The sequence below is a fragment of the Bacteroides sp. HF-4919 genome (assembly GCF_018860125.1).
Genome location: NZ_JAHKNF010000004.1, coordinates 115,343 through 447,792, shown reverse-complemented (window position 1 = coordinate 447,792; position 332,450 = coordinate 115,343). Strand labels below are relative to the sequence as shown.

Here is a 332,450-nt window from a genome sequence, read left to right as displayed (position 1 = left end):
CGGTCGCCAGCAAAGAAAGCAAGCTTTCTTCCTGATGCCCCTCGACTTGCATGTGTTAAGCCTGTAGCTAGCGTTCATCCTGAGCCAGGATCAAACTCTTCATTGTAAAAGTATTGTTATATATCCCGTAAGGGATAATATTAGCTCTGTTCAGGATGTCGAAAATTTATTGACGGTCATTTTTCATATACCTATATAATAAGTATTGACGGTTCTAAATTTACTTGTACTACTTGTATTGTTTATCAATTTTTCAAAGAACTCTTCTTTTCGATTGCGCTTCGTTTCAAAAGCGGGTGCAAAGGTAAAAGGTTTATTTTAAAACACCAAATGTTTTTGGAAGTTTTTTTTTAAAATGTTTTCCCGGTCTGTTCTCTGACTCTCTTAGCGAAAGGGAAAGGCACCGGAATAAACGCCTTTTATCGCGAATCGGACTGCAAAGATAACGAATTTTAATATTAAACTCCAAAGAAAAAGGAGATTATTTTGGTTATCCGTTAAGGCAATCAATACGCACTTGCAACATGTCAATTTCAATCGGCTCTCCCTCTCTTGGAAAGCGGGTGCAAAAGTACGCGATTTACCAATACAAGGCAAATATATAAGGAAGTTTTTTTTCATAAAAATATAAATTTAGATGTAAAGGACTGAGGGAGAGGCAGGTTTTAGAGCATACTTTAAAAAGAAGGGAAAAGGGAGGGCCAAGGGGACACATTATTATAATATATAGAGGGGGAATTTTCAGGAGATAAAGGAAAGGATATGTGCTACGAAAGGGAGGAGAACGAGTGTTTTGGGGTGGAATTGCGGAGAAAAATAGGGGATTTAACGGGAGCTTGACGGAATTTAAACGGGAGTTAAACAGAAAATACGGCGGTATTTTGACGGGAATTGAATGGGAATTGAATGGGAATTGAACGGAATCCAAACGTTAACATTGTTAATGCAGTTGGGGAGACATTTATTTTAGGGGCGGAAATAACAAAGCTTTTGCTTCGAAAAGACTTGTTATTTGAAGACAAAAGGCTTGATTTAACCCCCTGTTAAATCAAGTGACGGGAGGAGAAGAAACGAAAGAGAGAAAAGGATTGAGAATGAATACAATAGAGAGACAAGGGGTTATTTTTTTGAGAAAGAGATAAGTAGTGGGCCGAAAGGGATAGTTGCGATTAGAACAAGTATGGGTGCAGCGGATTTTCAAAAGTAAGGTTTGGAGCGGAAGCGGGAGGAGTGCAATTACAAAAGACAAGAGAATAGCAGGACAGGCACAAGTTAAAGAAAGAAAGTATCAAAGATTGGATCATAGATTAAGAATCGGACATAAAAAGAAAGCACGTCTTCAAATATCCCTAAAGCAAATGTCTTCCTGTTAAAATCACCCTTTCAGGAAACAAAATCCCCTGCCCCATGTTACTTAACCAACTTAATTTTTATAACCTAAACCAAAAGAATTATGGCTAAAGAAAGTGTAAAAATCCTGCAAGGAAAGCTCGATGTAAAAAGTTTGATTGATCAGCTGAATGCTGCATTATCTGAAGAATGGTTGGCATACTATCAATATTGGGTAGGTGCATTGGTAGTGGAAGGTGCTATGCGCGCAGACGTACAAGGTGAGTTCGAAGAACATGCTGAAGAAGAACGTCACCACGCACAATTGATAGCAGACCGAATCATCGAATTGGAAGGTGTTCCGGTACTCGATCCGAAAAAATGGTTTGAACTGGCCCGCTGCAAATACGATTCTCCAACAGCATTCGACTCTGTCAGCCTACTGAACCAAAACGTTTCTTCAGAGCGTTGCGCCATTCTCCGTTATCAGGAGATTGCCAACTTTACAAACGGTAAAGATTACACCACATGTGACATCGCCAAACATATCCTGGCTGAAGAAGAAGAGCATGAACAGGACTTACAGGATTATCTGACTGATATTGCCAGAATGAAAGAATCGTTTCTTAAGAAATAAATAATGGTTTCTTCAAGAATGGAAAGAGGGAATACTCCGTCCGGGTAGTTTCCTCTTTTTATTGTTACTCCTCACTGTAATAATCACCTTTCCTCTACTCCGCAGACATACCTAAATAATCATATTTTATGCACTCCGACCGTGACAAAACAAAAAACTATGCGACTTATGGGATGAATTTCAACTCAATTATTTATCTTTGTTAGCTTTAAAAAAGCTGGCATAAAAACAATATGTACAATGAAAGATTTCTTTAAATTTACGCTTGCTACATTGACCGGTATCGTACTATCGGGCATTGTTTTGTTTATCATCGGAATTGCGACGCTTGTCGGCATCATTTCGTCATCGGATACCGAAACAGTAGTGAAAAAAAATTCCGTAATGATGCTCGACTTAAAAGGCACATTGGTAGAGCGCACTCAAGAGAGTTTAGAAGGGCTATTGGGAAAATTCACCGGTGAAGCGGGCAACACATACGGACTGGACGACATATTAGCTTCAATCAAAAAAGCTAAAGAAAATGATAATATAAAAGGCATTTATATACAGGCTTCATGGCTGGATGCCCCTTATGCCTCATTACAGGCAATACGGACCGCTTTGGAAGATTTCAAGGAAAGTGGCAAATTCGTTGTAGCATACAGTGACAATTATACGCAGGGGCTTTATTACCTATCGAGTGTTGCCGACAAAGTAATGCTTAACCCTAAAGGCATGATTGAATGGCGAGGACTCGCTTCAGCTCCCATTTTCTACAAAGACCTATTACAGAAATTGGGAATTGAAATGCAGGTATTCAAGGTAGGTACTTACAAATCGGCTGTAGAACCGTTCACTTCAACCGAAATGTCTCCGGCCAATAAAGAGCAAGTTACGGCATTCATCGGTTCAACCTGGAACCAAATACTGGATGGTGTTTCGGCTTCACGCAAAATAGAAAAAGACTCACTGAATGCGTATGCAGATCGCATGCTTATGTTTTACCCATCGGACGAAAGCGTGAAATGCGGATTGGCCGATACCCTGATTTATCAGAATAACGTACGCAGCTATCTGAAAACACTTGTAAAAATCAACGAAGACGACCGCCTGCCGATATTAGGGCTCGATGATATGATCAACATCAAAAAGAGTGTACCTAAAGATAAAAGCGGTGATATTCTGGCTGTCTACTATGCATCCGGTGAAATAACTGACTATGACGGATCGGCGACATCCGACGAAGGAATTGTAGGGAGCAAAATGATTCGTGACCTGCGTAAGCTAAAAGAGGATGATAACGTAAAGGCAGTCGTACTGCGTGTTAATTCTCCGGGAGGAAGCGCATTTGCATCCGAACAGATCTGGCATGCCGTAAAAGAATTAAAAGCTAACAAACCAGTAATTGTTTCGATGGGTGACTATGCCGCATCCGGCGGATATTACATCTCTTGCGCAGCCGACAGCATCATAGCCGAGCCAACTACCTTAACCGGTTCTATCGGAATTTTCGGCATGATCCCGAACGTCAAAGGATTGACGGAAAAGATCGGACTAACATTTGACGTGGTAAAAACCAATAAATTTTCAGATTTCGGTAACCTGATGCGTCCTGTGAACGGTGATGAAAGAGCATTGCTGCAAATGATGATCAGCCAGGGATATGACCTGTTTGTAAGTCGTTGTGCCGAAGGTCGCCATATGACCAAAGAAGGTATTGAAAAAATAGCTGAAGGACGCGTATGGACCGGAGAAATGGCCAAAGGAATCGGACTGGTAGACGAACTGGGTGGAATCGACAAAGCACTGGAAATTGCAGCACGGAAAGCCGAATTGAAAGGCTATACCATTGTATCTTATCCTACCAAAAAGGATATTCTATCCACATTACTCGATGTCCAACCCAATAACTATGTAGAATCCCAAGTGCTGAAAAGCCAGTTAGGAGACTATTACAAGGATTTCAATCTATTAAGAAATATAAAAGAACGCGCCATGATTCAGGCACGTGTCCCGTTTGAACTGAATGTGAAATAGCGAACTACATGGAAGAAAGCTCTATTAAGATACATAAATGGCTATATCCCGTTTCATGGCTCTATGGAATGGGGGTAGCACTGAGAAATAAACTCTTTGACTGGGGTAAACTTCAGTCAAAGAGTTTTGACATTCCCGTGATTTGTATCGGGAATATCGCCGTGGGCGGCACAGGCAAAACACCGCACACAGAGTATCTGATAAAGCTGCTCCATCGCAACTTCCGGGTAGCCGTACTGAGCCGTGGATACAAGCGCCATACGAAAGGATTCATACTTTCAACAGCAGAGAGCAATGCTCGTAGCATTGGTGACGAACCCTATCAAATAAAATCGAAGTTTTCCGACATACGAGTTGCAGTGGACGAAGACCGTTGTCATGGTATCGAAAAATTGCTCACATTGCAAGAGCCTTCTATCGAAGTTATCTTACTGGATGATGCATTCCAACACCGATATGTGAAAGCGGGACTGAATATTCTTCTGACAGATTATCATCGCCTGTTCTGTGACGATGCTTTAATGCCTGCCGGACGTTTACGGGAATCTACCCGGGGGAAAAACAGGGCACAAATAGTCATTGTAACCAAATGTCCGCCGGATATCAAGCCTATCGATCATAATATCATCGCAAAACGGTTGAATCTATTCCCCTATCAACAACTTTATTTCTCGTCATTCCGATACGGCAAATTACAAGCGGTCTTTCCTGTTTGTACTGCCGTAAGAGAAAGGGAACTATCGTCCTTGCAAGCAGATGAACAGATACTAGTGATAACCGGAATCGCGTCTCCGGATGCTATCATCCGGGAACTGGAAATGTATACACGGAACATCGACCTACTCGCTTTTGACGATCACCATAGCTTCAGCCAGCGAGACATGTCGCTAATTAAAGAGAAGTTCGGTAATTTGAAAGAAGGACGGCGTCTGATTATCACTACCGAGAAAGATGCCACCCGTCTGATAGACCATCGGGCACTGGATGCAGAACTAAAACCATTTATTTATGCCCTGCCCATCGAAGTAGAAATATTACAAAATCAACAAGATAATTTTAACCAACACATTATTGGCTATGTTAGAGAAAATACAAGAAACGGCAGCCTTCCTGAAAGGGAAGATGCACACAAGCCCTGAGACAGCAATCATTCTGGGAACCGGACTTGGCAGTTTGGCAAATGAAATTACTGAAAAGTATGAAATAAAGTATGAGGATATTCCCAACTTTCCGGTGTCTACCGTAGAAGGACATAGCGGAAAACTGATTTTCGGTAAACTCGGCAATAAAGAAATCATGGCGATGCAAGGCCGCTTCCATTACTACGAGGGGTACTCCATGAAAGAAGTGACTTTTCCGGTACGTGTGATGCGTGAGCTGGGCATCAAAACTTTATTTGTATCCAATGCCAGTGGCGGTACTAATCCCGACTTTGAAATCGGAGACCTGATGATTATTACCGACCACATAAATTATTTCCCCGAACATCCCCTACGGGGTAAAAACATTCCGTATGGGCCGCGTTTTCCGGATATGAGTGAAGCCTACGACAAAGAACTGATACGCAAGGCAGATGCTATTGCAGCAGAAAAAGGTATTAAAGTGCAACATGGCATATACATCGGTACACAGGGTCCAACATTCGAAACACCGGCTGAATACAAGTTGTTTCATATCTTGGGTGCCGATGCAGTAGGTATGTCTACTGTCCCCGAAGTAATTGTTGCCAACCATTGTGGCATTAAGGTATTCGGTATATCAGTAGTGACTGATCTCGGAGTAGAAGGCAAGATTGTAGAAGTATCACACGAAGAGGTTCAGAAAGCAGCCGACGCTGCCCAACCGAAGATAACCACCATTATGCGTGAGCTGATAAACCGTGCATAGATACTTTTTTTCATAAACTAAGATATATGAGAACAGAAATAGCAACCTTGGGTGAGTTCGGTCTGATCAAGCACCTCACCGAAGGAATTAAATTAGAAAACGAATCGAGCAAATATGGTGTGGGTGACGATGCCGCCGTCCTCTCCTATCCTGCCGATAAGCAGGTATTGGTCACCACCGACCTGTTAATGGAAGGGGTACATTTTGACTTGACTTACACACCGTTGAAACATTTGGGTTACAAAGCCGCTGTTGTCAACTTCTCCGACATCTATGCGATGAACGGGACACCGAAGCAGATCACAGTTTCACTTGCCCTCTCCAAACGCTTCAGCGTGGAAGATATGGATGAATTTTATGCCGGTCTCCGTTTGGCGTGTCAGCAATACAAGGTGGATATCGTAGGTGGTGACACTACTTCTTCCTTGACAGGATTTGCAATCAGCATCACCTGCATTGGTGAGTCAGATAAGGATAAAGTAGTTTACCGCAACGGTGCTAAGGACACCGATCTGATTTGCGTCAGTGGTGACTTAGGTGCGGCCTATATGGGGTTGCAACTGTTAGAGCGTGAAAAAGCGGTCTTTAAAGGTGAACAGGATGCTCAGCCGGATTTCTCCGGAAAAGAGTATTTGTTGGAACGTCAGCTCAAACCCGAAGCCCGCAAAGACATTATTGAGAAACTGGCTACTGCAAATATCGTCCCGACTTCAATGATGGACATTTCTGACGGTCTTTCCTCGGAACTATTGCATATTTGCACTCAAAGTAAGGCAGGTTGCCGCGTCTACGAGGAACACATCCCCATTGATTATCAAACAGCTGTTATGGCAGAAGAGTTCAACATGAATCTCACCACATGTGCTATGAATGGCGGTGAAGATTATGAACTGCTTTTCACCGTTCCTATTGCCGATCACGAAAAGATATCGGAAATGGAAGGTGTTCGTTTGATCGGTCACATCACAAAGCCCGAATTAGGCTGTGCACTTATCACACGCGATGGCCAGGAATTCGAGCTAAAAGCTCAGGGATGGAATCCGCTACAAGAGAATAAATAAAAAAGTTCAGTAATAAGAACACTGATAATAAGCAATATAGCTTTTTATCAGTGTTTTTTATTGTGCTAAGATTTGCAGAATTAAAAACTTTCACTACCTTTGCAACCGCAAACAAGAAAGGTGCCATAGCTCAGTTGGTAGAGCAAAGGACTGAAAATCCTTGTGTCCCCGGTTCGATTCCTGGTGGCACCACTTTTTAAGAAAGAAAAACGATGTAAATCCCTGAATTTCAAAGAAGTTCGGGGATTTTTCTTTTCCAAGAATAGGAAAATAAATGGGATTAGAGCGGATCAAGGCGCATGGTAATACGGGATTATGGCAGAATACTGTGACTAATATATGAAGTGCTTCAGGAAGATTATAGGATTAGATAATGCCTGGATTCTGGTGAATCCTATTGCTAATATAAAGAATACAGAGGTAATTGTAGAGAAAGACACGTTAACGCCTAACAAAATCATCAAAATCTATAAAAAGAATTTGAGATAGAGCGGCTACTGGTTTATCGGGATATCTTTGTTTCCTGTTATTTCACAGAATTAGCTTTCATAAATGTATTTAACCCGAAACCAAGCCATATTATGGCTGACAGCGAAGGCAATCAGTGGATACAAAAGAAAAGAGAAAAGACTGATATTAAAGCAAATACTCCATTAAACATACTAAAGAAATATGAAGAACATCCTAAATGCCTGGAAATAGAGAAACTTTTGTCTTGTACCTGCAATCAAAAACCTCACAGTCAGACATCCACAAAATGTTTCATGGAAAGAAAACGGTAATTTTACGCTTGTCATTCCAGACCCAAGATATGAAAAGGATCCGGAAACATACAAATATCTGGGACATGATAGTATAGTCATCATCGAAGAGGAGATAGAAATTATGCTAAAAACTGAACTACACAGCATGATGCAAAAATATCATATAGATGAAAAGCATGAAGATACTTTCATGAAATCGTTCCAGAAGTATAAAAAGAGAGTGGAGGAGGAAAGAAAAGGTAAAATATTTACATATATAAATTTTCATTACCCATGCTTGCAACAAAAAGCATTCAGGGCATGGGCTCTTTAAAACGTATGATTTCTGTCAGTCAGAATTGTCTCTCTATTTAAAACAGTACAAGGGTGATGAGGGACAGATCAACAACTTAACATTTAGTACATACGATGAATAAAATTACCATTGCATTTATTTTATCTTTAAAACCCAGAATCAAACTGTAACTACTGATTCATAAAAATATTGAATTTTTATTTAAATACTTGGAGCGATTAGGACATTCAATTAGTTTTGTACCCCATGCAAAAGTACCATATTAGTGGTAAATTCATGCAATGTGTAACATAAACGTTAAAAACATCAAGAAGAAGCCGTCCGTTTTTAAAGCAGATTGGGCGGAACGGAAAAAGTGAACATTGCTGTTATTTTTATACCTGAGAATTTGGACATTACAAAGCTCTCTATATTCACACACCGATATATTTATGCTAATAATATACCTGGAAATCATTAAATTAGAACATTCCCCCCACCCACACTAAAAAGAGGAATAATTTTGTTTGGGGGAGATCTTGTGTTTAAATTCCCCGCATCATGAATAAAACAAAATTTTATACAGTGGCCGGGCACACTTTCCGCATAACGATGGCGGAGAGTGAAAATGTATGGCAGGGCATGGCTCCTGCTTATTCTCCGTTCGAGATATTGCCAGACCGCCAAGTTCTTTTCGTATTAACGGTAGGCGACTTTATCTCCCCAAAAGAAGCAGACCTTATTCTCAGAGATTCCAACCTAAGAGAAGAAGAAGCAAAGCTGGATGTGTATCGTACTACTTGTGGCTACCTATTCGAAATGCGCACTCCTTTTACCAACAAACTGAACAGCCGATTACAAATAAGCGATGATTTCCACACAGCCGAAGTAAACCTTTCGGGCCATGACATGCAGCGGTTATACGGTTTGAACAGTGCCTTGATGCTTTGCTACATGCTTTCCACCACCTCTCTGGACACACTATTGATGCATGCCTCGGCAGTGGTGAATGAGGGCAAAGCCTATCTCTTCCTAGGGCGTAGCGGCACAGGAAAGAGTACCCATAGCCGCCTGTGGCTTCAAGACATTAGTGGAACGAAGCATCTCAACGATGACCATCCCGTCATACGTATAGACCCACAAGGAAATGCCATCGCTTATGGCAGTCCGTGGAGTGGGAAAACATCTTGCTACCACAACGAAAGCGCCCCCATCGGTGCTATCGTGAGAATAAAACAAGCTCCTGCCAACTCTATCAGAATTCTTTCCCCCATTGAGTCGTATGCCTCACTGTTCACAAGTAGCACAGGCATCGCATGGGAAAAAACACTGGCTGACGGAAAAGACCGCACCTTACAAAAGATCATTTCCCGCGTATCTTGCCTGCGGCTGGAATGCCTGCCCGATAAAGCAGCAGCCCGGCTCTGCGCATCGGTGGTCAGAAAGGAGAAACAATGCAAAGAGTGACTTTACCCAACAATGTGCTGTTGCCCGAAATTATCCACCTGCTAAAAGAGGGTGACACCGTAATCATAAAAGTAAAAGAAAACAGTATGCTACCCTTTATTACGGGCGAACACGACAGCGTGGTGCTGCAAGCGGCAAACATATCGAAATTAACGATAGGAGACATCGTACTGGCAACACTGGATGACAGCCGGTATGTACTTCACCGCATCATCGCTATGCGCCATGGCTATATCACCCTGATGGGCGACGGCAATCTGTACGACAAAGAAATATGTACCGAGGAAGCCATTGCAGGACAGGCCATCCGGATTATAAAAAGGGAAAAAATAATAGACTGCACCGCCCCTGCCCAACGAAGGAAAGCAGCAGTCTGGAAAGCATTATTACCCATCAGAAGATATCTGTTGGGCATATATAAACAAATAAACTGAAAAACAAATCGATATGAGAATAATAGAAGGATTCAGGCTGCGCCAGGTAATGGGACAAGCCACCATCATAGGCGAAGGCATTGGACAGATTGATTTTAACAAGCTCATCACGCTTAATACCACGGCAGCCTATTTGTGGCAATCGGTAGAAGGCAAAGTGTTTTCGATAGATGATTTAGCCGTTTTACTAACGGAACGCTTCCGCATTGATCCAGCTATAGCTCAAAGGGATGCCTTTGCTATTGCCCGCAAGTGGATAACAATCGGAATCGTACAAGAGTAGGCCAATGAACAGCGAACAACAAATATTTCTGGCATTGCTGCGTGCCGGATTATGGAATACACCCGCAGACGTAGCATTGTTTTCCGGTCAGACCGACTGGGAAACTATTTTTATACATGCTGCCCGGCAAACTGTATTGGGGCTTGTAGCTACAGGAACAGGGATGCTGCCCTGTTGTTGCTCCCCCCTGTATCGGTTGCAAAGAGGTTGCGTGATGTAACAACTGTGACTATCCGCAGCCATGCTCTTCTAAACCGGACATTGGCTGTAGCCGTGAAGCTACTCAGACAAAACGGTATCCACCCGGTATTGCTCAAAGGACAAGGAGTTGCCACCAACTATATAGCCCCCTATCTCCGCATGTGCGGAGATATTGATCTGTATATCGGGCAAAGAGATTACGACAAGGCCTGTGAAGTCGTCCGGCAGTGGACAGGGACTAAAGAAGGTATAGAAAGCGAAAAGCATTATCATTTCAAACACGGGGACGTAACGGTGGAGTTACACCGCATAGCCGAACGCCTTGTTCTACCATGCCAAAATACCCGTTTCCAGCGTTGGACTCACAAGCATTTACACAACGACCATTTGCGTAGCGTCGAGATAGAAGGCACAGCCATATCGCTTCCACCGGTAAATTTCGACGCACTCTATATTTTCAATCATGCCTGGCATCACTTTTCGCAAGGAGAAGGGATCGGATTGAGGCAGTTATGTGACTGGGTCCGCTACCTGCATATCTTTCGTAGCGAGATAAACCGTATAGAAATGGAAAGAGATCTGAAATCTTTCGGTTTATGGTATCCTTGGCAAATATTCGGGCCTATTGCCGTCGATATGCTGGGACTTCCCCGTGAAGAATATCCTTTCTACACCGATCGCTATGCAAGGCAGGCTGCACGGGTTATCAGTATGATTGAGGTAGACGGTAATTTCGGTTTTTTCGCTCCGTCACGAATGAAGCGTCCCGAAGGGTATATAGCCGGTAAAGTGCATTCGTTCAGACGAATGAGCAATCGTTTCGGAAAGCTCTTTCTCATTAGTCCTAAAGAAGCCGTATCCGCATGGAGTAATTACGTGTATATAGGTATAAAACAGGTAATTACCGATACGTTAAATCCTCTCAAGACATGAGAACCGCATTGTGCATCAGCTGGCTTTGGGGTACTTCCAACGGAATTCGTTCCCATATTGTCCTGAGCAGCATTTCAGGAATGGGATATGTATGTGCCTCACTCGCCTTTGTCTGGGTGAGCAAGCGTCTGGTAGACATCGCCACCTTCAAAGCCGGAGGTGGGCTTTGGAGTTACGCCGCATTGATGGGATGCTGTATCGTAGTTCAGCTCTTTTGTTCGGCGATAGGCTCCCGAATCGATTTACTGAACTCCGTGCGGTTGAAAAACACGCTTCGCCATCGCCTTTTTGCACGTATTATGGAAAGCCCACTGGCCGATAAGAAGCAACTCCATACGGGCGAAATGCTCAACCGCATGGAGGAAGATACCCGCATCGTGACCGATGTGCTGTGTACAGCATTACCCTCGGTTATTGGAATCGTGGTACAACTTGTGGCAGCTTTCTGTTTTCTGGCAGTGCTCAACCTCTCGCTGGCCTGGATACTGGTCGGTATCATGCCTGTGGCATTGCTACTAAGCAAAATCTACCTGAGGCGCATACGCCACTTTACAGGCGAAATACGTTCCACCGAAGAGCACATACAATCGTATGTGCAAGAGGGGCTGCAACACCGTACGCTTATCCGCTGTCTGGAGCACATACCACATACCATTACTGCTCTTAGTGGTTTGCAAACCACCCTTTACCAGCAAGTAATGCGCCGCACGGACTTTACGCTCTTTTCACGTACTGTGGTACAAGCAGGTTTTGCCATCGGATATGCTACCACTTTTCTATGGAGCATTCAAGGATTGTTCAGTGGGGCAGTCACTTTCGGTATGATGACCGCTTTCCTGCAACTGGTGGCGCAAGTACAACGTCCTGTGGTCGAACTGAGCCGTTACATCCCTTCTTTCCTCCAGTCAGTCACTTCGGTGGAGCGGCTGGAAGAACTTGATGCGTTACCGCCGGAAAAACAGGGTAAGCCCATACTTCTGCCGGGTAGTGTGGGTGTTCGTTTGGAGGAGGTCAGCTTTAGTTATCCAGATGGATCTCATAAGGTTATCAATAACTTTACATACAATTTCACTCCCGGGAGCTTCACCGCCCTTGTGGGGGAAACAGGAGCCGGGAAAAGTACACTAATTCGATTGATACTGGCATTATTTACTCCCGAAAAGGGGTACATTACACTTTATAACGACACAGAAGAAGTGGCTGCCTCCACACTTTCCCGTTGCAATCTGGTGTATGTACCGCAAGGCAATACCTTGTTGAGCGGAACGATACGTGAGAATCTGTTGTTAGGTAATCCTCATGCTACGGAAGCCGAACTAAAGGAAGTACTTTACGCAGCAGTCGCAGAGTTTGTGTTCGATCTGAAAGACGGGTTCGATACCCATTTAGGTGAGGGAGGTGCTGGGTTGAGCGAGGGACAGGCCCAACGACTTGCCATTGCCCGAGGCTTACTTCGTCCAGGTGGCATTTTGTTGCTGGATGAGCCACTTCGTCTCTCGATGGTAAAACAGAACGTACATTACTTAAGCGGCTGGCTACGAGAGTGACTGGAAAAACCGTTATACTGATCACGCATCGCAATCAGGCGGTAAGTAGCTTCGCTGCTACTATTACAATAGAAAGAAACCAATAATGGTTCTTATTTTTTTATTAACTTTAAAAAAACAAAGAGAATGAAACAAGAATTTGAAAATGGTACGCAAGACGTACATATGGAACAGTATGAAACTCCTCGTATGGAGGTGATTGAGATGGAAATCGAAGGTCCCATCCTACAGATGTCGGGTGAACATGGCGGCCGCCAGGACTGGTAATAATTAAAGTAAAAAAACGAGAATGAAAACAAAACTCTTTGCGGCAGGAGCCGCTTTATGTATGCTCGGAATGACCGGGTGCAACAAAGACATGATGGAGGATACCAATATGCAGGTAGGCCAACAGATAACGATGGACATGCAGGCCTCCGGGCCGCAAACTCGTGCGGACTATACTGATGACGGCAGTACGATGAACTTCTCCTGGAGCGATGGTGATGCAATCAGTGTAGTGGTGAACGGTGTAGCTGGCAATGGGAACTGTCGGTTGATCACCTCTACTGCCGGCAAAAGCGTACCCTTTAGTGGCAAGGTAGTCGGATGGGCAGAAGGTGGTAAAACAATCTATGCTTTTTATCCCTATAACTCAATACCCTATACCGTTACCGGGGGCGATGCCCCGGCAACAGCCACTACTCTTTTGACTCTGCCTAATCCGCAAATGTACACGGTGGGTGGTGCCATCGGCAACAGTTTTATGGTAGGAGCGGGTGCGGCTACCGCCACTAACAAAACCGTCAATGCCTTGGCAAGCATGAAGCAGGTGATGAGCATCGTGAACCTGAATATCACTAAAGCACCCGGCAAGGTGAAGGGCGTGAAACTGAGTTGTACAGAGGCCGTTTTCCCTACTACGGCAACCGTCACACTTAGTACTGCTGAAGTTTCGGCATCCGGCACTTTGGCTAATGAACTCTCCATGACTGTGACCGATAATACAACGGAAGCAACTAAGGTAGTCTCTTTCGCTATGTTTCCTGCGGACCTGAGCGCTAAGAAAATCCACATTGAAATTACGTTTGAGGGTGATAAATCGAAAATCATTGAGAAAGACGGAACTAAATTTTTGCGCAACATGCACTACATGATGGAGTTCGATGGAACCCTCAAGCCTGAGCCTGTGGGAGATGTCGTTCTTTTTGCTGAAGGAGTGAGTCTCGAATCGGGCTGGTATGATCAAAATAAGTCACGCGTGCGCGATAGTGAGCTATGCTGGGCTTGCACTGAGAGTAATATGATACAGTGGTGGCAAGATCGATATGTCGCTGCAGGCAAAGTTCTTCCGCCTAAAGCACCCAACGGGATTATACCCGGTCGTGAAAACGAAATATCCAGAAGGCTCGCCGTGTTTGAAGAATTCCATATGCGTGAATTTAAAAATAGAGGGAGCGCTATCTTAAGGGGAATCCCTCAATACTTTACTACCTATTATCCTGAAATATTCTCAGACTCTAAACCTTTTTTTTCTGAAGGTACATATGCCAACAGTAAAGTTGTTCGAAACTTGAAAGAATTCTCTGATTTTGTAGTGACCGGATTGAAAGAACGTGGTGTTGTGGGCTTAGAGCTTCTGGGACATGCCACTACTCTTTGGGGAGCTACATACAATACTGAAACGGGTCTTATCAAAAATATATTTATGGCCGACTCCGACGACAAACATAACGGTAAATTTTACCATGGGATATGGGAAGATTTATCTATCAAGGAGCGGTCTGATGGTCGGGTTGTACTAGGAAGCGGCAAATTAATTGAAGCAGTCGTTGTGTTGTATGCTTATCCCGGAAAAACTGATTAAGGATATTTTCTGGGGCTAAACTTTGAAACAGCGCATAGAGAATAAGTTTCTTTTCGCTTTTCCTTTTTGGGAATCATAATTAGAATAACAAGTAGCTTTTTATGATTCCCAATTCTTCTAATATACTGACTTTCAAAAAGACTAAAAAAGAAAAACGAAATAAGTAACTGAACAACAATACTGTAGTCAAAACAAACAGTTATTTATTTCAACAACTTATTCGTATCAACTTAAAAAATAAATAAAAATTAAATAATGTACAAGGCGTGTATATGGAGCAATATAAAGCTCCTCGTTTAGAAGTGATTGTAATAGAAATAGAGGGTCCCATCCTACAGATGTCAGGTGAAAATGGCGGCCGTCAGAACTGGTAATAATTAAAATAAAAAAACAAGAATGAAAACAAAACTCTTCGCAGCAGGAATCGCTGTATGTATGCTCGGAATGACAGGGTGTAACAAAAACATAACGGAAGACATTGATGTGCAGGCAGCCCATCAGGTAGTAATGACCATGCAAGTCATCGGACCACAAACTCGTGCAGACTATACTGACGATGGCAGTAGGATGTACTTCTCGTGGCGCGATGGTGATGCAATCAGTGTAGTGGTGAACAGTGTAGCCGGCAATGAAAATTGCCGGTTGACCACCTCTACTGCCGGCAAAAGTGTACCCTTTAATGCCAAAGTAATCGGATGGACGGAAGGTATCAAAACAGTCTATGCTTTCTACCCGTATAATTCAACATCCTATACTGTTACCGGAGGCGATACCCCGACAACAGCCACGACTTTGTTGACTTTACCCAATCCGCAAACGTACACAGTGGGTGGAGCCATCAGCAACAGTTTTATGGTAGGAGTGGGTACAGCTACTGCCATCGGCGAAGCCATCAATGCCTCGGCAAGCATGAAGCAGGTGATGAGCGTCGTGAACCTGAATATCACCAAAGCTCCCGGCAAGGTAAAGAGCGTGAGGCTGAGTTGTACAGAAGCCGTTTTTCCTACTACGGCAACCGTAGGGCTCAATACTGCTGAAATTTCTACATCCGGCACTTTGGTTAATGAGCTCTCTATGAGCGTGACCGATAATACAACAGAAACAACTAAGGTAGTCTCTTTCGCAATGTTTCCTGCGGATCTGAGCTCTAAAAAGATTCGTGCCGAAGTTACGTTTGAGGGTGGTAAATCGAAAGTCATTGAAAAAGACGGAGTTAACTTTGCACGCAACATGCACTATGTGATGGAGTTCGATGGTTCACCGCCTTATTATACGGAAATCAACGGTTTAAAGGTGGCGCTTGGTAACTTGGTAGCCGACGGGGATAATGGCGCAAAAATTGGCGCACCTACCGATAGCGGTTTGTTCTTCCAATTTGGTTCACTCATTGGTTGGAGTTCAACAGCCCCCCTTTCTATCGTTGTAAAACCAGCCAATTTTAACGGTAGTGCGGATTGGAAAGATACAAAAAAGATTTGGCAAGGTACAACGGGCACTGTTCCATTTACAGCTACTGGCTCTGATAATGAGAAAGCAGGGGTTGGTGATCCATGTCGCTACTACCTAAAGGGCAGCTGGAGATTGCCGACCAAAGAAGAATTCACGAAGTTATTCAAAGGCTCTAATTATCCTAATCCCGGCCCTTGGACTTGGGCTGGCTCTTTTGCTTCTCATACGTCTGGCGCGATACTCCAGGCTTCCGGCAGACGTCACTACGCCAATGGTAACCTGGAAAATGTTAAAGTAGAAGGTTACTACTGGAGTACGTCGTCCCTCAGTCATCCCGTAGGATATGGGGTTAGCCTATTTTTCTACAATACCTACTTAGCATTAAATAGTAGCCGTAATCGAGCGTACGGGTTTCCTATTCGTTGTGTACAAGAATGAGCAAGTAACAAACCTGGAGATTTTATAAAGGGACAGCAAAAAAGGTCCGCTAAGTTTTTGTATCTCTCTTTAATTGAGATTTGCACATGCAAAGAATGAAGAAATCATAGTGATAATTTGCAGAGGAAATAATCTTTAATAGAATGATCAGAGGGAGATTATTCGGGCTAAAAAGGAGTTTGAGCCTATGTCGTAATACTTTATTATATTGAACTCAAATTAAATAATAACAAAAAAGATGTAATTGAAATAGAGAAATTCAGAGAATAAAATAAATTAAGCCAACTTACTCATTTGAAAGCAGTTGGCTTCTTTTATATATTCAATCCTTTTCGTTTTTCTGTTTTGTGATTAAATCTCTCAAATTCTTCTATGCCATCTCTTTTTCTACTATTTGATTATTTTTTACAGTCTTTAAATTCATTTTACAGCTCTTTAGCTATATCTCTTTTGCTGGAGAAATTAGAATTTTATTATCCAATTTAGTGGATAAAAAGTTATAAATTCAACGCACCGGAAACACAATCCAAGTGAATGCCAATGGTTTGAAGGAATCAATTTTGATATTTCTGAAACATGATGGACTGCAAGCATTAATAGCATGACGGAATATATCAAGACTACGAAAATATGGAGTATGCTTCCGGCAAAATCATATAAAAATCCAATTGGGTACATTTTGACTATTTACCCACGCTACAGAGACTTGTAACGTGGATAAAATTATCTGTTTCAAAAAAAACATCCAATAAAAGTAAGTGCATCTCCCTATCCACCGATAAAAAGATGCACTAACACAAACAAAACAAACAATAAGCGACCTTCACAGGCAGCGAAAAATCCATTATTAATCATTTTTCATAGGTTAAAATGACAGGGAAAATGGATTCTTTAGGAAACAAATAGCTTCACAGCAACTTGAAAATTATAAATAATTTAATTAATCGTCCCATTCCAAATGTTCAAAAAAGGTCTTGCCCAATATATTATCATATAAAATCATATTCAATCAATAAACAGTGTCATACATTCAGTTATTTCCTGTTCAATTCCAGTCATCTTCCTCTTCCTTAAAAAGCCCGTATTTCTTCACCAGTTCCGAGAGTTCCGGATCGAGGTTCGCCCGGAATTTCATTTGGGCGTTCATATCCACCGCACCGAGCAAGAGCCGCACCGCTTTTTCTTCATTCCCCAAGCGTGCCTGAAGGATGGCCTGCATGTACTTGTTATCGGCCCTCTGGGGCGATTTCTCAAATATTCGCAAAGCAGCCTTGTCATATCCTAAAGACATGTAAGCAATGGCCGTATTCACATCATCATACGGGCGCAGCATTTCCAATGCCTGTGCGTATTTACGTTTCTCCAGATATTCCACAGCCCGGGCATAGGTCGTATCCGGTTCGTTGGTATAGATTGTATCCTGCTTCATTCCCCTGCGCGAGAGACTGAATCGGAAATCTACCGCACGTATTATCGGATAGAGTTTCTCTAACATATAGGCGTATTCCGACTTATATTGGCTTTTTATCAGCCATTCGCGCCGGTCGGGTTCCTGTTCACGGTCAATAATCCTCAATATAGCGTCTTTATGGCCTTTGAAGTCTGCATCACTCACAATCAGGCTGCGTAACTTGTTCCAATCCTCGGGGATGGTGCGTATCTTTATCAGGTTCGGTAAATCCGGAATCTCGTCTTTCACTTCACGGTGAATCAGGTTACCCGCCTCGTCCATCTCAACGTTGACACCGACAGACAATGAATCGTACAGCGCGGTAAACTCCCTTACCAGAACGTCACGGATGGATTTTGCACGCTTCTGGGCTATTTCTCCGTTGACGCGCCAACTGCCTTCGGGCGATGAAGAAGCGAAGAGTGTCAGACTGTCTATCCTGTACACAGGATCGGTCATCAGTGCCAGAGTAAGATCTTTCACTTTCTTTACTCCTTTGCGGTTCACGGCAATGGTTTCGTCCAGGTTGAAGCCGTTTCTCGGGAAATAAAAATTCACGCTTGTATTGGCTTCCGCATCCCGGGCAATGATTTTTCGCACATAACGCGGAGTCTTGTCAATGAATTTAGTCATAGAACTCACCAGATAAGTCAGTGTATCCGACTTCGGAAGCGGATATTTGCTTCCGTTACCGCTTAACACATTACCTACCACATACACCTTCATACGTGCCGAGTTTTCATCTGCGGGCACCTTCTGCGAATAGAGAAATTTCACCTGATCGGCAGCATAAATCACCGTATCGAGTTCCGCATCCGGATTGAACGGGAAACGCACGATACCATGGTATTTCTCGTCTTTCATCGCTTTGCGCGCCTCGTTACGGGCTATTTTCTGCGTGTTATAGAACTTTTTCACCAGGTCGGTGGAGTCGAGCGAATTGATATGCGCTATCCAGTTTCCGTATTTTTCCTGCAGAGCGGCATGCCGCACGGCGGGCGGATGTATGTTATACAATTCGCGTATCAAATGGTATTGCGGGTAGACTGACCGTAGACTCTCGTAACAGTGGATATAATGCTTTACCGTTGTCACCGAGTCGAACCGGCTGAGTTCGAGTTCCCTGGACGCTTTACGACTGGGCAGGTGCAGCTGTAGCGAATCGGACAGGTTGCGGTGATAGGCGTACAATGGCAACTTGCTACGGGTAAACCCTGTTTGTTCATCACCCAAACCATAGTATGCGAATATGCTCTCCTCCGAAAAGTTTGCCAATGACTTCTGCCTTGTCTGTACCGTATCCAGCCTTTCAGCTGTCAACCACAAGGGAGGCACGGTGTCCACACCCCGGACATAATAGAGCCTGTGTTCCGCCTGCCGCAAGGGTTCAAACGATACCCTGTCATAAAAATATTTCTTACGGGTAACCAGTTCTCCTGCCTGATAGTTGGTACGAAGTTCCCATTTGTGGTTGAAGTAACGGAAGCGCTCCCGCAAACCGGACCACTGGGGTTGTAAAGTGTCGTTCACCCGCTCCAGCGCACGGTCATACTGCCATTGTTGGCGCTCTATCATCAGCCGGGAGTTCTTCAGCATATACTCTTTCAACAGGCTGTCCCGCCGGATTACCTGCCGGTTGAACATCTCAAAACGCAGTAAAAGCGGATCCGGACAGCGTTTTTTAGCATCCTGTATCGCCCATAGCTTTTCCAGTCTACGTTTATACCATTTCAGACGTTCCAGATAGCGTTCAAAAGAACGGTAGTTTACGTAAGTGCGGTAAAAATTGGCGGAATCCGGAATTATTTTCTCTACATAACGGTCGTATCGCCGGTAGTCCCGCTCCTGCAACTCCCGGAAGCGCTGTCCCGTGAAGCGGAGTTCTTTCAGCGAGTCGGGCACGTCGCCCCTCATAAGCACCGGACGGACGTTCACCATCCAGTTCTCCTGTTGCAGAACTTTGGGAACTGTCACTACAAACTCTACATTAATCAGTCCATTCCGCTCTGCTGTATTACGCGTGGAACTGGCTGATACCACCACTTCATCAAGCGCCATCGTGGTCAAGTTCTCTTTATGGATACTGTCCCATTCTACAGACATGCCCACAGGGATGCTATCACCTTTCGCACTGATGAATGTAAAGTTCAGAACCGGGGGCTGATTGGCGGAATCGCGTTTTGCTATCTCCACCGGCTCACTTCGCCGATTGGCAGGCAAAGCAAGTGTCACCCTCGACTGCTCCTTGTAGAGCCTGCCAAAGGGGGAACATGCAGTGATAACTATTATCAGAAACAGAATATAGAAAATTTTAGAATTCTTCATGCTTCCTTGCGCCAACTGAAGGGCCGGTCTTAGAACAAATAAACAAGATTAAACGCCACTTTAGGTGTCGGCAGGAAATAAGTGCCGGATTTCACCTTATCACCGCAATGTTCGCAACGATATTTCGTGTAGGGGGTGACAAGCAATCCCAGCCCCGCTTCCACTTCCATGTTCCAGCGTTTACTGAGTAACCAGGAGCGGCCATAGGTCATTCCTGCGCCATAACCCCATCCCTGGTAGCGGTAATCGAGTACCTTGTCCCATGCCACGTTGAAGCGTGCGCCCATGGCATACATGCTGATAAAGTTTCCGGCGTAGGGTTGCCAGAACCAGTAGCGTGCACCGGGTTCTATCAGGAAATGCTTGATCTTTTTAGTGTCACTGAAATTCCAAGGATTATAAGAAACACTCATATTCAGCGTCCAGTGTTTATCCAGAAGCATGCTACCTTCCACGTTGAATGTAGTAGTTGCCAATTTTAATGTATTGGACTGCACGGAGTAAAACTGCGCCCTCAGATTAGTCGTCAGACTGCCCGCAAGCAGCAGGAAGGAGAATGCCAAGCAATATCGTACGAATTGTTTCATGGATGTTTCAATATAGAAAGTTTATGTTAGTTTACTGTTAGTTTTTCATACCATTCGTCGTAGCCGGGCCGGTAGCAATAGGCGGTAGGTGGCGCTTCAACCTGTATATAGCTGTCTGAAACTAATGTGCTGTAAAATTCAGAGAGCCTGACCAGAAAGCTGTCGGGAACGTGTACACAGGGGATGCACGCTTCATGCCCCCCGGTGGTTTCATTGGCAGCTTCCAATACCGGATACATAATACTCAAATAATAAGCGGAGTATCCGAAAGCACACCACTTATCTTCCACATAGAACAAGTAAATGTAATACAGGTTTTGGGACTCCTTATCAATTGCCAAGTTCGGAATTTCCATATTTATCTTTATTATCGGTTAATAATCACTCACACATCTCACCATACCGTTCGCCATACTTTTAGCCTGGGTATCACAGTAGGGCATACCCGGCGCAAATTCAAAAAACCAGGCTTGGTCCGTACCCTTTTCTGTGGAAGACCAGTATCTTTTCGTCTTACCGGGTTCTTCCATAGGTTTGTCCTTATATACCAAGCCGATGGGTTCACGAAACATCCACATCAGTTGCAACTCGCGTTGAGTGGGAACACGCCATTTGCGCCCTGCACCCGGTGAGCCGGTAGCACCATACCAACGGCATCCTGTATTTGCGGTGGTGGCAAAATCCGAATTTTCATTATTCCCGCCATCATTTACTCCCTGCATTGTCATCCAATTTCTATCATTGTTCCCCACATCTTCGGTAGCCACGATGAAGCGAAACGGTATTCTATCATTGACAGCCAGATTTCCACTGTTTCCTTTGGAAACCTGATGACGGATGGTAGTGCCGTTCCTCATCATCTTTATTCCGGTCCCCCATTGGGCGGCTCCTGCCAATCCGTCCGCATAAATAACGGCATACGTTTTTCCACCGACAGTCTCTTTTCGAATATACTGCCCGGAAACTTCCGAAGGAAAGCCTAAGCAGAATAAAACGATCCATAAAATGGGATAGATTTTGAAACTCTTCATCTTTATTTCTTATTAAGTTGCATTTCGTTTACTTATCGACGTCGCCCACATGGGCGGCTTTATCAGGATTCTGCAAAGCTCTGATGGCATGCGTATTGCCGACGGCATCGGAGTACACTTTCCCTTCATTCGTAACAACAAAGGCTTTATCGGCATTCGGATCGGCAGTAGACGACCAATAGCTGCCCGCCAACTGTTTTTGCGTACTTGAAGAAGAAATCCAGGTTCCTATCAGCTCGCTGACAGAAGGGAGATACCACAGAATATCCTTTGCTGCTACTCCCTGGTCATATCCGTTCGTTCCCCGATAGCAGGTGTAAGCAGCCGCATATTCTTCCCAAGGAACACCGATCGCTTGCAACAGTTCGGTATTCTTATGCCCGTCTGTCATCGAAGTGGCTCCCCTTTTATCGAACGCTGCTCCTGCATACCATTTCAGGTCTTTCGCTCCCGGCGTTGTGGTGCCGGAAGAGCTTCCCACCGGATAGTATCCATCCGAAAAATGAAGTTCTATCTTGTTCGGGTACTTCCATTTAACGGCATTCACATCATTTACTGACGATAAGGCAATACCATTTGCATCGTATGCCGCAAGTTCTCCCGAGAAATAGCCCGGTATCAACCGGATGACATTGGTATCATCCGGACTGTTTCCTTTCAGGGTAATGTTGTAAGTCAGATCGTAATTGGCGGACACACTGAAATCGGTCGTGAAGTTCTTTCCCAAAAACAACTGATAAATAGAGAAATCTCTTACAATATTCAAATTACCGGAGCCAGGAACCGTAGCATTCTCCAGCCCTATTATCTGAAGGTAAGTCCCGCCCGTCGGCGCGTTATAGCGACGGGTACTCTGTGTAGAGGTGGGCACCGCCTGCTGGAGATTGATCGGGATATATATAGGGTCCGTATTAATCACCGGATTTGCGGCGGTTACTGTTTTGAGTGATTTAGTCCAGAAAAGACCGGTTTTGTCTATCGAACTCTCTGAGGGGAAAATAGCTTTTCTTCCGATTATATTATAGTAACTCTGTGTGGGAATATTCATCAAAGTCACATTCCACGTATGTTCTACATCTATAAAATGTTGATAAGTTGTTTTTATATTAAATGTTACTCTTGCCACCGTACGCTTCAAAGAGACATATAACTGTTTGCCAGCACTGATTTCAGCGGCAGTCTGGCCGCACATGACGATTCCGGTTTTCTCTCCACCGCCATTTGGCAGAGTCACCTTGCTCCTGGGAAAAGTCCCGTCATCGGTCGCCAACGTCATACAAAACTGCTGTAAATCCTCATAGGTCGAACTGCCTACTGTCATAGTTGCAAACTCACTCTCATTGACGTTGGTTAAAATCACAACCATGTTTTTTTGCCCCGCCGGTGTAGGCATGATCTCCACCTCATCTGTCCTGATGGAACCATCCGGAGAAGTAAAAAATTTCTTTTCTACCAGTTTCCCATCCGGTTTTGTCCTGTCAAACTGGAAACCCATATACGAATAAACGGCATTATCTTCAGTGATAACCGCAGACGGAGTTGCCCTTGTGACGGAAGGTGTCGCCACAAGTTCCACATCCATATCCGGAGAGGACATCGAAAGCACGGGAGGCATTTCTTCCATGCGTGTTCTCCCTGCAGACAAAGTATTATAATCGTCTATGCCCAAGGTCAGCTTCACGGTAACCGGCTCTGTGGATAAAGACGTCCCGGAGTCGGGCAACAGACTATCCTCTGCACATCCTCCCAAGGCCAAGCAGACGATGCATATCGAAGCTATTGTTTTTTTTATCATGATAATATCAGTCATATTTTTTTATCATACCATTACTTATGAAGCATCACGGACACAGCGCACAGAAGCCGTCATTTTCTTGTCATACGGAGATAGCACCAACTTAGTTGTTACAATTATTCCTGTATAATCAATATACATACCCCATGCTTCGTTTTCGTTTACTTCAGTACCGGTCCAATATGGTTTATTTCGATTCGCATCTCGATTAAAGTTCAAATCGGAAAGATTACTTCCATTAGCCGATACCAGTACTAATACTGTCCGCAACTCAGAGGCTCTCGGAAGTCTCCAGTTATGAAAACCGCCCCCGTTATATTTTCTGCAAAGCTCTTTTGCAACCAGCTGCCCGTTTGCATCTTCCCACGGGACAAGTACAGTGGAGATATCGTTTCTGGTTATCTGAATTACAGGATAAGCTTTTTCGTTCTTGTACACGTTTATATCATCCGTTATTTTTAGACCATCGGTGGGCTGTTTGGTGGGATCCGGTGTATTAACAGATACATAAGCTCCGTTACCGCCATAGGCCACAGTAGTAAGATAGTCTTCGAACGGATGCACTCCGGTAGCTAAATAGGTAGTTTTTGGGGGATATGTAGTCTGCCACGAATCACCCGGCTTAGTGGCTGAAGGCCAATAATATTGATTTAAATTCATCCACTTATAGTCCCCGTTCCCGGGAGGCACTATATTGCCTCCAAAATCACCGTCAATTACCTCTGAACTCCAGTTCTGAATACTCAGGCTCAAAGCAGAGTTATTATAGACCAGGTCATATGTATTTTTATATCCCTGCCTGAAACCAAATGACTTACCATCGTCACTGCGGTTAAGATAGATCCTATCGAGCGTAAACAACTCATTAATTCCATTGACATTCAATACGAGGACTATATCGCCGTCACTTACTTTGGTATCCATAAACGATGGAACCAGAAACTCGTAGGTGAGAACTTGCGTAGTAGACAATGCTGCAGCAGGGGCTACTGTTATGCCTATCGGACCGGCGGTAGCTCCATCCTTTGCCAAACCTGTTTCCGGGTCAATTGCTCCTTGGTTCTTAATCCAGCTACCCCCAAGGTTATCCAGGGAGACACTGCTCAACGTGAACTCCGGCCCTTTATCCACGTATTTCGTGATGTTAAGAACGATCCACGTATAGGCATGCCGGAAGTTTAAAGGAATAGTTGCCACAGGGTCACCGGATGGAACGAACGGATAGATGGTGCTGGTATTGTAAAGCAGATCCGTCTGTTTGAGATCAGTCTTGGAGGAGAAATCAAACGGGATACCGTCCGTATAGACATCTTTCGTAGCGGATAAGACGGGCGGATAGTAGGCAACCACCTTTAATGCCTTACCTTCCGGACCCGCGGGTGTGACAGTTGCATTATCGGAATTGTCAGTAAAATACCAATTCCACTGCGTGGAGGAGTTAGGGCGTTCCATAGTCGCTGTCATGTCTGACGATCCTTTGAATATCTCACTCCCGTTCTCACTTTTAGTGAGGGACATGCCAAAGGAATAGGAATTTCCGGTAAAATCGGTTGTGGGCGTTATAATAGTCCTTGATTGGGTGGTCCCCGTCTTTTCTATGGACGCGTTGAAATTCAGAGGGACTTCCTCTGCCGGGGTATCCGGGCCCGGACCGTCATAGTTGTCACAAGCTACTGCCAATAGTAAAGGGCACACTGCCAGGATGATTGCCCGGGGTAAGGTATATTTCTTATTTATATCCATATTCATCTTTATATATCGTTTCAATTACTTATCATTCGATCTCTGCCTTACGCAACGAATTTTCAGTTTTTCCGTTTTCTTATAATGTAATGCATATCCGGGATTAGTGTTAAAATCCACAGCCCATGCCGAACCGGACTTTTTCCTTAGCTCATCTGTTGTACCTTCCAGATACTCACTCCCGCACCAATAAGTACCGGACAGCGGTGTAAACCCGCGCATTTTTTCCAAACTTCCCTGATTCACATAAATAAATGCCAGTTCCGAAAGTCGCGGAAGTCTCCAGTCGTTGTATCCGTTTTCTTCCAAATTGCGACATAAGTCAAAGGCTGTCAACGTAGTTCCGGTCTTCCACTGAACGCTCTCGCTGCCCGATTCATCCACCATATCATCGCCGGAAACCATCAGATTGGGAAAGGTACCTTCATTATCAAAGGCATCTGCCACCGTAGCATATAAGATCCCGTTTTGTCCTCCCGAAATATTCGGAGAGTAAAAGCTATTCCCTTCCTTATAAAAATCATTGTAGTCAAATGAAAGATATATATTAGTACCCCAATAAGATTTTTTCTTGGGAATTTTCTGTGAAGAACCTGCAGCATAACTCCAGTCTATAACCTCTCCATTAAATCCCTGATAAGTCAAGTAGTATCCCGAAATGGAAGGTACGGAGGCCACTTGACCCGTAGTCCATGGTTCAATAATGGCATCGAAGCCTAAATTCTTCGGCATGCTCTTGTACGCAAGTTCGGCAGTGGCATAACCCGCAGCTGCCACGCTCTTGATAGTAAACTGGTATACGTGGTTGCGCAGGATATTCATCTTTTCACCGGAATTGTCGTTAGTAAAGTCCACACGATAGTAGGACATATCCGGAGAGTTATTATAATAGCCTCCTACGATAATTGCCAAGCGGTTGCTATGCTGACCATCATAGACGTTGCCCCACTGCAAGTCAGCTTCGGGCAGGTAGATTTTTTCCGCACAATAAGTCCCGTTCGTTATGTATGAAGTGTCATAAGTCTTTGTGGATGTTGTTCCGGAAGCGGTGGAAGGGTTGTCTATCACTATTTTGTTTGAAGTGATGCCGCCAGTGGTAGCAGTGGTCCAGTGGTAGTTCGCCAGTGCCGGCATATAGGTATATTTCTGCCCTGCTTTCCATACTTGCACCTCAGTCATAACGAAAGGTTGTTTGCCGGTGCCTGTATTGGTCCATGAGACAGTACCGTCCACATTTGTTTTCTTGGTGCCGATACCGATGTCCACACGTGCCACGGCACGGATCAACTCTGTATTGCCGCTATAAGCGGTACCTTCCTGCACCTGTACGGAAGCGCCACCATTCACCACTCCGAACATGGGGTACGGATGAGTGTCATCGAAAACAAGGGGGGCGTCTGTTGCCGTGCTCAGGCTGGCTTGTTGTACTTCCGCGTAGCTCTTGCCGTACAGTCCGTACAGAAAGCCATAGTCAGGGAGATTGGCAAGAATAACAAGCTTGTAGTTATCATTGCTGTTCGCACTCTGCAACAAGGTAGCGGTATAGGTTCCACCGGTATTCTTTTTTCCTTCCGCCACGTAACGCAGAGCCCCGTAAGAGTCACCGTCAGCATTGAACTGAAGAATATAAATTGAAGTGATCTGCGCGTCTGTTCCCGTACCGTTTCCTGAAGCCGTGCCGGCATCGGTAGCAGATACGGAGAGCTTGACAAGGACGGGACCGTCCTGCTGTATGCCGTATCTGTCCTCGTTCTGGCAAGCTCCCAGCAGAATGATTATCCAAAGGAATTTTACCAGTCTGTTCAGTCTTAATATGTATCTATTATTTATCTTCATATTATATTCTTAACCTTTATATCTCTTCAAGGATAAAAGAATCAATTGTATTCTTTCCAGACAACAGTTTCCCCCCAACCTGTAATCTCGATCTCTACACCCACAGAACCTTCAAAATTTAATAAAAGATTAGTGGTTTTTCCAACGATGGGGACAATCGGGCTGCCGCTGCCGTCAGTCGTTACGCTTTTAAGCAAAGACCGATTGTGGTAAATGTCTATCGTAATTCCCTTACTGTTTATTGTAGGGAAAAGCCGGCACATGGAAACCTCAAAGTCTTTGTTCGCGGCAAGAGTCATCGGCGGGGAATAAGAAGCGGGATCGCCTCCGTAATTGCCGCTAAAATCCATCCGGCTGCTTGTTTCACGGATAACGAGCGAGTAATTTCCATCTTCCGCACCTGTGAGTTTTTGCAATCCGCGCAGGGTTATATTCATTGACGCCGTCATACGGGAGATATCCATAATTCGTTCTTCAACATGACCGGACGCTGTATTATTTTCTATTTTAAGCTCTCCATAAAACAAATCGGAGGGAGAGGTGAATATGCTCTGTTCTGCCCTTGTAGATGCAGAAGGTTTCAGTGATATGAAACCGTCGGAGCATGGATCGCCCTTTTTCAAGGGGCTGACGAGCATCGTACCGTCCTGCGTGTTGCACAAGGTTATGCAATGAAGGATGGGAATACCCGGATAATTCAGGGTAACAGGTTCCATACTGTTCACAGGGAGTATGTCAAGCAACAAGTCTTTGTCATCAAATACATAGAGGCTCATATCTTTTATCGTTTCCTGCGGTATGTCTGCAGGCAGATTCACCTTCAGCGGGATACCCTTGAAACAATCATCGGTATTCTCGGCTATACACCCCGATAACAACAGCAGTGTGAACATAAGGTATAATATACCCGGGATGAACCGGAATTTGCAGGCACCTGTCATAATAGAGATTCTTTCTTATTTTATTTCTTTTGTAGTTTAAAATATCTGCCACGGAGACTGCCGTGGCAGATATTTATTAATAAGTATGCATGCCCTGCAGAAGGGACATATCAATCATAATAATCAATGCGGGAATTAGTTCCATTCTTTGTTGATTTCCAGTGCCAGGACCCATGTTGCAGGAGTAACGGTTACCTCTACGGAACTGTTTACTGTCGGTTTAGTCGGGTCCTCGGTACCACCACCACCGCTACCACCTTGGTTGGTAGGTTTAAAATTGCCATTCAATTTTAGGCTTACAGTATACGCCTTACCCGCTTCAAGTTCATTCTTGTCTCCGCCTCCGAAGTAGGTGGTGAAATACATGGTCTGGTTTTCTTCACTGACATTACCATCGGCTTTTACCTTTCTCCATTCCACCTCAACCACAAGTGCTGTCGGATGATTGGCAATGTCCGAAACACCGGTGTTTGCGAAGGTATACCAATGTCCTATATCCGAAATTGTATTCTGTGCAGCACCGCTCCCGGGGATAAATTTGTCAGTACCGGCCTCTATGGTGTACTCATTATTGGGTTTGAACTGATTAGGTGCCTGGCCTGTCCATGGAGCAGCCCATTCTACACCACCGGTATACCGTTTCAAGCCTTGTGTGATATAGTCAGTGCCGCCTGTGGTAGCAGGAAGAAAATGTGTCAATCTCTGTGCGTTCATCAAGTAAACGCGCGTGATGGTAAAGTTAGCATCGGCATTCGTGGCAAAATCATTTGCCTGGGCATATACATTGTCCGTAACAGTTCCACCATTGAATGTAATCTCCTTAAGTTGTATTCTGGCTGACAGAAAGCGCAACGGCACTGTTACAGTAGCTTTCTGACCACCATTACCGTCATCACTGAACGCGCCCAAATCATTTATCCCCGACATATAGAGATTCGCATCCGTATGGGTTACCGCACCGGTTTTATCATCCGGATTGACAAGCATATCTGACAGGACAGCTTTCAGGGCATCCTCGCTTGCAACAGAGGCAAACGCCCCACCTGAAGTCGTCAAGTCTCCAGTATTGGCTACAACTGCCACTTTCTTGGCGTCCGTCGTGGTGGATATCGAATTGGTACCACTTGCCGGAGTACCGATATACTGCTTCGTTATAACGAGTCCGCTCCGGTTGAAGACAAACACTGTAAGATTACTTACCGTACCATTTTTTGCATCCAGATCGCCGGGTATCCCCGCTGCCCTGCTGGTTGCCTGTACGCCGGTTCCTTCTAATTTAAGGATAACTTTCGCTTCCGGAGCATCGCTTCCAGTTCCGCCGGGAATTTCATCGTCGCTTTGTGAGCAACTTGCCAATGCCGCTATCGCACACATGGACAATAATAAACTTTTCACTTTCATTGGTTGATGTTTAATTAATAAATATTATAATGTTTACATATTTCAAACTATTTTTCTCGTTTGTTTTTAAAGTTCTATTCTATAATAGAGACTTATTTCCGATAAAAACAATTCTAAGACTATGATTAACAGTTTGTTACAGATTCCCTATTATGAAGGAATATTAAGTAATTATAGAGATATACTTTAATAAAAAATAGAATTAGCAGTGTTTCAATATTATATGAATTTATTATCGACATGATGTTGAAACATTGCTGAAACAAAACGAAAAAAAACAATAAAAAGAAAAGTCTATGAATAAGAAAACATCACTGAACAAATTGCTCTATATACAAGAACATTTGTCATGTAGAAATTACCGTGAGAAATTGGAAAATGGATTCAAATATATTGAGTTTAAAAAAGATGAAGTCATACTGGAAAAGGAGACTATATGGAATCATATCGTATTCATGCTTGAAGGAGAATGTGTCATCAACTATAATCAGTTCAAAGACCGAAAATTCCAGGCAGGATCAATCATTTTGTTACCTAAAATGGCCACGATAAAAATGGAGGTAAGGGCGGGAAGCCGCTTGCTCTCGTTGTCGTTTGGCATTCCTTTAAATCTTTGTGATAAGTTTACGCTACAGTCGTTGACAGGACTCTGTGATAAGCTCAATTATAATTTTGAACCGGTCGAAATACGTTATCCGCTTCCTCCTTTTCTGGAGCTTGTAACGCATTGTCTGAAGCAGAAAATGGATTGCGGACATTTTCATGGCTTGTTACAACAAGAGCTATTTTTTTTACTTCGCTGTTTTTATACCAAAGAAGAATTGACACTTTTATTTTACCCGATTTTAGCAACAGAGTTATCATTCAAAGATTTTATCATCGGGAACTGTGCCAAAGTAAATAATGTGAATGAACTTATTTCCCTTTCAAACATGGGAAAATGTAATTTTCACTGTAAATTTAAGCAGGTATTCGGAACAACTGCCAAACAATGGTTGCTGAAACAACGTAATCAGCGTATTTTAAATAAGGTAATGGAATCGGAAACTACGATTGGAGAGTTAATGGAAGAGTTCAATTTTGATTCTCAGGCTCATTTTACGCATTACTGCAAACGGCATTTTGATTGTACACCACGAGAATTGATTATAAAGTATCAGACTATGGATCAGTAGTTTTTTGCCTGAATTACGCCTATAAGTACAAAATGTGAAAAAAAACATTCTTTTTGGCAATAAATACAAATAGTGGATGGTCTATCTTTGCATCATAAAACATACAGAATCCATGATTTTGTAGCCTGCATCTCTATTATAGAATAGAGTGTTATAAAAGACACCTTTTTAAAATAAGATGACTCTGCATTATAATAGGCTGTTGATCAAACCATTGATTCTCTTAAGATTACTCCGATCGAGCTCTTTAAGATATACCAAGGTCATTTCTTCTTTCGTGTGTCCTAAACCGGTGCTGATTGTAGCAACGGGTGCGCCATATTCCCTCGCCAATGTTGCCCAAGTATGACGGGCGGTGTAAGTAATATTTAGAAATGCAATAAAAAACAGAATGACGATAATTAAACGTAAAACGTTTATAATTAAGCATTTTGCGAGAATTGCAGAACAGACAGACCTGCAAAAGAAAACAAAATATTGCGACGTTTCAGTTACCAGACTGTTAGCCGCCTGTTTCGGAAACGACGGCAGGTAACCGAATTTTTACCGATAAGAACAAAGCGGATTTGTATTCACTGTTTCTCAATGTTTTGCATGCCAAAGGACGCTTTTCAAAGGAGTATTTTTACAACCTAAAAAAGAGCGTTATGAAAGTGGAAAAATTCAAGGTGCTGCTCTACCTGAAAAAGAGCGAGCCGGACAAGACCGGCAAAGCCCCGATCATGGGACGGATCACCCTCAACCGCACGATGGCGCAGTTCAGCTGCAAGCTCTCCTGCACCCCCGGGCTGTGGAACGCGCGTGAGAGCCGGCTGAACGGCAAGAGCCGGGAAGCGGTGGAGACCAATGAAAAAATAGAAAGACTGCTGCTTGCCGTACACTCGGCCTTCAATTCCCTCATGGAAAGAAAAAGGGATTTCGATGCCGCCGCGGTCAGGGACATGTTCCAGGGCAATGCGGGCATGCAGATGACCCTGCTCAAACTTCTCGACCGGCATAACGGGGAAATGAAGGCCCGTGTCGGTGTGGACCGTGCGCCCACCACACTCTCGACCTACCTCTTCACCTACCGCACGCTTTCCGAATTCATCAAGGCGAAATTCAAGGTTCCGGACCTTGTCTTCGGGCAGCTCAACGAGCAGTTCATCCGCGACTATCAGGATTTCATCCTTCTGGAAAAGGGATATGCCGTGGACACGCTTCGCGGCTACCTGGCCATCTTGAAAAAGATCTGCCGCATCGCCTACAAGGAGGGCCACTCGGAGAAATACCATTTCTGCCACTTCAAGCTGCCCAAGCAGAAGGAGACAACACCGAAAGCACTCAGCCGTGAGAATTTCGAGAAGCTGCGTGATCTGGAGATACCGGAAAAACGCAGGTCACATGTCATCACCCGGGACCTCTTCCTCTTCGCCTGTTACACCGGCACCGCCTATGCCGATGCGGTAAGCATCACCCGGAAGAACCTCTTCCGGGATGACGAGGGCAGCCTCTGGCTGAAATACCAGCGAAAGAAAACCGACTACCTCGGACGTGTCAAGCTGCTTCCGGAAGCCGTCGCGTTGATTGAGAAATACCGGGACGATACCCGCGAGACTCTTTTCCCGCCGCAGGACTACCACACGCTCAGGGCCAATATGAAATCCCTGCGCCTGATGGCAGGGCTGAGCCAGGACCTTGTCTACCACATGGGACGGCATTCTTTCGCCTCGCTGGTCACGCTCGAGGAGGGAGTGCCGATAGAGACCATCTGCAAAATGCTGGGACACTCCAACATAAAGACCACCCAGATATACGCGCGCGTAACCCCGAAGAAGCTGTTCGAGGACATGGACAGGTTCGTCGAGGCAACCCGCGATTTGAAACTTATCCTTTAATCCCTAAACAATCATTATCATGCGCAGTACATTCAAGCTCTTATTCTACATCAACCGTAACAAGGTGAAATCGGACGGCACGACCGCCGTCCTCTGCCGGATCAGCATCGACGGAAAGAAATCGGCAGTCACGACAGGCGTCTATTGCAAACCCGGGGACTGGGACAGCAAGAAGTGTGAAATCAAAACAGCCAGGGAGAACAACCGCCTTGCCGCCTTCCGCAGCCGGTTGGAAGAGGCGTACGGGAACCTGCTGAGGAACCAGGGAGTGGTCACGGCCGAACTGCTCAAGACCACCGTGTCAGGCGCCAATTCCGTACCGGAATACCTCCTGCAGGCCGGAGAGGTGGAACGCGAACGGCTCAGGGTCCGCTCCAAGGAGATCAACTCCACTTCCACCTACCGCCAGTCGAAGACCACCCAGCTCAACCTCAGGCAGTTCATCGAATCCCGCGGGATGAAGGACATCGCCTTTTCGGACATCACCGAGGAGTTCGCCGAATCGTTCAAGGTCTTTCTCAAGAAGGAGCTGGGACACAGGAACGGACACGTGAACCACTGCCTGTGCTGGCTCAACCGGCTCATCTACATCGCCGTGGACCGGGAAATACTAAGAGCCAATCCGATAGAGGACGTGGCATACGAGAGGAAAGAAACACCTAAACTAAGGCATATCAGCCGCAGTGAACTGAAGCGGATGATGGAAACCCCGCTGCCCGACCCGATGATGGAGCTGGCACGCAGGACGTTCATCTTCTCCTCGCTGACCGGTCTGGCCTACGCGGATACGAGGGCTCTCCATCCCCGTCACATCGGAACGACTTCGGAAGGAAGAAGGTATATCCGCATCCGCCGCGCCAAAACGGACGTGGAGGCGTTCATCCCGCTGCATCCCATAGCCGGACAGATACTGGAGCTTTACAACACCACGGATGACGACAGGCCGGTATTCCCGCTGCCGGTCCGCGACGTCCTCTGGTATGAGGTACATGGAATGGGCGTGGCATTAGGCATGAAAGAGAACCTGTCCTACCACATGGCCCGGCATTCGTTCGGGACCCTGACACTGACCGCAGGTATTCCGATAGAGAGCATCGCCAGGATGATGGGCCACACGAACATCGACAGCACGCAGGTCTACGCCCAGGTCACCGACCGGAAGATATCCTCGGACATGAACCGGCTGATGGAAAGAAGAAAGCCCGCGGCCGGCAAGGAAGCCGCAGGCTAAATAAAAACTGCCGCCGGAATCGTAAATGCAATTCCGGCGACAATCCTTAAACTTAAATACGATATTATACCAATGCAGGGTGATAGTTCTCCTCCAGCAGCCTCTCGATGTCCGACTGCCTGTACAGGATCTTCCCGCCAAGCTGGATATAGGGAATCCGTCCTTGGTCCCTGTAATCCTGCAGGCACCTGCGGCTGATCTTCAACATCCCGGAAAGCTCCCTGTCGGTCAGGAACCGTTCCCCGTTGAAGGGAGGACGGTTGTCACGGGCAAGACGTTCCACTTTTTTCTCCATGTCGTCCAGCAGGGCAAAGAACCTGCGGACACGTTCGTTCTCCTTGTCGATAATGCCTTCCATCTCTTCCGCTCTTTAAAGGTTTCCGTTCTTCCTTCTTTCTCTCACCTCCTTCTCCTTGCGTCTGATGCCGACGTAGACCATCAACTTCTCCACATCCCCGGGCTTGTAATAGAACTTGCGCTGGAGGCGGGTGAACGCCAGCCGTCCGGTATCGCGGAGAGTCTGCAGGGTACGCGGCGAGATGTCAAGGCGCAGGCAGACATCCTGGCCGTCCAGTCACTCTCCGGGTTCCTTACAGCGGTTTCTCTCATACAATCTGTCCACACGTGCGGACAGGTTCTCGGCGCGCGCCAGCATCCTCTCAAGGACACCGGCCTCGATGTAGCATATTTCCATATTTTCAACTCGTTTAAATATCAGTGCGAATATAAGGGAAGAAACCATGAGAGGCAAGCACGACCGGCACACTGGCAGGAATAGTCATGGATAGTCGGTTTTTGTCATATGGGAAGGAAAAAGAAAGCCGAAGCAGGTCTGGATCCACTACCCCCTTTGGGTATGTGAAAGGAACGTTGTGGTGAAAGAAAAAACTCCTTTTCACACATGGATGAGGCAATGCCGGAAGTCCGGCAATAAAAAATGTGGCTTCTCTATCCGGGTAAATGCCATGATTACAGACTTCTTCCTGTTCCTATACCATCAGGTCGGTTACCTTCAGGTTAACAACTTATCCAACCTGTGATAGATCCGGATGTGAAAAGATTACTTTGGCTGGCTATTACAATATAATAAGTAGAATCATGTCAAATCTACTGCTGCTATTGTTTGTTGATAATGGCTGGCAGTAGAACAAACTTTCGTTAAACCAATACGTTCATTCTTTATTATCAAGTTTTTAGACTACCTTTGTATTTTATTAACTCATTTACCAAACATTATGGGACTACTCAAACCGAATCAAGTTTTGAACAAAGCATATAGACAGGTTGCGATTGAAACAACAGATTTTGACTTATTCAAAAATGCCCTTCGCACATTGAGAGACAATATTGTGGATGGGCAAAGAGAACACACGCAAAAAGAACATTTACGTAATTTTCTGAGTGAAACGTTCTACAAGCCATACTACATGGCTCCCGAAGAAGATATTGATTTGGCTATCCGATTGGATAAAACTATCAAGTCCAATATAGGGTTATTGATTGAAGTAAAGAGTACCACCAACAAAGGTGAGATGATTTCTAATGACAATCTTAATCGTAAGGCTTTGCAGGAATTATTGCTATACTATCTTAAAGAACGTGTCAATAAGAAGAACAATGATATTAAATATCTCATCGCTACTAATATTCATGAATTCTTTATTTTTGATGCCCATGAGTTTGAACGCAAATTCTATCAGAACAAACAATTACGTCGTGAGTTTCAAGACTTTGTGGATGGACGCAAAACCAGTAACAAAACCGATTTCTTCTATACTGAAATTGCAACAACCTATATTGAGGAGGTGAAAGATAGCCTTGAATACACTTACTTCAACTTACAAGACTATCAACACCTGCTTGATAGAACAGACAGTAGCGCTTCACGCAAACTTATCGAACTTTATAAGATATTCAGCGATACACATCTTTTGAAGCTATCGTTCCAAAATGACAGCAATTCGCTCAACCGTGGATTCTACACTGAGCTGCTACACATTATTGGTATTGAGGAACGCAAAGAGAATAATAAAACCGTGATTGTACGCAAAGCTGTGGAACGGCGTGACGAGGCTTCATTACTAGAGAATACTATTAACCAACTGGATGCAGAAGATTGTTTGCGTCACATAAATGGTCGTTTGTATGGGAATGATTATGAGGAACGGTTATTCAATGTTGCAATGGAATTGTGTATTACTTGGATGAATCGTATCCTTTTCTTGAAACTGTTGGAGGCTCAGATGTTGAAATACCACAATGGAGATGCAATCTATAAATTTCTTTCAATAACTAAGATTCATGACTATGATGATCTCAACACACTCTTTTTCCAAGTGCTTGCACGTGACATGGGCAGCCGCACACACTCCATTATGCGTGATTTTGCTTACGTTCCCTATCTTAACAGTTCTCTTTTCGAGGTGACAGATTTGGAAAGTAAAACAATTAAGATAAACAGCCTTTCACAACGTACGGTACTTCCTGTCTTGGCGAGTAGCGTATTACGAAATAAAAAACGCAATCTACAAGTCAACGCATTACCCACCCTGCAATATTTGTTTGCTTTTCTCGACGCTTATAACTTTGCGAGCGAAGGCAGTGAAGAAGTGCAAGAAGAGGCTAAAACACTCATCAATGCTTCTGTTTTAGGGCTTATATTCGAGAAAATAAATGGTCACAAGGATGGTTCAGTATTCACTCCAGGCTTTATCACTATGTTCATGTGCCGTGAAGCAATCACCAAGACCGTGTTGCAAAAGTTTAATGGTTATTATGGCTGGAATTGTACCACCCGTATAGAACTATACAACCATATTGACAATATAGTCGAAGCTAATGAACTAATTAACAGTTTGCGACTGTGTGATCCAGCTGTTGGTTCGGGTCACTTTCTTGTGTCTGCTCTCAATGAACTGATACTCTTGAAATACGAATTAGGTATTTTGGTAGATGCTACCGGTAAGCGTATCCGCAAAGCGGACTATCAACTTGCCATTGAAAATGACGAGCTGATTGTTACCGATACCGAAGGTAATTTATTTGCTTACAACCCACTCAATGCGGAAAGTCGCCGCATGCAGGAAACTCTTTTCAAGGAGAAGCGTCAAATCATTGAGAACTGTTTATTTGGCGTTGATATTAACCCCAACTCTGTGAAGATTTGCCGCCTACGACTGTGGATTGGATTGTTGAAGAATGCTTACTATACGGCTGAAAGTAATTACACTTATTTAGAAACCTTACCAAATATCGACATTAACATCAAATGTGGAAATTCTTTGCTTCACCGATTCGCTTTGACAGACAGTATTCAGACCGTACTGCGAGAGTCTAGTATCAGCATCAGCCAATATAAGGAGGCTGTAGCTAAATATAAAAATGCCCAAAGTAAAAGCGAAAAGCAGGATTTGGAAACGTTTATAACAGAAATCAAGTCGAAACTGAAAACAGAGATCAACCGCCGGGATGCACGATTGGTTAGATTGAACAAACGCCGCTCTGAGTTGGCAAACTTACAAGCGCCTCAACTGTTTGAACCGACAAAAAAGGAAAAGAAAGCGTCGGACAAGCGCATTGCCGATTTAAAGAAAGAAATTGCGACTTTAGAAAATATATTTGAGGAAATACGCTCCAACAAAATTTATCTTGGTGCATTCGAATGGCGTATAGAGTTTCCAGAAGTACTCGATGCCGAAGGCAACTTCTTGGGATTTGACTGTATCATTGGCAATCCACCTTACATTCAGTTACAATCTATGGGTAAGAGTGCCGATGTATTAGAATGCATGGGTTACATAACTTATGCACGCACTGGTGATATTTACTGCCTCTTCTATGAGTTGGGTATGAACCTGCTTACTCCCAATGGTTTTCTTTGCTATATCACGTCTAATAAATGGATGCGTGCAGGGTATGGTGAAGCCTTGCGAGGTTATTTCGCAAGCAAGACCAATCCTATTATGTTGGTAGATTTTGCAGGTATAAAAATATTCGATGCAATAACGGTAGAAGCAAATATTCTTTTATCTCAAAAAGCAGCAAATATTTTTAACACACAAGCTTGTTTGGTACAAGATTCGAATGGCTTGAATAATTTGAGCGATTTCGTGCAGCAACAAGGCGTGAAGTGTAACTTTGCAGATTCTATCCCATGGGTGATATTGTCTCCCATTGAACAGAGCATCAAGCAGAAGATTGAGTCTGTGGGAATACCCTTGAAGGATTGGAACATCCAAATCAACTATGGGATAAAAACTGGTTTCAATGATGCTTTTATCATTTCTACCGAAAAGCGTGATGAGATACTAGCGAATTGTCAAACAGAAGATGAACGTGTTCGGACGGCTGAACTTATACGACCGATTCTTCGTGGCAGGGATATCAAGAGATATGAATATGAATGGGCGGACTTGTGGATTATAGCCACATTTCCTTCGCGGCATTATGATATAGAAAGTTATCCTGCGGTGAAAAATTATCTTCTGTCAATTGGCATAGAGCGTTTAGAACAAACAGGAGAAACTCATATTGTTAATGGCAAAAAAATAAAAGCCCGAAAGAAAACTAGTAACGAGTGGTTTGAAACACAAGATAGCATCAGTTATTGGGAGGATTTTTCTAAGCCAAAAATTGTATGGAAAATAATCGGAAACCAAATGGCTTTTGCATATGATGCCAACAATTATGTAATGAACAATGCCTGTTATATTATGACAGGCGATCATTTGGATTATCTGTTGGCAGTATTGAATTTTCCAATAACTGAAGTAACCTTCGTGTAATCATACGAGTCTGTGATTTCCTGCGTTTACGCAGTTTGCTATAAGCAAGATAGGCACGGCGTACATCAAGATACTTGTTACGGGGACGTTGTATGTGCAAGGTCTGGCAATGTTTGCACAGATGACGATGAAGCCATACAATACCTTCCCATAAGAGTTTGGTATCAGTAGGAAAACGCAGATGACTTTCATAACAGGTGGCATCGGTCATACAGACATGAAGGTTCTCAAGATAAGGTTTCCAATGCTCGGCAAGAATGAGCTGGAGGGGCTCAACGTCAAGGCGATGCGCTAGTTCCTGACGAATTGCACTAACGATTTTAGGATTGGTTAGTGGATGAAGCGGATCAATCTGAACACCACAAAACAACTGGTAATGAATATTACCGTTTAAATGCTCAATCAGTTGTGCATCGGAAAAGTTGGTATAGGACTTCAAGACCATCAAGGCTATTTTACCTTCGGGAGAAAAATAACTTTTACGACCCAAAGCAGAGGACTTCAAATGCATTTGTCGGGCCAGTTCCGAGAAAGGAAACAGAGCATGGAGGCGACCTAATTCACTCGTTGCAAAACTTTGACGATATTTTTTTAGCATATCGAACTCGGTAAAACCTAAACGAGGTTCGATTTCTGAGATTTTTTGTATCTTTACCATGTGTTTTTATTTTAGATTACCCCCGTTTTGGCCGTCAAACCGTTTTTTGGGGGGAATGCTTAAAGATACAAAAAAGGCAACTAACTCGCAATGAATTAGTTGCCTTAAATTTTATTATTTTAGGAATATCCCTGTTTTAATGATTGGTGTCTGGAACTGGTTGAGGAGTTATACTATAGACATTTACTGAATGTCCCTGTATAGTGTCGATAATATTAAAGAAAAACTTGTTATCTCCCTATATGCCAAAGGAATGAGCGTGTCAGACATAGAAGAGGAGATGCGTGAAATCTATGAGATAGAACTGTCCACATCAGCTATTTCCATCATCACGAACAAAGTCAACCAGGCTGCTCAGGAATGGCAGAACCGCCCTTTGGATCCGGTCTATCTCATCGTTTGGATGATTCTACCTATTTTGACTTTTCAGCCTATTAATTGTTTTGGTAACTTCGTTCATTAGCTTTTGATTGGAAGTTCTAAATGTGTTAAGTTCTTTGATTATATCTGCTTTATTATAGTATAAATTATACCAGCCTAATGTTTCAGCAGCCAATATGCGAAGTTCTTCTTCTTGGCTTTCATTTTTTATAATGTTCAGTAATGGCTCAATAGCTTTAGCAATAGGTTTATTTCGGAACCTACTTATTTCGCTTTGTATCTGTTTGGTAGTACTTTCCGGACTGTCAATAAGTGCAAAATCTCTTTCAAGTCCTTTCTTTTGGCGAGGAAGGTATTCTAACAATTCATTCACATAGGAAGAATCGTAGAAAGACCAATCGGCAGCCTGTTTCTTCAATTCATTCAAAGCCATATCATGGTCGAACGTGTTGATAGCACTAAAAATTCTGAAACGATGGCGGTTTTCATGTCCGCGTAATAAATAGCTTTCTATCCATGCCGGCAACAATTCCGGATTGCAATTCTTTTCAACGTATTCCACCGCATAACGACGGATCAGTTCATAACTGTCGTTCATGGCTGTCTGCAATACATCGGCAACCTCTGTCGGATAGTTCAAAGCTAATAGGCGTAATGCTTCCAACCGCACAACGAAATAGTTCGATTCGTGGTAACTTTTCTTCAGCAACTCAACGAGACCACTATAATTTGCCATTGACAATTGACGGAGCGCCATTGCCTGCATGTCAGCCATAGGGGAATTCAGCTGTTTTTTCCAGAATGTAACATTTCCTTCCTGCGCAACTAAAGCTTGGTTGATGTCCATATCCAGCCCGGCATTATTGGTGAAGTGAAAAGTCGGGTCACCGATCAGATGATTTTCCAAGAAGCAGGTAAAACGAGTGAACTGCCCGATGCGCATACCGGCAGCTAACAAGCCGAGAAATTCATCCGGCCATTTATCTTGAATGGTGTTAACCGTACATCCCATAGTAGCAATGGTCTTACCCTTATTGAATATATAAGAGCCTACAATGTTGTCATCCAAATGGAAAGAACCGTTGAAACAAGCATCGAACAATATAAAACGCGCATTAGGAGTCAAAAGACGAATATCTTCAGTATAGATATCCATATTACGGTTTACAATGGAATCCGATTTTATTTTCTCCTCATCGAAAGCTTCCGCACACCAACTTTCAGGCACCCCATACTGCTTGGCATATTCTTTGATAGCAGCTTCACGCCCATGTTTCTTGGCGTATGAAGGCACTTTGCTTCGCAAGAATATTTTGGCATTCTCAATACTCAAATTAATACCGGAACCATTTTCATAGCCATTGATATACTGCATGGTGGGGCCACCGTGGTGATGGAATAGCATGACATCTAATCCTTCGCGCTGAATCTCGTTCAAGTATAATGGTTTCATCGGATAGCGCATGTTAAAATCATAGAACTTCACTGTATTACCCGATTTGAATATTTGCGGCAATTGCTCACGTAAGGCTATTTGCTCACCGCTCCATGCCAAAGGATCTTCAGAATTGTAACCATGGCCACGGGCCATAGTCAGTTGGTCAAATGCATTTTGCTTTGCTTTTTCGGCAACTGCCTTTTTTAAGTAATCGCGTAGCATCTGATAACGGTTCTCACCTTCTAAATGTAATGGACGGATACGGGCCGAATAAATATCCGGTGAAATATACTGTTTAGAATCAGCACGCAATGTCATATAATGATAGTCAGGTATCAAACTGTCTTGTTTAATATAATCAAATTTTAATCCGAAGTCATCATAATAACGGTCGGAAGGAACGCTTGATTTCTGCCAATTGGCTTTGGGAGACCTTTTGAAAGCCGAAGATAGATGATGTGCATCACGAATCATTGGAATAGGGATGTCACCTATAAATACGCAACCCTCCAAAGGCGTTTTCTCATTCTCATGCAATTTGACAAGTTGCTCACGAATAGGTTCGGGCCTTTTCCAATCATCAATTAGCAAGTAAGTACCTAAACCTTCTTTTTCTATACTGGTACGATAAGCATCAATTTCACTTTTCGCTTCATCATAACTTTTCTGATCGACTACAATTGCAAAAGTAGTCTTTGTTTTTATACTAGGATGTACAACTGTTTGCGCCTGCATATCCTGTAAGCACAAAGCGGTAATTGCCAAAAGGATGTATTTATTCATATTTATAAACTTAATCTTTTGATTGTCTGTTCAAGCTCTGCTTTTAAATCTTCCGGAAGATTGGCTGTTTGTTGCATCTTCTTTATTTCTTCAAGAATGTGTGGCCGTTGTACAGAATTAGTAAACCAACCTAATGCTTCGGCCATTACTACACGTACTTCCTGTGGATTACCGGCATCACGAATTACATTCAAATAATCATCCACGTGGAAATGGAATGTATAGTTACGCACATTGCGGATTGCACTGATACGTTTTGCTTCCGGTGCAGCTACATCCATCAAGGTCTGATGGACTTTTGCCTCTTGTACAAACATTCTTTCCAGGCTTCTTAGTAATCGTTTTTTCTCTTCGTTTTCATTCAAACGGTCAACTTTTGCATAAAAGTCTTCTATTGTCTTTTCTACTTTCTCTTTCGGATAAAGGCTTAAAGCCTTGTTGGCACTCATTTGTACGCGTAAGCGTTCATTATGTTCGACCAATGCTTCCACAATAGCGGGCAATAAGGAATCGTCACCTACAAATCCAGCATAAATGGCACTTTGGCGAGCTACCATTTCATAAGTATCGTTCAAACCTTCGCGTAATGCTTCGATGAAGTTGTCGTCCTGATAACGGCTCAACAACTTGATAGCTTCCATACGAACCGTATTGAAGCCACTTTCCCGGTACTTCTTCAGGAGCAACGGAGATAATTCCTTTTGGGTATCGGCGTCAGCCAGCATACGCATGGCCAAACTTTGTACATCAGCGTATGGGCTGTTTAACAAATTCTTCCAATAGGCTTTGTCATCTTTGTGTATTGTTATATCGGTACTTAAAGTATTGGCTTCGATAGGAGCAAAACGGAAAGTGGGATCACCAAACAAATGACCTTCAAGTGATACGATTAGCTTATTGTATTGCCCGGCTCGTACACCATGGGACAACAAACCAATCATTTCAATAGTCCAGCGGTCTTGCAATACGTTACGGGTATTTCCTTGTGCTACTAATGTCTGACCGTCATTAAAGATATATTGTCCTGCTATATAGTCGTTTTCGTGAAAAGAACCGTTGTAGCACGCATCAAACATTATCATCTTCGGATTAGTGGAAAGATTTCTCTTCATTAAATCTTCCGTTACGATACGTTCATCAGCGTAGTGAAGAGAGTCTGCTTCCCAGAACTTAGGATTGTCCAGGTCTTTAAAAAACACCTCATTCACTTGTCGTTTTTCCTGCATCTGAATACGTAAGGTGTCTTTGTCACGTTTTCCAACATGGGACATGACTGCATTATAAAGTGTACTCTTCAACATTTTATAACGATTGTTGAAATCAGTGCATGCCAATTCATCATTAATAAGCTGCCCTGTTGGCATTCCATGTTCATGAAACATAAATAAGTCAAGGTCCTTTCGTTGCAATTCGCTGAATAACTTATATTTCATAGGGTGTTTCATTCGGAAGTTCCAATGTTTGAATCCCATTTGACGACCAAAAGCTAATGGAAAGTTCTCCATATAAGCTTTTTCGTCATCCATCCATACAATCAGGCAATCGGAATTGTAAGAAGCACCATTGAATGAGAATACCCGATCTAATTGATTATGCTTATCTGCCTTGGCAGCAGCAGCTTTCTTCAGATATGAGGCAATGGCCGCATATTTATCCCCTTCCTTTTTTTCCGGATACTTGATACGAGCTGAATAGAAAGTAGGATTTAGCCGCTGGGGACTGTCTTCTGTCAATTTGTAGTAGAAATGCTGATGATTTACTGAGTCTTGCCTGATGAACTCAAACTTTAAGTTCAGATCATCATAAAAGCGGTCGGTAGGTACGGAAGACTGATCCCAAGGAAAGGCTTTCTCATTCATTTTGAATGCAGTAGTCATGTGTTGCGCATTACGTACCAATGCGACAGGCACATCGCCGATTAAAACCAGACCTTCCAATGAAGGGCATTCTTGATATGTTTTGATGATTATCTGTTTGACTTGATCTGGATTTTGCCAGTCACCGCTGATCAGATAAGTTGCCAAACCATCATCTTCAACCGCAGTTTTGTACTGATGCATGGCATCTTTGGTATTTGCATAAGTTTGGTTATCTGTTATGATAGCAAAAGCGGTAGGTTGTTTGACCAATGGCTTTATGACTGTTGTTTGTGCATTTCCTGCCAATGGCAAAAGAAATGCCAGATATATTATTTTTTTAATCATGGCCAATTAATTTTTAAGTCTGTAATATGTACGGTCGGCTTCTTCACGAAGGTTCTCGGATAAGCTCTTATCTTTTCTCAGTTGATCGCATACCCGAAGGATGTCAGGCTTCCGATAAGAATGAGTGAACCAAGCAAAAGCCTCCAATAAACAGGTTTTTAGCTTTTCACTTTCACTGGAGTCGGTAAGTAAAGCCAAGAGGCCGTCTACACAGGCATGTGCCATATGATTTTTCAGAGAATTGCAATAAAGGATGCGCCAACGTTCGGAAGTTTCTTTGCTTAATAACTCTTTTTGCATGCTACGACTATTATTGGCATTCTCCAAAACCTTACGCATCTCCTCCTTGTCTTGCAACACATAGGTCTCAGCCATTACTTTATCAATTGCCGCCTGTACGGCTGCCTGATCAAAGACTTGAAGCCCCAAACTCACATTAAATGCCACACGCTCGGATAGGTTGTCTTCTACATAGGCTTTGATTTGCGGATAAACATACTCGTTCAGTCCCACATGTTGCATCATACGAACAGAGGTGCGACGAATAAATTCATAGGAATCCGTAATGGCCAAGTGTAAGACTTCCCGGAAGTTTTTGTCACTAATCTTCTCAAGCAATGCCAAGCAGGTGAAACGTACCATCATGAACGAGGAAGTTTCAAAAGTTTTTCTTAATAAATCAGAAATACCCGGATAGTCATTGCGATAAAGGTTGTGCAAAGCAAAATTCTGTATGTCGGCATAGGGCGACTGTAATAACTCCAACATGCGGGACTCGCTATATGGTTCTTTGAACAAAGCATTGGCATCTACCTCATTGATAGATTGAAAACGTAGAGTAGGGTCACCGGTAATGTGCGATTCGAGAATATTCGTCAATTTAGCCCATTGCCCCACTCGTGCTCCCATACCTAACAGGCCGAGCATCTCGTTTGCCATTTTATCTTGCAGTACATTGACTGAATTGGCAAAAGTAGTTACGCATTTTCCTTCCGACATGATATAACGTCCGGCAATGTAATCTTTTTCCCGGAAATCACCATTATAGCATGCATCGAAAATTACCATACGGCTATTAGGCTTAAACTCTGTAACTTCCGACAGGATAATACCGGTGCGCAGGTCTAGTAAAGAATCTTCTGCAATTACTTTGGGATCATCATAGCCTGCAATCCAAGTAGTGTCCAAACCGTATGTGTTTTTCATCATATCCAGCATTTCGTCGAAAGACTTTTTGTTGTTTTGCTTTCTACGCGCTAAACCACGATAATAGTACTTCATTGCATCTACATGAGCATTCCACCTATTAGTAGCGGGACTACCGGAAAGATATTGACGTTCGGGCATACCATGCTCATGAAAAATAGACAAGTCCAGATCTGTGCGTTTCAGCATATTAATGACATCGTCCTTGGGATAATCGCTGAAATTATAACGGATGAAACGGGCCCGTCCCTCTTTATCGAATACGCCCGGCATTTGTTCGCGAATAGTAAAGGTTTCCGGTGTCCATGCAGTCAATGAGTTAGAGTAAGAGCCATCACCTGTATAGGAGAAGAATTGGTCTAATTTATTGTTTATCTGGTGCTCAGCCACCACTTTTTTAAAATAGCGGCTGATTTGCGCATGCGGTTCTTCGCCGTTATCAACAGCTTTGACACGTGCAGAATATATGTCACACCGAATTTGCTGTGGAGATTTTATAGCCAAATTATAATAGAAGAAATTATTTTCGACACTGTCCTGTTTCAAAAAATCGAATTGTAGGTCGAAATCATCGTAGAAACGGTCGCTGGGCACTGAAGAATCTCTCCAGTCATTGTTTTTCTCATCCATTTTAAAAGCGGAAGTCATATGCTGGGCTTTGCGGAGCATTGGAATAGGGATATCACCGACAAATACCACTCCTTCCAATTTATCCTTTTTGTAGAGCTTAACAATAACTTTCTTTACATCTTCCGGTTTATTCCATTCATTGTATACGATGAACGTAGGCAACCCTTCCATTCCTAGAATCTCCTGATAGGCTTTAAGCTCGGCTTCACAAGCCTGAAATGTCCCTTTATCTGTAATTACAGCAAAAGAGGTGTCCTTTACTTTCACAGCCGGTTTAACAAATGTCTGTGCCCGCAGAGATAATATGCTGCAGAGCATCAAACTTCCAGTTATTAATTTACGCATGTTTTGTAATATAGATTTCGTTATGTAGCATTAAAAATTACATCCTAAACTTATCGATAAATGAGTACGCCCATCATAATCATAGTCAGAGGTATTTACACGATCGAATACAACTTTTGCAAATAAGTTCATACGTCTGTTTTCTCTGACTTGTTGCGAATACGTTATCGACCCGCCAATACGATAGTAATCACAGGTATAATAATTAGTCAGCCCTTGTTGTAATTCGGTTACAGTTGGATAGTCTGCATGGCTGCCACCATATACATATTCACCTCCCAGATTATTGTTATACGCAACATGAACATCTATTAAAAGCCTGCGATTCAAACTATTGCCTAAAACAAAATTTTTTTTGCCACCTAAGCCTAAAGATAAATTTTCTGCATTCTGTACAGAATTAGGCATTAAATATTCATCGTCTTGCTTGGTATAATTCACATTTAATTCTGCTTTCCAACTATATTCATTCCCGCGGTTTCTGCTTAATGCATAATTAAGAGAAGCGGTTTGTGCCTTGTACGTAGAACGGATGTTATTATATAATTCCACCCAGCCACTTTGTGATTCAGAGTTATCGCGTTGAGAAATATACTGAATACCATCGATGTTACGATTTGTATATGTGGTTCTCATATAATTGGTATAGTCCTTTCCTTCCTGAATCATCGTTAAAGAAACATGAGCAGTTTTATCTTTTACACCGGCTATTTTTTTAGGAGTCGTATAGCTCTGCTGAACAGTTTCCGCTTTTACATCGTAACTGCCCTCAAGCAGTAAATTGAAAGAGGGCATACTGAAGTTGTACTGGAGAGCTCCACCGAAACGGTCTCCAATATAATTGCTGGTTACACCGCTGCCTATTCCTTTTATGGCTGTTCCCAAACCGTATAATATATAATAGTCCTGATCCACATAAGAGTTGACATTACTCATTCTTGAGTCTTCCTTGATAGAACTATACTTGAAACTTGCACCAAACTTGTGTGAATTATTCAACTTGTAAGTAATCCCCGGCGTCAGTCCCAGCGTATAAAAACGGGTATCCACACGCGGGTCGCGCTGTTTGGCAGCTAATGTAGCTACATAATTACCTTCCAACCCCAATGCCCAATGATTACCAAGTAAAGGAGTAGCTGCACGAAACTTCAGATCGTAATATTGATTTCTCCATTTGCTTAAGTGCTGGTCTGCGACATAGTAAGGCATTCCCCTGAATGGATCGGCAATGGAGGCGTTATATCCGGCATCTGTCAGATTTTTTTGTGCAAAATTAAATGCTCCCCACACATATGCATTTTTCAGATTGATAAAGCCTTCACTGGATACACCTACGATAGCCTCTTTCTGCCCCTCTTGCGGACGGCAATAGTTTCCGTCCTGTAAGTCATATCCCAATATAACATTCGAATAATTCTGAATATCATCGAATGGCATACCGGCAGCATTCTGTGAATGAGACCATAGTCGTCTTGTTTTCAATTGTTCCATAGCGGCGGGAGAGAAGCCCTGTGCCGCTCCCACCATACTTACAAGGCAGGCTATCATTACCAGCAGGCAGCTTTTCATATAGTTCATATATTGTTTTTTCATTGTTCTGTCTTTTTAGTTAATTATTACAATGTGTGATTCCATGAAGGCATTTTTGCTCCATTACGACGCATTACAGGAACAACGCCACGTTCAAAGTCATCCGTACTGTTGTTTGTATCCTGATATATATATGTACCTGTTTCTTCGCGAATAATAGGATTACCTTCTTCGTCTGTGGACAATTTGCGAGCAATACCTAAACCGCAATAAGTAGCTCCTACCCAAGTAATACCTGCATCAAGTACACCGGGGACACGTTTTGCATTCATCTTTGACTCATTGTTTACTGCTTCAACAGCATCCAATACATATTTAATAGGTATTTTTGCATAATAAACATTGCTGTTCGGTTTGCTAAGATCTGTTGTCTTCATATTTTCATCGTTGACCGGATCCCAAGCTTCTCCTTCAGGAACACGAAAAATCACATAAGCACCTCCGAATACGGATGTCAAATATTGTGGTATACTTCCCATCTCTGCTTTTCCTTGGTAGAAAACATGTTGCATATCATAAGCTGCCTGGTCAGGGAAGTTTGGATTATTCATATTAAACTCAAACTCAGAACTACTGCCGTCTATAGGACTTTGAGGGTTATAGATGTCCAACTGATGGTTAGCGGCAAATTGAGAAATGATGCAAGATTCACCTGGCGCTAACGGATATTCGGTTCCATTTCCTGGAAATTTCCACACACGTTCTCCATATGCATAATTATTACCGTCCGCTTCCGGCCAAATAGGTAATTTAGTGGTAGCTGTACCCGGAGTTAAATTTGCGAAATAAATACCGTCCAAATACAAAATGTCAGCAGAGTTATTGTATATCTCATAGAACTGGTCTCGGAAATAGACTCCTCCTTTTTCCGGACGGCTACCGCAATAATAAATCTCCTTGAATATTAATGGGCTCACTTTAAGCCCTTGTACTTCAATATTCAATGCGCTACCATGCTTAAATAATGCCGCATTTACAGAATTGCCATTGATGTAGTATTCATTGTTTTCTGTATCGATCGCTGTACCGGATACTGTTACCGAATAAATTCCGGGGATAATTCCGTCAACTTTCACACTATTATCAGTTACTTCTTTTACATAATGTAAATCTTCATCGTAATTGTCGAACTTTACAGTCAGATCTTTCAGTGTGGATATATTTTCAACGGTAATATCCAAATATACATCCACTGTGATAGGATTCACTTCTGCTGTGCCAGACATGTCCCTGAACGAATCGCATCCTATCAAAAGGGTACTTGCCAATGTAAACAAATATATTAAATATTTTTTCATAACTTCCTAAACATTATAAAGTGAGTGATAATTCCAGCCCAAAGAAAAATCGGTTATTCAATTGAATATATGAACCCGGATTACGTTTGGATTCTCTGCGCGGATAACTTCTGAACATATTGTTGGCAAAGAAAGAAACACGTAGCATATTGCTAATTTCTTTAGTTACATTCAAGTTAAAACAAAAATAAGGACTGTATGATTCTTTTATAGCATTATTATGACTTACATTATTCAACATATATCCATATCCTGCATCCTTTACTTGCTGGGTAGTGGTATATTTCCCCTTGGGAAACATATTTACAGACGCATCTTCCAATGCTAAATAGCCCACAGGTATAGAATCGTTTCCAAATGTATTCCAATTAGACTGCTGCCAAATAGCTTGTGCTGTCATCGTAACAACAAAACCGATACGCGGGATATTGTGAGTGGCACGTAAAGTCGTTACAAATTGTTGTTTGTAACTTGCATTGCCTTCTTGAGAATAAATGGCCACCGGTTTACGGGCTGAAGCAGCATCTTCGCTATTGTCATAGAAGCTATAACCCTGACGCCAACTCTTAGTACGCATCCATGAGCCATTTATTTGGAAGGCCGTACGGATAGCATCAATACGTCCGATATTCAAATCAAATTCTAAACCTTTAGTTTCTATATTTAAATTATTAGTTGGTTTTGCATAAGTAGACAATACCGGTAGGCTACTACTAAGCTCTATCCCGTTTTCTGTGCGCTGGTATTCATTGTAGATAAATGTATTGAAGGTGTTGAAGGTTTGGCTCATTACATAACCATCCTTCAGACGCTCCTTATAAGCTATTACATTCAGATTGGTTTTACCCACTCGTAAATTAAAACCGACTTCTGCTTTATGATTTTGGGCAATCTTCAAATCTGAGTTATCTACTTGCCGAACTTCTGTGGTAGTCATAAACAAGCGCTGGCTTTCCGGAATATTTTCATTGGTAAGCTCATTTATATTGATATATTCAAAATATGCATTTTCTGGATATAAATAGAGAAGAGAAGGCATCTTTGCAGCAATACCGTAACCTCCCTGAAGACTTAATAGATTCGGAATCAAATCAATGGATGCATTTACACGTGGCGAGAAAATGCCTCCTACTACTGAGGTATGATCATAACGCACACCAGCCTGAATGTTCAAATCATGCGTACCGCTTATGGACCATTTGAAATTATCTTCCACATATGCACCAAATTGGTTAATGAAAGGAATATCCTTATAGTTACGTGGACGGAAAGATGAATTATGACCGTATTGACTACGATAAGGAGGAGTACTTGGGTCATAAGTTTTTCCTTTACCAACGTTACCGTCACTCCGGAAATCCGCACCAATCAAGATGCGGTTGTTTACATGACCGCTCGCCTTGAATAGAGAACTCGTCACTTTAGCAAACAAATTAACTTCACGACTATCGATCTCATAGTGTCCCAAATAGCTGCTTGGTAGATAAACAGCATAATGATTTATGTCTTCCGGTCCAAAATTAGTAATTTGATTACCATTGGCATCATAGATATGCTGACCTGCAAAGTTACTAAGTACCGCACCGTTTGTAGTGGTCATGGAATAAGGAGATGTAGCAGAACTGTATACGGTTTCATAATAACTGTCTTTATCCATATACGTACCTGACAATACATAGCGTAGTGTTTTTAACCAGCCCTTATTTATATTCCATGTACCATTGGTATTCAAAGTAAAACCTATATCGCGGCCTTCCGAAGCTGTTTTAGTTTGTTCATCATCAGGATTACGTTCACGTTGATCCTTACCATAAATAAAATCAAAGCTGGAATTGGTACGTAACTTATTATTAAAGAAAGTATTTGAATAGAGCAACTTTGTTGTGGCACGCTGATAGTGCTGGTAACTGGATATTGGATTATTCGTATTATAAGCATAATCTGCACTTACATTTAAAGCGCCTTTCTTTTTTCCAAGTTCAAAACCGGTTCCCATAGACACCTGATAGATATTGGGATTGGCTTTTGCTTTGACACGTAGCGGCTCACGACCAGCTTTTGTATTAATAATTACTGCTCCTGAGGTCAGATCACCATATTCAACAGAAGGGATACCACGAACGATTTGTATAGACTCTATATTTTCAGTAGAAATACTACGAACATCGGTTCCACCAGCCGGCGAGGCACCTCCGGCCAATGAAGCGGGTGTTTCCGTACCACTTAATACCGTAGGGCTCATCGCAGATAGATTAGCATTATTTGAGATGGGGGCACCATCACGAATTATTGCGGTGCCCATAGCATTCATCGGAGCTTCCGGACCACTGGAACTGGAAACTTGACGGATGTTAATCTGTTGTGCCGAACTCATATCTTGATTCTGTGAAATTCCACCTGGCATCAATGACATTACATCATATAAACTGGTCGCTTGCATATGGTCCATAGCAGAGCGGGAAATGTGAGAAGATGTGGATTTGCCTGAACGGCTGTTGGTTGCAGTTACTGTAACTTCTTTCAACTTAAAATCCTCATTCCTCATTGTAAAATTAAGAACCAAATCCTTATTTACATTTATTAAGGTGTCAATGGAGACTTTGCCCAAATATTGAATTTGCATACGAATTTTACCAGTAGGTACGTTTTCCAGTATGTATCTACCATTTTCATCAGAGGTTGTCCCTAGTGCAATTTCAGGAATAGACACAGCTGCAAATTCTAAAGGCAAACGCTTGTTGTTGTGGTCGTACTCATAAACAGTGCCTGTAAGTTTTACTTTGTAATTGTTTTGCGATTTGATAGGGAGGGCAATTCCTATGCAAATAAGTATAAACAAGTATATAATATTACACCCCAAAATACCTTTTTTCATAAGTAACATCATATTTATTAATAATGCAAAATTATATGTAAATTTTAAATTAAAACAAACCATTGTGTGTAACAAAACTAAAATTATTAAAAATACATGTTGTTTTTGTTGGTGCCGTTGCATAATCTCACAGACCTCAACCGTCTGTTGTCTAACAATATAGCAACTGCATTATATTTAGGAAAATCCAATATATATTAGTACTTTATTTAAGTTCCATACATAGTAATACGGATCTTGAGTGATTAAAAGCAAACTGCAAATCTAAATAAAAAACGGGATGGTTGTAGTTCTGATATGCTATATCTTAATACAACGCAGATAAATACTTATATTTTCATTGATAGATCTAACTAAGTTAAAAAACGGATTTTCTCCAAAATTCTTCTGATAGCTCCGTTCCAGCCTCATATTTATCGCACTTTACAGAAGCCCCAGTTCAAATATAAGGAAACTGTATCTCTCTTCGATAAAAGATCTATTTTAGGACGCAAAATTAGATATTACAAAAGATTATAAAAATACCATTTTTTGGGTATAAAAACGCATCTAATACCTATATATAGGTATTAAATATCATTGGCAATGTATGTTCCATTTCATTAAGCAAACAATTTTTTGTATAAAATACAAATAGTACTTTTTTACCCACTTAAAAAGTGCAAGAATGTATAAAAGTCCATGTGTCAGCTATAATAGGGGCATGAATAGGCATCCGTTCCATACCTGTCCCTATTTGAATCGGTCACCCCACAGTGACCGGACATTACTCACCCAATTCGGATTCTCATTACAGTAGGCAACGAAAATCTGTATCAAGTTCCAAAGCCCGAGAATCATTCCATTAAACCTGGCAGGAATTGTGACAACATGTCTGCTTGAAACAGCTACTATTATGGTATCATGCTGTATTGTTATGCTATATACCATGTTCTAAGTCAAAACTCTTTTTTTTTAGAATTGAAGGTTTAAGGCTCCATCCGAAAGTCAATATCACTTTCTCAAAATTCTTTTCTACAGCACCCTTTGTATAAGTTAGGATGTCTTTCTCTAGAAAATTTTTGAAATCAGATGAACTCATGTCTCTAAAAATGTTTATATATTCTTTTTTAAGAAATTCATTTATGGCATGTGCCGATATCTTTTTTTGCGTGCACTTTTCTATAACATATAAGTTGCTTGGTACCGGTACCATCGTGTCCAGCCCCATGAAGATATTACAGTCTACCATAAGAGTATAAGCGCCGCTCTCGGCAAGAGGTGCGGAAATGCAGTAATTGGCTTGCTCAAGCAGAGAATCCACCAGTTCTTTTGTGGAAGAACTGATACTATTGGCCAATTGTTCATATCCTCTTAGATTCAGTTGGGATATGGTCTTTTCGATAGCCGGGATGAATTTCATTCCTGGACCCAGGTTCAAATCAAATCTTTTGTAATAGACAAGAAGCTCATTCCAATCTTTGTACCGTGAAGGTTTGATGATATTTACATTGTCTATACCATGTTGTTTAAGATACTCGCCGGAGGAAAATGCATCTTCTTTGAAGGTCTGTGTGTTTCCATCCGGGAAACTTAAATAGATGGTCTTATATGTGTCTCCAGTGTTGGTCCTTGCAAAAGCTTTACATTCCTCACCTTTGAGATAATATGCTGTGGTGATGTCAAAACCATTACCGCTGGCATCATTGTCATAGCAACAATTCCACTTTACCTTATCAGATGGGAATATACGGCTTATATTCTCTATTTGGGATTTGGTGACATATCCCCCCGTGCTTATGAATGCGCATGTGGTTTCTTTAGTATAATGGTTTATTTCGTAGAAACTCATTGCGTCAATAGCGGATTCAAAGAGATATATGTCTGTAACCTTGTCAAAAGGAACAAAATTGGCCATCCAACAGCTTTGCGCCTTGTCACCACCCGTGGCAAAGGCTTTATAATTGGTATTGGTCTCTGCAAAATAGTTCCTCATTTCAAAGTTAAGGATTTCCATCTGGGAGGGTTTGCGGAATGGAAAGCCGATATGATTGTTTTTTCCTACCTGGTAGATGAACAGTCTATTGGCGAAATCCTCCACAGTCTGTGGAGAGAGCTTCCTTTGGACGGTCAAATATGGATTATCCTTTTTGATAGGACGAGGATTCCAATAATTCAAATTGGATTCAATATCATTTGGATTCAGTCCCAGCAGAGGATTGTTTACCGTTTCGGTATCTTCATTGGTGATCTGTTGAGTAGGCATTGGTACACCATCAATGACGAAGAGAGGCTGGGTTCCTCCTGTGACGGAGTTGACACCTCTGATTCTGAAAGTCATTCCGCTTGACAATGAACCGTCTGTGGGGATAATCTGTACTCCGCTGATTTTGCCTTGTAGTGCTTGCAACGTCTGCGTAGAACTACTGTTTACAATATCTTTTATATTCACAGAAGCAACGGCGGTTGCAATATCACTTTTTCGCTGGCTACCATAGCCTACAACAACCACCTCATCCATCTCTGTGACTGAAGGGTCTAGAATGATATCAAATCTTCGGTTCTTTCCGATAGTGATAGTTTTGGGCTTATATCCCAGATAACTGATGACCAGTTTTTCAGAAGGAAGTACTTTTATCGTGAACTTTCCTTCTAAATCGGTGATTACTGCATTGGTGGTACCTTCGATATTTATCGTGGCACCGATAAGAGGTTCACTCTTCTCATCCAACACTTGCCCTGAAATAGTTACTTGCTGTGCTAATGCTACAGTGAAATGTAGTATTAGAAACAATGTGCTTAATAGTACTTTTCTCTTCATAGTGCAGATATTAAAGTTTATAATAAGGATTAATACAATTAGATTTAAAATGGTAGTGCAAATAAAGCGAATTATAATATCCATGTTTTGACCTATTGTACTTTTCTCTTGACCAAATTACAGACTTTTTCTTCAAAGGTAATCGCTTTCTATTAATTTCATTTATCACCGCGTAAAATTATTCGATTGGACTTTTTATAGTGAGTATTATCATGGGGAGTATTAAAAAAGATTGGATATGAAAAATAGTATGTTAAATCATTCTGTTTTCTCAAATATGCAGTGGGGTGTGAGCGCAAGGAAAAATATCTGTAGAAATTGATAATAATGTATTTTATTCAAACTTTCCATTTATCCAAACTCTATCAGTTATCTGCACTTAAATCAGGCTTTGATATTTCAAGAGTTTGGATAAATGATTAAGGATTCAGTCTGCATTAATACCGAACATAGCAGTCAGTGAACGATTGATACCTTACGTTCGCATCGTGCGAAGTCTATTCCTTTCCACACGGTTTTGCGTCCGGCTGAAGATGCACACTCGGCTTGCGCCTTGTTCCTTTGCTGTTTCTTTATACTTGAAGTTCTACAATTCGTTTCACAAAGAATTACCCTGTGGAAGTCTGCCCGCTTTCGCGTAGGGTGACGTTGAAACCTTTATCCAGGGCATTACACCATGGCATTCGCTTTCTCCACAATCCTTTACCCGCACCTCATTCGGCCGCTCTTACAATTGGCCACCCATCGGTTATTGGCTGACGGGAGAGATACGGGCTTACCAAGTTTCGCACAAATAACTGACGACCGACTTAGACTCCGCCTATCCACCAGCAGTGCGACATCCGTGTAGCACGATGTAACAGCGTACTATCCTGACTGCTTGCCTTTTGGAATGGCCCATAAATATCCGTGAGCTAATTCATAGTCACGATGGTACGGCGATTCACTTAGGTTACTCATATCAGTCAGCTTTGACATTCTTCGCCTATGATGCTTAGGTTGGAACGTCGTTGTCAAGAGAGCTTCGCACCCGACCGTTGCCAGTCACGTACGCCTCTTCAGGCTACTATTGATGGAACAATAGGTTCAGACACGATGCTGAACAATTACTTGTGTGACCTCTTGGCGCACATTACACTACTAAGGTAATGCTTTTATAGGAGAAGTCACATCTGTAAAAAACTTATTATCATGCAATTATCTTACTTTATCTTAGGCTAAAAGCCCTTATTCAAGGTGTCTGTATCCTATCATCCGCTACCGCTCGGTATCGGATTCCTCCAGACCGATGGCATGGCATATCTCCTCCACCAGTTCAGGAAGGCCGGAGTCTTTCTCCTGACGGGGATCGGGTGGAAACAGCGTGGAACGAAAGACACCCTTACAGACAGGGTCCGCCTCCTTGTTGTAGCGGAGGGTGTTCGGAATGTGTGAGGACAGCAGCCGCAGCCCCATCCTGTGGATGACCCGGTTCCAGGCATCATACAAATTCTTCCGTCCCCTTCTATCCACCATGTTCCAGAACAGCCGGATTCCTTTCAAGTTGCAGTTCCCCTTGGCGATCAGCTCCTCTTCCAGCACCTTGGTAAACTGCAGGGAACTCTGCATGACGATATTGTCCGCCTTGAGCGGGACAAAGATATAGTCCATCGCGGCAACGGTATGAACCACCCCCTCGCTGCGGAGCGTTCCGGGAAGGTCGAAGAGCACGATATCGAAAGTCTCCCCTTTTTCGTCCATATAACGCCGCAGGTCTTCCACCCCCTTTTCCGGGTCGCTTTTGATGACCGGATAGGCAGGCTTACGGATTCTTTCGTACTGCCGGTACAGGTTCACCTTCAGGTCGTCATTTTTCATGACATTCTCCATGTCCCTCTCACGCATCAGGGCGATGCTGTGCTGCGGGGAGTCACAGTCCACAACCGCCACACGCACGTCTTTGCGGTAATGCAGGACACTGGCCAGCAGTACCGTAAAGACGGATTTTCCCACGCCACCCTTCTGGCTGGCGATGGCAACCAACAACTCTTTTTCTTTTTTCATCATACTTCTTTTTCATTAAAAGTTAAACACTATTGTTTCAGAAACAAAAATAATGCTCCCATCGGGGGAGATCCCCTGTCATGGGGGACGAGCCTTTATGACCGGGCCGGGCAGGGACTCCTCCAGAATCATGTCCGTCGTTTCCCTGTATTCTTCCAGATGCCGCGAGACAAGGTGGTTGATGAACCCCTCCAGAGTGACCTTTCCGTTTCTCGAGGCTCCCGCCAGGATGGACAGTTTCCGGTGCAGGGCGGCGGGAATATGCAGCGACCGACGCTGCACGCCCGCAATGCCATGCAGGTATTCCTCCCCGTAGACGGACGGTTGCATGGGGCCATTTTTCCTTGCGGGACGTATAATGTCGTTACCGGACGTTCCACGTCTCTTCCGGGGACAGGCAGGCGCTTCCCCCATGATCTCACGGATGCGGTCCGCGTCCATCCCGCCAAGACCAATCCGCTCTTTTACGTTCTTTCCTGTCATGATATGCCTTCTTGGACAATGACAACGTTTTATCGGCGAGGTGTTCCTCCCGGCTGTCCGTCCTCATCCCAGGGACGGTAGACCTCACCGAGCAGGGAGGCGATGTCCTCCCTGTGTTCCTCCATATGGAGTTCCAACAACCGGATGATAAAACCGGAGATGCTGCCGCAGCCGGCGGCCCTGACCAGCATGGCGATCCGGCGGTGCAGTCTCCCATCAATGTAGGCGGTCTTCCACTCAGCGGCTCTGGGAGCGGGAACCAGAAACCTCCTCTTGTATTCCTCCGGACCTGTCACTTTCCCTGCCCGGACCTGACTTCCATGACTTGGTATCTCCACCACTGGTTCCAGGGATGGGGAAACGGGAGCTGACAGAAGGTTCCCCGTGAGTCCGACCCTCTCGAGAACGATATCGGAAAGCCGGTTCTTTTCCTTTTCTGAATCCATATTTTAAAATCTTAAATTATTAAATTACACAACTGGTATTGTCTCGGAATACAAAATAAAGGAAGAAGAGAACAGGATGAAACCACCTGTCACTTATAGTCATCCAAAGTCAGTTATTGTCATGATACACATGACGGGGGGGACGGAGATGCCGTTCCGTTCGGACGGTTCTTCCTATGCGGAGGCGACATCAGAGGCCCGTAGTGGTGTGGAAAAGCGAGCGGGATTCCGTTTCCTTGTCCACCGTTCCTTTTTAATCCTTATGGGCAGGCGTGAGAGCGCGCATCCGTCCGGATACGGATTCTTAAATTATCGGTCTATGGGAGTGTAAAAGTATTAATCCGTTAATGGAGAATTATGAAGGAAGACCATAAGGTGTACACGGCTACATTCTCCATTTGCAGAAGTGTAGAAGTAGTAATCCATTAATGAAGATAATGCAGAAAAACCATAAACCATATACGGCTCACTGCCGCTCTCCATTTGTAGATGTGTAGAAGTAACAATCCATTAATGGACAATAGGGCATGTAAAGGGCAGATTTCCCGTATATTCGCCTCCTTATTCCCGAATTATGGACGTAAGTCATATGATTATGGAGAGATATCCACCCTTTTATGGGGAGAGCAGCCGGCAAACACCTGATGGAAATGCCTCGTAAATCACAGGAGAATAGCCATACAATGGGCTAATACACAATAATTATTGGATAAATGTGGTCCGCTCCTGCGGACAGCAAGTTGTGTTTTCGTTTAACGAAAACAGGACGGTTTAACGGAGAATACACCGATAAACCGTTACTTATTTCAAGCTCCAGCGTCGCTTTTTACATATCTAATTATAATTCATTTGAAATCACAAAACAGATTGAACCGAATGTGGTTAGTTTGTCTGTTTATTTCATGTCCGAATCATTAGTATGCTATGTTGCAAAGTTCGTATTCATTATGAAAAAATCCGCTTACGAGAACAAGATATTCAGGTAATTTGCCATCCTTTCCCCAAAGAAGTTCGATGTTAAAAAGTTCAGAAAGCGTTTTGGCTATGTCAAATCCGAAGGCTTCGAGTGACGGACGCACTTTTTCCGGGTGTCGGCATGGTGTGCCGCAGTTACGCGTACACTCGTTATCTGAGCAGTGAAGACATTTACCTATATAGGCAAATGAACGCCCTCCATATTTCCGTTCCATATCCAATAATTCGCTCTCGATTCGTATCCGTTCCGGTAAAATGAGTTTTTGTGTATATTCAATCGGAATATCTTTGTCTTCAGGGATTATCTTCGTTGCCATAAGATGTGCATACTTGTATTGTCGGAGAAACGATTCCGTATCAAAATCAAATGGAGGACACCCCCAACTTTTACCGTAATTGGTACATTGTTTGCAAAGTTCAAGAAAATGTGGTTCGTCACGGAATTCGGCGATGTATCCTTCAACAGTGATGTCTGAAGTAAAATTTTCTACAGTGTATATACTCATTGTTTCAAAATCATTGTACCGCATAAGGAGTCGAAACGGATGTTTTCATTTTGGAAAAGTCTGTCAATGTATCCGCTTTTCTGCATTTCAGACGCGGTCAAGCAACTTAAATTCGGGGTATCTAACAATGCTATCGAATCGCACATGGACAACGCGATGTCAAGTTCATGTGTCGAGAACATGATACATTTTTTCTCGTCGTGGACAAGCCTACGAAGCAACGCCACAAGTTCGTAGCGATTAGGCATGTCAAGAAAGGAAGTCGGTTCATCAAGGAGAATGATAGGAGTATCCTGTGCCAATGCACGAGCAATCATCACACGCTGGCATTCGCCATCCGACATTTTATCCATCGTGCGGTTTGCATAAGCCTCCATTCCCACCGAAATGAGCGATTGCATGACTATCTCCTTATCTGTTTCTTGCATCCTACCTATCCAGTTGGTATAAGGAGCACGGCCTATGGCTACGACATCCTTGCACCGCAGGTTGGCGATGCGCGTGCGCTCGGTCGTGACGACAGCCAGCGTTTTTGCCATATCTTCGGTTTTCATGCAGGCGATGTCGTGCCCGTCGAGAATGATTTTTCCGGAATAACACCGGTTCAGACCGGCTATGGCGCGGAGCAACGTCGATTTTCCTGTCCCGTTTCTTCCGATAAGGGCTGTCAGTTGACCTTTTTTTATCGTGGCATTTACCTCGTGGAGCAACGAGTTTTCTTTGTAACCTATGGAAAAATGCTGTAATTCTATCATGCGGTGATGGATTTGTTGCGTAAAACCACCCATACGACGATTGGGATTCCCAATAGAGCTGTAATGGCGTTGATCGGCAAGGTGAATATTTTAGAAATGATGTCGCAAAGAAGCAATATCGATGCTCCCGAAAGAATTGTTCCGGGCAGAAGGACATGATGATCGCTATTTTGGAAAAGCATTCTTGTGACATGAGGCATAGCGAGACCTATGAAACCTATCGGACCGCAAAAAGCGGTTATCGTTCCGGCGAGCAGCGTTGTCGAGAGAAACAACAGGCTGCGTGAACGCCGAATATTCAGTCCCATTGTTACGGCATATTCCTCTCCGAACAGCAGGAGGTTAAGCGGTTTGATGGTCAGTACAGCCAACAGCAGTCCGGCAAACACCGATGGAACAAGAATCAGAAGTTGTCCGGAGGTGACGTCACCCAAAGCCCCCATCGTCCAAATGACAAAGGCTTTCAGCGATTCCTCTTTGCTGAGGTACTGCAATATCTGCACGACAGCACCTACGCCCGATGAGAACATCATGCCCAGAATCAGGATTACCATGATGTCTTTTATTCGCTGTCCGACGGCAGTTATCACGAGCAACACGACAGCCGCACCCACCCACGCTGCTCCGGCAATGCCTATTGATGAACCGATCCCGGCAAGTACCACAAGTGCCACACCGAGACTTGCACCGGAACTGATGCCAAGGACATAGGGACCGGCAAGAGGATTACGGAAGAGGGTCTGCATCTGAAGACCGCTGACCGATAAGGCAGCCCCGGCCAACAGTGCCACTATAGCTTTTATGAGGCGTATGTTGAGTACGATTTTTTCCGTGGCACGGGAACAATTTCCCCCGGTCAGTGCTGCCCATACATCGCGGATCGGAATGTTGACAGCTCCCACGGCCAAGTCCAGTAAAAAAAGACCGACCGTGAGCGTAATCAATATGGAGAATAATATAGTCGAACGGGAACGCATCTATTTCAGTTGCTTGTAATACACACACTCTTCCTGCACCAGTTCAGGATGGAATATCTTCACGAGGTCGCGGAGCACGATGTCAGGATTCACGACGGCAGACTCGTAATAGTCGTTACCCCCGGCTGTGTTGGTACGGGCGTTGTTGTTATACACCTCTCCATTTTTGAAACATCGGGTATCGGTGAATTTCGGACATGATGCCTTCAAGTCGTCAAGGGAGTTCGCCATTCCCACGTTCAACCACATGTCCGCATCCGACGCGAGCAGATATGCTTCTTCTAAGTCAATGGGGATAGAAGCGTTTCCCGTGTTCTTCTGGTAGATATAGCGGCCTCCCGCATCAGTAATCAAGCGGGCTACATAACTTTGGGTTGAAGGCATGAACCACGAGTCGCCATAGGGAACATTAAGCATAACCGAAGGAGTGCCGAGGGTACTGTCGGCCACTTTCTTTTTCAAGGCGTTGTATCTGACCGGGATTGCGGCAAAGGCTTTTTCACCCTTCTCACGTTTTCCTGTGACTTCTGAAAGCACTACCATCCATTCGGCCTTGCCGAGAGGCGACTCTTCAAGATAATCGCCGACATACATGAACGGTATGTCGAGTTCTTCGAGTTTGCTTTCCATTGCGCTTGCGCCGTTCACCCCATAGAGCAGAACGAGGTCGGGATCGAGCGAGAGCAGCAACTCGTAGTTGATGTTCCCTTCATAGCCGACATCGCCAATACTGTCGCGGCGGGCTTGGATGTCTGGGTTGGAAATGTAGTCGATTCCCGAAACGCCGGTTATACACCGGACTTCACCGATTGCGTCAAGCATGGCGATATGAGTGGAAGACATCGCCACGATACGTTTGGCGTCTCCTTTGAGTACCTGTCCTGCAAACCCTTCGGGAACCTCTTCACCGTTGCGGACGATAAACAGCCATGTGGTTACACTGTCCGCTCCCTGCCAGGGATTCCTGACGGTTATCAGTACGCTTTCCTTCCCGCCCGCCCCTTTGATGTCGAAGCCGGAGGCATATTCGGGAGCATAAAGCAGCAGGTTGAAATCATTGATTTTTGAGCTTTTGTTGTGGCAGCCTGTAAATGCCAGAGAAAGCAACAAAATCAGGCTTAAATTCTTTAATGCGTTCATATTGATGCAGATTATCGTTTACTATTTTTGTTTTTTCCGAACTTGGGTGTTATGCCGATGAATATCTCGAAATTGATGCCCGGCATGGGACGGGACAATACGGAAAGGTATTCTTCATCGAACAGGTTGTTGATGCTGCCCTTTAGCGACAGATCGGCCCATCGGAAAGAGAGCTGTTTTTCCAGTGTCACGTTATTCATGAAGTAAGGGGGCAGATAGCCCGTCAGGGTATAGTCATTACTCGACATGGTATAACGCTGGCTGTAATAACACCATTTGTAAAGCAGGCTCCATGTCCGCCATGACAGACGTCCGGTCACCGTTGCGGAAAACTCCGGCACGTATGGCAACTGTTTGCCGACGGATTGGTCTGCCGGACTCATCGGTTCGCTCTCGTTGATCGAGGGAGTCCACGAGAAAGTTCCGTTCATATCCAGTTTCCAGTCCTTTCCGAGCATTATATCAAGGTGGGCGTTGGTCTCTGCCCCGTAAGCATGTACCTTTTTGAGGTTTCTGGGGGAGAAGAATCCCTTGGTTGTGGGTAGCCAGATGATCCAGTCGTCGATGTGCGAATCGAACCAGTTGATACCACCGCTCAAAGCATATACATTTTCTTTCCCCACCGAGAACGACAACCCCACGTCGTATGTGAAGCCGTGCTCGCTTTTCAGGTCGGGATTACCGCCCGGCAGAAAATAGAGGTCGTTCAGCGTGGGAAAACGGTAGTTCCGGGAGATGGATGCTTTCGCCACGATATTGCCTTTTTTCGACAGTACCCCGTCGATGAAGAAAGCCGGGATAACCGGGGCCCATTCCGTACCGAACATATCCTCGCGAAGGACAAGCGAGGCGGCAAAACGATCGACAGGCCGCCATTTCGCAGAAACGGAACCGGAAAACTCGACACGTCCCTTGTCATACCCGACAACAGCCTTGTTACCTTCCTGCGAGATGATATTTTTGTCCGCGCTTTCCACCAAATGCTGGTGTACGGAAACACCGGCCGTGAACAGCCATTTCTCTGAAGGAGCATAATCCCCGTCCGCACTTCCGTAGAACGTGTTAATCTTACTGCGTGAGCGGGTCATCGAAGCCATTTCGCCGTTTCCCTTGTCCCGCTTGTAATCATAGGCCATCCATGTGTGTATATAGCCGCCTTTTACACCGACCTTCCATTTCTCCCGCACGCGATCCCACGAGAGGACGCCGCGAAACGTCTGCTCCCTTTGGCGGTTCTCGAAGTCCATGTCGTTCCCGTAATCCGTGCTGAGCATCGCCAGTTCCCGGTTGGAATTGATATACCAGGCGTTTAGCCCGAACTTGTCGCCTTCGCCCGTGTTATAATAAATTTCCTGCAAGACGTGCAGATCCTTATAAGCCCCGCTGCGGTTGCGTTCCGTCGGGTAATAGGAACCGATGATGTTCTTGTCCTCGTCATAGATGTTTTCCTTCTTGTCCCGGTTTCGGTATTTGTAGTCGTTGGGGGAAGAGGAATACACCACACGGGTGGAGGACTGCCAGTGTTTGTCACCGTAGGTCAGGCGGAGAAACTCGTCGAACGTGCTGAACGACCCCACTCCCTGCACGTACTGCAACCCGAACCCTTCATGGTTGGCCGGAGAAGTGGAGAGCCTGACCAGACCACCCAAGCCGCCGCCCGTTTCGTTTACCGATGACGTTCCGTGCAGCAGCGAGGCATCATCGATAAAGTAAGAAGGGATGGTGGAAAAATCCGTCATGCCCAGCATCGGGTTGTTAATGCGCATACCATTCCACGTCACTTGGGTATGCGAGGGAGAGGTACCCCGGAAAGCCACGGTGGATAACGTGGCGCGTCCGTAGTTCTTGACAAAAACGGATGAGTTGAATGTCAGCACATCGGCCATAGACAAGGCGATGTTCTCTTTCATGGCGATGGAATCGAAACGGGTTCGTTGCACGCCTATATCCTTCATAGGTCGTTTGCCCACCACCGTAACCTCCGGAATACGTAGTACCCTTTTGGTAATGCTGACGGAATTTTTCTGCTGGGCGGCAAGCAGAAAGGGCAGGCTTACCCCCACGAACAATAGAATAAGATGTCTTTTCATTTTTGTCCTCCTTCCTCGTTATTTCCAGCAGAAAGCTCCCGGAATGATTCCCACGTAAAATTCATCGATCAGCTTGCCTTGCGGCGAATAGCGATACACGATACCTTGTTGCTGGTAATCAATAGCGTCGGCCACATATACCTCCCCGTTGTTGGGATTGACCGTAAGGCCGTAGTATTTGGTGTCCCGAAACTCCAGAAAAGGCCGGACGGGAACACGGTCGGCTTCCACCGGCATTCGCCAAATATCGTTGTTGATCCAGTAAAGTGTATCCCGTGTACCGTTGAGCTGGACTTCCGAAGGCCAGTCGCCCAGCTTAAACTTGAACTGTTTCTCTACGGTGAAAGTCTCGGCGTCTATACGATAGAGAGACGGTGCCTCGTAACCGTATGGGCTGCCCTCGTAACCGCCATCCGTGATGGTCCACATCTTGTTGTATTTGTCCATGACCAGCGAAGTAGGTTGTATGCCGATGGTCAGTTCGTCCACGACCTTGTCCGTCTCCGTGTCGATTTTCAGGATGCGGTTCTGGTACGACCAGCAGTTCACATAGACGTACTTGCCGTATTGTACCATTTGTTCGGTGGAACCCGATTCCATGTCCATGTCTGGACATTCGATATAGCCGGTAATCTCGTATGTCTTGGGGTTGATGATGAAGATACGGTAGTCCCATATCTGCGTCACATAGGCTTTCTCATCCGACAGAAAATGGATATACCGGGGTGAGGTGAAACCTGTGATACGGCCCACTTCCTTGAAAGTATTGATGTCGATGGCGAAAATCACATGCGAGTTGTTCACCACGATCCAGCCTATACCGTCCCGGATAACCATAGACTGGGCCACATCGCCCAACTTGAACCCGTTGGCACGGTAAAACACTTCATTCTCCACTTCGCACGTGGCGGGATCGTAGTAGGAAAGCGTGGCATTGCTGTACTGGAAATTCCCCTCGTTGGTAATGAAAAGACCAGAGGCCGATACAGAGAAATCTTCCATCTCTCCGTAATCCCATTTCATGCAACTGCCGAAAACTGGCAGGCAGAAAAGAAAAAGGCAAATCCGTTGTATTGTTCTGCTCATTGTCATTCGGATAAAAAAGAGTACCCGAATCATTACGGGTACTCTGGTTAAGGTATAAGGTTTAATCCTGCTGCGTATATTGTTTGTCCTTCATATTTTGGAAGGTTGGGTTATACCCACATTTCGTCACGCTCCAACTTTCCCCCGTAATCATTCCGTTTTCTATAAACTTGCCGAAGAAAGTGTAGTCGGTAAATTTCGTCAAACCGTCAAAAACAACCCCATGCAAGGTCTCCAACTTCTCCATGGAAAGTGTTTCCTGAGAAAGAGAAGTCGCACTTTTTATCTGTAGCGTACCATCTATAGTCTGTAATTTATCACAAGTAATGCCTGTTGCTTTATTAACGAACAACCCTTCACCTCCTACGTGAAGCAATTCCGGAATATCCAGCGATTTACTTTGTAAAGATATTGCTAACGAACCCTCTCCCTCTTTATAATATACAGGAGAAGCTGAACAACAAACTTTGGATAGTAAGGGCAAGTTACAACTGGTAAAATTTCCAGATAAATAGAACTGTCCTCCCACTTCTTTCAAGACTGGCATTGTGATTGAAGCAAACATGGGTATTTGGATATATCCATATCCATCTATGATTTCCAAGTCGGGAAATTTGGCATTGCTTCGCATTTGGCCTGTCACATTTAGATTTCCATATACATGTTGAATTGTCGATATGGTATAATCGGTATTGTTGGTGGTTGGCTTACAAGTGAAGTCTTTGATATTCTTGAACGTGATTTCAGGGAACTTATTATTCGTGAGACTGGTGATGACAAAATTTACATTTGACAAATCTTCGGCTGTTTCAATTTTGGAGAGCTGCACCTTGTTTATAATTTCAATCTGGGGCGCTGTTTCTCCGAAGGTTTCAAATCGGGCGTTCGGCAACAGCAGTGTTCCGCTCACATCTTCAAGATAATCCAGCGTGATGCTTCCAAGTGTGGTGATCTTGCTCCAGTCGGGAAGTTGTTTGAGTGCCGTGAAATTCTTTATCTTTATCTGTCCCTTTATCGTTGTCAGTTTGTCCATTCCACCGAAAGCCTGAAGCACGTCATTTCGTTGGGGAACAAAACTACCGGTAGGAGGAGCTTCCATATTGGCTTCCATAATAATACTTCCGTTTACTGTTTCGATTTCCGGAAGGTTGATGGTTTCCAACATCACGGGGACGGTATGGAAATCAAGGCCACCGGTCTCTTTCAGCTTAAGGAAGCTCATGGAAGTCAGCTTGGCAAGATTGTTTACGGACAAGACCCCTCCGACACTTGTCAGTTCCGGTATTTCCAAAGACGCAATCGAACCGGCTGCTGTGTTCTCTTCATTGAGTCCTTGAAGATTCAGATCCTGACCTACAGTAGTCAGAACCGGAAACTCAAAACTCTGTAACGACGACGCATTGAACATCACGCTTCCTTCAATAGTTGCCAGTTTCTCGAATAGGACATACGTCACTTGGTCGTTATATACCGATATGTCTCCGGAGAGCGTTTCCAATGCTTTCATGGAAATCATGTGAAGTTCCGTAGCTTTCGAGGCGACATCGGTCGAACCTACCTGTAAACCTCCGGCAGAAACGATATTATCCAACCCTGTCAAGTCTGCACCGTTGTAACTGTTACGAATGACAATGTTGCCAGTAACCTCTTTCAAAGATGCCAATGCAGATATGTCAGTGATTTTTTCTGCCTCTTCCGCATCAGAGCCGATAATCAGGTTCCCTTTGACAACGGTTGTTTTGGTTGCGGCAAAAGAAGCTACCTCCTCGGTGGTCTTCAACTCCACATCTCCGTCAGATTCTATCTCGCTTTTCACGACCTTATAGGTATATTCGCGGGCATCTCCGTTATAGGATGTCACCCGGAAGGTTCGTTCGTTATCCCAGTCCGTTACCGTTTCAGGATCAGGTATGATTGTTGCAGAAGTTGTGTACTTGAATTCCACTTCGGCGTTGTTCAGCGATACCGTATAGGGAACGGTTATTGTTACTGTATTGTCCGTAATGTCGGCCGTGTACGATTTCCCGTCCACGGTCATCACGACCGATGTGATGAAATTTTCATCTGCATCTTCAGGTATAATTTCATCGTTTTTGTCACACGCTCCCAAAAAGAACAAGGATAGGAGCATGGGAAGAAAATAAATTTTCATACTTGTAATTTTTATTATTTGGTTAGATCCTCAAAAGAAAATACCTCCGTAGAAACTTCGCCCAGCCAGCCGCTTTTGGCCAGAACACCGCATTGTATTTTGATAAAGTCAATATATTGCAGATTGGCTTCCGTTCCATCGGCATGGATGGCATTGGAAATTTTGAAACCGTTCCTTTGTCCGCTTCCATCCACCGTACTGCCGCCTTCTATCTGGTCGTTTCCGAAATTATCCACGTACCCCCAGTCATAACTCTGATTATCCCAATAACCGGTTTGAGAATCTTGGGTGTTGCGGGCGGCCAGACAAGTGCCTGTCAGGGTATAACTGTTTTCCGAAATCCAAGCCGGATAATAATAGTCTTGTGTATGATAAGCGGACAGATAGTCTACCCAGCCGTTTCTACCGTCGGAACTGATCCATTGGACATCCATTTTTTTGCCTTCCGGACGGTAATAGGTCACTTCAAAATTCTGTATTGTTTCTTCCTTGCCTGCTTCAGATCCTTTCAGTTCGTACCACTCGTCATCCGGCAATCCGTTTCCGTTTATATCTTGCATGACCCATACGATACCCGGTTCGGAACTGCCGTCAAAGGCGTTCCCCTGAACACAGAAATCATATTGGTTACCCGAATTGGGAATACTGTGGTCGAAGCCGACGATGATATAACCCCCGAAAGAACCTAAAGAGACGTGCAGTTTGTCTTTCAAACGCTGTGTTGCCCATGCGACAGCCGCTTCAGGGGATGTTTCGTTGCCGGTCATACCGCCTATCGTGCTCGTCTCGTTGATAAATTGGCCGGGAGCTGGGGTATATTCATAGACTTTATTCCAGAGCTTGGAACTTCCCGAAGCCCGGAAGCCGTCTTGTTCCTTTTTGTCCACACAAACGACTTTTACGGTGGCAGTGACAGCCGTTTTCCCTTTGTCGATATTCCTGCTTATTTTTTCCGTCGGTGTGTCTTCCGACACAGTACAGGAGACGGTGTATTCTCCGGGTGCGGACGGCGTGAACTTGAACATGCGTTCCACTTCTCCTTCCATGACCTGACCGTCCACACTCCACTCAAAACGGGGATTGTCGAAATACTCCAACAACGGACGCAGGAAAACAGGACGGTCGGCAAAAGTGTACCTGTCCGTGGATGTTTGCAGGTAAGACGGGGTCGGGAATTTGACAACGTAGGGCATCGTTTCCACGACCTCTACGCTTACGTCTTTCGTTGTTGTCCCATCTATATTGGAAGCGTTGATTGTCACCGTATAAACACCGAGTTCTTTTTCATTGAAAGTATAAGTATTCTCGGTGGAAACGATTTTTCCTTCCCGTACCCATTCGATTTTGAACCCTTCGACATCCGAATGCTGAATATCGGGAGTAAATGTGTAATCGGTATTCCGGACGACTTTTAGCCCCTGCGAAGGTAGTGCCAGTGAGATGACCGGAGGGGTGAGTTCTTTCACTTCTACTTTCAGTTCCTCTTCGGCATAGCCTTCCGCATTGTCTACTCTTAGTTTGACATAAAAATCCCCGCATTCATTCCATGTACGTTGAAGAGACGGACCCGAAGAAACCAGCGTACCGTCTATCGTCCAAGCAAAAAGAGCATCTTCAACATTCTGGTATGTCGGGGCGATAGTCAATTCGTGATCGACCTTGACCGTGTAAATACCGGTCTCGCTGTCAAGTTCTATTATAGGTTGTCCTCCTACTTCTTCGGTAATGACTTCATCCTTGTTGCAGGAGGTGAACAGCATACAGGCAGAAATAATAAAATAGTGAAAACGATGCATGATGTGTGGATTTTAGAAAAATAACAGGGATACCCCCGACAGAAGGGATATCCTTGTATTCTTTTTATTGTATGGTGATATCATCAATACAGATATAAGCCGGAGTATTCAAACCGTATGCTCCCGAATCCGAACCCTCGAAGTTGAATTTCACACTTTGCACCCCTTCGGCATTGATTTCCCAATAATCCCATGTCGTGATAGGATCAACCTGTTGTTGGCCGTTACGATAATCGGCTAAAAGACGTTTGTAAGTGCGGATCAGACCGCCATTCGCATCATAACATTCCAGATTCACTTGGAAATACCCTTTCATCTCTTTCAGAGGAGTCGCTACCCCCGTAGAACCGAACTGATTACCATAAGTAATGACACCATAAGTGTATGAGGTGTTGCAGATCCACAGGCCGACCAATTTCCGGGGAACATTGAAATAAAATTCTGGTTTAGCCATCCATGCCTGATTGTAAGCATCCACATATCCGTAAACGACACCGAAATTGGAACCGCTGTGCCCGGCTTCCTTATTCTGTCCTTCCGCTTCCACCGCAGTGTTATAGACAGAACATTGGTTTAGATAAGAATACCACCAGTCTCCGGTATTTCCCGACTGATTGGAGCGGATGTTCCAGTTGGAAAGTGCGATGCCGCCGCTGGAATACTCTGTGCTTCCACCTACAGTATTAAACATTGAAAGGAAGAGATATTCTTCCGGAGTATTGTCGTAAATGGTGGTTACTTGAGGATACCCTTGGTACGAATAAAGATTTTCTCCGGCCGAGGTAGGTCCTGCTAACATGCCGGGATCGAAATCATCGAAAGTGATAGTTAAAGTACCGTCCGAATTTGTCACAGCACGGGTTTGCGAAGTTCCGGAATCAACCGGGTCCATCAAAAAGTCATCGTCCGAGCTACAGCCAGAGAACAAGGCGGTTGCGGTAAATAGACAGGCACCTGCCAGAAAGCGTAATTTTCTTTTCATAGGTCACTCATTTTAATGTAAAACATATTATTAACAAACACAAAAAATTCCCGTTCGTGCGGACTTACACGAACGGGAATATGTCTGTCTTCAAATATTGAATGGCCGATGAGCTATTCCTTATTTGATTACGACCCGTATATCCCGCAGGTGTAAATCTCATTCCGGTCATGGCAGGTCTTCTGACTCGTCCCGGTCATCGTGCCTTCCCGGTATTACACCAGTGGCAAAAGTTCGATGTCCGTTTTTGTGGACTCACAGCAGCGGGTACTGTCCCGGATTTTCACCGGGTTCCCTTTTCATTCGGAAGGCGTAAACCTCCCGAAACCATTTCCCGACTGCAAAATTATCTATATTACATATCAATTCCAAATAATTCATAATATTTATAATAAAACACACAAAGCATGACAACCGTACTGTTTTAATTAGAGCATTCAAGTTTACGACAAACGAAGACGGTAATTATCATACACAATATCCATAAACCAACAAAACAGCTTGCCATTTTCCATAACAATGCGTTCTGGAATAGATAACTGTTAGCTGCAATTATGCAAGCAAAAAAAGCAGACAGAATAATGACTATTAATATCATGCACCAGAAATTAATCCTATAAATTTATGGAAAACAAGTAAGGGAATGGAAGTTCCGTTGCCGCATGGATGCAGGTGAAGGACCTTCTCTTTTAACGTTGGATACGCCAATGCACGCCAACGGAAGACTCTGATATTATCTGTTTGGAAAGGATATAGGATGTGCGTTACTTTGTCGCATATTCAGAATCTTAAAAAGAATTTTAGTATGGAACTGACAATTATTGAAACAAGCGCGTATTAGGAGTTGAGAAAGCTGGTCAGCACGCTGGTCGTACAGATGGGCGACTTCCAGAAAAAGATTGCCCCGCCTGCGCCGGACAAGTGAATGGATGCGCAGGACGTATGTGATGGACTTATGCCCAAACACTTTCTGAAGAGTTTCCAGCAGCATCCCCTTGAGTATGGCCAGAACGGCAAATGCGTGGCGTCCGATGTGCGGGGTGACCTCGCCCCGGAGTTGCATTTCCTGCCTATGATTCCAAGACTGAGCCGCATGGCATTGTATTCACCTACCGGAAAGACACATTCGGGGAGTCTTTCTTTTCATCCGTACCCCTATATTTTTCAATCAGTTCGATAGCAATGGGCAATAATTTTACGACATACGCCACTCCCGTTTTTATACGGTTGCCCATCAGCCATGTACCGCCGTCGGAGTCGGTATGGATATTATCGTATGTTATGGCTTTCAAGTCCACATAGGAAAGACCGGTGAAGCACATGAACAGGAACATGTCGCGCATGGCACGCTGGCGTTTGTATCTCGGTTCTATATGGATTATCCTTTGCAGTTCCTCTTCGGAAAGGAAAGAACGCCTCTTGTATTCGGGCATACACTCGAATGATGCGAACGGATGAACCCGTATCCAGCCTTTTTCCTGCGCGATATACATCAGCCACTTCAAGGTATTGACACGCCCGAAGACAGTGGAGTTTGCCAAAGCGCATGTACCGAGCATCCAGTTGTAGTAATCCTCGATGAATGATTTCTCAAGTTCTTCGATGACAATATCCTCTGCATTCTTCTTGCTTTTCATGAAAAGCAGGAGACTCTTGTAATCGGCAACCAGACCGCAGTAGGTGCTTTCGGCTTTCTCTATGCCGATTTTCTTTTTATACGGTTCCAGCTGTTCCCTGAAAAGGTTCATAAGGGTGTGGCATTCCTCTGAGAAGCCGACATAGCGGTTATAGACTTTCTTGGCTGTAACAAAACTGTCGTGGTCGCAGATGTACTGGTAGTGCCTGGTGATTTGCGCCTTGATATTGTCAAGCTCCTGATTGAGTGTACGGGCCTCCTCGGACTTGCCTTTGGCCCGGTTGGTTTTGACGTCCCACAAAGCGAGGGACACTTCTTTCTTACAACTGAAACCGGCTTGGGTTCCATTGATGGTGATACGGCCCATAATCGGTGTCTTTCCGTTTTTTACAGACTGTTTATTCTCAAAACACTTAGCTATACATGGTCTGCGATAAGCTAAGAGAGATTCCCCTTACACAAAAGCATGGCATCTCCTTGTCGTATCTCGCCTTTATACTTTTATGTATAGTAGTCTACCGGATCGAATGAACAAGACCTATCCCATACATAAACCAATTTAGACTGCTATGTTATTTTTGAGGAAGAAGATGGAATGAGACCAGATACCCTCTTTAAGGCTGACTGTAAGTCGATTAAATGTAGAAAAAGATTGCTTTTGTCACAAGTAAAGTGTATATTTGCATTGAAAGAATCGTTCTTTGACAGAGGCAAAAGAAAACAGAATATTGTAATTCGCTCGTTTCTAAATCGTTACCTGATATTAATTAAACAGAAATAACAGTTTAATTTTCAATTAGATAGAGATTGTATGATGTTTCGCGAGGTATGTTGTCAGTGACGGAGCAATCCCCAATTTTTCGGATATGGTTTTCAGGTGTCTGTTTGTCCGCCCCAAAGCTACGCGGTATTGTTCATATTCGTTTTTATCCGTTTGAGGGTTAATCACAGGTTGGATTATAGGGAATATATAGCCATCCACATTCTCTTTATTAATCCCGTATTCATCCAGAATGGCTTGAATCTGGGGAGTAATTGTTATCTGAATAGTCTGTTTTGATTTATGCCTCCTATAGCTTATTGAATTTCCACAAATATTTTTCCATCTTAAAAAAATAATATCTACAAAAGCCATTCCTTGGGCATAGAAGCCAAATAAAAAGAAAGCCCGGGATTGCATCAGTTCCGGATTGGCTCCAAGATCGGATTGCGTTAACCGTAACATCTGCTCTTTATCCAAGGCCCGTTTTACGGTTTTGCACGGTTTGGTGCAAATGTCTTTGAACGGATAAGTGCATTTAGGCACGAAGCCGTCTTTTACAGCCAGGTTATATAGGGTCCGGAAGTTACGCATATAATATGCCTCTGTATTCTCACTGACTCCATTGCAAGACAAAAAGTCTTTGTAACAGGTTACGAATCGTTGGTTGATCTGGGACATTTTCACCTGCTTTGAGCCGACAAATTTTGCCAGGGAGGAACGTGTGCTACGATAGGCTGCCGCAATACCATCTTTTTTCATTGACTTTTTCCAGGCTATCTGTGAGTCAATAAAATCTAATAAGATGTATTTCCCCGCAGATTTGTGAGCAACAGCGGAAGCTATGTCCTTCACGGTATATTCATCTCCAGTCGCTTCAAGCCGCTTTATCTGCAGATAGAACGATCTGGTCATCTTATGTAGTTCCCGGCTGATCTTGCAATCGGCGTAATTGTTGGAACTGACCTTTTCTAAAACTGGTATAAATTCATTTTCCTTCATACGGTATTTAGTATATACAATCTCTTTTTTTCTCTGGTGAAGAAGTTGGAATACCACAGGGTAACTTCCGTCTTTCAATGCTCTCGATTTGTTTAGCTTTAATTTTACTGTTGCCATAAATTTTAATTTGAGTATAACATAATTAATTTTTCGGCAACAAAGAAAGGTGATTTCGACAAATACGCACAGTACAAGCATCGTCCTTTTTTTATGCTTTAACACCGAGAAAAAAAATATGTCACAAATGTTCTGAACAAGCGCTTTCGGAAACTCTGTTAGGACAGGCGCTGTTCAAAAGGTAATGGCCTGAAATTGGATCCTATCACACCGGTTTTTGCTCATGGATCGAGCAAAACCATCATTGCAGAGTTGCTAATTTGCAACAATCTTCCCAATCGTTTAAGATCACTTCTTAAATTGTTGCAAATATAACCCTATAGATCCACATATAGACTACCAATCAGCGCAGAAATACTGCGAATCAACAACGGGTAATCTATTTAGATATAAGATTGTCTTTATGTCCGTTTCTTACCTGCATCGGAGTCCCCCCTAAATGCTTCTTGCAATAGAAATTAAAGTGTGAGGAGGTGTTAAATTTAAATTCGTACATGATTTGCTTTAATGGAATATCGGGATCCTTTAGTTTCTGAAGGATTTGCTTGACTTTACGTTCTTGCATCCATTTATAAGGGGTTTCATCAAAGTTCTCTTTAAAAAGCTTCTCAAATTGTCTCATACTGTATCCCAACAAGTGAGCTAATTCTTTTGAGGTTTTCACTTTTGAGTAATTACCTAAAATTATTTCGACAAAAAGCGGACTGTTACCCAATGACATATAAAATATCTGTGCTATTTCTTCCTGAGTATAAAAATGCTTGAACAACAGTTGCATTTCTTTGTATTTTAGAAGGTATAGATGGTGACAGTTTATTCCAATATCTACATAGTTTTTAATTTGATAAACCAGACTTTTCATTTCCTCTTTCATAGGAATACCCCGGCATAGGAATTTCACTGTACTTTTCCTCTTGAAAAGTATTTTATTTTTCACATTCGAACATGGAAAAACCGATGCATTGTACCCTGTAAGCATCAGGGTTGTTTTAGTAATTGCTTTCCATTTAAATTTATTATTCTTGGGTAAGAAGAACATTTCATTTTCAGATATAGGACGGTTGATATAGTGATTAAAATCAATGATAATACCTCCCGTAAATAAGAAAACAAAATAATTACTTGTTTTACTGCATAGTTCCAGAGATTCCCCGGCTTTCATTTCGATGTACTGAGGTATAACCTTATAATCCGGAGAATAATAAGGGCATATTAGTTGGTTGGGGCTTAAGTTTTGCATTTATTATATATATATGGGTATATCGCAAGTACATTTACAGTCAGCATACATCTTTTTTCAATAAGGTGCACTCGATATGCTTTTAAAGACAAGCAGCCAATTATCAGAGCTACTGTTTTGTTTGTTTTTCAAGTACTACACATAGCTCCATTATGAAAGGGTCCATCTGATTTATGAACGCAAATATAGATAATAATATTTAATATAAAGAGCTTATAATGACGTTTTTTTCAGAAGCAGTTTCCTTTGACACACACATGATACATTCATTATTAGAATCATAAATTCTCTCTACATTATCTAAATCATGTATTGTTTAGTTTAGAGGTTCTTCTTCAAATTTGGTGGTAAATTCTTTATTTCTTTATTTTCAAGTTGATAATTGTCCTTTTTGCTTGCTTAAAAAAAATAGACACCGGCTGAATAAGATAACTCAAGTTTCAGAAGTGAATTTGTGCCGTCTGAACCGATATCTTCATCCTTATACCTTTCTTCAATTAACATTGTTAACGCCTTTTGCAGGTTGTCAGGTTCTTATGTGCAAATAATAAGTCTTTTGCATTTAAAGAACTTGTTATTCACATCCAAAGAACAAGCTTTAACTCTGTGTTAAAACAAAGCTTTTGAGGATAGAAATCTTACTTTTTAAAGATATTGATTTTCAGATGGTTTATTCTAAAATTCGCTTCTTCACCTCATGGATGGACTCTTCGGGGGAAAGCCGGGATACTTGTTTTTTTGTCAACTATAAACGAGGGCTTACACTTCCGAAATTGAATCCATTGTTTTTCCGGATTTTCCGCCAAAGATATGGTAAATCGGATAATAAAAAAGAGATAGACCGTGCAAGGTTAGAAATAAAAATACCATCTTTGCAGAAGAATCCAATTTCACTGTACTCCAAATATGAATTATAATCTTATGGACACCATCACTTTAAAAACCGAACGCCTCCTTCTCCGACCTTTCCGGGAAACGGACTTACAGGAACTCTTTGAATGCTGCCAGAACCCGAATCTGGGAAATAACGCCGGTTGGGAACCTCACAAAAGTATCGAAGACTCCAAAGAAATCCTGCATACGGTATTTATGAGGAATGAAGGAGTCTTTGCTATGATTCTGAAAGAGAATAATTCTCTGGTGGGTTCTATCGGCATTATTCCCGATCCTAAACGGGAGAATCCCCGGACACGCATGTTAGGATACTGGCTGAAGGAGTGCCATTGGGGAAAAGGAATAGCTTCGGAAGCAGCACATGCCGTATTGAATTATGGATTTAACGTACTGGGGCTGCATTTGATCTCGGCAAACTGCTATCCGCATAATACCCGCTCCCGACATTTGCTGGAACGGCACGGATTTGTATACGAAGGTATCCTCCACGAAGCGGAAACGACTTATGACGGCCATATATACGATCATTTATGCTTCTACCTGAAAAAGGAAATGTTACGATGACGCCCGCAAATAAAGGACAGACTGGATAGCCAACAAAATCACGAAAAGATATTCCGCCATCAGATAAACAGCCAAAGGGACTCCGGCATATCGGCTCAGCAGATATAAATAGGCCAGATAGACAGCAATCGTTGTCAACTGAAACAGAAAGGCGGTACGGGTTTTTCCCGTACCCGTCACCGCATTGATATACACATATCCCGGCAAGGCAAACACATAATTAAACAACATCACTATAAAAGGGACGGCTGACATTTCTATCAGTCGGGTACTATCCGTATAAAGCCCGGCAATCTGCCGATGAAAACACGCAGCCAATACTATCAGAGGAAAACCAATTGCATAACCTAACTTCACAATTTTCCGGCAGAGCGGAAACAACAATCGCCTCTCCCCCGCTCCGATCAGGTTACTGACCAGTGCCCCCGTAGTAGCGGCAAACGAATTGACAATAACAAAGAAGACGGTAGAAACGCTCCTTATAATATTGGAAACAGCAAGTTGCGCCTCCCCCAACCGTTCAATTGCTACAAAAAACAGAAACCACGGAGCAACACTGATAAAAGCGTGTAACATGCTCCATAGGGAGAGACGCAGCAGTTCGACCAACAATCGTTTGTCATATAGTGGTTTAAGTCCGAACTCTCTCCCGTCCACTTTCACCCAAGCATAAACGGCAACGATCAGGAGAGAAGCAGCCTCAGACAGAGAAGAGGCTAAGGCCGCACCTGCTATTCCCTTACCCCAAACAAAAATAAACAGATAGTTGCAGAGGATGTTGACTGAAACAGCCGTCATCGCCGCCCACGACAAAGCATTGGTCCGGGTGATGCCAACATAAAAAGAACGGAAGGCCAGAAACGGGAAAGAGAACAGCAGGCCGAAACATCTCCAATCCAGGTAATCGGTCACGGCACGATAGATCTCAGGCGAGTGAATGAAATACTTCAGGATAAATGGTGAAAAGAAATAAGAAGAGAAGCTCAGAAGGACAGCCAGCGCACTTAAGAAAAACAACCCTTGAAAGAAGGTTCTGCCTGTTCCGGCATAACGCCTCTCACCGTTACGGCGGGCGATCATCACTTGCAGACCCAGACTGAAGCCGAATCCCAACATGTAAACAGCGAGATAATAGATGCTGGCAAGAGCGGAAGCTCCCAATTCCACTTCACCGACATGTCCTAAAAAAATAGCATCGGTTATATTGATTAACTGTTCCATCAGGATGCTCAGCATCACAGGATAATTGATAAGTCCTATTTGTTGATAAGTATAATTCATTGCTCAATTGAATGAAAACGGCACATTCAGGTATCAAACAGACATACGAGTCCGGTTGTACCTATATGTACGTAACGGGTAAATAAATGGATATAAAAAACTCGGGGAAAGACGCCGAAGCATCTGTCCGATAGCTGAATAGCTTTATAAATCGGGAGCTATTCGTTGAGCGTAGCTATATGCAGAGTTTCATTCGGAAGATCAATGACTTAATAATAAATATGCGGCAAAGGTAGAAAAAAGAAACAGATAAACAATCTTTTTCTTCAAACGTTCTATCTTCGTATCTACTCAAAAAACAATATTGAATATGGAACAGTCTTTTAAAAAGGGAGCCGTACTCCACCTGCCTTCATTAGTGGAATATTCCGAAGGAGGAATTATCAGTAAACAGTTGATCAAGAGTCCTGCCGGGAATATCACTCTATTCTCGTTCGACAAAGGAGAGGGACTTAGCGAGCATCGTGCCCCGTTCGATGCTTTGGTACAAATATTGGAAGGAAGTGCAAATATGATAGTAAACGGTCAGGAGTTTACGGTGAAAGCCGGAGAAAGTATCGTGTTTCCGGCCAACGCGCCGCATGCACTGACAGCTATTGAAAGGTTTAAGATGTTGCTGACAATGATCAAAGAGTAACATCTGGAGGCAAGGCAGCTGTGTACCAATCTATCTTATGAATACTTCGGATATTCCCATATCAAATCATTTTTTGCAAGACGGGCTTATTTGTTTATTTTTCAGAAAGCACCGAAAGCTTCAAAAAAGGCAGGAGGAGGCTGAATCGTAAATTATTAAATAGGATATCATTCTACCCCGAATTCTGAAGTATTGGAAGAAAACTTGTTAAAAGAAGCAATTAAACTGTATCTTGGCTGGCAAGATACATATCTTAGCCGCCAAGATGTATATCTTGCCTGCCAAGATGCACATCTTAGCCGCTAAGATGAAGAGTTCGACGTGGAGACAACAATTTATCCAAGAGACAAAAGAAACTTTAGTAAGGTACGTCCGGGGGTTGGGGGTTAACTTCCGGGCAAGTGAATCCAAGGCCATTTGTCCTGTTTTTTTAGGATGTAAATCCGAGTATACATATCCAATCTTTTATATCAAACTTTTAAACTTAAAACATCCCGTTGACGTATCCTATCAGATTTATTCCCGATTCTTTTTATATCTCTTAAAACCAATTCTGCTCCAAGCCTATGAATACCCGAATAGAAAGTAACCGGCAGCCGCGCTCCCTAAATGAATCCGGCAAGCCCTGTTCCCGAATAAGACCAATCGCATTTTTATTTGTATTCCGCAACATCGGACAAGTCCTTTCTCTCTTTTCACCCTATCTTTGCAGCATTGAAATACCAATTGAATCATGGAAGGAAAAAAGACAACGCAAGAAGAGTATCAGAAGTGTGTGAACGCAGTGGTAGATTATATCAATCTCCACTTAGGTGAAGAAATTGACCTGAGATCACTGGCCAGGATTTCCCATTTCTCTCCTTTTTATTTTCACCGCATCATGAAAGCTTTTTTAGGCGAGCCCGTCGGTACTTTTATCGTCCGGACACGCACCGAGGCCGCAGCCCGCCTATTACGCTACTCATCCGCTCCGATAGCTGATATTGCCTATCGGATCGGATATGCTTCTCCATCCTCTTTCTCCAAAATATTCAAACAGATGTATGGTATTTCACCAACAGAATATCGTAATAATAAAAACTTTGTAATTATGAAACCAGCCATTATCAAACCGGATCTGGAATTGAAAAAGGAAATCAGGGAACTTCCCCAACGAAATGCAATTTACATCCGTCTCTTCGGCGACTATAAACTCAATGACTATGCAGGCACCTGGATACGTCTGATTCAGTTTGTGAAAGAACAGAAGCTTCCGATGGGAGATCCTTCACCTCTCTGCATCTACCATGATGATCCTAAAGTGACTCCCGCCGGAAAACTTCGGACGGATGTATGTATGTTGTTACCAACAAGCGCAACTCCAAAGGGAAATGTCGGATTCAAACAATTGCCTGCGGGACGTTATGCAACTTTCCTCTACCAGGGGCCATACGATCAGTTACAAGCTGTATATGATACAATTTACGGCAATTATTTACCCGAAATGGAGTGTACCCTGAGAGATGAACCCAGTGCTGAAAGATACCTTAATGATCCTTCATGTACTCTTCCCGAAGAATTATTAACCGAAATCTACATTCCGGTCGAATAAATTTCAAAGAATACAGGTTGGCAAAACGTGATGCTACTTTGCCAACCTGTTCACAATCTGGAAATGCCATAAGAAAAGTCAGAACAAGCAAGACACTATAAACCTAAAAACCTAACTATCAACCTCATGATTATCCTAATCCCCCTTAAAGCAATAATGTAAGAATCTTATAAATGCTTCGATAGCATACTGCCTTGGGTAACAAGTTTATTATATTGTTGGCAAGCTTTCTCTGATATACTTTTCGTTTTAGGACGATATCAATCAGCTAAACGATAAAACTCATTTTTAAACAAGTCTCTCTCTCGCTGATGCGAATCTGCAGCATATAGGATAATATCATACATATATATATCAGATTGTCTTTTCCTGCACTGCGTAAGATTCATGAGATGGGTTGAACCCACATCATAAACACTACCAGTTATACTTTGCAATTCATCCACAACAACACCTGTAAATCAATGTCCGGAAACATGATTTCACACAATGTTTCTCAAAAGTATTTTTCACTTGCTTTCCTATGACAGAAAAACGCACTATCTTTGCATTCGTTCAGCGAAGAAAAAGAAGGGCAAAACGGACTTTTCTACCATTTAAGTTTCAAACTATTGGTAATCAATTAGTCCAATATGCAGCATCGGTGCAAATAAACAACCTAAGAATCATTACCCTATACCCAATTTGAATACCTAAATATTATGGCAGACAATTATATCGAAAGACAATACGAGCAATACGAAGCCAGAAAAGCGGCCTGGGAAAAAGCACGCAAATATGGCAAAAAGAAAACGAGTATCACTCACTCTGCTAAAAGGGAACAAGCGGCTCAAACGACAACAGAGCCCCATAATCATAAAAGAGTATTTGTAACGGGAGGAGCCAATGGAATTGGTAAAGCTATTGTAGAAATATTCTGCAAAAGTGGGTACCGGGTGGCATTTTGTGACAAAGACGAAATAGCAGGAAAGCATACCGCAGAAGAAACAGGAGCCATTTTCCATCAAGTTGACATAAGTGACAAGGATATGCTTGAACACTGCATGCAACGCATCATTGAGGAATGGGATGACATTGATGTCTTGATCAATAACGCAGGCATCAGTGACTTCTCTCCTATCACTGAAACAAGCGTAGAAGATTTCGACAGGATTCTATCCATTAATCTACGCCCGGTATTTATTACTTCACACTTCATGGCTGTCCACCGTCAATCACAAACAACACCCAATCCGTACGGAAGAATCATCAACATCTGCTCTACCAGATATTTAATGAGTGAATCCGGCAGCGAGGGGTATGCAGCCTCTAAAGGGGGAATCTATTCACTAACACATGCGTTAGCCTTGTCACTTGCTCAATTTCATATCACAGTCAATTCTATTGCGCCGGGCTGGATACAAACCCATGACTACGATTGTCTCCGTCCGGAGGATCATGCACAACACCCTTCAAGAAGAGTCGGTAAACCGGAAGATATAGCCCGCATGTGTAGATTCCTTTGTGAAGAAGGAAATGACTTTATCAACGGTGAAAATATCACGATTGACGGAGGGATGACTAAAAAGATGATTTACACGGAATAATATAGTTCCAAACCAAACATACAGAAGTAAAATGGAATATGGTATAATGTACTAAAACCGTCTCCACTTTCCTGCTTCATGATACACTTTATTTTCAAAACAAAGATCGGTCCTTGTCCCTAATTTAAATGATACTCCAAATAAAAAGCTGCCCCCGAAAATCTTCAGGGCACTGAAAAAGCACCCTCCTAAGGATCAGGTTCTTGATTTGTCCAAAGATCTGCTGATCCTTCTAACTAATCGGCAAGACTGTGTCCATAGCAATCGAGAAAGGCATTATGAAATCGAAAGCCATCATAGTTGATGCTACTCATACGGGGGCTCGCAGTTGATCTTTCAAGATATGGAAGACCTTAAAGCCAAGTCCCGTATAAGGTATAAAACAGAACCGAAAAACGCGGAACTAAAGCAGGTATTCGGATACGACAGGGCATTGTCGTACGGGATCTTTTGTATGCAACCGCAAGGCGCTATGGTCATCTTTGCAGCAAATATCAAGAGGATCTTCAAATTAATTTAAGGAAAGCTGCTTTTTTACATAATTAATCAAGATAAGTGTTTGCCTGCCCATACGGACGAGGCTATCAAGCGTTTCAAGAACTCGCTTTAAAAAAAAATAGAAAAGTCGCCAAGTTAGTATTTCTAACTTGGCGACTCTCACTTTTGCTCTTCAAGAAGGCTGATCTGAAAAAACAGATGGTTTTTCAGTACCGAGATGCTTTTCTTTTTTTGAGCCTCTTGTCGGATTCGAACCAACGACCCCGAGATTACAAATCACGTGCTCTGGCCAACTGAGCTAAAGAGGCAAGTGGGTAAGCTTACTATATCGCGCCGCTACAACCAACTACCTTTGCTGCGATCAAGCCCTGGAGGATTCGAAGGGAGCTGGCCGTATAGGACTTACCCGGGTGCAAAGGTAGGTATTTTTATTAAACCTGCAATAGGGAGCTTGCATTTTTTTGTAAGGTTCATCAGTAAGCACCTACTTTTCAGAGATTTAAAATCGAAAAAAAAATGTTTTTTTTCTGTCCGGATAGCTTTATTAACTTTAACAGGCATAAATTCCATACCAACCAATATTATTTGTACCTTTGTGCGCTATTTATTAATAAAATGACAGAGAGCAGAAGTAACTTACAAAAATATGCCATGCATTTTGGCACCTATATGGGAGTATACTGGATACTTAAGTTCATTCTATTCCCACTGGGATTATCTATTCCATTTCTTTTATTCCTGTTTTTCGGACTGACTTTAGGAGTTCCGTTTATGGGATATTATTACGCACGTACCTATCGCGACAAAGTATGTGGCGGTTCCATCCGTTTTCTGCAAGCATGGGTATTTATTGTCTTTATGTATATGTTTGCGGCACTCCTTACGGCAGTAGCCCATTATATTTATTTCCGGTTCATCGACCATGGTTTTATTGTAAACACCTATATGGGAATGTTTGACGAATTGACTAATAAAGATGTACCAGGCGTAGAAGGTTATATCGGACAACTCAAAGAAGTGATGGAAATGATCAGTACATTGACACCGATAGACATTACCATGCAACTGATGTCGCAAAATGTGTTCTATGGCAGCATATTAGCCGTCCCCACTGCCTTATTTGTAATGCGAAAGCCCAAATCACCGGAGGTACAACCTCTATAATTTATAATATCTAATTCATATAAAAAATGGATATATCTGTTGTAGTACCGTTGTTCAATGAAGAAGAATCCATCCCGGAACTTTATGCCTGGATTGAGAAAGTGATGAAAGCCAATGGCTTTTCGTACGAAGTTATCTTTGTAAATGATGGTAGTACCGACCGTTCATGGGAGATTATCGAATCACTCCAAAAACAGTCGAGCACAGTAAAAGGTATCAAATTCCGACGAAATTACGGGAAATCACCTGCCCTATATTGCGGATTCGAACGAGCCGAGGGCGATGTAGTAATCACTATGGATGCTGATTTGCAAGATAGTCCCGACGAAATACCGGAACTATATCGCATGATTACCGAAGAAGGGTATGACCTTGTCTCAGGATATAAACAAAAAAGATACGATCCGCTATCGAAAACTTTGCCTACCAAATTATTTAATGCGACTGCACGCAAAGTTTCGGGAATACATAACCTCCACGACTTTAATTGTGGACTGAAAGCTTATCGTAAAGCCGTAGTGAAGAACATCGAAGTATATGGAGAAATGCACCGCTATATCCCTTATCTGGCAAAAAATGCCGGATTTCAGAAGATCGGCGAAAAGGTGGTACATCATCAAGCACGTAAATTCGGAAAGACCAAATTTGGCGGGTGGAACCGTTTCTTCAACGGGTATCTTGACTTAATCTCTCTCTGGTTCCTTTCCAAATTCGGCATTAAGCCGATGCACTTTTTCGGATTGTTAGGTTCACTGATGTTCATACTGGGATTCATCTCAGTGGTTATTGTAGGAGCCAGCAAGTTATACAATATGAATCACGGCATGCCTTACCGCCTGGTAACAGACTCCCCTTATTTTTATCTGTCACTGACTGCCATGATTATCGGAACACAGCTATTTCTGGCTGGTTTCCTTGGTGAACTGATCTCACGAAACGCTCCGGAACGCAACAATTACCTGATAGAAAAAATAATATAATGAATGATAAATGAAACCTGTACGATGAAAAAATTAATAAAACTGATACTCTTCCTGATGATAGCTTACCCACTGACCGGTGCTATCTTTTCTGCTTGCTCGGAAGAGAGCGACTGCTCCATGACCGGACGTCCGATGGTTTATGCCAATATGTATACCATCAATCCGGAAACAAAAGCCGTACTGAACGACACTCTTGACTCTCTGACTGTAACAGCGTTCGGAACTGACTCAATTATCATCAATAATCAAAAAAAGGTTCATGATATCGCCCTTCCTCTACGCTACACAAGTGACTCTACCATTCTTGTGTTTCATTATACCCGCCTGTTAAGAGATACAATGGTTATCCGACAAACCAATACTCCCTACTTCCAATCTATGGATTGTGGATACAGTATGAAACAAAACATTATCAGTATTCATCCGATCGATTATACAGATACCAATAAAAAGAAATATCATAGCATAGACTCCATATATATCAAATCAAATGCAGCTAACATTAATGGAACAGAAAATCTTAAAATATTCTACCGCTACAATCGTTAGTCTGCTGTGTCTTGCATTCAGTCTTCCGCTCCATGCACAACAACAAAGACCGAATGCACGTCCCTCCACTAAAGAGAAAGCTAAAGAGGAGATAAAAGTGGATACAATTCCATTTTATAATGGTACGTATGTAGGTGTAGACTTATTTGGGTTAGGCAGTAAACTACTTGGAGGGGATTTTCTAAGTTCCGAAGTAAATGTACGGGTGAACTTAAAAAGGAAATTTATCCCCACAGCAGAAATAGGTTTCGGACAGACAGATACTTGGAGCGATAATGGTATCCATTACAAAAGTGCAGCCCCTTACTTCCGTATCGGAGTAGATTATAATGTCGTTAAAGAATATTTGTATGTGGGACTGCGTTATGGATTCAGCAGTTTCAAATACGACATCTCAAGTACACCCTTTTCCGACCCTATTTATGGTGGAAGTATGGCCAATCCGGGATTAATAGACGGTATCTGGGGAGGAAGTGTACCTTATCATTACAATGGACTAAAATCCAATATGCAATGGCTTGAGTTAGTAGCCGGAGTAAACGTTCAAATCTATAAAAGATTCTATATGGGATGGACCTTACGCTTTAAGTTCAAGACCTCGGCTTCAGTCAACGAACATGGAAATCCATGGTATGTACCGGGTTTCGGTGAATATGACTCTTCAAACATAGGTATCACATATACCCTGATTTATAAACTACCATTTTAACGACATGACAGGATTAGAAATTTGGCTGCTTGCAATTGGTTTAGCGATGGACTGTCTCGCTGTCTCTATTGCAAGCGGTATTATTTTAAAACGTATCCAATGGCGGCCCATGCTCGTCATGGCATTCTTTTTTGGACTTTTTCAAGCTATAATGCCTCTATTAGGGTGGCTGGGAGCAAGTACATTCAGTCATCTTATCGAATCGGTTGATCATTGGATCGCCTTTGCCATCTTGGCTTTCCTGGGAGGACGGATGATTAAAGAATCCTTTAAAGAAGAAGATTGTTGCCAAAGATTTAATCCGGCAAGCTTGAAAGTTGTGATAACAATGGCTATAGCAACCAGCATTGATGCATTGGCTATAGGAGTGTCTTTCGCTTTTCTGGGTATTAAGAGTTGCTCGTCCATCCTTTACCCGGTGGGCATTATCGGATTTGTCTCCTTTCTGATGTCTCTTATAGGGCTCATCTTCGGCATCCGCTTTGGATGTGGTATTGCCCGAAAGCTCCGTGCTGAATTATGGGGAGGGATTATACTGATCCTTATCGGAACCAAAATATTAATAGAACACTTATTCTTTAATAATTAGCTATCAACCACAAGCCACAAGACTCTGGAAAATCATAAACAGGTTTGTCGCTTGCATACTTTTATTCATTATGGAAAAGAAAACAAGAAAAAGCTTTATTTGGCTGGCTATCCTTCTGCTGGGAACGATCTGGATATTAGCTCAACGCAATAAACAGGTACCTTACAACAGTATCAACGGCCTTGTATTCGGTACTGTATATAATATTACTTACCAATATGACGGTAATCTGAAAACAGAAATTGACGCTGAATTAAAGAGGTTCGACGGTTCCCTCTCCCCTTTCAATGACACGTCTGTTATTACCCGTGTCAACCGTAACGAAGAAATTGCAACGGATAGTTTCTTCCAAACCTGTTTCAACAGATCCATGGAAATCTCAGCCGAAACCCAAGGAGCTTTCGATATTACAGTAGCTCCGTTGGCCAACGCATGGGGATTCGGTTTCAAGAAGGGTGCCTTCCCTGACTCAACCATGATAGACAGCCTGCTCCAAATCACAGGCTACCAAAAAGTGAAACTGGAAGACGGCAAAGTAATAAAAGAAGACCCCCGAGTGATGTTAAGTTGCAGTGCAGTGGCCAAAGGTTATTCAGTAGATGTGGTAGCACGGTATCTGGATAGCAAAGGTATTAAGAACTACATGATCGATATAGGTGGAGAACTGGTCGTAAAGGGACTGAATCCCAAAGATGAAGTATGGAGAATCGGCATTAACAAACCGGTAGACGATTCGTTATCCCTCAATCAAGAGATACAAACAACGCTCAAGTTGACAGATGTCGGCATTGCTACTTCCGGAAACTATCGTAACTTTTATTATAAAGATGGCAAAAAGTATGCCCATACCATCGATCCCCGTACCGGATATCCGGTACAACACAACATTCTTTCGGCAACCGTAGTTGCAGAGGATTGCATGACTGCCGACGCATTGGCTACAGCCTTTATGGTAATGGGATTGGATGAAGCGGAGGCATTTACAAAATCACACCCAAACATAGGTGCTTATTTTATCTACAGTGATGAAAAAGGGGAGTTGAAAAGCTATTTCACAAAAAACATGGAACAATATCTTGATAAATAAAAAGAATATCCCCGGAGAAATATGTATATCCTTTCTCCGGAGATATTCTTTCGGGAGATACCGACGCAAACTGCCTACTTCATAAACACGAAATATACAGCCGCTATCAAACAGACAAAAGCAGCCACATGATTCCAATGTAATGACTCTCCTTTAAACAGTAAAGTAGAAAAGACAGTAAATATGATCAAAGTGATCACTTCTTGTATTATTTTGAGTTGCATTAATGAAAATGGTCCCCCGTTCCCACTAAACCCCAATCTATTGGCCGGAACCTGACAAGAATATTCTGCCAGCGCAATGACCCATGAAAACAAAACCACGCCATACAGAGGCCAATTACTGATCATTTTTGTCTCCTGCAGTTTCAGATGCCCATACCAGGCAAAAGTCATAAAAATATTGGAAACAATCAATAACGAAATTGCATAAACACCTTTCATACTTATATTTGAAATTAAAATTCTACTTCTTTAGGCAGTAACTCTTCCTGTACATTCGTCATGCTTCCCCAAAGGCTATATCGGGCTTCCGGATTCATCTTTTCCAATTGGCGGAGTATTCCTTTCATATCACTACGGCTCGACTGCGATTCATATGGACAGTTTTTTACTTGCTTCCTGTATCCACGTATCTGCGCGAGTTCCAGCAAGTCTGCTTCGTGCACCAGACACATCGGACGAATAATAGTCATATCAAACTTATTCATTACTAACCGTGGAGGCATTGTGCTGAATGCTCCTTGATATGTAATATTCATCAATAGTGTTTCCAGAATATCGTCCATGTGATGTCCGAGAGCAATCTTATTGCACCCCTGTTCTTTGGCAACTGTAAACAAGGCTTTTCTCCGATTCCACGAACAAAGAAAGCAAGGAGATTTGCGGGTATCAGTAGAAGGATCAAATGAGGTTTCATAAACAACCAACGGAACTCCATAACTTTCAGCATGTGCACGAAGATAATCCAAATCACTCTGATAGGGAATATTCTTCATAACCACATGTACTGCCACCACCGAAAAACGAGGTTTGAAAATACGTGAACGCTTACCTAATAATTCCACCAATGCCAAAGAATCTTTCCCTCCCGAAAGACCGACAAGCACTTTATCTCCCTCTTCTATCAGTCCATATTGAACTATCCCTTTATTAAACCGTTTTTCGATACGCCGAATGGTTTTCTCTTCTTCCGTAATCTGTGCCATAACTCTTTTAAAAATCGGCTGCAAAAGTAAGAGAAAAGAATGATTTAAAGAAGAATTAACATAATAGAAGAAGAGAAAAAAGGTTTATTTCCAATTAATTTGTATTTTTGAACTTCCGAATAATAACCCGAGACCATTTATGAAGAAAAAAAATATTCTATTCTTTCTATTATGCTTTCTCCTGACAAGCGTATCGGCACAAACCTTGGAACAAGCAAGGGCCATGTACGGTAAAGGACAATATGCTGAAGCCAAACCCGTTTTCCAGAAATATGTTAAATCGCAACCGGCAAACGGTAATTATAATCTATGGTATGGCGTATGTTGTCTTAAAACCGGTAATGCAGCTGAAGCGTTGAAGTATCTGGAAACTGCAGTAAAAAAGCGAATTCCGAGCGGGCAGTTGTACCTTGCGCAAACTTACAATGATCTATACCGATTTCAAGATGCGGTAGACTGCTATGAAACATACATAGCTGACCTATCAAAACGGAAGAAACCCACAGAAGAAGCGGAACAACTGCTGGAAAAGGCAAAAGGAAATCTTCGCATGCTGAAAGGAGTAGAAGACGTATGTGTCATCGATAGCTTTGTAGTAGACAAGGTCGACTTCTTGAAAGCTTATAAAATAAGTGAAGAGGCAGGTAAACTTTTCACTTACAATGATTATTTCAAAGCCAAAGGTTATCATCCGGGAACGGTTTATGAAACAGAAATCGGAAATCGCATTTATTACAGCGAACAAGGAGAAGAAAACCTGAATATCCTGTCCAAGACCAAAATGTTGGATGAATGGAGTCAAGGGAAACCACTTCCGGGAAGTATTAATGCCTCGGGAAACGCCAATTACCCATACGTATTGTCGGATGGAGTGACTATCTATTATGCTTCCGACGGTGATGGTTCTATGGGAGGATACGATATTTTTGTAACCCGATATAACACTAATACTGATACCTATCTGGTTCCGGAAAATGTAGGAATGCCTTTCAACTCTCCTTACAACGATTATATGTATGTCATCGATGAATACAATAACCTGGGATGGTTCGCTTCCGACCGTCACCAACCCGAGGACAAGGTTTGTATATACGTTTTCGTACCCAATGAATCCAAACGGACCTATAATTACGAAGCAATGAATCCGGAAGAAATAATCGGGTTAGCTCAACTCCATTCTTTGGAGAGTACCTGGAAAGATCAGAAAATAGTGGATAATGCCCGCCAACGCCTTGAAGCAGCTATTAACCACAAACCTGACATACAACAAAACTTCGATTTTGAGTTTGTTATTGACGACCATTCTACCTATCATCATTTGACGGATTTCAAATCTCCTAAAGCCAAACAACTGTATTTGAAATACGAACAGATGGAGAAAGACTACCGTCAGCAAACTAACAAACTAACTAACCAACGTGAGGGATTTGCACGGTCTAACAAAGACGAACAAACGAAAATGGCTCCGGCTATCCGTGATCTTGAGAAAAGGATATTCCAAATGTCGAAAGAACTGGATAAACAGGCTATTGAAGTCCGGAACGCAGAAAAACAAAATTTAAAATAACCCAATTATGGATGTACTGATCATCATTGCATTGATTGTTGCAGCAGTAATACTCTTTTTAGTTGAACTGTTTGTGATTCCGGGTATCAGCCTTGCCGGTATTTCGGCTTTGGTTTGCATCATCTATGCCAACTATTACGCTTTTGCCAATCTGGGGACAGGGGCGGGATTCACAACACTTATCATTTCAGGAGTCGCCTGCATCGGTTCGCTTGTCTGGTTTATGCGATCGAAAACTCTGGATAAGCTCGCATTGAAGAAAGATATAACATCCAAAATAGACCGAAGTGCTGCCGAAAAAGTAAAAGTGGGCGATACGGGTATCACAGTTACCCGCCTGGCTCAGATTGGCAATGCTGAAATCAATGGGAATATCATAGAAGTAAAATCAATGGATGGTTTACTGAATGAAAAAACTCCGATTATAGTCAATCGGATCACTGATGGAATAATCTTTGTCGAAAAACTAAAATCCTAATATTCATTTAAAATCAAGCACAATTATGAATGTCGAACCCATGTATCTGACTATCTTCTTGATAGCAGGAGGTATTATCTTCCTGGTTCTCTTCTTTCATTATGTACCTTTCTTCCTGTGGTTGTCAGCCAAAGTATCGGGAGTTAATATTTCACTGGTACAACTTTTCCTGATGCGTATCCGTAATGTTCCGCCCTACATCATCGTACCCGGTATGATCGAAGCACATAAAGCGGGATTGAGTAACATAACCCGTGACGAACTTGAAGCACACTATCTGGCAGGCGGTCATGTGGAACGGGTAGTTCATGCGCTGGTATCGGCATCAAAAGCCAATATTGAACTTCCATTCCAGATGGCTACTGCTATAGACCTCGCAGGTCGTGATGTTTTCGAAGCCGTACAGATGTCAGTTAATCCGAAAGTTATTGATACACCTCCCGTAACAGCTGTTGCCAAAGACGGTATCCAGTTGATAGCCAAAGCACGTGTGACGGTACGCGCCAATATCCGTCAATTGGTGGGTGGTGCCGGTGAAGATACAATCCTGGCACGTGTAGGCGAAGGTATCGTTTCGTCAATCGGTTCCTCTGAAAACCATAAGTCAGTACTTGAGAATCCTGATTCTATCTCAAAACTGGTACTACGCAAAGGACTCGATGCAGGTACTGCCTTTGAGATCCTCTCTATTGATATCGCCGATATCGATATAGGTAAGAATATTGGTGCTGCTCTACAGATAGACCAGGCAAATGCCGATAAGAATATTGCGCAAGCTAAAGCAGAAGAGCGTCGCGCAATGGCTGTGGCTACCGAACAGGAAATGAAAGCCAAAGCAGAAGAAGCCCGAGCTAATGTGATTCAAGCAGAAGCAGAAGTCCCCAAAGCCATGGCTGAAGCTTTCCGCAATGGAAATCTTGGTATTATGGATTATTATAAGATGAAAAACATCCAGGCTGACACCTCAATGCGTGAAAATATAGCTAAGCCGATTGGCGGATCTACCAGCAAACCACTGGGTGACTAAAGAGAAATCATTCACCACAAACTACACAGCATACCACAACTGACTGGAGAAGAATAATCTCTTAAAAAGAGTGGTTAATCTATGTAATTTGTGGTGAACTTATTTATAAAACTAAAACCTTTCAATAACATGAAAAAGTATTTTCCTTCCTCCGAATTAATCATTAATGAAGATGGTTCGGTATTTCATTTGCATGTAAAGCCGGAATGGTTGGCAGACAAAGTTATATTGGTAGGTGATCCCGGACGGGTGGCTCTCGTAGCTTCTCACTTCGAAAACAAAGAATGCGAAGTGGAAAGCCGCGAATTCAAGACAATAACCGGAACTTACAAAGGCAAGCGAATAACGGTCGTATCTACAGGTATCGGTTGCGACAACATCGACATTGTGATTAATGAACTGGATGCTCTGGCAAATATCGACTTTCAGACACGGGAAGAAAAAGAGCACCTTCGGTCATTGGAATTAGTCCGTATCGGTACTTGTGGGGGACTGCAACCCAATACACCGGTTGGAACTTTTGTCTGTTCCGAAAAATCAATCGGTTTTGATGGTCTGTTGAATTTTTATGCCGGACGCAATGCCGTTTGCGATCTTCCTTTTGAGCGGGCATTTCTAAACCACATGGGTTGGTCTGGCAATATATGCGCTCCTGCCCCTTATGTGATTGATGCCAATGCTGAATTGATTGACCGTATTGCTCAAGATGATATGGTACGTGGAGTTACCATTGCAGCGGGAGGTTTTTTCGGACCGCAAGGACGTGAACTTCGTGTTCCTTTGGCTGATCCCAACCAAAATGACAAAATCGAAAAGTTTGAATACAAGGGTTATAAAATAACTAACTTTGAAATGGAGAGTTCCGCTCTTGCCGGCCTCGGCAAGCTGATGGGACACAAAGCCATGACAGTCTGTATGGTTATAGCCAACCGTTTGATCAAAGAAGCGAATACGGGCTATAAAAATACCATCGATACATTAATAAAAACTGTTCTTGACCGAATCTGATGAATCTATCATTTGCCGCCATCGATTTCGAAACAGCCACAGGATACATGGAAAGTGCCTGTGCCGTAGGTATTGTCACCGTTACCGACGGAGAAATTACGGATGAATATTACAGCCTGATTCAACCACCGGAGAATGAATACTGGCGTGCAAATATCCTCGTACATGGAATAACCCCGGAAATGACGGAATCACTTCCGGGGTTTCATGCCATTTATCCTGAAATAAAAAAGCGGTTGCAAGGAAAAGTAGTAGTTGCACATAATGAGCAATTCGACCGTAATGTACTAAAACGCACCATGCGGATGTACAGACTGGACTATGACGAGCTATTACTTCCGGAACATTGGGAATGTACCTGCCGAATCTACCGTTCTTTGGGATATAAACCAGTCAATCTGAGTGCTTGCTGCGAACGGGAGGGAATTGAACTTAAGCACCACGAAGCCCTTTCCGACGCCCGGGGATGTGCAAAACTTTATCTTAATTATCTTGAGAGATACCGTCCGTTTAATACCCTATGGTGAAACGTTCCTGATGATGCTCCGGCTTTTCAAGTTCATCAACCATGGCAGCGGCATAATCTTCCACGGAAATATGACTGTTACCCACAATATCTACAATCATATCATCCTTACCCAGACGGTATCTTCCGGTACGTACTCCCGGAGCCATATCTGCTGCCGGTGAGAAGAAGACCCAATCAATCTCTTTTTCCTTCTTCAAGAAATCAAGGTAGAAATCACTTAAAGCCCTCACCCCGGGCAATATTTTTTCGGGAACTTCTCCCGAATCAACGAGACGAATACCCGGAGCAATAAACAATGAACCGGCCCCTCCCACCATTAAAAAACGGTTGACTCCAGCCTTTTTCACACCATCAATAATCGTTAGATAAACCTCAATGGTTTCCTTATATATATTAGGATTATTCCAACCCGGATTAAAAGCACTAATCACGGCATCGGCACCTTGACAAACTTCACAAACTTCATCTAATGAAGAGACATCGGCTCTCTTCACTTCCAGATTTTCATTCTCAATCTTAATTTTTTCAGGATGACGAACTACCGCCGTCACATGAAATCCACGGTTCAAAGCTTCATTTAGAATAGCCGAACCCACGAAGCCGCTGGCTCCGATTATCACAACTTTCTTCATAATTCAATTTATCTATATAGTATTATTTGTTTTCTACATAACACTCTATATCATAAATTGTTGCATCGAAAAACAGGCTTATCTTCCCTCCTGCAAATAAGCTCCGATAGTTTCTCTCAGCTTTTCCAGAGGATAAGGTTTCGCAATCACTTCGTTACACCCTGCTTCAATAGCCTGCTCCCCTTCCGGACAGAATGCATATGCTGTAACCGCAATAATCGGTATCTCTTGCGAAATTGCACGAATTTTAGTTGTCGCCTGAATACCATTCATCACCGGCATTCGGATATCCATCAGAATCAAATCGGGCTTCTCACGCATGAAACTTTTTACTGCTTCCTCTCCATTTGGCACCCAAAGAATTGTATATTCTTTCTTCAAAAAGGCATTAATCTGCAGATAACCGGACTCCACATCTTCCGCTATCAGTATCTTCTTCTGCCGGTTGCTCAGTCCCACAGTGACGGTTGCATTTCCTCTTTCCGCAACCGTTACTTTTTGCTCTTGCTTATTGGGCAGATAAAGAGTGAAAGTACTCCCTTTCTCAAGCTCGGATTCCACTTCGATCCGACCTCCTAACCGTTCCACAATACTTTTACAGATAGGTAAACCCAATCCTGTACCTTGTACAAAATCATTCAACTTCTCAAAACGGGTAAATATCAAAGGGAGCTTCTCTTTAGAAATGCCACAACCGGTATCTGCCACATAAAATTTCACCCATTCTTCCTCTTTTACAAGTCCAAAGGTGATGCTCCCCTCAATCGTATTTTTAATTGCATTCGATAAGAAATTAAACAATACCTGTGTTACACGATTTCTGTCCGTCGAAATCCAGATTTCATCTGATGGACGAATCACATTTAGTTCGACCCCTTTCTTCATTTTAAGACGGTGTACCTTATACACTTCATCTGCCAGCCCGCTTATTTCTGTCAACTGACAGTGCATTTCCGATTTACCAGACTCTATGCGTGACAAATCAAGAATATCATTGATCAGTTGCAGCAATAGATTACTATTCTGCTGGATAATCCCTAAATACTCCTCTTTCTCCTTTTCATCCTCAGTCAGAGCTATTATCTCCGAGAAACCGACAATCGCATTCAAAGGAGTACGTATTTCATGGCTCATATTAGCAAGGAACAGCGATTTCATCCGGTCTGCCTCTTCTGCCCGCCGTTTAGCATCAAGCAATTCTTGCGAGCGCTGTATCCGGTCACCTATATCATGAATCAGAGCTAATACCTTATTCCCCTCAAACGGAGCAATACGCGCCTGAAAATAATGTCTGCCGGTTTCTACATCTAAAGGATATTCTATTTCTTTCAGTTTTCCACTTTTCAAACATTCACGTATACTACTGATAAACAATTCGCTGACCTCCGCTGAATAAATAGATCTCCCATCTGCTCCTTTCAAGACTTCTACCGGATGTAATAGTTCCGTACCGGGTGCCATCAATACATCCGTGATAAAGAAATTATCATCAAAAATAAATATAAACTCAGGGAGTGCCTCAATAATTTTCCGGTTTCGCTCTTCAAGCTGTCTGATCTGCACTTCTTTTTCACAGCGTGAAGTAATATTGGCAGTATATGCTATAATTTTATCAGAACCATTCTCCTTATTCTTCTTATACGCAATGAAATTATCTTCAAGCCAAATTGTTTCTCCATGCTCTCCCAAGCAACGCACTACTATTTGAGAAGTCTTTGTATCCGACTCAAGCATGCGGTTAAAAGCTGTTTGATAAGAAGTAACATCATCCGGATGAGCAAACCGATAAAAGTCATTAATTTCTCTGAAAACAATTCCTGCTTCCTTTAAACCCAAGATACTAAGATATTCATCTGTAAAATTACATTCGCCCGTGGGAATATCGTATTCCCAGAATGCAATCTGATGTCCGGCCAAAACAGAAGTGATCTTCTGGTAATCCTCTTTTAATTTTTCAATATTCTCCATCCCCGAAAATGAATCTTTTGCGTGTCCCATAGCCATAAAATTTGTCTTGCTGTATGCGAGCAAAGATAAAATAATAAAGCATAACTTCTATCTGTTTACTCTGTTTTTTACAGAGAAAGCTCTATCTTTGCCACTCAAAATGAAATAGATAATGAATCAAGACACAATTTGCGCCATAGCAACCGCTCAAGGAGGAGCCATCGGAAGCATTCGTGTTTCCGGTCCTGAAGCAATAACCATCACCAGTCGTATTTTTACTCCGGCTAAACCCGGAAAGCTGCTGAGTGAACAAAAGCCTTATACGCTAACTTTCGGCCGAATTTATAACGGAGAAGAACTGATAGACGAGGTTCTCGTCAGCCTTTTCCGGGCCCCACATTCCTATACGGGGGAAGACAGTACTGAAATCACTTGTCACGGCTCATCCTATATTCTACAGCAAGTAATGCAATTGCTGATAAAAAACGGATGCCGTACTGCACAGCCGGGAGAATACACTCAACGAGCTTTCCTCAATGGTAAGATGGATTTAAGTCAGGCCGAAGCTGTAGCCGACCTAATAGCCTCATCTTCTGCCGCCACCCATCGTCTTGCTCTGAGTCAAATGCGTGGCGGATTTAGCAAGGAATTGGCAATATTGCGCGAGAAACTATTGAACTTCACATCAATGATTGAGCTGGAATTGGATTTCAGTGAAGAAGATGTGGAATTTGCCGACCGATCTGCCTTGCGCCAGTTAGCTGACGGAATTGAGAAGGTGATTGCACGCCTGGTAGACTCGTTCAGTGTAGGAAATGCTATAAAGAATGGTGTTCCGGTAGCTATTATCGGAGAAACCAATGCAGGAAAATCTACCTTACTTAATGTTCTGTTGAACGAAGATAAGGCAATTGTCAGTGACATTCACGGCACAACACGCGATGTCATTGAGGATACTGTAAATATAGGTGGTATCACTTTTCGCTTTATCGATACAGCCGGCATTCGGGAAACTAACGATATGATTGAAAGTCTGGGTATCGAACGAACTTTTCAAAAGCTCGATCAGGCAGAGATTGTACTATGGATAATTGATTCAGCAGACGCAATCTCACAGCTAAAACTACTCTCCGATAAGATTCTTCCTCGTTGTGAACACAAACAATTGATTTTAGTCTTTAATAAGGTAGAACTGATAAATGAAACTCAGAAAAATGAACTTACCTCACAACTTTCCGAGCATGTCGGTTCGGAAATAGAATCTATTTTTATTTCTGCGAAACAACGTCAGCACACGGATGAACTCCAACAAAAACTTATAGCAGCTGCCCATTTACCAACAGTCACACAGAATGATGTTATTGTAACGAATGTCCGTCATTACGAAGCGTTGACACGTGCATTGGATGCAATTCACCGGGTACAAGAAGGATTGGATGCAAATATTTCCGGGGATTTTCTTTCACAAGACATACGTGAATGTATTTTCCATTTATCCGATATAGTAGGGGAAGTGACCAATGATATGGTGCTACAGAATATATTTGCACATTTTTGCATCGGCAAATGATGGCTTGGAAACAGCCGTAACCAACTATAATCATTTAGAATAAAGTCGCTGTATATCAGCGACTTTTCTATTTTAACACTTTCCAGTCCGTATTTGGAGATAACGGTTTTTATCCATATTTTTCTATCATATTTCTACCGCGACAGAAATTCACGGTTAGCCCGAATGTCACAGTGACGCATTAGTTGACGTGTGTTGACAATGGTTTACATGTGTAGACAAAAAGGGAAATAAAAAAACAGAGAAAATGATATAGGAAATATGGAAGTAAAGAGAATTTGTCAATGGTGCGGAAAACCATTCATCGCACAGAAAACAACGACCTGTTATTGTAGCCCTCAATGCTCGAAGCGAGGTTACAAACATCGTATCAAGGAGCGCAAAATGGAACTGCGCCATATTCAAGAAATGCAGGAGCTGCGCTCCAGTCTGGAGAAGCAGGAATATTTCACTTTCTCGCAGGCTGCCCGATTGATGGGCGTAAGCCGTCAGTACATTTATAAATTAGTCAAAGAGGATAAACTTAGAGCATCCCGAATTAGCGGAAGAATGGCTTTGGTAAGGCGTGCAGACATAGAGTTAATGCTCAAAAGCAAACCTTACGAACGACTGGTTGCAAAAAACGACTTCAACATCTCCGAGTATTACACCGCCGAAGAGATTGCGGAAAAATATAAAGTCAACGCCAAATGGGTGTGGACTTACACACGGCAACATAAAGTGCCGAAGGTGAGAATACGCCAGTTCAACTATTACAGCAAGAAACATATCGATGCCGCCTTTGCCAAATACGAGGTGGATTCCGACCTTACCGAATGGTACACACCGGAAGAGATTCAGGAGAAGTACGGCATGACACGTGTCGCCATCCGTTCGCAAGTGTATCGGAACAACATTCCCTCCAAGAAAGAGCATGGGCAGATATTCTACTCAAAGCTCCACTTCGACCTCTCGAAGAGTTCCGAACAGGAGAGCAAGGCGGAATACTACACCGTCAAGGAGGCGATGGAGAAATTCAAACTCTCTCGTGATTCAGTTTACGGTATTCTGCAATTCCATCAGATCAACCGTGAGAAGAACGGACGATTCGTCAGATTCCTGAAAGTGGAGTTTGACCGGGTAATGGGTGTCCGCAAATAGTCTAATTTATGGCTATCCGTAAATTATTCAAAAAATTAATCCCTGCTGTAGGTAATCTGCATGATTACATTATAGAGTTTCGCCGACGAATTAATAATAACCATAAAATATAACATTATGCATGAATGCAAGACTGTGACATTAAGGACACGTCCGCTAAAAGGCAGGATGATGTCTTTCTATCTGGATTATTATCCGGGATATCGAGACAAAGAGACAATGAAAGTTATCCGTCATGAATCGCTTGGTATTTATATCTATGCCAATCCGAGAAACAAACGTGAACAGAATTTCAACGAGGTAATGACCGAGAAAGCCGAAGCTATCCGTTGCCGCAGGTTCGAGTCGGTAGTCAATGAACGGTATGACTTCTTTGACAAGTACAAACTCAAGGCAGACTTTCTGGAGTATTATCGCAAGCAGCTCCGTAAGCATGACCAGAAATGGGAGTTTGTCTATCTGCATTTCAATAACTTCGTACATGGCAAATGCACCTTTGAAGAGATTGACATCGACCTCTGTAACAAGTTTCGGGAATATCTGCTGAGTGCCAAGAAGCTAAGGCGTAATGGACGTATCACACGGAACTCCGCATCAGGATATTGGTCTACTTTCAGAGGTTTCCTGAAAATACTCTACCGTAATGGGATGATAAAGACCAATGTCAATGACTTCTTGGAAAAGATAGAGACAGAAGATGTAATGAAAGAGGCCCTGTCTGTTGAGGAACTGTACAAATTGGCCGAGACACCTTGTAAGAAGCCTATTCTGAAAACGGCATCGCTGTTTTCCTGTATGACCAGCTTGCGTATCAGTGATATTCTCTCGCTATGTTGGGAAGACATCGTGGACTATTCTGCCGGTGGGAAATGCGTACACATCATTACGCAGAAGAACAAAGCGGAAGACATCATTCCCATCAGCGAAGAAGCATTGGGATTGATAGGTTATAGTTCTGAAAAGAAAGGTTTGGTATTCAAGGGACTTATGCGTAGTTGGACGCAAATACCGATGAAAGAATGGATTCGTTCTGCCGGAATTACCAAGAACATAACATTTCATTCATACCGGAGAACATTTGCAACGCTACAAGCAGCTGCCGGGACGGACATCCGTACCATACAGAGCATCATGGCGCACAAGAGTATCACCACCACGCAAAGGTATATCAAAGTCGTGGATGCCAACAAACGTGAAGCCAGTAAGAAAATTACCCTGACACGACAAGACTGACAGCTGCTTTGTCCCCGATTTCTGCGGTCAGAGTATGATTTTAGGTGAAAAATCATACTCTGACCGTGATATTTAGCATGATACGTGGTAACTATCAATCTTTTTATTGCAACTATCTGGAATATCGATTATATCTTTAGCGCAAAACGATTCCAAATACTTGCAGACCATGACGAATAAAAAACAAATTCAGACTAAAAAGATAAGTTTTATCCTCGCACTGTCCGTTATCATTTATGCGGCCATAGACACTTATCTTTTCCTTTGCCATGACATCAATATCATGCGCATAACGACTCCTGTCATCCTTGAACTGGTAATAGCTATCATATTGTGCGGACTCCTGCACAAATTTTTCTATAAATGGCTGACAAAAAATCCTATCAACTTCTCTTTTGGCGAGCCATCTACCCCTATTGTAAAATCAGAGAACGCCATAGAATCTATGGATGCTACTGAAACACTGTCTATCGAGCAATCGATGGGTTTGGCTGAACAGGAGTGTCCTCCGTCCCAACAGTCAAATCAAAATACTGTAAACTCTGATTGTCCGCAAGATTCTCATTTGAATAAATATGATTCCATATTGGTGGAACTCAAAAAGAAAGAAATTGAAAGGCAAGCGGAAATTATGGATGCGATTCGGGAATACGTAACCGTCAAGACTGCCCCCTATCTCTCCAAAGAGGATATTGCCACCCTCATTTCCAATATAGAGCATATGGCTTACGGTCAACCTGAGTCATATAAACCGATTCGTTCCAATATAGACAATCCGCTGAGGTCGCCGGGGCTTCGCCATTTGGCATGGAATGTCGGTGAACGCTTGGGAGTGCCCTTAGCGAAAAGAGCCGTTTTTATCAAGAAATCATTTCCATACGAACTCGTAAACGCGACCCTTGAATATCTTAAACTTAATTTACGGGATAATGTCTCAAGCCAGATTCCCATTGATGTACCAGATAAAGGCGACTATCGCTTCCATTTAGATGTAGATAATGATGACTCGCAATAAAAAAAATATGCAGACGAAATAATTAATCCGGTCTGTATTGTTCTGCAAGGTTTCATTGAGTTGGTTCGCAGCATGTTAAACGATTAAAATAGTCATAATATGGAAAAAGACCAACTGACATTCAACGACCTGCCGACTGTGGTAGGCGAACTATGCGACAGAATCGCAAGTATGGAAATCCTGCTTACGGAGAAACTTTCCAAGCAGTACGAAACCAAAGAGAACACGCACGTCCCCATGACCGTACAGGAGGCTTGCAACTATCTTAAAATGCCGTTGTCGACCTTTTATTACAAGGTCAAGAAGGACGATATTCCGGTTATAAAACAAGGAAAGCATCTCTACATCTATCGTGACGAACTGGATAGATGGCTGGAATCTTCCCGGAAGAATCCAGTTCCGCAAAGTTTCGAGGACGAGAATGAGTCCTTGCTCGCCTCCCATCGCCGTAAACCGAACTCTAAAAACTGGTAGCGATGGAAAAGACGGACACTATTATTCTTTCTCCGGAAGAATTGGCCGCTTATATGGCGGAGTCAACAATAAGCGTAACAAGTACATACGAACACTCCCCGGTGATTCTGATGGTGGACGATACTGTTATCGGAACATTGGGAAACTTCAGCGCTTCCATCGGGAAAGCCAAAAGCAAGAAAACTTTCAACGTTTCAGCCATTGTCGCATCGGCATTGAGTGGCAGCACCGTTCTTCATTACCGGTCTATGTTCCCTGAGAATAAGCGGAAGATTCTATATATAGACACAGAGCAGGGGCGGTATCATTGCCAACAGGTATTGAAACGCATCTTACGTTTGGCCGACTTGCCGGAATACAAGAATCCGGATAATCTGATTATGCTGGCTCTGCGCAAGTTTTCCCCTAAACTACGTCTGGCGATAGTCGAACAGGCCATTGGCACAATACCGGATTTGGGATTGGTCATCATAGATGGCATTCGTGATTTCCTTTACGACATCAATTCCTCCAGCGAATCCACCGACATCATCTCCAAATTCATGCAGTGGACGGATGACAGGCAAATCCATATCCATACCGTCTTGCATCAGAACAAGAATGATGAACATGCCCGTGGTCACATCGGCACGGAACTCAACAACAAAGCAGAAACCATCATGCAGGTCGAAGTGGACAAAGAGGACAAGACTGTAAGCGTGGTCGAAGCCGTCCATATCCGTGACCGTGAGTTTGAGCCTTTCGCCTTCCGCATAAACGAGGAAGCCATGCCCGAACCAGTAGAGTCCTATCTGCCAAAAGAGAAGAAGACCGGACGACCAACCAAAGGACCGTTCGATCCAGACAAGGAGATTCCAAAGAATGTACATCGTCCAGCATTGGATGCCGTTTTTGCCAATGGCAACATCAACAATTACGATGATTATATAGAACGCTTGAAAGAGGGTTACGGATTACAGGGTATAAAACTCGGTTATAACAAGGCGGTAAAGGTCGCAACATTGCTCAGCGACAAACAAATGGTTATAAAAGAAGGGAAAGATTATGCCTTCAATCCAGAATACCATTATTGAGTTCAACTTTACTTTATTGTTGGGGCGTATATATAAGAATAAAGCAAAGTCGGAGGAAGACATCATGTGAGATATTCATATTCTCCCCTCTTTTAGAGGCTAGTATCATCCTATGTTTCCTATCCGAGTGCCAGTTCACTATACGCAACCGATATGGCTTGCCGTGAAGCATCAACAGGTAACTGTTGCGAGATATGCCAAGGTATAACCTCACTACGTTACGGTTGTACATTGGCGCTCTCGCCTGCTCAGTTCCCTCGCCGGTGCGGTACTCGCAAGCTCGCACCTATTCAACCATTATAAAACGATTCAGATGAAAGAAGATATTGAAAATACATCGGACTCCTCGAAAGAAACCAGAAGTGTCTTCATCGGAGCAAAAGTCACTCCTACTCAGAAGGAGCATATAAAATCACTGGCCGGACAATGCGGCATGACTGTAAGTGACTACATATTATCACGTGCGTATAACTTCAAGCCAAAAGCAAGGCTCACGAAAGAAGAAGCGGTACTGTTACAGAATCTGGACGATTGTCGGTCAGACCTCGTAAAATACACCTCCGCCCTACACGGAATGTCCACAAAGCAGCGCATGGCAATGTTCAATCAGGTTCCGTTTATGGTGGGCTGGCTGAAAGAATTAGGTAATGTGGCTGAAAATATCTGCCAGTTCCTGAATGCTGTAAAAGAGAAGAACAAAATTCCGTCCACCCCTAAATCCGAAGAAGAATGATTGCGAAAGCCAAAGCCATATCGCACGGCATAAACGACCTCCGTTACATTACCGGCGAATCACAGCATAAGAAGCATCCGGAGAAAATCTATCGGGTATTGGATAATCTGTTGTCCTCAGAACCGGATGCTATGGGGATATGGAACTCCATGCAGTTGACCCTATCCCAGCATCAACCGATAAAGAACTCCGTTATCAGAATCGAGCTGAGTCCATCGCCCGAACATACCCAATTCTATGACATCGAAGATTGGCAAAATCTTTGGCAAGATTTCGCCGAGGAGTTCGACAAACAGGTGATTACCGGCAAGGATGGAAAAGTCCGTTCCTATCCGACCAATTTGGCAGGCAGCAAGTACTCGGTTTGGCTTCATACGGAATCCAAAGGCGAAGTTCCCCATCTACATGCTGCGGTCTGCCGTCTGGATGAGAACGGCAACATCAACAATGACCACAACATTCATCTTCGGGCGCAACGTGCTGCCGAACGAGTGGCAAAGAAACGAGGCTGGACGACTGCGGCACAAATCAGAAATCGAAACATTCCACAAGTGAACCGAGACTGCATGAATGTATTGAAAGCAATGTCATCATGGTCATGGGATGAATACAAGAATGCTCTTATACAGAAAGGTTATACCGTCCATGAAAGGGAGGACAAGAAAGGTATTCTTCGTGGTTATGCCCTCATGAATGGGAACACTAAATACAAAGCTTCCGAATTGGGAATCGGCAGGAACCTGATGGTCTCGAAACTTCCTGCGACATGGAAGAAACTGCACCATCAGCCAGCTACCGTCATTAGCAATAATACTCCCCCAACCGTTCAACAGGCAGCGATACAGAAGGTTGCCCCTATTGACTATACCCAATATCTCACATATAGTCAGGATATGATTTCCTATGCCCTCAGTCATGAAGGCAAGGATTACAAATTCTATATCCCGGAAAAAGTACTTGACTGTTTCAATGACGAATTTGATTACAGGTTTATTGCCAACTGTCAGGAACTTACCGATATGGCTGTAGCTATATTTGTCGGACTGATAGATACCCCCAATGTAACAACCGGTGGAGGTGGCGGAGGTTCACAAAGCGATCTCCCGTGGAGAGACAAGGACGAAGACGACTTACAATGGGCACGCAGATGCGCTCGTGCTGCCAGTCGTTCGTTAGGGAAGAAACCGAAAACAGGACTAAAACGATAAGCCTATGAAGCCAAACATGAAAAAGAAATTCGATTTTTCCGCAGAAATGAGTGAAGTGGAATCCATAAAAACCACTCCCAAGAATGAATATCTGGAAGAAGAAAAACGGCTACTCGATATAAATGCCAAGGAACTTGCCAGCCTGAATGACAATGTATATAAGCTGAGAACAGAAGTTGAAAATCTGTCCGGCTCTATACGAGAGTGCAAACCTATCATTTCTGAAGAAATGCAGAAGTTGGCAGTTGAATTTGGAGCAACACTTCTCTGCAATTTTCTTGGTCAGATTGAAAGCAAATGCAAGGAAGCCGAGCGGAGAATAAAGAAAGCCGACAATGCTATCCATATCCCGGCTACCGCATTCTACATTTTGATTATCATTGTAGTCGCTCTGTCTTCTTTTTTCGTGTGCATGATAGTGGCTAATGCAGAGATTTTGCATTCCGGATTGATTTGGAAGGCTGTTATTGGTTGTATTCTTATGGCTGTTTTGGGGATTGGTATAGCTGTAGTTATACAGAAGTTTTCGGATAGAGGCAAATAAACGAAAAGTCTCAATCGGATAGGGATTGCTATCGGTTGAGACTTTATTCTGTATTGTGTCAAAAGCTAACTTTTACTCCCCTTGCTCTAACACCCCTCTGATTTGCTTATCAAAATCAGAATCAATCGGTTGAGTAAGATTAAAAATATCATATTCCTGTTCCGCCTTGGCTTTTGCCTGAACAGCAGAAATACGTCCTTTATCTGGCAAAATCTGATAATCCATAAATGAGAGGAACTTAGCTACACTTTCAGAGAATTGCTCCATATTGAAAGTGTTCCGACGTCTAATAAGGTTTTCAATATATTCGAAGAATGCTGATACAGCAAGCTCCAATTCCTTTATCTTTTTCTCTGGCAGATAGTTCTTTGCAACAGTAACATCCGATTTTAAGATACGTCCATTGGGAGAGTTCTTCCAAGTAGTCAAACCCATATGCTCTTTGGCATGATCCGCATTGTGATACACAATTTCGGCTACCGTCTGCCCTGTAATTGCATAATGAAACCGATTCTGAATCATCGCATAGAAATCGTGTGTTGTTGGCGAGTCTTTGTCATAGTCAATGCTACACTCAGCATATATATCCGTAATCTTCTGCCATATCCTACGCTCACTGGCACGGATGGAACGTATCCGTTCAAGCAACTCCTGAAAATAATCCTGCCCAAACACCGTTTCACCTTGCTTCAAACGGTCATCATTAAGAACAAACCCTTTTTTAATGTATTCATTCAGGATTTTCGTAGTCCATTGACGGAAACGAGTAGCTTGTAGTGAATTTACACGATAACCAACCGAGATAACAGCATCAAGATTATAAAATTGTGTGTTATATATCTTGCCATCCTCGGCAGTATGTGCAAATTTTGCACATACTGAATCCTGCTGTAACTCAGCTGACTCAAATATATTTTTGAGATGCTTGGAAACAACCGTTCTATCCACGCCAAAAAGTTGAGCCATCGCCTTTTGGGTACACCAAAGGGTTTCATCCCTGATGATTACCTGCACCTTTCCTTCCTTTTCCGGAAGATTGTATAATATGAATTGTATTTCTTGTAACATAATAAGGAGCTTAACTAAATAGAATATGATAAAAAAACGGTAGATCTAAAAAATGATGCAACACATATAGCTTTTTGAAAAAACTACTCCCATAAATGTCTAATCATACTTTTTATAGTCTCATTCTCTAATTTCATACTCAGCTGTTTTGACATATCATTATCACCAGCAATGTGTAATGGGTGATTATAAATAATACCTAGTAAATAATAGGTTTCAGGAACTACAATTCCTTGGTCATGAGCATAATTAAGTTTTTCGGTTGTACCATGTGTAATGAGGAACTCTTGTTTATGGGCATCAGCATCAATATAATTATAAGCATTTTCTTCTATCTTAATTCTAATCGAGACACATACCGCCAACGGGTCATATGTCTTACCTGGCTCTAATAAATATTTTCGCAATTCTCTATCAACTTTCTTTTTGAACATTCTTGGTGTTCCCCAATCAAGGTTAAGAGACAACTGCTTAAATTCTTCCGTAATATCAATCGTATCAATATTAGGATGGTAATGTAAATAATATGTATCTACGGCATTTTTAATTAATAAATTCTCCCTTGCACCTATAAATTGAGCCATTTTATCACTAATTTTCCCCTTGTAGTTTTTTAGATAACATATATTCAACCGTTTATCATTAAAACAAAAATGTTTCAAATAATTAGGATCAATATGAGTAAGTAGAATAGGGAATATAATTCTCCTATTTTTTCTATAACTATCAATTAATGTGGATATATAATACTGGAATGCGACAAGATTTGCATCATCTAAATAATCAAAGAATTCATCAATAACAAGGATACAAGCTTTTGATTCCTTATAATGACATTCCATCAACCTAGATATAAAAGTAAGAATATCACGTTGACCATTAGAAATCATATTAGCTTTTGGCCATTCAATTATTAAAGAATGATCTTTGATTGCAGACTTAATTTCAAATCTATCACTTACAGGATTTATCTTTTCAAGAGTTGAGTCTATCTCTACTTGTTTTTTTAGAAAGTTGGCGTACGCCAAAGCTTTTCTATAATTCACTCCCATGCTATTTCTAACATGAATAATTTGCCAAGCGACAAGAAAGACATCTACTATATTATCAAATGCTGAATTTTGTCTTATTATATCACATAAATTAGTTAACTCTTGATTATTGATATCTATAATATTCTCTCTAATAATTTCATCCTTAATACTGTGGGCTGTTTTTCTATTATCGATACTATTAATTTTCGCTATTATTGCATTAAAAGGAGTTTTAAAACGAACCAAACTAAACTCTTCAAAATTTATATTCTCAGAGATACGTATTATTAAGTTATACTGACTATAAATATTGGAGATGTCTGTTAATAGTTTTCCATTAATTCCAAAATCTCGTTTATTCCTAGGAAGTGAATAATCAAAGTTTATTTTTGGGGGAATAGTTTGGATCATTACAGTCGGACTAATATCGTTCGAAGCTCTTGCTATAGTTCTACCACCATATCGTTGAGCAGTAGCTTTAGGTTTAAGCTGACAATTAATCACATATATATCAAATTTACTTGATATAGAGTTATGACTGTCATCTGCTTCTAAATTTTCTCCTGTACTTAACTTTAATCTTAAAATAGGTTTATTAGAATTATCTCCATTATAATAACTACTTTCATCAAGATCTAATTTACTATTTTTAAGAGATTTAAATGCTATAGCTAAAGAAGTCTTTCCAAAGCCGTTAGGCGCAACTAAAATATTAGGACGATTAGGTTGAATAGATTGCTTTAACTCAAAATTTTGCAATCCTTTTATATTTTCTATATGTAGTTCAGTTATTACCATAGATACGATAAATATTATTTACAGAATTTATTAGCTATTTAAAATGACAATCTTGTTAAAGCAAACTAACCCCATAAGCATCCACAGTTTCTTGACTATCTCGACCGGTAACTACTTTTCCTGTTGCTTTTTCTACACGATTCAATAACTTGATTGCTCGATCTATGAAATAAGCATCAAAATCATCTGATGAAAGATAAATATAATTTACCTTGTGAGATTCTATTGCTTCTTGAATCTTAAGTTGGTCTAATCCTTTGTTAGCCATAGTACCTATATAGGTACTTGGTGCATGTCCTCCTATTGAGCGATTGGAAGATGCATAAATTGGAGTCTTATTAATGACAGAATTCCATTTTATACGTGGAAGTTTATTTTTCTCGCAATAAGTTTGAGGGAATATATGATGAATATCAGCATCTTCATCAATGTAAGATGCTATATCCATACGATGCCCTGTCATAAAATCAAGCGGTGAGTCTTGTAAGATAAGTGCCATAATACCTTTGTACGCTGCACTATTCCTAGTCTGCATAGTCAATAAACGAGTTGGTTGTATATTGGAACGATATACAGTTTCTGGCATTTCACCACCTTCCATCCAACGAAATACGCCCATTATATCAGTTGCAAATCTAGCTTCATTGGCACCGCCATATAGTTCACCCATTACGCCACACCAATACCAACGAGACAATAATTCCTGTTTGCTTCCAAGATGCAACATTTTTTTATTTTCGTTGTCGTATGCAAAGATTGCAGCAAGTGGAATAAGTTGTGACGAATATGGAAGATCTCTGGAACGGAAAATCCCCTGATGTACTAAGAAATCAGCTGCATCACAGAAACCTTTAATCAAAGCATCATGATACTTCAAATAATCTTTCAATTCAAGCCTAAGAATGTCTTTTTTCTTACATGTTACAGCCACACGCTCATCATCACCTGAAACCACTCTTTTATAATATGATACCAACAGAGTCATTGCCGCCAAAAAATTAGCACCAGTGATTTCTTTCAATAGCTCGCCATTTACTTTTTGAGCAAAAATATGACGAATGGTCTCCCAATCTTTTCTCAATTCATGTCCTTCAGTAGCAAATGTAGCTGTGACGAGTTCGAAAACCGTAAGAGGTACACCACCAGTGTTTACATTCTCAAAAATCTGACAAACAGCCTCTTTCGGGGTTTCTTTATCAAGCTGAATTATAGGTATGTTATACTCTAAAATTGGGCGAAGAATCTGCTGGGAGAAATCACGGAATAAATTTCTATACTCTCTATCACCTTTGTAATAGTCTTCCATATCATAATGCCAATCTTCCGTATCATTATGAGAAAACGTAATATTTAGGGGAAACATCAGGTTCTCAAATTCCTTCTCTCTTGTGGATAAGTCCAGCGTTACATCACGACCAATATTTGTTGTAAGCTGTTTCTTCTCTGATACAGATATGATTGCTTCCAATCTGTCCGCAGTAGAGTCTAGACATTTACGAATATCTAGATAATAATAGCGTTTGATAATTGTATCTCGATTGGTCTCTAATCGAGTATTAGTTGCTTTCTTACTCTTCAAGACCTGATATAAGGTTGTGAGTCGCTGTTGTCCATCGAGCACAAGCCACTCAGGTGTAACTTCTGATATAGAATTCACTCCCTCAAATGTGCGATACTTAAAACGGATATGCTCACCACCATTAGCCAAAAACATCGCTGCACCCATTGGGAAACCAGATGTGATACTTTCTATTAGTTTACATATCTTCGTGTCATCCCAAACCCAACTACGTTGAAAGTCGGGTAATTGAGCCTTACCTTCTTCAACCATTTTTAGGAGGTCATCAAGTTTCTTATCGTGTGATTCAACAGCCATAACAAATTCATTTTATCAACCGATTAGTAATACATCTCAATATACTGATAAGCCTTATCAAAAACTTCTTGATCTTTAATCTGGTAGTTAACCCACAGAATAGAACGTAGTTTCTTTTTTATCTCTCGCTGAGCTGTAATGCTTTTAAAAGCATCTTTAAACTTACGTACAATAGCTACTACATTTTCATCAATATCAGCAACTACACGTTCTACAATGATAGGTGTATCCTCAGTTTTAATTGATTCAAACAACTCCGTAAGAGCAGCTTTAGCTTGTTCCCTCTTGTCAAGAGGTTGATTTGAGTTTTTTTCTTCTTCAAGCACTTCTTTGGCAAGGGTGAGCAATCCTCGGAGGAAATCAATACTAGTTATAAGATTCTCCTCCATATGACGGCGCAGTTCATCCAACTTCTCAGCAAATACCTTGTAATTAGGGTCTCCATGATGCTCTCCTAACCTCAAACGAAGCATTTTTTCCACTTCCAATATCTTTTTAGGATTGTCTTTGGCTTGCTCCAACACCATATCAATTACATCTCCATCTACCACAAGATCCTCAAGTGGAGTCCCAATATCAATTGTATCAATGTTACGATGAATGATTTCAATGGTTTTAGCACCCAATAAAGTCCATATGAGTGATCCTCCGGTACTAACAGGACGTACACTTTGATATACCTGAGCCAGCCAAGTATAATCCGCCTGATAAGCAGCCAGCATTGCATCCGGGCTTACTGTTTCCCAAGCTTTAGCCAATCGTGAAAAATGTTTTGCAAAATTCGTTTTTGTAGACTCATCAAGTAAACATTGCTGGGCAGCTTGCAAACCTTCCCAACCACCGATTGTCCGGTCTACACCAGGGAAAAAGTCAATACACTCTTGCAAAAATTGAGGTATCAACACTTTTATCTCATCAATATTCTTTACAACCGTTTTTACCGTCTCCTCATCAAAAGCAAGGCTTTTGGCTACATTATCAAATACACCAACGAAATCTACAATCAGACCACATTTCTTATCAACATTGTACTTTCTATTCGTACGGCAAATAGCTTGTAACAACGTATGATCCTTCATTGGTTTATCAAGATACATACATTGCAAAATTGGAGCATCAAAACCTGTCAACAGCTTTGAAGTGACAATCACCATTTTAATCGGTGACAATGGATCACGGAATTGGTCAAGAAGTTTTCTTTCTTGTTCTCTATCACGACAGTATGCCTTATACTCATCAGCTTTATCGCCAGCCGTATGCATAACGATAGTGGTTGCATCTTCCGAACCCAAAAGAGCATCAATCGCTTTCTTATATTTCACACAGCAGTCTCGGTTATATACCACGACTTGAGCTTTCATTCCAGTGGGCTCTACATACTCTTTGAAGTGATTTACAATATAACGTGCGACATCGTTAATTCGCTTCTCCGCTGTAAAAAATGCTTCAACAGAAGTTCGTTTTACTAATTCGTTCTTTTCTTCCTCTGATATTTGATCGGTCAGTTCATCAAACTCTTCTTGTAATTGAGCTTCGTTAAGATGCATCTCTACCGGCACTGTTTGGAAATTCAATTCAAGCGTAGCTCCATCTTCAACAGAATTTTGGAAAGTATACTTTGAAATATATCCACCTTTCTCTAAATCCTCATCAGCTCCAAAAGATTGAAAAGTATTCTTATCTCGTTTATTGATAGGCGTTCCGGTAAGGCCAAAGAAAAATGCATTAGGTAGTGCACTGCGCATTTTTTGTCCTAAATCCTTTTCCTGAGTTCGGTGTGCTTCATCTACCAATAAAATGATATTATCTCTTTCATTCAGTACACTATCAACATCTCCGAACTTGAAAATTGTCGTTATCAAAATCTTGCGCTGATCCTGCTTGAAAAATGCAACTAACTCTTCTTTTGTCTTTGCAGGTTCTATATTGGGAATATCAGCACGAGTAAAATCGCCCGTTATCTGATCTTCCAAATCAATACGGTCATCAACGATAACAACAGTGGGAGCATGTAATTCATTCTGCAAACGTAATTTTTGGGCAGCGAATACCATCAACCATGATTTTCCCGAACCCTGGAAATGCCAAATAAGACCTTTCTTCGGACCTTGTTTCTCACGATATGTGTTTAAGACACGCTGAACAATAGCTTCACCACCTAGATATTGTTGATAACGGCAAACTATTTTTATTTTTTTGCCTGATGATGTTCCTGTAAAAACACTATAGTAACGATATATGTCAAGCAGTCGGTTTGGTTGAGCCAACCCCATTACGTTACTTTTAACCGACTCTATTGTACCATGCTGACGACTTTCATCTTTAAACCAAGGTCCCCATTTGTCAACAGGGGCACAGATGCCGGCATATTGAAGTTCTTTGCCTTCTGTAGCAAAGGTTAATATATTCGGAACAAACATTTCTGGAATGCTCTTTTCGTAATGCAGCATATCAATGGCTCCGTCAGCCCATGTTATCTGAGGACGAACAGGAGATTTTACTTCACCAACACAAACCGGAATTCCATTTATCAGATAAACCAAATCCAAACGTTTACCTCCTTCAACAGAACTACGTGGAAACTCCCATTGATTGGTCACTACACAATAATCTTCGACCGCATCTTCGCTAAAGAATCTGATAGGTATATATTCACCATCCTTTCCAAAAGGCTCTGTGTTTTCATTAAATAACAATGTACGAAAACGGTCATTGGCAGTCACCAATTCATCATAATTACCTCCACAAGTAATAGCAGCACGGAGTTTATAAATAACTTGCTCCGCTTGTTGACGTGTTATTGGATTTAACCTGACAAGAGCTTCCAATAGCCATGATTCAACAAGGACAGAATCAGAACTACGAGGTATATCCTGTGACTTTACATACTGCCAACTACTTTGGGTTGCAGCTTCTATGAGCATTTGCTCCACTGTATTGTCTTCGTTAAACATATCTATGATTTTTATTGTTATCAATTTAATAATTAAGCGATTTTCCTTAATTCGTCACTCTGTATGTCATTCAAATATACTAAAGCTTTTTGAATGACAGATTTTGATTTATCGGCTTGTTTTGCCATCTTGGAAAACTCGATCTGCTTTGCATAGGATGGGCATGGAAACATAAATTTCTGCAAATCCTTTCCATACACATGTGGCTGAGCACCACCTTTTTGCAAACCATATATTTGTTTTTGCATAGCCCTTAAACCAAAATATACGAAAGTCTGATCGGTTTTCTCATCATCTTTAGAGATGATTGTATTGCAGTCAGAAGCGAATATAGGGCAATTCCAGAAGTTAATATATCCCGCATAAGCGCCAGATGCACTAACAGTTATTGCACCAGCCTCTCGATTTGCAACATTATGATAGCAACTAGGTTCTTGACCTCCTGCCACGACAGGAACTTCTCCAGGTAGAACATCATTTCTTGTTATCGTAGCACCTTTCTCGATATTGCAAATATCTCCAAGAGGTACTTGATTATCGCCCTTAAACATCTCGATAAATTGCGATTTGAAGTCGCCAAATTTTGATTTATCTGCCTGAGAGGCGATGGCCGATAAAGTCTCTCGAACATCTTTGTCGGGGAAGGGAACCTCGACTTTATCAAGCATCTTTTGCGTGATTTGGTTCATTGTTGAGGACTTTCCCTCACTAACACGTTCTCTGAAATCTTGAGATTGGAAATAGAGGTACAAGTATTTTGCCTCGGCAGAACGTATTATAGTCATGAACGCACCAAAAGTCATTGGTTCATTAATGTCGGGAATCATAGCCACTTTACCTACAAGTGAAGCACTTCCATTACGGCTGCACATCAGGATATCGTCTTCTTTCACGAAGAGGCTTTCTTTGATTGGCGCATTAACCCTGACAATATCTGAAAAGGATATTTTCCCATCTTGTATGTTACCAGACCTAAGCACAATGGTACCATCATCACAAATTTGTTCGGGCTTATAAGTTAAGCCTATGGAATATTCTGCCAATTCTGAAAGTCTTTTTGTTGGCCAGCCTTTCGGGTTGTTTCTTGGATCACCCACCATCTCGATAAATTGCGACATACTATCCAATAAATTTACGGTGAGACATTTTTACATTTGTCTGATTCACCATAGCATATTGCAATGTTGTATCAAGACTTTGATGCCCTAAGAGATGCTGCACCTGCTCTATAGGCATACCTTTATCTATCGCCATTGTTGCCAACGTTCGACGAAATTTATGAGGATGTACCTTAGGAATATTCAATTCACGTCCCAATCGACGTAACCGAATTTCCACGCCACTTATCTGTAGGCGGTCATAAGGTGCTAATAACGAGACAAACAGAGCCGGATTATCATCTATCCGCTCTGCAAAATAACGTTGTAAATGTATCTTTGTACGAGCATCGAAATAAACTCGGCGTTGTTTATCTCCCTTACCGGTAACGATACATTCCCTATTTTCAAAATCTATATCGTTCCTATTAAGTTTGACCAACTCACCGACACGCATACCAGTAGAAGCTAACAAATCTATCAAGGCTAAATCGCGAATGCCTTCGCAATGGTCTCGCATTTGTTCCAAAGCTTCATCGGAGTATGTTTCTTTGACTGTTTTCCCGACTTTTACTTTATGAATCCGACGTACCGGGCTCTTGACAATATAATCTTCATCCTCAAGCCATGAAAAGAAACTTGACAAAATGCGACGTATATTGTCTACCGTAACCTTTGTTGCCCCACTTGTTAGTTGGTAGTCATTTAGATAACTACGCAAATCATCCGTCGTAATATGACGAATATTTTTTCCTATTTTCCTGATTGCATTATTTAACGTACTTCGATAATAGTGCATCGACTTATCCGAACATCCTTCAACTCTTTTGGCCGATAAAAAGATATCTATCAACTCACTATTTCCACTACACTCTTCATTGTTCTTAGAAGATACGTTGATATCACGAAAAGTATAATCCAATACCTTTCGCAATTGACTCATTTGCTCGTTGTTTAAAACTCCCAGCATAGCCTGCTCTATGTCATTAATCAGATTCTCTATCATATTATTAATAAATTAGTTATCCAATTAAGCTGCAGTATCAACGTATCTATCTATTCTAGCCGTTTATTAAGCTCTTTATTCTAAGGGAATAACTTAAATTCAATCAATCTTTGGCAAGTATCCCAATAATGCACTTATAATCTCATCTCGTTTTTCTCCTTTTATCAAATCAAGTACTACTTGCGGATATTTCTTTTTAAGACCGATTATACCAGTAACTCGTTGACACATTCCCTTATGGTTAAACACATTCAACATTTTTTTATAATCCCTTTCTGCAATAATATCTGAGATATTTGTTTCAGTCTGAACAAATATCGCATTTACATCAATTTCAGAAATATGATTATTTAAGTCGTTTTGTATATCTTCGCCTTTATTGCCTTTAGATGAAAAACAATTTAGTTTGTGTCTTATTTCTTTTATACAAATAGAGTTGACTATGTCATATTTACCTTGCTCCATTTGTTCAAAAAGAAAATCACTTACTTTTTGAAATGCTTCATTCTCATTATCACCTATTTGCTTGGCCGCAAGTTTAATCAAAGGTTCTATGAGAAATAAGTTCTCCACTTCTAACACATCCAATGTATATATATTCTGTTTTAGATAACTATCTTTCTCAATATCAGCTAAAAAGTCATGATCAATTAACCCCTTTACATCATATGTGTGCAAAGACTTTACTTTTTCATTATTAAATGCCTTTGTCAACTCTATAACTTTTCGACAATTATCACATGGGATGACCAAATAATTACCGAAAACTTCTTTATATAAAGGCAAATCATAACTAGTTTTTCCCCCTTCCACAAACAGAATGGGACTTCTAGTACCTAATACTTCCAAGAAAAGAGCTTCTGGAATGTCATCATTATCTTCTATCTGATAAATTTCCCAACTATCATGTCCATCATATGACTGCACCCATATCTTGGTTGCTGTTTTCCTTGAGGTTGCAAAATTTAAGTCATGGGTTATATAAACAAAAGTCTTATTGGGACAATACCTTTCAATCTCACCCCAAAGCCTTTTCATTATAGATGTATGAAGGTGAATTTCCGGTTCATCAACAACAATAATATAATCATCAGGAGTTATTAAGCATTGCGCAATAAGATAGAGACAAACCCTTTCTCCATCAGACATAGAACCTGCCTTATATAACTCCTCTTTGTACTTTGCTTTTGCTTCAAATTTCTCTAGAACAAGCTCTCTTTGTGGTAATACTTGGTTCCAAATCATCTTGATTTTTTCAACTATTGTCTCATATCTATTGGGCTTATCCCCTTTATCGCACAAATCCTTAAATACTCGAAGTTCATCAGTCTCCCTAGAAAAGACACTTGATAAAACACTTTCATAATCATTTACTAGTGTAGATGTTTCTTTTCCCCACTTCCATTTATAACCTTTATCTGTTTGAGTGGGATTGCCATAGAATATATTTTTCCATGCAGCCTCTTCATTTATAATGTTAATAGTATCAGGAATAGATAATGCACGTTGAGCAGAGATACGTAAAACTTTATCATTATTTTTTTCAATCCATGCTCCCAAATGACTTTTTCCACTACCATTCGCCCCAACAAGCACATACGATTGTGTACTTGACACATCACCTATTTGGGGAAATTTTACTGTTCTGTCAATCATATGGCTATAATTTTAATTGTTAATTAAACTTTTAATTACTTTATCTATTGCATCTATTGATTTACGCAATTCAAATTTTGATTTGTCGGCTTGTCTATATATTGCTTCAAAACGCCTTTGTTCCTCTATCGCAGGCAACCCAACCATAAAATGGTTCAGATATGAAGCACTAACTCTTTTCTGACCGCCTGTTCCAGACATATTTTTTGCAGCACGCTCACGAAATATAGGCATTCGTGTTAATGTTAACAGCCAATAAGGACTAGATATTCCGTTAATTGGCCGCAATACATGAAATTCTGTAGATCCCACTCCTATTCCATTTGTAAGTCCATAAGCAATAGCACCTTTCCCATTCTCCATACAAGGTGTAATCTTGGCAAACAAGACATCATTATTCTCAAAATATGTAAAGCCCTTTTTTACTTTTCCATATTCTTCGTCAGCCATATCTACCAAATATCCATCCTCACTTACCGCCGGCATAGGAATAAAAGAGACTTTATCTGTGTCGCAAAGAGCAATGTTAGGTCGTCTTGGATTAATAATACAGCATTGTCCTAACCTCTTCAACTCATTCTTCTGTTTTGAAGAAAGAGGATTTCCAAACATCTCGATAAATTGCGATTTCACCATTTCATCAGTGGCATCAAGTAGCTTTTTATAGGCCTCCTTCAATCGATAGGCTGCCCATAATTTATCAGCAAGAATTTTTTGTTCCTCTAATGGAGGTAATTCGAACTCATAATCAGCCAAATGCTCCCATTTTACACGAGGTGATAGAGATCCAGCAGAGCCTCTATTAGCATAATCAAAAAATACAGGTGTTTGAATTATGAAAGGCAATAACTCAGGCACCATTTTCCCTTCTATTGCTTCTATTACAGTTATGTCGCCTGAGCATATACCATCAAATTCAGCAATTGCAGCCTTACGTTGATAAGCTCGACGTCTACCAAATAAGACTTGTCCCTTTACAAACCTTTTTGAAAAAGTATTATCTGTATTTATATCATATGCATCAAAACGTATTTCATCAGGGATAAGATGTTCCAAACCAACTATAGGAACATCCTGTTTACTTTTTGTCCATTTAAGTCGACTTTCACGAGCGACATCACCTAATTTTACTACACCCATACTATTTAATCAACTTAATTAACTCATCCATTTCATTTATACATTGACTATGAGAGGAAATCCAAACATTTATAGCATCCTCTTTAGAGACAGTAAGTGCATCCTGTAGTACACTTTGATATGCATACAATGATATATTCAGATTAAACTTCTTTTCTCTAATTTCATCATTACTTACAATTCTTGAGAAGCCATCCAATTCTCTATTTTGCTGGTATGCATTTACAATCTTTTGTATATGCTCTGCCAACAACATACTCTCTGCATTTTTTCTTGTAACTTCATTCACAGCATTTATCATCAAAACTCGATTCTTTTTGCTATTAGCCTTTGAGCAGTTACATATTAATATGCAAGCTTCCATAGGAGAATTATAAAACAAGTTTGCTCCCAAACCTATTATACAATCAAGTATATCCATTTCAACGAGTTTCTTTCGTAATTCTAATTCTTCATCACGAAATAGTACACCATGGGGGAAAAGAATCGCACATCTTCCCTGAGTTTCATTCATTGAAGCTATGATATGCTGAAGAAATGCATAATCAGCTCTTCCCTGAGGAGGTGTTCCCAAGAAATTACGTCCCCACTTATCATTCATGAATTTTTCACGATTCCATTCTTTGATTGAATAAGGAGGATTTGCCAGAACAATGTCGAACTTACGAAGATGGCTGCCATCCAAGAATGCAGGATGCTCCAACGTATCTGCACATGCAATCGAAAAATCTTCAACTCCATTCAAATAAAGATTCATTCGTGCAATAGAAGAAGTCAAGCCATTCACCTCTTGTCCGAACACCTGTACACTCTGCCACTCTGCACCTTTGTTGCGAAGATAGTCTAAACATTTAACCAACATACCCCCGGAACCACAAGTTGGGTCATAAATGCTTTCATTCGGTTGTGGCTGCAGTATCTCAGCCATAAGTTGAACGACTGTTCTATTCGTATAGAACTCCTGAGCAGTATTTCCGGCATCATCGGCAAACTTTCCAACAAGGTATTCGTATGCCTGCCCCATCTCATCGGCAGGACAAGCCTTTAGGCTCAACGTATATTTAGAAAAATCCTCAATCAACGAAGTAATGATATTATCAGGCATCTTCGCCTTATTGGTCCAGCCATCCTTAGGTCCGAAAATACCTTCTAATCCTCCGATTTTTCTACCATCCATTTCCTTAGCAGGATTGGCTTGCTCAATGGCAATAAATGCTTCGACTAATTTATTACCAACATTTTCCGTCACCTCACGAACATCTCTCCAGTGCGCACCATCAGGAATACGGATGGGGAGATCTTCTACTTGCATACCTGCATACTCAACTCCTCCTTCACACACAAAACCTTCAAACTGTTCATCATAAACATCGGAAATGCGTTTAAAAAAAAGCAAAGGGAAAATATACTCTTTATATCCAGCCGCATCAATCTGGCCACGCAAATGAGTGGCAGCTGCCCAAAGAAAACCTTTAAGTTCATCGAGCGTAATAGGGTCGTCCGGATGACGATATTGTTTTACTTTTTCTGCCATATTGATTATGCGTTAATGAGTAATGAAAATTCTTCCTCCAACCGCTTTACCTCTTCATATGCGTGCTTGAACTCAGCCAACACTTCCGCATAAGGACGAATTTCCTCCTTGTGGTAAACCACATAGCGATTGGGCGAAAGATTATACTCTTTATCTCTTATCTCCTGCAATGTAACGATTCGAGAATAGTCCTCTTCATCGGAGTAATTTTGATAAAGTGAATATAACCTATCTATATCATTCTCTTCTAAAATATTCTGCGCTCTCTTTTGAGTTAGAATTTTGGAACCATCTATCATCAAAATCCGTCCGGAATGATGAGCCGGTTTCATTCTTCGTATTATCAAAAAGCACGGTGAAAGTCCAGTACCATAAAACAATTTATCTCCTAAAGTCACAACAGCTTCAATCAAATCACTTTCGACTAACTGCTTTCGTATTTCAGTTTCTTGATTTCGGAACAAAATTCCTTGTGGCATTACAACAGCCATACGACCTTGCCCTGAAACCATAGAACATATCATGTGCTGAATCCATGCATAATCGCCACAACTATCACTCGGTGTACCGTATATATTGCGCTTATATTTATCTGAACTCCATTCTGTTGCTCCCCAATTTTCAAGAGAAAATGGAGGATTTGCTATAACACAATCGAATTTGGCGATATTACCACCTTGAAGAATTTTTGGGTCCCTCAATGTGTCGCCTTGCATTACATTAAAATCAGATGCACCATGAAGGAATAGATTCATTTTAGCAATGGCCGCATTCACGACATTCTTCTCTTGTCCGAATATACTTCCACAGCAAAGAGAATCATCGTGCATATATCGTATAGCTTCGATAAGCATTCCTCCACTACCACAAGCAGGATCATATACAGTTTCCCCCGGTTGCGGATCGAGAATATGCACTAATAATCTCACAACAGAACGAGGAGTATAAAACTCTCCAGCTTGAGCCTTACTATCATCGGCAAACTTCTTCAATAATATTTCATAAGCATCACCCATTAAGTCCGCAGGGTAATCCTTATTACCAAGTTTTCGTTTTGATAGATGTTCTATCAGGTCACGAATCTTGCTATCATTGAGAATTGCTTTGTTAGTCCATTTCTGAGATGAAAACATAGATAGCACCCCATACAATGTATCTGGGTTTGCTATCTCTATCTGCCTCATAGCACCGACTATGGCAGCTCCAAAATTTTCTGTACGCTCTCGGACTTCTTGCCAATGACAACCATCAGGAATAACAAAACGATGTTGCTCTGGCAGAGATGCATACTCCTTATCACCACCACTTGATATTAAAGCTTCTTCTGTTTCTTCATCATAGACATCAGATATCCGCTTGTAATAAAGCAAAGGCGTGATATAATCCTTAAAATTATCTTGGCTTACAGGACCGCGTATTATATTACAGGCCTCAAACAAAAAATTATATAAGTCCTGTGCACCTGTAAGTTCTTTATTTATTGTTTTTTTTGCCATCTAATAACTCTGTCAAATAGTGGATTTGAGATTCCTTTATTTCATTAACTCAACAACATCTTCCGGCAACATTGCATTCCCAGCATCATCTTTCGGAGCGTTCTTAAAGAACAGCACCGGAACGATGGTGTAGTTCTTAGCAAACGGCAGCAGATTAGCTTTGCGGAGAAGTGCAGCAGTTAGCTGTTTGTCATTCTCTCCTGTTGTCCATTTGCATTCTCCGACCAACAGAGACTTTTTATCAAGCGATTCAGTCATTACATCGAACTCGACCTGTTCCGGCTTCTTATCCTCATTGAGAACAGAGCCCCACCAACGTTTTGCTTTTCCATAAACTACTCCATTAACAAGATTTCCTGTGACAGCATCCCGACACAGTTTTTCCCACTGCATACTCACATACTCAGAGTAATGAGCAGTCAGAGCCTGTTCTATGGGTAAACGACGACCAAGTTCAATGAACGAACGATTAGGAACAACAAACTGATAGTAGAACGCCATAAACGGATCGGCTATCTTGTAAAGACTCTTTTTCGCATTCTTTTCATCAATCCCAAACGGAACATCTTTCTCCAAAAATCCGAGATCAATAAGTTTCTTCAATGGACGCGACAGGTTGGTTGCAGGCTCATTGCATCTTGCGGCAATCTCAGAAAGCCGATTTGCGCCAGTACCGATATAAGACATTATCGTCGAAGTCTTAACAATATCCTTTACATCGTCCTGAAACAATTTTATCGGTTCTTCGTAAAGAGTCCCATTTACAGAAAGGATATTGTGCCACAAAGCATCATTAAGTGAATTTTGGTTTTCCCTTAGTTCCCAATAACGCGGCACACCTCCCCAAACAGCATATTCTTCAATGGCATTCATCGCATCAAGGCTCAAAGCCTCTTGAATATATGGCAAACGTATCGGTGCAAGTTTCATGATCTCATCAGCACGACCATAGAGAGGTGCAGTAGAATCAAGAAACAATCCATACATCATATTTTGTGACGAACCGCAAAGCACAAGATTATACTTCAACTGCTTTTCATCAACCAGTTTTTGCAGCACAGACGGCAGTTCAGAAGATTGCTCTACAAGATACGGAAACTCATCCAAACATAAAGTAAAACGCTTGTCTGTTCGATAATTGACCGCGCGAAACATAGATTCCCAATCCGGATATGTCAGTTTGTCGAAATCCGGGAACACTTGTGCTATTACTTTTGCTAGCAATACTCTCTGATGTTGCCCTTCAGAACGGTCAGCAAGGAAGTAAACATCATTTTCTGACAACACCCTTTTAATGAGCGTTGACTTACCCAGCCGTCTGCGACCGTACATCACGACTAACGAGGATTTCTCTCTCGCAAGAGCATCTTTCAGTCGTGCTGCTTCATCTATTCTATCAACGAATTTCATACGCCTTATTTATTATGCATTGCAAACATAATGTTTTTACTACATAACACAAAATTTAAAACCATGTTTTTTATCCCAACAGAACAAATTACAATTAATGTATAGGAGAACATACGCATCTATACCTTTTTTGAAGCTCGTTTCCTTGTCTTCAAACTCAAATCCTGCAAAGCTTTTCCCAATTTGTCTTCTTTGGCCAACCACAGAATATCATCGTCAAGTTGCAAAGCATACAGCACACGCAAGTAGATTCCGATTGCTACTGTTGATGCACCTTTCTCTATTCGGGACACAGTCAAAGGAGAGCAAGTAGCGCGTTCCGCAATCTGAGCCACACTCAAATTCCTGCGCAAACGAGCTAGTTTAATCTGTTCTCCCACAATCGACATCTTCTGCATCAATTTTCGGGGCAGCTTAGTCCCCATTGTATTTTTAGCCATAGTCAACCTATCATATAATATGCAAAGATATTACTTTCTATCTATTTAATGATGTATTAAAAGGGAAAATCTCAAAACTAGAAGAGATGGCTAAAACAAGTACAATATAACAGTTCTACACTTTTTCAAACGAATCACAACCATTATACAACACTTTTCCAAGCGAATCCAATGTCTTTGCAGCAGATTCCGAGAAGCATTTTTGGAAAAGTGCGAAAGACAAGGTGATTTTGCTTTGGAAAAATGTAAATGTTATCATATTGTTTGTAAGTGCCAATACACCCATATAACAAACAATATATTATTCGTTACATAAACACAAATCTCAAGATTAGATTGGCTATTCAAAATGAAAACTAACTTTACTTTATCCTCGTATTCATGTATACGTGCATTAAAGTAAAGCTAACAAAGGGAGAAAAGAGATGACTTCGCTAAAGCCGAACCGAACCATATCTGCCGACTTTCTCTTTTGGTTGCAAAATACACAGAAATCCTGCTCACAAAACAGATATGATTCGAGCCCTTGTCAAGCTACAAAAGACAACCAGAAAATCTGTGAATCCATCTCTGATTTTACAGCTACAATCGGCGAAATAATCACCGATATGCCTTATCTTTGCGAACCGGAGGTTTCGGAACAAAAGAGAGCCATTTTCCTCTTTTTCCCTTCGTTTGAAGACAAACTAAGGTTAAAATCGTTAAATCTTCGATTTTCGGCGAAAAAACAAGTAAATTTTTGAGCCTTCTATCTTTTAAGCCATAAAATATTGATAGTCAATTAGCATAATATGCTGCATCGGCAAATAGAAGCCGATAAAAAGCAATTAATCCTTATTAGTGACGATAGTTTGAGATTGTACCAAAACTTATGTAGGCTAATTTTTGCCTACATAACAGCTTGCATTAGAATAGAGGTTATCCACTATTTTGTTTATTCCTGCCTTTCACCCGGTTAATTCCCTATTCACCAATAATTTAATAATAAGTATTTTAATGCTAACCACTTCATATATGGCAATAAAAAAAGGCTATCTATCCCAGACAGCCAATCTTTTGTTAACCTTAAATCTAATACTATGAAAAACACATTGCAAAGATACGGACTTCTGGTAATTTTGCAAATTTGCAAAGCAAAACAGGATATCTTATAACATGGTTTAATAGAAGAGCCATGACGTTAACATTTAGCCTTTCTTTTGTTAACATTTAACAGACTTATAAAGATTTAGCGAAATAGAAGATACATAGATGCTAAAGTCAGGCAAATGGTGCTAAAGAGGGTTTATTCGGATAACAAATTCCCCAATAAACTGTTTTTGAGGATAATAATCCTCAAAAATAATCCTATATGAACAGATTTGAGAATAAAACAGCCGTTATCACGGGCGCTGCCGGTGGAATTGGCGAAGCAACCACACGCCGCATTGTATCCGAAGGTGGGAAAGTTGTTATAGCCGACCATTCAAAAGAAAGAGCAGAACAACTTGCTACCGAACTCAATGCTTTAGGAGCAGATGTACGTCCGATCTATTTTTCTGCAACAGAATTGCAGAGTTGCAAAGAGTTGATCGCCTTTGCCATAAAAGAATACGGGCAGGTAGATGTATTGGTAAACAACGTAGGAGGTACAAATCCTAAACGGGATACCGACATTGAGACACTGGACATGGATTACTTCGACGAAGCTTTCCATCTTAATTTATCTTGTACCATGTACCTGTCCCAACTGGTTATCCCCATAATGAACGCACATGGCGGTGGCAATATTGTGAACGTAGCCTCAGTCAGTGGAATTACAGCTGATGCGAACGGCACTCTTTATGGAGCAAGCAAAGCAGGAGTCATCAATCTGACCAAATACATTGCGACACAAACAGGAAAGAAAAACATACGATGCAATGCTGTAGCCCCGGGACTGATTCTCACACCTGCAGCATTAAACAACCTGAATGAAGATATACGGAACGTATTTCTCGGACAATGTGCGACACCATATTTAGGAGAACCGCAAGACATCGCCGCAACAATTGCTTTTCTGGCTTCCGAAGACGCGCGATACATTACCGGGCAAACAATAGTAGTAGACGGCGGGCTGACCATACACAATCCAACGGTAAACCTGGCATAAAAGATTCTCCTTTTACCCCAAACATATTATATCCCAAACAGTAGAAAAGTGCTGTTTGGGAAAAATATTTCTCTTTTCCTCTCGATGTTACCGATAAGAAACATATTTTTGTGACCGATCAGTAACAATAATATAAAGCCATGGAAAAAGAGTTTATCAAAAACAGACAGGTAACAGAGCTAATCCTCATCAAAGCAGTAGACGAATTAATCGAAGAGAAAGGTTTCGAAGGATTAGGCATCAATGCAGTAGCAGCAAAAGCCGGAGTATCAAAAATGTTGATCTACCGTTATTTCAACTCTTTAGAAGGTCTGATAGCAGCATATATCGGCCAACATGATTATTGGATTAACTTTGACGGAGCACTACCGGATAAAAACCACCTTGGTGAATTCATCAAAGAGATGTTCCGGAAACAAATCATAATAATGCGAAAAAGCTACACTTTGAAACGGCTATACAGATGGGAACTCACGTCAGACAACAATTTTATAAAAGACCTCCGCGAGAAAAGAGAAGCCAAAGGCATTTGGCTGATAGATGCTGTAAGCAAACTGTCAAAACACCCGCAAAAAGAAATAGCAGCCCTTGCCACTATCATTACAGCAGCCATCAGTTATCTCACGTTGCTGGAAGAAAACTGTTCTACCTTCAATGGTCTCAAACTTCAGGAAGAGAGCGGTTGGAAAGAACTGGAAGACGGAATCAACATATTAGTGGACCTATGGTTAGAAAAGCAATAACAAAAAATGAAAAAGATGATAACGTTTGGAATTTGCATACTGGCAATATTACTCAACGGATGCAATAAAGATATAATAGAATACAGCAATAATGATCTCAGATCGACCTATTAATTATGGAAACAATAACAGATGACTATCTATTCATGATAGAACAAGCCACTAAAGCTCCTTCGGGACATAACACCCAACCTTGGTTATTTCGTATCGTAGAAGCAGGTATTGAGATTCATCCGGATAAAACTAAAACACTATCAATTGTGGATGGAAACCAGCGTGAAATGTTCATCTCTCTGGGATGTGCAACTGAAAATTTGTGCCTGGCTGCACAAACTAAAGGATATTCAGCCCAAGTAAACATTGCAGATAATGGGAATATCACAGTAAAACTCCAGCCCAATGCAGGCGTAATTACCCCTTCTTCTATCATTATACAAATTGGCAAGCGGCAAACCAACAGAAGTATATATACAGGACAACTGATTCCGGAAGAAATGATACACAAGTTGCTTTCAATACCGAAAGCAGCAACAGTACACCTCCATTGCTGGAAAATCGGAACGCCTGAGTTCGACAAAGTTCGTTACTATGTTCTGAGGGGGAATACAATCCAGATGACCGACTTCCACTTCAAGAATGAGTTGAAAAACTGGATGAGGTTCAATAAGAAGCATGCAGAATCGACCAAAGATGGCTTAAGTTATGCCGTTTTTGGTGCACCTAACTTACCACAATGGTTATCTCGCCGCATCATGAATGCTTGTCTGACTCCCAACATACAAAATAAAAGTGATGAAAAAAAGCTCCGATCGTCTTCACACATCATGCTGTTCTGTACCGAGAAAGATACTCCGAAAGATTGGATTAATCTGGGAAGATCTTTAGAGTGCCTTCTGCTGAAAACAACGGAAATCGGTGTGTCCACCGCTTTTATCAATCAACCATGCGAAGTGGAAATCCTCTCTGAACAAATGCAAAGAGAACTGCTAAACAATAAAAAAACTGAAATACCGGGCGTTTTACTCCGTATGGGATATAGCAGTCCAATGCCCTACTCGCCAAGAAAAAATCTTCATGAAGTACTGATACCCTAAAAACTTCCTTTTATAAAACCTAAACCTTTAGACAATTGTTAGTATCTTCGCCCTACATTTTAAATCTGAAATATCGTTTTACCAATTAAAAGAATCCAATGATTATTCGTACCATACTCGATACAGACCTTTACAAATTCACTACCTCGTATGCTTACATTAAACTATTCCCGTATGCGATGGGCACTTTCAGTTTCAAAGACAGGGATGAAACTGAATACAGCGACGAGTTTGTAGAAAGACTGAAAACTGAAATCAGTCGCTTATCGCATGTAGCACTGACTGGAGAAGAACTGGAGTACATGGTGAAGAACTGCCGTTTCCTCCCCAGAGTCTATTGGGAATGGCTCTCTTCTTTCCGTTTCCAACCGGAAAAAATAGAAGTCCGTTTGGACGAAGATCGACACCTCCACATAGAGATCAGTGATTACCTTTATAAGGCAACGCTTTATGAAGTACCTTTACTTGCCATCGTTTCCGAGATAAAGAATCAATCATCCGGCAATATCGCCAGTATGGGAGATATCTTGTGTAAACTATCCGAAAAGGCAGAACTGTCTAACAAGCATCAACTGTTTTTCTCTGAATTCGGAACACGGAGACGCTTCTCATTCGACGTGCAGGATCAAGTCATCGGACACCTGAGACAAACAGCCCGCTATTGCATCGGCACCTCCAACTGCCATTTCGCCATGAAATACGGCATGAAACCCATGGGTACACATCCGCATGAATGGTTCATGTTTCATGGAGCACAATTCGGTTATAAACACGCCAATTACATGGCTCTTGAAAATTGGGTAAATGTATACGACGGGGACCTCGGCATCGCCTTGTCCGACACCTATACATCTGCCATCTTTTTAAGCAACCTGAGTCGCAAACAAGCCAAATTGTTTGATGGTGTAAGATGTGACTCAGGCGATGAATTCAGGTTTATCGACCGATTGACTGCCCGTTACAAAGAGTTAGGCATTGACTCGACTACCAAGACAATCGTATTCAGCAATGCACTGGACTTTGACAAAGCACTGGACATTCAGGAGTATTGCCGGGGAAAAATCCGCTGTTCATTCGGTATCGGCACAAACCTGACTAATGATACCGGATTCAAGCCATCAAACATCGTCATGAAGCTATCGCAGTGCAAGATGAACCTGAATCAAGAATGGCGCGAATGCGTGAAGCTATCAGATGACATAGGGAAACATATCGGCAGCCCGGAAGAGGTACGTGCCTGTTTATACGATTTGCGGCTGGAATAAACTCCAACCGCAAATACATTTCATCATAACAATGCTTTGATAGCGTCCGTTATCTCTTTATCGGTTTTCTCCATTCCATATCCCTGAATGACTTTTCTGACCACGCGGTCCTGATCTAATATAAAGAAGAAAGGTGCCGCGCCATATGTCCGGTATGACTTGACAATGCCTTCATCACCACATAGGAATCTATAGTTTATCTGGTTCTTATCCGCATAAGTCCGCAGCGAATGAGGTTTGCGTCCCCAGGTTTCTATAGAAACCACTTCAAATTCATCGGCATTGAACTTCTCTTTCAGCCCGTTCAGAAAGGGAATGGATGCATGACAAGCACCGCATCCGATACCGGTCAGATTCACTAAAAGCACTTTACTCTTAAGATTAGATAACGACACCGGATTCTCGTACATATCTTTCAACATCCAGTCGGGAGCTTTCTTCCCTATAAGTTCTCTTGCCGAAAGTTGGGTAGTCTTTCCTTTCTCACCATACTTGCGGATTTCATAGTCTTGAGGCAAATAATCATATAAGTTAAAATCGGCCATTGACAATTGATTCAACACTACATCCGAACATATATTGGCAGAAATCTGATGCGACATTTCCCTGCGGACTTTATAAGGCAAATCATCCGATTTATTAATCCACAGTTCGTAAATCGAGGTCGGGTCCCCTAAGTCAAAAGGAGGTTTCGGTATGTAGTACGCTTTTCCAAAAAATTCAACCTGTCTGTCTTCATGTATCACCAACTTGAAGTAATACGCTTCTCCTAAATCCTTCCATTCGGTTGTGATGCTATCCCCCGTACTCAAAGCATATCCGATGATATTCCGGCTGTAACAGAAAAACGGAGGACCCACCAACCTGAAAGGAAGTTTTCTGGTCGTGAAATCATCGATCATAATCCCTTTATGCTCATGAAAACTTATCATTTTCACTTTTCCATCATAACCAAATTCAAATCGCGTCGTATCTTTGGCGTTAAGAGCCACATAACTTGCACCGATAGTCGAATCAGAAGGATTAGTGTATTCTTTAATAAACCGAAAAGAATTAGTTATAGCAGCCGTATCACCGGGTTGCCAGGACTGAGATTGTTCATGGTAAGAAGCTGATTCTACCTTATCAAGATTACTTAGAACTTTTTTCAAATAAGTTCTCATATCCACATCATTCTTACCACAGACATTCATGACTAATAAGAATGAAATAACAGATAATAAAATGGACTTCATAGTACTTTATATTTTAGACATACACAAATATAGCCAATGAAAGTAGAAATCAACAACCGGCATCTTAACTTTTATACTTAATAATAATATTATAGTATCTACTAACTTTTCATAGAAAGTCAGAGTTTTAAAAGCCTAAAAACAAACAGATGCATATATCTCTATTTTAACATCAAAAAGAAACTATTTTCCCTTTTTGAACAACACACTTTATATTAAAAACCGGTGCAGCAGAAGAATACAACGCATAGATATGACATTTACATACAGAAAGTTGCATCATATTGAGTAAATATGCTATTTCATATAACAAAAGACCTTACTCTTTTCCAAAAAGAAGTAAGTGTTTTCCCGAAAAGAAGTTAGCCTTTTGCTCGGAAGAAGCTAATCTTTTGTCCGAAAGAAGTTAATAACGCAAAAGAAGGCGTAAAATACAAGTTTCCTGAAATTATCGGAGGCTTCAGAAGGGATATGTGTCAACTATCATTTTAAAGGTTCAATCCGACCTACAACGACAGAAGATGTCTAAAAACAAGGATCACCAACCATATGCTTGATAAAAAGGTAAAATCACATCATTTTGATTCTGTCTGATGGGAAAATAAGAGTCTTTTCGGAAGCAGTCGCAAACGAGGCCGGAAAGAAACGAATACAGACCGTATTGAAAATACAGAATGATACTTCATTGTGTATCTGTCAAAATGCAAATTTTCGCCTCAGCCGTTTTCCTTTCCTCTGCTCTTTACCACTCTTACTTCTTCCGCACCAAAAACTGCCTGATCTTCTCCCTGTCTCCTACCACCCAAACCAAATCTCCCAATTGGAAAACTATAGCCTGATTCACCGGAACCAATTCACCCTCTCGTTCAAGGGCTACGACGAGACTATCATATCTTTTTCCTAACCGGGACTGGGCAATGCTTTTGTTCAGAAACGGAAAATCTTCATCTACCGTGAATGAATGAAGCGTCACATCTTGTTTTATGTTCTTTTCATCCGGCAAATCCTGTCTGTTCTCAAGTTCCGTCCGGAACTCTTGCAGCTGTCCGCCTGTTCCGACCACTACTAACTTATCCTGCGGATAAATTCGTTCGGAACTTTGTGGAATGTATATTCTCCGCTCCCCTCTGACAATACTTACTATATTGACACCAAACTCCCGCCTGAAAGGGAGTTCATCCAATGACTGACCGATATAAGACGAATAAGGAGACACCCAAACGGAAGTCAGCTCAACATCTTTGTCATTAAACTCACTGTTAAAACGACTTTTCAGAGGATAACGTTTGCGGGCAGCTTCTTCCCTTCCGTTCAGATTGGTCAGGAAGTGTGTTTCCAGATGCGAATATTGCGTGAGGTTCTCCCTGAAAATAAGAATCAATGCCAATACGGCAACGGCTATCACAATGCCTATCCCATAATTGAGGCTGAAGTAACTGATAACGACCCCTGCAATGAAAAAGACGGCAACCGACACACGAAACAAAATCAGCGCGACCAACCGTCCGTGATTGTAATTATCATCATTCCACAACTTTAAAAATACATCCGGGGAATTATACTTATCTGAAACAAGTGCCCACAGGAAAGGTGTCATCAACAGAAGTGTGACCAGACACATCCCTATGTTTACCCATCGCCCGGGAGCATCGAACATCTCGTTTATCGTGGGATAAACGGTTTGCACAGACAATAACCAAATCGCCGTGAGAAGAACACTATAGATAATCACTCTTCCGACAATCGTCTTCAACAACCGCTTCCAATCGCTGTCATGATTGACCGTCTTCTTACCGGAAGCATAGCGGTCCAGACTTTCCCTGGTTTTAGGCGGAAGTATTTTATAAAGCCATTCGGCCAACGGATTTGCCAACCGGATGAAATAAGGAGTTGTGAATGTAGTAATCACCGATACCGCAACAATAATCGGAGGGATAAAACTATCCAGTACTTTGAGTGAAGCCCCCAGCCCTGCGATAATGAAAGCGAACTCTCCTATCTGGGCAAGGCTGAATCCTGACTTGACGGAAACCTTCAACGGTTCACCGGATAATAAAACTCCCAATGAAGAAAATATGGATTTACCCACAAGAGTTACCAAAGTAATGATGACCACCGGCCAGCCATACTGCACCAAGACAGCCGGATTGACCAACATACCGACAGAGACAAAGAAAATAGCTCCGAAAAGATCTTTCACCGGCTGGATGATATGTTCTATGTGTTCGGCCTCAACCGTCTCGGCAAGGATAGATCCCATAATGAAAGCACCCAGTGCAGCCGAGAATCCTGTACGGGTAGCCAACACAACCATTCCCAGACAAAGTCCCAGCGAAACGATCAGTAAGGTTTCGTTATTCATCAGCCGTTTTGCTTTTTTCAAAAAGAACGGAAGGATAAATATCCCAATCAGGAACCATAGGATCAGAAAGAAAACAACCTTCAACACACTCATCAACAACTCTTCACCTACAAACTCCTTACTCACTGCCATTGTAGAAAGGATGACCATCATCAGGATAGCGATCAGATCTTCAACTACCAATGTCCCGAATACAACACCCGTGAAGCGTTGGTTACGTAAGCCGAGATCATCAAACGCTTTGATAATAATCGTTGTTGACGACATAGACAACATACCTCCCAGAAAAATAGAATTCATTGTGCTCCAGCCTAACAGATGTCCTACCATATAACCGATCAGCAACATGCTGATAACTTCGGTGGTTGCCGTGATAAAGGCAGCTGACCCGACATTTATTAATTTCTTAAAACTAAACTCCAACCCAAGGGCGAAAAGTAAAAAAACAACTCCTATCTCAGCCCAGATATTGATGTTCTCAATATCACCTACAGTCGGGAAAATCTGCACGTAAGGTCCCGCCAATAATCCTGCGACGATATATCCCAGTACCAAGGGTTGTTTCAACCATTTGAACAAAAGGGTAATGATACTTGCGGACATCAGTATTAGGGCAAGGTCGGCAATTAAGGTAGGTAAGTGTGACATGGCATGTATATTTCGTTAGTAATTCATTCCGTTTATGCTCTTTTATTTGTAAAAAAGAACAATCGACAGTCTATTTGTGTTTCGTCTATATGACATTTATTTTGAAACAAAGCGCCGTTGGTCATTGCACAAAATTGAACTTTTCGTGCAAAAAGTATCCACTCTATCCAATATTTCTCTATATTTGTCCCCGAATTGGTTCGGAATCCGTGGTCAACGGACGAAGATTAAAAGGGAATCGGGTGTAAATCCCGGACAGTCCCGCTGCTGTGAAGCTCTGTATAACATCTTATCAATAAACCAATTACAAACCACTGACGGAAAAGGAAACGTCGGGAAGGTCCGATAAGATGTAGAGTCAGTCAGAAGACCTGCCATTCAATGAATAAGAGCTTTTTTACCTCGTGGGTTAGGAAAGAAAGCATCGTTGTTAAGCCCCAAATCGTAGAAATACTGTGTTTTCATCGGGTGGACTCATGTCCGCAGGGTGGAAAGCATGAATATGTGTATTCCATTTAATTGAGAAATGAATATGATTAAAAGAATCTTAGTCGCCAACCGCGGCGAAATAGCCGTGAGGGTGATGCGCTCCTGCCGGGAGATGGAAATAACGAGCATTGCCGTTTTCTCGGAAGCGGACCGAACAGCGAAGCATGTGCTCTATGCCGACGAAGCTTACTGCATCGGCCCAGCAGCATCGAAAGAGAGTTATCTGAATATAGAAAAGATTATCGAAGTGGCAAAGTCGTGCCGCGCAGACGCTATCCACCCGGGATACGGGTTCTTGTCCGAAAATGCAACCTTTGCCCGTCGTTGTCGTGAAGAGGGGATCATCTTCATCGGTCCGGACCCGGAAACCATGGAGGCGATGGGAGATAAGATTTCGGCACGTATCAAGATGATAGAAGCCGGTGTACCGGTGGTTCCGGGTACTCAAGAAAACCTGAAGAGCCTTGAAGAAGCGGTAGAACTCTGCAATCAAATCGGTTATCCGGTAATGCTGAAAGCCTCGATGGGAGGTGGCGGAAAGGGTATGCGGCTGATTCATCGTGCAGATGAAGTGGAAGAGGCCTACACAACCGCCAAGAGCGAATCACTTTCGTCATTCGGCGACGACACAGTTTACCTGGAGAAATTTGTAGAAGAACCGCATCACATCGAGTTCCAGATTCTGGGCGACAAGCATGGCAACGTGATTCATCTGTGCGAACGTGAATGTTCGGTGCAACGCCGCAACCAGAAGATTGTGGAAGAGAGCCCTTCGGTGTTCGTCACTCCTGAACTACGCCGGGATATGGGAGAAAAAGCAGTGGCCGCCGCCAAAGCCGTGAACTATGTCGGAGCGGGAACCATCGAATTTCTGGTGGACAAGCACCGCAACTATTACTTCCTGGAAATGAACACGCGCCTGCAAGTGGAACATCCGATTACCGAAGAGGTAGTCGGCGTAGATTTAGTGAAAGAGCAGATTAAAGTGGCCGAAGGACAGGTGTTGCAACTGAAACAGGAAGATATCCAGCAACGCGGACATGCCATCGAATGCCGCATCTGCGCAGAAGATACAGAAATGAACTTCATGCCCAGCCCGGGTGTCATCAAGCAGATTACGGAGCCAAACGGCATCGGGGTGCGCATCGACAGCTATGTATACGAAGGTTACGAGATTCCGATTTATTATGACCCAATGATCGGCAAACTGATTGTATGGGCAACCACACGCGAATACGCCATCGAACGGATGCGCCGTGTGCTTCACGAATATAAACTGACAGGAGTAAAGAACAACATCAGTTACCTGCGCGCCATCATGGATACTCCCGACTTTGTGGAAGGACATTACGATACGGGATTCATCAGCAAAAACGGAGAAGTGCTCCAACACTGCATCACCCGTACCAGCGAACGTGCAGAGAACATCGCACTGATTGCCGCTTACATGGATTACCTGATGAACCTGGAGGAGAATAACAGCGGACTGGCTGCGGACAACCGCCCGATCAGCAAATGGAAAGAATTCGGATTGCACAAAGGGGTATTAAGAATATAGAAGAGTATGGAAATACATATAGGAAATCGCGTGGCCGAGATAGAACTGGTCAGCAAAGAAGATAACAAAGTGGTACTCACCATCGACGGAAAAACGTTCGAAGCGGACGTTGTCATGGCAGAGAACGGGAATTGCAACATCCTGATGGATGGGCGAAGCTCCAACGCCCAACTGATTCGCAAAGAGAACGGAAAGAGTTACAAAGTGAATACACACTACAGTAGTTTCAACGTCGAGATTGTGGACAGTCAGGCAAAATATCTGCGGATGCGCAAGAAAGGTGAAGAAACACAGAACGACCGCATCATTTCGCCCATGCCGGGCAAGGTAGTGAAAATCCCCGTCAGTGTGGGACAGGAGATGAAAGCCGGAGAAACTGTCATCGTCATCGAAGCGATGAAGATGCAGAGTAACTACAAGGTGACTTCGGACTGCCGGATTAAAGAGATTCTGGTACAGGAAGGTGATAATATCGCCGGAGACCAGACGCTGATAACGTTAGAATAACGAATAATAGAAAGACAATGGAAGAAGTAAATAAAGCCTATGCCACGTTCGAAGAGCGTGACCGTATCGCTTCCCAAGGCGGAGGCGCTGCCAAGATTGAAATACAACATGCGAGCGGAAAGATGACTGCCCGCGAACGCATCGATATGTTACTGGACAAGGGAACATTTGTGGAACTTGACAAGCTGATGGTGCACCGCTGCACCAACTATGGCATGGACCGTAACAAGGTTCCGGGCGACGGTGTGGTGTCGGGTTACGGAAAGATCGACGGCCGTCAAGTGTTTGTCTACGCTTACGACTTCACCGTTTATGGTGGTTCGCTCTCGGCATCGAATGCCAAGAAGATAGTCAAGGTACAACAACTGGCTTTGAAGAATGGCGCGCCGATCATCGCACTGAACGACTCGGGCGGTGCACGTATCCAGGAAGGAATCGAAAGCCTGTCGGGCTATGCCGACATCTTTTACCAGAACACGATGGCAAGCGGCGTGATCCCGCAGATTTCGGCTATCCTCGGTCCATGCGCCGGAGGTGCCTGCTACTCTCCGGCACTGACGGATTTCATCTTTATGGTGAAGGAGAAAAGCCATATGTTCGTCACCGGACCGGATGTGGTAAAGACGGTGATCCACGAAGAAGTCAGCAAAGAAGAACTGGGCGGTGCCATGACGCACAGCAGCAAGAGTGGTGTAACGCATTTCATAGCAAACACCGAGGAAGAATTGCTGATGTCGATCCGCGAGCTGCTCTCCTTCCTCCCGCAAAACAATATGGACGAAACGCGCAAGCAGAACTGCACCGATGACATCAACCGCGAAGATGTATCACTCGGCAGCATTGTCCCCGCCGACCCGAACATACCGTATGATATGAAAGAGATCATCGAACGGGTTGTTGACGAGGGCTACTTCTTTGAAGTGATGCAGAACTTTGCCAAAAACATCATCATCGGTTTTGCCCGCTTAGCCGGACGCTCGGTAGGTATCGTGGCCAACCAGCCGGCATACCTGGCGGGTGTGCTCGACATCGATGCCAGCGACAAGGCAAGCCGTTTCATCCGCTTCTGCGACTGTTTCAACATTCCTCTGATTACGTTCGAAGACGTTCCGGGCTTCCTGCCGGGATATACGCAGGAGAACAACGGCATCATCCGCCACGGTGCCAAAATAGTGTATGCCTTTGCCGAGGCCACAGTGCCCAAGCTGACTGTGATCACCCGCAAGGCCTATGGTGGCGCTTACATCGTGATGAACTCCAAACAGACGGGGGCGGACGTGAACTTTGCCTACCCGAGTGCGGAAATTGCCGTGATGGGTGCCGAGGGAGCTGTAAACATCCTGTTCCGCAAGGCGGACGCAGAGAGCAAAGCCAAAGAACTGGATGCCTACAAAGAGAAGTTTGCCACTCCATACCAGGCTGCCGAACTGGGATTCATCGACGAGATCATCCTGCCGAAGCAAACCCGTAAACGCTTGATACAGGCATTGGAGATGACGGAAAACAAAATGCAGACGAATCCACCGAAGAAACACGGAAACATGCCGCTGTAGGCACAGCAGGCGGACCAAGCAGAGAGAGGGTATATGCGCGGGGGCAAGGCGACCGGAACAAGATTTCGCACGTCTCCCCGCATTTTTCAGGAAGTTTTATCCTATATTTGTGTCAGCTAACTCCAAAACCTTTCATCTTATGCCCACTAAGCGCCTTTTCGTCCCCGATGACATTCTCCGTCCGGCACAGCCGGGTGAAAACAAGAACATACGCCTGCTCCAATACGTCAACTCTACCACACAGGAAAACTTCGACGCTTTCCTGACGCACCATGCCCTGGTATACATCCTCTCCGGGGTGAAGCAGATCAAGGTAGGGAGCAATCAGTTTGACATCCGCCCCGGAGAACTGTTTCTGATACCAAGGGGAGAGTACGTGATGTCGGAATACATTACCGGCGAACATGGGTTCCGCAGCCTGATGTTGTTTTTCAGCAAACGGGTTGCGCAAGGACTGGCCGAACAACTGAGCGGATGTTTGCCGGAACGTATATCGGAAAGGATGCCGACAAAAAGAGAAGCCATAAAGATCATTCCCCACAACCGGGAAATAGAGAAACTGTTTTCTTCGTTGGAGGAATACAGCAAGAGTAAGAGTCCGTTTATGTGCGAACTGATCCGGCTGAAATTTACCGAACTGGTATACCTGCTTCTGGACAGTCCTTACCGGCAACTAATAGCTTCCTTCCTCCTGGATGCGGCACGAAGCGAAAGCCCGGCACTGTCAGCCGTGCTCGACCGGCATTTGTATTCCCCGGCCACCGTCAACGAACTGGCTATGCTTTCCGGCAGAAGCCTGTCGAGCTTTAAGCGGGAGTTTGCCCAGGAATATGGTGAAGCTCCCCGCGGATGGATACGCAGAAAAAAACTGGAACGCGCTGCTTATCTGCTCGACACGTCGGACAAAACGATCGAAGAAGTAACGGACGCGAGCGGATTTGTAAGTGCGGCACACTTTGCCCGGCTCTTTAAAGAGCAATATCAGATGACACCTACTGAATATAGGGGGAGGAATGATGAATGATGGGCGAAAAGCGATGAACGATGGACGAGAAGTGAGAAATGGAGATGATCGAAGACCTATATATAAGGTGTGGGAAGCTGCCGGAACGAAGCACTCGTAAACGTACCCTGAACCAAACAGACCGGAGACTGAACCAAACGGGCAACAACCCGTTCTCTATTTGCTTGTATCTTTGCTGCATGAAATTCATCTTATGAAATACAAGATCAGCTTATGAAAACTAAATTCTTTACTCCCATCCTATTGATCACCTTCTCGGCTACCGCTCTGTGTTGCCAAAGCAAAAAACAAAACCAGCCGACGGAAGAGGCACAGCAACCGGAAACAACGATCATCAGTGACAGCATTCGTTTCTGCGAAAGCACGTACCCCTATCAGGGAGGTATCCTGATCGCCAACTTCGGAACGGAGCAGCTCAATCCACTCAACACGGAAGGCAGGGGATACATCGCCTACCATAAAGATAACCGGACGGAAATCCTGATTCCTGCCGACGGCAACCTCTCCGGACCGAAAGGAATGTTTGTTCGTGACGAGCACCTGTTCATCTGCGACGTCAACAAAATCGTAGTCTACAACCTACAAGCACCGGAGAAAGCACCGCAAGTCGTCCTGCTGCCCGAAGGCAACCTTTTCGTAAACGACCTCGTGGCGGAAGGGAATACACTTTATGCTTCTGTCACCAATACAGGAAAAATCTTCAGCATCGACATCAGTGACCCGGGCGCAGTAGGGATTCCTGCCGAATGGGTGAGCATCGCCGGACCTAACGGGCTGATTATCGAAAACGGAACCATGTACGTCGCCTCTTATCCCGCTGACGGGAAGACAACGGACAACAATGTCATCTATCAGATTACCGACCTGAGCAAACCCGTTCCGGAGAAGTTCATCACCACCCCGGGACAATATGACGGTATCGCCCTCTCTGCCGACAAGAAAACGATGTACATCACCAACTGGACACCCGCACAAGTTTGTGCCGTCGACATGAATACCCGAAAGATCACGCCACTCGACATTAACCCGGAGAAACCGCTGTCCGGCCCGGCAGATATCACGGTAGCCTCCGGAACGATGTATATTCCGGACCTGCCCAACAGCAGGGTCATCGTTTATCCAATGTAAGATTCGGTTCATAATCCGTCATTACTTATACTAAGAATTCCCTTATCCCAGCTTTTCCCATCCATTGAGAAAGTTGAGATAAGGGAATCTTCCGTCTATCGGAAGGCCGTTTTCGGGATGATTATCCTTTCAGGAACTCCGTTCAGAGAGCCCCCCCGATTAACGGTCTATATAACCCCGCGCTCACCTCTCCCGCATCTCTGCCACGAACTCGTCGGTGGTGTAGACCTTCTCCGCCAGCAGGGTGAAGTTGATGAACGCTGCCGTATCGGCGTCCAGTCCGGGGAGCTTGGCAGAGGCCGTGGCGTCAAAGACGACGGCTGCCTCAAATCCGCGTTCCTGCAACTCGCGCAGATGGGACTCCGCGCAGAGGTTGCCGGACATGCCGCACACCACTACCTTGTTCACCCCACGCTTGCGGAGTTGAAGAATCAGGTCATTGTTTTCCGGCCCGTACAGTTTGTGGGGTGCCGTGACGATGATATTCGTGCCCCCGTCGATATAGGGTTTGTAGAGTTCCAGCCAGTCGGCACCCGAACCTTCGAAACCCTCGCCGGTCAACTGTCCCCGGCGTTCGAACATGCCCGTGTCGTGCATCAGTTTCTCGATGGGACCTTCGAAAAGCCATTGGTGATCATGCTTATAGTAATAGTGCGGGGAGATGAATACCAGCATGCCTTTTGCGGCTGCCACCTCGAAGATGCGGCGGAGGTTTTCCACCGTGCCATTCTTCTGTATATTCTCTCCGAAAGCGCCCCAGCCCAGACCGTTCTCGCTCAGGAAATCGTTCTGCGGGTCTGTCATTACAATCGCTGTGTGTCCGTCGATGACGAACGGGGTGTTGATACCTTCCATAATCTTTTTTTGTTTTTAGACGTTTATACTCCTTTTAGCTCAGGGTGCGGCGTCGGTGTACCGCTTGTTTTCCGACTTTGCAAAGATCGGCATTCCACACAGGGCGGGAAAGGGCCATATGGCCGGATAAGTTAGCAATTCTTCCCGAATAAGAAGAAAATCATGCTATCTTACCCTATAAGGAAAGGAAATGGATCAGAAGAGGGAACGGAGACACCTATTTATATATAAAAGGCTTATAACAAACAGGTTTTAGAGAATGGAAACGCCACTCTTCCCCGCCTTCGGGAACAATTGCCTATTCAAAGTGTGATATCGCTCTTTCCCGAGCAGCGATAAGCACCGATCTTTGCAACATCAGATTTAAACAACTAAAACAATCCCGCGAACGTTATGAAAAAGAATTTATTAATTTTAGTCGCACTGCTGACTTCGGCAACGATCTCGGCACAGAACGGAGGAACCATTATGAAGAAGTATGAGAACCAATTGCCGCAAGCCGGCAGGGGAAATGTGCACGTTGCCTACCAAGGCAAGGCCATCGACCAGATGATTTACGATTTTATGGAAGAACAGGGAATACCGGGCATGACGCTTGCCATCGTACAGGCGCCTTACATTCCTCGGGTGGTGGGCTACGGAGTGACTGATTTCACGAAAGGAAACCTCGCCGCCGCCAAGACGCTCTGGCCCATCGGCCCCATCTCGCAAGGATATGCTGCCGTGGCGGTAATGCAACTCTACGAACGGGGCAAACTCGACCTGAACGACCCCGTCGGCAAGTACCTGAAAGATGTGCCGGAAAGCTGGAAACCGGTCAGCATCCTCCAGTTGATGCAGCACAGCTCGGGCATCGCCGACTACCGCGCGCAGAAGGGTTTCGACGTCTCTGCCGATTATCGTCCGGAACAGTTGATCGAGACCGTAGCCGCACTGCCACTGGCCTTCGAACCGGGAACGGATGTGAAGCAGAGCGCCACGAACTTCCTGCTGCTGACTTCCATCATTGAGAAGGCGGGCAAAATGCCTTACCACGATTTCGTGAAGAAGTATCAGATTGACTACCTGGGACTGCGGCAGACTTTCTTCGGAGAAGACCTGGCGAAAGTAAAACAGGAGGACGTGACCACTACGGGCAACGTGCACCAGACATTCAAGAAGGACCGGGACTATATCAACCCCTCGGAAACAACGACCGGATACGTTGAAAAAGACGGCCGTCTCGTCGCAGCGCCTGCTGTCAGCCCTACGGCACTGAAAGGTTTCTCCGACATCTGGGCATCGGCGGAGAACGTTTCCCATTGGGACATCGGACTGGCGGGAAGCGCCTTGATCGAGAAACCGGAAAACCGTGACATCGTGTACAAACCCACCCGGCTGGCCAACGGCAAGGTGGTCCCCGCCATGGCAGGCTGGCAGTTCTATAACCACAACGGGCTGATGGACATCAAAGGCGACGTATCGGGACATTCGGCTTTCCTGAGCCGTTTCACCGACGCTTCGGAACTGGTATGCGTCACCCTGCTCGCCAACAAGGAGGGAGTGGACCTGACGAACCTGGGACGCCGCATTGCCGCCGCTTTCGACAGCGCCAAGATGGGCACGGGAGCCAACGACAACCTGCTGTACACCTACGAGAGCCAGTTCAGCGTAGACGAAACCATGGGACGCATTGAGCAGACGCTCCGGGCAATGGGAATCCCGGTCTTCGCCAAATTCGACCACGGAAAGAATGCGGAAGAGGTAGGCTTGACGCTTCGCCCGAACCAGGTGATCGTCTTCGGTTCGCCGAAAGTGGGCACAAAGCTGATGCAGGACAATCCGAGCATCTCGATCGAATTGCCGCTGAAGATCTCCGTTTGGGAGGATAAGAACGGCAGTGTATGGGCCACTTTCCCACAGATGCAGGTGATGGCGGCCGAATACGGGCTGGAAGCGGAACCGGTGATCGGAAAGATGCAGGAATTGCTGGAAAAGATCGTGATTAAGGGGGCAAGCGTGTATTGACTCCATGCCCGAGGGCATTCTTAAAATAAACACAGAAACGGGGAAATCACAAGCGGTTATGGGACAACGCGCAACGTGACTTTCCCCGTTTCATTCGGGTCCTCCCCGTTTCTATTTTCCTCCTACCGGCAGGCAGACTTCAAACCTCGCCCCCTCACCCGCTTCGGACTCCGCACGAATCTCTCCGCCGAAATGTTCCACAATCGTCTTGCAGATGGCAAGTCCCAACCCCGTTCCTTGAACAAAAGAATCTCCTTTATAAAAGCGCTCAAAAACATGCGCGATCACCTCCTCCGACATTCCCTTCCCGGTGTCTTCGACAAACAGCTCTACGTCCTTCTCCCCCCTCCGGCGATAGCCTATCCGGATGCTGCCCCGGCTCGTAAACTTTATCGCGTTATTGATCAGATTGTTCACCACCTGCTCCAGCCTTACCGGGTCCGCAGTAATCGACACATCCTCTGCGGGCAGATCCGCAATCAGTTCTACACCGGGCTTCACATTCAGACGCTGCATGCGGGCTATGTCGGCAAACATCTTGTTCAGTGAGAAAACCGAAACGTTAAACTCCATGGTGTTCGATTCAATCTTCGAAAGATCCAGAATATCCGAAATCAGGAACATCAGCAACTGCCCGTTCTTCTCTATCAACGCAGCATACTCCTCGATGTCCTCCGGCCTTAAATCGGACTGCTCGCTCACCAGCAGTGTGGAAAAACCCACGATGGCATTCAGCGGAGTACGGATCTCGTGACTCATATTGGCCAGGAAAGCACTCTTCAACCGGTCGCTCCGCTGTGCCTTCCGGAGGGCATCGTTCAGCCTGTCCTCTATATCTTTATGCCGCTGCGTACTCATGCAGATACCTACAATACGGAACGGCAGATCCGACAGTTGCCCCACATAAGTAGACTGCCCCTCGAACCACTCCCAGCCCCCGTCTCCCCGGCGCAGACGATAAGGTACGGGTGCCTCGTACAAGTTTCCCGTCAACTGCCCGGCAAGGGCGTCGAAAAGTACCTTCCGGTCATCGGGATGCACCAAGTCGGAAAACTGTTCCATGGTCAGTGTATAATCTTGAGTCGGAATCTTCAGGTAGTCGAAATAACGCGGGTCAATCACCATCAGGTTCCGCTCCATGTCGAACGACCAGGAAAAGATATGTGTTTTGCTCAGGGCGATATTCAGTACATGCCGTTGCGTCCGTTCTTCAAGCACATTGCGCAAGTAGACGATCATCTTGATCAAGCGGCCGCTTTCATAAATCCCCACAATGCCGCCTTGAATCAGGAAGCTGATATTGGAACGGGGCTCGCGAATGAAGCAATTGGTAGAAAACAAAATGTTGCGCTTTCCGCTCTGTATCTCTTTCAGAAACCGAGGCAAAAGGTTCTCCTTGTCCTGAATCAGTTCGATGATCTCAACCGCCTGTCGCCCGGCAACCTGCTTCAAATCCAGTTGCAGCTCTTCCAGCAACAACTTGTTCATCCGTTCTATCTTCCCGTCAGCGCCGAGGACAAGAATGCTCAGCGGCCACACATCAAACAGTTGCCTGCATACGGCATCTCCCACCAGCGCCTTTTTGAGCGCCCGCCTCTGCCCGTAGAGGCACTTCACCGCCACACACAAGGCAAACACGACAATAAGCAGCAAAACAATAACCGTAATCAGACTATTGTCCCAAATAGCCAAAGAAGAAAAAAAGACAGGAAAAACAAAGGTGTTGAATGAAGATCGGTTCATATAAATTCAGTTGTGTCAAGGCACAAAGATCGTACTAATATCAGTTATCGGCAACGGATCGGGTTGGAAATAATATTCTATTATTCTCACAAAATATTCCATCGTGTACGGATTGACCACTTTTAACTATGACAGGAAAAGCCCCGTACAGAATTAACAAGTCATTAACTATAATAGACCGTAATATAATGACTTTTGCAACCAAAAAGGGATCTCAGCGTTATAGCAAACAAAAGAACATGCTTACTCCGGAGTTACATATATCAGACAATTTCACCACTGCCGACCGCATCAGCAGCGAAACACTGTGGACATATTGCGCCGAACTCAAAAAGACGAAAGCTGTTATTTTTGCCCTCTGTATGCGGGGACGTATCAAAGCGATGATCAACCTGGTGCAATACAATATCGGTCCCGGTACGATGATCGCTATCCCCTCAGAAAGTTTCATACAAGTGCAGAAGACATCGGACGATGTGCAGATGCATGCGGTACTCTTTTCACTTGCATTCATTCACGAAACCCACTTGGACAGATCGATCATCAATACGTTCTACATCATCAACGAACACCCCCTGCTCCCATTGTCCCCGAGAATTTTCGGCATCTACGTCCAGACTTTCGCGCTTCTGACACACATCCATAAAGATGCACCGTTCCTCTTCAGCCATGCCACACTGAAGTCTATGCTTGAAGCACTCCTACAGGGGTTCACAGAGCTCAGTCAGCGAAAAGCGTTGTCGCAGGTAGCGCCTGCCAACAAACATTCCGCCGTCTTTCGCCAGTTTGTCCGACTGGTGCAGGAGAATCATGCCCACCAACATCAGGTACAGTTTTATGCGGCCGAAATGGGAATGAAATCAACTACCCTCTGCCACATCATAAAGAAAGAATCGGGCGGACAGACAGCAATGGAAATCATCAACAGTATCCTGATCCTGGCTGCCCGAACCCTGCTGCGAACCACACCCACTCCGGTGAAAGACATCGCCCTGAACCTGGGATTCAACAACGCGGCGTTCTTCAATAAGTTTTTCAAGAAGCAAGTGGGGATGACCCCACAGAAGTTCCGGAACGCAGAGAAATAAGGTCAGACCTACGAAACAGGCGGACCGAAACGAGTTTCAACAACTATACAGTCATCTCAAACCCCGTATCCGTCCGCCCGTCCTATATTAGTCGCACTTATTGGATGGTCTCTGTGCGGATAGTGAAAAGTTTATTATCCTTTTTCCTTCAGAATCACGTCGTGTGCCCCGCCTTCTACGATACTGGTAGACGAAACCAACGTAATCTTGGCGTTTTGCTGCAAATCGGGAATGGTAACGGCACCGCAACTGCACATCGTAGCTTTGATCTTGCTCAGTGTGGCAGCCAGATTATCTTTCATCTTACCGGCATAAGGCACGTAACTATCGACTCCCTCTTCGAACTTCAAAGATTCCGTTCCGCCCATATCATAGCGCTGCCAGTTCTGGGCACGGTTCGACCCTTCTCCCCAGTACTCTTTCACATAATTGTTCTTGATGCAGAGCTTCTTCGTAGGCGATTCGTCGAAACGGGCAAAGTAACGGCCCATCATCAGGAAATCGGCCCCCATGGCAAGGGCAAGCACCATATGATAGTCGTGCACCAGTCCGCCGTCGCTGCAAATAGGCACATAGATGCCTGTGCGTGCCTGATATTCGTCACGGGCACGAGCCACGTCCTGCAAGGCAGTCGCCTGTCCGCGTCCGATACCTTTCTGTTCACGGGTGATGCAGATAGATCCACCGCCAATGCCCACTTTCACGAAGTCCGCACCGGCTTCCGCCAGATAGAGGAAGCCTTCTTTATCTACCACGTTACCGGCACCTACCAGTACTTTATCCCCATACTGCTGCTTGATCCATTGCAGGGTCTCGCATTGCCATTCCGAATAGCCGTCCGAAGAATCGATGCAAAGCACATCCACTCCTGCTTCTACCAGAGCAGGTACACGTTCCTGATAGTCACGGGTATTGATACCGGCACCCACCAGCAATTTCTTATCGGGGCTTGACACCTCGTTAGGGTTTTCCTTGTGGCTGTCGTAATCTTTGCGGAAAACGAAATAAGCCAGACGGCCGTCCTTGTCGATGATGGGAAGAGTGTTGAGTTTGTGGTCCCAGATAATCTGGTTCGCTTCGCTCAGTGTCAGTCCCACTTCGCCTACAATCAGCTTGTCGAAAGGGGTCATGAAGTCTTTGATCTTTTTGTCCAGCGGATCTCTGGAAAGGCGATAGTCGCGGCTGGTTACCAATCCCAGAAGATGTCCGTTCGGTGTGCCGTCATCCGTGATTCCGATGGTAGAGTGTCCGGTCTGACGAAGCAGGCGAAGTACATCATCCAACGTATGTTCCGGTGTCAGGTTCGAGTCACTGGTCACGAAACCGGCTTTAAATTTCTTCACTTTCCGCACCATTTCCGCCTGACTGGCGATGGGTTGCGAGCCGAAGATAAACGAGAGTCCTCCGTTGCGTGCCAGCTCGATAGCCAGTTCGGGACCGGAAACCGACTGCATGATTGCCGAAACGAAAGGAATGTTCAATTCGATTGCTGCTTGTGTGCCTGCCGCATGTTTCACCAGCGGGGTGCGTAAAGATACATTGGAAGGTACACACTGTTTGGTGGTAAGACCGGGAATAAGTAAATATTCACCGAAAGTTCTTGATACTTCTTCTACGTAAACTGCCATAAGATAAGTTGTTTTTTGGCATGCAAAATTACATCTTTCTTTTTAATTATGTGACAGGGACAGGGGTATTTTTTTCAATTATCCCTTCACAGTATCCTAATTCTTCTGCCGTCCGTCCATTCAGGCACGGATATTATTGATAAGTCTCAAACGTATGTCCCCCTTTCCGGAGTTGGCCGGCATATTGCTGCAAGGCGGCATCGGATATGCCCAAAGGTTCTGACAATACAGACATAGCCTGATTTCTTTAGTTCACCAGCAAAGGTAATACAAACCGGACTACGTCATACTTTCCTTATAGATTTAACCCGAAAACCGGCATCCCTGCTTTTAAATTAACAGAAAACAACGCCATTTAGCAAACACTTTCGCACCTCCGGTGTTATTCATTACCATACTATAAATAACTACCGCTTATGTCACAAGAAATGAAAGCATTCTCCGGAATGAAAACTACACGGAATTTCAGTTTCAGTCATTCCGAAGTCATTATCAACAGCACACCGGGCAGAAAAGTTGTTCTGGAATCGACTCTGTTGGAACAGTCGCCAATTGAAAAAGGATGTGGAGATGCCTCTTCACAGGTATGGAAGGCGACTCCGGCAGAAAGCCGGACAAGGCCTGTGTATAACGAGATCTGGTATACATAAGCAACCGCCTTTCCTGTTTTTATTCAATCACACACAAGAGCCGGATACTTCGGTTCCATCCGGAGAATGCGTCGTTTGGATGCGCATCCTAACAGGGGGGACATCTGTTACCTTAAATGCCGACTTCATTTACGTGCCGGGATAACCGGTTTTACGTGCCGGGGTAAATGGTTTTACGTGCCGGGGTAAACGGTTTTACGTGCCGGGGTAAATGGCTTTACGTGCCGGGGTAAACGGTTTTACATTGAAAGAAAAATATAGGTAAATACAATCTGCTGATTATCAAGATTACCGGGACGGATGTCGCAACTACGCATTTCCCAGAGAACTCCTATTTTAGACCCGCCAACCTCGCCCTGTACTCCATCGGCGAAACCCCTTCGTGACGTTTGAAATACCGGCCAAGATAAGATTGGTCGGGGAAGTTCAGGCGGTCGGCTATCTCCTGGATACTGAGGTCGGTGGACTGGAGGAGGACTTTGATCTCCAAGGCCGTGAAATCATCAATCACTTTTTTGGCTGAGCCGCCCATAAGGGAGCGGCAGATGCTCGTCAGGTATTTGGTAGAAATGCAGAGACGGTCAGCGTAGAACACAACGTCGCGCTGCGAACAACAATGCTCGTGCACCAAGGTGACGAACTTATGAAAAAGCTCGTTCGGACGGTTGCCGCCTTCGATCTCTTTATGGGTGAAAAGGCGGTGCACTTTGTCGTATACATCGAGCAGGAAGCTTTGCAGGTGGTTGCGGGCTATCTGGTTGCGGAAGCGGTGGTCGGTGTCGGCGAAGATGGCGCCGGTGGCGTGCAGAAGACCATTGATGGGGGCGGTAAATTCGGGAGGGAGCGTATAGCAGGGCTTCTCCTTGAGGAAGCGGAAGAAGGAAGGTTCGAAGCGGATGCAGGCTTCACGGAACATCTCGATGTGGGAGGCGAAAAAGGAGATCTGCAGGTCGTCGCTCTTCTCTTCAAGGGTGATGACGGAGCCGGGCAGGAGGACAACCTGGGTATTGGGGGTGATCTCGTATTTCTTCAGGTCGATGGCAAGCGTGGCATGACCGCTGCGGCAGTAGAGAATGATGGCACAGTTGAGCTTGTGCAGCCGGTTGTAGAAAGGGGCGAAGTCGTCGGTTCCTGCCACGAAAGGCTGGTCGAGAGTGAGAGTGAGCAGATTACTTTTTTCCATATCGTGTTCTTTATTTCGCCTGCAAAGGTAGGTCTTTTTAGTGAATTAGGCGAAAAGTTGTTCCGATTATGAACAATAGTGAGGCGGGTATGAAAAGCTGCCGAAGGGGAAAACGCTCTACCTTTGCCGCGACAAAATTAAATAGGAACTATGATTGAAAAGGTAAGTAAAGTGAAACAGGCCGTGATACTGGCCTGCTGTCTGGCCGTCGGGGGATGCAAGCAAGCACCGCAGGCAAACGTGGAGTCGGGATACAAAGTGATGACCCTCGCGCCTGCCGACCGGACGCTATCGAGTACGTATTCGGCAACGATACGCGGACGACAAGACATCGAGATCTATCCGCAGGTAGGCGGCACGCTGACGCAGGTGTGTGTCAGCGAGGGGGAACGGGTGAAACGGGGACAGTCGCTGTTCGTCATCGACCAAGTGCCTTACGAAGCTGCCTTGCAGACTGCCCTGGCAAACGTGGAGGCGGCAAAGGCGTCGCTGGCCACAGCACAACTGACGTATGACAGCAAGCAGGAATTGTACAGGCAGAACGTAGTGTCCGCCTTCGACATGAGCACGGCAAAGAACTCCCTCCTGGCAGCGCAGGCGCAACTGGCGCAGATGAAGGCACAGGAGGTGAACGCACGCAACAACTTATCGTATACGCTGGTGAAGAGTCCGGCGGACGGAGTAGTGGGCACGCTGCCCTACCGGGTGGGAGCACTGGTGAGCGCCAGCCTGCCGGAACCGCTGACTACCGTTTCGGACAACTCGGACATGTACGTCTACTTCTCAATGACGGAGAACCAGCTCTTAGGACTGATCCGCCGTTACGGATCGAAGGAGGAAGCCTTGAAACAGATGCCGGAAATCGGCCTGCAACTGAACGACCGTTCGGACTATCCGCAGGCGGGACGGATCGAGACGATCAGCGGGGTGATAGACCGCACGACGGGAACGGTGAGCCTGCGGGCGGTGTTTCCCAACCGGGAAGGGCTGCTGCATAGCGGCGGCGCCGGAAACGTGATCGTGCCGACGGAGAAGACGGGAGCGCTGGTGATTCCGCAAGCGGCCACATTCGAAGTACAGGACAAGGTATTTGTATATAAGGTAGTGGACGGCAAGGCGCAATCGGCTCCGGTACAGGTGACGCGCGTCAACGGCGGACAGGAGTACATCGTGGAGAGCGGGCTACAGACCGGTGACGTGATCGTGGCCGAAGGCGTCGGACTGCTCCGGGAAGGAACGGAGATCAAAGCGGTGAACGAGGAACGGTGAACGCTCATCGTATGCAATAAAACAAAGAACAAGGCTCACTACAGAGTGGCACAAAGGAAACATATAACCCTATAATTATGAACTTACGAACATTCATCGAACGGCCCGTCCTATCGGCCGTTATCTCCATCACCATCGTCGTGGTCGGGATCATCGGGCTGTTTACGTTGCCCGTCGAACAATACCCGGATATCGCCCCGCCAACCATCATGGTCTCCACCAGCTACTTCGGAGCCAGCGCGGAGACGTTGCAAAAGAGTGTCATCGCCCCGCTCGAAGAGGCTATCAACGGAGTGGAGGACATGACGTATATGACCTCCAGCGCCACCAACGCCGGAACGGTCTCCATCACTGTCTACTTTAAACAGGGAACCGACCCGGACATGGCGGCGGTGAACGTGCAGAACCGGGTCTCCAAAGCCACGGGACAGCTCCCCTCGGAGGTGAACCAGGTGGGTGTCACCACCTCGAAGCGGCAGACGAGTATCCTGCAAATGTTCTCGCTCCACAGCCCGGACGACTCTTATGACGAGGCTTTCCTGGCCAACTACATCAGTATCAACCTCAAGCCGGAGATTCTCCGCATCTCGGGCGTGGGCGACATGATGATCATGGGAGGCGACTACAGCCTGCGCATCTGGATGAAACCGGATGTGATGGCGCAATACCGCCTGATCCCCTCGGACGTTTCGGCGGTGCTGGCGGAACAGAACATCGAGTCTGCCACCGGATCGTTCGGCGAGAACTCCGACGAGACGTACCAATACACCATGAAGTACAAAGGCCGCCGCATCACCCCGGAGGAGTTCGGCGAGATCGTGATCCGCTCCACCGACGACGGGCAGGTGCTGAAACTGAAGGACATCGCCACCATCGAGTTAGGACAGGAAAGCTACGCCTACAGCGGAACGACGGACGGGCACAACGGTATCTCGTGCATGCTCTTCCAGACTGCAGGCTCCAACGCCACAGAGGTGAACAACCGCATCAACGACTTCCTTGAAGAGGCGCGCAAAGACCTCCCCCGCGGAGTGGAACTGACGCAACTGATGTCCAGCAACGACTTCCTCTACGCCTCCATCCACGAGGTGGTGAAGACGCTGCTCGAAGCCATCCTGCTCGTGATCCTCGTCGTATACATCTTCTTGCAGGACATCCGCTCGACGCTGATCCCGCTGGTGGGCATCATCGTGTCGCTCGTCGGTACGTTCGCCTTCATGGCGATGGCGGGATTCAGTATCAACCTGATCACGCTGTTCGCGCTGGTACTGGTCATCGGTACGGTGGTGGACGACGCCATCGTGGTGGTCGAGGCCGTGCAGGCACGGTTCGACGTGGGCTACAAATCGTCCTACATGGCGAGCATCGACGCCATGAAAGGCATTTCGAACGCCGTCATCACCTCGTCGCTGGTATTCATGGCGGTGTTCATCCCCGTATCGTTCATGTCCGGCACATCGGGGACGTTCTACACGCAGTTCGGACTGACGATGGCCGTAGCGGTAGGCATCTCCGCCGTGAACGCCCTGACACTGAGCCCCGCTCTCTGCGCGCTGCTGCTGAAACCGTACATCAACGAGGACGGCACGCAGAAGCAGAACTTCGCCGCCCGCTTCCGCAAAGCGTTCAACGCGGCGTTCGACGTGGTGATAGACCGTTACAAGGGCATCGTGCTCTTCTTCATCAAGCACCGTTGGCTGACGGGCGGACTCCTCGTGGCAAGTATCGCCCTGCTGGTGGTGCTGATGAATACGACGAAGACCAGCCTCGTGCCCGACGAAGACCAGGGCGTGGTGTTTGTCAACGTCAGCACCGCCGCCGGCAGTTCGCTGCGCACGACGGACGAGGTGATGAAGCGCATCGAGCAGCGCATGGAACAGATCCCGCAAGTGGAACACGTGCAGAAAGTGGCGGGCTACGGACTGCTGGCGGGCCAGGGAAGCTCGTTCGGTATGTTGATCCTGAAACTGAAACCGTGGGACGAACGCCCCGGAAAGGAAGACAACGTGCAGTCGGTCATCGGCCAGGTATACGGACGGACGGGCGACATCAAGGACGCCACCGTATTTGCCATCTCACCGGGAATGATCCCCGGATACGGTATGGGTAACGCCCTCGAACTGCACATGCAGGACAAGACGGGAGGCGACGTGAACACCTTCTTCCAGACCACACAGCAGTATCTGGGCGCGCTGAACCAGCGTCCGGAGATCGCCATGGCCTACTCCACGTTCGACGTCCGCTACCCGCAATGGCTGGTTGAGATAGATCCGTCGAAATGCAAGCGCTCGGGCATCACCCCCGACCAGGTGTTGAGCACCCTCTCGGGCTACTACGGCGGGCAGTACGTGTCCAACTTCAACCGCTTCTCGAAAGTATATAAGGTGATGATCCAATCCGACCCGCAATACCGCCTCGACGAAGCTTCGCTGGGCAACACCTTCGTGCGGATGTCGAACGGCGAGATGGCGCCTCTGAGCCAGTTCGCGACGCTGACCCGCACGTACGGAGCCGAGTCGCTGAGCCGCTTCAACATGTACAACTCCATCGCCGTGAACGCCATGCCGGCCGACGGTTACAGTACGGGTGACGCCATCCGTGCCGTACAGGAGACAGCCTCCACCGCCCTGCCCAAGGGCTACGGCTACGACTACGGAGGCATCACCCGTGAGGAGACGGAGCAGAGCGGCACGACGGCGATCATCTTCGGCATCTGCTTCCTGATGATCTACCTGATTCTGAGCGCGCTCTACGAGAGCTTCCTGATCCCCTTCGCGGTGCTCCTGAGCGTGCCGTGCGGACTGATGGGTTCGTTCCTCTTCGCCCGCCTGTTCGGTCTGGAGAACAACATCTACCTGCAAACGGGACTGATTATGCTGATCGGTCTGCTGGCCAAGACGGCCATCCTGCTCACCGAGTATGCCGCCGAACGCCGCAAAGCGGGCATGGGGCTGATAGCCTCCGCGCTGAGCGCCGCCAAAGCCCGTCTGCGCCCGATATTGATGACGGCACTGACGATGATCTTCGGGTTGTTCCCGCTGATGGTGGCGAGTGGCGTAGGGGCAAACGGTAACCGTTCGTTGGGAACGGGCGCCGTGGGCGGTATGGTCATCGGTACGCTGGCACTGCTGTTCATCGTGCCGTCGCTCTTCATCGCTTTCCAGTGGTTGCAGGAACGCATTCGTCCGATACAGACCGAACCGACGCACGACTGGCAGATCGAGGAAGAGATCGCAGTGAGCGACCGGGAAAAGAAGGAAGCGAAAGGAGGGGCTTTGAAGGAATAAAGGGTTCTTTTCACCACAGAGGAACACAGAGTGACACAGAGGAAGACAGGTTATTGGTATGAATGATCAAAAGAGCAAGATTCACCCGGTGATACTCTACCCGGTGATACTCTGTACTACTCCGCGATACTTTACTTCGTATCGCTCTGTATGACTCCGTACCACTCCATATCACTCTGTGATATGGAGTGGTGAAAAGAGTTCTTCCCCCGTTCAACCCTATTTATCATTAGCAGCCCCCTCCCCTCCTCTTCCACCGGAGGAACCCGGGGGAGGGAGGCTCCCATAAAACAAGCAATCATGAAAAAGTTAATCATATCCCTTGCCGCCACGCTGGCACTCAGCAGTTGCGGCATTTACTCCAAATACAAATCCGCTACCGAGGTTCCCGACGGCCTTTACGGCCAAGAAGGCGTGAATCCTTCCGACTCCGCCTCCAACCTCGGCAGCCTCCCCTGGCAGGAGGTCTTCACCGATCCTTGCCTCCGCACGCTGATCGACACCGCCCTCGTGCGCAACACCGACCTGCGTACGGCCCACCTCCGTGTGAAAGAGGCCGAAGCCACCTTGCTCTCCGCCCGACTCTCCTATCTGCCCGCCTTCTCCCTCTCCCCGCAGGGAACGGCCAGCAGCTTCGACGGCGGGAAAGCCTCGCAAACCTACTCACTGCCCGTCAGCGCCAGTTGGGAGATCGACATCTTCGGCCGGCTGACGAACGCCAAGCGGCGTGCACAAGCTGTCGTGGCGCAGAGCCGTGACTATGAACAGGCGGTACAGACGCAACTGATTGCCGCCGTCGCCAACAACTACTATACGTTGCTGATGCTCGACGCCCAGATCGAGATCTCCACCGCCACCGAAGCCGCCTGGAAAGAGAGCGTTGCCACCACCCGCGCCATGAAAGCTGCCGGAATGGTGACCGAAGCCGCCCTCTCGCAGACTGAGGGCACATACTACAATATATGTACCACCCTGCTCGACCTGCGCGAACAGCTCAACCAGGTGGAGAACGCCCTTTCGCTGCTCCTTGCCGACGTCCCCCGCACCCTTCCCCGCGGACGCCTCGCCGAGCAGCGCCTGCCGGAGAACCTTTCGGTGGGCGTGCCCTTGCAGATGCTTGCCAACCGCCCCGACGTGCGCAGTGCCGAACAGTCGTTGGCACAGGCATTCTACACTACCAACGCCGCCCGTTCCGCCTTCTACCCCTCAATCACGCTGAGCGGCAGCGCCGGCTGGACAAACTCGGCAGGTGCGATGATCGTCAACCCGGGCAAGTTCCTTGCCACCGCCGTGGCCTCGCTGACACAGCCTTTGTTCAACCGGGGAGCGAACATCGCCCAGCTCCGCATAGCCAAAGCGCAACAGGAGGAGGCACGCCTCAGCTTCGAACAGACGTTGCTCAACGCCGGAAGCGAGGTCAACAATGCCCTGGTGCAATATCAGACGGCACGGGACAAGGCAAACTACTTCGAGAAGCAGGTGGCTTCCCTCGAAAACGCCGCCCGCAGCACACAACTGCTGATGAAGCATGGCAACACGACTTATCTGGAAGTGCTCACCGCACAGCAGACGTTGCTCAATGCGCAACTCTCGCAAGTGGCCAACCGGTTTACTGAAATCCAGGGGGTCATCACCTTGTATCAGGCATTGGGGGGAGGAAGAGAGAGGAGTTAAGAAGAGGAACTCACCACAGAGTAGCACAGAGGGAGTCAAGCCGATAACCAACGACTTGACATCCACTCTGTGCTACTCTGTGCCATTTTGTGGTAAACCCTTATCCGCTCAACGGCTTCCTGCCATTGTGCTTCGGCTTTGGTTTCGGTATCTTTCAGCGAGTCGAACATTCCCGGGTCACGTTTCAAAGACTCTTCTGCGAAGCAGTAGTTATCATACCAGGGTTTCATTTCCATTCTGACTGAAAGAACAAAGGAAAGGGAAGAGAAGTTAAGAAGAGGAACTCACGAAAAAAATACGGGAAAAACAAGAACGAGGGAAAGAAGCTGATGGAGCCGGGCCATGCGAGAGGAAATAGACCGCAACGTTCCTGTCTCACGACAGACCAAACCAGATGAACGCGGCTTTCGTCCCTCTCAGCCCTTTGCCCCACCTTTGCAAATCGACACGTACTTCAGTCGCTTCTTCCCTCGTCTCTCTTTCCGCTCACTCGCTTCAATTAACTATATCATTATTAACACTTGTCTCCATAGGCTCGCGGACAAGTCCCGGACATTCCGGAACGTCCACCGGCTCCGGAAGCGCCGGCTGCTGTCCGCTCACGATGGCAGATGCCCGCATACTTTCCGGCATCGCCATCTCCTCCTCGTTGAGTTCGGCGGACATGCAGGAAGCAGCGTCGGTAGTTGCACCGGCCGCTTTCTCCACCTCTTCCGGACGTTTGTATTCGCAGGGAACCCATGACCAGAAGGTCGATCCCACGCCCTCCTCGGACTCGAAGCCTACCTGTCCGCCGGAGGCTTCGGTGACCACCTTGCAGATGACCAGCCCCAGCCCCGTGCCCTGGGCAAACTCGTTGAGCTTCTCGAAGCGCTGATAGAGGCGGGACTTGTTCGCCTCCGAGATGCCGATACCGGTATCCGAGACGTAGAAGCGGATGCCCTCGCCCTCGCAGCGGTAGCCCACGTGTATAGTCCCCTGCCGGGTGCATTTGATGGCGTTCGTGGCGTAATTGAGCATCACTTGCGCCAGCCGGTTGTTGTCCAGCAGCACCATGAAACGCTTGTAGGGGTTGTCGCAAACTAACTTTACTTCGGGGCGGACTACGAGCGGGCGGATGGAGTTGCACAACTCCTCAAAGTAGATGGCCAGGTCGAACTCGGCCAGTTTAACGTCGATGGTGCCGGACTCGATCTTCGACAGGTCGAGCACGTCGTTCACCAGCCGGAGCAGCAAGTCGGTATTCGACGTGATGATCTGCTTGTATTCGTCCATCTCCTCCTTCCGGTCCGTATTCATCAGCAGGCTTGAGAAGCCGATGATGGCGTTGAGCGGTGTGCGTATCTCGTGGCTGATGTTGGCCAGGAAAGCGGATTTGAGCTTGTCCGACTCTTCGGCGCGCTCCTTGGCGTCGCTCAGCTCTTTGAGCAGTTTTTTAGTAGGCGTGACGTTGCGGCGGAAGCCGGTGTAGAGCACCACCTTGCCCGTTTCGTCGCGCAGGAAAGGGGTGGCGTTAACGACGCAGTCCTGCCAGTCGTCGTCATAGTCCGATTTCATGCGCACCGAGGTTTCGTCGACAAAGTCGACTCCCTCCTCCATCATCCGGATGTAGCGACGGATGCACTCCAGGTCGTCCGGATGGATGGCTTGGGTATAATCGGCCGGGCTGACCAGGAGGTTGTCGTCGTAATGGGTCAGCGGCTCGTTGTGCGAGGTGAAGAGATGGGTGCGGTTGTCGTACCGCCAGTGCACCAGGTCGGCGGCCTGTATGGCCTGCCGCGCCAGTTGGATGTTCTCCTTCAGTTGCAGTTCCTGCTCGTGCTCACGGGTGATGTCGTTCATGATGAAGACATAGTTTTGCATGGCTCCGTCAGGGTCGAAAATGGGCGCTCCTTTGCTGCTGATCCGCTTCATCGCCGTGCCGCAGGTGGTCTTGTAGAATCCCGTCTGCCGCACGACGGAGAAATCGTAGTAGGACTCCGCCTCCACCTCCTCTTGCTGTTCGAAGGCCTCCTTCAATTCTTCCGGAATGACGGGATTCTCCCTGATGGAAGCCGCTCCGATCACCTCTTGGCGGTCCACCACGCCGAAGATCCGGCAGGCACAGTCGTTGATCCCTACCAGGATTCCTTCTTTTGAGTAAATCTCTATACCGACAGGGAGATTGCCGAGGATGGTATCGGTGCGGAGTTTTTCCAGGTTCATTGTATTCCGGGCTTGCGCCAGGGCACGGACCATATTCCGCCGGCATCTGACCATCAGCACCAGGAAGACAGCCAGGATCAATACGAGGCTGAGAATAATAAGAGCATATAGGGGGGATAAGTGTATCATGTTTCTATTAGTGGTTTCATATAAAGATAATTAATGCCAGTGCTTCGCATACCCGGACGAGGGTGCTTCGTATAAGAAGACCGGTACTCCCCGGCATCCGCCTACGGGAGGAAAGGTTAAAATGCCATTTTGAGGGAGTACCGGATTCCCGCCAGAGAGTTGAGCGGTCATTATGCTGTCGGATCATCTACAATGCCCCCATCTACACTGTCGCCTATCGTGATGGGATGTGGCAACTCAAAGGTACGTGGAGTTTTTGTCAGAACCTTGCCGCCTTTGCTATACTGGGTGGTCACCTTCACCCGCCAATCGCCATCCGTTATTCCGGCGGGAAGGACGAATTGCAGCTTCTTTGCCGTGTTCGGGCTGATATCCCCCGGCGCGATGGCGAACGATTTCGAAGGGGTGGAGACGGAAGTCAGCGTGATGCCCACCGACGGGTCTGTGCCCACCACCTTCAATCCCTCTCCGGTGATGACCGCCATCTTTCCGGCTGCCATCGGGGCGCGGGTGGTGGCGGCGGCATCCGTATAGGCGGTGCTCGTCATGCCGGCAATGTACGGTCCGGTCACTGCCGGCTGGGTGAAGAGGGTGATATGCGCCTGAGCCATCGCCTCCTTCATGACGGAGCCCTGGCTGAAACTGGCGTAGACTTTCACCTTCTCCCGGTTTACCGGAAGCGAGAGCTCCTCTTCCATCACCACGCCGCTCGCCATGGGGCGCACGTAGCAGAGGGGGGTGGAGACGCAATAGCCGCTTGCCACCGCTTGCGCCATGGCTTCGAAGCCCATCTCAAAAAGGCTCTTCACCTCCGAAGCCTCAAATTTTCCGGAACGGGCGGCCACGTCCGCCGCTATCTCTTCCAACGTCAGGCTCTGGCTCTGGGTGTTCACTTTCACGATATAATCCGTATCGATATCGGGAGTCAGTTCGTTGGGATAGGCCATCAGGGCCAGGTCCATCTTGTAGTTTCTTGTCTTCATAAGCTTCATTAGTTCTTTAAATGTTCATATATTAATAAGATATGCGTATGTCAGAATTCAGCCGGAGGGGGGAGGGAGGTAGGCGCCGATGGAATGCAGGGGGGGACGATACCGGCAAGCGGTTATGTTGATAGGCTGTTTGATCTGGTTCATGATTCTAAATCTTTGACCGTTCCGGAAAATTACTTTCTAAGTAACGGCAGTCGGGGAGGCCGTCGTGCGGGAAAAAGCGTTTTCCGGCGGCACGAATGAAGCAGAAATGAAGAGGGATGTATCGAAAATACCGTGCATCCGGAACCGGTGCCGGTTCATCTCCACAATAAGGTAGCTATCCGTTTTTAAGTACTGAAAATGGAAGGAAGTGTCTACGTGCTTTCGCAGGATAGGTGTTGTGTCAATATGTGTTTGTATAATCTTAAGGTTGTCTTTTCCAATAAATTTTAGTGGTTCGTGGCAAAAACTGTCGATAATATTTGTGTATCTGCAATAATCTTAGCACTTTTGCGGTCAATATCTGCCGTTACTTAGAAAGTAATTTTTGTCCAATCCGTTGCTTTACAAAGCACTGCGGGTCTCTCTTCCCTTCTCTTTCCATCGGACAACAGAAGAAATTAATTTATTATTCTCCCTGTCGATGCGCTTGTTTCCGAAAGGTTTCAGATACGTCTCCGTCACCCGGACGGAAGAGTGCCCCATCGCCTCACTGATGATCCCCACCGGCGTGCCCTGATAGTAAGCTAACGTCGCCCACGTATGCCGGGCGGTGTACGAACTGACCTTCGTCCCCGGCAGCAACTCCGCCTCCAGCCTCGCCAATCCCTTGTTGAACTCCCTCAGCGCCAGCAGATAGCTCCGGTAAAGCTCCCTGCCCTCCTCCTTCGCTCCCGGCAGTATCGGGAACAGGTAGACCGACTCGTCCCCCGTCCCCCGGAACCTCTTCATCAGCGGCACGGCCTCCTTCGGTATCCTCACCGTTATCTGCCGCCCCGTCTTGTGCCGTTGGTAGACGATCACGCCCCCTCGCACATCCTTTTTCCGCAAGTGCGCCAGGTCGATGAACGGCATCCCCCGGAAGAGGAACATCAGCAAGAAATAAGCCAGCACGCGGCGCTGCTCCTCCGGCAACGTCGCAAAGTCGGCATTCATCAGCGCATGTGCCTGCCGCCCCGTCAGTGCCCGCTTCGTCCTCGACTCCACCTTCGTATGTACGTCGGCAAACAGCTTCGGGTCGTGCCCCGCGCTTCCCGGCGGCGAAATCCGGTTGTACACCGCCCTCAGCGTCCGCATATACGTCGACACCGTGTTCCAGCTCCGCTCGTTCACCCTCACCAGCCACTCCTCGTAGCCCTTCAGCCGCCCTGCGCTGAACACGTCTTCCATCGGCATCGGCGTCCCCTCCCCGCCCGCAAAGCGGGTATACGAGTTCAGCGTGCACTGGTACGTGTGCACCGCCGCATACTTCTTCTTCTCCTCCAATCCCTCGATCACCGCTTGCATGTAAACCGGCAGGTCGGTTACTCCCGCTGCCGGGAGCGTGCAAACCTCCGGGGCAATGCTCCTCGCTCCCGTTCGCGCGCAAACTTCCGCCTGCATGCAAAACTCTGTTTGCAAGGAGGCTGCCTGGGAAACGGCCTGCCCCTCTTCTACATTCTTCTTCATTGCATTCATAAATCAATTATGTTTTTTTAGTCACCACGCCATGTGGTCTCAGAACAACGGCACTGAGATAAGAATGTTTGTAAAGACCCGATAAAGAAAGTGAGAAAGCAGTAAAAAGGAAAAGGAAAGAGAAGAAGAAACAAAAACATCCTGCTTCATCGGACAGGGATAAAACAGGATGTAAAAAAAGACGAGGGAAAGGGGTTATGCGTTCAGTGCCTGTTCGATGTCCGCTATAATGTCATCCGCATTTTCGATTCCTACGGACAGACGGATCAGGTCCGGACGGACACCGGCTTCGATCAACTGCTCGTCTGTCAGCTGCCGGTGCGTATGGCTGGCGGGATGGAGCACGCAGGTACGCGCATCGGCCACGTGGGTGACGATGGCGGCCAGTTTCAACGAGTCCATGAACTTGATGGACAACTCGCGTCCGCCTTTCAACCCGAAAGAGATCACACCGCAAGAGCCATTCGGCATGTACTTCTGCGCCAGTTCGTAGTATTTATTACCCGGAAGACCGCAATAGTTCACCCAAGCCACTTTATCGTTCTGTGCAAGGTATTCGGCCACCTTCTGTGCATTGCCGCAGTGCTGAGGCATACGCAGGTGCAGCGTCTCCAGACCCAAATTCAGCAAGAAGGCATTCTGCGGACTCTGTATACTGCCCAGGTCACGCATCAGTTGAGCGGTTGCCTTGGTCATGTAGGCACCCTTGCCGAAAGCCTTTGTATAAGTCAGTCCGTGATACGATTCATCCGGTGTGCAAAGTCCCGGGAACTTATCGGCATGGGCTTCCCAATCAAAGTTTCCGCTGTCCACGATACAGCCGCCTACGCTGGTGGCGTGCCCGTCCATATACTTGGTGGTAGAGTGCACCACGATATCCGCTCCCCATTCGAACGGACGGCAGTTGATCGGTGTCGGGAAGGTATTATCAACGATCAGGGGCACTCCGTGGCTGTGGGCAATGCGGGCAAACTTCTCAATGTCGAGCACTTCGAGCGACGGATTGGAGATTGTCTCACCAAACAGCGCTTTCGTGTTCGGGCGGAAAGCAGCCGAAATCTCTTCTTCATCGGCATCGGGGCTGACGAATGTGACGTCGATGCCCAGTTTTTTCATTGTCACCCCAAAGAGGTTGAACGTTCCGCCATAGATGGCCGACGAACAGACGAAGTGATCGCCTGCCTGGCAGATATTGAATATGGCATAGAAATTGGCAGCCTGGCCGCTGGAAGTCAGCATGGCTCCCACACCTCCTTCAAGGGCGGCAATCTTGGCAGCTACGGCATCGTTCGTCGGATTTTGCAGGCGGGTATAGAAGTAACCGCTCTCTTCAAGATCGAACAGACGGGCCATCTGCTCACTGGTTTCGTATTTAAAAGTAGTACTTTGATAGATGGGCAGCACGCGCGGCTCGCCCTTTTTCGGAGTCCATCCTGCTTGTACACACAGGGTTTCGGGCTTGAATTGTTTTGCCATAATGTTATTGAGTTTACGATTATATTGCCTTAAAAAAGTTATATCGACGCAAAAGTAGAGAAAATTATTGGTTTAAAAGGCTATCTTTGCGGGCGAAAAAGCAAAAATTCACCATAGAAGTCAAACAATTAGGTACAGCAGCCAAGCCTGCATCTTTTATACGTAGCAATATGAAAAGGAAACTCTGTCTTCTCCTGTTCTTCTGTTCCTTATTTACTGCCCCTGCTTTATGGGCACAGCAGAAAGCCACTCCTAAATCCGGTGAGGGAATCTCTTCCTTCCTCCTGCGCCACAACCGTGCTCCAAAGAAATATTATGATGACTTTATCGAACTCAACAAAACCCGATTAGGCAAAAGCAGAACTCTGAAGATGGGTGTCACTTATCTGATTCCTCCCGTCAAAAAGGCATCGGACACCACCCCTGAGAAAGAATCCGAAACGGGGTCTGCACACCGGTCCAAACGTACGGAAGTCAACGAACCGCTGTTCGGGAAATGGCTGGCTAATGTCAAGGTAACCTCCGACCGCCTTGCCGGTGCCTGTTTCTATGTGGTCAGCGGACACGGCGGCCCCGACCCCGGTGCCATAGGCCGTGTTGGTAAACACGAACTTCACGAAGACGAATATGCCTATGACATCGCCCTGCGCCTGGCACGCAACCTGATGCAGGAAGGTGCCGAGGTACGCATCATCATTCAGGATGCCAAAGACGGTATCCGCGACGAGGCCTACCTGTCCAACAGCAAACGGGAAACCTGCATGGGCTCTCCCATCCCTCTGAACCAGGTACAACGCCTTCAGCAGCGTTGCGATAAAATCAACACCCTCTACCGGAAGGATCGCAAGAAATTCAAGTACTGCCGGGCCATCTTCATCCATGTAGACAGCCGCAGCAAAGGCACCCAAACCGACGTCTTCTTCTATCACTCCAACCGCAAGGCCGAAAGCAAACGTCTCGCCAGGAATATGAAAGCAACTTTCGAATCCAAATACGGCAAGCACCAGCCCAACCGTGGCTTCTCGGGTACCGTAAGCGGACGCAACCTGTATGTTCTGGCACACACCACACCCGCCTCTGTATTCGTTGAGCTGGGCAACATCCAGAATACTCTCGACCAGCGTCGTCTGGTGATCCCTTCCAATCGGCAGGCACTTGCCAAATGGTTGATGGAAGGGTTTATAAAGGACTATAAATAAAGCCGAGTCTCTTGTTTTTCTGAAAGATTACAAAAGGATGTGAACACAGCAGGAACAGATAACCGGAATGAGCTGATTAATCCTATATTTGTCTCCGGATGTAAAGTAAAACTTCTAAAGTCATTCTTATGGATCAGCTATCTTTTGTAGAATCATTCCGGACTTCCCCTTTCATTCTCACCGAAGGCGCTATTGTAGAACGTTTGCGTCACGAATTCCAGATCCCGTTGGACAAACATATCGTCCATGCCGCCCTGATTTACAATGACTCTTACCGTGAGACACTGGCGGAAATCTATCGCCAGTATCTGCAAATTGCCGCAGACTTCCGCCTGCCGCTGATGCTGATGACTCCTACCCGCAGAGCCAATATCGAACAAATCGCAGAATCGGACTACCGGCATAAGAATGTATTGGCAGATAACGTATCTTTCCTTTCCAGGTTCCGCACCGGAACTTCCATTCCGGTTTACATCGGTGGGTTAGCCGGATGCCGCGGCGACGCGTACGACGGCCGTTATTGCCTGTCCGTTGAAGAAGCGATGGAATTTCATTTTCCGGCAGTCCGCACGATGGCGGAGTCAGGAGTAGACTATCTGTTTGCCGGCATCATGCCTCAGCTGACAGAAGCCATCGGAATGGCCAATGCCATGGCGGCAACCGGGTTACCTTATATTATCAGTTTTATGGTATGCCGTGACGGACGCCTGATAGACGGAACCTTTATCCATGACGCCATTGATGCTATCGAAAAGGAGACTTCCACCCAGCCTCTATGTTATATGGCCAACTGTATACACCCCGATATCCTGCATCAGGCATTGCTCCATCCTCGGAATGACACTCCTCTGGTGCGTCAGCGCTTCCAAGGTATCCAGGCCAATGCGGCCAACCTTAGTCCGGAAGAACTGAACGGGTGTGAGCATCTGATTTCCTCTCCGCCGGAAGAACTGGCAGACAGGCTGATGACACTTTTGTGGGATTTCCCGTTAAAAATCTGCGGGGGCTGCTGCGGCACTAACCAGCAACATATGCGTCGTTTTGCCGAAATGCTGGCTTGCCGCCGTGACAAGATGGGGCGATAATTGTCCGTACCGGGCCTGCAATACCCCATCACCCCTTCCTTCTGCGGTTCAGATACCTCCGCAACAGGGTAGGTGTAAAGCAAAACACTAACTGAGCCTTGCTCTATTTATAACACTGCTGAAAGACAAGCATGCCAATAGTAATAAACAAAGCGGCACCTATGGCAGCCTGCAAAGGTAACCAACGTATTCCCTCCTGTGGGATGATCAACGGTATCAGTGCCAACGCACCGGCAGGAGCAAAATACTTTCCGGTCCATTCGAAGATGGCAAACAAACAACAGATGACAGACAAGGCGACAATCGTTTCGGGCAAATGCAAATAAGAGTGTCCGACGATCTGAAAGGCAGTACCCAGACTGGCTCCGGTCACCAAAAACAGAAACACCTGCATGGGACGGTTTCTGAAGCCCGCTTTGGAATTGACAATCTCGGTAAAGGTGACAATCAACGGAGGAATAATGAAATAAGCATATCCGCAGAAAAGCGAAAAGGCAGCGACCAGAGAAACAAAAAACAGCAAAGCTCCCCAACGACAACTCTCTTTTTTCCACTCACGCTCCGGTACGGCATAATTGGTTTCTTTACGCAAACCAACTTTTTCCATAAGTCTCTGCCCGCTGACAAGAATCACGGTAAGGAAAAATACGGCTGTCGGATAGATCCATGTCTCAGTATGCAGCAACACAGGCAGCATGCAAGCCGAAATCAATGGGATCAATGTGGTCCGGCTAAACATCAGGCAACAGGCAGCAAAGGTAAAAGCCATACATAAATTGCAGAGCAACGGCAAAGGAGAATAACGCACGATACAAACTCCTGCAACGGCTCCTGCCGTCATCATCCATATCATTTGCCAACGCCTGACTTTCCAAACTCTCTTATCAATCACCCACATCCCTATAGTGAGTGCTGCCATCTCCGGAAAAATAATTTCTTTCTCCCCTGCCCATTCCGCCAGACCTACCATCAGAATAACCATGAAGACAGAGAAAACGTATCTGATCTTTTTCGCTTTGTCCATAATGAAGTCTAATAAAGAACCGCAAAGATAGTGATTTTCAGAGTTAACGGTTGCAGACATAGTAAATTAACCGTAAATCCCAACCTCTATGTAATCATAATCCTCTCTTTTTTGTTACTATCTCTAAGTTTAACATCAAATCCTTATTATTATGTCCGATTTCATCCGAAAGCCGCCCGATAAGCTGACGAGCAATGAACGTAAAGAGTTAGATACTTCTGAGTTCGGTATTCCTGAGTTGAGGGAGTTTCCTATCCATGACGCTGCGCATGTACGTGCGGCAGAAGCTTATTTCAGGTATGCACCCGAAGAATATAAAGCGCAATTGGCACGGAATATTCTCGCCAAAGCACACCTGTTCGGGGTGAATGTAAAGAGTCCGACCATTTTGGAGTGGGCGGAGAAATAACAGGAGACAACAGAGATTTGGGTATTAAAGAATGATAAGCAGTAGAAGCAGGAGATTTAAAAAGCAAGAGAGCTTAAATTAAAAAGGTAATAGGGCTAAAAGACAGCCAATCCTTAAAAAGACAGCAAGATTTAAAAAGACAGTAAAATTTTAAAAGGGCTAAAAAGCAATAGGTTACGAATAAGCAAAGAGAATCCCGAATTATTTTCTATTTTTGTATTCGTAATGCTAATTCACTAATAAAAACTGCTGTATATGAGCTTCTCGGGATTTATTTTTGATATGATCAGGCGCAATAAGGAAAACAGGGATCTGCTTACTTTGCGCCGGGAACGGATGAAGGACCTCCAAGGTAAAATGTACCGGAAAGGAACGCTTCAGAATCCGAATATTACTGTTGAGGAGCTGGAAAAGATAGAAAAAGCCACCCGGGAAAAAGAAAAGGCGGAAACGCAATACTATCTCCGCTCCACACTGATCTTTCTGGCTGTGTTGGCAGTACTGGCACTCCTGCTCTGGTGGATCTTTTAACAGTCGCATGGGACAAATGGTCCGGCATCGGTTACAATCCACCGTATCATATCCCCGCTTGGTTTTACCATAAGTATTTTTCCGGCAAGTAACTTTCTTATTTCTTCTTTCATATCCTTTGTGCGGGGAGCAGGGTTTGTTTTATGGATGTATTCTTGTTGTACGGCACGGCCCTTTCATTTAACAACCGCCTTCCTCCCTTGTCCCCCCCCCACAAAACCCTCCATTCGCACACAGCGATGCGGAAGCAGTGCTTCGTTGTTTCTTTTTTAAGAAAGAATCCGACCGGCTATTACCGGAGAAGTGTAGTAGATTAACCATTGTCATACAACTCTTTATCCCAGCCCGCATACCCGGGCTGATGAGCCCACATGCCCGGGCTGATGAGCCCGCATACCTGGGCCGATAAGCCCGCATGCCCGGGCTGAGATAAAGATCCGACCATTTGCACTAAAGAAAGTAAGGGAAATGAAATGCTCTTAGAGAGATAAACGGATAAGAAATTGGATATATCCATTTGTTTTCCAAATAGTTAATACTAAAATGTTCCCTAAAACAGCGGGTGGAAGATGGAAGATGGGGGTGGAAGATAAATGGCATAAAAACCGCATCTTCCACCAATCTATACATCTTACAATCAACGATATGCATTCTAAAAGGTGGAAGATGGAAGATCGAAACGTATTTTTTGTATGAGAGGAAGGCGGGGTAAATGAAAGAGCCGTGGTTGTACGGCACAAAAGTAAAGAAGTTCCTTCGAATCACAGATTTATTTGTACTTTTGTTGCACCTTGACTTTACAAAGCACAAATGAAATGGAAATCAAAAAGTTAACGCAATCGGAAAAAAGGATGGCGATGGACCTTGCCTGGGAAGTATTTATCGAATTTGAAGGACCGGACTATCCGCAGGAAGGGACAGATCATTTCCGAAGTTTTATCGACAACACAGAAATGGTGGGAGAAATGGAAGTATACGGTGCCTTCGATGGCAACATACTTGCGGGAATGATCGCTCTCCGCAGTTCCGGCAGTCACATTTCCCTCTTTTTTGTGCGCAAAACGTATCAGCAGCGAGGCATCGGCAAGCGGCTGTTCGAGACTGCGATACGAAGCGGGCACGCAGAGACGATTACCGTCAACTCTTCTCCCTACGCCATCGGGATTTATCGCAGGCTGGGCTTCACCGCCGTCACCGGAGAGAAAACTGAGAACGGCATCCGGTTTACACCTATGGAATATAAATCAGAACTAAAATCATGAACGCAAAAACTTATCCACGCACCAATGACTCCCAGACAATCTATCTGAATACGGTCATCCGGAATCCTAACATCACGGTTGGGGACTATACCATATATAACGATTTTGTCAACGACCCTACCCTGTTCGAAAAGAACAATGTGCTGTATCACTACCCGATCAACGGAGACCGCCTGATAATCGGCAAGTTTTGTTCCATCGCCTGTGGAGCTAAGTTCCTTTTCAACAGTGCTAACCACAGTCTGAAATCATTGTCGGGCTACACCTTCCCCCTCTTTTTCGAGGAGTGGGATTTGGACAAGAAAGATGTCGCTTCCGCCTGGGACAACAAGGGGGACATCGTCATCGGCAACGATGTCTGGATCGGTTATGAAGCCGTCATCATGGCAGGCGTACACATCGGCGACGGAGCCATCATCGCTTCCCGGGCAGTCGTAACCAAAGACGTGCCTCCTTATACAATTGTAGGCGGCACTCCGGCAAAAGAAATACGTCCGCGTTTTGACCGGGAGACCATCCTCCGGTTGCAAAGCTTACGATGGTGGGACTGGGAAGTTGAGAAGATCCGCCAAGCCCTGCCTGCCATTATGAAAGGAGATATAGAGGAGCTTGCGGATGTGGCCGGATAATGCTTAGAGATCATAAAAGAAAGAAAAACAAACAGGATATAGACGGCACACGAACTTATAAAAAGAAGTATCATTACTAAACTTTCCCAACATCGGAAAAACAACCATAAGATATAGATGTTAGTTTGAATACAGCATATAAAAAGAATAAAATGAAAACAGTATTTATCCTTATCTCCATGCTTTTCCCTGTCGCAGTTATGGCACAGAAAAGCGTAAAAATATCCGATGACATCAGTATCACCCAACTCTCGGACAAAGTGTACACTTATGTATCCCTCGCCGAAATCGAAGGATGGGGTATGGTACCTTCCAACGGGATGATTGTTATCAACAACCACCAGGCAGCGTTGCTGGACACACCGATCAATGACGCACAAACGGAAACGCTGGTCAACTGGGTGACAGACTCTTTGCATGCCAAAGTCACCACGTTTATCCCGAACCACTGGCACGGCGATTGTATTGGCGGACTGGGTTACCTGCAAAAGAAAGGTGTCCAATCATACGCGAACCAGATGACGATAGACCTCGCCAAGGAAAAAGGATTGCCCGTACCGGAACATGGATTCACCGATTCACTGACCGTCAGTCTGGACGGCATGCCTCTCCAATGCTATTATTTAGGAGGCGGGCATGCGACCGACAATATCGTGGTTTGGCTGCCGACAGAGAATATCCTTTTTGGCGGATGTATGCTTAAAGACAACCAGACGACAAGCATCGGCAACATCTCGGACGCGGACGTGACGGCATGGCCGAAAACTCTCGATAAGGTAAAAGCCAAGTTCCCCTCGGCCCGCTACGTCGTGCCCGGACATGGTAACTATGGCGGAACCGAACTGATAGAGCATACCAAGCAGATCGTGAACCAATATATAGAAAGCACTTCAAAGCCATAGCCCGAATTGTAGGCATCTACCCGGTATTCTATGAACGAAGAGGTGAGAACTTTTATCTCGTCCACAGAATGTAACGCTGGCCACAAACGAGACATAAAAATATCAATTGAACAACACAACAGATCCTTGTTTCATCTACGGCATAGCACGGTTAAGTCTTTTTTTATCAATTGTTAAGCGTTTCTTCCCGATTATTAGCGATCTTTGCCATCAAAAAACAAACGATATGAATTGGATTATCCTAACGATTGCCGGATGCTTTGAGGTGCTGTTCACTTTCTGCATGGGGAAAGTGAAAGAAACAACCGGAACGGAAATGTACCTGTGGTTCACCGGATTCCTGATCGCAACTTTTATAAGTATGCTACTACTGGTGAAAGCCACCCAGAATCTGCCCATCGGCACAGCTTATGCCGTGTGGACAGGGATAGGCGCTGTGGGTACGGTGCTCGTAGGTATCCTTGTGTTCAGGGAACCCGCCAGTTTTTGGAGGCTCTTCTTTATAGTGATGCTGATCAGTTCAATAATCGGGCTGAAGATGGTTTCGCATTGAGGGGGAAGTTCATCCCCTCAGCACCTCCGGCAATTCCGCCAACGAACGGATCATCAGATACTCCTTCCCCGACGGATGAATCTCCTCGTGTTTCCACATCGCCTCAGCCGGCACGTGAATGGCCTGCCCACCCAATGACAGAACCGGGAGCACATCCGATTTCAACGAATTGCCCACCATCAGGAAGGATTGCGGAGCGACGTCCAGTGAAGAGATCAACCGCTGATAATCCTCCGGCGCTTTGTCGGTCATAATCTCCGTATGGTCAAAGTAATGGGCAATGCCCGAACGCTGTAGCTTCCGTTCCTGATCGAGCAGATCGCCTTTGGTTGCCACGACCAGTTTATAATCGTCTTTCAAGGTTTCGAGCGCTTCCGTCACCCCGCCGAGCAGCCGGATGGGCATCTCCAACAGCTCTTTCCCCATCTCCACAATGCGTCCGATCACTTCGGCCGGCACCCGGTTGCGGCTGATCGTCACGGCTGCCTCCGCCATCGAAAGGGTAAACGGCTTAGCGCCATATTTATAGATATCCATATTCTCCATCTCTATGTCGAACAGGCGGGAGGAGACCTCTTCCGCCGTTCCATATTCACTCAGCAACCGGCAGAACTCACTCTCCACCTCGTCGTAAAACACCTGGTTGTCCCATAACGTATCGTCCGCATCGAATGCGATCACTTTTATCTCCTGCATGTCTCTCTTTTTTTTAATCCCTGCAAAAATACGCTTATAAAACGAATAAACGGCCAAAGGCTTGCATTTCTCCCCACATTTAACGAATATTGCAACCGAACTTATGAATAACCTCTTAACGAGAAAGACATGACTTATACACACTTCGGAAAGCAGGCGGATGTGCTGAAACATCTCCTTTTGTGTGAACTGCTACGCATCGAAAAGCCGCAGGTCTACGTAGAAACCAATGCTGCCTGCGCGCAATACGCCTTGGAAAGAACGCCCGAACAGGAGTACGGCATCTACCACTTTCTGAAGAGAGCCGAAGCCGCAGAAAAAGAATGTATACCCGAGCGTACTGAATATTATCACCCCAAAGGGGCGCTCCGCCGATCGGCCTATTATCAGCAGGAGAGCGACGCAATGCAGGCAAACCGCTACATCGGCTCACCCGGACTGGCAATGAATATCTTAGGAGATACGGCACGCTATATTTTCTTCGATATCGAATCGGCTCCCTTGGAGAACGTAAGCCAGTATGCCGGCACAAAGGGATTGAAAGAATGCATAACCTTGTTCAATCGTGATTCCATCGAGGGGACTCTTGAACTGCTTTCTTCCCTCCCCGCATCGTCGTTCCTCCACATCGATCCTTACGAGATAGACAAGCCCGGCAGAAACGGCCGTACTTATCTGGATGTGTTCATAGAAGCAGCCAAGGCAGAGATGCGATGTTTCCTTTGGTACGGCTACATGACGTTGAAGGATAAACGGCATCTGGAGGAATTAATCGCCCAAAGCTTACCGGAAGCGAATATCAGAAACGCGACGGGAGTAGAACTGACCCTGAAGATGATAAAGGAAGACATCGCAGAGAGCAACCCGGGCGTATTGGGGAGCGGCGTTTTAGGAGCGAACCTGTCTGAAGAATCGAATGCGGTAATCCAAAAATATGCCGCATGGCTGGAAGAGATCTACAAAGACGCAAAGTACAAGAATCTGGATGGATCGGTGTATCTGACTCAACGATAAACAATGGGATTCATACCCGCATCGCTCCGGACGCTAAGAGCGATGAACCGGATATATACCTTTCCGGCCTGTCTTCAATTATCTTGTGCCAATTTCGAGAACCAACCCCTACCTCTTTTGTTATTACCGCATTATCTTAGATGTTTAATTTCTAAATAGTAAATTCTAATGTGTGATAACCTAAAACAACAGAAGTATGAAAAAGTTAATGTTTGCTGTAATAGCTTGCGCGATGGCCCTGTCGGGCTGCTCTTCGGAGGATGATTGCACCACTGTAAATCCCCAGCCTGAAGAAAATGCCACGGAGATCAAATTAAATGCCGGCATCCTGGGCGTGGCAACCCGTGCACCGGTGTCGACGAATGATAACATTACAGCCTCGTTCGTGGCATCCACTACCGATGGAGACTATACGACGAACGCATGGAACTCTACCGTGACATTCGTAGCCTCCCCCACACCGACGTCTGCGCTCTCTTTCAGTCCGGCACGTTATTATCCGGTGAATAGTTCGACCATCTATATCAAAGGTTACTATCCGGCAGGAACACTCGCAGGAAAGAGCGTGACATTCGCAGCCGACGGAACAGAGGATGTGATGATCACCGCCCAGGCTTCCGGAACGAAAGCGACTGCCCCCCCTTGTCGTTCATCTTCAACCACCTGCTGACGCAATTGCAGTTCAAGTTCGTATCCGGCACGGGATATCCCGCATCGGGCGTCAACGTGACCAGCCTCGTAATCAAACAACAGAAGGCACCTGCCACGTTGGACCTGAATACAGCCGCCATGACGTACACTACCAAAGATCTTACGCTTTCGGGAACCTTTCCCATCACAACGGCCGGGGCAACGGTAAGCAATTATCCGATGGTGAAAAGCGGTGAAGCCCTGTCAGTTGCCGTTACCACAAGCGACGGAGTGACCTATCCCGAAACTGCCATCTCCATAACCACCGAGGCCGGAAAGTCGCACCTGATTACGCTGACCTTCACGCCTAAAGAAATCACAGCCGCCATCAGCGTAACAGCCTGGCAGGTAGGAGGACAAGGATCATCCTCGTTACAATAATATACTTTCATAATACGCAGATTGCACAGTATAAGGTTTACGCAGGAGACTGTGGAACATGCCTGAACCGTACAGCCGAAGCCTTGCAGGACATAAGAATTTACACAGGAGACTGTAGAATATACCTGTCTACGCAATCTGTGCCACGCCAAAAAAGAAAGGACGATGAAACGGGCTATCCTCACTCTGATGGGTTGGATGCTGCTCTCGCAAGGGTGCAGCTACGGAGTAGCAGACGACTGTCTGCCACCTGAAGAACCCGTGCCCATACGGATGGCAATCGCGGAAGAAAAACTGCCCACACGGGCACCTGTCACCACGATCGACGCTTCCAATCTGTCGAGTGTCGGCATTTACGCAGTCAGGGAAGGAAGTACTGCCGGTCAATATCCCTGGACACCCACGCCTTTCGCCTTAAACCTGACACCCAGTGGCATCAGCGGCAACCAGATCTCTTTCAACCCCAAGCTTTATTATCCGTTGGGAGGAAAGCGGGTCATCTTCTACGGTTACTATCCCCGTACAACGACAACGGCAACCGCCGGCAACAATTACATCACCGCACCGGACAACGGCATCGCCCCCACCTACCATTTCACACTGACAGGAGCGGAGGATGTGATGTATGCCGTCAGCACTCCCACGGGAAGCACCAGCACTTCGCCCGTCAGCCTCACGTTCAACCATGTGCTGACCCAGCTCCGGCTGAACACTTCCCTTCTGGGTTCGCTGTCCAGCATCAAACTGGTAGGGGTATCCAATAAAGGAACGCTTAACATCGGCAGCGGAGGTGTCACTTATGACAGCTCCGTAACAGACATTGCACTGACTATTCCTCTATTGGGGGCAGTGACCGATGCCGTGATGGTTCCTGCCGGCGTGGCAAGTTATAAGGTGGAAGTCGTCCTATTGCTTTCGCTGCTAAAACGGACGTACCTGGTGAAGCCCACTTCCGGCACTTTCCAGCCGGGAGTGATTTATACGATTAGTCTGTAAGAAGCAGAGCAACCCTAAAAGGAAGTTTGCGTTTCATTCTCCAAGACTTTTTATATCCCAACGATTAGAATCCAATTCACCATAGAGTAACACGGAATCTCACAGAGTTTTAACCAATATAGTCAAGCAAGAGAAAGAAAGCCTCTATGTACCCTGTGGGGAGTCAAGCAATACGATTTCACAACAGAAGGCACAGAATTCTAATTTACTACTTATCCGGATATGTAAGAAAGAAAAGTTTCTTTGTGAGACTCTATGTTACTCTGTGGTAAAAAAAGTTCAGAACAACCCTGAAAAGAAGTCAGTCCTTCATTCTCCAAAGCTTTTTGTGTCCTTTTCATTACGAGAAGAGCAACGACAGAAAGTTAGCCTCCTGCTCCCCGTCTTCGGAGTTGTGGATACAACCGTTTTCCGCCAGCAAGTCGCGATACATCAGACAGAGCCGCATAGGTGAATGATAAGGTTCATACGTACTGGCGGGAAGTTGTGATACCGTATGCAACGCATCGGCCATCTTCATAGCCGCCCGTTTACTCTCCTGTATCTGTCGGAAGCACTCTTCCCGTTCTTCCCGGCTTCCGGCATTCACCATCCGCGACGCAAGCTCTTCCATCGCCTGAAGAGGTCCCCGAAGTTCCCGGCTGACATGGGAAAAAAAAGCGGAACGCAACCGATCCGCCTGTTCGGTACGTTCTTTCCCGATATGCAGTCGATTCATCTCCATCACCTGTGCGGTAATATTCTTGACATATCCTTTGAGGTAATAAAACCCGTTGCCGAGCGGTTGGCAGGTCACGACATGATTTTCGAGATAGAAGTCCTCTCCATTACCATGCACCTTATAGCGAATACCCTCCTGAGGAGGACGTCCGGCATGGAGGGCAGCCATAAATTGAGTGACTATTTGTGCATCTTCCCCATTCATCAGTTTCAGATAATCCAATGGATCCACATACTGTAATTCGTCGTGCCGGTGTATCGTATCGGCAAATCCAATGTAACGCAATTTCCCCGTTTCGGTACTGTACGTCCACATACCGACCCCTGCCACTTTCAGCATTTCCAGTAATACCTTCTCCCTAAAAAGGGCATCAAGGCTCTCTTTCCGATGTTTTTTCGTCATTCCGTAATGATTATGAATAAGATGGTTTTGAGTTGTTTTATAATTAAATCTATTATATAGGTCTATTATCCGATCAATTGCATAGTACTACATCTGGAAGATGTTTGCTGGATTACAACAATTGGGAAAAGAAAAAGTTCGGCATATATTAAGTTAAAGGCATCTTATAAAAAGAATGGGTGTGTGTCGAAACTCACCACAGAATGACACAGAGTGAATTTCAAGTTATTAATTATCCATATTGATAATCTGTGAAAATCCGTGCAATCCGTGGTGAAAAGACTTTCGACACAGCCCCATCCGTTCTTTACTTTAAGAGAGTATCACTTATCCCGGTACTTACAGCAACCGGGCAAGGTATCATAAACAGCCTTATCGGCTTTGTATTTATCGGTATCATGACCAACTTTAGCAATAGCTTTGGCTACGGCATCTGCAGAGGTTTTAGATGGATCAAACTGTAAGTGAATCATTTGTTTTTCCTGATCCCAGTCTGCCGTCCGGACACCGGGAACACGTTTAGCAGCTGTTTCAATACGCTCCTTGCACATACCGCAGGAACCATGAACAGTGAACATAGTATGCTCATTGTTCTGAGAGCCGGCATGACTGTCATGCGTACCAGACATATTATGTCCTCCATGTCCGACCATCGGAGCAGTACCCGAACCGTTCTCATTCATCATGGAGCGTTTGCCCTCAAGCTGCGCACTGGCATCAATAGAGAAAACTCCGTTAGTAACAATCTCTTCACCATCAGAAAGTCCATCGAGAACCACATAAGCTCCACCAAGGGAAGGACCAAGAGTTATCTCACGCATCAGGAAGGTGGGAATATCCGTACCAGGCTGACGTACATAGACCACAGCACGCTTACCAGTCCAGAGAATGGCAGTTTGGGGAACAATAATCTGATCTTTATAACCTTTCAAAGGGGCAAAAACCCGGGCAGTGGCATACATTTCAGGTTTCATCTCCTGAGCGGAATTAGCTACATCCACACGAACACGGGCAGTACGGGTGGTAGCATTGATGATAGGATCTATGAAGGAGATGCGACCGGAAAACTTCTTACTGGGAAAAGCAGAAAGAGTGAATTCCACGAGGTCCCCCTTGGTAAGGAACGGAAGGTCTGCCTCAAAAGCATCGAAAACAGCCCATACATGGGAGAGATTAGCTATGTCAAAAAGTACACTGCCTTGTGAAACATAGTCCCCCTGATTGATACGCTTGGCTATGACGATACCACTCGTATTAGATTTGATTTCTACCATAGGAGATGCCTGACCGGAATCGCGGATGGCATCGATCTGAGCATCTGTCAGATTCCAAAGACGAAGTTTCTCACGCGCAGCCTGCACAAGGGCAGGTTGCTGCATGTGGATGGCCTCAAGTAATTCCTGCTGGGCAGTAAATAACTCAGGCGAATAGAGAGTTGCAAGGGTTTGTCCCGCACGTACAGTCTCACCGGTAAACTCAATATTAAGTCGCTCGATACGCCCGCCAACATAAGCAGTCTGTGACTGAAGACTACGTTCGTCAGGAATAATCTTACCGTACAAACGAACCTGTTTCACAGGATTACTCCGGCTGACACGGGTGGTCTGGACATCAGCAAGTGCCATAGCTTCTTCGGACATCCGAATGGCATTGGGATCGATAGCGTCATCACTTCCAGAGGCTACATTCTTCTTGAGAGGGATCAGATCCATACCGCAGATAGGACATTTACCCGGTTTATCCTGACGAATCTGAGGATGCATGGAACAGGTCCAGACACCGGATTCGTCCTGTACAAGGTCATGGGATGATCCGTGAGTGTCGTGAATAGGAGGTTCAGACAGTATCCCTTCGGTAGTTCCCGATGAAGAGGAAGGACTGAACAAAAGCCACCCCAAGATAAAGCCGGCAAAGGCTATCAATGGATAAAGTACTTGCTTTTTACGAAGAATATCTGATATCTTTTTCATATGGTTATCGTTTTTAGTGGTTCTATATCTATATTATCAGCGGGCTATTAGCTTTTCCATAGCCGCTACCATAGTATTATAAGCCGCTATAGCTTCACTTTTTTTCAGTTTATAATCAAGCATCTGACGTTCCACCTGGATGACGTCAGTCAACGACTGACGCCCGGCGGAAAATTCACGTACCATCAGCTGCCACGTGGAAAGTGACAAAGAGTACTGCTGTTCGTAGAGCAACACTTTACGAGCAGCATCATCAAGTTGCTGACGGACATTTATATATTCGGCCTGCAACTGGTTTTGTATATTGTCACGCTTCAATTCACTTGCCACGCGGTAATTATGGCTCTCCCGTTGTTGTGCATTGTATTTACGTCGGAACAAAGGAAGACTGATTTTTAACATCGGCATTACCATATCCTTACCATTCATGTCGGGCATCCCCATGGGATCGGCCACCTTGTTGACCAAAGAGTATTGCAGTCCGATACCGATCATAGGATAACTCATACGACGCTCCATTTTTGCTTTGGCACGAAAAGCTTCACCTTCTGCCTCAAGCATAGTAATCATAGGATTATGTGTAAGAATGCTGTCGATCAGAATATGCTCATCTATACGGTAGAAACGCTGTGTCAAAGAGTCAGGTACATGGACAGGAGCATCAGACGGCTGGTTGAGCAGGGCATTAAAGCGAGCCTCAGCAGTCAGACGGGCGGACTGAAGAGTGGCAAGGTTATCTTCCAGTTCTGCACGTTCCATCTGGATACGAAGAACATCGGACATGCTACCGGTAGCAGTACTCCCCATCGATCCTCCACCCATACCAGACATGCCACCTGAAGAAGTACCGATTGAAGCTCCAGAAGCGATGGCAGACGCCGCATTTCCCATTCCTCCCATACCGGCCATGTCGTTACCGGAAGCTGACGCAAGTGGCATCGAGGAAATCGATTTAGCAGCAGCAGAAGAAGAAGAAGATGAGACAGACAAAGAGGTTGCCTGTGCCGACGAAGCAGAAAAACGATTCAGCGCCAATTGTTCAAGCTGACAGAGAAGATGAATATTAGTCTTCATCGTGCGATATTGCTCATTGAGGTTACAGAGCTGATACCACTGGGCTTTGACCTCATACCAAAGGTTGTTGCGAGTATCACGAAACTGTTCATAGGCCATACGTGCCATCTCGGAAGCCTCACCACGGGCTGCTTTACGGGTACCGAACCAAGGGAACATTTGCATCAAGGTGAAGTCGGCCACCTGTTTACCCATCAAGGTTTCCATGGGTTTGATAAAAAGGCCGATCTCTAATTCGGGATCGGAAAAGGCACCTGCCTGAGGAATCTTCTCCAATGAAGCTTTATAGAGCATGAAGTCCGCATTTACTTGCGGATTATTGCGGGCAGCCTGTTCCAGATAAACCGACAAGCTGTCGACCGGTTGCTGTCCTTCGGTAGGTGAAGCGGATTGCCGCGCAGAAACGGGAATAACAGCGGGACAAAGCAAAATATTAATTGCTATGACCAATGGATATTTATATTTTCTGTTCATTACTATATGATATCGTTTACTTATGAAATATTATTATGCAAAAAGGTGAGACTTACCCGGGGGGTATATAGCCCCCATATGTGGGGAGTATACGGACCCCATATGCGAGGGGTACTCAGCCCCTATATATTATGGGGGGATACTACTCACCGTATGCTCCTTTCCGTTTCTTCTCCCGTCTACGCTCCACCGCCTCACGCCACCAGCATTGCAGCACCGGAACCACAAACATCGTCATCGACTGTATCAGCATCCCCCCAAACGTCGGGATAGCCATCGGAACCATGATATCCGCCCCTTTTCCGGTGGATGTCAGCACGGGAAGCAGCGCGATCAGCGTCGTCGCCGTCGTCATCGCCGCAGGGCGGACTCGCTTCAATCCGGCCTCGACCACCGCCTCACGGATATCGTGCCGGGTTCTCGGGTCACGCTCCAGAAAGACGTGATGGATGTACGTCCCCATCAGCACCCCGTCGTCCGTAGCCACGCCGAAGAGGGCGATGAAGCCCACCCAGACCGCCACGCTGAGGTTGATGGGGTGCATCTGGAAGAGATCCCGCATGTTCTCACCGGCGATGCTGAAATTCATGAACCACGGTTGCCCGTAGAGCCACAGCAAGATGAACCCGCCCGCGAAGGCGACAAACACGCCGGAGAAATGGATCAGCGAAGCCGTCACCGTGCGGAACTGGAAGTAGAGCACCAGCAACACGATGAGCAGCGCCAGCGGGACGACAATCATCAGCCTGTCCGTAGCACGCTGCTGCTGCTCGTAGTTCCCGGCAAACTTATACGAGACGCCCTTGGGCAGCACCAGTTCGCCGCTCTTCACCTTGGCGTCGAGCATCGCCCCCGCCTCGTGCACCACGTCCACCTCGGCACGGCCGGAGAGCTTGTCGAAGATGACGTAGCCCACCAGGAACGTGTTTTCGCTCTGGATCATCTGCGCGCCGCGCGAATATTCGATGTCCGCCAACTCCTTGAGCGGCACTTGCGCCCCGGTGGCGGTGGGAACGAGCAGCATCGAGAGCGCCTCCGGACTGTCGCGCAGCTCACGGGCATAGCGCAGCCGGATGGGGAAACGCTCGCGGCCTTCCACCGTGCGGGTGAGCGCCATCCCTCCCACGGCAGCTCCGAGCACCTCTTGCAGGTCACCTACCGCTACACCGTAGCGTGCCATTGACTCCCGGTTGAGCTTAATCTCGAGGTAAGGAGCGCCCACCGCCCGGTCGTAGAACACGGACGAGGGGATGACAGACGGAGACGACTTCAATGCCTGTTCGATCAGCTTACCCCCCTGCTCGATGTCCTCCAGCGTGGGGCCATACACCTTCACCCCCATCGGCGCCCGCATGCCTGTGGAGAGCATCACGAGCCGCGCCTCGATGGGTTGCAGCTTCGGCGCCGAAGTCAGCCCCGGCAGGTGGGTGACGTTGACAATCTGTTGCCAGATGTCGTTGGCGTTCTTGATCTCCGGCCGCCACTGGCGGAAATAGTCGCCCCGGGGGTCGGCCACCAGGCTGTCGGCAGGCAAGAGGCGGAAACCGTCGGCAGGATTATACGTGCCCCCGTCCTTCAACACGAACGCCCCGTCCCCGTCCACCCGGAAACGTGCCCGTCGCCCGTCCTCGTCGAGGATATATTCGGGACGGTAGTTGATCGTATTCTCGAACATCTGCACCGGCGCCGGGTCGAGGGCGGAGTTCATCCGCCCCCACTTGCCGATGGCCGTCTCCACCTCCGGGATGGCGGCCAGGCGCTTGTCGAGTTTCTCCACATAGTCCAGGTTCTGCTCGATGCCCGCATGCGGCATGCTGGTAGGCATCAGCAGGAAAGAGCCTTCGTTCAGGCTCGGCATGAACTCCTGCCCGACGCCCCGCCAGATGAAGAACCCGCAGACAACCGTCGCCACGGGGATCATCATAAACTTCCAACGGTTGGCCAGGCACCAGCGCAGGATGCGCTCGTAGAAGATGACCAGCGCCCAGAGCATCGCCAGGATGATAGCCACGCAACCGGCCACGAAGAGCACGTTCACCGTTAGCCCCCGCGCCGGGCCCATCGGCAACCACTCTTCGGAGAGGTAGAAGAGCGCCACGAGCAGGGCGATGGCGATGTTGACGTAGTTGGCTATCTTCGAATTCTTCCAGCGCCCCGCCAGCAGATTGTTCACCCCTACCGCCGTCAGCCCCAGCGCGGGGATGCTGCCGTAGATAGAGCACAGCGCGACGCCCATCCCGATCAGCACGTAATTCATCCCCCGCCGGATCATCTTCGAGTCGATCCGCACCGAGAAGAGGAAATAAGCCAGTGTCGGCAACAGGATCAGCCCCAGCACGAAAGCCGAAGCCAGCGCGTACGTCTTGGTGTAAGCCAACGGCGAAAACATCTTCCCCTCCTGCGCCTGCATAGCAAACACGGGCAGGAAACTGACAATCGTCGTAATCATCGCCGTAGCGATTGCCCCCGACACCTCGCTCACCGCCTTGTATATCAGTCCAGCCAGCGCCTTCCCCTTCGTAATCCCCCGGTTCTCCGGCATCTCCATATACCGGATGATGCTCTCGACGAACACCACCCCCACGTCCACCATCACCCCGATGGCGATGGCGATACCGGACAGAGCCACGATGTTCGCCTCGATCCCCGTGTACCGCATCAATATAAATGTAGCCAGCACCGCGATGGGCAGCATGCTCGCAATCACCACCGACGCCCGCAGGTTGAGCACCAGCACGATAATCACGATGATACAGATCAGTATCTCGTGCGAAAGGCTCGACTCCAGCGTGCCGATCGTCTCCTTGATCAGTCCCGTCCGGTCGTAGAAGGGGACGACGGTCACCTTCGATACCGTCCCGTCCGCCAGCGTCTTTTGCGGCAGACCGGCATCCATCTCATGAATCTTCTCCTTCACGTTGTCGATCACTTCCAGTGGGTTCGACCCGTAGCGGGCAATCACCACGCCGCCCACGGCCTCCACACCTTCCTTGTCCAGTCCGCCGCGCCTCGTGCCCGGCCCGATGTTCACGAAAGCGATATCGGAAATGCGCACCGGCACCCCCTCCCGGACGGTGACGACGGTGTTCTCGATGTCCGCCACATTCTTCACGTAACCCAGCCCACGGATCAGGTATTCCACCTTGTTCACCTCCATCGTCTCGGCGCCGATGTCGAGGTTGCTCTTCTTCACGGCGTTCATCACGTCCATCACCGACACGTTGAACGAGTACATCGCGTCTGGGTTCAGCTCTATCTGGTACTCCTTGACAAACCCGCCCGCAGATGCTACTTCGGACACGCCCTCGGCGGCGGACAGGGAGTACTTCACATAAAAGTCCTGTATCGTCCGCAGTTCCTCGGCGTTCCAGCCTCCGGTGGGTCGTCCCGTTTTCGGGTCGCGCCCCTCCAGCGTGTACCAGTAGATTTGCCCCAGCGCCGTAGCGTCCGGGCCCAGCGTAGGCTGCATGTCCTCGGGCAGCGTGCCCGGCGGCAACGAATTCAGTTTCTCCAGGATGCGCGAACGGCTCCAGTAGAACTCGATATCATCCTCAAAGATGATGTAGATAAACGACATCCCGAACATGGACGAGCTACGGATGGTTTTCACCCCCGGTATGCCCAGCAGCGAGGTAGTGAGCGGGTACGTAATCTGGTCTTGGATGTCCTTGGGCGAACGTCCCATCCATTCCGTGGCCACAATCTGCTGGTTATCACCGATGTCGGGGATAGCATCCACCGGAATCGGGTTTCTCGGCACGATGCCCCCATGCCAGTTGAAGGGTGCGGTAGAGACTCCCCAGACCACGACCAGCGCCAGCAGGAGCATGGTTATTACCCTGTTTTCGAGGAAATAACGGATTATTTTGTTGATCATATAGAAAGATATTTATTGTATAATAGTAAACACTTGGAATGCCCAAAAGGATATGGGAATCCCTGACAGAATGTCCCAGAGAATAGGATATTCCCTAATGAAATGCATCAAAAGGGTATACCAATTCCTGTCCCACATTGAAAATCAGAGGGGAATAACTTCTTTTCTTCTCTCCGGAAAGGAAGTAAAGTGAATACTAAATCAAATAAGTACAATGATAAACAAACAGAGGAACTCCCGTTTGCTTGGGTGGAGAATCAAAAGCAATAAAACTCTGGCAGGTATCTTCCACCTCCAACGACAGAAATCCTGCATAGAGCACCGGTAACAGTTCTGTCACCACAGGTACCAGGTTCGTCACCACCACATGGTTCACGTCCTGATCTACCGCCAGCTTGATGTAATGTGCCTCATCCTTACAACAATCCGAAGTCTTCTTCTGTCCACACATGGTGCAAGCAGATGCACTCCCCCATTCCACATCTGCCATACGGCCCATGCAGTAATGAACGTTGACTGTAATGCCTGATGACACCACAGCATATAATAACGTAAGGATGATTAATATGAACTTCTTCATGCGCGTTTTTGAGGTTGCGAAAATAAGTATCGGGATAGACACTTTCGAGCCCCGTTACATATAATTAACGTATGAATATCCTTTTTGGTTTAATCCTTTTGGTTATCTTTACCCCACCAACTAATAAAAAAACTGTCATGAAACATATATCTATCAACTATATCTTCACTACTGCCCTCGCCTTGGGCGCCGGTATCAGTATTCCTGTCCTCGTGGGGAGCACTTGCCTCAGCGAGCAACATTCTGTACAATCGGAAGTACCATACTGTGTCACTCCGCCTACCGTCCCCGAACAAGCAATCTTCGATGGCGACACCATCGACCTCCGTCGTTACGACCGACGTGAACGCATGGACCGTGAAATGATGTCGTTCACTTATATGCACTCCACCACCATGCTGATGTTAAAACGCGCCAACCGCTACTTCCCCATCATCGAACCACTATTGAAAGCCAACGGTATCCCCGACGACTTCAAATATCTGATGGTGATAGAAAGCAGTCTCAACCCTATCGCACGCTCCCCGGCAGGTGCCGCCGGCCTGTGGCAATTTATGCCCGCCACCGCCCGCGAATTCGGTCTCGAAATCAACGATAACGTAGACGAACGCTACCACATCGAGAAAGCCACTGCAGCCGCCTGTCGCTATTTTAAGCAGGCTTATGCCAAATATGGTGACTGGATGGCCGTTTCCGCTGCCTATAATGCCGGACAGGGACGCATTTCTTCGCAACTGGACAAGCAGCTGGCTGATCATGCCATGGACCTCTGGCTGGTAGAAGAGACTTCCCGCTATATGTTCCGCCTGCTGGCCGTGAAAGAGGTATTCGGCAACCCGCAACGCTTTGGCTTCTTGCTGAAACGGGAGCATCTCTATCCCGTCATTCCTTACAAAGAAGTGACGGTAAATACCGAAATCAGTGACCTGAGCGACTTTGCACAGAAACAAGGCATCACCTATGCCCAATTACGTGACGCTAATCCCTGGTTACGCGGCTCTTCACTGAAAAACAAAACCGGAAAGAAATACGTTATCCATATACCCACACAAGAAGGTATGAATTATGACCCGAAAAAGACCGTTCCATACGAACGGAAATGGGTAATTGATTAATAATTGACTCTGGCAGTTACATTAACATATTAACACATTGAAAAGTGATTCTTGGCTCTATCGTTTTCTACACAACCAGGCTCTGAAGCGTAAGTTGTACGTCATTATTTTCGAATCCGACACACCCGCAGGGAAGGCATTCGATGTAGCCCTTATCATATGTATCCTATTGAGTATTCTGCTCGCCATTATCGAAAGCCTGCAAGGTCTTCCTTCCTGGCTTTCGGCTCCGTTCATCGTACTCGAATACCTTTTTACGGCTTTCTTCACTTTTGAATACGTCACCCGTATTTACTGTTCGCCTCAACCACGGAAATACATCTTCAGTTTTTTCGGTATCATCGACCTGCTCGCTACGTTACCGCTCTATCTTGCCTTCTTTCTGCCCGGTGCGCGTTACTTGCTTATCATCCGTGCTTTCCGCATCATACGGGTATTCCGTATCTTCAAGCTCTTTAACTTCTGGCTTGAAGGCGAACGATTGCTCACCTCACTCAAAGAAAGTAGTAAAAAGATAGCCGTTTTTTTTCTCTTTGTCGTCATCCTCGTCGTCGCCATCGGTACGCTGATGTACATGATCGAGGGAACTCAGCCCAATACACAATTCAATAACATCCCGAACAGTATTTACTGGGCCATCGTCACCATGACCACCGTCGGTTATGGAGACATCACCCCCGCTACCGCCCTCGGCAAATTCCTATCCGCCTGCGTTATGCTGATCGGCTACACTATTATTGCCGTACCCACAGGTATCGTCTCTGTATCTATGATGAAAGAGTACAAAAAACTTAAAGATTTGCAATGTCCCAACTGTCACAAAACGGGGCATGAAGAGAATGCAACATATTGTAAATATTGCGGACATAAACTAAAAAACGAAGAAACACCCCAACAAGAATCCCAGACTAACGGACCGCGCCGGACTACTTCATAAGTATCTTGTCACCTTCAATTTTAGCCTCTTCCCTGTCCAACAACATCTGGACTCCCCTACGCATAGCAGTCTCCACATTCAGTCCGAAACGAGCATAACCTAATAACTGGGCAGTTATTTTCATTAAGTCAGTCAAAGGTAAAGCTATTTGTTGTTCCAATATACTCAGAGCTGCATTGGCCACCTCACGTGGAGGTAAATCTGCCACCTCACGTTTGGAATCAATACGAAATTTAGTATATGCCTCTGCTTCCTCTTTCGTATTCCAATAAAAAGTTAGTCCGTCAACTTCTTGCTTGTAATAAGGGGTTCTACTCAATATATCATCCATCCAGGCAATCAAACGGGCTGTTTTACGAAGAATTCCATAAGCACTGAAAATTCTGTTACTCAACAATGAACGACTGATAGGCGCTTCTGTATGCATAATTTCATCCAACTGTTTTCTGATACGGGGTTCTCGTCGAGGCATCATAAAGTCCCAGGAAGAAAGATTCACTGAAACCAAAGAAGCTGTTTCATAGATCTCCGATTCCACAGACTTTACTCCCTCCCGAATCACCTGTTCCGGAACGTTTACCAAACAAGGTTGTGCACTACATAGCAATCCGGCTTTCTGTCCTTGATTCAATACAGGAACAGGAAGAGAAACCGATGCCGGAATCTCCGATTTACTGCAACGTGCTTTCTCCAATTCTCCCTCTATACGGTCAATCACTTTTTGTGAATTTTCCCACCAGTCCATTGTCCATACCTTACAGATATTCCATCCCAGCATCTTCAAGACACTGCTTTGCACAATTTCCCGATCCCGGGCAGTTTTCGCAGCCCGATAATTTTCACCGTCACACAAAATTCCGAGCAAATAACGGGAAGAATTATCCGGATCGACAACACCTACATCTACCCGGAATCCGGAACATCCGATTTTAGTTTTTACCTGATACCCCCTCTCACGAAGCTTTGAGGCCACCAGTGTACCGATATCAATACTCTCGGACGCCATTGCATTAGAGTGATTCAAAACACCGGTGCCTTTACCGGCATATTCGAGGAAGTATTTCAAACCTGCCACTCCTACGGAAGATGTTTTTTTCAGGTCAATCTGATCAGCCTTTAATGTAGAAAAGACTTTCATCTCATACCGGGCACGAGATACCGCTACATTCAAACGACGTTCACCACCATCACGGTTCAGCGGACCAAAATTAAGGCTGACCCGTCCGTTGATATCCGGACCATAACCTACTGAAAACAAAATGACATCCCGTTCATCTCCCTGTACATTCTCCAGATTCTTAATGAAAACAGGTTCTTCACGGTTAAAAGCAAGATTCTCCAAATCGGCATTTTGCATAACAACATCCGACAACATATCTTCAATCAGAGTCTGCTGTACAGAACTGAATGTTACCACTCCAATACTTTGACGACTCAGCTTCGGATCGGAAAGCCTACGAACAATCTCGTCGACTACTGCCTGTGCCTCAGCTTGATTCTGTCGGCTTTTTCCTTTATCATAATATCCCTCAACAGATACCAGCGTAACTTTTGCAGCCAGATCGTCAGGAGACGGAAAAGTCAACAATTTATTATCATAATACTGTGAATTACTAAAAGCAATCAGGCTCTCATGTTTGCTGCGATAATGCCATAACAAATATTTGGAAGGCATAGACAAAGCCAGACAATCATCCAGGATACTTTCCAGATCTTCCATCTCGATATGCTCTTCATCTACAGAGTTACTGGTGAAGAAACTGGTTGGCGGCATCTGCTTCGGGTCACCTACAACGACCACATGGTTTCCACGGGCAATGGCACCAACAGCTTCGCATGTAGGCATTTGGGAAGCTTCATCAAATACAACCAAATCGAACTTATCATGGTTCACATCAATATATTGCGCTACAGACATAGGACTCATCAGCATACATGGGCACATGCGTGGCAATAAATTAGGGATAGAATCAAACAGTTTACGGATAGGTACCCCACGCCCATTACTACGGATACACTTCTGCAAAATTCCCACTTCCGAACTTTGGGCAGCCGCATACACAAACGATGGAATGTTAGAAGCCAATTTTGCATAAAGTTCTTTCTTTATCAATTCCTGATACTGTTCATTCAGTTCACGAAAACGGAGAATACTGTCATTGAACAACTCTCCACTAAAGAACTGCAGTACCTGTTCCGTACCAATGGCATATTCCGTAAAACTACGATAAAATCCTTTCAAGTAAATATTCATCATCCGTTCGGTAGGCAGGTTACGCTCCGTATACGCTGTAAATACGGACTCCAAGCCACAAGCTTCGAACCGACGGGACACATTCAGCCAACGATACCAGTCCTTCAATTTATCCGTGTTCTTTGCCCAAATTTCACACTGATGTAACGCTCCCGCCAGCCAATTGTCTTCACTGACATGAAGCACCTCTTTGGAAACACCCAGCAGTTGCAGCATCGATTCCTCCAATTGCTTTTCACGTTCCCAGTCCTGTACCACTCCCTCAAGTTGTTCCTTGTTCATTTGCCGGAATGAAGAATAGCCTTCTGAAAGCTGTTCTGCCAACTTCTCCTTAACCAAGCGTACTGATGACGCATCTTCGGCTAATCCCATCAACAATCTGTTCAACTGAAGCAGTCCCTCACTCATCGCTTCTATATCAGCCCACTGCTCTTCGCCTGAATGGGCCTTAGCACCAAACAAATTCTGCAGCCAACTGCTTTTGCTGTCCACTTCCTGCTTTTCTTGCTGATAAGAAAGCAATTGCTGCAATACCGGAAGTACCTGTTCTTTGCCTATACGCCCTTGCAACGAAAAGAGAGACATCTCTTTACAGAACTTACGTTGCTTCAGCCAACGGGGAAGGAACCAACTTTGTGTAATCTCTTTCCACTCCGCCAACTTTTGCTGTGCTGGAAAAGTAAAAAAAGCATCTTCAAACGATTGTTTCAGCAAACTGTAGACAGCATCCCTTTTTCGCCCATGTTCAATGATACGGCGTATCTTTTCAACATTCTCATTTGGCTCGGTCATCAATACCAAATTGGCAGTCATCCCCGGAAGTTGCATTAAGATACGAATAAACCGAACCAGACTCTCCAACAACTTCTCCGTATATTTATTACCTATTCCATATATTGAAAAGCACTTTTCCACCTTTTTCTCCATCACCTGTAAAAGAGTTATATACTCTTTCAAAAGCTTATCCGTTTCCTCTTTCAGTTGCGAAGAGTACTCCTTTATATTAATTCCGGTGAGGGGATGATGATAAGAATGTCCGCTTACTTTTCCAACTCCCACCAATTCTTCCACAGCATGGTTCCACTCGTTCAACCGTTCTTTGGTCAATGTGGTAAGCAGAAAAGCGGGTATCATTATTTCTTCTTTTTCGTCAATAGAACTGTAACGTGTGACCGCTTCATAAACGGAAATACCGCAAGGATATACCCGGTGCAGCGCCTCTACATATCCATTGATCTGCTGACGCATTTTAAACAGTCTCTCCGACTCTTCCTTAAACTCTTCCGGTTCTTTATACCGGAAAATCTCTGTTGACTCTTTTAACTGTCTGAGCACATCTGTTTTACGTGCTTTATTGGAATGTAATTCCAGACAAAAAGGAGCCAAGCCAATATTTGTAAGCCTTTTTTGTACCACAGAAAGTGCAGCCATCTTTTCGGCCACAAACAACACCCGTTTGCCTTGATACAATGCATTGGCTATAATGTTCGTAATGGTTTGCGACTTACCGGTTCCGGGGGGGCCGTGTAAAATGAAACTCTTTTCACTCACAGCTTCATAAACCGCTTCAAGCTGCGATGAATCCGCACTGACAGGCAGAGCAATATCAGCAGGCGTCAAAGTGTGGTCCAGCTCTATGGCACTGGCATCGACATCTGCAACTTCCCACTCCATTTTACCACTCATCAGGCTCCCGACTATCTTATTTTTACTTAACTCTTCAGCATTTGAATGAATGTCATTCCACATAATGAACTTACTGAACGAAAAAGTACCCAAAATAGCCTGTTCTTCCACATCCCAGCGTTTCTCATTCATCACTGCCTTCCTGAAAATAGAAAAGACACGTTTCACATCGGCACCATTCTCATCTTTCGGCAACGATTCGAGTCCGGAAATAGTAATGCCGAAGTTTTGTCTCAGCATCTCCAACAGAGTGATATTGAGCATACTCTCTTCTTCACGGGCACGGATGATGTACCCTTTGGACACAGACTTGCGAATCATCTCAACAGGAAGCAGCAAGATAGGTGCATAGCGGGGACGCTCACTATGTTCGGTTTCATACCATCTCAACAAGCCCAGAGCAAGATATAAGGTGTTTGCCCCATTCTCCTCCAGAGCTACTCTGGAAGAACGGTATAAATAAGTAAGCGACTTTTTCAGATCCTGTTCGTTCAAATAGGTTCTCAATCTTTTCTGTGTCAATTCCTGCTTAATCAAACCGAGCATCGGATCAGATTCCGTCAAAGCTCCATAAAGTCCGAAATCATACAATGGATTATCCCAGTCAGAAGGTTTGCCCAAGATCTGAAATTCCGTTCCGTCAGAAAAAGCATCCTCCATCTTATCCACATCCGCCGAAATCACCTGAAGAGCATTTCGGGTAATGCGAAGGTTCAGAAAATTATTACGGAGACTCAAGTCCAATAACTTTCTCTCCCATAAAAGTTGTTTGGTGACTTCCACGTAACAGTCCTGATTTCCCCAATCATATTGCTTAATCTCTTCCGGGGCATTGCTGTAACTGACGTGCGACTCGTCTTCCGGTGTCTGAATCATCTCCGGATTTACGATCCATGCTTTCCCATGCATTATCCTCTGAGGCAAAGGCAGGATATGGGCAAAACGGCTACGTGCCACATCAATAAAACAAATAAAATCGTTCACCGCTAACATTTTACCATTAGCCAATCCGACTGCTGCATCGAAAGTCACATTTTTTCCATCGTTCATGCAGGTAGCTTCCAGTAAAATAATTTCGTTGATCCCGTCTGCAGTTCGTTTTGTCAACAGCGAAGGATCATCATTCACCGCATCAGGAAATGTTCCGTCAATCAGCCAGCATCCCACCAAAGCATGTCCCTGAATAACCACCAGTAATGGATGCAATCCCATAGCTTCGGCACACGAAGCATACAATAAGGACATATCCAGGCAAGTTCCCAATTTGCCGGAAAGCACATTATCCGAAAGTCTGATTCTCTGCCCGGCATCTCCAAAACTGGCAGGAGGTGTACAATAAGCAATGTGCTGCTCCTTAACAGCCTCGTACAAAGCAGCTAATTGTATCTTTACCCTATTAGGATTACAACTCTGATAAGCATCCAACGAGGAGCTACCTGACCACTCTTTCAGAATGGATGCTGTACGAGAAATAATTCCTGTAAGTATGGGATGATTGGGAACCACAAACGCCGACAAAAGTTCGGGCAACACCTGAATACCTCCCCACTGATCGAAGGCCAATATATCAATGGGATATTTACTTTGGAAGACTACTTCTTCATCACAAGAAACAATCAATCCGATAGCACCGGAAAAACGTTCGGTTTGCCGAATGAAAAAAGAAGGATCCAAAAGTAGGTTCAATGTAGTTATTTTGATCATTTCACCTGGAGATAACCTTTCTACCATCACAGGTGAAGCTGCTGCAAACTCGGGCTCAAAAATCAAAGATACCTTTAAATCCGCAAGTGGATGTTCCGTATTATTTTTGATAGAAAACAACCGTACAACAGGTATCCGGTTTTGCTGCATGGAATAATTGACGACAGGCAAATAAATAAACTCCACATCCAATTTGGAAGAAGGATTCTCTTGACTCATGACAAACAAGATTAATTAGTTCACACTCAAACAATAACATGCAGCAAAATTACATAATAATTTATAAACGAAGCCTACTTCTTTCAAAGAATTTACAAAACAAGCAGAAAAACCGTTCTTATTTTCCTTTCTTACCCCAAAAACGTTCCACCAACAGAATAAATACATATCCGCCGGCATAACTGACTATATCTTTCAAATCGAAAGTAGACCCAAGTATAATACGGGTCACAGAGTTCGTTATTCCCAACACATCGACTAACTGGAAGTACTGAAGAACCTCAATAAAACAGGCAAAAGCAAATACATAGAAAGGTAATTGAGATAAACCTTTCGGAATAAAAATCCGTATAAAGCAATAAATCAACACAACAACCAATGCATCACCCATATAAGGACGTACAAAACGATCGTGAACATACATACCGATTATGATTTCAACTGCCAATATTATGGCAAAGCCAATCAAATAAAAAAGTCTTTTATTCATTGTGTGTTTTAAGTTTTATGCAGTACTGAATATATAGTCTTTCCGAAAGAAATAATCTTTTAGCTGCGAATATACGTTATTTCTAAAAACAATCGTATCTTTAGGTTACGAATAAATTATTGGAATAAAGACAGAAAGGAGATTTTCGTATAATGTTGAACTTCGATTTTGTATTAAGATTATTGGTTGCCGGCATCTTGGGTGCCGTCATCGGTCTGGATAGAGAATACCGTGCCAAGGAAGCCGGCTATCGCACACACTTCCTGGTTTCACTGGGAAGTGCACTGATAATGATCGTTTCCCAATATGGCTTTCAAGAGATAATAAAAGAGGATAGTGTTACGCTCGACCCAAGTCGTGTAGCGGCGCAGGTAGTAAGTGGCATTGGCTTCATCGGTGCCGGAACAATTATCTTCCAAAAGCAGATAGTGCGGGGACTGACCACAGCGGCCGGTATCTGGGCGACAGCGGGAATCGGTCTGGCAGTAGGTGCGGGCATGTACGTTATAGGCATTGCCGCCATGGTACTGACTCTCGTGGGTCTTGAAGTATTAAGCTACTTGTTCAAAAGTATAGGGATGAAAAGTTCAATGATTACATTCTCCACCGACAATAAACAAGTATTGAAAGGAATAGCGGACCGTTTTAACTCCAAGGATTATCTGATAGTGTCGTATCAGATGGATAAGCAAGAACACGGAGGAATAGAAACTTATCAGGTGACTATGGTCATTAAGTCCAAACGGAACAACGACGAAGGGCATTTATTATCATTGATACAGGAGTTTCCCGAGGTGACAGTAGAACGGATTGAATAAGGTCATTTCTGCTTCTCAGTGATATACTTCCAATAACGTACCGGCATATCTTGCTTGTGTTTCCGGGGATTCAGCCTCTCTCTGATCGTGATAGATTTAAAATAAGTCTTCCAAAGCTGCTGAAACAGTTTTTCGTCTTTATCCATCAGACTTTCGTCGAGCATACCGGTAACCAGGTGGGCGGCTGGGGTATCCTGATCAAACGTCACCTCTTCCACTGTATGCAGGTCATAATAAAACCCATAACGCCGTTTCATATCATAAATCAGCCACCGCTGATCGGCAAACCGATCTTTAAAGTGAGCAACCGTCAATGGTAATGCGTTGTGCTGAGGTTCAAAAGCAGCAAAGAAAGTGCCATCCGCTGCTTTCTGAAAGCGTACGAACTGCAACATACGCAGCCGCTCCCAATCCACTCGTTTCCATATCCTGGAAAGGGCAAGTACATCCGGATCACCAAAATTCGTTTCAATGGATATAGGGGAATCAATGGCTTTACGGATGTACCGGAACAGGAGTAAACCCACCTCGGGCAATTCCGACAGCCAACACCAGGTAATGGCCGAAAGTGCAGACGCCGATACTTTTTTTTGCAATCCCCGCCAGACACGTCCTGCCTTTTCGTCATCGGTAATAACCGTAAAAACTTCATCATAAAAAAGTGGCAACGCCTCCCCATCCGTAAGTAAAACATCGGGGAAAGTCTTGCGGTAATAAGCATCAAATACTGCTGTCAACAAGCCATCAAGCGTTTTATCGTAAATAAAAAGAGTCATAACAATCTCAATCGGAAAAAACAAACGACAACTGATTTTCATCCGTCTTTTTCCTAACAGGCTTAGGCAATAACAGGCTGCGTACGGTCTGTGGCGTCATCTCATTCACTGTCCGTACAGGCAATTCACTGCAAGTAATAAAGTATTGTGCTTTTTTCATGACCACACCTATCTTTTTAAGTTGATAATATCCCAACTTTGAGTAGCGGCGAGAAGCAACAATCAATTTAGCTGATTTCACTCCTATTCCCGGAACACGGAGTATCATTTCATAATCCGCTCTATTGATATCGACAGGAAACTGTTCCGGATGACGCAACGCCCAAGACAGCTTGGGATCTATCTCCAAATCAAGATCGGGATAAGCGTCATCCACAATTTCATCAACCTTAAACTGATAAAAACGCATCAGCCAATCCGCCTGATAAAGGCGGTTTTCGCGTACCAGAGGAGGTTGCTTAAGTGCCGGCAAACGGGTATCGTATGTATTCACTGATACATAACCGGAGTAATAAACCCGTTTCATCGTAGGGCGTTGGTAAAGAGCCGAAGAGAGAAAAAGGATATCCTTATCAGTTTCGGCTGTGGCACCGACAATCATTTGTGTACTCTGCCCTGCCGGAGCAAAACGAGGAGCATAGCGAAACTTTTTCCGTTCTTCACTACTCTCCAGCACCCCTTGCTGGATATAAAGCATCGGTGCAAACACACTCTTATGATCTTTTTCCGGAGCCAGCAGTTTCAGATTCTCTTCTTTAGGTATCTCCACATTCACACTCAGGCGGTCGGCATAACGCCCGGCTTCATTCACCAGTTCACGGCTGGCTCCGGGAATGCTTTTCAAGTGGATATATCCATTAAAACGGTGCACTTCACGCAAATCTTTCGCCACACGTACCAGACGCTCCATGGTATAGTCAGGGTTACGCACCACACCAGAGCTTAAAAACAGTCCTTCAATATAATTCCGGCGATAAAACTCAATCGTCAGATCTACCAGTTCGGATACGGAAAGCGTAGCTCTGGGCAAGTCGTTACTTCTCCGATTGATGCAATAAGCACAATCATATATACAATAGTTGGTGAGCATCACCTTTAATAGCGAAATGCAGCGACCGTCTTCCGCAAAACTATGGCAGATGCCCCAGCCTCCCACAGTATTGCCCAACATGCCGGGTTTGTTGGAGCGCACCGTACCACTGGAAGCACAAGAAACATCATACTTGGCCGACTCTGCCAGTATCTTCAGTTTTTCAAGTACATTCGCATTCATAAGTGATAAAGGGTTTGCATATTTCTTATCTCATCTTTTATCGTATCCCTTAATGACCGGGGCTCCAACACCTCCAATGCCGCTCCCTTAGACAACAACTCCTGTACAAAATCATACGTATGTGATATATACAACTCAAAATCAACGTAATTCTCGGTAACAGCAATTTCCTTCTGACTGGAGTGTAAAGGAAGGTTTCTCAGATATGGTGCCTGCGAAATTGTGGCCCTAAGTACTGTACGCTGAGGAAGCAGACTCTCATCTCGAATGATACCAAAACTATTGCGGAAATGATCTTGGGGAGTGAATTTACGCGGAAAACTGAAAGTATCTTCTGAAAGGCTGATCTCCCTGACCCGGTCGAGAGAATAAGAACGGAAAGCCTTATATTCCCGATTCACTCCTACCAGGTACCAACGGTGCCGAAAAAGTTTCAGGAAATAAGGTTCAAGCAATACACTCTTGGATTGCTCCCAATTATATGCCTGATATTCCATAACAAGCACATTCCCGCTACGCATAGCATTGATAATGGTATCCATAAATTGTATTCCTGAAGGAACTTCTTCAAACACAATCCGGTTCTTCATATCTACATTTTCTTGCAGTACATTGTTTAATGAAAAACTATTCAGTAACCACATCTTCAACTTATCGCCCAACATACCCTCGGCATCTGCTATATAATAGGTATTATCCCGCTTATCGCATTCAATGTTGATGTCGAACATCTCCTCGATAGCTTGTCGATGGTTGTGGAAAGTCCGCAAAGGAATATCCACACGGCTACCGTCTCCCGCCCGCCAGCGACGGTTGATTTCGGCGAATGTCACAGGTCCGTTCCGAAAGATCGTATCCACCAGCCAAATTAGTTTATTGAATTGTTGTTTTGCCATACTGAACTCTTTTTCTGCTGCAAAGCAAGAGAATGTTTATGCCAAAAGTAAGCACAATCCCTTGAAAGAACAAAAGATAATCTCTTTTTAACCACTTTATGGAAGGATACAACAGTTCTTAATAATCAGAAATTGATGTTCATTTGTTATTTATAAAAGAGACCAAGGATTATGAAAAAGAAGTTCACTATATTTGTCGTGCTGTTGGCAGGTATCATTTATACCGGCTATGCACAAGGCGTACAATGGATTTATCAACAAAAACAGGAGAAAAAAAGTATGAAAAATCAGAGTGAGATATATTTTGCGGGCGGCTGCTTTTGGGGAACTGAACATTTCCTGAAACAAATCAGAGGAGTAAAGTCAACCCAGACCGGATATGCCAATGGAAACATTGCCAACCCAACCTACCAACAGGTATGTACAGGGAAAACCAATTTTGCGGAAACCGTTAAAGTGGACTATAACCCACAAGAAGTGTCACTGAAACTTCTGATTGACCTGTTTTTTAAAACGATTGATCCCACAAGCCTGAACCGGCAGGGAAATGACCGTGGAACACAATACCGCACCGGTATCTATTATACGGACGAAGCAGATCTGCCTGCAATCCGGAGCGCCATCGGTGAATTGGCCAAAGAATACTCTAAACCTATTATAGTGGAAGTGAAGCCTTTGTCCAATTTCTATAAAGCAGAGGAATACCATCAGGATTATCTGGATAAGAATCCCGGAGGATACTGCCACATAAATCCGGCACTCTTTGAATTGGCAAAGAAGGCCAATGCACAGGGTGCCGAAACACCACAGGCAAGTTATAAAAAGCCGGATGATGCCACACTTCGCAACAAGCTGACAGCCGAACAATATGCCGTCACACAAAAGAATGCAACCGAACCAGCCTTCCATAACGAATACTGGAATGAAAAACGAGATGGCATCTACGTAGATATCACCACCGGAGAGCCCCTTTTTATTTCAACAGATAAGTTCGATTCCGGATGTGGTTGGCCCAGCTTCACCAAACCGATCGAAAAAGAGTCAGTGAAAGAAAAGACGGATACATCACACGGAATGGTGCGGACGGAGGTACGGAGTAAAACGGGAGACGCACATCTGGGACATGTTTTCACCGATGGTCCCAAAGACAAAGGAGGATTGCGCTATTGTATCAACAGTGCATCCTTACGCTTCATCCCCAAAGAGAAAATGCAGGAAGAAGGATATGGAGAATACTTGAAACTTTTACCTCAGAAATAAAAGAGGAAACAGTATCTGCAAAAAAAGAGGATACCTGCTAATTTACTATTTCTGCCAATAGATACAAGCTTAGTTTCTGTAAAATAAAAAAGCCGGTCACAAAACTGAGACCGGCTTTTCATTTTCTTCTATTCGTAAGATTACTTCTTTGATTCTTCTAAAGATACTTTACGGAATTCTTTCATTGCTTTTTCGATTTCCAATGAAGCTTTACGGGCACGAGTTCCTGCAGCTTTGTTACCATTTTCGATCTGAGCATTTGCATCTTTGTTGAACTCAGCTACCAAAGTAGCAATCTTTTCTACTAATTCTTTCATAATCCTTATTTATTTCTTCGTTAATAATGATGGGCAAAAATACATCCTTTCCCGAAATAAACGCATAAAAACGATATTTTTTTTGAAATTATCGGCTAAAAATCGGCAAAAAAATGAGGTTTAGTCTTTTTTATCTACTTTTGCAAGCATGAAACCGCTTACAGATACTGATTACATACACGCATTGATAGCCGAAGGGGAGCATCAGCAACAAGACTTTAAATTTGAAATATCCGATGCCCGCAAGATTGCCAAAACGCTGTCGGCCTTTGCCAACACCGATGGAGGACGGTTGTTGATCGGAGTAAAAGACAATGGGAAAATTGCCGGTGTACGTTCGGACGAAGAAAAATACATGATAGAAGCAGCTGCCCAACTTTACTGTCAGCCGAAAGTGCATTATTCCATGCAAACATTTCACGTCGAAGGACGTTCTGTATTAGTCGTACAAATAGAGGAAAGTGAGAACAAGCCTGTTTATGCCAAGGATGAAACCGGTAAACCACTGGCATATATCCGCATTAAAGACGAGAATATCCTGGCTACTCCGGTACATCTGCGCATTTGGCAGCAAAGCGGAAATCCGGCAGGTGAACTGATCCAATATACCGAGCGAGAACAGTTATTACTCGACTTACTGGAAAAAAACACCTCACTCTCACTGAATCGCTATTGCCGGCAAGCAGGTATTTCCCGACGGGCCGCAGAGCATTTATTGGCTAAGTTGATCCGGTTCGACATTGTGGAACCAATATTCGAAAACCACAAATTCTACTTCCGACTGAAATAGAAGGGGGGGGCCGGAGAATACGGTGTTTTGACGCGCACCCTAAGGGAGAGCATCTGTTGCCTTGAATGCCAGTTCCATTTACATGCCGAGGTAAATGCTTTTACATACCGAGGTAAATGGATTTACATGCCGAGGTAAATGCTTTTACACGCCGAAGTAAATGGATTTACATACCGAGGAAAAAGCAGGTAAATATAATCTACTGATTATCAACATTATTAAAACAATGGTTCAACTACGTATCGGCCGGATGAACCATAGAACAATGCACCGATGGTTTAATTAACAAAGATATGGATCTGATTAACGATATATTATGGACCTACATCCTTATTGCAATGCTGTTGGGGTGCGCCGTTTGGTTCACGCTTAAAACCCGTTTCGTACAATTCCGGATGATTGGCGAAATGGTACGTCTTCTGAAAGATTCCGGCGGAAAAGAGGAGAACGGAGAAAAACATATTTCTTCATTCCAGGCTTTCGCCATATCACTGGCAAGTCGTGTCGGGACAGGAAATCTTGCAGGCGTAGCTACAGCTATTGCCGTAGGCGGACCGGGTGCGATATTCTGGATGTGGATCATTGCCTTGTTAGGAGCATCAAGTGCTTTTGTCGAATCTACCCTTGCACAGTTATATAAAGAAAAAGGAAAGGAATCATTTATAGGAGGTCCTGCTTATTACATGAAGAAGGGATTGAAGAAGCCATGGATGGGAATTCTTTTTGCCATACTAATTACCATTACTTTCGGTTTCGCTTTCAATTCGGTACAGAGTAATACCATTTGTGCGGCTGTAGAGCATGCATTCGGCATCAACCACATACCGATGGGAATCATCCTGACCGGACTCACTTTATTGATCATCTTCGGAGGCATCCAGCGCATCGCCAAAGTAAGCAGCATCATTGTCCCCATTATGGCACTGGGATATGTAGGGCTGGCACTGGCCATTGTACTCCTGAACATCACGCATCTGCCAGGTGTTATCGAAACCATCATCAGTCATGCTTTTGGTTGGCAACAAGCTTTGGGAGGCGGTATGGGAGCTGCTCTGATGCAAGGCATCAAACGGGGCCTGTTCAGCAATGAAGCCGGTATGGGTTCCGCACCCAATGCAGCCGCCACAGCATACGTGTCACATCCCGTCAAGCAGGGCCTGATCCAGACTTTAGGAGTTTTTACAGATACACTTATCATTTGTTCGTGTACGGCATTTATCATTCTTTTCAGTGGTGCTCCGCTCGACGGTTCGACCAATGGAGTGCAACTTACCCAGCATGCACTGAACAATGAAATAGGGAGCCTCGGAGGTATTTTTGTGGCAATCGCTCTCTTCTTTTTTGCGTTCAGCAGTATCATTGGAAATTATTATTACGGTGAAGCAAACATCCGCTATCTTACCCACAGGAGATGGGTGGTATACCTCTACCGGATATTGGTAGGCGCCATGGTATGGGTAGGTGCCATGTCCACACTCGACTTCGTATGGGGACTGGCAGATATTACCATGGGATTAATGGCTGTCTGCAACCTGATAGCAATTTCCTTCCTCGGAAAATATGCTTTCCGCTTATTGCAGGACTATCGTGAACAGAAGAAAGCGGGCATCCAAAGTCCGGTATTCACCAAAAACAAAATGAAAGACATAGAGCAGGACATCGAATGTTGGTAAAGTACCTCAAAAAGAATAGATGTTATCCATATAATCTGTAGCAATTTAACAAGTTATTTAGTAAATTTGCAGCCTCAATCTATAAATTGACCAAATGACTTATGAGCATATTCGCTAACTTATTCAAGAAACAAGCCGACGCTGACGCAAAAGTAGTGGGCAATGTCGAAGACTTCGTATCACTGACACGTGTATATTTTCAATCTGTAATTGCAGTAAATCTGGGTATCACAAATATCCGCTTCCTGCCGGATGTAGCCAACTTCAAACGTTTGTTCAAAGTAGCCACGCAAGGAGGTAAGTTAGGATTAGCCGAGAAATCGGCATCCCGCAAGATGCTGATGCAGGATTACGGCATCAGTGAATCATTCTTTAAAGAGATAGACACATCTATCAAAAAAAACTGCCGTACGCAAAACGATGTACAAGCATACCTTTTCATGTATCAGGGATTCTCAAGCGACCTGATGATGCTGATGGGCAACCTGATGCAATGGAAATTCCGTATGCCGGCCCTATTTAAAAAGGCCCTGCGCTCCATGACAGAAAAGACAGTACATGATGTATGTACCAAAACGGTATGGAAAGCAGATGACGTACACAAAACGGCAGCGGCTGTACGTCAATACAAAGAACGTCTCGGATTCTCGGAACAATGGATGTCAGAGTACGTTTATAACATTGTCTTGTTGGCTAAAAAGGAGCCTAAACACAAGGACGAAGAAGCAAAAACAAAATGAAAAGCTGAATGTTATTAAACAAAAAAGAATCGTAAAGAATAGCACGAATAGCAAAGCGGAGGTTTTCTACCTCCGCTTTTTTTATTATATTTATGCAAATATTTCAATTTTAACAACTTAAAAACAATCGCGTATGAAACAAAAGAAAATGCTTTCACTCACACTTTCCCAAATCCGTCAACTATACTGTCAGGAGTTACCCGAACTCACAGCAATGGCCCGGCAAAGTCTTGATGACACAGACTTTAAAAGCCACCTGCAAGAGTTCCTTGCTTCTCACATATCCGGAGGGAACAAAGCGGGTGAGCAAATTCGACTCCTTATCAACTACGACGGAAAGACAGTTCATGAATTGTCTAACGAACAGGATATGCAAATACAGACCTTATCCCTTCTCCGACGCTTCTTGACCGGGAATCTGGAAAATGCAGAAATGCCTACTGACTTGTTCCTGGATCTGTATAACCTCTTCAAAAGACTGGAGGACCCGGAAATGCCCCTACCCTCTCCGCAACGAATCAAAAACAGAACCGAACGCTGGGCCACGGGACTGGACGAAGACGTGATAGAGCTACGCACCGAAAACAAAGAACGAATGCTGCATCTGCTGATACAGAAAATAGAGAACCGGAAATCAAAGCCATCCTCCCGGTTCCACTTTGAAGAAGGATTGAGTTATGAGGAGAAATACCATCAGGTCTGCCGGTGGTGGGATGATTTCCGCTTCCACCTTTCGATGGCTATCAAAACTCCTGCCGAACTCAACCGCTTCCTCGGAAATTCTCTTTCCAGCGAAACAATGTATTTATTGTCCAGAGCCCGTAAAAAAGGGATGCCTTTCTTCGCCACGCCCTATTATCTTTCTTTGCTCAACACCAACGGCGAAGGATACAATGACGAAGCTATCCGAAGCTACATCCTCTATTCACCCCGTTTGGTGGAAACCTACGGCAATATCCGTGCCTGGGAGCGCGAAGATATTGTAGAAGCCGGAAAACCGAATGCTGCGGGATGGCTATTACCGGACGGGCATAACATTCACCGTCGTTATCCGGAAGTAGCTATCCTGATTCCCGATACAATGGGACGTGCCTGCGGAGGACTGTGCGCTTCATGTCAACGTATGTACGACTTCCAAAGCGAACGACTGAATTTTGAATTCGACGCGCTCCGCCCTAAAGAAAGTTGGGATAAGAAACTACGCAGGTTGATGACTTATTTTGAAGAAGACACCCAGTTACGAGATATATTGATCACCGGAGGAGATGCTTTGATGAGCCAGAACAAGACTTTGCGAAACATTCTTGAAGCCGTATATCGCATGGCCGCACGAAAACGAAAAGCAAACCAAGAACGTCCGGAAGGAGAAAAATACGCTGAATTACAGCGTGTCCGTTTAGGATCGAGATTACTGGCTTACCTGCCTATGCGCATCAATGACGAACTGATAGAGATTCTGAGAGAATTCAAAGAAAAAGCCTCTGCCATCGGAATGAAACAATTTATAATTCAGACCCACTTCCAGAGCCCGTTGGAGGTGACACCACAAACCCGGGAAGCCATCCGGAAAATCCTTTCCGCCGGATGGCTTATCACTAATCAGCTCGTATATACTGTGGCAGCATCCCGACGAGGACATACCACAAGGCTACGCCAAGTGCTCAACTCGCTGGGAGTGGTCTGTTACTATACCTTCTCTGTCAAAGGATTCAATGAAAATTATGCTGTATTCACACCTAACAGCCGATCGATGCAGGAACAGCATGAGGAAAAAACATTTGGTAAATTAACTCCGGAACAAGCTGACGAACTATATTCTCTTCTCGAAACAGGTGAAGACACAGCCGCCCGTATACGCCGTTTCATGAAGAAACATCATCTACCGTTCATGGCTACAGACCGAAGCGTACTCAATCTGCCTGCTATCGGCAAGAGCATGACATTCAACCTGGTGGGAATCACCGAAGAAGGTAAACGCATCCTTCGCTTTGACCATGACAGTACCCGACGCCACAGTTCTATTATTGACAAGTTGGGGAAAATATATATCGTGGAAAATAAATCGCTCGCAGCTTATTTAAGGCAATTAAGCAAAATGGGGGAAGATCCGGAAGACTATGCCAGCATCTGGAGCTATACGGAAGGAGAAACAGAGCCCCGCTTCAAACTATATGAATATCCGGAATTTGAATTCCACACAACAGACCGGATGAGTAATCTGGAAGTATTATAAACGATAAACGAGGGTGTGTCGAAACTTCTTTCACCACGGAGTAACACAGAGTATCACAGAGTCTTTTTATTGATAATCAACAACCTAAAATCGTCTCTATGTTATTCTGTGTACTCTGTGGTGAGTTTTGACACAGTCCTGTTCATCATTCATCGTTCTTCTTCCTCTTTCACCCGAATTACGATATTTGCTATAATCGCAGTCAAGCCACCGGTAGTGATGCCTGACGAAAAGATACTGCGGATAGCTTCGGGAGCCTGACTCAATACATCAGGCATCAATTCCACTCCCAGCCCTAATGAAAGACTGACAGCCAGCACCAATGTCTCCTTACGTCCGATGTTTTGTGACGAAACGATGCGGATTCCGGCTGCTGCCACTGTTCCGAACATCAGCAAAGTAGCTCCGCCCAACACCGGGTCCGGCATCAACGAAAAAACAGCTCCTACAATCGGGAATAATCCTAAAAGAATCAGCATTGCCGCTATATAGTAACCCACATACCTACTGGCTACTCCTGTCAGCTGAATAATTCCATTATTCTGCGCAAAAATAGAGTTCGGGAAAGAGTTGAAAATACCTGCCAGGAAAGAATTAAAGCCATCGGCCATCACACCACCCGAAACCCGTTTCAGGTAGTCGTCACCTTCAATCTTCAAACCTGAAATCATTGAATTCGCCGTCACATCTCCGGTCGCCTCAATAGCTGTAATCATATACACCAGCCCGATAGCGATAAAAGAAGACACATTAAAATCAAGTCCGTATTTAAATGGCTGAGGAATATTAAAACTCATCAACATCTCTACATTCAAAGCACTCATATCCACTTTTCCTAAAGCAAAAGCGAGCCCATATCCTAAACAAAGTCCCAGCACAATAGAACTCATACGCAAATATTTATTTTTGCAACGATTGAAAAACAAAACGCTGAGCAAAACCACACCTGCAATCGAAAGGTTCTCCCAAGAAGCAAATGTTCCATTATCCATCGCAGCATAACCACCTCCACAAGAAACAATACCTACCTTTATCAGACTCAACCCGATAAGCAATACCACAATACCCGAAACCAGCGGAGTGATGATATTGCGCATATACTTGAAGGTACGACTAATAACCATTTCAATGGGAGCTGCCGCCATACAGACACCAAAAATAAGAGGAAGTCCGCCTACAAGCCCCGTAGCAATGATGGGACCAATAAACGAAAAGCTCGTGCCTTGTATACAAAGCAGTCTCGCCCCGATAGGGCCAAAACGTCGGCACTGGATAAAAGTAGACACTCCCGAAGCAAAAAGGGACATCGATACCAAAAATCCGGTTTTCTCTACATCCAGTTTCAGAGCACTGGCAATAATCAACGGAGGAGTAATAATAGCTACAAAAATAGCAAGCAGATGTTGCAATGCCGCAAATAAAGCATCTTTAAACGGCGGACGGTCCTCAATACCGTATATCAAATCAGTTTTCATCAGTTTTTTAGTTTATTGTCCATTTTAGCGCCAGTGTAGGGATGACATAAAAACCATCGCGTCCACCGAAATTATTACTCAGCTCAACTTCTGAACCTACACTCAGATTAAACTTGTCACTGATACCTTTTATACGGTTCAGATTCACCCAAAACTGAGGTTCGGTAAGAAAAATCGTTTTGCCATAAGCCGTCTCTTCGCGCCACCAATCAGCAAATCCGGAGAAAGTAAGCAGGTTCCTGCTGAAATTCATGTACCAGGTCCCGGTCAACTGGAAGTTATGGGGAGAACGATGTTTCTGAATATACTTATACAGGACCGACAATGAAAATCCATGTGAAAAAGAAGCATTATTATAAGTATATGTTGCACCACCCAAATAGGCGTTATTATAAGAAAAACCTTTGGCAAGTCCACCGTTATATTCCACATGTACCGAAAATGGATTCTTCCAGAATTTCAATTCACGTGCTATTTCCCAATAAGCGGCAGCCACTCCGTCCGAGGTATAATCCATATCGACAAAGAAATAAGTGCTTCCCCACTTGTCGGGATGAAACTTCTCCACAGTAGAGGTTAGTACAGGACGACCTTTTAAATCTTTATCATACAAAGAACGTCCAAAATCATAATGCAACTGGATGTTCTGTGCCTTTAACCCGACGCCGACAGACAAGATAAACAGACAGAAAATAGCAATAGCGGTTCTTCTCATGTTGAATGTTTTTTGAATTAAGGCGCAAAAGTAATTAAAAATCGTGGGAGTACGTTTCTATAAAATAGATATTATCACTATTTTTGTTCCCAATCAAATAGCGAATAATGGACATAGAAATAGAAAACCACCCGTTAGAACCTTTTCTCCCAGCCAATGCCCGATTGCTGATGCTGGGAAGTTTTCCGCCCCAGAAAAAGCGATGGTCAATGGATTTTTATTACCCGAACCTGAACAATGATATGTGGAGAATCGTCGGACTTTTATTCTTCAACAACAAGGATTATTTTCTGAACGAAAACAGGAAGGCCTTTTGTCGTGAACGGATAACAGACTTCCTTAACGACAAAGGAATAGCACTGTTCGATACCGCATCATCCATCCGACGATTACAGGACAATGCTTCCGATAAGTTTCTGGAAGTGGTGCAGCCCACTGACATAAGCCGGCTCCTCAGGTTAATTCCGGAATGCAAAGCCATCGTCACAACAGGACAAAAGGCAACAGACACTCTCCGGACACAATTCGAAGTGAGAGAACCCAAAGTGGGAGATTTCTCTGAATTTGTTTTTGAAGGACGTCCGATGCGACTATACCGGATGCCTTCTTCTTCACGGGCATACCCATTGGCACTGGATAAAAAAGCGGCAGCTTACCGTGTCATGTATCAAGATTTACAAATGCTTAATATAGAATAAATATGAAACCTCTTTTTTTGCAATATCCTGCATGCAGTACTTGCCAAAAAGCCAAAAAGTGGCTGACGGAAAACAAAATTGAGTATACCAACCGCCTTATAGTGGAAGATAATCCCACGACAGAGGAGTTGAAAGCCTGGATTCCATTGAGCGGACTACCCGTTAAGAAGTTTTTCAACACCAGCGGAGTAGTATATAAAGAGCTGAAGCTCAGCAGCAAGCTCCCGACAATGACCGAAGAAGAACAGATCGCCCTTTTGGCCACTAACGGCAAACTGGTGAAACGGCCATTAGTAGTAACAGACCATTTCGTATTGGTAGGCTTCAAACCCGAAGAATGGGAAAAATTAAAATAATTAGCAACTTCTTTGCATAAAAGCTTGCCAATTCAGAAGTTTATTCTACCTTTGCAGCCGCAAACACGGGAGTAGCTCAGTTGGTAGAGCACCGGTCTCCAAAACCGGGTGTCGGGAGTTCGAGCCTCTCCTCCCGTGCAAAAAAAATCCCGCTTAAGTCAGGTGACCTAAGCGGGATTTTCGTTTATCAGAAACGGATACTCACCTCTACCGGTTCATCACCAATAGTCCAGTCAGGTCCCTCTTCAATCAGACGAATGGCCTCTTTATCGGCCGAAGCACAAAGTCCCTTTTTAACACTAATGGATTCCGGACGTCCATCCTTATCTACCCGGAAAGTAAGAATCACTTTTCCCTTGGCACGTGCACACTCTTTGTCGGAAGGATGCACCAGATTCTCTTTCAGATACCCCCGAAAAGCTTTTCGCCCTATAGACGGTTGCGGTGTACCTGACATCTTTAAGCTCGTTATAGCACCTGTAACGCTACTCTTCGGCTGCGAACCGTATCCTACCACTACAACCTCGTCAAGTGTAGCATCATCTACGTTCATAGCTATCAATAAATCTTTAGTCGTATCAACAGGAAGGACAACAGATTCATAACCGATATAATCGACTGAAAGTTCCCGATTCCCATCTGTCTTTAAAGTAAAATCACCATTTTCATCTGAGATAGTCCCCTGATTAGTCCCTTTCACCCTGACTGTGGCGCCAACAAGAGGTTCACCACTGGGATCGGTCACTTTACCACGCACCTTACCAACAACAGCCACTTTAGCGTTAAAACTACTATCATTAGCCACCGAAGCTCTCATAACCATTTTTTTGTCCATAGCCGAAGGTTCGTCGTCAATGGTGGCTTCCAGCGCTTCTTCCATCAACTCCTGAGTCATTACTTGAGGAACTTCAGATGAAGGCGCAAGCATTTTTTTCTTCTTATTCTCTGAAATCAATTTCTTCGACGGGCCTGCCGAATCCTTTATTACCGCCTCAGCCAACTCATCTTTCTTCTCTTCCTCATATACCGACAAGGGTTTCGGATGAACCGCTTGTTCCATTGCCATCCGTGCTTCATCCGACAAAGGTTTCTCCTGAAAAAGGAAATAAGAGCCGATACAAACTCCAATCAGCAGGCTGGCGGCGATACTCCAGACCACAGCATGGTTACGCTTTCGCACAGCACGGGCTCTAATCCGACGGCGCAACTCCTCAATCTGCTCGTCGGCTCCATTCCCTACACGGCTGTAACCTTCGAGCGCGTCGGCCAGAAAAGGATCACGCATAGCCTCTTTCTCCAGCCGATGCGCCTCTTTTCCTTTGCGGGCTCCCCGTATGTAGTCTAATAGTTTCATTCCTTAAGCTGATTTTTAATACAAATCTTCAAATTACGTTTTCCGTTCTGGATATAGCTCTTTACGTTATTCAGCGTAAAACCGGTTTGCGCAACTATATCGGCATAAGACATTTCTTCTATAAAGAAATGCCGTATGCTGACGCGTTGGGGTTCAGAAAGTTTCTTCAGACAATGATGCAAAGCTTCCAATTGGTCCGCATTACTTTCCTCTTCACATAAAAGATGCAAAAATTCATCGGATTCCACAATATGAACAGTATAATCCAATGAAATCTCTTTAGAGTCTTTCCGTAATATTTGCAAGCAATGATTCTTTACTACCCGGTATATCCAGGTCCGGAAAGTTTTTATTTCATAATGGGTGACTTTAGGAAGCAAATCTTCAAAAAGTTCCATCACCGCATCCTGAGCCCGGGCTTCATCTTTGAGATACTTCAGACACACGCCATACAACAACGGAATATAACGGTTATAAAGTTCACCGAAATACTCTGTTTTAGCGGACTTCATATAATGCTGCAATAGTTCCTCGTCCGTCTGTTCCGATATGTTTCTTCTGAAAAACAGGATTTTTTTTTGCAAAGTTAAAAAAAAGAGGAATCTATTTATGGAATCTATAAGAGAATTGCATCTATTGAGTAAAACAAGGAATCAAATTTATCCACTTAAAACAATAAAAGTATGAAAACGAATCAATTCAGAGCTTTGATGCTTATACTGCTAATGACAGTAATTTCATGGGGAGCAGTCAGTGCACAGCCTTTCATAGTAAAAGGTATAGTTACAGACGCTGAAAGCGGAGAAGCGGTGGCCGGTTGCTCCGTTGTAATAAACGGTACACAGAACGGAACCATTACCGGCACAGACGGTACCTATTCCATTCGTGCAAACAAAGGAGCAACCTTAGTATTCTCTTTCATAGGATATCGCACTCAAAAAATAAAAGTGACTTCTGCCCGTTTAGATGTCGCCTTGGAAACGGATACACAACAGTTGGAAGAATGCGTAGTGATAGGTTATGGGGTAGAAACACAAAAAATGATTTGCGGTGCTACCCCCATCGCAATGAACCACAGCCTGTTATACAACGTAGGGATGTCTGCCGAAGAATATAAAGCAATACAGGAAAATGGATTTAAGAAAGTGTGGGATAATCCGCTATCTACTTTCTCGATCGATGTGGATGTAGCTTCATATAGCAATATGCGCCGATTCCTTAATAAAGGAGAGCTACCTCCGGCTGATGCCATCCGTACAGAAGAATTAATAAACTACTTCTCTTACAATTATGCACAACCAACAGGGAACGATCCGGTAAGAATCACATCAGAAATAGGTACTTGTCCTTGGAACGAACAGCATCGGTTAGTCCGCATCGGATTGAAAGCAAAAGAAATTCCTACCGAAAACTTACCTGCTTCGAACCTAATCTTCCTGATCGACGTATCCGGTTCGATGTATGGTCCCGAACGTCTGGATCTGGTAAAATCATCATTAAAGTTATTAGTTAACAATCTGAGAGATAAAGATAAAGTAGCAATCGTGGTGTATTCGGGCGCTGCCGGAGAGAAACTGGCATCCACACCGGGAAGCGATAAACAGAAAATACGCGAAGCCATTGACGAACTGGAGGCAGGAGGCTCTACAGCGGGAGGAGAAGGAATTAAACTGGCTTATAAAATTGCCCGGAAAAACTTTATAACCGGTGGCAATAACCGCATCATCCTCTGTACCGATGGTGATTTCAATGTGGGCGTATCATCGGATCAGGAACTGGAGAAACTGATTGAGCAAAAACGTAAGAGCGGTGTATTCCTCACCGTATTAGGATATGGGATGGGAAACTATAAAGACAGCAAGATGCAGACTCTTGCCGAAAAGGGAAACGGCAATCATGCCTATATCGACAATCTGCAAGAAGCCAACCGGGTATTGGTGAACGAGTTCGGAGCAACTTTACATACGGTCGCCAAAGACGTAAAACTACAAGTGGAGTTTAACCCGACACAGGTACAAGCCTATCGGTTGATTGGCTATGAAAGTCGTTTGCTGGCAGATGAAGACTTCAACAACGACACAAAAGATGCAGGAGAAATGGGAGCCGGACATACAGTCACAACTTTCTATGAAGTGATTCCTGTAGGGGTAAAAAGTGATTTTACCGGAAAAGTGGACGATTTGAAATATCAGAAGAAACAAAAGACTGCCACCTCTGTCAACGACTCTAATGAATTACTAACCGTCAAACTACGCTACAAAACACCGGACGGCAATGCCAGCAAAAAGATAGAACAGGCGTTGACTGACTCTAAAAACAACCGGGTTTCCGCCGATTTTCGTTTCGCAGCCGCAGTAGCCATGTTCGGACAACTGCTGAGAGATTCTGAATTCAAGGGAAATGCCAATTATGACAAAGTGATTTCTTTGGCAAAGACCGGCTTGGAAAACGACGAAAAGGGATATAAAAGAGAATTTATACGGCTCGCAGAAACTGCCAAAGGTATCTGATACTGTGGAAGTTTTCCACGTTATCCACACCCCAAAACCCCAATTTCCACAGATTGAGGTTTAGACCTTTGAATATAACAATCTAATAATCAGCAGAATAATACATATGCCTTTATTCTGGCACACCGCTTGCACTACTATTATCGTAAGCAAACGGCTTACAGAAAAACAAACCTCATTTATTAACTCAAAACTTACAATTATGAAAAAGGTATTAGTAGCAATAGCATTGGTTATGGGATTAGGTAGCTCAGTAGCATTCGCACAGAACGTAGAAAACGCTAACGCAGTAGTAACGACTGCACAGGCTCCACAAGACGAGTATACAAAGATTGAAGTAAAAGATCTCCCTGCAGCAGTAACCGAAGCCCTCGGAAAAGCTTATCCTGAATCGACTATCAAAGAAGCATCAGTAACAGCTAAAGAAGACGGCAAACTCTACAAAGTAGTCGTTACACAGAAAGACGGTAAAGAGACAACTGTAGTAATGAACGAAAAAGGTGAAGAAGTAAAATAAAAAAGATGCATCTTTAAAGGGCAAAAAGCACTGTTTCATTTTTGGAGCAGTGCTTTTTTATGAATAGATGTACTCCGGAAACATTTAAATCAGCTCGTAACTGCTACTCTGAATTGGCATATCAAGATTATGGAGTACCTTTTCTAACAAAATACCTTCACGGTTATCATACTCATAACCGAAAGTGGCACGAATTCCCTGCAGGATAAACTGGGTAGCACGATCCAAAGCAATGGGAAGGCTGTCTCCCTGCAGCAAAGCTCCGGTAATGACACTCGTAAATGTATCTCCCGTACCCGGATAATGGGCAGGCAGATAAGGGCAAGTGATTTTCCAATAGCGATTTCCTGTCCGGTTATAAGCATAAACCGAAGTTTTGTGAGGTTCATCCAACACAGGCACACTGGTTATGATCACCACCTCAGGCCCTTTTTCCGACAGGCTATGCAGATAATCCTTTAATTCCTGATCGGTATTGGTCTCTTTATACGGACGGCCGAGCAGATAGAAAAGTTCCGTCAGATTGGGGGTTATCACATCGGCATGTGTGATTAACTGCTGCATCTCTGCCACCATCGCTTCATCAAAATTTGAATAGAGTTTACCATTGTCTCCCAAGACAGGATCTATCACCGTCAAGCTATCTTTCCGGCGAAAATCACGGATAAAGTCAGATACAATCTGAATCTGCCTGGGTGATCCCAGATAACCGGTATAGATAGCATCGAACTCCACCTCCAAACGTTTCCACTCGGCAATAATACGAGGCATTTCATCCGTCAGATCAAGAAAAGTGAAATGCGGATATTGCGTGTGATTAGAAAGGATCGCTGTAGGCAACGGACATACCTGAACCCCCATAGACGACAGAATAGGAATTACGACTGTCAGAGAAACCCTTCCCATACCGGAAAGGTCGTGAATGGCAGCCACTTTCTTTACTTTATTTGCAAACATATATTTGTATAAGAGGATATTGCAGAAATCTGTTTCACCACAGATAAACATTCCCTCATCACTTCAATATTACCAATACATCTCTCGCACCGTGCGCTCCCATCACCAACGCTTGCTCTATATCAGCAGTTTTTGAAGGGCCGGAGATAAATGTACCAAATTTATATTTTTCATCTTTTATCAGCTCGTAAGCCTGATGCATATTGCTCACAATACGGTTCTTGTCCAAAACAATCACCAGTTTTTCGGCTATAAAATAGAGCGCTTTGTACTTCACCGTTTGGGGAATCCAGACAGCTGCATTCTCGGCCACCCCAATTTCGCCTTTAACAACAGCTATATCGGTTCCATTCAGATCTTGTGCGCGAGTCAGCAAATCAGGATTGAATGTAGCGCAGGTGATTTCCTCCAGATCGGAAGCAATACTGGCAGCATCAGGGTAAGTACGACGGATGACAGCATTGATATCTTCTCCCTCCCCCAATACAATAGCTTCACCTCCGACGGCAAAACTCATCTCGCAGAATTTGGCAACCACATCCGGATAAGTAGTGGTTTTGATTTGCCAATCAGGGTATTCATAACGGTTCTTCGTATTTTTACGGATACTCGCCAATATCTCTTCTTTACTACTCATTTGTTTTCCTCCTTTCCTTGCACTTTATTTTTCTTCCACATCTCGTTGAACGGTTCGCTGGCAAACTCTGGCAGTTCGCGACCCTTACCCCAGGCATCCAAATCATTGTATTTGATAAAACGCGGCAAATGGTTAACTGCCGGAGCAGCCCAAAGAGCCGCATTGAATAGAGCCGGATGGTCCATCAATACTTTCATCCCACCGGACATTATTTTTTTACCCGTATTAGCTTTTCCAATCTTATCCAGATCCTGCCGCCATTTATAAATCTGTTCAGCCAGGTCTACCTTTGCCGGACAAACATCCGAACAAGACATACACAGCGAACAGGCTGACAGGTTATCATAATACTTTTCCGGATCATGTGCCATACCCAGATTGATACCGATAGGACCGGGAATAAAGTAGGTGTAGGAATATCCCCCGCTCCGACGATACACCGGACAAGTATTCATACAAGCACCGCATCGGATGCAATTCAAAGTCTTGATATGATCGGGATGGGCAAGCAAAGCGCTTCGTCCGTTATCTACAATGATAATATGATATTCGCCTCCTTCACGGGGATTGCGATATTGAGAGGTATAGGTAGTGATAGGTTGCCCTGTTGCCGAACGCGCCAACAAACGGGTAAACACTCCCAAAGCCTCCATATCCGGCACGATCTTCTCCATACCGAAAGCAGCAATATTCAGTGTCGGGCACGATGTCCCCATATCAGCATTTCCTTCATTCGTGCAAACCACTATATCTCCAGTGGATGCTACGGCAAAGTTGGCTCCCGTCATGGCAGCTTCCGCATTCAGGAAGATGTTCCGCAAGCTTTTTCGAGCGGCATGGGTCAGATAAGTAGGATCAAAATTACCTTTCTCCGTTCCCATTTCCTTTTCAAACAGCTCTCCCACCTGTTCACGCTTGATGTGAATAGCCGGAAGCACAATATGACTTGGCGCCAGATTCATCAACTGAAGAATGCGCTCTCCGAGATCAGACTCCACAACGTCTATTCCTTTCTCTATCAGGAACGGGTTTAGTTCACACTCTTCCGCCAACATCGATTTGCTTTTCACAAAATGTTTCACTCCATGACTGCTCAATATTTCATAAACAATGGCACGATACTCTTCCGCATCCTTTGCCCAATGAACGATGGCTCCGTTGGCTGTGGCGTTTTTCTCAAATTCCAGCAAGAGTTCCTCAAGGTGGCTGTTGGAATAAAGTTTCAACGCACATGCCTTGTCACGCAATTCTTCCCACTCGGGTACTTCCTTGCTCATCTTGTCTCTTTTGGCACGGACCATCCAAAGGGTCTCATTGTGCCATGCTGCCATCACCGGATTTTCCAGAAACTTCTCGGCAGCTTTTGCATGCTTGGTACTCATAATTGTGATGCTAATATTTCTACAACATGAATAATTCGGATAGGCAGGTGTTCACGCTCAATGATACCCTGCATATGCATCAGACAGGAGCTATCGGCTCCGGTTATGTATTCGGCACCAGTCTCCATATGGTGCCGTATCTTATCACGTCCCATGCAGACGGATACAGCCTGCTCTTCGACTGCAAACATACCGCCGAAACCACAACATTCGTCCACGTGGCTGGGTTCAAACACTTCAATCCCCTCGACCATCTGGAGCAAATCGCGCAATTTATTGAAATAAGGTATGTTCAATTCACTCGGAGCAGATAGAAAAAGTTCACGTACACCGTGACAGCTGTTATGAATACTGACTTTATGGGGAAAACGAGCAGGGATTTTCGTAGGTTTTATCACATCGTGAATAAAGGCACAGAGGTCGTAAATCTTATCTGCACTCTGGCATTGATGACCCTCTTTAGCCAAAATACCGGGATGGTTTTCTTTCACAAAAGCCACACAACTGGCAGACGGGCCTACAATGTAATCATACTTCTGAAATAAATCATTGAAACGGATAGCCATCTTTAAAGATTCATCTTGAAAACCGGCGTTTGCCATGGGCTGTCCGCAACAAGTCTGATCAAGAGGATAATCGACATCCACCCCTAAGCTCTTCAGTAATTTATATGATGCCACCCCTACCTGCGGATAGATGGCATTGATATAACAGGGGATAAACAAACCTACTTTCATAATATATCATTAATTAGTTACAAGTCACGAGTCATAAGCCACGAGTTATCAACAATGAAATACGTACGGGGACAGCAAAGCCACTCATAATGCACAGCTTATGACATGCAGCCCTCGTATCAGCTTCCGTAGCTCACAAAATATTTATCAGTTTGTGCGTTTGCAGGCTAAGTCTCCATCTGGGATGTCGCATCACGCAATCCACCGTTTCTGCGGTGTTATTACAAGAACAAGGCTGAAGGAAGAAATGTTCGGCAGGAAGCTGTTCATAAACGTCAATATTTTGTCCTTCGTAAACAACTTTAACTTCATCCATCCGGTTTAAAGCTAATTTGACACCCTGCTTAGGCGAACAAGTTACCCAGTCGATAGCAGCAGGCAAAGGTTTCGTTCCATTGGTTTCGATACACACATACTTGCCCGCCCCGTGCAACAAATCGATAAAGGCATCGTCAATCCAAAGCGAAGGCTCTCCCCCAGTAAGAATCACCATGACAGCCGGATACTTCTTTACTTCATTTACAATTTCTTCGTCTGTCATCATTTCACCGGTTTCATGCCGGGTATCACAAAAGTCACACTTCAGATTACACCCTGAGAAACGTATGAAAACAGCAGGGGTACCTGTATGATACCCCTCTCCCTGTAAACTATAAAAAATCTCGTTAATCTTTCTCATAAATCACCGTATTTGCTTCCGACTCCTGTACCTCTACCTTATAACACTGTGGAATCTGCTTGCATACCCAACGGGCAATATTTTCCGCCGTGGGATTAAAAGGAAGTACTTCATTCAGATTCTGGTGATCCAGTTTTTCCTTGACGGTCTGTTTTATCTGGGTAAAATCCACTACCATTCCATCCGAGTTGAGCCGTTCTGAACGGCAATAGACAGTGATAATCCAGTTGTGACCGTGAAGAGTGGCGCATTTACTCCGGTACGGAAGAATCAGCTTATGTGCAGCCGATATTTCCATTCGTTTAATTACTGTAAACATCGTTATATGTATTATTAATGGTTACTACACCTAATGTCACCTCGGTGCGGCTACAAAGATAATACAAAAGATAGTTTTCATTCAGCGAGAAAAGTTATTTTTCCTATTTTTGCGGAATGAAAACGATCTGTATTATATTAGGTACTCTTTCACTGGGACTTGGCATTCTCGGTATTTTCCTGCCATTGTTACCCACTACTCCTTTCTTGCTGCTCACTGCCGCCCTCTACTTCAAAGGATCTCCGCGCCTATACCAATGGCTGCTGAATCACAAATATTTCGGTACCTATATACGTAACTTCCGTGAAAATAAGGCAATCCCTTTACGCGCTAAAATCATCTCACTCCTGCTAATGTGGGGCACGATGCTTTATTGCATTTTTTTCCTGATTCCGTTGGTTTGGGTCAAAGTACTCCTCTTCCTGATAGCCGTAGGAGTGACTTATCATATACTTTCTTTCAAAACATTGAAGAAGTGAGACAATCCCGCACGAGCATCTTCCAGCCGGTCTTGCCAATGCTTCACAGAATTCTGCCCGATCACATCCGAAACATATTTCACCGAAATAAAAGGAATCTCCTTAGCCCTGCACACAAAGGCCTGTGCATAGGCTTCCATATCTACCACATCCCCTTCAATATCCGTCAGTTCGGTCAGGAAGCTATCACCGGTATTGCAAGTTGCCGATTCGGTCCAGTGCCGGCAAAAGCCTCTGGCAGCAAGCAACTCTGACGAATCAATGTGGCACTCCATTCCCAATCCGGTCATCTTATGCATGTCCCGATCGACAAAATGACGGCAGACAAAAACATCCCCCACCTGATGATTAATAGTTCCGGCTGTTCCCTGATTGATCACAATATCCGGCTTCACCTGCTGAATGGCTTCCGCCAAATGAAAAGCCGCTTTCACTTTTCCAATGCCTGTCCGTACATAATATACCTCCACCTCGGGCCACTTGATTTCTGTAAATTCGCCTTGTACGGCATAAGTCACTAATATCTTCAACATAAATATTATCTTTAATTTTATACATTCTATATCGAATGCAAAAGTAGTCAATTAAAGACAATTTGACCAGATATTATCTTTAAATGGTCAGATTCTCCACATATCCGCCCTGTTTTCTTCCTATCTTTGCCCGAAACTTAAAACACAAAATATCATGATTCAAAACTCTATCTCCGACAATCGTATTGTCTGGCTCGACGTCATCCGTTGCGTTGCAATGATAATGGTCATAGGTGTTCATTGCATCGATCCTTTTTACATTTCACCCACGATGCGGGCAATCCCCGAATACACGCACTGGGCAGCAATTTACGGTTCACTCCTCCGCCCGTCGGTCCCTTTGTTTGTTATGATGACCGGACTACTTCTGCTCCCTGTAAAAAAACAACCACTGGGTAAATTCTACAAAAAGCGCATTTACCGTGTTTTGTTCCCTTTTCTTATATGGTCGGTGTTGTATAGTATGTTCCCTTGGTTTACAGGCATACTCGGACTACCGAAAGAGATCATTGGTGACTTCTTTTGCTATACACAAGGGCAGGAATCACAAAGCCTGATAGACTCTCTTAAAGATGTGGCAATGATTCCATTCAACTTCAGCCATAAAGAGAACCACATGTGGTATATCTATCTACTTATCGGTCTGTATCTCTACATGCCATTCTTCTCGGCATGGATAGAAAATGCCGACCGAAAGACCAAACGAGCTTTTCTCCTGATATGGATTATCTCACTCTTCATCCCTTATTTGAAAGAGTATGTTGCCAATTGTTTGTTCGAAAGAAGCGGATATGTATTTGGCACGGACACGTGGAATGAATTCGGGCTTTTCTATTACTTTGCCGGATTCAACGGCTATTTATTACTGGGGCATTATGTCAAAAAAGGAAATGACTGGAGCCTTATGAAAACATTCATACTCTGCATACTCATGTTTGCCGTCGGATATTATATCACTTATACAGGGTTCAGCACCACAGCGTCAAATCCCAATGCGACGGAAACGGAGATGGAACTCTTCTTTACCTTCTGCAGCCCCAATGTGCTACTAATGACTTTGGCTACCTTCTTACTATTACAAAAGGTTGTCATCACCAACTCTACTGTCATTAAAGTATTGGCCAATATGACCCAGTGTGGTTTCGGCATCTACATGGTACACTATTTTGTCGTAGGTCCCTTCTTCCTTTTAATAGGACCTTCGTCATTGCCCATCCCTTTGCAGGTTCCACTGATGGCTATCTGCATATTCCTTTGCAGTTGGGCATTTACTGCACTAATTTATAAGCTGATGCCACGAAAAGCCGTTTGGTTTATGGGATAAAGAACAAGCATTTACGGGTGAATGGAAAGATATTCGGACTCCTTCCATCCACCCGTAAATCCATAATATGAAGAAAGCTACAAAAAAGTACCGGGTCCCAATATATCATCCATATAACTCACATTGCGAGTACGCAGCAATGTCCCATTCGGACTATAGAACAGTTGATACTGGATGTCTACATTTTGCTGTCCCACCTTAATGACAATAATCGGTTGCCATTTCGGAAATTCTACGTAAGTGACGTCCTCTACCTGCCAGCCGGAATAGGGTCCGGAAGCATACGCATTATATACCGTGGCAGAAAGTTCATCGGTATCTCCCCACTCTGTCTGCGTCATCTGCCATTGTCCCTGTGCATTGAACCAGACATTCTTTTCATAACCATTCATCATAAAATCGGCACAATAGTAACCACCGTCCTGCGACCAGGCGATTCCATTAGCCTTGGGATACATTTTTTTCAGGGCTGTCTGCACTTTGGCAGGTGCATTATCCGCAAAAACCGACACAGCCACTACCAACAAAGCCATCAACAAGCTGAATCTCAATTTTATCATAGCTAAAGCATTTTAATCGGGTGAATACTTTTCGCTAACTAACAGTTTGCAAGGATAGTTTGTTTCGAAAAAACGGCCGACACCCATTCGAACCGGCTCAAATACTCTTTTAAAGAGAAGAAGTAATACTCTCAATCGTATCTTTCACGCGTTTCACTGTCGTCACGTTCCGCTCATACTCACTGATGTGGACAGTTCCTCCCATGGATACCGCCTCATTCTTATACTCCATTCCGCTCTTAATGCTTTCACGAGCCGAGAAATGGAATTCCTGAATACCGGTCTCTTTTGCAATCCGGCAGATATTCTTTTCGTTCACCCCACAACCTGCAAGGAGAGTAATTCTGCCGTTCGCCCTTTCACGGAGTTCCTTCAACAAAGGTATTCCAAGTTCCGCCGTTGCCTGTTGCCCCGAAGTCAGGATACGGTCGCATCCCAGATCAATTATCTGCTCCAAAGCTTCGGACGCATCACGGCACACATCGAATGCCCGATGGAAAGTGACAGATAAACCTTTCGAAGCCTCCATTAATTGTTTCATCACCGGTACGTCTATCTCGCCATTTGTCGTCAGGCAGCCAAACACCACCCCGTCGACTCCAAGTTGACGAGCCATTTCTATATCTTTCAGCATGGTCTTTACCTCGATAGGAGAATAAAGAAAATCACCGCCGCGCGGACGTATGATGACATGCAGCCGGGTGGTCGTCAGTACCTCGCGTGCCATTGCTATCTCGCCATACGACGGAGTAGTTCCGCCTTCGGGAATACCGGCACAAAGTTCCACACGGTTTGCTCCACCTTCCTGTGCAGCAATGCAACTCTCTACAGAGTTGGTACAAACCTCAAATAAGTAATTCTTCATATTTTATCCATATTAAAACAACTGTTGAACGGAGAATTAAAAAAGGGCGAATTGCTTCGCCCTTATCCTAAACATTTTCTTTTTCAATCTTTACTTTGCAAAGCTCACCGCACGTGTTTCGCGGATAACGGTTATCTTCACCTGTCCCGGGTAGGTCATCTCATCCTGAATCTTCTTCGCTATTTCACCCGACAGATTTTCCGTCTGCTTATCGTCTATCTTATCCGCTCCGACAATGACGCGAAGTTCACGTCCTGCCTGAATGGCATAAGTCTTGGTCACACCCGGATAAGACATTGCCAATTGTTCCAGATCGTTCAGACGCTTGATATAAGCTTCAACAATTTCACGGCGTGCACCCGGACGTGCTCCTGAAATAGCATCACATACCTGTACGATAGGTGCAAGCAGACTGGTCATTTCTATTTCATCATGGTGAGCACCGATAGCGTTGCAAATATCCGGTTTTTCCTTAAACTTCTCAGCAAGCTTCATACCTAACAAAGCGTGTGGCAATTCCGGTTCTTCATCGGGCACCTTACCAATATCGTGCAGCAATCCGGCACGTTTCGCTTTTTTCGGATTTAGTCCCAGTTCGGATGCCATCACAGCACAAAGATTAGCCGTTTCGCGAGCATGTTGCAACAGGTTCTGTCCGTAAGACGAACGATATTTCATTTTGCCGATGATACGAATCAGTTCCGGATGCAATCCATGGATACCAAGGTCGATAGTGGTACGTTTACCTGTCTCGATAATCTCTTCTTCCACTTGCTTACGCACTTTGGCAACCACCTCTTCGATACGTGCCGGGTGGATACGTCCGTCAGTAACCAACTGGTGCAATGCCAGACGGGCTATTTCACGACGAACAGGGTCGAATGCAGAAAGAACGATAGCCTCGGGAGTATCGTCTACCACGATTTCAACACCGGTAGCAGCTTCGAGAGCACGGATATTGCGACCTTCGCGTCCGATGATGCGTCCCTTGATTTCGTCCGATTCAATGTGGAATACAGTTACTGAGTTTTCAATAGCTGTTTCTGTGGCCACTCGCTGTATAGACTGTATCACGATACGTTTAGCCTCTTTACTTGCGGTCAACTTGGCATCGTCCATGATATCATTGATATAAGACTGTGCCTGCGTTTTCGCTTCTTCTTTCAGCGACTCTACCAGGCGTTCTTTGGCTTCGTCGGCCGACAAACCGGAAAGTGCTTCCAGTTTCTCAATCTCCTGATGCTGGAGTTTGTCCAGTTCTTCTTTCTTCTTGTCTACAATACCCAATTGAGCTTCCAGATTTTCTCTGACCGCATCTGCCTCGGCTCTTTTACGCTGAATCTCTTCCTGGCGCTGGCTAAGCACCATTTCACGTTGCTTCAACTTATTTTCGGCCTGTTGGATCTTTTGGTTACGTAGAGCTACCTCTTTCTCCAAATCTGCTTTCTTATTGAGAAACTTCTCTTTCACTTCCAGCAGTTTGTTTTTCTTAATCACTTCCGCTTCTGTCTCTGCTTCTTTCAGGACATTATCATATTTGGCCTTTAGTCCGTACTTAAACAATACGTACGATAAGATTCCTCCTACGATGAAGCATGCAATGGATGCTACTATTGTTACTAACATTGTAATTTAATTTAAATATAAATAAAAACGCACTGCCAAATACTCGAAAGCTTCTTCTTCCGGGCATCTTTAGCAGTGCGTGGATTTTCTTTTATAAAAATGGAAACAGTTATTCCTCGTTCCTGAAATACTCTTCCAGCATTTCTGTAAGCTCTTCTATCTTGGCCGTATACGGTCGGGTATCATTACGTTGCAGCAGATGCAGCTTTTCCAGTGAAAACTGATATGCCACCATAACCATAATCTTTTCCGGAGCTAAGTTCCTATAGTGCTCCCGATACGCATTGAGCCTGATATTTACCTGCTTTGCCGCTTCCCTTACGGTCTCTTCCTCATCACGGTTAATGGTGAGGGGATAATAAGAATCCGCTATTTGCAGGTTTATTTTTATTTTATCGTTCATACATCCTTTTTTATGTTATTCATTCAACAAAGCGATGCATTTATCGACTTCACGCACTAATTTGGACAATCGCAGCTTCGTCTCTTTTACGTCGCTGCCGTTAAGGCTGATTGTCGTAGCTGTTTTTAGGTCTGTGTAGCTTGATTCTAACGCTTTGTACTCAGCTCTCACCTTTTCGAGTTCGGACTTCTCATCTTCGAGAAGTTGCTTTAACTCAGCATTTTCGCGCTTTAATTCATCATGCAGATAGATTAAATGCCGCAGCCTTGCTTCAAAGGTACTTAATAGCTTCTTTTCTTCTTCTGTCATCACTACACCAAAATTGTACACAAAAATACGATTAACTCTGATATTACAAAAACTTTTCGGCGGAAAATAGTCATTTATAGTGAAAATAGTTATCCGGGGGTACTTCCTTTGCCTCCCCCGACTCCTACTTATATAAAATCCGCTACGAGCACAATTATCCAAAACCAACAGCCTATTTGTTATAAATATGCAATAAGAGCGCAAAAAACCGGATACATTTTCATCTTTTTGTGCCTTTTTGTTATTAATTTAATAGAATTTATATCAGATAGACTACGATTCCGAAGTTTTATTCCTACATTTGCGGGCAAATGATAACCTTTATAAAAACGCATAATCATGGCTAAAATAACCAAAGAAGCCGCATTGCTCTATCATTCACAGGGCAAACCCGGTAAAATTGAGGTGGTACCTACCAAACCCTACAGTACACAAACCGACTTATCTCTCGCTTACTCTCCCGGCGTGGCAGAACCATGCCTCGAAATAGAAAAGAACCCACAAGATGCTTATAAATATACAGCCAAAGGCAATCTGGTAGCTGTTATCTCAAACGGTACAGCTGTTCTGGGATTGGGTGATATCGGCGCTCTTAGCGGCAAACCGGTAATGGAAGGTAAAGGTTTGCTTTTCAAAATCTATGCAGGAATCGATGTATTCGATATCGAAGTCAATGAAAAAGACCCCGACAAATTTATCGAAGCCGTCAAAGCCATCGCCCCTACTTTCGGGGGTATCAACCTGGAAGATATCAAAGCACCCGAATGCTTTGAAATAGAACGCCGCCTGAAAGAGGAACTCGACATTCCCGTAATGCATGACGACCAGCACGGAACGGCCATCATCTCCAGTGCGGGATTGGTAAATGCCTTGCAAGTAGCCGGTAAAAAGATTGAAGACGTAAAAATCGTAGTTAACGGTGCAGGTGCTTCGGCCGTATCGTGCACGAAGCTTTATGTATCATTGGGCGCACGCCTTGAAAACATTGTTATGCTCGATAGCAAAGGTGTTATCAGCAAGGCACGCACCGACCTGAACGAACAGAAGCGTTATTTCGCAACCGACCGTACCGACATTCATACACTGGCCGAAGCGATCAAGGGGGCAGACGTATTCCTCGGCCTGTCAAAAGGGAATGTATTATCTCAGGATATGGTGCGCAGCATGGCTCCGATGCCTATCGTCTTTGCCTTGGCAAACCCGACCCCGGAAATCTCTTACGAAGATGCCATGGCTGCCCGTCCCGACGTGTTGATGGCAACCGGACGTTCGGACTATCCGAACCAGATTAATAATGTAATCGGTTTCCCATATATCTTCCGCGGAGCGCTCGACACTCAGGCAAAAGCAATCAACGAAGAGATGAAGATTGCCGCCGTACACGCCATTGCCAATCTGGCCAAACAGCCTGTACCCGATGTAGTGAACGAAGCTTACCATGTAAACAACTTCACTTTCGGTCCGGAATATTTTATTCCGAAACCGGTAGATCCGCGTCTGATTACGGAAGTATCCATCGCCGTGGCCCGTGCCGCTATGGAGAGTGGTGTGGCCCGCAAGAATATCGAGAACTGGAATGAATATAAAACGCATCTCCGCGAATTGATGGGACAGGAATCCCAGCTGACCCGCCAGCTCTACGACACGGCCCGCCGCAACCCGCAACGTGTGGTATTTGCCGAAGGCGGACACCCCAACATGCTGAAAGCCGCTGTCGAAGCTAAATCGGAAGGAATCTGCCACCCTATTATATTAGGTAACGAAGAACGCATCGAGAAACTGGCCAAGGAACTCGACCTGAGCCTGGACGGAATCGAAATCATCAATCTTCGCCACGACCGTGAAGCGGAACGACGCGAGCGTTATGCACACATCCTCTCTCAGAAACGTGCCCGCGAAGGCGCTACGTACGAAGAGGCCAACGACAAGATGTTCGAGCGCAACTACTTCGGTATGATGATGGTTGAAACCGGAGACGCAGATGCTTTCATCACCGGATTATACACCAAATACAGCAATACCATCAAAGTAGCGAAAGAAGTTATCGGCATCCGTTCGGAATACAAGCATTTCGGAACCATGCACATCCTGAATTCTAAAAAAGGAACTTACTTCCTGGCTGACACTTTGATCAACCGTCATCCGGATACTTCCACTTTGATAGATATAGCCAAGCTGGCCGATCAAACTGTCAGATTCTTCAATCATACCCCGGTGATCTCCATGCTGAGCTATTCCAATTTCGGTTCCGACCAGGCAGGAAGCCCGCTGAAGGTGCACGAAGCAGTAGCTTATATGCAGAAAGAATATCCCGAACTGGCAATTGACGGTGAAATGCAGGTGAACTTCGCCATGAACCGCGAACTCCGTGACTCCAAGTACCCCTTCACCCGCCTCAACGGCAAAGATGTCAATACATTGGTATTCCCCAACCTCAGCTCTGCCAATGCAGGATATCAGCTGCTGCAAGCCATGGACCCGGATACCGAATTCATCGGCCCGATCCAGATGGGACTGAACAAACCGATCCACTTTACGGATATCGAAAGCTCGGTACGCGACATCGTGAACATCACAGCCGTGGCTGTAATCGACGCTATTGTAGAAAAGAAAAAAGCTAATAAATGAAACGGCCATTATCCAAATCACAAATAGTTTGTATCATTCTGCTTTGGGTGGCGCTTTGTTACATAGTATTGGTATATGCCGAACGTATTGACGGCCCTACCATACTTATGCTTATCATTTCGGCAGCATTAGTATTTATTCCCGTCTACAAATCACTTAAAAAGAATAAATAATATCTTTTTATTCCTTTTTTGCGGCATAAAATATCAATTTTGATGTTTTATGCCGTTTTTCTTTATAAAATGCTTGTTAGTTCGATTTTTATGTTTACTTTTGCAACGTCATCAACAGAGACGATAGAATTTAAAAACAATCATATTAAAAAGAAAAAAGAATTATGAATGCAGCTAAGGTATTAGAAGATTTGAAGAGAAGGTTCCCCAACGAACCGGAGTATCATCAGGCAGTAGAAGAAGTTCTTTCTACGATTGAAGAAGAATACAACCAACATCCAGAATTCGACAAGGCCAATCTGATTGAACGTCTTTGCATTCCAGACAGAGTATACCAGTTCCGTGTGACTTGGGTAGACGATAAAGGCAACGTGCAGACCAACATGGGTTACCGTGTTCAGCACAACAACGCCATCGGCCCATACAAGGGAGGTATCCGCTTCCATGCTTCTGTAAACCTTGGTATTCTTAAATTCCTTGCTTTCGAGCAAACCTTTAAAAACTCACTGACTACCCTGCCAATGGGTGGCGGTAAAGGTGGTTCGGACTTCTCTCCGCGCGGAAAGTCAAATGCCGAAGTAATGCGTTTCACTCAAGCCTTCATGCTCGAACTGTGGCGTCACATCGGTCCTGAAACCGACGTACCTGCCGGTGACATCGGTGTAGGTGGCCGCGAAGTAGGTTTCATGTTCGGTATGTACAAAAAGCTATCTCACGAATTTACCGGAACATTCACCGGTAAGGGACGCGAATTCGGCGGTTCACTGATCCGTCCGGAAGCTACAGGTTACGGTAACATCTACTTTCTGATGGAAATGCTGAAAACGAAAGGAACCGACCTGAAAGGTAAAGTATGCCTGATCTCCGGTTCGGGTAACGTGGCTCAGTACACTGCCGAAAAAGTATTGGAACTGGGTGGTAAAGTAGTTACCATGTCCGACTCCGACGGTTACATCTACGATCCGGACGGAATCGACCGTGCCAAACTGGACTACATCATGGAGTTGAAGAACCTCTATCGTGGACGTATCCGCGAATATGCCGAAACTTATGGTTGTAAATATGTTGAAGGAGCCCGTCCCTGGAGTGAAAAAGGTGATATCGCACTGCCTTCAGCCACTCAGAACGAACTTAACGGCGACGATGCACGCAAGTTGGTTGCCAACGGGGTGATAGCCGTATCGGAAGGTGCTAACATGCCTTCTACACCTGAAGCCATCAAAGTGTTCCAGGATGCTAAGATCCTGTACGCTCCGGGTAAAGCAGCCAATGCGGGCGGTGTATCTGTTTCAGGATTGGAAATGACTCAAAACTCTATCAAACTGAGTTGGAGTTCTGAAGAGGTAGACGAAAAGCTGAAGAGTATCATGAAGAACATTCACGAAGCTTGTGTACAATACGGTACCGAACCGGACGGATACGTAAACTATGTGAAGGGTGCTAACGTTGCCGGATTCATGAAAGTAGCCAAAGCAATGATGGCACAGGGAATCTTATAATCAGCAAAGAAGCCAATAATGTCATAGTAAAAGAAAGCCCGTTTCTCCTAAAAGGAGGGCGGGTTTTCATTTTAAACACTCCACGCTACTTCTTTACAACAACCTCCGGTTCGAAGATCTCCCTATCGAACAGTTCTCACACATATATGCCCTCTTTTCATACTTCCGCGCCAAACCAGGCATAGCCATCCGGCATTGCGAGTGTAACTATCCATCACCTGGCTGCAATTATACGAAAATCCGAATAGAAAACGGCTTGACAGGCATTACCAACTATATTGAAGAGCCAGTGATGCTTTTTTAATTCCCTTCACGCGCCCACCATTTTACCGACCTCCGTCCGGTGCTCTCAACGTCACCGGAATATGTCTCCCCATTCAGCTCCCGCCGATATTCCTCCAACTGTTCAGTCACAAAAAATAATATTAACAGGCGGTTCAAACAGATGCCCTATCAGTTTGCTATAAAAGAACTTATTGACATCACAAAAATAAAAGTAATCGTTCCAATCTTTCATAAAACAAAAAAGTAATCTCCTTTTTTAGTTCATTAAAAATTTGCTTGTTTGTTTTAAACCATTTACTTTTGGAATTTTAAAAACCAAAGCCTTATTTTTGAAAAAATCACAATCAGCCTTATATTCTACTAAATGATTTTAAATAACGAATCTAATAAGAAGAAGAAATTTGAGCAGTTTTTCATTATGACTTATCCCAAAGTCAAAGCATTTGCATGGAAATTGTTGAAATCAGAAGAAGATGCGGAAGATATTGCCCAGGATATATTCGCGAAATTATGGACCCATCCTGAGATTTGGGAAAATCAGGAAACTTGGAACAACTACATTTATACTATGGTCCGCAACCATATTTATAACTTTCTAAAACATAAATCAATCCAACAGACCTATCAGGAGCAGTGTACAAAGGAGGAACTGACTATATCCGAAACAGATATTCACGATCAACTTTATGCCAAGGAAAGTGAACTTCTGATAAAACTTACGATTGCCAATATGCCCGAACAGAGAAGAAAGATCTTCCGGATGAGCCGGACACAGGAAAAGAGCAATCAGGAAATTGCCGATGAACTGAATATTTCAGTTCGTACGGTAGAGCGTCACATCTATTTGGCATTAATCGACTTAAAAAAAGTGCTCCTCACCCTATTTTTTTTCTACCTCGGTTGAGTAATCAGCCACAACTAATTGTCTTATCTATATAAAGGCTATAAAAATGAAGAATTATATTCAGAGAATCATCCGTTTGTTTGCAGCTTCCGATCCCGACAAAAAGGTCACCGGAGAAATTCACCGATGGCTGCTCGGCCAAGAGCACGCCGAGGAAAAGGAAACGGCCCTGCACGACTTATGGAACGAAACGGAAGGAAAGGTCGACCAGACCACCTGGGATTCTCTCGCATCAGTATATACCAAAGTCGGAGCCAACTCCGGAAGCAGACATCAGCCACGCATCCGTTTTGCATATTACGCGGCTGCGATAGCGCTGTTGATCGTATCGGTTTCGGTTACTTTTCAAATGACCAAACAGCACTTCTCCGAGGCTCCCCTAATTGAGAACATAACACCGGACGGATGTCTAAATACCCTTCGTCTTCCGGACGGCAGCATAGTACAAACCAACTCGGGCAGCATCTTGCTCTATCCCGAAAAGTTCAAAGGTGAAACCCGCACGGTTTACTTAATCGGTGAGGCCAACTTCAAAGTAAAGAAAAACACCGGCCAGCCTTTTATAGTCAGATCGGGCACCATGGCAGTGACAGCCTTGGGAACCGAGTTCAATGTCGCCGCTTATCCGGAAGAGAACGAAATGATTGCAACCCTGATTCATGGAAAAATAAAAGTGGAATGCGACAATGGAAAAGAGAGTTATATTGTCACTCCCGGACAACAGGTCACTTACCATAAGAGCACGGGAAAAAGCAAGCTCGCCGAAGCAAATATTGAAGACGTTACGGCCTGGCAAAAAGGGATGTACGTATTCAGAGGAGTTACTATGTCGGCAATCCTGAACGAACTGGAAAGACGCTACGCGGTCACCTTCCAGTATAACGCCAATTTATTTAATGATGATAAATTCAACTTCCGTTTCCGTGAGAAATCCACTTTAGAAGATATCCTGAATATCATGCAGGAAGTCGTGGGAGGATTCAACCATGAACTGAAGGGAAATATATGTTACATTAAACGGGATGCAAAAAAATAAAATGATTTAGTATATTTATTTGTTTAACCTTAAAAACAACTATTTAGCATGTAAAAAAGTATCCGGAAAGAGGCGGCCACCTAATTCCGGATATGAAATCTGAATTCTTAGCGTTAAAGCTTATGCTTTACTTTTTGGGAAATAAATATTATGATTTAACACTAAAATTCGTTCAAATCTATGAATTTTTATCGATTAAAGTCTATTTTTTTTATAATTTTTAGCTGTTTTATTCTACAAACAGCTGCCTTTGCTCAAAACAACGTAAAAATAACGATCAAAAAAAAGAATATCACGTTGCAGGAAGCATTGCGGGAAGTTGAGAAACAATCTGATTATCTGATTGCTTTCAACGAATCCAAACTTGAGAAAACCAAACGCGTTAACCTGAATATTAATGCTGAATCTCTGGATAAGACGCTGACTTCTATCCTGTCCGGAACGGGTCTTTCCTACAAAATCAAAGACAAATATATCATGATTATTCCGCAATCAAAAGTGGAAGTTGAACACAAGAAGCTGTCGGGTATAGTGAAAGATGACAAAGGAGATCCTTTGATCGGGGTCAATGTCTCTTTCAAAGACAGCCCTACCGGAACCGTCACCGGTCTTGACGGCCGGTTTTCCATCCTGGCTGCCAAAGGAAATGTAATTGAATTCTCCTATGTGGGCTATACCACCAAATATATTACAGTGGGTGATGCTTCTTCACTGACTGTCGTATTAGACGAAGACGCCAAAGCGCTGGACGAGGTTGTCGTCACCGCACTGGGTATCAAACGTGCAGAAAAAGCGCTGAGTTACAGTGTTCAGCAGGTAAAGTCGGATGCTATCAACAGTGTGAAAGATGCCAACTTCGTAAACGGATTAACCGGAAAAGTAGCGGGTGTGTCCATCAACCGGAGCTCCTCGGGCATCGGCGGAGCAACCCGCGTAGTCATGCGCGGGGCCAAGTCCATTGTAGGAAACAATAATGTGCTCTATGTGGTGGACGGTATGCCCATCGGCAACCCCTCAAAAGGTGAAATCAATAATGATTACAGTACTCCGGGAGGAGGTGAAGGCATTTCCGATTTCAACCCGGAAGACATCGAGAGTTTATCGATACTGACAGGTCCCGCCGCTGCGGCCTTATATGGTTCATCGGCAGCCAACGGTGTTATCCTGATCAACACTAAAAAAGGTCAGGAAGGCAAACTGAAAATCTCAATCTCCAACAATACGGAGTTTATGACTCCTTACGTAATGCCGGAATTTCAGAATCAATACGGTAATGCAAAAGGATCCTATAAGAGTTGGGGTGAGATGTTGCAACAGCCCTCAACGTTCCGCCCGAAAGACTTCTTTAAGACAGGCGCCAATATCATGAATGCCGCCAATTTTTCAGTAGGAAACAAAAATAATCAAACGTTCGTATCGGTGGCAACCACGAATTCCACCGGCATCATCCCCAACAACGAATACTATCGTTATAACTTCACATTGCGCAACACTGCGAGTATGCTGAATGACAAACTCCATCTTGACCTGGGAGCCAGTTATGTTCTGCAAGGTGACCAGAACATGCTGTCGGCAGGACGTTACTTTAATCCGCTGGTACCTCTGTATCTCTTTCCGCGGGGTGAAGATTTTGAAGCGGTCAAAGTGTACGAACGATATGACACCAACCGCAAGTTCCCCATACAGGAATGGTCGTATGGTGACCAGGGCCTGAACCTGGAAAACCCGTACTGGATTGTGAACCGCGAAATGTTTGTTTCCAAAAAGAAACGTTATATGTTTTATGCCAACGTAAAATACGACATTCTGAGCTGGCTGAACATAGCAGGACGTATACGAGTGGATAACACCAACACCACATCCGAACGTAAACTGCATGCTTCGACAATCAAGCTGCATGCCCAGTCGGACAAAGGAGCATATAACCAAAGTATGGAAGAGTATCAGCAGACCTATGCAGATATCATGCTGAATGTGAACAAAAATCTCGGTGACTTCAATCTGACAGCAAACGCCGGATTCAGTTATGAAGATCACCTGACCACCGGCATGGGCATCGGAGGGAAACTGTTTACTGTCCCCAACCTGTTCTCTGCCTATAACTTCGATCCGTCTTCCGGCCCCGGTTCGCAATCGCACATCCATACACGAAACAATTCGGTGTTTGTAAGTACTGAATTGGGCTATAAAAGTATGCTTTATCTCACCCTGACCGGACGGCAGGAATGGGCTTCCCAGTTAGTCAACTCCGACCAGCCCACCTATTTCTATCCTTCCGTCGGAGTGTCGGGCGTAATCTCCGAAATGGTAAGTCTGCCTAAATTCATTTCATTCTGGAAGATGAGAGCTTCATTCGCTGAAGTAGGAGGACCGATCAATTATACCGGATTGACTCCCGGAACCGTCACCGATCCCATGAAAGGCGGAGTCATCAATCCGATATCGATTTACCCTTTCCCGAACTTTAAGGCAGAACAAACCAAATCGTATGAGTTGGGAACTAACCTGAGACTTTTCAACAACAAAATCAATATCGATGCCACGGTGTACCTGACAGATACCTACAACCAGACCTTCCTTTCCAGCATGTCTCCTGCTTCGGGATACTCGGGCTTCTATGTACAGGCGGGTAAAGTGCGCAACAAAGGTATCGAACTGTCATTAGGCTATAACGACCGGTTCGGAAAAGTGGGATATGCCACCAACCTGACTTACACAGCCAACCGAAATAAAATCATGAAGATGGTGCATGACTACAGGAACCCTGCGGATGGCTCGCTGTTCAGCATCACCGAACTGACCCTGCAGGATAAGGGAGGAGTTTACCTGCGTGAGAAAGATGCCATCGGGGATGTATACGTAAAAGGTATCCTTGCCAGGGGCAAAGACGGTAAACTGATCGAAGAAGAAGGAGGGTATAAAGTAGACCGCTCACAACGTATCAAGATAGGATCGGTCAACCCGGATTTTTCAATAGGCTGGAGACATAATGTAACCTGGAACAACCTTACTCTGGACCTGTTGTTCAACGGACGTTTCGGAGGTATTGTCACCTCTTCCACCCAAGCCTTCCTCGACGACTACGGTGTATCGAAAGACACTTATAAAGCGCGTCAGAACGGTGGTGTATGGGTGAACGGAACACAATATGATGCGGAAAAATATTATACGACCATCGGTGGCGAACAACTGATGGCATATTACGCGTATAAAGCGACCAACATCCGCCTTCAAGAAGCCAGCCTGAGCTATACACTGCCGGGCAAATGGTTCGGTAATGTGATCAACCGGCTGACGGTTTCCGCCATCGGACGCAATTTGTGGATGATCTATAATAAAGCTCCATTCGATCCGGAAATGACCTCTTCGACAGGTACTTATAACCGGGGAGATGTCTTTATGCCACCCAGTTTGCGTAGTGTGGGATTTAGCGTAAAGATTGAATTATAACCTTAAAAAAAATGCAACACTATGAAATTAAATAAAGTAAAGAATATGTGGAGAACTCTATCGGTCATAGCCCTCTTGGGTTCAACACTATGCACCTCGTGTATATCCGAAGATATCAACCGGAACCCGTTGCTCCCGACGAAAGAAGATGAAAAGATGGACGGAGTTATTTACGGGGCCTACCTGCCTAATCTTGAGAAAAGTGTAATCCCCATCGGCACCGCTTCAGAAAGTACAGAACCGGTAAACCGCTATCAGATCGGAGTAAATCTGGCCGGTGATGCCTGGGCGGGATACATGTCTCCCCGCGACAACAAATTTAACGGCAGCAAGAACTTCACCAACTACTTCATGTACGAAAACTGGGTGAACTATGTGTATTCTTTTATGGTGACGGATGTTTATTCGCCATGGATGCAGATAAAACGCATCTCGCAGGATGAAGGAACAAGAAATGACGAGATTTATGCCTTAGCCCAGATCATTAAGATCGCGGCTCTGCACCGCACTACGGATATGTTTGGCCCGATTCCCTACTCACAAGTGGGCAAAGGTTCTTTTAAAGTGGCATACGACTCCCAGGAAAGCGTATACCGCTCTTTTCTGAAAGAGCTGGAAGAGGCTGTCCAAACCTTGGACGATTACTCGAATAAGAGCAAAGAAGTATTGCCTGCCTTCGACATTGTTTATAACGGCGATGTCAATAAATGGATGCGCTTTGCCAATTCGCTGATGCTTCGCCTGGCCATCCGTGTCCGCTTTGCCGATGCGGGACTTGCCAAAGAATATGCGGAGAAAGCCGTGAAACATCCCGCAGGCATGATCGACAGCAAAGAACTGGCAGCCCAGATGGGTAAAGGGGCCGGCCTGCAAATGAAGAATCCGCTGAAAGTGATTAATGAAGAATACAATGACACCCGCATGGGAGCCACCATCTATTCTTATCTGGCAGGATATAATGATGCCCGTGCTTCCGTATACTTTGTCAACAACAATGGCTTCAAGGCCGTACGGTGCGGAATCGCCAAGTCCGGAGACGCTTACAACGGATTCACACGCCCCAACGTGCATGAAGACGATCCCCTCTATTGGATGAAAGCGTCCGAGGTATGCTTTCTGAAAGCCGAAGGAGCATTGGCCGGATTCGATATGGGCGGCAGTGCCGGCGACTTCTACAACGCAGGCATCCGTATGTCGTTCAGCGAGAATGGGCTGGACAATTCGTCGGCCGAAAACTATCTGAGGGACTACACCCGCAAACCAGCCAATTATACCGACATCGCAAATGGTGAGTTAAGTGCAAACGCTCCAAGCAGCATCACCATCCGTTGGGAAAACGGAGCTACGGAAGAAGCGAAGTTGGAACGTATCATCACTCAAAAATATCTCGCCATCTTCCCCAACGGGCAAGAGGCATGGACCGAGTGGAGACGTACCGGATATCCCCGCCAAATAGTCGTTGCCGAAAATAAAACGAACTCCGCAGTATTGATCGGAAACGGATACGACCTGGGAGGCGTAAGGAGACTGCCCTATCCCCGCACCGAATATGAACAAAACGGCGAAAACCTCCACAACGCCATCAGCCAGTATTTGGGAGGAGTAGACAATGCTGCCACCAAAGTATGGTGGGACAAAAAAAGCAAATAGTAATGAACCTGAAAATTAAAGAAACATGAATATGAGAAATACCATTTTTACATTTATCGGAGTAGCATTGTTGGTAGGCTTCGTCGCATGCGATGACTGGACCTCACCGGAGAAACTCGATGTAGAAAACGAAGCAGTGGGTGACCTTTACTCCAAACGGGACTCCATCAAGTGGGCCGAAGAAGAAAAAAGGCATAAAGAGAACGAAGCCGCCTACGAAAAATACCTGGAAAACCTGAGAGCTTACAAAAGCACCAAGCACCCCATTATGTTCGGGTGGTTCAATGCCTGGCAACCGGACGGAGCGGGAAAATATCCCCGGCTGTCTCTTTTGCCGGACAGCATGGATGTTGTTTCGATATGGGGAAACTGGCACTCTCTGAGCGAAGAAAAAATCAAAGAGCTGCGGAGTGTGCAGGCCAAAGGAACCAAAGTCATTATCGGCTGGATTATAGAAGACATAGGCGACCAGATAAAATGGGGACGCGACCAATGGCCCGCCGATGATACACAAGCCATCAAAGAGTATGCGAAAGCCATCGTAGACACAATCAACAAATACGGCTACGACGGATTCGACTATGACTATGAACCCTCGTACGCATCGCCGTTCAAGCCGGGCAACCATTGCGGTAATTTGACTTCTTGCTCACGCGATTATAATAAAGAGAAAGAAATCTTGTTTATGAAGACCATGCGCGAGCTTCTGGGACCGGACAAACTGTTTCATCTGAACGGCTCTATCCATTGGCTGGACCCGCGTGCGGCACAGTATTTCGACCGTTTTGTCGTTCAATCTTACAGCGGATCGGCTTCCAGTTTCGAGAGATGGACCAATGATATCCAAAACCGGTTGAATATCAAACCCGAACAGCTCGTATTTACGGAAAGCTTTCAGAACAAGCCCGGTGCACGAAGCAGATTTCCGGGCACATACGCCGGTTATGTGGCTTCCAAACAAGGCAATGTAGGAGGAATCGGAGTCTTTCATATTAATGAAGACGCATTTGAAGACGAAGCCTATGTTAACATCAGAAAGGCCATCTCTATCATGAATCCTCCCGTAAAATAATTAACCTAAAAACAGTTTGAAACATGAAATGTAACGTATCTTACAAATATATGTTTATTGCGATCGGCATGTTTTGCCCGTTCTTTTCTGCCTGTGACTATGCCGACGGAGAAGGTTCAGGCTCTGAAAACGCAGTATATATGGAAACCCCTGATAATAAAGGTATCACCAACTTCACTTTAGAACCCGATGGCGGGACAACTTATCTGACTCCCCGGCTGGCCAATATCAGCCAAAGCCCGGTGAACATACAAGTGGGCTATGATAAAGAGGCTTTGGACAAGTATAACAAAGCCAACGGAGCCTCGTATGAACCCCTTCCGCCTTCCGCCTTTAAACTGACAGATGCGGAAAGGAAAGAGCTTTCCGGTGCAGAAGGCATACAGGTACCCGCCGGTGACTTTTCAGCAAAAATAATGGTGAAAGTGGGACAACTGGATTCCAAGGATTTCCCCGCCAACAAGAAATACGCTATTCCGCTGAGTATCATGGGGGCTTCCAAATATTCACTGATTCCCTCACAACGCAGTGCGATCCTGCTCCTGAATCGCTCCATCCTTTCGTCAGTAGCCAAGGTCAGCGGTGGAGAAGGTATCCGGATAAAACCTGCCGGAATGCACACAAAGGCCGAATGGACCATTCAAATGAGCGCCATCTATTCAAGCCTGACCCGAAACAACCTGACCACAGCTTATCTGAGCGGCGGAACAGGAGGAGAGTTCTATACCCGCATTTCATCTACCGCCGGCATACAAGTGAAAAACGGACGCGATGGTGACGACACATGGACTCAGATACCTCTGCAAGCAGGTAAATGGTTGCACATCACGTATGTGCATAAGGATAAGAAAACGACAGTCTATGTCAACGGAAAAGTCCAGAAGGTTTTCGAGAACAGTGCCATCACCTTTGGTGAGAACAGCATGATCATAGTCGGAAACTCCGGTTACCGGAACGACTATCTGCGCGAAATACGCTTATGGGATAAGGCGTTGACAGAATCGGAAATCAACGATTACTTATACCTCCCGATGGATCCGGAAACACCACATCTCATTTCGTATCTGCCACTGAGCAAAGAGACGGGGATCAAGGACCTGAAAGCTCCCACCGGTACGGAGAATGTGACCACGAAAGCCCGCATTGAATATGTGGAAAACGTTAAATTTCCGGCAGATGAATTAGTAATTGTAAATCAAGAATAAAAAAGAGTTCAGAATGAAAAGAAGAATAAAATCCACCCAAAGCATATTATGGGTTCTATTGCTCATCTTGTCAGTATCGTGCAGTAAAGATGAAATACAGATAGTAGATCAGGATACAAGTTGGCAAATGGACAATAAGTATATCGAAGAAGATATCCGTGAACAACTCGGCATCGACCCGTTCACAGATTTGGTGTACCTGGGATATTATGGCAAGCCTTATACACAGTTGGAGGCAACCAACGACCTGGAAAATACCACCTTGGTAGGAAAGAACGAACTTTTGTTCAAAGTAAAAGTGACAAAGCCCTACAAAGAAGACATTCAGGTCAATCTTATCAAAGAAGACAAATTGATCACCGATTTTCCTGAAATGGTGGAAGGTCTGCCTCTCTTCCCGAACGAAAGCTGCACCTTTGAGGGCAGTGTGCTGAAAGCGGGTGAAATGGAAACGACAGTTAAACTGATTATCAAAGATATCCAAAAGTTAAACAACCTATCGGGTTATGTTATGGCGATAAAGCTGGGTATGGAAGGGGCGCATGAACATTTGGCAATCGCCCGCACCCGCTCAACATACTTTGTGAAACTAAACCTGTCTATACGTCTGGATAACATCGATTCAAGTAACAGAGAGATCGAAGGAAACGGATTCAACCAAGAGCTCAGTTTTACATCGGACATACGACCGGATAGATTAGGTTCGCTAAACGACGGTAACTTTACAGCCAACAACTGGTATACCTCCAACGCACGCAATTATCTGACGATAATTCTACCGGAAAGACAGTTACTCAAAGGGTTCAGGCTGGATACCAACACATCGACAAGCGGCTCGTATGTGCTCAAATCCTGTAGAGTGATGGTTGAAACACCGGACGGAAATTGGATGAACCATGGAGTATTCGACCGTGAGGTCATGAATGGAACTGCTTATATCCGCTTCAAGAAACCGGTGGAATGTACCAAAGTGCGTCTTGAGAATATGATGTCCTTCAATGGCAGATTTTCCGTTGATGTAAATGAAGTCACAGCTTTCCGGTAAAGCAAAATTTCATTACTTTTTATTCACGTCGTAAGGGGGGGGGGTGTCATAACTCACCACAGAGGACACAGAGTAACACAGAGCTGTTTTTAAGTTGCTGATTATTAGCAAAAAGCTCTGTGATACTCTGTGCTACTCTGTGGTGAAAAGAGTTTCGACACAACCTCTTTCTTGAAATCATGTGACAGCACATTAATATACAAACAGGAAAGCAGTACCCTTCTCCATATTATGCCTCTGAACGCATTTCATATTCTTTACTATCTTTTTAGTGAAAATGATCTGCCATTGATCCGGCCTGATCGTCCGGCCGAGACAGTTCTCCTCCAGAAACAGCCTCAGCTACTTCACGTTCGATAATCTCCCCGATCCGTTTTCTGTTTTTGCGCAACAGATCATAAATCTCATTTTCATCGAAGCTGTCCTCAAATATGATGGGATATTTTTCCGCATCTTCGTTGCCACCGTGATAAGCAAGAATATGCACTTCATCACACTGGCCGTGGGAAATTACGGCACTGTATTCTTTCAAAAGTTCAGCCAGTTTGGTAAGGAAATCAATTTCTTTAGTTGTCAGTAGTCCGATCATAGTGTGTAATAGTATTGTTGTTATTTCAATAGCCGTAAAATAAGCGTAAAACAGTTGATTCTGCAAGCATATACGTATTCCTTATATTCTATTTTTAAGCAAAGTAATATTCATTTTATTCATCTTATTCCATTTTTTCGTATATTTGCTTCGAACGGAACATTTTAACGGAAATCGTTGTTCAAAAAGCAAAAAGAACATGGAAACAGAAGAAGAAATACAGAATGTAAATGTCCATCACGGACATAACATAAGGCGCACCCGGATCGAGAAAAACATCAAGCAGGACGCATTGGCAGCACTCGTAAACATGACGCAACCGAATGTATCCAAATACGAGAAGATGCGGGTGATTGAGGATGAAATGCTAAATAGATTCGCAAGGGCGCTGAATGTGCCGGTGGAATATCTGAAAACGCTGGAAGAGGATGCACCTTCTGTGGTATTTGAGAATATCACAAATAATGTGCATGACAATAAAGATAGCTCAGTGCCCATTACGGGTTATAAAGGACAGGATGCCACAACTAACAGCTTCAATCCGATTGATAAAATCACCGAACTCTACGAGCGTCTTCTCAAAGAGAAAGATGAAAAATATGCCGCACTTGAAAAACGGATTCAAAGTCTGGAACAGCAAAATAACAGCGGAAAGTAATTCCGCAAACATATCTCTCCATATAAATGGGTGTAGCCATCCGATACTTAGGGTGTAGCCATACCGGGGTTAGGGTGTAGCCTTCCGTCCCGGATGGCTACACCCTAATTATTATGTGCAAGTTCCATCGGGGCGGGCATCCCTCACCCGTTTCTCCGGACAATTCTTCGATCCGGATGCATTCCACATGACATTGCATATATATGACAGATTCAGCTTGAACCTGTCAAAACCATTTTTTAGTAAGGAAAGAAGATCCCCAGGCCTTTAATATGAAGTGGTAATATGTTTCTGCGCTTTATTAGAAACATAAAATTTCTAACCAGCAATAAAAGTATAACTTCCACTAATCCGCAAGGACGACTACAATATCGGACATGGTTATCTGGATATATTAGACTTACTGACATAGGGTTGTCATAGAAGTTGTTATTTTTGCACCATTAAGCATTCAACGTTGATTTTGGATGATTTTAGGTTGCTAATACCAAGTACCCGACAATAATAAATTTAATATAACTAAATATGAAAAGATTATTTTTATGCTCATCTTTTGCCGATGTAGCCAATCTGCTTATTGATTTTGCTAATGAGGATTTAAAAGGAAAAATTATAGCTTTTATACCAACTGCAAGCCTTACAGAATCAATACGATTCTATGTAAAAACAGGGAAAAAAGCTCTTGAAAAAGTAGGAATGATTGTTGAAGAAGTTGAGATTACCCAATTTTCCAATGAAGAAATATCTTCTATATTACACAAATGTGATTATATCTATATAACAGGTGGAAATACATTCTTCCTTCTGCAAGAGTTAAAAAGAAAAGGTGTTGATAAAATCATATCCGAACAAGTTAAATCGGGAAAACTGTATATTGGGGAGTCTGCTGGAGCAATAATAGCATCTCCCGATACAGAATATATGAAGAATGTAAACTTTGACCCCATAAAAAAAGCTCCTGAATTGGAGGACTATTCTTCTTTAGGTTTGGTTGATTTTTATACAATTCCCCATTATGGTAATTTCCCATTCAAGAAAAAAGGTGAAAAAGTAATTCAGCTATATAATGAGAAGTTGCAGCTTATCCCAATAAGTAATAAACAAGCAATTTTTATTGAAGACTCAAATATCCAAATTAAAGATGCAAGATGAATAGGATAGACCGTATTTCTGCTATATTGATTCAATTGCAATCGCATTCGTTAGTGAAAGCACAACAGATTTCAGAGCGTTTTGAAATAAGTATTCGTACTGTATACCGGGATATAAGAACATTGGAAGAGGCAGGAATTCCGATTATTGGAGATCCCGGTATTGGTTATTCACTGGCAGAAGGATTCAAATTGCCCCCGCTAATGTTTACTCAAAAAGAAGCCTTGTCCTTTTTAATTGCAGAGAAATTAGTACATGAACTAACTGATTCAAACAGTAATGAACATTACAAGTCGGGAATAGAAAAGATAAAGTCTGTGATGCGCTTTGTAGATAAAAAGATGTTGGAAACAATGGAAGAATGCCTGTCTGTCTTAAATACTTATAAATCATCTGCGTATAAGCCAGACATTCTTTTACTAATATTGCAAAGTATATATCAAAAGAGAATTGTTGAAATGTCTTATTTTACAGGTACTACATTAAGTGTTTCAGAACGAAAGGTTGAACCTATTGGCATTTTCTTTTCGAGAACTAACTGGTATCTGATAGGGTTTTGTCTTCAAAAAGAAGCCTATCTTACGTTTCGTATAGATAGAATTCAAGAAATACACATTCTTAATGAATTTCAATCACGAGAACATCCACCTTTTAAAAAGTTCTTGGATGAGTTTTACGACAAAGAAAAGTTATATGAAGTTGTCATAAGAATAGAAAAAGATAAAACATCCATGATAAATGATGATAAATATTACTACGGATTGACATCCGAAAAAGAAATAGACAATATGATTGAGTACCGTTTTATTACTTTTTCAATCAGTAAATTTGCACATTGGTATTTGTCTTTCGCAGATGTTGCTACAATAATAACGCCAAATTCTTTAAAACATGAAGTTAAAAATATTATCAATAACATCTCTATTTGATAACAATCAGCTGTTCCTGATGATAAAAAGGTGATGACCCGGTTACGGAACGGCGACTTTAGCAACAAGATTGGGCATTGCCAAACGAAAGATCGATAGATTTGGAGAAGTGTTTGAGAGCAGATGTCAAAGTGCCAAAATGTCAAAATGATAATCCAATGGCTCTATATCCCGTTCTTTCGGACACGTCTCTGATGAAGTTCGGAAAAACGGCTCACAGACGATTTCCCGATTATCGTTTCAACAGGTCGTTCAACTACTTCCTTATCAAATAGAAACAATAAAAGAGAATTATTCGCCGGAATCTCTTTGTTAGAGTAAAATACCATTCTTTTACACACTTCGGACAGGATACTTACCGGCGAGCAACGGGAAGAAAATCCGCCCTCTTATCGCCCGATATGCATAACAATATATGTAATCTGCCAAAACATTAGGAGATATTTAAAAAAGAAGTAAGCAAATTGGGAAAATGTAACCGTCTTTCGAAGCAAATGCTTACTTGTTTTGGGGTAAATGCTTACTTGTTTTGGGGTAAATGCTTACTTGTTTTCCGGAAAAGCAAGGCTCTACCGACTCAAAAGACCGGTTCTTTGCCTCCGGAAGTTACTTGATATGCTTCTTTTCCCTCCGGTTCATCCGGAAAAAAAATTGGGAGAGTCAGAGGAAAGAGGTATTTCACACCTTTTTGATAGTTGAATAGGATAATAGAGAACAAAACGTTTTACCTGCCACAAAGCATACAAAGGGCACAAAGGCTTATTAATAAATAAAACCTCCATGCCCTCTGTGTACTCTGTAGTGAAAAAGGGATCTCGCAACGATTCCTGTTTTACACTATTTTTTCTTTCCCGTTCCTTTGCCGGAATGGATATCGCCAACACTGCCGGATGCAGCAGCTTTTTCCTTTACTTTGTCCTCAGACATCAGATGCCTGTTCTTTTCATATTCTTCATGGATCTGCACTTCCCGGCTCTCCATGTCCTTTTTCAATTGCCTGTCTCTATTCATACTTTCTACGTTTTAAAGATTGGCAATATGACAAATCCGGAAGAAGAAAGTTTGGAGGTTTAAGGAAGTTTAGGAGTAACCGGACTGCTTTTCATCGACCTTCCTTACTGAACCAGGCCGATCCGGACTTTATAATTTCCGGAAGTAAGTTCCGCTCCCGATTCCTGAAGGATGGAACGCGCTTCGGAAGTCATTGTTTCTCCATCAGCATTGGTGGCGGTAAGTGTATAACTTAAATGGGCTCCACCGGTCGGGACATTAAAATAAAGAAGGTCTGTCACATTACCTGCCAGGCTTGCCTGACGTCCTGCAGGACTACTTACGGTAATGGAAAAGTCTGTAAAGTTTGCCATAAATTCATCCGAATACTCAACGCCAACCCCGATATTAATTTGGGGCGCTTTGACCGAAATCAGAGTTACATCCTCTGATATAATAGCGAAAGGATAGTCGACGCTGTAGGTGGGTGTACCCGATTCATTGTCCGGCGCCTCGGTCTGATCGGGAGTAAAGGCCTTCAGGGTATATTCACCAACCGGAAGAACGATTCTTTTGGACAGTTCCGCAGCTCCCGGATCATAACTACGTACACACTCAGAACCTTGCCAGATTTCAAGTTTAAGTCCGGCATCGACGGCACGAGTGATGGGGAGCGTTTCAGTATCACAAGTGAGGGTGATGTTTTCTACGCGGAGATAACCGACGGAATGATCGGGAGCAGTTTGCTCGCTACAGGAGGCTGTAGCAAGCAAGAGGAGAAAGAGGTATATATAGGTTTTCATATTTATTTGTCGTAAATTAGTTCCACATCGTCGATGAATAGTTCGTTTCCACGGTAAGTAGCATCAGCTGTTTTATCCGTAGTATGCCAAAGATCAGCTTTTATAAAAGCTTTAAGATCACTAACTGACACAGGGTCTTTTATACCGGATTTAAATAAAACTAAAAGTTTATTGGGAATAAGCTCCATTTTATTTTTATCAGTAGAATAATTTATTTCTAACTTATGATATTGATATGCATCTAAAGCACCTGTAGTAAAAGAATTTTCTCCTAAAACGATATCATCATGAAGTAACTGGATTTTTACCAAAGAAACATCATTTCCTACTATATTTTCAATACATTTATACCAAAATCCAAGAGCCGTAGGACGAGAATAAAATGCAGTACCATATTCTTTATTATTCCCACTATCATCGGCACTCGTACCTAAATAAAGTTCGCTATGCATAGCAGCTTTAGGTTTTGCCACACTTCCCATTACATAACCAAGTGTAATTACTCTAACACCTTTACCCGTATGTCCATCATCAGTTGGACGACAGCCAGAGCGTGAATTAAATGAATAAGCAGTAGCCCCACTTGGAGTAGACACTCTATTTAAAGTAGCCCAGCCATCCCAACCATAAACAGTTCCACGAGATATGCCACTATCATTTCCAGCTAAAACTGTAGCCCCCTCCAAACTCCCATTCTCCAACATCGTCTGAGAATACGTTTTCACCTCTACTTTCTCTCCCGGCACTTCTCCCCTATACTTCGCTCTCACATAATAAGAGGTTCCCGGACTCAGCCCTGCCTTTCGCAAATCTCCGGGCATCGCCTCCCAACTATTACCATCGGCACTAAATTCGTAAGCAATATCGGTAAACTTATCTAAATTGCCGGTTTTCACGCTATCGGCAGTGAGTGTGTTCAAAGTAAACTCTTTCGTCCAAACATTGCCCGGATAATAACCCACTTTAAAGACAGGTTTCACAGTCCGGATGGTATACATCCCGGCATCACTCCAACGGTCATTTGCTTTTACCCGAACGGCTATTATATTATCCGTATCCTGTCCTCCATCGTGAGTCAGCATGCCGGGAGTCACTCCCGCAAAGTCGATAACTCCCTCAGTACTTCCTGCTGCCAGGTCGGGCAACACAACATTCACAGCAGCCAAAGCCCGCCGATCTTCTTCGGAAAGTTCCGACAGCAGATACGTCTTATTCAGATGTTCCAAATGCTTATCCGCAAAGTTAAAGGCAAACTCCACATCCTGAACCGGACGCAAAGCTGTATACACAATGCCGGCTCTCGACAAAGCATCTGCCGTCTCGGTATAAGTCAACACATGATTTTCATCGAAATCCTCACTGAAGACCTTAGCCTTCGGCAACCAGCTGTCGGGTACGGTTTCGTTGATAGTAATAGGTTCCTGTTGAGTTTCCGTAGTGACCTCAAGACTTACATTGGAAGCCTTCATGGAGAGCTTATAATTATACTTAACACCCGCTTTCACTGTCTCGATCGGATTCAAAGCATAACTTCCCTCCTGCCCTGTCTCTACAGAAGTACCGATCAATGCCATCGTCACCCGGCCTCCGGCTTTAAAGTAGGGATGTGTGACATCTCCCGGTTTCCACGTAACCGACTCACTACCTACGGTAACTTCTACGTAATAATCTTTCAGGCGTTTATCGAAAGCCTCTTGATTCACAATCTCAAAAGTAGCCAGCGCATTGGCTACCTTACAGCCGACGCTTACCGTTGTTGCCTTACCTTTCTCGATAGTGATGTCTTGAACTTCTCCATAATAATAGGGTGCATCCAATGCCAGTGACGGATTCTCTCCAAGATAAGCCTTTAGTTGATAACTGCCTACCTTGAATACCCTTTGATCTCCGAAATCTTTCAATGCACCTTTGTATTCGGGCACGATTGTCCCATCTCTGTCACGCAGCAACTCAATCGTAAACTGCTGCCGCAATTCATCCGACAGTGCATCCGGCAAAGTCCGGGTAACCGCTGCTCCGTCCGTCAATACTATATTCAGGCTGCCGTTAGGCATCGTTTCTATTTCTTCCTGACACGACAGGAAAAAGAACAAACAACACACTAAAGATAAAACAGATTTATGCATAGCTCTCTTTCTTATTCATACAATAATTCAAATTCATCTACCCACAGTTCACTGCCTACACCTACCGAACCGGTCACTTTCATTCCGGTAAAGTCACCGCCATAATGGCTCGAAGTGGCAACAATCGTTATCTTGGCGGGCTTGGCCGTTTTATTGGAGTAAGTCACATCGAACCGGAACTGAGTGTACTTGGTCACTGTCTCCTTTCCGACAAACTCTCCGTAACCGATCTCGTTATCTTTATCGTCCCACAAACGGAGATAGATATGGCATTCATCGTTTTTCAGATTATCCGGATTGCCTACATAATCAACCGGTTTAGAAGTATATTTATACCATCCTTTCAATCCGGTGGGACGGGCTCCCGTAAACGAACGTCCAAACTTGGGACTGTCTTTGGGGCTTTGAGCATTAGTTTTATAATCACCGATGAACAAGTTGCCGGCAGCAACCCCTACCAATGGCACACTGCCCAAAGTAACCATATAAGCGGCTTTCCCGCTTACCGCCTCTTTCTCTTCAGGGCGGGTGCTCGAATCACGGCTGCCTGCCAGCGAAGAGGTCACTCCGTCGTTTCCGGTCGCCCAATAGGAATTTGCTCCGTCAGAGTTCGGATACCAACTCTTCTTAAAGGTTCCTGTGGGATTCTGCGACCAGGTATCGAAGTTTAAGTTAGGTATTTCCTGTATCTTTTCGGTTGTGAACGCGGCTTCCGTACTTGGAATTTCTTCGACTACTACCCGCCAAACGTAGTCGGTGCCATCTTGCAACCCGGTCAGTGTCGTACTGAAAGTTGTACCACTTTCCAGTTTCACATCTGCCTCGGGTACAACGATCCAGGTATCTTCCGACTTCTTCCTGTATTCCACACGGGGAGTGGTTCCCTGCTTCATGCCCCCATTCAGAGTGGCACGTGTGGCCCATACATCGGCACTGCCCGTAGTACCTGTCGATGTGGTACGCACCACATCGACCGTCCATAGCTCTTCTTTATCGAAACGGCTGACAACAAACTCTTGCGGTCTGCGGAAATTGGTTACGGTGGACGGATCGGGGGTGATGGTGGCCTTACTGCCTCCCAGAATCATCTTTGTTATCTTGACAGCAGACAGATCCTGCTTCTGCGAGACATACACCAATACCGTGTGATTCTTATCATCGATGATGGCAGGCAAGGCTTGGTTCTCGACTTCGACTACTCTCTCGATTGTCTGACGGACGGTTATCATCCACTGATAATCCTGATAAGTACGCAACAGAACAGGAACGGTCTTACTGAAATCGACCCGTGTATCTGCTCCTGCCGGCAAGTCGGCTAAAGCAGAAAAGCCGACCGAAGGAAATTTATTGGGGCTGACGCAGTATTGTTCGTCTACGCTGTAAGTGGCTTCTTCGTTCACAACGAACCTGGTAATACGCAATTCTTCTATATCGACTTCATCACCTACTTCGACTGCGATGGTGCGGCTGTTCTTGTTTATCTCGGCATCACCGGTCTGCCCTTCTACTTCGAAAGCTGTAATTTCGCCTTTGATGTAAGGGTAAGGAATGTCATTCTGTATGCAAGCACCCAGAGCAAAGACCGACAGAAACAGGAATAGATAAATTTGTAAACTCTTCATTTCTCAAAACACTGCTTAAATTAGAAATACATCGTCATTCCGAGATTAATCGAGAATAAGTCTATCTTAAAATTACCACTTGCACTATGACGGGACGCCTTGTTTACCTGATTGTGTATCTGATCGACCCATTTATAACTGAATCCCATCACTCCTACCGAAACTTCTACCGAAGCAAAATCGGATACGAATGCCGCCAATCCGGGAGCCGCACCGATCTCAAACGTGTGAGAACGCTGATAGTATCCCGTCAAGTCGTTACCCGTACCATTGGAGTGTTTCCCTTGCCCGTAAGCATAAGTCAGACGCACTTCATTGAAGAAGCCGAACACTTTGCTGCTGCCCAGACCCATATAGGTACGCAGAAATCCGGATGCGGAATAGTTATGCTCCAGATACATATCGTCTTTGATGTGGAACGAAAGATCATCGCCCAGATTAATGTCTACGTTTCCTATATTGAAGTAGGTACGGGAGTAGGTGAACCTGCCTCCCGCTGCCATATTGTCGGCAAAGAAGTATCCTCCGAAGGGACTCAAACGGAATGTATAACCTTTGGCATCGATGTTTGCCAATACCAAAAACTGGTATTGATCAGCACTCTGCTCCGAATACGAAACTGTAGAACCCATAAACCATTGCCCTTTCGGGACAAACACACTCTTCACGATTCCACGGTCAAACTTCTTCTTTGCCTGGACCAGTACCGGACAAAGAAGAAGTAGAAATATAATTATTTTTTTCATTCGCTATGGATTAGTTGGCGGTAACAGGTGTACCGTACACCAATTCAAAATCATCAATCAACATGACACTGCTTTCGCTGCCGGTAAAGAAGTCTCCATATTTACTTGCAGAAGCAACAACGATAATATATTTGGGTTTACGGGTCAAATCACGATATTTCAAATCAATCGTAAACTGCTTCCATACTACATTTCCGCTTTCATCGAAAGAACCTTTGGACTCTTCATCGGTAATGGAACCGTAGGCTATGACATCTTTATTGGCTTCGGAAAGATCGACCGTATAACGCGTAGGACTACCTTCTTTGTTATTGTTGACTTCATAAGCTGTCTTCACTCCATTATCATCAACCAAACCTTCATTGTCAGTCAAGGCAATATAGATAGCACATTTATCACCACCCGAGTTTTTCAATTCCTCCACATTATGATCTCCACGATCTATACTGGTTCCACGAGTGTATTTGTACCATCCCTTCAGCTGCGTAGGACGTGACGTAAACTCACGGCCGAAACGTATACGTGCTCCCATCGGGCTTGTATACGTTTCCATATAACGCCCGATATAGATGTTACCGGCAGCAAATTTTCCGATACCAAACATTCCCACAAATTGCGAAGACAATTTGGCCGATTTACCACCTACGGTATGTACATCGTTACTTTCTCCGATACTTGGATTTTTACTCATGGTAGCTGCTCCCACATTACCGGTATCCCAATACGAATTCTTTGCAGAAGCCTCAGCCGCAGTTCCCGGGAACCAAATTTTTCCATTCTGATTCCATTCATCAAAACTTCCATTTTCCAGTTGTTTCTGAAGTTCGGTGGTCGCAGTCGTTATTTTTCCGTTTACTCCATTTATTGCAAAACAGAAATCATACTCCGTACCGGGAATCAGACCGGTTATGGTTGCAACAAGCTTTCCATCGGCCTGTTCAACATTGGACACCGTATTCCAATCTTCCGTTCCGGAAATGCGATATTTACACTCTTTGGTAACAACACCGTCAGGAAGAGGAAGAGTTACGTCTGCAAAATCAGACCAGACATTTACACTCGGATTACTTTCTTTAGGAATGGAAATATTCACATTATACTCTTTGGTAGAAGGATCTAAAGTAACAGATACACCACCAATAGCACCATTGGCCTTCATAGTATAGTTAATACGATAGTGCTGACGTTCTTTTACATCTGTAATCGGTTCGGATTCAAAAACAAAAGAACGTCCATCCGTATTTGTCAATGCCAACGAAATATTCAGATTATCCACCGCAAAATATCCGGAACGTGTTTCATCCTTACCAAAAACCAGTTTACCGGAAGAATTACCCACAGAACAGCTCAGTTTCGAAAAATACTTCTTCACATCAGCACTGTAATTGACTGTCACTTTCACATTAGCCAAACGACACTCTATATTCACATTCTGATTTACTTTCGGAACAACCGTTACTTCACTTTGCCCCCAGTAATAAGGCTCGTCAAATCCGGCTGTCCCTACATCAACCCCTTTTGAGAAAGCATTAATGGTATAGGAACCTAATGGCAATTCAAGAGGAGTAGATGTCCAGTTATGCCAATCATCAGTCTCCTTTACAACGGTCCCGGCTCTGTCAACTACCTGCAAGGCAATCGGCAACTCTTCTGCCCTTGTCGCCGGAACCAAAATCGTACTTGTATTCTTCTCCACAGAAAACTGGAGATAGCCAGTCTTGCCGTTAGAAGTCTCTTCTTGTTGGCATGATGCCATCACAAGAGTAAAGACAGAGACGAACAAATATATATATCTTTTCATTGGAAATTCAAATTAGTTTTTCACCACTTTTACTGTCAATTTCTTGGCTAACTCCTTACCATTATTATCAATCAGTTTAATAGTAAAATAATGTTGCTGAAGGCCAAACGGTGACAACATAGGCATAAAGCCGGATACATCAAAGATGAACTCTTTTTTATCTTTAATCGGATCATTCGGGTCAATCAGGCCTATACCGGATCCGTCTTCTAAACTACCTCCAAGTTTATCCTCCAAATCACCGGGATTAGCTAAGTCGAACGTTTCGCCCAACCCCATTTGAGAAATTAAACCTATAAACTCGTTGGAATCTGAAGTTATCGTCACAAGTAAATTCTGAATTCCAGCCGGAGCTTTCATGGTAACCTGAACTGTTGGAGGATTATTGGTATCCACTTCTACCACTTCATCCGCCCCGATAATCTCCGGTCCGTCTACTGTCGGCTGATCGGGATCTGTTGGTTGATCCGGTTCTTCCGGTTTCGATTCTTCAATCAGTTCAGTCGGTACTTTCACTGTAATGCCAGTTTCATCCATGGTCAAGTCAATATCCAACTGTATCCCCAACTTCGGATCAGAAGGAGTTACGTCGGGATTGTTCGGATCTTCACCTTCTTCTACCGGTTTCACCGTGACATTAAAAGAATCACCGCCTTGCAAACCCTCTGCATCGGGCTTCGTCACTGTATAAACAGTCTCAATGTCTCTACCACTGTCCTTCTCCGTTACTTTCGCTACAATTTTGATCGAAGTAGAGCCGTCAGGAATGCTGAGATAAATCGAACTTAAATCTTCCTTCTTTACATAAATGACTCCGCCGATTCCGTTTGAAACGGTGAACACATAATCATCGGCAAACATATTGAGAAACTCTTCTGATATATTCAAACTAACCTTCACAGTTGCCGATTTACAAAGAACTTCCGCCTTAGACTCCATTCCTTGCTTCACTTCGATAAAAGAGCTTCCTTCAAAATAGGGAGTACGCGAAGCATCTTGCAAAACACCGCTTTTAGCCACAATCTTATAGTTTCCTACCGGAACGACCAACGGCAAAGCTTCTTTCAACTTTGCATAGCTGGCAAACGAACGAACCACAGCCTCAGTGGCATTATCAACAATCTCCACCTTATAAGTATTCACATCCAGTTCATCAGTAAGTGACGTACTTTCAGCTTTTGTAGAAGGCGTAGCCTGCGTCTTGTTCACCAGATCCAATGTCAGAAGTCCTTCGTCATTCTTCAAATTATATTTGCCTTCCAGCTCATTTTTCATCTCGCAGGAACTCAAACAAAGTGCTATCAATGCCAGCACCGCATATATGTTTTTTATCGCATTCATATATACCAATCTTTTTATATTTACTTACTTGCATTACCCGGCCAATACTCTTCCGGAATCTCGATATTCACATCCTTATCTTCTGTACCGGTATCCACAGTTACGTCCAACGACGCTGTACCCGTAGAAATAGTAATCACTTCCGGATCGACTGTAATAGTAAGGTGTGTTTTTGGCGCTACTTTTTTCTCAGCAACCAAAGCTTCCATCACCACCGCATTACCTTCTTTATCTTTGAAACCTCCTACCGTAATAGATACATTCTCACCATCGGCATTTGCTTTCAGATAAGCATCCTTGCCGGAATCTTTTTTCATATTTACTTCAAAAGGAGCAGTCAGGTGTGAAGTAGATAGGGATACGGTACAATCCGAATAATATTTCAGAAAATCTTCGGTATAGACAACCGATACTTTGACATTAGCTGGTTTGCAGTACAAAATAACATTCTTTTGTTCGCCTTCACTGACCGTGAACTCCTGACTACCCTCCACATATAGCTTGTCGAAGCCTGCATCTACATTATCACCGTAGAAGGCTTTCACCGTATATTTTTTGCCGGCAGTCAGATCGATAGACAAAGGCATATCCTTGTACAGGCCATCGTATAAAGAGGTACCATCACCCTCGTTGACCGTAACTTGATAGTTATCGACTTTTTTGTATTCCGCTTCGCTGACGGAACGGGTTTTCTCTGCAAAAGAAGGATTGGTTGAAAGCCCAAGACTTAAAGAACCTACACCGTATGAAACAGCATCACTGCCGGAATCACACGAGGCAATACATGAAATTAGCATCGCCATACTAACCATAAAAGAGAGTCTTTTCATAATGATAACTACTAATTATTACTCATAAGTTGTAAAAACCGAACGCAAAGTTATAGTTTTCCTTTATTATAATAAATGCACAACATGCGATTCCTTACAAAATCTGAAAAAAGAGCCACAAAAAGTTGTTTAATCATAAAAACAGACCACAAAAAGGTGATAAAACAAGAAAGTCCTGCATTTCTTATGAAAAACAGGACTTTTTTATACAACGTTATTCAATTATTTATCGGGCATAAGGACTACTCCAAGTTTCTTTTTGCCATCCATTTTCACAACAATCGGCCTCTCAAAGCGTACATGACGGAGATATTCGGTTTCAAATACGGCGGGTTGCGCATTCAGGAATTCCTGATTGTATACTCCATCATTCATAAACGCGTTAATCGTGAAATATCCCACACCAAAAGAAGTCAGGTTCTGGAAGAAATGTGTTCCCTGGCTGGGATCTACCCGATAGTTAGTAAGTCCGGCCTCCACAATGACACGCGCGGCAGAAATATGCGGCCACTTCACCGGGATACCCAACCAAGTATCACTGCTTCCCCATCGTCCGGGGCCGACAAGCACATAGTTCTTGCCTTCATTCAGGAACTGCTGATTAAGTTTCTCTATTTCCCAAGCTATATTCTGATTGTTCGATGCACTGTAATGATCGGTTTTGACATATACGATATCATGTATCTCGTTCATAATGCCATGCCCCAAAGAGTTGTTGGAACGAAGCAACACGTCTTCGTCAGGAATAGTCGTAAGATCCTCGTCCAACATATCTTTACTGTCCACAATAGGACGCACCTGAAGCAGATAGAATGTACCGGTCTTATCACGGTCGTGATTGAGCGTCACGGCAAATTCGATCTCTACCGGACGGCGCATCTCCTGCTGACCATAACGAAGCACCCAACGCAGAATGCGTGCCAACGGAAATACATCGTGCTGCAGGATGTTGGCAAACGTGATCACTTTGCGCCCTCCGGGATACAAACCGTCCCGAATCACCTGATCGTAAGGATCGTAAGTAGAGGCAATATAACGCAACGAACCGTCTTTTTCGGCTTCCTTCACATGTAACTTCAAAAGATTGAAACCATCGTCAATCGAGAAGTTATCACCGGCATTCTTCAGGTCGAGGGCATAAAAACGAGTCTGCGTCTCTTTCAAGGCAATATCCAATTCACTGGTCTGTAGCACTTTCGAAGGATGGGCAGGCGAGAAACGCAAAGTCATGCCCCCATCTACGATATACTTGCCCAAACCGAGAGCCAGGTTTACCGTACCTTCTTCAGCTTTCTCGTCGCCAATGGGATAGTAATTGAGAGATCGGGCTACACCGGACATCGAAGGATAATAACGGTCTCCGTACTGATTGCCGACCACTTGTTGCAGAATAACGGCCATCTTTTCCTGATCGATCACATTCGAAGTGGCCTGCATATATGCCTTACTGTCGCGGAAATAAACAGACGCATATACGCCTTTAATGGCATCGGACAGCATACGGAGCATCTCATATTTATCATCCAGATAAGGAATCATATAGGTATTATAGATTCCTGCAAAAGGCTGATAGTGGGAGTCCTCAAGCAAGGAAGAAGAACGAATGGCGATAGGAGACTTCACCACATCAAAGAAAGTAAAGAAGTCTTCAACCAGACGGTCGGGCAACTTCGCTTTCAGGAAGTATTTCAGAATCGTATCGTCATCAGCATCGGAAAGGGCAATCTGATACAGATTATTGCTATCCATAAACTCGTCGAATACATCGGTACAAAGCACCACTGTTTTCGGGATAGCCACACGGGCATTCTCAAATTCTTCAAATTCCGGATGACGCTTCACCATATTGTCAATAAACGCCAGTCCACGCCCCTTTCCTCCCAACGAACCGTCTCCGATACGGGCAAAGTTTGAATAACGGTCGAAGCGGTCGCGTTTGAATACAGCTACCACTCCCTGATTTTTCATTTTTCGGTATTTAACAATAGCCTCAAAGATGATTTTACGATGCGCATCCACATCTTGCAGACTATGCCAGGTGATGGGACGAAGGAATTCCGCAACCGGAAACATAGCACGTGAATACAGCCAACGTGAAACATGATTGCGACTGATGTGATAAAGGAACGATTCGGCAGGAACGGCAAAAAGAATATTCTGCAACTCTTTCAGGTTCCGAACCCGGGCTATCTCGACACCCGTCTCAGGATTACGGAACACGAAGTCGCCAAAACCGAAATTATCGGAAACAATCCGGCGAAGATCGACATCCATTTTCTTGGAATTCTTATCAATGAACGTAGCTCCATACTTAGCCGCATAGGCAGCGTTCTCTGTCTCGGACGACTGGATGATCAAGGGTACGAACGGATCTTTCTTCCTGACTTCCGCACAAAGCTTGATTCCTGCCATGCCGTCCTTCTCTCCTTTCTCCACACGGGGAAAGCGGACATCGGTGATGACTCCCAGTATATTATTGGTATACTTATCGTATATATCCATTGCCTCCTCATAAGTACGGGCCAATACTATTTTGGGACGCCCGCGCATACGGAGTGTACGTTGATGGGCATTCAAAGCCTCGGTAGAGAACTCCTGACTCTGCTTCAACACAAATTTATAAAGATTGGGAAGCACGGATGAATAGAAACGGATACTGTCTTCTACCAGCAGAATCAACTGCACGCCCACCTCTTTCACGTCATGCTCCAGATTCATCTTGTCTTCGATCAGCTTGATGATGGACACCAGCAAATCAGTATTTCCCAACCAACAAAACACGTAATCGAATGCACTCAGGTCCTCGTTCGCTATCCGTTTGGTAATGCCGTGACTGAACGGTGTCAGGATAACGATCGGTATCTGTTCGTACTTCTCTTTGATATGACGTCCGATATCAAAACTATCGTTGTCTCCCGTACCCGGCATGCAAATCACCAAATCGAACGATACACTCCCAAGCTGTCTCAACGCCTCTTCCTCGGTAGAAACTTGCGAAAAACGAGGGGGATAACGGAGAGAAAGCGAGGTATATTCATTGAAAATCTTTTCATCGATACGTCCGTCATCCTCCAGCATAAAAGCATCGTAAGGATTGGCTATCAATAAAACATTAAAGATTCGCCTTGTCATCAGATTGGCAAACTGAGTATCTTTAAAATAGAGCTGGTTTAATTTAAATTTGCTGAGCATGGGTTTCCCGTAGTTTTAAAATTCAACAGACAAAAGTCGCTGTTTTTATTGGGAAAAGCAAGAAAAAGCAATTCACTTTATTGTCAACGTCCAATATAGGCACAGATTATCTTCCCATTTACGATTTGAAAACAAACCGAAACATCAAAGTCGAGAAATCCGAAAACAGAAAATGACCGAACTATTTGTTTTGTAATAAACACTCTGTATATTTGTGAATTTACTAACCGTAACCAATTGAAAAACATGAAAGCAATATCCTTATTAATTATAATAGGTATAGCAGCCACATCATGCATACGCCCCCGAAAACCGGTTTACCCTGCAACAAAAAAGGTAGACAGCATAGACATATATTTCGACACAAAAATTCCCGATCCGTATCGTTGGTTAGAGAATGACACTTCCGACGCAACCGCCGCATGGATAGAAGCACAAAACAAAGTCACTGCCAAGTACCTGGAAGCCATCCCTTTCCATCGGAAATTATTAAAACGAATAACCACCCTGTCTGACTATGAAAGAATTGGATTACCGGTCAAGAAAGGAAATAAGTACTATTTCACTAAAAACAATGGGTTACAAAATCAAAACGTGATGTATATACAAGACTCTTTGAGCAATAATCCACGCATTTTTTTAAACCCTAACCGATGGTCTGACGACGGTACTGTATCACTCAGTAGAATATCATTCTCCAAGAACGGTAAATATGCTGCCTGTGGCATCTCACGCAATGGTTCCGATTGGCAAGATCTATATATCATGGACACCACAACCGGGAAATTTCTGGACGATCACATTCAATGGGTAAAGTTTCAGGAAGTGGCTTGGGATGAAAAAGGCTTTTATTATAGCGCTTATGACGCTCCACCAAAAGATAAAGAGTTGTCAAGCGTAAACAAGAACTCCATGATTTATTATCATAAACTAAAGACACCACAAGCAAAAGACAAACCGATCTATCAAAACCCATATTATCCGGAGTGCAATCATTCCGGACACACAAGTGATGACGGACGTTTTCTTTTCATAAACAACGGCCTTTTAATGAAAGATCTCACCCAAACAGACGCACCTCTGGTACAACTGGCCAATGCGGGCTATCGATATAGCCCAATAGGCATCATTGATAATAAAATTTATATTTTTACCAACTACAAAGCTCCGAAAAGACGTATCATGGTGGCTGATATCAACAGTCCCACGTTGAAAAACTGGAAAGAACTGATTCCAGAATCCGATGCCGTATTATCCAAAGCAGAAATAATTGGTGGAAAATTGTTTCTCACCTATAATAAAGATGCTTCAGACCGGGCCTATGTCTACAATTTAAATGGGAAACAACTACAAGAGATCAAGCTTCCTTCACTGGGTACCGTCTTCTTTTGCGGAGAAAAAGAGGATAAAAAATGTTTTTTCCTCTTCACTTCTTTCACCACCCCGAACACAATTTACCAATATGACATTGATAAAAAAGAGTATACACTATATTATGCTCCGAAAATAAAGTTTAATGCAAACGACTTTGTGACGGAACAAATATTCTTCACCAGTAAAGACAGTGTGCAAATCCCAATGTTTCTGACTTATAAGAAAGGATTAAAGAAAGATGGAAACAATCCTGTACTTCTTTATGGTTATGGTGGCTTTGGCCTCACCCTCACTCCTTCCTTCGCCATCGAACGTATCCCGTTCCTCGAGAACGGAGGTATCTATATACAGGTCAATTTACGAGGCGGTAACGAATATGGTGATTCATGGCACAAGGCGGGAGTCAAAATGCAAAAACAGAATGTTTTCGACGACTTTATCAGTGCCGCCGAATATCTCATTAAAGAAAAATACACTAATCCGAACAAAATAGCCATTACCGGTGCATCGAACGGAGGATTACTCGTGGGTGCCTGTATGACACAACGGCCTGAGCTATTCCGCGTAGCCGTATCTCAGGTGGGTGTGATGGATATGCTCCGTTATCATAAATTCACCATAGGCGCATCATGGAGCACAGACTATGGCACAAGTAGCGACAGTAAAGAAATGTTTGATTACTTATTGAGCTATTCTCCGCTGCACAATCTGAAGTCGGGCACAAGATATCCTGCAACATTAATCACCACAGCCGATCACGACGATCGTGTTGTCCCTGCACACTCGTTCAAGTTTGCCGCAACTTTACAAGCAGAAAATGATGGGACCAATCCTACTCTCATACGTATCGATCACAAGGCCGGACACGGCTTCAACAAAGCCACAACAAAGTTATTAAAAGAGCAAGCAGACGTTTATGCATTTATCATGTATAATCTGGGAATGAAAATGAAAAACTGACATCTATTTCCCAATGCTCTTTCTATCATTTTATCATTATTTAATCAAAATATTCCATACAATCAAATAACATTAGAAAAGTTTTCCTATATTTGCGATACAATAAAGTGACATTTTATCAGAATCAACCTATTAAAACATACTATTATGAACATCGAAAAAATCATGTCCTCTTTAGAGGCTAAACATCCCGGCGAATCAGAATATCTTCAAGCTGTAAAAGAAGTGCTTCTCTCTATCGAAGATATATACAATCAGCACCCTGAGTTTGAAAAAGCCAAAATCATCGAAAGACTGGTAGAGCCGGACCGTATCTTTACGTTCCGCGTGACATGGGTAGATGATAAAGGTGAAGTACAAACCAACCTGGGATATCGTGTTCAGTTCAACAACGCTATCGGCCCGTATAAAGGCGGTATCCGTTTCCACGCTTCTGTCAACCTGTCTATCCTGAAATTCCTCGGATTTGAACAGACCTTTAAGAATGCCTTGACTACTCTGCCGATGGGTGGTGGTAAGGGCGGCTCCGACTTCTCTCCACGTGGCAAGAGTGATGCTGAAATCATGCGTTTCTGCCAGGCATTTATGCTTGAGTTGTGGCGCCATCTGGGCCCGGATATGGACGTACCGGCCGGTGACATCGGTGTAGGAGGACGTGAAGTAGGCTACATGTTCGGTATGTATAAGAAACTAACCCGTGAATTTACAGGAACCTTCACCGGAAAAGGACTTGAGTTTGGCGGTTCACTGATCCGTCCGGAAGCTACCGGATTCGGAGGTTTGTACTTCGTCAACCAAATGTTGCAGACCAAAGGTATCGATATAAAAGGTAAGACTGTAGCTATCTCCGGATTCGGAAATGTTGCCTGGGGAGCTGCTACCAAAGCTACCGAGTTGGGAGCAAAGGTTGTTACAATCTCCGGCCCGGATGGTTACATCTATGATCCGAACGGCATCAGTGGGGAAAAGATCGATTATATGCTTGAACTCCGTGCTTCGGGCAACGATATTGTGGCTCCGTATGCAGACGAATTCCCTGGATCTACTTTCGTAGCCGATAAACGTCCTTGGGAAGTGAAAGCCGACATAGCCCTTCCTTGTGCCACTCAAAACGAATTAAACGGCGAAGATGCCAAAAATCTTATTAATAACAATGTTCTTTGTGTCGGAGAGATCTCCAACATGGGTTGTACACCCGAAGCCATTGATCTTTTCATCGAACACAAAACGATGTATGCACCGGGTAAAGCAGTCAATGCAGGTGGTGTAGCAACGTCCGGGCTGGAGATGTCACAAAATGCCATGCACTTGAGCTGGAGTGCAGCAGAAGTAGACGAGAAACTCCATACCATCATGCATGGTATCCATGCACAGTGTGTGAAGTATGGTACAGAACCTGACGGATATATCAATTATGTGAAAGGTGCCAACATTGCAGGCTTCATGAAAGTGGCTCATGCCATGATGGGACAAGGAATCATCTAAAAAGCTTTGTTTAGTTGTATTTGTGAATTGCGTTACTCATTTCCTGAGACAGGATGTGGGTAACGCTACTTTTTTCTGAAAAGGTTTCATTTTCAACTAAAATAGCCTAACTTTGCATTTCGAAACCAAATAATTGTTACGAAATGTTACAACCCGAATTAAAGATGCGCCGCGATAAAATTCGCGTGCTGATGGCTCAACAAAACATTGATGCCGCTCTCATCACTTGTAATGTAAACTTGCTCTATACGTATGGCCGTGTTGTCAGCGGATACCTCTACTTACCTCTCCACTCACCGGCCTTGTTATTCATCAAACGCCCCAACAATATTACCGGCGAACACGTCTTCCCTATCCGAAAACCGGAACAGATTCTTGATCTGATTAAAGAAAGCGGATTGCCTGCCCCTCAGAAACTGATGCTGGAAGGCGACGAACTGTCATATACAGAGTACAATCGCCTTGCCGCTGTTTTCCCAGAGTCGGAAATTGTAAACGGAACTCCGTTAATCCGCGAAGCGCGTAGCATCAAGACTCCTGTAGAAGTGGAATTATTCCGCCGTTCGGGTGTAGCTCACGCCAAAGCTTACGAACAGATTCCTTCTGTTTACCGTCCGGGAATGACCGATCTGGAATTTTCAATCGAAATAGAAAGGTTGATGCGTCTGCAAGGTAACCTGGGAATCTTTCGTGTGTTCGGTCAGAGCATGGAAATCTTTATGGGCAGTGTACTGACCGGAGACAATGCCGCTTTCCCTTCTCCATACGATTTCGCCTTAGGAGGTGAAGGACTGGATCCGGCTCTCCCGGGAGGGCTCAACAGAAGCCTGCTAAAAGAAGGTCAAAGTGTGATGGTAGACCTCGGAGGAAACTTTAACGGATATATGGGCGATATGAGCCGCGTATTCTCCATTGGTAAGTTGAGTGATGAAGCGTATACAGCCCATCAGGTCTGCCTCGACATACAGGACGCCGTATCATCTATGGCCCAGCCCGGAGTTGTATGCGAGGATTTATATAATACAGCCATCGATATAGTGACCAAAGCCGGTTTTGCCGACAAGTTCATGGGTATCGGCCAGCAAGCAAAATTCATAGGTCATGGTATCGGTCTGGAAATTAATGAAGCTCCGGTGCTTGCCCCCCGTATGAAACAAGAACTGGAACCGGGAATGGTCTTCGCTCTCGAACCTAAGATTGTAATTCCGGGTGTAGGTCCCGTAGGTATCGAAAACTCGTGGACAGTAACACAAGAGGGAGTAGAGAAACTTACTATCTGTAACGAAGAGATTATTGAGTTGCAATAAAAACAAATCCCAATAGATACCAAAAAGACGACTGTTGTGCTTTCCACACCACAGCCGTCTTTTTCATATCACTATTAACTTTACTAAGGAATTTCTGTTACCGGAATCTCCAACTTAATGTTTTCCCATCCCACCCATGTAGGAGAAACCATACATTGCGGCTCCTGAATTTTATCGATCAAGGCAGTAGCACGTTTCACTGCAACACTGGTTCTTTCGAACAGCTCTTTCATGGAAAGGTTACCTTTAGCGTCACGGATCGTCTTTATCAGGAAATACGTATAATATCCCTGCTTCTTTTCATGGTAAACACTTGAAGTCTGATCGCCACTGCTGGACGAAAAACTCAATGTGTTTCCTTGCGGCAATCCCACTTTCGGAACAACACGCACGCCCTTCTGTGCCAATAGCGGAGCAGCACTCTTATAACCACCGCTAAAGCAAGCATCGAGGAATACATAAGCCCCCTTCACCGGATAAGTAGCCAATTTTTTATACAGTCCGGACAATGAAATACCCAGACGGATATTCTTACCTGTAATATCCACCGGAAGTAAATAAGGCTCCTTAGTAGCCTCGTCGTTATTTCCATGTCCTGAATAGTAGAATATCAATTCCGCCTGCGGATCCGTACTTGCCATATTCACCAGCCAGTCGAGTTGCTCGTGCATCATACCGGCTGTGGCATTCGGCACCACCTTGATCTGCCCGTCGGGTACCCCAAAGGTACGTACGCAATATTCACGGAACAGCACAGCATCGTTCACGGCATAAGGCACATTAATTTCAGCATTGGCACCGGTCATACTATAATCCTCATTACCGATAATCAAAGCATAACGGTGGCGGTTCACAGCTCCCACAGGGACATCCTCCATCAACTCACTCTTGAAACTCAGCGAAAAGTCTTTCACATTCACCTTCCGTGCAGCCACATTTCCACTCAGATTGATAGAAGCGGCAGAAGACAGGTAATCTCCCACTTTCACTTTATAAGCCTCGTTCAGGAAAGTTGAACGGGTAGACTCCGTTACCGCCAACATTACGGCCACGGAATCTTCATCAAAACGCTTGTTCACCAGGAAGCCGTAATCGAGCACAGCCACATCCCCCGGAGCAATGCTATCAATTGTCATTTCCGGAGAATCGGTAGTAAATATGTTCTTCGGCAATGTGAAATTCACCTTCACCTTACGCGCAGTCTGTGTTCCAAAGTTTTGCAAGGCAACCGTCAGCTTTCCGTTTTTACCCAAAGTAATAGATGTACCCTCAGACGCAAAGAACTGATGGTCGGCAATGCGCAAACGAGGCATTGCATATTCCTGAGTATTCACAATCAGCTCCGAAGGATCGGCATCAAATCCATTCGCTTCGAATGCATAAATGTTGATCTTAGCCAGGCTCGTGGGCAACTCTTTCTTTGCAAGATAACGGAATGTATACTGTTTGGACTTCCCGGCCGGAATATTGCCTCCGTCCAACTCACGCGGACCGTCGAAATACTGATCATATCCCTGCTGCTCAGCCAAACGGATACGTATATTATACGCATCTCCTTTACCTTGGTTCTCAATGGTAAACTGCAAAGCGAAACTCTCTCCGGCATCAATTACCTTATTATTATTGGCATCCGTAAACTGATCCATCTTGATTACCAACATGGCCGGTTCCACAGGTACCGGAACAGACTCCTGTTCCTGAGCTATATTTTCAGTCTTCTTCAACGCCTCTTTGTAAGCAGCCAGCCGGGACGGAAAAGCGGTATAAGAAGCCCCGTCCTGAACTATCTTAGAAAGCACTTCATATTCCGGTTTCATATCCATATACTGATATACGCCTGCCAGTCCCTGCATATACAATTTGGAAGAAGGATCTTTCTGCAATATCTTCAGGAAAAGATCTTTAGCGTCCATCAGATAGCCCGATGCGCGCTGACGTACCAATGCATATTCAGTATCATTGGCAATGGTAGCCCCATTGTTTACGATCTCCGTAGCACAATTGAAGTTGGCGCGTGCCACACCGGTCATCAATTCAAAACTCTCGGGATGAAGTGCATACAAGCGTTTGTAGATATCCAGTGCCTCCACATTCTTTCCCTGCCGTTCCAGAATGCGCGCCTTGATAGGCAATACCTTATCATTATTCGGATCCACAGCCAGAATGCGGTCAATCGCACCAATCAACTTTTCCATATTATTGGTGGCGATATGTACATTCACCAGATTATACAAGAAATCGAGTGACACCGGATATTTGGCAATAGCCTGTTCCAGCACGCGTTCCTGATCCGCATATTTCTTCTGCTTCTGATAAATCATGTTCATATAAACATAACAGTCCTTCTGCTGAGCTTCCGTACCGGTATTAAGATACTCCTGAAAATACCTCAGCGCCTGTTCGTTCTTCTCCAGATTAAAGGCCGATACCGCTGCATAGTAAACCACCGAAGCATAACGGTTATCTTTCGGCAACAATTCACTGCGGAACAACTGCATCTGCGGCATATCGATATATGCAGCGGCAAAATCCAATGCTTTAGCCGGCTGTTTCTGTTCCGAATAATATACCGCTCCGTTCAGCAGATAAGGATACAATGCCTTTAGCCTACTCTTTGCTCCCCCTATATACTGACCGTTATTCGGTGCCTCCACAACCTTCATGAAATTCGCGTAACTGTCCAGCAGATAGTCATACATAGCCGTTACATTCGTTCCTTTATCGCGCTCGCTTTCAAAAAGCACATACTGTTGGTTGGCACGCTTAGAAGCGGAGGACGCATCCTGCGCCCCCACTTTACCGGCCATAACAACAGTGAGAATGATTGTCAGTAAAAAAAATCTTTTCATCGTTTATTGTTGAAATGCATCCATAATTACAAACTCTACATTGATCTTGCGGAATTCTCCACCACGTTCTTTAGCTACTTCCACATGATATTCGTAGTCGTTCTTCGTATTACCTAATGTTGTCACATTCTTTTCGATATAACTCTTCACACCGGCAGCACGCATCAGTGCCAGCTGTTCGTTCTGTGTGATTCCGGCAGCCTTGGTCACCGTGATATTGTCGAGATTGCCATCTTTGTAATATGGCTCGTCCACGAACTCTCCGTACCGTCCGTCATAAGCCAGGCGTCCACGAATCGGAGCCGCATCGGCCGAACCGGTAATAATCACTTTCACCTGCTTACCCTCTGATAAATATTTGGAGAAATCGCCTTCAAAAGCATTCTTGATAATCTTCATCAAAGACATGGCGGCATTTGAGCGTTCAATGTTATAACCACCGGACGGGAAGTCTTCCTTAGCAGAAAACTCTTTATTGATCACCTCATACTGATAACCCACTTTATAATTGAGAATTTTTTTGCCGTTAGCATCCACACCCGGAATAACCTCTGTCTTCACATTGATCTGTGTGTTATCGGTAATCAGTTTATCCTGCTTTTTCTCTTCGATCACCTGTTCCTTTATTTCGGCCAATTGTGCTTCCTCACGGGTAGCCTGCTGCATGATTTCCAGAGGGACAAAGTTTTCATCCGCTTCCAAAGCAGTCAACTTTGTCCGTCCGATATTGTCATAGATATAAACCTTGTTGGTCGTTTCGTTGGTAACCTCCACATAGGCCAGCTCAAATTCATCTTTATCATTCAGCACATATACGGCATTCGAGAATTTCATTTTACCTTCCTCAAAGTCCCCTGCCTCGTTAGCCGGAACTTCCAATCCGATAGACGGCAACCCCTTAAAACCGATATTCAACATATTATTAGCAGCATCATATCCATCCACAAAAGGATTATCCATTGAGATACGGTCACCCGCCAATGCCGTAGCAACTTCCTGAGCAAACAACTGCTGCTGTTTAACACGGGTTTCGTCGTTCACACGGATAGCATAATCCTCCATCGATTCTCCCTGCATCATCTTCACCCATTCATTCATCTTGGCGTCTACTTCCTTACCCATAATCTTTCCATAGAATGGGTTCAGCCCGTTCGCATCCCAGAAGACCATTTGCTTCGTACGATTGGTTAGCATGAATACCTCGCTATTCTGATTGTTCTTAAAGAAGCGTCCACCGGTAACACCGCCTATAGGATCTACAATCTCCTGCTCTATGACACCATTCTTCAAGTTGATGATCTCGATATTCTTCCCATCTTTTACCACACTGATGTATTTTCCTTCGGGATGGAATGACGGAGAACTAAGCATTCCCCCCAACTTATCGAAGATGTCCACCTTATCCCAGTTTTTCGTATCAATAATGGTCAGGTGATTATCCTCCGTGGTTACTGCCAGCAACGAAGCATCCGGAGAGAAAGTCAGTTCTTTGACAACTGCCGACATAGGAATCGCTTTTCTCAACTCCTTTGTCTGGAAGTTCCAGATATTAATCGTCTGTCCTGTCCCTGCTGCAATAAAATAATTGTTCGAACTCATAGCCAGTGCAGTAGCCGGAGCATCTCCCTGGATATAAGCCAATGGCATATATTCTTTCGTATCATAAATAACGATTTCCCCTAACGAGTTACCTACAACGAAACTACGGGCATCGGTAGCATAACACATGGATACCGGCAGCGGTTTGGCTTTCAATTTTTTACGTTTCTCTTTCAATTCGAAAAGCTTCTTATTCCTGTCACGAAAAGAGTAAATGCTTACCGGATTCTTCGCTCTCAACACGGCGATAGAACTTCCCGTCGGATTAAATACGATACGCTCAATTTTGCGTAAATCATTAATCGCGATATCGCGCATGGTATACAACGATCCGTCAGACAAATAAGCAGTACAAAAAGTCGTGTTATCAAACGCATTAATCTTTTTCTGAGAATCAAACCCCCTTTTTTCTACAACTTGTGCCATTGCTTGTCCGCAGAACATCGCGGTGACAAAACAAAAAGCAATCCCTCTGTAAGTGTAAAATCCACATTTCATCCTATTCATACCTTAAAATGATTTAGTTTATGTTTAATAGTGTTTTGCAAAATAAGCATTAATTCTGCAATCTATCACAAACAGAAACTCCTTTTTTTTCATTTCCCGTAAAGTTTAGTTGTTAATACATAGAAATGAAAAAAGAATAGACAGAAAGACTGTAGAAAAAGAGCAGGTTTGTAACGGTTTTCCGTTACAAACCTGCTCTATAGCATATATTCCCTTTCCTTACGTGATTAGTCGGAAATCGAAAAAGACAAAAACTTATTGCATTTATTTATCCACGTTTCGTACGGGATTCAATCCCATTTTCTTAGCTTTTTGAAGCATAAATGAATAAGCAGCCTCGTATTCATTGGGAATCACTCCGTCCAAAATAGCATCTTTTATAGCACTTTTTAACGACCCCACTTCCTTGCAGGGTCCCAGATTAAACACCTCCATAATCTCTTCCCCACTCACAGGCGGCTGAAAGTTACGGACACGGTCTTTCTCTTCCAAATCTTTCAACTTCCGGCGAACCAGCTGGAAATTATTTAGAAAGCGCTGTTTACGTTCCGTATTCTTTGAAGTAATATCCGCCTCACAAAGTGTCATCAGGTCGTCTATGTCATCTCCGGCTTCAAAAAGCAGACGACGCACGGCCGAATCCGTCACCACATCATCCGCTATCACGATGGGGCGCATATGCAGACTTACCATCTTTTGCACATATTTCATTTTCTCGTTCATCGGCAACTTCATCCTCCTAAAGATATTCGGAATCATCTTTTCGCCTATGAAATTATGATTATGAAAAGTCCACCCCGCCTTCGGTTCCCAGCGTTTAGTCACCGGTTTGGCGATATCATGTAACAAGGCAGCCCAACGTAACCAAAGATTATCTGTCACCTTGCTGATATTGTCGAGCACTTCCAGCGTATGATAAAAATTATCCTTATGGGCACGCCCGTTCCGGGTCTCCACCCCTTGTAAAGCCACTAATTCCGGAAAAATCAACGCCAACAACCCACTCCTGTCCAAATCGATAAAACCTTTGGAAGGGATAGGTGAAAGCATTATTTTATTCAGCTCGTCCGCAATGCGCTCACGTGAAATAATCTCAATCCGTTCCCGGTTACGGCAAAGAGACTCAAATGTATCGTCATCTATGTAAAAATTCAGTTGGGTAGCAAAACGGATACAGCGCATCATGCGCAAGGGGTCGTCACTGAACGTTATGTCCGGATCGAGAGGAGTACGAATGACCTTTTCCTTCAAATCATTCATGCCTCCAAACGGATCGACCAGTTCCCCAAACCGCTCCTTATTCAGGCAGACAGCCAGAGCATTGATCGTAAAATCCCGGCGGTTCTGATCGTCTTCCAACGTTCCATCCTCCACAATCGGCTTGCGTGAATCCCGCTGATACGATTCCTTCCGTGCTCCTACAAATTCCACCTCCGTTCCGTGATATTTCACTTGTGCCGTGCCGAAATTCTTAAAAACAGAAACATGCGCACCCCGTCCCAGACGTTTACCCAACGCCTCGGCCATAGCAATGCCACTCCCCACCACAACAACATCTATATCTTTAGAGGGACGCTGCAGAAAAATGTCGCGGACATATCCGCCCACCACATAACATTCCAATCCCAACATATCGGCTGTCTCCGAAATCTGTCCGAAAATGGGTTCACTGAAATGCTGCTTCAATTCCTCCTGAGTCAACTCTATCATCTTCATTTTTCTTTTTTACAGTGATTGAAGGTGGTAGTCTGTTACTAACACCTTACAGTTAATTAGGCCGCAAAGGTACAACTTTTCGCTCTTCACTTTCCACTCTTCAGTCTAAATTTGTATTTTTGCCCTTTCTAAGTAAAGAACAACAAAATGAAAAAACTGATTGTCCTGGCATGTACATTGTCACTGCTGACTGCTTGTGGTGACAACATCGAGAAGAAAGCGGGTGAAAAGCTTGCAGCTGCCCGCGCAGCTTTTGAACGCAACGACTACAACGAAGCCAAGTTGCAGATCGACAGTATTAAAATTCTGTATCCAAAGGCATTCGATACCCGCAAAGAAGGTATCAAACTGATGCAACAGGTAGAACTGAAAGAACAGCAAGAAAGCCTTATATATCTGGATAGCATGCTACAAGTCAAACAGCAAGAGTTCGAAGCTATCAAGAATAAATATACTTTTGAGAAAAACGAAGAATATCAAAAAATCGGTAACTACTTTTGGCCCACCCAGACCGTAGAGAAGAACCTGCACCGTTCTTTCCTCCGTTTTCAGGTGAATGAACAGGGAGTAATGACACTGACATCTATCTATTGCGGCCCAAGCAATATCCACCACGTAGCAGTCAAAGTGATAGCACCAGACGGAAGTTTCGCTGAAACCCCTGCGTCCAACGACAGCTACGAGACTACCGATCTGGGAGAAAAAATCGAGAAGGCCGACTACAAAATGGGAGAAGACGGCAACGTCCTCAGTTTCCTCTACATGAACCGCGATAAAAAGAATATCCGTATAGAATATATCGGTGAACGTAAATTCACAACGACCATGACTCCGTCCGACCGAGAAGCACTCGTCGGCACTTACGAGTTGGCCAAATTACTTTCATCCATACGTCAGATTCAGCAAGAGAAAGAAGAAGCCAACCTGAAAATAGAATTTGTGAAAAGAAAGATGGAACAAAAGGCAAAAGAAGAAGCAGCGGAAAAATAAAGATAACAAAGTGCCTCAAAAGTCTCTTTCACCACAGATTAACGGATCACACAGAAATACGGTTCACAGGCTATCGTATTTATTTGTTCTATCTGTCAATCTGTGGTGAACTCTTCCTGATCTCTCTATTTTCATTCCCTCCGAAAACGTCTTCCCGATTATTCTCCGCTATCCTGTCGGTATCCATTATCGGATACCTCTCCATGCCCCCACTCTTCATCCCATGAATTTCCCCAATAATACGGAGTTCAAATTAAAATAAAGATAGCAATTTTTAGGTATTTTCAGGAACAAGTTCATTATGTGTAGCGATTACACAGACTATTCATTGTATCTATCTTTGTCCCCCGAAACATTTGAGTACATATGATAGAACGCTAATATGAAAGCAGTAATCATTTCTATTTTTATCATCCTTTCCACCTTTACGACTTATGCTCAGCAAAGAGATATTGTACTGACAGGAACAGTTACGGATCATCAAAACGGACCGCTTCCCGGTGCCACTATCCGCATTAAAGGTACCCAATTCGGCACAGTAACAGATACCGACGGGCATTATCTGTTACGTGGCAAATGGAAAGAAAACGATCTAATTCTTTTCTCTTTCATAGGAATGAAAGAGATACGTGTGAAATACACCGGTCAGAAGGTACAAGATGCAGCCATGCAAGAAGATCCCAAAGCACTGGATGAAGTGGTCATCGTTGCCCGGCAGAATATCAACGAATTGGATATTCGTGCCAAATCCGGCGTTGTACAACGAGTCGACGTAGAACGTCTCAACAGTAAGCCCATGATCGATATGTCCCTCGCCCTACAAGGAGCCGTACCCGGCCTGATTATTACCAATACCGGCGACCTGGGCTCCAAACCGGAAATTCGTATTCGCGGAAATTCATCTTTCCGTAAAGGAGATATGGCCAACGAACCTCTCTACGTTATGGACGGCAAAGTAATATCATCCGATGCCTTCATGACTCTTAACCCGGCCGACATTCAAGAAATAAAGGTTCTGAAAGACGCCGTAGCCTGTGCTTTATACGGCATAAAAGCAGCCAATGGTGTAATAGAAATCACGTCCCAGCGTGGCAATCCCGACGGAAGGTTAACCACCAGTTACAGTTTCAATATAGGTATCACCACCCGTGGACGCAGAGGAGTCAAAATGATGGATAGCGAAGAAAAATTAGAATTGGAAAGACGTTTACAGAATATATCGACTCCGGGATATAGATACAGTGAAGATTACTATCGGAAATATTATGCTACCGCCCCCAACCTCGACGAGTTGATCGCAGAAGGACGACAAGTACTCGATTCATTAAAGAATATCCATACCGACTGGTTTGATGAACTGATACATCGCAGCATCTACCAGCGCCATAACCTTAGCATAAAAGGAGGAACAGATAAGACATCTTATTATATATCCACCAATTATGCCAAGCAGGGAGGACGAGTACCGGGTAATGACACTCAACGTTTCACCGCCCGTATGAGCCTCGATCAGAAACTGGGAAACTGGGGATATTTTTCCTTAAGCACCGATGCAGGTTATTCGGCAACCGATACTCCCAACGGCAGTACCCATTCCCCTACAGATCTGGTTTATCAACTTAACCCTTATGAAACCAAAACCGGTAAATTAATCTCCTACTCCGAAAAATCATCCGAATACACATTAAATGATTTGATGAGCCAATACCATAGTAAATCTACCGATAAACGTGGCGGAGTAAGCGGAAGTTTCAACTTAAGACCATTCAAAGGTTTGGAGATAGATGCAGTGACCGGTATCGATTTCCTTCTGAACGAAGCCCTTACGCTTGTTCCTTCCACGTCTATAGCAGAGCGGGAAATGGGAATCGCGATAGCCGAACGTGGAAAATTAACAAAAGAAAAAAATACAACGACCAATATTTCCTCCAATATACGTATCACTTACAACAAGACATTCGCCGGAAGACACGACCTGACAATCGGTGGGAACATGGACTACTACCTGACCCAGACAGATAACATATCTGCCACCGGATACGGAGTGGGGACACAAATGTCACTAAACGCAATCAACCACTCCATCACCGGAGCCCGGAAGCCGACAGCCAGTTCGCTTCTGGACAAAACGGCTCAGTTAGGATTCGGGGTAGTCATGGGCTACAGTTTCGATTCCACCTATGACCTTTTTACTACTTACAAAGCCGACGCTTCTTCCGTTCTCCCTCCAGACAAGCGCTGGAATGCAGCATGGGCCATAGGCTTGGGGTGGACCCTCAGCCGATACCCTTTCCTGAAAAATAATAAGGTCATCACTCTCCTGAACCTGAAAGGTTCCCATGGACGTATGGCAAACCTATCTGGAGTATCTGCCTCCGCCACAATCGGCACCTTCAGCTACTCCACCAATTATTACGGAAATGCCCGTCTGCTACAGTTACTCGGATTTTATAATACCGATCTGAAACCGGAACAGACTTCCACAACAGACTTCAGTCTATCCATCGAATTCTTCAAACGGCTGACATTAGGTCTCAATCTCTACCGCCGCGAAACGAGTGATGCACTGCTGGACGTCCCCATCCCCCTTTCCAACGGTTTCAATACCATGAAACGTAACATCGGTGTATTACGCAATGAAGGCTATGAACTGAACGCCGCAATAAAAGTGCTCGATACACCGGACTGGCGTGTATCTTTACGCGGTTCACTGGCCTACAACCGTAATAAGGTAATCAGCCTGTACTATACCGACCGTTTATACACCAGCGAAACCGCCCTGACTCCCGACTATGAAGTCGGAAAAGCCTATAACATGCTTTATGGACTGAAGTCATTAGGCATAAACCCTATCACCGGTCTTCCGGTATTTCAAGGAGCCAATGGAAGTGAGATTTCCCCGACACAAAATCCGGCCAGAGAAAACTTCATCGTTTTGGGGCATAGCACTCCTCCCTACAGCGGTACATTCAACCTGAATTTCTCCTATCGGAATTTCGATTTGGATATGGACTTTTACTATGTGTTCGGCGGCATTAAACCCTACAATTATTCTTATATCCGTTCAGCTGACAGTGCCAATAAGAATGCCATTCAAAAGCAATTAGAAAACATGTGGTTTCACCGAGGAGATGAAGGAAAGATATACCATTCTCCATTTTACATATCTCCTGCCAATGCTTCACTCCAACAGCCCAATACAGAAACCGTCGGTAAAAGCGATTATCTGAAATTGGCCATGTTGTCGCTACGCTACCGGGTTCCACACACCTTTCTGGAGAAAAACTGTCATTTCATAAAATATGCCAATATCGCCTTTCAGGCATCCAACCTTTTTATGATTACTCCTTATAAAGAGTCCGATCCCGAAACAGGTTCATTAGCCGGAGCTATGCAACCCGTATTAACCATCAATCTTAGTTTGACTTTCTAAATACAAGTAATATATGAACCTGACCCCAATAATAAATAATTTCCAACGCTCAATACGCAAAGTACAAATCTGTTGCATATTGATACTCAGTTGTACAGCCTGTTCGCTCAATATCCCCTACGAGAATCAGTATTCAGATCCGGATGCCATTACCACAGTAACTGCCGCACGCGAACTATTGGCATCGGCCTATGATGCAATTCCCAAGCCGGAATTCAGTTTATCCGTATTGAGCGACGACTTCCAGCCTACTTTTTTAATAAACTTGAATGCCGACCTGAATAACCTATATAAATGGCATCCTAAACCGATGGAGGACTTATCGAACTCTCTGTGGGAAAAATACTACTCAGCCATAGCCATAGCCAATACGGTACTGGAGCGCGTCCATTATGTATCCCCTATATCAGACAGTGACAAGCAAGAGTTGCAATGCATCGTTAGCGAAGCGAAAACGTTAAAAGCATATTGTTACTTCAATCTGCTCAGACTTTTTGCCCCCACCTATCCGGAAGGTCCCGAAAAAGACGGAATCATCTTAAAGGAGCGGTTCGAACTTGCCTTTCTAAAACGCTCGAGCATCAGTGAATGTGTGAATGCTATCCGCCAATTACTGACCGAAGCAGTTACTGTAGACAACCGACCTTCACAGGTCTACTGGTTTTCCCGGCAAAGTGCTTATTATCTATTGGCAGCTTTAGAACTCTATGCCGAAAATTACGATAAAGCCGAAGAATATGCTTTAAAAATCCTGTCTTCAACCAATGCATACGATGTCCTGGCCCCCGTACATTATAAAAAACTATGGGAACAAGAACCATGCGATGAATGTATTTTTTCTCTGCATACCACCAATTCATATTATACCGATATGAATTACGAAAGGAAGAAAGGCGACTACTTCACGATCAACTCCACACTCACCCAATTATATGCTGCCAATGACATCCGTTACGAAGCAACGGTCTATCCCCAAGAAATGCCTGGTGAAAGCATCGGCGAGACCTTACCGGTACTATATCTGGGAAAATACAACAAACAGAACTGGAATTATAAACCTATACAATATATCAACAAACTTCGTGTATCCGGCATCTGCTTTATTCTTGCCGAAGCCTATTGTCAAGACCAGAAAGGTCACGATGCATTGGCTCTGGAAGTGATAAACAAGTACCTGGCCCAACGTGAAGCTCCATTGCTTGACACATCACTTTCCGGCGCTCCCCTATTGAAAGCTATCCTTCAGGAAAAGTGGAAAGAATTTGCCGGTGAAGGTGAACGTTACTTTGATTTAAAGCGCTATCGGAAAAGCCTGCTTTCCGATTGGAATCTCTCTGCCGCAATGAAAAATAAACCAATCAAACCAGATGACTACCGCTGGCTTTTCCCCATTCCGAAAGGCGAATATCTATATAACGAAAATATATCGCAAAATGCAGGATGGACTAAAGTCGAAAAATAAATAAAATACTAAACTAAATGAAAACTATAATGAAAAAGCTGTTTATCTACGCAGTAGGCATCTGCCTACTGCCTGCCTTCACGTCATGCAAAGACGATAGAGAAGAAAATAAATATACAGGAATCAACAAAATCTACCTGTCTGCCGAAACCCCGGTTATTACCGAGTCCGAAAACATTCCATTAACAGTAAATGTAGATTTAACATTGACCTGTGAACAGGACCTCGTACTCAACTTTGAATTACCCGATGATAAAAACGGAGTTCTAAAATTAGAGAACAATCCCGTCACGATTAAAGCCGGAAAACGTTCTGCAACATTCGAAGTAGTTTCCAACCAAAAGAATTTATTAACCGAAGATACATACTTTCAAGTCGGAATTTCTCAATTCCCTACCGATAATTTAATGTTAAACGAAACATTGCAGGTACGTGTCAAGCCCAACCCTAAAATTCCGGAATTATCCCCTCAGCAAAAAGCGTTAATCAAAGGTTATAAGACCAAATACGGCATTGACCTGAATAAATGGCTCGGAGTCCTCTCTTACCATACCACTGTGCAAAGCCCTGCAGATGGGTATCTCCAACCCTTTGCAGCAGCATTTACGAAAGAATATGATGGCAAGACCGTCATCACTCTCAGTGAGCAGGCCACAGAAGACATGCCGGTATTAAAGATGACAGACAATCCATTCGGACTGACCGAATATTTATACTTTGTACTTCGTTCCGAGACCGTAGCAGATCCGGAATTCTGGACTCAACAGCCGGAACCGCAAAAACTGATGAAACTACTCAACTGGAATAAAGAAAGTAAAGAGACATTTGCCGTATCATTGGATGCAATCAGACTCAAAGACATCACTTCCACTTCAACCCGGCTGGAATATCTGGGTCCGGGAAAAAACTATTATGGAGATCCTATTACCATCGTTCCATTTACCTACCAATTCAGTGCTTTAGACCGTCAAAACAAGCTCCTGGAAAGTGGAAACGCAGAAATTAAAGAGATCAATGACCAGGGAGCTTCCGCAGATCCGGCTTACTACCTCAACTGCTACGATCTTGTCAATTCCGACAACTATGACACCCCCGAAAACTTTATCAAATCCACCGGAAACATAGACTTTGCCACAGATAAAATGACTTATCAATTTCTCCTGAGCCATGTCAACGCCGGAGGATATACACGCATAACCGTAGTTTATGAAAAGAAATAATAAAAACAGATATTTATACATAGCAGCTATATTCATAGCTGCTATGCTCCCATGTATAGCCTGCCCACAGTCCACTCCAATCCTTCTTCCGCCCGGAACGGTAGAGGGACGCCTTCCCAACGGGCTGCACTATCTTATCCTGCACAATGCTTCTCCGGCATCCAGAGTAGAGTTCAGGCTAATCATGCGGGTAGGTTCCGTACAAGAAACAGAGCAAGAGAAAGGTTGTGCCCACTTCCTCGAACACATCACTTTCGGCGGTACCCGTCATTTTCCTAAACGCTCTTTAGTAGAGTACCTTGAGTCCTTAGGAATGAAGTACGGACAAGATATCAACGCTTTCACCGGTTTCGACCGTACAATCTATATGTTCGCAGTTCCCACCGATTATGCCAAAGACGAAGCTCTCGATCGTTCATTACTAATCCTGCACGATTGGTTGGACGGTGTCACTATAGATCCGGAAAAAGTAGAGAATGAAAAAGGAATCATTCTTGAAGAACTACGCGGATTCGACCCGGAAGACGATTTCTATCCGCTCAAAATCGGACAAGGCATATTCAGTCACCGTATGCCTTTGGGCACAACAGACGATATCCGCAAGGTCACCCCGCAGGTACTCAAAAATTATTATCATAAATGGTATGTGCCCTCTTTGGCAACATTGGTCATTGTAGGCGACATATCTCCCCTGGAGATCGAATCTAAAATCAAAGAACGTTTCAAATCCTTGCCCGGACGTCCGGTCAATGACTTCCGGAACTACCCGTTAGAGTACACCCGGGGAATTCATCTGGCCTCCATACGAGACTCTCTGCAACCCCGTACAAAGGTTGAACTAATGATTCCACACCCTTGCACAGTAGAGCGTACCATGGAAGACGCCATAACAAAGGAGAAAGGGCGCCTGCTCGTCAGTGCCATTTCTTCACGATTCCGTGCACGGAAACTAAAGACCGATGTTACAGACCAATGGTATTTAAGTGACAAGAACCATTTTGTTCTGACAGTGGAAGGAGAAAACAGAAAAGAAATACTTACATCTATTTCCGCAACCGTATCTCTGTTGAATGATCTGATACGCAACGGATGGCAAGAGGACGAATTACAAGATATTAAAAACAATTTTTGCCGCCGGATGAAATTGCCCACCGATGCCCCCTCGCGTCCTTCCTCCATGTGGTGTGACGATTTCGCCGATTACGTCATATCGGGAGACCGCTATCTGACCGATCCATCCCAACAGCAGCAACTCAAAGAAGCCATGTCCCGTGTCTCCGGCCAATCTTTGCAAGCACTGCTCAAGGAGTGGATGTCTTACCGTGAAGAAACTCTATTAGTAGCCTGTTCAACCCATCCGGGACTGGGAGCCCCGTTATCGGAAACCGAAATAGCGTCGGCATGGGCTCAAGGCGAGCAAGTCGAATGCACTCCCTTTCTTTATTTCCGTCCTGAAAAACAAGAAGAGATCGACATTGAGACTCCTCCATGCCTGGCAGCCCGTTTTCCTTTCGATCCCGCATCCATATTACGACAAACAGAATATCCGCAAAACAGGATTCGTGAAGTAGAACTGAAGAACGGCATACGGTTAGTCCTCAAACCTACCTTCGAAGCAGATTCCACCCTGCTGATCACCTCTTTTGCCCCTTTCGGCACTTCTTCCCTATCCGATGAAGAATATCCTTTATTAGAGGGATTTGCCGGATACATAGATATGGGAGATATCGCAAAAGTGGATGGGCAAGTTTTGTCCGATTACCTCTTCCGGAAAGAAATCTCACTTTCCATGGCAGTCGAAAATCACTGGCATGGCTTCATAGGCATGTCTCCCACTGCAAATGCTCCCGAACTATTCAATCTGATTTATGAAAAGATATTCGATCCCGAATTAAAATATGACGAATTTGAGGAAATACGCCAGGACCTTTTAGAAAATCAAGACAAAGAAACGATATTGGAGAAAATGCTTCAACGAAGTCCCGACCGGTTATTATCTGCCCGCATAAACGAGTTGACCGGAACCGGTTTCGCCCGCTCTTCCCAAAAGCTTTCGCCCGAACAGATCAAAAATCTGAATCTGGATTCCATCGCAGCTTTTTATAAAAAGCTCTATACGAATCCCCAAGGAACCACTTATGTCATTTGCGGCAATTTCAATGCGGATACTCTCATGCAGCAGTTTGTCTCTGTTTTCGGACGTATTCCTGTTTCGTCACATTTGTCCCGATTTTCTTATCCGCATTTCAATTTTCCCGTCAGAAAGCATATAGAAGGCTTTCCCAATGATAATTACACTCAGACACTGTTCGACTATCTTCTCCCCGGCCACTATCAACCGGGATTAAAAAACACACTCACTTTAAAATTGATGCGTGACCTTATTCGCAACCGTCTGATCTCCGTCCTCAGAGAACAAAAATCCCTTGTCTACTCTCCTTACATTTCATTAATGTATGAAGGCATCCCACAAGGAATTTTCTACTTTGACATCAATGCATCCGCCGATAACGATAACATGCCTCAAATAGAACAGTTGCTGAAAGAGATTCTCCACCAATTAAAACAGCAAGAAGTGGATAATGAAGAACTGAATACCCTTAAACGTTCATTTCTGATAGCCAAACGCGAAGCGTTAAATGAAGAATCACCTTCTGCCTGGCGAACCGCCCTGGTCGGTTTACTAAAAAACGGTGAAACCATCAGCGACTTCGATCACTACGAACAATGTCTCGACAGCATCACTCCCGCCATGCTCCGCGAAGCATTCCGTCGCTATCTGGATACCGAGAATTATATCCTTTTATATTTAAGCAAAAACAAACTGAAAAATGATACTTCAAACCATTAAACAGATTTCATGCCTGCTCTGCCTGTGCTGTTTCCTTCAGCAGTCAGCCTTCTCTCAGGATGATAAGGACAAACCGGCCTATACCCTGTTCGACAACACAGGAAAACAAATCAGCTACGGAGAATTAATCAAACGACTCTCCGGCTATGATGTTATCTTCCTCGGGGAACTGCATAACTGCCCCATCACCCATTGGCTGGAATTCGAAATAACCCGTTCTATCTATAACATTCATAAAGATCAACTGATGCTGGGAGCCGAAATGTTCGAAAGTGACAATCAACTGATTTTTGACGAATACATGCAGCAAAAGATCTCTTACGACCGCTTTGAGGCCGAAGCCCGTCTATGGGATAATTACCGAACTGACTATTATCCGGTTGTTTTCTTTGCCAAAGAACATCACATTCCGTTCATTGCAACCAATATCCCGAGACGCTACGCCAACATTGTAAAAAATAAAGGGTTCGGAGCACTCGACTCGTTATCCGAGGAAGCCAAACGATATATAGCTCCTTTACCGATCGATTTCGAATATGATGAAGCCCAAAGCGCAGCAGCTTTCAGTATGATGAACATGATGGGAGGACGCCGGGCCGGCGACAATCGGAAGTTGGCACAGGCACAAGCCATAAAAGATGCTACAATGGGATGGTTCATAGCCCGTAATATCAAAAATAAATTCCTGCATATCAACGGCAGTTATCATTCCAACCGACAGGGAGGCATCATCCCTTATCTGCTCCGTTACCGCCCCAATACGAGTATAGTGACGGTAACCTCGGTACGTCAAGAGTCCATCCGGAAACTGGATGACGATCATAAAGGCTTGGCAGACTTTTACATCTGCGTACCCGAAGACATGGTAAACAGTTACTAACTACCGAAGCCTTCGTCCCCCCCGGATAAAATATCTGCCTCTTCTTCGGCATCAATATCGTTTTTTAAAATCACTATATCGATACCGGAGAAGAGGATCATCGCTTTAGTATTTCATTTTTTGTATAACCTAAGTTCAAACAAAATTCTTATAAAGCGTTCATTTCAAGCGAAATTCAATATCAAGGTGCGATTTGGGTCTGGGAATAAAGCTACGGAAAGTTCCTGCTATTCAGTCACTATTGATATTCGTACAGCGTTCATTCCACGCATACCGCGCTCTATTTCAAATGTCACTCTATCACCTTCAGCAATTGTTGCTGGGGCAGAAGAGATATGGAAGAAATACTTTTCGCCATTATCCGTATCTTTCACAAAACCATAGCCTTTCGCAGCATTAAAATACTCGATACGCCCCATGTGAGGAGCCACTTCCACATTCTCTTGTTTAGGTACAGAAACCTCGATATGAGATGCATCTACTTCTTCCTCAATCCGTTCCTGCGGCACTGAATGCAAAACACCGAACTGGTCGACATAAGCAATCATATCCTCAAAAGAACTTGGGCCGCTGCTTTGGCGTTCCTCTTTACGTTGTTGCTTCTCCTTACGTTTCTGCTCCTTTAGCTTCTCCCGGTCACGTTTACTTGTTGTTATTTTTTTTACCATTCAATAATTTTATGTCTGAATCAATACTGCCTGTTCTTTTACATGTTGATTGCCGGATAGACAGTTTTATGTCACACACACCAATAAACAAACGATTTCATCATTATATCCAGATCATACGCTACGCCGAATGCCAGCAGCACATAGGCGCGATGCTTTTATCCTGAACAAAGCAGCAAATAATGATGTCGATTGGGGAATGCCATAAGCCGCAGAATGAAGCGGAAAACAATCACGCACAAAGAAGATTTCAGTATAAACCCAATGTTAGTAACTGCAAATATACACATATTATTCGGTTATTCCTAATTCTCCGGTCCCAATCGTGATGGAACCGGAATTGCCGGATAGCACAATCACTGAACGGCACTATCCAAATCGACCTTCTCTATCAGTTCCTGATCCTGCCAATAAGATATTACTTTTAGATGTTGCAGCCTTCCTACTATTATGGCAGGGTGAGTACAGAACTTCTCAATATTATTTCAAATTTTCCCAATAAGGTTTTAGTTTGACTTGGAGGTAATCCATTACTTCAAAAAAAGTAAGTTGAGTTGGAATCTTAAGTTTCTTCATGAATGCATTCCACCTTATGTTCAAATTCGAGTTCTTTGCAAAGGCAAGACTAAATGCAACGTGATTTTCCATGTAGTTAGTTTGGCGATTCTTGAATGTTACCTTTATAGCTTCATCTAATATTTCCGCATTATATTTTCCTCCTTGCAAGATCGTATAGAGATCATAAAAATCTTTCATTCGACTATTTGTTTCTGCTCTTGAAATCATAGTCTGAAATTTCTCTGCCACAACTGTCTCCAAAGAATAAGCCATGATGTCAGTATTGGGGAATCCGTCAAGTAAGTTCGGATAATCCAATTCAGATGGACTGGGAGTTATCACATCTCCAAATCCTATATCCATAGAAACATATTGGCGAATCGTATCAAGAGAGGCTGTCAACGTCAATCTTACACCCGGATATTTCTTCTCAATTGCAATCTCATCAGTACGCAGTGTATCAATGTAAAATATTACACCATCTTGTTCGTAAGAGATGGAGCAAATTTCTGCAAATATCTTTTTTATATTTTCTTTGTTATTGTCGATGTGATACCCCATGAAGTCAATATCCAATGTTGGCCTCGCCAAAAAACGCTCATGAGCATATAGCAATGCTCCACCTTTCAAAAAGAAATGGTCATAAAAACGGCTGATTGATAAACGATAGAGCAAACGCTCTTGGAGGTATCGGGTTACAAGCATTTGATAGCTTTGTCCATTTCTCCGTGAAATATTCAACAACCTAGCTTTCACTGAGTCCCCATAGTTATATATTTCTTTTATAGCCATGCCTCAAGATAATGATTAAGTGTATTACGTATTCTTAGTTTAGAGGCATAATCCATCAATAGAGATATATTCTTATCGGGACGTTTCAGATAGGCTTGAAGGACTTCTGCCATCACATCAATTCCCACTTTATTTCGATACTTGACCACATCACAAACCGAACGTTCCACATCAAAGATCGGCACATCGTATCCTTGTATTTCTTTCCGAGTAGCACCGATAGATAGTAATTTGTCAGATTGATATATCAGTTGAAATTCGGGATATTCAGGCAGAACTACTTTTCGACTACGCTTAATGGCCACATAGTAAGCATTCGGAATCTGAGTAGTGAGATTATAAACCGACCATGCCGACCAAAGACAGAGAATGCCATTAGGAACAATCAGGCGAATATCCACCATTGTACCTGCCAATGCGTCAATATGAGCGTATACGCCATTTTTTAAGCGCATAGCCTCTCCTTTGCGAACTGAGGCCTGCAATTGCTGTTCCTGCCAGTCAGTCAAACCTTGTGTAGAGACAAAGCCATTTTTTTTAAGTTGGTCTTCAATGCACATATTCCCTATAACTATTCCTTGCAAATATACTGCAAATATTCAAATATGCAGTATACTTTTAAGGGAAAAATACAGAAGTTATCACAATCTTTTATTTTTATACGGATATACAATCAGAATTATCAAACTAACCGCCATTAAAACATCAATAATATTCCAAAGTAGTCGTCCTAAAGTAACTTTCATAAATGCTTGGAACATTACATATCAGTAATATTGACTTCTCAACAGGCTCAAAGATATTATATAAAAACAGCCGGAATCACCTGTTACGGTAATCCCGGCTGCCGCCTAAAACACGAATAACCGCCGTTACCCGTTTTCCGTAACAGACCACAACAGCCTGCTGTTTCTTTCTATCTCCTGCAATTTCATCGCCAAATCGTCATCATCCTCCATCGAAAACGATTCACTATATCGCATCACCTTTGTATCCTCCCTGCCCGAACAGAGATATGTATACCAACCCTTTTTCAACAACATACGGCTGTAATTCAACGCTCCGTCACCATTGTAACCGAACAAGGAATATAGATTCAGCATCAGCCTGCATCCCGATTCCCGCAAGTGCAGATAGTCTTCCGTTCCCCAATAAAGCGAACGTTCCGGTTGCATCAGAACAGGGATATAGCCCGACCGGCAGATGGCATGAATCATCTCACTGAGTCCTTCCGGCTGTTTTAAAGGAGATACATCTACCAGTAACTCCTTCCCCCCTCCTATCGTCAACAAATCTCCCTTCTCCAACAAAGCCGGAAAGCCTTCATCCAAACGATATCTTGCCGACAAACGCAGAGAGATATTACCGGAGTATTGCTGCTGTAAATATTGAAAGGCTTCTTTCAGAAAAGAAGAAGCATTCCCTTCATTTTCCACCTTTACCGGAGGTACACAGTAGATCTGCCTGACACCTTGCTGTTCAAGATAAGCCAATAAATCCAACGCTTTATCCTCAGGCAAAGCCCATGCATCCGTATTAAGTAATAAATAAGGCTGAAAATCGGTATGTACCAAAGAAGAGAGAATCATAAATTTAAATCTTTCAACCGAGGATGCCTGCTGTCCTTCTCCGAGAGAATCACACGATCTGCCGGAATACGCCAGTCAATACCTAAATCCGGATCATCCCAGGCAATGGCACCCTCACTATGCGGAGCATAAAAATTATCACACTTATACTGAAAAACAACTGCCTCACTCAATACACTGAATCCATGTGCCAACCCACGGGGAATGAAAAATTGACGATGATTATCCTCCGTCAACTCTACTGCCACATGTTGTCCAAATGTAGGAGATCCTTTACGGATATCAACAGCTACATCCAATACCGCTCCTTTCACTACACGCACCAATTTACTCTGAGCAAAAGGGGCCTGTTGAAAATGTAAACCACGAAGTACACCATAACTCGATTTACTTTCATTATCTTGGACAAACGTAGTCTTGCATACTTTTTCCTCAAACTCCCTCTGATTAAAAGATTCAAAAAAATATCCCCGGTCATCTTTAAAAATATGGGGCTCAAGGATAACAACCCCATCGATAGCAGTCTTTATTACATTCATTTCAAACCAAGTTCCTGTATCACTTTCAACAAATACTGTCCGTACTGGTTCTTCAGCATCGGCTTTGCCAATTCACGCATCTTATCGGCACTGATCCAACCTTGCCTCAAAGCAATTCCTTCCAAACAAGCTACTTTCAATCCCTGACGCTTTTCTATCACTTCAATAAAAGTAGATGCTTCACTTAAAGAATCATGCGTACCGGTATCCAGCCAGGCAAAACCACGACCTAACAACTGAACTTTCAGTTCCTGATCTTTGAGAAATTCCTGATTCACTGTCGTTATCTCCAATTCTCCGCGTGCAGAGGGCTCTATTTTTTTTGCTACTTCCACCACCTTATTCGGATAGAAATAAAGCCCTACCACTGCATAATTAGACTTCGGTTCTTCAGGTTTCTCTTCCAGACTCAAGACATTTCCTTCTTTGTCAAATTCAGCCACTCCATAACGTTCCGGATCACTTACCCAATAACCGAACACCGTTGCCTTCTGTTCCACTTCTGCCATGCGTACAGCTTCATTCAGCATACGGGTAAAACTCTGCCCATAGAAGATATTATCTCCAAGCACCAAACAGACCGAATCACTCCCAATGAATTCCTCACCGATAATGAATGCTTGAGCCAAACCATCCGGAGAAGGTTGTTCCGCATACTCTAAACGTATTCCATAATCAGAACCATCTCCCAGTAAACGTCGGAAAGCAGGAAGATCATCCGGAGTAGATATAATCAAGATTTCACGGATATCGGCAAGCATCAACACCGAAACCGGATAATAAATCATCGGTTTATCAAAAATAGGAAGAAGCTGCTTACTAACTCCTTTGGTGATAGGGTACAGACGAGTACCGGAACCACCGGCTAAAACAATGCCTTTCATAAAGTTACTATCATTTCCACAATATTATCTAAGTAATTTCAAATAGACAAATTCCCGAACCTTATTTGGAATCAAACGAGATACAAACCTTATTGTTACATTTCGAAATAATTCGTAACAATTAATAAACCCCATTCTTGCAAACTCTCTTTGTAAATTCAATTCGCTAATTGCATATTTTAAACCTCCACGTCGCTTAAACATCTCACTTGAAAACCTAAATGCTAGAAGACTCTCTTGAATATTATAAAACTTCGCGCCATTCATCAACATCCTAACCCAAAGATAATAATCTTCAAATAATGGAAAGTGCCTATATCCGCCCGCAGCAAATACTGCATCCTTTTTAAACATCACAACTGGATGATTAATAGGACATCGTTTCTTTGCATAAAGATATATTTCATTATGATATTCCGGAAGTTTTCTTATAGAAACAACATTTGAAGAAACATTTTCAAATTCGCTAATCCAAGCACCAACTACATCCAATTCCGGAAACTTTTCAAATACAGTAATTTGCCTTTCAAATCTGTTTGGAGTTGCAATGTCATCAGTATCCATGCGAGCAACAATATCAAAAGTACAATACTTCAATCCGACATCTAAAGCCTTACCTAAACCCTGATTCTCAGACAAAGCTAAAATTTTAAACAAATCAGTATATTTTCTCACATAAGAATCAATCATTCTATCTAAATCAATAGATAATTGACCGTCCTTTACTAAAACTAACTCATCAGGTAATCTACTTTGGTTCAAAATACTATCCAAACTCTGCTTCAAAAAATCAGGATTTTCTTTATAATATACAGAAAGTAATACAGAGAACTTCATCATTTCAATTTTCTTATAGCACGTACCAAACAGTTATGTCCCTTTCGCCCAAAAGCATAGTATAAAATTTTGTGCATATTTCTTTTAAGAGAATACTTCAGCCCCCGTTTTATCCACTTTCCATCAAAATGATGAATACAAAAGGTACTATCACTTATATCTATCTTGCCAATATTATAATCTTTAGGTGAAAAATAATAATATGGTTTAATATCAAATGCCTTTTCTTGAATTATTCTATTTAGTAATAAAGGCACAGGCTTAGTATCAAACGAACCATCTTCTTTCACAAAAGGACGATTTGCATAGTAATCTAAACAAGATTTCACCCAATCTGCACCTTTTTCAGCTCCAATAACAGCAGCTTCAATGTCTCCACTAGCTTCTTCTCCCAAAAATTGCTTTTCAATCAAAAGCGATTTAAAATCTTTAAGCACCTCAACATCAGCATCTAAATATATTCCTCCATAATGATACAAAGCAAAAAAACGGATATAATCTGCGGCAAAAGCATACTTCTTATTTTCATAAGCTTGCTTTAACCACAAATTAGAATTAACATCAATCTGCCTTGTATCCCATAATATAAATTCATAATCGGACAAAATGTTATGCCAAGAATTAATACACTTATTTATTAAATCAGGAAATGGATCACCACTCAACCAACAATAATGAATAATCTTAGGTATCATGTTTAATAAAAGAAATTAAATAATAAAATACAAAAAGAGTGCAGAGAACTATATTAAAATCTAAAATATATAATAAAAAAGGCACAACATCTTTTTTTGAATTATAGAACATTCTATAAAAGTAATTTTTTAACATTCCAGCAAAAAAACCAGAAAAGATTATAGACGCAAAACCAAAATCAGCAAATGAATATGCTAGCCCAAATGAAGGCATATACCCATCACTTGAAAACTCTGGATAAATAGCATAATTTAATAGTGCAAAACCAAAATCTTTCGGTTTTGACTCCCATATGAATCTAGGAATAACTTTATACCACGAACTTAATGCTATTTCTCCATAATAATAATCCATTTTCCCAGAAACAAATAGTTCTAAAGCCATAGTCTGTTGTCTATAAACATCAAAATAAGAAAGAGCGGTGTCAAAAATATTTTTATTTTGATTTTGTAATGTTTGAGAGAAATGATAAAATAGCAAAAGAACAAATACCAAAATAGAAGAAATAAACAATACCTTATAGTTTACTCTCTTATATTCTTCGTACATTGTCACCAAAATAATCATAGTGCTAAGTATAGCCATTTTACTCCCCGAAAAGAATAAAATAAAAATCAAACAAATAAGCACTATAGTTATTTTACGTTTCCAGACAAAAAGAATAATTATCAAGATTAATAATAATGTTTTAAATACTTCATAAAAAGATGCATAAGCAGAAAAAACTACTTCCTCATAAAATTCCCTTAACCCCCTAAATGATATACCATATTTTAAAAGCATAGGTAATAAAGGAATAAATATTACCACAGCCAAAACAAAAGAACAAAAAACTATAATTTTAGTATTTTTAAAAGAATAAATCTTTAAATATGGAATTTTAAAGAAAGTACCTAAATATAAAAACAGAATATAAAGTAATATAACAACATCTGAAAGTAATGAATCTTCTCCATCTCCCAATATAACTAAAATAATCTGTGGTATAGTCAAAAAAAGTAATGGGTACTGAAGAGATAAAGTAAAAGGATTAAAAAAAGTCTTATATCGTTTTATCGAAAGAAAAGCCAAAAAAATAATAAATAAAAAGATAAAAAAAAGCATTTCGTATGATATCTTTATACAGTAGTATTACAATATATCAAAGAATAGCATTTCTTAATGCATGAATATATTCCAAACCATACCTCAAATCTGGTTCCATATAATTACCTTCTCCCCACTCATTCCATGATTTCAAAAACACAATTCTGTCTTCTATTGGCTTACATTCTACTCGCTCAAGTACTTCTTCAACATGCTTTTGAAACAATTTAGGAGATGAATTAAATAATACGTAGCCCGCATTTCCACTACGGGGTGTATGATCCCAATTAGGAATTAACGTTGGATAAATATTAGTTTGATATTCTTCTTCTCCCACAAAACTATGATAAACATTTTTATATAAAACACCTCTAGGAACTCCAGTTACAAGAGATATAATTTTTTCATATACTTTTACACAAAAATTCCTTCTATAACTAGCACTCCATAATCTAACTATATTAATTCCATCTAAACCGAATGACAAAGCACTATCAATATCAATTTGAGATGGATTCTTCTTAATTTGTCCAAGTTGTCCTACAAAATGAATACCTGTTAATCCATTTTCTATCGCTAATCTTTGCCACTCTTGAATAAACTCTCTTATTCCGATAAAATCAAAAGGCCTATATATCATAAAAATAGGCTTTCCATCAATCTTTAAGTAGCGTTTATCCTTAAATGCCGGCAATAATTTATAAAAATGTTTCTCATTATCTTCCTTTCCTAAATATTTTTGTTCAACTAAAATTTGTTTAGAAAAAGAATTACCACTTTTACTCCAAAATTTAGAATGCCATGATTCGTTAGCCCAACATAAGCAAAACGGAAAATCTGGTTCTCCTAACTTAAGCACCTCATTAAAAGGAAGCTCCAACTCTTGTCTTCCATCACCAAACCAATAATGATAATAACAAAACCCTTCGATACCTGCTTTCTTTGCCAATTCAGCTTGTGCCTCACGTACCTCTGGCAACCTTAAATCATAATATCCTAAATCCGCAGGAACTTTAGGCTGATAATGTCCTTTAAATAAAGGTTTTGCCTTACCTACATTTGTCCATTCTGTAAATCCTCTTCCCCACCAAACATCATTATTAGGAGTTGGATGAAATTGAGGTAAATAAAATGCTATTACACGTGCTTTCATAAATTCAATTACAATATATTAGTTTACATTTTTATAACTCGAGCTGGAATACCGGCAGCCACACTATAAGATGGTATAGAATGAGTAACTACACTTCCTGCAGCTATTACAGCTCCCCTCCCAATAACAACATTGGGTAATATACAAACATTCTCTCCTATCCAAACATCGTTTTCAATAACGACGCGACCTTTAGAAAATAAATTTCTTTGCTGTGGCTCCTTTAATAAATCATCAATAGTTGTATTTCCATGAGCATGATCTGTTATCAAAACATTACTCCCTACAAGCACATTGTCACCAATAATTATCTCATTTATAGCACCAATATGACATCTGAAATTAAAACAGACCTTTTCACCTATTATAATTTGGGGTTTAAAACTATGTTCCAAATAATTATCCCAACATTCAATTCTTAATCCCGGACGAGAAAAAAAACTTTTAAACTTAATGTATTTATGCCCCTTTATAGAGAAAGGGGTTTCGATAAAAGCTTTCCCTTTACAACCTGTTAAAACAACAAATCTTAAGCTCTCTAGTAAATTTCGTAAATAGCAACAGAACTGAGAAAATCGATATGGGAAAATAACAAATGATATTTTGGCCATAAATAATAAACAAGGATAAATTTTATCTTTCATAAGTACACACACTAACACACTATATTAAAACTTTTTGTAAAAATATTTAATCACCCTCCTAAATGGAACCAACAACCAAGCATAAATACACATTAAATAATAATCGACAACAGAATAGTATATACTAAAACTTTGTCTTCTATCAACAACTTCAAATTTATACTTTGATGTCTTTTTAACAATCAATTCAAAATACCATGCAGATAAAAAGGTCAGTAATTCCATTTTTACCTTTATAAATGTTTTATTTTTAATTTTTTTCTCTCTTCTTAGTGAATTTAATATATCTAAATAATCAACAGCAAATATTTGAAACAAGTTATACCCGCCCTTTCCTCTTTCATCTTGCATGTTTTGATATTTTTCATCACATATTATATATTGGCTTTCCGACCTAAGATTAAATAATAAAGATACATTAGGAAACATCTCATTCAATTCTAACCGATCTATTTCTCCTACATCAATATCCCATATAGAGATTCCCGCACTCCAACTCGACCAATAAGACAATCTATTTATAAAAGAGTCTAAATTAGAACATTGCAAAATAGTTCCCACATCCAATTGATTATCTGAGAAATAAATAATTGGTTTAGAATTCATATATTCTTTTATAATAGCAAGCCATCTTGCTATTGTTCCTGGCAATATCATACTACGATGATTAAGCATTTTCCGGAATACTCCTCTGCCTAACTTTAAAGCAGTAACTAAATTAAGAAAGCCTTCATCTCTTGTTTGCACATATCTCAAATTATCACACTCATAAGGACGTAAATCACTGAGCAATGTACTATCAATATCATTATCTGTTATAACGACCTCAAAAAGAGACTTATCTATGCCTTGAGAATAAATAGCATCCAAACAAGGTAGTACCCATTGCGAAGCACCATTAGTAGGGATGCATATTGACAACAACAACCCATTCATCATTATTTAAAATAATTCAATAATTCAACCACATGCTTTACTTCATCCAAAGACATAACTGGACTAATAGGCAGAGATAATTCTTCATTATGAATTTGATCAGTTATAGGAAAATTTAATTTATTCCATTGATTATAGCATTCTTGTTTATGTGGTGGTATGGGATAATGTATCAAGGTCTGTACCCCTTTGTTATTCAAATACATTTGCAATTTATCGCGTTCCTCACACAATATAGGAAATAAATGATAAACATTAGATTCTGTTGGTAAAATAAACGGGAAATGTATTCGTTCATTTTTTATATGCTCAATATAATAACAAGCAATATTTTTACGATAGTCATTATCCAGATCCAGATATTTTAATTTCACATCCAGAACTGCCGCTTGGATTTCATCCAACCTAGAGTTACGTCCCCGATATTTAAACACATATTTCTTAACAGAACCATAATTCGCTAAAGTTCTAACAGCATCAGCCAAGTCTTTATCTGATGTTGTAATAGCTCCTCCATCCCCTAAAGCTCCCAAGTTTTTTCCCGGATAAAAACTATGTCCAGCCGCATCTCCCAAAGATCCAGTTCTTCTTTCTCCAAATTTACAACCGTGTGCTTGAGCATTATCCTCTACTAACTTTAGATTATATTTAGTACACAATTCTCCTATTTTATCAGTATAAGCACAACGTCCATAAAGATGTACTAATAGAACAGATTTAGTTTTGTCCGTAATAGACTCTTCTATCTTAGAGTCATCAATTTCCAATGTGTTAATATCTGGTTCTACCAAAACAGGAACTAACTTATTTTCTGTTATCGCTAAAATCGAGGCAATATATGTATTAGCAGGTACGATTACTTCATCTCCTTCTTTCATTATTCCCAATTCAATATAAGCGCGATAAATTAAAATAAGTGCATCCAGTCCATTAGCACAGCCAACCGTATAATTTGTGCCAATATATAAAGCATAATGCTCTTCAAAACGTCTAACTATATTACCTTGTAAATACCAACCTGAATAAATTACATCATTCACTGCAGATATTATTTCGTCCGAGTTCTTTTCTGTAATTTTTTTTAAATCCAAAAATTTAATCATAGTATATTTTTATTATTTAAAAACTCATCATAACTTCTAATGTAATCAGCCTCTTCAAATCCATGAGAAGCCAACACTAAACAAATAGAGCCAGAGGAAAATCCCTGTTCCTCTGCCCAAATACCAGGAGGAATATGTAAACCATAAAAAGGACGATTCAGTAACACTGTTCTCTTATTTATACCATCATCCAACACCACTTCAAAACTTCCACTTGCAGCGACCAATAATTGATGACAGTTAATATGCGCATGAGCACCACGAGCCTCTCCACCTGGAATATCATAAGAATAAAAAATCCGTTTCACATCAAATGGCACATGAATATTATTATAAACATATGTAAGATTCCCCTCCTTCTCAACGTTCTTTTGAAGATGATAAAGAGAGCAATCAAAAACTGTAATCATCTGCTTTCTATGCTCCATCGTTTAAAATCAGTATAATCCATTATATAATCATCAATATTATAATCAGTCGAAGAAAGTATAAGTGCTAAAGAATTTGTAGAAAAATTACTCATAACCCTCCAAAGACCTTTGGGTACTAAAACTCCTAAATAAGAACGGTTTAAGTGAAAAACACAAGAATGTATCCCATCGTCCAAGCACACATCAAAGCTTCCTGATAAAGCTACTATAAATTCTTCATTCTCTTTATAAGCATGTCCTCCACGTTCAACCCCGCCAGGAACATCATATATCCAATATGCTCTCCGTATCTTAAAAGGTATCTGTTTAAACTCTTCTATAATAGATAAATTACCTCTTGGATCAGCTATTTTAGGTAATTGAATTATGCGAGCACTTTCACATCCCATATCTAATCTATTTCATTTAAAGACAATTTTAGTTTCATCAGAAATCTATATATCATTCTATTAGACGTCCGATTCTCCCTTTCATGAAAGTAAAAATAATCCAGTTTTTTTTTAGGATTTTCTTTAAAGAAAACATCACTTTTCTTACGTTTATTATCATATATATTCCAAGCTTTACTCCAATAATGATTAATTTGTATCGTAGATTTTTCTAATTCCTTCTTAGGACCCCAGAATAAATCCTTGGGAACGAAATACCCAAATTGATTAACTGGAGGTATTTTAAAGTTCATAGGACCGAGTGTTGCTTTAACCCATGGAGAATGATGGACTGCGGCATTATCGAATGACACAATATCATAATTAGTATTAATAAGACATTTCCCAACATGATACAAATAATCCCAACTAATATTATATTGTTCAATAACCAACGAATCATAATCATGCTGTAGTTTTCCAGACGTACCAAACATCATCCAATAAATCAAAACGACAGGATATTTTTTATATGATTCCAACCATTCTCCCAATGTATCTACATATTTAGGACAAAAAAATTCATCTATATCCAAAAAGGAAACCCAAGATGTCTCATCTCTAAAGTTCTCATAGAAATGTTTGTAAGCTTTCATTTGAGCTTGTGGATAAGGCCATTCAATTATGGTTACGATTCCCAACTCTATGTATGGCTGAATAACTTCTCTGAAATCATCACTTGAATCATTATTATATAAATAAAAATGTTCAACTCCTACTATTTTATGAAATTCAATCCATTCCTTTAAAAATGGAGCTTCATCTTTAAAAATAGCGCATAAGGAAATAGTATACTTTTTAGTTCTAAAAACGTTGTTATTTACCAACTTAAGAACAAATGGAAAGACTAAATTATAAAAGCATGTTACAAAAAAGTCATAAAGTTTTTTTAATATTCGTTTCATTAAAAAATCAATTAATTATTTACATACTCTTTAATACAGTACGAATTTCTTGCACAACCGGATCACCAAAAAGATATAGTAACAAAGCATATACAACACTTACAGCAACAAAGGAAACTAAGATTATTAAAGCTAAATTTGAAAATAGAATAGTAATAAAATAGCCTATCAATCCAGCTACAAACGCAAAGAACATATATCTCAAAATATCAGAAAATTGCAATCGATAAGTATAAGCTAAAAGCTGCTTAGAAATACTCATATTGATTGTATCAGCAATAACAGCAATTAAAATTTGTCCTACGACAATTCCTATAATTCCACCTTGAACTGAAATTAAAATAATGATTAAACTAATAGGTTTCTTTATGAATTCCAACTTTAAGATATAGCCAGTACGATTTAAGACCTGCAGCAAACATAAATTCAAGTAAGATACAGGAGACCATAACCCAGCAAAGACCAACATTTGAAATAAAAAGATAGATTCACTCCATTTATCTGTCCATAAAAAGATTACAATTGGTTTTGCAGCCAAAATTAAAAATGATGCAAGAGGAGCCATTAAACACATTATCATTTTTATATATTTTCTGTAAACTAATAAAAGAGTATATTTATCGTCTTGAACATTGGCCAATACAGGAATAGTCACCTTCTGAATGACACCAGCACAAATCATATCCGGCTGACTGGCTAAACTTCTTGCCTTTGTATAATATCCCAACTCCTGTTTACCAATGCATTTCCCAATCACAATAGAGTAAATTTCATTAAAAACAGTTCCTATTAAATTAGCGCCTACCAATTTAGAACCAAAACTCAAAAGATAATTAAATGAATCTTTACTAAAACCTGTTATAGGCCTCCATCTAGCAAAACACCAAAAAAGAATTGTTTTAATAAATGTATATCCTACTGATTGAATAGCTAATGCGTATACTCCAAATCCCTTGTAAGCTAAGTAAATAGCTATTATGCCCATAGGTATTTGAGAGCAAAGACTTATTAAAGTCTGCAACTTTATATTCAGTTCCGCTGTTAATATAGCATTCTGAACAATACATAAAGAATTAAAGAAAACATTTAAACCAATTATTCTTAATAAAGGTATTAGCAAAGGATCCTCAAAATATGTAGCTATAAAAGGAGCTAAGAAAAAAAGTAGCACATATAAAAAAATCCCAACTACTACATTGAAATAGAAGGCTGTTGAAAGATCAGATTCTGTTCTGTCTAATTTACGTATTAATGCGTTAGAAAAACCACCTTCAATTAAGACATTAGAAACAGCAATAAATATTGCAATAATCCCAACAAGCCCATAGTCGGCCGGAGTCAATAGACGTGCTAAAACAATGCCAATAATAAAAGTTACAAATTGTGCCCCCAGTCTATCAAAAAGGCTCCAAATTACTCCCCAAAATTGCCGATTATGTTTTACTTCCATTCCTAATATGGAATCAAAATTCCTATGGCATCTTTTACAACTTCAACAGCAGGTGACATACGTGGTGTCCAATTAGAATCTGGTTTATTATATTCCTCACCATAATATGCCTTCAAATACTCGTCATAATTGGATGGTACATTCACGTCTATCCCTAAAAAATTATATTTAGATATTCCAGTAAAAGGAGTAATCACTCTCAATACAGTTGAAAGGTATTGAAAATGATCATTATCCCATAAACAAGTATGAGTATAAATTCGATTAGTTCCTGGAATTTTATCAAAAACAAAAATATCTATCAAAATATTATCTTGAATAAAAGTCAATTCAAAACCTCTTTCCTGGCAATTACCAGTTGTATAGAGTTCTATTTTTCGCATTTTTTTAAATCCAAATTGACGCAATGCACTCTCTACTTTATCAAAATCAGTATCAATAGAAACCCCTACATCAATATCAGTATCATAAGATATAAAATTATTGTCGCGTATAGCACCTAATAAGGTTCCAAAAGCCAACCAATAATCGCATTGAACTGATTCCATAGCTAAATGAAACTTTTCAAAAATATTAATTCCATTTACAGACAAGGATTCCGTCAAGGATTTTTCGTATTTTTTCTGTTGATATCTTCTTAATCTACTTCGTAGTATATTCAACAATTTTCTCATATTTCAATTTATTAATGATTTAAGTAATTCAGTTCTAATTTCATCTGTGCACTCTACAGGATTGTTAGTTAATCGATCAATATTAACTTTATCCAAAAGAAAAGACACTTTACAATCTTTCATCCTTTTACAGGAAAATAAACCTATGTTAGCTAAGTAATTTTTCCAATCAATATTTTTATTATCCAATATTTCAATCAGAATTTCCATTTTTGAATTATATTTCATACTATCGACTTCTTTTTTCAAGTCAATCCCAGATAGATTCAACTGAAAAAAAAATGGAAAGGTTAATGCAACTGCATGTCCATGTGGCAAACCATAATAAGTAGTAAAAGGATATGAAAAAGCATGAGGAGCGGTAGTTTTTGTTATATTAATTGCACGCCCCGCCCAATAAGCGCCTTCAGAGATCTTCTCCCGCACATCTTCTGTCGGAGCATTCACTACCAATTCCAAATTAGGCCAAAGCAGCTTTACAGCTTTTATCGCATATTCATCAGATTCACCTGTAGCGTTCACATTCCAGTAAGCTTCAATAGCCTGCGCCAACGCATCAAAACCTGTACAAGCACTTAAGTATTTAGGAACATTAAAAGTAAATTGAGGATCAACAATAGCAATATCAGGCAACACATCCTTATGAGCCACTGAATATTTCACTTTCTCCATATACAAAACCGCAAAATGTGTAGCTTCACTTCCCGTTCCTGCTGTTGTTGGTATAGCAATTAGAGGAATTAAAGGCTTTTTTCTTTGATAAATATTCTTTTTCTTATCACCAGAATAAGAATAAAAAAAACGCATCAGTTTAGCCATATCTATTACACTACCTCCTCCTATTGCTATAATCAAATCAGGTTGATATTTTTCTAACAGCAGGATTCCTTTATCCAAATCTTCACTTTGAGGATTTTCCTTAAAATCCTGAAAATCTAAAACTTGACATTCCAAATTAACAAAAATCGAAGATAAAGCCACTTGAGCTCCACATAATTCATACGATTTTTTTCCTCTTACCAATAATATTCTTTTAGGAACAAATTGCTCCAAAACGGAAGGCAATTCAAGTATAGATGATTTTCCCAAATACGCTCGTTGACACATACTATTGATTTAAGAAATTCATGAAAGCATCTTTATTTTGAATAGGAGTTCTCGTCGGACGTCCCAAATCTTTACGAGCTCCTTTTTTTACCTTTATCTCTAAAAGAATAGGTCCTATAGAATTACTTATCGTATTAAGAGCTTTCTCTAAAGAAACTAAATCAGAAACAGATAAAGCCAAATTATACCCACAAGCTACAGCTATTTCAGAAATATTTATTTTTAAACCAACGGTAGGTTGACCACCTACCGAATCGTGTGCACCATTATTAAATACAACATGAACATAATTACACGGTTTTGTAGAACCTACAATCGCCAAAGATCCCATATGCATTAAAGTAGCTCCATCTCCATCAAAACAATATACCATTCTATCGGATTTATGGAGAGCTATTCCTAAAGATATTTGAGAAGCATGTCCCATTGAGCCAACTGTAAGAAAGTCCTTCTCATGATTCTGATTCATGGACTCTCTATATTCAAACAATTCACGTGATATCATCCCTGTAGTAGAAACAATAATAGCATTTTCCGGTATAGAAGAAGAGACTATTTTTATTGCTTCCTCCCTAGATAATGTGAATCCATTATTTTCTAATGTCTGAGGTCTATAATCTTCAAACGTATCCTTCTGAATTACAAAAGCAAACGGTTCATGATTTGTCTCAATACAAGCTAAAGCTTCTTTCAACTGGCATGTTAATTCCGATTCATTTTTAGACAAGACCTGATTACTAATTCCCATAGAATTTAATAAAGGAATAGTTACCTTACCTTGTTTTATATGCTGAGGTTCATCTTTCAGCCCCGGCTCTCCACGCCAGCCAATTAATAGTAGCAAAGGAATATTATAGACTTCTTTATCAGTCAAAGACATCAAAGGATTCACCGCATTACCTATACCGGAATTCTGCATATACACAAGTGGAATTCTACCTGTTGCTAAATAATAACCAGCAGCAAGTCCCACTGCGGCACCTTCATTCGCAGCAATTATATGATTATTCAAATCTGAATGATCAGTTATATATGCACAGATACTTTTTAACAAAGAATCAGGAACTCCAGTAAAGAAATCGATTTGATTTGCTTTAAGAGAATCAATAAAATATTTAGGAGTAATCATAATAGAATTTATTTTGTCCCAGGTATTAATTCCAAAATCTCTTTCACAGGCATACATAAGTCATTTGCTTCATAAGAACGTCCATGTAAAAGAATCGATTTTGCAGTATTAAGCATGGCCGGATATGCACTACGCAACATATGATTGGCATAAATAACAATATTTATCCCCCAAGAAGCTAACTCTTCATCTGTTATGTGATTATAAGTTGTGGGAACGACGACAATAGGTATAGACTTATTTACGGCGCGAATAGACTGACAAAAGAGCTTAATATCTTCACCCGACTTATCTTTACTATGAATCATAATGCCATCAGCACCAGCATTGATATATGCTAAAGCCCTTTCCATTGCATCATCTATACCTTTGCCCGCTATATAACTTTCAATACGAGCAATAATCATAAAATCATTAGTAACCTGAGCACGTTTACCAGCCTTTATCTTATCACAAAATCCCTCAATCGTATCTTGCGTTTGAATAGCGTCAGTCCCAAAAAGTGAATTCTTTTTCAATCCAATTTTATCTTCAATAATCACAGCTGAAATACCCAAACGTTCTAATGTGCGAACTGTGAAAACAAAATGTTCTATTTTACCTCCTGTGTCACCATCAAATATAACTGGTTTTGTTGTACACTCTAAGGCGTCATTTAAGTCATGTAAGCGTGTTGTTAAGTCAACAGCTTCAATATCAGGCTTCCCTTTAGAAGTAGAATCCGTTAAACTACTGGACCACATACCATCAAACTCACGTTTTGTACCATTAATTTCAACGGAAGTATTTTCTATAATTAATCCTGTTAACCCACTATGAGATTCACAAATACGTACTATCGGTTTAGCCTCAATTAAACGTCTTAACCTTTTTAAACGAATTTCCGGAGTTGTCCCTATTTCTTTTAATTTTAGATTTAGATCAGTAGAAGAAATTCCTTTAGTATAAGGGACATCTATTACCTTACCACCCCATTGGGAAATAACGTCGATAACCCTTCGCCTCGTTTCTTTCTGAACGCCCTCTTTCCAATCATCTCCATGAACTACAAAATCGGGTTTTAAAAGTTCAAGATTAGGAACATAGTCCAAAGTAGTTTGTGGAATTACTTCATCAACTCCCTTTAAATTTCGAACAACTAAAGAACGCTGTTCATAATTCAAATAAGGTAAACGTTTATAGCTAGCAATAGCTGCATCTGTTAAAACTCCAACAGTTACACTCCCCAATTTTTGAGCTTCATGAATAATATTCAAATGACCGGGATGAATAATATCAGCACTCATCCCAACATATACTCTTTTTCTTTCCATAAAATATATTCAATTTTATAACACTTCAATATTTATCTATTTTTATCTCTTACCCTGTCGAACCATAAATTCAGTCCCACCCACACAGCAATATCCGCCAAAAGCATCACCGTGTTGTCAACCACCGGAACCAACAGAATATTCACCGCACTAAACGCACAAGAAATCAGCAAGATCGTTATCATCGCCTTTCTTGGTGTGAAACCCATTGCCAGGAACTTATGATGAATATGGTTCTTGTCCGGTTCGAAAGGGCTCTTGCCACTGCGAACACGAACCATCACCACACGGATCACGTCGAATGCCGGGACAATCAGCGTACTGAAAGCAATCACGAAAGCACCTTCGGTATACGGGGTGACATCCGGATTGTACTGGCTGTATTTGATGGCAAGGAAAGAGAGCACATAGCCCAAAGTCAGGCTGCCCGTATCACCCATAAAAATCTTACGGGCACGTTCCGCACTGCCGAAGACGTTATAGTAAAAGAAAGGGACCAGCACACCGAACGTGGCAAAGGCGAGCATGCTGTACGTCCAAAGTTCTTTCTGCATGAACAGGAAGCCGAAGACAAGCAGGGCAACGCTGCTCAGACCGGAAGCAAGACCGTCGATACCGTCAATCAGATTGATGGCATTGGTGATAAAGACAACCAGAAGAACCGTAAAAGGCATACCTATCCAGGCAGGAAGGGCATACAGGCCGAAAAGCCCGTAGAAGTTATTGATCCAAAGGCCGGCCAGGGGGAAAAACGAGGCACAGATGATCTGGATCACAAATTTCTGCCGATAACGGACTCCCACAAGGTCGTCGGCGATACCCGTCAGATAAAGCAAAGTCATCCCACAGACCAGAAACATGCACTCGGGCAGCAAGTACACCGCACGGAGGGCAGGAACATCATAACCCATCAGGATGCGAAGTGCGAACACACCGCAAGAGGATAACAGGATGGTGGGAAAGAAAGAGACACCGCCCAAACGGGGAATGGCACGTTTATGAACCTTGCGCTCACTCGGCATATCGAAAAGCTTCTTCCGCAAAGAGATAAGCAGGATGCGGGGAATGATAAGCCGGGCAATCGAAGCAGAGATGACAAAAGCCAATATGATGAAAAGGATATTCAAGACAAAGGGGATTTAGGTTATATACAGTGTTGTGTCGAAAAAGAAAAGAGTTCACTCCTCTACTTCCCAGTTGGGATAAGGATTCTCTTCAAGGCTGCGGAGTTGTTCGGCAATCTCACATTCATCGCCGGAAAGGGCACGCTCTCCCCAACTGTCGATGATGCTGTGTGCCTCACGGGAGAGATCGTCGTCAAATACTTCGCCATAGCAATAAGTCAGAAGCTGCACCTTCAGCAAAGAAGCGGGCAGGCGGTCGAGCACTTCCCAACAACGGTTCAGGATCTGCTGGATGCGGACTTCCTTGTCACCGTTATTGTAGATCGTCGCGTTATAACCCATCAGAAGCGAAAGGCACAAACGGGCTTCTTCCTCGTCGGTGGAGCCATGATGGGGATATAAAGTGTTGGCACGGCTGAGTACATCACCGTTCAACCGGCTGAAGTGGTCGCTGTAGATGGGGCTGCCATCGGAACCCAGATACAGAAGTTCGTGCGCCAAGGTGTACAAAGCGGTAATTTGAGAATCTAAAGAGTTCATGGGAATATTTACTATTTACGATTTACTGTCTGCTATTTTACTGTTTAAGATCGAGCGGCTCGATTAGAGAAGGATGGATGTAGGTGGTGGCAACGGCCATCACTCCCTGGATGGAAACCATCACGCGACGGTCGTTTTTCACACGGATGAACTCACCTTCGACACCGGCAAAAAGACCACCCGTCACACGCACACGCTGGCCTTTACGGAAGGCAACGGCGGAAGGCTCCAGGTAAACCAGTTGCTGCTCGTAACTGCCGGCAACCGCCATGAAGCTGCGCATCTGGGAGTCCGGAACAACAATCGGCTGGCGGCTTTCCCGATCCATGATATAGCGGATCGGAAGGGATACGCCCATCTCTTCTTTGATGCGGTCGATACGTTCACGGCACGAACGGACGAATACCAGATTATGAACGGCGGGAACCAGTTTACGCACTCGGCGTTCGTTCTTCACGATATACTCGTAGCGCATCGGGATGAAATTCTCGATGGATTCGCTGTCAAGGTACGTTTTCAAAGAAAGTTCGCGGCTGTAGGTGACTCGCACAGCATACCAATGGATGTTGTCGGATTCCTTCACTAAAGGGTATTCTTTGGGGACACCGGAGTACGAAAGTACCTCCCGGTCAGATGATGTAATGCGAATATCAGTATTACTTGCATTCATGTGATCTCAAGACTCTCCCCTATCACAGCAGGAGAACGATGAAATGTTATGTAAGTACCCTGAAATCGACCATTTCCAAGAAACAGAAGAATTTCAGAGATAAAGTTCTATGAACGAATGAATTAGAAGTCATTGATGTTTCAAAAAACGTTCGTTTGTTTAAACACCATTTTTGACAGAATTTTAAAATCTCCAAAAAGAAAAATTCAAAAAGAGAAAAGCTAATTTAAGAGTTTTAATAATTGATTGATTCACAGATAGATAAAAGTACCATTAAAAGAGAAAACAAATTTATTTATAAAAATATTTTGCTATAATAAAAATGCTGTTTACCTTTGTTCCATTGAACGAACGTTTTTTGAAACACACTCCTTTCTGTTTACACTAAAATTCCCCTATTCACCGACGCCCTTTATATAATCGCGCACACGCGTACACGCATAATACTCTCTTTTTAAATTGATTTTACCCCGTTCTGAAAACAGGTCAGGTATACTTAACCTATTTTCAGGACGGGGTGAAACATCAATTAAAAGTAAACAATATACGCGTATATAACAGATAATATACTAAGAACAGTTAATTTTGCCTTCGTAATAATAAATCATATTAGACAAAATGAGCAAAAAAAACCAAATGAAGGAATGATTCTTAACATAGAAGACATTCCTTATGTAGTAATTACAAACGGAAAAACTGACGAGAGTAAGAGAATTTTAGAAACACTGGAAAAGAAACCGGAAAAACTTGACATAACTACTCACAGAGAGCTGGTTATCCTCTTTTTCTTATGGTTGAATTACCAGCAAAAAGGAACGAAAAAGCGCAAAGGAATCCGTGAATTGGCACATATCATGTACCGTATGCTATACTTCGGACAGAAACAAAACCCCACAAAGGAGATGTCAGTACAATCCATTGAAACAGAAATATTTAACACACTAAAATTTCTGAAAGAGGAGAAAAAGGGAACGGATAAAGATCTGGAAACAAACATCTTAGACGAAATAAAGACATTCTTCAAAGAAAACGTCTAACAAGGTTTATAAAATCATCCCTAATTTTACAGCCGCAGACACTTACGTCGAGCTTTAAAAAAAACAGAAAAATGGAAAACATTAGTATTACTACTTACAGGGGTTTCAGCAAAGTAAAAGGGAGATGCTCCCTGAATGAATTAATCGAAAAGGTACGCAGCAGTCGCTATGCCGTCCTGATTGAGAAAATAGGAAGGCTTATCAGTGAAGGGAAAACCAAGGAAGCGGAGAACGTAAAACGGCAGCTGGACTACTTCACCGTCACGGCAAACTACCACGAATGCAGGCTGGCGCATAGTATCGCCGCATACAATGACATCATCACCATCGACCTGGACCATCTGCCCGAAAAGGAGCTGGACCGGATACGGGCCCTGATAGAAACAGACGAAGCGACACTCGCCTGCTTCCTCACCGCCAAGCAACACGGATTCAAGGTGCTCGCCTATCCGGTAAGCCTCGAAGCGGAAGGATGGCGAAACGCGTTCTTCCGGACACCGGCAATCACTTACAGCCGGTTGGAGCAGTATCACGCGGGAATGTACGAACTGGCCCGTAAACACTACGAGAAACTTCTGGAGACGGAAGTGGACACCAGCGGAAAGGACTTGTCGAGAGGTGTCTTCGCTTCGTATGACCCGAGGGCGTTTTACTCTCCCCGGCGGGTGGCACACATCCCGCAACGGACATTCACCATCGAAGCCCTCGAACCTGCACGGAGGGGAAGGCAGAAGGAAGAGCCCGCAACGGACCCAACAGGGGAAGTCAGCGCCTACACGTGCATGGAATTCAACAAATGCCTCAGCTCTACCCGCAGGCTGATGAAATACACAGAGGGAAACCGCAATTCGTTCCTCTTCACCCTGGGAAACAAATGTTTCCGAAAGGGACTTGAAGAGGCGGAAGTCAAGCGTCTGGCAGCAGTGAAATTAGGGGAGGACGGACAGATGGATACAGACACCCCCATCGCGAACGCCTACACATATACGGACAGAACGGAACGGGCAGAGGAGAAAAAAAAGATACCGCCCGTGGAACAGGTGATAGACTATCTGAACAGGAATTATGCTTTCAGGAGAAACACGGTACTCGACCGACTGGAAATGTGCGACTTGTCCAAAACGAAGGAGGTAAAATCATTCTACGCCATGCGGAACAAGGATCTCAACTCCATCTTCCTGAACATCAGCAGGCAGGGCATCGCCTATCCGCTCAACAGCCTGAAGTCAGTCATCGACTCGGACTATACACCGGAGTTCAATCCCTTTACCGACTACTTCGGAGGAAACGCACGGTGGGACAGGACAACCGACCACATCGGGAAACTGGCGGACACCATACAGGCGGAGGATCAGGAATTCTGGAGGGAGGGATTCCGGCGCTGGATCGTAGCCATGGTGGCCTCGGCGCTCCAACCGGGTAAAGCCAACCAGCAAGCCCTGGTGCTGCACGGGGCGCAGGGAAAAGGAAAAAGTACCTGGATACGGCACCTGCTGCCTCCGGAACTCGGAGAATATTACCGCAACGGAATGATAGACCCGGCAAACAAGGACGACCTCTTGCTGCTATCCACCCGGCTGCTGATCAACATGGAGGAGTTTGAAGGTGTGAAGACAGGAGACATCGCCGAACTCAAACGGATCATCGGACAGGAGAACGTCACCATCCGGAAGGTATACGACACTCAGGCGCAGCTTTATCCCCGGAGGGCATCGTTCATCGGAAGCACCAACAACATGCAGTTCCTCAGGGATTACGGGGGAAACCGGCGCTTCCTGGTCATTCCCGTAAAAGCCATCGACTACCGCACCCCGGTAGACCACAAAGGGGTATACGCACAGGCGGTGCAACTGATAGAAGACGGTTTCCGCTATTGGTTTGAAGGAAACGAGATAGACGACATCAACACCAGAAACGAACGCCACCGCATGAAAGACCCACTGGAAGAGAACCTGTATGTTTACTTCCGACCGGCAGGAGAAAAGGACTTTGAGGTGAAATGGAAACCCGCCGCCGCAATACTGGCTACTCTATCTGTATACGGACGGACACAAGCCAACGCGCAAACGCAACAAGTGTTGGTACAGATTCTGGAAAGGGATGCCTTCGGCAAGCGTGTAAACATCCATGGCATTACGGAGTATGCCGTAGTGGAACTCAGCCAGCAGGAGGTGAGCGAAAACTTCAGGAAAAGGGAGAAGGGAAAGGAGATGGAAGAGTTACCGTTTTAAAAGTATCGGAAAGAAGGAGATAGAAGAGAAATGCCCCGTAACAATATATGTTATTTCGATTACATATATTGTTACGGGGCAGGACATATATTGGCGTTTTATTGACAAGCGGAATGGGATACTTCCTTATGTTATTTAAATGCGTATGGTGAAGAGTATTGTAACTTACCAAAAAAGTCCTAATAAAGTTGCATCTTAATACAACCTTTATTATCTTTGCGTCATGAAGAAAATAATAACGTACAAGAATTACTTTGCAGAGTTTATGGATAAACTCTCTGAGCTTGAACGGAAGAAGATACAACGCGCTCTATCTCTTTTTAAGGCAGAAGACAAGATACCGAGCCATTACATTAAATTCATTCGTGATGGAGTATATGAATTTCGTGTGGCCTGTGGGAACAATGAATTACGCATCTTTTTTATCTACGACGGTGAGAACGTAGTGGTATTGTTCAATTGTTTTAGGAAGAAGACGCAGAAAACCCCTGATAACGAAATAAAGAAAGCTATAAACTTAAAAAAAGAATATTATGAAGCTAAAGGAAATAAGTAAAGACATCTACGATGTAGATGCGTGGCTGGACGAAGAACTTGGCAAGGAGGGAACTCCTGAACGCGAAGCGTCTATTGAAAAGGCATGGGAAGAATATAACGGGCAGATATTGCTGGATGCCCGCAAAAATGCACGTTTGACACAGGAAGAGCTTGCCAACAGAATTGGTGCGGACAAATCTTACATCTCAAAAATAGAAAGGGGATTAATTACTCCTACCGTTTCTACGCTTTACCGCATTGCGGCCGCTATGGGTTTGTCGGTAGAGTTGCGCCCACTTTAACCACGAGGGGCACGGTTCTTCACGAGTCGCGCCTCTCTTCATTTAAACTATCAATTATGGCCGGTAGTTTATCCTATTCGAAATCAGCACCTGTACTGCTATACGTACAGATTCAAGCATTTTGCCGGATAGTTTACGGGCTGCCTTTTCAAACTCCTTTGAAAATTCAACTCTCATTTCTCAACCACTCCCAACCAGTCTATAAACTCTTTATGTTCTTCCTTTCCCAGCATTACCTTTCCATCAGGGTAATTTTCAGACAGGTAGCGGTAGGATTCGTTCCCATCGTATTCATCCGCTGCCTTGTCGAGCATGGACTCTATCAACCGTTTCAGGTTCGTACCCTGCTTTGCTGCCATAACCGAAAGAGCCCTGAAAGTATCTTCTTTCAGGGTGACAATCTTTTTTCTGTGCGGTACAGTTGCTTCCATAATCTAATGTTTTATGCAATATATATTATATATACAATATACACAGAACCAAATTAAACTAATTTCACGAAGTGAATTGCTTTTTTCAGTATTGGGGGTTCCAATAATTTTCTAAGATTCCTTAACGGACTGTTCTCTTAGCAAGGTAGTGATCAAAGAAGATAGGGAGTAGAAGTAAAGGAGATGTGTCATAACTCTTTTCACCACGGAGTATCACAGAGTCTTTTATTAACAATCAATAACTTAAAATCGCCTCTGTGTTACTCTGTGTCCTCTGTGGTGAGTTTTGACACAGCCTCTTCTCTCTAATTTTATGCTCCCGGTTCTCCCATATATCGAAAGATCAGACGAACTTCCTTGGGTGTAAATGAATGGCGGTATTTATAGTATCCCACCTCCTCGAGCGCAGCCATCAGGAGTTTGTTGTGCCGCATCCAACGGCTGAGATTATTGAGGGCGGCATTTTCAGACAAATGGGGTGCATAAAGCAGAGCCAGCTCTACTTTTGTATATACACGGATAGGAAACTCTCTCTCGTCATCTTCTAAATCTTTCATGTTTTTCTATTTTTAAATTAATAAATAATCGGAACTTTACAATAGCATAAAGATAACAAAAACAAACGACATATCATAGCAGAAGTCATACTATTTCACAAAACATTCATTGATTTTCAATCTTTTATCCATACCGCCTCAACCCACGTCAACAAGCACAAAACAGGGGTTAGAAAGCGGTATCTTTGACATACCGGAAGAAAGGGAAAGAGCTCGTCCGACCTTCCGGATGCATTCTTAATTATTAACCATAAAAAACTATCGGACAATGGCAGTTCCATACAAAAAAATCGCGAGAAAGGATCCGCGAAAAGCGGATGCTATAGAGAAATTTTATCCGCAACTGGTCACTTTAGGTCAAAGCGCAAGCCTGGAAAGCATTGCGTACGAAATGAAGGAGAAAAGTTCGTTATCATTAGGAGATATCAAAAGTGTACTCACCAATTTTGTAGAAGCGATGCGTACCTCACTCTACAACGGGCAGTCGGTCAATATCCGGGATTTCGGAGTATTCAGCCTTTCGGCACGCACCAAAGGGGTGGATGCGGAAAAAGACTGTACGGCCAAAAACATAATGGCGGTGAAAATAAACTTTCGTCCGTCGTCGAGCGTACGTCCGAACCTGACATCGACCCGGGCCGGTGACAGAATCGAGTTTATCGACATCAAAGCGGCACTGGAAGGAAAGGAAACGGGAAAAGACGGTGACGGAGACATTGTGGATGACCCGACGGCATAAATCAGAATCACATGAAAGGAGGTGTAAAAAAATGAAGAAATCAAACTGGAACACAATTTTAAAAGTAATGATCGCAGTGGCATCTGCCATACTGGGAGTCCTTGGAGGAAATGCGATGAACTTGTAGGCAACGAAAGCTAAAAGGGATGTGTCATAACTCTTTTCACCACGGAGTAGCACAGAGTATCACAGAGTCTTTTTATTAATAATCAACAACTTAAAATCACCTCTGTGTCACTCTGTGGTGGGTTTTGATACATCCTCTTCAGTTTTCGTACTATCAACCGTTTCCGATCTTATTTTGCTACCATCACCTCGACATCATATCCCATAAACAGTCCGTTTTCTATAACACCCGTCACCGACTTGATTTCTTTTTCAAGAGACGAATGAATATTGCTGAACCAGGCATCGAGAATCAAGTTTCCACTTTCGGTGATCACAGGACCATCTTTACCTTTAGCCGGCCTCAGTTGGGTACGTGAAGCACCCATTGCCCAGATTTCCCTCTCTACGTAGGGCAAAGCCATCGGAAAGACTTCGACGGGGACAGGAAAACGGCTTCCCAGAAAAGAGACCTGCTTGCTTTCGTCCACCAAAATGAAAGTACGATTGCTGCTGCATATCAAAAGTTTCTCCTTAAATAACGCTCCGCCTCTACCTTTGATCAGGTTATGATCGGCATCTACTTCATCGGCGCCATCGAAAGTCCAGTCGGGACGGCACATCCATAAAGTGGTCTGCGGAATGCCCAAGCGGACACATTCCATCGATATCTCCATCGAAGCAGGGATTACGGTGACGTGCAGATTCTCCGTACGTATCCTTTCGGCAATAGCGAGCAATGCCAGATATACGGTCGATCCGGAGCCAGCCCCAATGACCTCGCCTTCTTGTACGCGCATGGCAATCATACGGGCCAACCTCTCTTTACTCTCCCGGTTGGTTATCGTGTCCGACCATTGGAGATGTTCCATCAAGCTACTTTCCCATTTCATAATAAAACCTGTTTATAACAGATAACAACTTATTTCACCCTACGGTTCAGCTGGTTATTGGCTTTTGAGGGTTTCGACTTTCCGATCCGCTTACCGGTAGGTTTCTTGCCTCCCGAAGCTTTGGGACGTCCGCTACCCGGACGGTCACTGCTATTTCCGCTCTTCTTCATAAAAATCTTCATTATAATATTTACCTAAATACCTGCGGGCTATGAAATCCCAGTTCTCGTGCAACAGCCTCCTGCCATCCCCGAAAGGAAAAGCGACCTCCGGCAATAAGCCGTGCTGCATGGCATAGTGCAACAAATCGATGGGACAAAGCCCCGGAATATAAAACAATTCGGCCCCTTCTTGTTCGGCAACCTCCGGATTATATTCCGGATTTCGTTCGTCGCGGAAACAAGCGGCAATATTGGGAGCCAGCAAGACACCTTTCGGATTGGCAAAAAACACAAAGTCTCCTTCATCGGCCAACTCGGGCATTAACGAATCTTCTTCATCGGCCCACTTCAACGCATCGACACAGAAGCGACGCAAATCAACATAGTCTTTTAAATATACAACCTGTTTTCCTCCGGAAGCACTCAGGAAGTTAGCTACATCACGGGGGAGATTCATTTCCGGCAAGACATCCAAAACAGGACCCGGAGGGGGTAACAGGGCACGGACATCCGGAAACCACTCCGTGGATTCATCACCGGTAAGGGGAGCCTGTTCAAAATGGGCATCGAGCACCGCATATACATCGGATGCGAGCTGAAACAGAGAACTGTCAAACGGATTCCAAGGAGACGGAGAACTATCCGTGACGGGAGAAAGAAGCGTCCACAGCAGAAAAGATACATCCTCGGGATTTATTTCATCATCGGCATACGACTCTGTCAGTGTGTAAAAAGGCAGGAAACGTCCATACAACTGTTTATGCAACCGGATGAATGTATTCCAGCTACCGGAATTATTCACACAATCTTCCAGATACCAGGTGAAATAGAGAACAGCCCGGTTCTTATGAATCATCTGTCCGGTAAGCTCCGACTTCTCAAATACGGGCAACAGCCTGTTGGCAAAATCCACGTACCACTGATCGGTATCTGCCGATTGCACGCGTGGATGGGCTTCCATCCACTGTTGACGATATATTTTTTGCAATTTCATGAATTGGAGTGTTGATTTACGGAAACAAATGTACTTCTTTTCTGATAAGATTGGCTACATTTGCGGCAATTAATGAACTTTACGGCAATGGATATTACGCTCAAAACGCTCACGGAAAACGACTTGCCTTTTGTAAAAGACATCTACGATTATTACACTCTCCACACGACAGTGGTGTACTTTGTACACTGCGCCAGCATCGACGAACTGAAAAACTACATCCCCGTAGGCGATCCCGTCTACCGGTCGTTCATCATTGAAACTCCCGAAGGAACTCCCTGCGGATTCTGCTACTTCGCACGTTTCAAGCCCCGAGAAGCCTTCCGCATTTCGGTAGAACTGACCCTCTACCTGAAGCCGGAGTTCACAGGTCAGGGGTATGGAAAACAAACCATACTCCGACTGGAAGAAATCATCCGGCAAGAAGGCTTCAGCAATATAATGGCACTGGTTTCGGGAGAAAACGAAGCCAGCATACGCCTATTTGAGAGATGTGGCTTCGAGTGTTGCGCAAACATCCGGCAGGTAGCGGAAAAGTTCGGCAAAAAACTGGATTTGAGGATGTATCAGAAAATTATTTCAGACAATTCATACCTCACTCCCTGAAAGTCATGAAAGCCGATGATAAAAACACATCCACACAAAAAGTTCTCTTCAAATCTGAAGGCACGATTAGATAAAGAACTATAAATGAGGAAACATTACGTGGCAATATTTGTATATACAGAAAATTATAGGTAATTTTGCCACAGAATATAGAAGAAGAGCAGAATGAAAACGGTTAATCAAATTATTGGAGAGAATCTAAAAAAGATTAGAGAGTTATCCGGTTTTACGCAAGAACAAGTAGCCCAATCTATTAAGATAGAACGCTCTACTTACAGCAATTACGAAGGAGGAACCAGAGAGATTCCTTATACCATTTTGGAAGATATCTCAAATTTATTCGGCTGTGAACCTTTTATATTGTTTGAGGACAATATTCAGACGAATAATGAAATCATGGCTACAGCTTTCAGAATTTCAAATTTAGGAGAAAATGATTTGAAAGAAATAGCAGCTTTCAAGGATATCGTAAAGTCTTATCTCAAAATGGAACGCATTGCCCAAAATGAAGCCGAATAAATTTATCATAGAGAAGCAAGTCTCAGAATTTCGCACGGACAATGGGCTTAGTGCCACCGAGCCCATCACCTTGAAAAGTTTGCTTTTGAAACTAAACATACTCACTGTTTTCAGACCTTTATCCGACAACTTCTCAGGAATGTGTTTGAAAGATAATTCAGAGCACCGTTTCATGCTTATCAATTCTAATCAACCACGAGGAAGACAACACTTTACGATAGCTCACGAATTATACCACCTTTATATAGAAAAAAAACCGACTCCTCACAAATGTAATCCGGGATGTGGCAGCAAAGATCCGATAGAACAATGTGCCGACATGTTTGCTTCCTCTCTATTAATGCCGGAGGGCGGTATATGCCAGTTAATACCTGAAATGGAATTAAAAACCAAAAACATCTCGATGGCAACAGTCCTAAAACTTGAACACTATTTTTCCGTTTCCCGTTCCGCTCTATTGTATAGATTACAAAATATCGGACTTATAACAGAAAGTACACGTTCCAAATTGGCAGAAATAAAAGTAAAATACTCTGCCAAATGTTTCGGATATGACACAGCTTTATACGAACCGGCCAACGAAGGACTGGTTATCGGTGATTTTGGTGAAAAAGCCCGCAAGCTATTCGAACAGGAAAAAATTTCAGAAGGTCACTATATAGAGTTACTCCATAAAATAAACATCAATGGAACACAAGAAAACGAAGATAGTACTCGATGCTGATGTAATTATCCATTTCATGGAGGCTAATTATTTCTCAATATTACCCGATATATTTCCGGAGTACGAATACTTGATATTGGATGTGGTATATAATGAAATTTCCCAAAATTCCGGTACAAAAGATTTTATAGATAAGTACCTCCATTTCTTCCCTAAATTGAAAAAAGAGTTTTTTTCCCCAAAGAGGGAATCAATGAAAGAGTTCTTTTTATTGCAACGCACTCTGGGAAAAGGAGAAAGTGCATGCATGATCTATTGCAGGGACAACCGAGACGTATTGGGGAGCAGTAACCTGAAAGACATAAAAGAATATTGCTCCAAGAATAATATTACCTATCTGACTACACTTGATTTTTTATATTATGCTTACTGCAGAAAGAAAATGACAGAGCAGGAGTGTAAGGAATTCATGCAGGAAGTAAATAATGCAGGAAGTAAACTTCCAATCATTGACATAACCCAATATGCATGTACCGTACAAATTTGAACTCACACATTTCAAGAAAACAAGACCAACGCAACGACAAAGCCCTATCGCAGATTACATAAACAATCACATTCCCTTCCTCTACGCTGTAACTCTATTATGCAATCTGCGACAGCAATGCCCCTTCCGTCTGCTCTCAGAGTCTTTTTAAAGCCAGCTTAATGACTTTCTCCACCGGAGCATCGGGCTCTTCCTTCAGAATGGCAAGCACCACTTTCTGAGAAGGCGCTGCGGCAAAGCCCAACATCGTCAAGGCGGCAACGGCTTCTTCCTGCACTTCCGCATTCATGGCCGGAAGCAATGTACCGGTGGCTCCTCCGGTGGCAGCAGCCATGGCACCGGTTTTAATTTTATCTTTCAAATCGACAATGACCCTTTGCGCTGTTTTCAGTCCGATACCCTTCACCGTCTTCAGCATATTGGCATTTTCGGTACTGATCACATTCACCAGTTCGGCCGGTGAAAGAGCGGAAAGAATCATGCGGGCCGTGTTTCCTCCAATGCCCGAAACGGAAATCAGCAGCAGGAAAAGTTCCCGTTCCTGCTTGTCGACAAAGCCATATAAAACGTAAGCGTCTTCGCGGATGGCTTCGTAGATATAGAGTTTACAACTGCTCTTACCCTGAATGGCAGAATAAGTGTTGAGTGATATATTAACGGCATATCCTAATCCGTTACAATCGATAACTGCGGTTGCCGGACTCAGTTCGGCAATCTCGCCTTTGATGTATTCTATCATAATGGTTATAATCAGAACGCAAAGATAATAAATATTGTGCTTCACGAACCTTGAATAACAAAAACTAACTTTAACACCCCTAAGAGACTCAAAAACAAAGAAAATGACTAATTTTGCAACCGAAATAAAGAAATATGTTAAACAAAACCAATAAAAAGATGAAAAAAGTAAGAGCAGCCATCGTAGGTTATGGCAATATTGGTCGTTATGTGCTGGAAGCCCTCCAAGCGGCTCCCGATTTTGAGATAGCAGGTGTGGTTCGTCGTGCAGGTGCCGAGAACAAACCGGCTGAACTGAATGATTACGCAGTAGTTAAAGATATAAAGGAACTTCAGGGAGTAGACGTGGCTATTCTTTGTACTCCGACCCGCAGCGTTGAGAAATACGCAAAAGAAATCCTCGCAATGGGAATCAATACAGTGGACAGTTTCGATATCCACACCGGAATCGTAGATCTCCGCCGTGAACTGGGTGCTTGTGCCAAAGAACACGGGGCGGTATCGATCATCTCGGCCGGATGGGATCCGGGAAGCGACTCCATCGTACGCACCATGCTCGAGGCTATTGCTCCGAAAGGCATCACTTACACCAACTTCGGTCCGGGTATGAGCATGGGCCACACGGTAGCCGTGAAAGCAATCGACGGAGTGAAAGCGGCTTTGTCAATGACCATCCCCACAGGAACGGGAATCCACCGCCGCATGGTATACATCGAACTGAAAGACGGATATAAATTTGAAGACGTGGCAGCCGCAATCAAATCGGACGCTTATTTCGTGAACGACGAAACCCACGTAAAGCAAGTGCCGAGCGTGGATGCACTCTTGGACATGGGACACGGTGTAAACCTGACCCGCAAAGGTGTATCGGGAAAAACCCAGAATCAGTTGTTCGAATTCAACATGCGCATCAACAATCCCGCACTGACCGCACAGGTACTGGTATGCGTGGCACGCGCTTCGATGAAGCAGCAACCGGGATGCTACACCATGGTGGAAGTACCGGTAATCGACCTGTTGCCGGGCGACCGCGAAGAATGGATCGGACATCTGGTATAAATCTGCTGCCTGATACAAGATACTTCTAAAAAGGAAAGGATGACCGCAGATTTTAAGAGGGTGTGTCGAAACTCTCAAATCTGCGGTCATCTTATTAAATTGCTACCACATCACCTATATACACACGAATGGAGAACAAGCGATATTCACACGGCGAAGAATTATCCAACACCCTGAGTCATGGTGCAGGTATTCTCTTAGGTATCACCACAGGATATTTTCTGTTGGAAAAAGCACTTGCCAACCCACATCCCCATTGGGCGGCAGGTTGTGTGCTGGTCTACCTGGCGGGAATGCTGGCATCCTATATCAGTTCTACCTGGTATCACGGTTCAAGACCCGGCAGCCGTAAAGAACTTCTCCGCAAATTCGACCACGGCGCCATCTACCTGCACATAGCAGGCACTTATACCCCGTTTACCTTATTGGTATTGCGCCATGCCGGTGGCTGGGGCTGGGGAATATTCGCTTTCGTATGGCTGTCGGCCATCGTAGGCTTCATACTGGCTTTTAAAAAGCTGAAAGAACACAGTAATCTTGAAACAGTCTGCTTCGTCGGAATGGGTTCTGCCATCCTGGTAGCCCTGAAACCTTTGATGGACTGCCTCTCCGCCATCGGAGCTTCTCCCGCCTTCTGGTGGCTTATCGGAGGAGGGGCTTCCTACATCATGGGAGCCGTATTTTATTCGTTGCGAAAACCTTATACACATGCTGTTTTTCACCTGTTTTGTCTGGGCGGAAGCATAGGGCATATCATAGCTATCTGGCTGATTCTTTAGCAAACTTCATTTAAATTTCATGCCCGAAAGTTTCCCGTTTTGGAAAACTTTCTGTATCAGGAAGAAAGAAAAGTTCTCCAAAAATTCTTGTTAAAACAAGAACAACTTATTGCTTTAACTGTTACCTTTGTAGCAGATTTCAGCACTAAAAAGAGGTTTAGTCACGAGGGAACGCTGTGCAAATCGGCGACAGTACCCGCTGCTGTAATTCTCTGAGAATCCGCACACTATGCCACTGCGCCCAGCGTGGGAAGGCGTTGCGAGGGAGAGATAAGTCAGAAGACCTGCTGAAAAAGTAAACATATTTAAAAAAATCTAAAGCTTTCGGGAGTTAAAGTTATGAACTACGCGGAAATTTGTATCATCAAACGAGATGGTAAAAGAGAGGACTTCTCCATCAGTAAAATCAAGAACGCTGTAACAAAAGCGTTTAGTGCCACAGGAATCAATGATGAACAGCAATTGATTGCTGACATCACGATGAACGTAATCGGACAATTTGCATCTCCTACCATTACGGTAGAAGAAATTCAGGACCTGGTAGAAAAGGAACTGATGAAAGTACGTCCGGAAGTAGCCAAAAAGTACATCATCTACAGGGAATGGCGAAACACCGAACGAGACAAAAAAACTCAGATGAAGCACGTGATGGATGGCATCGTAGCTATCGACAAGAACGATGTCAACCTGAGCAATGCCAATATGAGCAGTCATACCCCCGCTGGACAGATGATGACATTTGCCTCGGAAGTAACCAAAGACTATACATATAAATATCTGTTGCCGAAACGTTTTGCCGAAGCGCACCAATTGGGAGACATCCACATCCATGACCTGGATTACTACCCGACAAAAACCACGACTTGCATCCAGTATGACATGGATGACCTCTTCGAACGTGGATTCCGCACCAAGAACGGCAGTATACGTACTCCGCAAAGCATTCAAAGCTATGCTACCCTGGCTACCATTATTTTCCAGACTAACCAGAACGAACAGCACGGAGGTCAGGCCATACCGGCATTCGACTTCTTTATGGCAAAAGGGGTAAGCAAATCATTCCGTAAACACCTGGCATCATTCATCAGCTTCTATGTACAGATGAACAAGGGTGAAGAAATAGAAGAAAAGGCTATCCGTACAGTGATTGCCGAACATCTGTCGTCCATCAAAGCAGCGGAACTGGAACGCGAAACATTGCGCATGGCCCTGACTGCCCTGCAGATCAATATCGACAAAGAACATCTGAACCAAATTATAGAGAAAGCATTTGTGCAGACTCAGAAAGATACGCACCAGGCCATGGAAGGCTTTATCCATAACCTGAACACAATGCACTCACGCGGTGGAAACCAGGTAGTGTTCAGTTCGATCAATTATGGAACAGACACTTCGGCCGAAGGACGCATGGTGATTGAAGAATTACTGAAAGCAACCGTAGAGGGACTGGGCACAAGGGGAGAAGTGCCGGTATTCCCCATTCAGATATTCAAGATAAAAAACGGAGTATCGTACACAGAAGCCGATTATGAAAAGGCTATGGCTAATTTCGATGCTGCCATGGAAGGTAAATTAAAATTTGAAGCACCCAACTTCGACCTATTCCTGAAAGCCTGCCACACTACGGCCAAAGCACTCTTCCCTAACTTCATGTTCCTGGATGCCCCGTTCAACCAAAACGAAAAATGGGACGCCAACGACCCGCAACGTTACCGTTACGAACTGGCCACCATGGGATGCCGCACGCGTGTGTTTGAGAATGTAGCCGGTGAGAAATCGTCTTTGGGACGCGGAAATCTTTCGTTCACTACACTCAATATGCCACGCCTTGCCATCGAAGCCCGTATCAAAGCAGAAAATATGACGGAGGACGGACACAATAAAGATGCCGTCGAGAGAAAGGCTAAAGAAATTTTCATCGAATCGATACATGAAACGGCTACCTTGATAGCCGAACAACTCTACGAGCGCTATCAATATCAGCGTACAGCCCTGGCACGCCAATTCCCCTTCATGATGGGAAATGATGTATGGAAAGGAGGAGCTGCCCTGAACCCGAACGAACAAGTAGGCGACGTGCTGCGCAGTGGTACGCTGGGTATCGGCTTCCTGGGTGGACACAATGCCATGGTGGCTCTCTATGGAGAGGGACACGGACACAGCCAGAAGGCATGGGACACCCTTTATGAAGCCGTGCTGGAAATCAACAAGGTGGCTGATGAATACAAAGCCAAATACAATCTGAACTATTCGGTGCTGGCTACACCCGCCGAAGGACTTTCAGGACGTTTCACCCGTATGGATCGCCGTAAATACGGAAAAATCAAAGGAGTGACAGACAACGATTATTATGTCAATTCTTTCCATGTGGATGTAAAAGAACCGATCAGCATTGTAGAAAAGATCAAACGGGAAGCTCCATTCCATGCCATCACCCGCGGAGGGCACATCACATATGTGGAACTGGACGGAGAAGCCCAGAAAAACGTACGCGCCATTGCCAAGATCGTAAAAGTAATGTTTGACGAAGGTATCGGCTACGGTTCTATCAACCACCCGGTAGACACCTGCCACAACTGCGGATACAAGGGAGTGATTTACGATAAATGTCCCGTATGCCAAAGTGAGAATATCCTGCGCATGCGCCGTATCACAGGTTATCTGACGGGCGACCTGAGTTCGTGGAACTCTGCCAAACGGGCAGAAGAGAGAGATCGCGTGAAGCATCTGTAATAAAGTCATGAATATACTTTATACATATCCGGAAACGATTGTCGACGGAGAAGGTATCCGGTATTCCATCTATCTGGCAGGTTGCCGGCACGGCTGCCCGGGTTGTCATAACCCGGAAAGTTGGAATCCGCAGGCCGGAGATGAATTGACAGAAAAGCGTCTGGACTGCATCATCCGTGAAATCAATTCGAATCCGTTACTGGATGGCGTGACTTTCTCCGGCGGAGATCCCCTTTACAACCCGGAAGCGTTTCTTCCGCTTATCCGGAGGATAAAAGAAGAGACAGGACAGAATATCTGGTGCTATACAGGATATACGTACGAAGAGATTCAGGCAGATCCGGCACTGGCTGCCGTACTACCTTATATAGATGTATTGGTGGACGGACGCTTCAGACAAGAACTTTACTCTCCACATCTGGAATTCAGAGGTAGCAGCAATCAGAGGATTATCAGGCTGACATACACATGAAGGCGTATCGGAAGCAGAACTACAGATGACACAGATTTACATGGATTGCTGATTCATTTTGCTGATTATCAACAATAAAATCCAGTGTAAATCTGTGTCATCCGTATTGAAAAAGACTTCCGCTACATGCCTCGCTGAAATTCATGAATTAAAAAAACTTATATATCATTGTCCTCTCAAACCGAAGAAGCTTGACTTTGTTTACCTTTGTGGCAGTTCTTTTAAAAGGTTCTTTATGGCTCAGCTTACACAAACTTCGGAAATTGACGAAACTGACGGTCTCCCCCTCCATCGCCGCATCTGGGCAGTTGTCGGCATCTCTTTCGCCTTATGTATGTCGGTGCTCGACATCAATATCATCAATGTAGTACTCCCGACCCTCTCGCACGACTTCGGAACTTCACCTGCGGTCACAACCTGGATCATCAACGGGTATCAGCTCGCCATTGTGATATCGCTGCTTTCGTTTTCGTCGTTAGGCGAAATATACGGATACCGGAAGATCTTTCTTTCAGGCATTGCCATGTTCATAGTCACTTCCCTGATATGCGCCCTCTCCCATTCGTTCTGGACTCTGACCCTTGCCCGCATTTTCCAGGGCTTCAGCGCCTCAGCCATCACGAGTGTCAACACTGCCCAGTTACGTACCATCTATCCCCGAAATCAGATAGGAAGAGGAATGGGGATCAATGCCATGGTAGTGGCCATATCGGCTGCAGCCGGACCTTCGGTGGCAAGCGGCATTCTTTCCATCGCCTCGTGGCATTGGTTGTTTGCCATCAATGTCCCTCTGGGGCTTGCAGCCCTGATATTGGGATGCAAGTACCTGCCGAGAAAAGAAGAATGTTCCAACCGGAAATTCGATAAGCTCAGTGCCATAGCCAACGCTATCACCTTCGGACTGCTTATCTATACACTGGACGGATTTGCCCATCACGAGAAAAACGATTATATAGCCATCCAACTGGCTGTATTGGCCATTGTCGGCACGTATTATGTCCACAGGCAACTGAACCAGCCATCCCCTCTTTTACCGCTCGACCTGCTGGGAATACCTATCTTCAGGTTATCGATCCTGACTTCCATCTGTTCGTTCACGGCACAGATGCTGGCTATGGTTTCTCTTCCTTTTTTCCTGCAAAACTCACTGGGATACAGCGAAGTAATGACGGGATTGCTGCTGACTCCGTGGCCCATCGCCACATTGGTGACAGCACCGGCAGCCGGATACCTTGTGGAGCGCATCCACCCCGGCATACTGGGCAGTATCGGTATGGCCTTATTCTGCATCGGGCTCTATTCTTTATCTACATTAACAGCAGATTCATCGGTCATCAGTATCATTCTGCGATTGATGCTTTGCGGTGCAGGTTTCGGTATTTTCCAGACGCCCAACAACAGTACAATCATCTCTTCCGCCCCTACACAACGTTCGGGGGGAGCCAGCGGAATGTTGGGTATGGCACGGCTTTTAGGACAGACATTCGGTACAACGCTGGTTGCTTTACTCTTCAGTTTCGTAGTACACGAAAAAAGTACAGCGGTCTGTCTGATAGCAGGCAGCGGATTTGCTTTTGTCGCAGCAGTAGTGAGTAGTATGCGGCTTTCACAACCTTCTACGTTAAAGACAAAAACTCAATAATCATTCATTAGTATTCAGTCTCTCTCACAACTTCTACCAAGCGGGCAAAGTCCTCCGGATGTACATCTCCGATGTTACCGATACGGAAAGTATCCGCTTTTGAGATTTTTCCGGGATAGATAACAAATCCCTTAGCTTTCAGAGCAGTATAGAAATCTTTAAAATCGAATCCTGCTTTCGGGTAAAGGAAGGAAGTGATGATAGGCGACTGGATGGCATCATCGAGCAAAGTCTTGAATCCCAGCGAACGCATACCCTCCACCAATACCCGGTGATTCTCGCAATAACGCCGGTAGCGCGCCTCTACTCCTCCCTCTTCAATCAGTTCGGTAAGAGCTTGCTTGAATGCACGCACCACGTGGGTGGGCGAAGTGAAGCGCCATTTGCCATGTCCTTTCTCCATTGTCTCCCACTGGTCATAAATATCGAGTGAAAGTGAGCGGGCAACTCCTTTGCAACGCATCAGCTCGGAACGACGGGCAATGATGAATCCAAAACCCGGCACACCCTGGATGCACTTATTGGCACTGCTGATCAGGAAATCGATTCCCAGTTCACTGACATCCATCGGGATACCTCCGAAGCTGCTCATAGCATCCACAATAAGCTTCTTACCATGCATTTTCACGACATGTGCCAACTCTTTCAACGGATTCAGGATACCGGTAGTCGTTTCGCAGTGAACGAAAGCCACGTGAGTAATGTCTGAGTTATTGCTCAGGTAATCGTCCACATAGTCTACCGATACCTGTTCCGTTTCTTCAAAAGCAAGGAGATCATAGTCGATATGATAATATTCGGCAATATTTCCCATACGGTCACCATAAGCACCATTACTGCAAATCAGAAGTTTATCGTTCTTTCCGATGGCAGCACCGATAACTGCTTCCACACAATAAGTGCCGCTACCTTGCAAAAGTACGGAAGTGTACTCCTCCGTATTGCAAGTGGCAATGCCTACCAGTTGTTTACGCATTTCCTCCACAATGTGCAGGTTATAATCCTCGTCCCATGTACACCAGTCGGTCATCATGGTTTCTTTTACGGTTTCTGATGTGGTAAGAGGTCCGGGAGTTAATAACAAATAAGGTTTCATATCGTTTTAAGAATTGAGTTTTGAATTAATAGTTTGAATCAGCACGGGAAGTTCTTCGATGCTACGAATGACGTAAGAGGCTCCCGCAGCCAGCATACGTTCTTTGACTTCGGAGACGCGGGCTTCGAGTTCAGTTCCGGACAGACTGCCGGCCTCCTTCTCAGTAAGTGCCATTTCATTACTGCCCAACACGATTCCCACACTCCATACTTTAGCGTTGACACCTTCTTTGATGTCAGCAATGGTATCACCTACTTTAACCACGGTATCGAGACACGGCACGCCCAGTTTTGTGAGATTCTCGAAAACCATATACGGAGCCGGACGTCCGGCAGGCAGCAGATTCGGAGTAGCACAATAGTCTACACGATAACCTTTAGCCTCAGCCGCAGGTTGCACCACGTCCATCATTTCACGCGTATAACCGGTAGTAGAGCCTATCTTCAGTCCTTCGGCACGGAGTTTTTCCAAGGTAGGGATTACACCCGGAATAGGATCTGTGTACTCTTTCAGAGAAGCAAAAAGATATTTCTCAAACAGCCGGTTCAGTTCCACCACGTCTTCCTCCGTCCAGTCACGCTGATAGCGGGCAGTGAATTGCTCGTTCACTTCGGGCATAGTCAGCAGTTCACGAATGTGCTGAATCTTGGGCAACCCCATCGGTTTGCGGGTTTGCACGACGTCAATCGTCAGCCCTTTTTCGGCAAAGGCCTTGATGAAGGCGGCCACCGGAGCGAAACATCCGTAGTCGACCGCAGTTCCGGCCCAGTCCATAATGATACATTCAATCTTTTTCATTTTATATCTATTTTTCCTTGTTTTTGAATCCGGTGCAAATGTAGGGCATAGCGGACAGAGCAAAAATGAATTTGCAGGATTCATTTCATTCATATTCTGCAGGGTTCTGCTGAAATATTAATGTAACATTCATATCATGATTATATAATCCAAAAGTCATATATTTGCAATGCAAACAACGTGTCGATATACCATGAACGAACTTGAAGAGATATACAAAAGAATAGAATACCTCCGTAACAACGGAGTGAAAATGAAGGAAATAGCCGACTGGATCAATATGGCCCCCAGTGTGTTGTCCGCACTCTATTCGAGTGTACTTCCTGCTTACCTGAATCTGCAAAAAACCAAAACACAGGAAGAGGCACTGGACGAAGCACTGGCTTTGGTGAACAATGTGTCGAAAAAACGCCTGCTTGGCAATCTGAGCGGAATGAAGGAGCGCTTGTTCGACCTGGAACCCGATCAGGAAACAAACAACATGGGAAATACGTTCCTGAAACTCCTGGAAAAAGAAATGCAGGGGTCTGTAGAAGAAGTGTATAATTATAGCGGTACATATCTGAGTTACAGTCTCTCTTCATCGACTGACAGTCTCAAGGCAGAACCCTATCTGATCTGCGCATCAGAGAATAATGATTACGTCAAAGTAGGCATGATCAATGCTTATAAATCGGTACATTGGGGAAGCGGCATCATCAGCAATCATCAAAACTCCTATCTGATGTTCAACGAACGGGAACTGCCACAGTTTGCCATGGTCACCATTTATCTGCAACTGCCACATTATGAATATCCCAACATGCTAAAGGGATTGTATCTATGCCTGGACTACAACCACAACCCGATAGCGCGGAGAATCGTCCTGGTGAAGCAATCGGACAGCACGGATATAGACGCATTTCTGAAAATGGAAGGCAGACTGATTCCCAAAGCGGAACTGACACCGGAAGAAGAGATCTATTATAACTATACATGCCAGGAAGGCGACTACATAAAAACCTGTACAGTACCGTCACCCAAGTTGGATGAATCGGATCTGGAGAGAGAAAAGAAGATGCTGAAAATATAAAAAACTACCATTAACGATCATAAACCACGAGCTGCAAGTATCCGCGGAATAATCACGCAATCACTTGCAGCTCGTAGTTTATTTATAAGATGTTACTTCCGTCTAAAAGAAGAACCTCAGTATATCATTGAAATTTGCCCAAATCAAGAGACCGAACAACAGGATCATACCCGTCATCTGTGCATATTCCATAAATTTATCACTCGGCTTGCGGCGGGCAATGATTTCATAGAACAAGAACAGTACGTGTCCACCATCCAGTGCAGGGATAGGCAGGATGTTCATAAACGCAAGGATGATAGACAGGAAAGCGGTCATGTACCAGAACTGATGCCAGTTCCAGGTTGCAGGGAAAATACTGCCGATGGTTCCGAAACCACCCAACTGTTTGGCACCCTCCTTGGAGAAGAGATATTTCATATTACCCACATAACCTTTCAACGTCTTCACCCCCAACGCCGCACCGGCAGGGAATGATTCGAAAAAGCCATACTCCTTCTTTATAACAGGAAGAAGCTGATCTGTATACTTATTGATCCCTACTCCCATCTTAAAAGCAGAGTCAGTGACCACAGTCAACATATCTGTCTTTCCGTCGCGTACATAAGTCAACGTGATCTGGTGCGGATCGAGGCTATCTTTCTGTAATGCTGCTGCATTCTTTCTTCGGTCAGCCATAGCCATCAGGAAGTCCGAATAAGAAATCGACTTTCCATCAAGGGCAATGATACTGTCTCCCTGTTGGATACCGGCCATTGCCGCAGGTGAATTGACCATCACACTGTCTACTACATAAGGAATGCGGAATTCAGCAAAACGAACACTGTCAGCCAACAGGCGTTGCATCATATCTTCGGGAATATACACAGAAGCCTTTTTACCCTCACGCAACACGGTCACCTCACGAGCATCGGCAATCTGGCTAAGCATATCCGGGTCATAACGTACAAAGTCAACTCCATCGGCTGACAACAGAACATCTCCATCCTGAAAGCCGACAGCCTTAGCTGTTTCATTAAACTCCATACCCAACGGTGCCTGCTGCACGGGAACGTACTGATCTCCCCATTTAAACAGAATCATCGAGTAGATGAACAAGGCCAGGAGGAAGTTGAACAACACGCCGCCTACCATAATCAACAGGCGCTGCCATGCAGGTTTGGAGCGGAACTCCCATGGTTGTTCGGGTTGTTTCATCTGCTCCGTATCCATTGACTCGTCAATCATACCGGCAATCTTGACATAACCTCCCAAAGGCAGCCAGCCGACAGCATATTCTGTCTCACTTTTTTTAGGTTTAAATTTGAATAGTGTGAACCAAGGGTCAAAGAATAAGCAAAATTTTTCTACCCGTACCTTAAACAGGCGGGCAAAGAGAAAGTGCCCCCCTTCATGAATGATGACGAGCAAAGATAAGCTCATAATCAATTGCAGGGCACGGATTAAAAATGTTTCCATCAGATTATTTACAATTTATTTATTTACAAATTAATTCACGGGCAATCCGGCGCGCTTCCGCATCGGTTGCCACATAGTCATCATAGGTAGGAGTCTGTACGAAAGATATCTGCCCCATGGTCTGTTCTATCACATCACTCATGCCGAGGAAGCTGATTTCATCACGAAGGAAAGCAGCCACTACCACTTCATTAGCCGCATTGACAATGCAGGGCATATTCCCTCCCCTATACATCGATTCGTAAGCCAAGGCCAGATTACGGAACCGCTTGGTATCGGGTTGCTCAAAAGTAAGGTTCGTACATTTCGAAAAGTCAAGCCGGTCAAAAGACGAGTTGACACGATCCGGATAAGAGAAAGCGTACTGGATAGGCAGACGCATATCCGGCATACCCAACTGGGCCTTTACGGCTCCATCCTCGAATTGTACCATCGAATGGATAACAGACTGCGGATGTACTACCACCTCTATCTGACTGGGATGTACTCCAAACAGCCATTTAGCTTCAATCACTTCAAAGCCTTTGTTCATCATCGAAGCAGAATCAATGGTGATCTTGGCTCCCATTTCCCAATTCGGATGCTTCAATGCCTGCACCTTCGTCACGGTTTTCAGCTGATCCATGGTACATGTACGGAAAGGACCACCGGAAGCAGTCAGAATTACTTTCTCGATCGGATTGCCCACCTCTCCGGCCAAACACTGAAACACGGCTGAATGTTCAGAATCGACAGGAAGAATCGGTGTACGGTATTGCTGTGCCAACTGATTAATCAGCTCTCCGGCAACAACCAGCGTCTCCTTGTTGGCAAGCGCAATCGCTTTTCCGGCACGAATGGCATTCATGGTCGGCTTCAGCCCTGCATAGCCTACCATAGCTGTCAGTACGACGTCGATAGGACCGGACTCTACAATCTGGCATAAAGCGGCAGTACCGGCGTAAACTTTAACAGGCAGATCGCTGAGGGCCTCTTTCAGTTGTACATATTTCTCTTCGTTAGCTATAACCACAGCCTCAGGCAGGAACTTACGTGCCTGAGCTATCAGGAGATCTACCTTATTATAGGCAGTCAGTGCATAAACTTCATACAGTTCGGGATGCTCCTCGATAACCTGTAAGGCCTGTGTACCGATAGAGCCCGTAGAACCTAAGATAGCTATTTGTTTTTTCTTTATCTCGTTCATTATTAGAATACAATGTATTTTTCAGGATTAACCGGCCGTCCTCTGTGCCAAAGTTCAAAATGGAGATGCGGACCGGTAGTGAGCGTTCCGCTATTCCCGACCAAAGCAATTGCTTCACCGCCTTTCACAGTATCTCCCTCACGCTTCAGCAACGAACCGCAATGTTTATAGACTGATACAAAATCCTGGTTATGCTGTACCTCGATCAGGTAACCGGTTTCGGCCGTATAAGTACTCAATATGACTGTACCGTCAAGGGTAGCCAGAACACTTTCATTGGGATTAGCGGCAATATCGGTTCCAAAATGTTTCTTCTCAGCATTAAAATGATCGGATATCATACCACGGGTCGGACGATAGAAAATCAATCCGTTCACATCGGGCTGAGAGGTAATAGAGGTCAGATTATATTTTTCGGTCTCTTCATATTGGCGACGGAAAGCTTCTTCGCGTTCGGAACGGGCTATCAACGAATCTTCACGCATAGTGGTCAGTGAATCCATTGACTGTACGGTATCCACCCGCACTGTTCCGCTGAAAATATCTTGTATATTCATGATATACATATTCTGACGGTCCACCAGCTGTTGCAAAGAATCCACCCGCAAGGCATTCTCTACAACCTGCGCACGAATATCACTGTTCATATATCCCGGCAAATAGTTGCGTAAAGGGGTGAAAGTGATAATGGCAGCAGCAAACAGGAAAAGCAGGGTCAGAACCGAAAGTAACACGGAAAGCCCGTTCAACTTGGATACATGAAGTCCCACCACCTCTTCGAGCGTATTCTCGTTGATGATAGTGAGTTTGTACTTGAACTTAATATTGTTCCAAAAAGCTTTACTGCGTTTCTTTTTCGGCATTATTATAGGATATAGCGTACAAATGTAAGCATTTCGCTTTACTTGCCGCCTGTTTCTTTATGCTATTTAACTTTCTTCATCATCGCACTCGTCCAAAGACAGCAGGCCCTCGGGCAAATCGACTGTAATGATTTTGTGTTTCTGGTCAATACCGGCTATAAATTCTTCCTGTGCCGGAATCAGCAGTTCATCTCCATCCCGGTCCACCACAAACAAAGTGTTAACGGTAGATATATCTACGTCTGTCACCTCACCTAAAGCACCGTGGCGAACATCTTCCACCCGAAAACCCACAAAAAAGCTCCATGACAGTTCTCCCGGTTCGGCCTCTTCTACATGCTCCACCGGGAAATAGACTTCCACATTGGTAAACATCCGGGCACGTTCGGCCGTATCCACCCCTTCAAGTTTTACCAAAGCGGTAGAGTCGGACCGAAAGCGGTACTCTTCTATAAAAAAGGGAACAAAGATATCATCCAGCCGGCAAATCAGGTAATCGCAGTCCACCCGGTCAAAAATATCATCCGTAAAGGTAAACGACAATTCGCCGTGTATGCCGTGTGGCTTATTGAACAAGCCTATCTTGTATACATCTTCTCTTTTTATCATATTCGTGTAATTCTTGCACCGATAGCGTTGAGTCGACCTTCGATATTTTGATATCCGCGGTCTATCTGCTCGATATTATGAATCCGGCTGATACCTTCGGCGCTCATCGCAGCGATAAGCAAGGCGATACCGGCACGTATATCGGGAGATGTCATATTGCCACCCCGCAAAGTAAATCCATGATTATGACCGATAACGACTGCACGGTGCGGATCGCAAAGAATGATCTGGGCCCCCATATCAATTAACTTATCCACAAAGAAGAGGCGGCTTTCGAACATCTTTTGATGAATCAGCACACTCCCTTTCGCCTGGGTAGCCACTACCAGCATGACACTCAACAAGTCCGGAGTCAGCCCCGGCCAGGGAGCATCGGCAATGGTCATAATAGATCCGTCGATAAAAGATTCGATTTGATAACAGTCCTGAGCCGGTACATAAATATCATCTCCTCTCTGTTCGAGCTTAATGCCCAACCGACGGAAACTTTCAGGAATAATGCCTAAATTCTCGTAAGAGACATTCTTAATGGTTATTTCGCTACGGGTCATTGCAGCCATACCGATGAAACTGCCTACTTCAATCATATCCGGCAATACGGTATGATCCGTTCCATGGAGTTCGTCCACCCCTTCAATCGTCAGCAGGTTCGAAGCTATGCCGCTGATTTTTGCTCCCATCCGGTTCAACATTTTACAAAGCTGCTGCAAATAAGGTTCACAAGCGGCATTATAAATCGTAGTCATCCCTTTGGCAAGCACGGCAGCCATCACTATATTGGCTGTTCCGGTAACAGAGGCTTCATCGAGCAGCATATAAGTACCTTTCAGCTCTTGTGCCGAAATCTCGTATACACCACGTTCTTCATTATAAGCAAAGTCAGCTCCCAGGTTCTGGATCCCCACAAAGTGCGTATCCAATCGCCGACGACCGATTTTATCTCCGCCCGGTTTGGATATCATTGCTTTGCCAAAACGGGCAACCATCGGTCCGATCAACATCACCGATCCCCGCAGGCTGGAACATTTCTTCAGGAATTCATCACTCTCCAGATAAGCGAGATCTACATTTTCAGCTTTAAAGCTATATGAATCGACACCTGTCTTCGCCACCGTTACTCCCATATCCCGCATCAATTGAATCAGGTTATTGACGTCCAGAATATCCGGGATGTTATTTACTGTCACTTCTTCGGCGGTAAGCAACGTAGCGCAGATAATCTGCAACACTTCGTTTTTGGCACCTTGCGGATGAATGTCCCCACTGAGCCTGTGTCCTCCTTCGATTACAAATGAAGCCATGTTTTAGGTGATTAGTGGTTAATGATTAATGATAATAATCTCCTTGCTTAGAATTTTCTTCTCTGATTATTATTTCTCTGGTTATTGTTGTTATTCGTACGCGGACGATAATTCTGGGCAATACGTTCAGACATCAAACGCAAAATCTCGTCATCCATCTGCAATTTACCTCCTGAGAATTCAGCCAGATCTTCAGCGATCTTCCGGTCGTCCACCGTATCTTTGTTCCAAGCCATATAATCTTTCTTCATGTGATTGCAGATAAGGGCTACCAGATTCTTCTTTTCGTCCCCTTCCGGAAACTCACATGCCTTTTTAATCAACACTTCCAGTGTACGGCCATAGTGGCGATAACGGATCTTAGTGCTCGGATAAGGAATCGAATCGGGTTTCGTCACCAGATTGTCCTTGCGGATAATCTCGTAAGGATAGTCTATATCCAGCTTAAAGTCTGACATAATGGCCAGATGATCCCACAGCTTATGTTTGAAATCGGGTACATCTCTCAAATGAGGAAACATGTTACCCATGATATTGATAACGGTATTGGCACAACGCTGGCGTTCGGAACGGTCTTGTATAGTCAATGCAAAATCGACCATATTCTGGATACTGCGCCCATATTCGGGCAGCGGCATTCTTTTCTGTTGAGTATTATACTGCATGTAGTTAAATTTTAATTTGAAAATAGAAAATCCAAAGGGTTGAAAAGTATCAAAGTAACTTCTTGGGTTGGGAAGCCACAAACTCTTTCAGATAGAAGGGCTCAAAATAAGCCACATCTTTATAATCATTAATAGCAATCGCTTTTTCGGCAAGTGGAAACATCATCTTTGCCAATGGATGGATGTCGTCAATAAAATGCGCGTTGGGATGCGTAATCTTTTCACGGCACTTTGCTGCTCCGTTCCCAAAGAAATAAACCGGGTGCTTCTCTAAAAACTCAAGATAAGAATTTTCGTCTACAATGTCGGCTGAAATCTCACGCCTCACATTCAGCGCACGGTCGTATATAGCCGCATATACCTCCATTCTCCGGGCATCGATCATCGGACAAATCAGTGCGTCTTCGGGCAATTCGTGATAAAGCAATACCGGTACACTCAGTACCTCCAGTGTAGGAATACCGATTAACGGGACATTACGCCCGTAACAAATGCCCTTTGCCATTGAAACACCGATACGTAATCCGGTATACGATCCGGGACCGCAACTGACGGCAACCGCATCCAACGGAATAGCATGACTATCGATGAAAGACAATGCTTCATCTACAAATACTCCCAACGAAACGGCATGTGAAGGCCCCTTAAGGTCCTCTTTCACAAAAATATTCTGCCCATCTTCACTCACAGCTACCGAACAAACAGCGGTAGAGGTTTCAATATGTAGGATACACGACATAATAATCAGATTATTAAATTGACGCAAATTTACATGATTATTTTCAGATTACCGCACCGAGATATAAATAAAGCGCATTTCCATTCAAAATCATTGCATTAAATTAAGTTTTTGCGTACTTTAGCAGACTATTTTATACAAGCAAAAGATAAATATAACAAGTTTTAAAATTAGAGATGAAACAGGCGTGCTACTATATAATGCTGTTATTATTTGTAGAGTTGGCAGGTATCCGGACGACCGTACAAGCTACAGAATCAAGCGAAACGAAGCATTTTGCCGTTTTGTCAAATGACAGCCCGACAGAAAAGTACAGTGACTACGGTACACCTGCAAAGAGGAAATTCCTTTCCGACAGTTATTACCTGTCACTCACCCAAGCACAAAAAGAAAAAGCACTCGCACGGCATGACTCACTAATCCGCAGCATAGAAGCAGGAAAAGCTCCGGAAAACATCAACATCGTCGAAATTTACCAGAACAGAGGGCATCTGTTGCGTTGTCTTCACCGATATAAAGAGGCTTGCGCAGCCTACGACCGATCAATGATCGTTTCCGACTCACTAATTAAGAAAGAGTATGGTGCACAGGTCGACTCCCTCCGCCAGAAACATGATGTAAATACATTATTACTTGAAAAAATAAATTTGCAGTCAGAAAAGCGTCAGGTAGCTTTCATCTTTGCCCTATGCATCTTGTTCATAGCTATCTGCATCAGCTTATATTACTACCAGACACTGGCCAAGACTCAAAGACTTCAGAAAGAGGTATTGCAACAGAGCATCAAAGCACAGGAGAGCGAAGAGGTGAAAGCATCTTTTATCAAATCCATCTGTCACGAAATACGTACACCGCTCAATTCTATCAACGGCTTCTCCGAAATATTAAGCGATGATTTCTCTACTCCCGAAGAACAAAAGGATTACCAGCTTATTATTCAGGAAAACACCCGTCTGCTCACCTCACTGCTCCATAGCCTGGTAGAAGTGGCCAATCTGGATAGCCTGACAGCAAGTCTCACACTGAAACCTATAGAAATAAACCACTATTGCCGTCTCGAAATGCAATATCTGGAAGAAACGGAAGGAAAACCGGAAATAGATTATCAACTCAATTTACCGGAGAACGATTATAAAGTCTATGCCCACCCGCAATATCTTAGCTTATTGCTCCGGGCTTTGCTGAACAACGCCAATAAGTTTACGACTCAGGGGTTCATCAATCTCAGTTGCCGGAAAGACAGCAGACGGAAGATGCTGATGGTCAGTGTTACAGATACGGGATGTGGAGTACCGACGGACAAGCACGAATATGTTTTCCGGCGCTTCACCAAACTGGATACTTTCAGGCAAGGAAGCGGATTGGGACTTTACCTTTGTAAACTGATCATCAGGCACATGCAAGGAGATATCTACATTGACAAGACGTATACGAAAGGATCCCGCTTTATATTTACCCTACCGATGGAGAACGCTAAGAAATGAAAAAGAAATACTACATCTGGATTATATTGCTATTCATTGTAACAATATCCCAAGCCGCCCCTTCGATCAAGGACAGTTTACAAAACATACTGCAAAAGACGAAAGAGCCTACCCAACGTGCCGAATTATTAATCAATATATTAGACCTGTCCGATTCCTCAACCGATGAATTGGAAATCGCCCGGAAACTTTACACAGAAGGGAAGAAAGCGGACGATAAAATGGCCATCGGCGCATCTCTCAGCACACTCACCATTCACTATATGCAGGATCCGGAAAAGAAAGATTCACTTACCCTTCTGCTGAACGAAGCAGAAAAGCTGCTGGAAAACTCAGATGAAGAGGGACTTGCCACCTATTACAAAATGACTTATAAAGCCCGGCTCCTTCAACTTGCTCCCCGGGAAGAAAGGGTAAAAGTCTGCAACCGGATACAGCAGGAACTGAACGACCGGAAAGAGTCGGAAACGCCTTATGAAAAGGCCGAACGTTTATTCCTCACCGGAGTGATCCACTATCTGTTAATGGCTATGACCGAAAATATAGATTATAAAAATGCCCTCCCCTATTGGGAAGAAGGATGGAATTTGGCAGAGGGTTTTCCACCTACTGCCCGCAAAAACTTTACAGGCAATCTATATATCATGCTAAGCGTGAGTTACCGCAGCCTGAAAGACAGCAAACGCCTGATGGAAGTATCTAACCAGTACTTGCAAAGACTGGATGAATATTTCAGCCGGGAAGATGTAATCCGCCGGCGCCCTTACTTCTACAAAAACAGTTTATATGTGCTGTGCTACCAGCAACTGATGCTAAACCATCAACTGATAGGGCGACAGAAAGCACATGAATATTATCTGCGTTATTGTAACTACGTCCGTCACGGAAAAGGAGATGCCCTGTTACGCAATAAACTTTTTTTCTACGATTTAAGTCAAAGTTATTTCAGTAGTCTGGGCGAATATCCACAAGCACTCGCCTTTTGTGATTCACTGATCCAGATGGTAGAAACCGGTAAGGCTATCAATACGGCCTCGGTGACGCACTATAAGACCAAAGCCAAATTACTCCGGGAAATGGGGCGTGCCGAAGAATCCTGTCAGGTTTACGACCGGGCTATGTTTCTGGCCGATTCACTGACCCGTAAAGAACAACTCGGCGAACTTGGAGAAATACAGGTAAAAAATGAAGTCGCACAACTGGAACTGGAAAAAGCGGACATTATTACCCGAATCAGGAACATTGCTTTTTACAGTACCATCCTACTGACTTTCGTTGTCATCGGCTTTACTGTTTATCTTTCAATCAACCTGAAACGTACCCGCAAACTACAAAAAGAGTTGCTGTGCCAGACCCAAAAGGCTCAGGAAAGCGAACGAATGCAATCGAACTTCATCCGGTCGATGTATAACGATGTACACATTCCTCTCAATCACATCAACAAACAGACTCAACTGATAGTAGGCACTTCACTTTCGTCCATCCAAAAGGCAGAATGTTCGGAACAGATAAAAGAGAGTTGCCAGCAACTGACTTCGCTATTGGATAAAATGCTCGAAAAGGCTTATCACGAAAGTTCGGCAGAAACCAAAGATACTCCGCCGGACCACGGCTCTTTCATTTAACAACCGTCTTCCTCCCTTGTCTCCCCCCCACAAAACCCTCCATTCGCACACAGCGATGCGGAAGCAGCGTTTCGTTGTTTCTTTTTTAAGAAAGAATCCGGCCGACTATTACCGGAGAAGTGTAGTAGATTAACCATTGTCATACAACTCTTTATCCCAGCCCGCATACCTGGGCTAATAAGCCCACATACCCGGGCTGATGAGCCCGCATACCCAGGCCGATGAGCCCGCATGCCCGGGCTGAGATAAAGATCCGACCATTTGCACTAAAGAGAGTAAGGGAAATGAAATGCTTTTAGAGAGATTAACGGATAAGAAATTGGACATATCCATTTGTTTTCCAAATCGTTACTACTGAAATACCCCCTAAAACAGCGGGTGGAAGATGGGGGTGGAAGATAAATGGCATAAAAACCGTATCTTCCACCAATATACACATCTCACAATCAACGACATGCATTCTCAAAGGTGGAAGATGGAAGATCGAAACGTGTTTTTTGTATGGGAGGAAGGCGGAGTAAATGAAAGAGCCGTGCCGCCCGATTAAACAAAATGTCTTTTTTATCCATTTACAGCGGTTATCTTAAAATTATCCCGTATTTTTGCACAAAACTTTTGGTAATATGATACAATCCATGACGGGATATGGCAAAGCAACTGCCGAACTTCCCGATAAGAAGATTAATGTAGAGATAAAATCGCTCAATAGTAAAGCGATGGATTTGTCGGCACGAATCGCACCGGCATACCGTGAAAAAGAGATGGAACTCCGCAATGAAATTGCACGTGTGCTGGAACGTGGAAAAGTTGACTTCAGCCTCTGGGTGGAAAAGAAAGAGTGCGCAGAAGCCGCCACTCCCATCAACCAGGTATTGGTAGAAGGATATTATAACCAAATCAAAGCTATCTCCGAAAACCTCCACATTGCAGTACCCACTGACTGGTTTCAGACTCTGCTCCGCATGCCGGACGTGATGACACGTACCGAAACACAGGAGTTAAGCGAGGAAGAATGGGGAATAGTATATGCAACCGTCAAAGAAGCTGTTTCACATTTAGTAGATTTCCGTAAGCAGGAGGGTGCCGCCCTTGAAAAGAAGTTCCGTGAAAAGATTGAAAACATTCATCGTTTACTTGAATCGGTAACACCTTATGAAAAAGAACGGGTGGATAAAGTTAAAGAACGAATCACAGATGCGCTGGAAAAAACACTGAGCGTAGATTATGATAAAAACCGTCTTGAACAGGAACTGATTTACTACATTGAGAAACTCGACATCAATGAAGAGAAACAACGCTTGAGCAACCACCTGAAATATTTCATCAGTACCCTTGAAAACGGTAACGGACAAGGTAAAAAGCTGGGATTCATCGCTCAGGAAATGGGACGTGAAATCAATACGCTCGGCAGCAAATCGAATCATGCTGAAATGCAAAAGATTGTGGTACAGATGAAAGATGAGCTGGAACAGATCAAAGAACAAGTGCTGAATGTGATGTAACAACGACAGATTATGAATTTAACAGAAAGAATAACTACCCCACCTCAAAAGGGTGAAGCCAAAATCATCATCTTTTCTGCTCCTTCCGGATCGGGCAAGTCGACAATTATAAATTATTTGTTGGGCCAGCAGCTGAATCTTGCATTCTCCATTTCAGCTACCAGCCGTCCGCCACGAGGAAATGAAAAGCATGGAGTAGAATATTTTTTCCTCACTCCCGACGAATTCCGCCAACGCATTGCAAACAATGAATTTCTGGAATACGAGGAAGTTTATACCGATCGATTTTACGGAACTTTAAAAGAACAGGTAGAGAAACAGCTTGCTGCCGGCCAGAACGTAGTGTTCGATGTAGATGTGGTGGGCGGTTGCAATATAAAAAAATTCTATGGTGACCGTGCACTTTCACTTTTTATCCAGCCCCCTTGTATCGAGGAGTTACGTCGCCGCCTGATCGGGCGTGGCACAGATGCTCCCGAGGTCATTGAAAGTAGAATAGCCAAAGCCGAATATGAATTAAGCTTTGCTCCGAAATTTGACAAAGTAATCATCAATGATGACCTGGCAACAGCCAAGGCACAGGCATTAAAAGTGATTAAAGAGTTTCTGGGTATCGATGCGGAATAAGATCTGTGTTCTCTTATTTGTGATTATAGCATATGAAAAAAACTAAAACCGGAATCTTCAGCGGCTCTTTCAACCCGATACACATCGGACACTTGGCACTTGCCAACTATCTGTGCGAGTTTGAAGGGCTGGATGAAGTTTGGTTTATGGTCACTCCGCACAGCCCCTTCAAAAAGCAGGCAGATTTATGGTCTGACGAGCTGCGCCTGCAACTGGTACAGCTCGCTATTGAAGGATATCCACGATTCCGTGCATCCGATTTTGAATTTCATTTACCTCGTCCCTCCTATACTGTCCACACACTCAACCGTCTGAAAGAAGTATATCCCGAAAGGGAATTCCAACTGATTATAGGCTCTGACAACTGGAAAGTATTTGACCAATGGTTCGAATCGGAACGTATTGTCTCAGAAAATAAAATACTCGTTTATCCTCGTCCCGGTTTTCCGGTAGATGCCTCACAACTACCCCCGAACGTACACTTAGCGCATTCTCCGATATTCGAAATCAGTTCCACCTTTATCCGTCAAGCTCTGGCTGCCGGAAAAGATGTGCGCTATTTCCTTCACCCGGCTGTGTACACGAAAATCAAAGCTATTCATTCCGCAAACGATGCAATGTAATCATCACAATTTCGGCCGGTGCTCCAATACGGATATTCTTGTTTGAAGTACCGATCCCATTGGTTACAATCATCGGAATTTTAGCTGAATTATATTTCAACCCTGTCAGGAACCGACTGCCATAATGCGAAGGAATGATGGGAGCATAGCCAAAAATACGTACCTGTCCTCCATGCGTGTGTCCGGCCAGCACCAGATCAGAATTAGCGACAGACACATCTTCGGCATAATCAGGAGTGTGTACCAACAGAATCACAAAATCGGCCGGAGGGAGGGACAGAGTAGGAGAAACACCGTTATTGGCAAGATCAAACGGGTTACGTACACCGGCCAGAATAATCTGCTCACCATTGCGCCTCAACGTGTCAAGCTGATGTTCAAGAGGGCGCATGCCATAACGTTTCATTTCACGGATAATTTCATCATGACAACGTTCATAGTCGTTATTTCCCATCACACCATAAGTACCCAACGGCGTTTTCACTTTAGCCAATGCCGCAAAAAGTTCGGGTACAAACTGACACCCTTCCTGATAATCACCTCCCATCAACAATACATCGGCATGCTGTGCGTTAAGCAAACGTACCAGACTCTCCAGCCCTTTCTCCTTGAAAAGGCTTTTATAATGCAAGTCCGAAATAAAGGCAATACGGAAACCATCAAAGGCTTCAGGAACATCACGATGGGTGAACTCGTATCTTTTCACCCGGTCGATCCCCGGATAAACAGAAGATACACTGACAGCAGAACTGGTGATATTTGTTCCCCGGGCTACAACAGGCGGAATCGAACGCGTTATCCCGGAAGAGGCAACCTGCCCCTTTTCCGCTGCTTTCCGTCTGGCAGAAAGTTTTTTGAGTCCGGAAGTATCAGGAGCGAACAACCGGGCCACTACATCGGAACTGTCCGGACGAATGGAATCGGTATTCAATACCGGACGAGCAATCGGAGAAACCAGGTTTTTCTTTGATTTACAGGACGAAAGCAGCAATAAAAGTACCGCCAATAAGTATATTGTTTTCTTCATATTCTCTAATATCAGGAGCGCAAAGATAGGCAAAAAAGCAAAAATATACATTTTTTTGCCCTATCTTTGTTCTCTTGAAACGAATTATATAGAAAAAGAGAATGGAAGAAGTAAGACGGAACTCGTTACAGGCATGGATACTTGCTGCCCGTCCCAAAACATTGGCAGGTGCCATTACCCCGGTAATGATTGGTTGTGCATTGGCTTATGCCGACGGAAAATTCAGTTGGATACCGGCATTAATCTGTTGTTTGTTTGCCGGCTTAATGCAGATTGCCGCCAATTTTATCAACGACTTATTTGACTTTCTGAAAGGCACCGACCGGGAAGACCGCCTCGGTCCGGAACGTGCTTGTGCACAAGGCTGGATTTCGGCGAACGCCATGAAGAAGGGCATATTCATAACAGTAGCCCTCGCCTGCCTGATTGGTTGTAGCCTCCTATTATATGGCGGCTGGGAATTGATCCTTGTAGGTGCGCTATGTGTATTATTTGCTTTCCTGTATACCACAGGTCCTTACCCGTTATCCTACAAAGGATGGGGAGACGTATTAGTCATCGTGTTTTTTGGTTTTGTCCCGGTAGGAGGTACTTATTATGTACAGGCCCTCAACTGGACACCGGACGTTACGGTTGCTTCATTGGTGTGCGGACTGATTGTAGATACATTACTGGTAGTTAATAATTACCGGGACCGGGATGCCGACCGGAAAAGCGGGAAAAAGACGGTTGTAGTTCGTTTCGGTGAACCTTTCGGAAGATATTTCTATCTGTTGCTCGGCATCATAGCCGCTTGGCTCTGTTTCTGGTTTTTATTCAGCGGACATTTATATGCGACTCTCCTGCCTCAGTTTTACCTGTTTTTTCATATCCGGACCTGGAGAAAGATGGTACAGATACACAGCGGTAAAAAGCTAAACAGCATATTGGGCGAAACTTCGCGAAATATGCTGCTTATGGGGATCCTACTATCAATAGGACTGATTATAAACGGTTAACGTTTGCTATACATCCGTTCGTAATATTTCTGATAATCACCGCTGGTAACTTCTTCTACCCATTCCTGATTATTCAGATACCATTCAATTGTTTTCACAATGCCCACCTCGAATTTCGTTTCGGGATACCATCCCAAGGCATTGGTGATTTTCGTCGGATCAATGGCATAGCGCTGGTCATGACCCAGACGGTCCTTTACAAACGTAATCAAGTCTTCATTGATCCAGTCAACCGAGATTTCACCATCGGCATTCTTTTCTTTCTTCTTCAATACTTCACGATATTCGGGATGTTCCGACATCAGGCGGTGAATCGTCGCAATGGTCAACTTCACTATCTCAAGATTTGTCTTTTCGTTATGTCCACCCACATTGTACACTTCACCTTCACGTCCTTCACGAACTACCAAATCGATGGCCTTGCAATGATCTTCTACGTATAGCCAGTCGCGCACATTGCTGCCATCGCCGTACACCGGAAGTTTCTTACCCTCAAGAATATTCTTGATAATAAGCGGAATCAATTTCTCCGGAAAATGATAAGGGCCGTAATTATTTGAACAGCGGGTGATGGTCACCGGCATCTTATACGTATCATGATAAGCCATAACCACCATATCGGCACTGGTCTTCGATGCACTGTAAGGGCTATGCGGACAGAGTGGAGTTGTTTCATGGAAATACCCCTCAGCCCCCAGCGAACCGTAAACTTCGTCGGTAGATACCTGATGATAGCGTACTCCTTTACGCCAGGTAGGATACCCGTATTCATCCTTACCGGTCACCCATGCACGACGTGCCGCATCCAACAGGTTTTGTGTTCCCAAAATATTGGTCATCAGGAACAGTTGCGGATTCTCAATGCTACGGTCTACATGACTTTCGGCAGCAAAGTTAACTACATAGTCAAATTTATACTCACCAAAAAGACGGTCAGCCAGTTCACGATCACAAATATCACCTTTTACAAAAAAGCAACGTTCGTTATCAATGTCGTTTGCAATTGTTCCGAGATTTCCGGCATAAGTCAGTGCATCGAGCACTACCACTTTGATATCGCTGTGTTTAGCCAGAATATACTTCAGATAATTGGCACCGATAAATCCGGCAGCACCGGTTACAAGATAAGTTTTCATATTCTTTATGATTGATTTATTAATTTGCTAAGTCTATCAGATATTTACCGTATTCGGTTTTTCCCAACTTCTCGCCCAGAGCTTTCAATTGGGATGAAGAAATCCATCCGTTACGCCAAGCTATTTCTTCAATACAGCTCACATAAAACCCTTGGCGATTCTGAATAGTGGCTACAAAGTTGGATGCCTCAAGCAGGCTGTTGCAGTTTCCCGTATCCAACCAGGCAAAACCGCGCCCGAAAAGTTCCACTTTCAGCGTTCCCTCACCGAGATATAATTTATTCAAATCAGTTATTTCATATTCCCCCCGGACAGAAGGTTCCAGAGCAAGTGCCTTTTCCGTCACCGTGGCATCATAAAAATAAAGTCCGGGTACCGCATAGTTACTTTTAGGTACAGCCGGCTTTTCCTCTAACGAAATCACCTTTCCACTTTCATCGAACTCCACTACTCCGTAAGCACGAGGATCTTTCACATAATATCCAAAGATACAAGCTCCCTTCTCAAGAGTAGCCGCCCGGCGAAGCATGGCTGAGAAACCCTGCCCATAAAACAAATTATCTCCCAATATCAGGCAACCCGGTTCGCCATCCAGAAAGTCAGCTCCCAATACAAAAGCCTGAGCAAGTCCATTCGGCTGTTCTTGCACCTGATATGAAAAGGACATTCCAAACTCCTCACCGGTACCCAGAAGTTCACGGAACAACGGCAGGTCACGGGGAGTAGAGATAACCAGCACTTCCCGTATTCCGGCCAACATCAATGTAGAAAGCGGATAGTATATCATCGGCTTGTCATACACCGGCATCATTTGCTTCGATATGGCTTTTGACAGCGGATAGAGTCGGGTGGCACTGCCACCGGCAAGAATAATTCCTTTCATATTTTGAACATTATGAGTTACGGGCTACAGGTTACATACTGTAATAAACAATACATAAGTATCTCGCACAGTTACTTGTAATTTGTAGCACATTGCTTATGGCTTACATCTCTCAAACCTGTGACAAAGAACGGAAAGAAATCTGACGTGACAAAATAAAAATACAAATTTATTAACCGGCCAGTTCAATCACTTCCAAATCCTTGAACACACCATTATCTATGGCAAAACGGACCATTGTACGTACTTTATGAAATCCGGACATTCCCGCAGCACCGGGATTGATATGAAGCATGTCCAGTGTCTTATCATATTTTACCTTTAATATATGCGAGTGTCCGCTGATAAACAACTTAGGTGGATGCACCAATAAGCTTCCCTTGACAGACGGGTCATAATTTCCAGGATATCCCCCGATGTGCTTCATCAGCACTTCGGCACCGTCCACCGTAAAACGATTCACCTGAGGAAACATCCGGCGAATTTCCTGCCCGTCAATATTACCATACACAGCACGGAAAGGGCGGAAAGCCGCCAATTTCTGCGCTACCTCCACTGAACCAATATCTCCGGCATGCCAGATTTCATCGCAAGTTTCAAAATATTGCAAGTATTTTTCGTCCCACCAGCCGTGTGTGTCGGACAATAAGCCAACTTTTGTCATACTTTCTTTGTTTATCTCTGCAAAGGTAACTATATTTGGGCAAACCTTATATGCAAATGGGAAACAAATACCAATACTTTAAGAGAGATATCAGTTGGCTGTCATTCAACTACCGGGTACTTCTGGAAGCTGATAACGATCGATTGCCACTCTACGAACGTATCAATTTTATCTCTATTTATTCTTCCAACCTGGAAGAATTTTATAAAATCAGAGTAGCCGACCACAAAGCTGTCGCCTCCGGCGTAACAGAAGGGTCAGAAGAATCTCAGCAATCAGCCAAGGTTTTGCTGGAAGAAATCAACAGGGAAGTGAACCGGCAACTGGAAGACCGTATCCACATTTATGAAAAGAAGATTATACCTGCATTACGCAAAAACCATGTCATCTTTTACCAAAGCCGTAACGTTGAGCCTTTTCACCAGCAGTTCGTAAAAGACTTTTTCCGCGAAGAGATATTTCCCTACTTGCAACCGGTACCGGTATCCAAAGACAAAGTGATCTCTTTTCTACGCGACAACCGGCTCTATCTGGCTGTCCGCCTGTTTCTGAAAGGCACAAAGAAAGAAGATGCCAACCATTTGCAATACTTTGTAATGAAACTGCCATATAGTAAAGTGCCCCGTTTCATCGAACTGCCCAAACATGGGAAATATTATTACCTGATGTTTATCGAAGATATCATCAAAGCCAATATTGGTGTCATCTTCCCGGGCTACGAAGTGGACTGTAGTTATTGCATCAAGATATCGAGAGATGCCGACATCATGATAGACGATACCATCAGCAGCGTCGATTTGGTGGAGCAAGTAAAGAAAAAGATTAAAAAACGCAAGATAGGTGCCGTATGCCGTTTTGTATATGACCGTGCCATGCCTGACGATTTTCTGGACTTTCTGGT

Annotated in this window: 278 protein-coding genes, 3 tRNA genes, 1 rRNA gene, 4 pseudogenes and 3 riboswitches (1 of these 289 cut by a window edge); of the genes and pseudogenes, 133 read left to right on the top strand and 153 right to left on the bottom strand. The window is 43.9% G+C overall.

What is annotated here, in order from left to right:
• A 16S ribosomal RNA gene (locus KO473_RS09960) occupies positions 1-106 on the bottom strand; the annotation flags it as partial.
• Between the two features lie 1,347 nt (positions 107-1,453).
• On the opposite strand from KO473_RS09960, the gene KO473_RS09955 reads away from it, so the two are divergent.
• The 14 genes from KO473_RS09955 to KO473_RS09890 all read left to right on the top strand — a co-directional run bounded on the left by KO473_RS09955 (position 1,454) and on the right by KO473_RS09890 (position 16,569).
• Positions 1,454-1,966, top strand: coding sequence for a ferritin-like domain-containing protein (locus KO473_RS09955; RefSeq protein WP_005782541.1), 513 nt, complete (start codon positions 1,454-1,456; stop codon positions 1,964-1,966).
• 240 nt (positions 1,967-2,206) lie between these two features.
• Positions 2,207-3,985 (top strand): signal peptide peptidase SppA, encoded by a 1,779-nt coding sequence (gene sppA / locus KO473_RS09950; protein WP_005807878.1) that lies wholly within the window; start codon positions 2,207-2,209, stop codon positions 3,983-3,985.
• An 8-nt stretch (positions 3,986-3,993) separates the two neighbouring features.
• Entirely contained in the window at positions 3,994-5,124 is a 1,131-nt protein-coding gene (gene lpxK / locus KO473_RS09945) for a tetraacyldisaccharide 4'-kinase (RefSeq protein ID WP_005821381.1), read from the top strand.
• Positions 5,063-5,872, top strand: coding sequence for a purine-nucleoside phosphorylase (locus KO473_RS09940; protein ID WP_005821382.1), 810 nt, complete (start codon positions 5,063-5,065; stop codon positions 5,870-5,872). Before lpxK ends, KO473_RS09940 begins: the two co-directional genes overlap by 62 nt.
• 26 nt (positions 5,873-5,898) lie before the next feature.
• A complete protein-coding gene (gene thiL, locus KO473_RS09935) occupies positions 5,899-6,933 on the top strand; it encodes a thiamine-phosphate kinase (RefSeq protein WP_005782550.1) in 1,035 nt (344 codons plus the stop codon).
• Positions 6,934-7,052: 119 nt separating this feature from the next.
• Positions 7,053-7,125, top strand: a tRNA-Phe gene (locus tag KO473_RS09930).
• Between the two features lie 1,407 nt (positions 7,126-8,532).
• Positions 8,533-9,438: a hypothetical protein gene (locus KO473_RS09925; RefSeq protein ID WP_005821387.1), complete on the top strand. Its 906-nt coding sequence runs from the start codon at positions 8,533-8,535 to the stop codon at positions 9,436-9,438.
• A complete protein-coding gene (locus KO473_RS09920; protein WP_005782556.1) occupies positions 9,426-9,872 on the top strand; it encodes a S24/S26 family peptidase in 447 nt (148 codons plus the stop codon). Before KO473_RS09925 ends, KO473_RS09920 begins: the two co-directional genes overlap by 13 nt.
• A gap of 13 nt (positions 9,873-9,885) precedes the next feature.
• Positions 9,886-10,155 (top strand): PqqD family protein, encoded by a 270-nt coding sequence (locus tag KO473_RS09915; RefSeq protein ID WP_005782558.1) that lies wholly within the window; start codon positions 9,886-9,888, stop codon positions 10,153-10,155.
• Positions 10,156-10,206: 51 nt separating this feature from the next.
• Complete coding sequence (locus KO473_RS09910) at positions 10,207-11,289, top strand: nucleotidyltransferase family protein (protein WP_005821388.1); 1,083 nt, start codon at positions 10,207-10,209, stop codon at positions 11,287-11,289.
• Positions 11,286-12,836 carry an ABC transporter ATP-binding protein gene (locus tag KO473_RS09905; RefSeq protein WP_005782562.1) on the top strand — a complete coding sequence of 517 codons (1,551 nt, stop codon included), beginning with the start codon at positions 11,286-11,288 and terminating at the stop codon, positions 12,834-12,836. The genes KO473_RS09910 and KO473_RS09905 overlap by 4 nt, the downstream gene beginning before the upstream one ends.
• Before the next feature lie 126 nt (positions 12,837-12,962).
• Positions 12,963-13,103: a hypothetical protein gene (locus tag KO473_RS09900; RefSeq protein ID WP_005782564.1), complete on the top strand. Its 141-nt coding sequence runs from the start codon at positions 12,963-12,965 to the stop codon at positions 13,101-13,103.
• Positions 13,104-13,125: 22 nt separating this feature from the next.
• A complete protein-coding gene (locus KO473_RS09895; RefSeq protein ID WP_005821389.1) occupies positions 13,126-14,682 on the top strand; it encodes an IdeS/Mac family cysteine endopeptidase in 1,557 nt (518 codons plus the stop codon).
• Between the two features lie 396 nt (positions 14,683-15,078).
• On the top strand, positions 15,079-16,569 hold the full coding sequence (locus tag KO473_RS09890) for a hypothetical protein (RefSeq protein WP_005821390.1): 1,491 nt from the start codon (positions 15,079-15,081) through the stop codon (positions 16,567-16,569).
• A gap of 1,045 nt (positions 16,570-17,614) precedes the next feature.
• Here the strand turns inward: KO473_RS09890 and KO473_RS09885 are convergent.
• From KO473_RS09885 to KO473_RS09845, 9 genes are all read right to left on the bottom strand, one after another.
• Positions 17,615-20,344, bottom strand: a complete 2,730-nt coding sequence (locus KO473_RS09885) for a tetratricopeptide repeat protein (RefSeq protein ID WP_005821391.1) — start codon at positions 20,342-20,344, stop codon at positions 17,615-17,617.
• A gap of 29 nt (positions 20,345-20,373) precedes the next feature.
• The gene (locus tag KO473_RS09880; RefSeq protein ID WP_005782574.1) at positions 20,374-20,931 is read right to left on the bottom strand and encodes a DUF3575 domain-containing protein; all 558 of its coding nucleotides are present in this window, start codon (positions 20,929-20,931) and stop codon (positions 20,374-20,376) included.
• 26 nt (positions 20,932-20,957) lie between these two features.
• Complete coding sequence (locus KO473_RS09875; RefSeq protein WP_005782576.1) at positions 20,958-21,287, bottom strand: hypothetical protein; 330 nt, start codon at positions 21,285-21,287, stop codon at positions 20,958-20,960.
• Between the two features lie 18 nt (positions 21,288-21,305).
• Positions 21,306-21,962: a DUF1566 domain-containing protein gene (locus KO473_RS09870; protein WP_005821393.1), complete on the bottom strand. Its 657-nt coding sequence runs from the start codon at positions 21,960-21,962 to the stop codon at positions 21,306-21,308.
• A gap of 28 nt (positions 21,963-21,990) precedes the next feature.
• Positions 21,991-23,772, bottom strand: coding sequence for a DUF4906 domain-containing protein (locus KO473_RS09865; RefSeq protein ID WP_122130305.1), 1,782 nt, complete (start codon positions 23,770-23,772; stop codon positions 21,991-21,993).
• Between the two features lie 21 nt (positions 23,773-23,793).
• Positions 23,794-25,506, bottom strand: coding sequence for a fimbrillin family protein (locus KO473_RS09860; RefSeq protein ID WP_082192984.1), 1,713 nt, complete (start codon positions 25,504-25,506; stop codon positions 23,794-23,796).
• 18 nt (positions 25,507-25,524) lie between these two features.
• On the bottom strand, positions 25,525-27,336 hold the full coding sequence (locus KO473_RS09855; RefSeq protein ID WP_122130306.1) for a DUF1566 domain-containing protein: 1,812 nt from the start codon (positions 27,334-27,336) through the stop codon (positions 25,525-25,527).
• Positions 27,337-27,377: 41 nt separating this feature from the next.
• A complete protein-coding gene (locus tag KO473_RS09850) occupies positions 27,378-28,277 on the bottom strand; it encodes a FimB/Mfa2 family fimbrial subunit (protein WP_005782584.1) in 900 nt (299 codons plus the stop codon).
• A 135-nt stretch (positions 28,278-28,412) separates the two neighbouring features.
• Positions 28,413-29,678: a fimbrial protein gene (locus tag KO473_RS09845; protein WP_005782586.1), complete on the bottom strand. Its 1,266-nt coding sequence runs from the start codon at positions 29,676-29,678 to the stop codon at positions 28,413-28,415.
• 296 nt (positions 29,679-29,974) lie between these two features.
• Here KO473_RS09845 and KO473_RS09840 point away from each other — a divergent pair, with 296 nt between their 5' ends.
• On the top strand, positions 29,975-30,853 hold the full coding sequence (locus tag KO473_RS09840) for an AraC family transcriptional regulator (RefSeq protein ID WP_005782589.1): 879 nt from the start codon (positions 29,975-29,977) through the stop codon (positions 30,851-30,853).
• Positions 30,854-31,042: 189 nt separating this feature from the next.
• On the opposite strand, the gene KO473_RS23425 is transcribed toward KO473_RS09840, so the two are convergent.
• Positions 31,043-31,294, bottom strand: coding sequence for a recombinase (locus tag KO473_RS23425; RefSeq protein ID WP_310592357.1), 252 nt, complete (start codon positions 31,292-31,294; stop codon positions 31,043-31,045).
• A gap of 206 nt (positions 31,295-31,500) precedes the next feature.
• On the opposite strand from KO473_RS23425, the gene KO473_RS09835 reads away from it, so the two are divergent.
• Both KO473_RS09835 and KO473_RS09830 read left to right on the top strand, forming a co-directional pair.
• The gene (locus tag KO473_RS09835; protein WP_004311259.1) at positions 31,501-32,730 is read left to right on the top strand and encodes a site-specific integrase; all 1,230 of its coding nucleotides are present in this window, start codon (positions 31,501-31,503) and stop codon (positions 32,728-32,730) included.
• A gap of 19 nt (positions 32,731-32,749) precedes the next feature.
• Entirely contained in the window at positions 32,750-33,961 is a 1,212-nt protein-coding gene (locus KO473_RS09830; protein ID WP_004311260.1) for a site-specific integrase, read from the top strand.
• A 64-nt stretch (positions 33,962-34,025) separates the two neighbouring features.
• On the opposite strand, the gene KO473_RS09825 is transcribed toward KO473_RS09830, so the two are convergent.
• Positions 34,026-34,319 (bottom strand): helix-turn-helix domain-containing protein, encoded by a 294-nt coding sequence (locus KO473_RS09825; RefSeq protein ID WP_004311261.1) that lies wholly within the window; start codon positions 34,317-34,319, stop codon positions 34,026-34,028.
• A gap of 12 nt (positions 34,320-34,331) precedes the next feature.
• On the bottom strand, positions 34,332-34,535 hold the full coding sequence (locus tag KO473_RS09820; protein WP_032849094.1) for a helix-turn-helix domain-containing protein: 204 nt from the start codon (positions 34,533-34,535) through the stop codon (positions 34,332-34,334).
• A 661-nt stretch (positions 34,536-35,196) separates the two neighbouring features.
• On the opposite strand from KO473_RS09820, the gene KO473_RS09815 reads away from it, so the two are divergent.
• Positions 35,197-38,745, top strand: coding sequence for an Eco57I restriction-modification methylase domain-containing protein (locus tag KO473_RS09815; protein ID WP_122130308.1), 3,549 nt, complete (start codon positions 35,197-35,199; stop codon positions 38,743-38,745).
• On the opposite strand, the pseudogene KO473_RS09810 reads toward KO473_RS09815, so the two are convergent.
• Positions 38,717-39,403: pseudogene (locus tag KO473_RS09810) on the bottom strand (transposase); the annotation flags it as partial. The gene KO473_RS09815 and the pseudogene KO473_RS09810 overlap by 29 nt on opposite strands.
• Before the next feature lie 232 nt (positions 39,404-39,635).
• On the opposite strand from KO473_RS09810, the pseudogene KO473_RS09805 reads away from it, so the two are divergent.
• Positions 39,636-39,809: pseudogene (locus tag KO473_RS09805) on the top strand (transposase); the annotation flags it as partial.
• Positions 39,810-39,812: 3 nt separating this feature from the next.
• On the opposite strand, the gene KO473_RS09800 reads toward KO473_RS09805, so the two are convergent.
• The 7 genes from KO473_RS09800 to KO473_RS09770 form a co-directional block, all read right to left on the bottom strand.
• On the bottom strand, positions 39,813-42,005 hold the full coding sequence (locus KO473_RS09800; protein WP_004311265.1) for a hypothetical protein: 2,193 nt from the start codon (positions 42,003-42,005) through the stop codon (positions 39,813-39,815).
• 2 nt (positions 42,006-42,007) lie between these two features.
• Positions 42,008-44,209, bottom strand: a complete 2,202-nt coding sequence (locus tag KO473_RS09795) for a HEAT repeat domain-containing protein (RefSeq protein WP_004311266.1) — start codon at positions 44,207-44,209, stop codon at positions 42,008-42,010.
• Positions 44,210-44,215: 6 nt separating this feature from the next.
• Positions 44,216-46,390 (bottom strand): HEAT repeat domain-containing protein, encoded by a 2,175-nt coding sequence (locus KO473_RS09790; protein WP_005651733.1) that lies wholly within the window; start codon positions 46,388-46,390, stop codon positions 44,216-44,218.
• 30 nt (positions 46,391-46,420) lie between these two features.
• Positions 46,421-47,983 carry a DUF6850 family outer membrane beta-barrel protein gene (locus KO473_RS09785; protein WP_004327091.1) on the bottom strand — a complete coding sequence of 521 codons (1,563 nt, stop codon included), beginning with the start codon at positions 47,981-47,983 and terminating at the stop codon, positions 46,421-46,423.
• Between the two features lie 23 nt (positions 47,984-48,006).
• Entirely contained in the window at positions 48,007-49,278 is a 1,272-nt protein-coding gene (locus KO473_RS09780; protein ID WP_004312956.1) for a DUF4876 domain-containing protein, read from the bottom strand.
• 13 nt (positions 49,279-49,291) lie between these two features.
• Positions 49,292-52,162 (bottom strand): TonB-dependent receptor, encoded by a 2,871-nt coding sequence (locus KO473_RS09775; protein ID WP_004311273.1) that lies wholly within the window; start codon positions 52,160-52,162, stop codon positions 49,292-49,294.
• 910 nt (positions 52,163-53,072) lie between these two features.
• Positions 53,073-54,953, bottom strand: coding sequence for a carboxypeptidase-like regulatory domain-containing protein (locus KO473_RS09770; protein WP_004327093.1), 1,881 nt, complete (start codon positions 54,951-54,953; stop codon positions 53,073-53,075).
• A 987-nt stretch (positions 54,954-55,940) separates the two neighbouring features.
• On the opposite strand from KO473_RS09770, the gene KO473_RS09765 reads away from it, so the two are divergent.
• Positions 55,941-56,102, top strand: a complete 162-nt coding sequence (locus KO473_RS09765) for a hypothetical protein (protein ID WP_153260286.1) — start codon at positions 55,941-55,943, stop codon at positions 56,100-56,102.
• A gap of 108 nt (positions 56,103-56,210) precedes the next feature.
• On the opposite strand, the gene KO473_RS09760 is transcribed toward KO473_RS09765, so the two are convergent.
• From KO473_RS09760 to KO473_RS09750, 3 genes are all read right to left on the bottom strand, one after another.
• A complete protein-coding gene (locus tag KO473_RS09760; RefSeq protein ID WP_004311277.1) occupies positions 56,211-56,999 on the bottom strand; it encodes a ParA family protein in 789 nt (262 codons plus the stop codon).
• Positions 57,000-57,074: 75 nt separating this feature from the next.
• Complete coding sequence (locus tag KO473_RS09755; RefSeq protein ID WP_004315818.1) at positions 57,075-57,479, bottom strand: DUF3408 domain-containing protein; 405 nt, start codon at positions 57,477-57,479, stop codon at positions 57,075-57,077.
• A 29-nt stretch (positions 57,480-57,508) separates the two neighbouring features.
• Complete coding sequence (locus tag KO473_RS09750) at positions 57,509-57,925, bottom strand: DUF3408 domain-containing protein (protein WP_004327094.1); 417 nt, start codon at positions 57,923-57,925, stop codon at positions 57,509-57,511.
• 121 nt (positions 57,926-58,046) lie between these two features.
• Here KO473_RS09750 and KO473_RS09745 point away from each other — a divergent pair, with 121 nt between their 5' ends.
• Positions 58,047-58,256 (top strand): hypothetical protein, encoded by a 210-nt coding sequence (locus KO473_RS09745; RefSeq protein WP_005829337.1) that lies wholly within the window; start codon positions 58,047-58,049, stop codon positions 58,254-58,256.
• Positions 58,257-58,839: 583 nt separating this feature from the next.
• On the opposite strand, the gene KO473_RS09740 is transcribed toward KO473_RS09745, so the two are convergent.
• From KO473_RS09740 to KO473_RS23415, 13 genes are all read right to left on the bottom strand, one after another.
• Complete coding sequence (locus KO473_RS09740; protein WP_004289236.1) at positions 58,840-59,406, bottom strand: DUF2284 domain-containing protein; 567 nt, start codon at positions 59,404-59,406, stop codon at positions 58,840-58,842.
• Entirely contained in the window at positions 59,403-60,161 is a 759-nt protein-coding gene (locus tag KO473_RS09735; RefSeq protein ID WP_004289235.1) for an ABC transporter ATP-binding protein, read from the bottom strand. The genes KO473_RS09740 and KO473_RS09735 overlap by 4 nt, the downstream gene beginning before the upstream one ends.
• Entirely contained in the window at positions 60,158-61,138 is a 981-nt protein-coding gene (locus KO473_RS09730; protein WP_004311292.1) for an iron ABC transporter permease, read from the bottom strand. Before KO473_RS09730 ends, KO473_RS09735 begins: the two co-directional genes overlap by 4 nt.
• Positions 61,139-62,278, bottom strand: coding sequence for an ABC transporter substrate-binding protein (locus KO473_RS09725; RefSeq protein ID WP_004289233.1), 1,140 nt, complete (start codon positions 62,276-62,278; stop codon positions 61,139-61,141). It lies immediately after the preceding gene.
• 11 nt (positions 62,279-62,289) lie between these two features.
• Positions 62,290-64,368, bottom strand: a complete 2,079-nt coding sequence (locus KO473_RS09720; RefSeq protein ID WP_004311295.1) for a TonB-dependent siderophore receptor — start codon at positions 64,366-64,368, stop codon at positions 62,290-62,292.
• Between the two features lie 18 nt (positions 64,369-64,386).
• Positions 64,387-65,487, bottom strand: a complete 1,101-nt coding sequence (locus KO473_RS09715; RefSeq protein ID WP_004293828.1) for a YncE family protein — start codon at positions 65,485-65,487, stop codon at positions 64,387-64,389.
• Positions 65,488-65,515: 28 nt separating this feature from the next.
• Positions 65,516-67,606: a lipoprotein gene (locus KO473_RS09710; RefSeq protein ID WP_004311297.1), complete on the bottom strand. Its 2,091-nt coding sequence runs from the start codon at positions 67,604-67,606 to the stop codon at positions 65,516-65,518.
• Between the two features lie 14 nt (positions 67,607-67,620).
• Complete coding sequence (locus KO473_RS09705) at positions 67,621-69,402, bottom strand: PKD-like domain-containing protein (RefSeq protein ID WP_004293827.1); 1,782 nt, start codon at positions 69,400-69,402, stop codon at positions 67,621-67,623.
• A 64-nt stretch (positions 69,403-69,466) separates the two neighbouring features.
• Positions 69,467-70,384, bottom strand: coding sequence for a DUF4465 domain-containing protein (locus tag KO473_RS09700; RefSeq protein ID WP_004289228.1), 918 nt, complete (start codon positions 70,382-70,384; stop codon positions 69,467-69,469).
• A gap of 154 nt (positions 70,385-70,538) precedes the next feature.
• Positions 70,539-70,731, bottom strand: a riboswitch (cobalamin riboswitch).
• A gap of 386 nt (positions 70,732-71,117) precedes the next feature.
• Complete coding sequence (locus KO473_RS23420) at positions 71,118-71,447, bottom strand: hypothetical protein (protein ID WP_004289226.1); 330 nt, start codon at positions 71,445-71,447, stop codon at positions 71,118-71,120.
• A 46-nt stretch (positions 71,448-71,493) separates the two neighbouring features.
• Positions 71,494-72,387 (bottom strand): phage integrase SAM-like domain-containing protein, encoded by an 894-nt coding sequence (locus KO473_RS09695; protein WP_004289225.1) that lies wholly within the window; start codon positions 72,385-72,387, stop codon positions 71,494-71,496.
• 429 nt (positions 72,388-72,816) lie between these two features.
• Positions 72,817-73,899, bottom strand: coding sequence for a site-specific integrase (locus tag KO473_RS09690; RefSeq protein ID WP_250716551.1), 1,083 nt, complete (start codon positions 73,897-73,899; stop codon positions 72,817-72,819).
• Between the two features lie 379 nt (positions 73,900-74,278).
• Positions 74,279-74,773 carry an AraC family transcriptional regulator gene (locus tag KO473_RS23415; RefSeq protein WP_227559961.1) on the bottom strand — a complete coding sequence of 165 codons (495 nt, stop codon included), beginning with the start codon at positions 74,771-74,773 and terminating at the stop codon, positions 74,279-74,281.
• Positions 74,774-76,060: 1,287 nt separating this feature from the next.
• On the opposite strand from KO473_RS23415, the gene KO473_RS09680 reads away from it, so the two are divergent.
• Positions 76,061-76,597: a GNAT family N-acetyltransferase gene (locus KO473_RS09680; RefSeq protein WP_122130374.1), complete on the top strand. Its 537-nt coding sequence runs from the start codon at positions 76,061-76,063 to the stop codon at positions 76,595-76,597.
• Here KO473_RS09680 and KO473_RS09675 read toward each other — a convergent pair.
• A complete protein-coding gene (locus KO473_RS09675; protein WP_122130309.1) occupies positions 76,589-77,878 on the bottom strand; it encodes an MATE family efflux transporter in 1,290 nt (429 codons plus the stop codon). The two genes, KO473_RS09680 and KO473_RS09675, sit on opposite strands and share 9 nt — an antisense overlap.
• A 310-nt stretch (positions 77,879-78,188) precedes the next feature.
• Between KO473_RS09675 and KO473_RS09670 the strand changes: the two genes are divergently transcribed.
• From KO473_RS09670 to KO473_RS23410, 4 genes and pseudogenes are all read left to right on the top strand, one after another.
• Complete coding sequence (locus KO473_RS09670) at positions 78,189-78,515, top strand: cupin domain-containing protein (RefSeq protein ID WP_005807889.1); 327 nt, start codon at positions 78,189-78,191, stop codon at positions 78,513-78,515.
• Between the two features lie 733 nt (positions 78,516-79,248).
• Positions 79,249-80,106, top strand: coding sequence for a GyrI-like domain-containing protein (locus tag KO473_RS09665; protein ID WP_005807894.1), 858 nt, complete (start codon positions 79,249-79,251; stop codon positions 80,104-80,106).
• A 701-nt stretch (positions 80,107-80,807) separates the two neighbouring features.
• A complete protein-coding gene (locus KO473_RS09660; protein WP_122130310.1) occupies positions 80,808-81,692 on the top strand; it encodes an SDR family NAD(P)-dependent oxidoreductase in 885 nt (294 codons plus the stop codon).
• 325 nt (positions 81,693-82,017) lie between these two features.
• Positions 82,018-82,212 (top strand): annotated as a pseudogene (locus KO473_RS23410) (IS5/IS1182 family transposase); the annotation flags it as partial.
• Between the two features lie 212 nt (positions 82,213-82,424).
• On the opposite strand, the gene KO473_RS09655 reads toward KO473_RS23410, so the two are convergent.
• Positions 82,425-82,498, bottom strand: a tRNA-Thr gene (locus KO473_RS09655).
• Positions 82,499-82,805: 307 nt separating this feature from the next.
• Between KO473_RS09655 and KO473_RS09650 the strand changes: the two genes are divergently transcribed.
• The 6 genes from KO473_RS09650 (at position 82,806) to KO473_RS09625 (ending at position 87,271) form a co-directional block, all read left to right on the top strand.
• Positions 82,806-83,354, top strand: a complete 549-nt coding sequence (locus tag KO473_RS09650; protein ID WP_032530334.1) for a DUF4199 domain-containing protein — start codon at positions 82,806-82,808, stop codon at positions 83,352-83,354.
• Between the two features lie 26 nt (positions 83,355-83,380).
• Positions 83,381-84,334 (top strand): glycosyltransferase family 2 protein, encoded by a 954-nt coding sequence (locus KO473_RS09645; RefSeq protein ID WP_005782616.1) that lies wholly within the window; start codon positions 83,381-83,383, stop codon positions 84,332-84,334.
• Positions 84,335-84,358: 24 nt separating this feature from the next.
• Complete coding sequence (locus KO473_RS09640) at positions 84,359-84,886, top strand: DUF6452 family protein (RefSeq protein ID WP_032536806.1); 528 nt, start codon at positions 84,359-84,361, stop codon at positions 84,884-84,886.
• Positions 84,843-85,595, top strand: a complete 753-nt coding sequence (locus tag KO473_RS09635; protein WP_005782620.1) for a DUF6048 family protein — start codon at positions 84,843-84,845, stop codon at positions 85,593-85,595. Before KO473_RS09640 ends, KO473_RS09635 begins: the two co-directional genes overlap by 44 nt.
• Positions 85,596-85,599: 4 nt before the next feature.
• Complete coding sequence (locus tag KO473_RS09630; RefSeq protein WP_005782622.1) at positions 85,600-86,184, top strand: manganese efflux pump MntP family protein; 585 nt, start codon at positions 85,600-85,602, stop codon at positions 86,182-86,184.
• 70 nt (positions 86,185-86,254) lie between these two features.
• Complete coding sequence (locus tag KO473_RS09625; protein WP_005821411.1) at positions 86,255-87,271, top strand: FAD:protein FMN transferase; 1,017 nt, start codon at positions 86,255-86,257, stop codon at positions 87,269-87,271.
• Between the two features lie 74 nt (positions 87,272-87,345).
• On the opposite strand, the gene KO473_RS09620 is transcribed toward KO473_RS09625, so the two are convergent.
• Together KO473_RS09620 and KO473_RS09615 are read right to left on the bottom strand one after the other, a co-directional pair.
• On the bottom strand, positions 87,346-87,714 hold the full coding sequence (locus tag KO473_RS09620) for a DMT family protein (protein ID WP_005782624.1): 369 nt from the start codon (positions 87,712-87,714) through the stop codon (positions 87,346-87,348).
• Between the two features lie 14 nt (positions 87,715-87,728).
• Positions 87,729-88,478 carry an ATP-binding protein gene (locus KO473_RS09615; RefSeq protein ID WP_005782625.1) on the bottom strand — a complete coding sequence of 250 codons (750 nt, stop codon included), beginning with the start codon at positions 88,476-88,478 and terminating at the stop codon, positions 87,729-87,731.
• A 139-nt stretch (positions 88,479-88,617) separates the two neighbouring features.
• Between KO473_RS09615 and KO473_RS09610 the strand changes: the two genes are divergently transcribed.
• From KO473_RS09610 to KO473_RS09590, 5 genes are all read left to right on the top strand, one after another.
• Positions 88,618-90,045 carry a tetratricopeptide repeat protein gene (locus tag KO473_RS09610; protein WP_005821431.1) on the top strand — a complete coding sequence of 476 codons (1,428 nt, stop codon included), beginning with the start codon at positions 88,618-88,620 and terminating at the stop codon, positions 90,043-90,045.
• Positions 90,046-90,052: 7 nt separating this feature from the next.
• Positions 90,053-90,523 carry an NfeD family protein gene (locus KO473_RS09605; protein WP_101603466.1) on the top strand — a complete coding sequence of 157 codons (471 nt, stop codon included), beginning with the start codon at positions 90,053-90,055 and terminating at the stop codon, positions 90,521-90,523.
• A 25-nt stretch (positions 90,524-90,548) separates the two neighbouring features.
• On the top strand, positions 90,549-91,550 hold the full coding sequence (gene floA, locus KO473_RS09600; protein ID WP_005807912.1) for a flotillin-like protein FloA: 1,002 nt from the start codon (positions 90,549-90,551) through the stop codon (positions 91,548-91,550).
• 129 nt (positions 91,551-91,679) lie between these two features.
• Entirely contained in the window at positions 91,680-92,558 is an 879-nt protein-coding gene (locus KO473_RS09595; protein WP_005807914.1) for a nucleoside phosphorylase, read from the top strand.
• Positions 92,558-93,085, top strand: a complete 528-nt coding sequence (locus KO473_RS09590) for a 3'-5' exonuclease (RefSeq protein WP_005782630.1) — start codon at positions 92,558-92,560, stop codon at positions 93,083-93,085. Before KO473_RS09595 ends, KO473_RS09590 begins: the two co-directional genes overlap by 1 nt.
• Here the strand turns inward: KO473_RS09590 and KO473_RS09585 are convergent.
• Together KO473_RS09585 and KO473_RS09580 are read right to left on the bottom strand one after the other, a co-directional pair.
• A complete protein-coding gene (locus tag KO473_RS09585; RefSeq protein WP_005782631.1) occupies positions 93,069-93,719 on the bottom strand; it encodes an NAD(P)-dependent oxidoreductase in 651 nt (216 codons plus the stop codon). The genes KO473_RS09590 and KO473_RS09585 overlap by 17 nt on opposite strands.
• Positions 93,720-93,797: 78 nt before the next feature.
• Positions 93,798-95,717 (bottom strand): ATP-binding protein, encoded by a 1,920-nt coding sequence (locus KO473_RS09580; RefSeq protein WP_005821434.1) that lies wholly within the window; start codon positions 95,715-95,717, stop codon positions 93,798-93,800.
• Between the two features lie 121 nt (positions 95,718-95,838).
• Here KO473_RS09580 and mnmE point away from each other — a divergent pair, with 121 nt between their 5' ends.
• The 9 genes from mnmE (at position 95,839) to KO473_RS09535 (ending at position 104,656) form a co-directional block, all read left to right on the top strand.
• On the top strand, positions 95,839-97,236 hold the full coding sequence (mnmE, locus tag KO473_RS09575) for a tRNA uridine-5-carboxymethylaminomethyl(34) synthesis GTPase MnmE (RefSeq protein ID WP_005821435.1): 1,398 nt from the start codon (positions 95,839-95,841) through the stop codon (positions 97,234-97,236).
• Positions 97,237-97,497: 261 nt separating this feature from the next.
• The gene (locus KO473_RS09570) at positions 97,498-98,376 is read left to right on the top strand and encodes a helix-turn-helix domain-containing protein (protein WP_010992345.1); all 879 of its coding nucleotides are present in this window, start codon (positions 97,498-97,500) and stop codon (positions 98,374-98,376) included.
• Positions 98,377-98,493: 117 nt separating this feature from the next.
• A complete protein-coding gene (locus KO473_RS09565) occupies positions 98,494-99,609 on the top strand; it encodes a site-specific integrase (protein WP_022276607.1) in 1,116 nt (371 codons plus the stop codon).
• A gap of 169 nt (positions 99,610-99,778) precedes the next feature.
• On the top strand, positions 99,779-100,624 hold the full coding sequence (locus KO473_RS09560) for a membrane protein (protein ID WP_032587045.1): 846 nt from the start codon (positions 99,779-99,781) through the stop codon (positions 100,622-100,624).
• A gap of 99 nt (positions 100,625-100,723) precedes the next feature.
• Positions 100,724-101,098 (top strand): helix-turn-helix domain-containing protein, encoded by a 375-nt coding sequence (locus KO473_RS09555; protein WP_032587042.1) that lies wholly within the window; start codon positions 100,724-100,726, stop codon positions 101,096-101,098.
• Between the two features lie 2 nt (positions 101,099-101,100).
• The gene (locus KO473_RS09550) at positions 101,101-102,171 is read left to right on the top strand and encodes an AAA family ATPase (RefSeq protein WP_057097644.1); all 1,071 of its coding nucleotides are present in this window, start codon (positions 101,101-101,103) and stop codon (positions 102,169-102,171) included.
• Between the two features lie 313 nt (positions 102,172-102,484).
• The gene (locus KO473_RS09545; protein WP_060385806.1) at positions 102,485-102,904 is read left to right on the top strand and encodes a hypothetical protein; all 420 of its coding nucleotides are present in this window, start codon (positions 102,485-102,487) and stop codon (positions 102,902-102,904) included.
• Positions 102,901-104,112, top strand: a complete 1,212-nt coding sequence (locus tag KO473_RS09540) for a relaxase (protein ID WP_117940962.1) — start codon at positions 102,901-102,903, stop codon at positions 104,110-104,112. The genes KO473_RS09545 and KO473_RS09540 overlap by 4 nt, the downstream gene beginning before the upstream one ends.
• A gap of 4 nt (positions 104,113-104,116) precedes the next feature.
• Positions 104,117-104,656, top strand: a complete 540-nt coding sequence (locus KO473_RS09535) for a hypothetical protein (RefSeq protein WP_224200231.1) — start codon at positions 104,117-104,119, stop codon at positions 104,654-104,656.
• Positions 104,657-104,728: 72 nt separating this feature from the next.
• Here the strand turns inward: KO473_RS09535 and KO473_RS09530 are convergent, their stop codons facing one another.
• From KO473_RS09530 to KO473_RS09475, 12 genes are all read right to left on the bottom strand, one after another.
• The gene (locus tag KO473_RS09530) at positions 104,729-105,724 is read right to left on the bottom strand and encodes a virulence RhuM family protein (RefSeq protein WP_060385803.1); all 996 of its coding nucleotides are present in this window, start codon (positions 105,722-105,724) and stop codon (positions 104,729-104,731) included.
• An 83-nt stretch (positions 105,725-105,807) separates the two neighbouring features.
• Positions 105,808-107,556, bottom strand: coding sequence for a hypothetical protein (locus KO473_RS09525; RefSeq protein ID WP_060385802.1), 1,749 nt, complete (start codon positions 107,554-107,556; stop codon positions 105,808-105,810).
• 55 nt (positions 107,557-107,611) lie between these two features.
• Positions 107,612-109,432, bottom strand: coding sequence for a DUF262 domain-containing protein (locus KO473_RS09520; protein ID WP_060385801.1), 1,821 nt, complete (start codon positions 109,430-109,432; stop codon positions 107,612-107,614).
• A gap of 23 nt (positions 109,433-109,455) precedes the next feature.
• Positions 109,456-112,386, bottom strand: coding sequence for a type I restriction endonuclease subunit R (locus KO473_RS09515; RefSeq protein WP_216035108.1), 2,931 nt, complete (start codon positions 112,384-112,386; stop codon positions 109,456-109,458).
• A gap of 32 nt (positions 112,387-112,418) precedes the next feature.
• Positions 112,419-113,504, bottom strand: a complete 1,086-nt coding sequence (locus KO473_RS09510) for a restriction endonuclease subunit S (protein WP_216035107.1) — start codon at positions 113,502-113,504, stop codon at positions 112,419-112,421.
• A 1-nt stretch (position 113,505) separates the two neighbouring features.
• Positions 113,506-114,489: a site-specific tyrosine recombinase/integron integrase gene (gene xerA / locus KO473_RS09505; protein WP_009018084.1), complete on the bottom strand. Its 984-nt coding sequence runs from the start codon at positions 114,487-114,489 to the stop codon at positions 113,506-113,508.
• A gap of 99 nt (positions 114,490-114,588) precedes the next feature.
• A complete protein-coding gene (locus KO473_RS09500) occupies positions 114,589-116,145 on the bottom strand; it encodes a DUF4435 domain-containing protein (RefSeq protein ID WP_151858007.1) in 1,557 nt (518 codons plus the stop codon).
• Between the two features lie 12 nt (positions 116,146-116,157).
• Complete coding sequence (locus KO473_RS09495; protein WP_117940958.1) at positions 116,158-117,285, bottom strand: restriction endonuclease subunit S; 1,128 nt, start codon at positions 117,283-117,285, stop codon at positions 116,158-116,160.
• A 1-nt stretch (position 117,286) separates the two neighbouring features.
• Entirely contained in the window at positions 117,287-118,819 is a 1,533-nt protein-coding gene (locus KO473_RS09490) for a class I SAM-dependent DNA methyltransferase (protein WP_151858005.1), read from the bottom strand.
• Between the two features lie 5 nt (positions 118,820-118,824).
• Entirely contained in the window at positions 118,825-120,315 is a 1,491-nt protein-coding gene (locus KO473_RS09485; RefSeq protein ID WP_060385797.1) for a class I SAM-dependent DNA methyltransferase, read from the bottom strand.
• A gap of 36 nt (positions 120,316-120,351) precedes the next feature.
• A complete protein-coding gene (locus tag KO473_RS09480) occupies positions 120,352-121,725 on the bottom strand; it encodes an ATP-binding protein (RefSeq protein WP_216035106.1) in 1,374 nt (457 codons plus the stop codon).
• A 119-nt stretch (positions 121,726-121,844) separates the two neighbouring features.
• Entirely contained in the window at positions 121,845-122,165 is a 321-nt protein-coding gene (locus KO473_RS09475) for a helix-turn-helix domain-containing protein (RefSeq protein WP_082709292.1), read from the bottom strand.
• Positions 122,166-123,516: 1,351 nt separating this feature from the next.
• Here KO473_RS09475 and KO473_RS09470 point away from each other — a divergent pair.
• The 4 genes from KO473_RS09470 to pncB all read left to right on the top strand — a co-directional run bounded on the left by KO473_RS09470 (position 123,517) and on the right by pncB (position 127,398).
• The gene (locus KO473_RS09470; RefSeq protein ID WP_005821471.1) at positions 123,517-124,296 is read left to right on the top strand and encodes an SDR family NAD(P)-dependent oxidoreductase; all 780 of its coding nucleotides are present in this window, start codon (positions 123,517-123,519) and stop codon (positions 124,294-124,296) included.
• A gap of 140 nt (positions 124,297-124,436) precedes the next feature.
• Positions 124,437-125,039: a TetR/AcrR family transcriptional regulator gene (locus KO473_RS09465; protein ID WP_005807998.1), complete on the top strand. Its 603-nt coding sequence runs from the start codon at positions 124,437-124,439 to the stop codon at positions 125,037-125,039.
• Positions 125,040-125,155: 116 nt separating this feature from the next.
• A complete protein-coding gene (locus tag KO473_RS09460; protein ID WP_005821473.1) occupies positions 125,156-126,133 on the top strand; it encodes a hypothetical protein in 978 nt (325 codons plus the stop codon).
• A gap of 98 nt (positions 126,134-126,231) precedes the next feature.
• Positions 126,232-127,398 carry a nicotinate phosphoribosyltransferase gene (gene pncB, locus KO473_RS09455; RefSeq protein WP_005821475.1) on the top strand — a complete coding sequence of 389 codons (1,167 nt, stop codon included), beginning with the start codon at positions 126,232-126,234 and terminating at the stop codon, positions 127,396-127,398.
• 23 nt (positions 127,399-127,421) lie between these two features.
• On the opposite strand, the gene KO473_RS09450 is transcribed toward pncB, so the two are convergent.
• Both KO473_RS09450 and KO473_RS09445 read right to left on the bottom strand, forming a co-directional pair.
• On the bottom strand, positions 127,422-128,633 hold the full coding sequence (locus KO473_RS09450) for a peroxiredoxin (RefSeq protein ID WP_122130312.1): 1,212 nt from the start codon (positions 128,631-128,633) through the stop codon (positions 127,422-127,424).
• Positions 128,634-129,384: 751 nt separating this feature from the next.
• Positions 129,385-131,643: a cation:proton antiporter gene (locus KO473_RS09445; RefSeq protein ID WP_005821477.1), complete on the bottom strand. Its 2,259-nt coding sequence runs from the start codon at positions 131,641-131,643 to the stop codon at positions 129,385-129,387.
• 179 nt (positions 131,644-131,822) lie between these two features.
• Positions 131,823-132,037, top strand: a riboswitch (cobalamin riboswitch).
• Positions 132,038-132,175: 138 nt separating this feature from the next.
• On the opposite strand from KO473_RS09445, the gene accC reads away from it, so the two are divergent.
• From accC to KO473_RS09420, 5 genes are all read left to right on the top strand, one after another.
• Positions 132,176-133,690 (top strand): acetyl-CoA carboxylase biotin carboxylase subunit, encoded by a 1,515-nt coding sequence (gene accC / locus KO473_RS09440; RefSeq protein ID WP_005808006.1) that lies wholly within the window; start codon positions 132,176-132,178, stop codon positions 133,688-133,690.
• 6 nt (positions 133,691-133,696) lie between these two features.
• Positions 133,697-134,197 (top strand): acetyl-CoA carboxylase biotin carboxyl carrier protein subunit, encoded by a 501-nt coding sequence (locus tag KO473_RS09435; protein ID WP_005782744.1) that lies wholly within the window; start codon positions 133,697-133,699, stop codon positions 134,195-134,197.
• 17 nt (positions 134,198-134,214) lie between these two features.
• Positions 134,215-135,750, top strand: a complete 1,536-nt coding sequence (locus KO473_RS09430) for an acyl-CoA carboxylase subunit beta (protein WP_122130313.1) — start codon at positions 134,215-134,217, stop codon at positions 135,748-135,750.
• 139 nt (positions 135,751-135,889) lie between these two features.
• Positions 135,890-136,774, top strand: coding sequence for an AraC family transcriptional regulator (locus KO473_RS09425; protein WP_005821482.1), 885 nt, complete (start codon positions 135,890-135,892; stop codon positions 136,772-136,774).
• Positions 136,775-136,987: 213 nt separating this feature from the next.
• Positions 136,988-137,902: a YncE family protein gene (locus KO473_RS09420; protein ID WP_005821484.1), complete on the top strand. Its 915-nt coding sequence runs from the start codon at positions 136,988-136,990 to the stop codon at positions 137,900-137,902.
• Positions 137,903-138,085: 183 nt separating this feature from the next.
• Here KO473_RS09420 and KO473_RS09415 read toward each other — a convergent pair whose 3' ends face one another.
• The gene (locus KO473_RS09415) at positions 138,086-138,757 is read right to left on the bottom strand and encodes an isochorismatase family protein (protein WP_005782753.1); all 672 of its coding nucleotides are present in this window, start codon (positions 138,755-138,757) and stop codon (positions 138,086-138,088) included.
• Between the two features lie 393 nt (positions 138,758-139,150).
• On the opposite strand from KO473_RS09415, the gene KO473_RS09410 reads away from it, so the two are divergent.
• The gene (locus tag KO473_RS09410; protein ID WP_005821486.1) at positions 139,151-140,764 is read left to right on the top strand and encodes a serine hydrolase; all 1,614 of its coding nucleotides are present in this window, start codon (positions 139,151-139,153) and stop codon (positions 140,762-140,764) included.
• A gap of 111 nt (positions 140,765-140,875) precedes the next feature.
• On the opposite strand, the gene KO473_RS09405 is transcribed toward KO473_RS09410, so the two are convergent.
• Entirely contained in the window at positions 140,876-142,507 is a 1,632-nt protein-coding gene (locus tag KO473_RS09405; protein ID WP_234060143.1) for a PAS domain-containing sensor histidine kinase, read from the bottom strand.
• A gap of 128 nt (positions 142,508-142,635) precedes the next feature.
• Here KO473_RS09405 and KO473_RS09400 point away from each other — a divergent pair, with 128 nt between their 5' ends.
• Positions 142,636-143,595 carry an AraC family transcriptional regulator gene (locus KO473_RS09400; protein WP_250717390.1) on the top strand — a complete coding sequence of 320 codons (960 nt, stop codon included), beginning with the start codon at positions 142,636-142,638 and terminating at the stop codon, positions 143,593-143,595.
• Between the two features lie 134 nt (positions 143,596-143,729).
• Here KO473_RS09400 and KO473_RS09395 read toward each other — a convergent pair whose 3' ends face one another.
• Complete coding sequence (locus KO473_RS09395; protein WP_005782761.1) at positions 143,730-145,223, bottom strand: IMP dehydrogenase; 1,494 nt, start codon at positions 145,221-145,223, stop codon at positions 143,730-143,732.
• Positions 145,224-145,639: 416 nt separating this feature from the next.
• On the opposite strand from KO473_RS09395, the gene KO473_RS09390 reads away from it, so the two are divergent.
• On the top strand, positions 145,640-145,873 hold the full coding sequence (locus KO473_RS09390; RefSeq protein WP_005782762.1) for a hypothetical protein: 234 nt from the start codon (positions 145,640-145,642) through the stop codon (positions 145,871-145,873).
• A 331-nt stretch (positions 145,874-146,204) separates the two neighbouring features.
• Here KO473_RS09390 and KO473_RS09385 read toward each other — a convergent pair whose 3' ends face one another.
• The gene (locus KO473_RS09385) at positions 146,205-147,056 is read right to left on the bottom strand and encodes a helix-turn-helix domain-containing protein (RefSeq protein ID WP_181996031.1); all 852 of its coding nucleotides are present in this window, start codon (positions 147,054-147,056) and stop codon (positions 146,205-146,207) included.
• Between the two features lie 150 nt (positions 147,057-147,206).
• Between KO473_RS09385 and KO473_RS09380 the strand changes: the two genes are divergently transcribed.
• The gene (locus tag KO473_RS09380) at positions 147,207-148,325 is read left to right on the top strand and encodes an efflux RND transporter periplasmic adaptor subunit (protein ID WP_005782767.1); all 1,119 of its coding nucleotides are present in this window, start codon (positions 147,207-147,209) and stop codon (positions 148,323-148,325) included.
• Positions 148,326-148,402: 77 nt separating this feature from the next.
• The gene (locus KO473_RS09375; RefSeq protein WP_005821492.1) at positions 148,403-151,612 is read left to right on the top strand and encodes an efflux RND transporter permease subunit; all 3,210 of its coding nucleotides are present in this window, start codon (positions 148,403-148,405) and stop codon (positions 151,610-151,612) included.
• A gap of 131 nt (positions 151,613-151,743) precedes the next feature.
• Here the strand turns inward: KO473_RS09375 and KO473_RS09370 are convergent, their stop codons facing one another.
• Entirely contained in the window at positions 151,744-151,929 is a 186-nt protein-coding gene (locus KO473_RS09370; RefSeq protein ID WP_032537551.1) for a hypothetical protein, read from the bottom strand.
• On the opposite strand from KO473_RS09370, the gene KO473_RS09365 reads away from it, so the two are divergent.
• Complete coding sequence (locus KO473_RS09365; protein WP_005821493.1) at positions 151,913-153,286, top strand: TolC family protein; 1,374 nt, start codon at positions 151,913-151,915, stop codon at positions 153,284-153,286. The genes KO473_RS09370 and KO473_RS09365 overlap by 17 nt on opposite strands.
• 35 nt (positions 153,287-153,321) lie before the next feature.
• On the opposite strand, the gene KO473_RS09360 is transcribed toward KO473_RS09365, so the two are convergent.
• The 5 genes from KO473_RS09360 to KO473_RS09340 form a co-directional block, all read right to left on the bottom strand.
• Positions 153,322-153,522 (bottom strand): hypothetical protein, encoded by a 201-nt coding sequence (locus KO473_RS09360; RefSeq protein WP_005782771.1) that lies wholly within the window; start codon positions 153,520-153,522, stop codon positions 153,322-153,324.
• 259 nt (positions 153,523-153,781) lie between these two features.
• Positions 153,782-155,491: a histidine kinase dimerization/phospho-acceptor domain-containing protein gene (locus tag KO473_RS09355; protein WP_234060141.1), complete on the bottom strand. Its 1,710-nt coding sequence runs from the start codon at positions 155,489-155,491 to the stop codon at positions 153,782-153,784.
• A gap of 299 nt (positions 155,492-155,790) precedes the next feature.
• Positions 155,791-156,603: a DUF4469 domain-containing protein gene (locus KO473_RS09350; protein ID WP_005821496.1), complete on the bottom strand. Its 813-nt coding sequence runs from the start codon at positions 156,601-156,603 to the stop codon at positions 155,791-155,793.
• 555 nt (positions 156,604-157,158) lie between these two features.
• On the bottom strand, positions 157,159-158,271 hold the full coding sequence (locus KO473_RS09345) for a site-specific integrase (protein WP_122130314.1): 1,113 nt from the start codon (positions 158,269-158,271) through the stop codon (positions 157,159-157,161).
• Between the two features lie 195 nt (positions 158,272-158,466).
• Complete coding sequence (locus KO473_RS09340) at positions 158,467-159,747, bottom strand: O-acetylhomoserine aminocarboxypropyltransferase/cysteine synthase family protein (protein ID WP_005782776.1); 1,281 nt, start codon at positions 159,745-159,747, stop codon at positions 158,467-158,469.
• A 170-nt stretch (positions 159,748-159,917) separates the two neighbouring features.
• On the opposite strand from KO473_RS09340, the gene KO473_RS09335 reads away from it, so the two are divergent.
• Positions 159,918-160,946 carry an N-acetylmuramoyl-L-alanine amidase gene (locus tag KO473_RS09335; RefSeq protein WP_032537684.1) on the top strand — a complete coding sequence of 343 codons (1,029 nt, stop codon included), beginning with the start codon at positions 159,918-159,920 and terminating at the stop codon, positions 160,944-160,946.
• A 128-nt stretch (positions 160,947-161,074) separates the two neighbouring features.
• Positions 161,075-162,031, top strand: a complete 957-nt coding sequence (locus KO473_RS09330; protein ID WP_005821504.1) for a homocysteine S-methyltransferase family protein — start codon at positions 161,075-161,077, stop codon at positions 162,029-162,031.
• Positions 162,032-162,059: 28 nt separating this feature from the next.
• Here KO473_RS09330 and KO473_RS09325 read toward each other — a convergent pair.
• Positions 162,060-163,055: pseudogene (locus tag KO473_RS09325) on the bottom strand (HPP family protein).
• A gap of 151 nt (positions 163,056-163,206) precedes the next feature.
• Here KO473_RS09325 and KO473_RS09320 point away from each other — a divergent pair.
• The 6 genes from KO473_RS09320 (at position 163,207) to KO473_RS09295 (ending at position 167,341) form a co-directional block, all read left to right on the top strand.
• Positions 163,207-163,464 carry a hypothetical protein gene (locus tag KO473_RS09320; protein ID WP_005782781.1) on the top strand — a complete coding sequence of 86 codons (258 nt, stop codon included), beginning with the start codon at positions 163,207-163,209 and terminating at the stop codon, positions 163,462-163,464.
• 255 nt (positions 163,465-163,719) lie between these two features.
• Entirely contained in the window at positions 163,720-163,995 is a 276-nt protein-coding gene (locus KO473_RS09315) for a hypothetical protein (protein WP_005821507.1), read from the top strand.
• A gap of 815 nt (positions 163,996-164,810) precedes the next feature.
• Positions 164,811-165,257: a GNAT family N-acetyltransferase gene (locus KO473_RS09310; protein WP_005821508.1), complete on the top strand. Its 447-nt coding sequence runs from the start codon at positions 164,811-164,813 to the stop codon at positions 165,255-165,257.
• Positions 165,254-165,886 (top strand): CatB-related O-acetyltransferase, encoded by a 633-nt coding sequence (locus KO473_RS09305; protein WP_005821509.1) that lies wholly within the window; start codon positions 165,254-165,256, stop codon positions 165,884-165,886. The genes KO473_RS09310 and KO473_RS09305 overlap by 4 nt, the downstream gene beginning before the upstream one ends.
• A gap of 152 nt (positions 165,887-166,038) precedes the next feature.
• Positions 166,039-166,788 (top strand): subclass B1 metallo-beta-lactamase CfiA4, encoded by a 750-nt coding sequence (locus tag KO473_RS09300; protein ID WP_005821510.1) that lies wholly within the window; start codon positions 166,039-166,041, stop codon positions 166,786-166,788.
• Positions 166,789-167,014: 226 nt separating this feature from the next.
• Positions 167,015-167,341: a multidrug efflux SMR transporter gene (locus KO473_RS09295; protein WP_005780971.1), complete on the top strand. Its 327-nt coding sequence runs from the start codon at positions 167,015-167,017 to the stop codon at positions 167,339-167,341.
• A gap of 9 nt (positions 167,342-167,350) precedes the next feature.
• Here KO473_RS09295 and KO473_RS09290 read toward each other — a convergent pair whose 3' ends face one another.
• A complete protein-coding gene (locus KO473_RS09290; RefSeq protein ID WP_005821511.1) occupies positions 167,351-168,037 on the bottom strand; it encodes an HAD family hydrolase in 687 nt (228 codons plus the stop codon).
• A gap of 129 nt (positions 168,038-168,166) precedes the next feature.
• On the opposite strand from KO473_RS09290, the gene KO473_RS09285 reads away from it, so the two are divergent.
• The 4 genes from KO473_RS09285 to KO473_RS09275 all read left to right on the top strand — a co-directional run bounded on the left by KO473_RS09285 (position 168,167) and on the right by KO473_RS09275 (position 171,118).
• Positions 168,167-169,051, top strand: a complete 885-nt coding sequence (locus tag KO473_RS09285; protein ID WP_005821512.1) for a hypothetical protein — start codon at positions 168,167-168,169, stop codon at positions 169,049-169,051.
• Positions 169,052-169,247: 196 nt separating this feature from the next.
• Entirely contained in the window at positions 169,248-169,721 is a 474-nt protein-coding gene (locus KO473_RS23405) for a fimbrillin family protein (protein WP_005821513.1), read from the top strand.
• Complete coding sequence (locus KO473_RS23400; protein WP_005821514.1) at positions 169,694-170,122, top strand: fimbrillin family protein; 429 nt, start codon at positions 169,694-169,696, stop codon at positions 170,120-170,122. Before KO473_RS23405 ends, KO473_RS23400 begins: the two co-directional genes overlap by 28 nt.
• 165 nt (positions 170,123-170,287) lie before the next feature.
• Positions 170,288-171,118, top strand: a complete 831-nt coding sequence (locus KO473_RS09275) for a fimbrillin family protein (RefSeq protein WP_216035105.1) — start codon at positions 170,288-170,290, stop codon at positions 171,116-171,118.
• Positions 171,119-171,458: 340 nt separating this feature from the next.
• Here KO473_RS09275 and KO473_RS09270 read toward each other — a convergent pair whose 3' ends face one another.
• From KO473_RS09270 to KO473_RS09250, 5 genes are all read right to left on the bottom strand, one after another.
• Complete coding sequence (locus KO473_RS09270; protein ID WP_005780981.1) at positions 171,459-172,241, bottom strand: hypothetical protein; 783 nt, start codon at positions 172,239-172,241, stop codon at positions 171,459-171,461.
• Positions 172,242-172,564: 323 nt separating this feature from the next.
• Positions 172,565-174,211, bottom strand: a complete 1,647-nt coding sequence (locus KO473_RS09265; protein WP_005821516.1) for an efflux RND transporter periplasmic adaptor subunit — start codon at positions 174,209-174,211, stop codon at positions 172,565-172,567.
• A gap of 36 nt (positions 174,212-174,247) precedes the next feature.
• Entirely contained in the window at positions 174,248-175,759 is a 1,512-nt protein-coding gene (locus KO473_RS09260) for a TolC family protein (protein ID WP_005821517.1), read from the bottom strand.
• A gap of 142 nt (positions 175,760-175,901) precedes the next feature.
• Entirely contained in the window at positions 175,902-179,636 is a 3,735-nt protein-coding gene (locus tag KO473_RS09255) for an efflux RND transporter permease subunit (protein ID WP_005821518.1), read from the bottom strand.
• A gap of 196 nt (positions 179,637-179,832) precedes the next feature.
• The gene (locus tag KO473_RS09250; protein ID WP_032531627.1) at positions 179,833-180,216 is read right to left on the bottom strand and encodes a hypothetical protein; all 384 of its coding nucleotides are present in this window, start codon (positions 180,214-180,216) and stop codon (positions 179,833-179,835) included.
• Positions 180,217-180,353: 137 nt separating this feature from the next.
• On the opposite strand from KO473_RS09250, the gene KO473_RS09245 reads away from it, so the two are divergent.
• Complete coding sequence (locus KO473_RS09245) at positions 180,354-181,331, top strand: lytic transglycosylase domain-containing protein (protein WP_005821519.1); 978 nt, start codon at positions 180,354-180,356, stop codon at positions 181,329-181,331.
• Between the two features lie 37 nt (positions 181,332-181,368).
• Positions 181,369-182,268 carry an ion transporter gene (locus KO473_RS09240; protein ID WP_005821520.1) on the top strand — a complete coding sequence of 300 codons (900 nt, stop codon included), beginning with the start codon at positions 181,369-181,371 and terminating at the stop codon, positions 182,266-182,268.
• On the opposite strand, the gene KO473_RS09235 is transcribed toward KO473_RS09240, so the two are convergent.
• Entirely contained in the window at positions 182,258-188,131 is a 5,874-nt protein-coding gene (locus tag KO473_RS09235) for a DUF3320 domain-containing protein (RefSeq protein ID WP_005821522.1), read from the bottom strand. The genes KO473_RS09240 and KO473_RS09235 overlap by 11 nt on opposite strands.
• 118 nt (positions 188,132-188,249) lie before the next feature.
• Entirely contained in the window at positions 188,250-188,621 is a 372-nt protein-coding gene (locus tag KO473_RS09230; protein WP_005821523.1) for a DUF2809 domain-containing protein, read from the bottom strand.
• Between the two features lie 149 nt (positions 188,622-188,770).
• Here KO473_RS09230 and KO473_RS09225 point away from each other — a divergent pair, with 149 nt between their 5' ends.
• Positions 188,771-189,439 (top strand): MgtC/SapB family protein, encoded by a 669-nt coding sequence (locus tag KO473_RS09225; protein WP_032531631.1) that lies wholly within the window; start codon positions 188,771-188,773, stop codon positions 189,437-189,439.
• A 2-nt stretch (positions 189,440-189,441) separates the two neighbouring features.
• Here KO473_RS09225 and KO473_RS09220 read toward each other — a convergent pair whose 3' ends face one another.
• From KO473_RS09220 to KO473_RS09210, 3 genes are read right to left on the bottom strand one after another with little or no spacing between them, the layout of a single operon-like run.
• Positions 189,442-190,215 carry a TIGR03915 family putative DNA repair protein gene (locus KO473_RS09220; protein ID WP_032537685.1) on the bottom strand — a complete coding sequence of 258 codons (774 nt, stop codon included), beginning with the start codon at positions 190,213-190,215 and terminating at the stop codon, positions 189,442-189,444.
• A gap of 7 nt (positions 190,216-190,222) precedes the next feature.
• Positions 190,223-191,488 carry a putative DNA modification/repair radical SAM protein gene (locus tag KO473_RS09215; protein ID WP_005780995.1) on the bottom strand — a complete coding sequence of 422 codons (1,266 nt, stop codon included), beginning with the start codon at positions 191,486-191,488 and terminating at the stop codon, positions 190,223-190,225.
• A complete protein-coding gene (locus tag KO473_RS09210; RefSeq protein WP_005808091.1) occupies positions 191,485-192,384 on the bottom strand; it encodes a YafY family protein in 900 nt (299 codons plus the stop codon). The genes KO473_RS09215 and KO473_RS09210 overlap by 4 nt, the downstream gene beginning before the upstream one ends.
• 171 nt (positions 192,385-192,555) lie before the next feature.
• On the opposite strand from KO473_RS09210, the gene msrB reads away from it, so the two are divergent.
• The gene (gene msrB, locus KO473_RS09205) at positions 192,556-193,644 is read left to right on the top strand and encodes a peptide-methionine (R)-S-oxide reductase MsrB (protein ID WP_005808092.1); all 1,089 of its coding nucleotides are present in this window, start codon (positions 192,556-192,558) and stop codon (positions 193,642-193,644) included.
• Between the two features lie 140 nt (positions 193,645-193,784).
• Here the strand turns inward: msrB and KO473_RS09200 are convergent, their stop codons facing one another.
• Entirely contained in the window at positions 193,785-193,961 is a 177-nt protein-coding gene (locus tag KO473_RS09200) for a histone H1 (protein WP_005780999.1), read from the bottom strand.
• 148 nt (positions 193,962-194,109) lie between these two features.
• On the opposite strand from KO473_RS09200, the gene KO473_RS09195 reads away from it, so the two are divergent.
• The 4 genes from KO473_RS09195 (at position 194,110) to KO473_RS09180 (ending at position 199,397) form a co-directional block, all read left to right on the top strand.
• A complete protein-coding gene (locus KO473_RS09195) occupies positions 194,110-194,751 on the top strand; it encodes a helix-turn-helix domain-containing protein (RefSeq protein ID WP_005781000.1) in 642 nt (213 codons plus the stop codon).
• A 293-nt stretch (positions 194,752-195,044) separates the two neighbouring features.
• Entirely contained in the window at positions 195,045-196,424 is a 1,380-nt protein-coding gene (locus KO473_RS09190; protein WP_005808095.1) for a sodium:alanine symporter family protein, read from the top strand.
• A 101-nt stretch (positions 196,425-196,525) separates the two neighbouring features.
• Complete coding sequence (locus KO473_RS09185; protein WP_005781003.1) at positions 196,526-197,164, top strand: hypothetical protein; 639 nt, start codon at positions 196,526-196,528, stop codon at positions 197,162-197,164.
• 133 nt (positions 197,165-197,297) lie between these two features.
• Positions 197,298-199,397: a KamA family radical SAM protein gene (locus KO473_RS09180; protein WP_005821526.1), complete on the top strand. Its 2,100-nt coding sequence runs from the start codon at positions 197,298-197,300 to the stop codon at positions 199,395-199,397.
• A 149-nt stretch (positions 199,398-199,546) separates the two neighbouring features.
• Here KO473_RS09180 and KO473_RS09175 read toward each other — a convergent pair whose 3' ends face one another.
• A complete protein-coding gene (locus KO473_RS09175) occupies positions 199,547-200,872 on the bottom strand; it encodes a nucleobase:cation symporter-2 family protein (RefSeq protein ID WP_005781005.1) in 1,326 nt (441 codons plus the stop codon).
• Between the two features lie 7 nt (positions 200,873-200,879).
• A complete protein-coding gene (locus KO473_RS09170; RefSeq protein WP_005821528.1) occupies positions 200,880-201,587 on the bottom strand; it encodes a DUF5020 family protein in 708 nt (235 codons plus the stop codon).
• Between the two features lie 107 nt (positions 201,588-201,694).
• Here KO473_RS09170 and KO473_RS09165 point away from each other — a divergent pair, with 107 nt between their 5' ends.
• The 3 genes from KO473_RS09165 (at position 201,695) to KO473_RS09155 (ending at position 202,779) form a co-directional block, all read left to right on the top strand.
• Positions 201,695-202,285: a uracil-DNA glycosylase family protein gene (locus KO473_RS09165; protein ID WP_005781007.1), complete on the top strand. Its 591-nt coding sequence runs from the start codon at positions 201,695-201,697 to the stop codon at positions 202,283-202,285.
• A 2-nt stretch (positions 202,286-202,287) separates the two neighbouring features.
• Positions 202,288-202,641, top strand: a complete 354-nt coding sequence (locus tag KO473_RS09160) for an arsenate reductase family protein (RefSeq protein ID WP_005781008.1) — start codon at positions 202,288-202,290, stop codon at positions 202,639-202,641.
• A gap of 65 nt (positions 202,642-202,706) precedes the next feature.
• Positions 202,707-202,779: transfer RNA gene (locus tag KO473_RS09155), tRNA-Trp, on the top strand.
• 49 nt (positions 202,780-202,828) lie between these two features.
• Here KO473_RS09155 and KO473_RS09150 read toward each other — a convergent pair.
• Positions 202,829-203,995: an energy transducer TonB gene (locus tag KO473_RS09150; RefSeq protein WP_005821530.1), complete on the bottom strand. Its 1,167-nt coding sequence runs from the start codon at positions 203,993-203,995 to the stop codon at positions 202,829-202,831.
• Entirely contained in the window at positions 203,992-204,567 is a 576-nt protein-coding gene (locus KO473_RS09145; RefSeq protein WP_032537686.1) for an RNA polymerase sigma factor, read from the bottom strand. Before KO473_RS09145 ends, KO473_RS09150 begins: the two co-directional genes overlap by 4 nt.
• A gap of 111 nt (positions 204,568-204,678) precedes the next feature.
• On the opposite strand from KO473_RS09145, the gene KO473_RS09140 reads away from it, so the two are divergent.
• Positions 204,679-206,505 (top strand): VWA domain-containing protein, encoded by a 1,827-nt coding sequence (locus KO473_RS09140; RefSeq protein ID WP_005821535.1) that lies wholly within the window; start codon positions 204,679-204,681, stop codon positions 206,503-206,505.
• 202 nt (positions 206,506-206,707) lie between these two features.
• The gene (locus KO473_RS09135; protein ID WP_032537553.1) at positions 206,708-207,022 is read left to right on the top strand and encodes a hypothetical protein; all 315 of its coding nucleotides are present in this window, start codon (positions 206,708-206,710) and stop codon (positions 207,020-207,022) included.
• Between the two features lie 84 nt (positions 207,023-207,106).
• Here the strand turns inward: KO473_RS09135 and KO473_RS09130 are convergent, their stop codons facing one another.
• From KO473_RS09130 to KO473_RS09105, 6 genes are all read right to left on the bottom strand, one after another.
• Complete coding sequence (locus KO473_RS09130) at positions 207,107-207,979, bottom strand: pyridoxamine kinase (protein ID WP_032537554.1); 873 nt, start codon at positions 207,977-207,979, stop codon at positions 207,107-207,109.
• Between the two features lie 58 nt (positions 207,980-208,037).
• The gene (locus KO473_RS09125) at positions 208,038-208,616 is read right to left on the bottom strand and encodes an LUD domain-containing protein (protein WP_005808111.1); all 579 of its coding nucleotides are present in this window, start codon (positions 208,614-208,616) and stop codon (positions 208,038-208,040) included.
• Entirely contained in the window at positions 208,613-209,998 is a 1,386-nt protein-coding gene (locus KO473_RS09120; RefSeq protein ID WP_216035104.1) for a lactate utilization protein B, read from the bottom strand. The genes KO473_RS09125 and KO473_RS09120 overlap by 4 nt, the downstream gene beginning before the upstream one ends.
• The gene (locus KO473_RS09115) at positions 209,995-210,735 is read right to left on the bottom strand and encodes a (Fe-S)-binding protein (protein WP_005781023.1); all 741 of its coding nucleotides are present in this window, start codon (positions 210,733-210,735) and stop codon (positions 209,995-209,997) included. The genes KO473_RS09120 and KO473_RS09115 overlap by 4 nt, the downstream gene beginning before the upstream one ends.
• Before the next feature lie 133 nt (positions 210,736-210,868).
• A complete protein-coding gene (locus KO473_RS09110) occupies positions 210,869-211,414 on the bottom strand; it encodes a radical SAM protein (RefSeq protein WP_005781025.1) in 546 nt (181 codons plus the stop codon).
• Entirely contained in the window at positions 211,401-211,733 is a 333-nt protein-coding gene (locus KO473_RS09105) for a 6-carboxytetrahydropterin synthase (RefSeq protein ID WP_005781027.1), read from the bottom strand. The genes KO473_RS09110 and KO473_RS09105 overlap by 14 nt, the downstream gene beginning before the upstream one ends.
• 116 nt (positions 211,734-211,849) lie before the next feature.
• Here KO473_RS09105 and KO473_RS09100 point away from each other — a divergent pair, with 116 nt between their 5' ends.
• Entirely contained in the window at positions 211,850-212,212 is a 363-nt protein-coding gene (locus tag KO473_RS09100; protein WP_005781029.1) for a YbaN family protein, read from the top strand.
• On the opposite strand, the gene KO473_RS09095 is transcribed toward KO473_RS09100, so the two are convergent.
• Positions 212,179-212,745, bottom strand: a complete 567-nt coding sequence (locus tag KO473_RS09095; protein WP_005781031.1) for an MTA/SAH nucleosidase — start codon at positions 212,743-212,745, stop codon at positions 212,179-212,181. The two genes, KO473_RS09100 and KO473_RS09095, sit on opposite strands and share 34 nt — an antisense overlap.
• A gap of 154 nt (positions 212,746-212,899) precedes the next feature.
• Here KO473_RS09095 and KO473_RS09090 point away from each other — a divergent pair, with 154 nt between their 5' ends.
• The gene (locus KO473_RS09090) at positions 212,900-214,069 is read left to right on the top strand and encodes an acyltransferase (protein WP_005781032.1); all 1,170 of its coding nucleotides are present in this window, start codon (positions 212,900-212,902) and stop codon (positions 214,067-214,069) included.
• 77 nt (positions 214,070-214,146) lie between these two features.
• Here KO473_RS09090 and KO473_RS09085 read toward each other — a convergent pair whose 3' ends face one another.
• The 5 genes from KO473_RS09085 to KO473_RS09065 all read right to left on the bottom strand — a co-directional run bounded on the left by KO473_RS09085 (position 214,147) and on the right by KO473_RS09065 (position 217,832).
• Positions 214,147-214,629 (bottom strand): PepSY-like domain-containing protein, encoded by a 483-nt coding sequence (locus tag KO473_RS09085; protein ID WP_005781034.1) that lies wholly within the window; start codon positions 214,627-214,629, stop codon positions 214,147-214,149.
• 109 nt (positions 214,630-214,738) lie between these two features.
• A complete protein-coding gene (locus KO473_RS09080) occupies positions 214,739-215,494 on the bottom strand; it encodes a copper homeostasis protein CutC (protein ID WP_005781035.1) in 756 nt (251 codons plus the stop codon).
• Between the two features lie 90 nt (positions 215,495-215,584).
• Positions 215,585-217,120, bottom strand: a complete 1,536-nt coding sequence (rny, locus tag KO473_RS09075) for a ribonuclease Y (protein WP_005790424.1) — start codon at positions 217,118-217,120, stop codon at positions 215,585-215,587.
• Between the two features lie 109 nt (positions 217,121-217,229).
• Positions 217,230-217,523: a cell division protein ZapA gene (locus KO473_RS09070; protein WP_122130316.1), complete on the bottom strand. Its 294-nt coding sequence runs from the start codon at positions 217,521-217,523 to the stop codon at positions 217,230-217,232.
• A 15-nt stretch (positions 217,524-217,538) separates the two neighbouring features.
• Positions 217,539-217,832, bottom strand: a complete 294-nt coding sequence (locus KO473_RS09065) for a hypothetical protein (RefSeq protein WP_032537687.1) — start codon at positions 217,830-217,832, stop codon at positions 217,539-217,541.
• Between the two features lie 339 nt (positions 217,833-218,171).
• Here KO473_RS09065 and KO473_RS09060 point away from each other — a divergent pair, with 339 nt between their 5' ends.
• The 10 genes from KO473_RS09060 (at position 218,172) to KO473_RS09015 (ending at position 232,779) form a co-directional block, all read left to right on the top strand.
• Complete coding sequence (locus tag KO473_RS09060; RefSeq protein WP_122130317.1) at positions 218,172-220,460, top strand: NADP-dependent malic enzyme; 2,289 nt, start codon at positions 218,172-218,174, stop codon at positions 220,458-220,460.
• Positions 220,457-220,633, top strand: a complete 177-nt coding sequence (locus KO473_RS09055; protein ID WP_002562412.1) for a hypothetical protein — start codon at positions 220,457-220,459, stop codon at positions 220,631-220,633. The genes KO473_RS09060 and KO473_RS09055 overlap by 4 nt, the downstream gene beginning before the upstream one ends.
• Before the next feature lie 164 nt (positions 220,634-220,797).
• Positions 220,798-222,132, top strand: a complete 1,335-nt coding sequence (locus KO473_RS09050) for an NADP-specific glutamate dehydrogenase (RefSeq protein WP_122130318.1) — start codon at positions 220,798-220,800, stop codon at positions 222,130-222,132.
• A gap of 649 nt (positions 222,133-222,781) precedes the next feature.
• Positions 222,782-223,321 (top strand): RNA polymerase sigma-70 factor, encoded by a 540-nt coding sequence (locus KO473_RS09045; RefSeq protein ID WP_122130319.1) that lies wholly within the window; start codon positions 222,782-222,784, stop codon positions 223,319-223,321.
• Positions 223,322-223,367: 46 nt separating this feature from the next.
• A complete protein-coding gene (locus tag KO473_RS09040; RefSeq protein ID WP_101603534.1) occupies positions 223,368-224,357 on the top strand; it encodes a FecR family protein in 990 nt (329 codons plus the stop codon).
• A gap of 180 nt (positions 224,358-224,537) precedes the next feature.
• Complete coding sequence (locus KO473_RS09035; protein ID WP_032539533.1) at positions 224,538-227,807, top strand: SusC/RagA family TonB-linked outer membrane protein; 3,270 nt, start codon at positions 224,538-224,540, stop codon at positions 227,805-227,807.
• Positions 227,808-227,828: 21 nt separating this feature from the next.
• Positions 227,829-229,457 (top strand): RagB/SusD family nutrient uptake outer membrane protein, encoded by a 1,629-nt coding sequence (locus tag KO473_RS09030; RefSeq protein ID WP_122130320.1) that lies wholly within the window; start codon positions 227,829-227,831, stop codon positions 229,455-229,457.
• Between the two features lie 31 nt (positions 229,458-229,488).
• Positions 229,489-230,529, top strand: coding sequence for an endo-beta-N-acetylglucosaminidase family protein (locus KO473_RS09025; RefSeq protein ID WP_181996032.1), 1,041 nt, complete (start codon positions 229,489-229,491; stop codon positions 230,527-230,529).
• Between the two features lie 23 nt (positions 230,530-230,552).
• The gene (locus KO473_RS09020; protein WP_122130322.1) at positions 230,553-231,734 is read left to right on the top strand and encodes a DUF1735 and LamG domain-containing protein; all 1,182 of its coding nucleotides are present in this window, start codon (positions 230,553-230,555) and stop codon (positions 231,732-231,734) included.
• 13 nt (positions 231,735-231,747) lie between these two features.
• Positions 231,748-232,779, top strand: coding sequence for a BT_3987 domain-containing protein (locus KO473_RS09015; RefSeq protein WP_122130323.1), 1,032 nt, complete (start codon positions 231,748-231,750; stop codon positions 232,777-232,779).
• Between the two features lie 268 nt (positions 232,780-233,047).
• Here the strand turns inward: KO473_RS09015 and KO473_RS09010 are convergent, their stop codons facing one another.
• Positions 233,048-233,368: a hypothetical protein gene (locus KO473_RS09010; protein WP_122130324.1), complete on the bottom strand. Its 321-nt coding sequence runs from the start codon at positions 233,366-233,368 to the stop codon at positions 233,048-233,050.
• A 199-nt stretch (positions 233,369-233,567) separates the two neighbouring features.
• On the opposite strand from KO473_RS09010, the gene KO473_RS09005 reads away from it, so the two are divergent.
• From KO473_RS09005 to KO473_RS08995, 3 genes are all read left to right on the top strand, one after another.
• A complete protein-coding gene (locus KO473_RS09005) occupies positions 233,568-234,026 on the top strand; it encodes a helix-turn-helix domain-containing protein (protein WP_005808133.1) in 459 nt (152 codons plus the stop codon).
• A gap of 525 nt (positions 234,027-234,551) precedes the next feature.
• On the top strand, positions 234,552-235,178 hold the full coding sequence (locus tag KO473_RS09000; protein ID WP_121963448.1) for a Type 1 glutamine amidotransferase-like domain-containing protein: 627 nt from the start codon (positions 234,552-234,554) through the stop codon (positions 235,176-235,178).
• Positions 235,175-236,107 carry a YafY family protein gene (locus tag KO473_RS08995; protein WP_122130325.1) on the top strand — a complete coding sequence of 311 codons (933 nt, stop codon included), beginning with the start codon at positions 235,175-235,177 and terminating at the stop codon, positions 236,105-236,107. Before KO473_RS09000 ends, KO473_RS08995 begins: the two co-directional genes overlap by 4 nt.
• 837 nt (positions 236,108-236,944) lie before the next feature.
• Here the strand turns inward: KO473_RS08995 and KO473_RS08990 are convergent.
• The 9 genes from KO473_RS08990 to KO473_RS08950 all read right to left on the bottom strand — a co-directional run bounded on the left by KO473_RS08990 (position 236,945) and on the right by KO473_RS08950 (position 249,558).
• Positions 236,945-237,118: a hypothetical protein gene (locus tag KO473_RS08990; RefSeq protein WP_181996033.1), complete on the bottom strand. Its 174-nt coding sequence runs from the start codon at positions 237,116-237,118 to the stop codon at positions 236,945-236,947.
• A gap of 104 nt (positions 237,119-237,222) precedes the next feature.
• Positions 237,223-237,900 carry a DUF4493 domain-containing protein gene (locus KO473_RS08985; protein ID WP_122130327.1) on the bottom strand — a complete coding sequence of 226 codons (678 nt, stop codon included), beginning with the start codon at positions 237,898-237,900 and terminating at the stop codon, positions 237,223-237,225.
• 2 nt (positions 237,901-237,902) lie between these two features.
• A complete protein-coding gene (locus tag KO473_RS08980; protein ID WP_122130328.1) occupies positions 237,903-240,026 on the bottom strand; it encodes a DUF4493 domain-containing protein in 2,124 nt (707 codons plus the stop codon).
• Between the two features lie 11 nt (positions 240,027-240,037).
• On the bottom strand, positions 240,038-241,648 hold the full coding sequence (locus KO473_RS08975; RefSeq protein WP_101603571.1) for a PCMD domain-containing protein: 1,611 nt from the start codon (positions 241,646-241,648) through the stop codon (positions 240,038-240,040).
• Positions 241,649-241,668: 20 nt separating this feature from the next.
• Positions 241,669-242,394, bottom strand: a complete 726-nt coding sequence (locus KO473_RS08970; RefSeq protein WP_005781085.1) for a hypothetical protein — start codon at positions 242,392-242,394, stop codon at positions 241,669-241,671.
• A gap of 10 nt (positions 242,395-242,404) precedes the next feature.
• A complete protein-coding gene (locus KO473_RS08965; RefSeq protein ID WP_122130329.1) occupies positions 242,405-244,195 on the bottom strand; it encodes a DUF4493 domain-containing protein in 1,791 nt (596 codons plus the stop codon).
• A 12-nt stretch (positions 244,196-244,207) separates the two neighbouring features.
• Entirely contained in the window at positions 244,208-245,536 is a 1,329-nt protein-coding gene (locus KO473_RS08960) for a DUF4493 domain-containing protein (RefSeq protein ID WP_005821556.1), read from the bottom strand.
• Positions 245,537-245,556: 20 nt separating this feature from the next.
• Positions 245,557-246,366: a DUF4493 domain-containing protein gene (locus KO473_RS08955; RefSeq protein WP_032537555.1), complete on the bottom strand. Its 810-nt coding sequence runs from the start codon at positions 246,364-246,366 to the stop codon at positions 245,557-245,559.
• Positions 246,367-246,588: 222 nt separating this feature from the next.
• On the bottom strand, positions 246,589-249,558 hold the full coding sequence (locus KO473_RS08950; protein ID WP_005781094.1) for a PEP/pyruvate-binding domain-containing protein: 2,970 nt from the start codon (positions 249,556-249,558) through the stop codon (positions 246,589-246,591).
• A 246-nt stretch (positions 249,559-249,804) separates the two neighbouring features.
• Between KO473_RS08950 and KO473_RS08945 the strand changes: the two genes are divergently transcribed.
• From KO473_RS08945 to KO473_RS08935, 3 genes are all read left to right on the top strand, one after another.
• Positions 249,805-251,892 carry a prolyl oligopeptidase family protein gene (locus KO473_RS08945; protein ID WP_122130330.1) on the top strand — a complete coding sequence of 696 codons (2,088 nt, stop codon included), beginning with the start codon at positions 249,805-249,807 and terminating at the stop codon, positions 251,890-251,892.
• Positions 251,893-252,039: 147 nt separating this feature from the next.
• Positions 252,040-253,377, top strand: a complete 1,338-nt coding sequence (gene gdhA / locus KO473_RS08940) for an NADP-specific glutamate dehydrogenase (protein ID WP_122130331.1) — start codon at positions 252,040-252,042, stop codon at positions 253,375-253,377.
• 143 nt (positions 253,378-253,520) lie between these two features.
• Positions 253,521-254,684 carry a Xaa-Pro peptidase family protein gene (locus KO473_RS08935; protein ID WP_005781100.1) on the top strand — a complete coding sequence of 388 codons (1,164 nt, stop codon included), beginning with the start codon at positions 253,521-253,523 and terminating at the stop codon, positions 254,682-254,684.
• A gap of 83 nt (positions 254,685-254,767) precedes the next feature.
• On the opposite strand, the gene KO473_RS08930 is transcribed toward KO473_RS08935, so the two are convergent.
• The 3 genes from KO473_RS08930 to KO473_RS08920 all read right to left on the bottom strand — a co-directional run bounded on the left by KO473_RS08930 (position 254,768) and on the right by KO473_RS08920 (position 261,349).
• Positions 254,768-257,533, bottom strand: coding sequence for a caspase family protein (locus KO473_RS08930; protein WP_122130332.1), 2,766 nt, complete (start codon positions 257,531-257,533; stop codon positions 254,768-254,770).
• A 3-nt stretch (positions 257,534-257,536) separates the two neighbouring features.
• The gene (locus KO473_RS08925; RefSeq protein WP_032535457.1) at positions 257,537-259,639 is read right to left on the bottom strand and encodes a WD40 repeat domain-containing protein; all 2,103 of its coding nucleotides are present in this window, start codon (positions 259,637-259,639) and stop codon (positions 257,537-257,539) included.
• A 264-nt stretch (positions 259,640-259,903) separates the two neighbouring features.
• On the bottom strand, positions 259,904-261,349 hold the full coding sequence (locus KO473_RS08920) for a CCA tRNA nucleotidyltransferase (protein ID WP_022010978.1): 1,446 nt from the start codon (positions 261,347-261,349) through the stop codon (positions 259,904-259,906).
• Between the two features lie 153 nt (positions 261,350-261,502).
• Between KO473_RS08920 and KO473_RS08915 the strand changes: the two genes are divergently transcribed.
• The 6 genes from KO473_RS08915 (at position 261,503) to KO473_RS08890 (ending at position 272,191) form a co-directional block, all read left to right on the top strand.
• On the top strand, positions 261,503-262,345 hold the full coding sequence (locus KO473_RS08915; protein ID WP_032543457.1) for a hypothetical protein: 843 nt from the start codon (positions 261,503-261,505) through the stop codon (positions 262,343-262,345).
• A 382-nt stretch (positions 262,346-262,727) separates the two neighbouring features.
• Positions 262,728-265,778, top strand: coding sequence for a SusC/RagA family TonB-linked outer membrane protein (locus tag KO473_RS08910; RefSeq protein WP_121963454.1), 3,051 nt, complete (start codon positions 262,728-262,730; stop codon positions 265,776-265,778).
• Between the two features lie 13 nt (positions 265,779-265,791).
• On the top strand, positions 265,792-267,240 hold the full coding sequence (locus KO473_RS08905) for a RagB/SusD family nutrient uptake outer membrane protein (RefSeq protein WP_122130333.1): 1,449 nt from the start codon (positions 265,792-265,794) through the stop codon (positions 267,238-267,240).
• Between the two features lie 17 nt (positions 267,241-267,257).
• Positions 267,258-268,460, top strand: a complete 1,203-nt coding sequence (locus KO473_RS08900) for a DUF4929 domain-containing protein (protein WP_005781115.1) — start codon at positions 267,258-267,260, stop codon at positions 268,458-268,460.
• The gene (locus KO473_RS08895; protein WP_101603586.1) at positions 268,447-271,311 is read left to right on the top strand and encodes a pitrilysin family protein; all 2,865 of its coding nucleotides are present in this window, start codon (positions 268,447-268,449) and stop codon (positions 271,309-271,311) included. Before KO473_RS08900 ends, KO473_RS08895 begins: the two co-directional genes overlap by 14 nt.
• Positions 271,292-272,191: a ChaN family lipoprotein gene (locus KO473_RS08890; protein WP_032541814.1), complete on the top strand. Its 900-nt coding sequence runs from the start codon at positions 271,292-271,294 to the stop codon at positions 272,189-272,191. The genes KO473_RS08895 and KO473_RS08890 overlap by 20 nt, the downstream gene beginning before the upstream one ends.
• A 227-nt stretch (positions 272,192-272,418) precedes the next feature.
• Here KO473_RS08890 and KO473_RS08885 read toward each other — a convergent pair whose 3' ends face one another.
• The 25 genes from KO473_RS08885 to KO473_RS08770 form a co-directional block, all read right to left on the bottom strand.
• Positions 272,419-272,859: a cold-shock protein gene (locus KO473_RS08885; RefSeq protein WP_005808167.1), complete on the bottom strand. Its 441-nt coding sequence runs from the start codon at positions 272,857-272,859 to the stop codon at positions 272,419-272,421.
• 480 nt (positions 272,860-273,339) lie between these two features.
• Positions 273,340-274,209, bottom strand: a complete 870-nt coding sequence (locus KO473_RS08880) for a nucleotidyl transferase AbiEii/AbiGii toxin family protein (protein ID WP_005781126.1) — start codon at positions 274,207-274,209, stop codon at positions 273,340-273,342.
• Positions 274,200-274,769, bottom strand: coding sequence for a hypothetical protein (locus KO473_RS08875; RefSeq protein ID WP_005781128.1), 570 nt, complete (start codon positions 274,767-274,769; stop codon positions 274,200-274,202). The genes KO473_RS08880 and KO473_RS08875 overlap by 10 nt, the downstream gene beginning before the upstream one ends.
• Before the next feature lie 81 nt (positions 274,770-274,850).
• Positions 274,851-274,970: a DUF6804 family protein gene (locus KO473_RS23780; protein ID WP_350338497.1), complete on the bottom strand. Its 120-nt coding sequence runs from the start codon at positions 274,968-274,970 to the stop codon at positions 274,851-274,853.
• A 111-nt stretch (positions 274,971-275,081) separates the two neighbouring features.
• Entirely contained in the window at positions 275,082-275,798 is a 717-nt protein-coding gene (locus tag KO473_RS08870) for a CpsB/CapC family capsule biosynthesis tyrosine phosphatase (protein WP_122130334.1), read from the bottom strand.
• On the bottom strand, positions 275,795-276,337 hold the full coding sequence (gene rfbC, locus KO473_RS08865) for a dTDP-4-dehydrorhamnose 3,5-epimerase (protein WP_122130335.1): 543 nt from the start codon (positions 276,335-276,337) through the stop codon (positions 275,795-275,797). Before rfbC ends, KO473_RS08870 begins: the two co-directional genes overlap by 4 nt.
• Positions 276,334-277,221 carry a glucose-1-phosphate thymidylyltransferase RfbA gene (rfbA, locus tag KO473_RS08860; RefSeq protein ID WP_122130336.1) on the bottom strand — a complete coding sequence of 296 codons (888 nt, stop codon included), beginning with the start codon at positions 277,219-277,221 and terminating at the stop codon, positions 276,334-276,336. Before rfbA (KO473_RS08860) ends, rfbC begins: the two co-directional genes overlap by 4 nt.
• A 24-nt stretch (positions 277,222-277,245) precedes the next feature.
• Positions 277,246-278,058, bottom strand: coding sequence for a glycosyltransferase (locus tag KO473_RS08855; protein WP_181996034.1), 813 nt, complete (start codon positions 278,056-278,058; stop codon positions 277,246-277,248).
• A complete protein-coding gene (locus tag KO473_RS08850) occupies positions 278,058-278,753 on the bottom strand; it encodes a glycosyltransferase family 32 protein (RefSeq protein WP_122130338.1) in 696 nt (231 codons plus the stop codon). Before KO473_RS08850 ends, KO473_RS08855 begins: the two co-directional genes overlap by 1 nt.
• Complete coding sequence (locus KO473_RS08845; RefSeq protein ID WP_250716548.1) at positions 278,743-279,747, bottom strand: hypothetical protein; 1,005 nt, start codon at positions 279,745-279,747, stop codon at positions 278,743-278,745. Before KO473_RS08845 ends, KO473_RS08850 begins: the two co-directional genes overlap by 11 nt.
• Before the next feature lie 148 nt (positions 279,748-279,895).
• Positions 279,896-280,993: a glycoside hydrolase family 99-like domain-containing protein gene (locus tag KO473_RS08840; RefSeq protein WP_122130340.1), complete on the bottom strand. Its 1,098-nt coding sequence runs from the start codon at positions 280,991-280,993 to the stop codon at positions 279,896-279,898.
• A gap of 23 nt (positions 280,994-281,016) precedes the next feature.
• Complete coding sequence (locus tag KO473_RS08835) at positions 281,017-281,637, bottom strand: acyltransferase (protein ID WP_122130341.1); 621 nt, start codon at positions 281,635-281,637, stop codon at positions 281,017-281,019.
• A gap of 24 nt (positions 281,638-281,661) precedes the next feature.
• Entirely contained in the window at positions 281,662-282,576 is a 915-nt protein-coding gene (locus KO473_RS08830; protein WP_250716547.1) for a glycosyltransferase family 2 protein, read from the bottom strand.
• Entirely contained in the window at positions 282,576-283,676 is a 1,101-nt protein-coding gene (locus tag KO473_RS08825) for a DegT/DnrJ/EryC1/StrS aminotransferase family protein (RefSeq protein WP_122130342.1), read from the bottom strand. Before KO473_RS08825 ends, KO473_RS08830 begins: the two co-directional genes overlap by 1 nt.
• Complete coding sequence (locus tag KO473_RS08820) at positions 283,673-284,086, bottom strand: FdtA/QdtA family cupin domain-containing protein (RefSeq protein WP_122130343.1); 414 nt, start codon at positions 284,084-284,086, stop codon at positions 283,673-283,675. The genes KO473_RS08825 and KO473_RS08820 overlap by 4 nt, the downstream gene beginning before the upstream one ends.
• Positions 284,083-284,496, bottom strand: coding sequence for an FdtA/QdtA family cupin domain-containing protein (locus KO473_RS08815; protein ID WP_122130344.1), 414 nt, complete (start codon positions 284,494-284,496; stop codon positions 284,083-284,085). Before KO473_RS08815 ends, KO473_RS08820 begins: the two co-directional genes overlap by 4 nt.
• A 2-nt stretch (positions 284,497-284,498) precedes the next feature.
• Entirely contained in the window at positions 284,499-285,440 is a 942-nt protein-coding gene (locus tag KO473_RS08810; RefSeq protein ID WP_122130345.1) for a glycosyltransferase family 92 protein, read from the bottom strand.
• A 19-nt stretch (positions 285,441-285,459) separates the two neighbouring features.
• Positions 285,460-286,890, bottom strand: a complete 1,431-nt coding sequence (locus KO473_RS08805) for a lipopolysaccharide biosynthesis protein (RefSeq protein WP_122130346.1) — start codon at positions 286,888-286,890, stop codon at positions 285,460-285,462.
• Between the two features lie 2 nt (positions 286,891-286,892).
• Positions 286,893-287,564 carry a LicD family protein gene (locus KO473_RS08800; protein WP_122130347.1) on the bottom strand — a complete coding sequence of 224 codons (672 nt, stop codon included), beginning with the start codon at positions 287,562-287,564 and terminating at the stop codon, positions 286,893-286,895.
• A 3-nt stretch (positions 287,565-287,567) separates the two neighbouring features.
• On the bottom strand, positions 287,568-288,653 hold the full coding sequence (locus KO473_RS08795) for a phosphonoacetaldehyde reductase (protein WP_250716546.1): 1,086 nt from the start codon (positions 288,651-288,653) through the stop codon (positions 287,568-287,570).
• Positions 288,654-288,672: 19 nt separating this feature from the next.
• Positions 288,673-289,800: a phosphonopyruvate decarboxylase gene (gene aepY / locus KO473_RS08790; RefSeq protein WP_122130380.1), complete on the bottom strand. Its 1,128-nt coding sequence runs from the start codon at positions 289,798-289,800 to the stop codon at positions 288,673-288,675.
• Between the two features lie 8 nt (positions 289,801-289,808).
• On the bottom strand, positions 289,809-291,113 hold the full coding sequence (aepX, locus tag KO473_RS08785; protein ID WP_122130349.1) for a phosphoenolpyruvate mutase: 1,305 nt from the start codon (positions 291,111-291,113) through the stop codon (positions 289,809-289,811).
• Positions 291,114-291,145: 32 nt separating this feature from the next.
• Positions 291,146-292,240, bottom strand: coding sequence for an MraY family glycosyltransferase (locus KO473_RS08780; RefSeq protein ID WP_122130350.1), 1,095 nt, complete (start codon positions 292,238-292,240; stop codon positions 291,146-291,148).
• Positions 292,241-292,291: 51 nt separating this feature from the next.
• Positions 292,292-292,777, bottom strand: coding sequence for a UpxZ family transcription anti-terminator antagonist (locus KO473_RS08775; protein WP_005808198.1), 486 nt, complete (start codon positions 292,775-292,777; stop codon positions 292,292-292,294).
• Positions 292,778-292,814: 37 nt separating this feature from the next.
• Entirely contained in the window at positions 292,815-293,360 is a 546-nt protein-coding gene (locus tag KO473_RS08770; RefSeq protein WP_032537688.1) for a UpxY family transcription antiterminator, read from the bottom strand.
• 731 nt (positions 293,361-294,091) lie between these two features.
• On the opposite strand from KO473_RS08770, the gene KO473_RS08765 reads away from it, so the two are divergent.
• The 4 genes from KO473_RS08765 to KO473_RS08750 all read left to right on the top strand — a co-directional run bounded on the left by KO473_RS08765 (position 294,092) and on the right by KO473_RS08750 (position 297,554).
• Positions 294,092-294,484 carry a hypothetical protein gene (locus KO473_RS08765; RefSeq protein WP_005781156.1) on the top strand — a complete coding sequence of 131 codons (393 nt, stop codon included), beginning with the start codon at positions 294,092-294,094 and terminating at the stop codon, positions 294,482-294,484.
• A 71-nt stretch (positions 294,485-294,555) separates the two neighbouring features.
• A complete protein-coding gene (locus tag KO473_RS08760; protein WP_122130351.1) occupies positions 294,556-296,715 on the top strand; it encodes a VapE domain-containing protein in 2,160 nt (719 codons plus the stop codon).
• A gap of 223 nt (positions 296,716-296,938) precedes the next feature.
• Positions 296,939-297,271: a type II toxin-antitoxin system RelE/ParE family toxin gene (locus tag KO473_RS08755; protein ID WP_005797911.1), complete on the top strand. Its 333-nt coding sequence runs from the start codon at positions 296,939-296,941 to the stop codon at positions 297,269-297,271.
• Positions 297,249-297,554, top strand: a complete 306-nt coding sequence (locus KO473_RS08750; RefSeq protein WP_005797912.1) for a helix-turn-helix domain-containing protein — start codon at positions 297,249-297,251, stop codon at positions 297,552-297,554. Before KO473_RS08755 ends, KO473_RS08750 begins: the two co-directional genes overlap by 23 nt.
• 173 nt (positions 297,555-297,727) lie before the next feature.
• Here the strand turns inward: KO473_RS08750 and KO473_RS08745 are convergent, their stop codons facing one another.
• Both KO473_RS08745 and KO473_RS08740 read right to left on the bottom strand, forming a co-directional pair.
• Complete coding sequence (locus KO473_RS08745) at positions 297,728-297,985, bottom strand: hypothetical protein (RefSeq protein WP_122130352.1); 258 nt, start codon at positions 297,983-297,985, stop codon at positions 297,728-297,730.
• A 311-nt stretch (positions 297,986-298,296) separates the two neighbouring features.
• On the bottom strand, positions 298,297-298,542 hold the full coding sequence (locus tag KO473_RS08740) for a DUF4248 domain-containing protein (protein ID WP_005790540.1): 246 nt from the start codon (positions 298,540-298,542) through the stop codon (positions 298,297-298,299).
• A gap of 268 nt (positions 298,543-298,810) precedes the next feature.
• On the opposite strand from KO473_RS08740, the gene KO473_RS08735 reads away from it, so the two are divergent.
• Both KO473_RS08735 and KO473_RS08730 read left to right on the top strand, forming a co-directional pair.
• Positions 298,811-299,281: an HU family DNA-binding protein gene (locus KO473_RS08735; protein WP_005781170.1), complete on the top strand. Its 471-nt coding sequence runs from the start codon at positions 298,811-298,813 to the stop codon at positions 299,279-299,281.
• A gap of 31 nt (positions 299,282-299,312) precedes the next feature.
• A complete protein-coding gene (locus KO473_RS08730) occupies positions 299,313-299,408 on the top strand; it encodes a smalltalk protein (RefSeq protein WP_156127618.1) in 96 nt (31 codons plus the stop codon).
• A 169-nt stretch (positions 299,409-299,577) separates the two neighbouring features.
• Here KO473_RS08730 and rpiA read toward each other — a convergent pair whose 3' ends face one another.
• The 3 genes from rpiA to KO473_RS08715 are packed head-to-tail and all read right to left on the bottom strand — an operon-like array spanning position 299,578 to position 301,434.
• A complete protein-coding gene (rpiA, locus tag KO473_RS08725) occupies positions 299,578-300,279 on the bottom strand; it encodes a ribose 5-phosphate isomerase A (protein WP_122130353.1) in 702 nt (233 codons plus the stop codon).
• A gap of 29 nt (positions 300,280-300,308) precedes the next feature.
• Complete coding sequence (locus tag KO473_RS08720) at positions 300,309-300,449, bottom strand: hypothetical protein (protein WP_005808208.1); 141 nt, start codon at positions 300,447-300,449, stop codon at positions 300,309-300,311.
• Positions 300,430-301,434, bottom strand: a complete 1,005-nt coding sequence (locus tag KO473_RS08715) for a DUF3843 family protein (RefSeq protein WP_122130354.1) — start codon at positions 301,432-301,434, stop codon at positions 300,430-300,432. The genes KO473_RS08720 and KO473_RS08715 overlap by 20 nt, the downstream gene beginning before the upstream one ends.
• A gap of 72 nt (positions 301,435-301,506) precedes the next feature.
• Here KO473_RS08715 and KO473_RS08710 point away from each other — a divergent pair, with 72 nt between their 5' ends.
• The 4 genes from KO473_RS08710 (at position 301,507) to KO473_RS08695 (ending at position 303,770) form a co-directional block, all read left to right on the top strand.
• Entirely contained in the window at positions 301,507-302,040 is a 534-nt protein-coding gene (locus tag KO473_RS08710) for a GNAT family N-acetyltransferase (RefSeq protein WP_122130381.1), read from the top strand.
• A gap of 165 nt (positions 302,041-302,205) precedes the next feature.
• Positions 302,206-302,559 carry a helix-turn-helix domain-containing protein gene (locus tag KO473_RS08705; RefSeq protein WP_032497322.1) on the top strand — a complete coding sequence of 118 codons (354 nt, stop codon included), beginning with the start codon at positions 302,206-302,208 and terminating at the stop codon, positions 302,557-302,559.
• Positions 302,546-303,283, top strand: a complete 738-nt coding sequence (locus KO473_RS08700; protein ID WP_005808215.1) for an ImmA/IrrE family metallo-endopeptidase — start codon at positions 302,546-302,548, stop codon at positions 303,281-303,283. The genes KO473_RS08705 and KO473_RS08700 overlap by 14 nt, the downstream gene beginning before the upstream one ends.
• Positions 303,246-303,770, top strand: coding sequence for a hypothetical protein (locus KO473_RS08695; protein WP_032535438.1), 525 nt, complete (start codon positions 303,246-303,248; stop codon positions 303,768-303,770). Before KO473_RS08700 ends, KO473_RS08695 begins: the two co-directional genes overlap by 38 nt.
• Before the next feature lie 136 nt (positions 303,771-303,906).
• On the opposite strand, the gene ruvA is transcribed toward KO473_RS08695, so the two are convergent.
• Positions 303,907-304,509 (bottom strand): Holliday junction branch migration protein RuvA, encoded by a 603-nt coding sequence (ruvA, locus tag KO473_RS08690; RefSeq protein WP_122130355.1) that lies wholly within the window; start codon positions 304,507-304,509, stop codon positions 303,907-303,909.
• 158 nt (positions 304,510-304,667) lie between these two features.
• On the opposite strand from ruvA, the gene KO473_RS08685 reads away from it, so the two are divergent.
• The 5 genes from KO473_RS08685 (at position 304,668) to KO473_RS08665 (ending at position 311,193) form a co-directional block, all read left to right on the top strand.
• Complete coding sequence (locus KO473_RS08685; protein ID WP_005821599.1) at positions 304,668-305,567, top strand: diaminopimelate dehydrogenase; 900 nt, start codon at positions 304,668-304,670, stop codon at positions 305,565-305,567.
• Positions 305,568-305,695: 128 nt separating this feature from the next.
• Positions 305,696-306,346, top strand: coding sequence for a hemolysin III family protein (locus tag KO473_RS08680; protein WP_216035103.1), 651 nt, complete (start codon positions 305,696-305,698; stop codon positions 306,344-306,346).
• 123 nt (positions 306,347-306,469) lie between these two features.
• Positions 306,470-306,653, top strand: a riboswitch (cobalamin riboswitch).
• A 32-nt stretch (positions 306,654-306,685) separates the two neighbouring features.
• A complete protein-coding gene (locus KO473_RS08675) occupies positions 306,686-309,079 on the top strand; it encodes an anaerobic ribonucleoside triphosphate reductase (protein WP_122130356.1) in 2,394 nt (797 codons plus the stop codon).
• Positions 309,080-309,086: 7 nt separating this feature from the next.
• Positions 309,087-309,551, top strand: a complete 465-nt coding sequence (gene nrdG / locus KO473_RS08670; protein ID WP_005781186.1) for an anaerobic ribonucleoside-triphosphate reductase activating protein — start codon at positions 309,087-309,089, stop codon at positions 309,549-309,551.
• Between the two features lie 235 nt (positions 309,552-309,786).
• Positions 309,787-311,193, top strand: a complete 1,407-nt coding sequence (locus KO473_RS08665) for an MFS transporter (protein ID WP_122130357.1) — start codon at positions 309,787-309,789, stop codon at positions 311,191-311,193.
• 7 nt (positions 311,194-311,200) lie between these two features.
• On the opposite strand, the gene phnW is transcribed toward KO473_RS08665, so the two are convergent.
• Together phnW and phnX are read right to left on the bottom strand one after the other, a co-directional pair.
• A complete protein-coding gene (phnW, locus tag KO473_RS08660; RefSeq protein WP_122130358.1) occupies positions 311,201-312,289 on the bottom strand; it encodes a 2-aminoethylphosphonate--pyruvate transaminase in 1,089 nt (362 codons plus the stop codon).
• Between the two features lie 6 nt (positions 312,290-312,295).
• Positions 312,296-313,087 carry a phosphonoacetaldehyde hydrolase gene (phnX, locus tag KO473_RS08655; RefSeq protein WP_122130359.1) on the bottom strand — a complete coding sequence of 264 codons (792 nt, stop codon included), beginning with the start codon at positions 313,085-313,087 and terminating at the stop codon, positions 312,296-312,298.
• Between the two features lie 193 nt (positions 313,088-313,280).
• Here phnX and KO473_RS08650 point away from each other — a divergent pair, with 193 nt between their 5' ends.
• Positions 313,281-314,159, top strand: coding sequence for a hypothetical protein (locus tag KO473_RS08650; protein ID WP_005808233.1), 879 nt, complete (start codon positions 313,281-313,283; stop codon positions 314,157-314,159).
• 102 nt (positions 314,160-314,261) lie between these two features.
• Here the strand turns inward: KO473_RS08650 and rseP are convergent, their stop codons facing one another.
• From rseP to tsaB, 7 genes are all read right to left on the bottom strand, one after another.
• Complete coding sequence (gene rseP, locus KO473_RS08645) at positions 314,262-315,617, bottom strand: RIP metalloprotease RseP (RefSeq protein WP_122130360.1); 1,356 nt, start codon at positions 315,615-315,617, stop codon at positions 314,262-314,264.
• A gap of 19 nt (positions 315,618-315,636) precedes the next feature.
• Positions 315,637-316,803, bottom strand: coding sequence for a 1-deoxy-D-xylulose-5-phosphate reductoisomerase (locus KO473_RS08640; protein ID WP_216035102.1), 1,167 nt, complete (start codon positions 316,801-316,803; stop codon positions 315,637-315,639).
• Positions 316,804-316,805: 2 nt separating this feature from the next.
• The gene (locus KO473_RS08635) at positions 316,806-317,666 is read right to left on the bottom strand and encodes a M23 family metallopeptidase (protein ID WP_005821606.1); all 861 of its coding nucleotides are present in this window, start codon (positions 317,664-317,666) and stop codon (positions 316,806-316,808) included.
• A gap of 66 nt (positions 317,667-317,732) precedes the next feature.
• Positions 317,733-318,275 carry a ribosome maturation factor RimM gene (gene rimM / locus KO473_RS08630; protein ID WP_122130361.1) on the bottom strand — a complete coding sequence of 181 codons (543 nt, stop codon included), beginning with the start codon at positions 318,273-318,275 and terminating at the stop codon, positions 317,733-317,735.
• Positions 318,272-319,576: a UDP-N-acetylglucosamine 1-carboxyvinyltransferase gene (gene murA, locus KO473_RS08625; RefSeq protein WP_005808243.1), complete on the bottom strand. Its 1,305-nt coding sequence runs from the start codon at positions 319,574-319,576 to the stop codon at positions 318,272-318,274. The genes rimM and murA overlap by 4 nt, the downstream gene beginning before the upstream one ends.
• 47 nt (positions 319,577-319,623) lie before the next feature.
• Positions 319,624-320,241: a DUF4290 domain-containing protein gene (locus tag KO473_RS08620; protein WP_005781202.1), complete on the bottom strand. Its 618-nt coding sequence runs from the start codon at positions 320,239-320,241 to the stop codon at positions 319,624-319,626.
• 49 nt (positions 320,242-320,290) lie between these two features.
• Positions 320,291-320,980, bottom strand: a complete 690-nt coding sequence (gene tsaB, locus KO473_RS08615) for a tRNA (adenosine(37)-N6)-threonylcarbamoyltransferase complex dimerization subunit type 1 TsaB (protein WP_005808245.1) — start codon at positions 320,978-320,980, stop codon at positions 320,291-320,293.
• 176 nt (positions 320,981-321,156) lie between these two features.
• On the opposite strand from tsaB, the gene KO473_RS08610 reads away from it, so the two are divergent.
• The 5 genes from KO473_RS08610 (at position 321,157) to nadD (ending at position 326,841) form a co-directional block, all read left to right on the top strand.
• Entirely contained in the window at positions 321,157-322,464 is a 1,308-nt protein-coding gene (locus KO473_RS08610) for a sensor histidine kinase KdpD (RefSeq protein ID WP_122130362.1), read from the top strand.
• Entirely contained in the window at positions 322,461-324,089 is a 1,629-nt protein-coding gene (locus KO473_RS08605; protein WP_122130363.1) for a histidine kinase, read from the top strand. Before KO473_RS08610 ends, KO473_RS08605 begins: the two co-directional genes overlap by 4 nt.
• A 623-nt stretch (positions 324,090-324,712) precedes the next feature.
• The gene (locus tag KO473_RS08600; RefSeq protein WP_032539757.1) at positions 324,713-325,591 is read left to right on the top strand and encodes a YicC/YloC family endoribonuclease; all 879 of its coding nucleotides are present in this window, start codon (positions 324,713-324,715) and stop codon (positions 325,589-325,591) included.
• Between the two features lie 12 nt (positions 325,592-325,603).
• Positions 325,604-326,218 (top strand): guanylate kinase, encoded by a 615-nt coding sequence (gmk, locus tag KO473_RS08595; RefSeq protein ID WP_005781211.1) that lies wholly within the window; start codon positions 325,604-325,606, stop codon positions 326,216-326,218.
• Positions 326,219-326,250: 32 nt separating this feature from the next.
• Positions 326,251-326,841: a nicotinate (nicotinamide) nucleotide adenylyltransferase gene (gene nadD / locus KO473_RS08590; RefSeq protein ID WP_005821613.1), complete on the top strand. Its 591-nt coding sequence runs from the start codon at positions 326,251-326,253 to the stop codon at positions 326,839-326,841.
• Here the strand turns inward: nadD and KO473_RS08585 are convergent.
• Entirely contained in the window at positions 326,813-327,868 is a 1,056-nt protein-coding gene (locus KO473_RS08585; RefSeq protein ID WP_122130382.1) for a metallophosphoesterase, read from the bottom strand. The two genes, nadD and KO473_RS08585, sit on opposite strands and share 29 nt — an antisense overlap.
• 101 nt (positions 327,869-327,969) lie before the next feature.
• Between KO473_RS08585 and KO473_RS08580 the strand changes: the two genes are divergently transcribed.
• Positions 327,970-328,866, top strand: coding sequence for a 1,4-dihydroxy-2-naphthoate polyprenyltransferase (locus KO473_RS08580; RefSeq protein ID WP_005781215.1), 897 nt, complete (start codon positions 327,970-327,972; stop codon positions 328,864-328,866).
• On the opposite strand, the gene rfbB is transcribed toward KO473_RS08580, so the two are convergent.
• The 3 genes from rfbB to KO473_RS08565 form a co-directional block, all read right to left on the bottom strand.
• The gene (rfbB, locus tag KO473_RS08575; RefSeq protein ID WP_005781217.1) at positions 328,863-330,002 is read right to left on the bottom strand and encodes a dTDP-glucose 4,6-dehydratase; all 1,140 of its coding nucleotides are present in this window, start codon (positions 330,000-330,002) and stop codon (positions 328,863-328,865) included. The two genes, KO473_RS08580 and rfbB, sit on opposite strands and share 4 nt — an antisense overlap.
• 19 nt (positions 330,003-330,021) lie before the next feature.
• Positions 330,022-330,885 (bottom strand): glucose-1-phosphate thymidylyltransferase RfbA, encoded by an 864-nt coding sequence (gene rfbA, locus KO473_RS08570; protein WP_005808254.1) that lies wholly within the window; start codon positions 330,883-330,885, stop codon positions 330,022-330,024.
• A gap of 172 nt (positions 330,886-331,057) precedes the next feature.
• Positions 331,058-331,549 carry a metallophosphoesterase gene (locus tag KO473_RS08565; RefSeq protein ID WP_005808255.1) on the bottom strand — a complete coding sequence of 164 codons (492 nt, stop codon included), beginning with the start codon at positions 331,547-331,549 and terminating at the stop codon, positions 331,058-331,060.
• A 56-nt stretch (positions 331,550-331,605) separates the two neighbouring features.
• Here KO473_RS08565 and KO473_RS08560 point away from each other — a divergent pair, with 56 nt between their 5' ends.
• Positions 331,606-332,450 carry the start of an RNA degradosome polyphosphate kinase gene (locus KO473_RS08560; protein WP_032531956.1) on the top strand. 1,231 nt of this gene lie beyond the right edge of the window, so only the first 845 of its 2,076 coding nucleotides appear in the window; it begins with the start codon at positions 331,606-331,608; its stop codon lies beyond the right edge, outside the window.

Bases quoted from the DNA above. Each gene is read 5' to 3' on its own strand.
- KO473_RS09630 (WP_005782622.1), top strand. From the start codon at position 85,600: ATGACAGGATTAGAAATTTGGCTGCTTGCAATTGGTTTAGCGATGGAC.
- KO473_RS09285 (WP_005821512.1), top strand. From the start codon at position 168,167: ATGACTTATACACACTTCGGAAAGCAGGCGGATGTGCTGAAACATCTC.
- KO473_RS09410 (WP_005821486.1), top strand. From the start codon at position 139,151: ATGAAAAAGAATTTATTAATTTTAGTCGCACTGCTGACTTCGGCAACG.
- KO473_RS09695 (WP_004289225.1), bottom strand. From the start codon at position 72,387: ATGGGCCGTATCACCATCAATGGAACCCAAGCCGGTTTCAGTTGTAAG.
- KO473_RS09220 (WP_032537685.1), bottom strand. From the start codon at position 190,215: ATGACTCTTTTTATTTACGATAAAACGCTTGATGGCTTGTTGACAGCA.
- KO473_RS09890 (WP_005821390.1), top strand. From the start codon at position 15,079: ATGAAAACAAAACTCTTCGCAGCAGGAATCGCTGTATGTATGCTCGGA.
- KO473_RS09430 (WP_122130313.1), top strand. From the start codon at position 134,215: ATGGAAGAAGTAAATAAAGCCTATGCCACGTTCGAAGAGCGTGACCGT.
- KO473_RS09090 (WP_005781032.1), top strand. From the start codon at position 212,900: ATGATTCAAAACTCTATCTCCGACAATCGTATTGTCTGGCTCGACGTC.
- KO473_RS08870 (WP_122130334.1), bottom strand. From the start codon at position 275,798: ATGATTCTCTCTTCTTTGGTACATACCGATTTTCAGCCTTATTTATTA.
- KO473_RS09640 (WP_032536806.1), top strand. From the start codon at position 84,359: ATGAAAAAATTAATAAAACTGATACTCTTCCTGATGATAGCTTACCCA.
- KO473_RS08975 (WP_101603571.1), bottom strand. From the start codon at position 241,648: ATGAAGAGTTTACAAATTTATCTATTCCTGTTTCTGTCGGTCTTTGCT.
- KO473_RS09915 (WP_005782558.1), top strand. From the start codon at position 9,886: ATGAGAATAATAGAAGGATTCAGGCTGCGCCAGGTAATGGGACAAGCC.
- KO473_RS09215 (WP_005780995.1), bottom strand. From the start codon at position 191,488: ATGAATGCGAATGTACTTGAAAAACTGAAGATACTGGCAGAGTCGGCC.
- KO473_RS08730 (WP_156127618.1), top strand. From the start codon at position 299,313: ATGAAGAAATCAAACTGGAACACAATTTTAAAAGTAATGATCGCAGTG.
- KO473_RS09865 (WP_122130305.1), bottom strand. From the start codon at position 23,772: ATGACTGATATTATCATGATAAAAAAAACAATAGCTTCGATATGCATC.
- KO473_RS09015 (WP_122130323.1), top strand. From the start codon at position 231,748: ATGAAAAGAAGAATAAAATCCACCCAAAGCATATTATGGGTTCTATTG.
- KO473_RS09290 (WP_005821511.1), bottom strand. From the start codon at position 168,037: ATGCAGGAGATAAAAGTGATCGCATTCGATGCGGACGATACGTTATGG.
- KO473_RS09880 (WP_005782574.1), bottom strand. From the start codon at position 20,931: ATGAAACAATTCGTACGATATTGCTTGGCATTCTCCTTCCTGCTGCTT.
- nadD (WP_005821613.1), top strand. From the start codon at position 326,251: ATGAAAAAAACTAAAACCGGAATCTTCAGCGGCTCTTTCAACCCGATA.
- murA (WP_005808243.1), bottom strand. From the start codon at position 319,576: ATGGCTTCATTTGTAATCGAAGGAGGACACAGGCTCAGTGGGGACATT.
- KO473_RS08800 (WP_122130347.1), bottom strand. From the start codon at position 287,564: ATGAGAAAATTGTTGAATATACTACGAAGTAGATTAAGAAGATATCAA.
- KO473_RS09920 (WP_005782556.1), top strand. From the start codon at position 9,426: ATGCAAAGAGTGACTTTACCCAACAATGTGCTGTTGCCCGAAATTATC.
- KO473_RS09095 (WP_005781031.1), bottom strand. From the start codon at position 212,745: ATGTTGAAGATATTAGTGACTTATGCCGTACAAGGCGAATTTACAGAA.
- KO473_RS09540 (WP_117940962.1), top strand. From the start codon at position 102,901: ATGATTGCGAAAGCCAAAGCCATATCGCACGGCATAAACGACCTCCGT.
- KO473_RS09665 (WP_005807894.1), top strand. From the start codon at position 79,249: ATGGAAGGAAAAAAGACAACGCAAGAAGAGTATCAGAAGTGTGTGAAC.
- KO473_RS09345 (WP_122130314.1), bottom strand. From the start codon at position 158,271: ATGAATGCAATGAAGAAGAATGTAGAAGAGGGGCAGGCCGTTTCCCAG.
- KO473_RS09615 (WP_005782625.1), bottom strand. From the start codon at position 88,478: ATGGCACAGATTACGGAAGAAGAGAAAACCATTCGGCGTATCGAAAAA.
- KO473_RS09775 (WP_004311273.1), bottom strand. From the start codon at position 52,162: ATGTTACTTATGAAAAAAGGTATTTTGGGGTGTAATATTATATACTTG.
- KO473_RS09140 (WP_005821535.1), top strand. From the start codon at position 204,679: ATGAAAACGAATCAATTCAGAGCTTTGATGCTTATACTGCTAATGACA.
- KO473_RS09460 (WP_005821473.1), top strand. From the start codon at position 125,156: ATGGAAACAATAACAGATGACTATCTATTCATGATAGAACAAGCCACT.
- KO473_RS09675 (WP_122130309.1), bottom strand. From the start codon at position 77,878: ATGAATTATACTTATCAACAAATAGGACTTATCAATTATCCTGTGATG.
- KO473_RS08990 (WP_181996033.1), bottom strand. From the start codon at position 237,118: ATGAATAGAGACAGGCAATTGAAAAAGGACATGGAGAGCCGGGAAGTG.
- KO473_RS09875 (WP_005782576.1), bottom strand. From the start codon at position 21,287: ATGGAAATTCCGAACTTGGCAATTGATAAGGAGTCCCAAAACCTGTAT.
- KO473_RS09380 (WP_005782767.1), top strand. From the start codon at position 147,207: ATGATTGAAAAGGTAAGTAAAGTGAAACAGGCCGTGATACTGGCCTGC.
- KO473_RS09910 (WP_005821388.1), top strand. From the start codon at position 10,207: ATGGAATACACCCGCAGACGTAGCATTGTTTTCCGGTCAGACCGACTG.
- KO473_RS08775 (WP_005808198.1), bottom strand. From the start codon at position 292,777: ATGAACTCTTTAGATTCTCAAATTACCGCTTTGTACACCTTGGCGCAC.
- KO473_RS09475 (WP_082709292.1), bottom strand. From the start codon at position 122,165: ATGGCTAAAAATACAATGGGGACTAAGCTGCCCCGAAAATTGATGCAG.
- KO473_RS08610 (WP_122130362.1), top strand. From the start codon at position 321,157: ATGAAACAGGCGTGCTACTATATAATGCTGTTATTATTTGTAGAGTTG.
- KO473_RS09030 (WP_122130320.1), top strand. From the start codon at position 227,829: ATGAAATTAAATAAAGTAAAGAATATGTGGAGAACTCTATCGGTCATA.
- KO473_RS09110 (WP_005781025.1), bottom strand. From the start codon at position 211,414: ATGAGAAAGATTAACGAGATTTTTTATAGTTTACAGGGAGAGGGGTAT.
- KO473_RS08695 (WP_032535438.1), top strand. From the start codon at position 303,246: ATGGAACACAAGAAAACGAAGATAGTACTCGATGCTGATGTAATTATC.
- KO473_RS09855 (WP_122130306.1), bottom strand. From the start codon at position 27,336: ATGAAGATAAATAATAGATACATATTAAGACTGAACAGACTGGTAAAA.
- KO473_RS09055 (WP_002562412.1), top strand. From the start codon at position 220,457: ATGAAACGGCCATTATCCAAATCACAAATAGTTTGTATCATTCTGCTT.
- KO473_RS09870 (WP_005821393.1), bottom strand. From the start codon at position 21,962: ATGAAGAGTTTCAAAATCTATCCCATTTTATGGATCGTTTTATTCTGC.
- KO473_RS09560 (WP_032587045.1), top strand. From the start codon at position 99,779: ATGACGAATAAAAAACAAATTCAGACTAAAAAGATAAGTTTTATCCTC.
- KO473_RS09925 (WP_005821387.1), top strand. From the start codon at position 8,533: ATGAATAAAACAAAATTTTATACAGTGGCCGGGCACACTTTCCGCATA.
- KO473_RS09105 (WP_005781027.1), bottom strand. From the start codon at position 211,733: ATGTTTACAGTAATTAAACGAATGGAAATATCGGCTGCACATAAGCTG.
- KO473_RS08640 (WP_216035102.1), bottom strand. From the start codon at position 316,803: ATGAACGAGATAAAGAAAAAACAAATAGCTATCTTAGGTTCTACGGGC.
- KO473_RS09470 (WP_005821471.1), top strand. From the start codon at position 123,517: ATGAACAGATTTGAGAATAAAACAGCCGTTATCACGGGCGCTGCCGGT.
- KO473_RS09860 (WP_082192984.1), bottom strand. From the start codon at position 25,506: ATGAATATGGATATAAATAAGAAATATACCTTACCCCGGGCAATCATC.
- mnmE (WP_005821435.1), top strand. From the start codon at position 95,839: ATGAATCAAGACACAATTTGCGCCATAGCAACCGCTCAAGGAGGAGCC.
- KO473_RS09525 (WP_060385802.1), bottom strand. From the start codon at position 107,556: ATGGTAATAACTGAACTACATATAGAAAATATAAAAGGATTGCAAAAT.
- KO473_RS08750 (WP_005797912.1), top strand. From the start codon at position 297,249: ATGAAGCTAAAGGAAATAAGTAAAGACATCTACGATGTAGATGCGTGG.
- KO473_RS08965 (WP_122130329.1), bottom strand. From the start codon at position 244,195: ATGAAAAGATATATATATTTGTTCGTCTCTGTCTTTACTCTTGTGATG.
- KO473_RS09895 (WP_005821389.1), top strand. From the start codon at position 13,126: ATGAAAACAAAACTCTTTGCGGCAGGAGCCGCTTTATGTATGCTCGGA.
- KO473_RS09330 (WP_005821504.1), top strand. From the start codon at position 161,075: ATGGATCAGCTATCTTTTGTAGAATCATTCCGGACTTCCCCTTTCATT.
- KO473_RS09305 (WP_005821509.1), top strand. From the start codon at position 165,254: ATGAACGCAAAAACTTATCCACGCACCAATGACTCCCAGACAATCTAT.
- KO473_RS08900 (WP_005781115.1), top strand. From the start codon at position 267,258: ATGAAAACTATAATGAAAAAGCTGTTTATCTACGCAGTAGGCATCTGC.
- KO473_RS08840 (WP_122130340.1), bottom strand. From the start codon at position 280,993: ATGAAAGCACGTGTAATAGCATTTTATTTACCTCAATTTCATCCAACT.
- KO473_RS09885 (WP_005821391.1), bottom strand. From the start codon at position 20,344: ATGAAGAATTCTAAAATTTTCTATATTCTGTTTCTGATAATAGTTATC.
- KO473_RS08815 (WP_122130344.1), bottom strand. From the start codon at position 284,496: ATGGGATGTGAAAGTGCTCGCATAATTCAATTACCTAAAATAGCTGAT.
- accC (WP_005808006.1), top strand. From the start codon at position 132,176: ATGATTAAAAGAATCTTAGTCGCCAACCGCGGCGAAATAGCCGTGAGG.
- KO473_RS08685 (WP_005821599.1), top strand. From the start codon at position 304,668: ATGAAAAAAGTAAGAGCAGCCATCGTAGGTTATGGCAATATTGGTCGT.
- KO473_RS09845 (WP_005782586.1), bottom strand. From the start codon at position 29,678: ATGAAAGTGAAAAGTTTATTATTGTCCATGTGTGCGATAGCGGCATTG.
- rfbA (WP_122130336.1), bottom strand. From the start codon at position 277,221: ATGAAAGGCATTGTTTTAGCCGGTGGTTCCGGTACTCGTCTGTACCCT.
- KO473_RS08755 (WP_005797911.1), top strand. From the start codon at position 296,939: ATGAAGAAAATAATAACGTACAAGAATTACTTTGCAGAGTTTATGGAT.
- thiL (WP_005782550.1), top strand. From the start codon at position 5,899: ATGAGAACAGAAATAGCAACCTTGGGTGAGTTCGGTCTGATCAAGCAC.
- KO473_RS09515 (WP_216035108.1), bottom strand. From the start codon at position 112,386: ATGTTTAACGAAGACAATACAGTGGAGCAAATGCTCATAGAAGCTGCA.
- KO473_RS08945 (WP_122130330.1), top strand. From the start codon at position 249,805: ATGAAAGCAATATCCTTATTAATTATAATAGGTATAGCAGCCACATCA.
- KO473_RS08980 (WP_122130328.1), bottom strand. From the start codon at position 240,026: ATGCATAAATCTGTTTTATCTTTAGTGTGTTGTTTGTTCTTTTTCCTG.
- KO473_RS09125 (WP_005808111.1), bottom strand. From the start codon at position 208,616: ATGAGTAGTAAAGAAGAGATATTGGCGAGTATCCGTAAAAATACGAAG.
- KO473_RS08735 (WP_005781170.1), top strand. From the start codon at position 298,811: ATGGCAGTTCCATACAAAAAAATCGCGAGAAAGGATCCGCGAAAAGCG.
- KO473_RS09085 (WP_005781034.1), bottom strand. From the start codon at position 214,629: ATGATAAAATTGAGATTCAGCTTGTTGATGGCTTTGTTGGTAGTGGCT.
- KO473_RS09840 (WP_005782589.1), top strand. From the start codon at position 29,975: ATGAATAAGAAAACATCACTGAACAAATTGCTCTATATACAAGAACAT.
- KO473_RS09420 (WP_005821484.1), top strand. From the start codon at position 136,988: ATGAAAACTAAATTCTTTACTCCCATCCTATTGATCACCTTCTCGGCT.
- lpxK (WP_005821381.1), top strand. From the start codon at position 3,994: ATGGAAGAAAGCTCTATTAAGATACATAAATGGCTATATCCCGTTTCA.
- KO473_RS09770 (WP_004327093.1), bottom strand. From the start codon at position 54,953: ATGAAGAGAAAAGTACTATTAAGCACATTGTTTCTAATACTACATTTC.
- KO473_RS08715 (WP_122130354.1), bottom strand. From the start codon at position 301,434: ATGAAATTGCAAAAAATATATCGTCAACAGTGGATGGAAGCCCATCCA.
- pncB (WP_005821475.1), top strand. From the start codon at position 126,232: ATGATTATTCGTACCATACTCGATACAGACCTTTACAAATTCACTACC.
- KO473_RS09035 (WP_032539533.1), top strand. From the start codon at position 224,538: ATGAATTTTTATCGATTAAAGTCTATTTTTTTTATAATTTTTAGCTGT.
- KO473_RS09185 (WP_005781003.1), top strand. From the start codon at position 196,526: ATGAGCATATTCGCTAACTTATTCAAGAAACAAGCCGACGCTGACGCA.
- sppA (WP_005807878.1), top strand. From the start codon at position 2,207: ATGAAAGATTTCTTTAAATTTACGCTTGCTACATTGACCGGTATCGTA.
- KO473_RS08760 (WP_122130351.1), top strand. From the start codon at position 294,556: ATGGAAAACATTAGTATTACTACTTACAGGGGTTTCAGCAAAGTAAAA.
- KO473_RS23405 (WP_005821513.1), top strand. From the start codon at position 169,248: ATGAAAAAGTTAATGTTTGCTGTAATAGCTTGCGCGATGGCCCTGTCG.
- KO473_RS09435 (WP_005782744.1), top strand. From the start codon at position 133,697: ATGGAAATACATATAGGAAATCGCGTGGCCGAGATAGAACTGGTCAGC.
- KO473_RS09625 (WP_005821411.1), top strand. From the start codon at position 86,255: ATGGAAAAGAAAACAAGAAAAAGCTTTATTTGGCTGGCTATCCTTCTG.
- KO473_RS08830 (WP_250716547.1), bottom strand. From the start codon at position 282,576: ATGATGAATGGGTTGTTGTTGTCAATATGCATCCCTACTAATGGTGCT.
- KO473_RS09165 (WP_005781007.1), top strand. From the start codon at position 201,695: ATGGACATAGAAATAGAAAACCACCCGTTAGAACCTTTTCTCCCAGCC.
- KO473_RS09725 (WP_004289233.1), bottom strand. From the start codon at position 62,278: ATGAACGCATTAAAGAATTTAAGCCTGATTTTGTTGCTTTCTCTGGCA.
- nrdG (WP_005781186.1), top strand. From the start codon at position 309,087: ATGAATATACTTTATACATATCCGGAAACGATTGTCGACGGAGAAGGT.
- KO473_RS09315 (WP_005821507.1), top strand. From the start codon at position 163,720: ATGAGCTTCTCGGGATTTATTTTTGATATGATCAGGCGCAATAAGGAA.
- KO473_RS09395 (WP_005782761.1), bottom strand. From the start codon at position 145,223: ATGGCAGTTTACGTAGAAGAAGTATCAAGAACTTTCGGTGAATATTTA.
- KO473_RS08910 (WP_121963454.1), top strand. From the start codon at position 262,728: ATGAAAGCAGTAATCATTTCTATTTTTATCATCCTTTCCACCTTTACG.
- KO473_RS08740 (WP_005790540.1), bottom strand. From the start codon at position 298,542: ATGAAAGATTTAGAAGATGACGAGAGAGAGTTTCCTATCCGTGTATAT.
- KO473_RS09480 (WP_216035106.1), bottom strand. From the start codon at position 121,725: ATGAAATTCGTTGATAGAATAGATGAAGCAGCACGACTGAAAGATGCT.
- KO473_RS08880 (WP_005781126.1), bottom strand. From the start codon at position 274,209: ATGGCTATAAAAGAAATATATAACTATGGGGACTCAGTGAAAGCTAGG.
- KO473_RS09535 (WP_224200231.1), top strand. From the start codon at position 104,117: ATGAAGCCAAACATGAAAAAGAAATTCGATTTTTCCGCAGAAATGAGT.
- KO473_RS09510 (WP_216035107.1), bottom strand. From the start codon at position 113,504: ATGTCGCAATTTATCGAGATGGTGGGTGATCCAAGAAACAACCCGAAA.
- KO473_RS09825 (WP_004311261.1), bottom strand. From the start codon at position 34,319: ATGGAAGGCATTATCGACAAGGAGAACGAACGTGTCCGCAGGTTCTTT.
- KO473_RS08805 (WP_122130346.1), bottom strand. From the start codon at position 286,890: ATGGAAGTAAAACATAATCGGCAATTTTGGGGAGTAATTTGGAGCCTT.
- KO473_RS09355 (WP_234060141.1), bottom strand. From the start codon at position 155,491: ATGAACCTGGAAAAACTCCGCACCGATACCATCCTCGGCAATCTCCCT.
- KO473_RS09295 (WP_005780971.1), top strand. From the start codon at position 167,015: ATGAATTGGATTATCCTAACGATTGCCGGATGCTTTGAGGTGCTGTTC.
- KO473_RS08710 (WP_122130381.1), top strand. From the start codon at position 301,507: ATGAACTTTACGGCAATGGATATTACGCTCAAAACGCTCACGGAAAAC.
- KO473_RS23415 (WP_227559961.1), bottom strand. From the start codon at position 74,773: ATGAAAGAGGAAATGAAAAGTCTGGTTTATCAAATTAAAAACTATGTA.
- KO473_RS09585 (WP_005782631.1), bottom strand. From the start codon at position 93,719: ATGAAGAAAGTTGTGATAATCGGAGCCAGCGGCTTCGTGGGTTCGGCT.
- KO473_RS08600 (WP_032539757.1), top strand. From the start codon at position 324,713: ATGATACAATCCATGACGGGATATGGCAAAGCAACTGCCGAACTTCCC.
- KO473_RS23780 (WP_350338497.1), bottom strand. From the start codon at position 274,970: ATGTTCCAAGCATTTATGAAAGTTACTTTAGGACGACTACTTTGGAAT.
- KO473_RS08720 (WP_005808208.1), bottom strand. From the start codon at position 300,449: ATGAAGAAGAGCGGAAATAGCAGTGACCGTCCGGGTAGCGGACGTCCC.
- KO473_RS08915 (WP_032543457.1), top strand. From the start codon at position 261,503: ATGAAAAAACTGATTGTCCTGGCATGTACATTGTCACTGCTGACTGCT.
- KO473_RS09080 (WP_005781035.1), bottom strand. From the start codon at position 215,494: ATGAAGAATTACTTATTTGAGGTTTGTACCAACTCTGTAGAGAGTTGC.
- KO473_RS09785 (WP_004327091.1), bottom strand. From the start codon at position 47,983: ATGAAAAAACAATATATGAACTATATGAAAAGCTGCCTGCTGGTAATG.
- KO473_RS09265 (WP_005821516.1), bottom strand. From the start codon at position 174,211: ATGAAAAAGATATCAGATATTCTTCGTAAAAAGCAAGTACTTTATCCA.
- KO473_RS09300 (WP_005821510.1), top strand. From the start codon at position 166,039: ATGAAAACAGTATTTATCCTTATCTCCATGCTTTTCCCTGTCGCAGTT.
- KO473_RS09605 (WP_101603466.1), top strand. From the start codon at position 90,053: ATGGATGTACTGATCATCATTGCATTGATTGTTGCAGCAGTAATACTC.
- tsaB (WP_005808245.1), bottom strand. From the start codon at position 320,980: ATGTCGTGTATCCTACATATTGAAACCTCTACCGCTGTTTGTTCGGTA.
- rimM (WP_122130361.1), bottom strand. From the start codon at position 318,275: ATGATAAAAAGAGAAGATGTATACAAGATAGGCTTGTTCAATAAGCCA.
- KO473_RS09100 (WP_005781029.1), top strand. From the start codon at position 211,850: ATGAAAACGATCTGTATTATATTAGGTACTCTTTCACTGGGACTTGGC.
- KO473_RS09590 (WP_005782630.1), top strand. From the start codon at position 92,558: ATGAATCTATCATTTGCCGCCATCGATTTCGAAACAGCCACAGGATAC.
- KO473_RS09620 (WP_005782624.1), bottom strand. From the start codon at position 87,714: ATGAAAGGTGTTTATGCAATTTCGTTATTGATTGTTTCCAATATTTTT.
- KO473_RS09645 (WP_005782616.1), top strand. From the start codon at position 83,381: ATGGATATATCTGTTGTAGTACCGTTGTTCAATGAAGAAGAATCCATC.
- KO473_RS09750 (WP_004327094.1), bottom strand. From the start codon at position 57,925: ATGGATTCAGAAAAGGAAAAGAACCGGCTTTCCGATATCGTTCTCGAG.
- rfbA (WP_005808254.1), bottom strand. From the start codon at position 330,885: ATGAAAGGAATTATTCTTGCCGGTGGCAGTGCCACCCGACTCTATCCG.
- KO473_RS09720 (WP_004311295.1), bottom strand. From the start codon at position 64,368: ATGAAAAGACATCTTATTCTATTGTTCGTGGGGGTAAGCCTGCCCTTT.
- KO473_RS09955 (WP_005782541.1), top strand. From the start codon at position 1,454: ATGGCTAAAGAAAGTGTAAAAATCCTGCAAGGAAAGCTCGATGTAAAA.
- KO473_RS09135 (WP_032537553.1), top strand. From the start codon at position 206,708: ATGAAAAAGGTATTAGTAGCAATAGCATTGGTTATGGGATTAGGTAGC.
- KO473_RS09555 (WP_032587042.1), top strand. From the start codon at position 100,724: ATGGAAAAAGACCAACTGACATTCAACGACCTGCCGACTGTGGTAGGC.
- KO473_RS08605 (WP_122130363.1), top strand. From the start codon at position 322,461: ATGAAAAAGAAATACTACATCTGGATTATATTGCTATTCATTGTAACA.
- floA (WP_005807912.1), top strand. From the start codon at position 90,549: ATGAATGTCGAACCCATGTATCTGACTATCTTCTTGATAGCAGGAGGT.
- KO473_RS23420 (WP_004289226.1), bottom strand. From the start codon at position 71,447: ATGCAACTCCGGGGCGAGGTCACCCCGCACATCGGACGCCACGCATTT.
- KO473_RS08935 (WP_005781100.1), top strand. From the start codon at position 253,521: ATGTTACAACCCGAATTAAAGATGCGCCGCGATAAAATTCGCGTGCTG.
- KO473_RS09545 (WP_060385806.1), top strand. From the start codon at position 102,485: ATGAAAGAAGATATTGAAAATACATCGGACTCCTCGAAAGAAACCAGA.
- KO473_RS08855 (WP_181996034.1), bottom strand. From the start codon at position 278,058: ATGAAGTTCTCTGTATTACTTTCTGTATATTATAAAGAAAATCCTGAT.
- KO473_RS09070 (WP_122130316.1), bottom strand. From the start codon at position 217,523: ATGAACGATAAAATAAAAATAAACCTGCAAATAGCGGATTCTTATTAT.
- KO473_RS09010 (WP_122130324.1), bottom strand. From the start codon at position 233,368: ATGATCGGACTACTGACAACTAAAGAAATTGATTTCCTTACCAAACTG.
- KO473_RS08705 (WP_032497322.1), top strand. From the start codon at position 302,206: ATGAAAACGGTTAATCAAATTATTGGAGAGAATCTAAAAAAGATTAGA.
- KO473_RS08930 (WP_122130332.1), bottom strand. From the start codon at position 257,533: ATGAAAAGATTTTTTTTACTGACAATCATTCTCACTGTTGTTATGGCC.
- KO473_RS09375 (WP_005821492.1), top strand. From the start codon at position 148,403: ATGAACTTACGAACATTCATCGAACGGCCCGTCCTATCGGCCGTTATC.
- KO473_RS08665 (WP_122130357.1), top strand. From the start codon at position 309,787: ATGGCTCAGCTTACACAAACTTCGGAAATTGACGAAACTGACGGTCTC.
- KO473_RS08675 (WP_122130356.1), top strand. From the start codon at position 306,686: ATGAACTACGCGGAAATTTGTATCATCAAACGAGATGGTAAAAGAGAG.
- KO473_RS09230 (WP_005821523.1), bottom strand. From the start codon at position 188,621: ATGAATAAAAGACTTTTTTATTTGATTGGCTTTGCCATAATATTGGCA.
- KO473_RS08875 (WP_005781128.1), bottom strand. From the start codon at position 274,769: ATGTGCATTGAAGACCAACTTAAAAAAAATGGCTTTGTCTCTACACAA.
- KO473_RS09390 (WP_005782762.1), top strand. From the start codon at position 145,640: ATGTCACAAGAAATGAAAGCATTCTCCGGAATGAAAACTACACGGAAT.
- KO473_RS09400 (WP_250717390.1), top strand. From the start codon at position 142,636: ATGACAGGAAAAGCCCCGTACAGAATTAACAAGTCATTAACTATAATA.
- KO473_RS09150 (WP_005821530.1), bottom strand. From the start codon at position 203,995: ATGAAACTATTAGACTACATACGGGGAGCCCGCAAAGGAAAAGAGGCG.
- KO473_RS09755 (WP_004315818.1), bottom strand. From the start codon at position 57,479: ATGACAGGAAAGAACGTAAAAGAGCGGATTGGTCTTGGCGGGATGGAC.
- gdhA (WP_122130331.1), top strand. From the start codon at position 252,040: ATGAACATCGAAAAAATCATGTCCTCTTTAGAGGCTAAACATCCCGGC.
- KO473_RS08960 (WP_005821556.1), bottom strand. From the start codon at position 245,536: ATGAATGCGATAAAAAACATATATGCGGTGCTGGCATTGATAGCACTT.
- KO473_RS08890 (WP_032541814.1), top strand. From the start codon at position 271,292: ATGATACTTCAAACCATTAAACAGATTTCATGCCTGCTCTGCCTGTGC.
- KO473_RS09335 (WP_032537684.1), top strand. From the start codon at position 159,918: ATGAAAAGGAAACTCTGTCTTCTCCTGTTCTTCTGTTCCTTATTTACT.
- rpiA (WP_122130353.1), bottom strand. From the start codon at position 300,279: ATGAAATGGGAAAGTAGCTTGATGGAACATCTCCAATGGTCGGACACG.
- KO473_RS09415 (WP_005782753.1), bottom strand. From the start codon at position 138,757: ATGGAAGGTATCAACACCCCGTTCGTCATCGACGGACACACAGCGATT.
- KO473_RS09570 (WP_010992345.1), top strand. From the start codon at position 97,498: ATGGAAGTAAAGAGAATTTGTCAATGGTGCGGAAAACCATTCATCGCA.
- KO473_RS09050 (WP_122130318.1), top strand. From the start codon at position 220,798: ATGAATGCAGCTAAGGTATTAGAAGATTTGAAGAGAAGGTTCCCCAAC.
- KO473_RS09190 (WP_005808095.1), top strand. From the start codon at position 195,045: ATGGATCTGATTAACGATATATTATGGACCTACATCCTTATTGCAATG.
- KO473_RS09760 (WP_004311277.1), bottom strand. From the start codon at position 56,999: ATGATGAAAAAAGAAAAAGAGTTGTTGGTTGCCATCGCCAGCCAGAAG.
- KO473_RS09520 (WP_060385801.1), bottom strand. From the start codon at position 109,432: ATGGCTGTTGAATCACACGATAAGAAACTTGATGACCTCCTAAAAATG.
- KO473_RS08565 (WP_005808255.1), bottom strand. From the start codon at position 331,549: ATGACAAAAGTTGGCTTATTGTCCGACACACACGGCTGGTGGGACGAA.
- KO473_RS09740 (WP_004289236.1), bottom strand. From the start codon at position 59,406: ATGAGTATATACACTGTAGAAAATTTTACTTCAGACATCACTGTTGAA.
- KO473_RS09310 (WP_005821508.1), top strand. From the start codon at position 164,811: ATGGAAATCAAAAAGTTAACGCAATCGGAAAAAAGGATGGCGATGGAC.
- KO473_RS09275 (WP_216035105.1), top strand. From the start codon at position 170,288: ATGAAACGGGCTATCCTCACTCTGATGGGTTGGATGCTGCTCTCGCAA.
- rny (WP_005790424.1), bottom strand. From the start codon at position 217,120: ATGTTAGTAACAATAGTAGCATCCATTGCATGCTTCATCGTAGGAGGA.
- KO473_RS09000 (WP_121963448.1), top strand. From the start codon at position 234,552: ATGAAAAGATTATTTTTATGCTCATCTTTTGCCGATGTAGCCAATCTG.
- KO473_RS09495 (WP_117940958.1), bottom strand. From the start codon at position 117,285: ATGGGTGTAGTAAAATTAGGTGATGTCGCTCGTGAAAGTCGACTTAAA.
- KO473_RS08745 (WP_122130352.1), bottom strand. From the start codon at position 297,985: ATGGAAGCAACTGTACCGCACAGAAAAAAGATTGTCACCCTGAAAGAA.
- KO473_RS08835 (WP_122130341.1), bottom strand. From the start codon at position 281,637: ATGAAAGATAAAATTTATCCTTGTTTATTATTTATGGCCAAAATATCA.
- KO473_RS09610 (WP_005821431.1), top strand. From the start codon at position 88,618: ATGAAGAAAAAAAATATTCTATTCTTTCTATTATGCTTTCTCCTGACA.
- ruvA (WP_122130355.1), bottom strand. From the start codon at position 304,509: ATGATAGAATACATCAAAGGCGAGATTGCCGAACTGAGTCCGGCAACC.
- KO473_RS09060 (WP_122130317.1), top strand. From the start codon at position 218,172: ATGGCTAAAATAACCAAAGAAGCCGCATTGCTCTATCATTCACAGGGC.
- KO473_RS09830 (WP_004311260.1), top strand. From the start codon at position 32,750: ATGCGCAGTACATTCAAGCTCTTATTCTACATCAACCGTAACAAGGTG.
- KO473_RS08885 (WP_005808167.1), bottom strand. From the start codon at position 272,859: ATGGTAAAAAAAATAACAACAAGTAAACGTGACCGGGAGAAGCTAAAG.
- KO473_RS09790 (WP_005651733.1), bottom strand. From the start codon at position 46,390: ATGCGTAAATTAATAACTGGAAGTTTGATGCTCTGCAGCATATTATCT.
- KO473_RS08925 (WP_032535457.1), bottom strand. From the start codon at position 259,639: ATGAATAGGATGAAATGTGGATTTTACACTTACAGAGGGATTGCTTTT.
- KO473_RS09635 (WP_005782620.1), top strand. From the start codon at position 84,843: ATGGAACAGAAAATCTTAAAATATTCTACCGCTACAATCGTTAGTCTG.
- rfbC (WP_122130335.1), bottom strand. From the start codon at position 276,337: ATGAATGTAATAAAGACTGCTATCGATGGGGTTGTTATCCTTGAGCCC.
- KO473_RS09360 (WP_005782771.1), bottom strand. From the start codon at position 153,522: ATGGAAATGAAACCCTGGTATGATAACTACTGCTTCGCAGAAGAGTCT.
- KO473_RS08820 (WP_122130343.1), bottom strand. From the start codon at position 284,086: ATGATTACAGTTTTTGATTGCTCTCTTTATCATCTTCAAAAGAACGTT.
- aepY (WP_122130380.1), bottom strand. From the start codon at position 289,800: ATGATTACTCCTAAATATTTTATTGATTCTCTTAAAGCAAATCAAATC.
- KO473_RS09650 (WP_032530334.1), top strand. From the start codon at position 82,806: ATGACAGAGAGCAGAAGTAACTTACAAAAATATGCCATGCATTTTGGC.
- KO473_RS08810 (WP_122130345.1), bottom strand. From the start codon at position 285,440: ATGAAACGAATATTAAAAAAACTTTATGACTTTTTTGTAACATGCTTT.
- KO473_RS09595 (WP_005807914.1), top strand. From the start codon at position 91,680: ATGAAAAAGTATTTTCCTTCCTCCGAATTAATCATTAATGAAGATGGT.
- KO473_RS09025 (WP_181996032.1), top strand. From the start codon at position 229,489: ATGAGAAATACCATTTTTACATTTATCGGAGTAGCATTGTTGGTAGGC.
- KO473_RS08580 (WP_005781215.1), top strand. From the start codon at position 327,970: ATGGAAGAAGTAAGACGGAACTCGTTACAGGCATGGATACTTGCTGCC.
- KO473_RS09490 (WP_151858005.1), bottom strand. From the start codon at position 118,819: ATGGCAGAAAAAGTAAAACAATATCGTCATCCGGACGACCCTATTACG.
- KO473_RS09130 (WP_032537554.1), bottom strand. From the start codon at position 207,979: ATGTTTGCAAATAAAGTAAAGAAAGTGGCTGCCATTCACGACCTTTCC.
- KO473_RS09320 (WP_005782781.1), top strand. From the start codon at position 163,207: ATGTCCGATTTCATCCGAAAGCCGCCCGATAAGCTGACGAGCAATGAA.
- KO473_RS09835 (WP_004311259.1), top strand. From the start codon at position 31,501: ATGAAAGTGGAAAAATTCAAGGTGCTGCTCTACCTGAAAAAGAGCGAG.
- KO473_RS09170 (WP_005821528.1), bottom strand. From the start codon at position 201,587: ATGAGAAGAACCGCTATTGCTATTTTCTGTCTGTTTATCTTGTCTGTC.
- KO473_RS09800 (WP_004311265.1), bottom strand. From the start codon at position 42,005: ATGAATAAATACATCCTTTTGGCAATTACCGCTTTGTGCTTACAGGAT.
- KO473_RS09715 (WP_004293828.1), bottom strand. From the start codon at position 65,487: ATGATTCGGGTACTCTTTTTTATCCGAATGACAATGAGCAGAACAATA.
- KO473_RS09040 (WP_101603534.1), top strand. From the start codon at position 223,368: ATGAAGAATTATATTCAGAGAATCATCCGTTTGTTTGCAGCTTCCGAT.
- KO473_RS08905 (WP_122130333.1), top strand. From the start codon at position 265,792: ATGAACCTGACCCCAATAATAAATAATTTCCAACGCTCAATACGCAAA.
- KO473_RS08635 (WP_005821606.1), bottom strand. From the start codon at position 317,666: ATGCCGAAAAAGAAACGCAGTAAAGCTTTTTGGAACAATATTAAGTTC.
- KO473_RS09370 (WP_032537551.1), bottom strand. From the start codon at position 151,929: ATGATTAACTTTTTCATGATTGCTTGTTTTATGGGAGCCTCCCTCCCC.
- KO473_RS08620 (WP_005781202.1), bottom strand. From the start codon at position 320,241: ATGCAGTATAATACTCAACAGAAAAGAATGCCGCTGCCCGAATATGGG.
- KO473_RS09780 (WP_004312956.1), bottom strand. From the start codon at position 49,278: ATGAAAAAATATTTAATATATTTGTTTACATTGGCAAGTACCCTTTTG.
- KO473_RS09195 (WP_005781000.1), top strand. From the start codon at position 194,110: ATGAAACCGCTTACAGATACTGATTACATACACGCATTGATAGCCGAA.
- KO473_RS09020 (WP_122130322.1), top strand. From the start codon at position 230,553: ATGAAATGTAACGTATCTTACAAATATATGTTTATTGCGATCGGCATG.
- KO473_RS09180 (WP_005821526.1), top strand. From the start codon at position 197,298: ATGAAACAAAAGAAAATGCTTTCACTCACACTTTCCCAAATCCGTCAA.
- KO473_RS09485 (WP_060385797.1), bottom strand. From the start codon at position 120,315: ATGGCAAAAAAAACAATAAATAAAGAACTTACAGGTGCACAGGACTTA.
- KO473_RS09405 (WP_234060143.1), bottom strand. From the start codon at position 142,507: ATGAACCGATCTTCATTCAACACCTTTGTTTTTCCTGTCTTTTTTTCT.
- KO473_RS08765 (WP_005781156.1), top strand. From the start codon at position 294,092: ATGATTCTTAACATAGAAGACATTCCTTATGTAGTAATTACAAACGGA.
- xerA (WP_009018084.1), bottom strand. From the start codon at position 114,489: ATGATAGAGAATCTGATTAATGACATAGAGCAGGCTATGCTGGGAGTT.
- rseP (WP_122130360.1), bottom strand. From the start codon at position 315,617: ATGGAAACATTTTTAATCCGTGCCCTGCAATTGATTATGAGCTTATCT.
- KO473_RS08985 (WP_122130327.1), bottom strand. From the start codon at position 237,900: ATGAAAACCTATATATACCTCTTTCTCCTCTTGCTTGCTACAGCCTCC.
- KO473_RS09450 (WP_122130312.1), bottom strand. From the start codon at position 128,633: ATGAAGTCCATTTTATTATCTGTTATTTCATTCTTATTAGTCATGAAT.
- KO473_RS09550 (WP_057097644.1), top strand. From the start codon at position 101,101: ATGGAAAAGACGGACACTATTATTCTTTCTCCGGAAGAATTGGCCGCT.
- KO473_RS09175 (WP_005781005.1), bottom strand. From the start codon at position 200,872: ATGAAAACTGATTTGATATACGGTATTGAGGACCGTCCGCCGTTTAAA.
- KO473_RS08700 (WP_005808215.1), top strand. From the start codon at position 302,546: ATGAAGCCGAATAAATTTATCATAGAGAAGCAAGTCTCAGAATTTCGC.
- KO473_RS08955 (WP_032537555.1), bottom strand. From the start codon at position 246,366: ATGAAAAGACTCTCTTTTATGGTTAGTATGGCGATGCTAATTTCATGT.
- KO473_RS09900 (WP_005782564.1), top strand. From the start codon at position 12,963: ATGAAACAAGAATTTGAAAATGGTACGCAAGACGTACATATGGAACAG.
- KO473_RS09250 (WP_032531627.1), bottom strand. From the start codon at position 180,216: ATGAAGAAGTTCATATTAATCATCCTTACGTTATTATATGCTGTGGTG.
- KO473_RS09735 (WP_004289235.1), bottom strand. From the start codon at position 60,161: ATGATAGAATTACAGCATTTTTCCATAGGTTACAAAGAAAACTCGTTG.
- aepX (WP_122130349.1), bottom strand. From the start codon at position 291,113: ATGGAAAGAAAAAGAGTATATGTTGGGATGAGTGCTGATATTATTCAT.
- KO473_RS09765 (WP_153260286.1), top strand. From the start codon at position 55,941: ATGATGCTTAGGTTGGAACGTCGTTGTCAAGAGAGCTTCGCACCCGAC.
- msrB (WP_005808092.1), top strand. From the start codon at position 192,556: ATGAAAAAGAAGTTCACTATATTTGTCGTGCTGTTGGCAGGTATCATT.
- KO473_RS08970 (WP_005781085.1), bottom strand. From the start codon at position 242,394: ATGAAAAAAATAATTATATTTCTACTTCTTCTTTGTCCGGTACTGGTC.
- KO473_RS09245 (WP_005821519.1), top strand. From the start codon at position 180,354: ATGAAACATATATCTATCAACTATATCTTCACTACTGCCCTCGCCTTG.
- KO473_RS09425 (WP_005821482.1), top strand. From the start codon at position 135,890: ATGCCCACTAAGCGCCTTTTCGTCCCCGATGACATTCTCCGTCCGGCA.
- KO473_RS09905 (WP_005782562.1), top strand. From the start codon at position 11,286: ATGAGAACCGCATTGTGCATCAGCTGGCTTTGGGGTACTTCCAACGGA.
- KO473_RS09350 (WP_005821496.1), bottom strand. From the start codon at position 156,603: ATGAAGACAAGAAACTACAAGATGGACCTGGCCCTGATGGCCTATCCC.
- KO473_RS09340 (WP_005782776.1), bottom strand. From the start codon at position 159,747: ATGGCAAAACAATTCAAGCCCGAAACCCTGTGTGTACAAGCAGGATGG.
- KO473_RS08995 (WP_122130325.1), top strand. From the start codon at position 235,175: ATGAATAGGATAGACCGTATTTCTGCTATATTGATTCAATTGCAATCG.
- KO473_RS09385 (WP_181996031.1), bottom strand. From the start codon at position 147,056: ATGGAAAAAAGTAATCTGCTCACTCTCACTCTCGACCAGCCTTTCGTG.
- KO473_RS09045 (WP_122130319.1), top strand. From the start codon at position 222,782: ATGATTTTAAATAACGAATCTAATAAGAAGAAGAAATTTGAGCAGTTT.
- phnW (WP_122130358.1), bottom strand. From the start codon at position 312,289: ATGAAACCTTATTTGTTATTAACTCCCGGACCTCTTACCACATCAGAA.
- KO473_RS09160 (WP_005781008.1), top strand. From the start codon at position 202,288: ATGAAACCTCTTTTTTTGCAATATCCTGCATGCAGTACTTGCCAAAAA.
- KO473_RS09940 (WP_005821382.1), top strand. From the start codon at position 5,063: ATGTTAGAGAAAATACAAGAAACGGCAGCCTTCCTGAAAGGGAAGATG.
- KO473_RS09120 (WP_216035104.1), bottom strand. From the start codon at position 209,998: ATGAGTACCAAGCATGCAAAAGCTGCCGAGAAGTTTCTGGAAAATCCG.
- KO473_RS09065 (WP_032537687.1), bottom strand. From the start codon at position 217,832: ATGACAGAAGAAGAAAAGAAGCTATTAAGTACCTTTGAAGCAAGGCTG.
- KO473_RS08680 (WP_216035103.1), top strand. From the start codon at position 305,696: ATGGAGAACAAGCGATATTCACACGGCGAAGAATTATCCAACACCCTG.
- KO473_RS08585 (WP_122130382.1), bottom strand. From the start codon at position 327,868: ATGAAGAAAACAATATACTTATTGGCGGTACTTTTATTGCTGCTTTCG.
- KO473_RS09500 (WP_151858007.1), bottom strand. From the start codon at position 116,145: ATGATTGACAGAACAGTAAAATTTCCCCAAATAGGTGATGTGTCAAGT.
- KO473_RS09670 (WP_005807889.1), top strand. From the start codon at position 78,189: ATGGAACAGTCTTTTAAAAAGGGAGCCGTACTCCACCTGCCTTCATTA.
- KO473_RS09445 (WP_005821477.1), bottom strand. From the start codon at position 131,643: ATGTCACACTTACCTACCTTAATTGCCGACCTTGCCCTAATACTGATG.
- KO473_RS09210 (WP_005808091.1), bottom strand. From the start codon at position 192,384: ATGGCAAAACAACAATTCAATAAACTAATTTGGCTGGTGGATACGATC.
- KO473_RS09260 (WP_005821517.1), bottom strand. From the start codon at position 175,759: ATGAACAGAAAATATAAATATCCATTGGTCATAGCAATTAATATTTTG.
- KO473_RS09005 (WP_005808133.1), top strand. From the start codon at position 233,568: ATGGAAACAGAAGAAGAAATACAGAATGTAAATGTCCATCACGGACAT.
- KO473_RS09745 (WP_005829337.1), top strand. From the start codon at position 58,047: ATGATACACATGACGGGGGGGACGGAGATGCCGTTCCGTTCGGACGGT.
- KO473_RS09680 (WP_122130374.1), top strand. From the start codon at position 76,061: ATGGACACCATCACTTTAAAAACCGAACGCCTCCTTCTCCGACCTTTC.
- KO473_RS09690 (WP_250716551.1), bottom strand. From the start codon at position 73,899: ATGGCAACAGTAAAATTAAAGCTAAACAAATCGAGAGCATTGAAAGAC.
- KO473_RS08950 (WP_005781094.1), bottom strand. From the start codon at position 249,558: ATGCTCAGCAAATTTAAATTAAACCAGCTCTATTTTAAAGATACTCAG.
- KO473_RS08650 (WP_005808233.1), top strand. From the start codon at position 313,281: ATGAACGAACTTGAAGAGATATACAAAAGAATAGAATACCTCCGTAAC.
- KO473_RS09465 (WP_005807998.1), top strand. From the start codon at position 124,437: ATGGAAAAAGAGTTTATCAAAAACAGACAGGTAACAGAGCTAATCCTC.
- KO473_RS08850 (WP_122130338.1), bottom strand. From the start codon at position 278,753: ATGATACCTAAGATTATTCATTATTGTTGGTTGAGTGGTGATCCATTT.
- gmk (WP_005781211.1), top strand. From the start codon at position 325,604: ATGAATTTAACAGAAAGAATAACTACCCCACCTCAAAAGGGTGAAGCC.
- KO473_RS09815 (WP_122130308.1), top strand. From the start codon at position 35,197: ATGGGACTACTCAAACCGAATCAAGTTTTGAACAAAGCATATAGACAG.
- KO473_RS09730 (WP_004311292.1), bottom strand. From the start codon at position 61,138: ATGCGTTCCCGTTCGACTATATTATTCTCCATATTGATTACGCTCACG.
- KO473_RS09660 (WP_122130310.1), top strand. From the start codon at position 80,808: ATGGCAGACAATTATATCGAAAGACAATACGAGCAATACGAAGCCAGA.
- KO473_RS09710 (WP_004311297.1), bottom strand. From the start codon at position 67,606: ATGAAAATTTATTTTCTTCCCATGCTCCTATCCTTGTTCTTTTTGGGA.
- KO473_RS09700 (WP_004289228.1), bottom strand. From the start codon at position 70,384: ATGAAAAGAAAATTACGCTTTCTGGCAGGTGCCTGTCTATTTACCGCA.
- KO473_RS09705 (WP_004293827.1), bottom strand. From the start codon at position 69,402: ATGCATCGTTTTCACTATTTTATTATTTCTGCCTGTATGCTGTTCACC.
- KO473_RS09795 (WP_004311266.1), bottom strand. From the start codon at position 44,209: ATGATTAAAAAAATAATATATCTGGCATTTCTTTTGCCATTGGCAGGA.
- KO473_RS09365 (WP_005821493.1), top strand. From the start codon at position 151,913: ATGAAAAAGTTAATCATATCCCTTGCCGCCACGCTGGCACTCAGCAGT.
- KO473_RS08895 (WP_101603586.1), top strand. From the start codon at position 268,447: ATGAAAAGAAATAATAAAAACAGATATTTATACATAGCAGCTATATTC.
- KO473_RS09580 (WP_005821434.1), bottom strand. From the start codon at position 95,717: ATGGGACACGCAAAAGATTCATTTTCGGGGATGGAGAATATTGAAAAA.
- KO473_RS09235 (WP_005821522.1), bottom strand. From the start codon at position 188,131: ATGAGTCAAGAGAATCCTTCTTCCAAATTGGATGTGGAGTTTATTTAT.
- KO473_RS08825 (WP_122130342.1), bottom strand. From the start codon at position 283,676: ATGATTAAATTTTTGGATTTAAAAAAAATTACAGAAAAGAACTCGGAC.
- KO473_RS09255 (WP_005821518.1), bottom strand. From the start codon at position 179,636: ATGATCAACAAAATAATCCGTTATTTCCTCGAAAACAGGGTAATAACC.
- KO473_RS09270 (WP_005780981.1), bottom strand. From the start codon at position 172,241: ATGACGAAAAAACATCGGAAAGAGAGCCTTGATGCCCTTTTTAGGGAG.
- phnX (WP_122130359.1), bottom strand. From the start codon at position 313,087: ATGAAAAAGATTGAATGTATCATTATGGACTGGGCCGGAACTGCGGTC.
- rfbB (WP_005781217.1), bottom strand. From the start codon at position 330,002: ATGAAAACTTATCTTGTAACCGGTGCTGCCGGATTTATCGGTGCCAAT.
- KO473_RS09565 (WP_022276607.1), top strand. From the start codon at position 98,494: ATGCATGAATGCAAGACTGTGACATTAAGGACACGTCCGCTAAAAGGC.
- KO473_RS09200 (WP_005780999.1), bottom strand. From the start codon at position 193,961: ATGAAAGAATTAGTAGAAAAGATTGCTACTTTGGTAGCTGAGTTCAAC.
- KO473_RS09530 (WP_060385803.1), bottom strand. From the start codon at position 105,724: ATGTTACAAGAAATACAATTCATATTATACAATCTTCCGGAAAAGGAA.
- KO473_RS08920 (WP_022010978.1), bottom strand. From the start codon at position 261,349: ATGATAGAGTTGACTCAGGAGGAATTGAAGCAGCATTTCAGTGAACCC.
- KO473_RS09850 (WP_005782584.1), bottom strand. From the start codon at position 28,277: ATGACAGGTGCCTGCAAATTCCGGTTCATCCCGGGTATATTATACCTT.
- KO473_RS09115 (WP_005781023.1), bottom strand. From the start codon at position 210,735: ATGAAAGTAGGTTTGTTTATCCCCTGTTATATCAATGCCATCTATCCG.